The following is a 456,068-nucleotide window of genomic DNA, read 5'->3' as shown; positions in this document are numbered from 1 at the left end:
ACTACCAGCAGACTGCGCTCAACGCCATCGACCAGGCCATGACCAACCTCAAGGCGCTACCCGCCAAGCTGCCCGCCGAATATGCCGCCAGCCTCGACGACGCGTTGTCGGCCCTCGCCGCCTACCGCGATGCGGTCAACCAGTTCGGTAGCGCGCAATTGGCCAGTGATCAGGCCCTGCAGGTGATGACTGATCAAGGCACCGTGCTGATGGATAACAGCCAGAAGATGACGGTTTCGCAGACCGAAGTCCGCGATGCAGGCTCGCGCCAGGCGAAGGCCCTGCTTGCCTGCGCCACGGCACTGGCATTGGTGCTGGGCCTGATCGCGGCCTGGGCCATCACTCGGCAGATCATCGTGCCACTGCGCCAGACACTGGCCGCCGCCGAGCGCGTGGCCAACGGCGACCTGCGCCAGGACCTTCTGGCAACCCGTCGTGACGAGCTGGGGCAGTTGCAGGCCAGCATGCAGCGCATGACCCAAGGCCTGCGTGAACTGATAGGGGGTATCGGTGACGGTGTCACGCAGATCGCCAGCGCCGCCGAAGAGCTTTCGGCGGTAACCGAACAGACCAGCGCCGGGGTCAGCAACCAGAAGGTCGAAACCGACCAGGTGGCCACCGCCATGAACGAAATGGCGGCCACCGTGCATGAGGTGGCACGCAACGCTGAGCAAGCCTCGGAAGCGGCCCTGATGGCCGACCAACAGGCGCGTGAAGGTGATCGGGTGGTCAGTGAAGCCGTGGCGCAAATCGAGCGCCTGGCCGGTGAAGTGGTCAACTCCAGCGAGGCGATGAACCAGCTCAAGGCCGAAAGCGACAAGATCGGCAGCGTGCTGGATGTGATCAAGTCGGTGGCCCAGCAGACCAACCTGCTGGCGCTGAATGCGGCCATCGAAGCGGCGCGGGCCGGTGAGGCCGGACGCGGCTTTGCCGTGGTCGCCGACGAAGTGCGCAGCCTGGCGCAGCGTACCCAGCAGTCCACCGAAGAGATCGAAGAGCTGATTGCCGGCTTGCAAAGCGGGACCCAGCGAGTGGCCAGCGTGATGGACGCCAGCCGCCAGCTCACCGACAGCAGCGTCGAGCTGACCCGCCGCGCGGGCACTTCGCTGGAGACCATCACCCGGACCGTATCGTCGATCCAGGCGATGAACCAGCAGATTGCCACCGCCGCTGAACAGCAAAGTGCAACCGCTGAGGAGATCAACCGCAGCGTGATCAATGTGCGGGATATCTCCGACCAGACCTCGGCGGCGAGCGAGGAGACGGCCAGCTCCAGTGTCGAGCTCGCGCGGCTGGGCACCCACCTGCAAGACCTGGTAAGGCGCTTCAGGCTGTAAACCCGTACTGGCCCCATCGCCGGCGAGTCGGCCGTGGGGCCAGTGTGAATTCCCAAGCGCGCTGCTGAAATTTCCTACCCAATTCTCAGGTCAAGTCCTACAAGCCTTCCGCCGATGGGCAGGGGTGTCATGCCAGTAAAACGCCGGCATGGCTCCCCTACTCAACTGGATGGAGACTTGCCATGTTCGGCTACCTCAACCGCAGGATTGGCAACATCAGCGTCGGCGCCAAACTCGCTCTGGGTTTTGCCGTGGTACTGCTGCTCACCGTGGCCACTGCCGTCAGCGGCTGGCGCGCCCTGGACGGCGCAATTACGCGCTCCGAGCAGCTCAGCGAAATTGGCCAGATCAATGATCTGGTCAAGGACCTGCGCGCCGAGCGCATCACCTACAGGGTGTTGGCCGATGATGCCAGCAAGGCGCAGATCAGCCGCATCCTGCAACAGCTCGACGCCGGGCTGAGCGCGCTGCAGCAACGCAGCAGCGTCGATGAATCACGCCAGATGCTGACTCAGAAGCTGCAATTGCTGCAGCGCCTTCAGGACAATTTCGCCACTTTGCAACGCACCGTTGAAAGCCGGCGTGGCTTGCGCGAGGCCATGCAGGCGCAAGAGCAGAAGCTCAACGCTGTGATCGACGAACTGGAAACCCAGGCCTTGCTGAAGATGCCTGCCGACAGCCAGCAAAGTGGCCTGCTGGGCCTGATGGACAGCCTCACCCGGCACGTGGACGGCGCCAACCAGCAAAGCCTGGTGCCGGCGTACACCTTCTCGCCGCTGGAGGACTTCAGCAAGGTCGGCCAGGCGGCGCTGGATGCTGCTGACAAAAGCCTCGCTCAACTGATCCAAGCCCTCGCCCCCTTGGGCCTTGCGCGGGCAGTCATGGACCAGCCCGGCGTGGAGCTGGGGAAATACCGCACCAGCCTGGAGCAGTACCGCCGCGCCGCCTTGCGTGTCGAGCAATTGCAAAACGACATGGAGCAGATGGGTAACGAACTGCGTGCCGTGAGCCTGGAGCTGGGTCAGAGGAAGGTCGAGCAGCGCGACAGCGAAGCACTGGCCGCCCGTTCGCTGCTGACCAGCGTTGCGCTGCTGGCGCTGCTGGTGGGTGTAGCGGCCGGCTGGCTGATCACCTTGCAGATCACCCAGCCGCTACGCCAGACCCTGGCGTTGGCAGCGCGCATTGCCCGGGGTGACCTGAGCCAGGTGGAGTCTGTAGATCGTCGTGACGAAATGGGCCAGTTGCAGGCCAGCATGCAGAGAATGACCTTGAGCCTGCGCGAGCTGATCGGCGGTATCGATCAGGGTGTCGGCCATCTGTCACAGGCCGCCACGCAACTGGCCGCCAGCAGCGAGGACACCAAACTGCGCATCAGCCAGCAACGCGAGGAAACCGATCAGGTTGCCACGGCCATGAACCAGATGAGCGCCACGGTGCAGGAAGTGGCACAGAACGCCGAACAAGCCTCGCTGGCGGCAACCAACGCCGACCAGCAGGCCCAGCAGGGTGATCAGGTGGTGACTGAAGCCATAGGCCGTATCGAGCAGCTGGCCAGGCAGATGGACGATTGCCTGGCAGCGATGCAACATCTGGCGGGCGAAAGCCAGCGCATCGGCAGCATTCTCGACGTGATCAAGTCGGTCTCCGAGCAAACCAACCTGTTGGCGCTGAACGCCGCCATCGAGGCGGCGCGAGCAGGTGAGGCCGGGCGTGGCTTTGCCGTGGTGGCTGACGAAGTGCGCGGCTTGGCCCAGCGTACGCAGCAGTCGACGGAGGAGATCGAGCAGTTGATCGAAAGCTTGCACAACGGCACCGACGAGGTGACCAGCCTGCTCGACAACAGCAAGCGCCTGACCGAGCAGAGTGTCGAGCTGAGCCGCAAGGCGGGGGATGCGTTGAGCCAGATCACCGATACGGTGTCGAGCATCCAAGGCATGAACCAGCAGATTGCCACGGCCAGCGAGGAGCAGAGTGTGGTGGCCGAGCAAATAAACCGCAGCGTCATCAGCGTGCGCGACGCGTCGGACCAGACCAGTGCAGCCAGTGAACAAACGGCAGCCTCAAGCGGCGAGCTCGAGCAGCTAGGACAGCAGCTGCGAGGCATGGTCGGCCGTTTCAGCCTTTGAGAGCTGCAAGCTGCAAGCTGCAAGCTGCAAGCTGCAAGCTGCAAGCTGCAAGCTGCAAGCTGCAAGCTGCAAGCTGCAAGCTGCAAGCTAAAGCCGAACGCGGTGGACCGGCCATCACCGCTCGGCTTGTAGCTTGTAGCTTGTAGCTTGTAGCTTGTAGCTTGTAGCTTCACGCTAAGGCCGAACGCGGTGAACCGGCCATCACAGCTCAGCTTGTAGCCTGTAGCTTGCAGCTTGTGGCTTATAGCTCGCAGCTTGCAGCTGCTCTCAGAGCACTTGGCGCAGGAAGGTCTGGGCGCGGGGATCCTTAGGTGAGGCAAAGAACGCCGCGGGCGGCGAGTCTTCCAGCAGTTTGCCGTGATCGAAGAACAGTACGCGGTCAGCCACTTCCCTGGCAAAGCCCATCTCATGCGTCACGCAGACCATGGTCATGCCTTCCTGGGCCAAAGTCTTCATCACGTCCAGCACCTCACCGACCATCTCCGGGTCCAGCGCCGAGGTTGGCTCGTCGAACAGCATCACCTTCGGCTCCATCGCCAGCGCACGGGCAATCGCCACCCGTTGCTGCTGACCACCGGAAAGCCGCGAAGGGAACTCATTGGCCTTCTCCGAGATGCCCACCTTTTCCAGCAACGCCCGCGCCTTGGCCTCACGCTCGGCCTTGCCACGCTTGCGCACGACCTTCTGCGCCAGGCACAGGTTTTCCAGCACCGTCATGTGCGGGAACAGGTTGAAATGCTGAAACACCATGCCGACTTCCCGGCGGTAGGCGTTGATGTCGGTCTTCGGGTCTTCCAAGCGCAACCCGTTGATGGCCACATGGCCCTCGTCGAAATGCTCCAGCCCGTTGAGGCAGCGCAGGAAGGTCGACTTGCCGGACCCCGACGGGCCCAGCACCACCACCACTTCACCCTTCGCCACCTGGGTGGTGACGTTGTCCACCGCACGCACCACCTGGCCTCGGGTGTCGAATACCTTCAAAAGGTCACGGACTTCAATCACTTTGCGCAAGCCTCCGCTCGAGCCGGCTGGCCAAATGCGACAGCGGCAGGTTGATCAGCAGGTACAGGCCTGCCACGCAGAACCAGATCTCGAATGTCGAGAACGAAGTGGTGATGGCCTCACGGCCGCTCTTGGTCAGTTCGGTGATAGCGATCACCGAGACCAGCGAGGTGTCCTTGACCAGGCTGATGAACTGCCCGGCCAGGGGAGGCAGCACGCGCTTGAAGGCCTGCGGCAGGATCACATGGCGCATCGACTGGCTGGCGTTCAGGCCCAGCGAGCGGGCGGCCTCGTTCTGCCCTTTGGCGATCGACTGCACGCCGGCACGCACGATCTCGGCCACGTAAGCACCGGTGAACAGCGCCAGCGCCGCCACCCCGGCGAACTCCCGGGACAGGTTGAGCACGGTACCGATGAAGAAGTAGAAGATGAAAATCTGCACCAGCAGCGGCGTGCCGCGCACCAGTTCGACATACACGGTCGACAGGTCACGCAGGGTCGGGTTGTTCGACAACCGGCACAACCCGGCGAACAGGCCGATCACCAGGCCGAGCGCACCGGACACCACCGAGATCCACAAGGTGGTCCACAGGCCCCAGGCCAGTGGGCCTGCAGCCCAGTGACGGGTGACGCCGACCTGATCACCTTCGGCCACATCGTCACCGCGGCTCAGTTGCAGGCTGTCCTTGGCCACCTCGAGCACCTGCTCACCACCGCGCTCATCCTTGAGGGTAACGCGGGCGCTATCGCCGGAGACGACAATGTCCTGCACCGTGCCGTAATCGCTGGCACGCTGCACGTCCTCGGCCTGGTAGGCAAAGTATTGGGGTACGCGGTTCCAGCGCCACTCGTAGGAAATCATCGAGGTGGCCAGGTACAGGCTGATCGCCAAGCCCCCAAGGACCAGCGCAGTCAGCGCATGCCAGGGCCATTGGGCTTTCTTGTGTTTGATCACGTGGTTACTCCAGAAAGCGGCAAGCCGCAAGCCACAAGCTGCAAGAGCAAGCAGACCGCGTATGGGCCGACCTCCTCCTGCAGCTTGCAGCTTGCGGCTTGAAGCTGCTTCTTATTCCATTTCCTTCAGCCAGTCCTTGTTCTTGAACCACTTGTCGTGGATACGATCGTAGGTCCCGTCATGCTTGATCTGGTGCAGGAAGTTATTGATGAAGTTGATGCTGTCGTAGTCGCCTTTCTTCAAGCCGAAAGCCAGGGGCTCGTAGGTGAAGGGCTCGTCGAGGAACAGCAGCTTGCCGGCACCGGCCTTGTCGACCGCCACTACGTTGTACGGCGCATCGTAGACGAAGGCATCGGCCTTGCCGCTGACTACGTCCATCACCGCTTCCTGCTCGTTGTCGTAGCCGTGGTACTTGGCCTTGGCGATCAGTTTCTTGGCGACCATCTCGCCGGTGGTGCCGAGCTTGGAAGTGATGCGGTACTTCTCGTTGTTCAGGTCTTTGTACGACTTGATCTCGCCAGCCAGCTCCTTGCGGATCAGCAGGGTCTGGCCAACCACGATGAAGGGTTCGCTGAAGTTCAGGCGCAGGTTGCGTTCCTGGGTCAGGGTCATGCCGCTGCCGATCATGTCGAACTTGTCGGTCAGCAGGGCCGGGATGATGCCGTCATAGGCGGTGGAGACGGTCTCCAGCTTCACGCCCATGGATTTGGCCATGGCCTTGAGCAGATCCACTTCGAAGCCAATGATTTCGCCGCGCTTGTTGGTCATCTGGAACGGCATGTAGGTCGGGTCCATGCCCACCCGCAAGGTACCGCGCTTGACGGCATCGTCGATGGCACCGGCCTGGGCCGAGGCCACCGCGACCAGCGCCGTGACGCCGACCAGCAGCCGCGAAAGGTATTTCTTCATCATCACCAAGTCCCCTAGCAAGAAAAGTAGCGAATCTTATTGTTGGCACGGCCGTACCGGCCGGCATGGCTTTTCGGAGAGGGATGCTAACGCATGGCGGCCCTGGGACCTAGAGCCGGCGGGGACTTTGTTGGCCAAAATCCGAAGGGTGTGAGGAAGATAGGAAAACCCTTCCGCCGGCAAGCCGGCGAAAGGGCCGCATGGCGGCCCAGGGTCGGTCAGGCGCCAACCAGGCTAGGTTGAGCCTCGTTCGCCGGGTGCAAGGGCAGCAACGGCGAATGCGGGTCGTTGTTGATCGATGCACGCCACGCGTCGATCCAGGCCGCATTGTGCTCTGCCCACACCTGAGCATGCAGGCGTGCCAAGGCGACCGGGTCGCTCAGCACGGCGAGGCGAGTACCCAGGTCCAGGCCTTTGGGCCCAGCCTCTATCGCCTTGGCAAGGCGCTCGGCACGCATCGCCTCGATCGCTGCCGACTGGCCATGACGGGCAGTGGCCATGGCACAGGCCAGGGCGTTCTGCCGCGGGTCGACCACAGCGCGGACGAAGCCGTCGTGCAGGGCATGCCAGCGATTCTCGTGGGTGTACTGGTCGGTGGCGAGCAGCTCCTGGGGCGTTGCGTACTCCTCAGGGATCAGGAACAGCTTCTCGTCCTTGGCTGCCAGGCCCAGGCGTGTACGGCTGGAGATCACCGAAACGGGGATCGACAGCACCAGCGAACCGACGATCGGTGCCAGCCACCACAGGAAGCTTGGGTTCAGCCACGCCACCAACGCCGCCCAGGCGATACCCAGCAGGGTTTGCGGGCCATGGCGACGTACCGCCTCGCTCCACGGGGTCGAATCGTCGTCGCGCTGCGGCGAGTTCCAGGTAGCAGCCCAGCCAAGGAATGCGGCCAACACGAACCGGGTGTGGAAGATCATCCGCACTGGCGCCAGCAGCATGGAGAACAGCATCTCCATCAGCATCGACAAGGTGACCTTGACCCGCCCACCGAACTCGACCGCGCCCTTGGCCCAGATCAGGATGATACTGAGCAGCTTGGGCAGGAACAGCAGCACGATGGTGGTGGAGAACAGCGCCACGGCCTTCTCCGGGTGCCACTGCGGCCACAGCGGATAAAGCTGGTACGGCTCGATGAAGTATTGCGGCTCCATCAGCGTGTTGGTGGCCAGCAGCGCGGTCGACAACACCAGGAAGAAGAACCACAGCGGCGCCGACAGGTAAGACATCACGCCGGTGAGGAACACCGCACGGTGCACCGGGTGCATGCCCTTGACCAGGAACAGGCGGAAGTTCATCAGGTTGCCATGGCACCAGCGGCGGTCCCGCTTGAGCTCGTCAAGCAGGTTCGGCGGCAGCTCTTCATAGCTGCCCGGCAGATCATAGGCAATCCACACGCCCCAGCCCGCACGGCGCATCAGCGCCGCTTCGACGAAGTCGTGGGAGAGGATCGCGCCGGCGAAGGCGCCCTTGCCGGGCAACGGCGCCAAGGCGCAGTGCTCGATGAACGGCTTCATGCGGATGATCGCGTTATGGCCCCAATAGTGTGACTCGCCCAGCTGCCAGAAGTGCAGGCCGGCGGTGAACAGCGGGCCGTACACTCGGGTGGCGAACTGCTGCATGCGCGCGTACAGCGTGTCCATGCCCGACGCCTTGGGCGCGGTCTGGATGATGCCGGCGTCCGGATTGGCCTCCATCAGGCGTACCAGGCTGCTCAGGCACTCGCCACTCATGACGCTGTCGGCGTCGAGCACGACCATGTACTTGTATTCGCCCCCCCAGCGACGGCAGAAGTCGTCGAGGTTACCGCTCTTGCGCTTCACACGGCGGCGGCGGCGGCGGTAGAAGATGCGGCCGAAACCTTTGGTCTCGCGGCAAACGTCCAGCCAGGCCTGTTGCTCTGCCACGGCGATGTCCGTGTCGTTGGTATCGCTGAGCACGAAGAAATCGAAACGGTCGAGGTTGCCGCTGGCTGCGACCGATTCAAAGGTCGCCCGCAGCCCTGCGAACACGCGCGGCACGTCTTCGTTGCAAATAGGCATCACCAACGCCGTACGTGCTTCAGGAGCGATCGGCTCACTGCCGGCACTGCTGCCGGAGATACGGTATTTGTCACGCCCGGTGAGCAGCTCGAGGAAGCCCATCAGCGCGGTCCAGAAGCCCGCCGACACCCAGCAGAAGAGGATGCCGAAGAGGATCAGGATGGAGGTCTGCAAGGCATAAGGCCAGACCTGCACGACGGTGTCCCACAGCGGCTGGTTGACCACTTCGTCGAGGTCGACGAACGACCAGCCCTGGTACGGCAGGATGCCCTTCATGTACCAGCCGGCGACGAGGGTCTGGCCGATCATGAGGGTCAGCAGGATATAGCGGCGGATCGAGCCGACCGTGCGCCAGCGCGCCGGAGGCAGCTCGCGCTTGGGCGGCTGCGGCGCATTGGTGCGGCCGGTCATGCGCCGCCACACGCGGATCAGCACATTGGTACGCCAGGGCTCGGGCACAACCCGGGTGCGCTTGATCGGCGGTGCGATCTTCAGGCAGAGCCGGCCGCTGCCGTCGACGCCGAGCATCTCGGCGTCTTCCAGTTCGGCGGCGCTGCCCACCGTCAGGCGCGGGCCCACCGAGGCCTGCACGGCCTCGTGGGTGGTGGCGGGCGCATTGCCCGCCAGGCGTTGGTGCAGCTCACTGAACGAGGTACAGCTGGCGAGTTCCGCGCGCTGCTCATCGCTCAGTGGGAGGTGGGCCAGGTACTCGCCAAGCGATTCCGGCCTTGCGCTTGAGTTACTCATCGGCAGGCAACTGATAGCTCCAGGTCTCGGTCAGCACTTGTTCAGTGGTGGCCGGGGCCCCGTTGGTGGATGCCGCGTCGGCGGCAGGTTGTTCAGCCTTGGCAGGTTGCTCGGCCTTGGCAGTTTTTTCAGCCTTGCCATGCTTGGTCGCGGCCTTGTCCTGCTTGGCTTCTTCGGCAGGCTTGGCCGCCTCGACCGGAACGTCACGAACCAGTGCGGCACGCATCTCGGTAGCCTTGTTGGCCTCCTTGATCTTCATCCGCAGGGTCAGGCGCCAGCCCTTGGTCTCTGGGTTATAGCGCAGATTGTTCTCGACCACCTCAGCGTTGTCGCCGACGCTGATCTGGCTGCGTACCGCCGCGTCTTCCGGCAGGGCGGCCAAGGCCGGGCCGGCGAAGTCGACCAAGAACGCCACGCTGCCGTCTGGTTGACGGATCAGGTTGGACTGCTTGACGTCACCGGTGGAACGCATGGTCTGGGTCACCGAACCCAGCTCCTGGGCCTGGAAACGCGCCTCGTCGATGGTCCAGTGCAGGCGGTAGGCGTACTCGAACGGCTTGCCTGGTTCTGGCAAGGTTTCCGGGCTCCAGAAGGCAACTATATTGTCGTTGGTTTCGTCGGCGGTCGGGATCTCGACCAGATCGACGGTGCCCTTGCCCCAATCGCCCTTAGGCTCGATCCAGGCGCTCGGACGCTTCTGGTAGTTGTCGTCGAGGTCTTCGTAATCCTTGAACTCGCGATGACGCTGCATCAGGCCGAAACCGCGCGGGTTCTCGACGCTGAAGTTGCTTACCGACAGGTGTTTGGGGTTGTTCAGCGGGCGCCACAGCCACTCGCCGTTACCGGCGTGGATCGACAGGCCTTCGGAGTCATGCAGGGCCGGGCGATAGTTCATGACCTTGGACGGCTGGTTAGGACCGAACAGGAACATGCTGGTCAGCGGCGCGATGCCCAGACGGCTGACGTGGTCACGCAGGAACACGCGGGACTGCACATCGACCACGGTATCGTTGCCCGGGCGCAGGATCAGCTTGTAGGCACCGGTCGAGCGCGGCGAATCCAGCAAGGCGTAGATCACCAGGTGCTTGTCGGCCGGCTTGGGTTTTTCGACCCAGAATTCGGTGAAACGCGGGAACTCTTCGCCCGAAGGCAGCGCGGTGTCGATGGCCAGGCCACGGGCCGACAGGCCGTACACATGCCCTTTGCCGACCACGCGGAAATAACTGGCCCCCAGCAGGGTCATGATTTCGTCCTGCTTGTCGGCCTTGTTGATCGGGTAAAGCACGCGGAAACCGGCGTAGCCGAGGTTCTTGGTGGTTTCAGGGTCGTGCGGCACGTCACCGAACTCGAAACGGCTCGGGTCGTACTTGATTTCCTCGACGGAGGTGGCGGTGACTTCGTTGATTTTCACCGGTGTGTCGAAGTGCATGCCCTGGTGGTAGAAGGACAGCTTGAACGGCGTCTTGTCCTTGGCCCACTCGGCCTTTTCCTGCAGGAAGTGAATCTTCTGGTAATCCGCGAATTTCATGTCGCGGAACACTGCCGGCAGATTGCTTTTCGGTGCTTCGTACTTCTGGCCGGCGAGATCCTTTGCCTTGGCTGCAACATCGTCAAGATTGAATGCCCACAGGTGGCCCGCGCTCATCAGGCCGACCAGTGCCGCACTGGCCATCAGGGCCTTGCGCAGCCGATTGCCGGGGATTCTAGATGCTTTATGGGGACTAACAATCACGAGCAACCCTCGCCGAAAACAGATCATGAAACCAACGGCCAGCGACAAATGCCGGGTTGGCGAGCACTGTTCGGACCCCGTGAGGGCGTAATGATTCCCCAAACGGTTCCAGACAATGCTCGAGTCAGAGTAAAACGAACCTGCGAACGCAGGCCTTAACAGCGCGCGATTATCCAGCAGGATGCGTTACAACGCATCAGGCTGGATCAACTATTTATCGTACAAAACCCCTTGTTTCGCACAACCAAGGCCGTTTTTTCATTCATATTTGTAACAGAAAAGTCACAGGGCCATCATTGACCAGGTGAACCTGCATGTCGGCACCGAATCGGCCGCTCGCCACATCGGCATGCTGGCCCTGGGCTTGCTGCAAAAGATAGTCGAACAGTTCGGCACCGAGCGCTGGCGGTGCAGCCGTCGAGAAGCTCGGACGCATGCCGCTGCGGGTGTCCGCCGCCAACGTGAACTGCGACACCAGCAGCAAACCGCCGCCCACATCCTTGAGGGACAGGTTCATCTTGCCCTGCTCATCGCTGAACACGCGGTAGTTGAGCAACTTGTGCAACAGTTTATCGGCCTGTTCACGGGTATCTTCAGGCTCTACCGCCACCAGCACCAGCAAGCCCTGGTCGATGGCGCCGACAATTTCACCCGCCACCTCTACCCGCGCGCCGCGCACACGCTGCAGCAGCCCCTTCATGCTTCTTCCAGGGGCAGGTCGAGCAGGCGACGTGCCATCTGATCGGCGGCCCGCACCAGCGCATCGGTGATCCCCGGCTCGGACGCCGCATGGCCGGCGTCGCGGATCACCTTCAGCTCGCTGTTGGGCCATGCCTGGTGCAATGCCCAGGCGTTGTCCAGCGGGCAAATCACATCATAGCGGCCATGCACGATCACGGCGGGCAGGTGGGCGATCTTGGGCATGTCCCGGATCAACTGGTCGGGTGCGAGGAACGCGTTGTTCATGAAGTAGTGGCATTCGATCCGGGCGATCGACAAGGCGCGCTGCGGCTCGGAGAAGCGGTCGATCACCAGCGGGTTGGGGCGCAGGGTGGCAGTGCGGCCCTCCCAGGTGGACCACGCCTTGGCGGCATGCATCTGGGCGATCTGGTCGTTGCCGGTCAGGCGCTTGTGGAATGCCTTGACCAGGTCATTACGCTCATCCGGCGGAATCGGCGCGATGTAGTCCTGCCAGTAATCGGGGAACAGGCGGCTGGCGCCCTCCTGATAGAACCACTCGATCTCTTGCGGGCGGCACAGGAAGATACCGCGCAGGATCAGGCCGTGAACCCGCTCGGGGTGGGTCTGGGCATAGGCCAGGGCCAGGGTAGAGCCCCAGGAGCCGCCGAACAGTACCCACTTGTCGATGCCCAGATGCTCGCGAATGCGCTCCAGGTCTTCGACCAGGTGCCAGGTGGTGTTGTTCTCCAGGCTTGCATGCGGGGTGGAACGGCCACAGCCGCGCTGGTCGAACGTGATGATGCGGTACAGGTTGGGGTCGAAGTAGCAACGGCTCTGGGCATCGCAACCCGCGCCCGGGCCACCGTGGATGAACACCACCGGCAGACCTTCAGGCGAGCCGCTTTCATCGACATAAAGCACATGCGGCGCTTCCACGGCCAGATCGTGCCGGGCGTAGGGTTTGATCTGCGGGTAGAGGGTCTGCATTGCGCACTCCGTGTGAGGATTTAGTCTGCCGTTGGGCATCATAAACCTGAATTGCGCTTTGAGCATGTATCTGAAGACAACTCCCCCGCACAAGCCTGCCATGCCTCTGCCACTGCGCTGACACCCCACCAGATTTATCTACCCCATCGAGGCTTTTCCACTCGCCATAGTCCCTTGTCCCGTTTCCTGCAATGGACCTCACGATGCCTAGCCCAACCGGCAAGACCACCCCCCCACCGGGTACCCCATACGCCACCATCGAGCAGAAAATCCCCGCGTGGCTGAAGTCAGCCTCCCCCGACACCCTGCGCGCAATGCGCGACGGGGAGCAGGCCCCCACCTGGCTGGCCACGGCGATCCTGCAAATGCCGGACATCGGCAACGCCTGGCGTGACGAACATGCGCGCCACCGCGACCACGCGGCACAGGTGCGCAGGCTGTTTGAAGCGCTTCCCGAGCTGCAGTCCTACGCCAGCCAGCAACTGTCAGAGGCGATCAGCGAACGGTTTGGCCTGACCGTCGATGTGCAGAACTGCTACCTGGTGGATGCACGCCTTATCGACATCGCCAACGCCATCGACAGCCGTCAGGCCATCGACCGCGCCACCCGCTCGCTGCTGCACTGCGCCCTGCACAACTTCGATGCTGCCGCCGCCGTCAAGCATGGGATGGATGCAGAGGGCGGGCCACTGAAGAAGTCCGTCATCGTCGATCACCGGCGCTTCATGGGCACAGTGCCCATCACCAATACCCTGAACATCGAGGCAGAGGCGTTTGCCGAGCTGTGCCGTGACCTGGACCTGGGCCGCAAATACCACGACAAGGTTCACGCCATCTACTATCCCCACGCCACAGCACAGCTGAGCGCCGACGAAGCTGCGCTGAACGTGTATCGAACCCTGGGCCGCGCCGAGGTATCGGCATTCAGGCAATCCCTGCATTTCGCCCGCCTCAAGGGCGATATCAGCGAGGTGCTGTACACCACCGCCCTTGCCACCCCCCTCGACAGGCTCCCAGCCGAATCTGCAGGACCGGCGATCGCTTTCAGCCTGCTCACACTGTGGGAAGCCGAACTCACCGGCGTCGCGCTCATCACCTTGCGAACGTCGGCCCAAGACACCGTGGCGCTGTACATCCCTGATGACAACGAAACGCCGCTCAAGGAATTCGCCTCCCTGGAAGCCTTGAAGGCCGACCTGAGCGGTCGACTGAGGGCGAACATCGCTTACCTGGACAGGCATATAGCCGACCGCGACAAAGGCCCGGTGATCGCGCGCCTCAAGGACCGCCTGGCCCCCATCGGCTGGAGTGTCCGCGGCCTGCATGAGCGAGTGCCGGACCCGCATGCAACGCTGTACCCGGTCGCGCAACCGTTTCGTCATGCATTCGAGGGTGTGATGGCCTTCCAGAAAGCCGAGCGCCACGAAAAGGATGTGCTTTTCCACGCGATACCAACAGCGATCGTCGATCGACGTACCGCTCTCGCCCACCGGCAGTTGATTGCCGGGCGCGTACTGACGGGCTTGAACATCGCAGGCTTTTTCGTCCCGGGCCTGGGCGAGGCGATGCTGGCCGTATGCCTGACACAGCTGGCCTGCGAGGTGTACGAAGGCATCGATGCGTGGAAAAACGATGAACGTGATGCGGCCTACGGGTATCTGGTCGATGTTGTCGAGAACGTGGCGCTCATGGCGGCGCTCTCTGCCGCAGCCAAGGCACTGAAGAACCCAGGGGAAGGTGCTGCAGGCGGGCCGGGAGAGGAACCGGAGGTGGAACGGATCCCCGTGGAAACGCCCTCCTTCATCGAAGCGCTGGAAACTGTCGAATTACCCAATGGTGAGGCCCGCCTGTGGAAGCCCGACCTGACGCCGTACCGCAGCCCCCAGGTGCTGCCCGCAAACCTGGAACCCGACGAACATGGCTTGCTTCACTATCAAGGCAAGCGCTGGCTTGTCGTGCAGGGTAACCAGTACATCGTCAGGCCCACTGCGGCCACTGACCAATACCGCCTGGTGCACCCGGCCAGGCCTGTTGCGCACGAGCCTGCGCTTCGCCATAACGGCGCCGGCGCCTGGTTGTTGCCCCTGGAGCACCCTCTGCAATGGCCAATGACGACCCTGGTGCAACGCATGGGCCTTGCGAGCGAGCAATTCTCAGAAGAAACAGCCTTGCAGATACTGCGTGTCTGCGATGTACATGAAAACGTGCTGCGCCATGTCCTGACCGAAAACCAGCGGTTGCCTGCCCTGCTTGAGGACACCCTGACCCGCTTCAGGCTGGACCAGGCTGTCCGTCAGTTGCCTGACAGGAGCCGATGGCCCACCGAGCTCGAACGTGCCTACGCGCGGCTCCCCGCCAGCCAGGCTAGCGGCGCGGCAGTCATTCAGAGGGTCTATCCGAACGTGCCCGCAGCAATCACCGATGAGGTGTTGCGAAACGCCACCAGCGGCGAACTGGCAGCACTCGGCTCGGGCAAGCTGCCTCTGCGCCTGGCTGAAGAAATACGCGTCTTCCAGCAGCAGGTACGCCTTGCCCGGGCCTACGAAGGGCTGTTCCTCGCCAGCGTTCGCAACGGCGACACCGACCGGCTGATCATGCATTCACTCGAACGGCTGCCTGGCTGGCCCGCTGACATCAACCTCGAACTTCGCCAGCACCGCTTCTGGCCTGCTCATCGCGAAAGGGTGGGGCCAACGGATGCACGGTCTTTCACGGTGATTACCAGCGCCGAGGCAGGTTACATCGTCCACGCTGAGGCAGGGGCGCAAACGCCGGTCGCCGTTTATGGCGATCTGTGTACGGCGTTATATGCCGCGCTGCCCCAGGCGATGGCCCAAGTGGGCATTGTGGACGGGGCTGATTTACGCCTGCGGTTGCAGGAAGGCCCCCTGTTGTCACGTACCTCGCTCAGGCAGGTGCTGGGCATGCAACCTGTACGGCCAGGTTACCGCTCCCCCATGCGGCTCGCCAACGGACGTATTGGCTACCCGTTGAGTGGTGGCCTGCCGACAGCCCCCATTGTCAGCCGCCAGGCCCTGCTTGAGGCGGTCAACGCCACAGGGCTCGCCGAACACACCCCCAGATCGGCGGATCAGATTCTGATGATCATCGCCGGCGGTGGCCGTAACCCACAGCAAGTGCTTGGACGGCTGCAGCAACTGGTGGATCAACGCATAGAGATGCAAAGCCGGCTGGACGACTGGAACGAGGGGATTTCAACTGCGTCCGATCAGGCCGCGCAGCAATACAGTGCCCTGCGGCAAGCCATCATGCAGCACTGGTACGACACGGCGTTGGTCGAGGGGGACAGCCACACCAGCGAGCTGAGCCTGGAGCAGGTGCCCCTGGCCGATATCCCCATGACCCTGCCGGCATTCTTCACCTCGAATATTCGCAGGTTGCGGCTTTACGACCTGCCATCAGGCACCCTCGCCGGTTGGGCGCAGAACGAACGCTTGCTGCAACGCCTGCTCAGGCAGGTTCCGCAACTTGAATCGCTGGAGATCAGCCGGGCCTACGACCCCAGCATTACACCGTCCTCTTTCATTTTCAGTATCCCCACCATCACCGAGCACTTGCCTGGCCTGCGGGCGCTGAGGTTCATCAACCAGAACGTCGCACTCACCTCCAACGACATGAACCAACTGGCCCAGTTGCCACTGCTCAGGTACCTGGACCTGAGCGGCAATCGTTTCGCGCAGCGCGACAGCCCCAGCTTCCATGAGTTTTCGCTGGACTACCTCGGCCTGAACGCCATGCAACTGCATCAATGGCCGATCGGGCTGGGCAGTGACGCCCTGGAGCGAATCGCTCACGTTTCGCTGCGTGACAACAACCTCCGGTCGCTGCCCTCGTTCCTGCTCAATGAGGCAGAAGCGATCCAGCGCCCATCGAGCCTTTCGCTGGAGGGTAACGAGATCAACGAAACCCACCTGCAGCGCCTGCTACTGAGCGAGAACCGGATGAATGTGCAGGTCAATGTGGATCACTCCCCCGAGCTGACCCAACGGCTCGAACGCATCCAGAATGAGCGCCAGCAACTGCGCGAGGCGATCGAAGGCTGGGCGCAAGCTTCCAGTTCCAACGCCCCGCTGACCCAAGCGGTGCTCGAAGACCGGCAACGCATCGAAGTGGCGATCACCGAATTCTGGTCCCGGCAGGAGCAGGGTTTGCAGTACCTTCGGCTGCAGCTTGAAAATGTGGCACTGGAGCACTTCCCGAGACGGCTGCCGGCCTTCTTCGGTGAACGCGTGACTGCCTTGACGCTGACCCGCGTCAGTGGCTCAACCGCCCAGCTCAACGAACTGCTGGGGCGCTTCCCCAATATCACCCGGCTGACCGTCGAAGCGCACGTAGCGCCAATGCCCTCGCTGCCGTCGGCCCTGGTACGGTTGCAGCGACTCGCGCACTTGGAATTTCGCAACATGGGCCTGGAAATCGACCAGGCCATGATCGAAGCCTTCGCCCGTTTGCCGCAACTTTCGTCGCTGGACCTGTCGGGTAACCAGATCGGTGCCATTACCCAGATACCCGCCAACCTCTCAGCGAACCTGACATCCCTGAGCCTGACCAACATGAACCTGCAGGCCTGGCCAGCCTGGTGCGACGCCCTGCTGCCATTGGAGCTGCTGGATTTGAGCTCCAACCATATCTCGGAGCTGCCCAACCATATTCTGGAAAACATCCACAACCCGATGCCGATCTCGTCGATTTCGATGTTCGACAACCCGTTGTCAGAAGATACGATCCAACGGGTGCGCACGTTCTCCGACAGCCAGCACAGCCTGTCCTTCGCCCTCGACATTCCCGACAACCTGATCCTGATTGAATCGTCCGATGAGGGCTCACTCCTCGATCATCCTCACTTCCCAGTGCCCTTCGCTGGCGATGACTCACCAAGGCTGGAGGATTGGGCGCTTGGCAACCAAGCGCAGAACGAAGCCCTGAGCGACTGCTGGCAAAGGCTGCAGACACTCGAAAATGGCCAGAACCTGTTGGCCCTCGCGGGCCGCTTGCGCAATGCGGCGCCGTACCTCGACCCTACCTCGCAAGCCGCGTTCTGCGAGCGCGTGCGCATCATGCTGGTGATTGCGGCAACCCATGAGCATGAGCTGCCCACCATGAGCAGCATCGCTGCGGCGGCCTTGCCCGACCCGGTAACCGGCTCGCAGACCTGCCATGACGGCGCACTTCAGGAATTCAACAATATCGAGCTGTACCTGATGTCCAACCGCATCCTCACCGACGCGGGCGACTCCTTGCCGGCCTTGTATCGGCGCCTGCTTCAACTGTACCGGATCGGCCAGCTGGAACTGCTGGCCAACAGCCGGACCGGGCAAGGTGACCGGGTCTCGGTACGCCTGGCCTACCGCCGGGAGCTGGCCCGGGAGCTGGACCTGCCGATTGCTGACAGTATGCGTTTTCGCGGCGCGGCCATGCTGGCACCGGGCGAGATCTCCAGTGTCCTGGAGCGCGTCAGGCAAAAGGAAAACAGTGATGCGTTCATCCAGTACATGCTGGCGAACGATGACTGGACCCGCCGATTGCGCGCTGAATACCCCGGCCGTTTTGCCGAAATAGAGCAACGCTATGGCGAGCAGGTGCTCGAACTGGCTGCACTCGACCTGCCGCTGACGGAGGAGCTGGCACTGCAGCAAAACCTGCAAGACGCTAAAGAACATCAGGAGCTGGAGCTGCTTCAGGAACTGACCCGGATGCAGGGCCGGCCCGAATGATCACCCCCTGAAACGAACTGCGAGGGCCTTCACCCGGCCAGGCCCTCGTCGCTCACTGCGCGTAGTGCCCCTGCCCCCACGCCAACATGGCCGTCAACAGCTGGTGCAGAACCACTTGCGTCGGTTGAGCCAGGTCTTCGCGATAGTCGAACGGTAGGCTCTCTTCCATGTAGGTACTCTGCGCCAGCTCCAGCTGCACGGCATGGATATGGCCGCCAGGGTCACCATAATGCCGAGTGATGTGCCCCCCCTTGAAGCGGCCATTGAGCACATGGCTGTAGCCCTGCGCTTGGGCACATACGCTTTGCAACCGTTCGACCAGCCCTGGGGCACAACTGGCACCGTTGAAGGTGCCCAGGTTGAAGTCTGGCAACCTGCCTTCGAACAGGTGGGGGATAAAAGAGCGGATCGAGTGGGCATCCCAGAGGAGTGCGTAGCCGAACTCGCTGCGCAAGCGTGCCAGTTCCTGCTCGATGACCTGGTGATACGGCCGCCAGATTTGCTCGAGATAAACCTTGCGCTCCTCGGCAGAAGGCTCGCAGCCTTCCTTGAACAGCGGCTGGCCCTCGAACAATGCAGCCGGAAACAGGCCTGTGGTAGCCCCTGCATACAACGGTTTGTCGTCATCCGGGCGGTTGAGGTCGATGACGAAGCGCGAATACTCTGCCGCCACCACACTGGCCCCAAGCTCACGGGCGAAATCGTACAGGCGCGGGATATGCCAGTCAGTGTCGGGCAGGCTGCGCGCCTGGTCGACCAACCCGTCGCGCACGGCCGGGGTCAGGCGGAGCCCCGCGTGGGGCATGCTGATCAGCAGGGGCACACGGCCCTGGTGGAAACTCAGTACCTTGTCCATTTCGCCTCGCTCAGTGGGCTATTTCATGGCCTTTGCGCACCACGCGCTTGGGCAGGTCGCCACCCAGCCAGTAAGCCAGGTCGGCGGGGCGTTCGATCTGCCAGGCGACAAAGTCCGCCACCTTGCCGACTTCCAGCGTGCCATGGGTGTCGCCCATGCCCAGTGCCGTGGCGGCATGGAGGGTAACGCCCGCCAGGGCTTCTTCCGGGGTCATGCGAAACAGCGTGCACCCCATGTTCAGCATCAGCCGCAGCGACAGGCCTGGCGCTGTGCCGGGGTTGAGGTCGCTGGCAAGGGCAATCTTCACGCCGTGACGACGCAGGGCGTCCATGGGAGGCAGCCGGGTTTCGCGCAGGAAGTAGAACGCGCCCGGTAGCAGCACCGCGACGGTGCCCGCCTCGGCCATCGCCACGGCGTCTTCCTCGGTCATGAATTCCAGGTGGTCGGCCGACAGCGCCTGGTAGCGCGCGGCCAGGCTGGAGCCGTGCAACGACGATAGCTGCTCGGCGTGCAGCTTGACCGGCAAACCCAGTTCGCGTGCCCTGATGAACACCTGCTCGACCTGGGCCGGGGAAAACGCCAGGTGCTCGCAGAACGCGTCCACGGCGTCCACCAACCCCTCGGCGGCGAGTGCAGGCAGCATCTGGTCGCAGATGTGCGCAATGTAGTCGTCGGGGCGCCCGGCGTATTCCGGCGGCAAGGCGTGGGCGGCCAGGCAGGTAGCGCGCACGGCAACCGGCAATTCGTCGGCCAGACGCCGCGCCACACGCAGCATCTTGCGTTCGTTGGCCAGGTCCAGGCCGTAGCCGGACTTGATCTCCAGGGTAGTCACACCGTCACGCATCAGCGCCTGGACCCGCTGGCGGGCACTGGCGAACAGCTCATCCTCGCTGGCCGCACGGGTGGCCCGCACGGTACTGGCGATGCCGCCGCCTTGCGCGGCGATGTCGGCATAACTCACGCCCTGCAGGCGCCGCTCGAACTCGTCGCTACGGTTGCCACCGAATACGGCGTGGGTGTGGCAGTCGATCAGCCCGGGGGTGACCCAGACGCCGTCAAGGCTCACTGTGCGAGCGATGCCCTGCACCGGCGCTTCAGTCCGTGGCCCGATCCACTCGATCAAGCCCGCGTTGCTGACGATGGCCGCGTCCTCGATGATCGAGTAGCTGCCCTGGGCCATGGTTGCCACCTGGCAGTTCTGCCAGAGAGTTCTCATATTCAGTCTCCGTTACTAGCGATAGTGCGCGAGGCAACTGACCGGTTGTCACAAGCTCGGCAACACGCCACGCGGCAACAGCCCCGTCAGTTTGCCTTCTGCCAGCAGCGCGCTGGCGGCCTCGATATCCGGCGAAAAGAAGCGATCACGGTCATAGTGCGGCACTTCACGGCGCAGCACCTGGCGGGCCTGCTCCAGTTTCACCGAGGTCTTGAGCCCCTCGCGCAGATCGAGCCCCTGGCATGCGCCCAGCCACTCGATGGCCAGCACACCACGGGTATTTTCGGCCATTTCCCACAGCCGTTTGCCAGCCGCCGGGGCCATGGACACGTGGTCCTCCTGGTTGGCCGAGGTCGGCAGGCTGTCGACGCTGTGCGGGTGTGACAGCGCCTTGTTCTCACTGGCCAGGGCCGCCGCAGTCACCTGGGCGATCATGAAGCCGGAGTTGACCCCGCCGTTTTCCACCAGGAACGGCGGCAACTGCGACATGTGCTTGTCCATCATCAACGAGATACGGCGCTCGCTCAGTGCGCCGATTTCAGCGATGGCCAGCGCCAGGTTGTCGGCGGCCATGGCCACCGGCTCGGCGTGGAAGTTACCGCCCGAGACCACATCGCCTTCGACGGCGAACACCAATGGGTTGTCCGACACCGCGTTGGATTCGATCGCCAGTACCTCCGCCGCCTGGCGCAGCTGGGTGAGGCACGCGCCCATGACCTGGGGTTGGCAGCGCAGCGAGTACGGATCCTGGACCTTGCCACAGTGTTTGTGCGACAGCGAAACCTCGCTGGACTCGCCCAGCAGGTCCCGGAAACAGGCGGCTGTATCGATCTGCCCGGGCTGGCCGCGCGCGTCGTGGATGCGCGGGTCGAACGGCGAACGCGAACCGAGCACCGCCTCGACCGTGAGGCCGCCGCAAGCGATGGCTGCAGCGAACAGGTCTTCGGCCTGGAACAGGCCGCGCAAGGCATAGGCAGTGGACGCTTGGGTGCCGTTGAGCAACGCCAGGCCTTCCTTGGCGGCCAGGGTCAGCGGTTGCAACCCGGCAACGGCAAGCGCCTCGACAGCAGGCAGCCATTGGCCTTGGTAACGCGCCTTGCCTTCGCCCAACAGCACCAGGGACATGTGCGCCAGCGGCGCCAGGTCACCGGAAGCCCCCACCGACCCCTTGAGCGGAATGTGCGGGTAGACTTCGGCGTTCACCAGTGCGATCAAGGCATCGATGACCTTGCGGCGAATGCCGGAAAAACCACGGCTGAGGCTGTTGATCTTCAGCACCATGATCAGCCGGACCATCGCATCGTCCAGCGGCGCGCCAATGCCCGCGGCATGCGATAGCACCAGCGAGCGCTGCAGGTTTTCCAGATCGTGGCTGGCAATACGGGTCGAGGCCAAAAGGCCGAACCCGGTGTTGATGCCGTAAGCGGTGCGATCTTCAGCGATGATCTGCTCGACAACGGCAACGCTGGCATCGATGGCCGCAGCTGCGCTGGCATCCAGGCTCAGGCGCAGTGGCGCCAGGTGGATCTGGCGCAGTTGGGCCAGCGTCAGCCGGCCAGGGATGAGGTTCAGGGCTTCCATGTACAGGCTCCTTTGTTATTGTTCAGTGCAGTGCCGCGAGAACAGGCAGCGGCCCTGGCGAAGCTTTGAGCAGCGCGGCGGTGCAGGCGATGTCCGGCGCCAGCCAACGGTCTTCCAGGTAAGCCGGAACCTGCTCACGGAGCAGGCGCCAGGCGGCATCGGTACCTGCGCCAAAACGCTGATACTTGAGAAATTCGAACGCCTGGCTCGCCAACAGATACTCGATGGCCAGTACCTGGGTGCAGTTCTCCAGCACCTGGTGCAGTTTCAGCGCGGCGTTGGTTCCAAGGCTCAGGTGGTCTTCCTGCAGACCGGAAGTGACGTAATTGTCGAGCACTGCCGGTTGCGCCAGCTGGCGGTTCTGCGCGCACAGCGAGGCGGCCACGTACTGGGCGATCATCATCCCCGAGTTGACCCCAGGGTTGCTGACCAGAAATGCCGGCAGCCCACTGACGTGGGGGTTGACCAGGCGATCCAGGCGGCGCTCGGCAATCGAACCGATCTCGGCCATGGCAATCGCCAGCAGGTCGGCGGCCATTGCCACCGACTGGCCGTGTGGGTTGGCTTGGGACACCACACGGAAGTCATCCGGGGTGCCCAGCAGCAACGGGTTGTCGTTGGCGCCGTTGAGTTCGGCCTCGATCTGCCGCACAGCATGGGCGAACTGATCACGGGCCGCGCCGTGCACCTGCGGGATCGAGCGGATGCTCAGCGCATCCTGGGTGCGGATACCCTTGCTGGCAGCGATCACTTCGCTCCCCGCGAGCAACGCGCGCAGGTTCTCGCCCACCACTTGCATGCCTGGGTGCGGCTTGAGGGCGATGATCTCGGGGTCGAACGCAGTGATCTGCCCGCGCAGTGCCTCGAAGCTCATGGCACCGGTCACGTCGGCCCATTGCAACAGCCGGCTGGCGTCGTCCAGGGCGAGGCTGGCCAGGCCGGTCATGCACGGCGTGCCGTTGACCAGGCACAGCCCATCCTTGGCCCCCAGCAGCACCGGCTGCAGGCCCTCCTCGGCCAGGGCCTGGGCGGCGTCGACGACGTGCCCACGGTAGCTGACCTTGCCGATCCCCAGCAGGCACACGCCAACGTGCGCCATGTGCGTCAGGTAACCGACCGACCCCTGCGAAGGTACCTGCGGCGTGATGCCATGGTTGAGCAGCGCCAGCAACGCTTCGACCACACATCGGGCGATACCCGATTTGCCGTGGCTGTAGTTGGCGATTGCAGCGCAGATGATCGCCCGGGTCTGTTCCTCAGCGAGCGCTGGCCCCACGCCACAGGCGTGGCTGAGCAAGGTATTGCGTGATAGCTGGCTGAGCTGTTCGCCTTGCAGCGACACGTTGCATAGTGCGCCCAGGCCCGTGTTCACGCCATAGGCCCGCTCACCGCTCTCGACGATATGGCGGACGATGGCTTGGGCATTGTCGATACGCGCCCATACCTGCGGTGCCAGTTCCAATGGCGCGCCATGGCGGGCAACGGCGGCTATGTCCTGCCAACGCAGTGGGGCATCTTCGAAGACAACGGTCTGAACGTGCGACATGGTGCCCCTCATACCGCGACCGCGCGGCGCTGGACGAAGCGGTCGACATACTCATCGGCCGGGTTGTGGAGGATCTGGTGCGGCGTTCCCACCTGGATCAGGCGGCCGTCCTTGAGGATGGCGATGCGGTTGCCGATGCGTACCGCTTCGTCCAGGTCATGGGTGATGAACACGATGGTCTTGTGCAGGGTCTTCTGCAGTTCGAGCAATTGGTCCTGCATCTCGGCGCGGATCAAGGGGTCGAGCGCACTGAAGGCCTCGTCCATGAGGATGATATCGGTGTCCGCTGCCAGTGCCCGGGCCAGGCCGACACGCTGGCGCATGCCACCGGACAGCTGGTGCGGGTATTTCTTCTCGTAGCCCTTCAGGCCTACGGTCTCGATCCATTGCTGGGCGCGCTCGGCGCACAGCTGCTTGCTTTCGCCCCGCACCTTCAGGCCATAGGCGACGTTTTCCATCACATTGCGGTGCGGCAGCAGGCCGAAGCTCTGGAACACCATGCTGATCTTGCGTCGGCGAAAATCGCGCAAAGCCTCCATGTCGTACTGCAGGATGTCTTCGCCATCGACCAGGATCTGCCCGCTGGTAGGGTCTATCAGGCGGTTGAAATGGCGTACCAAGGTCGATTTCCCTGAGCCCGACAAGCCCATGATCACGAAAATCTCGCCGCTGGCGATGGACAACGACAGGTCGTTGACCCCGACCACGCAGCCGGTCTGCGCCAGCACTTGCTCTTTGCCCTGGGCGCTGCGGATCAGGCGCATGGCTTCGTCGGCCCGGTCGCCGAAGATCTTGAAGACGTTCTTCACCTCGATCTTGCTGATCGGCTGCGTGCTCATTTGCTCACCTCGTGGCGTGGCCGGCCATAGGCCTGGGTAATGCGGTCGATGACCACCGCGAGAATGACGATGGCCAGGCCCGCTTCCAGGCCGCGGCCAACGTTGAGGGTCTGGATGCCGACCAGCACGTCTTCACCAAGGCCACGCGCCCCGATCATCGAAGCGATCACGACCATCGACAGGGCCATCATGGTGGTCTGGTTGATACCGGCCATGATGCTCGGCAGCGCCAGCGGCAACTGCACACCGAACAGCTGCTGCCAGCGGTTGGCACCGAAGGCGTTGATCGCCTCCATCACCTCCCCATCGACCTGGCGGATACCCAGGTCAGTCAGGCGGATCAGCGGCGGCGCGGCATAGATCACCGTAGCGAAGATGGCCGGCACCTTGCCCAGGCCGAACAGCATCAGCACCGGAATCAGGTACACGAAGCTGGGCATGGTCTGCATGATGTCGAGCAGTGGCATCAGTACTGCCCGCAGACGGTTGCTGCGCGCCGACAGGATGCCAAGCGGGATGCCCACCAGCACCGAGATCAGCGTAGCTACCAGCATCAGTGCCAAGGTCTGCATCAGCTTGTCCCACAGGCCAACGGCACCGACCAGGAACAGCAGGCCGGTGATCAGCAGGGCCGGCAGGATGCGCCGGGTCGCGTGCCAGGCGACCACTGCCACCACACCGAGCATCAGCCACCAAGGGGTAGCGCGCAACAAGCCCTCAAGGCCGACGATGGCCCATAGCAGCGTATCGGAGATGTGCCGGAACACATCGCCGTAGTTGGTCACCAGGGCGTCGACCCAGCCGTTGACCCAGTCGGCGATGGAAAATGTCAGGTTGTCAGGAAACATAAATTCCACTCATCGGCAGAGGACGCTCAAAGCGCCGCGTTGATCTTCTTGGCAGCCTCTTCGCTGACCCATGCCTGCCAGACTTCAGGATGTTCCTTGAGGAATGCCTTGGCCAGTGCCGGCGACTCGATCCGCTCCTTGGTCATGCGCGCCAGGTTCTGGTTCAGCAGGTCGATCGGGATGTTGACCTTCTCCAGCACAGCGACCAGCTCGGGCGCTTGTTCGTGGAAAACCTTGGACAGCCCGACCTTGATCGAGACGGTCTTGTCCACACCCTGTTTTTCCTGCAGCTTGACCAGATCGATCTGGCCCATCAGCGGCGTGGGGGTCCAGTAATAGAAGAGAATGGGTTCCCCGCGCTTGTAGCTGGACAACACCGCAGCATCCAATGCCGGGCCGGTGCCGGGGCGGAAGTTGGTATAGCTGCTTTCCAGGCCGTACTCCTTGAGCATCTTGCTGTTGTCCAGCTCGCAGGTCCAACCGGCCGGGCAATTGTAGAAGCGGCCCTTGGCGGGCTCTTCCTGGTCTTTGAAGACACTGGCATATCTGGCCAGATCGGCCACGTTTTCGAGGTCTGGCGCCTTGGCCTGGAGCTTGCGTTTGGCGTCACCCTCGATCACATAGCGCGGCACGTACCAACCCTCTTGCGCGCCCACCACCGGGGCGCCGACGCCCACCACCTTGCCGGCTGCCTCGGCCTTCTTCCACACCTCGCTACGGCCGACCCACTCCTCGGCGAACACCTGGATGTCATTGGTGCCCAGCGCGTTCTCCATGGTGATGGAGTTGCCGGGCAGACTGTCGGTTGCACAGCCGTAGCCGTTCTTCAGCACGAACTGCATCACGTCAGTCAGCAGCATGCCGCTTTCCCAGTTCAGGCCGGCGAATTTGACCGGCTTGCCGGACTCACACCAACCAGCAGCCTGGCTGCTGCCGGTGACGCCGAGCAGGCCGAGGGTGAACAGCGAGGCAAGCAAGGTCTTGTTGGTTTTCATTGCATGACGCTCCAAACTTGAAAGTGGAAATCGGCAGTCCTTACAACAAAAATCACCGATTGGGGGCCGCCGTGCGGCCCACCGGGGCTGTCAGCCAGTGATCATCGGCAGGTTCAGACCCTGCTCTTTGGCGCAATCGATCGCAATCTGATAGCCGGCATCGGCGTGGCGCATCACACCGGTGGCCGGGTCGTTGGTCAGCACGCGAGCGATACGCTCAGCCGCGTCGTCGCTACCGTCGCACACAATCACCATGCCAGAGTGCTGGGAGAAGCCCATGCCCACGCCACCACCATGGTGCAGCGAGACCCAGGTGGCACCGCTGGCGGTGTTCAACAGTGCATTGAGCAGTGGCCAGTCGGACACCGCATCCGAGCCATCCTGCATGGCCTCGGTCTCGCGATTGGGGCTGGACACCGAGCCCGAGTCCAGGTGGTCACGGCCGATGACGATCGGCGCCGACAGTTCACCGCTGCGCACCATCTCGTTGAACGCCAGGCCCAACTTGGCGCGCAAGCCCAGGCCGACCCAACAGATGCGGGCTGGCAGCCCCTGGAAGCTGATGCGTTCGCGGGCCATGTCCAGCCAGCGGTGCAGGTGGGCGTCGTCCGGGATCAGCGCCTTGACCTTGGCGTCGGTCTTGTAGATGTCCTCGGCATCACCCGAGAGCGCCGCCCAGCGGAACGGGCCGATACCGCGGCAGAACAGCGGGCGGATATAGGCAGGGACGAAGCCTGGGAAGTCAAAAGCGTTGGCGACCCCTTCTTCCTTGGCCATCTGGCGGATGTTGTTGCCGTAATCGAAGGTCGGAATACCCTGGCTCTGGAAGTCGAGCATGGCTTGCACATGCACGGCCATGGACTGCTTGGCGGCCTTGACCACAGCCGCCGGTTCAGTCTGGGCGCGGTCACGATATTGTTCCCAGGTCCAACCCGCTGGCAGGTAGCCATTGAGCGGGTCATGGGCACTGGTCTGGTCAGTGACCATGTCCGGGCGCACGCCACGCTTGACCAGCTCAGGCAGGATTTCGGCAGCGTTGCCATGCAGGGCGATGGAGATGGCCTTGCCTTCGCCGGTGTACTGGGCGATGCGCGCCAAGGCGTCATCGAGATCGCTAGCCTGCTCGTCGACGTACCGCGTCTGCAGGCGGAAGTCGATGCGGCTCTGTTGGCACTCGATGTTCAGCGAGCAGGCACCCGCCAAGGTTGCAGCCAGTGGCTGGGCGCCGCCCATGCCGCCCAGGCCTGCCGTCAGTACCCACTTGCCCTTGAGGCTGCCGCCGTAGTGCTGGCGACCGGCTTCGACGAAGGTTTCGTAGGTGCCCTGCACGATGCCCTGGCTGCCGATGTAGATCCAGCTGCCGGCGGTCATCTGCCCGTACATGGCAAGGCCCTTGGCATCCAGTTCGTTGAAGTGCTCCCAGTTGGCCCAGTGCGGTACCAGGTTGGAGTTGGCGATCAGCACGCGCGGGGCGTTAGCGTGGGTCTTGAATACGCCGACCGGCTTGCCCGACTGAACCAGCAGGGTTTCATCGTCGTTCAGGTTGGTCAGGCTCTCGACGATCTTGTCGTAGCAGGCCCAGTTGCGCGCGGCGCGGCCAATGCCGCCATACACCACCAGCTCTTTCGGGTTTTCGGCAACCTGTGGATCGAGGTTGTTCATCAACATGCGCAGCGGCGCTTCGGTCAGCCAGCTTTTGGCCGTCAGCTTGTTGCCGCGCGGGGCGCGGATTTCGACATCACGAAATTTGTTCAGCTTGTTGTCAGTCACGAAAGTGCTCCTCGGATGCTTGCAGCGCGAATGGGACGGCCTATCCACGATCGCGCACTTGGCTTTACTTGTACATACAAGCATATGCAATTGAATTGCCAAGTTGCCTGACAGCGCCTCGACGAGGACGTTGAAAACAGGTTGCAGCCCATGCACGTCAAGGGCTCAGAGCAAGAAGAAAAGCTTTGGTGGGGTAAAAACCAGACGTTTTTCACACTGGACGGCATTGCGCCATCCTGGGGCGTTCGGTAACAGACTGCTCCGTTTGGAAGCGTTACCAGGTTACTCTCGGCCGATTGCAATGGCCCTGTCGCCTGCAAGCCGGCGGATCAGGGCCACTAGATCCACTTATAGAGGGGACAGCTCGATCACGCAGCAGCGCCCGAGCACATCAATCTCCTGCAGGCGGGTGTTTTCGCTCACCTGCAAGCAGTCGTACAACCCCAGTGGCGGCTGCAGTTGCCCATCGATGCTCGCCTGCAATTGCGCCTGGCCGCTGAACACGAGCACGGTGCTGGCCGCACTGAGCAGCCGGCTGCCACCGTTGAACCATTGCAGCCGGGCGCGGTAACGCCCAGGCGCATAGATCAGATTGAAATCGCGAATCGGCCCGCCCAGCAGACTACAGTTCACCTGGCTTTCACCACTGAAGGCATAGGCATCGAAGGGCAACAGCGGCCGGCTGGATTCGCCGTCCACCGTCAAACGCATGCCATCGCCCTGCAGCACGGTGATGATGCGTTGGTAGCCGGCAAAGCTCGAAAAACCGCCGGACGCCTCAATGTCGGCAATCGACAGCCGCCAACCGAAGCCATCAAGCCCATCACCGGTATCGCGGGTGATTTCTTCGGTAAACCCGCCACCGTTCTTCCACGGCATGCGCGGGTACTCTTCGGCGTGCAACCAGTGTATCTGCCTCATTTGCTGAAACGCCCTTCCAGACGATGACGAGACCCCGGATGGATCAGGCGCGCTGCGGTCACCGGCTGACGCCCGGACCAGGTACGGCGACGGATCAGCAGGCAAGGCTCGCCACGCTCGATCGTCAACAGTTGGCATTCGTCAGGCTCGGCAAGGATGGCCTCGACCACGTGCTCGCCCTCCGTCAGCGGCGCCACCTGCGACAGGTAGGCGTAGGGCGTCTGCAGGGTAAAGTCCTGCTTGAGGTAGTCTGGAGCGATCTGCGCGTTGACGTAGCGATCTTCGATCTGCACTGGCACGCCGTTTTCGTAATGCACGATCAGCGAATGGAACACTCGCTGACCTTCACGCATGTCCAGGGCCAGCGCGCGCTCGGAACCGGCCGTCTCCTCGGCCAAGGTGATCACCTGGCAGCTATGCTGGTGGCCACGCGCGGCGATTTCGTCGGCAATGTTGTGAACTTCGAACAGCGCTGACTGGGTCTTGGGCTCGGCAACGAAAGTGCCGACGCCCTGCATCCGCACCAGCAGCCCATCAGCTGTCAGCTCGCGCAATGCACGGTTGATGGTCATGCGGCTGAAGCCAAGCTGGCTGACCAGTTCGCTCTCGGACGGCACCCGGTGATGCGGGGGCCAGCTGCCACTTTCGATCTGCTGGATGATCATCTGCTTGACCCGGGCGTACAACGGCGCCGGGCCCTCGCCCATCGGGGCGACCAGCGCGGGGACAGGAGGTGTCGGCACGGCGTGGATCCTTGTGCGGAATGAATGAACGGTAGCTTGCCGCAGTTTACCCGGCAGGCAAACGGCTGTATATGTATATACAAGCTGAACACTCACAGGATAGCGCAATGCCCGCCTACTACGCCGAACGTGCCCTGCTGCCCACCGGTTGGGCCCACAATGTCCGCCTGGAGGTGGCCGCCGAGGGTCATCTGGTGGGGGTCCAGGCCGATGCTACGGCCGAGGGCGCCGAACGCCTCAAAGGGCCGGTGCTGCCCGGCATGCCCAACCTGCACTCGCACGCGTTCCAGCGCGCGATGGCCGGCCTGGCAGAAGTGGCAGGCAATCCCAACGACAGCTTCTGGACCTGGCGCGAACTGATGTATCGCCTGGTCGGCAAAATCACCCCCGAGCAACTGCAGGTCATCGCCCGTCAGCTCTACATCGAGATGCTCAAGGCCGGCTACACCTCGGTGGCCGAGTTTCACTACGTGCACCATGACCCGGCGGGCAAGGCCTATGCCGACCCAACCGAGCTGTCCCGGCGCATCAGCGCGGCGGCGGCCAGCAGCGGTATCGGCCTGACCCTGCTGCCGGTGCTGTACAGCCATGCCGGCTTCGGTGGCCAGCCACCCAACCAGGGGCAGCGGCGCTTCATCAATTCCACCGAGCAGTACCTGCAACTGCACGCGCAACTCGCAGCGACGATCGCCGCACAACCCGCGCAGCAGCTGGGCTTGTGCTTCCACTCACTGCGGGCGGTGACGCCAGGGCAGATCGCCCAGGTGTTGGCAGCAGGCGATCAGCAATGTCCAATCCACATTCATATCGCCGAGCAACAGAAGGAAGTCGACGACTGCCTGGCCTGGAGCGGCCTGCGCCCATTGCAGTGGCTGTATGAGCATGTGCAGGTCGATGCGCGCTGGTGCCTGGTGCACGCCACCCACGCGCAGGCTGACGAAGTGGCAGCCATGGCCAGCAGTGGCGCGGTGGCCGGGTTGTGCCTGACCACCGAAGCCAACCTGGGTGATGGGATTTTCCCGGCGGTGGACTACCTGAGCCAGGGTGGGCGGATGGGGATCGGCTCTGACAGCCATGTCTCACTGAGCGTGGTCGAAGAGCTGCGCTGGCTGGAATATGGCCAGCGCCTTCGTGACCAACGGCGCAACCGGCTTTATCGCGACGATCAGCCGAGGGTCGGCTGTACGCTGTATGGCGCGGCGCTGATGGGTGGGGCTCAGGCAGTCGGGCAGCCTGTGGGGGCGCTGGCCGTGGGCAAACGTGCCGACTGGCTGGTGCTCGATGGGCAAGACCCGTATATCGCCACGGCCGACGAAGATGCAATTCTCAACCGCTGGCTGTTTGCCGGTGGCGACCGCCAGGTGCGCGATGTGATGGTCAACGGGCAGTGGGTGGTGCGCCAGGGGCGGCACGGGCAGGAGGAAGAAAGCGCCCGGGCGTTCGTCGAGGTGTTGCGACAGCTGTTGGGCTGACGACAGAGGGCCGCAACGCGGCCTCTATGCCCTCAATGCATCTGCACGATCTGCTTGTCCGCCATTCGCCAGATCAGCCGGCTGGTGTCGTAGCCCTGCTGACGGGCTTTGGCCAGCAGGCTCTCGCGCTCCCATGCCGGCAGGGTCGGTGTACGCGACAGGATCCACAGGTACTTGCGGTCGGGGCTGCCGACGATCGCCGAGCGGTAGTGGTCGTCCACGTACAGGATCCAGTACTCCCCCTTGGTCAGGCCAGGGACCAGGCGGGTGAACCAGTTGTCGAACTCCACCCACAACCTGTCGGTATGCCCCGGCTGCTGGATGTTGGCATGCCCCTCGGCGCGCAGCCACTCGTCACCCATCGTGCGGCAGCGGTTCAGCACGCCGTACGAGCCATCAGGCTTGAGGTTGTAATGCGCTTCGGACTGGGCGCATTCGCTCTGGTACGGCATCGGCAAGCGCGCCAGCTCGTACCATTTGCCTTGATAGCGTTTGAGGTCGACATTGCCGGCGGTCTTGGGCGCCAGCGGGTCATTGGCCGACGTGGCGCAGCCACCCAACAGCATCACCAGGCACAACCCCAGCAGCAGGTGCAGACGCGTCATTTGAGGCCCTGCCCTGAATACATCAGTACTTTGTCGGCCGCGTATTGCACGCTGATGAAGCTCTTTTCGTCCCCCCAGGTACAGCTGCTCATGCCCAGTGCGCCAGAGCACTCGGTGGGCGTGCCGAGCAGTTGCTCGACCTCGGCCTTGTTCATGCCGGCCTTGAGCTTGGAATAGTTTTCCTGGTTGATCTTGCTGCACGCAGTCAGGATGACGCACAGGGACAACAGGGCGAGGGAACGCAACGACATGAAGGAACACTCCTGAATGGTGGGCGCAGGCGAGAGGCCTGCAGGGACCTTCGACGGGAAAAACGGTCCCTGGTTCCCTGCCATGCCCTTTTCGTTCCACACCATTGGTCGGCGGGCGCTGCGCAAACGATTAATGTTTTGCCATGACGAGTCGACACAGCGAGCACGCTGTGACGCGTGATCGCAGCACTCCTTTGCCTTGCCTTGTGCAGACCCCAAAAAAATGACCAAGAATCTCAAGTTCAGCCACAAGATCCTGCTGGCCGCCGCCCTGGTGGTGGCCGTCGCCTTTACCTGTTTCGTGCTGTTCAACGACTACCGCCAACGCCAGTCCCTGCGCAGCGATACCCAGGCCAACCTGCAGGACCTCGGCCGCCTCACCGCAGGCAACATCCGCACCTGGCTCGACAGCCGCGTTCAGCTGCTGGCCTCGCTGGCACAGCAGATTGCCGTCGATGGCCCGGGCAAGACCAGCCTCGACAGAAGCCTGGCGCTGCCGGTATACGCCAGCAATTTCCAGCTCACCTATTTCGGTGGCCAGGACGGCAGCATGCTGTCGGTGCCGGCCGGCAACCGCGCCGCCGACTACGACCCTCGTGCGCGCGGCTGGTACAAGGCAGCCAGTGCAGGCAGCCAGACCATCGTGACCGAGCCGTACATTTCGGCTTCCGCCGGCAAGCTGGTCATCACCCTGGCCGCTCCCGTGCAGCAAGGGGGCCGGCTGATAGGCGTCAGCGGCGTGGACACCGACCTGCAAACCATCAGCAACCTGATCAATACCCTCGACTTCGATGGCCACGGCCACGCCTTCATCGTCAACGGCGAGGGCAAGATTCTGATCCACCCCAAGGCCGACCTGGCGCTCAAGACCTTGGCGGATGTCTACCCGGACAACACGCCGCACATCAGCAGCGGCCTTGAAGAAGTGGTGCTCGATGGACGCAAGCAGTTCATCAGCTTCACCCACGTCGACGGCGTGCCCTCGGCGGACTGGTATGTGGCGCTGGTGGTCGATCAGGACGCGGCCTTCGCCATGCTCGGCGAGCTGCGAACCTCGGCCATCGTCGCTACGATGATCGCGATACTGGTCATCATCGCCCTGCTCGGCCTGCTGATCCGCGTGCTGATGGAGCCGTTGCACCTGATGGGCCGGGCCATGCATGACATTGCCGAAGGCGAAGGCGACCTGACCCGGCGCCTGGCCATCCACGCGCAGGACGAGTTCGGCAGCCTTGCCCAGTCATTCAACCGTTTCGTCGAGCGCATTCATGAGTCGATCCGCGAAGTGGCCTCGGCCACTGGCCAGGTCAATGCGGTAGCCACGCAGGTAGTGAGCGCCTCGAATGCCTCGATCTGCAACGCCGACCAGCAGTCCAGCCGCACCAACAGCGTGGCCGCGGCCATCAACCAGCTGGGTGCCGCAGCCCAGGAGATCGCCCAGAACGCAGCGCTGGCCTCGCAACATTCCAGTGAGGCACGCGGCCTGGCCGAGGACGGCCAGCAGGTGGTCGGGCGCACCATCGACGTGATGAACCAGCTGTCGGCGCGCATCAGCGATTCATGCGGCAACATTGAAACGCTCAATGCCCACACCGCCAACATCGGGCAGATTCTCGATGTAATCAGCGGCATTTCCCAACAGACCAACCTGCTGGCACTCAATGCCGCGATCGAGGCAGCCCGTGCCGGTGAAGCCGGGCGAGGTTTTGCCGTGGTCGCCGACGAGGTCCGCAACCTGGCGCACCGCACCCAAGAGTCGGCGCAGCAGGTTCAGCGCCTGATCGAAGAATTGCAGGCCGGTGCACAGATGGCCGTCAGCACCATGAACCAGAGCCGTGAACACAGCGACCAGAGCGTCGGGATCGCCAACCAGGCGGGTGCGCGCCTGGGCAGCGTGACCCAGCGCATTGGCGAAATCGATGGCATGAACCAGTCAGTGGCTACTGCTACCGAGGAGCAGACGGCGGTGGTCGAGTCGATCAATGTCGACATCACCGAGATCAATACGCTGAATCAGGAAGGGGTGCAGAACCTCCAGAGCACGTTGCGTGCCTGCACCGACCTTGAACACCAGGTCGAGCGGTTGAAGCATCTGGTGGGGAGTTTCCGGATCTGAAACGAATGGGGGCCGCGTTGCGGCCCCATTCGTTACTCAAAACCTGGAGCCTGGCTCCAGCAAAAAGTCCATCTCTTCACTGGTGCTTGGCCGCTCCAGCAGCAGATTGCGATGCGGGAAGCGCCCGAACCGGGCAATCACCCGCTGGTGCTGCTCGGCATAATCAAGGAACCCTTCGAACAACCGCCGGTTGGCCTCGGGCTGCTCATCCAGCAGCATCTGGTAACGTTCAACGCACAGGTTCTGCCAGTCCAGCACCTCGGCATGCTCGAGCACCAGCAGCACGAATACCCGCTGAATCGGCAACAGCTGGTAATCCCAGCCCTTCTGCAACCCCTGCAGGGCCACAACTTGGGCACGCCGGTCGCCCTCGAAGGCACGCGGCGTGTCGCGGTAGATCATGCGCGGCAGCTGGTCCAGCAGTAGCAGCAGGCCGAGCCACCCCTGCGGGCTTTGCTGCCACTCCTCGAGCCCGCCCGCCAGGGCATGCTCGACAAGCTCGCCAAACAGCGCATGCGCTTCGGCATCGTGATGCTTGCCGAACCACAGCGTGCTCTTCTCGTCAGCCACGGCCTGGGGACTGGAGCCCCAACCGAACCACCACTCCAGCAACGGCTGCCAAGGTGCGAGCATGATTTACTCCTTGTGATAGGCGGTGACGCGCTCGACCTCTTCCTTCGAGCCGAGAATCACCGATACACGCTGGTGCAGGCTCTCTGGCTTGATGTCGAGGATGCGTTCGTAACCGTTGGTGGAGGCGCCGCCGGCCTGCTCGATGATGAACGACATCGGGTTGGCTTCGTACATCAGGCGCAGCTTGCCCGGCTTGCTCGGCTCGCGGGCGTCGCGCGGGTACATGAACAGACCGCCACGGGTCAGGATACGGTGCACGTCGGCCACCATCGAGGCGATCCAGCGCATGTTGTAGTTCTTTTTCAGCGGCCCGGTCTCACCGGCCAGCAGTTCGCCCACGTAGCGCTGAACCGGGGCTTCCCAGTGGCGCTGGTTGGACATGTTGATGGCGAACTCGGCGGTGGTTGCCGGGACCTGGATGTTTTCGTGGGTCAGGACGAAGCTGCCCAGCTCACGGTCCAGGGTGAAGCCCTTGACGCCGTTGCCCAGGGTCAGGATCAGCATGGTCTGCGGGCCATAGATGGCATAACCGGCGGCGACCTGCTCGGTACCTGGCTGCAGGAAGGCGTTTTCGTTCAGGGTTTCGTTCTGGCTCAGGTATTCATTAGGGCAACGCAGTACCGAGAAGATGGTACCGACCGAAACGTTGACGTCGATGTTCGACGAGCCGTCCAGCGGGTCGAAGACCAGCAGGTAGGCACCTTTGGGGTATCTGCCCGGGATCTGGTAGGCGTTGTCCATTTCCTCGGACGCCATGCCGGCCAGGTGGCCGCCCCACTCGTTGGCCTCGAGCAGGATATCGTTGGAAATAACGTCGAGCTTCTTCTGCACTTCGCCCTGTACGTTTTCAGTGCCCATGCTGCCCAGCACGCCGCCGAGGGCGCCCTTGGACACGTGATGGCTGATTTCCTTGCACGCACGCGCCACCACTTCGATCAGGAAGCGCAGATCGGCAGGGGTATTGTTGCTGCGGGTCTGCTCAATCAGATAGCGACTCAAGGTAACGCGGGACATGTATGGCTCCGAAAGGATGGGGGAGAAAAACCCTCGCAGTTTACAGGGAGAGTTCAATGCTAGCGAGTAAAGAGACACGCCTGGGCAGTCAGACGGCACATCGGGTCGGTAGTTCAGCGCTCGCCAGGCCAGTGGTCAGGTGGGGCCGCTGTGCGGCCCCCAGGCTCAATCCAGCACCTTCCAGATCTCGGTCGCATACTCGCGAATGGTCCGGTCCGAAGAGAACCACCCCATCCGTGCGGTATTGAGCACCGCCATCCGCCACCACTCCTGGGGCGTATGCCACAACGCCTCAACCCGCTGCTGGGCATCCCAGTAGGCATCGAAGTCGGCACAGACCAGGAAGCGGTCGTAAGCCACCAGCCCGTCGATCAGCCCGGTATAGCGTGACGGGTCATCGGGAGAGAACACGCCACTGCGAACCGCCTGCAGCACATCGTTTAGGCGGTTGGAGGCGGCGATCGCGGCCACGGCGCCAAAATCGCCGGCACGCTTGCGCGCCTCCACCTGCTGCGCGGTCAGGCCGAAAATGAACATGTTGTCGGCACCCACCTGTTCGCACATCTCCACGTTGGCGCCATCGAGGGTCCCGATGGTGAGTGCACCGTTGAGGCCGAACTTCATGTTGCTGGTGCCCGACGCTTCGTAGCCGGCCGTGGAAATCTGTTCCGACAGGTCCGCCGCCGGGATGATGCTCTCGGCCAGGCTGACGTTGTAGTTGGGCAGGAACACCACCTTGAGCAGGCCGCGCACGGTGGGGTCGTTGTTGACCACCCGGGCGATGTCATTGGCCAGCTTGATGATCAGCTTGGCCTGGTGGTAGCTGGCCGCAGCCTTGCCGGCAAAGATCTTCACCCGCGGCACCCAGTTGGTGCCCGGGTCGTTACGAATGGCCTGGTACAGCGCTACGGTATGCAGCAGGTTGAGCAGCTGGCGCTTGTACTCGTGGATGCGCTTGACCTGCACGTCGAACAGCGCCTCTGGGTTGACCGTGACGCCCACGCGGTCCTGGATGATGCTGGCCAACGCGCGCTTGCTGTGCAGGCGCTGCTCGGCGAACTGCTTGAGGAAGACGCCCTTGTCGGCGAACGGTACCAGGTTGGCCAGGCGCCCCTGTGGGTCGTCGAGCAACTCTGGCCCCAGGGCCCCCACCAGCATCGACGTCAACTTCGGGTTGGACTGGTACAGCCAGCGGCGGAAGGTAATGCCGTTGGTCTTGTTGTTGATCCGCTGGGGGTACAGCTTGTGCAACTCGGCGAACACCGTGCTTTTCATCAGCTTGCTGTGCAGCGCCGATACCCCGTTGACGCTGTGCGAGCCCAGAAACGCAAGGTTGCCCATGCGCACCCGGCGGCCGTTGTCTTCCTCGATCAGCGACACCGCCCGCAGCACGTCGAAGTCATGCAGGCCCTTCGCGCGCAGGGCATCGATATGGTAGGCATTGATCAGGTAGATGATCTGCATGTGCCGCGGCAGCATGCGCTCCATCAAGGCCACCGGCCACGTCTCCAGCGCCTCGGGCAGCAGGGTGTGGTTTGTGTAGGCCAGGGTGCCGACGGTCAGCTCCCAGGCTTTCTCCCACGGGATTTCATGTTGGTCCACCAACAGCCGCATCAATTCGGCGACGGCGATCGACGGGTGCGTGTCGTTGAGCTGGATGGCCGCAGCATCCGGCAGGTTGAGCAAGTCCTTGTGCATGTTCAGATGGCGTCGCAGCAGGTCCTGCAGCGATGCCGACACGAAGAAGTATTCCTGGCGCAGGCGCAATTCCTGCCCCGCTTCGGTGCTGTCGGCCGGGTACAGCACGCGGGAGATGCTCTCGGCGCGAGCCACTTCGGCCACCGCGCCAAGGTGGTCACCGGCATTGAAGCGCTCCAGGTGCAGCTCTTCCAGCGCCCGTGCGCGCCAGAGGCGCAAGGTGTTGACGCTGGAGCCGCGCCAGCCGACCACCGGCGTGTCGTAGGCGACCGCCCGCACCGTCTCGCCCGGCCACCACACCTGACGCTGCTGGCCATGGGTATCGTGCACCGTTTCGACGCTGCCGCCGAAGCTGATCGGGTAGATCACCTCGGCGCGCTCGAACTCCCAAGGGTTACCGAAATCCAGCCAGTTTTCGGTCTGTTCCTGCTGCCATCCGTCGACCATGGCCTGGCGGAACAGCCCGTGCTCATAGCGGATGCCGTAACCGTGGGCGGCGATACCCAGCGTCGACATGCTCTCCATGAAACAGGCAGCCAGACGGCCCAGGCCACCGTTGCCCAACGCGGCGTCCGGCTCCAGCAGGCGGATGCGCTCCAGGTCCACGTCCAGCCCCTCCAGCGCATCACGGGCGATGTCCAGCAGGCCTAGGTTGCTCAGGCTGTCGTAGAGCAGGCGCCCGATGAGAAATTCCAGAGAGAGGTAATAGACCCGCTTCTGGCTGCGCCGGTAGGCCTGACGGGTGTGATCCATCCAGTGATCGACCATGTGATCACGGGCAGCCAGGGCTATGGCCTCGAACCAGTCGTGGTCAAAGGCGTGCTCCGGGTCCTTGCCGACCGCGTAGGTCAGTTTGTCCAGTACAGCGGCGCGAAAGTCGGCCACCTCGGCGTCACGTGCTTTGGGTTCCTGGGACATGTGGCATCCTCGGGCAAATTGGCGAAAGTGGCGGGAGAGTGTTGAGACTAGACCCTTCGACAGGGAGTGACAGTCTCCGTTCGCAGTTTTCATGCCGGCTTGGCCAATCCGGCAAAAGGTTGTTCACAAATTGAACAACTCCGGTATCATCGCGCGCCCCAAGACCGTGATCCACCCCTTATAACGATGAAAACGACCCTGATTGCCGCAGCCGAAGTCGACCGCCTGGAAACCTGGCAACGCTATGCCAGCCACATGTGCGGGGGCTGTCATTCGACCTGCTGCACCCTGCCTGTGGAAGTGAAGATCAAAGACCTGATCCGCATCGGCGTGGTGGACGAGTTCGAAAAGGACGAACCGCCGAAGAACGTGGCCAAGCGCCTGCAAAAGGAAGGCATCATCGAGCGATTCAACCAGAAGTCGGGGATCTTCACCCTGACCCGGATGAGCAACGATGATTGCATGTACCTGGACCGTAAGAGCCGGCTGTGCACCATTTATGACAAGCGCCCGGATACCTGCCGGAACCACCCGAAGGTCGGGCCGCGGCCGGGGTATTGTGCTTACAAGCCGAAAGCACCCGGACGTTGACGAGCCATCTGAGACCCAATAGACTTTTAACCGTCTTGATGTACACGGAGCTTCCTTCGGGAAGTGTCTAGACGCCGCCATCTGGTTCCGGCCGTGCCGGTTGATGGGATTAGTCCCTAAGGGCATCCGCGATACGACCCCCTTCATTGGGGGTTTCGTATTTTTACAGGTTGCTATCGCCTTACAGGCCGTCGAATCGGCTCATTTCTCAGTTTCTTCAGCATCAGCAACCAGCCTTTAATCTTCTCGTGCCGCTTCAGCGCCGTAGGCCGATTCGAAGGATGGCCAGGGTCACGCACATAAGCACTTTCCACATGGAGTTTCAGGCTACGGGGCGAGTCTCGACGCAAGTTGAAATACACCTCATATCGACTGCCCTCCGGATACCCGAACTGATTACCCTCGATGGTCAACCAGTTGCTATGCCCAGTAAATAGGCACTGTCGCTCAGGCAACGAAGCAATAATCGAAGGCAATTGAACTGACAGCTTGTGACGACCAGGGCAGAAGGCACGGCGAATTCCCCGATGATCGATCAAGAGGTGATCGTGCCCCATATGTTCGAAGTCCAGTTCAGTACCTTGCTTGGGACCCTAGCTGACGCAGTGACTTGAGTACTCGACCGCCAGTGCTACTTCCCCCATTCCCCGATCAGCCAGGCCCGGGATCTTCAACTGATGTGAGATTGGACGCAAATGAAGCAGACTCCATGAACTGCCTGCGACCTCGATCTGGCCACGAGCCAAGTGTTCCTTCCACCCCTTGCCCTTCATTTTCAGCCTCAATCAATTGCCAATAGGCAGCGTACTGAGGCCATCGGCTATTGCCAAAGACAGCTTGGTAAGTAACTGAGTAGAAAGAAACATGCTGTAACCGACACTGGAAATATCGGTTTCCAGTTTGCCCAAAATCAAGTCTTCACACCTCCGACCCAAGGCAACTCAACACTGTACATCCATTCCACTAAGAAAATTTCCCACTATTGATACAGATAGTTCCTACAGGTTTGGGCTGGCGACATCAGCCCTCGCGAAATACCCTACAAACCCTGTCGACTCGCGTCTGATTGTTACTGGAAAGCTGTCCCCCTAGGCTTTCCAGGTCGCTGGGCTGTGCACCATTTATGACAAGCGCCCGGATACCTGCAGGAACCACCCGAAGGTCGGGCCGCGGCCGGGGTATTGTGCTTACAAGCCAAAAACAGCCGGGCGCTGACGAACCTATCAGAGCGCCTATGAAGTTTTAGGCGCCTCGATATACACATGGCTTTCGTCGGCGGGGTGTCTAGACGCCACCACATGACACCGGATGGGCCGTGATGCATGGCGCATCCAAAAGCTCACCTTGGTATCGGAGGCTTTCAGGAAAAATAGCGGATTATCAACATCAGGCCGGAAGCAAGCACGGCTACATTCACGAGTTTGATAAACCGCTCTCTGGACATATTCAGCGTCAGCCGACGCCCTACTGCGATACCTATCAACATGCCTGGAGCCAGGACCAGAGCGAGCAAAAGCAGACTTGGATCCAGGTAAACCCCAGCAATCACAAAGAATCCGACGCGAGTCAATGTACTTAAACCGATCAACGTCGTCTGTGTGATGCGCAACGCATCTGGATCCCGGAGTCGACCGCCGAGGTAGATGGCATAGATAAAACCACCGCTACCGAACAGTGCACTAAAGACTCCGCCAACCGCTCCGAATGGGATTGATAACATAGGGGAGAACTGGCGGTTAGTCTGCCGTCTCCGGAGCGAATAAATACAGTATCCGACCACAAAGACGCCCAACGCCAGTAGCAGAATATCGGGTTTTGCATTGAGAAGTAGGGTAGCGCCTATCAGACTACCGACCACCATGAGTGGCACCAGGCGCTTAAGTTCGCTCCAATCAGCCTTGCTGCTATCGCGACTGACATTGATCACTGCTGCACACAGGTCCATCAATGCCAGCAGCGGAACAATCTTCGAGACAGGTATGAAGATTGCCAATATTGGGCTGGCTATCAATGCAGTACCGAATCCTGCAATACCAAATACGACATAGGCCAATAGAATCACTGCAAACATTGAGGCCAAGCCAGGCAGACTAACTTCTAAAATGTCGATCATATCAAGGTCCTTTTTTCTTTTTTGTCTGGCGGTTCCTGCCAATCAGGAAAAGGTTCCTGCGCATCGAATGATGCATCAATACGACCAAAGAATTAATAGCTCGCAGACACTACCAATAGGAATTTTTAGCACGTACATGTTACATGTAGGACACTTCATACGTCACATGACGAAAGTGCTTACTTTGACACTGAAAGATCCCCACGGAAATTTCGGATCATAGATATAAATCTTGTTCAGAAAGGGACAAGATGCGCTCAAACCCCAAAAAAAACGCCCCCGGCCTTTCGACCGGGGGCGTTTTCATTCAGCCTGAGCTAACTCAGTTCTTGGCTTTCTTGGCAGCGCGGGTACGCTCGCCTTCGTCCAGGATCTTCTTGCGCAGACGGATCGACTTCGGCGTGACTTCGCACAGCTCGTCGTCCTGGATGAATTCCAGGGCCTGTTCGAGGGTGTGGCGAACTGGCGGAACCAGGGCGATGACTTCGTCTTTGCCCGAAGCACGCATGTTGTCGAGCTTCTTGCCTTTGGTCGGGTTCACGCCCAGATCGTTGTCACGGCTGTTCAGACCGATGATCTGACCGTTGTAGATCTCCTGGCCGTGCTCGACGAACAGCTTGCCGCGCGCCTGCAGGGTTTCCAGGGAGTAGGTCAGCGCCTTGCCGGTCTCGACCGATACCAGTACACCGTTGAGGCGGCCGGACATCTGGCCCGACTTCATGGTGTCGTAGCGATCGAAGATCGAGGTCAGGATGCCTGCACCGTTGGTCAGGGTCAGGAACTGGTTACGGAAGCCGATCAGGCCACGGGCTGGAATGTTGTACTCCAGGCGAACACGGCCCTTGCCATCCGGAACCATGTTGGTCAGGTCGCCTTTACGCAGACCCATCTCTTCCATCACCTTGCCCTGGGATTCCTCAGGGATGTCGATGGTGACGTTCTCGAACGGTTCCTGCTTGACGCCATCCACTTCGCGGATGATCACTTCAGGACGGCCCACGGCCATCTCGAAGCCTTCACGGCGCATGGTTTCGATCAGTACCGACAGGTGCAGTTCACCACGGCCCGATACCTTGAACTTGTCAGGGGAATCGGTTTCCTGAACACGCAGAGCAACGTTGTACAGCAGCTCTTTGTCCAGACGGTCCTTGATGTTACGGCTGGTGACGAACTTGCCTTCCTTGCCGCAGAACGGCGAGTCGTTGACCTGGAAGGTCATCGAAACGGTTGGCTCGTCAACGGTCAGCGGCTTCATCGCTTCGACGGCAGTCGGGTCGCACAGGGTGTCGGAGATGAACAGCTCGTCGAAACCGCTGATGCAGACGATGTCGCCAGCCTGGGCTTCTTCGACGTCGACGCGGTGCAGGCCGTGGTGGCCCATCAGCTTGAGGATACGGCCGTTACGCTTCTTGCCGTTGGTGTCGATGGCGACGACCGGGGTGTTCGGCTTCACGCGGCCACGGGCGATACGGCCAACGCCGATGACACCCAGGAAGCTGTTGTAGTCCAGTGCCGAGATCTGCATCTGGAACGGGCCTTCACGGTCAACGTCCGGCGCGGGTACGTTGTCGACGATCGACTGGTACAGCGGGGTCATGTCTTCGGCCATGGCGGTGTGGTCCAGGCCGGCAATGCCGTTCAGGGCCGAGGCGTAGACCACTTTGAAGTCCAGCTGCTCGTCGGTTGCACCGAGGTTGTCGAACAGGTCGAAGATCTGGTCCAGAACCCAGTCAGGACGTGCGCCCGGACGGTCGACCTTGTTGATCACGACGATCGGCTTGAGGCCGGCTTCGAAGGCCTTCTTGGTCACGAAGCGGGTTTGCGGCATAGGGCCGTCCTGGGCGTCGACCAGCAGCAGCACGGAGTCGACCATGGACATTACACGCTCAACCTCGCCACCGAAGTCGGCGTGGCCGGGGGTGTCGACGATGTTGATGTGGTAGCCGTTCCAGTTGATGGCGGTGTTTTTCGCCAGAATGGTAATGCCACGCTCTTTTTCCTGGTCGTTGGAGTCCATCACGCGCTCGTCGTTGAGCTCGTTACGTTCCAGGGTGCCGGACTGACGCAGGAGTTTGTCGACCAGGGTGGTTTTACCATGGTCAACGTGGGCGATGATGGCGATGTTACGCAGATTTTCGATCACAACTGTATCTCGATCAGAGGATTCGGTTGCCGCCAGTCTAGGCGGCCAATATGAAGGTAAAAGGCTCAGCGGGCCCGGCGGTCGGGAGGGCGATGGCGGATGCTGCCGCCATACAGCCCTGGGGTCTTATGCCGGACGATAAACACGCACATTGGCATGTCCCTCACTGAGCAGGTGGTGTGCGTGCAATCGGCTCATCACACCTTTGTCGCAATACAGCAAGTACTGGCGGGTTTCATCCAGCTGCTTGAACTTGCTGTTGATCGCGTAGAACGGCATCACCTGAACTTCGATACCCTCGAGCACCAAAGGCTCGTCTTCCTGGGCGTCAGGGTGGCGGATGTCGATCACGATCTGGCCTGGCAATGCTTCGCTGACTTCCTCGATTTCCACGTCCTTGCCCAGCTCGTCGATCACGTGGTCGATCGAGATGAACTTGGCACGTTCGAGGGCGCGCTCCAGCACGGCCATGTCGAACTGCTTCTCTTCATGCTCCATGCGGTGACGCTTGGCATGGGTGGTGGGGTTCACCGAGATCACGCCGCAATATTCAGGCATGTGCTTGGCGAAGTCGGCGGTGCCGATTTCGTTGGCCAGGTCGATGATGTCCTGCTTGTGGCTGGCCAGCAACGGGCGCAGCACCAGCTTGTCGGTGGCCGAGTCGATGATCGACAGGTTTGGCAGCGTCTGGCTGGACACCTGGGAGATCGCCTCGCCGGTGACCAGCGCATCGATTTCCAGACGATCGGCCATGCGCGCAGCGCCGCGCAGCATCATGCGCTTGAGGGTCACGCCCATGTAGCTGTTGTCGACCTTGTTGAGGATCTCGCCGACCACTTCTTCGAACGGCACGCTGATGAACAGTACGCGCTGGCTGCTGCCGTACTTTTTCCACAGGTAGTGGGCCACTTCCATCACGCCCAGTTCGTGGGCCCGGCCGCCGAGGTTGAAGAAGCAGAAATGGGTCATCAGGCCGCGGCGCATCATCTGGTAGGCCGCCACGGTGGAGTCGAAACCGCCGGACATCAGGACCAGGGTCTGCTCCAGGGCCCCCAGCGGGTAGCCGCCGATGCCTTGATGCTGATTGTGGATCACGTACAGGCGCTGGTTGCGGATTTCGATGCGCACCGTCACTTCAGGCTGCTTGAGCTCGATGCCGGCGGCGCCGCACTGCTGGCGCAGCTGGCTACCCACGTAACGGTCGACGTCCATCGAGGTGAAGTCATGGTGGCCGCCCCGCTTGCAGCGCACGGCGAAATACTTGCCGGCCAGCAAGTGACCGAAGTGCTGCTTGCACTTGGCGACGATATCGTCGAAGTCACCGAGCGGGTATTCCTCTACCTGCAGGAAGTGGGTGATCCCCGGGGTGCAGGTGAGGCGCTCGATCATCTCGCGCTGGACTTTTTCGTCTTCGACGCGGGTGACCACTTCGAGGTTGTCCCAGACACCATCGACCGCGAGCTCAGGGTCGAGGTCCTTGAGCACGTTGCGGATGTTCTTGCCGAGCTGGCGGATGAAGCGCTTGCGCACCGGCCGGCTCTTGATGGTGATTTCTGGGAAGACTTTGACGATAAGTTTCATTGGTTAACAGCGCGCGCAGGGCCTGCCGAAAAATGAGGGGCGCGAATTATATCGGAAATTGCTCAGGATTTGACCAACTTTTGTACAGAAGGTCGGATTTATATTGCCGGTACTGGCCTCATCGCCGGCAAGCCAGCGCCTGGGGGACATCGGCAGGCCTCACGACCGGCGCCTTATCTGTGCGAGCAGGCGCGCCGGCGATGAAGCCCCTAAAGGAAGCACACGGCCCCAACCGTGCACGCAATTGGTGCGCCAGTAACAAAAACCGCATCGTAAGGGTGCGCTTTTCCCCGACAACCCGGCCTCAAATGCCCGTAAACGCCCCTTTTTATCCCGGCCTCGCCATTTTCGGGCACTGGCATGCAATTTGCTCCCTTGTGAGGCAGGTAAGCTTGGCCGACTATCCGCGCCCGGCAACACCCTTTTTTCCAGGGCAGCGGCCCACCGCGCTCTAGACCATCCGGAGGACAACATGTCGAAGTCGGTTCAACTCATCAAAGATCATGACGTCAAGTGGATTGATCTGCGTTTCACGGACACCAAAGGCACTCAGCATCACGTGACCATGCCAGCGCGTGATGGCCTGGACGAAGACTTCTTCGAAGTCGGCAAGATGTTCGACGGTTCCTCCATTGCTGGCTGGAAAGGCATCGAAGCCTCCGACATGATCCTGATGCCGGTTGACGAGACCGCCGTCCTGGACCCGTTCACCGAAGAGCCGACCCTGATCATCACCTGCGACATCGTCGACCCTTCGAGCATGCAGGGCTACGATCGCGACCCACGCGCAATCGCCAAACGCGCTGAAGAGTACCTCAAGAGCACCGGCATTGGTGACACCGTCTTCGCCGGCCCAGAGCCTGAGTTCTTCATCTTCGACGAAGTGAAGTTCCAGTCGGACATCTCCGGCTCGATGTTCAAGATCTTCTCCGAGCAAGGCTCGTGGATGACTGGCGCTGACGTGGAAGGCGGCAACAAAGGCCACCGTCCAGGCGTCAAAGGTGGCTACTTCCCAGTTCCGCCGTTCGACCACGACCACGAAATCCGTACTGCCATGTGCAACGCACTGGAAGAAATGGGCCAGACCGTTGAAGTTCACCACCATGAAGTGGCGACTGCCGGCCAGAACGAAATCGGCGTCAAGTTCAACACCCTGGTGAAGAAAGCTGACGAAGTACAGGCCCTGAAGTATGTCGTGCACAACGTTGCCGACGCATACGGCCGTACCGCCACCTTCATGCCGAAGCCACTGTACGGCGACAACGGCTCGGGCATGCACGTGCACATGTCGATCTGGAAAGAAGGCAAGAACACCTTCGCCGGTGAAGGCTATGCCGGTCTGTCCGAAACTGCCCTGTACTTCATCGGCGGTATCATCAAGCACGGTAAGGCACTGAACGGCTTCACCAACCCGTCGACCAACTCCTACAAGCGTCTGGTTCCAGGCTTCGAAGCCCCGGTAATGCTGGCCTACTCGGCACGCAACCGTTCGGCCTCGATCCGCATTCCTTACGTCGGCAGCCCTAAAGCCCGCCGTATCGAAGCGCGCTTCCCGGACCCATCGGCCAACCCGTACCTGGCTTTCGCCGCCCTGCTGATGGCTGGCCTGGACGGTATCCAGAACAAGATTCACCCAGGCGATGCTGCCGACAAGAACCTGTACGACCTGCCGCCTGAAGAGGCGAAAGATATCCCGCAAGTTTGCGGCAGCCTGAAAGAAGCGCTGGAAGAGCTGGATAAAGGCCGTGCGTTCCTGACCAAGGGCGGCGTGTTCTCCGACGACTTCATCGATGCCTTCATCGAGCTGAAGTCCGAAGAAGAGATCAAAGTCCGTACCTTCGTGCACCCGCTGGAATACGAGCTGTACTACAGCTGCTGATCTGATCGGCGCCTGGCGTCGATGAAATCACCGAAAACGGCCTTCTTCTGAAGGCCGTTTTTGTTTTTCGACTGCCCGAATCGGACGCATCCTACAAGCAGAACTCGCCATCCAAATCCACAATCAGGTCTCCATCCACAGGAGATCACCATGCAACGCGCCACCTTTGTGCTCGCCATCACCTTCGGCCTTCTCGGCTGCCAGGCATCATCACCTTCTGAGCCAGAATTCCAGCCCTTGCTTTCCAGTATCGAGCAGCGCCTGGACCTGGCCACCTCGGTAGCGGTACACAAATGGGACCACCACCTGCCCGTGGAGGCCCCCGAACGCGAGCGGCAGGTGCTGTCAGGTGTCCAACAGATGGCACCGGACTACGACCTGAGCCCTGAGCGCGCCGCTGCGTTCTTCGCTGACCAGATCGAAGCCAACAAGCTGATCCAGTACACCCTGCGCGATCGCTGGGCAATGCTAGGGCAACGCCCGCCGGCTAAACCGCTCGACCTTGCCAACCAGATTCGCCCCCGCCTGGACCAACTCCAGGCGACGCTCCTGTTCGAACTGGCCCGGTTTGACCAGCAACGCTACCCAGACTGCAGGCATGAACTCGCCCGCGCCTTGGCGCGACGCACCAACGACCCTTTACGCCACCAGGCGCTGGTGCGCGCCACCTCACAGCTGTGTGTCGAACACTAGCCACGGCTATGCTCTATATTGGTGCGCAATGACACGCATTGCGCCGCCGATCACACCAAAACAGGTCACGTGAAACGGTAAATCAGAGTCTTCTGTTCCGAATAAGCGCAATTACAGGTCTTTATCAGAGAATTCCGCTTCTTTTCGGAGCCTTGGTTTGTTTCTTGCATTTTCCAGGCATCAGCGGATCCATAGCGCGCTCGTCCTTGGCCCGACCAAGGACCCGCCAGCGCCAAAAGAGGTCAACGACGCCTTATGACCATCAGCGATGCACAGCACCGTCTGCTACTGGACAACCTGACCACAGCTACGCTCCTGCTCAACGCCGAGCTGCGCCTGGAGTACATGAACCCGGCTGCGGAAATGCTCCTGGCCGTGAGTGGCCAGCGCAGCCATGGGCAGTTCATCAGTGAACTGTTCACCGAATCGTCCGAGGCGCTCAACTCGCTGCGCCAGGCGGTCGAACAGGCGCACCCGTTCACCAAGCGCGAAGCCCAACTGACCTCGCTGACCGGGCAGACCATCACGGTCGACTATGCCGTGACGCCCATCTTGCACCAGGGCAACACCCTGCTGCTGCTGGAGGTACACCCGCGTGACCGCCTGCTGCGCATCACCAAGGAAGAAGCCCAGCTGAGCAAGCAGGAAACCACCAAGATGCTGGTCCGCGGCCTCGCCCACGAGATCAAGAACCCGCTGGGCGGCATCCGTGGCGCGGCGCAACTGCTGGCCCGGGAATTGCCCGAAGATGGCCTGCGCGACTACACCAACGTGATCATCGAAGAGGCCGATCGCCTGCGCAACCTGGTCGACCGCATGCTCGGTTCGAACAAGCTGCCATCGCTGGCCATGACCAACATTCACGAAGTCCTTGAGCGGGTCTGCAGCCTGGTCGACGCAGAAAGCCAAGGATGCATCACTTTGGTGCGTGACTATGACCCGAGCCTGCCGGACGTACTGATCGACCGCGAGCAAATGATCCAGGCGGTGCTGAATATCGTGCGCAACGCGATGCAGGCGATCAGCTCGCAGAACGAGTTGCGCCTGGGCCGCATCACCCTGCGCAGCCGCGCGATGCGCCAGTTCACCATCGGCCATGTGCGCCACCGCCTGGTGGCCCGCGTCGAGATCATCGATAACGGCCCCGGCATCCCCAGTGAACTGCAAGACACGCTCTTCTATCCCATGGTCAGTGGCCGCCCGGACGGTACCGGGTTGGGCTTGGCCATTACCCAGAACATCATCAGCCAGCACCAGGGCCTGATCGAGTGTGAAAGCCACGCCGGCCACACGGCCTTTTCGATCTTCCTGCCACTGGAACAAGGAGCCACCGCCTCATGAGCCGAAGTGAAACCGTATGGATCGTCGACGATGATCGCTCCATCCGCTGGGTCCTGGAAAAAGCCCTGCAACAGGAGGGTATGACCACCCAGAGCTTCGACAGCGCCGATGGGGTGATGGGCCGCCTGGCCCGGCAACAGCCGGACGTGATCATTTCCGACATTCGCATGCCGGGCGCCAGCGGCCTCGACCTGCTGGCACAGATTCGCGACCAACACCCGCGTCTGCCGGTCATCATCATGACCGCCCATTCCGACTTGGACAGCGCAGTCGCGTCGTACCAGGGCGGTGCTTTCGAGTACCTGCCCAAACCGTTCGACGTCGATGAGGCGGTCTCGCTGGTCAAGCGCGCCAACCAGCATGCGCAGGAACAGCAAGGCCTCGATGTGCCCCAGGCCCTGGCTCGTACCCCGGAAATCATCGGTGAAGCTCCGGCGATGCAGGAGGTGTTCCGTGCCATTGGTCGGCTGAGCCACTCCAACATCACCGTACTGATCAACGGCGAGTCCGGTACCGGCAAGGAGCTGGTGGCGCACGCCCTGCACCGCCACAGTCCGCGGGCTGCCTCACCGTTCATTGCCTTGAACATGGCCGCCATTCCCAAGGACCTGATGGAGTCGGAGCTGTTCGGCCACGAAAAAGGCGCCTTCACCGGCGCGGCCAACTTGCGACGCGGCCGCTTCGAGCAAGCGGACGGCGGCACCTTGTTCCTCGACGAAATCGGAGACATGCCTGCCGATACCCAGACACGCCTGCTGCGCGTGCTGGCCGATGGCGAGTTCTACCGTGTGGGCGGCCATGTGCCCGTGAAGGTCGATGTGCGAATCATCGCTGCGACCCATCAAAATCTCGAGTCACTGGTACAGGCTGGCAAGTTCCGTGAAGACTTGTTCCATCGCCTGAACGTAATCCGTATTCATATCCCGCGCCTGGCCGACCGCCGCGAGGACATCCCAGCACTGGCCCGCCACTTCCTGGGCCGCGCGGCTCAGGAGCTGGCCGTCGAGCCGAAGCTGCTCAAGCCGGAAACCGAAGAATTCATCCGCAACCTGCCATGGCCTGGCAACGTCCGCCAGCTGGAAAACACCTGCCGCTGGATCACCGTCATGGCGTCCAGCCGTGAAGTGCTGGTCGGCGACCTGCCACCCGAGCTGCTCAACCTCCCGCAGGACGCGGCACCGGTGACCAACTGGGAGCAGGCGCTGCGCCAATGGGCCGACCAGGCCTTGGCCCGAGGGCAATCCAACCTGCTCGACAGCGCCGTGCCCAGCTTCGAACGGATCATGATCGAGACAGCGCTCAAGCACACTGCCGGGCGTCGCCGGGATGCCGCAGTGCTGCTGGGGTGGGGGCGCAATACCCTGACCCGCAAGATCAAGGAGCTGGGGATGAACGTCGATGGCGGGGATGACGATGAGGGCGATGATCACTGACTTCCCGCTGAATCAGTAACACCGTTGGGGCCGCTTTGCGGCCCCAGCCATTTCTGGCCCATGCACCGAAGCTGTGCCAACTGCACCGCGCCAAGGCACAAATCCCCTCAAAACCCGGCCAGATCGCCCTGAAACCCAATGTTTCCGGACTTTCAAAACTGGCACGCCACCTGCAATAGGTACTACATCTCCAGTTTCGGGGGCCTCGGTACAGGCAGGCCGGGTGAACCCCTCTTTTATACGCAGTAACGCAAGCTTTGGGGATCTCGGTACAGGCAGGCCGGGAATCCCCTCTTTTACACGCAGTAACGCAAGCTTTGGGGACCTCGGTACAGGCAGGCCGGGAATCCCCTCTTTTACACGCAGTAGCGCAAGCTTTGGGGACCTCGGTACAGGCAGGCCGGGAATCCCCTCTTTTACACGCAGTAACGCAAGCTTTGGGGACCCTGGTACAGGCAGGCCGGGACATCCCCTCTTTTATTCGTGCAGCCGCACCCGCACCCGCCAGCGCCCCGCGTCCTCTGCACCGGCCCATTCGCCCCGCAGAGGGCGCGCGGCAATCACGCTCAGCAGCAACCCTTCGTCAGTTTTCTGCAAACGCCAGCTCACCGGCTTGCCCTGCAGGGTCAGTTGCCCGCGCTGGGCCTTGCCCTGGGCCTGGAACAGTACAGCGACAGCCCCCTCGACATTCTCGCCATGCAGCTTCGGCTCGTCGCTGAACCACAGGTCCAACCCATCCTGCACCACCTCCACCTGCTCGAGCACGCGCTCTTCTGGGGTGGTGAGGCGGCCGATCATCAGGCCGACCATCACGCCGACGATCGCCAGCGAAAGCATCACACGCGGCAAGGCCTTCGAACGCGACTCGGGTTCGGGGGTAGAATGTGCACCATCTTCATGCTTGGAGCCGTGCATGTTTCACGTCATCCTTTTTCAACCTGAAATTCCGCCGAATACCGGCAACATCATTCGCCTCTGCGCCAACAGCGGTTGCGACCTGCACCTGATCGAACCGATCAGCTTCGAGCTGGACGACAAACGGCTGCGCCGCGCAGGGCTGGACTACCACGAGTATGCCACGCTCAAGCGCCACGAAAGCCTGGCCGGATGCCTGGAAAGCCTTGGCAACCCACGGCTGTTCGCCTTCACCACCAAGGGCTCGCACCCCTTTCATGAAGTCGCCTACCAGCCCGGCGATGCCTTCCTGTTCGGGCCCGAGAGCCGCGGCCTGCCCGCCGAGGTGCTGGACAGCCTGCCGGCCGAACAGCGCCTGCGCCTGCCGATGAGGCCTGGATGCCGCAGCCTGAACCTGTCCAACACTGTCGCGGTGACGGTGTATGAGGCGTGGCGCCAGCAAGGGTTTGCCGGGAGCTGATGCAGTGCCTGTACCGGACCTGGCGCCGGCCTTGTTCAACACCTGACGCCACACCTGAGCGGGCTTGCCCGCGATGAAGGCCCGAACAGGCAACAAAAAAGCGCCCCGAGAGGCGCTTTTCGATACCGGCCGCGCTTACTGCACGGTCGGCGCTTCGCCGGCTTCCTGCATGCGCTGCATCTCTTGCGCGTACAGGGCGTCGAAGTTGACCGGCGACAGCATCAGGGCCGGGAACGAACCACGGGTCACCAGGCTATCCAGGGTCTCGCGGGCGTACGGGAACAGGATGTTCGGGCAGAACGCACCCAGGGTGTGGCTCATGGAAGAGGCGTCGAGGTTCTTGATCAGGAAGATACCGGCCTGCTGAACTTCGGCGATGAACGCCACTTCGTCACCATTCTTGACGGTTACCGACAGGGTCAGCACCACCTCGTGGAAGTCGCCTTCCAGGGCTTTCTGCTTGGTGTTCAGGTCCAGGGCAACGCTCGGCTCCCAGGTCTGACGGAAGATCTGCGGGCTTTTCGGGGCCTCGAACGACAGGTCGCGCACGTAGATACGCTGCATGGAGAACTGAGGGCTGTTGTCTTCGGCTGCTGCGCCGTTGGTCTGTTGGTCAGTCATGGCAGATCCTTATCCTAATGTTTTTGAATGCAGTGCAAATCAGGCCTTGAGCAGCGCGTCGAGCTTGCCGGCGCGCTCCAGGGCGTAGAGGTCATCGCAACCACCGACATGGGTACTGCCGATCCAGATCTGCGGCACCGAAGTCCGGCCGGCCTTCTGGCTCATCTCGGCGCGCACCTGCGGCTGGCCGTCGACCTTGATTTCCTCGAAGGCCACGCCCTTGCTCTGGAGCAGGTACTTGGCGCGCATGCAGTAGGGGCAGTAGTCGCTGGAGTAGACGATGACGTCGTTCATATCACTTCACCAGGGGCAGGTTATCGGCTTTCCAACTGGAAACGCCACCGCTCAGCTTGGCGGCGTTGTAACCAGCCTTGAGCAGTTCGCGGCAGATGGTGCCGGACTGCTGGCCCATCGCGTCGACGACGATCAGGGTTTTCTCTTTGTGCTTGTCCAGTTCGCTCATGCGAGTGGCGACCTTGTCCTGCGGGATGTTCACAGCACCGACGATGTGGCCGGCGGAGTATTCCTTGGCAGGGCGGATATCGATGACAAGGCCTTTCTCGGCGTTGACCAGAGCGGTCAGTTGGCCATTGCTCAGGCTCTGGCCGCCGCGGCGGATTTCATTGAGCAGCAGCAGGACCAGCAGAACAACGAAGATCGCAACCAGGATGTAGTGATCTGTCGCGAATTGAATCAGGTGAGCAACCATCAGCGGTGTTCCAGGCGATTGAAAATGCCGGCCAGTATACACAGCCCCCCAACACCGCCAAAGCCCGACAGGCCGGCGGCGAAGCTACCTTCATGTTGCTGCGGGCGCCACGCTGGTCAGGGAACAGGACGAATATTCGCCGCAGGTGGCGCATTTGCCCTAAAATGCGTGTCTTTATCATCTTTGAACAACCGTGAGTTTGATTGATGACGAGTACGCCCAAACCCCTGGTCCTGATCATCCTGGATGGCTTCGGCCACAGCGAAAGCCCCGAATACAACGCCATCTACGCCGCCAACACGCCGGTCTATGATCGCCTGCGCGCCACAGCGCCGCATGGCCTGATTTCCGGTTCGGGGATGGATGTCGGCCTGCCGGACGGGCAGATGGGCAACTCCGAAGTCGGTCACATGAACCTGGGCGCCGGCCGTGTCGTCTACCAGGATTTCACCCGCGTGACCAAAGCCATCCGCGACGGCGAGTTCTTCGAAAACCCGGTGCTGACAGGCGCGGTGGACCAGGCTGCAGGTGCCGACAAGGCCGTGCACATTCTCGGCCTGCTCTCCGACGGCGGCGTCCACAGCCACCAGGACCACCTGATTGCCATGGCCGAACTGGCCGCGCAGCGTGGTGCCGAAAAGATCTACCTGCACGCATTCCTCGACGGTCGTGACACCCCGCCACGCAGCGCGCAGTCGTCCATCGAGCTGCTAGATTCGACCTTTGCCAAGCTCGGCAAAGGCCGTATCGCCAGCCTGATCGGCCGTTACTACGCGATGGACCGCGACAACCGCTGGGACCGCGTCAGTGCTGCCTACAACCTGATCGTCGACAGCGTTGCCGAACACACCGCAGACAGCGCCACTGCCGGGCTCGAAGCGGCCTATATGCGTGGCGAAAGCGACGAGTTCGTCAAGGCCACGCGTATCGGCGAAGCGGTAAAGGTCGAAGATGGCGATGCCGTGATTTTCATGAACTTCCGCGCCGACCGCGCCCGTGAGCTGTCGCGCGTGTTCGTCGAAGCCGATTTCAACGAGTTCCCACGGGCCCGCCTGCCCAAACTGGCTGCCTACATCGGCCTGACCCAGTACTCGGCGAAAATCCCCGCCCCTGCGGCGTTTGCCCCGGCCAGCCTGAACAACGTGCTGGGTGAGTACCTGGCCAAGCACGGCAAGACCCAACTGCGCATCGCCGAGACCGAGAAGTATGCACACGTCACGTTCTTCTTCTCCGGGGGGCGCGAAGAGCCGTTCGAAGGCGAAGAGCGCATTCTGATCCCATCGCCGAAAGTCGCCACTTACGACCTGCAGCCGGAGATGAGCGCCCCAGAGGTCACCGACCGCATCGTCGAGGCCATCGAGCAGCAGCGCTATGACGTGATCGTGGTCAATTACGCCAACGGTGACATGGTCGGCCATACCGGCGTGTTCGAAGCCGCGGTCAAGGCCGTCGAAGCCCTGGATGGCTGTGTCGGTCGCATCGTCGAGGCCTTGGACAAGGTGGGCGGCGAAGCGCTGATCACCGCAGACCACGGCAATGTCGAGCAGATGGAAGACGAGTGCACCGGCCAGGCGCACACGGCCCACACCACCGAGCCGGTGCCTTTCATCTATGTCGGCAAACGCCAGGTCAAGGTTCGCGAGGGCGGCGTGCTGGCCGACGTGGCGCCGACCATGCTCAAGCTGCTGGGGCTGGAAAAGCCTGCGGAGATGACGGGTAGCTCGATTTTGGTCGACGGGTAAGCTGCAAGCTGCAAGCTGCAAGCTGCAAGAGAAAGCCTGGAGTCTTGTGCCAGGCAGTTAGCTATTTGGGGCTGCTACGCAGCCCATCGCCGGCAAGCCGGCTCCCACAGGGACTGCGCAGCTCTTGAGGCTTGCGCTGTACCGGTGGGAGATTCTATGGTTATCAGCAAGCCATTTTCCCGCCTTTGGTAACGTATTCGTCCTGATTTCTCATCAGGGCGAATGCCACTCGTGCGAGCTTCCTGGCCAGAATTACCAACGCCTGGGTCGTTGCCTTACCGCTGTTTCTGTACTGCTCATATACCCCTTTCCAAGCGGCCGACCTGCTGGCCGCCATTGCTGCGTTATGCAGCAAACGACGGATTTCCGAGCAGCCGCGCTTGGTGAGCCGACGACGTCCATTCTTCTCTCCAGAATCATTAACCCGTAGGTCCATTCCCAGGAATGCGATGTACGAATCACTGCTCTTGAACTCGCCCCTTACAAAAGCCATTACCAGGGCTGTAGCGGTAAGAAACCCAATTCCCTCTACCGCCTGACAGCGGGCAACTTGCTCGTGCAGCCCAGCCTCTCGTAGCACTTCCTTAATCTTTTTTTGTATCAGCTGATCCAGCCGATCTATCGATGTTACGAAGGTTTTGAAGGCGGCCTTCAGCAGGCTTTCGTTTGTCCAGCTCTGAGCTAATGCAGTGCGAGCAGTCACCAAGACAGCTCTGCGTCGAAGGAGGCTCTGAAGCTTGCCGTAGACAGCAGGAGGCGGGGTCCAAGGACGAAGATCGTCGCCCTCGTTTTTCAAAAATCGGGACAGCAACCGAGCATCAGAGGGGTCAGTTTTAACCCGCCCTCCAACACTTTTCCTGTAGTTGCTCAGTTGGAAACCATCGATGACATAAACGTCGAAACCGAAGCCATGGGCTAGCTCAACCAGGTCCAGATGGTAGACATTGGTCGCCTCAACAGCGATTGCAGTGCCGAGGGGCTGTTGCTTTAGCCAGCTTTTGATTTCGGGCTTGGTATTTTTCAGCCTGATAATTTCATCACGATCATCGTGATGAATCACTAATTCGGCTTTTGCGACATCCGCACCCACGATCAGTTTGTTTACCTGCATTGCCATGGGCGGCTCCTCGCGTTATGGTTTTTGAGCTTGAAGGGTTTTCACCAAGAGGCGCTGGCTTGCTTCTATCGTCGTTTGCAAACGATGCATTCTTTATCGGCGCTTTGGTGGAAGGGGTGGGGCGATGTCTCCCACAGTCTGTACTGCGTCAACAGTCAGAATCCGGCATTTAGTCCCACCACCCCTTCAAGTCTAACCATACAAGCCGGCTTGCCGGCGATGGGGCGCAAAGCGGCCCCAAAGCGCTTGACTACCGGTATTGACCCAACACCCGCTTTTTCTTGCGGCTTGTAGCTTGAAACTTACCGCTGACGCCGTGAGGCGTTTTTTTTGCAGGCCCGGGCGGGCATACTAGGCCAGTCTCCATCCTTGGTACGCCCAACCTCATGCTTCGCGCCCTGATCTTCCTAGCCCTGTCTTGCCTGCTCAGCCCGGCCTTCGCCGACGAGCGCGCTCAGACCCAGCAACAACTGGACGCCACCCGCCAGGACATCGCCGAGCTCAAGAAGACGCTGGGCAAGCTCCAGGAAGAAAAATCCGGCGTGCAGAAAGACCTCAAAGCCACCGAAACCGACATCGGCAACCTCGAAAAGCAGGTGGAGGCTCTGCAGCAACAACTAAAAAAGACCGAGGGCGAGCTGGAGCGCCTTGATACCGAGAAAAAAAAACTCCAGAGCTCGCGCATTGAACAACAACGACTGATCGCCATTCAGGCGCGCTCCGCCTACCAGAACAATGGCCGCGAGGAATACCTCAAGCTGCTGCTCAACCAGCAGAACCCAGAGAAGTTCGCCCGCACCCTCAGCTACTACGACTACCTGAGCAAGGCGCGCACGGAGCAACTGCGTGCCTTCAACGAAACCCTGCGCCAGCTGGCCAATGTCGAACAGGACATTTCCCGCCAGCAAGAGCAGTTGCTGGCCCAGCGCGCCGACCTCGACAGCCGCCGCCAGGCCCTGGAAGCCGAGCGTGGCAAGCGTCAGCAGGTACTGGCCAAGCTCAACAGTGACATGAAAGACCGCGACAAGAAGCTGCAGGCCCGTGAACAGGACCAGGCGGACCTTGCCAAGGTGCTCAAGACCATCGAGGAAACCTTGGCTCGCCAGGCCCGTGAGGCCGAGGAGGCGCGCAAGAAGGCCCTGCTGGCCGAGCAGGAGGCCCAGAAGCGCCGACAGCAGCAAGCGTTGACCGCACAGCAGGACAGCGAACCACCAAAAAAGGCGCGCACCACCCTCGGCCCCTTGGTGTCCAGCGACAGCACAACCTACGGCGGTGCTTTTTCTGCCGCACGGGGCAAACTTCCGTGGCCGGTCAATGGTCGATTGCTGGCACGTTTCGGTGAAGCCCGTGGCAGCGATGCCCGAGCCAAGTGGGACGGTGTGATGATCAGCGCCAACCCCGGCACCCAGGTACGCGCCGTGCACGGCGGGCGCGTGGTGTTCGCCGACTGGTTGCGCGGCGCTGGACTTCTGGTCATTCTCGACCATGGTAATGGTTACCTGAGCCTGTACGGCCACAACCAGAGCCTGCTCAAGAGCGCCGGAGACATCGTCAAGGCCGGCGAGGCCATTTCCACCGTTGGCGACAGCGGCGGCCAGGATGCCGCCGGCTTGTACTTCGCCATCCGCCAGCAGGGCCGGCCCACCGACCCTTCCCAGTGGTGCAGAGGTTAAGCTTCAACCCTAGTCACTTTTTTACGGCCTGGCGCCCCACGCTGGGCCGATGCTCCCCAAGGAGCGCCTACAGGATCAGGAGTTCGTTCGACATGCTGCACTCGCCTCGTCTCACCCAGCTGGCCCTGACCATCGCCCTGGCGACTGGTATGCCTTTGGCCATCGCTGCCGAGCCGGCGCCGGCCAAGCCTGCCGCGGTGCCAGCCACCGAGGTGACCGCCAGGGCGCCGCTGCCACTGGAAGAGCTGCGCACCTTCGCCGAGGTCATGGACCGCATCAAAGCGGCCTATGTCGAGCCGGTAGACGACAAGACGCTGCTGGAGAACGCCATCAAAGGCATGCTCAGCAACCTCGATCCACATTCGGCCTACCTTGGCCCAGAGGACTTCCAGGAGCTGCAGGAAAGCACCAGTGGCGAGTTCGGTGGCCTGGGTATCGAAGTTGGCCAGGAAGACGGCTTCGTCAAGGTGGTCTCGCCCATCGATGACACCCCCGCCTCGCGCGCTGGCGTGCAGGCTGGCGACCTGATCGTCAAGATCAACGGTGCGCCAACCCGTGGCCAGAGCATGACCGAAGCGGTCGACAAGATGCGCGGCAAAGTCGGCGAGAAGATCACCCTGACCCTGGTACGTGACGGCGGCACCCCGTTCGATGTGAACCTGGTCCGTGCCGTGATCCAGGTCAAGAGCGTGAAAAGCCAGTTGCTGGAAAACGACTACGGCTACATCCGCATCACCCAGTTCCAGGTCAAGACCGGGGACGAAGTGGGCAAAGCATTGGCCAAGTTGCGCAAGGACAATGGCAAGAAACTGCGCGGCGTTGTGCTGGACCTGCGCAACAACCCCGGTGGCGTGCTCCAGTCGGCGGTGGAAGTGGCCGACCACTTCCTGACCAAGGGCCTGATCGTGTACACCAAAGGCCGTATCGCCAACTCCGAACTGCGCTTCTCCGCTGATCCGGCCGATGCCAGTGAGGCCGTGCCATTGGTAGTGCTGATCAACGGCGGCAGCGCCTCGGCCTCGGAAATCGTCGCCGGCGCCCTGCAAGACCAGAAACGCGCCGTGCTGATGGGCACCGACAGCTTCGGAAAAGGCTCGGTCCAGACCGTGCTGCCGCTGGCCAACGACCGAGCCCTGAAGCTCACCACCGCGCTTTACTTCACCCCCAATGGCCGTTCGATCCAGGCACAGGGCATCGTCCCGGACATCGAGGTGCGCCCGGCCAAGCTCACCGCAGAGGTGGATACCGAGAACTTCAAGGAAGCCGACCTGCAGGGCCACCTGGGCAACGGCAACGGGGGTGCTGACCGCCCGACCGGCAGCAGCAAGCGCAAGGAGCGCCCGCAGGACGATGACTTCCAGCTGAGCCAGGCGCTCAGCCTGCTCAAGGGGCTGAACATCACCTCCGGCAAATGATTCATCCGCTGCGGTATCTGCTGCCCGTGCTGTTGTGCCTGGCAGCCGCATGTGCCCACGCGGCCCCGGCCAGCAAGGCCTACATGAGCATCATCATCGACGACCTGGGCCAGAGCACCGAGCGCGACAGCAGGACGCTCGCGCTGCCTGGCCCTGTGACGATGGCGATCATGCCGGATACCCCACACGCCACCGAGTTCGCCCGCCAGGCGCACCAGGCAGGCAAGACGGTAATCCTGCACATGCCCATGGACCCCGCCACCGGGCCCTATGCCTGGCACCCGGAGATCGCCCTACCAGAGCTCGCCAGGCGATTGGACGCGGCCTTGGCCAAGGTGCCCTACGCCGCCGGCATCAACAACCACATGGGCAGCCGCATGACCGCCCAGCGTAGCGCCATGACCTGGCTGATGGGTGAACTTCAGCGGCGGCATCTGTTTTTCGTGGACAGCCGCACCAGTGCTGCCACCGTCGCTGCCGCCGAGGCCCAGGCACAGGCCCTTGGGCACGTCTCGCGTGACGTGTTTCTGGACGACGTCCGTACCACAGAGGCCATCACCGCACAGCTGCAGCAAGGCGTGGCACTGGCACGTCGGCAAGGCTCGGCGGTGCTGATCGGGCACCCTTACCCGCAAACCCTGCAGGTGCTGGAACAGGAAATGCCCCGGCTGCGCAGCCAGGGCATCGAGCTGGTATCACTGGCACAGATGATTGCAGAACGCGGCAATCAGGCCATGCCTGCCCATGGCAAGCACGGCCGCTACAGCAATCGCTGAGCCATTCAGTCGAAGGGGATCAGCCCCTCCACCTGGGTCAGGCGTAAATCTCCCCGGTAAATAGCGACCAGGTCTTCGCCGCTGGTCGCAGCCCGCAGTTGCGCCAGGCGTCCCAGTTTGCGCTGCGCCCACAGTTTCAGGTGCCCTTTGCTGAACTGCCGCCCCGGGGTGCCGATGTCCGGGTAGTGGAAGTGTGCCTCCCACAGCCCATCACCCTGAACCTGGCCGGCCCGCGGCTGGCGCCTGACCTCGTAGACATCCAGGTAATCACCTGCTGCCAATGCCTTGCGTGGCCCGGCGCGCTGGACAGTGACCTGGTGGTTGTCGAGCAGAAATTGCAGGCTGCGGGCGTCGGGGTGATCGGTGGACAGATAGATACCGGTCAACAGGTCGCGGCGGGTAGCCTGCAAGCGCTCGATACCCTCACCCAGACTTTCGAACAAGGCATCTTCGGGGCTCATCCTTGGCAACGTGCTCAGGGCATTGCGCATTTTGTCCAGGTGCCCGTCGATGACCGTGGCCAGACTGTTAGGCTGCTCTGCCTGAAAGAAGCTTCTGGCCAGCTTGGTGATCCGCTCGACCTCTGCAAGCAGGGCCTGTGCACGCTTGCGCGCCAGGCGAGGTTCCAGTGGGGAGAATGGCGGCTCTGACGCTGTAGGTTGCGGCGCATCCTCGACCCACTCGCCACCACGCTGGTGGAAGGTCTTGAGTACATGCTGGGTACGCTCATCGCGTTGCTGGACGAGGGCGACACCATCCACCTCGACTTCCTGAGCGAGCACCTTGCGCCCGCGGTGAGTCCTGACCAGCTGGCGCCGCCCACCGCGCGGGGCATAGACCGTCGGACGCGGTGGGGCAGGCTCGCTGAGTTCGTGCTCGCGCACTGCCTGGGCGAGGTCGCCTTGGGCAGCGCGCTGCAATCCGTGCAAGGTTTTCTTGTACAGTTGCAGCGACTCCTGCCTGATCGCCGCGCCGCCCACACTGCCCAGGTAGTCGGCCATTGCCGCAGCCTCCTCGTAGCCCTCCAGGATGCCGGTCAACACCTCGATCCGCTCGGCCAGCGACAGCTCGCTTCCCGCCAGGTCGCCATGCGCGTTGCCCGCGCTCTTCAGGCTGTCGCCGGCCAGGTAGTCGAGGTATTGCGATAACACCCGCTCCTCGACATCGGCCCGTCTTTCCAGGCTGGCTTCGGCCAGGTCTTGAAGCAGACGGAAATCAAGGTCGATGGCCGACAACCGCCGCGCCTCGATGGTGCTCTTGAGCTCGTGGCCTTTGTTGATGCGCGCTTGCGTGTCTTCGTTCCTGAACACGAACGTGTCGTCTTTGAGGGTTTCTTCGAGCAGCGTGTCCAGCAACCGGGACATGTCGACCAGATCCACCTCCCATTTGATGACCTGCTCCAAGGCAGAGCGAAATTGCAGGTACTGGCTGATCTCGGCCTCACTCTCTGGGTGGATGACAAGCTGCTGGGCGAGGTTTTCCAGGTCCTCTGCGTTGATGATCATGGCCATCTCGTTGTAGAAGATGGACATATTCTCGATCAGGCTCTGGCGGATCAGGCTGCGCTGCGCGGTGAGGGCGATGCTGTAGGCTGCATCGTCATGGCGCATGTTGTACAGGCTGTTGACCACTTGCTCATGCTTGAGTGAAGCCTCGACCACGCCTTTGACTTCGTAGATGACTTTCAGATTGATCTGCTTGCGCAGGCGCCGGGTCAATTCAAGCTCGCGCAGCGTCAACTCGTCCGGTTCAGTCACCGCTTCCAGCACCGCGATGCGCTCGTCCTTCTCATTGAGCAGGTCGCGATGCCTGTTCAGGGTTTCGGCCAGCGCATTGTGATGGCGGGCCAATTCAGCTTCTTCGTTCTTGAGTTGTTCGGCTTTCTTGCGGTTCTCCTCTTTCAAGGCTTCAAGGCGGCTGCGTGGCATGCCGCCACGCAAGCGCAAACCACGATCTACACGCCATTGGCCGTGCTCGAACGCCAACCAGGGCCCCATGGCACCGTCGGCACCGACCATACGCAGGCCTTGCTCCTCAAAGGTGGCCCGGTATACCCCATCACCCAGCGTGAGGTAGTAGTGCTCACCCACGCGGTACAACCCGCGGCCAGGCCCCTCTGCAAGCGGTTCCAGGCCTTCCAGCGATTGCTCGACGCGCAGGCCGAACACCACGGTGCGCTGCTGCGGCGACAGCACATTGAACCCCTGAGTGCCGCGCCAGGAAAAATCCAGCCGGGTCGAGCCATGTTGCGCCAGCACTCCCGGCGCAGCGACCTTGCCTTGTACGGGCGCCACCAGTGCTTCTGCATCACCCAATGCGGGCATTGCGCTCCGGCGGGGAAGGTTGCGTACAGGCTCGCCCAGGGGGAACTGCGGTAAACGCAAATGCATCAAGGCCATGCAAGCATTGAGCAACACGTCGACCACAGCGGTACTGCGCTCGAACGCACTGCCATCGCGCAAGGCCGACAGGTCGTTGTGCAACCCGGCAATGGCCTGGACCAGCCAGGCAACGCTGGCAACAGGCCCACGCAAGATCAACGTCACCACATCGAACAACAGCCAGGCCCCCTGAACGAGAATCGCCCAGCGACTCTCGGCGTTGGAAACCGACTCGCGGTCAGCCAACTCAACCAACAGGTCGCGATTGGCCTTGTACAGTCTTGCATCGACCTCATCACGCCAGAACTGCGCTGCAAATGTTGGCGGGTACCCTCGCGCAGGCAGTAGCTGGCTGTCCAGGATAGGCCCTGACCAATGCGGCTCGTAGAAGCCGCCATAGGCGTAGACGGCACGCGAGGCCGACGGCATCCACGCAAGGATGCTGTCCTGCAATGGCCCGGGCCTGCGGATTGCGTCCATCATCAGGTCCAGGCTGGCAAACTCCAGCAGAGGCTTTGCGCTGTACAGCGGCCGATACAGCAAAACCCGTGCAGGCTCCGTGGCGAACAGGACATACATGCCACTGACGGAATCGGGCTCGACCTCGCCCGCCCCGCGCTTGAAGGCCAGCGGCATCAACATCAGCGCTGGCAATTGCGGGTCAAGGTAGCCATGGCAAAAGTCTGTAACGCACTGCAAGCCGGCGTCGCTCAGCTCGCCCTGCATGCGGGCATAGAGCGCGCTGAACAGCAGTGAACACCGCCATTCACGGCCAAAGCGTTTGATCCGCTCGGGTTGTGTAGCGGGGTCGTCCAGCTTCTGCGCGACGTAAACGGGGTAGTGCTTGCCGATGTCGACCCGCTGCACCAGCGACTTGACGTAGTCGACGTTCATCCAGTCCATGATCAACTGGTTTTCACAATGGGTGATGCCGGTAAGCTGCGCGTTATGAAGCGACCAGAGATTACCGATGGCGAACTCGGTCAAGCTCATGCTGTGGGGTTCAGTCGTCCAACCACCCGGCCCGACGCCAGCACCACCGGGCGAGCCGACATGGGTGGGCAGGTGCAGGAGCAGATCATCCGGGAAATAATTGGCTTCGAGCGGAAAATCGGCAAGCATCAGCGTGCGCAACTCCCGCCGGGTGAAACTGCGCAAATCGAGCACATCATCGAGCGCCCCAACGCCTTCGGACTGAGCCTGCGCCAACGCCAGTTCGAACACGCCCCGCTGATAGGCAAAACCATTCGCCGCACTGCCATGGCGCAGGCCTGGTGGCAGCGGGATCTGTGCATCACTGGCCTGGCCGTAACCTTCGATGAACCAGCGCGCGGGGTCACTCAGGGCAGCAAAGCCCCTTTCAAGCAACGAACCCTCTGGCAACGCGGCATAACGCAAACGTGCGATGTCATCGAGCATGATCTCCAGCAACAGGCTGCTTTGCTGGGCAAAAACGTCGCCTTCGAGCTCATAGCGGTGCCATACCATGGCCTTGAAGCGCTGATGCTCAGCAAGCTCGGCCCTTAACGCTTCAGCAAACAGATCGAGCGAGTCAAATGCCTTCACCAGGCTGGAGGGGGCGCACCACAAAAACACTTTGCGCTCGTCCCACTCGCCACTGACCAGCAGGTTGGGCAGCCACTGAACATAGTTATCGAGTTGCACCTGGACCAGAAATACCGCAGGTGTGGCGCCGTGACTCTTCAGCAGGCTCAGCAAGCACTGACGTTGCTGTTGGTCCAGCCCCTGCAGTGGCAAATTGTGCAACAACGCCCTCTTGAGCAGGTGCTGCAGCCACAGGTCACGGCTTACGCCCTGACTGCCTGGCGCCTTCCAGAAATCGACCTGCGCTTGGCAGAAGCGGTCCGCGAGCATGAGCAGCAGGTCATCCAGCGCAGCCATTTGGGCGCCGATTGAGATCGTCCCGAACGGCAACGGGTTACCCGCCTGGTCACGCAGGAACCATGGCTCCCGGACCGCCAGCAGGAAATCCCCACCATTAGCCCCCAACGACGCCAGTGGCTGACGGGCGTGCAATGCTTCAAGCATGACCTCCAACAGTGGCCGGGGTGTCCAGGCATCGTAGGTCTGTGGGCCGGACGCAATTTGGGCAGGAATGTTGAGTATGAGCGCTTCGGCATCGGGCAGCCCGGCACCCGCCAGCGCGGCATGCCAGGGGACCAGCAATTCGAGAACCTGCTGGCTCAGAACGCTACGCAAGGTGGGACGATCGAGAAACTCGGCAGCGACTGACCGACGAAAATCAGGAACAGCACTTGGCTGGATGGGCATGGGCGGCTTCCTCGCGGCAAATGGAGCGCAAGGATGTGCCAAGGGGCTGGGTACGCTGCGTTACATAAAGCTGTAGCCCTTGCGCGGCCAGGCATCCGGCCGCGCAAGGGCTAGCCGCGTCAGCTGTACACGCGGCCCAGCAACTGTCGATGGCTCTCGAACTGGTCCAGTACATCACGCACGATCTGCTCGGGCGCGAAGCCCATCAGGTCGTACTCCTGGCTGCCATCGTGCAGGTACACTTCGGCGCGATAGAAGCGCTGGCGCACCTCGGGCTCGCCTTCGACCGGCGCCTCGCTCGGTGCGGCCATGTAACCGTCCAGGCTCACTTCGTAAACGAAAGGGTTGCCCTCTTCCATCATCACCCGCACGCCCATCATGTTGCGCGATTGGCCAACACGGCTCTCGACATCGAAGCCCAGGGTGCGCAGCTGTTCGGCCGCCTCTTTGAGGGCCGGGCTGACTTGCTTGTCCATGAAGCGCTGCACCACAGCCTGGGTCGGTTGCAGCTCAAGCTGGCTCAAGCGCTCGCTGAAACCGCGGCGGCCGCGGGCAGCCAGCTCGGCACGCTCCTGCTCCACGGCAACGTCCTGCTTCATGGCCTTGTACAGGCCGAACATGAACAGCACCAGCACCACCGAGAACGGCAGGCCCGCCAGCACCACCATGGTCTGCATGGCTTCGAAGTTACCGGCGAACAGCAGGCCGATGGTGACCAGGGTGATGATCACCGACCAGAACACCACCATCCAGTGCGGGGCATCTTCGTCGACCTTGCCACCTTTGCATGACAGGTTGGCCATCATCACCGCGCCGGAGTCGGCCGGGGTAAGGAACAGCACGAAGCCGACGAACACCGCCACACCGATCACGATCTTGGCGGCTGGGAAATATTCCAGCAGCTGGTAGATCGACATCGACGGCTGCTCCAGCGCGGTCTTGCCCAGCTCCACAGCGCCCTGGTTGATCACCAGGTCAAGCGCGGTATTACCGAAGATCGACAACCAGGCCAGGGTGAAGCCCAACGGAATCAGCAGTACGCCGCAGACCAGTTGGCGCACGGTACGGCCCTTGGAGATCCGGGCAATGAACATGCCCACGAACGGGCCCCAGGAGATCCACCACGCCCAGTAGAACACGGTCCACAGGCCCAACCAACGCTCAGATTTGCCGGCCTCGCCTTCGTAGACATAAAGGTCGAAGGTCTTCAGCACGATGCCGTTGAGGTAGTCGCCGACGTTCTGCACTAGGCCGTTGAGCAGGTGCAGGGTCTCGCCGCCCAGCAGCACGAAGATCAGCAAGCCACTGAACAGCATGATGTTCAGGTTGGACAGGCGGCGAATGCCGTTTTCCACACCCGACACCGCGGCCACCGTGGCCACCCCGGCCATGACCAGAATCACCACCAGCAGGTTGGTCTGGCTATGGTCCATGCCGAACAGGTATTCAAGGCCCGAAGACACCTGCATCGCGCCGATCCCGAGGTTGGTCACCAGGCCCAGCAAGGTGACGAACATGCCGAAGATGTCCACGGCATTACCGGCGGCCCCTCTGACCCAACGCTCACCGACCAGCGGATACAGGGCCGAGCGCAGTGCCAGCGGCTGGTTGTGGCGGTAGGCGAAGTAGCCTACGGCCAGCCCGACCAGGGCGTAGATCGCCCAGCCATGCAGCCCCCAGTGCAGGAAGGTCAGTTGCAGGCCCTGGCGCGCGGCCTCGAGGCTGGCAGGGGTGCCTTCCGGCGGATTGAAGTAGTGGTCCAGCGGCTCAGAGGCGCCGAAGTACAGCAGCGAGATACCGATACCGGAGGAGAACAGCATGCCGGCCCAGGCCCCGTAGCTGAAGTCGGGCTGGTCATCCTTGCCGCCAAGCTTGAGCTTGCCGTAGTCGGAGAACGCCAGGTAAACGACGAACAGCAGGTAACCGCAGATCACCAGCATGTAGTACCAGCCGAAGGTGCGTGTCAGCCACTTCTGGGCCACGCCCAGTACCTGACCGGCGGTTTCGGGAACAGCGATAAGCAAGGCAGTCAGAACGAGGATCATCAGCGCGGAGGTGTAAAACACCACGCGATTGACCCGTACCCTCTCGGCGGGGGGTTTGGTAAGGGAGGCAGAACTCATTGCACGAATGCTCCGGGCAGTGCGGCTGTGGAGGCTAATCAGTCTTTTCCCGAGCAATTGGTGGAATACCCCCACTGCATCAGGTGTTATAAAAGCATCTTGGAAACCGTGATCCCGAATAGAAACGTTGCAAAACCAGACAGGTGGTCTGCGCAAATGCCTCGCCAAATCAGTTGGCTGCGCGCATTCGTCACAGAGCACCCCGCCCGCTCCAAGGGCCTGCCGCAGGCGCATGGCCGTTGAGCAGAATCTGCATTTCGCATCGCTAATACCCGTCAACACCTTGTAATACGGGGGTTACGCGATTTCCTGGGGTGTCAATCCGTGCCACCGAAACAGCCTTGGAAGCTGTCAATGGCACAAATTGTCGCAGAGCTTATTCTTTATTGATTGAACGTTCAATCAAAACAAAATAGACTGGTCCTCGCCGAGTCAGCCGCACGTTGTCTGCTCGTCAGGCCTGAGGAGATAGCAAGATGCCCAAGGTCGGTATGCAACCCATCCGCCGCCAGCAATTGATCGAAGCGACGCTGCAAGCAGTCGATCAGGTCGGCCTGGGAGATGCCAGCATTGCGCTGATTGCCCGTTTGGCCGGTGTGTCGAACGGCATCATCAGTCACTACTTTCAGGACAAGAACGGCCTGATCGCGGCGACGATGCGCCACATCATGAACATGCTCAACGAGGGCGTGATCGCCCGTCGCCAGGCACTGACCGACGACAGCCCGCGAGCCCACCTGAGGGTGATCATCGATGGCAACTTCGATGCCAGCCAGGTGAATGGCCCGGCAATGAAAACCTGGTTGGCCTTCTGGGCCTCCAGCATGCACCAGCCGTCCTTGCACAGGTTGCAGCGGATCAACGATCACCGCCTGTATTCCAACCTGTGCTGCCAGTTCCGCCGCGCCATGCCGCTCGATGAAGCGCGCACCGCCGCCCGCGGCCTGGCTGCCTTGATCGACGGGCTGTGGCTGCGTGGAGCGCTGTCGGGCGATGCCTTCGACACCAGCCAGGCGATACAGATCGCTTACGAATACCTGGAACTACAACTGGCTAAACAGAAGCGCCCGGACATGCAACCACCGGCCTCTGAAAAAATGCGCACAGCCCTTGCCCAGCCGGCCGGAGCGTGACGCGAAAGCCACTCACACACTGCACTTGCGAGGACACTATGGCCCGTTTCGGAACGCAAAAACTCTACATCGACGGCGGTTATGTCGACGCTGGCAGCGATGCCACCTTCGAAGCCATCAACCCGGCGACCGGCGAAGTTCTGGCCCACGTCCAGCGCGCCACTGAGGCCGACGTCGAGAAAGCCGTCGAAAGCGCCGAGCGCGGTCAGAAAGTCTGGGCCGCGATGACTGCCATGCAGCGTTCGCGCATCCTGCGCCGTGCCGTCGACATCCTGCGTGAGCGCAACGACGAGCTGGCCATGCTGGAAACCCTGGACACCGGCAAGTCGTACTCCGAAACCCGCTATGTCGACATCGTCACCGGCGCCGACGTACTGGAATACTACGCAGGCCTGGTACCGGCCATCGAAGGCGAGCAGATTCCGCTGCGTGAAAGCTCGTTCGTCTACACCCGCCGCGAGCCGCTGGGCGTGACCGTCGGTATCGGCGCCTGGAACTACCCGATCCAGATCGCCCTGTGGAAGTCCGCCCCGGCCCTGGCCGCCGGCAACGCGATGATCTTCAAGCCTTCGGAAGTCACCTCGCTGACCACCCTGAAGCTGGCCGAGATCTACACCGAAGCCGGCCTGCCGGACGGCGTGTTCAACGTCCTGACCGGCAGCGGCCGCGAAGTCGGCACCTGGCTGACCGAACACCCGCGCATCGAGAAAGTCTCTTTCACCGGCGGCACCACCACCGGCAAGAAGGTCATGGCCAGCGCTTCGAGCTCCTCGCTCAAGGAAGTCACCATGGAGCTGGGCGGCAAGTCGCCGCTGATCATCTGCGCCGATGCCGACCTGGACAAGGCCGCCGACATCGCCATGATGGCCAACTTCTACAGCTCCGGCCAGGTCTGCACCAACGGCACCCGCGTGTTCATTCCAGCCCAGATGAAAGCGGCCTTCGAAGCCAAGATCGCCGAGCGCGTTGCCCGCATTCGCGCCGGCAACCCGGAAGACGAAAACACCAACTTCGGCCCGCTGGTCAGCTTCCAGCACATGGAAAGCGTGCTGGGCTACATCGCCAAGGGCAAGCAGGAAGGTGCCCGCGTGCTGTGTGGCGGCGAGCGCCTGACCGAAGGTGATTTCGCCAAGGGCGCCTTCGTGGCCCCGACCGTGTTCACCGATTGCACCGACGACATGACCATCGTCAAGGAAGAAATCTTTGGCCCGGTGATGAGCATCCTCACCTACGAAACCGAAGAAGAAGTCATCCGCCGCGCCAATGACACCGAATACGGCCTGGCCGCAGGCGTGTGCACCAACGACATCACCCGCGCCCACCGCATCATCCACAAGCTCGAAGCCGGCATCTGCTGGATCAACGCCTGGGGTGAATCGCCGGCCGAAATGCCGGTCGGTGGCTACAAGCAGTCGGGCGTCGGCCGTGAAAACGGCGTCAGCTCGCTGGCTCAGTACACGCGCATCAAGTCGGTTCAGGTCGAACTGGGCGGCTACGCGTCGGTCTTCTGACAAACAGCGGCAAGCTGCAAGCTGCAAGAAAGAGCCGGTCGGCGTAACGCCACCGGCCCTTGCAGGCTCATCCATCCGCGAGTTTCCCACGGCTGCTTTTACTTACAGTTTGCCGTTTGAAGCTCGCAGCTGCTTCCGGAGGAAGCCCCATGGAATACGATTACATCATCGTTGGTGCCGGCTCGGCCGGTAACACCCTGGCCACTCGCCTGACCGAAGACGCCGCCGTCACCGTACTGCTGCTGGAAGCCGGTGGCCCCGACTACCGCCTGGATTTCCGCACCCAGATGCCGGCTGCCCTGGCATTCCCGCTGCAGGGCCGCCGCTACAACTGGGCCTACGAGACCGACCCGGAGCCGCACATGGACGGCCGCCGCATGGAATGTGGCCGCGGCAAGGGCCTGGGTGGTTCCTCGCTGATCAACGGCATGTGCTACATCCGCGGTAACGCCATGGACTTCGACGGCTGGGCCAAGCTGCCAGGCCTGGAAGACTGGGCTTACCTGGACTGCCTGCCGTACTTCCGCAAGGCAGAAACCCGTGACATCGGCCCCAACGACTACCACGGCGGCGAAGGCCCGCTCAGCGTTGCCACCCCCAAAGCGGGCAACAACCCGCTGTTCAACGCCATGGTCGAGGCCGGCGTACAGGCCGGTTACCCACGCACGGAAGACCTGAACGGCTACCAGCAGGAAGGCTTCGGCCCGATGGACCGTTCGGTGACCAAGAACGGCCGCCGCTCCAGCACCGCCCGCGGCTACCTGGACCAGGCCAAGAAGCGCCCGAACCTGACCATCGTCACCCACGCCCTGAGCGATCGCGTGCTGTTCGAAGGCAAGCGCGCCGTTGGCGTGACCTACCTGGTCGGCGACAGCGAAGAGCGCGTCGAAGCCCGTGCGCGCAAGGAAGTCATCGTCAGCTCCGGCGCCATCGCCTCGCCGCAGCTGCTGCAGCGCTCCGGCGTCGGCCCGCGGGCCCTGCTGGAAAGCCTCGACATCCCGGTCGTGCACGACCTGCCGGGCGTCGGCGAAAACCTGCAGGATCACCTTGAGTTGTACTTGCAGTACGCCTGCACCCAGCCGGTGTCGCTGTACCCGTCGTTGCTGTGGTGGAACCAGCCGGCCATCGGTGCCGAGTGGCTGTTCAAGGGCACCGGCATCGGCGCCAGCAACCAGTTCGAGGCAGGCGGCTTTATCCGTACTCGCCCTGAATTCGAATGGCCGAACATCCAGTACCACTTCCTGCCGGTCGCGATTAACTACAACGGCTCCAATGGCGTGAAGGAACACGGTTTCCAGGCGCACATGGGCTCGATGCGCTCGCCTAGCCGTGGCCGCGTCCAGGCCAAGTCCAAGGACCCGCGCCAGCACCCGAGCATCCTGTTCAACTACATGGCCACCGAGCAGGACTGGCAGGAGTTCCGTGACGGTATCCGGCTGACGCGCGAAATCATGGCCCAGCCAGCGCTGGACCCCTACCGTGGCCGTGAAATCAGCCCTGGCGCGCACGTGCAGACGGACGAAGAACTGGACAAGTTCATCCGCGAGCACGCCGAAACCGCCTTCCACCCGTCCTGCTCGTGCAAGATGGGGACCGACGAGATGGCGGTGGTCGATGGCGAAGGCCGCGTGCACGGTATGCAGGGCCTGCGTGTGGTGGATGCGTCGATCATGCCGATCATCATCACCGGCAACCTCAACGCCACCACCATCATGATCGCCGAGAAAATCTCGGACAAGATACGCAACCGCAAGCCGCTGCCGCGCAGCACTGCCAAGTACTACGTGGCCAACGGTGCGCCGGTCAAGGGCAAGCCGATGCGTGAAGTGAAGCAGGCCTGACCTGCCCCCACTTGCGCCTTCAGCGGCAATACCGCCGCCCCCTGCGGAAGCCGGCTTGCCGGCGCTGAGGCGCGCAGGCGCAACGCAAGAAAAGGCACTCTTCGGGGTGCCTTTTCTACATCTGCAGAAACGCTTTACATGCTGCCAATTCATCAGGTTAGAATCGATTGGCACGCGACCTGCTAGTTCTTCAAAGCTATCGAGTCCTCTTCCCCGCGTTATCCCGGAGTACCTGCCTTTGGATGCAAGCACCATCAACAGCCTGTTCTTGATCGGCGCATTGCTGGTGGGCGCAAGTATCCTGGTCAGCTCGCTGTCGTCGCGCCTTGGCATTCCAATCCTGGTCATCATCCTCGCGGTCGGCATGCTCGCCGGCGTGGACGGGGGCGGCATCATCTTCAACAACTACCCGACCGCCTACCTGGTGGGCAACCTGGCGCTGGCGGTGATCCTGCTCGACGGCGGCCTGCGCACGCGGGTAGCGAGCTTCCGCGTGGCCCTGTGGCCGGCATTGTCGCTGGCCACCATCGGCGTGATGATCACCACTGCCCTCACCGGCCTGGTCGCGGCCTGGCTGTTTGACCTGAGCCTCATCCAGGGCCTGCTGATCGGTGCCATCGTCGGCTCCACCGACGCCGCAGCAGTGTTCTCACTGCTTGGCGGCAAAGGCCTGAACGAACGGGTCACGGCGACGCTGGAAATCGAATCGGGCAGCAACGATCCCATGGCCGTGTTCCTCACCGTCACCCTGATCGAGATGATCGCCAGCAGCCAGACCGGCCTGCACTGGAGCCTGCTGGGGCACTTGCTGCGCGAATTCGGCATCGGTGGCCTGTTGGGCCTGGGCGGTGGCTGGCTGATGCTGCAACTGGTCAACCGGATCAACCTGGCCGGCGGCCTCTACCCGATTCTGGTCATCGCTGGCGGTTTGGCGGTGTTCTCGCTGACCAACGCCCTGCACGGCAGCGGCTTCCTTGCCGTTTACCTGTGCGGCCTGGTGCTGGGCAACAAACCCATCCGCAGCCGCCACGGCATCCTGCACATGCTCGACGGCATGGCCTGGCTCGCTCAGATCGGCATGTTCCTGGTGCTGGGGCTGCTGGTCACACCCCATGACCTGCTGCCGATCGCCCTGCCCGCACTGGGCCTGGCGCTGTGGATGATCCTGATCGCGCGGCCGCTGTCGGTGGTGGCCGCACTGCTGCCGTTCAAGGCCTTCCATGGCCGCGAGAAAGCCTTCATTTCCTGGGTCGGCCTGCGTGGCGCGGTACCCATCATCCTGGCGGTGTTCCCGCTGATGGCGGGGCTACCTGACGCGCAACTGTTCTTCAACCTGGCATTCTTCATCGTGCTGGTATCGCTGCTGGTGCAGGGCACCAGCCTGCCGTGGATGGCCAAGCTGTTGAAAGTCACGGTACCACCGGACCCGGCACCGATCTCGCGGTCCGCCCTCGAAGTGCACGTTACCAGCGAGTGGGAGTTGTTCGTCTATCGCCTGGGCGCGGAGAAGTGGTGCATCGGTGCCGCCCTGCGCGAATTGAAGATGCCCGAGGGCACCCGTATTGCCGCACTGTTCCGTGGCGAACAGTTATTGCACCCCTCCGGCAGTACCGTGCTCGAAGTCGGCGACATGCTGTGCGTGATCGGCCACGAACACAACCTGCCAGCATTGGGCAAGCTGTTCAGCCAGGCCCCGCAACGCGGCCTGGACCTGCGCTTTTTCGGCGATTTCGTGCTCGAAGGCGATGCCGAACTGGGCGCGGTGGCAGCCCTTTACGGCCTGAAACTCGACGGCCTGGACGCGAAAATGCCACTGGCGCAGTTCATCCGACAGAAGGTCGGGGGCGCTCCAGTAGTGGGCGATCAGGTGGAATGGCACGGCACGATCTGGACCGTGGCGACCATGGACGGGAACAAGATCCAGAAAGTGGGCGTCAGATTCCCCGAAGGAACGCGACCCGGACCAGGATTGTTCCTCTAAACTTCGTTTCTGCATGATCCATAAGTAGTCTGCCTATGTCCCTGCGCGTGTACCTTCGCACAGCCCTGCTCGGGCTGTGCCTGTCCCTGCCGTTCGCCGCTGCTGCAGCCGAAGCTCCGAGCGCTGCCAGCATCCAGAACAGCCTCGACAAGATCGCCGAACGCAAACTGCCGGAGGCCGATCAGAAGGCCTTGCAGCAGGTGCTCGAACAAACCCTGAGCCTGCTTGCCAACAAGGAAGATAGCGAGAAGAAGCTTGCCGAGCTCAAGCAACAGCTGGCTGGCGCGCCCAAAGAGACCAGCGACAGCCAGAAAGAACTGGCCAAGCTCAAAGCCAGCAAGCCACAACCGGTGGCTCAACGCTACGCCAGCCTGAGCGTGCCGCAGCTCGAGCAGATGCTCAGCGAACGCAACACGCTGCAGGGTGAGCTGCAAAAAGCGCTGTCCGATGCCAACAGCCTGATCATCAATTCCCAGACCCGCCCCGAGCGCGCCCAGGCCGAGATCAGCAACAACCAGACACGCAGCCAGCAAATCAACACCATCCTCAAGAGCGGCAAGGATGGCGGCAAATCGATCAATGCCGACCAGCGCAACCAACTGAGTGCCGAACTGGCCTCGCTCAATGCCCTGACCCTGCTGCGCCGCCAGGAACTGGCCGGCAACGGCCTGCTGCAAGACCTGGGCAACGCCCGCCACGACCTGCTGATCGAACGCACCGCACGTCTGGAACAGGAAATCCAGGACCTGCAGACGCTGATCAACGAGAAGCGTCTGGCCCAGTCCCAGCAAACCGTAACCCAACAGTCGATCGAAGCGCAGAAGGCTGGCGGCAGCAGCCTGCTGGCCAGCGAAAGCGCAGCCAACCTCAAGCTTTCCGACTACCTGCTCAAAAGCACCGACCGCCTCAACGAATTGACCCAGCAGAACCTGCGCACCAAACAGCAGCTCGACAGCCTGACCCAGGCCGATCAAGCCCTGGACGAGCAGATCAGCGTGCTCAAGGGCAGCCTGTTGCTGTCGAAGATCCTCTACAAGCAGAAGCAGGCCCTGCCGCACCTGAAGCTTGACCGTGACCTGGCGGACCAGATCGCTGACATCCGTCTGTACCAGTTCGAGATCAACCAGCAGCGCGAGCAGATGAGCAGCCCGGTGACCTATGTCGACAAACTGCTGGCCAACCAGCCGCAGCAAGACGTCACCCCAGCCTTGCGCAAGGCCCTGCTGGAGGTAGCGATCACCCGCAGCGACCTGCTTGAACGCCTTAACCGCGAGCTGTCGGCGCTGCTCAACGAATCGATCACCCTGCAGCTCAACCAGAAGCAGTTGCTCAGCACCGCGCAAGGCCTGCGCACCACGCTCGACGAGCAGATGTTCTGGATCCCGAGCAACAAGCCGCTGGACTGGGACTGGTTGAAGACGGTGCCGGAGCGCTTTGCCAAACAGGTCTCAGACCTGCCCTGGGGCTCTGGCCTGAAGGAGCTGGGCGACGGGCTGAGTCAGCGCCCATTGCTTTTCCTGCCATTGCTGCTGGTGATCGGTGCCCTGCTGTGGCGCCGCAAATACCTCTACCAACGGCTGAACAAGGTGCACCAGGATATCGGCCATTTCCGCCGTGACAGCCAGTGGCACACGCCCCAGGCGATCCTGATCAACATTCTCCTGGCGATGCCAGTGAGCCTGGGCCTTGCCCTGTGCAGCTATGCCCTGCAGATCGACGCCCGTGGGCAAAACGCCAACCTTGGCTCCGCGCTCTGGCAACTGGCCCAGGCCTGGCTCGTGTTCTACACCGCCTACCGCATTCTCGCCCCAGGGGGGGTGGCGGAAATCCACTTCCGCTGGCACAAACCGCAAGTCGAGTTCCTGCGCGGCTGGGTGCGCCGGCTGGGTACCGTCGTGCTGGCGCTGGTCGGCGTGGTGGCAGTGGCCGAGCACCAGCCGTCGGCACTGGCCGACGATGTGCTGGGCATCGGCGTTGTACTGACCTGTTACGCACTCATGGCCTGGCTGCTCAGCCGCCTGCTGCTGAGCAGCCCCGCGCACCGCGACGCTTCGCTGTTCCGCCGGGCCGTCGGGCTGGCCTTCACGGCGTTGCCCATCGCCTTGTTCGTTGCGGTCTGCTTTGGCTATTACTACACCGCACTGAAGCTCACCGACCGGCTGATCTACACCCTTTACCTGCTGATGTTCTGGTTGGTGATCGAGGCCGCATTCGTACGTGGCCTATCGGTCGCCGCGCGGCGCCTGGCCTACCAGCGTGCGCTGAGCAAGCGCGCGGCCGCCAAGGAAGGCCTGGACGGCGAAGTCATCACCGAAGAGCCGACGCTGGACATCGAGCAGGTCAACCAGCAGTCGTTGCGCCTGATCCGCCTGGCCTTGCTCGGTGGCTTCATTGCCGGCCTGTACTGGGTGTGGGCGGACTTGATCACGGTGTTCGCCTACCTCAACAACTTCACCCTGTACGAATACACCAGCGGCACCGGCACGGCCGCCAGCATGGTACCGATCAGCCTCGGCGACCTGCTCGGTGCGCTGGTGATCGTCGGGATCACCTTCGCCCTGGCCGGCAACTTGCCGGGCTTGCTGGAGGTGCTGGTGCTGTCGCGGCTGAACCTGGCCCAAGGCAGCGCCTACGCCACCACCACGCTGCTGTCGTACACCATCGTCGGTATAGGTATCGTCAGTACCCTGTCGACCCTCGGCGTGAGCTGGGACAAGCTGCAGTGGCTGGTGGCAGCGCTGTCGGTCGGGCTGGGTTTCGGCATGCAGGAGATCTTCGCCAACTTCATCTCCGGCATCATGATCCTGTTCGAACGCCCGGTGCGCATCGGCGACACCATCACCATCGGCAACCTGTCCGGCACCGTGAGCAAGATCCGCATCCGCGCCACTACCATTACCGACTTCGACCGCAAGGACATCATCGTCCCCAACAAGACCTTCATCACCGGCCAACTGATCAACTGGTCGCTGACCGACACGGTGACCCGCGTCACGCTGAAACTGGGCATCGACTACGGCTCCGACCTGGACCTGGTGCGCGACCTGCTGCTCAAGGGCGCCCACGACAATCCACGGGTGCTCAAAGACCCGGAACCGCTGGTGTATTTCCTCAACTTCGGCGAGAGCTCGCTGGACCACGAACTGCGCATGCACGTACGCGACCTGGGCGACCGCAACCCGACGCTGGACGAGATCAACCGCTACATCAACCGTGAGTTCAAGGCGCACAACATCAAGATCTCCGTACGCCAGGTCGAGGTATTCCTGATGGACACCCAGGGCGGCAAGCAGCAGCTGATTCCCGTGGAACAACCAAAACCCGATGGCACTGCGCCGGCCTGATACGGCTCGAATGCTTTATTCTGTGCTGAACCCTAGGAGCAGCCCGTGAAAGCCCTCGACCAACTCACCTTCGACAACCGCTTCGCCCGCCTGGGCGATGCGTTTTCCACCCAGGTCCTGCCCGAGCCCATCGCAGAGCCGCGCCTGGTCGTGGCAAGCGAGTCGGCCATGGGCTTGCTCGACCTCGACCCGGCCCAGGCCGACCTGCCGGTGTTCGCCGAGCTGTTCAGCGGCCATAAACTCTGGGAAGAGGCCGACCCACGGGCGATGGTCTATTCAGGCCATCAATTCGGCTCGTACAACCCGCGCCTGGGTGATGGCCGCGGGCTGCTACTGGCCGAAGTGCTCAACGAGGCGGGCGAGCACTGGGACCTGCACCTCAAGGGTGCCGGCCAGACCCCTTACTCGCGCATGGGCGATGGCCGGGCGGTGCTGCGTTCGTCGATTCGCGAGTTTCTCGCCTCCGAAGCCCTGCACGCCCTGGGCATCCCCAGCAGCCGCGCGCTGTGCGTGATCGGTTCCAGTACCCCGGTATGGCGTGAAACCCGCGAGAGCGCCGCCATGCTCACACGGCTGGCACAGAGCCACGTGCGCTTTGGCCATTTCGAGTACTTCTACTACACCAAGCAGCCTGAGCAACAGCGGGTGTTGATCGACCACGTACTGACGCAGCATTACCCCGAATGCCGCGAGGCCGAGCAACCGTACCTGGCCATGTTCCGCACCATCGTCGAGCGCAACGCCGAGCTGATTGCACGCTGGCAGGCCTATGGCTTCTGCCATGGGGTGATGAACACCGACAACATGTCGATCCTGGGCATCACCTTCGATTTCGGCCCCTTCGCCTTCCTCGACGACTTCGACGCCAACTTCATCTGCAACCATTCCGATGATCGCGGCCGCTACAGCTACGCCAACCAGGTGCCGATCGCCCACTGGAACCTCAGCGCGCTGGCCCAGGCCCTGACCACGGTGATTGAGGTCGAGCCCCTCAAGCAAGCGCTGGCGTTGTTCCTGCCGCTGTACCAGGCGCACTACCTGGACCTGATGCGCCGGCGCCTGGGCCTGACCACGGCTGAGGACGAGGACATGGCGCTGGTCGAGCGCCTGCTGCAGCGCATGCAGAGCGGGGGAGTGGACTACAACCTGTTCTTCCGCAGGCTGGGCGAGCAGCCGGTGGCCGAGGCACTCAAGGACGTACGCGACGACTTCATCGACCTGGCAGGCTTCGATGCCTGGGGCGCAGCCTATCTGGCCCGTTGTGAGCGTGAAGCCGGTAATGGCGATGGGCGCCGCGAGCGCATGCACGCGGTGAACCCGCTGTACGTGCTGCGCAACTACCTGGCGCAAAAAGCCATCGAAGCCGCCGAGGCCGGTGACTACAGTGAAGTGCGGCGGCTGCATCAGGTGCTGAGCACGCCGTTCGAGGAACAAGCCGGAATGCAGGCCTACGCCGAACGGCCGCCAGCGTGGGGCAAACTCCTGGAAATCAGCTGCTCCTCCTGATGGCTGGCCGCAGTCCCCCATCGCCAGCAAGCCGGCAGTCCAACGACTGTCGCCGCTCCCGTGGGAGCCGGCTTGCCGGCGATCACCGGCGAAGCCGGTGCCATGCACCGCTGAGCCTGCAAGCCAGTTGCTTCACAGCCCCCTGGCCTCAGGTCCTGGGCGAAACCGGTGGCCGGCGACAGGGCCTGACCAAACACCACAAGGAAACCACATGTCCGACTCGTTGCTAATCCCCTGCCCCCACTGCGACGGCCTCAACCGCCTGCCTGCCACCCGCCTGGGCGATGCGCCTAAATGCGGCCGCTGCAAACAGCAGGTGCTGTTGGGCCAGTCGTTCGAACTCAACGAACGCAACTACGCCAGCCAGATCAAAGGCGACCTGCCGCTGCTGATCGACGTCTGGGCCGACTGGTGCGGCCCCTGCAAGTCCTTCGCCCCCACCTTCGAACAGGCCGCCCGCCAACTCGAGGGGCGCTGCCGCCTGGCCAAGCTCGACAGCGAAGCCAACCGTACCTGCTGGCCAGTTGGGTATCCGTTCGATTCCCAGCCTGATCCTGTTCAAGAACGGCCGCGAAGTCAGCCGCCAGGCGGGCGCGTTTCCACTGCAGTCGCTGCTGGAGTGGCTACGCAGCCAAGGGATTTAAGCGTTTTCTTCGAGCAGCGAGTGCAGCTCGACAAACTGTTGGGTCAGCTTGTGCCGTGGCTCCAGGTGAATCAGCGGTAAGCTGGCGTGGTGCGACTCGCGCATCTTCACCGAACTGCTCAGGTATATCGGCAATACCGGCAGCCCTTCGGCCAGCAGTTCGTCGAGCATTTGCTGGGGCAGGCTGGCGCGGGACTGGAACTGGTTGACGACAATGCCTTCGACCACCAGCTCTTCGTTATGGTCATCCTTCAACTCTTCGATCTCAGCCAGCAGCCCGTACAGCGCCTGGCGCGAAAAACTGTCGCAGACGAAGGGGATCAGCACGCGATCTGCCGCAATCAGCGCAGATACCGCATAGAAGTTGAGTGCAGGCGGGGTATCGATGTAGATCCGCTCGTAATCCTCGTCGAGCTCGTCGAGCAACTTACGCAGCTTGTTGATCTTGTGCTTGGCCTCGAGCTTGGGCTGCAAATCGGCCAGCTCCGCGGTGGCGGTGACCACATGCAGGTTGTCGAACGGGGTTTCGTAGATATCGACCTTGTTCTTCTTGCTGAACGGCCCGCTGGAGAGGCTTTGCTTGAAGAAGTCGGCGATACCCATGGGGATGTCTTCGCCGGTGAGGCCGGTCAGGTACTGAGTCGAGTTGGCCTGGGCATCCAGGTCGATCAGCAGGGTCCGATAGCCGTCGCTGGCGCTGACCGCAGCCAGGTTGCAAGCGATGCTCGACTTGCCCACGCCACCTTTCTGATTGAACACCACGCGCCGCATGAGAGACCTCCGTGTATCAACGAATGCCCGAGTATGTGGCGCTCGCTCGGCGTTGACCAGCATTCTTCATTCAAGTTGTGCACCTCCCGACCGACAACCTTGCCCTGACCGATTGTCGGAAACCGCGTACATGGCGATCAGCGTATGTCATGTCCAGACGAAGGCAATGTCTGATTGAACCACTATGCATTGATACATGACCCCGGCACCGGGATAATGCGCGCCACTCGATGAATGCGCCAACCCTGGCAGGTCGTTACGCCGAGTCATTCCCTCGGCATGGAAGTCCCTCAGGGCGGGAAACAAAGCACCGTGATCACCTTCGACATCAGCCAATGGCGCGCGTGGGCCCCTGGCCTCTCGACACACGCCGACTGGCAATTATGGGCAAATGGCCATCAGCCGCCACGCAGCGATGCGCAGGCGCCTGACGTGAGCTTCCTGCCCGCCATGCAACGCCGTCGCCTCAGCCACCTGGCGCGCATGGCCTTTGCCGTGGGTTGGCCATTGGCCGAGGGCCACGAGCAGTTGCCACTGGTGTTCGTATCGCGCCACGGTGAAACGCCCCGCACCTTTTCGATTCTCAGCGAGCTGGCCGCACGCCAGCCGCTGTCGCCCACCCAGTTCAGCCTGTCGGTGCACAACGCGGTCATCGGCCTGTGGTCGATCCTGCGCGGCTCGACCAGCGAAATGACCGCCCTGGCGGCCGCGGGCGACGGCTTCGAGCAAGGCGTGCTGGAGGCGGCGGCACTGCTGGCAGAGGGTGCACCCGCCGTGCTGTTGATCGTCACCGAGGAACTGCCCCCCGAGGCCTACAGCCCTTGGATCGACGACGTGCCCTTCGCCTACGCCCTGGGCCTGCTGCTGACCCCTGGCCAGCAATGGCAACTCGCGCCCGGGCAGGCGTTGGCAACACCTCCCGTGGAATTGCCTCACGGCCTCAGCTGGCTCAAAGCCATGCTGACTGGCTGCACTTCCTTCACTCACACCTGGAATCGTCGTACATGGAACTGGCAACGACAGCCGTGAGCCGGCCACGCGACGCTTACTATTGGCGTCTGCTGGCCACCGCCGCGAGCTTCTTTCTGTTCGGCCTGGGCGGTTTGTGCCTGCGCCTGCTGGTCTTTCCGCTGCTGGCCTGCCTGCCAGGCGGTGCCGAACGCCATCGCCGGCGCGCGCGGCGCACCATCAGTTGGCTGTTCTGGCGTTTCGTGCGGTTCATGCACGCCACCGGCGTGCTGACTTACCAGATCGACGGCGCCGAGCGCCTCGGCCGTCCGGGGCAGATGATCATCGCCAACCACCCGTCGCTGATCGACGTGGTGTTCCTCATTGGCCTGGTGCGTCAGGCCAACTGCGTGGTCAAGCAGAGCCTGTTCGACAACCCATTCACCCGCGGTCCGGTCAGCGAAGCCCAGTACATCGGCAACGACGGCAGCCTGGACATGCTCGACACCGCCGTGGAGTCGCTGCGCCAGGGCCAGCCACTGGTGATCTTCCCCGAAGGCACGCGCACCTCCCCCGGCCAGGCGCCGGCCTTTCATCGTGGCGCCGCCGCAATCGCCCTGCGCGGTGCGAAGATCATCACCCCGGTGACCATCCAGGTCAGCCCCACCACGCTGACCAAGAATGAACCCTGGTACCGCATTCCCAGCCGCCGCGTGCACTTTACCCTCAAGGTCGGCGCCGATATCGATCCTCAGGCCTTCGCCGCCCTGGGCCCCGCCCCCAAGGCATCGCGGCTGCTCAACGACCATCTGCACCACTACTTCATCAAGGAGCTCGCCGCCAATGAGCGTGCCACAGCAAGACCTGAACCGTGACCTCAAACAGCTGATCATCGACGCCCTGGGCCTGGAAGACATCAGCGTTCAGGACATCGACGATGAACAACCCCTGTTCGGCGAAGGCCTGGGCCTGGACTCGGTAGACGCACTGGAACTCGGCCTGGCGATCCAGAAGCGCTACGGCTTCAAGATCGACGCCGATGCCAAGGACACCCGCAACCACTTCAGCAACGTCGCCACGCTGGCGGCATTCGTCACCGCCCGTCAGGCCGCCTGAGAACGTACCATGCAAACCCGCGAAGACATCTTCAACATCCTGCGCGACGCTCTGGTCGAACTGTTCGAACTGGAGCCGGCCAGCATCTCTCTGCAATCCAACCTGTACCAGGACCTGGAAATCGACAGCATCGACGCCGTCGACCTGATCGACCACATCAAGCGCCAGACCGGCAAGAAGATCGCCGCTGACGATTTCAAGTCGGTACGTACCGTCAATGACGTGGTCGAGGCCGTGTTCCGCCTGGTAAACCCGGCGGCATGAAACGCCTGATCGGCCTCGGTCTGCTGTTGGCCGGCCTGCTGTATCCGTTTGCCGTGCATTTCGGCATGGCCCATTTCGCCCCCTGGCAATTCGGCCTGCTGCTTGGCGCCCTCTGGCTGGCCCGCGCCCTGAGCGCGCCGCGCCGCCCGGGCAGCCTGTGGATGGCGCTGGCGGCGCTGGCATTCTGTGGCGTGCTGGGGCTGTCCGACAGCCAGCAACTGCTGCGCTGGTACCCGGTGCTGATCAGCGCCTTCATGCTCGCCCTGTTCGGCAGCACCCTGCTGCACGGCATGCCCATGGCCGAGCGCCTGGCGCGCCTGCGTGACCCTGAACTGCCACCCCGGGCCGTGCGCTACACGCGCCGGGTGACCGAGGCGTGGAGCCTGTTCTTTCTGTGCAACGGCCTGATCGCCGCCAGCCTCACGCTGTGGGCGCCACTGCGCTGGTGGACCCTGTACAACGGCGTGATCGCCTATGCCGCGATGGGCCTGCTGTTCGCCATCGAATGGCTGATAAGACAACGTGTGCGAGGACGCTCATGAACTGGATCAACCTCGAACACCTGCTGCGCCCGCTGGAAGCGCCGCGCCAGGTGACCCAGGCGCCGGCCCTGGACCACGCCGCACTGTGCCGGCAGGCCCTGCAGTTGGCCGGTGGCCTGCGCCAGCGTGGGGTCAAACGCCTGGCAGTGCATCTGGAAGACGCAGCGCAACTGGCGGCCGCACTGCTGGGCGCCTGGCGTGCCGGGGTCGAGGTGCTGCTGCCCGCCGACCTGCAACCGGCAACCCGCGAGCGCTGGAATGCCCAGGTCGACTTGTGGCTCAGCGATCAGCCAGGCGATGCCACGCTGGAGGCCTTGCTGGGCAACGCCCTGGAACCTGCCGACCTGGATCTGGCGCAGTGCCGGATCAGCCTCTGCACCTCCGGCTCCAGCGGCGAGCCCAAGCGCATCGACAAGCAGCTGCGCCAACTGGCCAACGAAGTGACCGCCCTGGAACGACTCTGGGGCAGCACCTTGGGCGATGCGTGGATCATCGGCAGCGTCGCCACCCAGCACATCTATGGGCTGCTGTTCCGCGTGCTCTGGCCCCTGTGCGCCGGGCGTGGCTTCGAGCGCCGCCCGCTACCCTTCCCCGAAGACCTGCAACGTGCCAGCCGCGAACACCCGGCGTTTGCCTGGGTGGCCAGCCCGGCGCTCCTCAAGCGCATGGGCGACAACCTCGACTGGCCGGCCCTGCGCCCGGTGCGCCAGGTGTTTTCGTCCGGCGGCGAACTGCCGGCGGAGGCTGGCGAGCGCCTGCACCAGCGCCTGGGCCAGTGGCCGGCGGAAATCCTCGGCAGCTCGGAAACCGGCGGCATCGCCTGGCGCCAGGGCGAAGAGCTGTGGAGCCCGTTCGCCGATGTGCAACTGAGCCAGGATGAGCAAGGAGCCTTGCGCATCGCCTCCAGCTACTTGCCGGCCGGCCATGTCGAGCAGAGCGCCGATGCCGTCGAGTTCGTCGAAGGCGGGCGCTTCCGCCTGCTCGGGCGCCTGGACCGTATCGTCAAGCTAGAAGAAAAGCGTATCTCCCTGCCGATGCTCGAACAGGCCCTGTGCAGCCACCCGTGGGTCGCCGAAGCGCGCCTGGGCATGATCGAGGAAGGCCGCGCCTTCCTTGGCGCGCTGCTGGTGCCAAGCCCGGCCGGCCTGCACACATTGCGCAACCTTGGCCGTCGGGCGCTGGTCGACGGCCTGCGCACGCACCTGGCCAGCCACTGCGAAGCGCTGGCCCTGCCACGCCGTTGGCGGTTGCTGCGCCGCCTGCCGCTGAACAGCCAGGGCAAGCTGCCCCAGGCCAACTTGCAGGCCCTGCTGCTGGCCCAGCGCAGCCTGGCGCCCGAGGTGCTGGAACAGCGCCGCGAGGGCGACGAACTGCACCTGCGCCTGGCCGTGCCGCTGGACCTGGCGTGTTTCCCCGGGCACTTCCCGCAGACCCCGGTATTGCCGGGCGTGGTCCAGATCGACTGGGCCATCGACCTTGGCGGCGAACTGCTCGATTGCGAGCGGCGCTTCAGCGGCATGGAAGTGCTCAAGTTCCAGCAGTTGGTGCGCCCAGGCGATGAACTGGCGCTGACCCTGCGCTGGGACAGCGCGCGCGGCAAGCTGTACTTCACCTTCACCTGCGCTGGGTTGCCCTGCTCCAGTGGCCGTATTCTGCTGGAGGCCGTCTGTGCATAAGCCCTGTGCGGTGATCCCGGTGTACAACCACGAGCAGGCAGTGCCGGCCGTGGTCGCCGACCTGCTGCGCGCAGGCCTTCCCTGCGTGCTGGTAGATGACGCCAGCTACGCGCCCTGCGCCCAGGTGCTGGGGCGCCTGGCTGGCCAGCCTGACGTGCACCTGGTGACCCTGGCGGTCAACCAGGGCAAGGGCGGCGCAGTCATGGCCGGCCTGCGCGAAGCCGCACGGCTCGGTTTCAGCCATGCCCTGCAAGTGGACGCCGACGGTCAGCACGATCTCGCCGATGTCGGCCGCTTCGTCGAGCAGTCGCAAGCTTATCCACAGGCGCTGGTGTGCGGTTATCCACAGTACGATGCCAGCGTGCCCAAGGGCCGCCTGTACGCCCGCTACCTGACCCACGTGTGGGTGTGGATCAACAGCCTGTCGCTGCAGATACCTGACTCCATGTGCGGCTTTCGGGTATACCCGCTGCCGGCGACCCTGGCGATGATCGACAGCGTCAAGTTGGGCAAACGCATGGATTTCGACCCGGAGATTCTGGTGCGCCTGGCCTGGCGCAACCAGCCCATGAAGTGGCTGCCGACCCGCGTGCACTACCCACAGGACGGTCTCTCGCACTTTCGCCTGTTCCACGACAATGCGCTGATCTCGAAGATGCACGCCAAGCTGTTCTTCGGCATGTTGCTGCGCGCACCGCTGATACTCTGGCGCAGGTGGCGCGCATGAGCGAACAGCCACAACACTGGGCCGAGCACCAGGAACGGGGCAGCTTCTGGTTGATGAAGCTGACCGCGACCCTGGTGCGCCTGCTCGGGCGCCGCGTACTCAGCCCGCTGATCCACCTCATCGTCGCCTACTTCTTCCTGTTTGGCCGCCGCGCCCGGCGCAGCGCCCGCCAGTACCAACAGCGGCTGCATCAATGGAACGCCGGGCAAACCGCTGCGCCCAACCATTGGCAGGTGTTTCGCCAGTTCATGGCGTTTGCCGAGGCACTGTTGGACAAGCTCGATGTGTGGAACGGCAAGCTGCGCATCGAGGACATCGAGATCCACGACCCCGCCAACCTGCGCCAGCAACTGCGCGGTGCACGCGGGCAGATGCTGGTCGGTGCGCATTTGGGCAACCTCGAAGTGTGCCGGGCCCTGGCCGAGATTGGCGAACAGGTGACCATGAACGTGCTGGTGCACACCCGCCATGCCGAGCGCTTCAACCGCCTGCTCGGCGAGGCGGGTGCCACCAACCTGCGGCTGATTCAGGTCAGCGAGCTGGACCCGGCGGTGATGCTGCAGCTGTCCGAGCGACTGGAGCGCGGCGAGTGGCTGGCGATCGCCGGCGACCGCGTGCCCTTGCACGGCGCACGCACCGTCGAGGTGGATTTTCTCGGCCACCCGGCGGCCTTCCCGCAAGGCCCCTGGCTACTCGCCGGCATGCTCGAATGCCCGCTCAACCTGCTGTTCTGCCTCAAGCACCAGGGCCGCTACCACATCACCCTCGAACCCTTCGCCGAACGCCTGCAATGGCGGCGCGGCCAGCGTGACCAAGTGATCGCCGAGTGGGCCACGCGCTATGCCGCACGCCTGGGGCACTACTGCGTCCAGGCGCCATTGCAGTGGTTCAATTTCTACCCTTTCTGGAAGACCGATGACGATGCATCCGCATGAGCCTGTCACCTTCGGCGAATCGCCGCTGGCAATCGAAGATGTCCTGGCCCTGGCCGAGCACCGCGCGCAGGTAGCGCTGCAGAACGACGCTGCCTACCGTGAACGCATCGCCCGCGGTGCGCGCTTTCTCGACACCCTGCTCGACAAGGAAGGGGTGATCTACGGCGTCACCACCGGCTACGGCGACTCCTGCGTGGTGGCCGTGCCGCTGGAACACGTGGAGGCCCTGCCACAGCATCTGTACACGTTCCATGGCTGCGGGCTGGGCAAGCTGCTCGACGCCCCCGCCACCCGCGCGGTGCTGGCCGCCCGCCTGCGTTCGCTGAGCCACGGCGTTTCCGGTGTTCGCCTGGAACTGCTCGAGCGCCTGCGCGACTTTCTCGCCCACGACATCCTGCCGCTGATCCCCGAGGAAGGCTCGGTGGGCGCCAGCGGGGACCTGACACCCTTGTCGTACGTGGCAGCGACCCTGTCCGGCGAGCGTGAGGTGATGTACCAGGGCCAGCGCCGCAGCAGTGCCGATGTGCACCGCGAGCTGGGCTGGCAACCGCTGGTACTGCGCCCCAAGGAAGCCTTGGCGCTGATGAACGGCACCGCGGTCATGACCGGCCTGGCCTGCCTGGCCTATGCCCGTGCCGATTACTTGCTGCAGTTGGCCACGCGCATCACCGCGCTCAATGTGATCGGCCTGCAGGGCAACCCGGAGCACTTCGACGAACGCCTGTTCGCCGCCAAGCCGCACCCCGGCCAGACCCAGGTCGCCGCCTGGCTGCGCCAGGACCTGGCCATCGACGCGCCGCTGCCACCACTGCACCGCCTGCAGGACCGCTACTCGCTGCGCTGCGCCCCGCATGTGCTCGGCGTGCTGGCCGACAGCCTGGGGTGGTTGCGCGGGTTCATCGAAACCGAACTGAACAGCGCCAACGACAACCCGATCATCGATGGCGACGCTGAGCGTGTGCTGCACGGCGGGCACTTCTATGGCGGGCATATCGCGTTTGCCATGGACAGCCTGAAAACCCTGGTGGCCAACGTCGCCGACCTGCTCGACCGCCAGCTGGCGCTGCTGGTGGACGTGCGCTACAACCACGGCCTGCCGAGCAACCTTTCCGGCGCCGACGCCGAGCGAGCGATGATCAACCACGGTTTCAAGGCCGTGCAGATCGGCGCCAGCGCCTGGACTGCAGAGGCCCTGAAGCAGACCATGCCGGCCAGCGTGTTCTCGCGCTCCACCGAGTGCCACAACCAGGACAAAGTGAGCATGGGCACCATCGCCGCACGCGATGCCCTGCGGGTGCTGGAGCTGACCGAACAGGTTGCCGCCGCCTCGCTGCTGGCCGCCAACCAAGGTGTCTGGCTGCGCAGCCGCCAGGCCGACGCACGGCCACTGCCGCCAGCCCTGGCGCACATGCACGAAGCACTGCTGGCGGACTTCGCTCCAGTCATCGAAGACCGCGCCCTGGAAAGCGACCTGCGCCACTGTCTGCAGCGTATCGCCCAGCGCCACTGGAGGTTGCATGCGTAACCCCGGGGTCTTCCATGTCGACAGCGAGATCGTCGTTCCCTTCTTCGACGTCGATATCATGCACATCGTCTGGCACGGCCATTACGTGAAGTACCTGGAGGTGGCCCGCTGCGCCCTGCTCGACCGCCTGGCCCACAACTACCTGCAGATGCAGGCCAGCGGCTACGCGTGGCCGGTGATCGACCTGCAACTGCGCTACATCCGCGGCGCCACCTTCGGCCAGCGCCTTACCGTGCGCGCCAGCCTGGTGGAGTGGGAAAACCGCCTGAAGATCCACTACCTGATCAGCGACGCCATGACCGGCGAACGCATGACCCGGGCCAGCACCGTGCAGGTCGCGGTGCATATCGACAGCGGCGAGATGCAGTTGGCCTCGCCGCAGGTGATGCTCGACGCCGTGCAGCAGGTGCTGGCATGAAACACAGCCTGTACCGGTCATTCTCGGCACTGCGCCCTGGCTCGAACTCGGGCAGATCAGCGCGATCACAAGCCCGCTCCCGCAAGATCCTCGCTGCAATCGTGATGTCGCTCATCAGCCCTCTGGCCTTCGCCTTCGGCCTCGACGACCTGCAAAAGCAACTGAGCGCGCCGGCGGTGATCAAGGGTTCGTTCATCCAGGAAAAGCATCTGCGTGCCCTGCCCCAGCCCTTGTTGAGCAAGGGCCGCTTCGTGCTGGCCCGCGACCTTGGCCTGCTGTGGCTGCTGCAAACGCCACTGCGCCAGGATTACCGCATCGACGCCCAAGGCATTGCCCGGCGCGACCCGAGTGGCTGGCAAACCCTGCCCAGCCGCAGCGCCGGGGCCGAGCAGAACCGCCTGTTCTTCGCTGTGCTGCAAGGCGACAGCAGCGGCCTGCAACGGGACTTCGAGTTGAGCCTGAGCGGCGAGGCCGAGCAGTGGCAATTGCGCCTGACGCCCCGTTCGTTGCTGCTCAAGCAGGTCTTCACCCACATCGACATCAGCGGGGGGCGCTATGTCGAGCGCATCGTGCTGAGCGAAACCCAGGGTGACAGCACCGTGCTGCGCATGCCCGACAGCAGTGGCAGCGCTGCCCTGAGCGACGCGGAGCGCCGTGATTTTGCCAACTGAACGCCTGTTGCCGCGCCTGTTCGTCTGCCTGCTGCTGGCCATGCTGGCGATTGCCGCTTGGCAGTGGCATCGCGGCGCGCCGCTGTCCGCCGACCTGATGACCCTGGTGCCCGGGGCCACCGAGGACCCACTGGTCAAGCACGCCGAACAACGCATGCAGGAGCCGCTCAACCGCGAGCTGCTGGTGCTGGTCGGCCATGCCGACCGCCAGCAGGCGCTGGCCATGGCGCAGAAACTGGCCGGGCAATGGCAGGCCAGCGGCCTGTTCGAAAAGGTCCAGTGGAGCCTGCAGACCGACCTGCAGGCGGTGCGTGAACAACTGCTGCAAGGCCGCCTGGCGATGCTGGCGGCCGAGGACCGGAAACAGCTGGTCGAGCACCCGGACGCCTTTATCGAGCAACGCGTGCAAAGCCTGTTCGACCCCTTCACCGGTTTCAGCCTGGTGCCCAACCAGGACGACTGGCTGGGCCTTACCGGGCGTATCCAGAACAGCCAGCCGAAGCCGGCCAATGTCGAACTGGATACCACCAGCGGCGCACTGGTCGCCCAGGCCAACGGCCAGGCCTGGGTGCTGCTGCGCGCGCGCACCGTGGGCAACGCCTTCGACCTGCACCTGCCCTTGCAGGTAGCCGAACTGCTCAGGCAGAGCCGCGCCCAGGCCGGCCAGGCCGGTGCCCACCTGCTGGCAGCCAGCGGCCTGCTGCACGCCGCTGCCGGCCAGCAACAGGCCAGCCGGGAAATCACCTGGGTCGGGGGTGGCGCCACACTGGGCATCCTGTTGCTGTTGCTGCTGACCTTCCGCCGTTGGCGTGCGTGGCTGGCGTTCGTCCCGGTACTGGTGGGCATGCTGTTCGGCTCGGTGGTGTGCGTAGCGCTGTTCGGCCAGATGCACGTAATGACCCTGGTACTCGGTTCCAGCCTGATCGGCGTGGCGGTCGACTACCCGCTGCACTACCTGTCCAAGGGCTGGAGCCTCAAGCCCTGGCGCAGCTGGCCAGCTATGCGCCTGACCTTGCCGGGCATGAGCCTGAGCCTGGCCACCAGTTGCATCGGCTACCTGGCCCTGGCCTTCACGCCGTTCCCGGCACTGACCCAGATCGCCGCGTTCTCGGCAGCCGGCCTGGTCGGCGCCTACCTGAGCGCGGTGTGCCTGCTGCCGGCGCTGCTGGCCACGGTCGACCTGCAACCGGCGCAATGGCCGCTGCGCATCGCCGAAACCCTCACCACCTGGCGTGAGCAATTGCTGCGCAAGGTGCCCAGCGGCGCCTTGCTGGCTCTGGCGCTGTCGTTCTGCGCCGCTGGCCTGTGGCAGCTGCAAACCCACAACGACATCCGCCAGTGGGTTGGCACCCCGCCGCCACTGATGGAAGAAGCCCAGGCGGTGGCGCGCATCACCGGCTACCAGCCCACCAGCCAGTTCTACCTGGTACGCGGGGCCGATCAACAACAACTGCTGGGCCGCCTCGAGGCGCTGTCCGGCAAGCTTCAAGAGCTGGTCGAGCTGGGCAAGCTCAAGGGTTTCATGAGCCTCAGCCAGTTGGTTGCCAGCCCGGCCGCTCAAGGCCAGGTACGCCAGGCACTGGCCGTACTGCCGCAACACTGGCAGCCACTGCTGGCCCTGGGCGTTCCGCAGGCCGCGCTGGCCGCGCAGGCTGATCAGCTGCGCCAACTGCCGGACCAGGCCATCGAGCACGTCCTGGCCGGCCCGCTCGGCGAAGCCTGGCGGCCGTTGTGGCTGGGCCAGCAAGACAGCGGGGTAGCCGCCATCGTCAGCCTGCAAGGCTTGAGCGACACCACGCGGCTGCACCTGCAGACCGATGGCCTCGATGGCGTACAACTGATCGACCGCCTCGGTGAACTGAACCAGCTGTTCGCCGCTACCCAGGTCAGTGCGGCGGAGCTCAAGTTGCTGTCCTGCGCGCTGATCCTGCTGCTGCTGGTGCCGCCGTTCGGCTTGCGTGGTTCACTGCGTATCGTCGCCCTGCCGCTCTTGGCGGCGCTGTGCAGCCTGGCCAGCCTCGGCTGGCTCGGGCAACCGCTGACCCTGTTCAGCCTGTTCGGCCTGCTGCTGGTGACCGCCATCAGCGTCGACTACGCGATCCTCATGCACGAGCGCATCGGCGGCGCGGCGGTTAGCCTGCTCGGCACCTTGCTGGCGGCGCTGACCACCTGGCTGTCGTTCGGCCTGCTGGCGCTGTCGAGCACACCGGCAGTGAGCAGTTTCGGCCTGGCCGTGAGCCTGGGCCTGGCGTTCAGTTTCCTCCTGGCCCCCTGGGCGGCCCCCCGTGATGGAGCGCAACCGCACCCATGACCCCGCTCTCGCTCTGGGCCATGGCCCTGTGTCTGTTCGCCCTGTGGGTGCTCGGCCTGCGCCGTGTCGCCGCACTGGCCCAACACATCCTTTCGAATTCCGTTTCCATGGCAAGGAGCCCTCATGCCGAACATTGAACTGCAACAACGCCAGGTGCTGGTGATCGGTGCCGGCCCGTCCGGCGCCATCGCCGCCGCGCTGCTCAAGCGCCAGGGCCACGACGTGCTGGTGATCGAACGCCAGCGTTTCCCACGTTTCTCCATCGGCGAAAGCCTGCTGTCCCACTGCCTCGACTTCGTCGAGGAAGCGGGCATGCTCGATGCCCTGCAAGCAGCCGGCTTCCAGCACAAGAACGGCGCAGCCTTCGCCTGGGGCGAGGAATACACCGCCTTCGATTTCGGCCAGACCTTCAGCCAAGGCAAGCCGAGCACCTTTCAGGTGCAGCGCGGGCGCTTCGACAAGCTGCTGGCCGACCAGGCCGAGGCTCAGGGCGTCGAAATCCGCTACGAGCACGAGATCGTCAGCGCCGACATGAGCGGTGAACGGCCGCAGGTGCGCGCCCGTCGCCCGGATGGCAGCGAATACGACGTGCAGGCGCAGTTCGTGCTCGACGCCAGCGGCTATGGCCGCGTACTGCCGCGCCTGCTCGACCTCGAGGCACCGTCGAACTTCCCTGTGCGCCAGGCAGTGTTCACCCACATCGAGGACCGCATCGACCACCCAGGCTTCGACCGCGACAAGATCCTCATCACCACTCACCCCCAGCACCGCGACATCTGGTTCTGGACCATCCCCTTCAGCGATGGCCGCACGTCGCTGGGCGTGGTCGCCGCCGCCGAGCGCTTCGCCGCCGCGCCCAAGGACCTGGATGCCTGCCTCAAGCACTTCGTGGCGCAGACCCCAAGCTTGGCCAAGGTCTTGGCCAACGCGGTGTGGGACACCCCAGCGCGCACCATCGGTGGCTACTCGGCCAACGTCAAGGCCCTGCACGGCAAGGGCTACGCCTTGCTCGGCAACGCCGCCGAATTCCTCGACCCGGTGTTCTCCTCGGGCGTGACCATCGCCATGCGTTCGGCGAGCATGGCCGCCGGCCTGCTGCACCGCCAACTGCAAGGCGAGGCGGTGGACTGGCAGGGCGAGTTCGCCGAACCGCTCAAGCGTGGCGTCGATACCTTCCGCGTGTACGTGGAAGGCTGGTACGACGGCAGCTTCCAGGACGTCATCTACCACCCCGGCAGCTCGCCGGAGATCCGCGCCATGATCAGCTCGATCCTCGCCGGCTACGCCTGGGACGCCCGCAACCCCTTCGTCGCCGAGCCGAGGCGGCGCCTGCGCACGCTGGCCGAGCTGTGCGCGAGAGCCCCTGCATGAACCAGCGCCCGTTCCTCAGCGACACCTACGTCGAAGAAACCCGAATCGGTTTCCGCTTCCTTGCCAGCCACGTCTGGCAGCACCATGTGCTGCGCGTGGCGATCAATGACCTGCGCCAACTGTTCGACGGTGAGCCGCCGCAGGCGCCGGTGCTGCTCGACGCCGGCTGCGGCCAGGGCAAGTCGTTCAAGCACCTGCAACAGGTGTTCGCCCCGGCAAAGCTGATGGGCACCGATGCCGACCCGCACAGCCTTGAGCTGAGCGCCGCCGAGGCCCGCCGCCTGGGCCTTGAGGTGGAGCTGCGCGGCAGCGACTGCGCCCGCCTGCAGTACCCGGATGCCAGCGTCGATATCCTGTTCTGCCACCAGACCTTCCACCATCTGGTGGAGCAGGAAAAGGCCCTGGCCGAGTTCTACCGGGTGCTCAAGCCTGGCGGCTACCTGCTGTTCGCCGAGTCCACCGAAGCCTACATCGATACCTGGGTGATCCGCTGGTTCTTCCGCCACCCCATGCACGTGCAAAAGAGCGCCGAGGGGTACTTGCAGATGCTGCGCCAGCAAGGCTTCCAGTTCGGCCCGCGCAACGTCTCGTATCCCTACCTGTGGTGGAGTCGCGCCACGGACTTCGGCCTGCTCGAACGCCTGGGCCTGCGCACGCCACCTGCGGTCGGCCAGCGCGAAGAGACGCTGGTCAACGTGGTGGCGCGCAAGCCCCTGGAGCAGCCATGAAGCACCTGCTGGCCCTGGCCCTGTGCCTGCTGCTCGGCGCCTGCGCCGCACGCCCGCCGCTGCCGGCGCACATGCCTGCGCTGCAACTGCCGCAGCAGCTGCATGTCGAACGTGAACAGGCTGGCCAGCGCCAGGACTGGCTGCTGGTGATCCAGGGCGAGCACGGCTACCTGCGCTGGTCGCTGCTCGACCTGCTGGGCATTCCCCAGGCGCGTCAGCTGCTCGATGGCCAGCAGTGGCATGCCGATGGCCTGCTGCCGCCGAACCCGGCCGCGCGCGAGCTGTTCGCCGCCGTGCTGTTTGCCCTGACCCCGGCCGAGCAACTGCCGCAGCTTTACCCGCAGGCGCGCCAGCAGAATGAGCGGCGCTGGCTGGGCGATCGCTGGCAGGTCCGCTATCGCGCCGCCGACGCTTTCGACTTGAACCTCGGTGATGGCCTGCGTTATTCAGTCGACCCTCTGCCCCGCGAGGACACCCCATGACCGCCTACCTCAATGCCCTCGGCCTGGTCTGCGCCCTTGGCCAAGGGCAGGCCGAAGTGGCCGCGCGCCTGTTCGCCGGCGACTGCTCCGGCATGCAGCCGGCAGCGGGCTGGATCCCCGAGCGCCAGCCACCGGTCGGGGCGGTCATCGGCGCCCTGCCCGCCGTGCCGCTGCCCGAGCAGCACAGCCGCAACAACCAGTTGCTGTACACCGCAGCCCTGCAGATCGAGCCGGCCATCCGCCAGGCCATCGCCCGGTATGGCGCGCACCGCGTCGCGGTGATCCTTGGCACCAGCACCTCTGGCATCGCCGAAGCCAGCGCAGGCTTTTCGCAGTACCTGCAAAGCGGGCAGTTCCCTGCCAATTACCGCTACGCCGAGCAAGAGCTGAGCGCACCGGCCAACTTCCTCGCCGACTGGTTGCAGCTGAGCGGCCCGGCCTACGTGATTTCCACCGCCTGCACCTCCAGTGGCCGTGCCCTGCTCAGCGCCCGGCGCCTGCTCGACCTGGGCCTGTGCGACGCGGTGCTGTGCGGCGGCGTCGACAGCCTGTGCGGCCTGACCCTCAATGGCTTCAGCGCCCTGGAGGCGATCAGCGAGCAGCGCTGCAACCCGTTCTCGGTCAACCGCAACGGCATCAACATCGGCGAGGCCGCGGCATTGTTCCTGATGACCCGCGAGGGCAACGCCGCAGGCAGTCACATCGCATTGCTGGGTGCCGGGGCCAGCTCCGACGCCCACCACATCTCTGCCCCCGACCCGACCGGCACTGGCGCCTTGCAGTGCATGGGCAAAGCACTGGACAATGCCGGCCTTGCACCCGCGCAGATCGATTACCTGAACTTGCACGGCACCGCCACGGCGCATAACGACGCCATGGAAAGCCTGGCCGTGCATACGCTGTTCGGCGCCACGCTGCCCTGCTCGTCGAGCAAACCGATGACCGGCCACACGCTTGGCGCCGCCGGCGCGCTGGAAGCGGCGTTCTGCTGGTTGAGCCTGAGCGGGCACAACCCCGAGGGGTTGCTGCCGCCGCATGTATGGGACCGCCAACAGGACCCGGCACTGCCGGCCCTGACCTTGGTCGACGGCAGCCAGCGCATGGGCACACAACGCCCACGCCGTTTGATGAGCAACTCGTTCGCCTTCGGCGGCAACAACGTCAGCCTGATTCTCGGAGACACCCCATGATCCCCTGGCCACTGGCCGAGCTGCTGCCCCACGCCGGCGACATGATTCTGATCGACCAGGTCGACAGCTGCGACGACGAGCAGATCCACACCCGCGCTACCGTGCGCCCCGGCGGCCTGTTCAACCGCGCCGATGGCAGCCTGCCGGCCTGGCTCGGCGTCGAGCTGATGGCCCAGAGCGTGGCGGCCTATGCCGGTTGCCGGGCGCGGCGCAAGGGTCAGCCGGTGGAACTGGGCTTTCTGCTCGGCACGCGCAAGTTCGAATGTGATGTCGAGCACTTCCCGGCCGGCGCCGAACTGCACATCCACGCCCTGCGTTCGCTCGAAGACGAGAACGGCATGGGCGTGTTCGAATGCCACCTGCGCGGCCCCGGTATCCATGCCAGTGCCCGCCTGAACGTCTACCGCCCGCCCCAAGCGGCCAGCTACCTGGCCGAAGCACGCCCAGAGGAACCTTCCCATGACTGATACCATTCTGGTCACCGGCTCGAGCCGGGGCATCGGCCGCGCCATCGCCCTGCGCCTGGCCCGGGCCGGCTACGACCTGGTGCTGCACTGCCGCAGCGGCCTGGCCGAGGCCCATGCAGTGGCCGAGGAAATCCGCGCGCTGGGCCAGCAGGTACGGGTGCTGCAGTTCGACATCAGCGATCGCGCTGCCTGCCGGGCCATTCTCGAAAGCGACGTGGAACGCTTCGGTGCCTACTACGGCGTGGTCTGCAACGCCGGCCTGACCCGCGACGGCGCCTTCCCGGCGCTCACAGACGAAGACTGGGACCAGGTGTTGCGCACCAACCTCGACGGCTTCTACAACGTCCTGCAGCCACTGACCATGCCGATGATCCGCCGCCGCGCGCCGGGGCGCATCGTCTGTATCACCTCGGTGTCGGGGCTGATCGGCAACCGAGGCCAAGTCAACTACAGCGCCTCCAAAGCGGGCCTGATCGGCGCCGCCAAGGCCCTGGCAATAGAACTGGGCAAACGACGCATCACCGTCAATTGCGTGGCCCCCGGGCTGATCGACACGGCCATGCTCGACGAACACGTGCCGGTGGACGAGCTGCTGAAGATGATCCCCGCCGGGCGCATGGGCACACCGGACGAGGTGGCCGGCGCGGTGAATTTCCTGATGTCGCCCGAGGCGGCGTACATCACCCGCCAGGTCCTGGCGGTGAACGGGGGGCTATGCTGATGCGCCGCGTCGTCGTCACCGGCATGGCCGGGATCACCGCCCTGGGCAGCGACTGGGCGAGCATCAGCGGGCATTTCGCCAACCAGCGCAGCGGCATCCGCCGCATGGACGAATGGGACCGTTTCGAGGAGTTGAACACACGCCTGGCGGGCCCCATCGATGATTTCAAGGTGCCAAGCCACTGGACCCGCAAACAACTGCGCAGCATGGGCCGGGTTTCGCGCCTCGCAGTGGCTGCCGCCGAGCGTGCCCTGGAGGATGCCGGGCTGCTCGGCGACCCGAGCATCCGCGATGGGCGCATGGGCGTGGCCTGCGGTTCGTCCACCGGCAGCACCAACGAAATCAAGGCGTTCGGCAACATGCTGCTGAACTCGGTGGCTGATGGCCTGAACGCCAACTCCTATGTGCGCATGATGCCGCACACCACCGCCGCCAACATCAGCATCTTCTTCGGCCTCACTGGGCGCCTGATCCCCACCTCCAGCGCCTGCACCAGCGGCAGTCAGGGCATTGGCTACGCCTACGAGGCGATCAAGTTCGGCCGCCTGCCGCTGATGCTCGCGGGCGGCGCCGAGGAGCTGTGCCCGACCGAGGCGATGGTGTTCGACGCGCTGTACGCCACCAGCCTGAAGAACGACACACCCCACCTGAGCCCGCGCCCCTACGACAGCGGCCGCGACGGCCTGGTGATCGGCGAGGGCGGCGGCATGCTGGTGCTGGAGGAACTGGAACATGCCCTGGCCCGTGGGGCGAAGATCCACGCCGAAATCGTCGGTTTCGGCAGCAATGCCGACGGCCAGCACACCACCCGCCCTGAGCAGCTGACCATGCGCCGCGCGATGGAGCTGGCGTTGGAGGACGCAAACTTGCCGCCCGAGGCCATCGGCTACGTCAACGGCCACGGCACCGCTACAGAGCAGGGCGATATCGCCGAGACGCTGGCCACCAGCAGCCTGTTCGGCCCGCGTATGCCGATCAGCTCGCAAAAGAGTTTCCTCGGCCACACCCTCGGTGCCTGCGGTGCATTGGAGTCCTGGTTCAGCATCGAGATGCTCAACAGCGACCGCTACGTACACACGCTCAACCTCGATAATGTCGACCCGCGCTGCGGTGAACTGGACTACCTGCGCGGCGAGTTCCGCGCCATGAACCATCAATATGTGATGAACAACAACTTCGCCTTCGGCGGGGTCAACACCTCGTTGATCTTCCGTCGCTGGCACTGACGCAACCCAACCCCACTGAAACCAAGGAAGACCCGATGCGCCTGAAAACCTGGACCGCTGCCACCGCCCTGCTGCTCTGCGCCCTGCCGGGCGTCAGCCAGGCCCGTGACACCGCCCTGTACCTACCCTTCGAGAAAGTTGTGCAGCAGATGCTCAACGAGAAGAAGCTCGATGGCTCGGTGAAGTTCTACCTGGCTGGCGTACAGCCACGCGGCAAGGTCAATGTGATCAGCGCCAACGCGGTCACCAACAAGAAGACCAATGCCTTCAACAAAAGCGACGAAGCGGCCTGCGAATGGGCGTTGCAATCGGCCCTGCTGACCCTGCAGGACGCCGCGCGCAAGGTGAACGCCAACGCGGTGACCAATATCGCCAGCTACTACAAGAAGAACGAGCGCAAGGATGCTGCGACCTACGAGTGCCATGCTGGCGCGGTGATCGCGGGTGTGGCGCTCAAGGGTGACCTGGCGCGCGTGAACTGATCTGTTCTGCAAACCTGAAAAAATGTGTGAGCCGGCTTGCCGGCGATGGGCCGCAAAGCGGCCCTGAATCGCTAAAAGACCGGCATCAGCCTTCAGGTTTGGCACTTTTAGCAGTGCCATCTCCAGGTCAATTCCAGTGAGTCAGCTCCATTAGGGCTGCTATGCAGCCCATCGCTGGCAAGCCAGCTCTCGCCGGTGCGCGCAGGCCAGTCCAATCGTGCCCGCTTTTGCCCGCCTAGCCGTATACCTGCCCGGTCACCAACTCGGCAAACGCTCTGGCCATCGCCGACCCGCCTCGTTCGCGCTGCACCAGCCACACCGCTGACGTCGCCTCTTCATCCAGCAAGGTGCGGTACACCACGCCCTCGATGCGCATGCGTTGGAATGACGCCGGCAGGACCGAAACCCCCAAACCCGCCGACACCAGCCCAATGATGGTCATGGCCTCCCCCGCTTCTTGAGCAAAATGCGGATTGAACCCCGCCTGCCGCGCCAGGCTGAGCAACTGGGCGTGCAAACCACTGCCGTAACTGCGCGGGAAGAACACGAACGGTTCGTGGGCCAGCGCCGCCATGTGCACACCGTGCTCGGTCCCTTCGGCCAGCGCATGCGAGGCATTGATCACCGCCACCAATGGTTCGCGAAACAACTCCGTGGCCACCAGCCCTTCCGGCAAGGGCATGGGCCGCATCAGCCCGACCTCGATGGACTCATCGAACACCCCCTCGGCGACATCGCGGCTGCTCATTTCCTTGAGGTTCAGGTGCACTGCCGGGAAACGCTGGCGGAAGGCATGAATAGCCTTGGGAATTTTCGAGGTGAAGGGGGCAGACGACGTAAAGCCGATCTTCATTTCGCCCAGTTCACCCAACTGCGCACGGCGCGCGACATCAGCCGCCTTCTCAACCTGCGCGAGTACCTGACGCGCTTCCTCGAGGAACAGCCGGCCGGCCTCACTCAGCTCGACCCGACGATTGGTACGTTCGAACAGGCGCGCGCCCAACTCCTGTTCCAAGGCCTGGATCTGTTGGCTCAGGGGTGGCTGAGAAATGCCTAATTGCTGGGCCGCCCGCCCAAAGTGCAGCTCTTCGGCAACTGCAATGAAGTAACGCAGGTGGCGCAGTTCCATGGGCCCTCCAGAACAAGTCGTCAAACATCTTAAATAGGTCGAACAATATATTGGATCTAATCATTAGGCAGCTATATGATTTTTTCATTGCATCTGAGGTACCCACCCGTGAAGACTGCTGTAGCCCCCCTTCCTGCTGAGCCCGAGCCTGCCCCGCTGAACGACATCTGGATCGAGAAAGGCACCCCTGCCTTCATGAAGACCGTACTGGCCCTGTTCAGCGGTGGCTTCGCGACCTTCGCCCTGCTGTATTGCGTGCAGCCGATGATGCCGCTGCTGTCGCAGGAGTTTTCGATCAATGCCGCGCAGAGCAGCCTGGTACTGTCGGTGTCGACCGGCATGCTGGCGTTCGGCCTGCTGATCACCGGGCCGATTTCCGACCGCATCGGGCGCAAGCCGGTGATGGTGTTTGCCCTGCTCTGCGCCGCGTTATCGACCATCGTCAGCGCGGTGATGCCGACCTGGGAAGGCGTACTCGCCACGCGGGCGCTGGTCGGCCTGTCGCTGAGCGGCCTGGCAGCTGTGGCGATGACCTACCTGAGCGAAGAAATCCACCCCCAGCACATCGGCCTGGCCATGGGCTTGTATATCGGTGGCAACGCCATCGGCGGCATGAGCGGTCGCCTGATCACCGGCGTGCTGATCGACTTCGTCAGCTGGCACACGGCAATGCTGACCATCGGTGGCCTGGCCCTGATCGCAGCGCTGGTGTTCTGGAAGGTGCTACCCGAATCGCGCAATTTCAGGGCGCAGACGCTGAAACCGCGCAGCCTGCTGGACGGCTTCGCCATGCACTTCAAGGACGCGGGCCTGCCCTGGTTGTTCCTCGAAGCGTTCCTGCTGATGGGCGCGTTCGTCACCCTGTTCAACTACATCGGCTATCGGCTGCTGGCCGAGCCCTATCACATGAACCAAGCGCTGGTCGGCCTGCTATCGGTGGTTTACCTGTCGGGTATCTACAGCTCGGCGCAAGTGGGGGCGCTGGCAGATAAACTGGGACGCCGGCGGGTGTTCTGGGCGAGCATTCTGGTCATGGCGGGCGGGCTGTTGCTGACATTGGCCAGCCCCTTGGTGATGATTATCGTGGGGATGCTGATCTTTACCTTCGGCTTTTTCGGAGCGCATTCGGTGGCCAGCAGCTGGATCGGCCGGCGAGCGCTGAAGGCCAAGGGCCAGGCTTCTTCGTTGTACCTGTTCTGCTATTACGCGGGGTCGAGTGTGGCGGGCACCGCAGGTGGGGTGTTCTGGCATCAGTGGGGCTGGAGTGGTATCGGGCTGTTCATCGGCAGCCTGCTGACGGTGGCGTTGCTGGTGGCATTGCACCTCAGCAAGCTGGCGCCCAAGGCTGCCTGAACAGGGTTGCGCTGCAGCCCAATCGCCGGTTTGCCGACGATTGGGCCCTCAGGTCAGTTCACGATCTCGACGATGTCCACATCCACTTCACGGCTCATCAGGTGCTTTTCCACCTCACCGGTCAGCTTGACCTTGGTCTTGTCGTTGAACGGCGTCGGCGGCAGGTCTTCATCGTCGATCTCGACGGAGATGGTGCCGGTGTTGTCCTTGAATTCGTACTTGTCGTCATTGTTGACCTTCTTGGTGACATACCCCTGCAGCACTACGGGGGTGTCATCGGCTGCGTCATTGGCCGCGGCGACGGTAGTCACCGCCTGAGCGCCTGGGCCGGTGTAACCGGCGGCCAAGGCAGCGGTACTGAACAAGGGGGCGAGAATCAGAGCGAAGTAGCGAGCTTTCATGAGGTTCGGGTCCTGTTTCGGTTTCGATGGGACCAGATTAGCGACGATCGCTGAATTAAAACTTAATGCAACAAAACCAGGGCATGGCACCGGCTTTGCCAGTGATCGCCGGCAAGCCAGCCACAGTTGACCGCACCTCGTGGGAGTAACTGTCTTGCGCAACTGCTAAAAGCTGGCGCGGCCCCTGTGGGAGCTGGCTTGCCGGCGATGGGCCGCAAAGCGGCCCCGATTCGCTTGACTGGCCAGCACTCAGATCACTGGTGGTACTGCGCGGACAGTTCATGCACGGCGTTGATGAACACGCCCGCATGCTCCGGGTCGACCTCCGGCGTAATGCCGTGACCCAGGTTGAACACATGGCCGGTACCCTTGCCATAGCTCGCCAGGATCCGTGCCACTTCGTTGCGGATGGCCTCGGGCTTGGCGTACAGCACGGTCGGGTCCATGTTGCCTTGCAGGGCAACCTTGTCACCCACGCGGCGGCGGGCGTCGCCGATCTCGCAGGTCCAGTCCAGGCCCAGTGCATCAGCGCCGGCTTCAGCGATGCTCTCCAGCCACAGGCCGCCATTCTTGGTGAACAGGATTACCGGCACCTTGCGCCCATCGTGCTCACGGATCAGGCCACTGACGATCTTGCGCATGTAGGCCAGGGAGAACTCCTGATACGCCGCCGCCGACAGGTTGCCGCCCCAGGTGTCGAAGATCTGCACGGCCTGGGCACCGGCCAGGATCTGCCCGTTGAGGTAGCTGGTGACCGACTGTGCCAGCTTGTCCAGCAGCATGTGCAGGGCTTGCGGGTTGTCGTAGGCCATCGCCTTGGTCTTGCGGAAGTCTTTGGACGAGCCACCTTCGACCATGTAGGTGGCCAGGGTCCATGGGCTGCCGGAGAAACCGATCAGCGGCACACGGCCGTTGAGCTCGCGCCGAATGGTGCTGACGGCATCCATCACGTAGCCGAGGTCTTTCTGCGGATCAGGGATGGCCAACGCTTCGATGTCGGCCGGGGTGCTGATGACCTTCTTGAAACGCGGGCCTTCGCCGGTCTCGAAGTAAAGGCCAAGGCCCATGGCATCGGGAATGGTGAGGATGTCCGAGAACAGGATCGCTGCGTCAAGCGGGTAGCGTTCCAGCGGCTGCAAGGTGACCTCACAGGCGAACTGGGGGTTCATGCACAGGCTCATGAAGTCACCGGCCTTGGCGCGGCTGGCGCGGTATTCCGGCAGGTAACGGCCGGCCTGGCGCATCATCCATACAGGGGTGACGTCTACGGGTTGCTTGAGCAGTGCACGCAGGAAACGATCGTTCTTCAGGGCAGTCATGTCGGCATCCGGCAAAAAAGTGCGGGCATTTTCTCAGACGCCAGCGCAAAAGGCACGGTTGAGACCATGCGTTTTGTCTATTGGGTGCCGTGGATCAAGCAATTTTGTATACAAAAACCGATGAGGCCGCTGTGCGGCCCCATCGGGCCGATCAGACTTCGAGGTAATCCAGGATACCTTCGGCAGCGTTGCGGCCTTCGAAGATGGCGGTCACCACCAGGTCCGAACCGCGCACCATATCGCCACCGGCAAATATTTTCGGGTTGCTGGTCTGGTGCTTGAACGTGCCTTTCTCCGGGGCCACCACACGGCCTTGGCTGTCCATCTGGATGCCATGCTGCTCGAACCAGGGGGCCGGGCTTGGGCGGAAGCCGAACGCGATCACCACGGCGTCCGCCGGGAGGATTTCTTCGGAACCCGGGATTGGCTCAGGGCTGCGACGGCCACGGGCATCCGGCTCGCCAAGACGGGTCTCGACCACCTTCACGCCTTCGACCTTGTCTTCACCGACAATGGCGATCGGCTGACGGTTGTAGAGGAACTTCACACCCTCTTCCTTGGCGTTCTTCACCTCTTTGCGCGAGCCTGGCATGTTGGCTTCGTCACGGCGGTAGGCACAGGTCACCGACTTGGCTCCCTGGCGGATCGAGGTGCGGTTGCAGTCCATCGCGGTGTCGCCACCGCCCAGCACCACGACCCTCTTGCCCTGCATATCGACAAAGTCTTGCGGCGACTTCTCGAAGCCCAGGTTGCGGTTGACGTTGGCGATCAGGAAGTCCAGCGCGTCATGCACGCCCGGCAGGTCCTCGCCCGGGAAGCCGCCTTTCATGTAGGTATAGGTACCCATGCCCATGAACACGGCGTCGTACTCGGCGAGCAGCTGTTCCATGGTGATGTCGGTGCCCACCTCGGTGTTCAGGCGGAACTCGATACCCATGCCAGTAAAGACTTCGCGACGATGGCTCAGCACGGTCTTTTCCAGCTTGAACTCAGGGATGCCGAAGGTCAGCAAGCCGCCGATTTCAGGGTTCTTGTCGAACACCACCGGGGTAACCCCGGCACGCACCAGCACGTCGGCACAGCCCAGGCCCGCCGGGCCAGCACCGATGATGGCAACGCGCTTGCCAGTCGGTTTGACCTTGGACATGTCCGGGCGCCAACCCATGGCGAAGGCGGTGTCGGTGATGTACTTCTCAACCGAACCGATGGTCACCGCGCCGAAGCCGTCGTTCAACGTGCAGGCACCCTCGCACAGGCGGTCTTGCGGGCACACACGGCCACAGACTTCCGGCAGGGTGTTGGTCTGATGCGACAGTTCGGCCGCGGCCAGGATGTTGCCTTCGGCGACCAGCTTCAACCAGTTCGGGATGAAGTTGTGCACCGGGCACTTCCACTCACAATACGGGTTACCGCAGCCCAGACAGCGATGCGCCTGTTCTACGGACTGCTGGGGCTTGAAGGGCTCGTAGATTTCCACGAACTCCTTCTTGCGCTGGCGCAGCAGCTTTTTCTTCGGGTCCTTGCGGCCCACTTCGATGAACTGGAAGTCGTTACTCAGACGTTCAGCCATTTTTCAAAACCTCTTAACAGCAGCTGCAAGCTACAAGCTGCAAGCCGCAAGACGATCACTTAAGCCGGGCAAACCTCGAGCTGCTCTTACTTGCAGCTTGAGGCTTGCCACTTGCAGCTGTTTTTACTGCGGGTTGGCACGGGTACTGGACAGCAGTTGCTTGAGATTGGCCGCCTTCGGCTTGACCAACCAGAAGCGTCGCACGTAATCGTCCAGGTTCTCCGAGAGCTCACGCCCCCACTCGCTGCCGGTTTCTTCCACGTATTCGCCAAGGACCCGCGCCAGGTGGCTACGGTAGGCTTCCATCGCTTCACCACTGATACGCTGGATTTCCACCAGTTCGTGGTTGAGCTTGTCGACGAAGCTGTTGTCCATGTCGAGCACGTAGGCGAAGCCGCCAGTCATGCCAGAGCCGAAGTTGTAACCGGTCTTGCCCAGGACGCAGACAAAGCCGCCGGTCATGTATTCACAGCAGTGATCGCCAGTACCCTCGACAACAGCGTGGGCGCCGGAGTTACGCACAGCGAAGCGCTCGCCCGCGGTGCCGGCGGCGAACAGCTTGCCGCCCGTGGCGCCATAGAGGCAGGTGTTGCCGACAATGGCGCTGTGCTGGGTTTCGAACGGGCTGCCGGCTGGCGGCACGATGGTGACCTTGCCACCGGTCATGCCTTTGCCGACGTAGTCGTTGGCGTCACCTTCCAGGTACAGGTTCAGGCCACCGGCGTTCCACACGCCGAAGCTCTGGCCTGCAGTGCCCTTGAAGCGGAAGGTGATCGGCGCTGCGGCCATGCCCTGGTTGCCGTGCAACTTGGCGATTTCGCCGGAGATGCGCGCACCGATGGAGCGGTCACAGTTGCAGATGTCGAGCGCGAACTCGCCACCGGCCTGATCGCGGATGGCCGGCAGGGCCATTTCGACCATCTTCTCGGCCAGTTCGCCCTTGTCGAACGGCGGGTTCTTGTCGACTTCGCAGAACTGCGGCTTGTCGGCCGGAATGTGCGAGCTGCCCAGCAGCGGCGACAGGTCAAGGTGGTGCTGGCGCTCGGTATCGCCTGGCAGCACGTCGAGCAGGTCGGTCCGGCCGATCAGCTCGCCCAGGCTACGCACACCCAGCTTGGCCAGCCACTCGCGGGTTTCTTCGGCAACGAAGGTGAAGAAGTTGATCACCATGTCGACGGTGCCGATGTAATGGTCCTTGCGCAGCTTGTCGTTCTGCGTGGCCACGCCGGTGGCGCAGTTGTTCAGGTGGCAGATGCGCAGGTACTTGCAGCCCAGGGCGATCATCGGTGCGGTACCGAAGCCAAAGCTCTCGGCACCCAGGATGGCAGCCTTGATCACGTCCAGGCCGGTTTTCAGGCCACCGTCGGTCTGTACCCGTACCTTGCCGCGCAGGTCGTTGCCGCGCAGGGTCTGGTGGGTTTCGGCCAGGCCCAGTTCCCACGGGGCGCCGGCGTACTTGATCGAGGTCAGCGGCGAAGCACCGGTACCACCGTCGTAACCGGAGATGGTGATCAGGTCGGCATAGGCCTTGGCCACGCCAGCGGCGATGGTACCCACGCCTGCTTCTGCCACCAGCTTGACCGACACCAGGGCCTGAGGGTTGACCTGCTTGAGGTCATAAATCAGCTGGGCCAGGTCTTCGATCGAGTAGATATCGTGGTGTGGCGGCGGCGAAATCAGGGTCACGCCCGGTACCGCATAGCGCAGCTTGGCGATCAGGCCGTTGACCTTGCCGCCTGGCAACTGCCCACCCTCGCCCGGTTTGGCGCCTTGGGCAACCTTGATCTGCAGCACTTCGGCATTGACCAGGTATTCCGGAGTCACACCGAAGCGGCCGGTGGCCACCTGCTTGATCTTGGAGCTACGGATGGTGCCATAGCGCGACGGGTCTTCACCGCCCTCACCGGAGTTGGAGCGCGCGCCCAGGCGGTTCATCGCCTCGGCCAGCGCTTCGTGAGCCTCTGGCGACAGCGCGCCCAGCGAGATACCAGCAGAGTCGAAGCGCTTGAGGATCGCCTCCAGCGGCTCGATCTGATCCAGCGGCAGGGCCTGATCGGCCACCTTCACCTTCAGCAGGTCGCGGATCATCGATACCGGGCGCTGGTCGACCAGCGTGGTGTATTCCTTGAACTTGGCGTAGTCGCCCTGCTGCACGGCAGCCTGCAGCGTATTGACCACATCCGGGTTGTAGGCGTGGTACTCGCCGCCGTGGACGAACTTGAGCAGACCGCCCTGCTGGATCGGCTTGCGCGCGCTCCAGGCCTCAGCGGCGAGCAGCTTCTGGTCGCCCTCAAGGTCGACGAAACGCGCGCCCTTGATGCGGCTGGACACGCCTTTGAAGCTCAAGCCGACCACTTCTTCGGCCAGGCCCACCGCTTCGAACAGCTGGGCGCCACGGTAAGAGGCGATGGTGGAGATGCCCATCTTCGACAGGATCTTCAGCAGGCCCTTGGAGATGCCTTTGCGGTAGTACTTGAACACTTCGTCCAGATCGCCCAGCACTTCGCCGGTGCGGATCAGGTCGGCCAGCACTTCATACGCCAGGTACGGGTATACCGCAGAGGCGCCGAAGCCCAGCAGTACCGCGAAGTGGTGCGGATCACGGGCAGTGGCGGTTTCGACCAGGATGTTGCTGTCGCAACGCAGGCCTTTTTCCGTCAGGCGGTGATGGACCGCGCCAACGGCGAACGAAGCATGCACCGGCAGCTTGCCCGGGGCGATATAGCGGTCGCTGAGCACCAGCTGGGTCTTGCCTGCGCGAACCGCTTCTTCTGCCTGATCGGCAATATTGCGGATGGCCGCTTCCAGGCCGATGCTTTCCTCATAGTTGAGGTCGATCAGCTGACGGTCGAAGCCTTCGCGCTCCAGGTTCATCAACGAACGCCATTTGGCGGGCGAGATGACCGGGGAGCTGAGGATTACCCGCGAGGCATGCTCGGGAGATTCCTGGAAGATGTTGCGCTCGGCACCCAGGCAGATCTCCAGCGACATGACGATCGCTTCGCGCAGCGGGTCGATCGGCGGGTTGGTAACCTGGGCGAACTGCTGGCGGAAGAAGTCGTAAGGCGAACGCACGCGCTGCGACAGGACAGCCATTGGCGTGTCGTCACCCATCGAACCGACCGCTTCCTGGCCTTGCTCGCCGAGTGGGCGCAGTACCTGGTCACGCTCTTCGAACGTGACCTGGAACATCTTCATGTACTGCTTCAGCTGGTCAGCGTCGTAGCTGGCCGCGCCCTGGTCGTCGGTGAGGGTCGCCTGGATGCGCAAGGCGTGCTGACGCAGCCAGCGCTTGTACGGGTGGCGCGACTTCAGCCGGTTGTCGATGGCATCGGTGTCGAGGATGTGACCGGTCTCGGTGTCCACGGCGAAGATCTGGCCTGGGCCGACACGCCCCTTGGCGATGACATCTTCAGGCTTGTAGTCCCAGACGCCGATTTCCGACGCCAGGGTGATATAGCCATTCTTGGTGGTCACCCAGCGCGCCGGGCGCAGGCCGTTGCGGTCAAGCAGGCACACCGCATGGCGGCCTTCGGTCATGACGATGCCGGCCGGGCCATCCCACGGCTCCATGTGCATGGAGTTGTATTCATAGAACGCGCGCAGGTCGGCGTCCATGGTCTCGACGTTCTGCCAGGCTGGCGGTACCAGCATGCGCACGCCGCGGAACAGGTCGATGCCGCCGGTGACCATCAGCTCCAGCATGTTGTCCATGCTCGAGGAGTCGGAACCAACGCGGTTGACCAGCGGGCCGAGCTCTTCGAGGTCGGGGATCTGGTCGTTGGCGAACTTGGTGCGACGGGCCATGGCCCAGTTGCGGTTACCGGTGATGGTATTGATCTCGCCATTGTGGGCGAGGAAGCGGAACGGCTGCGCCAGCGGCCATTTCGGCAGGGTGTTGGTGGAGAAGCGCTGGTGGAACACGCAGATCGCGGTTTGCAGGCGCTCGTCGTCCAGGTCCGGATAGAAGGCCGCGAGATCGCGCGGCATCATCAGGCCTTTGTAGATGATGGTCTTGTGCGAGAAGCTGCAGATGTAGTGGTCGGCGTCGTGGGCGTTGGCCACGGACGAACGGCGACGGGCACTGAACAGCTTGATGGCGAATTCCTGATCGCTCAGGCCTTCACCGCCGATGAACACCTGTTCGATCTGCGGCAGGCGCTCCAGCGCCAGGCGGCCGAGCACGCTGGTGTCGATCGGGACTTTGCGCCAGCCAACCAGGGTCAGGCCGGCAGCGATGATTTCGCGGTCCATGTTGGCGCGAGCAGCTTCGGCTTTTACCGGGTCCTGGTTGAAGAACACCATGCCAACGGCGTACTGCTTTGGCAGCTCGACGGCAAAATGTTCCTCGGCTACGGCACGCAGGAATTGATCGGGTTTCTGCATGAGCAGACCGCAACCGTCACCGGTCTTGCCGTCGGCGTTGATACCGCCGCGGTGGGTCATGCAAGTCAGGGCCTGCATGGCAGTTTGCAGAAGGTGGTGGCTCGGTTCGCCCGTCATATGGGCGATCAGGCCAAAACCACAGTTGTCCTTGAATTCTTCGGGATGGTACAGACCTGTTTTCATAGACACTTTCTCACCAGGTTCACCTCTCAACCGGAGGCAAATCTCTTTTTTAACAACCACTTACCATCCACGCCGATCAAATGCCAGCTTTTTTGCGGTGGCCATGGAAAACCATTGTTGCACAGCGACAGCGATGCCCACAAATTTTCATGTCTCACCATTGAAAATTTATGTCGCAATATTGAATGTTTTACGCCATGCGCCGTGATAGCGCCTTGGCTTGAGTCTGAAGCGTTTCAGCCCTGACTGCAAGATTGGCTTGTGGCCGGCAGCCTGGGACAGAAAAGCCTGCCGCGCTCGGGCGCAGCAGGCTAGACGAAAGTCAGTTATCGCTCAGCAACTGGGCGGCGGGGTGGTGCCGCCCGGAAGGTATCAGCGGGCCGTGGCCAGCTCTTGTTGGACGCTGGCTACAGTACGTGGCCAAGGTTTACCAGCCTGAACCTTCGCTGGCAAGTTCTTGATTGCCGCAACCGCTGCATCGCGGTTGGCGAAGCTACCATAAGTGACCACGTAAAGCGGCTTGCCCTGCAGGGTTTTCTTGAAGTAGCGATAGTCGCCACCCTGCGCCTTGACGAAGGCCTGCGCCGACGCTTCGGAGCTGGTACCAAGGATCTGCACGACATAGTTGCCAGGCTTCTGCCCGGTATACCAGCCGCTGTTACCGCTCCCGCCAGCCGGTTTGGCGGCGGGCTTGGCGGTGGCAACCTGGGTCGGTGCCGGAGCAGGCTTGGCAGGTGCAACCGGCTTGGCCGGCTGGGTTGCTACCGGCTTCTGCGCAGGAGCAACCGGCTGAGCCGGCGGCGCGCTGGTAGCGGCCTGGGCCATGGTGGGTGCAGGGCCGGCAGCCTCACCCTGCGGTGGTGCGATGGTCGTGACCGTCGGCGGATTGCCCGGCTGCAGCGCAGTGCTGTCCGCCGGGCCACCTTCTTCACCATCCCCCATGCCGGCGGCCTGCGCCAGAGGCTCGCGCATCACCGGCTGCGACTGGCCAACCAGCGGCAGTGGCATCGGCTGCGACGACCCTGAGAACTCGATCGCCGGGTCAGCAGGCTTTCCTTCCCCCAGCGGCAATTGGGCTTGGGCCGTCGGCGCATCCGTGGCCGCCTTGTCGCTTTTCTTGGGCATGAGAACCGCAGCAGCAACGGCGACCACAACGACAGCGGACAGCGCGAGCACGTGTTTCTTAGGCATTTTGAACCCCATGGTTGGTCGCTTCGCCGAACTACGGCTGGCGATCATGGCTTCGATCAAAGTATCGCGGGCAACCTGGTTGATATTGCCGGGCCACCCGTCGGAGTGTTCGTGAATATCGACGATCTGCTCATGGGTGAACACCTCGATGCCCCGGCCTGCCCCTTCCAGGCGCTGCTCCAGGTACTCGCGGGTCTCTTCCTCGCTGTAGGGCGCGAGTTCAATGACGTGGAAACGCTCTTCCTCGACAGGGATCTCGTCCAACCCGGCGATCAGCGACGCTTCGCCGAACAGGAACACGTGCGGGCGCCCCTCCGGGACACCTGCAGCCAGCTCCAGCAACGCTTGGAGTGCCGACTCGTCGAGTTGTTCCGCATCGTCCACCAGTAAATAGACTTCCTGCCCGGTGAGGGCAAGCTGGACTACCTTGGAGAGGATCGCCTGAACGTCCGCCGTGGCCAGCTCAAGCGCCTGGGCCACCTGGCCCAGCACACTGGCGGCATCGCTGGCGCTACGGGCCGAGACCACTACGCTCTGCACCGACTGCTTGTTGGTGCTGGCCACCAAGGCCTGGCGCAGCAAGGTTTTACCACTGCCTACAGGCCCTGTAACCACCAGCATCAGCTGGCTGTAACGGGCCAGGTGGTGCAGTTGGCCGAGCACAGGCTTGCGCTGGGCAGGGAAAAACTTGAAGCCGGGCACACGCGGCGCGAACGGATCGTGGCTCAACTGGTAATGGTCGAGAAACGCCTCATCGGCATGCAAACTGGTCATTGCGCTGTCACAACCTCAAAGCTGGGCCACGATCGCGCGGTAATCCGCCGACAGCGTGGCCTGAAGAACCTCTTTCGGATAGTCGTCGGTCACCACGGCTTCGCCCATCTGGCGCAGGAGCACCAGACGCAAACGCCCATCGATCACCTTCTTGTCGACCGCCATATGCTCCATGAAATGCGCCGGGGTCATTTCCTGTGGTGGCACCACCGGCAAACCTGCATCCTGCAGCAGGCGGATTGCGCGATCGCGCTCGGACTGGTCGATCCAGCCCAGGCGCATCGACATCTCCAGAGCCATCACCGTGCCCGCTGCCACGGCTTCGCCGTGCAACCAGACACCGTAGCCCATGTGCGTTTCGATGGCATGCCCGAAGGTATGCCCCAGGTTGAGCGTCGCGCGCACACCGGACTCACGTTCATCAGCCCCGACCACGGCGGCCTTGGCTGCACATGAGCGCTGGATCGCTTCGGTCAGCGCCGCAGGTTCAAGGGCGCGCAAGGCCTTGATATTGTCTTCGAGCCAACCGAGGAAGGGCTTGTCGCAGATCAGCCCGTACTTGATCACTTCGGCAAGGCCCGCCGACAGCTCGCGCTCGGGCAGGGTCTTGAGGGTGGCGGTGTCGATCAGCACGGCATTGGGCTGATAGAACGCACCTACCATGTTCTTGCCCAGCGGGTGGTTGATGCCGGTCTTGCCTCCAACAGAGGAGTCGACCTGGGAAAGCAGGGTGGTGGGGACCTGGATGAAATCGACGCCACGCTGATAGCACGCGGCAGCGAAGCCGGCCATGTCGCCGATAACGCCACCACCGAGCGCCACCACCGTGGTGCGGCGGTCGTGCCGGGCGCGCAGCAGGCCGTCGAAGATCAACTGCAGGGTTTCCCAGTTCTTGTGGGCTTCGCCATCCGGAAGAATCACTGGCAGCACCGAATAGGCACCCAGCGTCTTGCTCAGACGTTCGAGATACAGGGGCGCGACGGTCTCGTTGGAAACGATGGCAACCTGCCGGCCGGCAATATGCGGCGCCAGCAGTTCTGGCTGGTCAAGCAGGCCTTCGCCAATGTAGATCGGGTAGCTACGCTCGCCCAGGTCGACCTTAAGTGTCTGCATGTATCCCCACAATGTACTTGGGCGCGGCGCCGGCTGAGCGACCCACGCGGTAACGTTGAACCTCGCCTCGGCCCTGGCCGAGAATAGTCCCGGCCTACCGGGGCGGCAATTGCTGCAAGCGTTCGAGAATATCCAGTACGACCATGCGCGGCGGCCGTTCGTCGGTTTCCACCACGATGTCGGCGATCTCACGGTACAGCGGGTCGCGCGCCTCGAGCAGGTTACGCAAGGTCGCCTCCGGATTGGCGGTACGCAGCAATGGCCGATTGCGATCGCGCGCAGTACGCCCCACTTGCTGCTCCACCGAGGCATGCAGGTAGATCACCCGGCCGCCATGGTGCAGCGCGTGGCGGTTGGCCTCGCGCATGACCGCACCGCCGCCGGTCGCCACGACCACGCCATCGAGCGCGCAGAGCTCGGCGATCATCGCCTGCTCACGGTCACGGAAACCCGGCTCGCCTTCTTTGTCGAAGATCCACGGGATATTGGCGCCGGTTCGCAGTTCGATTTCCTTGTCGGAATCTTTGAACAGCAGGCGCAGCTCTTTGGCCAACAGGCGCCCGATGGTGCTTTTTCCAGCGCCCATGGGCCCTACAAGTATCAAATTTCGCACAGAATCAACGACTCACAGCAATCGCCTGGTCACTCATGATACGCGGAGTCAGGAAGACCAGCAGCTCGGATTTTTTCTCTTGTAATACATCGCGTCGAAACAGCCGCCCAACATACGGCAGATCGCCGAAAAATGGCACCTTGTCGACCACATTGTTTTGCGTGGTCGAGTACACACCGCCAATGACGATGGTTTCCCCATCCGCTACCCGGACCTTGGCATTGACCTCGTTCTTGCGGATCGGCGGCACATCGTTCAAGGCATTGACGAAATCAGGCTCGTCCTTGGTCACCTTGACCGTCATGATCACCTTGCCGTCCGGCGTAATCTGCGGCGTGACCTCCAGCGACAGCGACGCCTCGCGGAATGCAACCGACGTAGCGCCACTCTTAGAGGTCTCCTGGTAAGGGACTTCTGTGCCTTTGAGGATACGGGCAGTCTCGTTATTGGCCGTTACCACCTTGGGCTGGGAGATGATTTCGCCATTACCGGTCTTCTCCATGGCGCTGAGTTCAAGGTCCAGCAGCACGCCCCCGCGCAATACGCCCAAGCCGATGCTGGAACCGGCCCGCTCCACCCCAAGATCGACAAATACGTCCGCGCCCAACGCAGGGGCTTCGCCATAGAGACGCGGGCCCCAGCGCACCCCAAGGCTGTGCTCGTAATCGACATTGGCCTCCACGATGCGGGCCTCGATCTCGACCTGCCGTACAGGCACATCCAGCTGCGCAACCAACTGGCGCAACTCGGCAAGCCGGCCCTCAGGCTGGTGAGCGACCAGCGTATTGGTGCGCACATCCACATGCAAACTACCGCGCCCAGTCAGAATGCCGTCATCGGCCAACGTAGCCAGCAGCAACTCGGCAAGTTCTGGGGCCGCGGCGTGTTGTATCGGCAGCAACTCCCGGCGCAACGGCTGCGACTGGGCCTCCAACTCCAACCCCATACGCGCCCCCAGCGCCTGTTCGGCCAGCTCAGCCGCTGGCGCCACCACCAGTACCTTGCCTTCTTCCCGCCGGGCCAGCCCCTTGCTGCGCAGCACCAATTCCAGCGCCTGATCCCACGGAACATCCTGCAGACGCAAGGTGATACTGCCCTGCACCGTGTCGCTGGCGACCAGGTTGATGCCGGCATAATCGGCCAGCACCTGCAACACAAGGCGCACTTCCACGTCCTGGAAGTTCAGCGAAACCGGTTCACCCTGATAAGGCGTCGCTGCCAGCGAAGGCATCGGCAGCAAGGCCGCCACCAGCCACTTCATCATCCCGTTCATTGTCCCGCGTGATCTCCCTGTCCACGCCCTTCCTGAGTGTCAGCACTGTGGTGCGCTCGCGCCAAATGCCCCCCACGAACAACCGTTCGCACACCTCGACCTGTTGCGCGTCCACGCGCACCACCACCCCCTCATCGCGCCCCAGCCGGTCACCGGAACGCACGCGATAGAGCCGCCCTGCAGACAACAGCAGAGCCTCGTGCTGCATGCCTCGGGACAAGCTGCCGACCATTTCCAGCTGAGCGAGCGGTATGTTGGCGAGCCCTTGCCTGACAGCGCGGCCCGACCAGCTTGAAAAGGGGTCGGCCACAGCTGGCCTGACCTGATCACGCGCAGGCAGCCAAGCCAGTGATTCCGGCTCTGCCACCGCCCCATCGGCGTGGAAGGCGTCGACACGCAGCCTTAACCTCAACACGCCCGGCCTGCCATGAGCACTGGCCAGATGCATATCACCGGCACGCAGCAGGCGAACCTGCCCAAGCCAATCATCGAGCCACATTCGCAGTGCCGCGTAACGCCCCACGACCTGCACATCCAGCGGTGTTCGGCCAAAACCTGGCTGATTCTGCTCATCCAGTACCTCAAGCCGCTCGAAATGCAGCCCATGCACATGCCCCGATGCGGCCAATTGGTCGAGCAGATCGCTGATTTCGCCGCCGGCCGCCAGCCGCCATCGCATATCGTCCAAGTGCCGCTGGGCGTCGCTCAGCGCTTGCGGAGCATGCACACGAGCCGATACCTGGGCGGCCTTGGCCTGGTGCTTGTCATCAAGGGCCTTTTGGTTTGCCTGCGCTGTGTGCTGCAGTTGCCGCCATTCCGGCCAACGCATCAGGCAGCCTGCCGCAACGACCAGGCACCCCGCAGCTATCGGCAGGGCACACCGGAACAGGCGCGAGCGCGCCACGAGCGCCTGCCAGTCCAGACGGGTGCGCAGTTTCACGACCAAGAGGCCGACATCCGCGCCTGCAGCAAAAACTTCTCGCCAGCAGGCAAGCTCTCGATCCGCTTCAGCTCCAGGTCGAGCAATACCCCGGAGCGCCCGAGATCGCGCATCAATTGCGCTATCACAGCACTGGACGCAGCCAGCCCGACCACGTGCAACCGCTCACCCTCGACCTTCAGTTCGACCACCTGAACGCCCTCGGGTAATGCCCGCTCCAGCGCGCTGAACAGCGCCGTCAGATACCCTCGATCAGCGAACAGAGCGTCCAGCAGAGCGGTTTGGGCCTGTGCTGCGTCGAGGGCCTGGTGAATGACGTCAAGCTGCTGCAACTGCGTATCGAGACCAGCGATGGCGGCCTGCCGGCCCAGGTTGGCAGCCAACTGATGCTGCGCGCGCTGGCGTGCCAGCTGGTCCATCAACAACACCACACAAAGCGCCAGCACCACGCCGCCAATCAGCCTGAATTGAAAGCGGCGAAGTGCTGCCTGGCGCTGCTGCTCGCGCCAGGGCAGAAGATTGATACGCAGCATCAGCGCAAAGCCCCCAGCGCCAGGGCAGTCGCCAGTGCCATGTCGCCGTCGTGGCATGCAAGGCCAGCCACCTGCGGCAATGGCCGGCAAGGCCTATTCAACTGGCTGCACAACTGATCGAGCCGACCTTGCTCAAGCAGCAGGCTTCCAGTCAGAAGCAGGTCCTGCACCTGCGGGTTATCGACAAACAGTTCATCCAGCCGGGCCAAGGGCACTTCGCGCCGCTGCGGCAACACACCTTCAGACCAGCCATGCAGCGTAGCGCTACCAGGTTCGAGGCGCAGCAGCGCGGAGCCGTCTGCACGCGGTTGCGGCATCATTCGCCACAAGGCGATGCTGTCGACCTCCACGACCTCCAGCAGCAGGCCGGCCTCGTCGAACAGCGCTTCCAACGGCTGCAGCACGGTCTGCCGGCAAGCCACCACCAGAACATCACGCGCGTCAGCCTGACCACAGGAAGGCCCCAAAACCTGGAAGTCCATCACCAACTCTTCCAGCGGAAAAGGAAACAACCTGTCCGCATCAGCCAAGAGTTGCGCCTCCATCTCGGCCACCGGCTGGTCGGCCGGTAGCTGGCACAACTTGCAGATCACCTGCGAGGCAGGCAGCGCCACTGCGGCCCGCCGCTGGCGGCTGCCACTGCGCCGGCAAGCGCGATGCAGCGCCGCCACTACGCGATCGGGCACCTGCCACCACTCACCAGCACCTGCGGGCTCGAACGGCTCGGCCTCCCAGGCAAGACGCTCGCAGCGCCCTTTTCTGCGTTGCAGTTGTACAAGCCGAACCGAATCGGCGGCGATTTCAACCCCCAACAGTGAACCGGCATCCTTGCCCATGCGTCCAAGCATCGCTGCTCCTCTGTGTCAGCCCTGAAACCCGCACCAGCACCCAGGCTCGATGGCCAGACGGTGCAGCGGGCTGCCCGGCCGGTCACCCGGCGAGGCGAAAAATGCTTATAATGCCCAGCGTTTTTTCGTCCGCCGGCTCCGTGCGCAACTCACCCCTCAACCTGGACACCCAAAAGCCTTGATACGCCTGCTGAAGTTCTTCTGGTGGTCTTTCGTCGCAGTCATCTGCGCGCTCGTACTCGGTGTGAGCGGTGCGTTTCTGTATCTTAGCCCCAACCTGCCGTCGGTCGATTCGCTCAGAAGCATCCAGTTGCAGATACCCCTGAGGGTGTACAGCAGCGATGGCAAGCTGATCGCTGAATTTGGCGAAATGCGCCGCTCGCCCATCCGCTTCGCGGACATTCCCCCGCAATTCATACAGGCGCTTCTGTCAGCCGAGGACGACAATTTCCTCAATCACTACGGCGTCGACCCGGGCAGCCTGATGCGCGCCGCGACCCAACTGGTGAAAACCGGTCACATACAGACCGGCGGCAGCACAATTACCATGCAGGTGGCGAAGAACTACTTCCTCACCAGCGAGCGCAGCTTCTCGCGCAAGACCAACGAGATTCTGCTGGCCCTGCAGATCGAGCGCGAACTGACCAAGGACGAGATCCTTGAGCTGTACGTGAACAAGATCTACCTGGGCAACCGCGCCTACGGCATCGACGCTGCCGCACAGGTTTACTATGGCAAGTCGATCCGTGACGTGAGCCTGGCGCAGATGGCGATGATCGCTGGCCTGCCCAAGGCGCCGTCGCGCTTCAACCCTCTGGCCAACCCGGCGCGCGCAAAAGAGCGCCGCGACTGGATCCTGGGCCGCATGTACAAGCTCGGCAAGATCGACGAGGCGAGCTACCAGGCCGCCCTGGCCGAACCGCTCAACGCCAGCTACCACGTATCGGCACCAGAGGTGAATGCGCCCTACATCGCCGAGATGGCCCGGGCTGAAATGGTCGGCCGCTATGGCAGCGAGGCGTATACCGAGGGCTTCCGCGTCACCACCACCGTGCCGAGCGACATGCAGGAAATGGCCAACAAGGCCGTTCACGGTGGCCTGTCCGATTATGATGAGCGCCACGGCTACCGCGGCCCTGAATCGCGCTTCCCGGGCAAAGGCCAGGCTGCCTGGCTGCAGGAATTGAACAAGCAGCGCACCTTGGGCGGGCTGGAACCGGCCATCGTCACCCAGGTCGAGAAGAGTGGCCTGAAGGTGCTGACCCGTGGCGGCAAGGAAGAAGACATCGCCTGGGACACCATGAAGTGGGCGCGGCCGTTCATCAATAGCAATGCTCAGGGCCGGGCGCCACAATCGCCGGCGGATGTGGCCCAGGTCGGCGACCTGATACGCGTGCAGCGCCTGGACGACGGCACACTCAAATTCAGCCAGGTGCCGGCAGCGCAGAGCGCGCTGATCACGCTGGACCCTTACAACGGCGCCATTCGTGCACTGGTTGGCGGCTTCTCGTTCGAGCAGAGCAACTACAACCGCGCCATGCAGGCCAAGCGCCAGCCCGGTTCGAGCTTCAAGCCCTTCATCTATAGTGCGGCACTGGACAGCGGGTATACCGCCTCCAGCTTGGTCAACGACGCGCCGATCGTGTTCGTCGACGAATCCCTGGACAAGGAATGGCGGCCCAAGAATGACACCAACACCTTCCTCGGCCCGATTCGTATGCGCGAAGCGCTGTACAAGTCGCGCAACCTGGTATCGATCCGCCTGCTGCAGGCCATGGGCGTAGGCCGCACCATCGACTACATCACCAAGTTCGGCTTCAACAAGCAGGACTTGCCGCCCAACCTTTCGCTGGCATTGGGCACCGCGACCCTGACGCCGATGGAAATCGCCACCGGCTGGAGCACCTTCGCCAACGGTGGTTACAAGATCAACCCGTACCTGATCGAGCGCATCGAGAGCCGCAACGGTGAGACGCTGTTCACCGCCAACCCTGCGCGCGTGCCGCAGGGCGCCGAGGACGATGCGGGCCTCGCTGCACCAGAGCAACCGATCAGCACGGCGTCGCTGCCAGGTGAGGGGCAGTCGGCTGCGAACCAGCCGGCCCCTGCTCCACAAGTGCCGGTAACCGCCGAGCAGATCATCGATGGCCGTACCACCTATATCCTGACCAGCATGCTGCAGGACGTAATCAAACGCGGCACCGGGCGCCGTGCCCTGGCCTTGGGCCGTACGGACCTGGCGGGCAAGACCGGCACCACCAACGAGTCCAAGGATGCCTGGTTCTCTGGCTACAATGCCGATTACGTCACTACCGTGTGGGTAGGTTTCGACCAGCCGGAAACCCTGGGCCGCCGCGAATATGGCGGGACGGCTGCACTGCCGATCTGGATGAGCTTCATGGGCGCGGCGCTCAAGGACAAACCCAACCATCCGCCTGCAGAACCGGAAGGCATCCTCAGCCTGCGGGTCGACCCGGTGAGCGGCCGCGCCGCCTCCCCGAGCACGCCTAACGCCTATTTCGAGCTGTTCAAAGCTGAAGATTCGCCCCCCTCGGTTGACGAACTCGGCAACGGAGCAGCCCCGGGCAGCCCCCTCCCAGCCGACGAAGCGGCGCCCATGGATCTGTTTTAAGCGGCAAGCCTCAAGCGGCAAGCGGCAAGCTGTTCTCGGCTGACTGACCCACCGCGCCAGTCAATGCTGACGCGGTCAGGCTTGTAGCTTGTATCTTGAGCTGCAAGCTGCAAGCGGCAAGCGGCAAGCTGTTCTCGGCTGACTGACCCACCGCGCCAGTCAATGCTGACGCGGTCAGGCTTGTAGCTTGCAGCTTGAAGCTTGCAGCTTGCAGCTTGCAGCTCGAAGCAAAAAAAAACCGGCTCATTTGAGCCGGTTCTTTTTTGCGCCTTGCTTCAGCCGTTGAACACTTCGTCCACGCTGTTGAGCGGGTAGTGCTTCGGATATGGCAGGGTAGCTACGCCGGATTCGATGGCAGCCTTGGCTACGGCATCGGAAACGACGGTGATCAGGCGGGCGTCCAGTGGCTTCGGAATGATGTACTCACGACCGAACTCCAGGCCTTCCACGCCATAGGCTTCGCAAACTTCCTTAGGCACCGGCAGCTTGGCCAGGTCCTTCAGTGCGATGGCTGCGGCGATCTTCATTTCTTCGTTGATACGCTTGGCGCGAACGTCCAGGGCACCACGGAAGATGAACGGGAAGCCCAGCACGTTGTTGACTTGGTTCGGGTAGTCGGAACGACCGGTCGCCATGATCACGTCGCTGCGGGTGGCATGAGCCAGCTCTGGCGAGATCTCCGGGTCCGGGTTCGAGCAGGCGAACACGATCGGGTTGGCAGCCATCGACTTCAGGCCTTCCGCGCTCAGCAGGTTCGGGCCGGACAGGCCAACGAATACATCGGCGCCGTCCAGTGCATCAGCCAGGGTGCGCTTGTCGGTAGCGTGAGCGAACTGGGCCTTGTACTGGTTCAGATCGTCACGGCCAGCGTGGATAACGCCGCTGCGGTCGATCATGAAGATGTTTTCGACCTTGGCACCCATGCTGACCAGCAGCTTCATGCAAGAGATGGCGGCAGCGCCAGCCCCCAGGCAGACGATCTTGGCGTCTTCAAGCTTCTTGCCCGCGATTTCCAGGGCGTTGATCATGCCGGCCGCGGTAACGATAGCGGTGCCGTGCTGGTCATCGTGGAACACAGGGATGTCGCACTGCTCGATCAGGGTGCGCTCGATCTCGAAGCACTCTGGCGCCTTGATGTCTTCGAGGTTGATGCCACCGAAGGTGATCGAGATGCGGCGAACGGTGTCGATGAACGCTTGCGGGCTTTCCGACTCGACTTCGATATCGAATACGTCGATACCGGCGAAACGCTTGAACAGAACGCCCTTGCCTTCCATGACCGGCTTGGAAGCCAGTGGGCCAAGGTCACCCAGACCGAGGATGGCGGTGCCATCAGAAATAACTGCAACAAGGTTGCCCTTGCCAGTGTATTTGTAGGCCAGCTCAGGATCACGGCCAATTTCACGCACCGGTTCTGCAACGCCTGGGCTGTAGGCCAGGGCGAGATCACGGGCGGTGGCAGTGGGCTTGGAGAGCTCGACGCTCAGTTTCCCCGGACGAGGTTGAGCGTGGTATTCGAGAGCGGCGGTTTTCAGGTCTGACATGGTGGGCATTCCGCTATTTACTGTTCTGACGGACCGCCGAGGATACGCAAAGAGCCGGGGAGCCACAAGACTGGCCGGTCACTTGTGTCAAGGCCTTTAGCCTAAGACTTTACGCTATAACACACGGGGGCATTCGAACTACAGTGTGTACAATCTAACAGCGAAATGTCTACATCTTTTCAGCTCGAAATACGTTCAAGCATGCTCGGATCGGTGATTGGTAACACCCAGCGTCGCTGCCCCGGCTTGAGCCCACCCTTGCGGGAACGATCCAGCACCCAGCCACGCGCCTCGACCTGGCGTCCTTTGAGGTTATCGAAGAAGCCGGCGGGGAAGTTGCGTTGCAGACGAGCGGGAACCTGCAACACCACGTCGGTTTCCAGCTCCAGCCAGATGCCACCACGATTGCGCGCAATATTGCGAATACTGCCGCCGATCACCGCAAAGCCCGACTGGCGGACCTGGCTGGCGCGCAGCACCGGTGAACTGCGCCAAAGGCCAGCGCCTGCCTTGCGCGCTGATTGCTCGGCCAGCTGTTGGCAGGCCACCAGGCGCACATTGGGCGCAACCGCGACGCGGTAACCAAGCCCCTCGCTAAGCAACCGCGCTTCAAGATTGTCGCCATTGCGGGCGTAAACGTGCGCCAGGGTCCGCCCATACTTGTCCTTGGGCTCGACGCCGGGCACCAACCAGACACGGCCGTCGCTGGCCTTGACCAGCGCTTGCAAACGCTGCTTGGCAGTCACTGCAAAAGGCTCGCTGGCGCGCCCCTTACGCCCGACCTCCGGGGCGTTGATGCCAATCATGCGCACACTGCGACCGTCGGTAAGGCGCAGCGTGTCGCCATCGACCACCTGGCGCACCGCCGCGCTCTGCGGCCCGTCCGGCAACGGGCAAAACGCCAGGGCCGACATCTGCCAAAGAGCGCCCACAAAAAAGGCGCCCACAAGGGGCGCCTTTTTCAGCAACAACGCGAAACCCGAAGGGTTCGCCATGCGCATGATTACTTCTTGGTACCGAACATACCGAAGCGATCGGCGAAGCGCTGAACGCGGCCACCGGTGTCCAGCACTTTCTGCTTACCGGTGTAGAACGGGTGGCACAGGTTGCAAACGTCGATCGCCAGGGTGTTGCCCAGGGTCGAACGGGTTTCGAATTTGTTGCCGCAGCTGCAGGTCACAGCAACTGCTTCGTAGTTCGGATGAATATCAGCTTTCATGGTCACTTCCTCGAGCTGCGTGCCGCCACCCAACACCAATTGTTGAATACCGCACGTAATTAGGCGGGGAATAATACCAGAGCGCCGCCTCGACGCAAGTTGTCGCTTGCACCGACTGTCGTCTGCTAGGCTCGCCAGTCTTTGAAACGCCCTGCGAGACCTTACGCGTGTCCGACGTCATTCTACGCCTTGCCCTGCCTTCCCCCCTGCGTCGCCTGTTCGATTACAGGGCGCCGGCGAGCATGGCGCGCCAGGCACTGACCCCCGGAATGCGCATCCGCGTGCCGTTCGGCCGCCGCGAGATGATCGGCGTGCTGGTGGAGGTCTGCGACCACAGCGAGGTCCCTGCCGACAAGCTGAAGCCGGCCAGCGCCCTGCTCGACCCGGTTTCACCGGTCCCTGCACCGCTGTTCAAGCTGTGCCTGTGGACAGCCCAATACTACCAGCACAGCCTCGGCGACACCCTGAGCTGGGCTTTGCCGACCTTGCTGCGCCAAGGCGAGCCGGCCGAGATGCGCCAGGAGCGCTTCTGGCACGTGGCCCCAGGCGCCCGCCTGGAAGACCCGCGCATCGCCCGCGCACCGCGCCAGCGGGACGCTCTCAGAACGCTGGCGCAGCACCCGCACGGCGTCGCGCACAGCCTGCTGAGCAAGCTCAACCTCAACAAGGACAGCCTTGACCTGTTACTGGCCAAGGACCTGGTTCAGCTCGAAACACGCCGTCACCTGCCGGAACAGCGCCATGAGCACTGGCTGGCCCAGCCGGAACTGCCGCTAAACGAAGAGCAGCGAGTGGCCTTCGAGGCCGTGCGCGATGGCTTTGACGGCTTCAATGCGTTTCTGCTGGCTGGCGTTACCGGCAGCGGCAAGACCGAGGTCTACCTGCAACTGATCCGCGAAACCCTGGAGGCTGGAAAGCAGGCGCTGGTGCTGATCCCGGAAATCAACCTCGGCCCGCAAACCCTGGCGCGTTTCGAACAGCGTTTCAACGCACGCATCGCCCTGGTGCATTCGGCCGTCAATGACCGCGAACGCCTCGACGCCTGGCTGGCGGCGCGAGATGGCGAGGCCGATATCATCATCGGCACGCGTTCGGCGCTGTTCACGCCGATGAAGAACCCGGGCCTGATCATCATCGACGAGGAGCATGACGGCTCCTATAAACAGCAGGAAGGCCTGCGCTACCACGCCCGCGACCTGGCGATGGTGCGCGCGCACCAGGAAAACATCCCGATCCTGCTCGGCTCGGCCACCCCGTCGCTGGAAACCCTGCACAATGCCCTGACCGGTCGCTACCGCCTGCTGCGCATGAACCAGCGCGCCGGAGGCGCGCGCCCACCACGCATGCTACGCCTGGATGTGAAAAGCCTGCCGCTGGACAGCGGCATCAGCGGCCCGCTGCAACAGGCCATCCGCCAGACACTGGAAGCAGGCCAGCAAGTGCTGGTTTTCCTCAACCGCCGTGGCTTCGCCCCGACGCTGCTGTGCCACGACTGCGGCTGGCTCAGCGAATGCCCGCGCTGCGATGCGCGCATGACCGTGCATCAGCGCGCCGGCGTACTGCGCTGCCACCATTGCGGCTACGACGAACGCCTGCCGCACCAGTGCCCCAAGTGCAACCATGTCGACTTGCGCCCGGTAGGTGCAGGTACCGAGCGCGCCGAGGAACGCCTGAAGGTCTTGTTCCCCGATTACCCGATCCTGCGGGTCGACCGCGACAGCACGGCCCGCAAGGACGCCATGCACAATTTGTTCAGCACCATCCAGCGCGGCCAGCCGAGCATCCTGGTCGGGACGCAGATGCTGGCCAAGGGGCATCACTTCCCCCGGGTTACCTTGGTCGCGATTCTCGATGCCGATGGCGGGCTGTTCTCTGGTGACTTCCGCGCCACCGAGCGCATGGCACAACTGATCGTGCAGGTGGCCGGGCGCGCCGGGCGTGCCGAGGAGCCCGGCAAGGTGGTCATCCAGACGCACCTGGCCGACCACCCGCTGTTGGTGCAGTTGACCGAGCAAGGCTATTTCGCCTTTGCCGAACAGGCCCTGGACGAACGCCGCGCCGCCGGCCTGCCACCGTATTCCCACCTTGCCCTGCTGCGCGCCGAAGCGCACAAGCCCGGGCAGGCCGAAGGCTTCTTGGACGAAGCCTGCAGCGCAGCGCAGCGCCTGGTGACGGAGCAACACTTGCCTGGCATTGAACTGTTGGGCCCGGTGCCTGCTCCGATGGAGCGCAAAGCCGGGCGCTTCCGTGCGCAGCTATTGATACAGGCCGAAACCCGGGCACCACTGCATCGTCTGATCAGTGCCTGGCTACTGGTGCTGGAGCAGCTTCCAGGCGGCCGGCAAGTACGCTGGTCGCTGGATGTCGACCCGGTTGACCTCTATTGAGCGGCAAGCGGCAAGCTGCAAGCGGCAAGCAAGAGCAGGCCGGTGGCGATCGCGCTTTTTCTTGCAGCTTGCAGCTTGAGGCTTGCGGCTTGCGGCTTGCGGCTTGCGGCTTGCGGCTTGAAGCTTGAAGCTTGGCAACCCGAGCCCAGCAACGGATAATGCCCAGTTTTTCCACCTGCGCACCCAGGCGCTCCTCCGCGCTAGCGGTCGAAAAGAGATCCCAATGAAAGACACCATTCGCCAGCTGATCCAGCAAGCCCTCACCCAACTCGTCACCGACGGTGTGCTGCCTGAAGGGCTGTCGCCGGCGATCCAGGTGGAAAACGCCCGGGACAAGACCCACGGCGACTTCGCCAGCAACATCGCGATGATGCTGGCCAAGCCGGCCGGCATGAAACCACGCGACCTGGCCGAAAAGCTGATTGCAGCCCTGCCGGCCAGTAGCGACATCAGCAAGGTCGAGATCGCCGGCCCAGGTTTCCTCAACTTCTTCCAGAACACCGACGCCCTGGCCAACCGCCTGGATGCCGCCCTGGCCGATGCACACCTGGGTGCGCGCAAGGCTGGCCCTACGCAGAAGGTCGTGATCGACCTATCGGCGCCGAACCTGGCCAAGGAGATGCACGTCGGGCACCTGCGCTCGACCATCATCGGTGACAGCGTCGCCCGCGTCCTGGAGTTCCTGGGTGATGAGGTCATCCGCCAGAACCACGTGGGCGACTGGGGTACTCAGTTCGGCATGCTGCTGGCCTATCTGGAAGAAAACCCGATCACCAGCGACGAGCTGTCTGATCTGGAAAACTTCTACCGCGCGGCCAAGAAGCGCTTCGACGAGTCCGAGGATTTCGCCACTCGCGCCCGAGGCCTGGTGGTCAAGCTGCAGGCCGGCGACCCCGAGTGCATGGCGCTGTGGACGCGCTTCAAGGACATTTCACTGTCGCACTGCCAGAAAACCTACGAGCTGCTCAACGTCAAACTGACCATGGCCGACGTGATGGGCGAAAGCGCCTACAACGCCGACCTCGCCAACGTGGTGGCCGACCTCAAGGCCAAAGGCCTGCTGGTCGAGGACCAAGGCGCCCAGTGCGTGTTCCTCGAAGAGTTCAAGAACAGCGAAGGCGAGCCGTTGCCCGTGATCGTCCAGAAGGCCGACGGCGGCTACCTGTACGCCACCACCGACCTGGCAGCCGTGCGCTATCGCAGCAATGTGCTCAAGGCCGACCGCGCGCTGTACTTCGTCGATCAACGCCAGGCCCTGCATTTCAACCAGGTGTTCGAAGTGGCGCGCCGCGCCGGTTTCGTCGGCCACCCGATGCAGATGGAACACATGGGCTTCGGCACCATGAACGGCGCCGATGGCCGCCCATTCAAGACCCGCGATGGCGGCACCGTGAAGCTGATCGACCTGCTCACCGAGGCCAAGGACCGTGCCTACGCCCTGGTCAAGGAGAAAAACCCGAGCCTGGCCGAGGACGAACTGCGCCGCATCGGTGAAGTGGTCGGTATCGGCGCGGTGAAATACGCAGACCTGTCGAAGCACCGTACCAGCGACTACAGCTTCAACTTCGAGCTGATGCTCAACTTCGAAGGCAATACCGCGCCTTACCTGCTGTACGCCTACACCCGCGTGGCCGGCGTGTTCCGCAAGCTGGGCAAGGGCTTTGACGAGGTGGATGGCCACATCGTGCTGCAGGCTGCCCACGAGCAGGACCTGGCTGCACGCCTGGCGCAGTTCGGTGAAGTCCTCAACAACGTTGCCGAGAAAGGCACCCCGCACGTGTTGTGCACCTACCTGTACGACCTGGCCGGCCTGTTCTCCAGCTTCTACGAGAATTGCCCGATCCTCGCCGCCGAAACCCCCGAGCAACAGCAGAGCCGTCTGCGCCTGGCGGCCCTGACGGGGCGCACCCTGAAGCAAGGTCTGGAGCTGCTCGGCCTGGAAACCCTGGAGCGCATGTAAGTTGGCTGCCAAGAAAAAACCAGCTCCCAAGCGCGGCGCAAGCCGCACCCAGGCACCGGCCAAACAGCCGATTCCCGGCTGGATATGGCTGGCAGTCGGCCTGACGGTCGGCGCCTTCATCGTCTTCCTGATGAAGCTCGAGCCTGGGGGCGGCGACATCAAGCGCGCCCAGCCCGATCAGCAGAAGCCCGCGAAAGTGGCCGAAGCGGGCAAGACCGCGACGGCCACGACGCAGCAGCCGGTAAAGCCCAAGTATGACTTCTACACCCTGCTGCCCGAGTCGGAAGTGATCGTGCCGCCAGAAGCCGTGCCTGAGAAGACGCCGCCTGTCCCAGCCCAGCCGGTGACCCCGGTCACACCTGCCGAAGCGGCGAAAATCGACACTGCGCGCGCCCAGGCCGCACTGCTGGGCCAGACGCCACCGCCGGCGCCACCAGTGATCAAACCTGCAGCCACCACGCAGTACTTCCTTCAGGCGGGCTCGTTCCGCAAGCAGGCTGACGCCGACAGGGTGCGGGCGCAGATCATCCTGCTGGGCCAGACGGTGAAGGTGGAATCAGGCACGGTCAAGGATGAAACCTGGTACCGCGTGCTGGTCGGCCCCTACAGCAACCGCGAGCAGTTGACCGGTGCGCAGAAGCAACTGGCCGGCGCAGGGTTCAGCAACCTGCTACTGCAGCAGCGGCAGACCCGCCAGTAACGAAAAAGGCCTTGTCGCTCAGCGTGACAAGGCCTTTTTTGTGCTCAACGGCGCTCGGCGTTGGCCTGGGAAATCTGGCCGTTCAGCGTCCAGAAGTCATACAGCACACCCACCAGGAACAGGCCACCGGTAAAGAAGTAGATGATCGCGGTGATCCACTTGCCCTGGTACAGGCGATGCACGCCAAAAATGCCGAGGAAGGTCAGCAGTACCCAGGCAATGTTGTAGTCGATGCGCCCAGACTGGAAGCGTAAGTCGGCCTCCCGGTCCATCGACGGGATCAGGAACAGGTCGATCAGCCAGCCTATGCCCAGCAAGCCCAGCGTGAAGAACCAAATGGTCCCGGTGATCGGCTTGCCGTAGTAGAAGCGGTGCGAGCCGGTGAAGCCGAAAATCCACAACAGGTAGCCAATGACCTTGCTGTGGGTGTCGTGAAACGGCGCCCCGTGTTCATAACTGTTCATTCATAGCCCCCATGGGTTAGCCGAAAATTTTCTAAAAAAAAATGTGACTTTTTCGCGGCAGGCCGACGTACGGCAACATGACAATCGACCAACGGATCAAAAATTGATCGAAAAGCTGTTATAAAGTTGCGCGCCAACACCAAAACCACTATTAAAACTTCACAAGAGCTTCATCTATGCCGCCTTTGTTAAAGACATGGCTGACCCTCTGCCTATTATTGCCCCTGGCCGCCCACGCCACCAACCGTGAGCAACGTCTTCCAAATGGTTTCACCGGCTATACCACCAATGCCACGGTGAAACGCGCACCGAGCAAGCACATCGCGATGCGTGCACGCGCCACTAACGCTGGCCAGGTGCACAACCTGCCGGTCGCCGCCATGTCGCCGAAACAGAGCAGCGACGTGCTCAGCCGCGCCGTGAATGTGCTCGGCACCCCTTATGTTTGGGGCGGCAGCAGCCCTAAAAAAGGGTTCGATTGCAGCGGGCTGGTCAAGTATGCCTTCAACGAGGTGGCTGACGTCGACCTGCCGCGCACCTCCAATGCCATGGCCAAGGGCCACGGCGTGAAGGTGGCCAAAAGTGACCTGAAGCCTGGCGACCTGATCTTTTTCAACATCAAGAGCCGCCGCGTCAACCACGTCGCCATCTACCTGGGCAACGATCGCTTCATCCACGCACCGCGCCGCGGCAAGCGGGTGAGCATCGACAACCTGAGCAAGCCTTACTGGCAGAAGCATTACGTCGTGGCCAAGCGGGTGCTGCCGAAGCAGCCGCAGCAGTTGGCTCTGGCCAAGCGCTGACCTGCCAGGCGACCCATCGATTGCTGGGGCCACCGCTACACGGCCCCGATCAATCCCTGGGCCTTCAATCGCTGCAATGCCCCCTCCATCGTGCGCATACCCTGCGCAGCACCCGCCTGCATCACCGAATTCAATTGCGCCATGCGCCCCTCGCGGATGAGGTTGCGCACCGCGGGCGTACCCACCAGCACCTCCCGGGCTGCCACCCGCCCGCCCCCCGCACGCTTGACCAGCACCTGCGCAACCACCATGCGCAATGACTCCGCCAACATCGCCCGCACCAGCGGTTTCTCCTCGGCGGCAAACACGTCCACCAGCCGGTCGACACTACCGGCAGCCGAGCGCGTATGTACGGTTGCCAGCACCAGGTGCCCGGTCTCCGCAGCCCGCAACGCCAGGCGAATCGTCTCCAGGTCGCGCAATTCGCCAATGACAATCACGTCCGGGTCCTGACGCAAGGCGCTGCGCAACCCTTGGGAAAAATCGCGGCAGTGTCGACCTATCTCACGCTGATTGACCAGGCTTCGCTGGCTGCTGTGGATAACTTCGACAGGGTCTTCGAGGGTGATGATGTGCAAGGGCCGCTGCCGGTTCAGCTGATCGACCAGCGCCGCCAACGTGCTGGACTTACCACTGCCGGTAGTCCCACCGAGCAGAATCAGGCCGTCAGTCCACTGCGCAACAGAACGAAACACATCTTCAAGGTCGAGCTCGTCAAGTGTCGCGATCCGCTTCGGGATCAAGCGAAAGGTGGCCGCCGGGCCATTCAACTGGCGAAACAGGTTCAGGCGAAAGCGCCCAAGCGGGGGCAGTTCCAGTGCCAGGTCCTGCTCGTCACCTTGCGCCCACTGCTGGCGCCGGCGCTCATCGAGCAGCGGCGCCAGGGCATCGGTCAACGCCACAGGCGTCATGCTCGGTAGCGCCATGCGCCGCAGTTCACCCTCCACGCGCAGCATCGGTATCTCGCCCGCGGCCAGGTGCAGGTCGCTCGCCCCTGCATCGCCAGCCCGAGCCAACAGGTCAGTCACGTCCATGAGACTCCCCAACGGCCATCAAGCAGGTAGAATGCCGCTGACTCCTGAGCCAACGGCATCGATCCATGTCCACCATAGCAGACAACCTTCGCGCCCTTGCCGCCCGTATCGATAGTGCAGCCAAGGCGGCTGGACGCGACCCGGCCAGCCTCAAGTTGCTGGCAGTCAGCAAGACCAAACCGGCCAGTGCCATCCGCGAGCTGCATGCCGCAGGGGTATGCGATTTCGGTGAGAATTACCTGCAGGAAGCCCTGGCCAAGCAGCAGGACCTGCAGGACTTGCCCTTGATCTGGCACTTCATCGGCCCCATTCAGTCGAACAAGACCAAAGCCATTGCCGAGCATTTCGACTGGGTACACTCCGTGGACCGCCTGAAGATCGCCCAACGCCTGTCTGAACAGCGCCCACCCAGCCTGCCGCCACTGAACATCTGCCTGCAAGTGAATGTCAGCGGCGAGGCCAGCAAATCGGGCTGTGCGCCCGAGGACTTGCCGGGCCTGGCCAATGCCGTGGCCACACTGCCCAACCTGCGCCTGCGCGGGCTGATGGCCATCCCCGAACCCAGCGAAGACCGCGCCGAGCAAGAAGCCGCCTTTGCCAGCCTGCGCCAGCTGCAGGAGGGCCTGAATCTTGGCCTTGATACCCTGTCCATGGGCATGAGCCATGACTTGGAAGCCGCCATCGCGCAGGGTGCGACCTGGGTGCGTATCGGCACCGCCCTGTTCGGGGCCCGCAGCTACGGCCCCGTCTGATTCCATGCTTTACTCACTCTTTCCCTCAAGGACCTGACATGAGCAAGACACGTATTGCTTTCATCGGCGCCGGCAACATGGCTGCCAGCCTGATCGGCGGCCTGCGCGCCCAAGGCCTGGACGCCACGCAGATCCGCGCCAGCGATCCAGGCGCCGAAACCCGCACCCGGGTCCAGGCCGAGCACGGTATCGAGGTATTCGAAGACAACGCACAAGCCATCGCCGGGGCCGACGTGATCGTCCTGGCAGTCAAACCGCAGGTGATGAAAACCGTCTGCGAGGCCCTGCAGCCGAACCTGCAGGATGGCCAGCTGATCGTTTCGATTGCCGCCGGCATCACCTGCGCCAGCCTTCAGGCCTGGCTAGGCGCCCGCCCGGTGGTACGTTGCATGCCCAACACGCCGGCCCTGCTGCGCCAAGGCGTCAGCGGGCTGTATGCCACCGCCGAAGTCACCAGCACACAGCACCAGCAGGCCGAGCAGCTGCTATCGGCCGTGGGCACCGCCTTGTGGCTTGAGCACGAACACCAGCTCGATGCCGTGACAGCGGTTTCGGGCAGCGGTCCGGCCTATTTCTTCCTGCTGATCGAAGCCATGACTGCCGCCGGCGAGAAGCTTGGTCTGCCACGCGAAACCGCTACCCAGCTGACCCTGCAGACCGCACTGGGTGCCGCGCACATGGCGGTGGCCAGCGACGTTGACGCCGCCGAGCTGCGCCGCCGGGTCACTTCGCCAGCCGGCACCACAGAGGCCGCGATCAAGTCGTTCCAGAGCAACGGTTTCGAAGCCATTGTCGAGCAGGCACTGGCCGCCGCAGCGAAGCGTTCTGCCGAGCTGGCCGAGCAATTGGGCAAATAAGGAGTCTTAGATGAATGCATTGTCCGGCGCCGCGATCTTCGTGGTGCAAACCCTGGTCAGCCTGTACCTGGTGATCGTCCTGCTGCGTTTCGTGCTACAGCTGGTAAAGGCCAACTTCTACAACCCGCTGTGCCAATTCGCGGTGCGCGCCACGCAACCGCTGCTCAAGCCGATCCGTCGCATCATCCCAAGCGTCGGCGGCCTGGATACCTCGTCGCTGCTGCTGGCAGTGGTGATCCAGGCTCTGCTGATGGGCTTCGTGCTGATGGTGACCTACGGCACCTTCGGTGATGTGCTGCACCTGCTGATGTGGGCGATCATCGGCATCACCTCGCTGTTCCTGAAGATTTTCTGGGTCGCGATGATCGTCATGGTGATCGTGTCCTGGGTGGCGCCGAACAGCCACAACCCAGCGGCCGAGCTGGCCTACCAGATCAGCGAACCCGTGCTGGCGCCGTTCCGCCGCATCGTACCCAACCTGGGCGGCATGGACATTTCGCCGATCTTCGCCTTCATCGCGATCCAGGTGCTGCAATCGTTCGTCATGCCCCCGCTGGCAGCCTATGCCGGCATGCCGCAGGAACTGTGGCGGATGATCTGACCCCTGTTGTTCTCAGCGGCAAGCCTTTGCTTGCCGCTGGGGGTAGCGCTCTTTAGACTTACGCCTCCGTCAAGCGTGAGCAGGGTCGATGTCCACTGTCCTTCCCGAAGATTCCGTCGGTCTGGTTACACCGCAAATAGCCCGGTTCGATGAACCGCTGGCCCTGGCCTGTGGCCGCTCCCTGGCCAGCTACGAGCTGGTCTACGAAACCTATGGCACCCTCAATACCAACGCCAGCAATGCTGTGCTGATCTGCCATGCGCTGTCTGGCCACCATCACGCGGCCGGCTACCACGCTGCCACCGACCGCAAGCCCGGCTGGTGGGACAGCTGCATCGGCCCCGGCAAGCCGATCGACACCAACCGTTTCTTCGTGGTCAGCCTGAACAACCTCGGTGGCTGCAACGGCAGCACTGGCCCCAGCAGCGTCAACCCCGCCACCGGCAAGCCGTATGGCGCCGATTTCCCGGTATTGACCGTCGAAGACTGGGTACACAGCCAGGCACGCCTGGCCGATCGCCTGGGCATCCAGCAGTGGGCGGCCATCGTCGGCGGAAGCCTCGGCGGCATGCAGGCTTTGCAGTGGACCATGACCTACCCCGAACGCGTGCGCCATTGCGTCGACATTGCCTCGGCACCTAAGTTGTCGGCGCAGAACATCGCCTTCAACGAAGTGGCGCGCCAGGCCATCCTCACCGACCCTGAATTCCACGGCGGCTCGTTCCAGGACCAGGGCGTGATCCCCAAGCGTGGTCTGATGCTGGCGCGCATGGTCGGGCATATCACCTACCTGTCCGACGACTCGATGGGTGAAAAGTTTGGCCGGGAGCTCAAGAGTGACAAGCTCAATTACGACTTCCACAGCGTGGAATTCCAGGTAGAGAGCTACCTGCGCTATCAGGGCGAAGAGTTCTCCGGGCGCTTCGACGCCAACACCTACCTGCTGATGACCAAGGCGCTGGACTACTTCGACCCGGCGGCAGCCAATGGCGGCGACCTGGCCGCGACCCTGGCCCACGTCACAGCCGACTACTGCATCATGTCGTTCACCACCGACTGGCGGTTCTCGCCGGCTCGCTCGCGTGAGATCGTCAATGCCCTGATGGCGGCACGCAAGAACGTCTGTTACCTGGAGATCGATTCCCCTTACGGGCACGATGCCTTCCTGATTCCCACGCCTCGCTACATGCAGGGTTTCGCGAACTACATGAACCGCATCGCCATCTGAGGACAGCATGAGAGCCGATCTGGAAATCATCCACGACTGGATTCCCGCCGGCAGCCGGGTACTCGACCTGGGCTGCGGCAGTGGCGAGCTGCTGGCTTCGCTGCGTGACCGCAAGCAGGTTACAGGCTACGGGCTGGAAATCGACCCCGACAACATCGCCGCGTGCGTGGCCAAAGGCGTCAACGTCATCGAACAGGACCTGGACAAAGGCCTGGGCAACTTCGCCAGCAACAGCTTCGACGTTGTGATCATGACCCAGGCCCTGCAGGCCGTGGAGTACCCCGACCGCATTCTCGACGAGATGCTTCGGGTGGGCCGCCAGTGCATCATCACCTTCCCGAACTTCGGCCACTGGCGTTGCCGCTGGTACCTGGCAACCAAAGGCCGCATGCCGGTTTCGGACTTCATGCCGTACACCTGGTACAACACGCCGAACATCCACTTCTGCACATTCGCCGACTTCGAACAGCTGTGCCATGAGCGCCGCGCCAAAGTCCTGGACCGCCTGGCCGTCGACCACTTGCACCGCAACGGGTGGGGCGGCCGGCTTTGGCCTAATCTGTTAGGGGAAATCGGCATCTACCGCGTCAGTAGCCCAGGCCTGCAGGAGCACCCGCTCGCGGTCTGACGCCCAGCAGAGGAATCGCCCCATGCGTCGCCTAGCCCTGTTCCTGATCAGCCTGTGCCTGGCGCTGCCGGCACTGGCGGCCGATGCCGCCAAAGCCGAGCGCAAGGAGGTGTTCGGCGACGTGACGGTGCACTACAGCGCCTTCACCTCCAGCATGCTGCAGCCGGACATTGCCGCCGCCACTGGGCTTGTACGCAGCAAGAATCAGGGGGTGCTCAACATTGCCGTGCTCAAGGCCAGCAAACCCGCCATGGCGGTGGTCAGCGGCACGGTGAAAGACCTCACCGGGCGCAGCAACCCGTTATCGTTCAAGCAAATCACCGATCGCGGCGCGATCTACTATATCGCCCAGTTCAAGATCGACCAGGCCGAGACGCTGACCTTCGACCTGAATGTCGAAACCGGCGGGATCAGTCATAAACTCAGCTTCAACCAGGAAGTGTTCCCAGGCGAATGATGAATCTCCAGCAACTCGTATTGGCCAGCCACAATGCCGGCAAACTCAAGGAACTTCAGGCCATGCTCGGCCAGACTGTACAACTGCGCTCGATCGGTGAGTTCAGCCAGGTAGAGCCGGAAGAAACCGGCCTGTCGTTCGTCGAAAACGCCATCCTCAAGGCGCGTAATGCCGCACGCATTTCCGGGTTGCCGGCGCTGGCCGACGACTCCGGGCTGGCGGTCGACTTTCTCGGCGGCGCGCCAGGCATCTACTCGGCGCGTTATGCCGACGGTAAGGGCGATGCAGCAAACAACGCCAAACTGCTCGAAGCACTCAAGGATGTCCCGCAAGATCAGCGCGGCGCCCAGTTCGTCTGTGTGCTGGCGCTGGTACGCCATGCCGACGACCCACTGCCCATCCTCTGCGAAGGCCTGTGGCATGGGCGCATCATGTTCGAAGCCAGCGGCGATCAAGGGTTTGGCTATGACCCGCTGTTCTGGGTGCCTGAGCGCAACTGCTCGAGCGCCGATCTCGCGCCTGCCGACAAGAACCAGCTCAGCCACCGCGCGCGGGCCATGGTCCTGCTGCGCCAACGTCTGGGCCTGGCATGATCGAAGTGCTGCCCACCCAGCCGCGCCAGCCTGGCGTGGCGGGTTTCGCCACGCTGCCGCCTTTGGCGCTGTACATCCACATTCCGTGGTGCGTACGCAAATGCCCGTACTGCGACTTCAACTCCCACGCGGCTGGGCCTGACCTTCCGGAAGAGGCCTATGTCGATGCCCTGCTGACCGACCTCGACCAAGAGCTGCCAGCGGTTCAGGGGAGGCCGATTTCGTCGATCTTCTTCGGCGGCGGTACTCCGAGCCTGTTCAGCGCCCATGCCCTCGGCAGGCTGCTGCGCGGCGTGGAGCAACGCATCCCCTTCGCCCCAGACATTGAAATCACGCTGGAGGCCAACCCAGGGACGTTCGAGCAGGAGAAGTTCAAGGCGTACCGGCAAACGGGCATCAATCGCCTGTCGATTGGCGTGCAGAGCTTCCAGCCGGCCAAGCTGCAAGCGCTCGGGCGCATCCACAATGGCGACGAAGCGATCCGCGCAGCGGGCATGGCCCGGGCAGCCGGCTTCGACAACTTCAACATGGACCTGATGCACGGCCTGCCCGATCAGTCGCTGGACGATGCGCTGGGCGACCTGCGCCAGGCCATCGACCTGGGGCCGACGCACCTGTCCTGGTACCAACTGACCGTGGAGCCAAACACGGTGTTCTGGAACCAGCCACCGGAACTGCCCGAGGACGACATCCTTTGGGACATCCAGGAGGCTGGCCAAGCCCTGATGGCGGCCCACGGCTACAAGCAGTACGAGGTTTCGGCCTATGCCCAGGCTGGGCGTGCCGCCAAGCACAACCTCAACTACTGGCGCTTTGGCGATTTCATCGGCATCGGCGCCGGCGCCCACGGCAAGCTGACCTTTGCCGATGGGCGCATCCTGCGCACCTGGAAGACCCGCCTGCCCAAGGACTACCTGAACCTGGCCAAGCCGTTCAAGGCTGGCGAGAAGCTGCTGCCGGTGGATGAACTGCCGTTCGAGTTCCTGATGAACGCCCTGCGCCTGACCGATGGCGTGGAAGCCGAGCTGTTCAGCCAGCGTACCGGCCTGCCACTGGCACAGCTGGCTGAGGCCCGCCGCGCCGCCGAACAAAAAGGCCTTTTGCAGGTCGAACCGGATCGGTTGGTGGCCACGCCACGCGGCCAGTTGTTCCTCAATGACCTGCTGCAGTATTTCTTGACCTAAGGATGACCCATGGATCTGGTACTTGACCTGCTGGCAACGGTTTCCCGCTGGAGCCGTAGCAACCTGTCTGAGATTTCGCTGGCCCTGGTAGGCTGCCTGCTGGTGCTGTTTGGTACCGACATCAAGGGCTGGGTGGAACAACGGCTGGGCGGCCTGGCAGGAGCCCTGCGGGTGCCATTCATGGCGCTGCTGGTGATGATCGGCAGCGGCGCGGCGTTGATCTATGCCACGCCATGGGTGGTGAGGGGCCTGAGCCAGTTCAACAACTACGCGTTGGCGCCGGTGCTGTTGGTGGTGCTGGTGTTGATTGGCGTGGTCGCTGATCGGCGGGGATAAAACTCACTGGAAGCTGCCCCGGCATCAGGGCAGCCCTACCACTGGGCTGCCCATACAGGGTGCGCCGAACTGATCCGCATGAAATCACCCCGGGCCTTGAATGCAAACAAGCCCCGAAGGGCTTGCACAGGCAGATCAGCGCACAATCGAAAGGCTCAAACGGCCAATCAATCCACCTTCTCGAACTTCAAATCCCAAACCCCATGGCCCAAGCGCTCACCACGGCGCTCGAACTTGGTGATGGGACGCTCTTCGGGACGCGGTACATAAGCCCCGTCCGCTGCCAGGTTGCGGTACCCCGGAGCCGCGCTCATCACTTCCAGCATGTATTCGGCATACGGTTCCCAGTCGGTGGCCATATGGAATACGCCACCCGGCTTGAGCTTGCGACGCACCAGCTCGGCGAACTCCAGCTGCACGATACGGCGCTTGTGGTGGCGCGCCTTGTGCCATGGGTCGGGGAAGAACAGCATCAAGCGGTCGAGGCTGTTATCGGCCACACAGCGGTTGAGCACTTCGATGGCGTCGCAATCGTAGACCCGCAGGTTCTTCAGGCCTTCGGTCAGCACGCCGTTCAGCAGTGCACCCACACCTGGGCGGTGCACTTCAACACCGATGAAGTCTTGTTCAGGTGCGGCGGCGGCCATTTCCAACAGGGAATGGCCCATGCCGAAGCCGATCTCCAGGGTGCGCGGCGCCGAGCGGCCAAACACCTGGTCGTAGTCCACCGGGCTGTCGGCCAGCGGCAGGATATAAAGCGGGCCGCCCTGGTCCAGGCCACGTTGCTGGCCTTCGGTCATGCGCCCGGCGCGCATCACGAAACTCTTGATGCGGCGGTGTGGGCGCGCTTCGCCGTCGGTGGTGATCGGCGTATCTTGCGATTCAGTCATCAGTAGCTCTTACTTGATCAGACCATCCAGCGGCGAAGACGCGCTGGCATAGAGTTTCTTCGGCATGCGCCCGGCCAGGTAGGCCATGCGCCCGGCGACGATTGCGTGTTTCATGGCCTCGGCCATCAGCACCGGCTGCTGGGCGTGGGCGATGGCCGAGTTCATCAGCACCGCTTCACAGCCCATTTCCATGGCGATGGTGGCATCGGAGGCAGTACCCACGCCTGCATCGACCAGCACCGGCACCTTGGATTCTTCCAGGATGATCTGCAGGTTGTACGGGTTGCAGATGCCCAGGCCAGTGCCGATAAGGCCGGCCAGCGGCATCACCGCGATGCAGCCTGCTTCGGCCAGTTGACGAGCGATGATCGGGTCATCGCTGGTGTAGACCATCACGTCGAAGCCGTCCTTGACCAGCACTTCGGCGGCCTTGAGGGTTTCGATCACGTTGGGGAACAAGGTCTTCTGGTCTGCCAGGACTTCCAGCTTGACCAGGTTATGGCCATCGAGCAATTCACGGGCCAGACGGCAGGTGCGCACCGCTTCAACGGCGTCATAGCAGCCGGCGGTGTTCGGCAAAATGGTGTAGCGGTCCGGCGGCAACACGTCGAGCAGGTTCGGCTCGCCCGGGTTCTGGCCGAGGTTGGTGCGGCGCACGGCGACAGTGACGATTTCAGCGCCCGAGGCCTCGATGGCCAGGCGGGTTTCTTCCATGTCACGGTACTTGCCGGTGCCAACCAGCAGGCGCGACTGGAAAGTGCGCCCGGCCAGGGTAAAGGGCTTGTCGCTACGAACGTTGCTCATCAGAGATCCTCTGGAATAGATTGCTGGGCTTGCAGGTGAATCACCAGGCCGGAATCAGCCGCCACCAATGGCGTGCACCACTTCGACCTGGTCGCCGTCGTTGAGCTGCGTGCTGTCGTGCTGACTGCGCGGCACGATATCCAGGTTCAATTCCACTGCCACCCGGCGCCCGGTAAGTTCCAGGCGGGTCAGCAGCGCCGCGACGCTTTCGCCAGCGGGCAATTCGTAGGGTTCACCGTTCAATTGAATGCGCATGCGCACGGCCACCATTGTGCGTTGGGGGCCAGCATTCTAGCGCCGATCAACGCGTTAACCCAAGGGCAGTGCACGCCATTAGTCGTGATTGTGGACCGCTTGGTCAGCCTAAGCGCCATGCCGCCATGCCCAGGCAGAGCCAGCCGGCCAGGAAGCACAAGCCACCGATAGGGGTGATGATGCCAAGCTTGCCCAGCCCGCTCAGGGTCAGCAGGTACAGGCTACCGGAGAACAGCACGATGCCCAGGGCGAACAGACCACCGGCCCAGCCAACCAGGCGCCCCGGCAAGTGCGCGGCGAGCAGCGCGACACCGAAGATTGCCAAGGCATGCACCAGTTGATAGGTCACCCCGGTTTGGAAGATGGCCAGGTAATCTGCGCTCAGACGGTTTTTCAGCCCGTGGGCGGCGAATGCGCCCAGGCCGACGCCGGTAAAGCCAAAAAAGGCGGCGAGCATGAGGAAGGTGCGAAGCATGGGACGACTCCTGGGATCGGGTCTGTATAATGGCCCGTTCCACCGGTCCGGCCAAGCCATCGCCATGCTGTCATCCCTACTCCGCCGCCTCGCCCGCGCCCTGCTCTGGTTCGCTGCCGGCAGCATCGTACTGGTGCTGGTGTTCCGCTGGGTGCCGCCTCCCGGCACGGCATTGATGGTCGAGCGCAAGGTGCAGTCGTGGGTCAGTGGCGAGCCGATCGACCTGCAGCGCGACTGGCAGCCGTGGGAGAATATTTCCGACGACCTCAAAGTCGCGGTCATCGCCGGTGAGGACCAGAAGTTCGCCAACCATTGGGGGTTCGACATCCCTGCCATCCAGGCGGCACTGGCCTATAACGAGCGCGGCGGCAGCGTCCGGGGTGCCAGCACATTGACCCAGCAAGTGGCCAAAAACTTGTTCCTGTGGCCGGGCCGCAGTTGGCTGCGCAAGGGCCTGGAAGCCTGGTTCACGGCGCTGATCGAGCTGTTCTGGTCGAAAGAGCGGATCCTTGAGGTCTACCTGAACAGTGCCGAATGGGGCAAAGGGGTGTTCGGTGCGCAAGCTGCGGCGCGCTACCACTTTGGTATTGATGCAAGTCGGCTGAGCCGCCAGCAGGCGGCTCAATTGGCTGCAGTGCTGCCCAGCCCCATCAAGTGGAGCGCCAGCCGGCCGAGCGCCTACGTGGCGAGCCGGGCAGGCTGGATTCGCCGGCAGATGAGCCAGCTGGGTGGGCCGAGCTACCTGATGCAACTGGATGCTTCGCGCAAGCCCTGAATGGATACGCGGGCTCTAACTGCCCCTTCCACAAGCCGGTAAAACCTGCACGAACAAAAAAGCCGCCCACCCTGCTATGGGTCAGCGGCTTTATCAGGCATCAAGCGCCAATCAGGCTGCGATCAACGCTTTTACCTTGTTCATTGCATTCTTTTCCAACTGGCGAATACGCTCAGCCGAAACGCTGTACTTGTCCGCCAGCTCATGCAATGTGGCTTTCTCTTCAGCCAACCAACGCTGGTAGAGAATGTCGCGGCTACGCTCGTCCAGGCCCTGCAAGGCTTCATGCAGGTTGCTGGTGGAATTGTCGCTCCAGTCAGCATCTTCGAGCTGCACAGCCGGGTCGTAGCGATGGTCTTCCAGGTAATGTGCAGGCGACTGGAAGGCGCTGTCGTCATCCGCCTCTGCTGCCGGGTCGAAGGCCATGTCCTGGCCACTCAGGCGGCTTTCCATCTCACGCACTTCACGCGGTTCGACGCCGAGGCTTTCGGCCACGCGGTGAACTTCATCGTTGTTCAACCAGGCCAGGCGTTTCTTCTGGCTGCGCAGGTTGAAGAACAGCTTGCGCTGGGCCTTGGTGGTAGCCACTTTGACGATGCGCCAGTTGCGCAGGATGAATTCGTGGATTTCAGCCTTGATCCAGTGCACGGCGAACGACACCAGGCGCACACCCATTTCCGGGTTGAAGCGCTTGACCGCTTTCATCAGGCCGACGTTGCCTTCCTGAATGAGGTCGGCCTGGGCCAAGCCGTAGCCAGCATAGCTACGGGCGATATGTACGACGAAGCGCAGGTGGGCCATCACCATTTGCCGAGCGGCCTCAAGATCCTGCTCATAATAGAGACGCTCGGCCAGATCACGCTCCTGCTCGACAGTCAGCAGCGGGATGCTGTTGACCGTGTGCACATAGGCTTCCAGGTTTGCACCGGGAACCAGGGCATAGGCAGGTTGCAACGATGTGGTCATTCAAGAACCTCCGACTTACCAGACTCGTGCCTTGTGAGCACTGCCAACATAGACCTGGAACCAAGGTGCAAGTTCCAAAAATGAAAAATTGTCAATGCTGGCTCAGAAAAACTATCGCGGGGCCAGCTCGTTCAAATGGCGAGCCACCGCAATCCATGCACCGATATACCCCAACAGCACCGCTCCGATCAAGAGCGACAGACCATCGGATGCTGGCACCCCGCCCAGGGAGAAGTCGCTGCCGTAGAGCCCGGACAGCCCTACCACGGCCTCGTTCAGCCAGTTCAGGCCGAAGGCCAGGATACCCCAGGCCAGCAGGCCCGCACCCAGGCCATACAACGCGCCCATGTACAGGAAAGGCCGCCGTACGTAGCTGTCGGTGCCGCCTACCAGCTTGATGACTTCGATCTCGGTACGGCGGTTTTCGATATGTAGACGAATTGTGTTACCGATTACTAACAGCAAGGCAGAAATCAGCATCACCGCTAGGCCGAAGACGAACCGGTCGCCCAGTTTCAGGATCGCCGCCAGGCGCTCCACCCACACCAGGTCAAGTTGTGCGTTTTCAACCCGAGGCAGCTCGGCCAGACGCTGACGCAGCGCTTCCAGGGCGGGCTTATCGACTTCGGTCGGGGTTACCACCACGACACCAGGCAGCGGGTTGTCGGGCAATTCACGCAAGGCTTCGCCCAGCCCCGACTGCTGCTGGAACTCTTCCAGCGCCTGCCCTGGGCTGATGTACAAGGCATCGGCCACCCCAGGCATGCTTTTGATCTCTTCGCGCAGGGCCTCGCCTTCCTTGCTGCCCGCGTCGAGCTTCAGGTACAGGGAAATCTGCGCGGCGCGCTGCCAGGAGCCCCCCAGCTTCTCGACGTTCTTCAACAGCAGCGACAAGCCCATGGGCATGCTCAGCGCCACGGCCATCACCAGGCAGGTGAAGAAGCTGCCGATTGGCTGCTTGCCCAGACGGCGCAGGCTGTCGGCCAGGCTGGCACGGTGGCTGTCCAGCCAGGCATGCAACAGCGTGCGGAAGTCCGGGCCGTCATCATCATGCTCGCCGCGCTTTTTCCGGGTATCCGCGTCGGCCGCCTTGGGCGCGACACGCTCGGAAACCTTGGGTGTACGTGTAGTGCTCATTGCCCGGCCTCCCCATCGCCGATCAGACGGCCGCGCTGCAAGGTCAGCATGCGGTGGCGCATGCGCGCAATCAGTGCCAGGTCATGGCTGGCGATCAACACCGTGGTGCCCAGGCGGTTGATGTCCTCGAACACCCCCATGATCTCTGCGGCAAGGCGCGGGTCAAGGTTACCGGTGGGTTCGTCGGCCAGCAGCAAGGCGGGCTGGTGGACGATCGCACGGGCGATACCGACCCGCTGCTGCTGGCCAGTGGACAGGTCGGCCGGGTACAGCTCCCCCTTGTCGACCAGCGACACACGCTCCAGCGCCGAATCCACGCGCTTGGCGATCTCTGCCTTGGACAGGCCGAGAATCTGCAGCGGCAGGGCGATATTGTTGAAAACGGTGCGGTCGAACAGCAACTGGTGATTCTGGAACACCACCCCGATCTGCCGACGCAGGAACGGGATCTGCGCATTGCTGATCTGGCCCAGGTCCTGCCCGGCCAGCATCAACTTGCCGCTGGTCGGGCGCTCCATGGCCAGCAACAGGCGCAGCAAGGTGCTCTTGCCGGCCCCGGAATGGCCGGTGACGAACAGGAATTCGCCCCGGCGCGCCCGGAAACTCAGCTCATGCAAGCCAACATGGCCGTTGGGATAGCGCTTGGCAACCTGTTCGAATCGGATCATGGGTGCTCTCGCTCGGCAAACAGAGCCTTGACGAACGGCTCGGCTTCGAAGGTGCGCAGATCGTCGATGCCTTCACCCACGCCAATGAAGCGGATCGGGATGTTGAACTGCTTGGCAAGAGCGAAGATCACCCCGCCCTTGGCGGTGCCATCCAGCTTGGTCAGGGCCAGGCCGGTCAGCTCGACGCTCTGATTGAAGTACTTGGCCTGGCTGATGGCGTTCTGGCCAGTACCGGCATCGAGCACCAGCAGCACCTCGTGGGGCGCCTCGGCGTCAAGCTTGCCAATGACCCGGCGAACCTTTTTCAGCTCTTCCATCAAGTTGTCTTTGGTGTGCAGCCGGCCGGCGGTATCGGCGATCAGCACATCGACGCCACGGGCCTTGGCGGCCTGCACGGCATCGAAGATCACCGACGCGGAATCGGCACCGGTGTGCTGAGCGATCACCGGAATCTGGTTGCGCTCGCCCCAGACCTGCAACTGCTCGACTGCGGCAGCACGGAATGTGTCACCCGCCGCCAGCATGACCTTCTTGCCCTCGAGCTGCAGCTTCTTGGCCAGCTTGCCGATCGTGGTGGTCTTGCCGGCGCCGTTGACGCCGACGACGAGGATCACATAGGGCTTGTTCTGCGCCTGGATCTTCAGCGGCTGCTCGACCGGGCGAAGCAGCGCGGCCAGTTCTTCCTGCAGCGACTTGTACAGGGCATCGGCATCGGCCAGCTGTTTACGCGCAACCTTCTGGGTCAGGTTCTGAACGATGATCGAGGTCGCCTCGACGCCGACGTCGGCGGTCAGCAAGCGTGTTTCGATCTCGTCCAACAGGTCGTCATCGATGACTTTCTTGCCCAGGAACAGGCTGGCCATGCCTTCGCCAATGCTGGCACTGGTCTTCGACAGGCCCTGCTTGAGGCGAGCGAAGAAGCCGGGCTTGGCAGGTTCGGCATCGGCTGGGGTGATGGCCGCGACGGCCTGTTCGGGGGCCGGGCGCTCGGGAATCGCTGGCGGGGCCTTTGGCTCCAGGTCTGGAACCAGGGCGACCGGCTCTTCGGCAACGGGCAGGACCAGGTTGCTGACCGGGGCTTCGGGGGCGGCGGCCACTGGAGCAGGGCTTTCGAGCGGAGCGGCAGCAGGCTCGGAACGTGCCGGCAGGTCCACCCGCACAGGGGCCGCAGCAGGCTCGGGAACCGGCACTGGCTCAGGGAGCGGAGCAGGCGCTGGGAGCGGGGCCACTTCAGGAGCCGGAGCCGGGGCCGGCTCAGGCGCAGGCTGCGGGGCCAGCACCGGCTCGGCGGGCCTTACCGGCTCAACGGCAGGCGTGGGCGCTTCGCCAACCACCGGCTCGGCCGCAACCGGCTCAGGCTGCTCGGCGGCAGGCTGCGGCGATACCGGCTCTACTGCCTGCGCATCAGGGGCTTGTGGCTGTTCGGCGACAGGTTGCTGCGGCTTCTTGCGAAACCAGCTGAACAGGCCTTTTTTCTCGCCAGCCTCGGCCGGCGCTTTTTTGTCGTCGTTTGAACCAAACATGGAAGACGGCTATCTCAGGGTAGCGATGGGCCAGCAGCGGCTCATCTGGAATTCTCTAAACGCAGAACAGACTATTTTGAAGCCGGCTGGTTCATGCGCAATGTTTTGTCTTAATGGACCTGCAGGCCAGAACGGCGACAGGCATGGTCGCCAGGCAACCGGATCAGTATCCTAGCACCTCCTGGCCCGCCGACGCTAAACCCTGCAGGCCGCCGAACAGGTTAAACACCTTATGAATGCTCTAGCCCGCCGCGCCGCTGGCGTGTTGCTCGGCACGCTCTGCCTGCCGCTCGCAGCCTTTGCCGCCGATGTGCAACCCACCCACGAATTCATCCTCGACAACGGCCTGAAAGTGGTCGTGCGCGAGGACCACCGCGCGCCAGTGGTGGTTTCGCAGATTTGGTACAAGGTCGGCTCCAGCTACGAGACCCCCGGCCAGACCGGGCTGTCTCACGCCCTGGAGCACATGATGTTCAAGGGCAGCTCCAAGGTCGGCCCCGGCGAAGCTTCGCGCATCCTGCGCGACCTGGGCGCGGAAGAGAACGCCTTCACCAGCGACGACTACACCGCCTACTACCAGGTTCTGGCCCGCGACCGTCTGCCGGTGGCGCTGGAGTTGGAAGCCGACCGGCTGGCCAGCCTGCGCCTGCCGGCCGATGAGTTCAGCCGCGAAATCGAGGTGATCAAGGAAGAGCGCCGCTTGCGTACCGACGATCAGCCAAGCGCCAAAGCGTTCGAATTGTTCCGCGCCATGGCCTACCCGGCCAGCGGCTACCACACCCCGACCATCGGCTGGATGGCCGACCTCGAACGCATGAAAGTCGAGGAGCTGCGCCACTGGTACGAGTCCTGGTACGCGCCGAACAACGCCACCCTGGTGGTGGTCGGCGATGTTACCGCCGCCGAGGTCAAAGGCCTGGCGCAGAAATACTTCGGCAGTATCCCCAAGCGCGCTGTTCCGCCGGCCAAGCTGCCGCTGGAGCTGACCGAGCCAGGCCGGCGTCAGCTGACCCTGCACGTGCGCACCCAACTGCCCAGCCTGATCTACGGCTTCAACGTACCGGGCCTTGCGACCGCCAAAGACCCACGCACCGCGCACGCCCTGCGGCTGATCTCGGCCCTGCTCGACGGCGGCTACAGCGCCCGCCTCCCAGCGCGCCTGGAGCGCGGTCAGGAACTGGTGGCCGGCGCCTCGTCCAGCTACAACGCCTTCACCCGCGGCGACAGCCTGTTCCTGATTTCGGCTACCCCTAACGTGCAGAAGCAAAAGACCCTCGCCGATGTCGAGAAAGGCGTCTGGCAGTTGCTCGATGAGCTCAAGACGACCCCACCGAGCGCCGAGGAACTGGAACGTGTACGTGCCCAAGTGATCGCTGGCCTGGTCTACGACCGCGACTCCATCAGCAGCCAGGCCACCACCATTGGCCAGCTGGAAACGGTCGGCCTGTCCTGGAAACTGATCGACAGCGAACTGGACGAACTCAAGCGTGTGACCCCAGAGGACATCCAGGCCGCCGCACGCACCTATTTCACCCGCGAACGCCTGAGCGTTGCCCATGTACTGCCTGAGGAGTCCGCTCATGAGTGATCGCAGCGCACCACGCTACACCCTGATCGGCACAGGCATCATCGCACTGGTGGTGGCGCTTGCCGCCGTGCTGGCGCGCCCCGCGCATTCCGAAGCCGACAGCACCGCAGCCCGCCCCGCCAATACCTTGCAATCGCTGGCCGAACTGGACGGCAAAGCCCCCAGCCGGCGCCAGCTGAACATCCAGAACTGGACCACCGCCGAAGGTGCACGCGTGCTGTTCGTCGAAGCCCGCGAGCTACCGATGTTCGACCTGCGCCTGACCTTCGCCGCCGGCAGCAGCCAGGACGGCAACACGCCAGGCCTGGCCACCCTGACCAACGCCATGCTCAACGAGGGCGTTGCCGGCAAGGATGTGACCGCCATCGCCGAAGGCTTCGAAGGGCTCGGCGCAGACTTCGGCAATGGCTCCTACCGCGACATGGCAGTGGCCTCGTTGCGTAGCCTCAGTGCCAAGGACAAGCGCGAGCCGGCCCTGAAGCTGTTCGCTGAAGTGACCGGCAAGCCGACCTTCCCAGAGGACGCACTCAAGCGCATCAAGAACCAGCTGCTGGCAGGTTTCGAATACGAGAAGCAGAACCCCAGCAAGATCGCCGGCAAAGCGTTGTTGAGCAACCTTTATGGCGAACACCCGTACGGCCATCCAAGCGACGGCACCGCTGAAAGCATCCCGGGCATCACCCTGGAGCAGCTGCGCGCATTCCACGCCAAAGCCTATGCAGCGGGCAACGCGGTAATCGCCCTGGTCGGCGACCTCAGCCGTGAAGAGGCCGAGGCGATTGCCGCCCAGGTCTCCGCCGCCCTGCCCAAAGGCCCGGCACTGGCCAAGCCTGCGCAACCCGTCGAGCCCAAGGCTGGCGCGACCCACATAGACTTCCCATCCAAGCAGACCCACCTGATGCTGGCCGAGCTGGGCATCGACCGCCAGGACCCGGACTGGCCAGCCCTGTCGCTGGGCAACCAGATTCTCGGCGGTGGCGCCTTCGGTACGCGCCTGATGAGCGAAGTGCGGGAAAAACGCGGCCTGACCTACGGCGTATACTCGGTATTCAGCCCGATGCAGGTGCGCGGCCCCTTCATGATCAACCTGCAGACCCGTGCCGAACTCAGCGAGGGCACCCTCAAGCTGGTGCAAGGCATTCTTGCCGACTACCTCAAGAGCGGCCCGACCCAGCAGGAACTGGACGACGCCAAGCGCGAACTGGCCGGTAGCTTCCCGCTGTCGAACGCCAGCAATGCGAGCATCGTCGGCCAATTGGGCGCCATCGGCTTCTACAACCTGCCCTTGACCTGGCTGGAAGACTTCATGCAGCAGTCCCAGGCACTGACCGTCGAGCAGGTCAAGGCAGCCATGAACAAGCACTTGGCCGCCGATAAACTGGTGATCGTTACCGTCGGCCCGAGCGTGCCGCAAAAACCGCTGCCAGCCCCTACTGACAAACCCGCCGAGCAGCCCCTCGGCGTACCGGAGCACTAATGCCTAGATCCACCCCTCCCGCCCGCCCTCAGCAGAGCCAAAGCAAGGGCCAGGGCCACCTGCGCATCATCGCCGGCGAGTGGCGCAGCCGCCGCCTGGCGGTGCCTGAAGGCGACGGACTGCGGCCGACCACCGACCGCGTGCGGGAAACCCTGTTCAACTGGCTGGCACCCTACATCGAAGGCGCCCGAGTGCTGGATGCCTTCACCGGCAGTGGCGCCCTGGTGCTCGAAGCGTTGTCCCGCGGTGCTGCAGATGCCGTTGCGCTGGACAGCAACCCAGCGGCTATCAGCAACCTGAAGAACAACCTGGAGATCCTGCGCTGCCCACGCGGGCAAATCCTCCAGACCGACGCCCAGCGCTACTTGCAAGCACCGGCCAAGCAACAGTTCGACGTCGTGTTTCTCGACCCGCCGTTCCATCAGGACCTGCTGGCCAACACCTGCAACCTGCTGGAGCAGAACCAGTGGCTGCGCGAGCAGGCGTGGATCTACACCGAGAGCGAAGCGGCACCCTCTACCCTGCAAATGCCAGGCAACTGGCGCCTGCACCGCGAAAAAAAGACCGGCCAGGTGCATTACGCGCTGTGGCAGCGCGCCTGACGGCAAGCCGTAATTATGTAACGCAGGCAAGCGCAGAATCTCACCGAAGCTGCTCCTGGTCACCCAACCAGGAGCACTTGAGCAATGCCATCGACTCCACCGTTCACCCTCGACGACACAACCCTGTCAGCCGGCATCGAGTCCATCGCCGATGCCACCCAGCCCCCGTTGCAGCACTTCACACTGGACAACGGCCTGGCTGTCTACCTGCGTGAAGACCACAGCACCCCGCTCGCCGCAATTCAGCTCCGGTACCACGTGGGCACCAGCCATGAGTCAGCCGGCCATACCAACATCTCGCACCTGCTGGAACACCTGATATTCGAAGGCAGCCGCAAACTTGAGGCGGGCCGATACAGCCAGGTGATAGCACGGCTCGGCGGAGAGGCCAATGCCTTTACCATCGATGATGCAACGGTCTACGAAATGCTGTTACCTGCGGCACGGCTACCGGTTGCCCTGGAAATAATGGCCGATGCCATGGAGGGCGCGACCTTTGGCCAGGCAGCCTTGGAACGGGCAGCCAAAGCCATCGAAGACGAGCGCCGGCTCAAAGTTGACAACGTCCCTGCACAGCAGGCAGCTGAACGACACAATGCACTTGCACACGGCAGCAGCCCGTATGCAACGGCGACGTTCGGCAACCCGGCAGATTTGCGCAACTTGAGCGTGGAGACCGTGCGCGCCTGGTATCAAAAGTGGTATCGGCCCAATAACGCCACCCTGGTGGTGGTGGGTGCCGTCGATCTTGCCACGCTTGGCCAGCACGTGAGCCGGTATTTCGCCAGCATTGCCAGGGCTGCGCTTGACGCAGTACCAGTCCCCCGGCATGACGCGCACCTGCAGGCGCGAAGCCAGACGCTGACACTGCCAGGCCGTGATGGTTTGTTCATGTCCTTCAATGTACCCAGCCACGCCACGGCCACCGACGCAACTACAGTGCCTGCCCTGGGCCTGCTCTGCGATGTGCTTGGCAAAGGGTTCAGCGCAAGGCTCTACAGCGAGTTGGTGCGAGACCGACGGCTGCTCAAGGGCCTCACCCTGGCATATGAGCCAATGGCGCGTGGTGACACGCTGTTGACCCTTTCAACCTACATCAACAGTCAAAAGTCTACGCACGAGCAGGCCGAGGAGGCGATCTATACCGCGATCGATGCCCTGCGCCATACGCCGCTTTCCACCCAGGAGCTCAAGCGCGCGAAACTGCGCATGCTCACCCGTCGCCTGTTCAGCCACGACAGCATCAGCCTGCAAGCTGACCGCATCGGCGCAGCAGCGGCCGCTGGCCTGCCCCCCTCGCTGATCGATCAAGAAGCCGACAGTATCCGCCACCTCGATAGCGCGACATTACAGCAGGTAGCGTTCGACTACCTGAGCCGCGAAAGGCTGACCATCACTCACCTGCAGGCAGGAGCACCGGCATGAACACATCGCTTACCACCAGCAACATGCCTCTGATTTGCAAAGGCCCCGTGAGCGATACCGCTGTGGCGGCAATGGCCAGGCTGGAGTCCGCGCAAGGCCTTGACCTGGAGCAACTCCAGCAGTTGCCGGCCCAGATACAGCAATGGCAGACCGACGAAGGCGCCAGGGTCAGCTTCAGCCCGTCCCATGGCCGCCCGATATTCGACCTGGCGCTGCGCTTTCGCGCTGGTAGTGCACTCGATGGCGACAGCCCGGGCCTCGCCGCCCTTGTCCTTTACAGCCTCGATCAGGGTAGCGAGCTTCTGGACGCCGCCCAGTTCGCTCAGGCTATGGAGGGGCTCGGTGCGATCATGGCAAGGCGGGTGAACCAGGACGAGGCGGTGATCACGCTGCGCTGCCTGAGCCTGCCGGCGCTTCGTACAAGCGCCCTGCAACTGCTCACCCAAATGCTGGCACGCCCTGCCTTTCGCGAGGAAGCCGTCGCAGGCATCCGCGAACGACTGCTCAATCACGCTCGTACAATTGCGTTGAGCCCGGTCTATGGGGTGTCCCCGGCGATCATGAGCCATGTGTTCGATGGCCATCCCTACGCCACCCACTGGGCTGGCACGCCTGAAAGCCTCGAGCGGATCGACGAGCAGCAAATGCGGGCTTTCCACCGACGCGCCTACTCTGCCAACAACCTCGATATCGGCCTGGTGGGCGACCTGTCGCGTGACGAGGCGCAAACCCTCATCACTGAACTTCTTCAGGCGCTACCGCAACACTGGGCGGGACAGGCCCCGCCACCGGCGCCTTTGCCAGAGGCCCTCACCCGGCATCAACCACACACCGCAAGTACCACACTGGCCACGCTGGCGCTGCTGTTGCCCACATCCCCCGACAAGCCAGGGTATGCAGCGCTGACCATGCTCGATGAAATCCTCGGCAGCGGCTACGAGTCGCGCCTCACACAAGAGCTGCGAAGCCGACGTGCCTTGACCTACAGCATCCACTCATCGCTCACCCCCTTCGATGCGGCGAGCCTGCTGCAGATTCAATGGGACATCGCACCCGAATACCGAGATGCCTCACGTGAACTGGTTTCAGGGATGCTGGCTTGCCTGCGCGAGCATGGCCCAAGCCAGGCGGAGTGCGACATGGCGCGCAACCAGATAGCAGGCAGGTTGCATCGCACCCTGGTGAGCAACGCAGAGCTGGCCAAGAGCTTGGCAACCTCAAGCCACCTGGGGCAACCCGCCGATCACTTTGCGACCTATGTCCAGCGCCTGGCAGCGCTGACACCCATGGACATTCGCGAAGCAGCCCGGATATGGCTGACCCCTGCGCAGGAAGTATTCATCACTGTCGGCCCGGCCCCTGCGCAACAACCTTTGCCCGAACCGACCTGACCGACCAATAGCGCGGGTACAACAGCGGTATTTCATGGCAATCTAGGACGGCACAACACGAGTCGCCCAGCATGCCCAGCCTTACCGCCACGTTCCGCCCGGCCACCGGGTTATCCAACCCTCACCTGCAAACCCTTTGGGGCCCGCTGTGGCGCAAGCTGCCTGCGCTTGAGCGCAAACGCGAGCGCCTGTGGCTGGCCGATGGTGACTTCATCGACCTCGACTGGCACGGGCCGCACCAGCCAGATACACCGCTGGTGCTGGTACTGCACGGCCTGACGGGCTCGTCCCATTCGCCCTATGTCAAAGGCCTTCAGCAGGCGCTCGATGCCCGCGGCTGGGCCAGCGTTGCGGTGAACTGGCGCGGCTGCTCGGGCGAGCCGAACCTGCTGCCACGCAGTTACCATTCCGGGGCCAGCGGGGACCTGGCCGAGGTGGTCGCCCATCTGCGTGCCCAACGCCCGCTGGCCCCTTTGTATGCCGTCGGCTATTCGCTGGGCGGCAATGTACTGCTCAAGTACCTGGGTGAAAGTGGCAGCGCCAGCCAACTGCAGGCGGCCGTGGCGGTTTCGGTACCGTTTCGCCTGGATCAGTGCGCCGACCGCATCGGCCAAGGCTTTTCGAAGGTCTATCAGGCACATTTCATGCGCGAAATGATGGCCTATGTGCAAGTGAAGCAGCGGCATTTTCGTGCTCAGGGCCATCATGAAGGGCTTGCCGCACTCGACCGCCTCGGATCGTTGCGCAAACTGCGGACCTTCTGGGATTTTGACGGCAAAGTGACCGCGCCACTCAACGGCTTTGACGATGTACACGACTACTACCGTCGCTCATCGAGCCGCTACTACCTCGGGGAGAACCGCACGCCGACGCTGATCATCCACGCAAACGATGATCCGTTCGTATCCCGCCACAGCCAGCCCACGCCGAGCGAGCTGGCACCGCAGACTCAGTTCGAGCTGCATGAGCGGGGTGGGCATGTGGGCTTTGTCGAGGGCAGCCTGCGAAACCCAGGGTATTACCTTGAGCGGCGGATTCCGCAGTGGCTGGTGGATGGGCGATGAACCCACGGCTCAGTCGCCCGTGGCAACCTGATGCGCGGGATCATTGATCCACTCACTCCACGATCCGGCATACAGCCTGCCCAGCGGATACCCCGCCAACGCCAGGGCAAACAGGTTATGGCAAGCCGTCACGCCCGAGCCGCAATAGGCCACCAAACGTTCCGCTGGACGCCCCGCCAGCTTCTCGGCAAAGCGCTGCCTGAGCTGCTCTGGCGCCAGGAAGCGCCCCTCTTCGTTCAGATTGTCGGTGAAAGCTGCGCACTGAGCGCCAGGTATATGCCCGGCCACCGGGTCGATCGGCTCCACATCCCCACGAAAACGCGGCAAGGCACGCGCATCGATCAACGTCAGCTCGGGGCTTGCAAGCTCGGTGACCACGTGCTCGGCGTCAATCAGCAGCTTGGTATCCGGTTTGCCGCTGAACGTCCCCTCATACCGTGCCGGCGCGTCCAGGCTCAATGGCTGGCCCGCGGCGTGCCAGGCCTTGAGGCCTCCGTCGAGAATGGCCACACCGGTGCGCTTGCCCAACCAGGCCAGCAGCCACCAGGCACGGGCGGCAAAGGCACCAGGCCCGTCGTCGTACAGCACCACCTCGCTGTCATTGTCCAGCCCCCACTCACGCAAGCGCTCGACCAGCCGCTGCGGATCAGGCAAGGGATGGCGGCCGGTCTGGCCCTTGATTACCGGGCCACTCAGGTCGCGCTCCAGGTCGGCGAAGTGGGCCCCGGCTATATGCCCCTCGGCATAGCTGCGTTGGCCATAATCCGCGTCGTCCAAGGCAAACCGACAATCGAGGATCACCAGCTTGGGCGAGCCCAGACGCTCGGCCAGTTGCTGCGGGGTGATCAATTGCGCAAGAGGCATGACAATCTCCTGATCGATGGCACGAAGGCTCTGGGCTAACGCTCCAGGGCCTGGTTGAACGGAACATGGAATTCATGGCACAGGGCATCCACGGCACTGCGGGCGTTGGCGGTGACGAAGCCGAGTTCCAGTACCAGCACCTGATACACGCCACGCTTGAAGGCTTCTTCACCCAGATGAGCGGAGTGCTCCCGCGTGGTGCTGAGAAAGCGGACCCAAGAGGTCAGTACGATCCAGGCGTTGATGGTCAGCGATTCGATCTGGGCAGGGGCCATGACCAGAATGCCGGCCTCGACGAAGCCCCGGTAGATCGCCTGGCCCTGGCGCAGGCAACGTTCGGAAAAGCGTCGGTAACGGGCAGCCAGCTCAGGGTCGCTGTCGAGCAGGTGCTCGAGATCACGGTGCAGGAACCGGTAGTTCCACATCGCTGCGAGCAATGCCTTGAGGTAGAAGCGCTTGTCTTCGACGGTAGCGGCGCGGCCCTGCGGGGGGCGCAGGAAGCTGTCCACCAATTCTTCATACTGGCTGAACAACAGTGCGATGATCGCCTGCTTGTTGGGGAAGTGGTAGTAGAGGTTGCCGGGCGAAATCTCCATGTGCGCGGCAATATGGTTGGTGCTCACGCTACGCTCGCCTTGTTGATTGAACAGTTCAAGGCTGTTCTGCACGATGCGCTCTCGGGTCTTGATGCGCGGGGCCATGCTCAGCTCCCAGTCTGCAGGCTTTCGGTAAGGGGTTCATCTTACGGTGTAACAGGGCCCGGATGCACCGTGCGCTGGCGCGAAAAAATCCGCACCATCGTACCGATTAGAGTATAGGCTCTAGAGATTCTCAGCCCCTATGGGAGCCGCCGTGACTTCTCCTATCGCCTTGCCCCCTCTGCAGTTCGACACTGAATTGACAAGCACATTCACCGCCCAGCGCAAGGCATTTGCCGGCAACCCCATGCCGCCGCTGGCCCAACGCCGGCAATGGCTGAAAAGCCTGCGCGAAGCATTGCTGGCGGATCGACAACGGCTGATAGAGGCGATCGATGCGGATTTTTCCGGGCGCAGCGCCGACGAAACCCTGTTGGCCGAGCTACTGCCCTCCGTACAGGGGATTCGCCATGCCGAACGCCACCTCAAGGGCTGGATGCGACCCGCCAGGCGAGCCGTCGGCCTGGCCTTCCAGCCGGCCAGCGCCCGCGTGCTGTACCAGCCGCTGGGGGTGGTTGGCATCATCGTGCCGTGGAACTACCCGCTGTTTCTCGCCATCGGCCCGCTGACGTGCGCCCTGGCCGCCGGCAACCGCGTGATGCTCAAGCTCAGTGAGGCCACCCCTGCCAGCGCCCTGGCGCTCAAAGCCTTGCTTGAGCAGGTATTCCCCAACGACCTGGTCAGCGTGGTGCTGGGTGAGGTGGAAGTCGGCCAGGCATTTGCCCGGCTGCCCTTCGACCATCTGCTGTTCACCGGCGCTACCAGCGTCGGCCGCCAGGTCATGCTGGCGGCTGCACAGAACCTGACCCCGGTCACACTGGAACTCGGCGGCAAGTCACCGGCCATCATTTCGTCCAGCGTGCCGCTCGATAGCGCCGCCGAGCGTATCGCATTCGGCAAGACCCTCAATGCCGGCCAGACCTGCGTCGCCCCAGACTACGTCCTGGTGCCACGCGAGCGCCTGAACGCCTTCAGCGAGGCCTACCGCAGGGCGGTCCACCGGCTGTACCCGCGCATCGCCGACAACCCCGACTACAGCGCCATCATCAACCCGAGGCAATTGCAGCGCCTGCAACACTTGGTGGACGACGCCAGCAGCAAGGGCGCGCAGGTCATCGACCTGTACCCTGACGAGCCCCGCCAGGGCAGGCGCCTGCCGCCGCACGTGCTGCTGGAGGTGAATGACAGCATGCAGGTGATGCAGGACGAAATCTTTGGCCCGCTGCTGCCGGTAGTGCCTTATGACAGCCTCGACGGTGCACTGGCCTACATCAATGAACGGCCACGCCCACTGGCGCTGTACTACTTCGGCTACGACCATGCCGAGCAAGAGCATGTGCTTCAGCGCAGCCACTCCGGTGGCGTCTGTATCAACGACACACTACTGCATGTCGCCCAGGACGACCTGCCGTTCGGCGGCATCGGCCCTTCGGGCATGGGCCACTACCACGGCCGTGACGGCTTCCTGACCTTCAGCAAGGCCAAGGCGGTGCTGGCCAAGCAGCGCCTGAACGCCGCGCGCCTGATTTACCCGCCGTATGGCAAGGCGCTGCAGCGCCTGGTCTACACACTGTTCATCCGCTGAGGTCTGGGCCATGCAACGTCGTGACCTTCTGCGCTTCAGCCTGGGCGCCAGCGTGTTTCTGGCCAGTGCCAGCCTGGTCGGCTGCAGCCCGCAGGGGCGTGCTACCGGGTACCAGGTACTGCGCGATGACGACCTGCCATTGCTACGGGCACTGATCCCGGTGGTGCTTGCCGGTACGTCGGCAAGCGCAACACTCGTGCTGCCCAGGCTGGACGACAAACTGGCGGCCCTGTCCCCGCCAATGCTCAAGCTCACCCGGCAACTGTTCGATGTGCTCAGCCTGCCGCTGACCCGCGGCCCACTGACTGGGGTCTGGGGCGCCTGGGACCAGGCGGGTGAACAGCAGATAGCGGCGTTTCTGCAACGCTGGCAGAGCAGTTCCCTGAACCTGCTGCGCATGGGGCACGCGTCGATCGTGCAACTGCTGACGATGGCCTGGTATGAATGCCCGGAAAGCTGGGCTGCCTGTGGCTACCCGGGGCCACCGAAAATCTGAACAACAACAACAACAACAACAACAACAACAAGAACAACAACAACAACAACAACAACAACAAGAGCACTTTCAATGCCTGTCATCGACCCGTTTCGCCAAGGCCTGGAACGCGGCTGGATCACCCATGACGCCTCGCGCCTGGGGCAGGACCTCAGCGTGCAAGCCGACATCGCCGTGATAGGCAGCGGCGCCGGCGGCGCCACCAGCGCGCAGATGCTCAGCGCCGCAGGCTTCAAGGTACTGCTGATCGAGGAAGGCCCGCTCAAGACCAGCAGTGACTTCCGCCTGCTAGAGAATGAGGCCTACGCCAGTCTCTACCAGGAAGGCCTGGGCAGGATGAGCAAGGACGGCGCCATCACCATTCTGCAGGGCCGCGCAGTGGGCGGCACCACGCTGGTCAACTGGACCTCCAGCTTTCGCACACCCGCGCCGACCTTGGCCCACTGGGCCACGGCCCACAACGTCAAAGGGCTGGGCGACGACGCACTGCGCCCCTGGTTCGAACGCATCGAGCAAGACCTCGGCATCACCCCTTGGGCGATGCCGGCAAACGCCAACAACGAGGTACTGCGCCGTGGGTGTGAACAGCTCGGCTACCGATGGGCGGTGATCCCACGCAATGTCAGGGGATGCTGGAATCTTGGCTATTGCGGCATGGGTTGCCCGGTCAACGCCAAGCAATCGATGCTGGTGACGCGCATTCCAGCCCTGCTCGACAAGGGCGGCGAGCTGCTGTACCTGGCCCGGGCCGAACGCTTCGAGCATGACGGCGAACGCATTGCGCAGCTGCGCTGCCAAGGCCTGGACGCGCAAGGCATCCACCCCAACGGGCGCAGCATCACGGTGCGCGCCCGCCACTACATCCTCGCGGGCGGCGGCATCAACAGCCCCGCCCTGCTGCTGCGTTCCAAGGCTCCTGACCCCCACGAGTGCCTGGGCAAACGGACCTTCCTGCACCTGGTCAACTTCAGCGCGGCCCGCTTCGACGCACGCATCGACCCCTATTACGGCGCCCCGCAGTCCATCTACAGTGACCACTTCCAATGGCAGGACGGCGTCGATGGCGCGGTCGGCTACAAACTTGAAGTGCCGCCCCTGCACCCGGCGCTGGCCAGCACCCTGCTCGGTGGCGAGGGTGTCGAAAATGCCCAGCGCATGGCCGAGCTGCCGCACACCCACGTCATGCTTGCGCTGTTGCGCGACGGGTTCCATCCCGAAAGCCCAGGCGGCACGGTGGAGCTGCGTGGCGATGGCTCACCGGTGCTCGATTACCCGGTCACCGACTACTTGCGAGACGGCCTGCGCCGCGCCTTTCACAGCATGGCGCAGATCCAGTTCGCCGCGGGCGCCACGCAGGTGACACCCGCGCACAGCGATGCCCGCGCAGCTACTCGCCTGGCGCAGGCCCAACGCATGATCGACGGTTTGCGCCTGGAGCCGTTCCATACGCGGTTGGGCAGCGCCCACGTGATGGGCGGCTGCGCAATGGGCGAAGATCCACAGCATGCGGTGTGCGACAGCCTAGGCCGTCACCATCAGCTGGAAAACCTGTCGATTCACGACGGCTCGTTGTTCCCGACCAGCATCGGTGCCAACCCACAGCTGTCGGTCTACGCCATCAGCGCGAAGCTCACCGACGCCCTGATAACCCGCCTGGCACACAGTGCATGACAACAAATGCCCCTGCTGTCTATAGTGCCATCAGCCGGCCGCATGACTTGGCCGGGCGCAATCGCTGCGCTACCATCCGACTCCCCAACGCACTCCAGCCAGGATGACGCGATGAACCGAGTGTTGTACCCGGGTACTTTCGACCCTATTACCAAGGGCCATGGCGACCTGGTCGAGCGCGCCTCGCGGCTGTTCGACCACGTGATCATCGCTGTGGCAGCCAGCCCGAAGAAGAACCCGCTGTTCCCGCTGGAGCAACGTGTAGCGCTGGCCCGTGAGGTCACCAGGCACTTGCCCAATGTCGAAGTCATCGGCTTCTCCACCCTGCTTGCGCATTTTGCCAAGGAACAGGGCGCCAACGTCTTCTTGCGGGGGCTGCGGGCGGTGTCCGACTTCGAATACGAGTTCCAGTTGGCGAACATGAATCGGCAACTCGCGCCTGAGGTCGAAAGCCTGTTCCTCACGCCGTCGGAGCGTTATTCGTTCATTTCTTCGACCTTGGTCCGGGAAATCGCTGCGCTGGGAGGCGACATCACCAAGTTCGTGCACCCAGTGGTGGCCGAAGCGCTGACTGAACGCTTCAAGAAGTAAGCCTGAGCGCTGATTATCGCGCCCGCGTGCACTGCGGGCGCGAATGCGGCACAATTGTGCCCATTGCGTTGAACATGCCCGGGCGGTGAGCCCCGGCCGGAGTCCCCATGTCCCTGATTATCACCGACGATTGCATCAACTGCGACGTCTGCGAACCCGAGTGCCCGAACGAGGCCATCTCCCAAGGCGAAGAGATCTACGTGATCGATCCCAACCTGTGCACCCAGTGCGTGGGTCATTATGACGAGCCGCAGTGCCAGCAGGTCTGCCCGGTCGACTGCATCCCGCTGGATGAGGCGCACCCGGAAACCGAAGAGCAGTTGATGGCCAAGTACCGCCGGATCACCGGCAAGGCGTGATCGATGCGCTGCTGCGTATGGCCCACTCGCTGCTAAACCGGCGATTGGGCCATACCATTCAACGCTGGCAACGAGGGCAGTAAACGCTGGCCCGTTGCCCGAGCTTGGCCTCACGCAAGGTAGTGCCGCACAGCTTGCACGGCAGCCCGCCTCGGCCGTAGACAAACAGTTCCTGCTGGAAGTAACCCGGCTGCCCGTCGCCGCCAATGAAGTCGCGCAACGTCGTGCCCCCTTGCTCGATGGCAGCCGCCAGCACGCGCTTGATCTCGATGGCCAGCTTCAGGTAGCGGCTACGGGATATCCCACCCGCCTCACGGCGTGGGTCGATACCGGCGGCGAACAACGCCTCGGTCGCGTAGATATTGCCCACACCCACCACCACCGCGTTATCCATGATGAACGGTTTGACTGCCATCGTCCGCCCGCGGGACAGCTGGAACAGGCGCTCGCCATCGAACAGGTCGGTCAACGGCTCTGGGCCCAGGCGCAGCAGCAACTCATGATTGAGCGGGTCGAGGCTCCAGAGCATGGCGCCGAAACGACGCGGATCGGTGTAGCGCAGCACCAGCCCTGACTCCAGCTCGATGTCGACGTGCTCATGCTTGGCCGCCGGTAGCCCCATCTGCACCAGGCGCAGGTTGCCCGACATGCCCAGATGGCTGATCAAGGTGCCCACCTCGGCGTTGATCAGCAGGTATTTGGCGCGCCGCTCAACGCTGAGAATACGCTGCCCGGACAAACGCACGTCCAGGTCCTCCGGGATTGGCCAGCGCAAACGCCGGTCTCGCACCACCACGCGGCTGACCCGCTGGCCTTCCAGATGCGGCGCGATACCGCGCCGCGTGGTTTCGACTTCGGGTAATTCCGGCATGAATCAGTGCCCGCCCAGCTCGCGAATGGTCTGTTTGAGGTTCTCGAAGTCGTACTCCGACAAACCGATATAGTCCAGTACCAGCGGGCCGACCGCATGCCACTCGTGGTCGACAGGCTGGTTGCCCAACACACGGTAGGACGCGCAGATGTGTTCGGCCATCTTGAGCACCGCCAGCAGGTTCTTCAGCTGGCTCTGGGTGTTGCGCAGCGACTCCTCGCGGAACACGGCCAAGGCATTGTGGTGGTTGGCGATGGCCGCGCTGATGTGCTCCGGCAGCCGCCAGGACTTGGCGGTGAAATAGCCGACCACCGAATGGTTGGTATTGAATGCACGGTTCTCGGTGTCGACCACCCGGGTTTGCACATCAGCCTTGGCGTAGGCCTCCTCCAGGACATCCATGTAGCTGGGGAAGCGCTTGAGCATCAGCGGGATGCCGCAATCATGGAACAGCCCCAGGGTGTAGGCCTCGTCCGCCGCCTGGATGCCGGTGCGCTTGGCCAGTGTCAGGCAGGTCATGGCCACATCCTGGGCAGTGTCCCAGAAGCGGTTGAGGGTGACGATGGTCTCGTCGCTCATCTCGCCCTTGATCGACTGGGCGTTGATCAGGTTGATGATCGAACGGCTACCCAGCAGGTTCACCGCACGCTGGATCGAACCGATCTTGTTGGACAGCCCGAAGTGCGGCGAGTTGACCAGCTTGAGCAAGGCACCGGACAGGCCCGGATCCTGGGAAATCAGCTTGGCGATGGTTTCCAGGTCCGGGTCGGGCATGTACTGCTCGAACTGCAGGTCGACCATGATCTGCGGTTGCGGCGGGATGGTAATGCCTTGCAAGGCTTGCTGGATCTGTTCGGCGCTGAGTTCTTGGGACATACGTACATACTCTTTGAGGACGAGCGATTCTAACCCTGTAGCTCGCTCGACTTGTAGCGCTTGTGCTGGCGAACAGGCAGGGCACTTTGTCGTGCCCTGCACCGAACCAAGGGCCAACCGGTTATACTCCCGCTCTTTTTTCCCGGAGCGACGTCATGTCCCTGCCCAGCCTTCGCCTCAAAGCCAATGCCGACCGCCGCCTGCGCGCCGGCCACCTGTGGGTCTACAGCAACGAAGTCGATGTCACCGCGACGCCGCTGCAAGGCTTTCAGGCCGGCCAACAGGCAATTCTCGAGGCTGCCAACGGCAAGCCGCTGGGCATCGTGGCGCTGAGCCCGAACAACCTGATCTGCGCCCGCCTGCTGTCGCGCGATGCCAAGCTGCCGCTGGACAAGTCGCTGCTGGTACACCGCCTCAACGTCGCCCTGTCCCTGCGCCAGCGCCTGTTCGACCAGCCGTGCTACCGCCTGGTCTACGGTGATTCTGACTTGCTGCCGGGCCTGGTGGTCGACCGCTTCTTCGACATTCTCGTGGTACAGCTGGCCTCCGCCACCATGGAGCTGCACAAGGACGACGTGATCGCCGCCCTGGTCCAGGTGCTCAAGCCCAGCGGCATCTTGTTCAAGAACGACTCCGCCGCCCGTGACGCCGAAGGCTTGCAGCGTTATGTCGAAACCGTCTACGGCGAAGTGCCGGACTGGGTCCCGCTGGAAGAAAACGGCGTGAAGTTCGAAGCGCCGGTACGCGAAGGCCAGAAAACCGGCTGGTTCTATGACCACCGCATGAACCGCGCACGCCTGGCGCCCTACGTCAAAGGCAAGCGTGTGCTCGACCTGTTCAGCTACATCGGTGGCTGGGGCGTGCAGGCCGGCGCATTCGGCGCCAGCGAAGTGTTTTGTGTGGATGCCTCAGGCTTTGCCCTGGATGGCGTGGAACGTAATGCCGCGCTCAATGGCATCAGCGAAAAACTGACCTGCATCGAAGGCGATGTATTCGAGGCACTGCGCGAGCTGAAGGCCGCTGAAGAGCGCTTCGACGTGATCATTGCCGACCCACCCGCGTTCATCAAGCGCAAGAAAGACCTGAAAAACGGCGAGGCCGCTTACCGCCGCCTCAACGAACAGGCCATGCGCATGCTGACCAAGGATGGCATCCTGGTCAGCGCCTCGTGCTCGATGCACTTGCCCGAGGACGACCTGAACAACATCCTGCTGACCAGCGCCCGCCACTTGGACCGCAACCTGCAAATGCTCGAGCGCGGCGGCCAAGGCCCGGACCACCCGGTTCACCCGGCCATCGCTGAAACCCGCTACATCAAGAGCATTACCTGCCGGCTGCTGCCCAACAGCTGATTCACGCCCAGGGGCCGCGTTGCGGCCCCCTGGGTGCCTCAGATGCCGAGCACGTAAGAAGCGATACCGAAGTACACCAGTACCCCGGCCGCATCGGCGATCGAAGTCACCAGCGGCCCGCTGGCAGTGGCCGGGTCAAGCTTGAGCCTGGTGAACATGAAGGGCAGGCTCATGCCAATCAGGCTGCCTAGCAGGACGATCACCAGCATGCTGCTGGCAACGATCAAGGCGACCTCCGTCCCACCGCGCAGCGCCCCCAGCGATGCCACCGCCACCGCCATGGTGCCGCCCAGCGCCAGCGCCACCGCGCATTCACGTGCCAGCATGCGCAACCAGTCGCGCATCACCACCTCGCCCGTTGCCAGGCCACGCACCATCAATGTCGCCGATTGCGCGCCCGCGTTGCCACCGCTGTCCACCAACAGGGGCAGGAAGAACACCAGGACGATATGCGCGGCGATGGTTTCCTCGAATGCCGCGATCCCCGCCCCCGAAAACAGATTGCCAAACACCAGCAGCACCAGCCACAGCACCCGCTTGCGGTACAGCAGGCTGACAGTGGCGTCCCTGAGGTTGCCCACGTGGTTGGTGATGGATGCGCCCTTGTGGAAGTCTTCGGTAGCCTCTTCGACAACCACATCGAGTGCGTCATCGCAGGTCACCAGGCCCACCAGCCGGCCGGCCTCATCCAGCACCGGCAGCGCCAGCAGGTCGTGCTCGCGGATCAACCGCGCCACTTCCTCCTGGCGGGTCGAGGTAAAGACGTGGATGACCTTGCGCACCATGAGCTGCTCGATCGGCTGTTCAGGCGCGGCAAGGATCAGCTCGCGCAGGGAAAGCGTACCCAACAGGTTGCGACTCTCGTCGAGCACATAGGACTGATAGATGGTTTCGGCATCTGCAGCCTCACGGCGCAGCATGTCGATCGCCTGGCTGGCAGTGAGGCCGGCATCCAGGCACGAATACTCGCTGGTCATCAGGTAGCCGGCAGTGCCTTCGACGTAGCCTTCAGGATGAAGCAGGCCATCACGCCGCGCCTGGGCAGCCTGACGCAGGTCGAGTGGGGAAACGACGAAATCGGACGTGTGTTGCATGAGATTCTCCAGGCGCCGACACAGGCACCCGCGAACCTCAGCCTGATCGACTCAAGCCTTCGCAAGCCCTGACGACGGCGCGCTCAGCGCCAATTTGCAGGTTCTGTAAGAACTGAAACTGGGAAGGTCCATTGAGGTAGTGTCTCGTGAAGCCGCACATGCGGCGCGGCGGATCATAAGCAGCCAGGACGCACCTGTCAGCAGCGCATCGGGCTTTTCGGATGGGTCCTACAAAGTGCCGGTCACACTTCCCAAACCACCGCCCAGACACATCGCCATTCCCTCACCGCCCCAGCGGTGTAGAATCGGGCTATTCATCGCCAGTCATCCCCGGCGGGTTTATGAGCTCTGGTCGAGCACGCGGCGATCCCGTAGTGTCTTCGGCCCCATCCGTGCCAGTGGCAACCGGCCTGAGGCGCATAGGAAAAGAGAAGCTCACTCCCCTTTTTGTGACCTGATTAAGCCGCCAGGAGTGCTTCATGCCTGATTATCGTTCCAAGACTTCCACCCAAGGCCGCAACATGGCCGGCGCCCGTGCCCTGTGGCGCGCCACCGGGATGAAGGACGAAGACTTCAAGAAACCGATCATCGCCATCGCCAACTCGTTCACCCAGTTCGTCCCGGGCCACGTGCACCTGAAGGACCTGGGCCAGCTGGTCGCCCGCGAAATCGAACGCGCCGGTGGCGTGGCCAAGGAATTCAACACGATCGCGGTCGATGACGGCATCGCCATGGGCCACGACGGCATGCTGTACTCGCTGCCAAGCCGCGAGATCATTGCCGACGCCGTGGAATACATGGTCAACGCCCACTGCGCCGACGCCATCGTGTGCATCTCCAACTGCGACAAGATCACCCCCGGCATGCTGATGGCTGCCCTGCGCCTGAACATCCCGGTGATCTTCGTTTCCGGTGGCCCGATGGAAGCCGGCAAGACCAAACTGGCCAGCCACGGCCTGGACCTGGTCGACGCCATGGTAATCGCCGCCGACTCCACGGCGTCCGACGAAAAAGTCGCCGAATACGAGCGCAGCGCCTGCCCGACCTGCGGTTCGTGCTCCGGCATGTTCACCGCCAACTCGATGAACTGCCTGACCGAGGCCCTGGGCCTGGCCCTGCCGGGCAACGGCTCGACCCTGGCCACCCACGCCGACCGCGAGCAGTTGTTCCTCACTGCCGGGCGCACCATCGTCGAGCTGTGCAAGCGCTACTACGGCGAGAACGATGAGTCGGTCCTGCCGCGCAGCATCGCCAACTTCAAGGCGTTCGAAAACGCCATGATGCTCGACATCGCCATGGGCGGCTCGACCAACACCATCCTGCACCTGCTGGCCGCAGCCCAGGAAGGCGAAGTGGCGTTCGACCTGCGCGATATCGACCGCCTGTCGCGCAAAGTGCCGCAGCTGTGCAAAGTGGCGCCGAACATCCAGAAGTACCACATGGAAGACGTGCACCGCGCCGGCGGCATCTTCAGCATCCTCGGTTCGCTGGCCCGTGGCGGCCTGCTGCACACCGACCTGCCGACGGTTCACAGCCGCAGCATGGAAGAAGCCATCGCCAAGTGGGATATCACCCAAACCGACGATGAAGCGGTGCACACCTTCTTCAAAGCCGGCCCGGCGGGTATCCCGACCCAGACGGCCTTCAGCCAGTCGACCCGTTGGGAAACCCTGGACGACGACCGTGAAAACGGCTGCATTCGCAGCTTCGAACACGCTTACTCACAGGAAGGCGGCCTGGCCGTGCTGTACGGCAACATCGCCCTGGACGGCTGCGTGGTGAAAACCGCAGGTGTCGATGAGTCGATCCATGTGTTCGAAGGCAACGCCAAGATCTTCGAAAGCCAGGACAGCGCCGTGCGCGGCATCCTCGCCGACGAAGTCAAGGCCGGTGACATCGTCATCATCCGCTATGAAGGCCCGAAAGGCGGCCCGGGCATGCAAGAAATGCTCTACCCGACTTCGTACCTGAAATCCAAAGGCCTGGGTAAAGCCTGTGCGTTGCTCACCGATGGCCGGTTCTCGGGTGGTACCTCGGGCCTGTCGATCGGCCACGCCTCGCCCGAGGCCGCTGCTGGCGGCGCGATCGGCCTGGTACGTGACGGCGACAAGGTATTGATCGACATCCCCAACCGTTCGATCAACCTGCAGGTCAGCGATGAAGAGCTGGCTGCGCGCCGCGTGGAGCAGGACAAGAAAGGCTGGAAACCGGCCGAAGTGCGCCCACGCAAGGTGACCACCGCGCTGAAGGCCTACGCCCTGCTGGCGACCAGTGCCGACAAGGGTGCGGTGCGCAACAAGGCGATGCTGGAAGGGCTGTGAGGCCCTGAGCGCTGATACGAGTCAGTCAAGCGATTTGGGGCCGCTCTGCGGCCCATCGCTGGCAAGCCAGCGCCCACAGGTATGGGGCGCTGGCCTGCCGGCGAGGCGTTGCACAGCCCCAATGGCCTACTGAATCTGCTCCGGTGTGACCACCACCCAATTCTTGTCTGCTGTCACCGGCAACCCCGCCTTGGCCTGGGCCGCCGCGTTTTTGGCGATCATCCCGTTCAACTGGTCCATGTACTTGGCCTTGCGGTTTATCCACAGGTGGATGCCGCCCTTGCCAACGTCCACTCCATGAAATTGCATGTAGCCATCACTGGTCGGGGTATCCCCCCCCACCAGCACCGGCTTCTTCCACTCATCGATGTAGGTGAGGATCGCCGCTTGCTTGCCCGCCATCCATGTCGCCGGCGTCCATAGGTAGGGGGTCAGTTCCAGGCCAGCGTTGGCCGTCGCATCGTATTTGCCTTCACTGATCTGCTTGCGTGCGGTGGTCAAGTGGCCGTTGGTACGGTCCTTGAGCAGCAGGCTGACGCCTATGACGTTCTGCGGTTTCACGTTGTAGCCATACTTGGAGTCGGACGCCACCATGCGTACCAGCTCTTCGGAGGCGGCCGAAATGACATACACCTCGATGCCATTTTCCATCAGTTTGTTGTAAAGCTCGGCCTGGCCGGTGAAGACCTTGGGTGGTTGCACCTCGATGGCTTTTACCTGGTCCCCGTCAAAGTAGGTGCTGGGGATAGGTTTGGCAGACGCCATCAACTCATCGACCTGCACTTTCAGCTCTTTCAGTGTGAAGCCCGAGAACACCTGAGCCACCCACGGGTAGCAGACCATGTCGTCGATTTCGCACAGGCGATAGTAATAACTGAACAGGCTTTCCTTGTGCTGTGCGGTGTCTTTGAACGGGATCAGCTTGAGTGAAGGGTCGAGCTTTTCACGGCTCAGCAGGCCCTTGTTCTCCATGAACGGCAGCAAGGCTTCTTCAAGGTCGTAGCGGTAGCTGGTGTTGTCCATGTCGAACACCGCGTAGTTACCCTTGTTGGCATTGGCGGCGATCATCGCGTCGAGCTGCTTGGCCGCCTCGGCTGGCCAATGCTTGAGCTCGGTGGCTCCGCTTTCGATACTGAACAGCAGGGACAAACCGATGGCCCAGGCTTTCGGAGCAAACTTCATATATCAATCTCCTGAAGTGACCGGGAAAAACTAGACCAACAATCCACCCGTGCCCCCTTTCACTACGACGTTCACACAATGGTAAACGTCGTGTTCATTGCTATTAGCGACAGCCTGTTATTCCATAAACGACTAATCCAATTACTTTTGGGTATAAATTCGTTTGTTTTCAGGCTGTTAGCATTTCCGTTCGCAATCGCTCACAGAGGCGATGCCTCTTCTGCTTTTTCCTGGAGCTTCAATGAACCTGCCGCTGTCTCTCAACCTGCTGGTGTTCCTGGCCTTGCTGCTGGGCCTGGCGCAAACTCGCCATACTGACTGGAGCCTGGCCAAGAAAGTCCTGCTGGGCCTGGCACTGGGCGTAGGTTTCGGCTTGGTGCTGCACACGATCTACGGTGCAGGCCACCCGGTCCTCAAAGCCACCATCGGCTGGCTCGACCTGGTCGGTAACGGCTACGTCGGCTTGCTGCAGATGATCGTCATGCCGCTGATCTTCGCCTCGATCCTCAGCGCCGTGGCCCGCCTGCACAATGCCTCTTCACTGGGCCGCATCAGCGTGCTGAGCATCGGCACCCTGCTGCTGACCACCGCCATCGCTGCGCTGATCGGCATCGTCCTGACCAACCTGTTCGGCCTGAGCGCCGAAGGCCTGGTCGCCGGTGCCCAGGAAAGTGCACGCATGCACGTTATCCACAGCGATTACGCGGGCAAGGTCGCCGACCTCAACATCCCGCAATTGCTGCTGTCGTTCATCCCCAGCAACCCGGTAGGCGACCTGGCGCGGGCCAAACCGACCTCGATCATCAGCGTGGTGATCTTCGCCGTGTTCGTCGGGCTGGCCGCGTTGCAGCTGATCAAGGATGATGCCGATAAGGGTCAGCGGGCCTTGTCGGCCATCGACACCCTGCAAGCCTGGGTGATGCGCCTGGTGCGCGTGGTGATGAAGCTCACCCCCTATGGCGTGCTGGCGCTGATGACCAAGGTCGTGGCCAGCTCCAACCTGGATGACATCCTCAAACTGGGCAGCTTCGTGGTGGTGTCGTACATCGGCCTGGGCCTGATGTTCGTGGTGCACGGCATCATCCTCGCCGCCACCGGCGTCAGCCCGCTGCGCTTCTTCCGCAAGGTCTGGCCAGTGCTGACCTTCGCCTTCACCAGCCGCTCCAGCGCCGCCAGCATCCCGCTGAACATCGAAGCGCAAACCCGCCGCCTGGGCGTGCCGCAGTCGATCGCCAGCTTCAGCGCATCGTTCGGCACCACCATCGGCCAGAACGGCTGCGCCGGCCTGTACCCGGCAATGTTGGCGGTAATGGTAGCCCCGGCCGTAGGCATCGATACGTTCGACCCGCTGTGGGTCGCGACCCTGGTGGCGATCGTCACCCTGAGCTCAGCGGGCGTTGCCGGTGTGGGCGGTGGTGCGACCTTCGCGGCGCTGATCGTACTGCCGGCCATGGGCCTGCCAGTGGAACTGGTGGCGCTGCTGATTTCAGTCGAGCCGCTGATCGACATGGGCCGCACGGCGCTGAACGTGAACGGGTCGATGACGGCGGGCGTGGTGACCAGCCAACTGCTCAAAGAAACCGACAAGGATGTGCTGGCCGGCGATGAGCACGCCGAGCTGAGCCACTCCTGAAATGAAGGCGGGCCGCTGCTGCAGCCCCCCTTTCAACCACGCTTGTTCCACACCTCGAAGTGATAAGCAGGCGTGTCCGGTTCGGCCTGCGGCTCACTCGAAGCCAGCCGCCATTGCCCCTTGTCGAACTCGGGGAACCAGGCATCGCCTTGCGGCTCCAGTTCCACCCGGGTCAGGTACATGCGGCTGACCAGGCCTTTGTCCAACGCCTGGGTATACAACTGCGCGCCGCCGATCAGCATCAGCTCATCGACGCCTTGCTCACGCGCCCACTGTTCAGCGCGCAACAGCGCATCTTCCAGCGAGGCGAACACTTCGGCGCCGGCCAGCACCAGGCCCGGCTGGCGGCTGACCACCAGGTTCAGGCGCCCTGGCAATGGCCGGCCGAGCGAATCCCAGGTCTTGCGGCCCATGATGATCGGCTTGCCCAAGGTGGTGGCCTTGAAGTACTTGAAGTCCCCCGGCAAGTGCCAGGGCATGGAGTTGTCGATGCCGATCACGCGGTTCTCGGCGAGCGCCGCAATCAGGCTGAGAGGGAGTGAGGTAGTCATGCCGGCGAGGATAGCAAACCCGCAGTGGGTTATGCTTGCGCCCTGAACCGTGCAATGGAAGACCTTGTGACTGGACCGACTCCACTGGACAAGCGCTGGCTCACCGAAGCGATACGCCTGCGCGAGGAACACGCCGGCCCCCTGGAAGACCAGGAAGCCAACCGCCACGCCCGCCAGCACGGGGGCGACCTGGCCGCGCGCATCGAAGCACGCGCAATGTTCCTGGCGGAACGCGATGGCATCAGCACCGCCTTGCAGCGCTGGAAGCAAGGCGCACGCCTGGCGCTGCTGGCGTTGACGCTGCTGGCCGTCGTCAGTGGCGCCGGCATGGCCTTTGCCGCCTTGGGCGACGGGCAACGCCCGGTCAACGTCTTCTGGGCGCTGGGCAGCCTGCTCGGGCTGAACCTGCTGATGCTGCTGGGATGGGCCGCAGGCCTGGTGCTGAGCGGCGAACACGGCGCCAACCTCGGGCGGCTGTGGTTGTGGCTGAGCGAACGCTTCGCCCGCGATGCCAAGGCCGCGCACCTGGCCCCGGCGCTGCTGGTGCTGCTGCAACGCCAGCGCCTGAACCGCTGGCTGCTTGGCCTGCTGGTCCACAGCTTGTGGGCGCTGGCCATGCTCAGCGCGCTGGCGCTGTTGCTGGCACTGCTCGCCACCCGGCGCTATGGCTTCGTCTGGGAGACCACGCTGCTCGCTGCCGACCCCTTCGTCAACCTGACCCAGGCCCTCGGCGCCCTGCCCTCGCTGCTCGGCTTCGCCGTGCCGGACGAGAGCATGATCCGCCTCAGCGGCGATACCCTGCCCGCCCTGGACATCGCCCGCCAGGCGTGGGCCAGCTGGCTGCTCGGCGTGGTGCTGGTGTATGGCTTGCTGCCCCGTGTGCTGTTGGCCGGGCTGTGCCTGTGGCGCTGGCGCCAGGGCCGCCAACGCCTGGCCCTGGACCTCAGCCTGCCAGGCTATGCGCAACTGCGTGAAGCGTTGATGCCGCGCAGCGAACGTATCGGCGTGCAAGATACGGCGCCCCACTCCCTGCCCCAATTCCAGGCTGGCCAATTGGATTCCGGCAGCAGCGGCGCCCTGTTGGTCGGGCTGGAACTGGACGACCAGCGCCCGTGGCCCCCTGCCCTGAGCAAGGGCGTGACCGACGCGGGTGTGCTCGACAGCCGCGAGTCGCGCAAGCGCCTGCTCGAACAGCTCAGCCGCTTCCCCCCGGCGCGCCTGGCGATCGCCTGCGACCCGCGCCGCTCGCCAGACCGTGGCAGCCTCGCGCTGCTGGCCGAACTGGCACGCAATGCCGGCGCCACGCGCATCTGGTTGCTGCAGGCGGCACCCGGCCAGGCCCTGGACGCCGAACGCCTGGGCGACTGGCACGAAGCACTGGAGCGCCTCGGCCTGCCTCACGCTGACACCTCACCGCTGACCTGGCTGGAGCATGGCCATGACTGAGCCGCTGAAACTGGCCGTGGTCGGCCACACCAATGTCGGCAAGACCTCGTTGCTGCGCACGCTTACCCGCGATGTAGGCTTCGGCGAGGTGTCCCATCGCCCAAGCACTACCCGCCACGTCGAAGGCGCACGCCTGTCGGTGGACGGCCAAGCGCTGCTCGAACTCTACGACACCCCGGGCCTGGAAGATGCCATCGCCCTGCTCGATTACCTGGAGCGCCTGGAGCGCCCGGGCGAGCGCCTCGACGGCCCGGCACGCCTGGAGCGCTTTCTGCAAGGCAGCGAGGCGCGCCAGCGCTTCGAGCAGGAGGCCAAGGTGCTGCGCCAGTTGCTGGCCAGCAACGCCGGCCTGTATGTGATCGACGCCCGCGAGCCGGTGCTGGCCAAATACCGCGATGAACTGGAAGTACTGGCCAGTTGCGGCAAACCGCTGTTGCCGGTGCTCAACTTCGTCGCCAGCAGCCAGCATCGCGAACCCGAATGGCGGGATGCCCTGGCCCGCCTGGGCCTGCATGCGCTGGTGCGGTTCGACAGCGTGGCGCCCCCGGAAGACGGCGAACGTCGCCTTTACGAAAGCCTGGCCTTGCTGCTGGAGGACGCCCGCCCGGCGCTGCAGCGGTTGATCGACGACCAACAGGCGCAGCGCCTCGCTCGCCAGCAAAGCGGCAAGCGGCTGATCGCCGAGTTGCTGCTGGACTGCGCCGCTTGCCGGCGCAGCGTTGCAGCCGAACCGGCAGCCGAGGCCAAGGCTATCGAAGCGCTGCGCCAGGATGTACGCCAACGTGAGCAGCGTTGTGTAGAGGCGTTGCTCAAGCTCTATGCGTTTCGCCGCGAGGATGCCAATGCCGGGGACCTGCCGTTGCTGGATGGGCGCTGGGGCGATGACTTGTTCAACCCCGAAACCCTGAAGTTGCTCGGCGTGCGCCTGGGCAGCGGCGTGGCGGCGGGTGCCGCGGCCGGTGCAGGCGTCGATTTGCTGGTCGGTGGTATCACGCTAGGTGCTGCAGCCCTGGCCGGCGCCATTGCCGGAGGCGCGCTGCAGACTGCGCGCAATTATGGCGCTAGATTGCTGGGGAAATTGAAGGGCCAGCGCGAACTGACCGTGGACGATACCGTGCTGCGCTTGCTGGCGTTGCGTCAGCAGCAGCTGATGGTTGCGCTGGACAGCCGCGGGCATGCGGCGCAGAACAGCATTCGCCTCGGTGAGCTGGATGAAAAGGCCTGGCGCGAAGGCAAGCTGCCCGAGGCCTTGAGCAAGGCCAGGGCACATCCGCAGTGGTCCACGCTCAACCCTGGGGCGCGGGTGAATCAGCCTGAGCGGCAGGAGCAGCTGGAGGCGCTGGTTTTGCAGATTTGAGGGTGCCTGGCAGGCCCTATTCGCAGGCTTGCCCCGCAAAGAGGCCCGCTCAGGCAGCATCCATTTGAAGCAACGCCAACGCCTTGCGTTTCAATGCCGCCAGATCAATCACTGGCACGCCAACCTCCTTGGCCCGCTCATCCCATTCCCGCATGCGCAAACTCACGCTGAACAGCGGATCCCGCTCAAAGGCATCCGCCTGCGCTTCAGTCATCACGCCCCCCTGATATTCAAGCGTCCGACGACTGGCCTCGCTCAGCAGTGTGTAATAACCTGGATTGCGCAGCGTCAGATAACGCTTGGCCTCGACGTGATACTCCACCAGCCGCGCCATGCGCTCGCCAAAACCGCAACGGCGCAGGTACTCAGCGCCGATGCGCTCGTGGCTGACCACGCCATAACCGCCCATGTCGCCTTCACCGCCACACAGGTGGCCAATATCGTGGAAGAACGCGGCCAGCACCACGTCGTCCTCGAAGCCTTCGGCCATGGCCAATTGCGCAGCCTGGGACATGTGCTCCAGCTGGGTGATGGCTTCGCCGATGTAGTCGTCGCTGCCGTGGCGGTCATACAGGGCAAACGTGTGGTCGATAATCTGGACTGGCGTGGTCATCCAAAGGCTTCCCCGGGTTACTGCTGCGCTACTTTCTCCGACTTGCCATCATAGCGCTTGCGCCACTCGGCCAGGATCTGGTCACGGTTCTTCGAGGCCCAGGCAAAGTCGTTCTTGATCAGGCGCTGCTCATAGTCGGCCGGGAGTTCAGTCTGCGGTTTGGCAATGCCTGGTGCGGCGAGCACGGCGAAGTTCTCCTTGTACAGCTCCATCGCCGCCGGGCTTGCCGAGAAGTCGGCCAGACGCTTGGCGGCTTCAACCTTTGGCGAGCCCTTGATCAGCGCGGTCGCCTCGATTTCCCAGCCTAGCCCTTCTTTCGGCAGGACGATGTCCAGAGGTGCGCCCTGGCGCTTGAGCTGCACGGCCGGGTACTCGAACGATATACCGATCGGGAACTCGCCCGCCGCTGCCAGCTTGCACGGCTTGGAGCCGGAATGGACGTACTGGCCGATGTTCTGGTGCAGCGCGTCCATGTAAGCCCAGCCTTGCGGCTCGCCAAAGGTCTGCAGCCACGCGCTCACATCCAGGAAGCCGGTACCGGACGACGCCGGGTTCGGCATCACGATCTTGCCCTTGTACTCCGGCTTGGTCAGGTCCTGCCAGCTCACCGGCTTGCTCAGGCCCTGCTTCTGAGCCTCGATGGTGTTGAAGCAGATCGTCGCGGCCCAAACGTCCATGCCGACCCAGGCTGGCGGGTTGGCCGCGTCACGGTAGTTCGCGGAGATCTTGCCCAGATCTTTCGGTGCATAGGCTTCGAGCATGCCGTTCTGGTCGAGGATGGCCAGGCTGGAAGCCGCCAGCCCCCACACTGCATCGGCCTGCGGGCGGTCTTTCTCGGCCAGCAGCTTGGCGGTGATGATGCCGGTGGAGTCACGCACCCACTTGATCTCGATGTCCGGGTTGGCCTTTTCGAAGGCCTGCTTGTAGCTCCTGAGCTGCTCGGCTTCCAGGGCGGTGTAGACGGTCAGCTGCGTGCTGGCGGCCGAGGCCTGCAGGCTGAATACAGCGGATACGGCAGCGGCAAGTGCAAGGGGCTTGAACATGATGCGGTTCCTATCAGAGTGGGCAGTCGGTCAATGGCCAGGCGCGCGCTGGCGCCAGGCCTGGGAGCGGCGCAGCAGGCCGCGGGAAGCACCGGCCAGCAGCAGGGATGCAGCGGCGCTGGTCAGCAGGATCAAGGTCGACATGGCGGCAGCGCCACCCACGTTGCCGGCATCGTCCATGTTCAGCACGGCGACGGCGGCGAGGATGGTGTCCGGGCTATACAGGAAAATCGCCGCCGAAACGGTGGTCATCGCCGAGACGAACAGGTAGCGGATGATGTCCAGCAGCGCAGGCAGGCAGATCGGCACGGTGACCCGCACGAAGTGCTTGTACAGCGGTGCCTTGAGCGACAGCGCGGCGGCCTCGAACTCGCCATCGAGCTGGCGCAGCGCGGTGGTGGCGGTCATCTGCGCGGTGGTCAGGTAATGGGCGATGGTGCATACCACCAACAGCCCCATGCCGCCGTAGAACACATGCAGTGGGTTGCCATTGAGGTTGAAGAAGAAGACGTAACCCAGGCCCAGCACCAGCCCGGGCACCGCCATGGGGATGAAGCTGAGCAGGCGCAGTGCCTGATTGAGCAGGCGCTGCCCCGGGGTTTTCTCCATCAGGTAGGCACCGGCGAAGATCACGATGCTGCCGATCAGGGCGGTGCCGAGGGCCATGGTCACGCTGTTGCGATACGCCAGCCAGCCGCCCCCTGCGGTGTCCTCGAACATGTAATGCTTGAACGACAGGGTCATGTTGTAGGGCCAGAAGGTCACCAGCGACGAGTACACCGCCATGCCGATCACCCCCACCAGCGCCACACACACCAGCACGACGATGGTCAGGTAGCAGGCATCGCGGCCGCGCGACGGTTTGGGCTCGAACACCTGGGCGCGGCCGTTCATGGACTCGCCCTGGCGACGACGCAGCCAGGCGTCCACCGCGAAGCTGAGCAATGCCGGCACCAGCAGCACCATGCCGATCAATGCACCGCGGCCAAATTGCTGCTGGCCCACGACCGCTTTGTAAGCCTCCAGAGCCAGCACCTGGTAGTCGCCACCGACAACCACCGGCACACCGAAATCGGTGATGGTCAGGGTGAACACCAGGCAGAAGGCCGCGAACACGGCCTGGCGCGTGGCCGGCCAGGTGATGCTGCAAAACGCCCGCCACGACCCGGCGCCCATGCTGGAAGCAGCGTCGAACAGCCGCGCATCGGCCAGCGACAAGGCCGACAGCAGGATCATCAGCGCATGCGGGAAGGTGTAGATGGCCTCACCGAGGACGATGCCCCAGAAGCCATAGATATTGTCGCTGAGCAGCCCACGCAGCAGGCCCTGGTTGCCGAACAGATACACCAGGGCAATGGCTGGCAGCATGGAAGGCGCCAGTAACGGCAACAGCGAAATCCCCCGCCACAGGCCCTTGGCCGGAATCAGCGTGCGTTGCAGGGCGTAGGCGAACAGGTAGGCCAGCGGGATCACGATCGCGGCAACGGTCAGGGCCACCGACAGGCTGTTACCGAGCAGCCAGTGGAAATTCGCGCTGGCGAACAGCTCACGGGCCGCGTGCAGGCCACCACCCTGGCCGGCATCGCCACTGAAGCCACGCCAGAAGATCGCCAGCAATGGCATCAGCACCGCAAGCAGCAGCATGAACAGCAGCAGGCTTTTGCCGCCGACGACGAACAGGCGGTCCCCCAAGGCGACATCACCGCGCCTGGCCCGGGTGAGCGGCAGCGACATTGACGCGCCCATCTCAGGCAAACACCTGCAGGCTCTGCGGCGGCAGCGCCACCCAGATGTCCTGCGAGCCCAGACGCGGCATGGCTTCTGGCGCCAGCTCGGCGAGCAGGGCGTGGCCCGGCAAGGCCTGGAGCTCGAAGCTCATGCGGCAGCGGTTGCCGAGGAAGGTGATCTCGCGGACCTTGGCCGGGAACAGGTTTTCCTCATGCACCACCGGGTTGACGGTGATCGCCTCCGGGCGGCAGAACAACCGGCCACTGCTGGCTCGCGGCGCCCCCGATGCCAGACGCATGCTGATGCCGCCGACCTGGGCGGAGCTGTCGCCCGTGCGTTGGAACGGCAGCCAGTTGCCCTGCCCGACGAATTCGGCGACGAAGGGTGTGGCGGGCTGATCGTAGATTTCCTGCGGCGTGGCGTACTGCTCGACCTGGCCGTTGTTCATCACCGCAATGTGGTCAGCCATGAGCATGGCTTCGTCCTGGTTGTGGGTGACCATCAGGGTGGTGATGCCCAATTGGCGCTGCAGTTGGCGCAATTCGGTGCACAGGTGCTCACGCACTCGCGCGTCCAGAGCCGACATCGGCTCATCGAGCAACAACAGCGAAGGCGACGGCGCCAACGCACGGGCCAGGGCCACGCGCTGCTGCTGGCCGCCGGATAGCTGGCCGGGGTATTTTTTTTCGCTGCCGGTCAGGCCGACCAGTTCAAGCATCTGGCCCACACGCTGGCGGCTTGCATCCCGGCCGCTGCCGGTCAGCCCGTAGGCGATGTTGGCTTCGACGGTGAGGTTGGGGAACAGCGCGTAGGACTGGAACAGGATGCCGTAATCACGCGCCTGTGGCGGCAGTTCGGAGATGTCACGCTCGCCAATGAACAGCTCACCACGGTCCTGGCGCTCGAGGCCGGCGATGCAGCGCAGCAGCGTGGTCTTGCCACAGCCCGAGGGGCCGAGCAGGCAGACCAGTTCGCCCGCAGCGACGTCCAGGGAGACATCGTTCAGCGCCGTGAAGGCGCCGAAGCGCTTGTGAATACCGCGCACTTTCATGTGTGCGCCCGGGGTGGCGTGGTTCATGGCAAAGCCTCATCGAGCAGATGTGGCCATGCTAGGAAGGCTGTGCGAAGGTTCTGTGGCGGTGAGGCAAAAGCGGGCGATAGTGGTATAGGCAGATTTTGTAGTGGCGTTGCTGGCTAGAACTGCGACCCCACCACTTCCTGCGCTACCCCGAGGAAGGCTGCCGGCAAGCGGGCCTGGCGTCTTTCTTTCAGGCAATACAGGTACTCGTGCATCACCGGCGCGTCTTCCAGGGTCAGCACCCGCAGCTCCGGATTGTGCGGCACCTCGTGCCGGGCAATCACGCTGATGCCGATATTACGCAGCACCGCCTCACGGATCGACTCGCGGCTGCCGATTTCCAGCATCGCTTCAGCCTTCACCCCAGCGCCTTGCATCATTTCTTCGGTGAGCTTGCGCGTGGTCGAGCCCTTTTCGCGCATCAGCAGGCATTGCCCTGCCACCACCTCGATCGAGACCACCTGACGGTGCGCCAGCGGGTGATTGCGGTGCACCGCCACTACCAGCGGATCCGTACCCAGCACCCGCCTGACCAGGCGCGCATCTTCCAGCAACTGTGAGGAGGCGGCGAGATCGACGCGGTAGTCTTCCAGCATCTCCAGCACTTGCTGCGAATTGCCGATCTCCACGGCCACGCCCACCTGTGGCAAGCGCTCACGGAAAATCTTCACCAGATCGAGGATGTAATACGGCGCGGTGGCAGCGATGCGCAGGTTGCCTTGGGCATGGCCGCTGTTGCGCAGTTCGAACTCGATGTCGGCTTCCTGTTGCAGCAGCGCCTTGACCATCGGCAGCAGGCGCACGCCCTCTTCGCTCAGCACCAGGCGCCGCCCGCCGCGGTAGAACAGCTCCACGGCGTACTGGCTTTCGAGGTTGCGGATCTGGGTGGTCACCGTCGGCTGGCTCAGGCCAAGCTTCTTCGCCGCCAGGGTGATGCTGCCCAGGCGGGCCACCATGTAGAAGGCTTTGAGCTCGGCACTCAGCATTGCGGGGCTCCGCAGCGGCAAGCGCCAAGCTGCAAGCCGCAAGCTAAGGCAGTACTGTGTAGTTTCATAGATCTCGATTCCACCTCGATCAGCTTGCCGCTTGCCGCTTGCAGCTTGCCGCTTGCCGCTTGCCGCTGCTACTTGCGCAACAGGCGCAGACCGTTGAACACCACCAGCAGGCTTACGCCCATGTCGGCGAACACTGCCATCCACAACGTGGCCATGCCGGCAAAGGTGAACGCCAGGAAGACGGCCTTGATACCCAACGCCAGAACGATGTTCTGCTTCAGGATCGCCGCACTTTGCCGCGACAGCCTGACGAAGGCCGGGATTTTGCGCAAGTCGTCATCCATCAGTGCCACATCGGCGGTCTCGATGGCGGTGTCGGTACCGGCAGCCGCCATGGCAAAACCAATCTCGGCGCGGGCCAGCGCCGGCGCATCGTTGATGCCATCACCGACCATGCCAACCCGGTGCCCCTGGGCGTAGAGCTGCTCGATCGTGCTCAGTTTGTCGGCAGGGAGCAGGTTGCCTTCGGCGCGGTCGATACCGACCTGGGCAGCGATGGCCTGGGCAGTGTGAGGATTGTCGCCGGTCAGCATGACTGTCTTGATGCCAAGCGCATGCAAGTCGGCGATGGCCTCGCGGCTGCTGTGCTTGACCGTGTCGGCAACGGCGAACAGCGCCAACGGGCCAGAGCGGTCGAGCAACAGCACCACCGTCTTGCCTTGACGCTCGAGTTGGTCCAGCTGCGCTTCGAGCTGCGGTGAGCACAAGCCCAGCTCTTCCACCAGGCGATGGTTGCCCAGGTGATAGGTTTCGCCATCGATATCACCGCGCACACCCCGCCCGGCCAAGGCAGCGAACCCGCTGACCTCACTCAGCTCAAGCCCCTGCGCCCTGGCGAACTGAGCGATGGCAGCCGATACCGGGTGGTCTGAGCGCTCGGCCAGGCTTGCCGCCAGTGCCTGGGCGCGGCCTTCGAACAAGGGGTCGAGCACCTTGGTATCGGTCTGCACTGGTTTGCCGTGGGTAAGGGTGCCGGTTTTGTCCAGGGCCAGGAAATCCAGCTTGCGGCCCCCCTCCAGGTACACGCCACCTTTGATCAGGATCCCCTTGCGCGCCGCAGCCGCCAGGCCACTTACAATGGTCACCGGCGTGGAAATCACCAAGGCACAGGGGCAGGCCACCACCAGCAGCACCAAAGCGCGGTAGACCCAGTCGAACCAGGCGCCGGCCATCAGCAGCGGCGGGATGAGCGCTACGGCCAAAGCCAGGGCGAAAACCACAGGTGTGTAGATGCGCGAGAAGGTATCGACGAAACGTTGAGTAGGCGCGCGGGCGCCCTGCGCCTCCTCCACGGCCTTGACGATACGGGCCAATGTGGAATGCCCCGCCACGGCCGTTACCCGGTACTCGAGCGCGCCGGCCTGGTTGATGGTACCGGCGAACAACTTGTCGCCAGGGGCCTTTTCCACGGGCAGGCTCTCGCCGGTGATCGGCGCCTGATCGACGCTGGATTGCCCACTGACCACCTCCCCGTCCAGGCCGATACGCTCACCGGGGCGCACGCGCACGAGGGCACCGATCGCCACATCGCGCACCGGGGCCTCCCGCCATTGGCCGTCAGCCTGCTGCACCGTGGCCATGTCCGGCGTAAGCTGCATCAGGCCACTGATGGCATGGCGTGCACGGTCAAGTGAACGCGCCTCGATCAGTTCGGCGAGGGTGAACAGCACCATGACCATGGCCGCCTCAGGCCATTGGCCGACCAGCACGGCACCGGTCACGGCAATGCTCATCAGCGCGTTGATGTTCAGGTTGCGGTTCTTCAGGGCAATCCAGCCCTTCTTGTAGGTGCCCAGGCCACAGCCAAGGATCGCGGCCAGCGCCAGCGCGGCTACCACCCACTCAGGCGCCAAGGCGCTGAAATGGATTATTTCGGCGGCGATCGCCGCGACGCCGGACAATGCCAATGGCCACCAGCGAGTCTTGGCTGGCGCAAAGGCGCCACCCTCATCCTCTGCAGCCAGCGGTTCTGCCTTCATACCCAGGCTTTCGATGGCCCGCTCGATCTCAGTAGTGCCCTCCAGGGTGTGGCGCACGCCCAGTACGCGGTTGATCAGGTTGAACTCCAGCTGCTCGATGCCGGCCAGCTTGCCGAGCTTGTCCTGGATCAGGGTCTGTTCTGTCGGGCAGTCCATGGCTTGTATGCGAAAGCGGCTGAGACGGGCCTGACCACTGGCCTTTTCGCTCAGTTGCACAAACGCAGGTGCCGCACGGGACCCGCAGCAACTGTGTGCATGGGCGTCGTGGCAATGGCGTTTACTGGCGTTGACGTGGTCATGGTCATGCACGTGTTCGTGGCTGACAGGCTGGTTCATGGGGTCATCCTTAGTGAGCACCTGTTGCCAAGTGAACACCCTGTAGCCACTATAGGGTCAAGCCACCTGTTGGAGATTCGCCATGAAAATCGGAGAACTGGCCAAAGCCACCGACTGTGCAGTGGAGACCATCCGTTATTACGAGCGTGAACAGCTGCTGCCGGAGCCTGCACGTACCGACGGTAATTACCGGTTGTATACCCAAGCCCATGTCGAGCGGCTGACCTTCATCCGCAACTGCCGCACCTTGGACATGACCCTGGACGAGATCCGCAGCCTTTTGCGCCTGCGTGACAGCCCGACGGGTTCATGTGGCAGCGTGAATGCGTTGATCGACGAACATATCGAACACGTGCAGGCGCGGATCGATGGACTGGTGGCATTGCAGGAGCAACTGGTGGAATTACGCCGGCGGTGCAGTGAGCAGGGAGAGGAATGCGCGATCTTGCAGCGTTTGGAAGTGAACGGGGCTGTATCCGTGCCGGATTCAGAGCATTCGCACGTGGGGCGCAGCCACGGCCATTGAAGCCGTGGGGGCTGCTGTGCAGCCCTCGGCATTCGCGTGAATCAGACCGCCATTGGCGCCGTCATCGGTGCATGGTGCTCATAGCCTTCCAGGCTGAAATCGCTCGGTTCGATCTTCTCCAGCCACTCAGGCTCATACTTGCCCGTCTCGGCAAAGGCAGGCACGCGGTTGCTGATCACCAGCTTCGGCGCTTGCAGCGGTTCACGCTTGAGTTGCTCATTGAGCATGTCCAGATGGTTTTCGTACACATGGGCATCGCCAATGAAGTACGTGAACCAGCGCGGCGTGTAACCGGTCAGGCGGCCGAACAGCGACAGCAGCGCCGCACCTTCGGTGAGGTTGAACGGCGTGCCCAGGCCCAAGTCGTTGGAGCGGATGTACAGCGTCAGTGAGATTTCCCTGGTCTGCACGTTCGGGTGGAACTGGTACAGCAGATGGCAGGGCGGCAGCGCCATTTCGTCCAGCTGCGCGCAGTTCCAGCCGTGGAACAGGATGCGGCGGCTGCCCGGGTCGTTGGCGATGGTGTCCAGGCACTGACGCACCTGGTCGATGGCCTTGTACAGGACGACGAACGCCTGGCCATCTTCCTCGTCCTGGGCAATCCTGCGAAAGCCCGCTTTCTCGGCCATTTCGATCGCAGCCGGATTGCTCAGCGGGATGCGCTTGTAACCCGGCCACTGGCGCCACTGCACACCGTAGATCTCGCCGAGGTCGTCATGGCCCTGGCGGAACGGGTTGGCCAACCACTGGGCGTTCTCGTTGGCGTTCTGATCCCACACCTTGCAGCCCAGCTCACGGAATTCACCCGCGTTCTTCACGCCACGCAGGAAGCCGACCATCTCGCCGATGGCGGACTTGAATGCCAGCTTGCGCGTGGTGATGGCCGGGAAGCCCTTCTGCAGGTCGAAACGCAGCATGGCGCCTGGCAGGCTAATGGTGCGGATGCCCGTGCGGTTTTCCTGCAGAGTGCCGTTTTCGATGACGTCACGGACCAGGTCCAGATACTGTTTCATGGCTTACCTGTAGCAATAACGGCAGGGGGATCGCCCCTGCCGTTGGGAATCAGATGGCGGGTTTCGCCGTGGGTTTGCGATTATAAGCCCACCAGATCAATCCGAGGCCGGCCAGAATCATCGGGATGCAGAGTATCTGACCCATGGTCAGCCAGCCCCAGGCAATGTAGCCCAGCTGGGCATCCGGCACGCGGACGAATTCGACGACGAAGCGGAAGATGCCGTAGAACAGCGCGAACATCCCAGACACCGCCATGGTTGGGCGTGGCTTGCGTGAGAACAGCCAGAGGATGGCGAACAACGCCACGCCTTCCAGGGCGAACTGGTACAGCTGCGATGGGTGGCGCGGCAGCTGGGCCGGGTCGCTGAACGGCGGGAAGATCATCGCCCACGGCACATCGGTCGGTTTGCCCCACAGTTCGGCGTTGATGAAGTTGCCGATACGCCCTGCGCCCAGGCCAATCGGCACCAGCGGTGCGACGAAGTCCATCAGCTCGAAGAACGACTTGTTGTTGCGCTTGCCGAACCACAAGGCGGCCAGCATCACACCGATGAAGCCGCCGTGGAACGACATGCCACCCTTCCATACCTCGAAGATCAACGTCGGGTTGGCCAGGTAGGCGTGCAGGTCGTAGAACAGCACATAACCCAAGCGCCCGCCGACGATGACCCCCATCGACAACCAGAACACCAGGTCCGAGAGCTTTTCACGCGACCAGGTGGGGTCGAAACGGTTGAGCCGGCGCGAGGCGAGCAGCCAGGCGCCACCAATGCCAATCAGGTACATCAGGCCGTACCAATGGATTTTCAGCGGCCCGAGCGCAACGGCCACGGGGTCTATCTGCGGGTAAGGCAGCATGGATATTCCTCTGGTTTCAAATCAAAAAGCTCAGACCTACGCAAAACAGCAGCGCGGCGAACAAACGCTTGAGCAGACGGGGCGACAACTTGTGCGCCAGCCGCGCGCCGAAGCGGGCGAAAAACATGCTGGTCACGGCAATGCCGACCAGCGCTGGCAGGTACACGAAGCCCACGCTATGGGCGGGCAGATGCTCATCGTGCCAACCCAGCCACATGAAACTCAGGGCGCTGGCCACGGCAATCGGCAGGCCGCAGGCCGAAGACGTGGCGACCGCCTGCTGCATCGGCAGGCTGCGCCAGGTCAGGAATGGCACGGTCAACGAACCACCGCCGATCCCGAAGATTGCCGAGGCCCAACCGATCACGCCACCGGCGCCGATGAGTGCGGGCTTGCCGGGAATGCCGCGGCTGGCCTTGGGCTTGAGCTCCAGTGCCATCTGCGCGGCAATGATCAGGGCGAACACGCCGATGATCTTCTGCAACAGCGGGCCCTGGATAAGCGAAGCCGTCTTGGCGCCCACCCCGGCGCCCAGCAAGATACCCACGGTCATCCAGGCGAAGACCGGCCACTGCACCGCACCCCGGCGATGGTGCTCGAGCACGGCGTTGATCGAAGTGAAGACGATGGTGGCCAGCGAGGTACCGACTGCCAGGTGAGTGAGCACCGAAGCGTCGAAGCCCTGCAAGGTGAAGCTGAACACGAGCACCGGCACGATGATGATGCCACCGCCCACGCCGAACAGCCCGGCCAGCACACCGGCACAGGCGCCCAGAAGCAGATAGAGTGCGAACTCCATTCGTCGTCCCCGACAAAACAATCCGGCATGGTAACGGAAGGCGGGCTCGGGGCTCTAGTGAACTCTGTGACAGGATGGATCGGCACCGCCGCTGTGGGTACAGTGGCAAAAAACACAGAGGCCCAACCTATGTGCCTGATCGTATTCGCCTGGCGGCCAGGGCATGCCTTGCCGCTGATCGTGGCGGCCAACCGCGACGAGTTCTATGCCCGGCCCACTCAGGCGCTGGCACCCTGGGAAGATGCGCCCGGCGTATATGCCGGGCGTGACCTGGAGGCCGGTGGTACCTGGCTGGGCGTGGGGCCGCAGGGGCGGTTCGCTGCGCTGACCAATATCCGCGACCCCGGGCAGCCATTGGGCCCCCGCTCGCGCGGCGAGCTGGTGGCGGCCTACCTGCAAGGTGAACTTGGGGTCGAGGCATACCTGGACCAGGTCGCCAGCCGCAGCCAACAGTACTCGGGGTTCAACCTGCTGGTAGGCGATGGGGCGCGCCTGGGGTTTCTGCACGCCCGAGACGCGGCGCCGCGCTTGCTGGCGGCTGGGGTCTATGGGCTTTGCAATGCCGGGCTGGACACGCCATGGCCAAAGCTGATCAAGGCGCGCGAGGGGCTGGCACGGGTACTGGATTCAGCGGCCCCGCAGGGTTTGATGGCGTTGCTGGCCGATGGTGAAACGGCGCCTGAAGCAGAGCTGCCGGAAACTGGCGTGGGCGTGGCGACCGAGAAGCTGCTGTCGAGTGTGTTCATTGCCAGCCAGAACTATGGGACACGCGCCAGTACGGTGCTGATCGTGGATGATCAGGGTAATAGACGGCTGATAGAACGCAGCTTCGGCCCGTTTGGTGGGCACCTGGGGGAGGTTGAGCTTTCGGTCTGAGACCCTGGGGCCGCACAGCGGCCCTGGAATTCAGAGGGTCTTGTTGGCCTCTGGCCCGATCATCCGCGCCAGCCCCAGGTTTTTCAGGGCCAATTGCAACGAGCTGTGGATAACCTGCGGGTTGTCATGGCTCAGGGCATCGGCCAGCAGCTCCTTGGCCTTGCTCATGTTGATCTGACGCAGCATCCACTTGACCTTGGGCAGGTTGGTAGCGTTCATCGACAAGCTGTCGAAGCCCATGGCCATCAACAGCACCGCTGCTGCCGGATCACCGGCCATCTCGCCGCAGATACTGACGGGCTTGCCCTCGCCGTGAGCATCACGCACCACGGTGTTCAAGGCTTGCAGCACTGCCGGGTGCAAGTAGTCGTACAGGTCGGCAACCCGCGGGTTGTTGCGGTCCACCGCCAGCAGGTACTGGGTCAGGTCGTTGGAGCCTACGGAAAGGAAATCCACCTGACGCGCCAGCTCCTTGGTCTGGTAAACCGCAGCCGGGATCTCGACCATCACGCCAACAGGTGGCATGGGCACGTCCGTGCCTTCGTCACGTACCTCGCCCCAGGCGCGGTGAATCAAGTGCAGCGCTTCTTCGAGTTCGTGAATGCCGGAAATCATCGGCAGCAGAATGCGCAGGTTGTTCAGGCCTTCGCTGGCCTTGAGCATGGCGCGGGTCTGGACCAGGAAGATTTCCGGGTGGTCGAGCGTCACGCGTATGCCGCGCCAGCCCAGGAATGGGTTTTCTTCCTTGATCGGGAAGTACGACAGCGCCTTGTCCCCGCCGATGTCGAGGGTACGCATGGTCACCGGCAGCGGGTGAAACGCCGCCAACTGTTCGCGATAGATGGCCAGCTGCTCTTTTTCGCTGGGGAAGCGCTGGTTGATCATGAACGGCACTTCTGTGCGGTACAGCCCCACCCCTTCGGCGCCCCGCTGCTGGGCACGGGCCACGTCGGCAAGCAGGCCGGTGTTGACCCACAGCGGCATGCGATGACCGTCCGGGGTGACGCAAGGCAGTTCGCGCAGCGCATCCAGGCCCTGGGCCAGCTGACGCTCTTCTTCGACCACCTCGCTGTATTGCTTGCGCAGCACATCGCTGGGGTTGGTGAACACCTCGCCCTTGTAGCCATCGACGATCAGCTCGATACCGTCGACCTTGGAATACGGCAGGTCGACCAGGCCCATCACCGTCGGGATACCCATGGCACGGGCCAGGATGGCGACGTGGGAGTTGCCCGAGCCCAGCACCGAGACCAGGCCCACCAGCTTGCCTTCGGGCACCTCACCCAGCATCGCCGGGGTCAGCTCCTCGCTGACCAGAATGGTGTTGTCGGCATACACCAGCGATTGCGAACGGGCTTGCTGGAGGTAGGCCAGCAGACGGCGGCCGAGGTCTTTGACGTCCGAGGCGCGCTCGCGCAGGTAGTCGTCGTCCATCAGTTCGAAGCGGTTGACGTGCTCGCCTACCACCTGGCGCAAGGCGCCCTGGGCCCACTGGCCGGTCTTGATGACGTCCGTCACCTCACCGCCAAGGGCTGCATCCTCCAGCATCATCAGGTACACGTCGAACAGCGCGCGTTCTTCAGGGCGCAGCTGGGTGGCCAGCTTCGCCGACAGCTTGCGCATATCGGCACGCACGCCTTCGAGGGCGTTGTTGAACAGCTTGAGTTCAGCGTCGATGTCTTCGACCGTCTTGTCCGGCACCACCTCAAGGTCGGCCGGCGGCAGCATGACCACGGCACGCCCGACGGCAGCACCCGGCGAGCCTGGCACGCCGACGAAGCGCGCTTCCTGGATGCCCTTGCCCTGGCGGCCCAAGCCGCGAATCGAGCCGGTGGCCTCGGCGTGGGCGATGACCCCGGCGAGCTGGGCACTCATGGTGACCAGGAACGCTTCTTCACCCTCATCGAACTGGCGGCGTTCTTTCTGCTGAATGACCAGTACGCCGACCACACGACGGTGATGGATGATCGGTGCACCGAGGAAGGACGCGAAACGCTCCTCGCCCGTTTCAGCGAAGTAGCGGTAACGCGGGTGATCGGCAGCGTTTTCCAGGTTCAGCGGCTCTTCCCGGGTACCGACCAGACCCACCAGGCCTTCGTTGGGGGCCATGCTGACCTTGCCGATGGAACGCTTGTTGAGGCCTTCGCTGGCCATCAGCACGAAGCGGTTGGTTTCCGGGTCGAGCAGGTAGACCGAGCAGACCTGGCTGCCCATGGCCTCCTTGACGCGCAAGACAATGATACCCAACGCCGTCTTGAGATCTTTGGCGGAGTTCACTTCCTGGACGATCTTGCGCAGCGTATTGAGCATGGCTCGGGGTCGAACTCCGTCGTCAGTCGCGCGTCAAAAGACGCGGTGCTAGCTCTTTCAGGGCGCGGCGATACACTTCACGCTTGAAGGTCACCACCTGGCCCAGCGGGTACCAATAGCTGACCCAGCGCCAGCCATCGAATTCGGGCTTGCCGGTCAGGTCCATCCGCACCCGTTGCTCATTGCTCAGCAGGCGCAGTAAAAACCATTTCTGCTTCTGGCCGATACACAGCGGTTGGCTGTGGGTACGTACCAGACGCTGGGGTAAACGATAACGCAACCAGCCGCGGGTGCAGGCAAGAATTTCCACATCATCGCGTTCAAGGCCAACTTCTTCGTTCAGCTCGCGGTACAGGGCATCTTCCGGCGTCTCGTCAGGGTTGATACCACCCTGAGGGAATTGCCAGGCATCCTGGTTGATCCGCCGAGCCCATAGCACCTGCCCGGCATCATTCGTGAGAATGATCCCGACATTTGGGCGAAAACCATCCGGGTCGATCACGGCAGCAACCTCGCAAACGCATGTCACCGCATTGTTCCACAAAGCTTGCGAGGGCAGCAACGCGCCCGCCACGCTTATGTGCAGCGAGGTGAAAACTCCGTATTCTGCGGGCCTTCCCTATGGCTGACGCGAGTAACCGCAATGCGCCTGGCTTTATTCGACCTGGACAATACCCTCCTTGGTGGCGACAGTGACCACGCCTGGGGTGATTATTTGTGCGAACGGGGCATTCTGGACCCCATCGCCTATAAACGCCGCAACGACGCCTTCTACCAGGATTACCTGAACGGCACCCTGGACCTGCAGGCCTACCTGGCCTTCTCCATGGAAATCCTTGCGGCGACCGAGCCGGCGCAGCTTGACCAATGGCACCGCGACTTCATGCGCGACTGCATCGAGCCGATCATCCTGCCCAAGGCATTGGCCTTGCTGCAGCAGCACCGCGATGCCGGCGACCAGCTGGTGATCATCACGGCCACCAACCGCTTCGTCACCGCACCGATTGCCCGCCGCCTGGGCGTGCGGGTGCTGCTGGCGACCGAATGTGAAATGCAGGATGGCCGCTACACAGGGCGCAGTACCGATATACCGTGTTTCCGTGAAGGCAAGGTGACGCGGCTGGAGCGCTGGATGCTGGAGAACGGCTTCGACCTGGAAGACAGCTATTTCTACAGCGACTCGATGAATGACCTGCCTTTGCTGGAGCGGGTAACGCACGCGGTGGCGGTGGACCCGGACCCTAACCTGCAGGGCGAGGCAGAACGACGCGGCTGGCCGGTGATTTCCCTGCGGGATTGAAAGGGTTGGGGCTGCCGAGCAGCCCCATCGGCTCAGACCGGTTTGGCGCCCATCAGGCCGGCAATGGACAATAAGCAGACCCCGCTGAACACCGCCAGGGCCAGGGTAAACCGCAACCCCACCACCTCAGCCTTGCGCAGCCGATTCAGGCGCACCAGCAGCCACCATGCGGAAAACGCACCTACCGTATAGAGGACGCTGGAAGCCAGCACCCAGGTCTGCCCCAACGGCCAGCCCACCAGGTGCACCAGCCACCAGCCGGTGAATGGCATGCTCAACAGGCACACGCCCATCAACACCCAGACGAACACCAGCGGCCGGCGCAGCAACTTGCCGTAGGCATCGGCATCGCCCTGGCGCCTGGCGCGTACAGTCCAGATCGCCAAGCCCAGCGCCCCCAGAAGCAGCAGCGCGGTGGCGACGATGTGCAGGGCCTTGAGGGTGGTCAGGTGTTCCATGTCGTCACGTCCTTGGGTGGTTAGCCAAGCTTAGCCGCTCAACCCAGGAATAGCCGGTAGGCCGGGTTTTCGGTTTCATCCCAATACGGGTAACCGATCTTGGCCAGCGCTGCCGGCACCAGGTGGCGCTCGTCTTCCGGCACCTGTAGCCCAGCGACGACACGGCCGTCAGCCGCGCCGTGGTTACGGTAGTGGAACATCGAGATATTCCAGCGCCCGCCCAGCTTGTTGAGGAAGTTGAACAATGCCCCCGGCCGCTCAGGGAATTCGAAGCGCAGCACGATCTCGTCACTGGCACCGGCCGAATGGCCGCCGACCATGTGGCGGATGTGTAGCTTGGCGAGTTCGTTGTCGGTCAGGTCGGTGACCGGGAAACCCTGGTCGGTCAGCTGTTGCACCAGCGCAGCGCGCGGGTCGTTCTCTGGGTGGGTCTGCACACCAACGAAGATGTGGGCCTCGTCGGAGGTATGCTTGCGGTAGTTGAATTCGGTGATCTGGCGCTTGCCGATGGCCTCGCAGAAGGCCTTGAAGCTACCGGGGCGCTCGGGGATGGTCACCGCGATGATCGCTTCGCGCTTCTCGCCCAGCTCGGCGCGCTCGGCGACATGGCGCAGGCGGTCGAAGTTGACGTTGGCGCCGGAATCGATAGCGACCAGGGTCTGCCCGCTGACACCGGTGAGCTCCACGTACTTCTTGATACCGGCAACACCCAACGCGCCAGCAGGTTCGGTGATCGAGCGGGTATCGTCGTAGATATCCTTGATCGCCGCACAGATCTCGTCAGTGCTGACGGTAATCACGTCATCCACGTACAGCCGGCAGATATCGAAGGTATGCTGGCCAATCTGCGCCACCGCCACACCATCGGCAAACAGCCCGACCTGCGGCAGGACCACGCGCTCGCCAGCGGCCATGGCCGCCTGCAGGCAGTTGGAGTCTTCAGGTTCGACGCCGATGACCTTGATTTCCGGGCGCAGGTATTTCACGTAGGCCGCGATACCGGCGATCAGGCCGCCACCACCCACCGGCACGAAGATCGCGTCCAACTGGCCAGGGTGCTGGCGCAGGATCTCCATGGCCACGGTGCCTTGGCCGGCGATGGTGTGCGGGTCGTCGTAAGGGTGGACATAGACCAAGCCCTTCTCATCGACCAGCTTCAGCGAGTAGGCCAGCGCCTCTGGGAACGAGTCGCCATGCAAGACAACCTTGCCGCCCCGCGAACGCACGCCTTCGACCTTGATCTCCGGCGTGGTCTTGGGCATCACGATGGTGGCCTTGATGCCCATCTCACGCGCGGCCAACGCCAGGCCCTGGGCATGGTTGCCGGCCGACGCGGTAACCACGCCGCGTGCCAGTTCTTCCGGGCTCAGTTGCGCCAGCTTGTTGTACGCCCCACGGATCTTGAAGGAGAACACCGGCTGCAGGTCTTCACGCTTGAGCCAGATCTGGTTGCCCAGGCGCTTGCTCAGTTGCCCGGCGCTGTGCAGCGGGGTTTCGACAGCGACGTCGTAGACGCGCGAGGTGAGGATCTTCTTGACGTACTGTTCAAGCATCGGGAAAGCATCACTGGCCGCGGGACAAGGGCTGCGAGTCTACCCCAGCGCCACGTCGGGCGACCACAGCAAAGCCGTCCGAGCCGTTATACTAGCCTCCTTTCATTACCGCCCTGCCCCTTTCCGGAGCCCGCATGACCCAGGACCAACTCAAACAGGCCGTCGCCCAGGCCGCTGTCGACTTCATTCTGCCCAAGCTGGATGAAAAGAGCGTCATCGGCGTCGGCACCGGTTCGACTGCCAATTTCTTCATTGACGCCCTGGCCCAGCACAAGACCGCGTTCGACGGCGCGGTCGCCAGCTCCGAGGCCACGGCCCAGCGCCTGAAGGGCCACGGCATCCCGGTGTATGAGCTCAACAGCGTCAGCGATCTGGAGTTCTACGTCGACGGCGCCGACGAAAGCGACGCCCACCTGAACCTGATCAAAGGGGGTGGCGCGGCACTGACGCGCGAAAAAATCGTCGCGGCCGTGGCCAAGACCTTCATTTGCATCGCCGATGGCAGCAAGCTGGTGCCGGTGCTGGGCGCCTTCCCGCTGCCGGTCGAGGTCATCCCGATGGCCCGCAGCCACGTGGCGCGTCAACTGGTCAAGCTGGGTGGCGATCCGGTGTACCGTGAGGGGGTGGTCACCGATAACGGCAACGTCATCCTGGACGTTCACAACCTGCAGATCACCAACCCGGTGGAGCTGGAAGCGCAGATCAATGCGATCGTCGGCGTGGTCACCAACGGCCTGTTCGCCGCGCGCCCGGCCGACCTGCTGCTGCTGGGCACCGCTGAAGGCGTCAAGCGCCTCACTGCCGAGTAACCCCTCGGCGGCAAGCCGGCGATTGGGGCAAAAACACGCTCAATCGACCGGCTGCTTGAACACGTAGAACAGGTTCGGCTCACTGACCAGATAAATGGTCCCCGCCTCATCCATGGCAATCCCTTCCGCCTGCGGCACCGTCTGCTTCAGCCCCTGGTAACCCTTGCGCAGCGACAGTGTGCTCAACGGTTTGCCCTTCACGTCCAGCTCCAGCACCAGCCGTGATTCATCCGACAACGCCAGCAGATGCCCGCTGCGCTCGTCGAATTGCAGGCTCGACAGATCCCTCACGAACAGCCCCTCATCGCGCTTGCGGTCCTGCGCTACATGCACTGCATAGGGCTGCTCCGGATTTTCATGGGGGAACCCGTGAATTTCATAGATCACCATCGGGTCCCGCTCCTTGGCCACGAACAGGCGTTTGCCCGCCGAGTCGTAGGCCAGGCCCTCGAAGCCCTTGTTACCGTTCAGGCCGATACCCAGGCTCAATTGCTCGGCATCGTTGGCATCCAGGAACAGCGTGTCATCCTCCAGGCGCACGCGAATCAGCCGTTGCTGGCGCTCATCGGTGATCACGTAACTGTTGGGCCCAACGTATTCCACCGCCTCGGGGTCGCCGAAACCGGTCAATGGCACCCGCCGCAGGATACGGCCGTCGAGGGATAATTCGATCAGTTCGGACCGCTTGTTGGTCACGGTGAACAGCGTCTTGCGGTCGGGGTCGTACGTCAGCGCCGAAACATCATCGTCCAGCCCGTCGATAGCCTGCGCCTCGATCACCACCTGATAGCGATCCAGGCCCATGCTTCGTTCAGCGGGCTGCCACCAGGACTTGACGTTGAACCAGCCACGCTCGAGCAAACGGAACTGCTGCTGCGCCACGCCCAGCAAGAGCACAGCGAGCAGACCAGTGACAGCCAGGATCAGGGGCAGACGAACATAACGACGCATAGGGCAGACTCGGTTTGAGGACGACGAATCTAACCACGAACAACTGAAGTAAAGCTTAATGCCAGCATCCGAAATATCTGATTTTGCAGTCAGTTTTTCTTGAATCGATAGAACAGCGCCGGCTCACTGACCATGTACAGGTTGCCTTGGTCATCCATCGCCACCCCTTCAGCGCGCGGAATGGTGTCCTTGAGGCCGTTGAAACCGCCCAGCAAGGTCATGAAGCTGACCTGCTGACCTTGCTCGTCGAGCTCCAGCAGCATGTTGGAGTCCGACGACAGCACCAGAAGGTGGCCCGTACGCGGGTCGACGCCCAGGGCGGAGAGGTTGCGCAGGTCGAGTTCGTCGCTGGCCAGCGGCTGCTTGTCACCCTGCAGCGGGCTACGCCCATCGGTGCTCCAGGTATACAGCTTTGGCGGCCGCTCCTCGCCGATCACCAGGCGCTGGCGCATCGGGTCCCATGCCACGGCTTCGAAGCCCTTGTTGCTTTTCACCGATTCGCCCAGGTCGTGGCTCTGAAAATCTGCATGGTTCAGCGACTTGGTTTGCGCATCCACCTTGACCACGGTGAGGTCGTGCAGACGCTCATCGGTAATGGCCAAGCGGCCATCCTCCAGCACGGCAACCCCTTCAGGGTTGTTCCAGCCCTGCAATGGGATCTGCCTCAGCACATCACCCTCGAGGCTCAACTCGACCAGGAACGGGTTCTTGCCCATGACCACAAATAACGTACGCGTATGCGGATTGAACGCCACGTCCGACGCTTCATCGTCGTCCATGCCCGGCAGGGGCTTGGCATCGATATCGACCTGGTAGTCCGGCAACCAGACGCTTTCGCCGCGCTCTGCGCTGCTCTCGAAGCCTTCCTGCAACCACAGCCGGCCCCGGTCATCCCAGTGCATTGCCACGGCCACGCCATAGCCAATCACCGCAGCCACGACCAGGCCGAATGGCCAGCGCAGGTAGAAGCGACGCTTGGGGGATACGGAAGCGCTGGAAGACGGGGCCATACAGAGTGTTCCTGGGTAAATAGGCGGAGATTCGCGCATTATCCAGATGGGTTGTGAAAAAAACGGTAAATCGCGTCGCCCGCTTCGCGGGCGGCGCAGTCTCGGCTCAGAGCACCCGGCTTTCGAAGCGGCTCACGCCCGGCAACTCCAGCACCAGTTCATCACCCACCTCGAAGGGCCCGACGCCTGCCGGGGTCCCGGTCAGCACCACATCCCCCGGCAACAGCGAAAAGTGCGAGGCCATGTGCTGGATGATCGGCACGATCGGGTTGAGCATCATCGCGCTGTTGCCGTCCTGGCGAACCTCACCATTGATGGTCAGGCGCACGGGAATGTCGGCCAGGTCTTCGAAGGTGCCGGCAGCAACGAAAGGCGGCAGTACACAGGCACCGTCGAAACTCTTGGCGGTCTCCCACGGCATGCCCTTCTCTTTGAGCTTGGCTTGCACGTCACGCAGGGTCAGGTCCAGCGCTGGGGCAAAGCCTGAGATGGCATCCAGCACTTCTTCTTCGGACGGGTGCGCCGACAGCGGCTTGCCCAGCAACACCGCGATTTCGGCTTCGTAGTGCACCGACCCACGGTCGGTAGGAATCTTGAAGCCACCCTCCAGCGGCACCACGCAACTGCCCGGCTTGATGAACAGCAACGGCTCGCTCGGGATGGGGTTGCCCAATTCCTTGGCGTGCTCGGCATAGTTGCGGCCAACGCACACCACCTTGCCCAACGGGAAGTGGATACGGGTGCCGTCTACGTACTGGTGCTGGTAACTCATGGCCGACTCCTTTGATTACTGCTTTTATTCAGGAGCGAAGATCTTACCCGGATTCATGATGCCGTTAGGGTCGAAGACGGCCTTTATCGCCTTCATGCAGGCGATTTCCTGCGGTGAGCGGCTGTAGCCAAGGTAATCGCGCTTTGTCATGCCCACACCGTGCTCGGCGGAGATCGAGCCGTTATAGCGCTGGACGATGTCGAACACCCACTTGTTGACCTTGGCGCATGAAGCGAAGAAATCGTCTTTGCTCATGGTCTCGGGCTTGAGGATGTTCAGGTGCAGGTTGCCGTCACCGATGTGCCCGTACCACACCACCTCATAGTCGGGATAGTGCTCGCTGACGATGGCATCGATGTCGCGCAGGAAGGCCGGCACCTTGGAAACCGTGACCGAAATGTCGTTCTTGTACGGCGTCCAGTGGGAGATGGTTTCGGACAGGTACTCGCGCAGCTTCCAGAGGTTTCGCAACTGGGCTTCGCTCTGGCTCATCACCCCGTCCAGCACCCAGCCTTGCTCGACGCAGTGCTCGAAGGTGGCCAGCGCTTCGTTGGCCACCTCCTCGGTACTGGCCTCGAACTCCAGCAAGGCATAGAACGGGCAGTCGGTGGCGAACGGCGCAGGAACGTCGCCACGGGCCAAGATCTTGGCCAGGCCCTTGTCGGAAAAGAACTCGAATGCCGTGAGGTCAAGCTTGCCCTGGAAGGCATGCAACACCGGCATGATCGAATCGAAGTCCGGCGTGCCCAGCACCATCGCGGTGAGGTTGCGTGGGGCGCGGTCCAGGCGCATGGTCGCCTCGACCACGAACCCCAGGGTGCCTTCGGCGCCGATGAACAACTGGCGCAGGTCATAGCCCGTGGCGTTCTTGATGAGGTCCTTGTTCAGCTCGAGCAGTTCGCCCTTGCCCGTGACAACTTTGAGGCCAGCGACCCAGTTACGGGTCATGCCATAGCGAATGACCTTGATACCACCGGCGTTTGTGCCGATGTTACCGCCAATCTGGCTGGAGCCGCTCGAGGCGAAATCCACCGGGTAATAAAGCCCCTGTTCTTCGGCGAATGCCTGCAGCTGGCGGGTGATGACCCCAGGCTGGCAGACCACCGTGCGATCGAAGGCATTGAAATCGAGAATCTGGTTCATGTAGTCGAAGGCGACCACCACTTCACCATTGGCTGCCACGGCACCGGCGGAGAGCCCGGTCCGACCGCCGGAAGGCACCAGGGCAACCTGATGGCGATTGGCCCAGCCAACGATGGCCTGAACCTGTTCCACGCTTTTGGGGAACACGATGGCAGTCGGCGCGGGCGGGAAATGCTTGGTCCAGTCCTTGCCGTACGTTTCCAGGGAAACGGCATCGGTCAGGACCTTGCCAGGGTCTACCAAGGTCATCAGTTCATCAATTACCGCGGGCTGCGTCATCGCCGGAACTCTCGACTTATTCATAGTCACCCTGAGTACTCTTCACCTGTCGGGATAAGCTCAGATTGTGTCGCGTATGCTAGCATAGCGCTCCCGCTGTTCATGCTAAGGCCGACGCCGCGCCTAGCATCACTTCTCGCCATTTTTTCTCCGGGATACAGGTTTACGCAGATGAGCAAGACTTCTCTCGACAAGAGCAAGATCAGGTTCCTTCTCCTTGAAGGTGTGCACCAGAACGCGGTGGATACCCTCAAGGCCGCCGGGTACACCAACATCGAGTACCTCACTGGCTCGCTGCCGGAAGCGGAACTCAAGGAAAAGATCGCCGATGCCCACTTCATCGGCATCCGTTCGCGTACCCAGCTGACCGAAGAGATCTTCGACTGCGCCAAGAAACTGGTCGCCGTCGGTTGCTTCTGCATCGGCACCAACCAGGTCGATCTGGACGCTGCCCGCGAACGCGGTATTGCCGTGTTCAACGCGCCATACTCCAACACCCGCTCGGTGGCCGAGCTGGTGCTGGCCGAAGCCATCCTGCTGCTGCGCGGCATCCCCGAGAAAAACGCCTCCTGCCACCGTGGCGGCTGGATCAAGAGCGCTGCCAACTCGTTCGAAATCCGCGGCAAGAAGCTGGGCATCGTCGGCTACGGCTCAATCGGTACCCAACTGTCGGTACTGGCCGAGAGCCTGGGCATGCAGGTCTACTTCTACGACCCGCTGACCAAGCTGCCGCTGGGCAACGCCGTACAGGTCACCAGCCTGCACGAACTGCTGGGCCTGGCCGACATCGTCTCGCTGCATGTGCCTGAGCTGCCATCCACCCAGTGGATGATCGGTGAGAAAGAAATCCGCGCGATGAAGAAGGGCTCGATCCTGATCAACGCCGCCCGTGGCACCGTGGTAGAGCTGGACCACCTGGCCGCGGCCATCAAGGACAAGCACCTGATCGGCGCCGCCATCGACGTGTTCCCGGTCGAGCCGCGCTCCAACGATGAAGAGTTCGAAAGCCCGCTGCGCGGCCTGGACAACGTGATCCTGACCCCGCACATCGGTGGATCCACCGCCGAGGCCCAGGCCAACATCGGCCTGGAAGTGGCCGAGAAACTGGTCAAGTACAGCGACAACGGTACCTCTGTATCGTCGGTCAACTTCCCGGAAGTCGCCCTGCCGGCGCACCCGGGCAAGCACCGCCTGCTGCACATCCACGAAAACATCCCGGGCGTGCTCAGCGAGATCAACAAAGTCTTCGCCGAGAACGGTATCAACATCTCCGGTCAGTTCCTGCAGACCAACGAGAAAGTGGGTTACGTGGTCATCGACGTTGACGCCGAGTACTCCGACCTGGCGCAAGAGAAGCTGCAGCACGTCAAGGGCACCATCCGCTCGCGCGTACTGTTCTGAGCTTGATTACCAAGCCCTGGTAGCGACTGCCAGTCAGACAGCATTATCAGGGCTGCTACGCAGCCCATCGCCGGCAAGCCGGCTCCCACAGGCTGCGCGCAGGCCTCAAGCACTGCGCGGTCTCTGAACTACCCCAAGCAAGCTGGACACCCATCCAAAGTCCTGGGGTAGCCCTTTCTGGACACCACTCCAAAGTCCTGGGGTAGCCCATTCTGTGGGAGCCGGCTTGCCGGCGATGGGCCGCAAAGCGGCCCCAAACCGCTTAGCCGAGGGCCCTCGAACTTGATGGCCACCTTTATAGTTTGGCCAACAAGCCCGCCCCCTTAGCGATGCCTGCGGCGTCGGCTTACTTCACTTCGACCGTGATCTTCTTCGACTCAACGCTTGGCTTGAACGGTACGTGATACCGGTCACCCAGCACCAACTGCAGGGTGTGCTTGCCCGGCGTCAGGGTAAGGGTGGTCTCGGTCTGGGCCTTGCCGAAGTGCAGCACCTGTGGGCCGGCTGGCAGCGCTGCCCCGCCTTCAGGCATCAAGCTGGTCGGCAGTGGCTGATCGGCTGCAGGCTCCTTGTCCACATCCACCAGCAGGTGGTGGTGGCCGGTGTGCGGGGTCTGGTCACCCGCAGGTTTGAGCCCCATGCCTTCGATGCCAAACTTGACGGTGAAGGTCTTGTCGACCGTTGCACCATCAGCGGGGGAAACGATGAAGACCTTGGCATCCTTGGGCGGCTCCTGGCTCTTCAGCGCATCCGCAGCGCTGGCCAGTACCGAGGCCCCCATCAGCAGACCGGCTACGGCAGCACGCGAAAATAGGCTGTTCATTCACTTCTCCTGTGATTCACTCATTGACCGCCACCTGCAAACGAACGGCGGCGGAAGTCCACCATAGCCCACAAAGAGAAAAATTTCAGTTAGGGTTAAACATCGCCAAGGCTTCAAGGTCATAGGCTGCGCTCGACCACGACGAGGAAGAAAGTCGTGGCGAAAGTTATTCATTTGCCAAAGAAAAGGGGCATTAGATGCGTTCGACGCTGGGTGTACTGCTGGCAGTACTGATCACGCCATTGGCTCAAGCCGAGCTGATAGACGAAATCGCCGACCGGGGCGAACTGCGCATTGCCGTACAGGCCGACAACTCGCCGTATGCCTTCAAGGAAAACGAGCACCTGACCGGCTTTGAGATCGAGTTCGGCCAAGAGCTGGCCCAACAACTGGACCTGCGTGTCGAGTTCATTGAAACACCTGAGGCCGAGATACTCCCCGGTGTTGAAACGGGCAAATACGACATCACCCTGACCCCAGCGGAAAATGCCCCCAAGGCCGACACACCGTTCGACCTGAGCCAGCCTTTTGGCGAGAGGAAACTGGTCATCCCGTTCCAGAAAGACAACCCGGCGTTCGAGAGCGCGGTGAACAACGCGCTGCAGCGCCTCAAGGACAGCGGCCGAACAGCGGAGCTTGAGCAGAAGTGGTTCAAGGGTGTGCAGCAGACGGCTACCGGAGAGTAAGTCCGTTATTGCCTGCACAGCCATTCGCGGGTAACCCTCGCGAACGGGCCAGTACCCAACTACGCTGACAGCCCAGCCAGCGCTCGCTGGGCCTCTTCCAACTCCAGTTCACTGAACACCAGCACGCCCTCCCGCCGCAGCAGTGCGGTGGTCACCCCCTGCCCTGGCACTTTCACCCCAGCGAACGTGCCATCGTAGGTCAAGCGGTTGCCACACGAAGGGCTGCCCGCCTTGAGCACCGCCACCCGGATGCCATGCCGACGCACCAGCGCCAGCGCCTGCCGGGCACCGGCAAGAAAGGCCGCGCTTACGTCCTCGCCATCGATCGTCAGCACCTGCGTGGCGCCATCGAGCACCTCGCCGCCCTGCCCGCCCGGTATCTCCGCGGGCGGGCGCGGTGTGGGCAGGCCACCCGCCACCTCCGGGCACAACGGCACCACACGCCCTTCAGCCTGCCAGCGCTGCAACAGATCAGGATGGCCGCTGGCGCGCCCGTCATACCGCACCGGTTGCCCCAGCAGGCAGGCGCTGACCAGCACCTTGGGCAGGTCAGAACGGGTCATTGCCACGGCGCCGGAACCACCCCGTCAACGAAAGCCGCTCACGCCCCGCAGGCAAGACTTCATGAGGCACTTCACCCGATAGAAACACCACCAGGCAACCGGCCACGGGCAGCACATCATGCTCGACAGCGTCAGCCAGGAACATGCGCAACTGGCCACCATCCTGCGGCTGCCAGTTTTCATTGAGGTAAAGCACGGCCGAAACCATGCGCCGGTCGTCGTCGCGGAAACGGTCAAGGTGGCGACGGTAGAACGCACCTGCCGGGTACAGGGCGAAGTGACACTCGAAGTCTTCAAGGCCCAGGAACAGCCCCTGGTTGATGGCCAGACGCAGCTGGTCCATCGCTTCAAGGTACTGATCGCAGGCCTGGGCCTGACCCGGGTCGATCCACTGGATCTGGTCCCCGCGGATCGCCTCGCGCACCTCCTGGGCCACACCGCGCCCCACCCCAGCGGGGTTGAGCTGGCCTTCGGCATCACGCCGACGACACTCGGCCGCAAGCGCGCCGACCAGCTCAGCAGGCAGGAAAAGGGCCTGCTGCGACCAGCCACGGGTGGCCAGATCGTCAACGACGGCTGCAAGCATCGGGTTTTCAGGGGAGATAGGCATGGCGCGCATCATATCCATTAGCCATGCCCTCGCACAGCGCCACTTGGCCGAGAAACACGCCCCTATCTCGACAAACCGGCGCCGAGCCAAGGACAATAGCCATCTGCCGACAGGAGTCCTGAATGCGCCGTCTGTTTTCCCTGATTTTGCTGATGATCTGCACCGTGCCTGTCTGGGCAGACAGCCTCGATCAGCTCTACAAGGCCGCCGGCTGGCCCGACCAGCGCGCCCATTTCAATGATGCCGTGAGCGCCGCCCAGCAGCGCTACCGCAACAGCCTGCCGCCTGCGGTTTACCAGGCGCTGGTCAGCAACAGCAATCAGCGCTTCCAAGCTGAGGCCATGGACCGCCGTGCCCAGGCACAATTGCGCAGCGCGCTGCCCGACCCTGCGCCGGCGCTGGCCTTTTTCCAGTCACCGCTGGGGCGCAAGATCGTAGCTGCCGAACTGCTGGCCACTCGCAAGGACCAACTGGCCAAGCACGCCAAGGGCTTGCCGAAAATCCAGGCCAGCGATGACCGTCTGCTGATCATCGGGCACCTGGCTCAGGCCCTCCCGGCCCGCGAAGCCGGTGCCGAGGTTAGCCTGGCGATCGCCGGCGTAGCGGCGGACAGCCTCAGTTCGATGATCCCCGGCCTGTTCGGCGGTGGCCAGGCCCAAGGCCTGCTCGATGGCCAGCGCCAGCGGCTGATGAACCAGATTGGCGAAGACCTCAACAACACGTTGCTATACGTGTACCGCGACCTGTCCGACGCCGAGCTGGAAGAGTTCGCCACCTTCGCCGAGTCACCCGAAGGCAAAGCGTACTACCAAGCCGCCGTGGCAGCTGTGCGCGCCGGCCTGGCTGTCGGCCAGAGCGGCGCGAACCTCAAGTGATCAGCCCAAGCGCTGGTCGATGAAGTCGAAATAGCGCTGGCGGATGGCCGGCAGTTCGTTGGCCAGGTGGTGACGGGCTTCGGGCAGCAGCAGTATCTGGGGCTCGGCGAACTTGGCCTTGAGCACTTCGAGGTTGTAGGGCCAGTCCACTGTGCCGTCAGCCTGCCCCTGCACGATCAATGGTCGCCGCGCACTGCAGGGCGCAGCCTCGATCCGCTTGACCCAGGCCATCAGCGCGCCGACCCAGGCTGTCGGCAGGCGCCGAGGCTGAAGCGGGTCGGCCTCCAGGAACGGCAGGAACGTCGGGTCATTGCTGTTCTCGCTGAAGCGCCGCTCAATGCCATTGACGAAGTGGCGCAACACTCGATAACTGAGTTTCGACCACAGCCACGCGCGTGGGCGCACGAGCGGGGCAAGCAGAATGATCTGGCCATCAACAGGGCTCTGTAGCCCCTGATGCAACAGGTGATCGACGGCGATGGCGCCGCCCGTGCTCTGCCCGCACAGGTGCCAGGGGTGCGGCAGCTGCAGCAGGCGCGCCTGTTCGAACAGGGCGTCCAGTACCTGCTGGTACACTGCGAAATCACTGATGCTGGCCCGCTCACCACTGGACAGGCCGTGGCCGGGCAGATCGCAGCTGATCACGGCGAAACCCTGCTGGAGTGCCCACTCGATCACATGCCGGTAGAGACCCATGTGGTCGTAGTAGCCGTGCAGCAAGAACAGCGTGGCGATGGGCTGTTCGGGCAACCAGGCCTGCCCGACCAGGTCGAAGCCCGCCGCCTGGAACCCGCCCAGCCAGCTGTGTGCCGGCAAGTTCAGGCCGTAGAAGCGCTGGTAGTCCTGCGCCTGGTTCGTCAACGGCTGACGAGCGGCCAGCGGCGCCAGGTGGGTGCGCAGGAGGTCGGGGTGAAAAGCAGCGGGCATCGAGCACATCCACATTGATGCAAGTATTGATCTGGAATCTTCAGCTCTGGGCGGCGTCGTGGCAAGCTTGCTCACCTTTGAGCAGCCCCTGTCCTGCACAAAGCCTGAATGCTGGCCCGCTCCCACAAAGGTCCACCGACTGGTCATGAATAGCCGAATCATCAAACCGCTGAGCGCGGTAATTGCCTTGCTGGTTGGCGCCGTCATCCTCTGGCAGGCCTACACCACCTTCCAGGCCCGCTACCTGCGCCCGTTCGGCAACCAGGTCACGCTGTTCAATGGCAGCCAGCTGCAGCTCCCCGCCGAGCTGGCCGGCCCCGGCCCGATCCGCGTGGTGCATTTCTGGGACCCTGCCTGCCCGTGCAACGTCAGCAACCAGCAGCACCTGGGCGACCTGGTCAGCCAGTTCGCCAGCCAGGACGTGGCCTTCCACGTGCTGCAAAAGCCCGGCAGCCACGGCCTGTTGCCCGCCAACCTGAACAGCCTGCAGCCCATCGCCAACGTGCCAGGCAGCGAACACCTGCCCGCCTCCCCCGCCGTGGCCATCTGGGACCACCAGGGCAACCTCGCCTATTTCGGCCCTTACAGCGAAGGCGCAGTGTGCAATGCCAGCAACAGCTTCATCGAACCGATCATCAAGGCGTTGCTCGCATCACGACCCGTGCAGGCCACCGATACCTTGGCCGTAGGGTGCTATTGCCCCTGGTAGATAGCGGGTGTCCGATAGATATCCATTCGCACCCGAGAGCCATGGGGTTGCAAGACGGACAAAAATAGAACCCCATCACAAGCATGAAATCGCAAACGGTGGCGCTGTGTATGATTTGGACAATCTATTGCTCATGACGCCTCGAGTTCATATTGATCACCACAAGGAGAGCAATCAATGACCCTCAAGGAAAAATTGGAGGATTACACAGAAGATGAGTTCCTCACACTCATAACAGAGCTATACGAGAATCGCGCAGGCCGTCGCGGCGCTGAGTTGGAAAGTTTTCGAGACATGATTGTTTTCAACTTTAGAACAATCACAGAGCACCCAGATGGAGCAGACGTCCTTACTAGGCCTCCAGCAAACTCGGACAAGAGCTCTCGAGGCATCGTAAACCGTATAAAAGAATGGCGCGCCGCCAACGGCAAACCCGGCTTCAAACCTGCCTGACACCGAGCCCCGCGGCAACACCGCAGGGCTTTTCATATCACCCTCGCACCCGCGCCGGGTTCCCCACCACCGTCACACCCGCCGGCACATCGCGGGTCACCACGCTACCTGCACCGACCACGGCATTGTCGCCAATGCTCACCCCCGGCAGGATGACCGCCGCGCCACCAATCCACACATTGTTGCCGATGGTCACTGGCCTTCCGCTCTCCAGCCCGGTACGCCGAATTTCAGGGTCTAGCGGGTGATCGGCAGTGTAGATCTGCACCGCCGGGCCGATCTGGCAATCATCGCCGATACGTACCGGCAGCACGTCCAGGATCACACAGTTGAAATTCATGAAGGTATTGCGGCCGACGCTGATGTTGTAGCCGTAGTCGCAATAGAACGGTGGGCGATTGACCGTGCCTTCGCCCACATGGCCGAAGTGCTCGGCAAGCAAGCCGTTGCGGGCTTCGTTAAGCAGGTCGACGCTGGCGTTGTAGCGCTGCATCCAGTGCTTGGTGGCGATTTGCTCGGCCTGCAGTTCGGGGCAGCCGGCATGGTAGAGCTGACCACTAAGCATTTTCTGTTTTTCGCTGAGAAACATGGAACTCCTGTAGAGGGCTATGCTCTTTGCGCAAATCCGCCGAAGATCGGACCACAATTTCCGCTCGAATGCACAAGGAGCCTCGATGAAGCGCAGCCTGACCCTGTTAGCCGTGGTAGTGGCCATGGCCACCGGTGCCGGTTACTGGTACGTGCACGGCAAACTGCCGCAGCGTGACGGCGAGGTAGCGATCGCCGGCCTGCAGGCCCCGGTCAGTGTGCGCTATGACACCCGCGGCGTGCCGCACCTGCAGGCGCAGAACGAAGCAGACCTGTACCGCGCCCTTGGCTACGTGCATGCCCAGGACCGATTGTTCCAGATGGAAATCATGCGCCGCCTGGCCCGCGGAGAGCTGGCCGAGGTGTTGGGCGAAAAGCTGCTGCCCACCGATACCCTGTTCCGCAGCCTGCGCATCCGTGATCAAGCGGCGCTGATGGTGCAGCGGCTGGACCGCCAGTCGCCCGCGTACAAGGCCCTGCAAGCCTACCTCGATGGCATCAACGCCTGGCAAGCGAGCCACCCCAAGCCCATGGAGTTCGACCTGATCGGCATCACGCCCAGGCCGTTCACTGCTGAGGATACCCTGAGCATCGCCGGCTACCTGGCCTACAGTTTTGCCGCCGCGTTCCGCACCGAGCCTGCCTTGACCTATATCCGCGACCAGCTCGGGCCGCAGTACCTGAAGATGTTCGACCTCGACTGGCAACCTGACGGCGCGTTGGGTACCCCGCTGGCGACGGCCGATTGGCAGGGCCTTGAAGCCCTCGCCCGCCTCAGCCACGAAGCCCTTGGCGATGCCGGCATTCCCCAATTCGAAGGCAGCAATGCCTGGGCAGTGGCCGGCAGCCGTACCCGCAGCGGCAAGCCGCTGCTGGCCGGCGATCCGCACATCAGCTTCGCGGTGCCGGCCGTCTGGTACGAGGCCGAGCTGTCGGCGCCAGGGTTCAACCTGTACGGCTACTTCCAGGCGTTGAACCCGTTCGCGCTGCTCGGTCACAATCGCGACTTCGGCTGGAGCCTGACCATGTTCCAGAACGACGACGTCGACCTGATTGCGGAAAAGACCAACCCGGCAAACAGCGATCAGGTCATGGTCAACGGCCAATGGCGAACACTGGAAAAGACTGAGGAGAAAATCGCCGTCAAAGGCGAGCAGCCGGTCGTCATCAGCCTGCGCCGCTCACCCCACGGGCCGATCGTCAACGACGTGCTGGGCGCGACCGCCGGCACGACGCCAATTGCCATGTGGTGGGCGTTTCTGGAAACCGACAATCCGATCCTCGAAGGCTTCTATCAGCTCAACCGTGCCGACTCCCTTGCCAAGATGCGCGAGGCGGCGGCCATGGTTCAGGCGCCTGGGCTCAACTTCGTCTGGGCCAGTGCAGGTGGCGACATTGGTTGGTGGGCGGCGGCGCAACTGCCGATCCGCCCGGATGGCGTCAACCCGTCGTTCATCCTCGATGGCGCGAGCGCCCAGGCCGACAAGCTGGGTTTCTATCCATTCAGCGTCAACCCACAGCAGGAAAACCCGGCCAGCGGTTACATCGTTTCAGCCAATTACCAGCCGCCAGCGGCGGTACCGATACCGGGCTATTACAACTTGCCGGACCGGGGCCGTCAGCTGGAGCGCCACCTGGCCAACCCGCAGGTGAAGTGGGATACCCAGAGCAGCCAGGCGCTGCAACTGGACACCGCCAACGACTATGGCCCACGCACCCTGGCGCCCCTGCTCGCGACCCTGCGCGACATCGCCCAGGGCGATGAGGAAAAAGAGCTGGTCGAGCAACTGGCCGCTTGGCGCGGAGATCACCCGCTGGACTCGACCAGCGCCACGCTGTTCAACCAGTTTCTCTACCAGTTGGCCCATGCCGCGCTGCATGACGAGCTGGGCGACACCTGGTTCCCGGTGCTCATCAGTACCCGGACCATCGACTCTGCCCTGCCACGCTTGGCAGCGGACGCGCAATCACCGTGGTGGGACACGCGCGGTGCCGACCAGCGTACCGACCGCACCGCCATCGTGCGCATCGCTTGGCAGCAAACCCTCGCGCACCTGCGTGAAACCTTTGGCAAAGACCCAGCCAGCTGGCAATGGGGCAAGGCGCATACCCTGACGCACAACCATCCACTGGGTGTTAAAAAACCGTTGAACCTGCTGTTCAAAGTCGGCCCGTTTGCCGCACCGGGCACCCATGAAGTGCCCAATAACCTGTCAGCGAAAATCGGGCCGGCGCCGTGGCCGGTGACGTATGGGCCTTCGACCCGGCGGCTGATCGACTTCGCCGACGTTGGCCAGGCCTTGACCAGCAACCCGGTCGGGCAAAGTGGCGTGCCGTTTGACCGCCACTATTCGGACCAGGCTGAAGGCTATATCGAGGGGCAATATCAGCGCGCCCAGATGGGGGTGATACCGGCTCACACTACCTTGCGTCTGGTGCCGACAGAGTGATGGAAACTTTTCTTCGGGTCGGCTTCTCCAAGAGCTTCAGGTTGCGATCCGCACGGCCATCACACTACAAGGACGATAACGATGAAAAGCCCCTGCCCGACTGACGCCAACGAACAACTGCTGTGGCTGCTTGCATTGAGCCGGGCACTGGGTAGCCAACGCTGAGCGTTGGGCCACCGCAAAAAAAAACGCCGACGCAAATGCGTCGGCGTTTTTCGTACAAGGGGGAAGCAGGCGTATCAGAACGCCGGCAGCACCGCACCGCTGTACTTCTTGGCGATGAATGCCTTGACCTCAGGGCTGGTCAGGGCCTTGGCCAGCTTCTGCATAGCCTCGCTGTTCTTGTTGTCCGGGCGGGCCACCAGGAAGTTCACGTACGGCGAATCGCTACCCTCGATCACCAACGCATCTTTGGCCGGGTTCAGGCCAGCTTCCAGGGCGTAGTTGGTGTTGATCATGTCCAGGTCCACCTGGTCCAGCACACGCGCCAGCATGGCCGACTCAAGTTCCTTGAACTTCAGGTTCTTCGGGTTCTCGGCAATGTCTTTCGGAGTGGCCAGGGCGTTTTTAGGATCTTTCAGGGTGATCAGGCCAGCCTTCTGCAGCAGGATCAGGGCGCGGCCACTGTTGCTGCCTTCGTTAGGAATGGCAACGGTAGCGCCATCCTTGAGTTCGGACAGGTTCTTGATCTTCTTCGAGTAGCCACCGAACGGCTCGACGTGCACGCCGATCACGGTTTCCAGATGGGTACCTTTACCTTCGTTGAAGCTCTTCAGGTAAGGCAGGGTCTGGAAGTAGTTAGCGTCCAGACGCTTCTGATCTACCTGTACGTTGGGTTGTACGTAGTCAGTGAAGACCTTGATCTGCAGGTCCACGCCTTCCTTGGCCAAGGTCGGCTTGATCAGCTCCAGAATTTCGGCGTGGGGCACAGGGGTAGCGGCAACCACCAGTTTTTCGGCGGCGGCAGCCAGGCCGGAGAACGACAGGGCAGCGGCCAGGGCGGTGGTCAGCAGGGTCTTCTTCATGGTGGTCCTTGTTTTGTTTCTGGGCCATCGGTGATGGCGAAGTCAGATGCCCAACCGTTTCATCAGCGGGCGTGGGGCGCAAGATACCGAGAATTTTTATTCCGCAACAATACCTTTTAATTAGCTGCTTATTCCAAAAGCAAATTGCCATTAGCCCATTTGCTTATGAGCCACGTCTAGCGTGCGGTGTTCGGCAGGTCGAGGTCCTCTGGCTGGATCTGTTCACTGTCATTGACCAGCAGGGCGAAGTGGATGATGTTCTCCAGTTCGCGGGTATTGCCAGGCCATGCGTGGGCTTCGAGCACCTGCTGGGCCGCTTCGCTGATCAACGGCACCGGGCGCTGCAGGCGTGCACAGTAGATGCCCACGAAATACTCAGCCAACGGCAGGATATCGCCGCAGCGCTCACGCAACGGAGGAAGCTCCAGCGCGCCCTCGCGCAGGTACTGGTACAAGCGTTCGTTGAATCTGCCCGCTTTTACAACCCGCGCCAGGTCAATGCTGGTCGCAGCCACCAATCGCACGTCCACCGGCTGCGGCTGATGCGCACCGACGCGGGTGACCTCGCGGTTTTCCAGAGCGGCCAGCAGCTTGCCTTGGATCGCCAACGGCAAGTCGGCGATTTCGTCCAGGTACAGCGTGCCGCCGTTGGCCGAGCCGAACCAGCCCGCCCGGCTGCTGGCGGTGCCACCATGGGTGCCGGCACTGTAGCCGAACAGCTCGGCATCGGCGTAGGTAGGGCTGATGGCCGCGCAGTTTACCGAGACGAAGAGCCCGGCACGATCACTGGCCCGGTGAATTTGCCGTGCCAGCAACTCCTTGCCGGTCCCCGTCTCACCGCGGATCAGCACCGGCAGGGCTTGCGGTGCCAGGTATTCCAGCGCCTGACGCAACTGCTGCGAGCGTGGGTCGATGAACACCAGCGCCTTGGCACGAATGCTGAGCGGGCTCTTGTCCAGTTCAGGGAAGGTCAGCAGCGGCTGGCCAAACGGGTTTTGAAAAGTCATGACTAACTCCCGCCCAGGCCTCAGCGGGCAGGGCGTCAGGCAAACGATAGACAGGGGTGCCGGTCAGGCGCGGCGCAGCGCGCGCTGTTCCACACGGCTTTGCAAGCGATACAGGTAGGCAAAACCCTGCTCCCAGCGCTCATGCCCGGATTTGACGTTGATATGCCCTGCATTGCTCAGCAACCCCGCTTCTGCGCCCCAAGCCTGCGCCAGGTACAGGGCGCGCGGCACGCTCACGGCCGGGTCGTTGTCCGAGCTGATCACCTGGCTTGGAAACGGCAGGGCCTGCAGCGGGATCGGCGCGAAGTTGCGCAGGGCGGGCGAGCAGGTCGGCCGCTCGACATCCGCCGGGGCAACCAACAGCGCGCCGCGCACGCGCCGCAGCAAGGCCGGCTTGGCCTGGGCAGCCCAATGGACGACAGTGATGCAGCCCAGGCTATGGGCAACGAGTATCACTGGCGAGGGTTCAGCAGCGATTGCCTGCTCCAACGCCTGCACCCAGTCCTGGCGCTGTGGGGTGAGCCAGTCCTGCTGCTCGACCCGCGCGCTGTTGGGCAAGGTGCGTTGCCAGTGACTCTGCCAATGATTGTCTGGCGAGCCTTGCCAACCCGGCACAATCAGGTAGCGGATGGACTCATTGCGCATGGGGACGCCTCCAGTATGTTTGCGTGCTTGGAGACCAGTATAGGGATGGAGCTATGTTCGTAAAGGAATAAGAAGCTATTTATTAATAACCAAATCCAAGATCATAAGCGATCACTCAAGGTGTCGCCCATCGTGACACCAAGTCGCTCCCATGAAGAAAATGCCAATGGCCAGTGCGAAAAAAAAGGGCCAACCCCTGCCAAGAGATATGGCCCCAACGCACTCGCGAAAGTCACTTGCCTGAAGAGGTGTTACAGGTATCAGCGTGCGGTTATCACCGCCAGCTTGGTGATCCCCGCACGTTCGATGGCGGCCATGGCGCGCGCCACTTCGCCGTAGTTGACGCCGTCGTCAGCCTGCAGGTGCACACGGACCTGCGCGTCTTTGTCCTTGGCTGCCTTGAGGTTGGTCTCCAGCAAGTCCGGCTGTATCTCGTCCTTGTTGATGAACAGCTTGCCGGCACCATCGATGCTCACCACCAATGGGTCCTTCTGCTCAACCGGGGCCACGGACTCGGTCTTGGGCAGGTTGATGGGAATGGCATTGGTCAGCAGCGGCGCGGTGACGATGAATACCACCAGCAGCACCAGCATGACGTCCACCAGGGGCGTAACGTTGATTTCACTTAGAACTTCGTCGCTGTCCTGCGTCGAAAAGGCCATGTCAGGACGCCTCCTTCACAGGCTGGGTAAAGCCGGCTTGCACCTTCTGCACGCCAGGATGCACCAGCACACGGAAGGCACTCTTCTGCGCCAGGCTGTAGAAGTCGTGGGCAAAGTCATCCAGATCAGCGGCAGTCAACTTGAGGCGGCGAAGGAAGTAGTTGTAGACCAGTACCGCCGGTACCGCGACGGCGATACCTACTCCGGTAGCTACGAGTGCAGCGCCAATAGGACCAGCCACGGTTTCCAGGCTGGCCGAACCCGCCGCGCTGATGCCTTTGAGTGCTTCCATGATGCCCCATACGGTACCGAACAAGCCGATGAAGGGCGAAGTGCTGCCGATACTGGCCACCACTGCCAAGCCGGATTCAAGCGAGCGCCGCTCCCGCACGATCTGCTGGCGCAGGGCGCGTTCGAGGCGGTCCTGATGATTGATCGCATGGCTCAGGTCATTGGCCTGTGCCTCGCCGACGGCAATGGCGGCATACCCGGACTGGGCGACGCGGGCCGCCGGGCCAGGCAGTTCGTGGCTGATCTGGGCCGCCGCGTCCAGGCTTGAGGCGGCCCAGAACTGCGCGTGGAAGCGTTTGTCCTGGTTTTTCAGCCGCACGAATTGCACGATCTTGACCAGGGCCAGGCTCCAAGTGACGACGGAAAAACCGACCAACAGCCAGATGACTGTACTTTCAACGGATTCGAGGGGGGATGCCAGCAGGCTCATGAGAATGTCTTCCTGTGTTCTGCGAAAAAGTTAACGAAGCTTGAAATCGATCGGCACGCTGACCCAGCCGGCCTGCGCCACGGCGCCCTGCTTGGCGGGGACGAAACTCCAGCGCCTGACCGCCGCCAGGGCGGCAGCGTCGAGGGCATCGCGACCACTGCTTTTCTGGATCTGGATCTGCCCGGGTTTGCCGCTGGCCAAAACCTCCACCCTCAGCAACACGGTGCCTTCCCAGCCGCGGCGCTGAGCCATCTGTGGATACTCTGGCGCCGGGTTCCTCAGGTAAGCGGCGTTGGCCGAGGGCGGCGTGACCGGGGCCGGTGCGGGCGGCGCAGCCGGTGAGGGAGCGGCGACCGGTGCGGGTGCAGGCGGTGGTGCCTCGACAGGCTTGGGCTGCGGTTTAGGCGGTTGCCTGGCCACTGGCTTGGGAGCGGGTTTTGGCTTGGGCTTGGGTTTGGCAGCCAATTCGTCCACTACAGGTGGAGGTGGCGCGACAACCGGTGGCGCCGGGGCTGGCGGTGGCGGTTCGACTGCCGCAGGGGCCGGGGCGGCAAATTCGATGGTCATGGGAGGAATCTTTGGTGGTACCACGGGCAACTCACGCGTCGGGGCCTGGCTCACCCAAAAGGCGCCAGCGCCGTGCACGGCCAGTACCAGCAAAGCCAGCACCAGCTTGTCGCGGCGCTTGAGGCCACTGGCCGGGGTACGTTGCAGCCGGAGCCGGCCCAACGGCAGGCGAAGTGTCCGTCCAAGCTCGACCAGGTCACCCGGTGCAAGGTGGCGTGGCTGGTCGTAGGCCCTGATGGCCGTATGGACATTACCCATTGATCGAACTCCTGGGGTTTCTTGATTCAGGTGTGTGGCTGAATCATCAAGGCAGGAGTCTTATTTCTTAAAGTAATGTTTAAAACTAAAAATAGATCTTTTCCATATATAGGCTGATGTCGGTTTCTTGAAGCCCGCGTAATCCGCGGCCTTCGCACCAGCCCTACATGAGCGATGCAATCCATGCATACAAAACATTCAAAAAAGGCATCGAATTAGCGCAAGGGCCACACAACCGCACCTCATAATCCGCCAGGCAAAAAAAACCCGGGACCATGCCCGGGTTTTCATCCTCTGACGCGGCTCAGATATCCGCCACCTTCTGCCAGACCTTCGGCCTGAAGAACAGTGTTTCACCTCGCGCCAGGCCGGTCAGGCTGTCGTGATCCTTGACCACCTCGGCCTCGATCAGCTCGCTTTGCCCTTCCACCTTCAAGGTCACCCGGGTAGTCGCGCCCAATGGCCGGATATCACGTACCTCGGCGGCGTGGTGCCCTTCTGTTTCATGGCGCGACAGCGACACCTCGTGTGGCCGGAACAGCACATGATGCCCCTCGCTCAACGCCAGGCGGTTGGAGTCGCCGAGGAAGTGGTAGACGAAGTCGTTGGCCGGCGTTTCATACACTTCCCCTGGGGAGCCGATCTGCTCGATCACCCCCTTGTTCATCACCACGATGCGATCGGCCACTTCCATGGCCTCTTCCTGGTCGTGGGTCACGAATACCGAAGTCAGATTGATGTCCTCGTGCAAACGCGCCAGCCAGCGGCGCAATTCCTTGCGCACCTTGGCATCGAGGGCACCGAACGGCTCATCGAGCAGCAGCACCTTGGGCTCCACCGCCAATGCGCGGGCCAGGGCGATACGCTGGCGCTGGCCACCGGACAGCTGTTCGGGGTAGCGGTCCGCCAGCCAGTCCAGCTGCACCATGTTCAGCAGTTCATGCACCTTCTCGGCAATCTTGCTCTCGCTCGGGCGCTCGCCCTTGGGCTTCATGCGCAGGCCGAAGGCAACGTTGTCGAACACGCTCATGTGGCGGAACAGCGCGTAGTGCTGGAACACGAAACCGACGTTGCGATCGCGTACATCGTGGCCGGATACGTCTTCGCCATGGAACACGATGTTGCCGTCGTCTGGCGTTTCCAGGCCGGCGATGATGCGCAGCAGGGTGGTCTTGCCACAGCCTGAGGGGCCGAGCAGGGCCACCAACTCACCGCTGTGGATATCCAGGTTGATGTTGTCCAGGGCCTGGAAGCTGTTGAAGCGCTTGCTGACGTTACGAACTTCGATCGACATGACTTATTCCTCCGCTGCGCTATGGCGCAGGCGGTTAATACGGTTCTCGCTCCACTGCTTGAGCAGCAGGATGAAGAGCGCCAGGATCAGCAACAGGCTGGCCACACTGAAGGCCGCGACGTGGTTGTACTCGTTGTAGAGGATCTCCACGTGCAGCGGCAAGGTATTGGTGACGCCACGGATATGGCCCGAGACCACAGATACCGCACCGAACTCGCCCATGGCCCGCGCGGTACAAAGCACCACACCGTAGATCAGGCCCCACTTGATGTTCGGCAGGGTCACGTGCCAGAACATCTGCCAGCCGTTGGCGCCGAGCAGGCGCGCAGCCTCCTCTTCCTGGGTGCCTTGCTCCTGCATCAGCGGGATCAGCTCACGGGCAACGAAGGGCACGGTGACGAAGATGGTCGCCAACACGATGCCCGGCAAAGCGAAGACGATCTGAATGTCGTGATCCTGCAGCCAAGGCCCGAACAAGCCTTGGGCGCCGAACATCAACACGTAGACCAGGCCGGCGATGACCGGGGATACCGAGAACGGCAGGTCGATCAGGGTGACCAGGATGCTCTTGCCACGGAAGGTGTACTTGCTCACGCACCAGGCGGCGCTGACGCCGAAGACCAGGTTCAGCGGCACCGAGATGACGACCGCGAGCAGCGTCAACTTCAGCGCCGACAAGGCATCAGGCTCGAAGATCGCCTCGAAGAAGGTGCCGAAACCGTTCTTCAGCGCCTGCGACACCACGATCACCAGCGGCAGCAGCAGAAACAGTGCGAACACCAGCCAGCCGAGGCCGATCAGGATGCGCCGCGAGGTGGCGCTGCCACGCCGTGCGGCATTGGCGTCGGCGGTAGTCAGGGATGAACTGGACATGCCGGCCTCCTTCAAGGGGTTTCAATGCGGCGCTGCAGCAGGTTGATCAGCAGCAGCAGGATGAAGGAAACCACCAGCATCAGCACGCCGATGGCAGTCGCGCCGGTGTAGTCGTATTGGTCGAGCTTGACCATGATCAGCAGCGGCAGAATCTCGGTCTTCATCGGCATGTTGCCGGCAATGAAGATCACCGAACCGTACTCGCCCACACCACGGGCAAAGGCCAGGGCAAACCCGGTGAGCCAGGCCGGCAGCAGGGCCGGTGCCAGTACGTGGCGGAACACCTGCAGTGGTTTGGCGCCCAGGCAGGCAGCAGCCTCTTCGACTTCCCGCGGGATGTCCGCCAGCACCGGTTGCACGGTACGCACCACGAACGGCAGGGTGACGAAGGTCAGCGCCAAGGTGATGCCCAGAGGGGTGTAGGCGATCTTGAAGCCCAGGTCGGTGGCGAACTGACCGACCCAGCCTGCCGGGGCATAAAGCGCGGTCAGGGCGATACCAGCAACGGCAGTGGGCAGAGCGAACGGCAGGTCGATCATCGCATCGATGATCTTGCGCCCAGGAAAGGTATAGCGCACCAGCACCCAAGCCAGCAGGGTACCGATGACACCATTGATGATGGCCGCGAACAGGGCGGTGCCGAAACTCAGCTTGAGCGCGGCGATCACACGCGGCGCACTGATGATGTTCCAGAACTGCTCCCAGGTAAGCTGCGCGGCATGCACGAACATGGCGGCCAGCGGTATCAGCACAATCAGGCTGAGATACACCAAGGTGTAGCCCAGTGTCAGCCCGAAGCCGGGTATGACAGGGGAAATGCGACGTGACATAAAGATCCCTGGTTGAACGCACCAAGCCCGGCAGTCATGCCAGGCTGGTGCAAGCTTGTGAATCCTGGGCCGCAAGGCGGCCCCGCTGTTCCATGGCCGTTTATTGCGCCTGATAGATCTGGTCGAACACACCGCCATCATTGAAGAATTTGGGCTGTGCCGTCTTCCAGCCACCGAAGTCCTTGTCGATGGTTACCAGATCCAGTTTCGGGAATTGCTTGCCGAATTCGGCTGCGACCTTCGCGTCACGTGGGCGGTAGAAGTTTTCGGCAGCGATTTTCTGGCCAGCCGGGCTGTACAGGTGCTTGAGGTACGCCTCGGCGATCTGTTCATTACCCTTCTTCTGAGCGTTCTTGTCGACCACCGCCACAGGGGGTTCTGCCAGGATCGACAGCGAAGGCACGACGATTTCGAACTTGTCGGCCCCGCCGTCCTCCTTCAGCGCCAGGAAAGCTTCGTTTTCCCAGGCCAGCAGCACATCACCCTGGCCGTTGTTGACGAACGTGATGGTCGAGCCACGGGCACCGGTATCCAGAATCGGCACGTGCTTGAACAGCTCCTGCACGTACTCCTTGGCTTTGGCTTCGCTGCCGCCTTGCTTCAGGCCGTAGGCCCAGGCAGCGAGGAAGTTCCAGCGCGCGCCACCGGAGGTTTTAGGGTTGGGGGTAATGACCGAAACGTCCTTCTTGATCAGGTCACCCCAGTCCTTGATGCCTTTCGGGTTGCCCTTGCGCACCAGGAACACGATGGTCGAGGTGTACGGGGTGCTGGCGTCCGGCAGGCGCTTCTGCCAGTCCTCCGGCAAGGCCTTGCCCAGCTTGGCGATCTCGTCGATGTCACCCGCCAGGGCCAGGGTCACCACGTCGGCGCGCAGGCCGTCGATTACCGCGCGGGCCTGTTTGCCCGAGCCGCCATGGGACTGCTGGATCTTCACTTTGTCGTCCGGGTGCGACTGCTGCCAATGCTTGATGAATTCAGCATTGTATTGCTGATACAGCTCACGGGTCGGGTCGTAGGACACGTTCAGCAGTTCGTAGTCCTTGGCGATGGCGGAACCGGCAAAAACAGCACTGGCCAAAGCGGCGAGTGCATAACGGCGGATGGACATGGTGAAGCTCCCGATTGGCATTTTTCTAATTTTGTGTGTGGTGCGTGATCAGCTGGGTTTGTTGCCGGGCTGTTGCAGGCGGAACTTCTCCTTGCGCTCGATCTGCACGACCTGAGCGTTGTGCACGGTAATTTCCACCGCACCGAAACGCAGATCGCGCAGGGCGCTCTGGATCTCACGCAAAATGGTGGCTTCGTCCTGACCGTCGATGCTGCGCACTGATGCACTCATGCTCGCTCTCCTGTGAGTGAGGTGCCGGGCAGAAGTATTGGAAGGGGATTGCGCCTGGCTTGGGAGCGATCATAGACAGGCGCGGTTATTCTTAAAAATACTCTTTAAGAATTTTTATATAACCATTTTCAAGTAATGGTTCGGAGCATTCATGGGGGCTGTCGTGCCCAACCCCCACAAACCTCATGCCGCAGGTTCTTCGCTGTGCTCTGGCTCGCGGATCTTGTACCAGGCCACGTAAAGCGCCGGCAGGAACAGCAGCGTCAGCAGCGTTGCGCTGATGATGCCGCCAATCATGGCGTAGGCCATCGGCCCCCAGAACACCTCACGAGCGATCGGGATCATGCCCAGGCTCGCCGCTGCGGCAGTCAGCAAGATCGGCCTGCGACGGTGGTTGGTGGCTTCGAGCACCGCATCCCAGGGTGAATAGCCCTGCGCTTCGAACTCATCGATCTGGGTCACCAGAATGACCGAGTTACGAATGATGATCCCCGCCAGCGCGAGTATCCCGAGAATCGCCACGAAGCCCATGGGCGTGCCCGTCGGCACCAGTGCCACGACCACACCGATCAACCCCAGCGGCGCCACGCTGACCACCAGGAACAGCTTCTGCACACTGTGCAGCTGGATCATCAGGAACGTCGCCATGAGGAACAGCATCAGCGGGATGACCTTGGCAATCGGCCCTTGTGCCTTGCTGCTCTCCTCCACCGTACCACCTGTGGCCACCTCGTAACCGACAGGCAACTGGCTGGCGAACTCGTCGATCTTCGGCTTGAGCTGCGCGACCAGGTCGGTAGGCTGGATGTCGCCGTTGACCGATGCCTTGATGGTGATGGTAGGTTTGCGGTCGCGGCGCCATACCAGCGGCTGCTCCAGCTCGTAGCGCACCGTGGCGAACGCCAGCAAGGGTATCGACGTGCCGCTGGGCGTGACGATCTGCAGGTTCTGCAGGGTGTCTGGTGAGCCCCTCTCGCTGTCCACCGCACGGGCGATCACGTCCACCAGGTAGATGTTGTCGTTGACCTCGGTGACCGGCGCGCCGCTGACGATGCTGTTCATCACATTGGCCACGTCCTCGGACGACAGCCCGAGCTGGCGCGCCTTGTCTTGTGCGATTTCTATGCGCAGTACCTTACCCGGCTCGTTCCAGTCGTAGATCATCTCGCCGATGTGTTCATTGGTATTGAGCAGGGTGGCGAGATCGATCGCATGCTTGCGCACCTGGTCGATGTCCTTGCCGCTGACCCGGTACTGGATCGGCCGCCCTACCGGCGGGCCCATTTCCAGCGACTGCACGTTGGTGCCGATGCCGACGAACTCTTCGTGCAACAGCTTCTGCAGGCGCGCCATCATGCCTGCACGCTCCTCCAAGCCTTTGCTGACGATGACCAGCTGGGCGTAGTACGGGTTCTGCAGTTGCTGATCCAGCGGCAGATAGAAACGGATGGCGCCCTGGCCGATGTAGGTGCTCCAGCTCACCATGTCAGGGTCATCCTTGATCTTCGCCTCCAGGCGATCGACCACCTTGCGCGTCTCCTCTATCGAGGCATTCTGCGGCAGGTTGAGGTCGACGAGGATTTCCGGACGGTCCGAGGACGGGAAGAACTGGTTCTGCACAAAGCGCATGCTGAACAGGGCCAGGGCGAACAACAGGATGGTGCCGACGATGGTCAGCCAGCGGTGACGCATGCACCACAGCAACCCACCTTCGAACGCTCGCCCGACGCGGCCAGGTTCCGCGTCATGGCCCTTGAGCTTGTCGCTCTTGAGAATATGCACGCCAAGCACGGGCGCGAAGAACACCGCCACCACCCAGGACACGATAAGCGCCACGGCAATCACCGCGAACAGGGTATAGGTGTACTCGCCTGCAGAACTGGCATTGAGGCCGATCGGCACGAAGCCGGCGACGGTCACAAGGGTACCGGTGAGCATCGGGAACGCGGTCGAGGTATAGGCGAAGGTCGCAGCCTGTTCCTTGCTCTCGCCCATCTCAAGGCGTGTGACCATGACCTCGACGGTGATCATCGCATCATCCACCAGCAGCCCCAGCGCGATGATCAGCGCGCCGAGCGAGATCCGCTGCATGGTGATGCCGCTGTACTCCATGAACACGAAGACCATGGCCAGCACCAGCGGGATCGAGCAGGCCACCACCAGCCCTGCTCGCACGCCAAGGCTGACGAAACTCACTGCCAGTACAATTATCACGGCCTCGAACAGCGCGCTGGTGAAGCCCCCAACCGCCTCTTTCACCACCACCGCCTGGTCGGACACGGTATGAACGCCTACGCCAACGGGCAGGTCGTTGACGATGCTGTCCATCTTCTTCTTGAGTGCGGCGCCGAATACCTGGATGTTGCCGCCGGCCTTCATGCCGATGGCCAGGCCAATCGCGGTCTGGCCGTTGTAACGGAACATCGGTGACGGCGGGTCGACATAGCCGCGCTGGATATCGGCGATATCGGCCAGGCGGAAGAAGCGGTCATTGATGCGCAGGTTGACGGTTTGCAGGTCTTTCTCTGAGGCGAATTGCCCGGTGGTGCGCACCGAGATCCGCTCTGGGCCTGCTTCGATCACCCCGGCCGGCGTTACCGCGTTCTGTTGCTGCAGGGCCTGCATGACCTGGCGCTGGTCAATGCCCAGCGCGGCCAGTTTGCGCGTGGAAAAGTTCAGGTAGAGCACCTCATCCTGGGTGCCGACCAGCTCGATCTTGCCGATATTAGGGACCTCGCGCACCTCGGCGCGGGCCTGCTCCACGTAATCGCGCAATTGGCGCAAGGTCAAGCCATCTGCGGTGAATGCGTAGATCGAGCCGAAGACATCGCCGAACTCGTCGTTGAACCCTGGGCCCTGGATACCTTGGGGGAATTCGCCGCGAATATCCTGGATCTTCTTGCGCACCTGGTACCAGATTTGCGGGATGTCGGCGGCTTTGGTGGTGTCTCGCAGGTAGACGTAGACGGTCGACTCACCCGGGCGGGTATAGCTCTTGGTGTAGTCGAGGGAGTCCAGCTCCTCGAGCTTTTTCTCGATGCGGTCGGTGACCTGGTACAGGGTTTCATCCTGGGTCGCGCCCGGCCAGCGGGTCTGGATCACCATGGTTTTGATGGTGAACGACGGGTCTTCTTCGCGGCCAAGGTTGAAGTAGGAAAAAATCCCCATCAGCAGGCCGACGAACATCAGGTACCAGACGAAAGATTGATGGCGCAACGCCCAGTCGGACAGGTTGAAGCTTCCTTTCATTGCGCTTCCTCGTCGAAGGTGACCTTCTGGCCAGGCTTGAGGCTGTTGACACCGGCAGTGACCACCCGCTCACCAGGCTGCACTCCAGAGGCCAGCACGATACTGTCGGCGGAGCGTTCCAGCAGGGCGACGTCACGGGTAGCGACGGTTTTTTGCTGCGGATCGATGACCCATACCTGGGTCTTGCCATCACGCTCGAGCAGCGCGCTCAGCGGCAGCTCGCTGCGCGGGGTGATCGCCGAGGTCAAGGTGACACTGATCGCGGTGCCCAGGTGGAAGGCATCGGGAGTGCTGGCAAGGGTCAGGCGGGCACGCCGGGTGCGCGTCGCGGCATCGGCCTGGGGTTCCAGTTCACGCAGCGTGGCGGTGGTATTGATGCTGTTGTCCAGTTGCGAGGCGACCGTGAACGTCAGGTCCTTGGTCAGCTGCTCGGCAATGCCGATGGGCAGGTCGATCACCGCTTCCTTGATGTCTGGTCGCGCCAGCGTGACCACCGCCTGGCCGGCGGTGACCGTCTGCCCGGCCTCTGCCTGCCACGCCGTGATCACCGCCGAATGGTCGCTGCGCAGGGTGCTGTAATCGAGCTGGTCACGCGCCTGGCTGACCGCCGAGCGCGCTTGCTCCAGGCTCGCACCGGTGGTTTTCAGGTCGGTCTGGGCAATGTCCAACTGGGCCTGGGCGCCGACGCCGCGGTCATACAGCTGCTGTTGCCGGCGGGCATTGGCCTGGGCGTTGATCCATTGCGCCTGGACCCTGGCCAGGTCGCCTTCGGCAGCGCGCAGCTGGTTCTGCTGGTCGGTGGGGTCAAGGGTGGCAAGCGTGTCGCCCGGCTTTACCTGGGCCCCCACATCCAGCCAGCGCCGGGCAATGCGCCCGGCCACCCGGAAGCCCAGGGTGCTTTCATAGCGTGCCTGGATGGTGCCGGCAAAGCGGCCAAGCTGCGACTGCGCCTGGGCCTCGACCACGGTCGACAGCACAGGGCGCACGGCTTCAGGTTGTTCTTCCTCACTGCCACAGGCCGTCAACAGCAAGCCTGCCGCACACAGCAACAGTACTTTGTTCATGGCGCGGCGCCTCCGTCCTGGGCATCGATTTTCTCGACCTGCATACCGGGATGCAGCAACTGGCCACCGCTGACGACTACCGTCTCCCCGCCTTGTATGCCTTGGGCGATGACAACCTTGCCGGTGAGGTAGCGGGCTACCTGGACTTTGCGCAGCTCAACCTTGTCGCCTTCGCCAACCACCCACACCGCAGGCTCATGCAACGCCTTGGTCAGTGCCGACCAGGGCAATTCGATGCTCGGCCGCCCTTGCGTGTTGGCCGTGGCGGTAACCGGTGAACCCAGGAGCATGGCCGCAGGCACATCACGCAGGCCCACCTTGACCTGGACCGTGCCGCTCTGCGCCGATACGGTCGGGGTAATTTCCCGGACAAAGCCTTGTGCCTGGACCTTGGGGTCGTCGAGCAGGCTGACCATTACACCGGCGTCGCTCGGCGGCGCCACCAGCAGGGACTCGTAGACATTGAAGACAGCATCGCGGTCGCCATCACGCGCAAGGCTGAATATCGGCATGGTCGCCTGGACCACCTGACCGACCTCGGCCTGGCGCTCGGTGATCACCCCATCGGCCTCTGACACCAAGGCGGTATAGCTCAGTTGCTCCTGGGCATTGGCCAGTTGCGCCTGGGCCGCCTTGAGCGCGCTCTGGTTGCTGCGCAGCGACGCTTCGGCGGCGTCATATTCGCTCTGGCTGGTGTAGCCCTTGGGCAAGAGCTTTTGCTGGCGGACGAAGGCCGCGCTGGTTTGGGTGACGCGCGCCTGAGCGGCGAACACCTCGGCCTTGGCCGAATCGACATTGTTCTGCAGGTCTTTGGGGTCCAGCCGGGCCAGCACCTGGTTGGCCTTCACGTGATCGCCCACGTCAACGCTGCGCGAGATGATCTTGCCACCCACGCGAAACGAAAGATCGGTCTGCACACGCGCCTGCACATCACCGGTCAAGGTGACCCTGGCGGCGAAGTCAGTGGGTTGGACCTGCAGTACCCCCACCCGTGGCAAAACCTCGGGCGCCTCTTCCTTGCTGCAACCTGTCAGCAGGCCTAGCAGCCCCAAGCCTACAACCAACAGTGAACGCGTCACCCTCATGCAGGCTCCTAGCTTGCGCGCAAATGATTCGTGGGATGCGACTGTTAGCGTAGATCAGGGTTCAGAAAAAACACTGACCAGGGTCAGTTGGGCGGCCATGGCGCGGAGGCGGGCCCTGAAGCAAGCCCGCTCCCACTGGACTGATGCAGCCCTTGCGGCGTGCACCGTTCCTCTGGAAGCGGGCCCGGCCGGAGCTAGCGCACTCAGGCCGACGCAGCGGTGGCCGTCGGGCGCTTGATCTGCGGCTGCGAAACGTTGGCAGCAGCCCCCTCTTCGATCGCCTGCTGAATCGCCTTGCGGCGGTGCTCTTCGGCGCGGCGGCTGAAGTACCAGACCATGAAGGTCACCAACGACACCGACAGCAGGATCAGGCTGGCCACAGCGTTGATCTCCGGCTTCACGCCCAGGCGTACAGCGGAGAATACTTCCATCGGCAAGGTGGTCGAACCAGGCCCGGAAACGAAGCTCGCCAGTACCAGGTCATCCAGCGACAGGGCGAACGACATCATGCCACCCGCCGCCAGCGACGGCGCAATCATCGGGATGGTGATCAGGAAGAACACCTTCCACGGCTTGGCGCCCAGGTCCATGGCCGCTTCTTCGATCGACAGGTCCAGCTCTCGCAGGCGCGCCGACACCACCACTGCCACATAGGCCGCACAGAACGTGGTGTGGGCGATCCAGATGGTGACCACGCCACGCTCCTGCGGCCAGCCGATCGTCTGCGCCATGGCCACGAACAGCAGCAACAGCGACAGGCCTGTGATTACTTCAGGCATCACCAGCGGTGCAGTGACCAGGCCACCGAACAGCGTGCGGCCCTTGAAGCGGGTGACCCGGGTCAGCACGAAGGCTGCCAGGGTCCCCAAAGCCACCGCCGCCACCGCCGTATAGCAGGCGATCTCCAGTGAGCGCATCACCGAGCCCATGAGCTGGGTGTTGTCGAGCAGGCCGACGTACCACTTGACCGACCAGCCGCCCCACACCGTTACCAGCTTGGAGGCGTTGAACGAATAGATCACCAGGATCAGCATCGGCAGGTAGATGAACAGCAAGCCGAGCACCAGCATCAGCTTGGAGAAACTGAAGCGCTTCATGCCCTGCCCTCCATCTCTTTGGCCTGGCTGCGGTTGAACAGCAGGATCGGTACGATCAGGATCGCCAGCATCACCACCGCCAGGGCAGATGCCACCGGCCAGTCACGGTTGTTGAAGAACTCTTGCCACAGCACCTTACCGATCATCAGGGTTTCCGGGCCGCCCAGCAGTTCAGGAATGACGAACTCGCCCACCACCGGGATGAACACCAGCATGCAGCCGGCGATGATGCCGTTTTTCGACAGCGGCACGGTGATCTTCCAGAAGCTGTTGAAGGTGCTCGAACCCAGGTCCGATGCGGCTTCGAGCAGGCTCTGATCGTGCTTCACCAGGTTGGCGAACAGCGGCAGGATCATGAACGGCAGGTACGAATAGACCACGCCGATATACACCGCCAGGTTGGTGTTGAGGATCTGCAGCGGCTGGTCGATCAGCCCGGTCCACATCAGGAACCCGTTGAGCAGGCCGTTGTTGCTGAGGATGCCCATCCAGGCATAGACGCGGATCAGGATCGCGGTCCAGGTCGGCATCATGATCAGCAGCAGCAGCACGGTCTGGGTTTCCTTGCGTGCGTTGGCGATCGCGTAGGCCATCGGATAGCCGATCAGCAGGCACAGCACGGTGCTGATGAAGGCCATCTTCAACGAGCCCAGATAGGCCGAGATGTACAGCTCATCGTCGGTCAACAGGCCATAGTTGGCCAGGTTGATTACCAGCTGCACCTTGTCTTCGACGTAGCTGTAGATCTCGGTATACGGCGGGATCGCCACGTCGGCTTCGGCGAAGCTGATCTTCAGCACGATGAAGAACGGCAGCATGAAGAACAGGAACAGCCAGATGAACGGCACGCCGATCACCAGGTGCCGCCCCTCGGGGATAAGGCGCTGGAAGGCTCGCTTGAGCTTGCGCAGTTTCATGACCGCAGTACCACGCCGCTGTCGTCTTCCCACCACACGTACACTTCATCGCCCCAGGTCGGGCGGGTGCCCTGGCGCTCGGCGTTGGCGACGAAAGACTGGACCACCTTGCCGCTGGGCAGCTCGACGTAGAACACCGAGTGGCCGCCCAGGTAGGCGATGTCATGGACCTTGCCGCGCGACCAGTTGTGCTCGAAATCCGGCTGCGTGGTCGTGACCAGCATTTTTTCCGGGCGCAGGGCGTAGGTAATGTGCTTGTCTTCGACCGAAGTGGACACACCGTGGCCAACGTAGATCTTGCGCTCGAGTTCCGGCGAGGCGATCAGCGCATGGCCTTCGGCATCGTCGATCACTTCACCCTCGAACAAGTTGACGTTACCGATGAACTCGCACACCAGGCGGCTGGTAGGCGTTTCATAGATATCCACAGGCGAACCGATCTGGGCAATCCAGCCCAGGTGCATGATGGCGATGCGCTGGGCCATGGTCATGGCCTCTTCCTGATCGTGGGTCACCATCACGCAGGTCACGCCCACGCGCTCGATGATCTCGACCAGTTCCAACTGCATCTGCGAGCGCAGTTTCTTGTCCAGTGCACCCATGGGCTCATCGAGCAGCAACAGCTTGGGGCGCTTGGCCAGCGAGCGGGCCAAGGCCACACGCTGACGCTGACCACCGGAGAGCTGGTGCGGCTTGCGCTTGGCGTACTGGGTCATGTGCACCAGCTTGAGCATCTCGGCCACGCGGGCGTCGATCTCGGCCTTGGGCATCCGGTCCTGCTGCAAGCCGAAGGCGATGTTCTGCGCCACGGTCATGTGCGGGAACAGCGCGTAGGACTGGAACATCATGTTGATCGGCCGCTCGTAGGGCGGCATGTCGGTGATGTCTACGCCATCGAGAAAGATCCGCCCTTCGGTCGGGCGCTCGAAGCCGGCCAGCATGCGCAGCAAGGTCGATTTGCCAGAACCGGAGCCACCCAGCAGGGCGAAGATTTCGCCTTTGCGGATTTCCAGCGACACATCGTCTACGGCGATGGTTTCGTCGAATTTTTTCGTGACCCGGTCGATCTTGACCAACACCTGCTTGGGTTGCTGGCCACCCTCGAGGGCTTTCTTATAGGCACCGGAGGCAACTGCCATGAGTGAAACTCCCAACAAGATTTGTGTGCCCGCCCCTGCTTTGGCGGCGGGCCTGAATTGTTACTTGCCCGACTTGACCTTGGTCCAGCTGCGGGTCATCAAACGTTGCACCTTGGGTGGCAACTCACTGTTGACGAACATCTTGTCCAGCACTTCCTGCGGTGGGTAAACCGCGGCGTCAGTCCTCACGGCCTGGTCCATCAGGGCGCCAGCCTTGGGGTTCGGGTTGGCGTAACCGACGTAATCACTGACCTGGGCGATAACCTCAGGTTTCAGCAAATAGTTGATGAAGGCGTGGGCCTCTTTGACGTTCCTGGCGTCCTTGGGGATCGCCAGCACATCGAACCAGAGGTTGCCGCCTTCCTTGGGAATCGAGTAGGCCAGGTTCACGCCCTTCTTCGCTTCTTCAGCGCGGGCCTTGGCCTGGAACACATCACCGGAGAAGCCTGCCGCGACGCAGATGTTGCCGTTGGCGAGGTCCGTGATGTACTTGGAGGAGTGGAAGTAGGTCACGTACGGGCGCACGGCCAGCAGCTTCTGCTCGGCCTTGGCGTAGTCCTTGGGGTTGGTGCTGTTGGGGTCCAGCCCCATGTAGTTGAGCACCGCTGGCAGCATTTCATCCGCCGAGTCGAGGAAGGCCACGCCGCACTTGGACAGCTTCTTCATGTTTTCGGGCTCGAACAGCACGGCCCAGGAATCGATGGTGTCCACGCCCAGGGCCGCCTTGACCTTGTCGACGTTGTAGCCGATGCCATTGGTACCCCACAGGTAAGGCACGGCGTACTGGTTACCTGGGTCGTTCTTTTCCAGGCGCTTCATCAACGCCGGGTCCAGGTTGGAATAATTGGGCAGCAGTTTCTTGTCGAGCTTCTGGAACGCGCCCGCCTTGATCTGCTTGCCGAGGAAATGGTTGGACGGCACTACCACGTCATAACCGGTGTTGCCGGCCAGTAGCTTGCCTTCCAGGGTTTCGTTGGAGTCGAACACGTCCTGCACAGGTTTGATACCCGTGGCTTTCTCGAAGTCTTCGAGCGTGGTCGGGCCGATGTAGTCGGACCAGTTGTAGAAGTGCACCGTAGGCGCCGCTTGGACGCTGCATGCCAGCGTCAGGCCCGCTCCAGCCATCAAGGCTTTGCGTAATACAGAAATAGACAAGTGGGTGGTCCTCACAATCAGTGCCTTGGTAACGGCGCAGCGCTGCCACGCACGCAAAACCGGCGCGCAACTTACCTTCGCAGCCACGATGCCGCAATCATCAATTGCCATTCACCGGCTCTGGGCCGGAAAACCCCGGCCCAGAGCTGTTGCAGTCAGGCTTATTTGCCCGACTTGATCTTGGTCCAGCTGCGAGTGATCAGGCGCTGGGCAGCAGCTTCTGGCGCGGCGATCGCGTACAGGTGCTTTTTCACGTCGGCAGGCGGATAGATGCTCGGGTCGCTGGTGATGTCCTTGTCCACCAACGGGGTCGCAGCAGCGTTGCCGTTCGGGAAGCGTACGGCGTTGGTGATCTCGGCCATGATTTCCGGTTGCATCAGGAAGTCCATGAACTTGTAGGCGGCTTCCTTGTGCTCGGCATCCTTGGGCATGGCGACCATGTCGTAGAAGGTACCGGCGCCTTCTTTCGGAATGATGTAGTCGACCTTGACCTTGTCGCCGGCTTCATGGGCGCGCGCCTTGGATTGCTCCAGGTCACCCGAGTAACCCACGGCCACGCAGATGTTGCCGTTGGCCATGTCGCCGATGTATTTGGACGAGTGGAAGTAGGTGATCGAAGGACGGATCTTCAGGAACAGGTCCTCGGCCTTCTTCAGGTCTTCTTTCTTGGTGCTGTCGCTAGGCAGCCCCAGGTAGTGCAGCGCGGCCGGCAGCATCTCGGTCGGTGCGTCGAGGAAGCTCACGCCGCAGCTCTTGAGCTTGGCGATGTTCTCCGGCTTGAATACCACGTCCCACGAATCGATCTTGTCGACGCCCAAAGCAGCCTTGACCTTCTCCGGGTTGTAGCCGATGCCGATCGAGCCCCACATGTAGGGGAATGCGTGCTCGTTGCCTTTGTCGCTGGCGTCACCCACGGCCTTGAGCAGGTCTTCGTCGAGGTTCTTCCAGTTCGGCAGCTTGGAGCGGTCGAGCTTTTCGTAGACCCCTGCCTTGATCTGCTTGGCCAGGAAGTTGTTGGACGGTACGACCACGTCATAGCCCGACTTGCCCGCCAGCAGCTTGGCTTCCAGGGTTTCGTTGCTGTCGAAGACGTCGTACTTGACCTTGATGCCTGTCTGTTTCTCGAACTTCGCGATGGTGTCCGGAGCGATGTAGTCCGACCAGTTGTAGACGTTCAGCACCTTGTCTTCAGCCTGTACAGCGGTGGCCATGGCTCCCATCAGGGCGGCGGCCAGCAACGTCTTGCCCATTTTCTTCATGCGTCATGCTCCAGAATTTTTATTTAGCCATCTGTTCAGCAGCCAGAACCTACCGTGCAGAGCGCCGGACGACTGAAACAGCCGCTAGTCTGGCAAGTTACAAGGCGCTGTTTCAAGGAAACCAGCCCCTTGTAACGACTTAATGTCACATCGCTAGCCTAGCAGGCGCTCAACGGATCGCTTCGAGGGTCAGGTCCAGGCATTTGCGTGCCTTTTCCACCAGCTCGTCCACCTCTGCATGGCTGATCACCAGCGGTGGTGCGATGATCATGGTGTCACCCACCGCGCGCATGATCAGGCCGTTGTCGAAGCAGAAGTTGCGGCAGATCATGCCCACGCCCTTGCCTTCGTAACGGCTGCGGGAGGCCTTGTCCTTGACCAGCTCGATCGCGCCGAGCAGGCCCAGGCCGCGTACCTCGCCCACCAGCGGGTGGTCCTGCAGCTCACGCAGACGTTTTTGCAAGTAGGGTGCCACTTCCGTACGGACCTTCTCGACGACCTTCTCGTCGCGCAGGATGCGCAGGTTTTCCAGGCCTACCGCAGCGGCCACCGGGTGGCCGGAATAGGTGAACCCGTGGTTGAAGTCGCCGCCTTCGCTGAGCACCTTGGCCACCTTGTCACGCACGATCACACCGCCCATGGGGATGTAACCGGAAGTAAGGCCTTTGGCGATGGTCATCAGGTCGGGCTTGAGGCCGTAGTAGTCAGAGCCGAACCACTCGCCGGTACGGCCAAAACCGCAGATCACTTCGTCAGCGACGAACAGGATGTCGTACTTGGCGAGGATCTGTTTGACCTTGGGCCAGTAGGTGTCTGGCGGGATGATCACGCCGCCGGCGCCCTGGATAGGCTCGGCGATGAAGGCCGCGACGTTGTCCTCACCCACTTCGAGAATCTTCTTCTCCAGTTGCTCGGCCGCCCACACCCCGAACTCGTCCGGGCTCATGTCGCCGCCTTCACCGAACCAGTACGGTTGCGGGATATGCACGACGCCCGGGATCGGCAGGCCGCCCTGTTCGTGCATGCCGCTCATGCCGCCCAGGCTTGCACCGGCGACCGTCGAGCCGTGGTAGCCGTTGATACGGCCGATGATGGTCTGCTTCTGCGGCTTGCCCTTGAGCGCCCAGTAGTGGCGGACCATGCGCAGCACCGTGTCATTGCCTTCGGAGCCAGAGCCTGTGAAGAACACATGGGTCATGCCCTCGGGCGCTACGTCGGTAATGGCCTTGGCCAGCTCCAGCGCAGGCGGGTGGGCCGTCTGGAAGAACAGGTTGTAGTACGGCAGTTCGCGCATCTGCTTTTCGGCAGCCTGGACCAGCTCTTCACGACCATACCCCACCGCGACGCACCACAAGCCGGCCATGCCGTCGAGGATCTTGTGCCCCTCGCTGTCCCACAAATGCACACCCTGCGCCTTGGTAATGATGCGCGGCCCCTTTTCCTTCAGCTGCTTGTAGTCACTGAAAGGTGCAAGGTGGTGCTCGCCGCTCAGGGTTTGCCAGTGACGGGTTTGCGGGTTTTTGACGCTCATGTGCTTCTCCAGGGTCCACAGGCCGCCGGCGGGCGGCCTCAGGGGTTGATCACACAGCAAACAGCAGGAACTCACGCTCCCAGGAGCTGATGACACGCTTGAAGTTCTCATGCTCGGCGCGTTTGGTGGCGACGTAACCGGTGATGAATTTCTTGCCCAGGTACTGGGTCAGCGCGCGGCTGACTTCCATGCGTTCCAAGGCGTCCTCGATGGTCAACGGCAAGCGCAGGTTGCGCCGCTCATAGCCGCGCCCCTGCACCGGGGCGCTGGCGGCAATGCCTTCGACCATGCCGATGTAGCCGCACAGCAGGCTGGCAGCGATGGCCAGGTAAGGGTTGGCATCGGCGCCCGGCAGGCGGTTCTCGACCCGACGGTTCTGCGGGCCGGCATCCGGTACGCGCAGGCCGACGGTGCGGTTTTCCTCACCCCACTCGACGTTGACCGGGGCCGACGTGTCGGGCAGGAAGCGGCGGAACGAGTTGACGTTCGGGGCAAACAGCGGCAACGCCTCGGGGATGAACTTCTGCAGGCCCCCGATGTGGTGCAGGAACAGCTCGCTCATGCTGCCGTCTTCATTGCTGAAGATGTTCTTGCCAGTGACCGAATCGACCACGCTCTGGTGCAGGTGCATGGCACTGCCCGGCTCGCCGGTCATGGGCTTGGCCATGAAAGTGGCGGCCACATTGTGCTTGAGCGCCGCTTCGCGCATGGTGCGCTTGAACACCAGGATCTGGTCGGCCAGGTGCAGGGCGTTGCCGTGACGGAAGTTGATCTCCATCTGCGCCGTGCCGTCTTCGTGAATCAGGGTATCGAGGTCCAGCTGCTGCAGCTCGCACCAGTCGTAGACGTCCTCGAACAGCGGGTCGAATTCGTTGGCAGCTTCGATGGAGAACGACTGGCGGCCGGTTTCGGGGCGGCCGGAACGACCTACCGGGGGCTGCAGCGGGAAGTCTGGGTCCTCGCTGCGCTTGGTCAGGTAGAACTCCATCTCTGGCGCGACGATCGGTTGCCAGCCCTTGTCGGCGTAAAGCTGCAGGACTTTCTTCAGGACGTTGCGCGGCGACAGCTCGACCGGGTTGCCCTTCTTGTCGTAGGTGTCGTGGATGACCTGGGCGGTAGGCTCGATGGCCCACGGCACGAGGAACACAGCGTTTTCGTCGGGCCGGCAGATCATGTCGATGTCGGCCGGGTCGAGCAGTTCGTAATAGATGTCGTCATCGACGTAATCGCCGGTCACGGTCTGCAGCAACACGCTCTCGGGCAGACGCATGCCTTTTTCGGCGATGAACTTGTTGGTCGGCGAGATCTTGCCGCGGGTGATGCCGGTCAGGTCACTGATCAGGCATTCGACTTCGGTGATCTTGTGCTCTTTCAACCAATCGGTGAGCTGGTCGAGGTTGTTACTCATAGATACCTCAGGAGGTAATGTGGTCCGCGCATTGATTCTGGATGGAGTGGGTTGCTAAAGCAAAAACCCCCACGCAGGACCACTGTGGATACACTGCAAACAAGCGTGTCCGTAATGAGTTCGAAGGGCAGGAATACAAGAAAGGAAGCGAAACGGCGCTACGAGGGGTAGTCCAGAAGCGCAAAGCGTCAATTATTGCGGCCAGTACGGCCACAGCGCGATCGATGCGTGCCGGAACGGCAGGGATACCCGAGCGCACTGCACAGGCAGCGCTTTCAGGTCGCGACAAGCGGACCATGTGACCCTCGTATTATTGTGTTTTGGGTTGAGACCGAGCTTAGCCTTGTTCATTTTTTTACACAACACCTCCGTAAAAAATAAAACACGGCATGTCGGAGATAGCCCATTGGCAGGGAAATAGCGGATAATGGCACGCCCCGATATGCAGCAAATCTGCCGTCGATGTGCCATTTCAGGGCATCATGGGGTTGGCTTGACATCAGTATGGCTTTTCGATTGACTGGTCCTGCAAGCCCCCCTTGATTGATATTTTTAACAACAAAGGTGTTGCATCATGTCGGTACCCCCGCGTGCCGTTCAGCTTAACGAAGCGAACGCGTTCCTTAAGGAACATCCTGAGGTTCTCTACGTTGACCTTCTGATTGCAGATATGAATGGTGTGGTGCGTGGCAAGCGCATAGAGCGCACCAGCCTCCACAAGGTTTACGAGAAAGGCATCAACCTGCCGGCCTCCCTTTTCGCCCTCGATATCAACGGTTCCACCGTCGAAAGCACCGGGCTTGGCCTGGACATCGGCGATGCTGACCGCATCTGCTATCCGATCCCGGGTACGCTCAGTAACGAGCCCTGGCAGAAACGCCCCACCGCACAGCTGCTGATGACCATGCACGAGCTTGAAGGCGAGCCTTTCTTCGCCGACCCTCGTGAAGTGCTGCGTCAGGTAGTGAGCAAGTTCGACGACATGGGCCTGACCATCTGCGCCGCGTTCGAACTGGAGTTCTACCTGATCGACCAGGAGAACGTGAACGGCCGCCCGCAGCCACCGCGCTCGCCGATCTCGGGCAAGCGCCCGCAGTCGACCCAGGTGTACCTGATCGACGACCTGGACGAATACGCCGATTGCCTGCAGGACATCCTCGAAGGCGCCAAGGAACAAGGCATTCCGGCCGACGCCATCGTCAAGGAAAGCGCCCCGGCACAGTTCGAAGTCAACCTGCACCACGTCCCTGACCCGCTCAAGGCCTGTGACTATGCCGTGCTGCTCAAGCGCTTGATCAAGAACATCGCCTACGACCATGAAATGGACACCACATTCATGGCCAAGCCCTACCCGGGCCAGGCAGGCAACGGCCTGCATGTACACATTTCCGTGCTGGACAAGGATGGCAACAACATCTTCACCAGCGAGGATCCCGAGCAGAACGCCGCGCTACGTCACGCTGTCGGCGGTGTGCTCGAGACCCTGCCTGCGTCGATGGCGTTCCTTTGCCCGAACGTCAACTCGTATCGTCGTTTTGGCGCTCAGTTCTACGTGCCGAACGCGCCGAGCTGGGGCCTGGACAACCGCACCGTGGCCCTGCGCGTACCGACCGGCTCGCCCGACGCCGTACGCCTTGAGCACCGCGTGGCCGGCGCCGACGCCAACCCGTACCTGATGATGGCCGCCGTGCTGGCTGGTGTGCACCATGGCCTGACCAACAAGGTCGAGCCAGGTGAGCCGATCGAAGGCAACTCGTACGAACAGCTGGAGCAGAGCCTGCCGAACAACCTGCGCGATGCCCTGCGCGAGCTGGACGACAGCGAGATCCTGAACAAGTACATCGATCCGAAGTACATCGACATCTTCGTCGCGTGCAAGGAGAGCGAGCTGGAGGAGTTCGAGCATTCGATCTCCGACCTCGAGTACAACTGGTATCTGCATACCGTGTAAATGAAAACGCCGCCCTCTGGGGCGGCGTTTTGCATGGGTTGGCAGGGCAATCGATCGCCTGGTTTACAGAGACTTTTCGAAAATCTTCGAATTGCGCTGGTAGTTGTACAGCGATGCTCGTGCCGACGGCAGCCGCTCTACCCCGCTAGGGGCAAAGCCACGCTCGCGGAACCAGTGCGCGGTCCGGGTGGTAAGCACGAACAAGGTGTTCAACCCCAACGCCCGCGCCCGGCTCTCGATCCGCTCCAGCAGCTCGTCACCGCGCCCGCCATGGCGGTACTCCGGGTTCACCGCCAGGCACGCCAGCTCACCGGCTTGGGAATCGGCAATCGGATACAACGCCGCGCAGGCGATGATCATGCCCTCGCGCTCGACCACGCTGAACTGCTCGATCTCACGTTCCAGCACTTCACGCGAGCGTCGCACCAGAATGCCCTGCTCCTCCAGCGGGCTGATCAGCTCCAGCAACCCACCCACGTCCTCGATGGTCGCCTCGCGCACCACTTCGAACTGCTCCTGCGACACCAGCGTGCCGCCGCCGCCGCGGGTGAACAGCTCGGTGAGCAGTGCGCCGTCCTCGGCATAGCTGACGATGTGGCTACGTGCCACGCCGCCCTTGCAGGCCTCGGCGGCGGCATCGAGCAACTCGCCCTGATAATCACTGCCCAGCCGCGCCAGGTGCGGTGCGACCTGCTGCGGGCGCAACTCACGCACCAGCTTGCCGCTCTCATCCAGCAGCCCGGGCTCAGCGCCGAACAGCAACAGCTTGTCGGCACCCAATTCGATGGCGGCGCGGGTGGCCACGTCTTCGCAAGCCAGGTTGAAGATTTCACCCGTCGGCGAATAGCCCAGCGGCGACAGCAGCACAATCGAGCGCTCGTCGAGCAGGCGGCTGATGCCTTTGCGGTCGATGCGCCGTACTTCACCGGTGTGGTGGTAGTCCACACCTTCGAGCACGCCGATAGGCCGGGCCGTCACCAGGTTGCCGCAAGCCACGCGCAGGCGCGAGCCCTGCATCGGCGAGGCGGCGATGTCCATCGAAAGGCGCGCTTCGATGGCCAGGCGCAAGGCACCCACGGCGTCGATCACGCAGTCCAGGGTTGCGGCATCGGTGATGCGCAGGCCGTGGTGGTAGTGCGGGGTCAGGCCACGGGCGGCCAGGCGGCTTTCGATCTGCGGGCGCGAACCATGCACCAGCACCAGGCGCACGCCCAGGCTGTGCAGCAACACCAGGTCATGGACGATATTGCCGAAATTGGGGTGATCTACCCCATCGCCGGGAAGCATGACGACAAAGGTGCAGTCGCGATGGGCATTGATGTACGGGGAGGCATGACGCAGCCAGTTGACGTAATCGGGCATGACAGGGCCTGTGGATAAAGTGGACGGAGAACGTTGGATCACACGGCGTTCAGGATCATCGTCGGAACAGGCTTGCGGTCACGCGCGGTCTCCTCTAGGCAAAGACGAATCAGCAGGGTGGACGTTTAATTCAGGCAATAGTGCCGGATCAGGTCACGCAATAGACGCACGGTAGGCTCGATTCGTGACATTTCCAGGTATTCGCCCGGCTGGTGGGCGCAGGCAATGTCGCCAGGGCCCAGCACGATCGTCTGGCACCCCAGTTGCTGAAGATAAGGCGCTTCGGTACCGAACGCCACCGCTTCGGCGCGATGGCCGGTCAAGCGCTCGGCCACCTGCACCAGTTCGGCATCGGCCGCCTGCTCGAACGGCGGCACCTCGGGGAACAGCGGCGCGTAGTCGATACGCACCTCATGGCGCTCGGCCACCGGCCGCAGCTTCTCACGGATGGCCGCACGAAGCTGCTCTACATCCATGCCAGGCAGGGGGCGCAGGTCGAACTCCAGGGCGCACTGCCCGCAGATCCGATTGGGGTTGTCGCCACCGTGGATGCAGCCAAAGTTCATGGTCGGCGTGGGCACGGTGAATTGCGGGTTGCGGTAGGTATCCTGCCATTGCCGGCGCAAGCCCATCAGCTCACCCATCACCGCGTGCATGGCCTCCAGCGCGCTGTGGCCAAGGCTTGGGTCCGAGGAATGGCCGCTGCGCCCGAGGATGTCGATGCGGTCCATGAGGATACCTTTGTGCATGCGGATCGGGCGCAGGCCGGTCGGCTCACCGATGACCGCCGCACGGCCGAGTGGCTGACCCGCCTCAGCCAAGGCTCGGGCACCGGACATCGAGCTTTCTTCGTCGCAGGTGGCGAGGATCAGCAGCGGCTGCTTGAAGTCGTGGTCCAGCAATGGAATCACCGCCTCGATGATCAGGGCGAAGAAGCCTTTCATGTCGCAGCTGCCCAGGCCCACCCAGCGGCCATCGACCTCGGTCAGCTTGAGCGGGTCGCTGCTCCACAACTGCTCGTCATACGGCACGGTGTCACTGTGGCCAGCCAGCACAAGCCCGCCCGGGCCACTGCCACGGCTGGCCAACAGGTTGAACTTGCCTGGGCCGACCTGCTGGATGTCGCAGCTGAACCCCAGGTCACCCAACCAGCCGGCCAGCAGGTCGATGACCTGGCGGTTCGACTGGTCCAGGGCCGGCTGGGTGCAGCTGACCGAGGGCGCGGCGATCAAAGCGGCAAACTGGTCTTTCAGCGTTGGCAACGGCATGCGCGAACTCCTCGGAAGCATTGCCCATCATAGGGCCATCCGCCGTAAGGAATAAACCGTTGCCGGCACACTGCTGTAGACTGCACGGCAATCACGCCCCTCTTCGAGCCTGCGATGCACAAAGAAACCGAACTCAAGCTCCGCGCCAGCCGCGACACTCTGGCCGCACTGCGCGAGCACCCTCTGCTGAAAAAGCGCAACAAGTCCGGCTGGCAGACCCGCGAGCTGCTCAACCAGTACTTCGACACCCCTGAGCGCGAACTTTCTGCTGCCCGAGTCGCGCTGCGCCTGCGCCGCGACGGCGAGGTGATCATCCAGACCTTGAAGTGCCGTGGCCAAAGCGTCGCCGGCCTGTCCGAACGCAACGAATACGAGTGGCACCTGGACAAAGTCAAACTCGACCTGAAAAAGCTCGACGCCACCTGCTGGCCTGAGCAACTGGCCGAGCTTGACAAAAAATCCATCAAACCGCTGTTCACCACCGACTTCACCCGCGAATTCGCCGAGATCGCCTGGGGCCGCGGCAAGAGCAAGGTGGTGATCGAGGCAGCGCTGGACCAAGGCTTCGTGATTGCCGGCAAACGCAAGGAAGCGATCTGCGAGCTGGAACTGGAACTGCGCGAAGGTGCCCCCGAGGCGCTGCTGGAACTGGCCGCTGAGCTGGCCGCCAGCCTGCCCCTGATGCCGTGCGACATCAGCAAGGCAGAGCGCGGTTACCGCCTGCTGGAGCCCGACAGCTACGAGCTGGGTTTGCCAAGCACCGAACTGGACGCCGAAATGCCGGTCGACGATGCCTTCGCTGCCCTCGCCTGGCAACTGCTGGGCAGCAGCCAGCGCCTGGCAGAGCAATACCGCCACAATGGCCACTGGCGCCTGCTGCAGGACTGGGTGCAGTGCCTGGCAGAACTGCGTGCACTGGTCGCCAGCCTTGGCCAGGCCGCCCCGCGTGCCAGCACCCGTGACCTGCGCGCCAGCCTGGACGCGCTGCTGGAAGACTGGCGCCCGCTGGTTCAGGCCGGCAATGACGACGAGGACATCCGTCGCGCCGCGCCAGAGCAGTTCCTCGAAGAACTCGAGGACGTTCGCTGGGGCCAATTCTCTCTGGAAACATCACGCTGGCTGCTGGCCCGTGCCTGGACCGCAGAGCGCAAGGGCCGTGGCGAACGCCAGGGCAAGGCGCAACTGGCCAGCTGGCTGGCACATCTGCTGGGCGAGGAAGGCCGTGCGTTGAAGCTACCGCTTTACACCCAACGCCCGGAAGACCTGGCTGAACAACTGCCGCGTATCGAGCAGTTGCTGGCCTGGCTGCACCATGCGCGCCAGGTGCTCGAGGCGCCGCAGATGGACCGCCTGTATGGCGACCTGAAAAAGCTGCATGAGCTGGCGGAACTGCCATTGGCCGAAGCGCCTGACGAGCTGCTGGAAGCCCGCGTGGAGCAGGCCCGCGCGATTGATCAGAGCCGCGGCTGGAAGCACCTGCTCAAGGCCTGACATCCGCTTGTGCATCATCGCCGGTAAGCCGGCTCCCCTGTCACCACGGCCTCGCAGGCCGCGGTTGACGTTTAGGGGCCGGCTTGCAGGCGACAGCGTCAGCGGGTCAGCGGCAGGCAGGTGGTGGACTTGATCTCTGAAAGCGCCACGATGGAGTTCACCTCCTGAATCCCCGGGACATTCGAGAGCTTTTCGAAGAAGAACCGCTCATAAGCCTCGATATCCTGCGTGACGATACGCAACATGAAGTCTACTGACCCCATCAGCACATAACACTCCAGCACCTCTGGAAAGCCCCGGATCGCCTCGGTGAACTCGGTGAAGTTGGAGCGCCCATGGGCGTTCAGTTTCACCTCGGCAAAGATCTGCGTGTTCAGCCCGACCTTCTTGCGATCGAGCAGCGTGACCTGCCCACGAATCACCCCCTCGTCCTTGAGCCGCTGAATACGGCGCCAGCACGGTGACTGCGACAGCCCTACGCGCTCGGCAATCTGCGCGCTGGACAGTGACGCATCCTCCTGAAGAAGCTCGAGAATCCGCCGGTCATACGCATCCAGTTCGCTTTGCATTAACAATTCCCTGATCTCGCATTCTTCAAATTGATCAATTCGCCGCACTGGCCCATTCATCAAATAATAGCGAAAAAATACCCGCATCAACCTGCCAGAATTTCTCCCACCTTTGCGGAGACCAGCATGAACCCATTCGAACGCGCCCTGCCCCGAACCGATGTCTGGGCCGCCAGCAGTAGCCACAGCAACGTGTGCTATCGCCTGCAAGCCGAAGCCGAGCCGGACACCTTGTGCCGGGTACTGAACCTGTTCGCCCTGCAGTTTCTGACGCCGCACAGCGTGCAGGTCAGCCAGCAAGATGATTTGCTGGACATCGAAGTGGGTATCGGCGGGCTGAGCTGGCATCGGGCGGAGGTGATTGCGCAAAAATTGCGCAATCTGGTATGCGTCGCGCAAGTGAGCCTGGATCAGGAAAAATGGACGAAGATCAAGGCGATGGACGCGACCGAATCAGAGGGGTATCATGCGTGCGCGTTGCACTCGTAGCTCAGCTGGATAGAGTACTGCCCTCCGAAGGCAGGGGTCGTGGGTTCGAATCCCGCCGAGTGCGCCATATCAAAAAGCCCTGGGCCTGCGCCCGGGGCTTTTTCGTTGGTGGGTTGGGGCAGGTTGCAGCCCCGCCCCGTTCAGCGAAGGTCAGTACTCAGGCTGGGCGTGCCGAAGCCTTCCAGGGTTGCATTGGACGCATTCAGGTATTGCGCCCAGAAATCGTTCAGCGCATCCATTGTCTTGCCCGATCGGTAGGCATGCTTCACCGCATCGGTCACCAGGCCTGCACCGGAAACATACACCCTGGCACCCTGCAGGTCCGCATACAGCCCTTTGCTCTGTGCCAGCTTGAGTTCATTGCTGACATTGAGCTGCTTGATCTGGTTGGCCGCATAGAAACTGGTGTAGTCAGAATGCTCGAGCATGTCCGAAATCAGATACACCACCCGCTCCTGGACACCCTGCTCTTTGCTCATGTCCTCACCTACCCGGCGCAAGGTGTTCATGATTTCGCTCTTGGGAATGTCCTGGCGCGCATCACGCAGCCCTTTGACGAACAGCCCGCCAAAGCCCGCCTGGAACGCTTTCTTCTGGGTCGCCAGGCACAGGTCCAGGGCCCTCAGCTTGCGCATGTTGACGTCGTCGCGAACATCGCCCTGCAACGGCATGTCCAGCTCGCCGGCGTACACCAGGCGCTGATATTCCCCCGGCAAGAACGCTGAAAACGTATAGAGCCTGACGCGATCACCCGGCTGAACGAACCGGTCGATATGGCCCCAGCTGCTGCGCTGCAGGTCTTCAGGCATCGGGATGGTCTGATCGATGATCACCACCAGCTCGCGCCCCGAGGCTGCAGGTTTGATGTCAGCCAGACCGTTGCGCGTGTAGCAGCTCTGCAGGTCATTGCGCTCAGCGGCCAGCGCTGCACAAGGCAACGCCAGCGCAAGGATCAGGGCCTTGGCCAGCCTCATGACAGCATGCCCTCCTTTTTCGCTGGGAACAGGCCAAGCGCCTTGAGCGCCTGCTGTTGCTCGCGGATGTCACGCAGTGTTGCCTCGCTGACGTTCAACGCCCGGCTGGCGGCAGCCAGGTTCTCTTCCGGCAGGCCAGTCATGTCGTGGAAGTCCGAAGCCTTGATTTCAACCGGCGCGGCAGGCTGGGCAACGGCCGCGGCGACAGGCTCGGCCACGGCAGGCTGCGGCGCAACCGGAGCCGGGGCTACAGGTTGCGCCGAAGGCGCGGGTGCAGCCGCCTCAACGCTAGGCTTTGGCTTGACTGGCTGGGGCGAAACCTTACCGGCCTTGTACTCGACGTAGGCGAGGAAGTTGCGATGTGCGGTGTTTTCACCTTCCAGCGCGTGCAGCACAGCGGCGTCGGTATGGTCGCGGCCGGACAGCGATGTCTGCAGGCGGCGCAGCTTGTCGTCGGCGTGACTGGCAATGGCATGGCGTTTCTGGTCCATCGCGTCGAGCATTTCCTCGGCGGTGGCGTACTCGTGGGTCAGGCGCCAGGCGGTTGGCGAGTGGGTGCCGGCAAAGTAGTAACGGCTGGCCAGCCAGATGCTGATGCCCTGAATGGCGATGTAGATCAGTGACAGCATGATGTAGGTGGTCAGGCTGGCCTGGCGGATCGCGTGCATCTTGTCATCGATGGTGGCGTTGTCGGCCTCATCATTGATGGCTTGGGATTCTGCTGGCAGGTCAAACGGGGAACCGGCAAGGGAGCTTTGCGCCGCGGACTCTGCGCGCATACCGTTGACCATCTCGGTCTCGATGCTGTCCAGGGTCGCCGAGCGCACCACGAACGCACCCACAGCCATGGCCGCCACGAACACACCGCAGACCACCAGCCAGACGTACTTGCGCGAGACGGTGGAGTTGACGTCCTTTACCCGGACCAGCAGTTGCTCGTAGTCCGGCTTGTCCGAGTCGGTGAAGGAATCCTCCAGGTTGATCGCCTTGCCGGCCTTCAGCGAACGCGAGCGCTTGGTAGGCTCTTCACCTTGCCACCAGTGGCGGGCACGGGCGATCAGGCTGTTGTGGTGCAGCGTATGGCCGGCGGCTTCGGCGAAAAACGCCGAGGCGACGGCGAGCAGGATCGCAGTGCCCGCGGTCAGCCAATGGCGGTCATTGGTCGAGGCATCCATGTTCATCCAGCCGGCCAGGACGTAGGCAAAACCCATGGCCTCGATCAGTACCAGCATCAGCACCAGTACCAGCACCCAACCCGGGCGCGGCGAGCGCCCGGCCTCACCGGCCTTGGCGAGGTAGTCCAGGGAGGCATTGTAGGCGTTCACGCCTTTCATGTACTTCTTGTACTGGCCGTAGTACGGCTTGGACAAGGTCACTTCGTGGTTGATCCAGCCATCGCTGTCGACCGAAGACCGCTTGCGCGACAGCCGGGCCACCGTACCGATCAGGGGGAAGCTGTGCCAGACACGGATGAGGAAATAGGAAACCTCCTCCCAGTATTTATGCACGATCAGCGCAGTCACCAGCAGCGAAAGCAGGCCGGCGGTGAATAACTGGTTGGCGAGAATCAATGATTTGAGTGCAGCTAGCGAAAAGTCTTCCATTCAGGACGTCCTTGACTTGGGTTATTTGGTGGCCGGGATCGGCGTGTAAGCAGCGACGAAAGCATCACCGCCGGCGGCATAGAACAAGGCACCTTGGCTGGCCTGGGCATTGCCCTTGCTGAAGACGATATCCATGCAGGAAATCGAGGCCTTGGCATCACTGGCGAAGACCCGGTACAGCACTTCGCTTTCGCCTTCATAGGTGTTGGCCACGGCTTTCATCGTCCGTGGCTTGTGCTGGGTGGGCAGCTTGTAATCTTCCACCAGTTGAAGGATCGGCTGGCGATCGACCTTGGCGTTCTCGCGCAGGATCGATACCGGCGACACCGTCACCAGGTGCCCATTGACCAAGTTGGCCCAGACACGGTTGTTATAACCAGGCAGGTAGTCTTTGGTCGCGTGCCTTGGCAGCGGCTGGTCGTTGGCCATGCTCAAGACCTCGCCGGCGGTGCGCGGCCTGTCGGCCTCACAGCTCGACATCGGCATCTGCGCGGCATAAGCGCTGCTGATCAAGGTAAAGCCACTCTGTTTTGGCTTGATGCTCTGGGCCATGGTCCAGTTGTAGCTGGCCACCGGCGTGCCGGCGAAATCGACTTGCGGCCGGGCAGCGGCTGCGGCCTTCGTGGGCGGGGTGCTGCCAGGGGTTTTGGCAACGCCCGTACCGGACATTGCGGTCGCCCGCCGGGTCGGCGTGCTGCTGGCCTTAGCGCTGCCGGCAGCCTTGGACCTGGCTGCGGTCGAGGTGCCATAGTGCAGGTAGCGGGTGTTGCCCGCCTCTGCCTGGGCCCGCATCACCAAGGCCTGTTCGTTGGCCAGCTCGACGATTTCCACACGACGGTTCTGGCCACGCAACAGCGGGTCACTGTTGTCGGCAATCGGTCGCGAGGCTCCTGCCCCCTGGTAGTAGATCGCATGGGCAGGTATGCCCGCCTGCAGCATGACCTTGCCGACCGTCTTGGCGCGACGCTCGGACAGCTTCTGGTTGAATTCGGCGTTACCCACAGCATCACTGTGGCCGACGATCAGCAGGCGACGATCCAGCGACTCCTTGGCAGCGGCCTGCTTATCGGTGGCGGCAGGCTTGGCATACATCTGTGCCAGCTTGGCCACGGCGCGCTTCCCGCTTGGGGTCAACTGGTCAGAGCCGGTGGCGAACATGCCGCTGTCTTCGATCTGGGTCACCAAACCTGCCTGCTCCGGCACAGCGGTTACCACCGCGGCCGAGGCCACTGTCAGCTTCTCTGTGGTGATCTTCAGGTTTTCTTCTTTGGCGATGCGGTCCAGCTCCTGCAGGCGGGACTGCCAGGCATAACCCACGACGCAACCCACCGCGCCACCGACGGCAGCACCCGGCAAGATGCCGTCCTTGCCTTTGAGGGCGTAACCGGCAGCTCCCCCGGCCACCACACCGACGCCACAGAGCACCGGCATGCCGTAGTCCCTGCCGATGTCTTTGACTTTCTTGGAAAGGGTGTCCATCTGCTGAGTGCTGCACCCGGCAGCGGTAATGAAGGCACAGCTTAGCGCTGTGAGGCGAAACGCACGGTGCATTGCGGCTCCTTGCCGAAAGAGGACTGAATGATGGCAACTTGACATGTATTGTCACAGATTATCGGGCATATTACCCCATCCGATTTGGCATCCCCCCTGCGCCCTCAAGCCTGTCTATTACTTCACCCCGTAACGACTTCAGCCATGACGTTTTTCAATCGACTCGATGCCGCTTCCTGCATTGCCGTGCAGCCCCGCGTGCCGGATGCTTTAGTTACTCCAAGAGCCCGTTTTTTCTATCCGCAGAGGCCTGTATGAAGAACGTCGAACAAATCCTCAAGACCAAGTCCCAGCACCAGGCCGTCTATACCATCGGCCCTGACGACTCGGTGCTCGAAGCCCTGAAAATGCTGGCGGAGAAAAATGTCGGTGCGCTGCCGGTCGTGGAGAACAACCAGGTGATCGGAATCGTCAGCGAGCGTGACTATGCCCGTAAGCTGGTGCTCAAGGGCCGGTCTTCGGCGGCTACGCCGGTGCGGGAAATCATGAGTGCACCCGTGGTCACGGTGGAGCCCAAGCAGAATCTGGAGTACTGCATGAACCTCATGACCAACCGCCACCTGCGCCACCTGCCGGTGGTCAGCAATGGCGAGTTGCTCGGGCTGCTGTCGATCGGCGACCTGGTCAAGGAAACCATCGCCGAACAGGCCAGCCTGATCGTGCAACTGGAGCAGTACATCCGCGGTGAATGACCCACTTCAGTGGTAGGCGCGCTCCAGTTCGTCCAACTGATGGTCGAAGCTGCGCAGGCGCGCCGACCATGTGTAGACCAGCACTTCAAGGTCACGATTGAGCACTGCGGTATTGCCATGGCCACTGCTCGAGGGCTCGAGCAGGTCGAGTTGATAACGTTCGCGTGCCATGGCTGTGGCGACGCTGGACAGATCCCGGGCGTTGGCCAACCAGTGATGGTGATGGTCGTGGACCTCGCGGTCCAGCGCTCGGCACTGGCGCTTGAGCGCATCCAGGCTTTGTTCCAGGGGTGTACCTCTGAGCTCGCCCATCACTTCCTCGAAGGTGCGCCCCGAATGCCAATAGCTGCCCCAGAAATACCGGTCGAATACCGTTTCTACCCGGCGTAGCGCCACCTTGGTGTTCCAGATGGTGAGCAATGTTCGCCCTTGGATCACCTCGCGCTTGTTCAGGTGCAGTTGCTGCCATGCGATCCACGTCAGGCCCAGCAGCGCGACCGCTGCAGCCACTGCCGCAGCAGCGTACAGAAACTGCACAGCCTGGTTCATGTGGTGTGTGTGGCGGATACCGTAGAAGTAGCCGGCCGTCAGGGTGCCCAGGATGGTCACGGTGCACCAGAAACCTGGTGCGTAGGGATCTTTCATCGCGCATATCCCCTTATTGTTTTCCTGAGCATAGCAACGGCCGATCACTCGTCAGGTGCCGCTCGGCGCTTTATTTTCGGGGGCGGCGCAACGCTTCGTTGAGTTGATCGAAGGGCACTGCCCAATCGGAATCGTCAATGATGCTTTCTTTGAGAAAAGCGCGCTGGGAGTCGGTCCAGAACGGCGCGTCCACCAGCTTGATCTCGTTTTTCAGCGGCGAATGGCTGGAGATGAACTGATCGATGCTCTGAGGATCATCGGGCAAGCCCAACTGCTTGAACAGCTCGGAAAAGTGATGGGTAGGCGCTTCCATGTTTCCTCCTGGGTACCGGGCGGGCCGTCCACGACGCCAGCCCGGCATTGGTTTGAGAACATCAGCACAGCTCGCGTACTTCCGCTTGCGGCACAAGTTTCAGGTACTGCTCCATGCTCATGTGGATCAGGTGATCGTGGTCACCCGCCTCCAGGTAGACATCGCCTTGGCGGGTAAGACTCGAATCGAGCAGCATCTTTATCTGATAAGCGTCACCCATTGCCGGGATGGCGCCACGCTCGCAGTCACCGAACAGGCTCGGCAGACCGCTTTCGCGGGTCAGTTGCCAGGCGCCAGACATGCGCACCTTGCTCATGTCCAGGTGCCGGTTGGCAGGCAGCACCGCCATGATGTAGTTGCCATGGCGATCGTCGAGCATGACCGACTTGGCGACCCGCTCGGCCGGCACGCCAGCCGTACGCGCCGATTCCAGGCTGGTCGCCGAGTGGGGATGGGGAATGATGTCGTAGTCGCAGTTAGCCTGGTCCAGGCGCTGCTGCAGGGTCTTGGCCATTCGCATGATGCACCTCCGGTTTCGCCCCCATCTCCAATTTTAGGCCCTGCCGGGGTGGGCAGGGCTAAACTTGGAGAACGTAAGCGAACAAGGTGACGACAGGTGATCGCTCGCTGCTGGCGCGGGTGGCTATTGGTGCTGATGCTTGGCCTCGCCCCAGGCAGCCAGGCCGCGCCCGGAGCAATCTGGGTGCTGAGCATCGATGATGCCATTGGGCCGGCCACTGCCGACTATGTGCTGCGCGGCCTGGACCAGGCCAGGGAACAGGGCGCGCAACTGGTGGTGATCCGCATGGATACCCCCGGCGGCCTGGACAGCGCCATGCGTCAGATCATCAAGGTCATCCTCGCCAGTCCCGTGCCGGTTGCGACCTTCGTTGCACCAAGCGGTGCCCGTGCTGCCAGCGCTGGCACCTACATCCTTTATGCCAGCCACGTAGCGGCCATGGCGCCCGGGACCAACCTCGGCGCCGCCACACCCGTGCAGATTGGCGGCCCACCGGGTGCACCAAAGGATGACAAGGCCAAACCCGACAGCAATGAACAAGCCCTTGCGCGCAAGCAGGTGAACGATGCCGCCGCCTATATCCGCGGCCTGGCGCAGCTGCGCGGGCGCAACGCCGACTGGGCAGAACAGGCTGTACGCGAAGCAGTCAGCCTGTCGGCCAGCGAAGCGCTCAAACAGAACGTGGTCGACTACGTGGCCAACGACCTGCTTGACCTGCTGCGCCAGCTCCACGGCAAGACCCTCATCGCCGCTGACCAGCCGCACCCGTTGCACACCCGTGACGCCAACCTGGTCGAGCATCTGCCGGACTGGCGCACACGCCTGCTGGCCGTGATCACCAACCCTGGCGTGGCACTGATTCTGATCATGATCGGCGTGTATGGCCTGCTGTTCGAGTTCATCAACCCAGGCTCCGGCGTGGGCGGCGTGGTCGGTGGCATCTGCCTGTTGCTGGCGCTGTATGCCCTGCAGTTGCTACCGGTGAGCTTTGCCGGTGTCGCGCTGGTGATGCTCGGTATCGCCTTCATGATCGCCGAGGCGTTCCTGCCCAGTTTCGGTGTGGTCGGTTTTGGCGGCATCGTGGCGTTCGTGGTGGGCGCGGTCATCCTGATAGACACCGACGCCCCCGGGTTCGGCATTCCGCTGGCGTTGATCGCGAGCCTGGCGGTGCTCTCGGCATTGCTGATAGGGGGTGTGCTGGGCATGGCCCTCAAAGCTCGCAAGCGGGCCTTGGTCAGCGGTGACGCCGGCTTGGTGGGCAGCTTGGTGAGCGTCACTCAGGTGGTGGCAGACAACCCGTTCTGTGGCGCAGTACAGGCCCAGGGCGAACAATGGCAGGTCCAGTGCACTACGCCCTTGCAGCTCGGCCAGCAGGTGCGGGTCACCGCGCGTCATGGCGTGATGCTCGAAGTGAGCGCTGCTGCTCCTACAGCGCAAGGAGAATGACGATGTTCATGCAATTGGGTTTCGGGGCCCTGCTGATGCTGCTGGGCGTGCTGTTGCTGTCGGCATTTCGCATCTTGCGCGAATACGAGCGTGGGGTGGTGTTTCAATTGGGGCGTTTCTGGCAGGTGAAGGGGCCGGGGCTGATTCTGCTCATCCCCGTGATCCAGCAGATGGTGCGGGTGGACCTGCGTACCGTGGTGCTGGATGTGCCGCCGCAGGATGTGATCACCCGCGACAACGTGTCAGTGAAGGTCAATGCGGTGCTGTACTTCCGTGTGCTCGACCCTCAGAAGGCGATCATCCAGGTCGAAGACTTCCTGGTCGCCACAAGCCAGCTGGCACAGACAACCCTTCGAGCGGTATTGGGTAAGCACGAGCTCGACGAGCTGCTGGCCGAGCGGGAACAGTTGAACCTGGATATCCGCCAGGTGCTGGACGCGCAAACCGACGCCTGGGGCATCAAGGTGGCCAACGTCGAGATCAAGCACGTCGACCTCAACGAATCGATGGTGCGCGCCATTGCCCGTCAGGCCGAGGCCGAACGTGAGCGGCGGGCCAAGGTCATCCACGCCGAAGGGGAACTGCAAGCGTCGGAAAAACTGATGCAGGCCGCGCAGATGCTCAGCAAGGAGCCAGGAGCCATGCAGTTGCGCTACATGCAGACGCTGGGGTCGATTGCCGGAGACAAGAGCTCGACCATCGTCTTCCCAATGCCCTTGGACTTGCTCAAGGGGATGATGGACCGGGAGAAATGAGGGGCCTGCACGAGGCCCCCCGCAAAACGGTCAGACAGGCGCGCGGCGCAGGGTCGCGAGGAACGTGGCAGCCCCGATGAACAGGCCGGCGAACGTCCGGTTCAGGCGTTTCTGTTGCTTGGGGGTGCGCAACAGGCGCAGCACCCGTGAAGCCAACCCGGTATAACCCGCCATCACCAGCATATCGACGGTGACCATGGTCACCGTGATCGCCACGTATTGCGGCAACAGCGGTGCATGCGGGTTGATGAACTGTGGCAGCACAGCAAGCATGAACACCAGGGCCTTGGGGTTGCTGACGTTGACCAGGAAACCACGGAACACCAGGCTCAAAGGCTTGCCGATCGGACGCACGGTGGATTCATCAGTCATGTCCATCGGCAAGGCGCGCCATTGCTTGTAGGCCAGGTAGACCAGGTAAGCGACGCCAAACCACTTGATGAGGGTGAAGGCCGTGGCGGAGGCCGCAAGAATGGCGCCGACACCCGCTGCGATGATGGCGATCTGCACGACCAGGCCAATCTGCAGGCCCAGGGCGTTCCAGTAACCGCGCCAGAAACCATATTGCAGGCCGCTGGACATCGAGGCGATCGCCCCGGCCCCGGGCGAAAGGCTGATCACCCAACAAGCGGCAAAGAAGCCCAACCACACTTCCATCGACATCACACACCTCGTTCGAACATATGTTGCAAAACGTTAAGCTAAGATGTTGGCGAAAAAATAACCAGCAAATTTTGCAGGGCGCGAAGGGAAAGCGTGGTTTGTCGGATGTGTTGTGCATCGAGCGCCGCCCGCGCGGGCGGCGCTCGATCATGCGCTCGTTGCAAACGCTCAGCCTGACAGCCGCACACCCTGCGTGGGTCTAGCTCTACCTCGCTGTCAGGACAGCGCCTCAAGCTCGGCCTGCATGCTTTCCAGCGTTTCCAGGGCCTGCATCCAGTCTTCCTCGAGTTCGCCTTCACGCTGCTTCAGCTTGCTCTGGCGGGCCAGCAGGTCGCGCAGCTCGTCCTTGCGCGCCCCCTCATAGAGGCCGCTGTCGCCCAAGGCGGTTTCGACCTCGGCCAGCTGCGCATGCACCTGGTTCAGTTCGGCCTCCAGCTTGTCGGCAGCCTTCTTGTGCGGTGCCAGCTGCTGGCGCAAGGCAGCGGCGGCCTGGCGCTGGGCCTTCTTGTCGGTCTTGTCCGGGTTGACCGGCGCGTTGCTCGCCGGCGCGCTGCGCTGCCGGTACTCGACCAGCCAGCGGCTGTAGTCGTCCAGGTCGCCATCGAAGGTATCGACCTTGCCATCGGCCACCAGCAGGAAATCGTCGGTGGTGCTCTTGAGCAAGTGACGGTCGTGGGAAACGACTACCACAGCACCCGCGAACTCCTGCAACGCCATGGTCAGTGCCAGGCGCATTTCCAGGTCCAGGTGGTTGGTCGGCTCGTCGAGCAGCAGCAGGTTAGGCCGCTCCCAGGCGATCAGGGCAAGCGCCAGGCGGGCTTTTTCGCCCCCGGAGAAATTCACCACCGGCTCGTCCACGCGGTCGCCATGGAAGTCGAAACCGCCAAGGAAATCACGCAGGGTCTGCTCGCGCTCGGCCGGCGCAATACGCTGCAAGTGCAACAGCGGGCTGGCCTTGTCGTCCAGCGAGTCCAACTGATGCTGGGCGAAGTAACCGACGGCCAGGTTCTCCCCCAGCACCAGGCGGCCCGACAGCGGCGACAGTTCGCCGGCAAGGTTCTTGATCAGGGTCGACTTGCCAGCGCCGTTGGGGCCCAGCAGGCCGATGCGCGCACCGGGCACCAGCTGCAGCTTGACCTTGTCGAGGACCGCCTTGTCGCCGTAGCCCAGACGGCCTTCGGAAAGGCTCAGCAGCGGGCTGGAAATCTTGTGCGATTCACGGAAAACGAAGTCGAACGGCGAATCCACGTGCGCCGCCGACAGCTCCTCCATGCGCTCCAGGGCCTTGATCCGGCTCTGCGCCTGACGGGCCTTGGTGGCTTGGGCCTTGAAGCGGGCAATGTACTTTTCCATGTGCGCACGCTGGGCCTGTTGCTTCTCGTAGGCTTGCTGCTGCTGCGCCAGGCGCTCGGCACGGGTGCGCTCGAAGGCGGTATAGCCACCCTTGTACAGGTTCAGCTTGCGCTGCTCGACATGCAACACATGGTCGACCACGGCGTCGAGGAAGTCGCGGTCGTGGGAAATCAGCAACAGCGTGCCCGGGTAGCCCTTGAGCCAGTCTTCGAGCCACAGGATCGCATCGAGGTCCAGGTGGTTGGTCGGTTCGTCGAGCAGCAGCAGGTCGGATGGGCACATCAGGGCCTGGGCCAGGTTCAGGCGCATCCGCCAGCCACCGGAGAAGTCGCCGACGCGGCGGTCCATCTGCTCGTTGGTAAAACCAAGACCGGCCAGCAATTTGCGCGCACGGGCATCGGCGGTATAGCCGTCGGCGCTTTCCAGCTCACTGTGCAGGCGTGCCAGGGCAGTGCCGTCGTGGGCGGTTTCGGCTACAGCGAGCTCGGCCTGGACCTTGCGCAGGCGCGCGTCGCCGTCGAGCACATAGTCCACGGCCAGCCGATCGAGGGTATCGACCTCCTGACGCATGTGGGCGATGCGCCAGTCACCCGGCAGTTGGCAGTCGCCGGCATCAGGCGACAGCTCACCGCGCAGCAAGGCGAACAGGCTGGATTTTCCGGCGCCGTTGGCGCCGATCAGGCCGGCCTTGTGACCGGCGTGCAGGGTCATCTCGGCGCCTTCTAGCAAGCGCTGCGGACCACGCTGTAAAGTGAGGTTGGATAGTCTGATCATGATGGTCGCGGAGTCTACCAGCTTCCTCGACCCGGAGCGTAAGTGGAATCATGTACACCGACCTGTGGAATTACGCCCTGGCCCTGTATGGCCGGCCGGGCGTCGAAGCGGCTTGCCTGAGCGTGCAGGCCGAGGGGGGCGATGTGTGCCTTCTGTTGTGCGCGAGCTGGCTGCAAACCCGAGGTGTCGCCGTAGAAGCCGGGCGAATCGACGCTTTACGCGCAATTGCCGAGCCTTGGCAAACTGAAGTGGTGACGCCGCTACGCCATTTGCGCCAGCAATGGCGGGCGGCCGCGCAGCATGACCCGCACCTGCAGGCATTACGTGAGCACGTAAAGGGCTTGGAATTACAGGCAGAGAAGCGCTTGCTGCAACGCCTGGAGGCACGTGCAAGGCAATGGCCCACGGGCTCGCCTGAACCCGCGGACGATTGGCTGGCCAGGCTGGCGCCCGACCAGGTCCATGGCCACGACTCGCTGACTCAGCTGCGTGTCGCGGCCACCGGGCTTCAGGAGGCCGAAGACGGCGCCTGAGGCGAGGTGCTTGCCGGTGCGGCGGAGGACGTCGCCGGGGCGGCAGTGCCTGTCGAGTTGGTCACCACAGGCGCCGCTGGCTTGGCTTCAGCTGGTTTGCTGGTGGCCGGCTTTGCAGCGGCGGGCTTGGCCGCAGGTTTGGCTGCGGGCTTGGCGGGCGCCTTGGCAGCTGGCTTGACTGCAGCCTTGGCCGGGGCCTTCGCGGCAGGCTTGGCTGCGGGCTTGGCGGCAGCAGTTTTCGCAGCAGGCTTGGCTGCAGTGGTTTTAGCCGGCGCCTTGGCCGCGGCCGGTTTGGCTGCAGTGCCTCTGGACGTGGCGGGTTTGGCGGCAGGCTTGTCAGCAGCGGCTTTGGCGGGGGCCTTGGTGGCAGCAGGCTTGGCCGCAGCAGTGCGCGATGGCGCCTTGGCTGCAGCCGCTTTGGCAGTGACTGGCTTGGCTGCAGCTTTAGCTGCAGGTTTAGCCGCAGCCTTGGCCGGGGTTTTTACGGCAGCAGGCTTGGCGGCAGCAGCGCGCGACGGCGCCTTGGCAGCAGCGGCCTTGGCAGGCGCTTTGGCCGCAGCGCTGGTGGAAGACCTTGCTGCAGGTTTGGCCGCAGCTTTGGCAGGCGCTTTGGCAGCGGCTGGTTTAGCCGACTTGGCTGCAACTGCCCGTTGGTCCAGGGCCTTGCCAGCAGCCTCACGCACCTTGCCGACACCCTGGGCCAGCTTCAGGCTTTCCTGGGCATCGCGTTTGAGTTGCTGGATATAAGTACGGGTTTGCGTCTGGCGCTCTTTGAGCGAGTCGAGCAACGACTCGAGTTCACCAATGCCTTTCTGGGCTTTGCCTTGCGCCTTGGTTTTACCTGCCTTGGCCGCGTCCTGTAATTTCAGGCGACCGTTGTGCAGTTTTTCCTGAGCCTTGCCACGCTGCTTCTCCAACTTCGCCAGCAGTTTTTCCGCATCGGCCAGCGCTTGCGAGCAAGCATCTTCCAAGTGTTCGAGCAAGCTGCCCGAAAGTTGCTGGAGCAGGTGTAACGGCGTACTTACTGGCTTCTTCTTGGCCGACATGGTTTACCTCCTGGCTGACGAGATTGCGGCTAATACTATGCTTGTGCTGCTACCGCCGCTAGGGCATGTGGACAGTATCGTTGGCGCCGCGTTGCATGCCTGGGCAAAGTTGTTGTCTTGCAGCTGCGTGAAAGTGTAGTTGCTCAACAAATGGTTGCCGAGATTTACGCAAATCGATGCAACAAGGCTGGCATACTTCTCGGCTCTTGAGCTCGGAGTTGACCATGCCTCGTTATCTTTTTATCGGCCTGTGCCTGGCGGCTCCCATCGCACTCGCCGCCCCTGAAACGGTGCCCCCCAGTGATCACGACGTGGCCTACAGCCTGGGCGCCAGCCTGGGGGAGCGGCTGCGCGAGGAAGTGCCTGGATTGCAACTGGAGGCTTTGGTTGAAGGACTTCGCCAGTCCTACCAGAACCAGCCGCTGAAACTCGACAAGGCGCGCATGCAAGCCATTCTTCAGCAGCATGAAGAACAGGCGAACAATACCGCCGTGCAAGCCGAAGTGGAAAAACTGCAAGGCATCGAGGCGCGCTTCATGGCCAACGAGCGCGCACGAGCCGGCGTGCATGAGCTGCCTGAGGGCGTGCTCTACAGTGAACTGAAAAGTGGTAATGGCGCGCAGCCCAACCCCAAGAGCAAGGTGCAGGTACGCTATGTAGGCAAGTTGCCTGACGGCACGGTATTCGATCAGAACCAACAGCCACAGTGGTTCAGCCTGGACTCGGTCATCGAAGGCTGGCAAGTGGCGTTGCCACATATGAAAACGGGGGCGAAATGGCGCCTGGTGATCCCATCGGCACAAGCCTACGGTGCCGAGGGCGCGGGTGACCTGATCGCGCCCTATACGCCACTGGTGTTCGAGATAGAACTGCTGGCGGTCGGCGACTGACGCCGACCCTCAAGCCTCGACCGCGCCCTCTTCCTTGTGCGCGGTATGCAGCACTTCGATCAGGCAGTCTTCGAGCTCGAAGCGTTCATGCAGCAGACTACCAAGCTCGCCGAGCTTCTTGGCGAAACGGTCCGGGTCCTTGCAATCGCCCTTTTCGCAATGGTCATTGAAGGCCGATGCGATTTCGGTGATGGCATCGATGCGCGGAGTGATTTGCTTGGCCAGCTCCAGGCCACGCGTGTCACCGAAAGCTTTGGCTTCACTGACCAATTGCTCGCTGACTTCAAAATGCCAAGCCGACACATAATCGACCAGCACCGCGCAGAAATCTCGGTTTTTTTCCTTGTCCGCAAATGCCGGCTTGGCATCGCGCAAGGCACGAAAAGCCTGAACCAGCTCCTCTCGCTCCTTGAGCCAGCGGTCGATCAGCTTGTGAACCCCACCCCAGCGTTCCTGGGCGTTCTGACAACTATCGAGCATGGCGATCTCATCCCTTCTGGGTAGATGCCGCTGCACCTCGCACCCCGATCGTGCGGCACAAAGGTGACATCAGCAGGACGGCATCGAGCAGTTGTGTTTTTGATAGGCGTGCAGGGAGATTATTCCCGTGCGTGCTGCCCTTCAAGGTACGCAGCAGACAAAGTTCATACAAGTGTTTAATACCCTGGGGCAGCACCACTGGTCGTGCCGGCTAGCGCAGCCGCACCCAATCAAGCGTTGGCCAGCGTGCGGAAACGATACGCCATCAGGCGAGTCAAGGGCAGCACTGCCAGCAGCAAGAAGGACAACAGGCTCCATTCGGGCAAGGTCAGGTCCAGAAAGCTCCAGGTCAGCGAGCTGCAATCGGGGCCGCCAAGCAAGAGTTGACGGGCCGCTTCACCCCAGGAGCGCTCCAGTACATGCCAGAAAGGCACCGGGCACTCCTGGCTCGTAGCGATCTCCCCTTGTATCCAGACATGCCTGGCCGCCAGCAGGGCCCCGCCCGCGGAACAGCCCAGGGCAGCGCGCGCGTACTGGCGCATAGCGGCAACGCCCGACGCATGCACGGCCGCACACAGGCAGATCATGGCATACACGCCCAGCAGGAACCGCTGGCTGAAGCACAGCGGGCAAGGCACCAGACCGAGGGTGATCTCCAGGTAAAAGGACGCGACCAGCACCGCCAACGAGGCAAGGCAGGCCGGTAGAAAAAACGTGCGCAAGCGGGCCGGCAACATGAAAGGTGGTGGTCCCGGGGCAAATTGAGTGGCTTGGAACGGTAGAGGAAAGGTGTGCTTTGTTTCAAGGCACTACAGGGGAGATAAGTCACTGAGGGGTAGCAGAAATTTCCAATCGCAATGTGGGAAAAATCTTGCGAAGGGTATTACAGAATAACGCAGGGATCGCGAGACGCCTCAAACACCCCATAAGCCCGCCCTCAGCGCGGGCTCATGGGATCTCTCAGGCGCGCACGCCCTGCGGCAATGGCAAGGCCAACAAACGCTCATCGAGCAGGCCCAGGCCTTCCTGGAACAGTTGGTTGCTGCGCTCGGTCTCCCCCAGGCTAGCCAGCAGCCGGGCCAGTTCAGCGCAGGTCTCTGGGTTGCGTTCCATGCGCAAGCTGCTTTCCAGGTAATCGCGCGCCTTGCCCCAAAGGCGGTTTTGCAAGCTCAGACGCCCAAGCGTCAGCAACAGGCTCGGGTCCTGTGGGTGCGCCTTGAGCCAGCCCTCGGCTGTTTGCAGTTGGCGCGCCGGATCATCGCCGCGCACCAGGCCATAGAGCCGCGCCAGGTGACTTTCGTAATCACGCTTGAGCGCGGCACGTAGCACCTGTTCGGCCTCGCCTTGAGCGCCAACCTGGCGCAGTTGTTCGGCATAAGCCAGCACCAACCGGGGCTCTTGACGCTGGGCCGCAGTCAGCTGTTGCCAGGCCCGCTCCAACGACTGACGGGCGCTTTGCTCATCGTCGCCACGGGTCGCCGCAAGCCCCAGGTTCTGACCCCAGGCACGCTGCTCCAGTGCAGCGAGCTCCTCGGCCGGCAGCACTTTGCCCTTGCGCAAATCAGGCAACAGGCGGATCAGCGCCGACCAGTCGCCGCGCTCCAGATACAGGCACTGCAACAGGCGCAAGACCTGGTTGTTGTGCGGGTGCCGCTCCTGCATGGCCAACAGGGCGTCCAGGGCGCCGTCGCTTTCGCCACGGTCCATCTGCAATTGCGCATGGGCCAGGGCGACCGCCAATTCCGCCTGGGGCTGACGCTCCAGTGCACGCTCGAGCAGGTTGTCCCTGTCTTCGGTACGCCCCTGTTCATTGGCCGCCCGTGCGGCACCGAGGTAATACAGCAATGGCTGGCGTTCGGCCTCGGCTGCGCGGTGCAAGTGGCGCTGGGCGCTGGCCCAACGCCCCTCTGCGAGGTCCAGTTGGCCCTGCTCGATCGCGATGCGAATGCGACGGCTGCGGTTACGTCGCGACCACGGGTTGACCACGCCACTGGACGTCAGCACCAGCCCGACCAAGTAGCGCAGCAGCCACAACAGTGCAAATACGGCAACCAGGGCCGCGAGCGCCGCCCACAGCCCGGACTGGTAACGGAAGCCACCGTAGGAGACCAGCACGTAGCCGCTGTGTTTGGCCACCGCGATGCCCAGTGCCGCGGCGATCACGATCGCCAGCACGGCCAGCAGGTACACACGCTTCATGGCTTGCCCCCCTCACCCTCGGCAGGCAGGTGGCGGCGCTGGATATACGCCTGCACCGCAGCCAGGCTTTCACTGAGGTCCGGGGTAACCACCGACACCGGTTGCTCGGCCAGCGCATTGAGGCTTTCGAGCATGGCCTTGCTCTGCGGATTGTCAGCGTCGAAATTGGCCACCAGCACACTGCGCGCGTCATCCAGCGCCTGGGTGTAGACCTTGGCGTCGCCATTGAGCGCAGCCCACTGGGCTTGCTCGATGGTCAGGCTCAAGGCCAGGCGCAACTGGTTGAGCGACTGCCCGGCCAGCAACGGCCGTACATTGTCGTCGGCGTTGAAATCGATCTGGAAGTACTTGGAAATCTCCGCCCACCACTGCGCCAGGCGGCTGGCGACATCGCCATCGGCGGTCAAGGCACCGAGGGCATCGGCATCGCTGTCGAACTCCGGCGACTGGGCGTTGAGGTGCTGCACCAACTCTCGCTGGGCTGCCAGTTTCAGATACAACCCGGTACGGTCCGGTTGCTGGGTGCTGTTGAGCGTTGCCAGGCTACGCGTCAACTGCTCGCGGGCGGCAAAGGAACCAGGGTCGCTTTGCTCGCGCAGAATTTCGTCTGCGCCTTCGACCAGGGCCTTGGCGCTGGTGATGTCCTGCAGGGCCGAAAGCCGCAAAGTGGCCAGGCGCAACAAGTGCTCGGCCTCGGCCAGGCGCCATTCCTTGCGGCTTTCGCCAAGCACGGTTTCCAGGCGCTGGCTCAGGCGCTGCTGGTCACCCTGCAACTGCGCCACCAGGCGGCGGCGGTCTTCCAGTTCGCTGGCTGCCGGCAGGCTGGCCAACTGGGCACTGATCTGTTGCTCGCGCTGCTGCAGAGCAGCGGCACGCTGGCTCAGCGTCTCAAGGTGCTGACGTTGGCTCAGCTCATTGCCTTGCAGATGCCGCACCTGCCAAACACCCCACCCGCCCACTGCGACCCCGGCAGCACCCACTAACAGTGCCAGCAAGGCCAGGCCTGTGCCGGAACGTTTGGCAGGTGGCGGGGTGACGGGTTGCGTCGGCTCCTGCGCCGACGGCTGATCATTGTGGGACAAGACAGTTTCGCTCACGTATCCATCCTTTGCATGGGGGCGCGTCGCTCTGAGCTTAGCGCCTTAAGAGGCAGGTGCAGCGCTGCGCTGCACGGCTGCCAGCAAGGCCGTGGCACTCGCGCCACGACAATCCACAATCTGTTGTGCCCCTGCGGCCCTGGCCTGCTCGGCGACCCTGGGGCTCGGCACGAACAAGGGCAAGCGCGCCACACGCGGCCAATCGGCAGCGGCCAACTGTTGCAGGTGTTCAAGACCCTGCCCACTGCTGACCACCACGCCGTTCAGGCGTTCCGCTTCGATGCGAGCCACCAGCGTGCCCGCCGGGTATACCGGCAGGCAACGACGATACAGTTCCAGATAATCGACACTAGCACCTTGCTCTGCAAGACGCTCGGCCAGCAGTTCGCGACCTCCTACCCCACGGGCGATCAGGACACGGGGTGCGGGACCCTTGATAGCCTGGTGCAAGGCCGGGAGCGTGAGCAAGGCTTCGCTGTCGTCACCCTGTGCAGGGAAAGCCACCGACAGCCCCGCAGACTGCAACACCGCCGCCGTGGCTTGACCTACGGTGAACCAACCAGCTGGGGGCGGCTGCAACCCTGCTTGAGCGAGCTGCGCAAGGAGCGACCTCGCTGCCGGCTTACTGACCACGATCATCGCCTGGTACTGCCCTAGGCCGGCAAGCTGCTGACGCTGCAGAGCATCCATCTGCACCGGCTCGATCGCCAGCAACGGCAGGCACTCGCTGGCAATGCCGGCCGCGGCCAGCGTCTGGGCCAGCGCCGCGCAGTCCTCTTCAGGACGGGTCAGCAACAGGCGCCACGAACTCACGGGTGCCCGGCCTCACCATAGACTTCCTTGAGAATGGCGGCGGCACCTTGGCCCAGGAGGTCTTCGGCCACCTGCACCCCCAAGGTTTCAGCGGATGCCCGCGGTGCACGCGCCTCAGCCATCAGCAGGGTCCCACCGCTGGGCTGGCCGACCAGGCCGCGCAGCCATAGCTGCTCGCCTTCGAGCACGGCATAGCAGGCAATCGGTACCTGGCAGCCACCGTTCAAGTGCTTGTTCAACGCGCGTTCGGCCACCACACGGTCAGCGGTATCGATGTGGTGCAAAGGCGCCAACAGCGCATGGATCTCGCTGTCTGCGCTACGGCACTCGATACCCACCGCGCCCTGGCCACCGGCCGGCAGGCTGTCGTCGACACTGATGCTGGCGGTGATGCGGTCTTCGAAGCCCAGACGGATCAGGCCCGCCGCGGCAAGGATGATGGCGTCGTACTCACCGGCATCGAGCTTGGCCAGGCGAGTGTTGACGTTGCCGCGCAGGAAGCGGATTTGCAGGTCAGGGCGGCGGGCCAGCAACTGGGCCTGACGGCGCAGGCTGGAGGTGCCGACGATGCTGCCGGCAGGCAGCGCTTCGAGGCTGGGGAAACGGTTGGAAACGAAGGCATCGCGGGGGTCTTCACGTTCGCAGATGCAGTACAGGCCCAGGCCTTCGGGGAAGTCCATGGGTACATCCTTCATCGAATGCACGGCGATGTCGGCCTCATTGTCCAGCAGGGCCGTTTCCAGCTCCTTGACGAACAGGCCTTTGCCGCCAATCTTCGCCAGCGGCGCGTCGAGCAGTTTGTCGCCGCGGCTGACCATGGGCACCAGCGTCACCAGAAGGCCAGGGTGCGCCTGTTCGAGGCGGGCTTTGACATATTCGGCCTGCCACAGGGCCAAGGCACTTTTACGGGTGGCAATGCGGATTTCGCGAGTGGACATGGAACGCCCCGATGCTTAGGAATGCCGCCGATGATAACAGCTCCGTCGGTATCGCTAGCAGATGTGGGTCATGAACCAGGCTGGCCATGCGCGCCCTCATCGCCAGGTCGCCGGCGATGGGGCACCTGCAGCGCTCAGAGCGTCTGCATCATCTTGCGTACGCCAGCCACATGCCGGCGGCTGACAGTCAAGGCATCACCATTGAGGCCTTTGAGGAACAGTTGAAAATGCCCAAGCGGCGTGCGTTGCAGGCGTTCGATGCGCTCGCGGGCTACCAGGGCGTTGCGGTGGATACGCACGAAGCGTTCGCCGAATTCATCTTCCAAGGCCTTGAGTGGCTCATCGAGCAGCACTTCGCCTGCTTCGTGGCGCAGCGTCACATATTTGTGGTCGGCGATGAAATAGATCACCTGGGGCAAAGGGATCAGCTCGATGCCCTTGCGCGTACGCGCGCTGATATGGCTGCGCGGGCCACCCCCTTCACTTCCTGGCCGGGTCAGCGCCGCCAACTGCGTGCGACTGGGTTTCTCAGCTTTGCGCAAAGCATCACGCAGAGCATGGGGATGGATCGGTTTGGATACATGACTGAGGGTGCTGTCGGTGAAAGCCTCTGCGCCGTATTCATCGTCATCGGCGTCGCTGCAGAACACTACCGATGGCGGTGATTCGCGCTCGCACAAGCGGGCCGCGACCTGCAGGCCGTCAAGGCCCGGCATGCGAATATCCAGCAGGACCACATCAGGCTTGAGGCTTTCAATCAGGGCCAGGGCCTCCTCGCCGCTGGTGGCGCTGGGCTCCAGCACGGTGTACCCCTCCAGCTCCCCGAATAGCCGCGCCAAGCGTTCACGGGGTAGGGCTTCGTCATCAACGATCAGGACATTCATAATTGCTCTGGATTCCTGAGTGAGTCTCGCACAGGTATAGCGTAGACAGTTGCAGGTCGAGCGACACTGCGGTCACGCTCTAGACCAATACGATGGCCAAAGATTCACTGCGCTGGCAGATTCGCTGCCAGTCCTTTGTCCAACTGTAGACGGTCCGTGGAACACTGCCGTTCAATCGTTGAATATCGTCTTTACCTCAATCGAGCGGGGTTTTATGCCGATTTCTGTCGACCGGCGTCCTTCGGCCACACGCCCAACCCTGCTATTATCGCCGCCACTTTTTCGTTCACGCCTTCAACGAGTGAATCCATGAGCACCGACAAGACCAATCAGTCCTGGGGCGGCCGCTTCAGTGAACCCGTCGACGCCTTCGTCGCCCGCTTCACCGCCTCGGTCGATTTCGACAAGCGCCTGTACCGCCACGACATCATGGGTTCGATCGCCCACGCCACCATGCTGGCGCAGGTCGGTGTACTCAGCGATGCCGAGCGCGACACCATCATCGACGGCCTGAACACCATCCAGGCGGAAATCGAGGCCGGCAATTTCGACTGGCGCGTCGACCTCGAAGACGTGCACATGAACATCGAAGCACGCCTGACCGACCGCATCGGCATCACCGGCAAGAAGCTGCACACCGGCCGTAGCCGCAACGACCAGGTCGCCACCGACATCCGCCTGTGGCTGCGCGACGAGATCGACCTGATTCTGGCCGAAATCACCCGCCTGCAGCAGGGCCTGCTGGAACAGGCCGAGCGCGAAGCCGAAACCATCATGCCGGGCTTCACCCACCTGCAGACCGCCCAGCCGGTCACTTTCGGCCACCACCTGCTGGCCTGGTTCGAAATGCTCAGCCGCGACTACGAGCGCCTGGTCGACTGCCGCAAACGCACCAATCGCATGCCCCTGGGCAGCGCTGCGCTGGCCGGTACCACCTACCCGATCGACCGCGAGCTGACCTGCAAACTGCTCGGTTTCGAAGCCGTGGCCGGCAACTCGCTGGATGGCGTGTCGGACCGTGATTTCGCCATCGAATTCTGCGCTGCCGCCAGCGTGGCGATGATGCACCTGTCGCGCTTCTCTGAAGAGCTGGTGCTGTGGACCAGCGCCCAGTTCCAGTTCGTCGATCTGCCCGACCGTTTCTGCACTGGCAGCTCGATCATGCCGCAGAAGAAGAACCCCGACGTACCTGAGCTGGTGCGCGGCAAGAGCGGCCGCGTGTTCGGCGCCCTGACCGGCCTGCTGACCCTGATGAAAGGCCAGCCGCTGGCCTACAACAAGGACAACCAGGAAGACAAGGAGCCGCTGTTCGACGCCGCCGACACCCTGCGCGACTCGCTGCGTGCCTTCGCCGACATGATCCCGGCCATCAAGCCCAAGCACGCGATCATGCGCGAAGCGGCGCTGCGCGGCTTCTCCACTGCCACCGACCTGGCCGACTACCTGGTGCGCCGCGGCCTGCCGTTCCGTGACTGCCACGAGATCGTCGGCCACGCCGTGAAGTACGGCGTCGACAGCGGCAAGGACCTGGCCGAGATGAGCCTGGAGGAACTGCGCCAGTTCAGCGACCAGATCGAGCAGGACGTATTCGCCGTGTTGACGCTGGAAGGCTCGGTGAATGCCCGTAACCACATTGGTGGTACTGCGCCTGCCCAGGTGCGCGCTGCCGTTGTGCGCGGCAAGGCATTGCTGGCTTCGCGCTAAGCGCCATTGCGAGGGCTTTGCCCTCGTTCGCCGGCAAGCCGGCTCCCACAATGACCGCGCCGCTCTCAAGCGGTGCGCAATCCCTGTAGGAGCCGGCTTGCCGGCGATTGGGCTGCACAGCAGCCCCTCTTCAGATCAGCGCTTGCCGCTGCGGATCATCTCCATGAAGGCCGGCATTGCCGCCTCCTTGTCCGCCAGAATCTTCGCCATGTGCGGGTTCTCGCGCATTTTCTCCAGCAACGCCTTCGCCTGCGGGAAGTCTGCGAGGAAGTCGATGCCCAGCACCTTCTTGCCTACCGCACACGCCAGATCGACCGAGAAGCAGAACATCAGGTCGGCAATGGTCAGTTGCTCACCGGCCACATAGGGTGCAAAACGGCCATTGCGCTTCAAGGTGGCGAAGCCCGCCAGCAGATCCGCACGCGCCCGCTCCTTGATCACTGAATCGACCTCCATCCCAAAGAACGACTCGGCATAGCAGGTACGCGCCGGCAGTTCGATATACAGCTCGATCTCCTTGAGCAGCTCACGCACTTTCGCCTGTTCGAATGGATCGGCCGGCAACAGCGCCTTGCCGCCCTGCGTCTGCTCGATATAGTCGAGAATCACGCTGGTCTCGCTGATGAAGCCGTGTTCGGTTTCCAGCACTGGCACCTTGCCGCGCGGGCTGACTTCCAGCGCTTGCGGTGCCTGGCCGCCATAAAAGGTGACCTCTTCGAACGGCAAGCCTTTTTCCAGCAGGGCCAGCTTGACCATGTTGTAGTAGTTGCTGACCGAGAATCCGTGAAGCTTGAGCATGGGGTAACAGCCTCCAGGCCGTAAGGGGTTGGCTGGGCTGTTATAGCCCCTGGGGCTGCGCCTGACCAGCATCATGCTCCCGGTCGATGACCGGGCATTGCCGGCGCGGGCGTGGCAAACTGTGCGCCCCACCACAGGAGTACCGCCATGAGCGAGCACGACGAAATCGACAATGACGACGAAGCCTTCGCCGAGGCGACGCTGACCCAGGCCATCGAAAACCAGATCGAAAGCGGCGAACCGCCGGCCGCCAAGGCGACGTTCAACAAGCTGAGCCTGGTCGGCTACGAGCGCGAAGACATCCTCAACCTCATGGCCCACGTGCTGGCCATCGAGATCGACAACATGCTCGACGAGGACCGCCCGTTCGACACCCAATGGTACGAAACCGCCCTGCGCGCGTTGCCCGAGCTGCCACCTGAGGCAGATCAAGGCGAGGACGAATAACCCGACTACACTCCAGGGTCAGGCACCGTTGGCGGTGCCGCCATCCTCGTCTGGAAGTCAGGAGTCGCCATGTCCTTCACCCCCGAACTGATTGCTGAACTGGAAGTCCTTGCCCTGTTCAATCTGGACAGCAGCCAGGAAGGCATCAAGATTCACGCCAATGCCTCACCCGCGCTGGTCGCAGCGGCTCGACGCCTGCATGAAAAGCAATTGACCGATCAGCCTGATGGCGGTTACCTCACCAGCCTTGGGCATGACGCGGTCGAAAGCGTGCAACTGCTGCTGAACATCCTCAAGTCGCCCCAGCCGGCGTAACCCGCCCGGCCCCATCGCCGGCAAGCCGGGGATGGGGCACACAAAGGCGCGAGAAAAATGGCGTCAAAACTCCAACTGCCGCTTATCCGAGTGCATTACTCAGGCTAAACTCGCCAAAGTTCCCCCGGCCTGCCCTGAGTTCGCAATGACCCATCCCCACGAGATTCGCCCTGATATCGAAGACGGCATCGACCGCAAGGTGCTGGCGAAATTGCGTGCGCGGTTCCTGCAGTTGAACACCGGCCGGCTACAGCGCGCCATGGATGGGCTTTCGACCCGCCAGCAACAGGTTTTGACCCTGCTACCGCTGCTGTTTCACGTTAACCACCCCCTGTTGCCTGGGTATGTTTCGGGAAGCACACCGGCCGGCGTGTCGGGCTTCGAGCCCGACGCCAACCTGGTCGCCGAGGGCCAACGGCTGGCGCGGTCATTCACTTACAAGACACGCCTGGGCAACCCCAACCGTCCGATACACGGCCTGTACCTGATGGGCAGCCTTGGCACGCTGGCCCAGGCCGAGCAAAGCGACATCGACCTGTGGGTCTGTCATGCCCCCGGCCTGGGTGACAGCCAGCTCGAAGAGCTGCGGCGCAAATGCCAGTTGCTCGAAACCTGGGCTGCCAGCCTCGGCGCCGAAGCACATTGCTTCCTGATCGACCCGCAAAGCTTCGCCCGAGGCCAGCGCGACAGCCAGCTCAGCTCCGACGACTGTGGTACCACCCAGCACTACCTGCTGCTCGACGAGTTCTACCGCACGGCCATCTGGCTGGCCGGGCGCACACCGCTCTGGTGGCTGGTGCCGGTGTATGAAGAGCGCAATTACAGCAGCTATACCGAAACCTTGCTGTCCAAGCGTTTCATCCGCAGCACCGATGCCCTCGACCTGGGCAACCTGGCCCACATCCCGGCCGGCGAGTTCGTCGGTGCTGGCCTGTGGCAGCTGTTCAAAGGTATCGACTCACCTTACAAGTCACTGCTCAAGCTGTTGCTGACCGAGGTCTACGCCAGCGAACACCCAGCCGTGCGCTGCCTGAGCCTGGACTACAAACAGGCGGTCTTCGCCAACCACCTCGACCTCGACGCGCTTGACCCCTATGTCATGGTTTACCGGCGCATCGAACGCTACTTGCTAGCGCGCGGTGAAACCAGGCGGCTGGAGCTGGCAAGGCGCAGCCTTTACCTGAAGGTCAACAAGAAGCTCAGCGGCCTGGACCGCGCACGCAGCAACGGCTGGCAGCGTCGGTTGCTCAAGCGCCTGGCCGATGAGTGGGGCTGGGACGAGCGCCAGCTGGCCTTACTCGACAGCCGTAGTCAGTGGAAGGTACGCCAGGTGGCAGTCGAGCGCCGCGAGCTGGTCGCCGAGCTCAACCACAGCTACCGCTTTCTCAGCCAGTTCGCGCAAAACCAGAACGCCAACAGCCGCGCCGACCAACGCGACCTCAACGTACTGGGCCGGCGCCTGTACGCAGCCTTCGAGCGGCGCGCCGGCAAGATAGAGGTGATCAACCCAGGCATCGCACCGGACCTCGCCGAGGACACCCTGACACTGGTTCAGTCACCCAACCGCAAGGAACCCGGCAGCCACCACTGGGGCCTGTACAACGGCAACCTGGGCGTCCACGAGTGGGAGCATTTCAGCCCGATCAAGCGTTGCCGGGAGCTGCTCGAACTGCTGACCTGGGCCCACCGCAACGGCGTTATCGACAGCACTACGCGCTTTGCGCTGCACCCAGGCGTCAGCGACTTGAGCGAATTCGAGCTGTTCAACCTGCTTGGCAGCCTGCAGCAAAGCATTCCCTTGCCGCTTGAGGCCGTCAGCGAAGTGCGATTGCTGCAGCCCAGCGTGGCCGAAGAGATCCTGCTGCTGGTCAACGTTGGCGTCGACCCGCTGCGCCACCACCGCGACCTGAACATCCTGATGACCACCGAGCGCACCGACTCGCTGAGCTATGCAGGCGTGCGCGAAAACCTGGTGCTGACCCTCGATCAGGTCACCCTCAACAGCTGGAACGAGGTGCTGGTGCAGCGCTACGACGGCGAGCACGCCCTGCTGCGCTGCATGCGGGACTTCCTCAACAGCCTCGGCCAGCGCAGCCACCGGCCGCGCGTGCGGGTGCGTTGCTTCTGCCACAACCGCGCGCAAGCCATCAGCCAGCGGGTCGAGGAGATTTTCGACACGGTGCAATTACTGCTCGACCAGCGCCGCAACCACCGCTACCTGCTGCAGGTGGCGCAGTACACCCACGCACTGGAACTGGTGCCCGGCCAGGTCAGCCTCGCCACCCTGACCGATCACGATGCCGTGCTCGATTACCTAAGCGAAGAACGCAGCGCCTACAGCCCACTTTATCTGGATGCCAACGCACTGCAGGACCACGACCTTTCGCTGCTGCTGGAACAAGGCCGCCCCGGCTGCATTCAGGTGTTCTACCGCCTGCTCGAGGGCTGGGCCGACCTGTATGTGCTGGATGAGTACAACGCGTTATGGCAGCAACGCCTGCCATTGCACGACGAGAATCACCTGCTATTGCCCCTGCAGCGCTTTCTGCGCTCGGTGGTAATGCGCCACGACGCCCGCGTGCCGCTCGATAACCTGCACCAGGCATCTTTGTACATCGATTATGCTCAGCTACTGCCCTCGGGGACGGGGAAGGCACGCAGCATCGAGCCCCGACCGACGCCAGACATCGTCAACGATCAGCCCTACTATGAAGTTCAGGCCATCCTCCAGGCCGGCACCGGCGATGACGTGCACGTCACGCTCTACTGCGACCAACTGGAATTCTCCGAACTGGACCACGGCGATGAACTGTACACCGTGGTAGCCAGGCAGATTCTGAGCCAGCGCCGCGATGCCGGGCATTATCGTTGCTACATCACTGACCTGGACCTGTCCGAACTGCTCGATGACGAACAGGGTTCGACCCTCCTCTACCTGCGCTACAAGCGGGAGCTGGAAAAAGCCCTGAACGACGGGTTGGAGCAGTTGCAGGCGTCGCTCGCACCTTGACCCCGGTGCGCTTTCCCTCTGCACGGCCGCACACGGCGGCAACATCCTTGGGCACTCAATCAATGACTGGAGTGCGTCATGGACAAGCAGAACTGGATGGGCGCCCTGCCCGAATTAGGCCGCCTGCGTATCGATCAGCTGATTCTCCCCGGCAGCCATGACTCTGGGATGGACAAGCAGGCGGACAACATCGTCCCGCCCCAGGAAGTGACCCAGGACGTTTCCTGCATCGAACAGGTTCGCGGCGGCATCCGCGTGCTTGATCTGCGAGTGCGCGCCAACCGCGAGTACACGCCCGATTCGCCTTATCGCTACAAGCTGTTCCACCTGAGTACATCGGGGCGCACCGTACAGGGCGACATCGTCCTGGAACTGAACCGCTTTTACGAAGACCCGGCAAACGTTCGTGAAATCGTCATTCTCGACTTCCATGGGTTCGACAACTTCAGCGACCAGGAACATGCCTGGTTGCAGGAGACGCTGGAGAAGCACCTGGGCCAGCGCATCATCCCCTGGGCGTTGCACCCCCTGACGCTGGATCAACTCTGGATTGAACACCCAGGCAAGACCGTGGTGATTGCGTACAACAACTCCGCCCGCGGGCAGCACTGGCCAGGCGTGGAACATGGCTGGATGGGTGAGAACACACCGTCCACCGAAGAGCTGAAAGCCTTCATGGACGAGCGGGCGCAACGCTATAAACCTGATTACACCCTGCGTTCCATCCAGTGCGCCAAATACAACAAAGGGTGGTTTTCGCCGGACGACTTCAGCGACAAGGTCGATGAATGGTTCGAATCAACAGGTATCGACAGTTACATCCAGAACTTCCACATCATCAACACGGACTGGTCGCTGCGCAGCAGGATCGTCGACAACTGCATCCATGCCTGCTCTATCAGGGCGCGGAATACGCCCTGAAAGCCATGGGGGATCAGAGGTCGAAATCGCCTGCCGCTTCCGGCTGGTATTCCACCTCCAGCAGCTTGAGCTTGAGGGTCTTGCCGCCCGGCGCCGGCCAATCGATCTGTTCACCCACCGACAAGCCAAGCAGCGCGCATCCGATCGGCGCCAGGACCGAGACCTTGCCTTCGCCGCCGGCATCCTTCGGGTACACCAGGGTCAGGTGGTAGTCCTTGCCACTGGCCTCTTCACGGCAGTGCACGCGCGAGTTCATGGTCACCACGCCGGCCGGCACGTCCTCGTGACCGACCACCTGCTCGGCGCGGTCCAGCTCCTCCTGCAGGGCGAGCACACCTGGGGTGCTTTCGTCGAGGCTGTCGATCAGGCGCTCGAGACGCTGCACGTCCAATCGGGTAAGGATGAGGGAGGGCTTGGTGCTCATGATCCAGTCAGACTCCATTGAACAGGTGGTTTTCTAAGGGCAGATAAAGCAAAACCCCGCCCAGAGGGCGGGGTTTGATGAGTGCTTTGGCGTCACCGACGCATAACCCGACACTACCACAGCCGGGCAAATACTCAACCCTGCGTGCGCAAGGCCTCGGCTTCGCGGCAAATCTGCCGGCGCCGTTCGTCGTCGGCCGAGCGCCACTCGCGAATGTGCTCGACATGGCGATGGCAACCGGTGCAAACGCGCTGTTCATTCAGCCGGCACACGCTGATGCACGGCGACGGCACCGCTGGGCTGACGTTACTGTAAAGCGGCTTGGCCGGCCGCGCCTGGGCGCTCATTTCAGATCTCGTCGAAGTCCAGCTTTTCGCCGGCCCGCTCCCAGACAATCCGCTCGAGCATCTCGCCCAGCAGCTCTTCGCTCTTCTCGCAGACCCACTTGCCGCTCTCTTCGTCGTAGTCGAAGTGGAAGCCCCCGGAGCGGTCGGCCAGCCAAAGCTGACGCAGCGGCTCCTGGCGGCTGAAGATCAGCTGGCTGCCATTGTCGAACTTGATGGTAAGGACGCCGGCGGAATTCTCCATGTCCAGGTCAAGGCCGCTCTCGTCGAACAGGTCTTCCAGGGCCTGTTGGGTGGCGTCGACCAGATCATGGAAACGCGCTTCGCTCAAACTCATTGCAGGAACCTCGAAATTGGCTGCGTTACAGGCAGGCCGGGCACGATACGGGCGCTTGGCGCCAGCCGCAAGCGGGGAGCTTCAAGCGGCAGGAAAAAGCTCAGCCTACACCTGAACGTTTTTTCTTGCCGCTTGCCGCTCGCCGCTGGTGGCCAATTTCTGCCCGCCCGGCGGACCGGCTCTTGCATAGGCAATCCGGCAGTCGCTCGGTATACTCGGGCGCAATACTGCATATTTCAAAGGATTTCACCCATGAAGCGCCTGATTTCCTCGCTCGCGGCGCTGGTCGCGGTTGCCTGCCTCGTTTCGGCCTGCGGTCAGAAAGGCCCCCTCTACCTGCCAGAAGACGGCAAGGACGGCAAGGGCAGCCAGAAGTCGCATCAGCACCAGCACGCTCAGCCTGTCCAGCCACAGGATGAACAGCCAATCGAGCCCGAGCAAACGCCAGAGCAGTAAGGAAATCAGATGAACGCTTTCAATTACCGCGACGGTGAACTGTTCGCGGAGGGCGTGGCCCTGTCGGCCATCGCCGAACGCTTCGGCACCCCCACCTACGTGTACTCGCGCGCCCACATCGAGGCCCAGTACCGCAGCTATACCGATGCCCTGCAAGGTGTCGAGCACCTGGTGTGCTTCGCGGTCAAGGCTAACTCCAACCTTGGCGTGCTGAACGTGCTGGCCCGCATGGGCGCAGGCTTCGACATCGTGTCCGGCGGTGAACTGGAGCGGGTACTGGCCGCCGGTGGGCGGGCTGACCGCGTGGTGTTCTCCGGCGTCGGCAAGACCCGCGAAGACATGCGCCGGGCCCTGGAAGTCGGCGTGCATTGCTTCAACGTCGAATCCACCGACGAACTGGAGCGCCTGCAGGTGGTAGCCGCCGAGATGGGCAAGGTGGCCCCGGTCTCGCTGCGGGTCAACCCGGACGTCGATGCCGGTACCCACCCGTACATCTCCACCGGCCTCAAAGAGAACAAGTTCGGCATCGCCATCGCCGACGCCGAAGCCATCTATGTGCGTGCCGCGCAGTTGCCAAACCTGGAAGTGGTCGGTGTCGACTGCCATATCGGCTCGCAGCTGACCAGCGTAGACCCATTCCTCGACGCCCTCGACCGTCTGCTGGACCTGGTCGACCGCCTGGCCGACTGTGGCATCCACCTGCGCCACCTGGACCTGGGCGGCGGTGTTGGCGTGCGCTACCGCGACGAAGAGCCGCCGCTGGTAGCCGATTACATCAAGGCCATCCGCGAGCGCGTCGGTGATCGTGACCTGGCCCTGGTGTTCGAGCCTGGCCGCTACATCGTGGCCAACGCCGGTGCCCTGCTGACCCGCGTTGAATACCTCAAGCACACCGAACACAAAGACTTCGCCATCATCGATGCGGCGATGAACGACCTGATCCGTCCGGCCCTCTACCAGGCCTGGATGGGCGTCAGCGCGGTCATCCCACGCGAAGGCGAAGGCCGTGCCTACGACCTGGTCGGGCCAATCTGCGAAACCGGCGATTTCCTCGCCAAGGACCGTCAGCTGAACCTGGCCGAAGGTGACCTGCTGGCTGTGCAGTCCGCGGGCGCCTATGGTTTCGTCATGAGCTCGAACTACAACACCCGTGGCCGTTGTGCGGAAATCCTGGTCGACGGCGATCAGGCTTTCGAAGTCCGCCGTCGCGAGACCATTGCCGAACTGTACGCTGGCGAAAGCCTGCTGCCGGAGTGACCCCATGCTTCTGCGTTTTACCAAGATGCATGGGCTGGGCAATGACTTCATGGTCCTGGACCTGGTCAGCCAACACGCACACATCCAGCCCAAGCACGCCAAGCAATGGGGCGACCGCCACACCGGGATCGGCTTCGACCAGCTGCTGATCGTCGAGGCTCCGAACAATCCGGAAGTGGATTTCCGCTACCGGATCTTCAATGCCGACGGTTCGGAAGTGGAGCAATGCGGCAACGGCGCACGCTGCTTCGCACGCTTCGTGCTGGACAAACGCTTGACCGCGAAAAAGCGTATCCGTGTGGAAACCAAGGGCGGCATCATCGAACTGGACGTGCAGAACGACGGCCAGGTGTGTGTCGACATGGGGCCGCCGCGCTTCAATCCCGCCGAAATCCCATTCGACGCTGAAGAGCAGGCGCTCAGTTACCCGCTGGAGGTGGACGGCGAAGTGCACGCTATCGCTGCCTTGTCCATGGGTAACCCGCATGCCGTGCTGCGCGTCGATGACGTACATACTGCGCCGGTCCATGACCTGGGCCCGAAAATCGAAAACCACCCACGCTTTGCGCAGCGGGTGAACGCCGGTTTCCTTCAGGTCATTGACCGCCACCGCGCCAACCTGCGGGTATGGGAACGTGGTGCCGGCGAGACCCAGGCCTGCGGCACCGGTGCTTGTGCAGCCGCCGTGGCAGCCATCAGCCAGGGCTGGATGGACTCTCCGGTGACCCTGGACCTGCCTGGTGGGCGCCTGCACATCGAGTGGGCCGGCCCCGGCACGTCCGTGTTGATGACTGGCCCAGCCGTACGTGTCTACGAAGGACAGGTTCGTCTCTAAGCGAGTAACTGCCATGACCGATCAGCCCAAGGTTGTACCCCAGCAGTCCAGTGAGCTCGATGCCGAAGCGGTGGTCGCCTACCTGCGCGCCCACCCGACCTTCTTCGCCGAACACGATGAACTGTTGGTCGAGCAGCGTATCCCTCACCAGCGTGGCGACAGCGTGTCGCTGGTGGAGCGCCAGCTCAAACTGCTGCGCGATCGCAACATCGAGATGCGCCATCGCCTGTCGCAACTGATGGACGTGGCCAGGGACAACGACCGGTTGTTCGACAAGACGCGCCGGCTGATCCTTGACCTGCTCGATGCCGGCAGCCTGGAAGAAGTGGTCATGGCGGTCGAAGACAGCCTGCGCCAGGAGTTCCAGGTACCGTTCGTCAGCCTGATCCTGTTCGGTGACCATGCAGCGCCGGTCGGCCGTTGGGCCAGCAATGCCGAGGCCCAACAGGCCATCGGCGGCCTGCTGGGCGGTGGCAAGACAGTCAGTGGCAACCTGCGTGAGCACGAACTGGTGTTCCTGTTCGGTGAGCAGCAGCACCAGGAAGTAGGCTCCAGCGCCGTTGCTGCCCTGGAGTACCAAGGGTTGCACGGCGTGCTGGCGATCGGCAGCCGCGACCCGCAACACTACAAAAGCAGCGTCGGCACCCTGTTCCTTGGCTACATCGCCGAAGTGCTCGCCCGCGTGGTCCCGCGCGTTACCCAGCCCCTGCGCCCGGTGCGCTGATGGAACGCCAGCTGGAGGCTTATTGCGCTCACCTGCGCAACGAGCGCCAAGTGTCCGAACACACGCTGCTGGCCTACCGTCGCGACCTCCAGAAGGTCATCGACTACTGCAACACCCAAGGCATCGCTGGCTGGGGCGCATTACAGATCCAGCAACTGCGCCAACTGATCGCCCGCCAGCATCATCATGGGCAGTCCTCGCGCAGCCTGGCGCGGCTGCTGTCGGCGGTACGCGGGCTGTATCGCTACCTGAACCGTGAAGGCCTTTGCCAGCACGACCCTGCCAGCGGCCTGAGCGCGCCCAAAGGCGAGCGCCGGCTGCCCAAGGTGCTGGACACCGACCGCGCCCTGCAACTGCTCGACGGCGGCGTGGACGACGACTTCATCGCCCGCCGCGACCAGGCGATCCTCGAACTGTTCTATTCCTCTGGCCTGCGCCTGTCCGAGCTGACCAACCTCGACCTCGAACACCTGGACCTTGCCGCCGGCCTGGTGCAAGTGCTCGGCAAGGGTGGCAAGGCGCGCGTGCTGCCTGTGGGCCGCAAGGCGCGCGAGGCCATGCAGCAATGGTTGCGACTGCGCGGTATCGGCGGCCCGCGTGACGGCGCCGTGTTCATCAGCCGCCAAGGCAACCGCCTTGGGCCACGGGCTATCCAGATGCGGGTCAAGGCAGCCGGTGAGCGCGAACTGGGCCAGCACCTGCACCCGCACATGCTTCGCCATTCATTCGCCAGCCATGTGCTGGAATCGTCCCAGGACCTGCGGGCGGTGCAGGAAATGCTCGGCCATGCCGACATCAGCACCACACAGATCTACACCCACCTGGACTTCCAGCACCTGGCCGCGGTGTACGACAGCGCCCACCCACGGGCCAAACGCAGCAAAGGCACAGACTCATGACCATCAAGCTGATCACGTTCGACCTTGACGACACCCTGTGGGATACCGCGCCAGTGATTGCCAGCGCGGAAGTCGTGCTGCGCGACTGGCTGCAGGCCAACGCCCCGATACTTGGCGGCGTGCCGGTGGAACACCTGTTCGCCATTCGCGAACGCCTGGTACAGGCCGAGCCAGGCCTCAAGCACCGCATCAGTACCCTGCGCCGGCGTGTGCTGTTCCACGCCCTGGAAGAAGTCGGCTACAGCGAGAAGCAGGCACAAGAACTGGCCAACGAGGGCTTTGAAGTGTTCCTGCATGCACGCCATCAGGTCGAAGTATTCCCTGAAGTGCAGCCGGTGCTGGAGATTCTGCGCCATCACTACACCTTGGGCGTGGTCACCAACGGCAACGCCGATGTAAGCCGTCTGGGGCTGGCGGATTACTTCCGCTTTGCCCTGTGTGCAGAGGACCTGGGCATCGGCAAGCCAGACCCGGCGCCGTTCATGGAAGCACTCAAGCGTGGCGAGGCTGAAGCCAGTGCGGCGGTGCATATTGGTGATCACCCAGGCGACGACATCGCCGGGGCCCAGCGTGCCGGTTTGCGCGCCGTCTGGTTCAACCCGCAGGGTAAGGCCTGGGCGGGCGAGCGGGCGCCGGATGCCGAGATCCAGCGCTTGTCCCAGCTGCCCGACGTGCTCGCGCGCTGGCGCTGACAGGGGCCGCTTCGCGCCCCATTCGCGGGGCAAGCCCGCTCCCACAGTAATACCACCGCCCTTAGGCATTGTGCGGTTCCTGTGGGAGCGGGCGTGTCGGGGCGCCGAACCGCCGCAAAGAGGCCGGCACAGGCCATACAAATCTCACAGGCACAACAAAGACTGTTCAATTGCTGGCTAACCGGTGATGCGATCGTTGGCGATGCAGCCACCACCAGGAGGTGCCGCCCTTGATCAGCTCTGAAAGCCCTATGAAACCAAGCATCAGCCACGGATCGTAATCGGGTACGAAGCTAGCCCAGATCAACAATATCGAGAGCGAAGGTGCAGCGAAAAGCAGCCTAAAGGGTATCTGCGCGAGCCCTAAATACACACCAGACTTTCTGCCACTGAGGAGAAGCACAGTGCTGAGAATGATCGAAACGTGCAGAACCAGATTCATCAAAATGAGCATAACGGTTAGCAGACCTTGCTCTCGCCATAAGCTCAACATGCTCTGCAAGTCAGTAAAGAAAGGTAGATGGCTACGCCGCACGCTGGCTACGATGTAGAGCAGCAAAGAAAGGGCATCCAGAATGCCCCACAATTGCAATACCCAACGCTCTTCTTTTCGTCCTCCGGGCATCATTTTTTTCTCGGTGTTCGTAGGTTTCAAAAGGAAGAACTGGCTGCCAGTGCCAAGATTTTCCACTGACCTGCCACTTATCATCTCCTTCAGAATACCGCTGCGTTATAGCTCGCTATTCCCCATAGCGACGAATAACAGATCGTGATGCCAGATGATCATCATTACCATCGAGGGGAACCCATTGCTGGGTTACGACACGGGTGGTGTTGTCATAATCCTTGCCTTCCGAGCCGAAGAGACGCCCCTCGTCACCCAGCGAGCCTAGGCGGTTTTGCAGCATCGCGAATGTATTTTTCAACCCGTCATAATCGATGTCGATCGTGCGCCACTTACCAGGCCCTCTCTCATCATCGGCCTGCTGCTTGAACGGCCCTGGCAGAGGAAAGCACTGAGTTGCACCTTGGTAACCATCTATCCTCATGGGCTTGAATGGTTCGTTGGTCAAAAATAGCCACCTGCCGCTTCTGATTTCTTCGACTGCTACCTCGATATCTTTGGCGGAAAGGTCTCGCTGAAGGGTGATGCCGCAACTCCTGAGAAACTCATCCTTACCGTCAAGGCGACTGTTCCCTTTAAGAGCACGCTCTACGTTTCCCTTAGCAAAAAAAGGGTCCTCTACTCTAGAAAAGTCTTCCTTGCGTAGCTTGCAACGACGAACCAGTTTGTCCATAAACACCTCCAGAATCAGTGAGCAATGCTTGCCTGGAAGCGACAAAATGGCCTAGCTTAAAACACCTACTTTTTGTGTAAGAAATAACTGCAATTTTCGTCAGGCACAAAAAAGCCCGCAGCGACGGCGGGCTCTTTTGTATTCAGCCACTCAGATAGGGCGGCTGCCGTACTTGTTGTCCGGCTTCTTGGGCGGGTCGGCGACTACGTTGGCCTCGACTTCCTGCACCTTGCCACCGCGCGAAAGGAATTCTTCCATCGCCTTGGCCAGGGCATCACGCTCCTTTTGCTTGGCTTCCATGCTCGGCATCTCGTCTACCGAAACAGCCGCCTTGGATTTACCCTTGGCGACCGGTGCCGGGCTGCTGTCGTCATCGCCAGCGTCCTCGGCAACATCGTCAGCCGCAGCTTCGAGGCCATCATCTGCCTCGTCTTCGTCGCCTACTTCGAGGTCATCATTTTCCAGATCGTCGTCGCTCATGTTCTACCTCATGACTTGCGAAAAGCAGGTTAGTTATAGACCAGTGCAGCCGTAGACCGGCAGCCACCAGTGAAAATTCAACTGGCCGTGGGTTGGCCACTGCCCTTGAGACGGCACTCCTGATGGGACGCCCCGCCCAGCAGGCCCTGCTCCTGGCAGGACCCGACAAAACCTTGCAGCCCTTGCTGGCCACACGCTATTGGCAAGCCTAGCAAAGGCTGAAGAAGCGTGCGGACAACTCGTGCAACACCTCTCGGCGCGCATTCTAGCGCGCCCGTGGAAAAAGCAAAGCTCCATGAACGCCCTGCGAGTTGTAAGTTTTTTGCCTACGTCGCGAACGTGACTGATAAACCGTTTGCTCTGCTGAAAATGGCGAAAAACAGGCAAAAAAATGCCCGGCAAGCCGGGCAAGTTTTTCCAGCGTCGCAGTTACAGGTTGTAACCACGTTCGTTGTGTTGAGCCAGGTCGAGGCCGACCGACTCTTCTTCTTCGTTGACCCGCAGGCCCATCACTACGTCCAGCACCTTGAGGATCACGTAGGTGACGATGGCGGTGTAGACCACGGTGAAAATCACGCCCTTGGCCTGGATCCAGACCTGCGCACCGATGTCGGTGACCGCGCCGAAGCCGCCCAGGGCCGGTGCCGCGAACACACCGGTGAGGATGGCGCCGATGATGCCGCCGATGCCATGCACGCCGAAGGCATCCAGGGAGTCGTCATAACCCAGCTTGCGCTTGAGGCTGGTAGCGCAGAAGTAGCAGAGCACGCCAGACACCAGGCCAATCACCAGGGCGCCCATCGGGCCCACGGTGCCGGCAGCCGGGGTGATGGCAACCAGGCCGGCGACCACACCAGAGGCGATGCCCAGGGCGCTCGGTTTGCCGTGGCCGATCCACTCGGCGAACATCCAGCCCAGCGCTGCAGCAGCGGTAGCGATCTGGGTCACCAGCATGGCCATGCCGGCAGTACCGTTGGCGGCCGCGGCGGAGCCGGCGTTGAAGCCGAACCAACCGATCCACAGCATGGCTGCGCCCATCAGGGTGTAGCCCAGGTTGTGCGGGGCCATCGGGGTGGTCGGGTAGCCTTTGCGCTTGCCCAGTACCAGGCAGCAGACCAGGCCAGCGATACCTGCGTTGATGTGCACCACGGTGCCGCCAGCGAAGTCGAGCACGCCCCAGTCCCACATCAGCGCGCCATCACCGCTCCAGACCATATGCGCGATCGGTGCGTAGACCAGGGTGAACCAGATGCCCATGAACACCAGCATCGCCGAGAACTTCATGCGTTCGGCGAAGGCACCCACGATCAGCGCCGGGGTGATGATGGCGAAGGTCATCTGGAAGGTAATGAAGACCGCTTCAGGGAACAGTGCCGCAGCCGACGTCAGCCCGTCCGGCGTTACGCCGCTGAGGAACGCCTTGGAGAAGCCGCCGACGAAGGAATTGAAGTTGAGCACGCCCTTTTCCATACCCGTGGTATCGAAGGCCATGCTGTAACCGTAAACGACCCAGAGGATGCTCATCAGGCCGGTGATGGCGAAGCATTGCATCATCACCGAGAGTACGTTCTTCGAACGCACCATGCCGCCGTAGAACAGGGCCAGGCCCGGGATGGTCATGAACAGCACCAGCGCCGTGGCAGTCAGCATCCAGGCGGTGTCACCGGAGTTCAGTACAGGGGCGGCAGCCTCCTCTGCCAGGGCGATGCCCGGCATTACGAGGGACAATAGGGCTCCTAGCCCTGCGATCTTACGCAGAGTCATGTTGTTTTCTCCTGGGGCGTTGGGTTTGGTGAGGCTTTTTTTGGGCGCTTAGATCGCGTCGGTATCGGTTTCGCCGGTACGGATGCGGATTGCCTGCTCCAGATTCACCACGAAGATCTTGCCGTCACCGATCTTGCCGGTGTTGGCAGCCTTGGTGATGGCTTCGATCACGCGATCGAGGTCCTTGTCGTCGATGGCGACGTCGATCTTCACCTTGGGCAGGAAGTCGACCACGTATTCCGCACCGCGATACAGCTCGGTGTGACCCTTCTGCCGACCGAAGCCTTTGACTTCGGTGACGGTGATGCCCTGCACGCCGATTTCCGACAGTGACTCGCGCACGTCGTCCAGCTTGAACGGCTTGATGATGGCTGTGACTAGCTTCATGAAACTCTCTCCCGATTTGGTGGACTTGCCCCAGGAAAACAAACCCGTCTCAAGTCTAAGCGCAGCGGTTGGCTTTGTAACGCGTCGTCGGCATCCGGCTCCGCGTGCGCACTGCCTGGTCACAAGGAACTGCATCAGTGCATGGCTCGTACAGGTCTTTGCAGAAACCTTGCCAGTTCTGTTAAAGCGCTGAAAAACAAGCAGTTGAGTGAAAGATTCAGGATTGGCCAGTCGCCAGCATTGAAAAGATGCACAACTTTGGTGCGCAGCAGTGCACGGGGCTGCTCGAAAAATGTGCAACAGAGCGGCAAACCGGCCCCGTGTTACACTGCCGGCCATTACCCATCTGCAGTGGACAGCCGATCATGCTCGCGCCCAAAGCCCTTCTCGATGCCCTCAGCGACCAGGCCTCGCGCCTGTTCAGCGGCGACACCGCCCAGCCCCGCGCTGAACTGGAAAGCCAGTTCAAGGTGCTGATGCAAGGAGCCTTCAGCAAGCTGGACCTGGTCAGCCGCGAAGAATTCGACAGCCAGATGGTCGTATTGGCCCGCACCCGTGCGCGCCTGGAGGCCCTGGAGAAACAGGTCGCCGAGCTGGAAGCGCGCATGGCACCTGCGTCACAGGAGTAAGCTCCGCGCCCTGCCCTCACGCGGGAGCCCGCACCCGGCCGGGCGCCGGGCTGCTTGGCTTGGGCGGCAGCTCACTGGCGTGCAGGTCCCCTCGAAACAGCGTTGCGCCGCACACCGTGAACAGCGTCCTGAACAGGTTGTGCGCGTTGCGAATCTGCGCCTGAATGCCCTCGATGGCCGCATCCCCCGGGTGCAGCGCGACAGCACGGTTGGCCCACTCGATGGCCGCAAAGCGGCTCGGCTTGCGCGTACCATGCCCGTGCATCCAGGCCAGGCCAAGCTCCGCGCTGGCTCGCCCGGCTATCGCGCAATCGGGGTAGTGCACCAGATCCAGCAAATAGGCGACCGCCTCCGCACGTTCCCGAGGGTCGCCGAACTGGCGCTGCAGCATGGCCACTTGCAAGCGGGCATGGGCATCGAGCGCTTCGTTGCCCAGGCAATCGAGCAGCAAGCGCCTGACCGCCAGCATCGCGCTACGCTCGCTCAAACGCTGTTCATCACGCATGCGCTGGCAGGCCAGTTCGTACTTGGCTACCTGGCTGCCTGACTGCGCGGCACACAGCAGCCAATGCGCAGCAGCCCCAGTATCGATGTAGTGTTCCGGCGTATTCTCGAGCCGACCGCAATGCAGCGCATAAAGCGCGGCGGCGGCATCGGGCAGCTTGCACTCGGCACACTGCCTGTAGAGAAAATACGCGGCCTCGTGGTAATTGGCGGCCCAAAGCAGGCGCGCCACCTCGAGTACATCAAAGCCCAGCCCCTCGCGCCCGCACTGGCGTTTCACCGCAGCGTGCAGCCAGGTACGCGCCTGCTCGACGCACTGCCTGAAACCCCACACGCCGAACTGGTGCCCAACCGAGCGCAGCGCACAGGCCGCCGCTTGCCTGCGGTTTTCGCTTAACCGCTCGATGGCGATACGCAGGCTCTGCGCATCGTCTGGCACACCATGGCTCACGACCAGGCAGACAACGCTGTAGAACGGCTCGCCAATGGCCGGTACGAAGCCCTGGTCGGGGTATAGCGCGACAGAGGCGACGAAGTCGCACATCGCACCGGGGTAATCTTGCAGCGAATAGCGGCGAAAGGCCCCTCGCCACGCCATGAGCGTGGCGCGTTCCTTTGGCCTGAGCTCGCGTTGCATCCACCGCTCGAAGACGCGCTGCCATGCCGCGACCTGCTGGGCCTGATCGGCAGGCGGCAGCCGGAACTGATCCTCAAGCGCCAGCCAGCGGATCGCATTGCGCAAGGTTTCAGGCCAGTCCCGACACAAAGGGCCGCTGGCCACGGCATCGATGGCCTCATAGCTACCGCCCCAACGGGGTGTCAGGTAGCTGGCATAGGCCTCGACCGCCTCGAAACAGCCAGGGAACCCGTTCAAGGCATGCCGCAGCCAGTAGTCCCGGGCAGACCCCTGCTCGGCGAGCGGGCGCAGACTCAGGCACGAAGGCAACACTTGCGGCAGCTCGACCAGCGGTGCCAGTGCATATTTGACCAGCAGCGGTGCAGCGGCCTCCTGCACTTCGACATCGGCATGGGCACTGGGCCGAAAGCGCGCCGGCCGGCCATGAAACAGCTCCACCAGCCAGCCTGGCTCACGAAAGTGCGCACTGATCTGCAACATACCGATCGCCGCCGCTACAGGCTGCGCGCATCGCTCGATGGCCCTCAGAAAGTGCGCCGCAGCCATTTCGCAGGCTTGCTCGGCGGCCAGCCAGCGCGCTGCAGACACCTCATGGGCGGGAGCCGTACCGCGAATATGGCAAGCACGATTGAAACAGTGAAAGCCCATGGCCACCTGGGGGTGATAGGCCTTGGGGCAGGCTTCGATCCAAGCGTTGAGGCGCTGGGTCAGGGCCTTGCTGCCTTCGACATCCCAGTCGACCAGCATGTGCCCCTGAACGGCCTCAAGGTAGGCCGGGCACTCCCCAGGGCGCGCTTGCCGCCACTGCGCCTGAAGGGTATCGAAGAAACGGTTGAGTTCAGTGAACTCATTGGCCTTGACCCGTTCCAGGATCTGCTGGCGGGTGCGAGTGAGTGATTGCACGGGCAGTACCTCAAGTCCATTTGCAGGCGATGCATTGCCATCCGATGGCAGGAAAGTAACGTTTAAACACTAAGCCATAGATTTGCCGGGCGCAAAGTTATTGGATCCATTTTTGTACTGAAGTGAAAAACGAAGATGCACTCTTCTTGCTCCTGGCCTCCTGAGCCTCGCTATGCTTGGCAATACCGCAGGAAGCGGCCCCCTCTTCGCGACAACGGAGCGTCCATGTCCCTTGCCCTCGTCCACAGCCGCGCCCAGGTTGGCGTGCAGGCACCGGCGGTCAGCGTCGAAACTCACCTGGCCAACGGGCTGCCCACTCTCACGCTGGTCGGCCTGCCCGAAACCACGGTCAAGGAAAGCAAGGACCGGGTGCGCAGCGCCATCGTCAACTCCGGGCTGAACTACCCGCAAAGGCGCATCACTCAGAACCTGGCACCGGCAGACCTGCCCAAGGATGGCGGGCGCTACGACCTGGCCATCGCCCTGGGCATCCTTGCCGCTGACGGTCAGGTGCCGGTGGCCACATTGACCGATATCGAATGCCTGGGCGAACTGGCGCTGTCTGGCAAGCTGCGCCCGGTTCAGGGCGTGCTGCCTGCGGCACTGGCGGCGCGCGAGGCTGGCCGGGCATTGGTAGTGCCGCGGGAAAACGCCGAAGAGGCGAGCCTGGCGGGTGGGCTGGTGGTGTACGCGGTGGGGCACCTGCTGGAACTGGTGGCGCACCTCAACGGCCAGGTACCTCTGCCTCCCTTTGCCGCTAACGGTCTATTGCTGCACAGCCGCCCCTACCCCGACCTCAGCGAGGTGCAGGGCCAGGTAGCCGCCAAGCGTGCGTTACTGCTGGCCGCTTCAGGTGCTCATAACCTGCTGTTCACCGGCCCGCCCGGCACGGGCAAGACACTGCTCGCCAGCCGCCTGCCCGGCCTGCTGCCGCCGCTGGATGAACATGAAGCGCTGGAAGTGGCAGCCATCCAGTCGGTAAGCGGGCACAAACCCCTCGATAGCTGGCCGCAACGGCCGTTTCGCCATCCGCACCACTCAGCGTCCGGGCCCGCGCTGGTCGGCGGAGGCAGCCGGCCGCAACCAGGTGAAATCACCTTGGCGCACCATGGGGTACTGTTTCTCGATGAATTGCCGGAGTTCGAGCGCCGTGTACTTGAGGTGCTTCGCGAGCCGCTGGAGTCTGGCGAGATCGTGATTGCCCGGGCACGGGACAAAGTACGCTTTCCGGCGCGCTTCCAACTGGTGGCGGCCATGAACCCCTGCCCTTGCGGCTACCTGGGCGACCCCACCGGCCGCTGCCGCTGCAGCACCGAACAGATCCAGCGCTACCGCAACAAGCTTTCCGGCCCGCTACTGGACCGCATCGATCTGCACCTTACCGTGGCGCGTGAAACCACCACGCTCAACAACCAACCTTGCGGCGAGACAAGCGCCGATGTGGCCGCCCAGGTGGCCGAGGCACGCGAGGTGCAGTACCGGCGGCAAGGCTGTGCCAATGCGTTTCTGGACCTCGAGGGGCTGCGCCAGCACTGCGAATTGTGCGCTGCCGACCAGGCCTGGCTGGAGAGTGCCTGCGAGCGCCTGACACTTTCCCTGCGCGCCGCCCACAGGCTGTTGAAGGTGGCCCGCACGCTGGCTGACCTGGAGGGGGCCAGTACGATCGCCAAGGCGCACCTGGCCGAAGCCCTGCAGTACCGGCCCGGAAGTCACTAGCACTGCGGCGGGTCCTTCATATGCGCACTCAATACTACCCATAGTGGTAATATATTTTGCACGCAAAATAATCGCGCGCAATATTGGCTCCAGACAGAAAGCAATCGTCGCCACCCCTTACTGAATCTGGAGAACGACCATGACCCTTCGCACCGTATTCGCACTCACCCTCGCCACCCTTGCACTGGGCACCAGTGCCAGTACCTTTGCTCAGTCCACCGAAGCGACGCCCTACCACTACGGCATGAACCTGGACATCGCGCAAGTGATCAGCCTGGCCCCCTCGGCCACGATCCAGGGCCAGCCAAGCACCGCTACCATGACCTACCGAGACAGCACTGGCCAAGTCCGGAGCATTCGCTACTACCAGCCCGATAACGCTCAAGGCAACCAGAACTGAATGCCCATGCAAGATCGAACAAGGCCGTGCAAGCGGCCTTTTGCATTTGCAGGATACTGGCATATTCAAAACAACTGCTCGCGACACCTGTAGCGACAAGGCGTTACCCAAAACCTGTAATACTTAGACACATTTGAAAACAAAATGTAGTTGTACGACATCCTATCTACTGTGTTCGACTGCGCTCGTTTAAACAAGAACAATAACGGAGACATCCCCATGTCGAGCATTCATTCGGCCGAGGGCAGTGCTGCCGCACCCTCTCAAAGCCGCGTAACACGGCTGATTAAACTGCTGGGCCCAGGCATCATCGCGGTGTTGTCCTGGCTTGGCGCAGGTGATCTGATAACCTCATCCGTGGCAGGCGCCAACTACGGTTACGCCATGATGTGGGTACTGGCCGTTTCGTTGCTGCTCAGGTACCTCATCGTCAACATCATCGCCCGCTTCCAGCTGTGCAATAACCAAGGCATGACCATCCTCCAGGGGTACGCGCAACTGCACCCCGTATTTGCCTGGTTCATGCTGGCCTACGCGCTGCTGATGGGCCACCTGATGAACGCCTACATGATCAAGGGCGCAGGCGAAGCGCTGGCGATGCTGTTGCGCATCGACTACCCGCTGCTGTGCTCGATGGCTGTGGTGCTGGCGGTGTGGATGCTGGTCGGGCGCAACATCTACGCCATGATCGAAGGCGTGATGAAGCTGCTGCTGGCGGTGATGACGCTGGCGTTTCTGGCACTGGCCGTAATGTCTGGCCCGGATGTGGCCGGTATCGTCAAAGGCACCATCGGCTTCAGCATCCCCGCCGACGAAGGCGTGCACGGTGCACTGCTGGTGGCGGTGTCGGTGATCGGCGCGGTGGCAGGCTCGGTGGCCAACTTCGTGCACCCCTATGTGATGCGCCAGAAGGGCTGGGTAGGCCCGCAACACAAACGCATCCAGCGCAATGACCTGCTGTTCGCCGTGTTCATCGGTATCGTCATCAACCTGGCCATCTGGATCGTCGGCGCGGAAATACTGCGGCCAAACGGCATCGAAGTGAAAACCCTCGGCGACCTGGGCAAGGCACTGGAAATATTCTTCGGCCCGATCGGCTGGTACATCTTCTTCATCGGTGTGTTCGCCACACTGTTCGCCAGCATTTCCGGCAAGACCACGGCCTTCCCGATGCTGATTACCGATGCCTTCCAGCATGTCCGCCCGCAGCGGCGTGAGCGTTACGGCAAAGAGTTCCACAAGGACCCGATGCACAAGTGGTTCATGCTGTTCATTCTGGTGACGCCGCTGATCTGGTCGATCCCGGGCATGCCCGACTTCGTGACCCTGACCATTGGCGTCAGTGCGTTGAACATCATTGGCTTGCCTGTCATTTCCCTGGGCCTGCTGATCATGTCGAACCAAAAATCGCTGCTCAGCAAGCAATACCGCAACAACCTGTTCGAAAACATCGCGCTGGCATTCGCAACCGGGCTGGCGTTGTGGGTGGCCTTCCAGTTGGGTGTGGATCTGCTCGGCCTGGGCTGAGCCCCTTGCCCCATCGCCGGCCTGCCGGCGATGGGGCACCGAAGGTTAACGCTGGCGGTTCTTGGCGAACGCGTTATCCCTGAGGCCTTCCCCGACAACCGCCTAATCGATACCTCGAAATGCACTCCAAATTCAGCTTCAGGCCGCACAAGCGGCCAGCATCCACGACCTGAAAGGTTTCAGCGTGAGGTGGGCATCACGCCGTTGCAGTACCTGCAGAACGCGCGGATCGACCAGGCACGCAAACTGCTCGAAGGCAGCGACTGTCCTTTGAAGGTGGTGGCGGCGCAATGTGGTTTTGGCAGTGACCGGCATATGCGCAACGTGTTCTGCGAGCGGCTAGGCATGACGCCGGCGCAGTACCGGGCCCAGTTCGGCGACAGTTGAGCTGAGCGTTCCGCGTTGCCCGGGAAGTGCCAGGTAAAACTGTCACACTTGGTGGGACAATGTTTCTCTCCTGCGGCAGATTGTCTTAGGCAGCCGCAATCCCCAGAATTGCCCGCCACACTGTTCTAACGCTGCCCCGGCAGCTCATGGAGTTCGAGCCAATGCCACACGAAGGCAGCCTTCTGCAAACCGCGGTGATCTTCTTGTTCGCCGCCGTCCTTGCCGTACCCTTGGCCAAACGCCTGCAACTGGGCGCCGTGATCGGCTACCTGCTGGCGGGCGTGGCCATCGGCCCACAGGCCTTGGGCCTGATCCGCGACACCGAAAGCGTGGCGCACATTTCCGAACTGGGCGTGGTCCTGTTGCTGTTCATCATCGGCCTGGAACTGTCGCCCAAGCGCCTGTGGCTGATGCGCAAGTCAGTCTTCGGCGTCGGTACTGCACAGGTGCTGCTGACCGGTGCACTGATCGGCGCCATTGCCCTGTTCGGTTTCGGCCAGTCACTCTCGGCCGCCCTCGTGGTCGGTCTTGGCCTGGCCCTGTCTTCCACCGCCCTGGGCCTGCAGAGCCTGGCCGAGAGCAAGCAGCTCAACGCCCCGCATGGCCGCCTGGCGTTCGCCATCCTGCTGTTCCAGGACATTGCCGCGATCCCGCTGATAGCCTTGGTGCCACTGCTGGCTGCCAGCGGCCCGGACACCAGCCACGGTGACAGCCTGCAGCATGGCCTGAATGTCTTCGCCAGTATCGCGGTGGTGATCGTCGGCGGGCGCTACCTGCTGCGCCCGGTGTTCCGCATCGTGGCCCGCACCGGCCTGCCTGAAGTGTCCTCCGCCACCGCGTTGCTGGTGGTGATCGGCACCGCCTGGCTGATGGAGGAAGCCGGTATTTCCATGGCCCTGGGCGCCTTCCTCGCGGGCTTGCTGCTGGCCGACTCGGAATACCGGCATGAGCTGGAATCACAGATCGAACCGTTCAAAGGCCTGCTGCTGGGGCTATTTTTCATGAGTGTGGGTATGGGTGCAAACCTGCGCCTGCTGCTGGAAATGCCACTCGTTCTGCTGGGCCTGACCCTGCTGTTGGTGACGGTCAAACTGGTGCTGCTGATGGGTGTCGGCCGCTTGGCCGGTGGCCTGAACAGCGCCAGCGCACTGCGCCTGGGGATGGTACTGGCCGCCGGTGGTGAGTTTGCCTTCGTGGTGTTCAAGCTGGGTAAGGACCAGGGCCTGTTCGACACCCAGACCTACGACCTGCTGCTGATGACCATCACCCTGTCGATGGCCATCACCCCGCTGCTGATGCTTGGCTGCGCCCGTGCCCTCAAGCGCACGCAGCCTGCGCGTGAAGTACCTGAGCAATACAAAGCCATCGATGCCGGTACCCCGCGTGTGGTGATCGTCGGCATGGGCCGCATGGGGCAGATCGTCTCACGCATCCTGCGTGCGCAGAAAATCCCTTTCGTGGCCCTGGAAACCTCGGTGGACGCCATCGAGATGACCCGTATGTTCGAACAGGCGCCGGTGTTTTACGGCGACCCACAGCGCCCCGAAGTGCTGCATGCAGCCAAGGTCGGCGAAGCGGAATACTTCATCATTACCACCGACGATCCGGAGGTGACCATACGCACGGCAGAGCGAGTGAAGCGCCTGTACCCTCACCTCAAAGTGCTGGCACGCGCGCGTAACCGGCAGCATGTGCACAAGCTGGTGGACGTTGGTGCAGAGCCTATTCGCGAGACGTTCTATTCGAGCCTGGAAATGACCCGCCGGGCGCTGGTCGGGTTGGGGCTGAGCAGTGAACAGGCGGCGGACCGCATCGATCGGTTTGCCCAGCATGACGAGGAAGTGCTGGAGGCACAGGGGCAGGTGCGTGATGACCGGGCCAAGGTGATGCAGACGGCCAAGGAAGCGCGGATGGAGTTGGAGCGATTGTTCGATTCGGATGCGGATTGAGGCTTGTACGTCGAAGACAAAGAGGGCTCAGGCGTAATGCCAGCCCGTTAAGTGATCCGGGGCCGCTTTGCGGCCCATCGCCGGCAAGCCGGCTTGTATGGTTAGACTTGAAGGGGTGGTGGGACTAAATGCCGGATTCTGACTGTTGACGCAGTACAGACTGTGGGAGACATCGCCCCACCCCTTCCACCAAAGCGCCGATAAAGAATGCATCGTTTGCAAACGACGATAGAAGCAAGCCAGCGCCTCTTGGTGAAAACCCTTCAAGCTCAAAAACCATAACGCGAGGAGCCGCCCATGGCAATGCAGGTAAACAAACTGATCGTGGGTGCGGATGTCGCAAAAGCCGAATTAGTGATTCATCACGATGATCGTGATGAAATTATCAGGCTGAAAAATACCAAGCCCGAAATCAAAAGCTGGCTAAAGCAACAGCCCCTCGGCACTGCAATCGCTGTTGAGGCGACCAATGTCTACCATCTGGACCTGGTTGAGCTAGCCCATGGCTTCGGTTTCGACGTTTATGTCATCGATGGTTTCCAACTGAGCAACTACAGGAAAAGTGTTGGAGGGCGGGTTAAAACTGACCCCTCTGATGCTCGGTTGCTGTCCCGATTTTTGAAAAACGAGGGCGACGATCTTCGTCCTTGGACCCCGCCTCCTGCTGTCTACGGCAAGCTTCAGAGCCTCCTTCGACGCAGAGCTGTCTTGGTGACTGCTCGCACTGCATTAGCTCAGAGCTGGACAAACGAAAGCCTGCTGAAGGCCGCCTTCAAAACCTTCGTAACATCGATAGATCGGCTGGATCAGCTGATACAAAAAAAGATTAAGGAAGTGCTACGAGAGGCTGGGCTGCACGAGCAAGTTGCCCGCTGTCAGGCGGTAGAGGGAATTGGGTTTCTTACCGCTACAGCCCTGGTAATGGCTTTTGTAAGGGGCGAGTTCAAGAGCAGTGATTCGTACATCGCATTCCTGGGAATGGACCTACGGGTTAATGATTCTGGAGAGAAGAATGGACGTCGTCGGCTCACCAAGCGCGGCTGCTCGGAAATCCGTCGTTTGCTGCATAACGCAGCAATGGCGGCCAGCAGGTCGGCCGCTTGGAAAGGGGTATATGAGCAGTACAGAAACAGCGGTAAGGCAACGACCCAGGCGTTGGTAATTCTGGCCAGGAAGCTCGCACGAGTGGCATTCGCCCTGATGAGAAATCAGGACGAATACGTTACCAAAGGCGGGAAAATGGCTTGCTGATAACCATAGAATCTCCCACCCCAACCGCGCTGTTCTTCAGGTCTGCGCTTTACCTGAGGAAGCAAGCGTCTTGCCCAATCTCTAAAAGCTGACGCAATCCATGTGGGAGCCGGGCTTGTCGGCGATGGGCCGCAAAGCGGCCCCGAGTACTCGCTGGCCCCATCGAGCGCTCGGGCTATTACAGCCCTGATAACGCTAACTGTCTGGCATTAGTCTCAGGCCATCTTTTTTGGCTGGGCGTCATTCGGATTTTGCGCAGCTGTGTCCGTCACGTTTTCCAGAAACGACAAGACGCTACTTAGCGATATGGGAAAGTAGCGCTGGGTACATCAACCGGGCCGTTCGAGGCGTGGGGGGTCGCTTACACCCATGGCACCAATAGGCTCGCCTTCATCATGCAGTGCGGTGCAAAGGCACTGAACAAACATCGTCATGGGAAGCTGCTCTACAAGCGATACGGTGTACTGTCGAACAAAGAAAAGGGCCACTGTCACCAGTGGCCCTGTAATCATGCTTGATATTCATACACCCTCAAGCCAGGGTGTGGAGGTCTCACCCGACGTTGATGATCCAGCCATCGACAGGGTTCCTCCACCAGCGAGTGCCGCTGGATGGCAGGTGGTTTCGCGCTCCAGTAAACCGCTGACAATACTTCTGAATCAAGTAACGATGGCCCCTTTTGCAGGAGCCATCCGTCAAGTTGCTGTGTATTACTTCCCAGCAGTCAACGCGTTATAGCTGGTCATCAAATTCCGATAATCCGGAATGTGGTTGGAGCACAGCGCCGCCAGCCCTTCAACATCGTTGCGCCAGTCGCGATGCAGCTCACACGCTACACCAAACCAGGTCATCAGTTGTGCGCCAGCCTGGCTCATGCGGTCGTGGGCGGCGTCGCGGGTCATGGCGTTGAAGGTGCCGGAGGCATCGGTCACCACGAACACCTCGAACTCTTCTTCCAGTGCCGACAGCGCGGGGAAGGCTACACACACCTCGGTCACTACACCGGCGATGATCAGTTGCTTCTTGCCGGTGGCCTTCACCGCCTTGACGAAGTCTTCATTGTCCCAGGCGTTGATCTGGCCAGGGCGGGCGATATAAGGGGCGTCCGGGAACAGTGCTTTGAGCTCCGGTACCAGCGGGCCGTTGGGGCCTTGTTCGAAGCTGGTGGTGAGGATGGTCGGCAGATTGAAGAACTTGGCGAGGTCCGCCAGGGCCAGCACGTTGTTCTTGAACTTGTCCGGCTCGATGTCACGCACCAGCGACAGCAGCCCCGCCTGGTGGTCCACCAGTAGCACGGCGGCGTCGTCTTTGTTGAGGCGGTTGTAGGTGAATTTGCTCATGCTCTGTGCTCCTGAGGTTTATGAATTTTTCAGCAATCTGGGGTGTTTCGCGTTGATGGGCACAGATTAAAATCATCACCTTTAGAGCGGTAGACTGCGAAAATTGCCCTTAGCGTTCCACCTGGAGAACGATCATTGGAAGACCTGAACTCCCTCTACTATTTCACCCAGGTGGTCGAGCACGGCGGCTTCGCCCCGGCCGGGCGGGCGCTGGACATGCCCAAGTCGAAACTCAGCCGCCGCATCGCCGACCTTGAGGACCGCCTGGGCGTGCGCCTGCTGCACCGCACCAGCCGGCACTGCTCGCTCACCGAGATCGGCCAGGCCTACTACAACCGTTGCCTGGCCATGCGTGTAGAGGCCGAAGGTGCAGCGGAAATCATCGAGCGCAACCGCAGCGAGCCGCGCGGCTTGGTGCGCATCAGCTGCCCGACCACACTGCTCAACTCCTGGGTCGGGCCAATGCTCACCCGCTACATGCTCAAGTACCCACAGGTAGAGCTGTTCATCGAGAGCACCAACCGCCGCGTCGACCTGCTGCACGAGGGCTTCGACGTGGCGCTGCGCGTGCGCTTCCCGCCGCTGGAAAACACCGACATGGTGATGAAGGTGCTGAGCAACAGCACCCAGTGCCTGGTGGGGCACCCGCAGTATCTGCAGCAGTTGCCCAAGGGCTTCGACCCGCAGCTGCTCGGCACGCTGCCCAGCGTGCACTGGGGTAGCGCCCAGCGCGATTACCAGTGGGAGCTGTTCCAGGGCGAGGACATGAGCCGCAGCATCGTGATCCCGCACACACCGCGCATGGTCACCGATGACCTGTTTGCCCTGCGCCATTTCGTGGTGGCGGGGGTGGGTATCGCGCACTTGCCACGGGTGGCAGTGCGCGAAGATCTGGCCGAAGGCCGTTTGGTGGAGCTGTTGCCGCAGTGGCACCCACGTTGCGGCATCGTGCATGCCATTTTCCCTTCGCGGCGTGGGTTGTTGCCGTCGGTGCGGTCGCTGATCGACCACCTGGCGGAGGAATTCGCGATCAGCGACATGGCCTGAACCAGCACACGCTTACAAAACCTTGTTCTACGCTTGCCCCACAGTCCCGGATCATTCAACCAGAGGTGACGCCTGAAGAACTGCGCGGTCGCGGTGGGAGCCGGCTTGCCGGCGATGGGCTGCGTAGCAGCCCTGATAACACTAACTGGCTGGCATAACCGCAGGGGGCCCACTCTTCACATCAGCTCAAAACGCAAAGCACGAACAGCCCAAGGCCCCCCAGAAGCCCTGGTAGTCATTCACCGGCACACTCGAATGCCGGGCTTTTTCATGGCTGTGCGCATGCACCCCGCAAGGCCCGCTGCACTGGTGCACCGCTGCAGCCAATGAGGGCGTACCCACGCGCCAGTGCCCCGGCACCTTGACCACTGGCGACCACTCCGGCAATACCGGTACCTGTGGCGGGCCGAGCTTGTCGAATTCGCCAGCGCCGTACACGACCTTGCCGTCGACGATAGTCAGTACCGACTCGATGCCCTTGATCGCCTCTTCATCAACGCTGAAGAAATCCAGCGACAGCGCCGCCAGGTCCGCCAGCTGGCCAACCTTGATCTGGCCTTTCTTGCCCTGCTCGCTGGAGAACCACGCGCTGCCCTGGGTGAACAGTTGCAGCGCGGTATCGCGGCTCAGGCCCTCCGGGTACAGCTCCATGCCGCCCACCGTCTTGCCGCTGACCAACCAGTACAGCGACGTCCAAGGGTTGTAACTGGAGACCCGGGTGGCGTCGGTACCGGCGCCCACAGGCACACCCATTTCGAGCATGCGCTTGATCGGCGGGGTCTGCTCGGCGGCCTTCGCACCGTAGCGATCGACGAAGTACTCACCCTGGAACGCCATGCGGTCCTGGATGGCAATACCGCCGCCCAACGCACGCACGCGCTCGATGTTCTGAGGCGTGATGGTCTCGGCATGGTCGAAGAACCAGGGCAACCCGTTGAACGGGATATCGCGGTTGACCTTCTCGAACACGTCGAGCATGCGCGTGATCGATTCGTTGTAGGTGGCGTGCAGGCGGAACGGCCAGCGCTGCTCGACCAGGTGGCGCACCACCGGTTCCAGCTCCTCTTCCATGGTTTGCGGCAGGTCCGGGCGCGGTTCGAGGAAGTCCTCGAAGTCGGCGGCTGAGAACACCAGCATCTCACCGGCGCCGTTATGGCGCAGGAAGTCGGTGCCGCTGTGCAGCTTGACACTGGAAGTCCACTTCCTGAAGTCGTCCAGCTCTTCCTTGGGCTTTTGGGTGAACAGGTTGTAGGCGATGCGCACCGTCAGCTGGTCGTTGTCGGCCAGTTCCTGAATCACCGCGTAGTCGTCGGGGAAGTTCTGGTAGCCGCCCCCTGCGTCGATGGCGCTGGTCAGGCCCAGGCGGTTGAGCTCACGCATGAACTGGCGGGTCGAGTTGACCTGGTATTCCAGCGGCAGCTTAGGTCCTTTGGCCAAGGTTGCGTAAAGGATCATCGCGTTGGGGCGGGCGATGAGCATGCCAGTCGGGTTGCCGAACTTGTCGCGCTGAATTTCACCGCCCGGTGGGTTCGGCGTGTCCTTGCTGTAGCCCACGGCCTTGAGCGCGGCGCGGTTGAGCAGTGCGCGGTCGTACAGGTGCAGCAGAAACACCGGGGTATCGGGCGCAGCCTGGTTGATTTCTTCCAGGGTGGGCATGCGTTTTTCAGCGAACTGGAATTCGTTCCAGCCACCGACCACGCGCACCCATTGCGGCGTTGGGGTGCGCGCCGCCTGGTCCTTGAGTATGCGCAGGGCATCGGCTACCGACGGTACACCTTCCCAACGCAGTTCAAGGTTGTAGTTCAGACCGCCGCGGATCAGGTGCAGGTGCGAGTCGTTCAGGCCCGGGATCACCGTGCGCTGCTTCAGGTCGATGATCTGCGTGGCAGCACCCTTGTGGGCCATGGCCTCGGCGTCGTTGCCCACGGCAATGAAGCGGCCGTCTTTGATTGCGACGGCAGTGGCGGTGGGCTTTTCACGGTCGACTGTATGCAGTTTGCCGTTGAACAGGATCAGGTCGGCGGTCATGGAACCTCCTTGGATGGATGCGTGGGCGGAGCCGGCGGCGCCGGTGAAGGGCAATGCGGACCAGAGCGCGCCGGCGGCACCGAGCACGGTACTGGTGGCAAGGAACTGGCGACGGGTCTTGTCGTTGGGGTCCTGGGACATGGTCTTCTCCGTCTGGGTGCGGCGGCGGCAGCGGCAGCGGCAACTGCGGAGCATGCCGCTTCAAGCCTGGCTAGGGATTGCATGGATGTGCGGTGGGTTGAAGAAGGTTAGCCCTGTTCACGTTTTGTGCTGGCAGGGCCGGCCTCTTCGCCGGCAAGCCGGCTTCCACAGGCACCGCACAGGGCTTGAAGCGGATGCGGCCGAGGTAGGAGCCGGCTTGCCGGCGATGGGCGGCAACGCGGCCCTAGCCTGCTCAGCGGCTCAGGAACGCCAGCAGATCCTCATTCAGCTGCTGCGCATGGGTCACTGCGAACCCGTGCGGCGCCCCGCTGTACACCTTCAGCTCAGCCCCCCGAATCAACTCCGCAGCCCGCTTGCCGGTAGTCTCGAACGGTACGATCTGATCGTCGTCACCGTGGATCACCAAGGTCGGTACATCGATCTTGGCCATGTCCGGGCGGAAGTCGGTTTCAGAGAACGCACTGACGCAATCCAGCGTGGCCTTGATCGAAGCCATCAGCGCAATGTTCAGGGTCTGCGTCTGCACCCCCTGAGACACCTGCTGCCCATGGTTCAGCCCATAGAACGGCGTGGCGAAATCAGCGATGAACTGCGCCCGGTCAGCCCGCAGGCCGGCCTTGATGCCATCGAATACCGAGGTGTCGACACCGTCCGGGTTGTCGTCACGCTTGCCGAACACCGGGGTCACCGCGCCCAGCAACACCAGCCCGGCAACCCGTGCGCTGCCGTGGCGAGCGATGTAGCGGCTGACGTCGCCGCCACCCATGGAGAAGCCCACCAGGGTCACGTCGCGCAGGTCGAGGTGCTCGATCAGCTGGGCGATGTCGTCAGCGAAGGTGTCGTAGTCATAACCGTTCCACGGCTGGCCCGAGCGGCCGAAACCACGGCGGTCGAAGGCGATTGCGCGGTAGCCGCGGCTGGCCAGGTACTCCATCTGCGAGTCCCACATGTCGGCATCCAGCGGCCAGCCATGGCTGAACAGCACGGGCTTGCCGCTGCCCCAGTCCTTGTAATAGATCGAAGTGCCATCGCGGGTAACGAGCGTAGTCATGTCTGTATCTCCTTGAAGTGTCTTGGTCGAGAGATGAATCAGCTGCGCAGCCAGTTGGCGCAACGACGGGTTACCCAGGGCATGATGAAAAACACCACGGGCAGGATCACGAACAGGTTGACGATCAGGTTGCCTGTGACCATCCCGCCAAACTGCGGGAAGCGGGTGAAGAACGGCGCCAGCAATTGCGGAATGATCATGGTCATCGGGCAGATCACCAGGTAGGTCAGCAGGGCCTGCTTCCAGCGCGGCGGTTGCGCGGACGTCATGCTGGGCGGTGTGAACCAGAACTCCGGGTCTTCATGCACCTGGGTGTGGTCGCCGCCGTCGAGCAGCGGTAGCACCTCGTTGACCAGCGTCTGGCGCTCGCTGGAGTTGACCCAGGCCTGCAAGAGGCTGGCATCTGCGAAGCGCACCACGGTGGTGAAGTGCAGCCCGCCGTCGTCCGGGCGGATCACGTTGACGTCGAGGTGCCCCGGCTGGCGCCGTGCGGTGCTGACCGTACGCTTGAGCCAAGCCTCGTAGCTGGCCAGTGCCTGGGCGCGGACCTTGTGCTGGATGACCAGCGTCACTACTTTGCGGTTGTCTTGGAATGCGGTGTTCATCGGCGTTCCTTGGGATGAGCTTGCCCGCATCCACTGTGCAACGGCGGACGGGCGGATGATTGGATGAGTGTGCTGCCCTGGGCGGGCACCGCTGCCGGTGCCCGAGGCGGTCGGCTTACTTGCCGGCGTTGAAGGCGTTGTAGCTGGTCATCAGGTTGCGGTAATCCGGGATGTGGTTGGAGCACAGCGCCGCCAGCCCTTCGACGTCGTTGCGCCAGTCGCGATGCAGCTCACACGCCACGCCGAACCAGGTCATCAGTTGTGCGCCAGCCTGGCTCATGCGGTCGTGGGCAGCGTCGCGGGTCATGGCATTGAAGGTGCCGGAAGCGTCAGTCACCACGAACACCTCGAACTCTTCTTCCAGTGCCGACAGCGCCGGGAAGGCTACACACACCTCGGTCACCACACCGGCGATGATCAGCTGCTTCTTGCCGGTGGCCTTCACCGCCTTGACGAAGTCTTCGTTGTCCCAGGCGTTGATCTGGCCAGGGCGGGCGATGTACGGGGCGTCCGGGAACAGTGCTTTGAGCTCCGGTACCAACGGGCCGTTGGGGCCTTGTTCGAAGCTGGTGGTGAGGATGGTCGGCAGGTTGAAGAACTTGGCGAGGTCCGCCAGGGCCAGCACGTTGTTCTTGAACGCATCCGGTTCGATGTCACGGACCAGGGACAGCAGGCCAGCCTGGTGGTCGACCAGCAGAACGGCGGCGTCGTCTTTGTTCAGGCGGTTGTATTTGAAGTAGGTCATGGTCGTGCTCCTAAGGGTTTGGATGTGCAGTAAGTTGGGTGTTTCGCGTTGATGGGAGAAGCTTAAAACCACCACCTTTGGAGCGGTAGATAGTGATTTTTGGCTTTAGCGTTCTGTTTTGTGAACGATGATTGTTGGTCCTGGGCCGGCTCGCCAAAACCACCTTCGCCCGCATTGCGGGGTTCCAGGCGCCGTCATCGAAGGCGAGCCACGCTGGAGGCTGGACGGCACTCCCACAGCCGTCGATGCCGCGCGGGTGAAATGCGCCTGTAAGGTTCACTCGCCCCCATTGCCGGCCACCTCAACCTGCTCTATTACTACACACAGCCCTCCCCTCACGCCCGAGACCACCATGCTGGCTTTCATCCAGTCGTCCCCTTTGTTGCTCGGTTGTGCCCTGATCCTGCTCGACCTCGTGCTTTGGCAACTGATCCCTGTTCAGCGCAGGGCATGGCGTATCGGCGCACGGTTGGCGATTTTCCTGCTGTTCAGCTGGGTGCTGGTGACTGCCGGGATGAGCCCGCTGCAACCGCCGCCCTGGGTCGACGACGTGTCGCGCAACCTGATGGCCACGGTGCTGGCGATCGGCTGGTGGCTGTTCGGCGCACGCACGGTGACGGTGGTGTTCGGCCTGCTGCTGGGGGCGCGCGGCAGCCATGGCGGGCGGTTGCTGCAGGATGTGCTGGGGGCGCTGATCTTCCTGGCGGCGGTGGTCGCCGCTGCAGGCTATGTGATGCAGCTGCCGGTAAAGGGCTTGCTGGCCACCTCCGGGGTGATGGCCATCGTCATTGGCCTGGCGTTGCAAAGCACCTTGGCCGACGTGTTCAGCGGGATCGTGCTGAACACCACGCGGCCTTATCAGATCGGCGATGCGATCTCGATCGACGGCACTGAAGGCAAGGTGCTGGACATCGACTGGCGGGCCACCCGCCTGCTCACCGGCTCCGGCAGCCTGGCGGTGATCCCCAACTCGGTGGCGGCCAAGGCCAAGTTGCTCAACCACAGTCGCCCGGCCGATGTGCATGGGGTGTCGATCAGTGTGGTGGTACCCGCCAAGGTAAGGCCGAAGCGGGTCTTCGATGCGCTGGAAAAGGCCTTGCAAGGCACCCGCGCGATACTCGCATCACCCAAGCCGAAAGTGACGGTGAAGGCCTCGACGCTGGAATCGGTGGAGTACGAAGCCAGCGGCTTCGTCGCTGACATGGGCGGCAAGACCGAGGCGCGCAACCAGCTGTTCGACCTTGCACATCGGCACCTGGAGGCCAGTGGCGTGATGTGGAACGTCGACCTGGCCATGCCGCCGCGCAGCCGTCAGCGTGAAGTGCTGGACGAGGTACGGGTGTTCCGTTCGTTGACTGACGAGGAGCGCGATGCCTTGAGCCAGCGCATGACTGCCGTCGAGTACCTGGCAGACCAAGTGATTCTGGGCGTGGGCGAGCATTCCGATCACTTGCTGGTGATCGGTAGCGGCGTGGTTTCGGCGGCGATTCGCGATGGCGAGACGTTAGTGGAAGCCGGGCGCATGGGGCCGGGGGTAGTGCTGGGGATCGAGGGCCTCATCGATGAGGATGACTCGTTTGCCGAATTCCGTACCTTGACCAGCTGCGTGCTGTATCGCATCGAGAAGGAGCAGGTGCGCAGCTGCCTGGTACAGCGCGGCGAGGTGCAGACGGCGTTGACCAAGTTGCAGCGGTTCCGGCGCCAGAGCCGGGAGTCATTGCTGCTGCAAAAGCCGACAGCGATCAAGAAAGGTGGCTTTCTCAGCTGGTTGCACAGGTAATGCTGACGCCTGCACCGGCCCTATCGCCGGCAAGCGGCGCCCAAAATGAGTCTGTGCCACCTGCGCCATCCGCAGCGCCGCAGAACCCTGCGGGAGCCGGCTTGCCGGCGATAGGGCCGGTACAAACACCTACAGCACTACCCGCAAACACTGCCCCGCGTGGTACAGCGAGAACCCGGACTCGTAGAACGCGGTGCGCAACGATGGCGCACTCACCCCGGTCATCGGCGAGAACGGGATCGGCAGGCTGTCCGCCTCACCCTTGAGCAGAAACTCGGCGAACGCCCGGCCAATCACCGTGCCGGTGGTATTGCCGCGCCCGTTGTAGCCCGTCACCGCAACCAACCCCGGCGCCGGCTCGAACAGGCGCATCAGGTGGTCAGGGGTGAAGTCGATGCAGCCGGTCCAGTGCATCTCCCACTCGACCTTGCCCAGCTCAGGGTAGTAATGGCTCTGGATGCGGTCAGCCCAACTGCGCACGAACCATGCAGGTTTGTTATCTACCCGTCCAAGGCTGCCAAGCAGCAGGCGGCCCTGGTCGTCGCGGCGGATGCTGCTGAGCACCGTGCGGGTGTCCCACGAGCCTTGGCCATGTGGCAGAACCTTGTCGGCAGCAGCACCGTGCAGCGGCTTGGAAGCGACCTGGTAGTAGTAGCCACGGAAGAACTGCTTCTGCAGGTTGCTCCAATCACCCTCGGTGTAGGCGCCGGTCGAGATCACCACCTTCTCGGCGCGCACCGAACCGCGGGCAGTCTTGACCCGCCAGGCATCGCCTTCGCGCTCCAGGCCTTCCACGGCCGATTGCTGGAACAACTTGCCGCCCAGGCGCGCAACCGCCGCGGCCAGGCCTTGGGTATACCCCATGGGGTTGATGGTGCCGGCGCGGCGGTCGAGCAGCGCAGCGGAAATCTTGTCGGTGCCGCAGTACTCCTGGCACTGGGCGCCGGTCAGCAGCTGCACATCGGCGCCGCGTCGGCGCCATTGCTCATGGCGCGCTTCGAGGTCGGCGATGCCGGTGGCGTTGTGCGCCATGTGCAGGGTGCCTTTGTGCTGCGCCTGGCAATCGATGCCGAGGCGTTCGATCATGGCGAAAACCTCGCCTGGCGCCTCGCCGAGCACTTTGTTCAAGCGGCTGCCCTGCTTCTGGCCCAACGTTGCCTCGACATCGTCAGGGCGGATCCAGGTGCCAGCGTTGACCAGGCCTACGTTACGTCCGGAGCCGCCGTGGCCGATCTTCCAGGCCTCCAGCAGGATCACCGACTTGCCCTGTTCGAGCAGGTGGATGGCCGCCGACAGGCCGGTGATGCCGGCGCCGATGACGCAGACGTCGGCCTTGTGTTCACCGGCCAGGGCCTGAGCGGCGACGGTAGGTTGGCTGACGTGTTCCCACAAGCATTGTTGACGCAGTTCGGACATGGCCGGCTCCAGCACTATTGTTCTTGTTGGGGCCGCTGCGCGACCCATCGCTGGCAAGCCGGCGTCCACAAGGATCGCATCGCCCGCACGATCACTGGGAGCCGGCTTGCCGGCGAACCGGGGGCAAAGCCCCCGGCCATGCAGCATCAGTCGAACACGATACCCTGCGCCAGCGGCAGCTCACGCGAGTAGTTCACGGTGTTGGTCTGGCGACGCATGTAGCCTTTCCAGGCGTCGGAACCCGACTCACGACCGCCGCCGGTTTCCTTCTCGCCACCGAAGGCGCCGCCAATTTCGGCGCCGCTGGTGCCGATGTTGACGTTGGCGATACCGCAGTCGCTGCCCGAGGCGCTCTGGAAGCGCTCGGCCTCACGGATGTCGGTGGTGAAGATGCACGACGACAGGCCTTGCGGTACTTCGTTGTTCAGGCGCAGGGCCTCTTCGAAGTCATCGTAGGCCAGTACGTAGAGGATCGGTGCGAAGGTTTCGTGGCGCACCACGTCGCTCTGCGCGGGCATCTCGGCGATGGCTGGCGACACGTAGTAGGCGTTAGGGAACTGGTCGGCCAGCTGGCGCTCGCCACCGAATACCTGGCCACCCTCGTCGCGGGCCTTGGCCAGCGCGCCCTGCATGGCGTCGAACGACAATTTGTCGATCAGTGGGCCCACCAGGTTGTCCTTGCGCGGGTCGCCGATACGCACCTTGGCATAGGCGGCTTTCACACGGGCAACCACTTCGTCCTTGATAGAGCGGTGCACGATCAGGCGGCGCAGGGTGGTGCAGCGCTGGCCGGCGGTGCCCACAGCGGAGAACAGAATGCCACGCACGGCCAGATCCAGATCGGCGCTCGGTGCCAGGATCATGGCATTGTTACCGCCCAGCTCCAGGATGCTGCGGCCGAAACGGGCAGCAACGCGCGGGCCGACTTCACGGCCCATGCGGGTGCTGCCGGTGGCGCTGACCAGCGGCACGCGTGGGTCGTCGACCAAGGCTTCGCCCGCTTCGCGGCCACCGATGACCAGTTGTGCCAGGCCAGCCGGGGCATCGCCAAAAGCTTTCAGGGCTTTTTCGAACAGTGCCTGGCAGGCCAGTGCGGTCAGCGGGGTCTTCTCCGAAGGCTTCCACACCACCGCGTTACCGGCCACCAGGGCCAGCGCGGTGTTCCAGGCCCACACGGCCACCGGGAAGTTGAAGGCGCTGATCACGCCGACCACGCCCAGCGGGTGCCAGCTCTCACGCATGTGGTGGCCAGGGCGCTCCGATGCGATGGTCAGGCCGTACAGCTGACGCGACAGGCCAACGGCGAAATCGCAGATGTCGATCATTTCCTGGACTTCACCCAGGCCTTCCTGAGTGATCTTGCCGGCTTCGATCGACACCAGTTCGCCCAGGTCGGCCTTGTGTTCACGCAGCACTTCACCGAACAGGCGCACCAGTTCGCCACGGCGCGGGGCCGGCACGCTGCGCCAGGCTTGGAAGGCACTCTGCGCCTGGTCGATGCGGGCGGTGGTCTCGGCCTTGCCAAGCAGTTTCACCGAGGCGATCTGGCTACCGTCGATCGGGGTGTGAACAGGGTAGTCGCCCTGGGTGTAAGCCGTGGCGGCAACGCCAAGGCGCTCGAGCAATCCAGCAACCATTGTGCTTCTCCTACATCGGGTGATGGGGTGGAAAAATGATGTGGATCAGTATTAATCCGATCACACCAGTGCAACAAACGACCTTTATTCCGCATATCATTCCGTCAGGTAATGATTTGAGCTGCAGAGACCGCTATGTCCAAACGCCTCGTGCCTTCCATGACCGCCCTGCAGTGCTTCGAAGCTGCAGCCCGCCACTTGAGCTTTACCCGTGCCGCCGAAGAGCTGCACCTGACCCAGAGCGCGGTCAGCAAGCAGGTCGCACAGCTCGAAGAGATGCTGCGCCACCACCTGTTCCTGCGTATCCGCCGGCGCCTGCAACTAACCCCCGCTGGCAGTCTGTACCTGGCCGAGGTCAACAAGATCCTCACCCAGGTGGACATGTCCAGCCGCTACGTGCTGACCTATGGCGAGCAGACCGAGATATTGAAGGTAGCCACTCAACCGAGTTTTGGCGTGCGTTGGTTGATCCCGCACCTCAAAGGCTTCGGCAAGCGCCACAGCAACATCCATCTGGACATCCGTAACGAGATGGAGCCTTTCGCCTTGCTGCAGGGCTCGGCGGATGTGGTGTTTTTCTATGGCCAAGGCACCTGGCCGGGGGCGACCTGCATCGAATTGTTCCGCGAGCAAGTGGTGCCGGTGTGCGCTCCGGAGCTGCTGGCCGGGCGTGAACTGGGGGATGCGGCCGAGCTGGCGGAGCTGGTGCTGCTGCAAAGCACGTCGCGGCCCGAAGCCTGGCACGAGTGGTTCCTGGAGCTGGGGCTGCACAGCGTCAGCGCCTACCACGGGCCACGGTTCGATACCTTCTACATGGCGCTGAGTGCGGCCCAGGCGGGCTGCGGGGTAGCGCTGGTACCGCGCTACCTGGTGGCCAAGGAGTTGAGCGAAGGCAGCCTGGTGATTGCTTGGAACCATGCGATGAACAGTACCGGGGCGCATTACCTGGCTTATGCCGAGCATGCGGCAGAGGTGCCGAAGGTGCGGGCGTTGGCGCAATGGGTTCTGGAGCAGTTGCAGGCTTGAGAATCGCCATTGCGGCGAAAGGCCTCGAAGGTCGATCAAAAAAGGAATGACACAGCCACTTTTTTTCGCTTGTGGCCATAGTGCATTCCCAGCTTTCATGTAAGCGTCCGAACCCAACCAGGAAGCTAGCGATGCCCGCCCACGATTTCGTCAGCCCCGACAGCATCCGCGCGCAGTTCTCTGCCGCCATGTCGCTCATGTACAAACAGGAAGTGCCGCTGTACGGCACGCTGCTGGCGCTGGTGAGCGAAATCAACCAGCAGGTCATGGCCCAGCAGCCTGAGGTGGCCCAGGCGCTGCGCTGGACCGGCGAGGTGGAGCGCCTGGACCAGGAGCGCCACGGCGCCATCCGGGTCGGCACAGCACAAGAGCTGGCCACCATCGCCCGGTTGTTCGCGGTGATGGGCATGCAGCCGGTTGGGTACTACGACCTCAGCAGCGCAGGCGTGCCCGTGCACTCCACCGCGTTTCGCGCCGTGCACGAACAGGCACTGCACATCAGCCCGTTCCGCGTCTTCACCTCGCTGCTGCGCCTGGAACTGATCGACGATCCCGCACTGCGTGAGTTGGCACAGAGCCTCCTGGCCAAACGCAAGATCTTCACCGCCCGCGCCCTTGAGCTGATCACCCAGTGCGAGCGCGATGGCGGCCTGAACGCGACCGACGCCGAGGCGTTCGTGCAGGAGGCCCTGCACACCTTCCGCTGGCACCAGGAGGCTACGGTTACCGCCGAGCAGTACCAGCAGTTACACGACCAGCACCGCCTGATCGCTGACGTGGTGGCGTTCAAGGGCCCGCACATCAATCACCTGACCCCGCGCACCCTGGACATCGATGCGATCCAGTTGGGCATGCCGGCCAAAGGTATCCCGCCCAAAGCCGTTGTCGAAGGCCCGCCCACTCGCCGCCACCCAATCCTGCTGCGCCAGACCAGCTTCAAGGCTCTGCAGGAGAAGGTTGCGTTCAGGGACCAGCACGGTAGCGAAGGCAGCCACACCGCACGTTTCGGCGAGATCGAGCAGCGCGGCGCGGCACTCACGCCCAAAGGCCGGCAGCTGTATGACACGCTGCTCGACGCTACCCGTGCAGCCTTGGGCGGCGCACCGGCAGAGGCCAATGCCGAGCGCTACATGGCACTGCTGAAAGAGCACTTTGCCGCGTTTCCGGATGACCTGGCACAGATGCGTGAGCAAGGGCTGGCGTACTTCCGCTATTTCGCGACCGAGAAGGGCATGGCCGCACGCGAGCAGGCTGAGCGCCCGACCACTCTGCAGGGCTTGATCGAGGCCGGCCATGTGCACTTCGAGGCGCTGGTCTACGAAGACTTCCTGCCAGTGAGCGCGGCGGGGATCTTCCAGTCCAACCTGGGTGACGATGCCCAGGCCGAGTATGGCAGCAACGCCAACCGCGAGGCCTTCGAAGCGGCATTGGGGCTGCAGGTACTGGATGAGCTGGCGCTGTACGCGCAGACTGAGCAGCGCTCGGTGCAGGCTTGTGCGCAGGCATTGAACCTGGAGTTGGTGTAAGCCTCAGGATTGCTGGGGGCGCGGTGCGCCCTTTGGCGACCAAGGCCGCGCCTACGAAGATCCGCAGGCGCGGCCCCGGTTTACTCAACGAAACCGGTCGACTTCCTGGCGCAACTGCGCCGCCAACCCTTCCAGCTCCTTGGCGGTAAAGGCCAGCTCATTGGCCACGTCACGCTGTTCGCTGTTGGCTTGGGCAATGCTCTGCAGGTTGCGGCTCAGCACCGTTGCGGTGCTGCTTTGCTCCTGGGTGGCAGTGCTGATCACCGTGAACTGCTCACCCGCGACACGGCTTTGCTCGTCAATGCGCGCCAGCGCTTCAGCCACCTTGTCGTTGCGTGCCAGGCCTTCCTGCATCAACTGGTTGCCCTGCTCCAGGGTGCTGATGGCATGGCCAGTCTGCTGCTGGATACTGGCGATCATCCCGGAGATTTCATCCGTCGCTTGACGCGTACGCGCCGCCAGGCCACGAACCTCGTCAGCCACCACGGCAAATCCACGGCCCTGCTCGCCCGCCCGCGCCGCTTCGATGGCCGCGTTGAGCGCCAACAGGTTGGTCTGTTCGGCAATGGCGGTAATCACCCCGACAATGCCCCCGATTTCCTGGGAGCGTGCACCCAGTGTGTCCATCACCGTTGCAGTGCCACCCAGGGCCTCGGCGATCTGGCGCAACGAACTCGACGCTTCATCCATCGCGCTACGGCCGATGCGGGTCTGCTGGGCATTGTCACGGGCCATGCGCTCGGTGCCCGCCATGTTGTCAGCGATGTTCATCGAGGTAGCGCTGAACTCCTCTACCGCACCGGCCATGCTGGTGATTTCGCCGGACTGCTGGTCCATGCCTTCGCAGGCACCGGCCGACAGGCCAGACAGCGAGCGGGCACGGCTGCTGACTTGCTCGGAAGCCCCGCGAATGTGTTCGACCATGGTCGCCAACGCTTCGCCCATCTTGTTGAAGCTGCGTGCCAGTTGGCCGATTTCGTCATGGCTGGTCACGGCCAGGCGGGCGCTCAGATCGCCTGCGCCCAGTGCCTCGGCCTGGCGCACCAGGTCATCCAGCGGGCGCAACTTGCGGCGTAACAGCCACAGCGTGGCGGCCACTGCCAGCAGCATCGCCAGCAAACTGCCGATGGCCAGGCGCAAGCCAACGCTCCAGGTCACCGCACGGATCTCCTCCAGGGGCATGCTGGCGACTACCGTCCAGGGGCCTTCGGCAAAGGGTGCAGAGGCGCTGTACAGAGGCTGGTCGGCATTGGCTGGGGGCACCAGCCACTTGCCTTGCTCGTCGCGCAAGGCCAGCGAGCCGGTATCGCCAATCCGGAAGCGCTTGAGGTTGGCGAACTGCGCGTTTTGCGCGTCGGTATAGTCAAAGCCAACGAACAGCACCGCGATCACCCGCCCATTGCCATCGGTCACTGGCACATAACGGGTCATGTAGTTGCGCTCGAACAGCAGGGCACGGCCGACATAAGTCTGCCCTGCCATCAGTTTTGCGTAGGCCGGGTGCTGGCGGTCGAGCTGGGTGCCGATGGCCCGGCTGCCATCCTGTTTCTTCAGGTTGGTGCTGATGCGTACGAAGTCGTCGCCACTGCGCACGAACAGGGTCGCTACACCTGCGGTCAGCTGCTGAAATTCATCGACCTGGTGGAAGTCGTTGTTGAGCAGTTGATCACCCAGGTACAGCGCCGGCGTGGGCTGGCCGGCCACCTGCACGGTTTCACCGGCATGCAGCGACAGCCCCGAAGCGAAGCGGCGCTCGAACAGGCCGCTCAGGCGCTGGGTGTTGTCCTTGAGCGAACCATGGAAGGTGTCGAGCTGGTCGGCCAACAGCCGCGCTTCACTGGCCAGGTGTTCCTGGCGAGTGGTGAGGTTGGCGTCGTCCAGGGAACGCAGGGCGAACAAGGTACTGCCGGTAATCACCAGCGCCAGCACGATGGCGAGAGCGATACCAAGCTGCGAGGCGATTCGGGCACGCGGTTGAGACATGGGGAGCTCCTGGCAGGCGGCCCGGATCATCCTGATCACCCCGACCACCTGCTGTTATCAACGGAGAGTCGCGCCCTCTTCCGGGACGCTGGTGCAACTAGATCGGCGTCGCTGGCGAATACTTGAGTGTCGGGCCGGGATATTCGCAAACGTTTTCCACTGCTGTACCGGCGCTAATCACTGGCAAGCTGGCCCCCACCGGCTGGACTGCCGGAAATGGAGCCGGCGCAGGCAATCAGACGGCCGGCAGTATTTGCACAGCCGGCAGGCTCACCGCCGCGGCCTCTTCCTGCAGAAATACACTCAACCGCCGCAACCGCTCCCCGCCCGGCCGGGTTCTCGGCCAGACCAGGTAGTAATCCATGCCACTGGGCACCGCCGTCGGCCATGGCAGGCTCAAACGACCCTGCGCAACATCCTCGGCGACCATCAGCAGGTCACCCATGGATATCCCGTAGCCACGGGCCGCCGCAATCATCCCCAGCTCCAAGGTGTCGAACACCTGCCCACCCTTGAGTGAAACGCTATCAGCCAGCCCCATGCGCTCCAGCCATTCTCGCCAGTCACGCTTGTCGGGGGTCGGGTGCAGCAGCTCGATGCCGGCCAGCCTGCGCTCGTCCAAAGGGCCTTCCTTGAGCAGGTCGGGTGCGCCCACCGGGATCAGTAGCTCGGAAAACAGCCGGCGTACCTCCCAGTCCGGCGGAAAAGCGCCATCACTGAGCAATACCGCGCAGTCGAAAGGTTCCTGGTTGAAGTCCACGTGGTCGACATCCATCCAGGCGCTGGTCAACTGCACTTCATTGCCCGGCTGCAAGTGCCGGAACTGGCTCAGGCGCGCCAGCAGCCAGCGCATGGTCAGCGTCGACGGCGCCTTCATGCGCAGTATGTCGTCCTCACCGCGCAAGGTGTCGCACGCGCGCTCCAGCGCGGCAAAGCCCTCACGCACGCCGGGCAGCAGCACCCGGGCGGCCTCGGTCAATTGCAGGCTGCGGCCGCTGCGGATGAACAGGCGACAGGCAAAGTGCTCCTCCAAGGTACGGATGTGGCGGCTGACCGCACTCTGGGTGATCGACAGCTCCTGGCCGGCACGGGTGAACGAGCTGAGCCGGGCGGCGGCTTCGAATGCGCGCAGCGCATACAGCGCAGGCAGCTGACGGGACATATGGCACCTGCTTACGGGGGCACAAAGGGGATGCATGGAATCATATATGCATGAGTTCAACTCATGCCAATCATCGTTTTTATCCTTTTGTGCAAAGTTGACCGAAGCCTCAGAATCGTCCCTCGCTCACAGAGTCAGAAGGACCACCCCCATGCACGTCGCGCCCACTAAAGAACTCAAGGCTTTGCTGCGCCTGGCCGGGCCGCTGGTTGCCTCGCAGTTGGCGCACATGCTGATGGTGTTGACCGACACCCTGATGATGGCCCGCATCAGCCCCCAGGCCTTGGCCGGCGGTGGGCTGGGGGCTGCGAGCTATTCGTTCGTGTCGATCTTCTGCCTGGGGGTGATCGCTGCAGTCGGCACGCTGGTGGCGATCCGCAAGGGCGCCAATGACATCGAAGGCGCCACCCGGCTGGCGCAAAACGGTTTGTGGCTGGCCTGGGGGCTGGCGCTGGTGGCCGCGCTGGCGTTGTGGAACCTCAAACCGGTGTTGCTGCTGTTCGGCCAACAGCCTGAAAACGTCGCCTCGGCCACCGAATTCCTCACCCTCTTGCCACTGGCGCTGCCGGGCTACCTGACCTTCATGGCCCTGCGTGGCTTCACCAGCGCCCTGGGCCGCTCGACCCCGGTGATGGTCATCAGCCTGATCGGTACGGTGCTCAACTACCTGTTCAACGTCGCGCTGATCGAAGGCATGTTCGGCCTGCCCAAGCTTGGGCTGATGGGCATCGGCCTGGTCACCGCCTTGGTGTCGATGGGCATGGCCATCGCGCTGGCCTTGTACATCCGCTGGCACCCGGCCTATGCCGCCTACCCGCTGCGCAAGGGCCTGTCGCGCCCTTCGCTGCCGGCCTTGCGCGAGCTGTGGCGCCTGGGCTTGCCGATCGGGGGCACCTACATGGTGGAGGTCGGCCTGTTCGCTTTTGCCGCCCTGTGCATGGGTGTACTTGGCAGCACCGAGCTTGCGGCCCACCAGATTGCCCTGCAGATCGTTTCTACCGCATTCATGGTGCCGACCGGGCTTTCGTATGCGGTGACCATGCGCGTAGGGCTGTATTACGGTGCCGGCAACCTGCCGGCGGCGCGCAGTGCCGGGCGGGTAGGCATCAGCTTTGGCGCGCTGATCATGTTCGCCTTCGCGGCACTGTTCTGGCTGCGCCCGGAGATGCTGGTGAGCCTGTTCATCGATGGTAATGATCCAGCGTTTGCGCCGATCTACCAGCTGGCAGTGAGCTTGCTGATGGTGGCGGCCTGGTTCGAGCTGTTCGATGGTGTGCAGACCATCGCCATGGGTTCGATCCGCGGGTTGAAGGATGCCAAGACCACCTTCCTGATCGGCCTTTGCTGCTACTGGCTGGTCGGAGCGCCAAGTGCGTGGTTGCTGACCTTCAACCTGGGTGGCGGTGCAGTCGGTGTGTGGTGGGGGCTGGCATTGGGGCTGGCGTGTGCTTCGGTGGCGCTGACCCTGGCCTTTGAGTGGCGGATGAAGCGGATGCTGGGCAAGGCGGGAGCGGGTGCACAGGCCGCTGCTTCCGCCTGACGCTGGGCCACATCGCCGGCAGGCCGGCTCCCAAAGGTGAAGCGCAGACCTGAAGAACCAGGCAGTCGCGGGAGCTGGCTTGCCAGCGATACGGCGCTAGAGCACTTGCGTCAGCTTGCGCTCACACGCCTGCCGCAGGTACGCCACCAGCTCATCCACCGGCAGTGGCTTGCTGACCAGAAACCCCTGCACCTGGTCACAGCCGAACTCGCGTAGCAAGGCCATCTGCTCAGGGCTTTCAACGCCCTCGGCCACTACCTCGAGGTTGAGATTGTGCGCCAGGTTGATCATCGCGTGCACCAGCTTGCGGTTTTCCTCGCGCATCTCCATTTCGGCGACAAAGCTGCGATCGACCTTGAGCAAGGTGATCGGCAGGCTGTTCAGGTGCACGAAGGATGAGAAACCGGTGCCGAAATCGTCGAGCGAGAAGCGCACGCCAAGGCGCCCCAGAGCATCCATGGTCTGGCGGACCAGCTCATTGCGGCGCATCACCGCCGTTTCGGTCAGTTCGAACTCCAGCCAGCGGGCGTCGACGCCATGTTCGATGATCAGCCGGCTCAGGGTCGCCAGCAGCTGGCTGTCCTGGAACTGGCGAAAACTCAGGTTGACCGCCATGTGCAGGGGGGCCAGGCCGCTCTCGCGCAAGGCCTGCATGTCACGCAGGGCACGGGAGATAACCCAGTAGCCCAACGGCACGATCAACCCGCTCTGCTCGGCCAACGGCACGAACTCGCTCGGCGGCAACAGGCCGCGCTCGGCATGACGCCAGCGCACCAGCGCCTCAAGGCCGACGATGCTGCCATCGCCCAGGTTCAGCCGTGGCTGGTAGTGCAGCTCCAGCTCATCACGACGCAGGGCCCTGCGCAGTTCGCCTTCCAGGTCGGCGAGGCTGCGGGCGTTGCGGTTGATTCGCTCATTGAACACATGGAAGGTACAGCCCTGGCTGCTTTTGGCCTGGCGCATGGCGATATGTGCATGCCACATCAATGGGTCGGCGCCGCTTTGCGCGCGGGCATGGGCAAGGCCCAGGCTGCAGCCAAGCAACAGGCTTTCGCCGTCGATCCAGTAAGGCTCGGCCAGGGCTTCGACGATGCATTCGGCGATGCGTTCGGCGCGGCCGTTGTCGCGGCGGGTGTCGATCAGCAGGGCAAATTCATCACTGCCCAGGCGCGCCAGCTGGTCGCCGGCCGCCAGTTGCTGCTTCAGGCGTGACACCACCTGCAGGATCAGCCGGTCGCCACCCTGGTGGCCGAGGGCATCGTTGACATGACGAAAGTTGTCCAGGTCCAGGTGCCCAAGGGCTACTCCGCGCCCGTCGTTCTCAGCCAGCCGGGCGGTCAGCAGGGCCTGGAAACCCTGGCGGTTGGCGATGCCCGTCAGCGGGTCCTGCTCGGCCAGGCGCTGCAAGGTGGCCACCAGCACGCCACGTTCGCGTACGTGGCGCAAGGAACGGCGAAGCGCATCGGTATTCAACTGGCTGCGCACCAGCCAGTCGCTGACGCCTGTGGGTGGGGTCAGCGGCTCCTCGTCCAGCAACAAGATGGTCGGCAGCTCGCAACGCCCCGGCGCAGGTTGCAGGGCCTGGGTGGCCAGGATCACGGCCTGGCGGTCTTGGCTGAACAGGCTGTCCACTGCAGCCCAGTTGGGCGCAGTCAGCAGTACCGCTGTACCGTTCAGCGGCAGCAGGCATTCGCGCAACAAGGCGGCCCATTCCGGCTCATCAGCCAACAACAGCAAACGCAAAGGTTCGACAGGCGTGGACAAGCGGGCTCCTTAAAGCGAGGACGGTGGCAAAAGGGTGGCCGGGTATGCTACTGGATAAATGAAAATGATTTTCACTTTTAGACACATCCTTGCCCACAGTGCGTCCCGACACATTTTGACGTGCATCCTGCTCGAAAGCGGTTAAACCAGCAAATACGATTTTTTCCATGAATAGCATGAGCCTGACTAATGCTATACGCGACACAAAGTCTGACTCAGACGTCAGACGGTCGCGCCACAATGGCCCCATGCCTGTTAGAATGCGCGGCTATTTTCTGGCGACCCCCGGTTTCTAGCATGTCCCGACTCAATCCCAGGCAACAGGAAGCCCGTGACTACGTCGGCGGCCCTCTTTTGGTGCTCGCCGGTGCAGGCTCCGGCAAGACCAGCGTGATCACGCGCAAGATTGCCCACCTGATCCAGAACTGCGGCATCCGTGCCCAGTACATCGTCGCGATGACCTTCACCAACAAAGCTGCGCGCGAGATGAAGGAGCGGGTCGCCACCCTGCTGCGCCCGGGGGAAGGCCGAGGCCTGACGGTGTGTACCTTCCACAACCTGGGCCTGAACATCATCCGCAAGGAGCACGACAAGCTGGGCTACAAGCCGGGCTTTTCGATCTTCGACGAGTCCGATATCAAGGCGCTGCTGTCGGACATCATGCAGAAGGAGTATTCCGGCGACGACGGCATCGACGAGATCAAGAACATGATCGGTGCCTGGAAGAACGACCTGATCCTGCCCGCCGAAGCCCTGGAAAAAGCGCGAAACCCACGCGAGCAGACCGCCGCCATCGTCTACACCCATTACCAGCGCACGCTCAAGGCGTTCAACGCGGTGGACTTCGACGACCTGATCCTGCAGCCGGTCAAGCTGTTCCAGGAGCACCCCGAAGTGCTGGAGCGCTGGCAGAACCGCGTGCGCTACCTGCTGGTGGACGAATACCAGGACACCAACGCCAGCCAGTATCTGCTGGTGAAGATGCTGATCGGCATGCGCAACCAGTTCACCGTGGTGGGTGACGATGACCAGTCGATCTACGCCTGGCGTGGTGCGCGCCCCGAGAACCTGATGCTGCTCAAGGAAGACTACCCTTCCCTGAAAATCGTCATGCTCGAACAGAACTACCGCTCCACCAGCCGCATCCTGCGCTGCGCCAACGTGCTGATCGCCAACAACCCGCATGCCTTCGAGAAGCAGCTGTGGAGCGAGATGGGCGTGGGCGACGAGATCCGTGTGATCCGCTGCAAGAATGAGGACGCCGAGGCCGAGCGTGTGGCCATGGAAATCCTCACCCTGCACCTGCGCACCAACCGCCCTTACAGTGACTTCGCCATCCTGTACCGCGGTAACTACCAGGCCAAGCTGATCGAGCTGAAACTGCAGCACCATCAGGTGCCGTATCGCCTGTCGGGCGGCAACAGCTTCTTCGGCCGCCAGGAAGTCAAGGACCTGATGGCCTACCTGCGCTTGCTGGTGAACCCGGATGACGACAACGCCTACCTGCGGGTGATCAACGTACCGCGCCGCGAGATCGGCTCGACCACCCTGGAAAAGCTCGGCAACTACGCGACCGAACGGGGCGTCTCGATGTATGCCGCCAGCGAGGAACTGGGCTTGGGCGAGCACTTGGACGCGCGTTATACCGAGCGTCTGCAGCGTTTCAAGCATTGGCTCGACGGCGTGCGCCACAAAGTCGCCCTGGAAGACCCGATCGCCGCGCTGCACGAGATGATCCGCGACATCGACTATGAAAACTGGATTCGCCAGCAAACGGCCAGCGACAAAGCCGCTGAGTTCCGCATCAGCAACGTCTGGTTCCTGGTAGAAGCACTGAAGAACACCCTCGAGAAGGACGAAGAGGGTGACATGACCATCGAGGACGCCATCGGCAAGCTGGTGCTGCGCGACATGCTCGAGCGCCAGCAGGAAGAGGAAGAAAACGCCGAGGGGGTGCAGATGATGACCCTGCACGCGTCCAAAGGCCTGGAATTCCCGTACGTGTTCATCATGGGCATGGAGGAGGAAATCCTCCCCCACCGCTCGAGCATCGAAGCCGACACCATCGAAGAGGAACGCCGCCTGGCCTACGTGGGCATTACCCGCGCCCGCCAGACCCTGGCCTTCACCTTCGCTGCCAAACGCAAGCAGTATGGCGAAATCATCGACTGCACGCCCAGCCGGTTTCTCGACGAACTGCCGCCGGACGACCTGGCCTGGGAAGGCCTGGACGATGCGCCAGTGGAAGTCAAAGCCGCGCGTGGCAACAACGCACTGGCCGATATCCGGGCAATGCTCAAACGCTGATCAACCATTACTCTTTAACTCTGCCGCTCTTTGCGGCCACCTTTGCTACATCGGAGATACACAGTGGAAGCACTGCAGCAGAAGATTCGCGACGAAGGCATCGTGCTTTCCGATCAGGTTCTCAAAGTCGATGCGTTTCTCAACCACCAGATCGACCCTGCGCTGATGCAGCTGATCGGTGACGAATTCGCTCGCCTTTACGCCGATGCCGGTGTGACCAAGATCGTCACCATCGAAGCCTCGGGCATTGCGCCGGCGGTGATGACTGGCCTGAAGCTGGGCGTTCCGGTGATCTTCGCGCGCAAGCATCAGTCCCTGACCCTGACCGAAAACCTGCTGACGGCCTCGGTGTATTCCTTCACCAAGCAGACCGAAAACACCGTGGCTATCTCCCCGCGCCACCTCAACAGCAGCGACCGCGTGCTGGTGATCGATGACTTCCTGGCCAACGGCAAAGCCTCCCAGGCGCTGATCTCGATCATCAAGCAAGCCGGTGCTACCGTTGCCGGCCTGGGTATCGTCATCGAGAAATCGTTCCAGGGTGGCCGTGCCGAGCTGGATAGCCAAGGTTACCGCGTTGAATCCCTGGCCCGGGTGAAGTCGCTGGAAGGTGGCGTGGTCAGCTTCATCGATTGAGCCTGTACCGGCCTCATCGTCGCCAAGCCGGCTCCCAAAGGAGCTGGCTTGCCGGCAGTCCGCTGCAAAGCAGGCCCGTAATTATCGCGTAGCCGCCAACCCTGCCAAAACCAACCGCTGATACAGCTCTTCCTTCAGCCCTCGCGGCTCATCGAGCTGCATGCGCGCCAACTGCGCCGCATACCCCTCCGGCCCCGGCGCATCCAGCGCTGCCTTGCCCAGCTCCAGCACCTCGCTCAACCTGAACTTGCTTTTGAGCCAGCCCAGCGCCCGCAGCAAGTCCCGTTCCTCGGCAGTGAAATCAGTCCCCAACGGGTACTCAGGGAACAGCCGTGCATGCCGCGCCCTGATCTGCTCAAGTCGCTCAGGCGTGTTGTCGGTAAACCGCGCATCGAGTTGAAAGTCTTTTGCGAGCTTGCCTGCCTGCTTGGCCTGTTCGATCAGCTCGCCCTGGAATCTGGAGTCGGTGATTGCCAGTAGCCGGGCGATCACTTCGCTGTCGGTCTGCCCCCGCAAGTCGGCAATGCCGTACTCGGTCACCACGATGTCACGCAAGTGCCGGGGGATGGTGCAGTGGCCGTAGGCCCAGAGCAGGTTGGAGCTGACCTCGCCCCCCGCCTCACGCCAACTGCGCAGCAACAGGATGGATCGCCCGCCCTCCAGCGCGTGGCCCTGTGCGACGAAGTTGTACTGCCCGCCCACGCCGCTGAGCACGCGGCCACTTTCCAGCTGGTCGGCTACCCCCGCGCCGAGCAGGGTCATGGTGAACACTGTGTTGATGAAGCGGGCATCACGCCGCTGGCGACGCTTCAGTTCTTCCTGGCCATACAGCTCGTTGATGAAGCTGATACGCGTCATGGCAAACTGCGCGCGCTGCTCCAGTGGCATCTCCCGCAAGCGTTGATAGAACGCCTGCGGGCCAAGGAAGAAGCCGCCATGTACCAGCACGCCTTGCTCGTCAGCCGGGCGCCGCACCACCCCGGCTTCGGCCAGCGCCAGCAGGCCGTTGACGAACATCTCACTGCACCCATAGAGGCCTTGGGCGAACGCATCCAGCCCGCCCTCACGCTCGATCAGGGTGTGCCAGGGCCCTACATCCAGCTCACCCATCAATGCCCGATACCCAGGGTTGTCGCCTTGGCGCGCCAGCAACGCAGCGGTCACGGCATCACCCATGGCGCCAATGCCGATCTGCAGGGTGCCGCCATCGCGCACCAGGGTGCTGGCATGCAGGCCGATGCAATGGTCCTGGGTGGTTACCGGCATGTTCGGTGTGGAAAACAGCCGACGCTGTTCCACCTGATCGATCAGCAGGTCGAACGCCTCCATGCCCAACTCCGAATCGCCTGGCATGTAGGGCAGCTCGGCATGCACCTGGCCGAGCATGAGGATGGTTTCGCCGGCCTCGCGGCGCTTGGCGATCATCGGCAGCAGGTCGAGGGTGATGTCGGGGTTGCAGGCCAGGCTCAAGTGCACCGGCCTTTCTGGCGTGGCGGCGACCAATTGCGCGATCAGGTTCAGGCCCTTGGCGTTGATGTCGCGGGCTGCGTGGCTGTAGTTGCTGCTAACGTAGTCTTGCTGCGCGCAATCACTGTGCAGCAGGCCGCCGGGCTGCATGAAGAACTGCTCGACGCGGATGTTCGGCGGCAGCTGGTCGTTGCGCAGGTCGGCCAGATAGGTGAGCTCCTGGTAATCGGCGAACACACGCCCGACGAAGGGCTCGAGGAAACGTCGTTGCAGGCCGTCGCCCAAGGGTGGGCGGCCAAGCGACAAAGCCGTGTAGATCGTCAAGCGGCGCTCTGGCAGGTCACGCACCCGGGCGTACAACGCATTGACGAAGGCATTGGGTTTGCCAAGCCCCAGCGGCAGGCCCATGTGAATGTGGGCGGGCAAGCGTGACAAGACCTGCTCGACTGCCTGGTCGATGGAGCAGAGGTGCATCTTGGCCTCCTGAGTCTTCCGTAGGTTCAGGGGTTGGACAGGTATCGACAGCGGTTCGTTGCCTGCGCAAAGACAAAGCCCGCCATGGAAGGCGGGCTATCGGCAATTCAACGCTGGCTCAAAGCCCGGACATCTTCTGGATGGCGGCCTTGAGGTCTTCATCCGAGCAATCGGCGCAGGTGCCCTTGGGGGGCATGGCATTGATGCCGGTTATGGCCTTGGCAAGGATCCCATCGAGGCCGCCCTGGTGGTCGGCACGTTCTTTCCACGCGGCGGTGTCGCCAATTTTCGGCGCGCCGAGCAGGCCGCTGCCATGGCAGGCGTTGCAATGCTTGGCGATGACTTCATCCGGTGTCTTGGCACCGCCACCGCCAGCCGAAGCGGCCACCTCCATGCCCTTGCATTCCTGGCCCTGGACGCACACCTGACCCACCGGCTCGAGGCGTTTGGCAATGTCATCATTGGTCGCAGCGGTTGCGCTCATTGCCCAAAGGGCGAATACGGCTGCTGGTACGGCCAGCATCTTCTTGATTTGGTTCACGCGAACACCCTCATGGTGGCTAATCACGCCCGCGGCCACGGTAATGCGAGCGTTGAAAAGTATAGCGGGAACCCACAAGCCGTGAAACGACCCTACTCAGGAAAGGGGTATTGCCGAATCAATGCACTGCGCTGGATCAAAAGTTCGAGGGCGTTGCCGCGCTGATCAGTCGGGCCGGCTCATCGAACGGGTTGCGAAAACGGTGCGGGCGGGTGCTCTCGAAGTAGTAGCTGTCACCTTCTTCGAGGATGAAGGTCTCGGTGCCTACCACCAGTTCCAGCCGGCCCTCCAGGAGGATGCCGGTCTCTTCGCCATCGTGGGTGAGCATCTCCGCTCCGGTGTCGGCACCCGGCGGGTAGACCTCGGTAAGGAAGGCGATCGCGCGGTTGGGATGCGACTTGCCTACCAGCTTCATGGTCACCGCGCCGTCGGAAATGTCGATCAGCTCGTGGGCCTTGTAGACAATCTGGGCCTGGCTTTGCGCTTCCAGTTCCACGGAGAAAAACTCGACCATGGACATGGGGATGCCGCTAAGCACCTTGCGCAGCGAACTGATCGAGGGGCTCACACTGTTCTTCTCGATCATCGAGATGGTGCTGTTGGTCACGCCCGCACGCTTGGCGAGTTCACGCTGGGACAGGCCCTTGAGCTTGCGGATGGCTTGCAGTCGTTCGCCGACGTCCAAAGCTGGAGCCTCCTGAAACGGTGAGATGGCGGGGTGAATGTGAACGATATCATGGCAATGCCGTTCAGTATTTACAACACACCGCCCCTCAGGCTGTCCGCTTCAGCGTGTCATTCGCCGACGTAGTCCAGTGGCACGCGTTTGAGGTTGCAGAAGATCTGGTAGGGGATGGTCCCTGCGTGCATGGCGACGTCACTGGCCAACACGTGCTTGCCCCACAGCTCGACCGGGCTGCCGATGGTCGCTTCGGGCACGTCGGTCAGGTCGATGCACAGCATGTCCATGGAAACCCGGCCAATCAGCTGGCTGCGCTTGCCGGCGACCATCACCGGGGTACCGGTCGGGGCCTGGCGGGGGTAGCCATCGGCATAGCCCATGGCAACGACACCCACCCGGCTGGGGCGTTGGCTGATGAACTTGGCGCCATAGCCTACGGGCTCGCCAGCGGGCAGTTCCCGCACACTGATCACCTGCGATTGCAGGGTCATTACCGGCTGCAGGCGCTCGGCCTGGGCTTGCGCCACGTCGAACGGGGTTGCGCCATACAGCATGATGCCAGGGCGCACCCAGTCGCTGGGGGCATGAGGCCAGGCGAGCACGCCGGGCGAGTTGCGCAGGCTGCATTCGGCAGCCAGCCCCTGCCGGGCGGCCTCGAACACGGCGATCTGTTGCTCAGTGGCATCGGCATCCAGTTCATCGGCACGGGCGAAATGGCTCATCAGCACGATGCGCGCAACCTTGCCGCTGGCCAGCAGGCGCTGGTAAGCGTCGTGATAGTCCTTGGGGTGCAAGCCGACACGGTGCATGCCGCTGTCGAGCTTGAGCCAAACGGTCAATGGCTTGTGCACGGGGGTATTTTCGATGGCCTCCAGCTGCCACAGCGAATGCACCACGCACCACAGGTCATGCTCGGCGATCAGGGAAAGCTCGCTGGCTTGGAAAAAGCCTTCGAGCAGCAGCATCGGCGCCTTGATGCCTGCCGCACGCAACTCCAGCGCCTCTTCGATGCACGCCACGGCAAAGCCATCGGCTTCGGCCTCCAGTGCAAGGGCGCAACGCACGGCACCGTGGCCATAGGCGTCGGCCTTGATCACGGCGAGGGCTTTGGCGCCGGTCAGTTCACGGGCAAGGCGGTAGTTGTGACGCAGGGCTTGGAGGTCGATCAGGGCGCGGGCGGGACGCATGGCGGCAGCCTTATGGTGGTTCAGGTTGAAAACAGTGTTGAACCCATCGCCGGCAGGCCAGCGATGGGCCGGTGACGCCAGGCGATTACTGGTGCACTGGCGCCGTATGGCCTTGCTTGGCGGCTTCCCGGGTGTTGCCATAGCGTGAAATATCCAGCCCTTCAGCGCTGATTTGCGGCTTTTTGCGCGCAATCAGGTCAGCCAGCAGACGCCCGGAACCACAGGCCATGGTCCAACCCAGCGTACCGTGGCCGGTATTGAGGAACAGGTTTCGGAACGCGGTAGCCCCCACGATCGGGGTGCCGTCCGGGGTCGCCGGGCGCAGGCCGGTCCAGAAACTGGCCTGGCTCAGGTCACCGCCGCGAGGATAAAGGTCGTTGACGATCATCTCCAGTGTTTCGCGCCGGCGCGGGTTCAGCGACAGGTCAAAACCGGCGATCTCAGCCATGCCACCGACACGGATACGGTTGTCGAAGCGGGTGATGGCGACCTTGTAGGTCTCATCGAGAATGGTCGAAGTAGGCGCCATGTCGGCGTTGGTGATCGGCACGGTCAGCGAATACCCCTTGAGCGGGTAGACCGGTGCTTTGATGCCCAGCGGTTTGAGCATCTGCGGCGAGTAGCTGCCCAGCGCCAGCACGTAGCGGTCGGCGGTTTCAAGCTTGCCGTCGACCCATACGCCATTGATTCGGTCACCGGCGAAGTCGAGGCGCTGGATGTCCTGACCGAAGCGGAATTCGACACCCAGCTTGAGGGCCATGTCAGCAAGCCTGGTGGTGAACAGCTGGCAGTCGCCGGTCTGGTCGTTGGGCAGGCGCAGGGCACCGGCGAGAATGTCCTTGACCCCTGCCAGGGCGGGCTCGACACGGGCAATGCCATCACGGTCCAGCAGCTCATAGGGCACGCCCGACTGCTCGAGCACAGCGATGTCCTTGGCAGCAGCATCGACCTGAGCCTGGGTGCGGAACAGCTGGGTGGTGCCCAAGGTGCGGCTTTCGTAAGCGATACCGGTTTCGGCGCGCAGTTCGTCGAGGCAATCGCGGCTGTACTCAGACAGGCGCACCATGCGCTCCTTGTTCACTGCATACCGGCTGGCGGTGCAGTTACGCAGCATCTGCGCCATCCACAGGTACTGGTCGACGTCGCCGGTCAGCTTGATGGCCAGTGGCGCGTGGCGCTCCAGCAGCCACTTGATGGCTTTGAGCGGCACGCCTGGGGCGGCCCAGGGCGAGGCGTAGCCGGGCGAGATCTGGCCTGCGTTGGCGAAGCTGGTTTCCATCGCCACCGCCGGTTGGCGATCGACCACAGTCACTTCAAAACCTTGCCGGGCCAGGTAATAGGCACTGGCGGTTCCGATTACACCGCTACCAAGTACCAGAACTCGCATCGTTGATCCCTCGCACGCGGCGCACCGCATTTTTGTTGATATGGCATGGATGCGCGCAGTATAAAAATTACAGGCCAGTGCAATTCACTATATAAAAGCCTATATTTGGCGAGAATTCTCGGCAAAAACGCCTTTCACGGAGGGGCATCCCCTATGAGAACCCAGCACCAGAGCAAGCGTGAACTGGACAAGATCGACCGCAACATCCTGCGGATCCTGCAGAATGACGGGCGCATTTCCTTCACCGAACTGGGCGAGAAAGTCGGGCTTTCCACCACCCCTTGCACCGAGCGCGTGCGCCGCCTGGAGCGGGAGGGCATCATCATGGGCTACAACGCCCGGCTCAACCCTCAGCACCTGAAGGGCAGCCTGCTGGTATTCGTGGAGATCAGCCTGGACTACAAGTCGGGCGACACCTTCGAGGAGTTCCGCCGCGCGGTACTCAAGCTGCCCCACGTACTGGAATGCCACTTGGTGTCGGGCGATTTCGATTACCTGGTCAAGGCACGTATTTCGGAGATGGCTTCATACCGCAAGCTGCTTGGCGACATCCTGCTCAAGCTGCCGCATGTGCGTGAATCCAAGAGCTACATCGTGATGGAGGAGGTGAAGGAAAGCCTCTGCCTGCCGATCCCGGATTGACGCTAGACCAGCACCTGCCGGGTGGTGGCGATGAACCGGTGGACGAGCTCCTCGGCCTGCGGCTCGATCATCTGTTCCGGGCCACGGCCGCGTGGGCAGGCCATGCGCGCGGTGGTGCCGAACAGGCGGCAGATCATCGGCCGCTCTTCGTAGACGGTGCAGCCATTGGGCCCCAAGTGCACACAGTCCAGGCGCTCCAGTGCCGCATCCTGCTCAGCCTGTGACTTGCGCGGCAGGCGGGCCATCTCCTCGGCAGACGTGGTTACCGGGCCGCAACAGTCGTGACAACCGGGCTCGCATTCGAAGGAAGGGATGAGTTCACGCAGGAACTGGATCTTGTGGCGGTTGCAGGACATGGTGACAAACACATTGAAGATTGAGGCTCGATTATAGGCCTCATCGCCGGCTTGCCCAGAATGAGGCCGGTTGCCCGACCCCGAAAACCCGGCTTATCCTCCCTCCTCTGTCTCGACACCCAGGACCCGCCAATGATCCACAGCGCGCAGCACGCCGCCTCCTACTACGCCGCCAGCAGCGCGCCACACCCCGATCATCCGTACCTGCAAGGCGAGCACAGCGCCGACGTGTGCATCGTTGGCGGCGGCTACTCGGGCCTCAATACCGCCATCGAGCTGGCCGAACGCGGCCTGTCGGTGATCCTGCTCGAAGCGCGCAAGCTCGGCTGGGGTGCCAGCGGTCGCAATGGCGGCCAACTTATCCGGGGCGTGGGCCACGGCCTGGAGCAGTTCCGTGCGGTGATCGGTGACGAAGGCGTGCGCAGCATGAAGCTGATGGGCCTGGAAGCCGTGGACATCGTCCGTGAGCGGGTCGAGCGCCACGCCATCGCCTGCGACCTGACCTGGGGCTACTGCGACCTGGCCAACAAGCCCGGCGAGCTGCAAGGCTTCGCCGAAGATGCCGAAGAATTGCGCAGCCTGGGCTACCGTCACGAACTGCGTCTGGTGCACAAAGACGCTATCCACAGCGTGGTCGGCTCCGAGCGTTATGTGGGCGGCCTGATCGACATGGGCTCAGGGCACCTGCACCCGCTCAACCTGGCGCTGGGCGAAGCAGCCGTGGCCAGCCGCCTCGGTGTGCAGCTATTCGAGCAATCGCACGTCAGCCGCATCGAGTACGGCCCTGAAGTGAAAGTGCACACCGCCCAAGGCAGGGTGCGCGCCAAAACCCTGGTGCTGTGCTGCAATGCCTACCACAACGGCCTGAACCCCGAACTGGGCGGCAAGGTGCTGCCAGCAGGCAGCTACATCATCGCCACCGAACCGCTGGGTGAGGAACGCGCGCGCCAGCTGCTGCCGCAGAACATGGCGGTGTGCGACCAGCGCGTGGCACTGGACTACTACCGCCTGTCCGCCGACCACCGCCTGTTGTTCGGCGGTGCCTGCCATTACTCCGGCCGCGACCCACAGGACATTGCCGCCTACATGCAGCCGAAGATGCTCAAGGTGTTCCCGCAACTGGCCGATGTGCGCATCGATTACCAGTGGGGTGGGATGATCGGCATCGGCGCCAACCGCCTGCCACAGATCGGCCGCCTGGCCAGCCAGCCGAACGTCTATTACGCCCAGGCCTACTCTGGCCATGGGCTCAACGCCACTCACCTGGCAGCGCGCCTGCTGGGTGAAGCCATCAGCGGCCAGCAAAGCGGGCGCTTCGACCTGTTCGCCAGGGTGCCACACATCACCTTCCCTGGCGGCAAATACCTGCGCTCGCCGCTGCTGGCGTTGGGGATGCTCTGGCACAGGCTCAAAGAATTGGCCTGAAACCTGAGCGGTCCAGCAAGGACCGCGCAGGGTCATGCAGGTCAGTCTTTCCAGAAGGGTTTACGCCCTTCGCTCAGGGCCTGCTCCCAGCTCAGCCCAACATCGCGCAGCTCGGCATCAGTCAACTGCAGCAACGCCCTGCGGGTGTGCCAGCGATGCAGCATCAGGCCCCAGCGCCCCATCCCTTGCGGGGCGTTGAACACCTTGGCCTGCTGCCCGGCTTCCAGCTCCCTGGCCAACAATTGCAAGCGCACATCGCTCATCCCGCCCATCGCTGCGTTCTCCCGTTCAGTGGTTACGTGGAGAAAGCATGCGCGTTGCCAGCACCAGCAATACAGATTCAATACACTCTTATTATTCCCATACAGAATTGGCCAATTTCTGCCTGAATGCTGTATTTTCAGCGCAACTGTACTGGTCGGGCGGGCAATCGCCCACAGGAGTATGCCGTGACGCTCTACCTGAACCTCGCCGAGCTGCTCGGCACCCGTATCGAGCAGGGCCTCTACCGCCCCGGCCAGCGCCTGCCATCGGTGCGCGCCCTGAGCGTGGAGCACGGGGTCAGCCTGAGTACGGTGCAGCAGGCCTACCGCCTGTTGGAAGACAACGGCATGGTTTCGCCACGTCCCAAATCCGGCTACTTCGTCAACGACCATCGCCGCCTCGCCGCACTGCCCGCCGTCAGCCGCCCGGCCCAGCGGCCAGTGGACATCTCGCAGTGGGAACAGGTCCTGGAGCTGGTACGCAGCACGCCTCGTCAAGACGTCATACAGCTCGGCCGCGGCATGCCCGACATCGACAGCCCGAGCCTGAAGCCCCTGCTGCGCAGCCTGGCCCAGCTCAGCCGGCGCCAGGACATGCCGGGGCTGTACTACGACAACATCCACGGCAACCTCGCCTTGCGCGAGCAGGTTGCCCGCCTGGTGCTGGACTCGGGCTGCCGCCTTGGCCCGGCGGACCTGGTGGTGACGACCGGCTGCCACGAGGCGTTGTCGTGCAGTATCCGCGCAGTCTGCGAGCCGGGCGACATTGTCGCGGTAGATTCGCCGAGCTTCCACGGCGCCATGCAAACCCTCAAAGGCTTGGGCATGAAGGCGTTGGAAATCCCTACCGACCCTATCACCGGCATCAGCCTGGAAGCGCTGGAACTGGCACTTGAACAGTGGCCGATCAAGCTCATCCAGATCACGCCAAGCTGTAACAATCCGCTTGGCTACATCATGCCCGAAGCGCGCAAGAAGGCCCTGCTGAACCTGGCCCAGCGCTACGATGTCGCCATCCTCGAAGACGATGTGTATGGCGACCTGGCCTACACCTACCCTCGCCCGCGCACCCTCAAGTCGTTCGACGACGACGGTCGCGTGCTGCTGTGCAGTTCGTTCTCCAAGACGCTCGCCCCGGGCCTGCGCATCGGCTGGGTGGCGCCAGGGCGCTATCTGGAGCGGGTGTTGCACATGAAGTACATCAGCACCGGCAGCACGGCCACCCAGCCGCAGCTGGCGATCGCCGATTTCATCGCCAGCGGCCACTACCACCCCCATGTACGGCGCATGCGTAGCCAGTACCAGCGCGGCCGCGACCTGATGAGCGACTGGGTAAACCGCTACTTCCCGCCTGGCACACGCGTCAGCCGGCCTCAGGGCGGCTTCATGCTGTGGGTGGAGCTGCCAGAACATTTCGACACGCTGCGGCTGAACCGCGCTTTACTGGAACAGGGCGTGCAGGTTGCCGTGGGCAGCATCTTTTCGGCCTCTGGCAAGTTCCGCCACTGCCTGCGGATGAATTTTGCCGCGCGGCCAACCCCGCAAATCGAGGACGCGGTGCGCAAAGTGGGGGAAACCGCCCTTCGTCTACTGGATGAAAGTCACACCGACGGGTAACTTTGCGCCGCCCTTGACGGTCCTACCTCTCAAGCCCTTGCCGCACAGGACGATCCACCTTTGAGACTCCAGCGAGCTCTGCCCCTGCTGCTGGCGCTGCTAGGCCTTGCAGGCTGCGCCAGCGTCGGTACACCCCGCGAGACCAGCCAGGCATTGCCGGCCAAAGATTCAGCTTTCGGCCGCTCGGTATTGCGCCAGGCCGCACCCTATGAGGGACGGTCCGGTTTCCGTCTGCTGCCCAACAGCAACGAGGCCTTCCGTGCCCGCGCCGAGCTGATCAGCAACGCCCAGGCCAGCATCGACTTGCAGTACTACATCGTCCACGACGGCCTGAGCACCCGCGCCCTGGTCCATGAACTGCTGCGCGCGGCCGATCGGGGCGTACGCGTGCGCATTCTGCTCGACGACACCACCAGCGATGGCCTGGACACCATCATGGGCACCCTGGATGCCCATCCGAACATCCAGATCCGTGTATTCAACCCCCTGCACCTGGGCCGCAGCACAGGGGTGACGCGGGCGTTCGGGCGCCTGTTCAACCTGTCGCGCCAGCACCGGCGCATGCACAACAAGCTGTTCCTGGTGGACAACAGCATGGCCATCGTCGGCGGGCGCAACCTGGGCGATGAATATTTCGATGCCGAGCCCAACCTGAATTTCACTGACATCGACATGCTCGGCGTGGGCCCGGTGGCCGAGCAGCTCGGGCACAGCTTCGACCAATACTGGAACAGTGCCCTGAGCAGGCCTGTCACTGACTTCCTCTGGCAACTGCCGGATGCCGCCGACCTTGCCGCCAGCCGCCACCGCCTGGAAGTGTCCCTGGCCGAGGCGCGGGTCCAACGCAAGGCGCTGTATGACCGCCTGATGGCCTACCAGTCAGAGCCACGCCTGGATGTTTGGCGTAATGAGCTGATCTGGGCCCACAGTCAGGCCTTGTGGGACGCACCGAGCAAGGTGCTGGCAGACGACGAGCCGGATCCGCAGCTGCTGATGAGCCAGCAGTTGGCCCCTGACCTGGCCAACGTGCATCACGAGTTGATCCTGGTTTCGGCCTATTTCGTCCCTGGCGAGCCGGGGCTGCTGTACCTGACCGGCCGTGCGGACGCCGGTACGTCGGTCAAGCTGTTGACCAACTCACTGGAGGCCACCGATGTACCGGCGGTGCATGGCGGGTATGCACCCTACCGCCGGGCGCTGCTCGAACACGGCGTGCAGCTGTTCGAGTTACGCCGCCAGCCGGGCGACCCCAGTGCCGGACGCCTGAGTTACCAAGGCGGTTCGGATTCCAGCCTGCACAGCAAGGCGATCGTGTTCGACCGGCGCAAGACCTTCATCGGCTCGTTCAATTTCGACCCGCGTTCGGTGCTGTGGAATACCGAGGTCGGGGTGCTGGTGGACAGCCCGGAGCTGGCCGAATACACCCGCGAGCTGGCCGTTCAGGGTATGGCGCCAGCGCTCAGTTATCAGGTCAGGCTCGAAAATGACAAGCTGGCCTGGGTGACCGAGGACAACGGCCAACTGCACACCCTGACGGCAGAGCCCGGCGGGCTCTGGCGGCGGTTCAATGCGTGGATCAGCAAGGCCGTCGGGCTGGAGAAAATGCTCTAGCCCAAGGCTTCAGGCGGCGGCGGGCTCGAAGGCACCGCGCCGCTGGGTCAACACCACCAATCCGGCCGCCCCAATTGCCATCAGCAGCGGCAAGGCATGGCCACTGAGCCACTGGCTACCAGCACCTGCCAGCAACGGCCCCAGCAGGCAGCCGATACCCCACAGCTGCGCCACATGGGCATTGGCCCGCACGAGGGCATCATCCCGGTACCGCTCGCCGATCAGTATCAGCGACAAGGTGAACAGGCCACCGGCACTGGCACCGAACAGCACCCACAACGGCCAGATCGCCGGCGTGTGCAAAAGCAACGGAATCGCCAGGCTGGAACACAGCAAGGTCACCGCACAAGCGGTGAACAGTGCGCGCCGCGACATGTGGTCGGCCAAGGCGCCAATCGGCAATTGCAGCACCGCGTCACCCACCACCACGGTACTGACCATGAACAGCGCCAGCTCGGTGGTGAAACCCTGCTGCAGGCAATACACCGGCAACAGGGTGAGGATCATCGCCTCGAAGGAAGCGAACAGCGCGATGGCCCAGGCGATCACCGGCAGTCGGCGACAGAAGGCGAACAGGTCGCGGAAGGTAACGCTGCAGGCCTCGGTACTCGGTGCGCCGCCACGGCCCAACAGCAGCAAGGGCGATAGCAGTAACAGGCCAGTCGCAGCCCAGAAGCCAAAGTCATCGTCGGAGCCGAGAAAGCCCAGTACCAGTGGCCCGGCCAGCTGGCTCAAGGCGTAGCTGCTGCCATACAGCGCCACCAGGCGCCCACGCCACTGCTCCACCACCAACTGGTTGATCCAGCTCTCGCCAAGGATGAACACCACGGTCAGCGACATACCGATCAGCAAGCGTAGCGCCAACCACAGCGGATAGCTCGGCAACACCGCCAGCAGGCCAATCGATAACGCCCCGCCCCACAGGCACAAGCGCATGGCCGCAGGCACGCCGACCCACCCGGCCAGGCGGCTGGCCAGGCTCGCACCGAGCAGCACACCCAGCGCCGGCATAGCCGCCATGACGCCGATGGCGAAGCTGCCGTAGCCCCAGGCCTCCAGCCGCAGGGACACCAGCGGCATGCTCACGCCGAGCGCGAGCCCGACGCTCAGCACCGATGCCAGCACGGCAAAGTAGGTTCCCCAGCGCATAGCAGCCTCCCAGGCAGAATTCTTGAATAGCAGAAACGACACAGCCGGGACGGCGTGAACCGGCCCGGCTGTCGTTGGGGCTGTGGCGCAGCCCCTGTGGATTTACAGCTTGATCCAGGTCGCCTTCAGCTCGGTGTACTTCTCCAGCGCATGCAGCGACTTGTCACGGCCGTTGCCCGACTGCTTGAAGCCGCCGAACGGCGCGGTCATGTCGCCGCCATCGTACTGGTTGACCCAGACACTGCCCGCGCGCACGGCACGGGCGGTCTTGTGGGCCTTGGAAATATCCGAGGTCCAGATACCAGCGGCCAGGCCATAGGGCGTGTCGTTGGCAATGGCGATGGCTTCTTCGGCGGTATCGAAGGCGATGACCGACAGCACCGGGCCGAAAATTTCTTCCTGGGCGATCTTCATGGCGTTGGTCACGCCGTCGAAGATGGTCGGCTCGACATAAGTGCCGCCCGTTTCTTCCAGGGTGCGCTTGCCACCGGCCAGCAACTTGGCGCCGTCCTTGTGGCCGGCGTCGATGTACGACAGCACGGTATTCATCTGCTGGGTGTCGACCAGCGCACCGACGGTGGTCTGCGGGTCCAGCGGGTTGCCTGGCTTCCAGCCCTTGAGCGCTTCAACCACCATGGGCAGGAACTTGTCCTTGATCGAACGTTCGACCAGCAGGCGGGAACCGGCAGTGCAGACTTCGCCCTGGTTGAAGGCGATGGCACTGGCGGCAGCTTCGGCAGCGGCCTGCAGGTCCGGGGCGTCGGCGAAGACGATGTTCGGGCTCTTGCCGCCGGCCTCCAGCCAGACGCGCTTCATGTTCGACTCGCCGGCGTACACCATCAGCTGCTTGGCGATCTTGGTCGAGCCGGTGAACACCAGGGTATCGACGTCCATGTGCAGGGCCAGGGCCTTGCCGACGGTGTGGCCGTAGCCTGGGAGCACGTTCAGCACACCGGCCGGGATGCCGGCTTCGATGGCCAGCTGGGCGATGCGGATAGCGGTCAGCGGCGACTTCTCGGATGGCTTGAGTACCAGCGAGTTACCGGTGGCCAGGGCTGGAGCGATCTTCCAGCAGGCCATCAGCAGCGGGAAGTTCCACGGTACGATGGCACCGACCACACCCACTGGCTCGCGGGTGACCAGGCCTAGCTGGTCATGCGGGGTGGGGGCAACTTCGTCGTAGACCTTGTCGATGGCTTCGGCGGTCCAGTGGATGGCATTGGCCGCACCTGGCACGTCGATGCTGGAGGAGTCGCCGATCGGCTTGCCCATGTCCAGGGTTTCCAGCAGCGCCAGCTCTTCGACGTGCTTGCGCAGCAGGTCGGCGAAGCGGATCAGCTTGGCTTTGCGCTTGGCCGGAGCCAGCTGCGACCAGACGCCGGAATCGAAGGTTGCACGGGCGTTTTCCACCGCGCGGTTGGCATCGGCCAGGTCGCAGCTGGCAACCTTGGCCAGGAAGCGTCCGTCGACCGGGCTCAGGCAGTCGAAGGTTTCACCGGATGCGGCGTCGGTGTATTCGCCGTTGATGAAGGCACGCCCTTCGATCTTCAATTGCTGGGCACGTTGCTCCCAGTCTGCACGAGTCAGGGTGGTCATACGAAACTCCTCCTCTTGTTTAGGTGCAACGCCGCACTGAGGACTCACAGGCGTTGTCAGAATTCTGGCCGGGCGACAAGCGCACACTGGCAAGCGATACCCTAAACCAGCCAGTGCAAACTATCAATATATTTGACACATGAGGCTCAAAAGCCTACTGATGTGCATTTTATTAAACAAAAATAGGAGCCGCACCATGAACATCGCCAACATCATCGACTTCGCCCAGGTCCTCACCGAGGCTGAACGCTACCGTCCCGCGGCAGAAAAAATCCTCAAGGGCGAGCCAGACCAGGCTGTCTACAACCACTATTCCAGCCCGTGCGGGCAGTTCGCCGCAGGTGTCTGGGAAGGTGAAGTGGGGCAGTGGACGGTGAACTACACCGAGCATGAATACTGCGAGATCGTGCAGGGCGTTTCAGTATTGCGCGACCCGGATGGCGGCGCCAAGACCCTGCGTGCCGGTGATCGGTTCGTCATCCCGGCTGGCTTCCAGGGCACCTGGGAAGTGCTGGAGCCGTGCCGCAAGATTTATGTGATGTTCGAGCAGAAATGATTGCGACGCCGGCGTGGTGATTAACTACCACAGCCCGGCAAGCCAATGGCGTGATCCTTGATGCGTCCAATTCGGGACAATTCAAGGAGAACACCATGACTAGCGATATCCTCGACCGTGCTCGTCACGTGATTGGCTCGCAGTATGTAGAAAGCGTCAAACCCTACATTCTCGAACTTACTGGCCTGCTGAGCGCCGCCGGCCCACGCGACGTCACCACCTTGGACATACGCTCCGACCGGGTGATGATCAGCGTCGATGCCAACGGCACCATCGACGGCCTGCGCATCAGCTGATATCCACTGCTGTTGGCATCCACGTAAAAAAAAACCCGCGTCCTTTCGGATGCGGGTTTTTTTCAGGTCGCCGATCAATTACTTGATCTTGGCTTCCTTGTACACCACGTGCTTGCGAACAACGGGATCGTATTTCTTGATCTCGATTTTGTCCGGGGTGGTGCGCTTGTTCTTGTCGGTGGTGTAGAAGTGGCCAGTGCCAGCACTCGAAACCAGACGGATCAATTCACGCATGACGTTCTCCTTAGAACTTTTCGCCGCGAGCACGCAGCTCGGCCAGCACTACGTCGATACCACGCTTGTCAATGACGCGCATGCCTTTGGCAGAGACGCGCAGACGCACGAAACGGTTCTCGGATTCAACCCAGAAACGGTGGTGCTGCAGGTTCGGCAGGAAACGACGACGGGTTTTGTTGTTTGCGTGGGAAATGTTGTTCCCGGTTACTGGACCCTTACCAGTAACTTGACAGACTCTCGACATGACTCAGCCCTCTAAAACCACATGCCCAACCCGGCATGGGTTGGCCGCTTAATCTCTCAGTCTTTGGCGCCAGGCGCCGTGATTCTGGAGGTCTTACCGACCGGATCCGCTGATGCGACAGGCCGAGCCCCTAGAAAAGAGCGCTGCTTTATACCAGAAAGACTGCATTGCAACAACTGCTGATGAGCATCTGCCGGAGACAAATCGTGCGCGAGCAGCATAGCGGCTAGCCCGGCGAACTGTCGACCACTCGTCGCCAACCCGCATAAAAAGAGGGTGGTCATTTGCTGATGCGCACACTAGGGTAGGACGTTTCCAGACTGCTCTGGCAGATGGGCCACTGACAGCCAAGGAGCCACGATGCGTGCCGCCGCCCTTTCCTTAATGCTCACCACCCTGCTTGCTGCCGGCATCGCCCAGGCCGCGCCACTGAGTATCTGCAGCGAAGCCAGCCCCGAGGGCTTCGACGTGGTCCAGTACAACTCGCTGACCACCACCAACGCCTCGGCCGACGTTCTGATGAACCGCCTAGTCGAGTTCGACGCAAGCCAAGGCAAGGTCGTCCCAAGCCTGGCGCAGAGCTGGACAGTGTCGACTGACGGCCTGGTGTACGACTTCAAGCTGCGTGACGGGGTCAAATTCCATTCCACGCCTTATTTCAAGCCAACCCGCGCGCTTGATGCCGACGATGTGCTGTTCAGCTTCCAGCGCATGCTCTACCCCGCTCACGCTTGGCACAAGACCGCACCGGGTGGCTACCCGCACGCCCAATCACTGCAACTGGGCAGCCTGATCAAATCGATCGAGGCCCCGGAGCCGAACAGCGTACGCTTCACCCTGACCCACGCCGACGCCACGTTCCTGGCCACCTTGAGCATGGGCTTCGCTTCGATCTACTCCGCCGAGTACGCCGACAAACTGCTCAAGGCAGGCACCCCGGAAAAGCTCAATAGCCAGCCGATCGGCACCGGCCCGTTCGTCTTCCAGCGTTACCAGAAGGACGCCGTGGTGCGCTACCGCGCCAACCCTGACTACTTCGATGGCAAGCCTGCGGTCGATCCACTGATCTTCGCCATCACCACCGACGCCAACGTACGCCTGCAGAAACTCAAGCGCGGGGAATGCCAGATCGCGCTGTCGCCCAAGCCCCTGGACGTTGCCGAAGCCAGCAAGGACGGTAACCTGAAGGTCGCCACGACGCCGGCCTTCATGACAGCCTTCGTGGCCATCAACAGCGAGCACCCGCCGCTGGACAAACCTGAAGTGCGCCAGGCAATCAACCTGGCCTTCGACAAGCAGGCCTACCTCAAGGCCGTTTTCGAAGGCACCGCCACCGCCGCCAACGGCCCCTACCCGCCGAACACCTGGAGCTATGCCAAGGACCTGCCCGGCTACCCGCTGGATCTCAAGCGAGCCAAGGCGCTGCTGAGCAAAGCCGGTTACGCAGAGGGGTTCAGCACCACGATCTGGACCCGCCCGTCGGGCAGCCTGCTCAACCCCAACCCAAGCCTGGGCGCGCAGATGCTCCAGGCAGACCTGGCCAAGATCGGCATCAAGGCTGAAATCCGCGTGATCGAATGGGGTGAGCTGATCCGTCGGGCCAAGGCCGGCGAGCATGACCTGCTGTTCATGGGCTGGGCCGGTGACAATGGCGACCCGGACAACTTCCTCAGCCCGCAGTTTTCCTGTGCGGCGGTCAAGTCGGGGACCAACTTCGCGCGGTTCTGTGACAGCCGGCTGGACCAGTTGATCAGTGCAGGGCGCACCACCAACGACCAGAGCGTGCGCAGCCGGTTGTACCAGCAGGCGCAGACGCTGATTCAGCAACAGGCGCTCTGGGTGCCGCTGGCGCACCCGACGGCGGCAGCGCTGTTGCGCGACGGGGTCGAGGGGTATCAGGTAAGCCCGTTCGGGCGGTTGGACCTGAGCAAGGTTTCGGTGAAACGCTGACCCTTGGCTTTGCAGGCTCGACCCACCGCTGGCTTGCCGGCGGCTGGTCGAGCCTGCAGACAGGCAGCAACTAAGCGATAATCCACCCCTGCTCCACCATCGACAGTGGCTCCCCATCACCGACGATGATGTGATCGAGCACCCGCACGTCGATCAGCGCCAACCCCTGCTTCAATGCAAGCGTCATGTGCACATCGTCCTGGCTCGGCTCACTGTTCCCCGAAGGATGGTTGTGAAGAATCAATGCCGCAGCGTTATGCATCAACGAACGGCGCACCACCTCCCGCGGATAGATGCTGGCCCGGTCGATCGTCCCTCTGAACAGGATTTCGAACGCCAGCGGCCGGTGTTTGCTATCCAGGAACAGGCAGCCAAATACTTCGCTGGGCTCATGGCGCAGCATGGCTTTCAGGTACCTGCGCACCGCCGACGGGCTCTCCAGGGCGCAGTCGCGCTCGATCGCAGTGGCAAGGTTGCGCCGGCCGATCTCCAGCAGTGCCTGCAGCTGCCCGTACCGCACCGGCCCAAGCCCGAGCTCCCCCACGAATGCTTCCCTGTCAGCTTCGAGCAACTGGCGCAAGCCGCCGAACCTGGCGAGCAACCCTCGCGCCAGCTCCACCACGTTGCGGCCTCTCACGCCAGAGCCGAGAAACACAGCCAGCAATTCGGCATCCGAAAGGCTGCCCACCCCTCGCTGCATCAGCTTTTCCCTGGGCCGCTCCTCGGCTGGCCACTCCCTTATCTTCATTGCATCTCCTCTGCGCCCTGCTGCGACACGTTTAGGCCCTGTGTTAATCTATTTCGCCTCGTACATGCGACGTTCTGCCGCAGGCAATCCTGTTCGTCGCTGCCCGCTCTCTCTGGAAAAAGGCAAGCCTATGCAGCGGCTGTATCGCAAGCGCATCGTTCTCGGCGTGGGGGGCGGCATTGCCGCCTACAAGAGCGCCGAGCTGATTCGCCGACTCCTGGAGCACGGCGCGCAAGTGCGCGTCGTCATGACCCGTGGTGGTGCTGAATTCATCACCCCGCTGACCCTGCAGGCGCTGTCCGGCCACCCGGTACACATGGATCTGCTCGACCCTGCCGCCGAAGCGGCCATGGGCCATATCGAGCTGGCCAAATGGGCCGACCTCGTACTGATCGCCCCCGCCACCGCCGACCTCATGGCGCGCATGGCACAAGGCATGGCCGACGACTTGCTGACCACCCTGGTACTGGCCACCGACGCCACCGTGGCCGTGGCGCCGGCCATGAACCAGGCCATGTGGCGCGACCCGGCGACCCAGGCCAACCTGGACCTGCTCAAGACCCGTGGCATCCAGGTGTTCGGCCCGGCCTCCGGCAGCCAGGCCTGCGGCGACGTAGGCCTGGGTCGCATGCTTGAAGCCACCGACCTGGCCTGGTGCGCCGCCGAGAGCTTCAAGCGCCAGGCGCTCACCGGCAAACATGTGCTGATCACCGCCGGGCCCACCCAGGAAAACATCGACCCGGTGCGTTACATCACCAATCATAGCTCCGGGAAGATGGGTTTCGCGTTGGCCGAGGCGGCCGCAGAAGCCGGTGCTCGGGTGACCCTCGTCACCGGCCCTGTGCATCTGCAGACCCCGGACCGGGTCAACCGGATCGACGTGGTCAGCGCGCGGGACATGCTTGCAGCCTGCGAGGCGGCCATGCCGTGCGACCTGTTCATCGCCTCGGCAGCGGTCGCGGACTACCGCCCGGAGGTCGTTGCCACACAAAAGCTCAAGAAAGATCCCACGACAGGCGACGGCATGCTGCTGCAGATGGTGCGCAATCCCGATATCCTTGCCACCATCGCTGGACGCGACGACCGCCCGTTCAGTGTCGGCTTCGCTGCCGAGACCGAACATCTGCTCGATTACGCCACGCGCAAGCTCAAGGACAAGAACCTCGACCTGATCGTCGCCAATGATGTGGCCAACCCCAGCATCGGCTTCAACAGCGAGGAAAATGCCCTGACCGTGATCGACCGCCAGCAGCATCAAACCCTCTTCGCGCAGACCAGCAAAGGCAAGATTGCCCGGCAACTGGTCGCCTTCATCGCCGAACGGCTCAACCAGGTTCAATAAGTTACATGCACGCTCTTCAAGCCAAGATCCTCGACCCACGCCTGGGCAGTGAATTTCCGCTGCCGCAATATGCCACCCCTGGCTCCGCCGGCCTGGACCTGCGCGCCCTGCTCAAGGAAGACACCGTCCTGGAGCCGGGCCAGACCCTGCTGATTCCTACCGGCCTGTCGATCTATATCGGCGACCCGGGCCTGGCCGCGATGATCCTGCCCCGCTCGGGCCTGGGCCATAAGCATGGCATCGTGCTGGGTAACCTGGTCGGCCTGATCGACTCGGACTACCAGGGTGAGCTGATGGTGTCGTGCTGGAACCGTGGCAACACGCCTTTCACCATCGCCGTTGGCGAGCGCATCGCCCAGCTGGTGCTGGTACCGGTGGTACAAGCGCACTTTGAAGTCGTCGAGGCCTTCGACGAAAGCCAGCGCGGCACCGGCGGTTTCGGCCATTCCGGCAGCCACTGAGCCGACCGGCGACCGGCGACCGTTCAGGCCATGGATGGCGAACTCTCTGATGAAACCACCGTCCAAGCGTTCAGTTTGCGCCTGCCCAGACAGCCTTTGACTAATGGAGCTTCCAGAGATGAACGACATGGCCCAACGGGTCCCCGCACTGCCCGACAGTATTTTCCGCGCCTATGACATCCGTGGCGTGGTCGGCAAGACCCTGCACGCCGACACCGCTTACTGGATCGGCCGCGCCATTGGCGCGCAGACGCTCGCCCAAGGCGAGCCACAGATTTCCGTTGGCCGCGATGGCCGCCTGTCCGGCCCGCTGCTGGTCGAACAGCTGATCAAAGGCCTGGCCGATGCCGGTTGCCAGGTCAGCGATGTTGGCCTGGTGCCGACCCCGGCACTGTATTTTGCTGCCAACGTCCTGGCCGGCAAGTCCGGCGTGATGCTGACCGGCAGCCACAACCCTTCGGATTACAACGGTTTCAAGATCGTCATCGCCGGCGATACCTTGGCCAACGAACAGATCCAGGCCCTGCTGACCCGCCTGAAAACCAATGACCTGACCCGTGGCGAAGGCAGCGTGGAGAAGGTCGAGATCCTCGAGCGCTACTTCCAGCAGATCGTCGCTGACGTGAAGCTGGCGAAAAAGCTCAAGGTGGTGGTGGACTGCGGCAACGGCGCTGCCGGCGTCATCGCGCCGCAGCTGATCGAAGCGTTGGGCTGCGAAGTCATCCCACTGTTCTGCGAGGTGGATGGCAACTTCCCCAACCACCACCCGGACCCGGGCAAGCCTGAAAACCTTGAAGACCTGATTGCCAAGGTCAAGCAAACCGGTGCCGATATCGGCCTGGCCTTCGACGGCGACGGTGACCGCGTTGGGGTAGTGACCAACACCGGCAGCATCGTTTACCCCGACCGCCTGCTGATGCTGTTCGCTCAGGACGTGCTGGCGCGCAACCCGGGGGCCGAGATCATCTTCGACGTCAAGTGCACCCGCCGCCTGACACCGCTGATCGAGCAACACGGCGGCCGCGCCTTGATGTGGAAGACTGGTCACTCTTTGATCAAGAAGAAGATGAAGCAGAGTGGTTCGTTGCTGGCCGGCGAGATGAGCGGGCACATCTTCATCAAGGAGCGCTGGTACGGTTTCGACGACGGCATCTACAGCGCCGTACGCCTGTTGGAGATCCTCAGTAAGGCCGAGCAGGACGCCGAAAGCCTGTTTGCCGCATTCCCGAACGATATTTCGACGCCGGAAATCAATATTGATGTGACCGACGAGGGTAAATTCAGCATCATTGATGCACTGCAACGCGACGCCGACTGGGGCCAAGCCAGCCTGACCACCATCGACGGTGTGCGGGTCGACTATGCCCAGGGCTGGGGCCTGGTTCGCGCCTCCAACACCACACCGGTGCTGGTGCTGCGTTTCGAGGCCGAAACCGACGCCGAGTTGCAACGTATCAAGGATGTTTTCCGCGCCCAGTTGCTGCGGGTTGCCCCTGAGCTGCAACTGCCGTTCTGACCGACTATCTGTTCCTTACAGGAGCCCTGCATGACCCTCGATCGCGATGCCGCTTCCCATGTAGCCGAGGTTTTGTCCGAAGCGCTGCCTTACATCCGCCGTTTTGTCGGCAAGACCCTGGTGATCAAGTACGGCGGCAACGCGATGGAGAGCGAAGAGCTCAAGACCGGGTTCGCCCGTGACATCGTGCTGATGAAGGCCGTGGGCATCAACCCGGTGGTCGTGCACGGTGGCGGCCCTCAGATCGGCGACCTGCTCAAGCGCCTGTCGATCGAAAGCCACTTCATCGACGGCATGCGTGTCACCGATGCGGCAACCATGGATGTGGTTGAAATGGTGCTGGGGGGCCAGGTCAACAAGGACATCGTCAACCTGATCAACCGTCACGGTGGCAGCGCCATCGGCCTGACCGGCAAGGACGCGGAGCTGATCCGCGCCAAGAAGCTCACCGTGAGCCGCCAGACGCCGGAGATGACCCAGCCGGAAATCATCGACATCGGCCACGTCGGCGAAGTGGTCAGCGTCAACACCGACCTGCTGAACATGCTGGTCAAAGGCGACTTCATCCCGGTGATCGCGCCTATCGGCGTGGGCGCCAACGGTGAGTCGTACAACATCAACGCCGACCTGGTGGCAGGCAAGGTGGCCGAAGCACTGAAGGCCGAGAAGCTGATGCTGCTGACCAACATCGCCGGCCTGATGGACAAGCAAGGCCAGGTCCTGACCGGCCTGACCACCGAGCAGGTGAACGAACTGATCGCCGACGGCACCATCTACGGCGGCATGCTGCCAAAGATCAAGTGCGCGCTGGATGCGGTTCAGGGCGGCGTGACGACCTCGCACATCATCGACGGCCGCGTACCGAATGCGGTGCTGTTGGAGATTTTCACAGACAGTGGCGTGGGCACCCTGATCAGCAACCGCAAGCGTCACTGATCGCCGAAAGTGGCTCCAGCTGCTCGCTGGCCCGATCGATCGCGCTCGGGCTATTGCAGCTCCGCTATGGGGGCTGCTGCGCAGCCCATCGCCGGCAAGCCGGCTTCCACCACGACCGCGTAGCTCTTCAGGCCGGCGCTTTACCTTTGGAAGCAACCGGCTTGCCCAACTTCCAAAAGCCGGCGCAATCCATGTGGGAGCCGGCTTGCCGGCGATAGCGCCCGTATAGGCAGCGCATAAAAAAAGGCGACCCGCTAAGGTCGCCTTTTTCATTTCCGAGCCGCAGTCAGATCCCGTACTGCGCCCGATAGGCCTCGACCGCCGGCAGATGCTGCTTGAGCTGCGGATCATCGGCCAGAAACTCCAGCACCTGGGTCAGCGAAACGATGCTGACTACCGGGATACCGAAGTCGCGCTCCACTTCCTGGATCGCCGACAATTCGCCATTGCCGCGCTCTTCGCGGTTGAGCGCGATCAGCACGCCAGCGGCCTTGGCCTGCTGGGCATTGATGATCTGCATGACCTCGCGGATGGCGGTACCGGCGGTGATCACGTCGTCGATGATCAGCACATCACCGGCCAATGGCGCGCCGACCAGGCTGCCGCCTTCGCCGTGATCCTTGGCTTCCTTGCGGTTGAAGCACCACGGTACGTCCAGTTGATGTTGCTCGGCCAGGGCCACGGCGGTGGCCGCAGCCAGCGGGATACCCTTGTAGGCCGGGCCGAACAGTACGTCGAACGGGATCTTGCTGTCGACGATGGCCGCCGCATAGCAACGCCCCAACTGAGCCAGGGCAGAACCTGTGTTGAACAGGCCGGCATTGAAGAAATACGGGCTGGTACGCCCCGATTTCAGGGTGAATTCACCGAAGCGCAGAACGCCGCGATCGATGGCAAAACGGATGAAGTCGCGCTGATACGGCTGCATGGAAAGTCCCGGACACCACGGATTTAGCTAAATGGGTTGAGCTCGGGTATCATACACGCACGAGATTTTTGGGGCCATTTATGCGGATCATCAGTGTGAACGTAAATGGCATTCAGGCTGCAGCCGAGCGTGGATTGCTCAGTTGGCTGCAAGCCCAGAATGCCGACGTCATCTGCCTTCAGGATACCCGCGCCTCGGCCTTTGAACTCGACGACCCAGCTTTCCAGCTCGATGGCTATTTCCTTTATGCCTGCGACGCGGAGGTACCCGCCCAAGGTGGCGTGGCACTTTACTCGCGCATGCAGCCCAAGGCAGTCATCACCGGCCTGGGCTTCGAGACAGCCGATCGCTACGGGCGTTATCTGCAAGCAGATTTCGATAAAGTCAGTATTGCCAGCCTGCTATTGCCTTCGGGCATGAACGGCGACGACGACTTGAACCAGAAGTTCAAGTTGATGGACGACTTCGCCAAGTACCTGGACAAGCAGCGGCGCAAGCGTCGTGAGTACATCTATTGCGGCTCGTTCTACGTGGCGCAGCAGAAGCTCGACATCAAGAACTGGCGTGACAGCCAGCAATCGCCCGGCTTCCTGCCGCCTGAACGTGCCTGGATGGATGCGATCACTGGCGACATGGGCTACGTGGATGCCCTGCGCGAAGTCAGCCGTGAGGGTGACCAGTACAGCTGGTGGCCAGACAACGAGCAGGCCGAGATGCTCAACCTGGGCTACCGGTTCGACTACCAGATCCTCACCCCAGGCCTGCGGCGCTTTGTGCGCAATGCGCGCCTGCCGCGACAGCCGCGCTTCTCGCAGCACGCGCCGCTGATCGTCGACTATGACTGGACGTTGACCATCTGAGCACTGCTCAGGCACGAAAAAGCCGACATCGATGTCGGCTTTTTTGTACCTGCAGGCTCAATCAGTCGGCCAGAGCGACCTGCTGCAGTTCGAAGATCTCGTTCATGCCCTTTTGCGCCAGCGCCAGCATGGCGTTGAAGTCTTCGGGCTGGAACGGCGCACCCTCTGCAGTACCCTGCACTTCGATGAAACCACCGGCACTGGTCATGACCACGTTCAGGTCGGTCTCGGCAGCGGAGTCTTCCAGATAGTCCAGGTCGAGTACCGCTTCACCCTGATACATACCCACCGATACGGCGGCGATCATGTGCTTGAGCGGGTTGCCGGCCTTCAGGCCACCACGCTTCTTGATCACTGCCAGGGCATCGACCAAGGCGACCATTGCGCCGGTGATCGAGGCCGTGCGGGTGCCGCCATCGGCCTGGATCACATCGCAGTCGACGTACAAGGTGATGTCACCCAGTTTGCTCATGTCCAGCGCGGCGCGCAGCGAGCGGCCGATCAGGCGCTGGATTTCCAGGGTGCGACCACCCTGCTTGCCACGGCTGGCTTCGCGCTGGTTACGCTCACCGGTGGAGCGCGGCAGCATGCCGTACTCGGCGGTCAGCCAGCCTTGGCCCTGGCCTTTGAGGAAGCGCGGCACACCGTTTTCAACGCTGACCGTGCAGATGACCTTGGTGTCACCGAACTCGACCAGTACCGACCCTTCGGCGTGCTTGGTGTAGTTGCGGGTGATGCGGATCGAGCGGAGCTGATCGGCGGCGCGACCACTTGGACGTTTCATCTGGGATACCTGTACTGGGACTTTGAATCTGCCGGGCATTATAAAGCCCGTAGCCCGGTGAGGACATGCTTATCGTCGCGCCGCGCACAGCCTGTCGCCTTTTCCCACCGGCAGACGAGGGCTCTGTAACATGGGCGGATTGGGCGCCAAGGGCACACTGCGCTACAATCCTGCGCCTTGCAGCCGAAAGGCTTTCCCGTTCACATCATCTACGCGAGGTACTCACCATGGTGCACAGCATGACCGCTTTTGCTCGTGTCGAGCGCGCAGGCAGCCAAGGCACCCTGGTCTGGGAACTGCGCTCGGTCAACCACCGCTATCTTGAACCTCATCTGCGCCTGCCCGACGCCCTGCGCGACCTGGAAGGGGCGGTGCGTGAGGGGCTGCGCCAAGGCCTGTCCCGCGGCAAGGTTGAATGCACCTTGCGCCTGCACGAAGACAGCAACGGCAAACCCCTGAAGGTCGACCACGCGCGTGCCGCGCAACTGGTTGCCGCCGCCGAAGAAGTGGCCGGCCTGATCAAGCAGCCGGCACCGCTCAACCCGCTGGAGGTATTGTCCTGGCCGGGCGTGCTGGTGGCCGACGCCAGCGACCCGCAGGCGCTCAATGCCGAAGCGGTGGCACTGTTCGACGAGGCCCTGGCCGAATTGAAAGCCGGGCGCCTGCGCGAAGGCCAAGAGCTGGCCCGCCTGATCAACGAGCGGCTGGACAGCATGGCTAGCGAGGTCACCACACTGCGTGCCCTGGTACCGCAGATGCTGGCCGCACAACGGCAGAAGATCATCGACCGCTTCGGCGACCTCAAGGCCGAGCTCGACCCGCAAAGGCTCGAGCAGGAGATGGTGCTGCTGGCACAAAAGAGCGACGTCGCAGAGGAACTGGACCGCCTCAGTACCCATGTCAATGAAGTACGTCGGGTGCTCAAGTCCGGAGGGGCCGCTGGCCGGCGCCTGGACTTCCTCATGCAGGAGCTCAACCGCGAGGCCAATACCCTGGGCTCCAAGGCCTTCGACCCGCGTAGCACGCAAGCGGCGGTCAACTTGAAGGTACTGATCGAACAAATGCGTGAACAAGTACAGAACATCGAGTAAGGCCACCCCTACCATGAACCACAGCAGCGGCACCCTCTATATCGTCTCGGCCCCGTCAGGTGCCGGCAAGACCAGCCTGGTCAACGCCCTGATCAAGGAAGACGAACGCATCAGCGTTTCCGTCTCGCACACCACACGCGGCAAGCGCCCGGGCGAGGAGCATGGCGTCAACTACCACTTCGTCAGTCATGACGAATTCAAGGCGCTGATCGACAAGAACGATTTCCTTGAACACGCCGAAGTGTTCGGCAACTTCTACGGCACCTCGCGTAGCACGCTGCAGCAAGTGCTGGACCGGGGCGACGACCTGATTCTGGAAATCGACTGGCAAGGTGCCCGCCAGGTGCGTGAGCTGATGCCTGAAGCCCGCTCGATCTTCATCCTGCCGCCGAACCTTGAGGCGCTGCGCCAGCGCCTGGACGGGCGCGGACAGGACAGCGATGAGATCATTGCCGGCCGCATGAAAGAGGCCGTCAGCGAGATGCAGCACTACGACGAGTACGAGTACGTCATCATCAACGATGACTTCGATGCCGCGCTGGAGGAATTGAAGGCGGTGTTCCGCTCCAACCGCCTGCTGCTGAACAAGCAGCAGGAGCGGCACGGGGCATTGCTCAAGCAGTTGATCGGCTGAAGAGAGCTGGGGCGCACAGCGCGCCCCAAGCATCAGTCCTGCAGCTGCAGGGTCGCCTGCTGTCGCAGGGTAGCGCCCAGGAAGTAAGCCGGCGCACGCATCCGCGACAGCATCATCAGCACTATCCCCAGTGCCGAGATGATCGCCGCAATCACGAACACCAGCCCAACGCCAGCCACATGCGAGCCACTGCCAAAGTCCGGCGACGCGCTGTCGATGGCGGTGCGCACGAAGATCACCGAAAGGATCACCCCACCCAACAACGGGCACAGGCCGCGCATGCAGAAGTGGCGCAGGCTGTCGAACAGGCTGTGGCGGAAATACCACACGCAGGCGAACGCGGTCAGCGAATAGTAGAAGCAGATCATCATGCCCAGGGCGGTGATGGTGTCCGCCAGCACGTTTTCGCTCAGGGTACGCATGGTCACGTAGAACAGGCCTGCGGCGACGCCGGCACAGATGGTTGCGTAACGTGGCGTCTGCGAACGCGGGCAAACCTTGGCAAAACGCTCAGGCACCGCACCGTAGTAACCCATGGCGAGCAGCGTGCGCGCTGGCGAGACGAAGGTCGATTGCAGCGAAGCGGCGGTGCTCGCCAGCACGGCGATGGACATCAGGATCGCCAGCGGCCCCATGACGGGCCCGGCCAGGTGGGCAAAGACGTTCTCCTGGATACGCGGATTGTTCAAGCCCAGCCCATGCTCGCTGATCCCGGCGAATTGCAGGGTAGCGATGGCAGTGAGCAGATACAGACCCAGAATCAGCAGCACGGTCCAGGTCGCCGCCTTGCCCGGTACCTCGTCGCTGCCGATCGATTCTTCACTGACGGTCAGGCACACGTCCCACCCCCAGAAGATGAAGATCGACAAGGACAGGCCGGCGGCAAAGGCCGAGAACGACTCCACACCGAAGGGGTTGAACCAGGCCAGGTCGAACTCCAGCGGGGCAGGCGCGGTGGTCTCACCGAACGCGGCGAAGGCGAAGCCGATCAGCACCAGCAGCTGCAAGGCCACCAATCCATATTGCACGGTCATGGTGGTGGCCATGCCGCGACAACAGATCCACACGGCCATGGCGATGAACACGCAACAGGTGGTGATGTTGATCAGCAGGTTATCCGCCAAGGCAGCCAACCCCTGGTGACCGGTGATCTGCCCCAGGAATAGATAGAAGAAATCAACGGCCACGCCGGCCAGGTTGGACAACACAATGGTGGTGGCAACGACCAGCCCCCAACCACCGATCCAGCCGATCATCGGGCCGAAGGCACGGGCCGACCAGGTAAAGGAAGTACCGCTGTCCGGCTCCGCCGCGTTCAGCTCACGGTAGCCAAGGGCAACCAGCAGCATAGGCAGGAAGCCAACGATGAAGACGGCCGGAAGGTGCTGGCCGACCTCCCGCACGGTGGGGCCAAGGGCCCCAGTCAGGGTGTAGACCGGGGCGATTGTGGAGATGCCCAGCACCACGCTGGCCAACAGGCCAAGACGCCCTTTTGCCAGGCCTTTGCTGCGCTGAGTGCTGCCTGAATCGGCCACATCGGGTGGGCGGCCAGCTTCTGTGTAATTGCTCATGAGTATTTGCCGTAACTATTGGAATTGTTGTCACAGGCCCTGCGAACAAGGCGCTTTCACTCATTGAAAGCTTGCGTATCGGTATCAGTCATCCAAGACCTTCGGGTAACGACCCTACCGTGCAGCATGGGCAATGCAGGCCTCGCGAAACGCCTGGAACAGGCGCTTGGAGACCGGGTTTTCGGCAAAACGCCACTCCGGGTGCCACTGCACGCCGAGCACAAAGCCAGGCGCATCAGGCATCGACACCGCTTCGATCAGGCCATCCGGGGCCCGCGCCTCGACACGCAGGCCCGGGGCCAAGCGGTCGATACCCTGGCTGTGCAGCGAGTTGACCTCGAACTGCGCAGCCAGGCCCAGGCGCTCGAACACCCCGCCAGGCACAATGCCGACAGGATGACGAGGGCCGTATTGCACCTCCAGGGGTGCGTCCTCAGGTTCACGGTGGTCCAGGTAACCCGGCAGCTCGTGCACGCGCTGGTACAAGCTGCCGCCGAGGGCCACGTTCAATTCCTGGAAACCACGACAGATACAGAACACCGGCACGCCGGCGGCGATGGCCGCCTGCAGCAGCGGCAAGGTCAGGCGGTCACGTGCAAGATCGTGCCGGGTACCTTCCGCGCTGGGGGCGCCATTGTAATGATGCGGCTCGACATTTGAAGGCGAGCCGGTAAAAAGAATGCCATCGAGCCGTGCCAGCAAAGCCTGCGTGTCGCTGCCGCCGTCGCGGGCCGGCAGGATCAGCGGGAGCCCGGCAAAGCCGGCCGCCTCGACATACTTGTCACCCACCGTGTGCGACGAGTTTTTTCCTACCTGCTGACGGCAGGCGCTGACACCGATCAAGGGGACCGCAAATGCGCTCATGGGCTTACACCGTGTGCAGGTACCAGTTGTACTCGAGGTCGGAGATCGATACTTCGAACTCGGCCAGCTCACTTTCCTTGCAGGCCACGAAGATATCGATGTAGTCCGGGCTTATGTATTGGTTGAGGACTTCGCTGTCATCCAGCGCGCGCAGCGCATCGCGCAGGTTGTTCGGCAGGCTTTGCTCCAGCTGCTCGTACGAATTGCCCTCGATCGGCGCACCAGGTTCGACCTTGCTGGTCAAGCCGTGGTGGATACCGGCGAGAACCGCGGCGAGCATCAGGTAAGGGTTGGCATCGGCCCCCGCCACGCGGTGTTCGATGCGCACGTTTTCGCTGCTGTCAGTCGGTACGCGGACAGCCACGGTACGGTTGTCCAGGCCCCAGCTCGGCGCGTTCGGCACGTAGAACTGTGCGCCGAACCGGCGGTAGGAATTGACGTTCGGGCACAGGAACGCCATCGACGCCGGCATGGTCTCCAGCACGCCACCAATGGCATGGCGCAGCGCGTCGCTCTGCAGCGGGTCTTCATGGGCAAAGATGTTCTTGCCGGTCTTCTTGTCGAGCAGCGAAATGTGCACGTGCAGGCCGTTGCCCGCCTGCCCCGGGTACGGCTTGGCCATGAACGTGGTGTCCATTTCATGGTCGTAGGCGACGTTCTTGACCAGGCGCTTGAGCAGGATCGCGTAGTCGCACGCCTTCAGCGGGTCGGCAACGTGATGCAGGTTGACTTCGAACTGCGCGGGGGCGCTTTCCTTGACGATGGCATCGGCCGGCAGGCCCTGCTCCTTGGCGGCTTCCAGCATGTCCTGCAGGCAGTCGACATATTCGTCGAGGTCGTCGATGAGGTAGACCTGGGTCGACTGCGGACGCTTGCCTGAAGTGGGTGAGCGCGGCGGCTGCGGGCGACCGTTGAGGTTGTCCTGGTCGATCAGGTAGAACTCCAGCTCGAACGCGGCGCAGATGTCCAGGCCCAGGTCATCGAACTTGCTCACCACCTGGCGCAACACTTCGCGTGGGTCAGCGAAGAACGGCTCGCCCTCCAACTCGTGCATGGTCATCAGCAACTGGGCGGTCGGGCGCTTTTGCCAGGGCTCGTTGCACAGCGTCCCGGGGATCGGGTAGCAGATCCGGTCGGCATCGCCGATGTCCAACCCAAGCCCTGTGCTTTCAACGGTCGAGCCATTGATATCGAGGGCGAACAGCGATGCCGGCAGGTTGATCCCCTTTTCGTACACCTTGTGCAGGCTGGCCCGCTCGATGCGCTTGCCACGTACCACGCCATTCATGTCGGAGATCAGCAGATCGACGTACTGGGTTTCCGGATGGGCCTGGAGGAAGTCTTTCATCTCGCTGGAAGAACTGGCGCACGGGGTGACCGACGTCATGGTGTACATCCTTTGAAGGGCTGCGGCGATAGGGGGATACGGCTGGCGCCTCACGGGCGACGATGGTTGCAGCTGTTGTTTTTTTAACTTTCCCATCGTGGGGATTGGTTGCCCGACCGAGCGCATTGATTCCCGGGGGCAGTTCCACTATAAAATGGCCTCAACGCAACAGACATTGGCATTTCGGCAAGTAGAGCGTGCACCAATGCAATATCAGATCACCCACGCCGACCTCTCCCTGGTCCTGGCCCTGGAGCGCGGGCGCTCACTGGCCAAGGCCGCCGAACTGCTCAAGGTCGATGTATCGACCGTGTTCCGTTCGATTCGCCGGCTCGAGTCGGCACTGGGCACCGCACTGTTCGTCAAGAGCCGCAAGGGATACCTGCCGACCGACACGGCCCAGGCCCTGGCCGAGCAGGCCGAACGCGCCGAGCAGGCACTGGATGCCGCGCGCATCGCCATGACCAGTGGCGAGCAGGTGGTCAGCGGTACCGTGCGCCTGACGTGCACCGAGGCGGTCATGCACAGCTTGCTGCTGCCGGCCCTGGCCGAGTTCATGCCCAATTACCCGGCACTGTCGCTGGAGATGGGCACGTCCAATACCTTCGCCAACCTCAGCAGGCGCGATGCCGACATTGCCTTGCGCCTGACCAATACGCCGCCTGAGCACCTGGTCGGCCGTTGCCTGGGTTCGACGTCCTATGTGATCTGTGGCCAGGCGCAATGGCGCGAACGCCTGAGCGAGTCTCACCACAACGTGCCATGGATTGCCCCGGACGACTCCATGCAGGACCACCCCACCGTGGTCTGGCGCAACCAGCAGTACCCCGGGCTGAGCCCGCGCTACCAGTGCAGCAGCATGTCGACCATTGCACAGCTGGTGAGCACGGGGCTGGGCGTTGCGGCGCTGCCCGACTACATGGTCCACGCGCTGCCTGGCGTCGAGGCGCTGAGCGGACCGCTGGCCGGTTGCGACACCCAACTGTGGTTGCTGACCCGGCCCGATTGCCGGGCTTTGCGCTCGGTGCAGACATTGTTCGAAGAGCTGACCCCGAGGTTGCGCGGCGCGATGTTGTGAGATACAAGATGAGTGTGTCTGTTACGGCCCTTTCGCGGTGGTTCGGCGCCTCGACAAGGCCGCGTGCGCAGGGTGAAGGATGCAGGCCTGATTGGGTAGCCGGCAAAACAGCGCTTCCCTATTGGCTGGTGATTTTTTAAACTATCGAGTCCGCCTGCCCATATTGGGCTGCACGCCCATCGCATTTGCTACTGAGGAAGACCATGGCCCGCGTAACTGTTGAAGACTGCCTGGAACACGTGGATAACCGTTTTGAGCTGGTCATGCTCTCGACCAAGCGCGCCCGTCAGCTGGCTACCGGCGGCAAAGAGCCGCGCGTAGCGTGGGAAAACGACAAGCCAACCGTCGTTGCCCTGCGTGAAATCGCAGAAGGCATCGTCACCAACGAATTCATTGCTGCTGAAGAGATCGTTACCGAGGATCCGGTCTTCGCCGCCTTCGAGGACGAGTCCAACGAGGCTGTCTGATCCATGCCTGGTCGACGTCGCGCGGCACAAGGCCCTCTTCCTCGGCAAGAGGTGAAATCATGCCGGGCATAGAAGCCTTAGCCGAACGGCTGTCGACCTACCTGGGCCCCGAACAGGTCAACCTGGTTCGGCGCGCCTATTTCTACGCCGAACAGGCACACGATGGGCAACGCCGCCGCAGCGGCGAGCCCTACGTGACCCATCCGCTGGCGGTAGCCAGCATCCTCGCCGACATGCACATGGACCATCAGAGCCTGATGGCGGCCATGTTGCACGACGTGATCGAAGACACCGGCATCGCCAAGGAAGCGCTCAGCCAGCAGTTTGGCGAAACGGTTGCCGAGCTGGTCGATGGGGTCAGCAAACTGACCCAGATGAACTTCGAGACCAAGGCCGAAGCGCAGGCTGAAAACTTCCAGAAGATGGCCATGGCCATGGCCCGCGATATCCGCGTGATCCTGGTCAAGCTTGCCGACCGCCTGCACAACATGCGCACCCTGGAAGTGCTGTCTGGCGAAAAACGCCGACGCATCGCCAAGGAAACCCTGGAAATCTACGCCCCCATCGCCAACCGGCTGGGCATGCACACCGTGCGCGTAGAGTTCGAAGACCTTGGCTTCAAGGCCATGCACCCCATGCGGTCGTCACTGATCCATCGGGCGGTCAAGAGCGCACGCGGCAACCGCAAAGAGATCGTCGCCAAGATCGAGCACTCGCTGGCCAACTGCCTGGCTGCCGACGGTATTCAAGGCGAGGTCAGCGGCCGGCAGAAACACCTCTATGGCATCTACAAGAAGATGCGCGGCAAGCGCCGCGCCTTCACTGAGATCATGGACGTGTACGCCTTCCGCATCATCGTCGACAAGGTCGACACCTGCTACCGCGTGCTCGGTGCCGTGCACAACCTGTACAAGCCGCTGCCCGGGCGCTTCAAGGACTACATCGCGATCCCCAAGGCCAACGGCTATCAGTCGTTGCACACCACGCTGTTCGGCATGCACGGCGTGCCCATCGAAATCCAGATCCGTACCCGCGAAATGGAAGAGATGGCCAACAACGGCATCGCCGCGCACTGGCTGTACAAGTCCAACGACGAGCAGCCCAAAGGCAACCATGCGCGCGCCCGCCAGTGGGTCAAGGGCATCCTCGAGCTGCAGCAGCGTGCCGGCAACTCGCTGGAATTCATCGAGAGCGTGAAGATCGACCTGTTCCCTGACGAGGTCTATGTCTTCACGCCCAAAGGCAGGATCATGGAGCTGCCCAAAGGCTCCACCGCCGTGGATTTCGCCTATGCGGTGCATACCGATGTGGGCAACAGCTGCATCGCCTGCCGCATCAACCGGCGCCTGGCGCCACTGTCCGAGCCGCTGCAGAGCGGTTCGACGGTTGAGATCGTCAGCGCCCCGGGCGCGCGGCCCAACCCGGCCTGGCTCAATTTCGTGGTCACTGGCAAGGCCCGTACGCACATCCGCCACGCACTCAAGCAGCAGCGACGTTCCGAGTCGATCAACCTGGGCGAGCGCCTGCTGAACAAGGTGCTGACCGGTTTCGACAGCAGCCTCGAGCAAATCCCTCAGGAGCGTATCAACGCGATTCTCGCCGAGTACCGCCTGGAACTGATCGAGGACCTGCTCGAAGACATCGGCCTGGGCAACCGCATGGCCTATGTGGTGGCCCGCCGCCTGCTGTCAGCCGAAGGCGAGCAGCTGCCGGCGCCGGAAGGCCCGTTGGCGATCCGCGGCACCGAAGGCCTGGTATTGAGCTACGCCAAGTGCTGTACGCCCATCCCGGGCGACCCGATCGTCGGCCACCTGTCGGCAGGCAAGGGCATGGTCGTGCACCTGGAGAACTGCCGCAACATCAGTGAAATCCGCCATAACCCGGAGAAGTGCGTACAGCTTTCCTGGGCCAAGGACATCACCGGCGAATTCAATGTCGAGTTGCGTGTCGAGCTGGAGCACCAGCGCGGCCTGATCGCCCTGCTGGCCAGCAGCGTCAATGCCGCCGACGGCAACATCGAGAAGATCAGCATGGACGAACGCGACGGCCGCATCAGCGTTGTCCAACTGGTGGTCAGCGTGCACGACCGCGTGCACCTGGCTCGTGTGATCAAGAAGCTGCGTACGCTGACCGGCGTGGTCCGCATCACCCGCATGCGTGCGTAGTCCGCCAACCGCAAGGAGTCATCATGAGCAAGACCGTCATCAACAGCGACAAGGCCCCTGCCGCCATCGGTACCTACTCGCAAGCGATCAAAGCCGGCAACACCGTTTACATGTCGGGCCAGATCCCGCTGGACCCGAACACCATGGAACTGGTTGAGGGCTTCGAGGCCCAGACCGTACAGGTCTTCGAGAACCTCAAGGCCGTCGCTGAAGCTGCCGGCGGTTCGTTCAAGGACATCGTCAAGCTGAACATCTTCCTCACCGACCTGAGCCACTTCGCCAAGGTCAACGAAGTCATGGGCCGCTATTTCGAGCAGCCATATCCAGCCCGTGCTGCCATTGGTGTTGCCGCGCTGCCAAAAGGCGCCCAGGTAGAAATGGACGCCATCCTGGTCATCGATTGATGCCGCAGGTGACGGGCACCCTGCCCGTCACCTTTCAGTTCAAGGTCAACCTACCATGCGTCAAGCACTGCCCTTCGCGCTGGCAGCCCTGCTTCTGAGCGGCTGCGCCAGCCACAAACCCGAAGACTTCAACGGCACCTGGATCAACCAGGACGCCATCGACGCCGCCGTCAAAGGTGGCAGCCTGCGTCAGGCCCTCGATGAGCACGGCCCCATCTTCGAGTGGAAACTCGATGTGGCCAGCCAGCGGGCCAGCTACAGCAATGGTTTCGAGGCCGCTGACGGCCAATTGAGTGCCACTGACAAGCAGTGGCAGGCCAGCTTCCCGGGCGGCCAGACCGAACAGCTGGCGCTCGATGGCGACGAACTGAAGGCCACAGACACAACCGGCGCCGAACGCAGCTTCGTCCGCGCCAAACAACCCGGCAATGTGAGCCTGGGTAGCAGCTTCGAAAAAGCACTGTACCAGGCGTACCTGGGTGGGGACTGGAAGATCGTCGAAGGCCAGGGCAAAGGTAGCGTCGTCCACTTCGCCGACAACGGCGGCGTAACCGGCCTGCCCGGCCCGGACCGCTACGCTCTGTGCCTGGCCGGCGATTGCGCCAGCATGGGGGGCAGCAACGACAGCCTGTGGCTGGAGCGTAACCAGCGTGGCGCGCCATTCATCTTCAAGCGCGATGGCGACAAGCTGGAGATCTTCCAGGCGCTCAACCGTGCACAGCCCGATGAAATCCCGCAACTGGCCGCCGGTAATCGCCAGTGGGTGCTGGAGAAGGACTGACTCAAGCCCCGCCTGGCTTCACTGGCCTGATCGCCGGCAAGTCGGGCCCCACAGTTACGGTGCAGGCCTGCGGCCTGACACTGCCCAGCGTGGGGCCGGCTTGCCGGCGATAGGGCCAGCAGGCCTCAGCCTTGGCCTTTCAGGATCGCCGCGTACCCTTCCTTGTAACTCGGATACTGCGGTACCCAGCCCAATGCCCGCACCCGGGCATTGCTGCAGCGCTTGCTGCCAGTGCGGCGCACCCGCTGCTCATCGGACCATTCGGTAACGCCCATGTACGCTCGCAACCAGCCGACCACATCGGCCAGTGGCGCAGGGTCGTCATCAACGCCTATGTAGCAATCATCCAACGCCACACCCTCGGCATCGGCCTGCAGCAGGAACGCCAGCAGGCTTGCGGCATCCTCGGCATGAATACGGTTGCCATACAGCGGCGGCTCGGTGGCCACCCGATAGCCCTGACGCACCTGGCTCAGGAGCCACTCACGCCCAGGGCCATAGATCCCGGTCAGGCGCACGATGCTTGCCGGCAGGCCGCTGCTCAGCGCCAGCCGCTCCGCCTCCAGCATCACGCGCCCCGAATAGCCTTGCGGTTCGGTAGGTGCGGTCTCATCGATCCACTCCCCATCCTTTTGTGCAAACACGCTGCTGCTGGAGACGAACAGCAGGCGGCGCGGACGTTGCCCACGCTCGGCCAACCAACTCAGCACGTGACGCAAGCCTTCGACGTAGGCGCTTTGGTAACCCGCTTCATCGTGCTGGCTGGCGGCTACGCAGTACACCAGATAATCCGGGGAGTGCTGCGGCCAAGCCTGGGGCATGCCCGGATCGGACAGGTCGGCCGCGATCGGTACAACACCCTGTGGCAGGTGTTCGACCGAGCGACGCAGGCCGCTTACCTGCCAGCCACGGGCGAGTAATTGCCGAGCCAGCCGGCCGCCTACGTCACCACAACCCACGATCAATACGGAACGGTCTGACATCACTTAACTCCCTAGACCAAAGGTTCAGGCTAGCCGTATTACACGATGGGCGGCTAGACCATGGGCGAAAAAAGCTACAATATTACTTTTGTTAACAAGAATTACTTGCAATAATAGCGCCCCTATCTGTTCTCGGCCTGTATCGAGGCCTTGGAGAACGCACACTTTTTCTTCATCAGGTCCGGCCAGCATGACACGTACTCAACCTTCCGCTTCGCCAACCCCGTCGCGCGCCTGGCGCGCCATCGCCGCGCTGATGTTCAGCCTGGTCCTGGCCCCAGTGGCTATGGCCGATGAGCCCAAGACCAACGTCAGCACCCCTGCAGCTGCAAGCGCGCCAGCCACCCCTGCCAGCGAAGGCCAGGCCCCTGCTGGCGACGCTCAGGTCGCTACACCGGTCGATGCGCCGGCAGCGGCAGCCCCGAGCACCGAAGCGGTGGTTGAGGACACTTCACTGGGCATGGCCCATGACCTGTCGCCGTGGGGCATGTACAAGAACGCCGACGTGGTGGTGAAAGCGGTCATGATCGGCCTGGCCATCGCCTCGATCATCACCTGGACCATCTGGATCGCCAAGGGCTTCGAGCTGATGGGCGCCAAGCGTCGTCTGCGCGGCGAAATCGCCCAGCTGAAGAAGTCTGCCAGCCTCAAGGAAGCCAGCGAAGTCTCCAACAAGGAAGGTACTCTGGCCCACACGCTGGTCCACGATGCCCTGGAAGAAATGCGCCTGTCGGCCAACGCCCGCGAAAAAGAGGGCATCAAGGAACGCGTCAGCTTCCGCCTGGAGCGCCTGGTGCATGCCAGCGGCCGCAACATGAGCAGCGGCACCGGCGTGCTCGCCACCATCGGTTCCACTGCGCCGTTCGTCGGCCTGTTCGGTACCGTGTGGGGCATCATGAACAGCTTCATCGGTATCGCCAAAACCCAGACCACCAACCTGGCCGTGGTTGCCCCCGGTATCGCCGAAGCCCTGCTGGCCACCGCCCTGGGCCTGGTCGCCGCGATCCCGGCCGTAGTCATCTACAACGTCTTCGCCCGCTCCATCGCCGGCTACAAAGCCCAGGTTTCCGATGCTTCGGCGCAGGTCCTGCTGCTGGTCAGCCGTGACCTGGACCACCAGGGTGGCGAGCGCGTCGCCCCGCACATGGTGAAAGTGGGGTAAGCCATGGGCCTGCATCTCAACGAAGGTGGCGACGACCTCGCCGAAAACCACGAAATCAACGTCACGCCGTTCATCGACGTGATGCTGGTACTGCTGATCATCTTCATGGTGGCCGCGCCGCTGGCCACGGTCGACATCAAGGTCGACCTGCCGGCCTCGACCGCCAAGCCGGCACCGAGGCCGGAAAAACCCGTGTTCGTGAGCGTCAAGGCCGACCAGAAGCTGTATGTCGGTGACGATCAGGTGCCTGCACCCAACCAGCTTGGCCCGATGCTCGACGCCAAGACCAAGGGCGACAAGGAAACCACCATCTTCTTCCAGGCCGACAAAGGTGTGGATTACGGTGACCTGATGGAAGTGATGAACAACATGCGCGCGGCCGGCTACCTCAAAGTCGGTCTGGTAGGTCTCGAGACGGCAGCCAAGAAATGACGAAGACGCGGCACAATCTGGCGCGTTACAGCGGCAGCCTGGTACTTGTGCTGGGTGTCCATGCCGTCGCTGTGCTGCTCACGCTCAACTGGTCGGTGCCCCAGGCCGTCGAGCTGCCCCCGGCAGCCATGATGGTCGAGCTGGCACCGCTGCCCGAGCCGGCACCGCCACCACCACCGAAGGCCGCTCCACAGCCGCCGGCACCGGTTGAAGAACCACCGTTGCCCAAGGTGGCTGAAGCGCCCAAACCAAAGATCGCCATCGCCAAGCCGCCCAAGCCCAAACCCAAGCCTCAACCTCCGAAGCCTGTGAAAAAGCCTGAGCCGCCGAAGGATGAGCCACCGACCAAAGAACAGGTCGTGGACACGCCGCCAACCAATACGCCACCGCAGAAGTCGGCGGCACCGGCACCAAGCATTGCCGCGAACAGCAAAGCGCTGCCGACGTGGCAGAGCGACCTGCTGCGCCACCTGGCGAAGTACAAGCGCTACCCGGAAGACGCTCGCCGCCGGGGCCTTCAGGGCATCAACCGCCTGCGCTTCGTGGTCGATGCTGACGGCAAGGTGCTCTCGTACTCGATGGCAGGGGGTTCGGGCAGCGCAGCGCTGGACCGGGCAACCATGGAAATGATCCGCAGGGCCGGCAAGGTGCCCAAGCCGCCAGCGGAATTGCTGAACAATGGCACGATTGAAGTCGTAGCACCGTTCGTCTACTCGCTGGACCGTCGCTGAGACTTTTGTTTCTGTCACACATCGGCAAGTCTGATAACGTGCGTCTATCGATTGCAGCCGCTATGCTGGGCTCGCAACTTCATGGACGCACGTTATGACCCTCACAGAATTACGCTACATCGTCACGCTCGCCCAGGAGCAGCACTTCGGCCACGCCGCCGAGCGTTGCCATGTCAGCCAGCCCACCCTGTCCGTCGGTGTTAAAAAACTTGAGGACGAGCTTGGCGTGCTGATCTTCGAGCGCAGCAAGAGCGCGGTGCGCCTGACGCCAGTCGGTGAAAGCATCGTCGCCCAGGCGCAGAAGGTACTGGAGCAGGCGCAGGGCATCCGCGAGCTGGCTCAGGCCGGCAAGAACCAGCTCACCGCCCCGCTGAAGGTCGGTGCGATCTATACCGTCGGCCCTTACCTCTTCCCGCACCTGATCCCGCAGCTGCATCGCGTGGCCCCGCAGATGCCGCTGTACATCGAAGAGAACTTCACCCACGTGCTGCGCGAAAAACTGCGCAACGGTGAACTCGACGCGGTGATCATCGCCCTGCCGTTCAACGAAGCCGACGTGCTGACCCTGCCACTGTACGATGAGCCGTTCTGCGCCCTGATGCCCGCCGACCATCCCTGGACCGCGAAAAAGACCATCGACACCGCCATGCTCAACGACAAGAGCCTGCTGCTGCTCGGCGAGGGCCACTGCTTCCGCGACCAGGTTCTGGAAGCCTGCCCGACGCTGAACAAAGGCGGTGAAGGCGCCAAGCACACCACGGTGGAGTCCAGCTCGCTGGAAACCATCCGCCACATGGTCGCTTCAGGCCTGGGCGTGTCGATCCTGCCGCTTTCGGCGGTGCACAGCCATCACTACGCACCGGGGGTCATCGAAGTGCGCCCGCTTACCGCGCCGGCTCCCTTCCGCACCGTAGCCATCGCCTGGCGCGCAAGCTTCCCGCGGCCCAAGGCCATCGAGATCCTTGCCGACTCGATTCGCCTCTGCTCGGTAGCCAAGCCCGCTGTGGAACAACCGGCCTGAGTCATGACTGAGTTGTCGAAGGTCTCGGTCACCGCGCTCAAGGGCGTAGGCGAAGCCATGGCGCAGAAGCTCGCCAAGGTCGGCCTGGAAAACCTGCAAGACGTGTTGTTCCACCTGCCGCTGCGCTATCAGGACCGCACCCGTGTGGTGCCTATCGGCGCCTTGCGCCCCGGCCAGGACGCAGTGATCGAAGGCGTGGTCAGTGGCGCCGATGTGACCATGGGCAAGCGCCGCAGCCTGGTCGTGCGCCTGGGTGATGGCAGCGGCGTGCTCAGCCTGCGCTTCTATCACTTCAGCAATGCGCAGAAGGAAGGCCTCAAGCGCGGTACGCACCTGCGCTGCTATGGCGAGGCCCGCCCCGGCGCCTCGGGCCTGGAGATCTACCACCCGGAGTACCGCGCACTCAATGGCGACGAGCCGCCACCGCCGGTCGAGCAGACCCTGACGCCGATCTACCCGTCCACCGAAGGCCTCACCCAGCAGCGCCTGCGCCTGCTCTGCCAGCAAAGCCTGGGTATGCTCGGCCCGCGCAGCCTACCGGACTGGCTACCGGACGAACTGGCCCGGGACTACCACCTGGCACCGCTGGATGATGCCATCCGCTACCTGCACAACCCGCCGGCTGATGCCGACCTTGATGAACTCGCCGAAGGCCAGCACTGGGCCCAGCACCGCCTCGCCTTCGAAGAGCTGCTTACCCACCAACTGTCGCAACAACGGCTGCGGGAAAGCCTGCGCAGCTTGCGCGCCCCCGTTCTGCCCAAGGCCAAGCGCCTGCAGGTGCAATACCTGGCCAACCTGGGCTTCACGCCGACCGGCGCACAGCAGCGGGTAGCCGATGAAATCGCCTACGACCTGAGCCAGGCCGAGCCGATGATGCGCCTGGTACAGGGCGATGTCGGCGCCGGCAAGACCGTGGTTGCCGCACTGGCGGCGCTGCAAGCACTGGAGGCGGGCTACCAGGTGGCGCTGATGGCGCCTACCGAGATTCTCGCCGAGCAGCACTACATCACCTTCAAGCGCTGGCTGGAGCCGCTGGGCCTGGAAGTCGCCTGGCTGGCCGGCAAGCTCAAGGGCAAAGCCCGCGCCAGCGCCCTGGAACAGATCGCCAACGGTGCACCGATGGTGGTGGGAACCCACGCGTTGTTCCAGGAAGAAGTGCAATTCAAGCACCTGGCCCTGGCGATCATCGACGAACAACACCGTTTTGGGGTGCAACAACGCCTGGCCCTGCGCAAGAAGGGTGTTGCAGGCGAACTGTGCCCGCACCAGCTGATCATGACCGCCACCCCGATCCCACGCACGCTGGCGATGAGCGCCTACGCCGACCTCGACACCTCGGTGCTCGACGAACTGCCGCCAGGGCGCACACCGGTGAACACCGTGCTGGTCGCCGATAGCCGGCGTTTCGAAGTGGTGGAGCGGGTACGCGCCGCTTGTGCCGAAGGGCGCCAGGCCTATTGGGTCTGCACGCTGATCGAAGAATCCGAAGAACTGACCTGCCAGGCTGCCGAGAGCACCTACGAGGAACTGGGCAGCGCCTTGGGCGAACTGCGCGTAGGGCTGATCCACGGGCGCATGAAGCCTGCGGAAAAAGCCGCGGTGATGGCCGAATTCAAGCAAGGCGACCTGCAACTGCTGGTCGCGACCACGGTGATCGAGGTGGGTGTGGACGTGCCCAACGCCAGCCTGATGATCATCGAGAACCCTGAACGCCTGGGCCTTGCTCAATTGCACCAATTGCGCGGCCGGGTGGGCCGGGGCAGCGCGGTGAGCCACTGCGTGCTGCTGTATCACCCGCCGCTGTCGCAGATTGGCCGCGAACGCCTGGGGATCATGCGCGAAACCAACGATGGCTTCGTGATTGCCGAGAAGGACCTGGAACTGCGCGGCCCGGGCGAGATGCTCGGGACGCGTCAGACCGGCTTGTTACAATTCAAGGTCGCCGACCTGATGCGTGATGCCGACCTGTTACCCGCCGTGCGCGATGCCGCACAGGCCCTCATCGCACGCTGGCCCGAGCACGTGAGTCCCCTGCTCGACCGCTGGCTGCGCCACGGCCAGCAATATGGCCAAGTGTGACGCCAGTACCAGAATGGATCCAGCTTTGCGACCAGACTGGTTATACTTCGCGTTTAAAAGAATCAGTGGATACGGACCATGACTGAAGCTGCCCTGGACACCGCAACCCCACACGCACCCTCTGTCATCCGGCTGTTGCTCGAAAAACTGGGCATTGCCTATCGCGAGGTGCCTGAGCATACGCAACTGCCGGCTGCTTCACGGGTACAGGCGATCCTGCTCGATGACGAGATCGGCGCATTGATGGTGCTGTTCCCGCATAGCAAGCTGCTGGACCTCAATCGTCTGGAAGAGCTGACGGGGCGCAAGCTCAAGGCCGTGCCGTTACAGCGCCTGAAGCAGATGCTCGACAAGCATCATCTGAAGGCCTTGCCTGCGATTCCGGCCTTGACCAGTTCGCCCTGCCTCTATGAAGGCAAGTTGCTCGATGCCGAACGCCTGCTGATCCAGTCTGGCGAAGCCGGGCTGCTGCTGGAAATCCAGCGTGATGACTTCAAGCGCATGATGCACAAGGCCAGCGCTGGCACTTTCGGCCAGCCCGTCAGGGAAATCCGCCCCAATCTCGACCGCCCGGATGATGACTCCAGGGAGATTACCCTGGCAGTGCAGGCCTTCACCGCCCGCCGCATCCAGAAGCGCCTGGAAGAAACCATCGAGATTCCGCCACTGGCCGATACGGCGCAGAAAATCATCAAGCTGCGGGTCGACCCCAACGCCAGCATCGATGACATCACCGGCGTGGTCGAAACCGACCCGGCCCTGGCCGCCCAAGTCGTCAGCTGGGCAGCCTCGCCCTATTACGCCTCTCCAGGCAAGATTCGCTCGGTGGAAGATGCCATCGTCCGCGTCCTGGGCTTCGATCTGGTGATCAACCTGGCCCTGGGCCTGGCATTGGGCAAGACTTTGAGCCTGCCCAAGGACCACCCGCAACAGGCGACGCCGTACTGGCAGCAGTCGATCTACACCGCGGCGATCATCGAAGGCCTGACCCGCGCCATGCCCCGGGCCGAACGTCCTGAGGCCGGCCTGACTTACCTGGCCGGGCTGCTGCACAACTTCGGCTACTTACTGCTGGCCCATGTGTTCCCACCGCACTTCTCGCTGATCTGCCGTCATCTGGAGGTCAACCCGCACCTCTGCCACACCTATGTGGAGCAGCACCTGCTGGGTATCAGCCGGGAGCAGATCGGCGCCTGGCTGATGAAGCTGTGGGACATGCCCGAAGAGCTGTCGACCGCGCTGCGATTCCAGCACGATCCTGCCTATGACGGCGAATACTCGGCGTACCCCAACCTGGTGTGCCTGGCGACCCGCCTGCTGCGCTGCCGCGGCATCGGCTCGGGGCCGCAGGAGGCGATCCCTGACGAGTTGCTGGAGCGCCTGGGCGTCAGCCGGGAGAAGGCGGAAGACGTGGTGAACAAGGTGCTCGAGGCCGAGAGCTTGCTGCGCGAACTGGCGTCGCAGTTCAACGCACCGCACTGAATACGTTGGGGCTGTTCGGCAGCCCCAACCATTCAGCCTTTTTTCTTCTTCGGTTTCAGGTATTTCATCAAACCCTGGAACCACATCACCAGCGCCGGATTGCCCTTGATCTGGATGCTTTTGTCCTGGATGCCCTGCATGAACGCCAACTGCTTGTTGCTCGCCTGCATCGTGGCGAAGCCGTAGGCGGCGTCCTTGAACGCAATGGCAAAGGCTGGCTGTGCATGAGCGCCACCTTTGCTGCTGATGCGTTCGCCACTGACGATGAAGTGCCGGGCAACCTTGCCATCGAGCGTCTGCATCTGGAACACCAGGTCCTTGCCTACGAGTTGCTGCTGAAATGCCGGGTTGTTACGGCTGGCCCTGGCCATCAACAGCCCCATGGCCCAGAGAAGAAAGCGGAACTTCATCAACGCGCCTCGAATATAATGTGACCGAAGCTCGCAGTTTATCCGTTTCCTGAACAATTTACGCAAATTCGCAGCGTCATGCGTTCAGAAAGCGCAACGGGCGCACTGAGGCGCCCGTTTGAACAGAGGCTGCACGTCAAACGTCGATCATTTGGCTTTCTTGCCTGGCTTGGCAGACACATTGACGCTGTCACGCAGGTTTTTACCAGGCTTGAAGGCCACTGTATTGCTGGCCTTGATTTTCACCGGCTCACCCGTCTGAGGGTTCTTGCCGGTGCGGGCGCCACGATGGCGTTTTTCAAACGTACCGAAGCCCACGAGCGTCACGGTGTCTTTGTCCAGCGCACCGGTGATGCTGTCGAGAATAGCGTTGAGCACCTGGTTGGCCTTTTCCTTGGTCAGATCGGCCTTTTCGGCGATGACGGCGGCGAGTTCTGGTTTACGCATAATGAAGCCTCTTTGACGGGAATTCTTGTTGTTATTGCCGTGCTGCCCGTGAAGCAGCGTTCAAGGCACCGCAGGCTCTAATCTGCGGCAGACGGAAGTGAGAATGGCACGCCGACCGGGGCCGCGCCAGTATCTGGGCGGCCATTGTGCGGTCAACTACAGGATAAATCCGACAGAACGCCCGCTGTTTATGCCATCAGCGCGGGCAGCTGCCGGTTCAACGCCAGTTTTTCCGTCACAGCGCTGCCCGTCAGGGCATAGCCGAGCAACTGGCCGTCAGCGGCGTGACAGAGCACTTTCAGGTCACTGCCCTGCCCTTGCACCTGCCAGCTTCCCTCACAACCAGGCGGCGGCGGGGAAACCACCAATGGGCAGGCCGGTGTTTTCACGGTGATGGGCATCGGCCCGTAACTGACCTGCGCCGGGTTGCCTGTCAACGTCTGGGCCAAGGCTCGCGCACAGGCCATCAAGGGCATCACATAGAGCAGGTTGATACCGTCGACTTCAGCACAGTCGCCCAGCGCGAAAATGTTGCCGTGGGAGGTGCGCAGCTGGCGGTCCACGACTACACCGCGGTTGGTCTGCAGGCCGGCTGCCGCAGCCAGGTCGGTGCGCGGGCGCAGGCCGATGGCCGACACCACCAGGTCGCAGGCGATCACGCTGCCATCGGACAGATACGCCTCAAGGCCTTCGCTCACCTGCTGCAGACGAGTGAGTACGGGGCCCAGGTGAAAGCGCACGCCCAGCCCTTGCAAGCCACCTTGAACAGCAGCGGCAGCGGCAGGATGCAACAGGGTCGGCATGACCTGCTCGCAGGGCGCCACCACATCGACCTCAAAACCACCCAGGCGCATGTCATTGGCGAACTCACAGCCAATCAGGCCGGCGCCGAGGATCAAGACACGCTGCTTGCCAGCCGCAGCAGCACGAAAACGTGCGTAGTCTTCCAGATCATTGATCGGGAACACATGATCAGCCCCGTCACCCTCGACCGGCACCTGCACCGTCTGCGCGCCCCAAGCCAGCACCAGGTCGCGGTACTCCACCGCTTCTTCGCCAATCCACAGGCGCTTGTGGCCAGGGTCGATACCGCTGATGCGCGTGTGGGTGCGGATCACCGCCTTGAGTTGCTCGGCCATGGCCCCCGGCTCGGCCATGCACAGGCCATCGGCGTCCTTTTGCTTGGCGAAGCCGGTGGAAAGCATGGGCTTGGAATAGGAGCGACCGTCGTCGGCCGTAATCAGCAGCAGCGGCGTCTCGCCATCGAGCTTGCGAAACTCACGGGCCAGGTTGTAACCGGCCAGGCCGGTTCCGATGATGACCACGGGGGACGTCATGTCGTGCTTTCCTCTTGGTTGAACAGCATTGCGATCAGCCGATGGCGATCATTTCAAAATCGCTTTTGCCAACGCCGCAATCGGGGCACAGCCAATCTTGTGGCACATCCTCCCAGCGCGTACCCGGCGCGATGCCGTCATCCGGCCACCCTTGGGCCTCGTCGTAGATCAGGCCACAGACAATACACTGCCACTTCTTCATGATTTGTCGTTCCTCGCTGCAGGCTCAGGCTTTGTCATTCGGGCTCAGGGCCCTTACGCGGGCATTATGCAAGCAGTTGGGGCAATCATGCTAAGCTCGCCGCCTCTCTGGCTGTAATCAAGCATACCGACGTGTCGTACGAATCCCCGCAAGCAGCCGCTGTCGCGTGGCTGGCGTATTCACAGCTGGCGACCAATATCGACCAGCACACCCACGACTGGCTGTTCGATGAAGGTTCTCTGACTCGCCGCCTGACCCGCCTGTCCGGCGGCCAATTCAGCGTTACCCCCCTGTTCGAAGGCTGGCAGCCACTGCGCGATGACGAGTGCCTGGCACTGGGCATCGCCCCAGGCGCCGAAGGCTGGGTACGCGAGGTGTACCTGCGCGGCCATGGCCTGCCTTGGGTGTTCGCCCGCAGCGTGGCCAGCCGCCAGGCGCTAGAGCGCGGCGGCCTGGACCTGGAAACCCTCGGCAGCCGGTCGCTGGGGGAATTGCTGTTCTGCGACCAGGCGTTCATCCGCCATCCTATCGAAGTGAGAAGTTATCCACAGGCCTGGCTGCCCGCCGAGGTTGCCCATGACGGCCTGTGGGGACGACGTTCGCGCTTTGAACGCGACGGCCTCGACCTGCTGGTGGCCGAAGTATTCCTGCCGGCACTGTGGCAAGCAGCCAAGGAGGAAAACCGCTGATGTACCTGCAACTGCTCAAGTCGCTCAACCGCGTGCACCCGCGCGCGTGGGACTTCATCCAGCTCAGCCGCATGGACCGGCCGATCGGCATCTACCTGCTGCTGTGGCCTACCCTGACGGCGGTGTGGATCGCAGGGCTTGGTTCGCCAACCTTGGCCAACGTGCTTATCTTCGGCCTGGGCGTCGTACTGATGCGTGCCGCTGGCTGCTGCATCAATGACTTCGCTGACCGCAAGGTCGATGGCCACGTCAAACGTACCGCCGACAGGCCACTGGCCAGTGGCCGGGTCACGCCACGCGAAGCCCTGGCGCTGTTTGCGATCCTGGTGGCAGTGAGCTTCCTGCTGGTGCTTTGCACCAACAGCAGGACCGTGTGGCTGTCATTCGGTGCAGTGGCGTTGGCGTCCTGTTACCCGTTCATGAAGCGCTACACCTATTACCCGCAGGTGGTGCTGGGGGCCGCGTATTCCTGGGGCATCCCCATGGCCTTCACCGCCGCCGGCGGCGAGTTGCCGGCCAGCGCCTGGCTGCTGTACATCGCCAACCTGCTGTGGACGGTGGGCTACGATACCTACTACGCCATGGTCGACCGGGACGATGACCTGAAAATCGGGGTGAAATCGACCGCGATCCTGTTCGGCGAATCCGACCGGGTGATCATTCTGACCCTGCAGATGCTGTCGCTGGGCTGCCTGTTACTGGCGGGGAGCCGCTTCGAACTGGGTGGCTGGTTCCACCTCGGGCTGCTGGGGGCCGCACTGTGCTTTGCCTGGGAATACTGGTCGACGCGCAAGCTGGACAGGGAGTCGTGCTTCAAGGCGTTTCTGCACAACCACTGGGCGGGGCTGCTGGTGTTCATGGGTGTGGTGCTCGATTACGCCCTGCGCTGACCACAACCCCGGCAAGCCACCCTGTGCGAGCCGGCTTGCCGACGATTGGGCCGCAACGCGGCCCTGGCGGTCTCAAGGCTTGGCGACGTGCCAGACGTCTTTCAAACCATCACCGGTCATGTCTCCAGCCTTCTTGTCCTTGACGAAGGTATACAGGGGCTTGCCGTCATACGCCCACTGCTTCTTGCCATCGTCGCGCATCACCACCGACCACTTGCCCTTGGCAGGCTCGTCGTCGGCCTTGACCAGCAGCGGCGGCCAGTTGCTAGCGCACTCGCCATTGCACATCGACTTGCCGCCAGCATCCTTGTCGAAGGTGTACAGCGTCATGCCCGCGTGATCGACCCACATGCCGTCCTTTTCCATGGCATGGTGGGCCGACGCTACTCCGGGCAGTGCCAGCGCAGCGCAGAGGGCCATCCAGCTCAGCGTGTGTCGTGTCATTGGAATCACCTTGTATTCGGGGGGTGGAATGAGTTCGCACAGCCGCCGCAGCGGCCTCTGCAAGCCTAGTCCAGTCATGCGAAGTCGCCAGAATGGCCAACGCCCTGTCACACAGCTGCAATAATTCCGTTATCTAATGCGGGCCAGCCCCGAAATTCCAGGAGAGGTTCAAAGCATGGTTGGCAGAAACATTCTGATCGTCGACGACGAAGCGCCCATTCGCGAGATGATCGCCGTTGCATTGGAAATGGCCGGCTATGACTGCCTGGAAGCCGAGAACTCGCAACAGGCCCACGCAATCATCGTCGACCGTAAACCGGACCTGATCCTGCTCGACTGGATGCTCCCGGGCACTTCCGGCATCGAGTTGGCGCGCCGCCTCAAGCGCGATGAACTCACCGGCGATATTCCGATCATCATGCTCACCGCCAAAGGCGAAGAGGACAACAAGATCCAGGGCCTGGAAGTCGGCGCCGACGACTACATCACCAAACCTTTTTCGCCTCGCGAGCTGGTAGCACGCCTGAAAGCCGTGCTGCGTCGTGCCGGCCCGAGCGACAGCGAGGCCCCTATCGAAGTCGGCGGCCTGCTGCTGGACCCGATCAGCCACCGCGTGACCATCGACGGCAAGCCGGCCGAGATGGGCCCCACCGAATACCGCCTGCTGCAGTTCTTCATGACCCACCAGGAACGCGCCTACACCCGAGGCCAGTTGCTCGACCAGGTCTGGGGCGGCAACGTCTATGTCGAGGAACGCACCGTGGATGTGCACATCCGCCGCCTGCGCAAGGCACTGGGTGAAGCCTACGAAAATCTGGTACAAACCGTCCGGGGCACTGGCTACCGCTTCTCGACCAAGAGCTAGCTGCAAGCTGCAAGCTGCAAGCAAAAACGAGCAGCTTCCAGGCTAGAAAAGGACTATCAGCATCACCGATCCGCTTCTTCTTGCAGCTTGTAGCTTGCAGCTTGCAGCTGGATCCGAAGGATCTGTCAATTGAACCAGAACTGGCACGCAACCCTCATTCGCCACCTGCTGCTGCTGATCACTGTCTGCCTGATAGGCGGCCTGGTCAGCGGTTATTACGGCTGGAGCCTGGCCATCGGCCTGGGCCTTTACCTGGGCTGGACCCTCAAACAGTTGCTGCGCCTGCACGACTGGCTGCGCAACCATCAGCCCGACGAAGCGCCCCCCGACGGCTACGGCCTGTGGGGCGAAGTGTTCGACAGCATCTATCACCTGCAACGCCGCGACCAGCGCGTACGCGGCCGCTTGCAGGCAGTGATCGACCGGGTGCAGGAGTCAACGGCCGCCCTGCGCGACGCGGTGATCATGCTCGACAGCGACGGCAACCTGGAATGGTGGAACCGCGCCGCAGAAACCCTGCTGGGCTTCAAGACCCCGCAAGATGGCGGCCAACCGGTCACCAACCTCGTACGCCACCCACGCTTCAAGGAATACTTCGAGTCGCATAACTTCGCCGAACCGCTGGAAATTCCCTCCCCCATCAATGACCGCATGCGCGTGCAGCTGCACCTCACACGCTACGGCAACAATGAGCACCTGATGCTGGTGCGCGACGTGACCCGCATCCATCAACTCGAACAGATGCGCAAAGATTTCGTGGCCAACGTATCGCACGAGTTGCGTACCCCCCTGACGGTGATTGCCGGGTACCTGGAAACCCTGCTGGATAACGTCGAAGACGTGAACCCGCGCTGGAACCGGGCACTGCAGCAGATGAGCCAGCAAGGCTCGCGCATGCAGGCCCTGCTCAACGACCTGCTGCTGCTGGCCAAGCTGGAAGCCACCGATTACCCATCGGACAACCAGCCGGTGGCAGTCGACGCACTGCTCGGTGCGATCATGAGCGACGCCCAGGCGCTGTCCGGGCCGCGCAACCAGCACATTACCCTGGAGGCCACGCCGGGCCTGCGCCTCAAAGGCAGCGAGTCGGAGTTGCGCAGCGCTTTCTCCAACCTGGTGTTCAACGCGGTGAAGTACACCCAGGACGAAGGCAAGATTCGTATCCGCTGGTGGGCCGACGCCGAGGGCGCTCACCTGACAGTGCAGGACTCGGGTGTCGGAATAGACGCCAAGCACCTGCCGCGCCTGACCGAACGTTTTTATCGCGTCGACTCCAGCCGCGCCTCCACCACAGGAGGTACGGGCCTGGGGCTGGCGATCGTCAAGCATGTGCTCATGCGCCATCGCGGGCGCCTTGAGATCAGCAGCGTACCGGGCCATGGCAGCACCTTCACCTGCCACTTCGCCCCCGCACAGCTGGCTGACGCTCACGCGTGATTCCAAGGGCCACTTTGCTTTTGCTGCCCCAGCCGCTACATTGAGCCCCCTGTGCCAGCAAAAGCTGGCACTTTTTTTCTAACCTTTCCCAAAGACGGACCCCGTAAAAAATCCATCATGGACCCTTCCCCTGGTATCAGCCTCACCTCGTTATTCGCCGATTTCGGCATGATTCTCTTCGCCCTGTTCCTGGTGCTGCTCAACGGCTTCTTCGTAGCCGCCGAGTTCGCCATGGTCAAGCTGCGCTCCACCCGTGTCGAATCCATTGCCGAGCAGCACGGCTGGCGTGGCAGCATCCTGCGCAAGGTACACAACCAGCTCGACGCCTACCTATCGGCCTGCCAGCTGGGTATCACCCTCGCCTCCCTGGGCCTTGGCTGGGTCGGTGAGCCGGCATTCGCCCACCTGCTCGAACCGTTGCTGGCCTACCTGGGCGTGGACACGCCCGAGTTGATCAAGGGTGTTTCGTTCTTCGTCGCCTTCTTCGTCATTTCGTACCTGCACATCGTGGTCGGTGAGCTTGCGCCCAAATCCTGGGCGATCCGCAAGCCCGAACTGCTGTCGCTGTGGACTGCGGTACCGCTTTACCTGTTCTACTGGTTGATGTACCCGGCCATCTACCTGCTCAACGCCAGTGCCAACACCATCCTGCGCTTTGCCGGCCAGGGCGAGCCTGGCCCGCACCACGAGCACCATTACAGCCGTGAAGAACTCAAGCTGATCCTGCACTCCAGCCGTGGCCAGGACCCGAGCGACCAAGGCATGCGTGTGCTGGCCTCGGCCGTGGAGATGGGCGAGCTGGAAGTGGTCGACTGGGCCAACTCGCGCGAAGACATGATCAGCATCGACGCCCATGCGCCACTCAAGGAAATCCTGGCCCTGGTGCGCCGCCACAAGTTCAGCCGTTATCCACTGTACGATGCCGAGCGTGAGGAGTTCACCGGGCTTTTGCACATCAAGGACCTGCTGCTGGAACTGGCCGAACTCGAGCACCTGCCCGAAACCGTGGACCTCGAAGACTTGGCGCGCCCGCTGGAGCGTGTATCGCGGCACATGCCGTTGTCTCAGCTGCTGGAGCAGTTCCGCAAGGGTGGCGCGCACTTCGTGCTGGTCGAGGAAGCCGATGGCAAGGTGATCGGTTACCTGACCATGGAGGACGTGCTGGAAGTGCTGGTGGGCGACATTCAGGACGAACACCGCAAGACCGAGCGCGGCATCCTGGCCTACCAGCCAGGCAAGCTGCTGGTGCGTGGCGACACGCCGCTGTTCAAGGTGGAGCGTCTGCTGGGTATCGACCTTGACCACATCGAAGCGGAAACCCTGGCCGGGCTTGTCTATGAAACGCTCAAGCGTGTGCCTGAGGAAGAGGAAGTGCTGGAAGTCGAAGGCCTGCGCATCATCATCAAGAAGATGAAAGGGCCCAAGATCGTGCTGGCCAAGGTGATCAAGCTCGATTGAGCTGTCGGGGCCGCTTTGCGGCCCCGACACTATTAGGGGTTGCCTGCAGTAAAGTTCGGCAAACCGCCAATCGGCCGGTCGAACTGAAAAGGGATCGACTCCAGCGCCAAGCCGACGTTGCGCTGTACCACGAAATGCAGGTGCGGGCCCGTGCTGTTGCCGGTATTGCCCGACTTGGCCAATGCCTGCCCCAACGCCACCTGCTGCCCCTCAGCCACTACCACTGAACCGCGCATCAGGTGCAGATACACTCCCATCGTGCCGTCCGGGTGAAGAATACGCACGAAATTGCCCGAGGGGTTGGGCCCCCGCCCGCTCTGGCGGTTCTCGATCTTCACTACCATCCCACCCCTGGCCGCGATGATCGGGGTGCCCTCCGGCATAGCGATGTCCATGGCAAAACGGCCCTTGGGGCCGTAATGGCTGAAGCGCCCATTGGGGCCTTGAGTCAGGCGGAAAGGGCCGCCTTTCCACGGGAACGGGTAGCGGTAAGCCTGCGTGCGCTGGCCGGGGTCACCCATGGCGTACAGGAATTTGCTGGCGTACCTCAGCGCCCCGCCGGGTGCCGCCAATACAGAACTGAGCACCTTGGTCGAGCGTGGCCCGACTACGGCCCGCACGATCCGCGGACCGTTACCGCCGAAGGCGTTAGCCAACTGATCGATACGCAATTCAACCTGCATGGGCACATACAGCTCATTACGCACCAGGAAGCGTACGCCGCCGGGGAATGGCTCGGTTTGCAGGCGTACCCGACCCTCCACCTGCTCGAACATCGGCTCGCCCAGCTCCAGCGCTTTGGCACCTGGGCTGGGCCGCTCGGAGTAGGACGCCACGCCGTAATTGTCGGTGGTCTTGTAGATGGTCATGCCCAGGCTCGACGCCGAGGCCGTGAGCAAGGTACAGAGCAGCAGCAAGCGGGCAGCAGGCATGATAGTGGCTTTTTGACAGTTACCGTCTGTCGAAGCCTAGCAGTCGGATCTGGGAGCGGTATGACAGTTGGTCGGATGACCGCCGCAGTTCTGTAGTGACGGCCATGCGCCGCGAAAGGGCCGCACAGCGGCCCAGGGCGTTGTACGAGGCACTAGGCGCCGGGAGTGAAGTGCTTCTGCGCGGTGCCGCGGGCAATCAGCCGCGACAGGTAGTCGAGCTTCTGCGCATCCTGGTCGACGAACTTGAAGGTCAGTTGCAGCCAGTCGCTCTCAGGTTTCGGCTCCAATGCTGCGATGGCATGCAGGTAACCGTTCAGGCGAGCGACTTCAGCGCTCTCGCCCTGCTCCAGGTCCAGCACAGCGCCTTCGAGCACCTGTGGCAGCACGGCACTGCGACGCACCACCAGCAGCGCCTCTTTGAGGCTCAACGCCTTGATCACACAAGGCTGAGTACCACTGGAAAGGCGCAGCTGGCCTTGACCACGCCCGGTCTGCGCGGCGGCCGCAGCAGCCGTCTGCGGTTTCGGTGCATTGATCAATGGCTTGGCCGGCGCAGCGGCAGCAGCGGCAGCAGGCGTGGCCTTGATCGCTTCAGGTTTGCCCCCGGTCAGCGCGCTCAACGAATCGTTGGCGAACGCCGAATTCACCCGCGCCTGACCACCGGCTACCAAGCCTTCAAGCTTGCCGATCTTGGTCAGGGCCTTCTTCACTTTGGTCAGCAGCTGTTCGTTGGTGAACGGCTTACCGACAAAATCGGAGACGCCCGCCTGGATGGCCTGGATGACGTTTTCCTTGTCGCCGCGGCTGGTCACCATGATGAACTGCAGGCTCTTCATCTCTGGCTGCTGGCGGCACCAGGTCAGCAGCTCAAGGCCGGACATCTCGGGCATTTCCCAGTCGCACAGCACCAGGTCGAAGGTTTCCTTGGCCAGCATGGCCATGGCCTTGCGGCCGTTCACCGCATCTTCGATGACCATGCCCGGGAAGGCATTACGCAGGCACTTCCTCACCAGATCGCGGATGAACGGGGCGTCATCCACGACCAGCACATTGACTTTACTCATCGATACTCCTCTTGAATCCCGACTAGCCTACCGCCGATTGGTGGCCATTTGCCAACACCTGGATCACGCCGGGACTTCTTTGCATCGTTCGCGGGTGCCTGCTGACTGCTCAAGCGCAAACGAAAACGCCCGGCGAAAGCCGGGCGTCGATGCTCGGGAGCAATCTTATTTATCGTCAGGTTGAGCCGGAACATTAGCGATTTCGGCCTCATCACCCGCCGTTCCCTGAACTTCGGCTTTCATGCGCTTGAGGCCCATGTGGCGTACATCGGTACCGCGCACCAGGTAGATCACCAGTTCCGAGATGTTGCGCGCGTGGTCGCCGATGCGCTCCAGCGAACGCAGGGCCCAGATGACGCTCAATACCCGCGAGATCGAGCGCGGGTCTTCCATCATGTAGGTCACCAGTTCACGCAGGGCGGTCTTGTACTCGCGGTCGATGGTCTTGTCGTACTGGGCCACCGACAGGGCCAGGTCGGCATCGAAGCGGGCGAAGGCATCCAGTGCGTCGCGCACCATGTTGCGTACCTGGTCGCCAATGTGGCGCACTTCGACGTAGCCACGCGGCGACTCGCCTTCTTCGCACAACTGGATGGCGCGGCGGGCGATCTTGGTCGATTCGTCGCCAATGCGCTCCAGGTCGATCACCGACTTGGAAATGCTGATGATCAGGCGCAGGTCAGAGGCCGCGGGCTGGCGACGGGCGAGGATGCGCACGCATTCCTCGTCGATGTTGCGTTCCATCTGGTTGATCTGCTCGTCGACTTCACGCACCTGCTGGGCAAGGCCGGAGTCGGCCTCGATCAGCGCGGTAACCGCGTCATTGACCTGTTTCTCGACCAGCCCGCCCATGGCCAGGAGGTGGCTGCGCACCTCTTCGAGTTCGGCGTTGAACTGCTGGGAAATGTGATGCGTCAGGCTTTCTTTGTTGATCATCGTTTCGCTCCGGGAAGCTGCGGCAGCTGCAAGCTGCAAGCTGCAAGCTTCAAGTAGTTCGTATCGTTCCTGGCCCCGCGCTAACTGCTTTTGCTTCTGCTTGAAGCTTGAAGCTTGAAGCTTGCAGCTTGAAGCTCGCAGCTCGCAGCTCGCCGCTCAAGGCACCGTTAGCCGTAGCGACCGGTGATGTAGTCTTCGGTCTGCTTCTTCGCCGGGTTGGTGAACAGGGTGTCGGTATCACCGAATTCGACCAGTTTGCCCATGTACATGAACGCGGTGTAGTCCGAAACACGGGCCGCCTGTTGCATGTTGTGGGTCACGATAACGATGGTGTACTTGGATTTCAGTTCGTAGATCAGCTCTTCGACCTTCAGCGTCGAGATCGGGTCCAGTGCCGAGCAAGGCTCATCGAGCAGCAGTACTTCAGGCTCGACGGCGATGGTACGGGCGATCACCAGACGCTGCTGCTGGCCGCCGGACAAGCCCAGCGCCGAGTCGTGCAAACGGTCTTTCACCTCATCCCACAGTGCAGCGCCCTTGAGCGCCCACTCGACCGCCTCGTCCAGCACACGCTTCTTGTTGATGCCCTGGATACGCAGGCCATACACCACGTTCTCGTAGATGGTCTTGGGGAACGGGTTTGGCTTCTGGAACACCATGCCCACACGACGGCGCAGCTCGGCCACGTCCTCGCCCTTGCGGTAGATGTTGTTGCCGTACAGGTTGATGGCGCCTTCGACACGGCAACCGTCAACCAGGTCGTTCATGCGGTTGAAGGTGCGCAGCAGGGTCGACTTGCCGCAGCCCGAAGGGCCGATGAAAGCCGTCACGCGTTGCTTGGGGATGTTCATGCTGACGTCGAACAACGCCTGCTTGTCGCCGTAGTACAGGCTCAAACCGGGTACTTCGATGGCCACGGTCTCTTCGGCCAGGCGCAGGCTCTGCTTGTCGCGGCCCAGGGCAGCCATGTCGATGCCGTGGGTGTGGGATTCTTGCTGCATGGTCTCACTCCGTTTGTAGCTGCATGCGTTGAGCTGCAAGCTGCAAGTTAGGGCAGAGCGGCAATCCTCTTGGGGCTTGCCGCTTGTGGCTTAAAGCTTCAATCAGTGGTCGAGGGCCTTGTACTTCTCGCGCAGGTGGTTACGGATCCACACCGCCGAGAGGTTGAGGGTGGCGATCACCATCACCAGCAGCAGCGCAGTGGCGTACACCAGCGGCCGCGCCGCCTCGACGTTGGGGCTCTGGAAGCCGACGTCGTAGATGTGGAAGCCCAGGTGCATGATCTTCTGGTCCAGGTGCAGGTACGGATAGTTGCCGTCCAGCGGCAACGACGGCGCCAGCTTGACCACACCCACCAACATCAGCGGCGCGACTTCACCCGCGGCTCGGGCCACGGCGAGGATCATGCCGGTCATCATTGCCGGGCTGGCCATTGGCAGCACGATTTTCCACAAGGTCTCGGCCTTGGTCGCACCAAGCGCCAGCGAGCCTTCACGCACGGTGCGTGGAATACGCGCCAGGCCTTCCTCGGTAGCCACGATCACCACCGGCACGGCCAGCAGCGCCAGGGTCAGCGATGCCCACAGCAGGCCTGGCGTGCCCAGGGTCGGTGCCGGCAGCGATTCGGGGAAGAACAGACGGTCGATCGAACCACCCAGCACGTAGACGAAGAAGCCCAGGCCGAACACGCCGTAGACGATGGCCGGAACGCCCGCCAGGTTGTTCACGGCGATGCGGATCAGGCGCGTCACCGGGCCTTGCTTGGCGTATTCGCGCAGGTAGACCGCCGCCAGCACGCCGAACGGGGTGACGATCACGGCCATGATCAGGGTCATCATGACGGTACCGAAAATGGCCGGGAAGATACCGCCTTCGGTGTTGGCTTCACGAGGATCGTCGCTGAGGAACTCCCAGACCTTGGCGAAATAAGTGCCCATCTTGGTAAAGCCGGACATGGCGTTGGGCTGGATGGCGTGCACCACCTTGCTCAGGTTGATCTCCACTTCCCGGCCGTTGCCGTCGCGAGCGACCAGGCTGTCGCGGGCGAAGGCCTGATGCAGGCTGCTGAGGCGGTCTTCGATGGCCTTGTAGCGGCTGTTCAACTCGGCACGTTCGGCATCCATGTCGGCCTGGGCGGTAGCGTCCAGCTTGCCTTCCAGCTCCAGCTTGCGGCCTTGCAGGCGCAGCCGCTCCAAGCCATGGTTGATGGCACCGATGTCTTTTTTCTCAAGCTGCTGCAGCTCGCTGTTGAGCTGGTTGGCGCGTTTGAGACGTGCCTGCAGCTCATTCCAGGCGCCAGCGCCTTCGGCGACCACGCGGCCTTGTTCCTTGACGCTCACCAGATAGCCGTAGAAGTTGCCCCATTCGCGGCGCTCCAGGGCGATCAGGTCGACCGGACGCTGCTCGTCGACCAACCATTCACCGACCACCCAGGTGAAGTCACTGCCGTTGAGGTCACGGTTACCCACCTTGATCAGCTCGCGGGTCATGAACTCGGGACCTTCGTCAGGCACCGGCAAGCCGGCACCCTTGAGGCGGGCGCGAGGTACTTCTTCTTTCTGAACCACTTCACCGACGATGACGTGGTCACCCTGGCCCGGCACCTTGTAGGTGGCCTGGACCAGGTCGGCGGGCCAGAAGTGGCCCAGGCCGCGTACGGCGATCACGGCCAGCAGGCCGACGGTCATGATGACCGCCATGGCAACCGCGCCACCGCTGATCCAGACGCCTGGGGCGCCGCTCTTGAACCAGCCTTTGAGGGAATCCTTTTTCACGGATCTCTACCTTTCTATCAAAGCGACGAGTATTTCTTGCGCAGACGCTGGCGAATCAGCTCGGCCAAGGTGTTCATGATGAAGGTGAACATCAGCAGCACGAGAGCGGCGAGGAACAGCACACGGTAATGGCTGCCACCGACTTCGGATTCGGGCATCTCCACCGCCACGTTGGCGGCCAAGGTACGCATGCCTTCGAACAGGTTCATCTCCATCACCGGGGTGTTGCCGGTGGCCATGAGCACGATCATGGTCTCGCCCACCGCTCGGCCCATGCCGATCATCAGCGCCGAGAAGATACCCGGGCTGGCAGTGAGGATGACCACGCGAGTCAAGGTCTGCCACGGCGTCGCACCCAGGGCCAGGGAGCCCAGGGTCAGGCTGCGCGGCACGCTGAACACGGCGTCTTCGGCGATCGAGTAGATGTTCGGGATGACCGCAAAGCCCATGGCGATACCGACTACCAAGGCGTTGCGCTGGTCATAGGTGATACCCAGATCATTGGTTATCCACAGGCGCATGTCGCCGCCGAAGAACCAGGTTTCCAGGTACGGGCTCATGGTCAGGGCGAACCAGCCGGTGAACAGGATCACCGGGATCAGGATCGCGGCCTCCCAACCATCCGGAACGCGCAGGCGAACCGACTCAGGCAGGCGGCTCCAGGTGAAACCTGCCAGCAGAATGCCGAACGGCATCAGCAGGAACAGGCTGAACACACCTGGCAGGTGCCCTTCCAGGTACGGCGCGAGGAACAGGCCAGCGAAGAAGCCGAGGATCACCGTCGGCATCGCCTCCATCAGTTCGATCACCGGCTTGACCTTGCGGCGCATACCCGGGGCCATGAAGTAAGCAGTGTAGATAGCTGCGGCGATGGCCAGCGGAGCCGCCAGGATCATCGCGTAGAACGCGGCCTTGAGGGTACCGAAGGTCAGCGGCGACAGGCTCAGCTTAGGCTCGAAGTCGGTGTTCGACGCCGTCGACTGCCAGACGTACTTGGGCTCGTCGTAGTTTTCGTACCAGACCTTGCCCCACAGCGCGCTGAAGGAAATTTCCGGGTGCGGGTTCTTCAGGCTCAGTGGCAGCAGCTTGCCGCCCTCTTCGATGAAGATACGGTTGGCACGCGGTGACAGGGCCAGAATGCCCGGGCCTTCGGCAGCAGGCTCGATCAGCAGGGTGCGGTGCGCGGTGCTGTGGAAGACGCCCAGCTTGCCCTCGGCGTCCAGGGCGACGAAGCCCTTGCGGCGCTCTTCGGCATCGATCTGGACGATCGGCGCCTTGCCCATCTGGAAGGTACGGATCTGCTTGAAGCGCGATTCGCCATCCGCGTCACGGGCCATGAACCATTGCGCCAGGCCGCCTTTGGAGTCACCGATGATCAGCGAAATGCCGCCGACCAGTTGCGCAGTAGCGGTAATCTCGGTGTCGGCGCTTTCAGACAGCTTGTAGCGGCCATTGAGGCTCTTGTCGCGCAGGCTGAAGACATCTGCGGTGGCTCGGCCGTTGATCACGTACAGCCACTGCTGGCGCGGGTCGATGAAGATGTTCTTCACCGCCTCGGTCATTTGCGGCAGCTCGATGCGGTTCTGCTCGGTGGTGACCTCTTCGGTCATCAGGTTTTCGGTGCGCGTCAGCTCGATCACCTGCAGGTGCGCGCCAGTGGAACCGGCAAGCATCAGGGTGTCGCCGTTGACGTTGACGCTGACGTGCTCCAGCGCGCGGCCCTGGTCATCCAGCACGTACGGCTCTTGGCCATACGGATAGTCGATGCCGGGGGTAATGGTCTTTTTGTTGTCTGGGTAGGTGATCTTGTAGGTGTGGTGGAACACCAGCGCCTGCCCATTGGACAAGCCCAGCACCACCAGTGGGCTACCCGGCTGGTCGGTGCTGATCGAGCTGACCTGGGTGCCTGCCGGCAGCGGCAGGTCGACGCGGTTGAGCTCGTTACCGGTCTTGGTATCGAAGAACAGTGCCTGCCCCTTGTCCGAAACACGCATGCCGACCAGGTTCTGCTCTTCGAGCGCGATCATCAGCGGCTTGCCGGCATCCTGCTGCAGCCAGGTCGGCTCCAGGGCCTTCTTGCTGGTCAGCTCGGCGCCCTGGAACAGCGGCAGCACCACATAGGCCAGATAGAAGAAGATCAGCGTGATGGCTGCCAGCACAGCAAGCCCGCCTACCAGTACATACCAGCGGGTCAGGCGGTCCTTGAGCGCGCGCATGCGGCGCTTGCGTTGCAACTCGGGCGTATTGAAATCAATCCGCTCGGGAGGGGATTTTTGGGTCATGGTGGAGTTGGCCAGATCATTCATGCGCACACCCTAGCGGTCCCGTATGACAAAAACATGACAGTGCGTTGACGCAAAAAAGCCCGCCGCTCAGGAGCCCTGGCTTCGGACCGAGAATTCGTGGAAAAGGCCGGCTCAATTGCCGGCCTTTTCCTCAGTTACTTACTTTTTTGCAACGTTACCGGCGTGGGACAGGCCCAGGTCAGCGAGGGTCTTGTCGACCACTTTCGATGGCAACGGAATGTAGCCGTCCTTCACCACGACCTGCTGCCCGGCCTGCGACAGCACCAGTTTGACGAACTCAGCTTCCAGCGGGGCCAGAGGCTTGTTGGGGGCCTTGTTGACGTAGACGTACAGGAAGCGCGACAGCGGGTAGGTGCCGTTCAGGGCATTGGCCTCGTTGTCTTCGATGAACTCGCCGCCTTCTTTCTTGGCCAGGGCCACGGTCTTGACGCTGGCAGTCTTGTAGCCGATGCCCGAGTAACCGATGCCGTTCAACGAGGAGCTGATCGACTGCACGACCGACGCCGAGCCTGGCTGTTCGTTGACGTTAGGCTTGAAGTCACCTTTGCACAGGGCCTCTTCCTTGAAGTAGCCGTAGGTACCCGATACCGAGTTACGACCGAACAGCTGCACTGGCTTGTTGGCCAGGTCGCCAGTCACGCCCAGGTCGCCCCAGGTCTTGACGTCGGCCTTGGCACCGCACAGGCGAGTGGAAGAGAAGATCGCGTCGACCTGAGCCATGGTCAGGCCCTTGATCGGGTTGTCCTTGTGTACGAATACGGCCAGGGCGTCGACAGCGACCGGAATGGCGGTCGGCTTGTAGCCGTACTTCTGCTCGAAGGCCTGCAGCTCGACGTCCTTCATCTTGCGGCTCATCGGGCCAAGGTTGGCGGTGCCTTCGGTCAGCGCGGGTGGCGCGGTGGAGGAGCCGGCAGCCTGGATCTGGATGTTGACGTTCGGATATTCCTTCTTGTAGGCCTCGGCCCACAGGGTCATGAGGTTCGCGAGGGTGTCGGAACCGACGCTGGAGAGGTTGCCCGAAACACCGGTGGTCTTGGTGTAGGTCGGGATCGCAGGGTCGACGGCGGCTACCGCGTTGGCGGTTGCAACGCCAGCGGCGGCAAAGGTGAGGGCCGCCATCAAACGCTTCAGTTTCATGCCTTGCTCCTAGCAGGAATATTTGGGGTGTTGGATGGATCGGGCCCAAGTATCTGCAGGCCGCATGAAGACGATATGACTTCAATATGACAATTGGATGAAAGGCCATCACCGGTTATCGGGGATGGCCTTTGCAAGATGTTGCAGGAAAGTAGGGGCTACCCTAAAGCTGCCCAGTCCATCCGCTCGCTGTCGAGCATTTCAACCAGCGGCACCGTTACGGCAAAGCGCGGATCGTCGCTGGGGGTACTTAACACGAACTCGACAACATCCGCATACGTACCGGGGTGATCGCCCTGCAGCGACGTTGCCTGCCAATCCAGTTCCGCTACAGCGTAACGAAAGGTCTTGATCAGATGATGCTGCTGTTGGGCTACTTCACGGCTCAAGCCTTGCGCTGTCAGCAATGCAGGATGCAGGCTTGCTGCATGGGCCGCGGTCTTTAACGTCAAAGGCCCATGGCCCGGGCTGGTCGCCGTGGCCTTGGCCAACTGGGCGATACGTGCTTCCAGGCTTTCGATCAGCTTCACGCCACGGCCGTATAAGGCGGGATGACGCGCCTGGGCCGTAGCCGAGGCCGCGGCATGACGCTGGCTACCTGCGGTGATTTCACGCAGCACGACGGCCTGGATTGCAGCGTTTAGAAACGGGCTGGTGGCGTCGCGCTTTGCGCCGTCGAGTGCAAACTTGACTGACATCTGCAAGCGCTTGAGCTGGTCGACGGCGGCCTTGGCTTGATGCTGGGCCAGTTCCAGGGCACGCAGCGCGGCGAGGCTGGCAGCCAGTTGCTGCGCAGGCGTGCCGACGCCTGGGCTGCGAGCCAATTGCTGTTCCAACGCGGTCAGCTTCAGTTTGCCCTGCTGCTCGGCTGCCTGGATCTCAGCTACCAGTTTGCGCACTTTTTCCAGGTTGCGGGTGGAAGACTGGCTGGCTCGCTGCGCGGGGGTCAGCGTTTGGCGAACCGGTGGTGGTTGCAAGGTCTGGCCTTTGAAGGCTGCGCGGCCTTTTTGCTGATGCCAGGATTTTATCGTTGCAACAATGTGGTCAGGGGAGTTGATGCTGCCGGTTTCGTCAGCGGTTGAGTAGAACAGGAGGTCGCTGCCGGCGGGGTGGCCGATTATCTGATCGAAATGGGCGATGAATGAGTTATGTTCAGACCTCTTGCCTTCGACATCCCAGATATTTTTGACGAGCAATAAGAACGAATGCTCATCGTAGTCTTGCAATCGTTTCTCAAGCTTCATCTTCCTTAGCCCTCAAGACAACCCCGGAAACTTGAAAATCCGTAGCATAATTATATGTTAATTCGACATTCGCAAACCCCTGGGAGGAAAGCTCATAAATATCCCATCCACCCGTTTTGCCTATGGGTTGCGGCATCGCCATAGGACCTCGTGAACTAATGGGATTTCCCCATGTCGCCCGAACAGCATCCTTATCCCGACAACCATAGGGTTGCGAAAGAAGATCCTTAAACTCTGGCTCACGCTCAACGCGCCTGATAATTGTCACAATCACCGCTTGCAATACTTTAGTTTCCGTATCAAGTCTATAGCTAACCCCAGGCGCTGGCTCAAGGTACAGCTCTGTTGCACCAGAATAGAGTTTTATGAAAGGGAGATCTGGATCAAGTCCAAGACCAAGCAACGTGGCATGAGTTTCACCTAGGGACTTCAACCAATGCTCGACTTCTACAATTCTTGTCATGATCACACCATTTCAATAAATTTTTTAAGCAAATAAGTAAGCTCCGCCTTGATTCCTTCAACTCGCTCAGTCGGAAGACCTGGCCTTAGCGCCTCGACGTTGCTACGCACAGCCTCAAACAGGTCAGCAGCGTCTAGCTTTTGCTTCGCTTTGGTGTTCCGTCCACCCTATGTCTCACTGTACCGCCTATGCACATGTGTAGGTATAACGACAGCAGGGGCTCGCCTGGTAAGCGCTCTGACTTGATAGGGTGACAAATACGGAACATTATTCTCAAGCCAAAGTTTTATCGCGCCTTGAGCAGGTATATGATCAACATCCATATCGTCTCTTATACTTCTGCGCTCCAAATCACCATACGCTCCAGTTTCAGTCTCTTCTGCTGGCTCGTTATTAACCAGGCCCGGCGCTGGTAGATCGTCCTCTCGACCGAACCCAGGAATTATGGCCCCTGTCTCTCCAGGATTCTCGCCTGGAAGTATTTCAAGACTTGGCCCCACTGGATCAGTCGACGCCCCCCGGAAGAATGCCCGGCAGTAACGGAGCCTCGGGCAAAGGCGTCGGTCCCAGTAACTCCGATCCAGGTGCCACCAGTGGCGTCCAGGTGCGCGGGGGCTGGCCTTCCACAATCGCGGCGTCGAACGCCAAGGCCACACGAGCTCATCCTGAAGCGCCTGTGCCAGGCCTTTCGACTGTTTTGCGAAGTGAGCATCAAGCTGCGCACGTCGACCTTCATGTGCCTGGCTGTACGTACCAACCCGCTGGTGATGCGCAAGCGCCAATGCCTCGGCACGAGCCGGGAGTGATGACAACATCACCCGTTGAATTATCGTTGAGTGTGTTTTGAGCCATACAGAGTCTCCTTATCTGCACGGCTCAAGTTGCCCATTTGATGTCGGGAAACTGCACTACATATCTCTCTACGTTAAACTGTTTATTTCAACTAATTTCGGAATACATTTTTACTTTTCCGCCGGCATTTAGATGCCGTCGATACATGAGAAAATTCTCTCTACGGGCAGAAGTTTCCAATTTGCAGAATGGTACAAAGACGCCTTGGCTTAAATTTTTGCCGATAGGAAACATCCCGCATAATTTGAAGGGAGCAATATACAAGAGGCCTATTTACAGGGCGCGCTGAACGCCCTGGCAAGGGCAAGCGCCACTGAGGCCTGCATGTGCGGGCTGGGTAAAGCTTTTAGATTTTGAATAAGGCTGTGACGCCCACATGTACAGCACCCTTACTGAAACTGTGCTGTACATGTGGGCGTCACCTTGCCGACGATAAAGCCGGTGAGGGCCAGCCGATCAGCGCCTGTTAGCGACCAGGTAAATGCCCACGATCAGACCAACTGCACACAGACCCGCTACATAATAGGCAGGCGCCATTGGGCTCACCTTGAGCAGCGCGGTCACCACCATCGGCGTCAAGCCGCCAAAGATGGCGTAGGCCACGTTGTAGGAGAACGAGAGGCCACTGAAGCGCACCGCCGCCGGGAACGCCTTGACCATCACATAGGGCACCGCGCCGATCACCCCCACGCACAGGCCGGTGATGGCATACAGGGGGAACAGCAGCTGCGGGTGGGTCGGCAGGCTGTGGTAGAAGGTCCAGGACGTCACCAGCAGCAGCAGGCTGCCAATGACGAACACGCGGCCTGCACCAAAGCGGTCGGCCAGGCTGCCGGAGCCAATGCAGCCAAGGCTGAGCAGCACGATCGCCAGGCTGTTGGCCTTGAGCGAGTCGGTGGGGCTGATGTGGTAGATGCTCTGCAACAGCGCCGGTGTCATCAGGATGACCACTACGATGCCGGCAGAAAGCATCCAGGTCAGCAGCATCGACAGGATGATCGGGCCACGGTGATCACGCAGCACCGCGCGCAGGGGCAGCTCTTCGGCCAGTGCCTTGCGTTGCTGCATCTCAGCGAATACCGGGGTTTCATGCAGCCAGCGGCGCAGGTACACCGAGAACAGGCCGAACACGCCGCCTAGCAGGAAAGGGATACGCCAGGCGTAGTCGGCGACTTCTTCAACGCTGTAGACCGTGTTGATCAGCGTTGCCACCAGCGAGCCAAGCAGAATGCCAGCGGTCAGGCCGGCGGTCAGGGTGCCGCAGGCATAGCCGGTGTTGCGCGCAGGCACATGCTCGGACACGAACACCCAAGCGCCAGGCACCTCACCCCCGATCGCTGCCCCCTGGATCACGCGCATCAGCAGCAGCAGGATCGGTGCCCACAGGCCAATCTGGGCATAGGTGGGCAGCAGGCCCATGATCAGCGTGGGCAGGGCCATCATGAAGATGCTCAGGGTGAACATCTTCTTGCGCCCAAGCAGGTCGCCGAAGTGGGCCATGATGATGCCGCCCAGGGGCCTGGCCAGGTAGCCGGCGGCGAAAATGCCGAAGGTCTGCATCAGGCGCAGCCACTCGGGCATGTCGGCCGGGAAGAACAGCTTGCCGACCACAGTGGCGAAAAACACGAAAATGATGAAGTCGTAGAACTCAAGGGCTCCGCCTAGCGCGGACAGTGAGAGAGTCTTGTAGTCACTGCGGGTCAGCGGCCGCGAGGGCTGCTCGATACTGCTGGGCACGGAGGTCATTGCTTGTTCATCTCTTGTAGGGCATGCAGGCCGCTTGGCACGCGGCTTCTGGCGGTGACAGGCGAAGATAGCAAATTGCCGGGGCCTGCTGAAAGCGATACAAAATCCATACAGATATTCATGACTGCACGGTCGTCGCTGAGCGTTTGGCTATATATACTGCCCGTTCGTAGGAAAACGTTGCCGCCACGATGGGATGTTGTGCGAAAACGCCGGTCTTTATGTCAGGCGGTTTCGCAGAGTTTCCCTACGGCCGTCCAGCGAAACGAAATCGGCGTAGTATGTTTCAAGCTGAATCGTTTACTCGGCCTTTGCGCCACACCAACGAAAGCGTCACGGGTCAGAGGCCCCACCGCATGATTGAGCTCGAACAAGAAGATCCTATCCCGCAAGGCGACCTGGCCCTGCAAATCACTGCGTTGCCCCGCGAAACCAACGGTTTTGGCGATATCTTTGGCGGCTGGCTGGTCGCCCAGATGGACCTGGCAGGCACTGCCATGGCGAGCCGCGTCGCGGGTGGCCGGGTGGCAACGGTCGCCATTGACCGTATGGCCTTCCTGGTGCCAGTGGCCGTGGGCGCACAACTGTCGTTCTATACCCAGACGCTGGAAATCGGCCGCAGCTCGATCCAGATGATGGTCGAAGTGTGGAGCGACGACCCGCTGTCGAGCGAATGGCGCAAAGTCACGGAAGCGGTGTTCGTCTTCGTCGCCATCGATGGCAGCGGCCGCACCCGTTCAGTGCCTCGTCGCTAAGCCACGCGAGCGGTAAACTCATTGCAAGGCAGCGGGTCGAAGGCCCACAGGCAATCAATGAGACAAGCGCAATGGCTACCTACCAGGTCGTAAACGAGCAACACGGCGAACTCAATTGCTGGCGTATCACCAGCGACCGTGCCGAACTACTGATCGCCCAACAGGGTGCGCAGATCCTCAGCTACCAGCACGTTGGCGAGCCGCCGCTGCTGTGGCTGAGTGACCAGGCCATATTCCGCCAGGGCAAGTCGGTGCGCGCAGGTGTGCCGGTGTGCTGGCCGTGGTTCGGCAACCTGCAGCGCAACCCCGAAGCTGTTCAAGGCATGTTCCATGGCACGCAGGCGCCGGCCCATGGCCTGGCCCGCACGCGTGACTGGAAACTGTTGGGCATCGAAGAAGCGGCCAGCGCGCTGCGCATCGAATTCGAACTGCCAGAAGCCCAGGGCGATCTGCCGCACTGGCCGCATGACGTCGAGCTGAAACTGCTGATCGTCATGGGTGATGCGCTTGAGCTGACCCTGACCAGCCGTAACAGGGGCAACAGCTCAGTCACCATCAGCCAGGCCCTGCACAGCTACTTTGCCGTCAGCGATGTGCGTGAGGCGCGGGTCGAGGGTGTCGAAGGGCTGGACTACATCGAGACCCTGGCTGACTGGGAGCAGCGCCAGCAACAGGGTGCGCTGACGTTTGCCGGTGAGACCGATCGCATCTACCTGAATACGCCTGGGCAACTGAGCATTGTCGATCCGCACTGGAATCGGCGCATTACCCTGAACAGCCGTGGTTCACGTTCAGCGGTGATCTGGAACCCTTGGACCGACAGGGCCCAGGAATTGCCTGACATGGCCGATGATGGCTGGCAGCGAATGCTGTGCATCGAGACGGCGAATGTCTGGGACGATGTGGTGGAGTTGAAGCCTGGGGCCGTTCATTCCCTGCACGTGGCGATTGGCAGCGAAGGGCTTTGATTCCACTGCTGGGACCGCTTTGCGGTCCTTTCGCGACACAAGCCCCCTGCTACGCAGGCCGCCCACACCTGAGCGGCCTTGTTTCACGATGGGCTGCGAAGCAGCCCCTTCACAGGTCAGCGTCCTGCACCACCCTCACCTTCGCGGCGTCCAGCGCATACGCCGCATCAGCCATGTCGTTGCTGACCTTTTCAACCTTCAACGTCCCGCTCACCCACAACGGCGTGTAGATGTCATCGATCTTCAAACCCTTCGGATAGCGCACCAGCACCAGCTGGTTGGGCGGCGGCGGCGGTACATGGATGCAGGCGCCCGGGTAAGGCACCAGGAAGAACAGCGTGTTATTACCCTTGGCATCGCTTTCAAGCGGCACCGGGTAACCGCCGAGACGAATTTCCTTGCCGTTCATCGCGGCCACGGTCTTGGTCGAATACATTACCGCTGGCAGGCCCTTGCTTTGCTTGAGGCCGCCCTTGTCGGTGAAGGTACCCATCGCCTCCGGCGAGTTATGGTCAATCTCTGGCATTTGCTCGAGGGCTTTCTGGTCCGACCTGGGCATCAGTTCGAGCCAGTCGGTTTCAGGCAGCTCGGCATGGGCCAGGGCGCTGGCCAGAAGCATGGGGATGAGAAAAAAGGCACGCATGAATATGCTCGGCAAATCGGATGAATTGCCGAGCATTCTAACCAGTATTCAGCGCTTCTTGATGAAGCCGAAGATAACCAGAAGGATGACGGCACCGACCAGCGCGCCGAAGAAGCCCGCTGCCTGGCCAGCCTGATAAATCCCCAGGGCCTGGCCGCCATAGGTGGCGATCAAGGAGCCGGCAATACCCAGCAGGATGGTCATGATCCAGCCCATACTGTCGTCGCCGGGCTTGATGAAGCGCGCCAGCAGGCCAACGATCAGGCCGATGAAGATAGTTCCAATGATGCCCATGGCAATCCCTCTGCAGTGAAGATGGAGCAAGCCAAAGCCTAGACAGCGCTTTGGCTTGTTGCCATTTCAGAGGGCGAACCGCTTGCAGAAGTTCGATCAGATGCCCTGTCAGTTGCTGATCAAGGCCTCTACCTCGGCAATCTTGCGCTCGAGGGTGGCCATATCCTGGCAACGCAGGGTGGCGTGGCCGACCTTGCGCCCGGCCTTGAAGGCCTTGCCATAGTGATGCAGGTGGCAGTCATCGATGGCGATGACCTTGTCCACTGCCGGCACCTCACCGATGAAGTTGAGCATGGCGCTCTCGCCTACCTTGGCAGTCGAACCCAGCGGCAGGCCGGCGACGGCGCGCAGGTGGTTTTCGAACTGGCTGCACTCGGCCCCTTCGATGGTCCAGTGCCCGGAGTTGTGCACACGCGGGGCGATCTCGTTGGCCTTGAGGCCACCGTCGACTTCGAAGAACTCGAAGGCCATCACACCCACATAGTCCAGCTGCTTGAGCACACGGCCGACGTAGTCTTCGGCCAGCGCCTGCAGCGGGTGTGCCTGGCTTGCTACGGACAGGCGCAGGATGCCGCTCTCGTGGGTGTTATGCACCAACGGGTAGAAGCGGGTTTCGCCATCGCGTGCTCGCACGGCCACCAGGGACACTTCGCCAGTGAACGGCACGAAGCCTTCCAGCAGGCACGGCACGCTGCCCAGCTCGGCAAAGGTACCTAGCACATCCTCAGGGGTGCGCAGAACCTTCTGGCCCTTGCCGTCGTAGCCCAGGGTCCGGGTCTTGAGCACGGCCGGCAGGCCGATGCTGGCCACCGCTGCATCAAGGTCGGCCTGGGAAAGAATATCGGCGAAGGCCGGGGTGGGAATGCCCAAGTCGCGGAACATGCTCTTTTCGAACAGGCGGTCGCGGGCAATGCGCAGCGCTTCGGCGCTCGGGTACACCGGCACGAACTGCGAGAGGAAGGCGACGGTCTCGGCCGGGACACTTTCGAACTCGAAGGTCACCAGGTCGACTTCGTCCGCCAGCTGGCGCAGGTGGTCCTGGTCGCCGTAGTCGGCACGCAGATGCTCGCCAAGAGCCGCAGCGCAGGCGTCCGGCGCCGGGTCGAGGAAGGCGAAGTTCATGCCCAGCGGGGTGCCCGCCAGAGCCAGCATGCGGCCCAGCTGGCCGCCACCGATAACACCGATCTTCATGGGTTCAGCCTCAAGCCTGACGTGGGTCTGGATTGTCCAGCACAGTGTCGGTCTGCTCGGTGCGGAACTGCTTGAGCGCCGCGTGATAGTGCGGGTATTTGGCGCCGAGGATGCTCGCCGACAGCAGCGCGGCGTTGACCGCACCGGCACGGCCGATGGCCAGGGTGGCAACGGGTACACCGGCAGGCATCTGGACGATCGACAGCAGCGAGTCGACACCCGACAGCATCGACGACTGTACCGGCACACCCAGCACCGGCAGGTGGGTCTTGGCGGCGCACATGCCTGGCAGGTGCGCTGCGCCACCCGCGCCAGCGATGATCACCTCGATGCCACGCCCTTCGGCCTCTTCGGCGTACTGGAACAGCAGATCCGGGGTGCGGTGGGCGGAGACCACCTTCACTTCGTAGGGAATGCCGAGTTTTTCCAGCATATCGGCGGTGTGGCTAAGGGTGGACCAATCGGACTTGGAGCCCATGATCACGCCAACCAGTGCACTCATCGTCGAGCCTCTCCTGCAAGCGCCTTCTGGCGCGCTAAAAGCAACAAGCCACGCAGGTGGACCGGCGTGGCTTGTCATACGGATTCTGAATCGACCAGGCTGGCCGAAGGCGCGGGATTGTAGCGTATTTCAAGTCGGCCCGCCCACCCCCACAAGCACATGTCGGATCAAAGGGCAAGCTGTCTCGTGGGACAACTTTTTCCGACTGCCGAGAGGCCTGCCAGGTAGTGACGATCGCGGCCACCCACTCGATCTACCTGGAGAACCGTAATGCCCAAGACCCTCACGCTCCTTTTCAGCCTCCTGCTGTCCCTGCAGTTGCCTTGCGCCGTAGCGGCCAAGTCGCTGGTCGTGACCGTTTATCTTCACGACGAGCTGGCCAGCATCAGCGACGAGCAAGTGCACAAGGATTACTTTCAGCACTGGATCGATGAGATGCGCAGTTTCACCGCCCACCCCACGGAACTGATCCTGCGACGCAACGTTCCGGGCATCACCGATATGGACTATCAAGGCAAGCCATCCAACGAGATTCTTGAAGCATTCACCCAAGGCGTGCATGAACTGACCTTGGACCAACGCTTCTCTTTCATGCACAAGCACCTGCTGATGACGCAGAACAGCTATGACCACAGCGGGCTGAACTACAATGCGGGCCTGGCCTACTTCAAACAGAACACCGCTATCGCCTCGATGGCAGCGTACAGCAGCGCCGCCCATGAAATCGGCCATCTGCTTTCCGCCACGCATGAAGACGCCGAACTGAAGTTCAACGGCTGGGTCTGCGAAACCTATACGCATCGGCGAATCCCGGCGCGATCGAACTGCTACCGGTATAGCGACAAGAACCGGGCGAATATCGCCGACTACCTCAAGTACAACTCACACTGAACCTTCGCCTTGCGCACCCGCGGACTCGAGCTTGCGCCATAGCAGGCGCACGTTGGCCTTGCGCACCAGAGCACAGCGATACAAGCGGATTTCCAGTGGCACATGCCACTGGGCCCCTGCGCAGATGACCAGCTCCCCTCGCTCCAGCTCGCCACGCATCGAAAGCCGGGGCACCCAGGCAACGCCCATGCCTTCCAAGGCCATGCTCTTCAAACTGTCGGCCATGGCTGTCTCGTACACGGTGGTATAGCGCAAATTGCGCTGGCGCAGCAGCAGGCTCACGGAACGGCCAAGGAAGGCGCCCGCACTGTATGCAAGCAACGGCACGCTGGCGTCGCCCTCAAGGTCGAACATGGGCTTTCCATCTGCCCCTACGGCGCACACCGGAAGCATTTCGGTGGTGCCCATGTGCAGCGAGGGAAAGATTTCGGCGTCCATCTGCAGCGCTGCATCCGGGTCATAGAAAGCCAGCATCAGATCGCAGCCACCTTCGCGCAACGCATGCACAGCATCACCGACGTTGGTGGCCACCAGCCGCGTGGCGATGTTCAAACCATCGTTACGCAGTTGCGCAACCCAGCGCGGGAAAAAGCCAGACGCCAGCGAGTGCGCCGCCGCCACCTGGATCACCTCGCCCTGGCCACCTTCAAGATGATGCAAATGGCGTAGAACTTCACTCAACTGGTCGACAACGGTACGCGCCGTTACGAGAAATAGCTGACCCGCCGCCGTCAGCTCGATGGGCGTGCGGGAACGATTCACCAACGTCAGGCCGAGCGCCGCCTCCAGGCTGCGAATACGTCGGCTGAACGCTGGTTGGGTGACGAAACGGCGCTCCGCTGCCTGGGAAAAACTGCGGGTGGCGGCCAGCGCACTGAAGTCTTCCAGCCATTTGCTTTCTAGGTTCACTAAACGAATCTCCCGGCATGCACCAAAATGGAACACGCTCGAATGTCAATTGGCGTCACATCAAACACTATGCCGTTTGTGCATAGGTTAGCGTGCAACAGCATTGGCCGCAAAAACCCCTTAAGGCCTAGCATTAGCGCCATTCCGGCAGGTGCCGGGTCAAAATCGAGATGATATCCATCATGTCCTCCGCTGCATCGTTCCGCGTCGAAAAAGATCTGCTTGGTACCCTTGAAGTCCCTGCCGATGCCTACTACGGCATCCAGACTCTGCGCGCTGCCAACAACTTCCATCTCTCCGGTGTTCCGCTGTCGCACTATCCGAAGCTGGTCGTGGCACTTGCCATGGTCAAGCAGGCTGCTGCCGATGCCAACCGTGAGCTGGGGCACCTGAGCGATGCCAAGCACGCCGCCATCAGCGAGGCCTGCGCCCGCCTGATCCGCGGTGACTTCCACGACCAGTTCGTGGTGGACATGATTCAGGGTGGCGCTGGTACTTCCACCAACATGAACGCCAACGAGGTCATCGCCAACGTCGCGCTTGAGGCCATGGGCCACCAGAAGGGTGAGTACCAGTACCTGCACCCGAACAACGATGTGAACATGGCGCAGTCGACCAACGACGCTTACCCGACCGCCATCCGTCTGGGCCTGCTGCTGGGCCACGACGCGCTGCTGGCCAGCCTCGACAGCCTGATCCAGGCCTTCGCTGCCAAAGGTGAAGAGTTCGACCACGTACTGAAGATGGGCCGCACCCAGCTGCAGGACGCCGTGCCGATGACCCTGGGCCAGGAGTTCCGCGCCTTCGCCACCACCATGACCGAAGACCTGCAGCGTCTGCGCTCGCTGGCCCCGGAACTGCTGACCGAAATCAACCTGGGCGGTACCGCCATCGGCACCGGCATCAACGCCGACCCTGGCTACCAGGCCCTGGCCGTACAGCGTTTGGCGACCATCAGCGGCCAGCCGCTGGTACCGGCTGCCGACCTGATCGAAGCCACCTCGGACATGGGCGCCTTCGTGCTGTTCTCCGGCATGCTCAAGCGCACTGCAGTCAAGCTGTCGAAGATCTGCAACGACCTGCGCCTGCTGTCCAGCGGCCCACGCACCGGCATCAACGAAATCAACCTGCCAGCGCGCCAGCCAGGCAGCTCGATCATGCCAGGCAAGGTCAACCCGGTCATCCCGGAGGCCGTCAACCAGGTTGCCTTCGCCATCATGGGCAACGACCTGGCCCTGACCGTCGCCGCTGAAGGTGGCCAGCTGCAGCTGAACGTGATGGAGCCGCTGATCGCCTACAAGATCTTCGACTCGATCCGCCTGCTCCAGCGTGCCATGGACATGCTGCGCGAGCACTGCATCGTCGGCATCACCGCCAACGAACAGCGCTGCCGTGAACTGGTGGAGCACTCGATCGGCCTGGTCACCGCCCTGAACCCTTACATCGGCTACGAAAACGCCACCCGTATTGCCCGCGTAGCCCTGGAAACCGGCCGTGGCGTGCTGGAACTGGTACGCGAAGAACAGCTGCTGGACGAAGCGATGCTCAACGACATCCTGCGCCCGGAAAACATGATCGCTCCACGTCTGGTTCCGCTGAAGGCGTAACCCGGCTGCTGCAAACAGTCTCACCAGGTTTGAGGGACTAGACACCTCTCGACCTTTCAAGGGCCCGAGCGCACGCTACGGGCCCTTTTTTTCGCCTGCGCGATCCCGGCACACAACTTGCTCTGTAATGTTTCCCGGCCCCACGGAAATACCGAGCATGCTGCACAGCCACATGACCACCCTCAACGCGGTTTCGCTGATCCTCAACCTGTTCCAGGAGCAAGGGTGCGAGGCTACGGCGCTGCTGGCTGGCAGCGGTATAGGCCTGGCAGACCTTGGCCATGCCGATGCGCGCATCACCACCCAGCAAGAGCTGCAGGTATGCGCCAATGCCGTGGCGCGGCGGGAGGACATTGGCCTGGAACTGGGCCAGCGCATGCATGTGTCGTGCTACGGCATGCTGGGTTACGCGCTGCTCTCCAGTGCCACTTTGGGTGACGCCTTGCGCCTGGCTTTGCAGTATCCGGCACTGCTGGGAACAGTCTTTCGCTTACGCCTGATAGACGACGGCCAGCGCATCTGGCTTAGCGCCGACGAATATCGCGACCTCCCGGCGCTGGCCGCTTTCAATGCCGAGTTCTGCCTGGTGTCGCTCAAAGTCATCTGTGACGACCTGCTGGGCCGGCCACTGCCCCTGCTCGGCGCCCGTTTCGCGCATGCCCAGCCTGCCTACCATCAGCGCTATAACGGTGTCTTTTCCTGCCCTCTGGGCTTCGACGCGAAGGACAACGCCTTTGCGTTCGATCGACACTGGTTGGACACGCCGCTGCCGCTTGCCGACCCGATCACGCACAAAGCCATGAGCGAACGCTGCCGGCGCCTGAACCTTGAATTCACAGGGCGCCAGGCCTGGCTGGGGCGGATTCGCCAGTTGCTGCTGCAGCAACTGGACGCTGCCCCCGGCCTTGAGGGCTTGGCGCGGCAGATGAACTGTTCGTCTCGCACCTTGCGCCGGCACTTGCAGGCGCTCGGCAGCAGTTATCAACAGCTGCTCGATGAGCTTCGGTTCGAGCGCGCCAAGCAATTGCTCGCCGATGACAAGATGCCGATCTACCGGATTGCCGAGCGCCTGGGGTTCAGTGAGACGGCGAGCTTCCGGCATGCGTTCCAGCGGTGGAGCGGTGTTGCGCCCAGCCATTTCCGAGGTTGAGCGGGGCCTGCGAGCTTGGCCACATCGATCCCCTTTTGGCCGTTTGCGTCGTTCTCCCGCACCCGGCAGCCCGTGAAAATGGGCCAACGCCAGTACCACCGGAGAACAACAATGCTGACGATCTATTCCGATGACCACCGCCTGCACCACGGCCGCTGCGAGCTGATCGACGGCAAACTGATGCCCTGCTTCGAAATGCCGTCGCGCGCTGACCATGTGCTCGAGCAAGTGAAAAAGCGCAACCTCGGTGCTGTCCAGGCCCCGACCGATTTCGGCCGTGCACCGCTGCAGCGCATCCACAGCGCCGACTATCTCGACTTCTTCGAAGGTGCCTGGGCGCGTTGGGCCGCGTTGGGTCAGGAAGGCGACCTGCTGCCCTTCACCTGGCCAGCTCGCACCTTGCGCCAGGTCAAACCCACCGGCCTGCATGGCGAACTGGGTTACTACAGTTTCGATGCCGGCGCGCCCATCACAGCGGGTACCTGGCAAGCCGCCTACAGCGCAGCACAGGTTGCCCTCACCGGCCAGGCTGCAATCGAGCAAGGCGCCCATGCGGCCTTCGCCCTGTGCCGCCCACCAGGGCATCACGCCGCCGCCGAGGTGATGGGAGGTTACTGCTACCTGAACAACGCCGCGATCGCAGCCCAAGCCTTCCTCGACCAGGGCAGGGCCAAGGTGGCTATCCTCGACGTCGACTACCACCATGGCAATGGCACCCAGGACATCTTCTACCACCGCGATGACGTGTTCTTCGCCTCGATCCACGGCGACCCGCAAGACGAGTTCCCGTTCTTTTTGGGCTACGCGGACGAAACCGGCGCAGGTGCGGGCGCAGGCTGCAACATCAACTATCCGCTGCCAGCGGGCAGTGACTGGGCCGCCTGGAGCGCCGCGCTGGAGGACGCCTGCGCGCGCATCGCCGGCTACGACGCTGACGTGCTTGTCATCTCGCTGGGGGTGGATACCTTCAAGGATGACCCTATCTCTCAGTTCAAGCTGGACAGCCCGGACTACCTGGAAATGGGCAAGCGTATCGCCCAGCTCGGCAAGCCGACCTTGTTCGTGATGGAAGGCGGCTACGCAGTGGAAGAAATCGGTATCAACGCAGTCAATGTGCTGGAAGGTTTCCAGCTCGCCCAGCCAGGAGCCCGATAATGGCCAGACTCAAGCGCCTGCTCGCCCCACTCATCGCGGCCACCCTGTGCGCCGGCGCCCTTCAGGCGCAAGCCGAACAGCGCACCTTGCGCGTGTACAACTGGTTCGATTACATCACCCCGCAAACCTTGACCAGCTTCCAGAAGGACAGCGGCGTGAAGCTGGTCTACGACATTTTCGACACCAACGAAGCCCTGGAGGCGAAGCTGTTAACGGGTAACTCCGGCTACGACGTGGTAGTGCCGTCCAACGTGTTCCTCGCCAAGCAGATAGAGGCGGGGGTGTTCCAGCCACTGGACCGCAGCAAGCTGCCGAACTGGCAACACCTGGACCCGGCATTGATGAAGCTGATCGAGGCCAACGACCCGGGCAACAAGTTCGCCGTGCCTTACATGTACGGCACGGTGCTGATCGGTTTCAACCCGGACAAGGTCAAGGCAGTACTGGGCGACAAGGCTCCGGTGGACAGCTGGGACCTGCTCTTCAAGGAAGAGAACATCGCCAAGCTCAAGCAGTGCGGTGTAGCGCTGCTCGACTCGCCATCAGAGATCCTGCCTCTGGCGTTGCACTACCTCGGGCTGGACCCCAACAGCAGCAAGCCGGGTGACTACAAGCAAGCCCAAGCCCTGCTGCTGAAGATCCGCCCCTATATCACCTACTTCCACTCTTCCAAGTACATGGCGGACATCGCCAACGGCGATATCTGCGTTGCCGTTGGTTATTCCGGCAGCTTCTCCCAGGCCGCAAACCGCGCCCGGGATGCGAAGAACGGTGTGGTGGTGGACATGCGCCTGCCCAAGGAGGGCGCGCCGATCTGGTTCGACATGCTGGCGATTCCGAAAGGCGCCGCCAACCCTGAGGACGCGCATACGTTCATCAACTACCTGCTGCGCCCAGAGGTGATTGCGCCGATCAGCGACTTTGTCGGCTACCCGAACCCGAACAAGGATGCGACGGATCAGGTCAGCCCAGCGATTCGCAATAATCCCAACCTGTATCCGACCCCTGAGGCGATGGCCAAGCTGTATACGCTCAAGCCTTTGACGCGTGAGGCAGAGCGGGCGCGGACGCGGGCCTGGACCAGGATCAAGTCCGGGACTTGATACCGCCTTGTGTTAGCAAGACCGCGCGCGCCTGAAGGCGCGTGCGGTGCCTTGTCGAGCGGCCTTGTGCCGCGCTGGCCTAAGCAGGCCGGGAGTTTCAATCGCGCTTCACAAGCCCCGGCAACTGCGCCACCAGCTTCTGGTTGTTGAACGGCGCCCGGATGAACCCACGCTGACGACCGTCCGGCCCGACAATCGCCAGGTTTCCGCTGTGATCCACGGTATAACCGGGCTTGCTGGTATCGGCCGGGATGAACGGAATGCTCAAGGCATTGGCCAGCTTCAGGGTATCTTCGATCGACCCCGCCACGCCGACGAAATCCTTGTCGAAATAGCCCAGGTACTGCTTGAGCTGGTTCGGCGTGTCCCGGTTTGGATCGACACTCACCAGTACCACCTGCAGGCGGTCGACCGCGTCCTTGGGCAGCTCGCTCTTCACCTGCCGCAACTGCGCCAGGGTAGTAGGGCAGATATCCGGGCAATAGGTGTAGCCAAAGAACAGCAGCGACCATTTGCCCTTGAGCGCGTCCAGCTGCACCGGCTGGCCGTCCTGGTTGGTCATGGTCACGTCGGCGACCGTGCGGCTCTGCGGCAGGAGGATGATGCCGGCATCGATCAACTGCGTGGGGTTTGGCTGGTCACTGCCATTGAGCACCTTGTTGACGGTCAGGCCCATGATCAACGCGACCAGGGCAACGAGGATGAAGACGGTTTTCTGGATTCGGGTCATAGGTTCAGCAACAGGTAGTGGTCAACAAGCAACGCGATGAACAGCGCGAACAGGTACCCGATAGAGTACTTGAAGGTGCCGATCGCCGCGTGCGGCCGGCTGCCACGGTACAACACCCAGGCCCATTGCAGGAAGCGCAGACCAAGGGCGATGGCGCAGGCCAGATACAACGGGCCGCTCATGTGGATGGCGTAGGGCAGCAGGGTCACCGCCAGCAGGATCAGGGTGTAGAGCAAGATGTGCAGCTTGGTGTAGCGCTCGCCGTGGGTCACCGGCAGCATCGGGATATCGGCCTTGGCGTACTCCTGCTTGCGGTGAATGGCCAGCGCCCAGAAGTGTGGTGGCGTCCAGGCGAAGATGATCAGCACCAGCAACAAGGGCTCGGCACTGACATGGCCACTCACTGCCACCCAGCCAAGCAGCGGCGGGGCCGCGCCTGCCAGGCCTCCGATAACGATGTTCTGCGGGGTCGCGCGCTTGAGAAAGCCGGTGTAGAGCACCGCATAGCCGAGTAGAGAGGCAAGCGTCAGCCAGGCAGCGAGGGCGTTGGTGAACACCAGCAACAGGGCCATACCCAGCAGCGCCAGGGCGAGGGCGAATAACAGTGCCGGCACCGGCGCGACCCGCCCCTCGGCCAGCGGCCGCTTGTGGGTGCGGGCCATCAGCGCATCGATGCGCCGGTCCAACACATGGTTGACCGTCGCCGCGGCCCCCGCGCACAGGGCAATCCCCAGATTGCCGAACAGCAGCACACGCCAAGGCACCCCGGCACGGGTCGCCAGGAACATGCCTACCAGCGAAGTGATCAGCATCAGCACCACCACCTTGGGCTTGGTCAGCTCCAGATAGTCGCGCCAGCCCGCACGTTGGGCACTTAAAAGCGTCGCCACGAAGCGTTCCTCAAGTGATGGGGCGCGCCCACGCCTGTCACCGGCGTGAGGCGCCAGCCTTGGCCCACACGCACCTTGTCGACGACACGGATACGGTAGTTGACCAGCACCATGCTCAGCAGCAACAGTGCGCCGCCTGCGTTATGCGCCACCGCCACCGCCAGCGGCAGGTGCAACATCACGTTGCTGATGCCCAGGCCTACCTGCAGCGCCAGCACCAGCAGTACCAGGCGCCCCAACCCAGACAAGCCACAGCGGTGCAGCTTCCAGCTGAGCATCAGCAACACACCAGTGACCAGAAGAGCGCCCAGCCGATGGCTGATATGGATGGCCGTGCGCGCATCGCTGTCCAGTTGCCCGCCCAAGTAATTGGGGCCCACGTGCTGGGTCAGGTGGAAGCCGTTGCTGAAGTCCGCTGCCGGCCACCACTGGCCATGGCAGGTCGGCAGGTCAATGCAGGCAACGGCCGCATAGTTGGAACTGACCCAGCCGCCCAGGGCAATCTGCCCGATCACTACCAGCAGCGCCAAGGCAGCGATCCGTCGCAAGCTCAGCGGTAGTTTCGGTAATGGCGCAAAGGCCCGAGATAGACGCAGCGATAGCAGGAACAGCAAGGCCAGGGTAGTGAAGCCACCCAGCAGATGTGCGGTGACGACCTGCGGCCACAGCTTGAGGGTTACTGTCCACATGCCGAATGCCGCCTGGGCCAGCACTACGCCCAGCAGCAGCACCGGCAGGCGGTAGGGCTGGCCGTCGCGTGAATGCCGGCGCACGGCTTGGAAGGCGAGCAGGGCGATCACTACGGCAAGCGTGCCGGCAAAGTAACGATGGACCATCTCGGCCCAGCCCTTGGCGACCTCCACCGGGTGCTCGGGGAAGTGCAGTTCGGCATGGGCCAGCTGCGCGTCGGTTTTCGGCACGCTGATGAAGCCATAGCAGCCAGGCCAGTCGGGGCAGCCGAGGCCAGCATGAGTCAGGCGGGTATACGCACCGAGCAGTACGACCAGCAGTGCCAGCAGGGTGGCGAACACAGCGAGGCGGAATCCAGGTCTGGCCATGGCAAGGCTCCTAGCCGATGTTGGACAGCTTGAGCAGGTGGCGCAGGTCATCCAGTACACGCTTGCCGCTGACCTTGCCGTCATAGCGCAGCACCAGATTGCCGTGCGGGTCGACGATCCACAGATGCGGCGCGGGGTCTCCTACCTTCTGAAGGTAGCGCTGGGGATCGAGTGGATAACGCTGCAACTGTGGGTACTCGCGCGCCAGCAAGGCCTGGTAGCCGGCGCTCAACGGTTGGGCAGCGGCCAAGGCATGGCTGGCACGGCTGGCGTCCCGGCCAAGGCCAATCTGGATCTGCCGCGCCAGGTAAACCAGACGCTGGCAGTCTTCAGCACAGTTTTCCGGGGCGCTGACCAGCAGTTGCCAACGGGCGTCCTCGCCAGCGATGCCGATATCGCCGCGGCTCTGGCCATTGCCGATCATCGTGCCGTGATAGCTTCGGCCTTCCGGCACCCAGAACTTGAGCTTGTACATGCTGGTGGCCAGGATCATCGGGCCGAGCACCACCAGCAGAATCAGGATCAGCTGCAAACGCCCGCGGGCTCTGGGTTTGCGACGTTCAGGCATGTCCAGTGGAGTGGTGGTGGCGGCCATGGCGGTTCTCCTTTTTGTTGTGCCAGCCAAAGTAGAGGTAGAGCAACACCAGCGCGGTCGCCAGGGCGAACCATTGCACGGCATAGCCCAGGTGTTTTTCCGGCCCCATGGCCACCACTGGCCAGTCCAGGCGGTACGCCGCCGGGCCAGGCTGCAGGCGCAGTTCATGGGCGAAGCCTGCGCGCCGCAGCTGTTGCCACAGTTGCACGGGGTTCACCGCCGTCAGCAGGTGCGGCCACTGGCCGCCAACGGGGTCGGGGTGCAATTGAAAGGTGCTGCCCGGCGCTACGTATACCGAGGCATCCAGGGCCAGAGCCTGCGCAGGGGTGTCGAAGGGCACCGGCACGCGGCGGTCGGGCCAGGGCAGCCACCCGCGGTTGACCCACAGCCACAGGCCGCTGGGCTGGTCGAGAAACGGCTGCAGCAACTCGACGCCGGCCTGGCCGTCGCGCATGCGGTTGTCCAGCAGCACGCTGTGCTCGGCATCGAAGCGGCCGTAGAGGTGCACACGGCGGAAGGCGGGGTCGTCGCTCAGCTGCAACTGGGCGGCGGAAAGCGGCGCGTCGACGCTACGCTCGGCATGGCTGGCCAGCAATGCGCGCTTTTCGGCGGCTCGGCCCAATTGCCAGCAGCCAAGGGCGATCAAGCCCGGCAGTAGCGCAAGCACTACCAGGGTGGGTACCCAGCCCGGGCGAAACAGCCTCACGGGCGCCTCGCTATACTTATCCACATCACCGCATCCCCCTGGAGAAACGCCATGCTCAAGGCCGCGATTGTCATGATGCTGTTGGCCACCATCGCCAGCCTGTTCAGCGGCCTGGTGTTTCTGGTCAAGGACGATGAGAACTCCACCCGCCTGCTCAAGGCACTGACCGTGCGTGTCACCTTGGCCTGCGTGACCATCGCCCTGGTGGCATATGGCTTCATCTCTGGCCAGCTCGTCTCCCACGCTCCCTTCTAGGCCGTCAGCCGCCACCTGTAGGGGCGGCCTTGTGGCGCGAAAGGGCTGTGTCGCTCTTCACAGCACATACACAAAGATGAACAGCCCAACCCACACCACATCGACGAAGTGCCAGTACCAGCTTGCCGCCTCGAAGCCGAAGTGTTTGTCCGGGTTGAAGTGGCCCCGCAGGATGCGCACGAACATGACGATCAAAATGATCGTGCCCAAGGTCACGTGGGCACCGTGGAAGCCTGTGAGCATGAAGAAGGTCGCGCCGTAGATCCCCGAGCCCAGCGTCAGGCCCAAGTGGGTGTAGGCCTCGAAGTATTCGTAGGCCTGCAGTGCGATAAAGCTCAGCCCCAGCAAGATGGTGATGGCCATCCACAGCTTCAGCGCCCCACGGTGGCCACGCCGCAGCGCATGGTGGGCGATGGTGATGGTCACGCTCGAACTGACCAGCAGAATGGTGTTGATCAAAGGCAGGTGCCAAGGGTCGATGACGTCCTTGGGCGGCGGGAACAACTTGGGGTCCGGGGTATTGAGCAGGGGCCAGGCGAACTCGAAACTGGGCCACAGCATGTGTGCGACACCTTTGGCGCCTTCTCCGCCGAGCCAGGGTCCGGCCAGTACCCGTACATAGAAAAGTGCGCCAAAAAACGCCAGGAAGAACATCACCTCGGAGAAGATGAACCAGCTCATGCCCCAGCGGAACGAGCGGTCCAGCTGCGCGCTGTACAGCCCGGCGCGGCTTTCCTTCACCACCGCACCGAACCAGCCGAACAGCATGTAGGCCAGCAACAGCGCACCGACGAAGAAAATCAGCGGCCCGTGGGAATCGGGGTGGCCAGCCTTGAGGTCGTTGAACCACGTGCCAAGGCCGAACACCGTGATGAACATTCCGATGGTGGCAATGATCGGCCACTTGCTCTGCGCAGGGACGTAGTAGTGTTCATGACTTGCCATTGCTGTTCTCCTTCCCTTAACGGGCGCCCTGAACGTCCTGGGGCGCGACATGCGCGACCGGCGGGTGGCGAGCGGTGATGTCGAACAAGGTGTAGGCCAGTGTCAGGTGCTTCACAGTGGCCGGCAGGTCCCGGTCGACGATGAAGCGCACGGGCATCTCGATACGTTCGCCGGGCTGCAGCACCTGCTGGGTAAAGCAGAAGCACTCGGTCTTGTGGAAGTACGCCGCGGCCTCGGCCGGAGTGATGCTGGGTACGGCCTGGGCGGTCATCGGCCGGTCAGTGGTGTTGTGAGCCACGAAGATCATCTGGTTGACGGCCCCCGGGTTGACCGCGAGCTGGTCGGCAGTGGCGTAGAAATCCCAGACCATGTCACCGGCATTGGTCGACATGAACTGCACCCGCACCGAACGCGTCGGATCGCTGACCTGGCTCGCTTCATACTGCCCGCCCGTCTTGCCATTGATGCCGAAGGCCCTGCACATGACGTCGTAGATCGGCACCAGGGCAAAGCCGAAGGCGAACATCACCACCGTCAGCATCAACAGGCGCAGCACCAGGCGTTTGAGCGGTTGGCCGGTCATGGGCGGTTACCTATTTCACATCCGGTGGCGTCTGGAAGGTGTGATACGGCGCCGGCGAAGGCACCGACCACTCAAGCCCCTCGGCCCCGTCCCAGGGTTTGGCCGGGGCCGGCGCGCCGCCGCGAATGCACTTGATGACGATGAACAGGAAGAAGATCTGCGTGGCACCGAACATGAATGCCCCGACCGATGACACCATGTTGAAGTCGGCGAACTGCAGGTTGTAGTCAGGAATGCGCCGCGGCATGCCTGCCAGGCCAACGAAGTGCATGGGGAAGAAGGCCAGGTTCATACCGATGAACGACAGCCAGAAATGCAGCTTGCCGAGGGTTTCGTCGTACATGTGGCCGGTCCACTTCGGCAGCCAGTAATAGGCCGAGGCGAAGATGCCGAAGATCGCCCCGGGCACCAGCACGTAGTGGAAGTGCGCCACCACGAAGTAGGTGTCGTGGTACTGGAAGTCCGCCGGCGCGATGGCCAGCATCAACCCCGAGAACCCACCGATGGTGAACAGGATGACGAAGGCGATGGCGAACAGCATCGGCGTCTCGAAGGTCAGTGAGCCTTCCCACATGGTGCTGACCCAGTTGAACACCTTCACCCCGGTGGGCACGGCAATGAGCATGGTCGCGTACATGAAGAACAACTCGCCCACCACCGGGATGCCGACCACGAACATGTGATGCGCCCAGACGATGAACGACAAAAAGGCGATGGCACCCGTGGCGTAGACCATCGAGGTGTAGCCGAACAGTGGCTTGCGCGAGAACGCCGGGATGATCGAGCTGACCGCGCCGAAGGCCGGCAGGATCATGATGTACACCTCGGGATGGCCGAAGAACCAGAACACATGCTGGAACAGCACCGGGTCACCGCCACCGGCGGCACTGAAGAAGCTGGTGCCAAAGTGGATATCCATCAGCATCATGGTGACCACGCCGGCCAGCACCGGCATCACCGCGATCAGCAGGAAGGCCGTGATCAGCCAGGTCCAGACGAACAGCGGCATTTTCATCAGGGTCATGCCCGGTGCGCGCAGGTTGAGAATGGTGGCTATGACGTTGATGGCCCCCATGATTGAGCTGATACCCATCAAGTGGATGGCGAATATGAAGAACGTCACGCTGGCGGGGGCATAGGTGGTGGAAAGCGGAGCGTAGAACGTCCAGCCGAAATTCGGCCCACCACCGGGGCTGAACAGGGTCGATACCAGCATCAGGAACGCTGCCGGCAGCAGCCAGAAACTGAAGTTGTTCATCCGCGGCAGGGCCATGTCCGGCGCGCCGATCATCAGTGGGATCATCCAGTTGGCCAAACCGACGAAGGCCGGCATCACCGCGCCGAACACCATGATCAGGCCGTGCATGGTGGTCATCTGGTTGAAAAATGCCGGCTCGACGATCTGCAGCCCGGGCTGGAACAGCTCGGCGCGTATCACCATGGCGAACGAACCGCCAAGCAGGAACATGATGAAGCTGAACCACAGGTACATCGTGCCGATGTCCTTGTGGTTGGTGGTCAGCACCCAGCGCATCAGGCCCTTGGCCGGGCCGTGGGCATGCTCATGGCCGTGGGCGTGGTCGTCGATCACTGCACTCATGTCCTGTCTCCTGCAGCCCACTGACTGCCGCGAGTAACCCGGTTCATTGCGCTTGTGCCTGCTTGAGCGCCAGCACGTCCTTCGGTGTCACCATGTCGCCTGTGTCATTGCCCCAGGCGTTGCGCTCGTAAGTGACCACGGCGGCGATATCGACTTCAGACAGCTGCTTGCCGAAGGCCGCCATGGCGGTGCCGGGCTTGCCGTGGAAGACGATGTCCAGGTGGGCATCCTTGGGGCCGGTGGCGATCTTCGAGCCCTTGAGTGCCGGGAACATCGGCGGCAAGCCCTGGCCCTCGGCCTGGTGACAGGCCACGCAGGTGGTGTGGTAAACCTTGTCGCCACGGGCGACCAACTCTTCAAGGGTCCATTCCTTGCTGGTCAGCTCTTTGAGTTTGGCCGCCTCGGCCTTGCGCTCGCCGAGCCAGGTGTCGTAGTCGGCCTTGGACTTGACCTCCACCACCACCGGCATGAAACCGTGGTCCTTGCCACACAGCTCGGTGCATTGGCCGCGGTAGATGCCGGGCTTCTCGACCCGGGTCCAGGCTTCATTGACGAAGCCAGGGATGGCGTCGCGCTTGACCGCGAAAGCCGGAACCCACCAGGAATGGATCACGTCGGCGGCGGTCACCAGAAAGCGCACTTTCGCGCCCACCGGCAGCACGAGCGGCTGGTCGACCTCAAGCAGGTAGTGCTCGTCCTTGGGCGCCTTGTTCTGGATCTGGTCGGCAGGGGTGGCCAGGTTGCTGAAGAACTCCACATCCTGGCCCAGGTATTTGTAGTGCCATTTCCACTGATAGCCCGTAACCTGGATATCAATGTCCGATTCGCTGGCGTCGTAGATGTCGATCAGGGTCTTGGTGGCGGGGATGGCCATGGCCACCAGGATCAGCAAGGGGACCACGGTCCACAGGATTTCCACCCAGGTGTGCTCGTGGAAATGCGCAGCTTGCTGGCCGGTGGAACGGCGGTGGATGACCATGGACCAGAACATCGCGCCGAACACCACGACGCCGATGATCACGCATATCCAGAAGATGGTCATGTGCAGGTCGAACACGGCGTTGGAGACTTCCGTCGCCCCCGGCGCCATGTTTACGGTCCAGGCGGCGTTCGCCTGACCGAAAACCGTCCACAACAGGAGGCCCATCCAGACGGGTGGATGTCGCATCATTGCGGGTTCCCCTTCTAATTCTTGTTGTCCCGGAGGCATGGCCTGCGGCAAGAGGGAACGGCGGTCAAGACTGCCTGGCTTCGACGACCGAGCCCCTGCGATAAGCAGTCGGGCCTCATCAGCGAATCACGTTCAACCCGAGTATAGACAGCGACCAATGGCACGCAACGGCGCGGGTGAAATGATCTTCACGAAATCGTGAAAACGCCTGTAAAGCCTGCCCTAGACGCTAAATGGCATAATGATGGCGCCTGCATATGCCCAACAGCGCACACGTTTGCGTGGTTTATAACAAATGCGTCTTAGGTATTCTGTATACCGAGCTAATTTAGTGTCTTCCGTTTGAAACGTATTGTCCCTGGAGTTGTCATGAACATCGCTGCTGTACGCGAGCAAATAAGCCAAGCCCACGATCACGAACGCCAGACCGGCCAACTGAAAGAGCGTCTCGAGCTGCAACTGCCCCATCTGCACCCCTCGATCCAGCTGCCTGAGCAGGACGCCCAGGGTACATTGGCGCGCTTCGTCAGCGCCTATATCGACCAAGTGCCCGAGTTGCTCGAAGCTGCCCACGCGGTGGCGCTGGAGGCCGGTATCGAATCGCAGATCAAACCCGTGCTGAAGATCGCTGAGGCCTATTTCCTGCAGCCGCCGAGCGTTATGCAGGGGCACGTGGGCCTGGACTGCCTGCTGGATGAAGCCTACCTGGCGCACCGTTTGGTGGAGGAGGTGAACGATCTTTATATCCGCCACTTCCAGCAACCACTGATCCCCTTCGATACCACCATGGCCAACCTGATTGCCCATCAACTGATCGGAGAGACCTTCGCCAACCAGCTCGATGAGGTGGTGCACCACTCGGTGGATGAAATGCTGGACGAGGAAAGCTTCGCTACCGAATCCGTGGAAGCCTACCGGGAAACCTTGAGCAGCCCGAAGACTGGTGAGGCCTGGAAACGCTGGCCATGCCTGTCGCGCCAGCTGGGGGTCGAACTGGGCCAACCCGCCTGACCGCTGCCTGCAGCCCAATGGGAACAGGCTCCAACTGATCGGCTGTACCGCGCACGGATAGATTCTTCCCGCCTCCTTACGGGGTAGGCACTGACCTAACAAGGCGAGGAAGAAACCATGAGCATCAAATGGAACAGGCTTTACACGGACCTGTTACGCGGCAGCCGCTCCACCCTTTGGGGCAACTGGGCCCTCAACCCAGTCATCAAACCCGGAGCGGTGGGTATCATCGACCCGGCGTCCGGCGATTTCACCCTGGTCAACGAAGCGTTGCCCTCCGTACAGATTTCCAATGTCGAGCAAGGGCGCCGCTGGGCCATCAGCTCCAAGGACGTCTCCCGCAGGGAGACCAAGGCCAATGTTTCAGGGACCGTGATCGACCCTGCCACCGGGGCTCAGGTCAAGCCAGACCTGACGCTGGAGTGGAACTTCGGTAAAGAGGAGTCGATCGCTTCGGAGTTTGCCCTCCATGGAGAGCAACGTCTGAATGACCTGGCCCTGATCCACGACCAATACGATTGGCTGTACGCGCAGGCACAGAAAGTCGGCATGGCCAGCGATGGCCGGATTGCAGAGGGCTTTGGCGTGGTAACGAGCGTCATTCTGGCCGATAGCGGCGTGAATGCCGGCGCCAAGAGCAAGAATGCCAAATTCTCCCTTTCGGGTTCAGCCAGCGGCCTGAACACCTTGCTGGGCGAAAACGGTATTTCAGGCAAAGGCGGAGCAACGTTCATTTCCACCCGCGATACCGCGTCGGTGGAATCGCATACTCTACCTGCGCAAGATGGCCAGGTTGCCACCATCCCACTGCCGGTAGCTTACAGCTTTGCCTCCTTTGGCCCGGACAGGATGATCATTCCGATCTGGGTGCGCAAAATTGGCAGCTTGCAACTGCATGTCGACAGCAAGGCCACCTCGGCCACCACCTACATCACCAAGGTATCGATTGCCTATGATCTTCCAGGCGAGCGCCGCACCACGGTTGGCCCGATGACCATTTCCGGTGGCCTGTCGCATAACTTCACCCTTCCGCTGGGCGCCAGAAATCTCGACTTCAGCGCCGAATTCGTCAACGTAGGCGCCAATCAAACGTTGACCCGGCACTGGACAACGCCCCTCAGCCAGTGGGTTGGCGGCAGCCGGACCATCAACCTGTATGGTACGTGGCCCGGCTCGCCCTCCGTGCGTGTCGTCGAGGAAGACTGAGCTCAACACTCTGCCGCAGTGCGCAAGCCCCCCTCGATACGCCGCTTGAGCCCACGCGGCTCGATGAGCAGGCGTGAACCGGCGCTGCGCTGCGTACGCCCCCAGTCTTCCAATAACTCCAGCACTGAGTGGTCGATGTAACTCAGGTTGGCCAGCGGGACGTGCAACTGGGTGCCAGCTGGCACCGTTTCCAGCACCTGGGTCAGTGCCGGCACCTTGAGGAAGGTGGCGGCGCCGGTGAGCCTCAGCTCCATGTGCCCCGGCCGGTCCAGGCTGAGCAGGTTGATCTTCAGGCGGGCCGCTTTGAGTGCCAACTTCAGCAGCGTCAGGGCAAAGCCCAGCAGCACACCGGTCAGCAGGTCAGTGAAGATGATCGCCAGCGCTGTTGCTGCGTAGGTGAACATCGGCATGCGACCGTAGCGGCCAAGCCCGCGAAAGGCCTTGAAGTCCACCAACTTGATACCGGTGTACACCAGCACCCCCGCCAGGCTCGCCACCGGGATCTGCTGCAGCACACTGCTCAAGGCCACCACGAACGCCAACAACCACAAGCCATGGAGGATCGCCGATGCGCGGGTTTGCGCGCCGGCCTGCACATTGGCCGAACTGCGCACGATCACGCCGGTCATGGGCAGGGCGCCCAATACACCGCAGAGCATGTTGCCGATACCCTGCGCGGAGAGTTCCCGGTCGAAGTCCGAGCGCTGGCCGCTGTGCATGCGGTCCACCGCTGCGGCAGACAACAGGGTTTCGGCACTGGCGATGAACGCCAGCGCGAAGGCGGCCACCAGCAAGGTCGGATCAGCCAATTGCAGCAGATCTTCGGGGCGCAGCCAGTCGATGGCCTCGGACAAGTCGGCCGGCACCTGCACACGATTGACTGGCAGTGCCAGCCACATGCTGAGCAGCGTCATCCCCCCCACACCGAGCAAGGCGCCAGGTAAAAACCGCAGCCGCTGTGGCCGAAAACGCTCCCAGCCCCACATCACGGCGATGGTGCCCAAACCGAGCAGGCCGGCCTGCCAGCCGCTGCCGGCACTTTCAAAGGGCAGGGCGCTAGCCACCGTGGCGGGGAAGCCGATCAGGTTCTGCAAGCCCGAAGGCTGCGGCGCCGTGTCGAACATCACATGCACCTGTGACAGCACGATCAGTACACCGATACCAGCCAGCATGCCATACACCACCGCCGGGGCAGTGACGCGGAACCAGCAGCCCAGGCGCAAGCGCCCGGCCAGCAATTGCAGCAACCCCGCCAGCAGCAGGATCGGCCCGAGCATCGCCACGCCGTGCTGGCGCACCAACTCGAACACCAGTACGGCCAAGCCCGCGGCAGGGCCACTGACCTGCAGTGGCGAACCGGCCAGAAAGCCCACCACGATACCGCCGATGATGCCGGTTATAAGGCCTTTGGCCGGTGGCATGCCCGAAGCGATCGCAATGCCCATGCACAAGGGCAGGGCTACCAGGAAGACCACAACCGACGCCAGCAACTCTCGCGGCAAGGCCGCTTTCAACTGTGTAATGTTCACCGTGTTTCTCCTTTCTCTGTCACATGGCCTTTCCTCTGGCCATGGGCACGTTTGGCCCCTGACAGACGCGCAGGCGCGGGCCGCCAGCGAGCATGCCGGCAGGGCAGTCAGGGAATTCAAGGCAGCCGAAGGCCGCGCCACACCCCTGCGGGGTGCAGCTGGCTATCAAGGTTCTAGCGTTGGATGGGTCGCTTAGTAGCGGCCTCTCGGAGTCGCGCAGGGCACCGGCTCACCGGCGGCCAGGGGCATGAAGCTGTCGCTGGCGGCATCGTAGGCTTCGATCCGGCTGGTCTCGATGTCATAGACCCAACCATGGATGTACAGCTCGCCAGCCGCAAGGCGCGAGGCCACCGACGGGTGGGTGCGCAGGTGGTGCAACTGGGCGATGACGTTTTCCCGCGTCAGCACCTGCATGGTTTCGTGCTCGCTGCCGCAGGCGCAGTTGTTCTCGACCACGGTACGTGCCACTTCGGCATGCCGCAGCCAGGCGGAAACGGTCGGCATCTTGGTCAGCGATTGCGGGTTGAGTACCGCTCGCATCGCGCCGCAGTCGGAGTGGCCACAGATGATGATGTGGTGCACGCCCAGCGCCGACACGGCGTACTCGATGGCGCTGGAAACGCCACCGTTCATCTGGCCATACGGCGGAACCACGTTGCCGACGTTACGGGTAACGAACAGGTCGCCTGGCGAGCTCTGGGTGATCAGCTCGGGGACGATGCGCGAGTCGGCACAGGTGATGAACATGGCGCGCGGCGTTTGCGCGGTGGCGAGCTTCTTGAACAGCTCTTGCTGCTCAGGGAAGACGTCATGGTGAAAACGCAGGAAGCCGTCGACGATGTGCTTGAGGGCGGCATCGGCGCTCTCCGCGGGGGCCTGCGGAACGACCTTGGATGGGTCCTTGACGGGCATGATTCATCCTCTTGACGGTGAGTTGGTAAATCCATTTTACCGGTGAAAGATTCTGGCTATGCGAGGAATTAGATGACACGCACAGGCCATAGATCACAGTCTTCGTGGACTGGTTTCCTACGCTAGCGGGGAAAACTTAACTGAAACTTAATTCGGAGGCTCTAGAACGGGTGTTCCAGATAGATAAGGCGGGAATTGGATAATAGCAAAAACACATCAAATGCCAAGACCTCCGAATAAGATTATGTGCTTGGATTAGTCCCATTAAGGATCAAAACAATGCCATTTGCCCACCGGGCGGACAGAACGCCGAGCAATCCAGCATTTGCCCCTGCCGCCCCTCCAAATCCAACTTGCGCATGGCCTTGGCAAAGCGTTGTGCCAGCAGCTCTGCGAAAACGCCCTCACCACGCATGCGCGCGCCAAAGCGGCTGTCATACAGCTCGCCGCCCCGGCTCTGACGAATCAGGCTCAACACATGGCTGGCGCGCTGCGGGTAGTGGTCCTGCAGCCATTGCTCGAACAGCGGTGCCACTTCCAGGGGCAGGCGCAGCATCATGTAGGCTGCGCTCTGCGCACCAGCCTCCTTGGCGGCTGGCAAAAGGTGCTCCAGTTCGCTGTCGTTGATCATGGGAATCATCGGCGAACACAACACGCCCACCGGTACACCCGCCTCGCGCAGCACCCGGATTGCCCGCAGCCTGGCCTTGGGCGAGGCCGCACGCGGTTCGAGCACCCGCTTGAGGCCATCGTCCAGTGTGGTCAGGCTGATCATCACCCGCACCAACCGCTGGCTGGCCATTTCGGCCAGCAAATCGAGGTCACGCAATATCAGCGAACCTTTGGTGACGATGGTCACCGGGTGGCGAAAACGTAACAGCACTTCCAGCAAGCGCCGGGTCAATTGGTGCTCACGTTCGATCGGCTGGTAGGGGTCTGTGTTGGCACCCAGGTTGATGGGGGCGCACACATAGCCAGGCTTGCTCAGTTGCTCGGCAAGAACCTCGGCAGCGTTGGTCTTGGCGATCAGTTTGGTTTCGAAATCCAACCCTGGGGACAAGTCCCAATAGGCGTGCGAGGGCCTGGCATAGCAGTAGATGCAACCATGCTCGCAGCCTCGATAGGGATTGATGGAGCGATCGAAGGGCAGGTCGGCTGACGTGTTGCGGCTGATGATCGTCTTGGCCGTCTCAACCCGCACCTCGGTGCCTTGGGTGAGTGGAACCTCAAGGTACCAGCCGTCATCCTCCGCCACCGAATGGCTCGGAGCGAAGCGGTTGTGCGGATTGTGAGCCGTCCCACGGCCTTTGGGTGGTGCTGGAAGATTCATCGCCAAGCCCTATACTGTATGGATGAACAGTATAGGGGCAGGGCTCAACTTGCCAGCACCTCTGGTCAGGCCAGCCCGTGCCAACTCAGGTAGATGGCATGGCTTGGGGTGCGGCCAATATTGCCTGCCTCATGGGCGAGCATGCCTGCCTGGCGGAGCGGTAGAGCCATGATCTTCTACCACCCCGACACAGGCGGGCGGGCCTTAGTCAGCCGGTTTCTTCAGCTTGGGATTGGGGAAGAACTGCACCGTCTGTACCTTGGCCGGCGCCGCCTTGGGCGCCAAGTGGTTGACCCGCGTCCCCAGCTCCTTGGGTACCGACAGCCCCTGTTCATTCAAGGTGTCGGTGAAGCCGCAGGCCACGCACTCTCGGTGCGGCACGTCGTCTTCGCTCCACATCATCAACTTGTCCGGCTCGCTGCACGCCGGGCAGACCGCCCCGGCGATGAAGCGCTTCTTGGTCTTGTTCACAGCTACCTCGCTCATGCCGCCGCGTCCTCGCTCAGCCCGCAGTGGCGCAGCAATGCATCAATGGAAGGCTCACGGCCACGGAAGTCGACGAACAGCACCATCGGCTCGCGCGAGCCGCCTCGGGCCAGAATGGCCTCGCGGAAGGCGCGGCCTGTCTCGGCGTTGAGCACGCCTTCTTCCTCGAACCGTGAGAAGGCATCAGCCGACAGTACTTCGGCCCATTTGTAGCTGTAGTAGCCCGCCGCGTAACCGCCAGCGAAGATGTGCGCAAAGCTGTTCGGGAAGCGGTTGTACGCCGGTGGGCGCATGACCGTCACCTCGTCGCGCACGCCTTCAAGCACCTGCAGCACACTGCGGCCATCGCCGTGGCTGGCGTGCAGCTCGAAGTCGAACAACGAGAACTCCAGCTGGCGCACCATCATCATGCCGGACTGGAAGTTCTTCGCCGCCAGCATCTTGTCCAGCAGGTCCTGGGGCAGGGCAGCCCCCGTTTCGTAATGGCCGGAGATCAGTGCAAGGCCTTCCGGCTCCCAGCACCAGTTTTCCATGAACTGGCTCGGCAACTCGACTGCATCCCAAGCCACGCCATTGATGCCCGACACGCCAGCATGCTCGATACGGGTCAGCAGGTGGTGCAGGCCGTGGCCAAACTCGTGGAAAAGGGTTGTCACTTCATCGTGGGTCAGCAACGCAGGCTTGCCCGGCGCAGCGGGCGTGAAGTTGCACACCAGGTTGGCCACCGGGCTTTGCAGCTCACCACCCGCGGTACGGCGGCGGTCGCGGGCACCATCCATCCAGGCACCGCCACGCTTGTTGGCGCGGGCATAGAGGTCGAAGAAGAAGCGGCCAACGTGCTGGCCGTTTTCCTTGATCTCGAACAGGCGTACGTCCGGGTGCCAGGTATCAAAGCCTTTGAGCTCGGCGATTTCGATGCCGTACAGGCGCTGGACGATGCTGAACAGGCCGGACAGTACCTTGTCGATCGGGAAGTAGGCGCGCAAGGTTTCCTGGGACACGCTGTAGCGCTGCTCGCGCAGCTTTTCACCGAAGTAGCCGGCGTCCCAGCTAGCCAGCTCGGGGCAACCTTGCTCGGCGGCATAGGCCTTGAGTTGCTCCAGATCCTGCACGGCGAACGGCTTGGAACGCTTGGCCAGGTCGCGCAGGAAGCTCAGCACCTGGTCGCTGGACTCAGCCATCTTGGTGGCCAGGCTCAGCTCGGCGTAGTTCTTGTAGCCCAGCAGCCCGGCCAGTTCCTGGCGCAGGTCGAGGATCTCGCGCATCACCGGGCCGTTGTCGAACTGGCCGGCATTCGGGCCCTGGTCAGAGGCGCGCGTGCAGTAGGCGGCGTACAGCTCTTCACGCAGGGCGCGGTCACTGGCGTAGGTCATCACCGCATAGTAGCTGGGGAATTCCAGGGTGATCAGCCAGCCATCGAGGCCTTTGGCCTGGGCGGCTGCCGCCATCTGCGCCTTGGCCGAATCGGTCAGGCCGGCAAGCGCGGCTTCGTCGGTAACGTGCTTGGTCCAGGCCTGGGTGGCGTCGAGCAGTTGGTTGGAGAAGCGGCTGCCCAATTCGCTGAGCTTGCTCTGCACTTCGGCGTAACGCTGCTGCTGGGCAGGTGGAAGGTCGATGCCCGACAGACGGAAGTCGCGCAGTGCATGCTCGAGGATGGTTTTTTGCGCCACATCGAAACCGGCGGCCTCAGGGCTGTTGACCAGAGCCTCATAGGCCTCGAACAGCGCGCGGTTCTGGCCCAGTTCGGTAGAGTAGGCACTGAGCGCCGGCAGGCAGGACTCGTAGGCCTCACGCAGCTCTTTGCTGTTGCACACCGCATTGAGGTGGCTGACCGGGCTCCAGGCAGCGCCCAGGCGGTCGTTGAGCTCGTCCATGGCCAGCACCAGGCCGGCCCAGGTGGGGTTCTTGCCTTGCTTTTCGAGGATCTGGGCAATGGCTTTACGGTTATCGGCCAGGATCTCTTCGATCGCCGGCAGCACGTGTTCGGCACGGATCGCCGAGAAGGGCGGCAGATCATAAGACTGCAGAAGCGGGTTGTTCGCACTCACGGTTTGGCTACCTTGGCAGAAGAAACACTGCCCCATCTTAATTACAATCGACGCCGACCGCAGCAGGCAGCCTGCCTATCGGCACAGATGAGAGACCCTATCATGGCCATTCGTAGCTTCCAGCAACACACTCCGAAAGTTGGGCCACGGGCCTTCGTCGACCGCTCGGCGGTAGTGCTGGGCGATGTGGAAATCGGTGAAGACAGCTCTGTTTGGCCGTTGACGGTGATTCGCGGCGACATGCACCGCATCCGCATCGGTGCAAGGACCAGCGTGCAGGACGCCAGTGTGCTGCACATTACCCACGCCGGCCCGTTCAACCCGGACGGCTTCCCGCTGATCATCGGCGACGAAGTGACCATCGGCCACAAAGTCATGCTGCATGGCTGTACCCTGGGCAACCGCATTCTGGTCGGCATGGGCAGCACGATCATGGATGGCGCCATCGTCGAAGACGAGGTGATCATCGGCGCCGGTAGCCTGGTGCCGCCGGGCAAGCGCCTGGAGAGCGGCTACCTGTACGTGGGCAGCCCGGTAAAGCAGGCACGGCCACTGACCGATAAGGAACGTGCCTTTTTCCCTTATAGCGCCGGTAACTACATGAAGCTCAAGGACCAGCACCTGGCCGAAGGCTACGACCGCCCGGAATGAACCTGACCACCGAGACCACCATGCACCAGCAGAATATCCTTTTCGACCTTGACGGCACCCTGACCGACCCGCGCCTGGGCATTACCCGTTCGATCCAGTACGCCCTGGCCAAACTGGGCATCGACGAGCCAGACCTGGCGCGGCTCGAGCACTTCATCGGCCCACCCCTGCTGCAGGCCTTCATGCAGTTCTACAGCTTCGATGAAGCCAAGGCGTGGGAGGCGGTGAATTTTTACCGGGAGCGCTTCCGGGTCACCGGCCTCTACGAAAACCTGGTCTTCGAAGGCGTGCCGGAACTGCTCCAGGACCTGAACCGTCAGGGCCGTACGCTGTACATCGCAACGTCCAAGCCTTGGGAGTTCGCCCGTGAGATCGCCAGGCACTTTGCCTTCGATCATCACTTCAAGGTGATTTACGGCAGTGAACTGGACGGCACGCGCACCAACAAGGTCGAGCTGATTCGCCACCTGCTGGACGAGGAAGGACTGGACCCGGCGCAGACCCTGATGATCGGCGATCGCAAGCACGACCTGATCGGGGCGCGCAGCAATGGGTTGCAGGCAGTGGCAGTGGGGTACGGGTTCGGCAGCGACGAAGAATTGAAGGCCCACACGCCTGAGTTCCACTACGCCACCTTGGCTGAGATGCATCAGGCGTTCATCAAGGCCTGAGCGCGCGTGTAGCTAGCCGGCTTGCCGGCGATGGGCCGCATAGCGGCCCCCAGCGTTCACTGACCCGCCACCAATCGAGCCAACATCGCCTTGCGCTGTTCGCCCGGCAACCGTCCCAGCGCTTCTACCTTCTCGTAAAACCGGGCCCAATCCCCCCCAACCTCACGGAACACCGCCGCAAACGCCGGCACCCATTGGTCATACAGCCCGAACGGCAACAGCTTGGCATTGCTCATCGGCCCATACATCCAGGCGTCATAGCGCTTGTCCCCAGCCCACTGGCTATCTCGTACCTGGCGATACTCCCGCCTCAAGCGCTCGAACTCTGCCTGCTTGGCCGCACGTTTGTGGGTGTCATCCAACGGCCCGGCATAGATCGCCTGCAGCCGCTCGCGACTGGCCAGAATCAGCCGTATGAACTGGTCACGCTGCAGGCTCTGCTCACCCTGATTCGCTTCAAGCCCACGGGCGGCGCGCCATTGCCGCGATCCTTCGTGCTCGACGAACGTGGCGAAGGACTCGTTGAACGCCGTGTCGTCCTGCACGTACACGCGCTGATGCGCCAGTTCGTGGAAGATCAACGCGGCCAGGCGCTCATCGCCCCAGCCGACCATCGACGACAGGATCGGGTCGTCGAACCAGCCAAGCGTCGAATAAGCTTCGACACCGGCCACATAGACATCCATGCCCGCCTGGCGCATCACCGCCGCCGCGCCGCGGGCTGCACCCTGTTGGTAATAACCGCGGTAGGCGACGCAACCGGCCACAGGGAAACAGTGCGTCACCGGCTGCAGCGAGAGCTCAGGCGTAGCGAACACATTCCACACCACATAGGGCCGCCCGAGGTCGGCATACACCCGGTAGCTACCGTTGTCCGGCAGGCCCAGTTGCTTGCTGGCGAACAGCCGCGCCTGCTCGGCGTGTTGCAGGCGGGCCCGCAACTGCGGGCTGCTGGCCGGATCGGCGAGTACCTGCTCCACCGGCTGACGTGCACGCAACAGCTGCCATTGACCATCGGCCAACTGCCCGTAATAGGCAAGGCTGCTGCAACCACTCAGCAGAAAGGCGCCCAGCACTGGAACCAAAGTGCTGAAAACGCGGTCGAGTGGCCCAGGGCCTGAGCGCTTCAAAAGAAAAAACCAGACCATCTTGGACTATCCATTCGCTCACGGCCGATGCACTCCAAGACTATCTCGCCAAGGGGGAGTTTCGCCATGCGTGCACTGTTCGTCGCCGGCTCATTGTTGCTGACGTCTGCCTGTTCGACCCTGCCAGACCCGGACCCGAACCAAGCGTGGATCGACCTCACCCCACATGACGAGAGTTCGCTGCACGCGGTGCAGGTGGATGAGCGCGATTGGGCTGACACCCGCTATTTCGAGGTCCAGCCCGGTAGCCACGAGCTGACCGTGCGCTACCAGTTCCCGGTCACACCCAGCAATATCGGCCCCGTTGAGGCACCGTTGTGGCGCGACTGCCAGCTCAACTTGACCTTCAAGGACTTCAGCGCCGGCCAGCGTTATAGCCTGCAGGCAGGCAGCATAGGCTTCCGGCCCTGGATCAAGCTCTATGACCACCAGCAAAAACTGGTCGGCCAAGGCCTGCCGGCGGGCTGCCAACGCACCTGAAGCCTGCAAACGGCGCTATGCTTGTAACTTGTGAATCGCAAGTGGGAGTTTCACCATGCGCCAGCCCATGATGCTGATGGCCCTCAGTGCATTGGGGGCATGCGCCAGCCCCTTGCCCCCCGTAGACCCTAAGCAAGCCTGGGTCGACCTCTACACCATCACGCCCGGCCGAGTCATCATGGCGGATAAGCTCGATGGCAAGCGCCTTGAGGACGGCCGTTACTTCCAGGTCACACCTGGCAAGCACGAACTGGTGGTGCGCTTCGATTATGAAATTTACGGGGGCGGCATGATGAGCCAGCCCAGGGATCGGACGTGTTACCTGACCGTGCGCTTCGACGATTTCAAGGCAGGCGAACGTTACCGTCTGGAGGCGCGGGCACCGGTGATGGAACCGCAAGTGCTCTTGTATGACGCCAGCCGCACCGTGGTGGTCGACGAGCCCAGCAATGTGTTCTGCATTCCCTGAAACCCGGGGCTGCTGTCCAGCCCCGGTTTCCATCGGTGATCATCCGTTCTTCTGATAAATGATCTTTTTGGTCCCGCCGTCACAGCTGCCGACGATCATATTCTGATCCTTGACCTCAGCATTGGGCACGATCTCCAGCGTGTACGACGGCACACCCTGAGCCTGGATCTTGGCTTCGATCTCGGCCTTCAGTTCCTCGCACGGCTTGACCGCCGCCGAGGCAGAAGTGGCTAGCAGAGACGCCAACACGGCGCTTACGACGCGTTTCATGGCACTGCTCCTGGTTAGACAGCTGGGCTGCCGGTGCCGTTTAGACTACAGCAAACCGAAGCGGTTGCGCCGCTTAGCCCACCAAGCTGGCGTCCAGGCTGATCTTCGCGTTCAACACCTTGGACACCGGGCAGCCAGCTTTGGCCTTGTTGGCAATCTCAAGGAACTGGGCTTCGCTCGCACCAGGCACCTTGGCCTTGAGGACCAGGTGCACAGCAGTGATGGCAAAGCCGTCGGGCTGTTTGTCCAAGGTCACCTCAGCGATCGTATCGATACGGTCTGGGGTCAGGCCCGCCTCGCCAAGCATCATCGACAGCGCCATCGAGAAGCAGCCAGCATGAGCCGCGCCGATCAACTCCTCTGGGTTGGTGCCGGGCGAGCCCTCGAAGCGGGTGTTGAAACCATAAGGGTTCTGCTTCAAGGCGCCGCTTTCAGTCGAAATAACGCCTTTGCCGTCCTTCAGGCCACCTTGCCAGATCGCCGATGCAGTCTTTTTCATGATGCCTCCTGGTCACTCGGTTACGTATCTATGGGTTCAGAGGCCACCCACCTTCGGCAAGTTCAGATCAATCGCACCGCAAGCATTGAATCTTCCGAATGTGCCCATACAGAGTTAGAAAGGCCTTCGGCCAATCACTTTTGCGGAGGCTCGAATGACGCAGCTGCGTGACCTGAAAATTTCCACCCTCGATCTGGTGCCTGTGCGGGCCGACGCGGGCCCTGCGCAAGCGTTGCGCAATTCGCTGGACCTGGCGCAGCACGTCGAGCGGTTCGGCTACAACCGTTTCTGGGTCGCTGAACACCACAACATGGACGGCATCGCCAGCTCCGCGACCTCCGTACTGATCGGCTACCTGGCGGGGGGCACTTCAACCATCCGTGTCGGCTCCGGTGGCGTCATGCTGCCCAACCATGCCCCCTTGGTCATCGCCGAACAGTTCGGCACGTTGGCCAGCCTTTATCCAGGGCGTATCGACCTTGGGCTGGGCCGTGCGCCGGGCTCCGACCAGATGACCGCACGCGCCCTGCGTCGCGAGCGTTCGGGCAGCGCCGATGATTTCCCGGACGATGTCGAAGAATTGTCGCGCTACCTTGGCCCGCGCACAGATGATCAAAAAGTGATCGCCGTCCCTGGGCACGACACCGAGGTGCCGATGTGGCTGCTCGGCTCCAGCCTGTTCAGCGCACAGCTGGCCGGCATGCGCGGCATGCCCTACGCCTTCGCCTCGCACTTCGCGCCGCGCTACATGCATGAGGCGATCCGTATCTACCGCGACCATTTCAAGCCGTCTACCACGCTGGACAAGCCCTACGTCATGTTGGGCATTCCGATGGTGGTGGCCGAAACCGACGACAAGGCCGAATTCCTGGCCACCTCGGTGTACCAGCGTATTCTTGCCTTGATACGCGGCCAGAGCCTGATGCAGCGCAAGCCAGTGCCGAGCATGGATGGCTTGTGGTTACCGCACGAGCGGGATGCGGTGGGTAGCTTCCTGGGCTTGGCGATGATCGGCAGCCCGCAGAAGGTAAGGGCCAAGGTCGAGGTGCTACTGGAGCAGACCGGGGCGGATGAGCTGATCTTTACCTGCGACCTGTACGAGCATGAGGACCGGATCAGGTCGTATGAATTGTTGGCGCAAGCCTTGAGGTCTGAGTAATCCCAAATCGCCGGCTAACCGGCGCCCACAGCACACGCCAAAGCCGCGAGGTGTTGGCAACGCTGTGGGGCCGGCTTGCTGGCGGCTAGGCCAGCGTTCAACCACGCCGGTAGACAATTTCCTTGGTGCTACCCTCACAGCTCCCCACCACCTTGCCCGCAGGGTCGCCCTTGCTGACGATCTCCAGTGTGTAACCTTCCACACCCTTGGCATCCAGCTTCGCGGCAATCTCCGCCTTGAGCTCCTCGCAAGGCTTGCCCGCCGCCAGCGCGCCACCCGCCAGCGTCATCAGGCCCACCGCCAGAATCAGTTTCTTCATCACTCGCTTTCCTTGTGCAGATGAAAATGGCAAAGGGCGCCGGCAAAGGCGCCCTTGTCTGTATAACGCTATCACGCCGGCCTTAGCCAGCCCGCCACTGTTTCAACTATTGGCGATGCGGAAGCCCACTTTGAGCGTGACCTGAAAGTGCGCCACCTTGTTGCCTTCGATGTGGCCGCGGGTGTCGATCACTTCGAACCATTCCAGATGCTTGATGCTCTTGGCCGCTTCGGCCAACGCATTGTTGATTGCGTCTTCGATGCTGGTGGTCGATGAACCTACCAGCTCGATCTTCTTGTAAGTGTGATGATCGGTCATGAGCGCTCTCCGTGGGTGACAGTGAATTGAGCCTAGCAGCGCAGGCCTGGTTTACCTGCGAGCCGTCAGCCTTGGCGAAAGTTCGATCGCACTTTCGCTGCGGGGCGCAGTCGCAATCCATACAGTCCATACTGCAAAGGAGAGTCACCATGCACCGCAATTCGCTGCGTAAAACATCCCTGGAAAGCATGGAAGCGGAGATCGAAAGCCTCCTGAAGAGTCTGGAGAGCCTCAAACACGATGCCTCGGAGGAGTCACAGAAGTCCGTGAAGGCAATCCGCAGCAACGCCGAAAGCGCATTGAAGCACTCGCGCAGCCTGCTTAGCGATGCTTACGAGGAAGTGAAGACCCGCACCCGCCAGACCGGTATCGCCACCCGTGACTACGCTCAGGAGCACCCGGTGACCACTGCTGGTGTAGCCATCGGCGCGCTCGGCCTGCTCGCGGCCTACCTGCTGTACCGCCGCAACTAACCTGCCTGCCGCTCCAGTTCACGGCGCAGCCACTGCGCCAGTTGCTCGGCGCGCCCGTCTGCGGCGCGCCGCGGCACCAACAGCGCCAGTGCCGCTGCTGTAGGGGAAAAGCCCCACGGTGCACTGAGCCGCCCTGCACGCAAGTCATCCGCCACTAACGGCTGCGGTGCGATAGCCACGCCAAGCCCTGCCACAGCCGCTTCCAGCAGGTAATACAAGTGCTCGAAGGCCTGCCCATACTGCAACGCAGCCCGATCCAACCCCTGTTGTTCGGCCCAGGTCGGCCACGCCTGCGGGCGTGAGGTGGTATGCAACAAGGCTTCGTCCAGCAGCGCTACAGCGGGTGCACTGCGTAACCGCTCGAAACCGGTAAAGAGTGGGCTCAGCACCGGCCCGATACGCTCCTCGGCCAGGACATGTACCTGCATATCCACAGGCCAAGGGGGTTCGGCATACACCAGCAGCGCATCGAGCCCCGGCCGGCGCGGGTCAAGGTCGCCTTCGCCCGCTGACAGGTGCAGGCGCAACTCTGGCAGGTCCGCCTTCAGGCGCCCAAGCCGGGGAATGAACCATCGCGCCAGCAGGCTTCCCGAGCACCCCAGCACGAACGGTGCCTCGCTGACATCCCGGCTGAGTTCGCCGCATACGCTGCGCAGCCTGTCGAACGCTTCGCCACTGGCATCACGTAGCCTGACCCCGGCATCTGTGAGTTTGATGCCGCGGCCGTCCTTGACGAACAAGGCCACGCCCAAGTGCTCCTCCAGCACCTTGATCTGCCGGCTCACAGCACCATGAGTGACATGCAGTGCCTCGGCAGCCTGGCTGACGCTATTGAGCCTGGCGGTGCATTCGAAGGCCCGCAGGGCGTTGAGGGGAGGGAGGTCGTGGGCCATTTGACGTGTGAGTTTTCCTGACAGGTTTACGCAATCTTATCGGTTTTCAGCCGGGCTTGCCGTGGTTAGAGTAAAGCCCATCACTCATTCATTACGCCCTGGAGCGCCCCATGACCCAGTCCCAATACCGCCCCGGCCCCGACGCCAACGGCCTGTTCGGCTCGTTCGGTGGCCGCTACGTGGCCGAAACCCTGATGCCGCTGGTGCTGGATCTGGCCCGCGAGTATGAAGCCGCCAAGGCCGACCCGAAGTTCCTCGAAGAACTGGCCTACTTCCAGCGCGACTACATCGGCCGCCCCAACCCGCTGTATTTCGCCGAGCGCCTGACCGAGCATTGCGGCGGCGCAAAGATTTTCTTCAAACGTGAAGAGCTCAACCACACCGGCGCGCACAAGGTAAACAACTGCATCGGCCAAGTGCTGCTGGCCAAGCGCATGGGCAAAAAACGCCTGATCGCTGAAACCGGCGCCGGCATGCACGGCGTGGCCACTGCCACCGTCGCTGCACGCTTCGGGCTGCCCTGCGTAATCTACATGGGCGCCACCGACATCGAGCGCCAGCAGGCCAACGTGTTCCGCATGAAGCTGCTGGGCGCCGAGATCGTCCCGGTTACAGCGGGCACTGGCACACTCAAAGACGCCATGAACGAAGCCCTGCGCGACTGGGTCACCAACGTCGACGACACCTTCTACCTGATCGGTACCGTGGCCGGCCCACACCCGTACCCGGCAATGGTCCGCGACTTCCAGTCGATCATCGGCAAAGAGACCCGCGCCCAGTTGCAAGAGAAGGAAGGCCGCCTGCCCGACAGCCTGATTGCCTGTGTTGGCGGTGGCTCCAATGCCATGGGCCTGTTCCACGAATTCCTCGAAGAACAGAGCGTCAAGATCATTGGCGTGGAAGCCGGCGGCCATGGCGTGGATACCGACAAGCATGCGGCCAGCCTCAACGGCGGCGTACCCGGCGTGCTGCACGGCAACCGTACCTACCTGCTGCAGGACGATGACGGCCAGATCACTGACGCGCACTCGATCTCGGCCGGCCTCGACTACCCAGGCATCGGCCCGGAACATGCCTACCTGCATGAAGTGAAGCGTGTGGAGTACGTCAGCATCACTGACGATGAGGCCCTCGACGCGTTCCACGCTACCTGCCGCCTGGAAGGCATCATCCCGGCCCTGGAAAGCTCGCACGCCCTGGCCGAAGCGATCAAGCGCGCGCCGAGCCTGCCCAAGGATCACCTGATGGTCATCTGCCTGTCAGGCCGTGGCGACAAAGACATGCAAACCGTGATGAACCACATGGCCGCCCAGGAGAAACAGGCATGAGCCGTCTTGAACAACGCTTTGCCGAGCTGAAAGCCGAAGGCCGCTCTGCACTGGTCACCTTCGTCACCGCCGGCGACCCTGGCTACGATGCCTCGCTGCAGATCCTCAAGGGCCTGCCGGCGGCCGGCGCCGATGTGATCGAACTGGGCATGCCGTTCACCGACCCGATGGCCGATGGCGTCGCCATTCAGCTGGCCACGCTGCGTGCGCTGGAAGCAGGCCAGAACCTGGCCAAGACGCTGAAGATGGTGCGTGAATTCCGCGTCGACAACCAGGCCACACCGATCGTGCTGATGGGGTACTACAACCCGATCCACCGCTTTGGTGTAGAACAGTTCGTTGCACAAGCCAAAGAAGCAGGCGTCGATGGCCTGATCATCGTCGACCTGCCGCCGGAGCACGATGCCGAGCTCGCGACGCCGGCCCAGGCCGCTGGCATCGACTTCATTCGCCTGACCACCCCGACCACCGACGATGCGCGCCTGCCACGAGTGCTGGAGCGCAGCTCCGGGTTCGTCTATTACGTATCAGTGGCCGGTGTGACCGGCGCCGGCTCGGCAACCACCGAGCACGTCACCGAAGCCATCGCCCGTCTGCGTCGGCACACTGACCTGCCGATCAGCGTTGGCTTCGGCATTCGTACACCAGAGCAGGCCGCAGCGATCGCGCGCCTGGCTGATGGTGTGGTGGTAGGGTCGGCGCTGGTCGACAAGATCGCGCAGGCCAAAGATGCCGATCAGGCTGTTGCCGATGTGCTGAGCCTGTGCTCTGCGCTGGCTGAAGGTGTGCGCGGCGCCCGACACTGATCCCAGTGGCTTCTTCGCGGGTCTGTCCGCGAAGAAGCCGACACATCGCTAACCGCCAAAAACCGATAACTTCAAAGGTCGCAAAGCCCCCATCCAGATCGCATGATCACGGTGATCTGCCAGCTCATCCCCGGTCAGCGGATGCAGAAACACCACCAACCCCTTGCGATACAGCGCCAACCACGGCAACACCACCGCCAACACCTGCGGCTCGAACGCCAGCTGGCAGCTCCAGTCCGGGTGCGGCCCTACCGGCTTCTCGTGCATGCGCCCCATGGTCACGGGAAACAGCCGCGCCGCCTCCTCGCACAGCGCACGAGCCTGCTCGATAGTCGATGCGTCGTAATAAACGTGGGCGTGATAGCCCTTGATCCTTTGCACGATGTCTCCTGATTGCGGTCAAACCATCACCCACCTGCGAAGGGAGCGATGCAGTGAAAAATGCCGAAACCCCAGTGTTCAAGCTGGTGCTGTTCGGGGCTGAAAGCCGCCTGGGCAGTGCCCTGATGGTCGAGTTGCTGTCACGTCAGCATGAAGTCACTGCCGTGGTCGATGACCTCAACCGCCATGCTCCGCGCCCGGGCCTGCATTTCAAGATAGGCGGGCTGGGTGATGCCGACCAGGCGGAGCAGGGCGCAGCGGGGGGCTCGGCGGTGATTGCCCTGCTGTCGGCGCTGGCATCCGGTGACCTTGCCGCGCAAGGGCGGATGAGCGAAGCGTTGGTCGCCGGCCTTTCTCGCACGACTATACGCCGGGTGCTGCTGGTGGGCGATTTCGATGTGCTGGACGCGCCGGGCAAGTACACCGAAGAAGAACGTGAGTGTGTGGACCAGGTTGTAGATGCACTGCAACGCAGCCCTTTGCACTGGACGTTGATCAATGCGCCACAGCCACTGATGGACCTGGAGCGAATGGCGGCGGGGATGGCCGACATGCTCGAGCTGGACCTGCATCGGGGCGAGCATCTGAACTTCGTGACGTAAGCCGCCAGGGGCCTACAGGTAACGCACTAGCTCAAGCCACGCCATGGGCCTGTAGGCGTTGGCTTGCCGGCGGTGGGCTGCGCAGCAGCCCCATTCATTCACCGAGTCCGCTCACTTTCCAGCCAATCCACAAACCGCTCGATCAGCGCCCCACGCCGCTTGCGCGGCGGCAGCACCACGTAATACCCCCGCGCCGAACGCAAGCTACCCTCCAGCGGCCGGCACAACAACCCTTGCTCGACCAGCCCATCGACCAGATGCCGCCAGCCGATAGCCACGCCTTGTCCGGCAATTGCCGCCTGGACCAACAGCGTGTAGTTATCGAACCGTAACTGCCCTGGAGGCGGCGGGCTTTGAACGCCAAAGCCACGAAACACACCGGCCCAGTCGAACCAGCGGCTGGCCTGCTCGCCACGCAGATGAAGCAGTGGCAATCGTTGCAAAGCCACAGCTGACAAGGGTTTGCCATGAGTCAGCCGAGGGCTGCAGACCGGGAATACTTCTTCATCGAACAGCCATCGGCTTTCGCCCTGGTGGAACCGCCCATCACCAAATAACACCGCCACATCGATGTCCGGCCGTAACATCCCCTGGCTGCGCTCACCGGTCACCAGGCTCACGTCCACCTGTGGATAAGCTTCGTGGAACCGCTGCAATCGAGGCATCAGCCAGAACGCTGCGAAGGCGAAGTCAGTGGCCACCTGCAACACTTCGCGCTGGTCCCGTCCGCTGGCTTGGGCAACGCCGTCATCCATGGCCTGCAGGGCTTGATGCACCTGCTCGAACAATACCTGCCCGGCGTCAGTCAGCGCGATGCCGCGGTAGATACGGTCAAACAGGCGCGTGCCCAGCTGAGCCTCCAGTCGTTTGACCTGCTGGCTTACCGCCGGTTGGGTAGTGCCCAGCTCCAAAGCCGCCGCCGTGAAACCCCGCAAGCGGGCAGCGGCCTCGAACACGCGCAGCGCGTCGAGTGACAGGTCAGCGAGGTGGTCAAACATAAGCGCAGCTAATCCCAGTCATTGCCCGTCATGGGCTTTACCCATGTTATCCACAGTCGCATCTTGATAGGCAAGCAGTTCGCATAACCTTCAACGATGGAATCGAACCATGACGCGACCGAATATCCTGTTCATCATGGCCGACCAGATGGCCGCCCCCATCTTGCCGATATATGGCCCCTCACCGATCCAGATGCCCCACCTGAGCCGGCTCGCCGATCAGGCGGTGGTGTTCGATTCGGCCTACTGCAACAGCCCGCTGTGCGCCCCCTCGCGCTTCACCCTGGTCAGTGGCCAACTGCCCAGCCGCATTGGCGCCTACGACAACGCCGCCGACTTCCCGGCCGATATCCCGACCTACGCCCACTACCTGCGCCGGCTTGGCTACCGCACCGCACTGTCGGGCAAGATGCATTTCTGCGGCCCGGACCAGTTGCACGGCTACGAAGAGCGCTTGACCAGCGACATCTACCCTGCCGACTACGGCTGGGCAGTGAATTGGGACGCGCCGGACGAGCGGCCAAGCTGGTATCACAACATGTCTTCGGTATTGCAGGCCGGCCCCTGCGTGCGTACCAACCAGTTGGATTTCGATGAAGAGGTGGTGTTCAAGGCCCGTCAGTACCTTTACGACCATGTGCGCGAGAGCGATGGTCGGCCGTTCTGCCTGACTGTGTCCATGACTCACCCCCACGACCCGTACACCATCCCCAAGCGCTACTGGGATCGCTACGAGGGTGTGGAGATCCCCATGCCACGCGCCGAATTAGGCCAAAGCGAGCTCGATCCCCACTCACAGCGCCTGCTCAAGGTCTATGACCTGTGGAACAAGCCCCTGCCTGTGGAAAAGATCCGCGATGCACGTCGCGCCTACTTCGGCGCCTGCAGCTACATCGACGACAACATCGGCCTGCTTCTGCAGACACTGGAGGAGTGCAACCTGGCGGACGACACCTTGGTCGTTTTCTCCGGCGATCACGGCGACATGCTCGGCGAGCGCGGGCTCTGGTACAAGATGCACTGGTTCGAGATGTCGGCGCGGGTGCCGCTGCTGGTCTACGCACCCAAGCGCTTCGCCCCTGCCCGGGTCAGTGCCTCGGTATCGACCTGCGACCTGCTGCCGACGCTGGTCGAGCTTGCCGGCGGTACTGTGGATAAAAGCCTGCATCTGGATGGGCAGTCACTGCTCGGCCACTTGCAAGGGCAGGGTGGCCACGACCAGGTGATCGGCGAATACATGGCCGAGGGTACCGTCGGCCCCCTGATGATGATCCGCCGCGGCCCGTACAAGTTCGTGTACAGCGAAGACGACCCGTGTTTACTCTATGACCTGAGCCGCGACCCGCACGAGCGGGAGAACCTCTCCGGCAGCCCGGACCATCAGGCGCTGCTGCAGGCATTTGTCGATGAAGCACACCAGCGCTGGGATATCCCCAGCCTGCGCCAGCAAGTGCTGGCCAGCCAGCGGCGCCGCCGCCTGGTGGCCGAAGCGCTGGCAATCGGCACACTGAAAAGCTGGGACCACCAACCACGGGTGGACGCCAGCCAACAGTACATGCGCAACCACATCGATCTCGACGACCTCGAGCGCAAGGCACGTTATCCACAGCCCGCACCCCTGGATTGAGAAGAGAAGCCGCCATGCAGAAGTTTTCCACCATCGTGTTTGCCCTGGCCCTGAGCCTGGGCACCGCTACGGCTCACGCCGAAGATGCACAATGCAGCACCGTGAGGTTGGCCGACCCCGGCTGGAGCGACATCGCCTCCACCAATGCCATCGCCCGCTTGCTTCTGCAAAGCCTGGGTTACCAGGTGAAGATCGACAGCCTGGCGGTGCCGATCATCTACGGCGGCCTCAAGGACGGTAAGGTCGATGCTTTTCTGGGCAATTGGATGCCGGCCCAGCAGGGCTTTCATGACAAGTTCATCGCCAATGGCGACGTGCAGCAGCTGTCGCGCAACCTCGAAGGCACCGAGTTCACCCTGGCAGTGCCCGATTACGTGTGGAATGCCGGCGTGAAAAACTTCGCCGACCTGCAAAAGCATGCCGATAAGTTCGACAAGAAGCTGTACGGAATCGGCTCGGGCGCGCCAGCCAATCTGTCGCTGAAGGAGATCATCGACAAGAATGAATTCAACCTCGGCCAATGGAAGCTGGTTGAATCGAGTGAACAAGCGATGCTGGCGCAGGTGGACCGCGCCGTTAAGAAAAACCAGTACATCACTTTCCTGGGCTGGACCCCGCACCCGATGAACGTAAAACTGAAGATGCATTACCTGACGGGCGGGGAAAAGTGGTTTGGCAGCAAGGGGGAGGTCTACACCTTGACCCGCAAAGGTTATCCACAGGCCTGCCCCAACCCTGCAAAATTGTTGGGTAACCTGAAATTCACCCTGGACATGGAAAACAGCATCATGGCTGAGGTTGTGGATAAGAAGATGAGTTTCGATGACGCGGCCAAGGCGTGGGTCAAAGCGCATCCGCAATGGCTGGAAGGCTGGTTGGCGGGCGTCACGACCAAAGACGGCGGCGATGCCAAAGAGGCTGTAAAAGCTGAGTTGTAGAGGCTGGACCGACCTCATCGCCGGCGCGCCGGCTCAGCTAGAGCCGTAGGCTCGCCCTCTGTGATCCCCCTGCGGGGGCCGGCTTGCCGGCGATGAGGCCAGCCAAACCAACCCAAGATCCGAATACGAGAGGGATGATGATTCAGTTGACCCACCTGCTGCCCTTCTTGACCTGGCTGCCCCGTCAATCGGGCCGTAGCCTGCGCGAGGACCTGCTGGTCGGGCTCAGCGGCGCCATCCTTGCCCTGCCGCAATCCATCGCCTATGCCCTGATCGCCGGCTTGCCTGCCGAATATGGTCTTTATGCGGCCATCGTGCCAGTGCTGGTCGCCTGCCTGTGGGGTTCGTCCTGGTACCTGATTTGCGGACCGACCGCCGCCATCTCCATCGTCCTTTACGCCAGCATCAGCCCCTTGGCAGTGGCCGGTAGCGCCGATTACGTGACGCTCGTGCTGCTGCTGACCTTCCTCGCTGGCATCTTCCAACTGCTGCTCGGGCTGCTACGCTTCGGCGCAGTGGTCAACTTCGTCTCCCATTCGGTGGTGCTTGGCTTCACTCTGGGCGCCGCCATCGTCATTGCCCTCGGCCAATTGCCCAACCTGCTGGGGATGGATTTGCCGAGCCAGGCCACGGCATTGAAAACGGTACAAGACCTGGCAAGCCATGCTGGCGAGGTCGACTTGCCGTCCCTGATCCTGGGCTTGAGTACCGTGCTTGTCGGTGCGGCCTTCAAACTCTGGCGGCCACGCTGGCCGAGCCTGTTGATAAGCCTGATCGTGATCAGCCTGGTGGCCTGGTCGCTGCCCGGTTTCTTTGGCCATGTACCGCGCGTGCCAGCATTCTCCGGCCAGCTGCCCCCACTCAGCCCACTGCCGTTAGTGGATGTGGAGCTGATGCTGCGCCTGCTGCCCAGTGCCGTGGCGGTGGGCATGCTGGGCCTGGTGACCAGCCTGTCGATCGCCCGTTCGCTGTCGGCACGCTCCGAGCAGCTGATCGACGCCGACCAGGAAATCCGCGCCCAAGGCATGTCGAACATCGTCGGGTCATTCTTTTCCGGCTACCTGTCTTCTGGATCCTTCACCCGCTCTGGGCTCAGCTACGACGCTGGCGCCCGTTCCCCCATGGCCGGGGTGTTCTCGGCGCTGTGGGTAGCGCTGTTCGCCGTCACGGGTGCAGGGTTGATCGCACACCTGCCGATACCGGCCATGGCCGGTAGTATCCTGCTGATCTGCTGGGGCCTGGTGGACCACCGCGCAATACGCGCGCTGTTCCGGGTCAGCCGCTCCGAGTTCCTGGTCATGGCCCTGACCGCTGCCGCAACCTTGCTGCTGGAGTTGCAGACAGCGATTTACGCCGGTGTGCTGGCTTCGCTGTTCTTCTACCTCAAACGCACTTCACGGCCTCGGATTCAGCAGAGCCGCGAAGGTCAGGCCGATGTACTGCGAGTAGGCGGATCGATCTTCTTCGGTGCAGCGCACTACCTGCAGGTGCGCCTGCAGCGTTGCCAGGGGCCGCATGTGGTGATCGATGCACGGCAGGTGAATTTCATCGATTACTCGGGTGTGGATATGTTGCACCGCGAGGCGCGGCGGTTGCGCCGGGCAGGCGGGAGTTTGACCTTGCTGCGCGCCAGGCCGCAGGTGGTCGAGGAATTGCAGAAGCTGGAAGGGGAGGAGCTTTGCCCAATTCAATTTGCGGAATGATCATTGGGGCTGCTTTGCAGCCCATCGCCGGCAAGCCGGCTCCCCCAGGGGTATCACAAGGCCTGTGGTCGGCGCTGTAGGTGTAGGAGCTGGCTTGCCGGCGATGGGCCGCAGAGCGGCCCCAGCAATCTCAGCCCCGCGCCAGCTGCCGGCGCAACTCTGCCAATACCGGCGCCGTATCCGGCCGCACCCCACGCCAGATGAAGAACGCCTCAGCCGCCTGCTCAGCCAGCATGCCCAGCCCATCCAGCACCTTTGCTGCACCTAGCTTGCTGGCCCACTGGCAGAACGGCGTGGGCTCCTTGCCATACATCATGTCGTAGCACACGGTCCGCCCGGCCTCGACCAGGCTGTCGGCAATCGGCGGCAGCTCGCCGGACAGGCTCGCCGACGTGGCGTTGATGATCACGTCCACCGGCTCCTGCAGCCAGGCGAAACCGCTGGCCATCACCGGCCCAACCTCATCGAACTCGCGCGCCAGCTGCTCGGCCTTTTCCAGTGTGCGGTTGGCAATTACCAAGGATTGGGGCTCATGCGCCAGGATCGGCTCAAGCACGCCACGCACCGCGCCCCCGGCGCCAAGGATCAGAATACGTTTGCCAGCCAGTTCAACCCCGGCATTCACGGTGAGGTCACGCACCAGGCCGGCGCCATCAGTGTTATCACCCCGCAGCGAGCCATCGGCCAGCTTGCTCAAGGTGTTCACCGCGCCGGCCCGTTGGGCACGCGGGGTGAGGCTGTCACACAGGCGATAGGCCTCTTCCTTGAAGGGCACGGTCACGTTGGCGCCGCTGCCTTGCTTGAAGAAGCCGCGGGCGCAGTCGCTGAATTCGTCCAGCGGCGCAAGCAGCGTGCTGTATTCCAGGTCCTGTCCGGTCTGTTCGGCGAACAGCCGGTGAATCAACGGCGACTTGCTGTGGCCGATGGGGTTGCCAAACACGACGTACTGGTCCATGGGGGTTCCTCGGTTATCCACAGGCTTACTGGCCGAGCCAGTCGCGGTCCTGCAAGTAGTACTCGGTCAGGCGGGCTTCTTCGCTGCCGGGCGCTGCCTTCCAATCGTAACCCCAGCGCACTTGCGGTGGCAGCGACATCAGGATCGACTCGGTGCGGCCGCCGGACTGCAGCCCGAACAGGGTGCCGCGGTCGTAGACCAGGTTGAACTCCACGTAGCGGCCGCGGCGGAACTCCTGGAATTCGCGCTGCTCGGCGGTGTAAGGCGTGGCCTTGCGACGCTGGACGATCGGCAGGTAGGCGTCGACGAAAGCATCGCCGATGGCGCGAATGAACGCGAAGCAGGTATCGAAATCCCACTCGTTCAAATCATCGAAGAACAGCCCGCCAATGCCTCGTGGCTCGCCACGGTGCTTGATGTGGAAATAGCGGTCGCACCAGGCTTTGTAGCGGGGGTATACGTCTGCGCCGAAGGGCGCACAGGCCTGCTCGGCCACGCGGTGCCAGTGAATGCAGTCTTCTTCGTTGCCGTAGTACGGGGTCAGGTCGAAGCCACCGCCGAACCACCACACCGCCTCTTCGCCTTCTTTCTCGGCAATGAAGAAGCGCACGTTGGCGTGGGACGTCGGCACGTGCGGGTTGTGCGGGTGGATCACCAGCGATACGCCCAAAGCCTCGAAACCTCGGCCCGCCAGCTCGGGCCGGTGTGCACTGGCCGAAGGTGGCAGGCCAGAGCCGAACACATGGGAGAAGTTGACCCCGCCTTTTTCGATCACCTTGCCGTCGCCAATCACGCGCGTACGGCCCCCGCCACCGGCTTCGCGCACCCAGGCATCCTCGACGAAGCGGGCGCCGCCGTCCTCGGTTTCGAGGGCAGAGCAGATGCGGTCTTGCAGGTCGAGCAGGTAGGCTTTCACGGCCTCGGTGCGGCTAGTCATCGGGTCACCAGAAACGGGCAGGGAAGAATTCGCCGCGTAGCATACCACCGCAAACCTGAGCGCCGCAGTTGACGGCGATCAAGCAAAGGCGTCCGATAGAAGGCCTTTTCCGATCCCGACAACAGGAGTGCGAGATGGCCAAGCGTATCCAGTTCAGCCAGCATGGCGGCCCCGAAGTGCTGCAACTTGTAGAGTTCGATCCGGCACCGCCGGGGCCGCAGCAAGTGCGCGTACGTAACCACGCGATCGGCTTGAACTTCATCGACACCTATTTCCGCAACGGGTTGTATGCGCCGCCTGCGCTGCCATCCGGCCTGGGCACAGAGGGCGCCGGCGTGGTCGATGCAGTGGGCGAGGGCGTCACCCGCCTGAGAGTGGGTGACCGCGTGGCCTATGGCGGCGGCCCGCTGGGTGCCTACAGCGAGGTGCACACACTGCCGGAAGCCAACCTGGTCAAGCTGCCCGACGACATCAGCTTCGAGCAGGCGGCGGCGGTAATGCTCAAGGGCCTGACCGTGCAGTACCTGCTCAAGCAGACCTACGCCGTGCAGCCCGGCGATGTGATCCTGTTCCACGCTGCCGCCGGTGGCGTGGGCTCGCTGGCCTGCCAGTGGGCCAAGGCGCTGGGCGCCAAGCTCATCGGCACCGTGAGCTCTGCCGAGAAGGCCGAACGGGCCAAGGCGCTGGGCGCTTGGGAAACCATCGATTACAGCCACGAAGACGTGGCCAAGCGGGTGCTGGAGCTGACCGATGGCAAGAAGTGCCCGGTGGTGTATGACGGCGTGGGCGCCGACACCTGGCTTACCTCGCTGGACTGCCTGCAACCGCGCGGCTTGATGGTGAGCTTTGGCAATGCCTCGGGGGCCGTGAGCGGGGTGAACCTTGGGATCCTGTCGCAGAAAGGATCGCTGTACGTCACTCGCCCGACCTTGGCGACCTATGCCAATAATGCCGAGAACACCCAGGCCATGGCCGACGACCTGTTTGCGATGATTGGCAGTGGCAAACTGGTTGTGGATATCCAGCAAAGGTATCCGCTGAGTGAGGCAGCCAAGGCGCAAGCTGAGCTGTCGGCGCGCAGGACTGTTGGGTCTACTGTTTTGTTGCCTTGAGAAGGACAGGGGATTGCACCAGGGCGACCAGGTGCTTGCCTAAAGGTGTTCAGTGCCTGTGAGATCGAGAGTCGCCCGCGTGACGCTCGACCTCATAGGCACTGAACACCCTCAGGCACCTGTCAGCGCTCACACCTTCTTCTGAGGCTGCTGACTCGACCGTTGCCATCTAAAATTAAACGCATGGGTAGCAGCTTTACCCGACCGCAGCTGATCAATGGATGCGCGCAAGCGCTTGGCATTGGCTGATGAGCCCAACAGGTACATGGTCTCCTGCATGCCGTTGTAATCCTCAAGTGAAATCATGACCACCGGCTCGCCGGGCTGGCGCGTAACGATCGCAGGTTCGTGATCCCGACATACATCATCCATCGTCTGCTTCAGGTCGGCGCGAGCTTGGCTAAAAGTCAGTACATGCACTTCGTCAGATCCTTCCCAGGTAGGCCTGGATCAGGTTTTTCTCGGCCCGGGCAATGCCGCTGAATAGGCAATAGGCTTGATGGCTTCTGCTAATGGATCTGGCAGAGACCTGCTCAAAAAAAGTACAAACCTAGGCACACACCTCAATATCCCATGGTCGGGAAACTTGAGAATGCAAAGCATAAATTGGATGTCTTCTGATGGGCAGGTGATTGCTTTCGACAGAAACCGTAGGAAATGGTGCTTGCCCTGGTTTTTTTGGTGTTACGTAGATCGAGCGTCCTCGGCGGAAATGTTTGGGTTGACGCTGAAGAGCGGGTGGTGGTGCAGGGTAGGGGTGGCGACTGTACGCGAGGTGGTAGACCCGGGCATTTTCCAATCCAGGCAGGCTCGAAAGCCTCCCACGCACAGCCGCCATGGACTGTCATGGAAAAAATGCATACGGGCTACCACACCCGATCGCCAAGTTATTTGGCGACGGGTAGAGCCTAGAGACACTGGTTCCTACTGAACAGGTGATGGCAGGGGACGCGGCTCGAAGGATATTTCCCAATCCTCAAACCGGACAACCCTTCAAGACAAAATCAGAAAAATCTGCAGGGGTTTGCGGCCCCATCGCCGGCAAGCCAGCTCCCCCACCGACCACACCGGCTTCAAGCCTTGTGCAGAACCTGTAGGCGCTGGCGTGCCGGCGATCGTGGGCGAAGCCCTCGGCAGCGGTATCAGCCTGGGCGTACAACCTCGCCGGTTGCCAGATTGCGAATCACACTCGGGTTCTTCCGCCCCCCCAGCGCCCCGCCAAGCACCAGGTCCAGCTGGCCGTGGAAGTATTGCTCCACCCGCAACCGGGTCTTCGCCGCCGGGCGCCCGCCGGGGTTGCACGAGGTGGAAATCAGCGGCCCTACCAGTGAACACAGATCACGCACCACTGGGTGATCGCTGACCCGCAGCGCCACCGTGTCATGCTGCCCGGTCACCCACTCGGGCAACAGGTCCTGGTGCGGCACCAGCCAGGTGTTGGGCCCAGGCCAGGTGCTGCCCATGCGGTCGATCCAGTCTTCCGGGAAGTCCTCGAACAAAAAGTCGAACTGCCGGATGTTGTCGGCGACCAGGATCAGCCCTTTATCCACAGGCCGCGACTTGAGCGCCAGCAAGCGATACACCGCGTCCTCGTTCCAGGGGTCGCAGCCCAGGCCCCAGACCGCTTCTGTCGGGTAGGCGATCACCGCACCGGCCCGAATCTCACGCGCGGCTTGTTGCACACGCCAACTGCTCACCATTTGTGTCTCTCCGCATTTAAGCCATGCCGCAGTTTACTTAGCCAGCGCGGGCAAACCAACGCCCGGCTTCATTGGTCACCCGGCCATCGAGCTCCAGCTCGGTCAATTGCGCCAGTACTTGCGCCAAAGGCAGCTCACTGCAAGCCGCGAGTGCTTCGCTGGTCTGCGGCGCAGCATGCAGCAAGGCGAGTAGGGGATGCGACGGTTTATCCACAACGGCTGGCGGCAGGTTCTTCCAGCCCTGCAAGCTTTCCAGGATCTGACCCACGCTTTCAACCAGCAGTGCGCCGTCGCGAATCAACTGGTGGCAGCCCTTGGCGCCGGGGTGGTGGATCGAGCCGGGAACGGCATAAACCTCACGGCCTTGCTCGGCAGCCAGACGTGCGGTGATCAACGAACCGCTGGCCAGGCTCGCCTCTACCACCAGCACGCCGAGCGACAGGCCACTGATGATGCGATTGCGTCGTGGGAAGTTGCCTGGCAGCGGCCCGGCATCGAGCGGGTACTCGGAAACCAGCGCGCTACCGCTGTCGATCATCGCTTTGGCCAGGTCGCGGTGGCGCTGTGGATAAAGTTTTTGCAGCCCGGTGCCCAACACACCGATCGTGGCGCCCCCAGCCTGCAACGCGGCCCGATGAGCGGCACCGTCGATCCCCAAAGCAAGCCCACTGGTGATGGTGAACCCGGCCTGCGAGAGGCAACGGGAAAATGCCTTGGCGGTGTCGAGCGCCGGGGGTGAAGCACGCCTGCTGCCCACTATCGCCAGCTGTGGCTGTTCGAGCAAAGCCGGGTCGCCTGCGACGAAAAGCAGCGGCGGGGCATCATCGATTTCACCCAGCAGCGCGGGGTAGCCAGGGCTGTCCCACATCAGCAAATGCTGGCCCGGATGCTCTATCCAGGCCATTGCAGCCAATGCCCCATCGCGTACTTCGGCACTGCGCCGGGCGTCGATGGTGGCCTGGGCGACCCCCAGGGCACGCCAGGCGCCAGCCGGTGCACTGAGTGCAGAAGAAGCGCTGCCAAAGGCTTGCAACAAGGTGTGAAAACGACGCAATCCCGTCTCGGGGAGGCGGTGTAGACGTAGCCGCGCTTCCAGTTCGGCAGGCGGGCAAAGCGACGAATGGTGGAACGGCATGGAGATCATCCTTGATCGAAACAGGGCCATTTACGTGGCACAACCTGTGGATAAGTTTGTGGGTAACACTTTGAAAAGCTGTCTATTAAATGGACGCTATCAAGCCCATAGACACCCTAGACGAGCTTGCCAGGTGCCGAAATCTTCGATTCCCTTTATTATGTGTGCTCAGTTTTCAACCGAACGCACAGTGATTGCCTGACCCTATGGCCATTTTGAACATTCTCGAATTCCCAGACCCGCGCCTGCGCACCATCGCCAAACCGGTGACGGAGTTCGACGACGCCCTGCGCCAGCTGATCGACGACATGTTTGAAACCATGTACGAAGCGCCTGGCATCGGCCTGGCTGCCACACAGGTCAACGTCCACAAACAGGTTGTGGTCATGGACCTGAGCGAAGACCGCAGCGAGCCACGGGTTTTCATCAACCCGTCGGTCGAAGAGCTGACCCACGACATGGGCCAGTACCAGGAAGGCTGCCTGTCGGTGCCGGGCTTCTACGAAAACGTCGACCGCCCGCTGCGTGTGCGCGTCAAGGCGCAGGACCGTGACGGCAAGCCGTTCGAGCTTGAAGCCGAAGGCCTGCTGGCTGTCTGCGTGCAGCACGAGTTCGATCACCTTAACGGCAAGCTCTTCGTCGACTACCTGTCCCAGCTCAAGCGCGACCGGATCAAGAAGAAGCTGGAAAAGCAGCACCGCCAGCAAGCCTGATCCCCACCTTCCAGAAGGCTTGCTCCGGCAAGCCTTTTTCTTTTTTGAAGCGAGAACTCCATGCGCATCGTCTTTGCAGGCACTCCAGAGTTTGCCGCCGAACACCTCAAGGCCCTGCTCGACAGCCCCTACGAGATCGTGGCCGTCTACACCCAGCCCGACCGCCCGGCCGGCCGCGGCCAGAAGCTGATGCCAAGCGCGGTCAAAGCGTTGGCGGTGGCCCATGGCATCCCTGTGTTCCAGCCGCCAACCCTGCGCAATGAGGATGCCCAGGCAGAACTCGCGGCGCTCAAGCCGGATTTGATGGTAGTGGTCGCCTATGGCTTGATCCTGCCCCAGGTGGTGCTGGATATCCCGCGCCTGGGCTGCATCAACAGCCATGCTTCCCTGCTGCCACGCTGGCGCGGCGCGGCGCCGATCCAGCGCGCCGTGGAAGCGGGCGACGCCGAGAGTGGCGTTACCGTGATGCGCATGGAAGCAGGCCTGGACACTGGCCCGATGCTGCTCAAGGTGGTCACGCCAATCAGTGCAGAAGATACCGGTGGCAGCCTGCACGATCGCCTCGCCACAATGGGCCCGCCAGCCGTCGTGCAAGCCATTGCCGGCCTGGCTGATGGCAGCCTGCACGGCGAGGTGCAGGACGACGCCCTGGCCACGTACGCGCACAAGCTGAACAAAGACGAGGCGCGCATCGACTGGAGCCGCCCGGCCGTGGAGCTCGAGCGCCTGATCCGCGCCTTCAACCCCTGGCCGGTGTGCCACAGCACCCTGGATGGCGAAAGCGTGAAAGTGCTGGCCGCCAGATTGTGCACAGGGGAAGGCACCCCTGGCGAGATCCTGTCCGCCAGCAAAGACGGCCTCGTGGTCGCCTGCGGTGACCAGGCCTTGAGCCTTACCCGCCTGCAATTGCCTGGCGGCAAGGCCCTGGCCTTCAGCGACCTGTTCAACAGCCGCCGCGAGAAGTTCACCGCCGGCAAGGTGCTTGGCCAATGAACCCACGCCTCGCCGCCGCCCGTGCCTTGGCCGCAGTGCTCAGTGGCAAGGCCTCGCTGAACAGCTCGCTGCCTGCGCAACTGGACAAGGTCGAGGAACGCGACCGCGGCCTGACCCAGGACCTGGCGTTCGGTACCGCCCGCTGGCAGCCGCGCCTGGACCTGCTCGCCGCGCAACTGCTGCAGAAGCCGTTCAAGACCGCTGATGCCGATGTGCAGGCACTGCTGCTGGTAGGCCTGTACCAGTTGTTCTACACGCGCATCCCGGCCCACGCCGCCATTGGCGAGACGGTCGGTTGCGCCGACAAATTGAAAAAACCGTGGGCCAAGGGCCTGCTCAACGCCGTGCTGCGCCGCGCCCAGCGTGAAGGCGAGGCGCTGCTCGCTGGCATGGAACGCGACCCGGTCGTACGTACCGCCCACCCACGCTGGCTGCAGAAGGCGCTCAAGGCGTTCTGGCCCGAGCAGTGGGAAGCCATTTGCGCGGCCAACAACGCTCACCCGCCCATGATCCTGCGGGTCAACCGCCGCTACCACAGCCGCGATGACTACCTGGCCCTGCTGAGCGAAGCCGACGTTGGCGCCAGCGCCTGTCGCTTCAGCCGTGACGGCATTGTGCTGACCGAAGCCTGCGATGTGCGCAGCCTGCCGGGCTTTGCCGACGGCTGGGTGAGCGTGCAGGACGAGGCCGCGCAGCTGTCGGCCGACCTGCTTGAACTGGCTCCCGGCCAGCGCGTGCTCGATGCCTGCTGCGCCCCGGGTGGCAAGACGTGCCACCTGCTCGAGGCAGAAGCGGGCCTGGCTCATCTGGTGGCCATCGACCTGGAAGCCAAGCGCCTGGCGCGGGTGCGCGAGAACCTCGACCGCCTGCAGCTGGACGCCGAGCTGATCGCCTGCGACGCCCGTGACACCACCAGTTGGTGGGACGGCAAGCCGTTCCAGCGCATCCTGCTCGATGCGCCCTGCTCAGCTACCGGGGTCATTCGCCGCCACCCGGACATCAAGCTGACCCGTCAGGCTGATGACATTCCGGCGCTGGCCGCGCTGCAGGGGGAATTGCTCGATGCCCTGTGGCCGACCCTGGAGGTGGGGGGCATGTTGCTGTACGCCACCTGCTCCAGCCTGCAGACCGAGAACACCGAAGTGATCGAGGCCTTCCTTGCCCGCACTCCGGGCGCCCGTGAGCTGGACCTGGCCACCGACGCTGGTATCCGCCAGCCCCATGGCCGCCAGCTGCTGGCCCAGGAAGGCGGCCATGACGGCTTCTACTATGCCAAGCTGATCAAGATCGCCGCCTCGCGCGGTTAAGAAAAAGGGTTAGGGAGTAGCGGATGAAGATCATCATCCTTGGCGCAGGCCAGGTAGGCGGTACGCTGGCAGAGCATCTGGCCAGCGAAGCCAACGACATAACTGTGGTCGATACCGACGGCGACCGCCTGCGTGACCTGGGCGACCGCCTGGATATCCGTACCGTGCAAGGCCGCGGCTCGCTCCCGACGGTCCTGCGCCAGGCCGGCGCCGATGACGCAGACATGCTGGTTGCGGTGACCAACAGCGATGAAACCAACATGGTCGCCTGCCAGGTCGCCTATTCGCTGTTCCACACGCCCACCAAGATCGCCCGCGTGCGTGAATCGGCCTACCTGACCCGCGAAGAACTGTTCGACAACGACCATATCCCGGTGGACGTGCTGATCAGCCCCGAGCAGGTCGTGACCAACTACATCAAGCGGCTGATAGAACATCCAGGTTCGCTGCAGGTGATCGACTTTGCCGAGGGCAAGGCGCAGCTGGTGGCGGTCAAGGCCTATTACGGCGGCCCATTGGTGGGCCAGCAACTGCGCCAGATCCGCGCGCATATGCCTAACGTCGATACCCGTGTGGCAGCGATCTTCCGCCGTGACCGGCCGATCACCCCACGGGGCGACACGGTGATCGAGGCCGATGACGAGGTGTTCTTCATCGCCGCGAAGAAAGATATCCGCGCCGTGATGGGCGAGCTACGCCGCATCGACGAGACCAACAAACGTGTGGTCATCGCCGGGGGCGGGCAGATCGGTGAGCGCTTGGCCGAGGCCATCGAAAGCCGCTATCAGGTGAAGATCATCGAGATGAGCGCAGCCCGTTGCCGGCACCTCTCCGACACCCTGGAAAGCACCGTGGTGCTGCAGGGCAGCGCCTCGGACAAGGACCTGATGCTCGAAGAGAACATTGCCGATGCCGACATCTTCCTGGCCCTGACCAACGATGACGAGGCGAACATCATGTCGTCACTGCTGGCCAAGCGCCTGGGCGCGGGCAAGGTGATGACGATCATCAACAACCCGGCCTATGTAGACCTCGTACAAGGCGGCGAAATCGATATCGCCATCAGCCCCCAGCTGGCTACCATCGGTACCTTGCTGGCGCACGTGCGCCGTGGCGATATCGTCAGCGTGCACTCCCTGCGCCGGGGTGCGGCCGAGGCCATCGAGGCGGTGGCACACGGCGACTCGAAGTCGAGCAAGGTGATCGGCAAGGCCATCGAAGACATCACCCTGCCGCCGGGTACCACGATCGGCGCCATCATCCGCGACGAGCAGGTGCTGATCGCCCACGACGATACAGTGATCGAGTCGGGTGACCACGTGATCCTGTTCGTTGTGGATAAAAAGCACATTCGCGACGTGGAGAAGCTTTTCCATGTCGGCTTGAGTTTCTTCTAGAGGAGGCGGGCATGCGCGAATCGCTGGAGAAGATGCTGGCCAAGGGTGTGGATAACCCGCTGCTGCGGTTTGGCCTGGGCAAGGCCTGGCTGGACGAGGGCAATGGCGCCGAAGCGGCGGTGCATCTGGCCCGTTGCGTGGAACAGGACCCAACGTATTCGGCAGCGTGGAAGCTGCTTGGCAAGGCGTACCAATTGCAGGGTGACCTGACGGCGGCGCGCAGGGCCTGGGAGGACGGGGTCTTGGCGGCGCAGGCCCATGGGGACAAGCAGGCCGAGAAGGAAATGGCGGTGTTTCTCAAGAAGCTGAACAAGGTCTGAAGTGCCGGGGCTGCTGTGCAGCCCATCGCCGGCAAGCCGGCTCCCACCGGGTTTGCGCTGTGCTTGAGAACAGCGCAGTACCTGTGGGAGAGCAGGGTATCTGTGGAACCAGCGAGGTACCTTTGGAAGCAGCGGTTTTTTTGTGGGAGCCGGCTTGCCGGCGATAGGGCCGGTAAATTCGGTGCAAGACTCAAGCCCCCGCAAAGCTAATCCTCGCAAGCGTGCCATCCGCCCTGATTGAAAACCCAGGACGAAGGCGCCCCCAACAACCTCAATACCAGCGCGGCTCGCCCGCCGGGCGCTTCTTGAAGCGCTTCATGCTCCACATGTACTGGCTCGGGTATTGGCGCACATAGCGCTCGACCACCTTGCTCATGGCCGCCGCCGACACGTTCACATCCGTGCTGTACATCTCTTCTGGCGCAGCTTCCAGAAACACCTTGAAGCCCGAGCCATCCGGCAAGCGCAGGGCATGCAGGAACACCCCCACCGCCTTGCCACCGGCCAGCATGTTCGGCACGAACTTGCTGGTCAGCGCCTGGGTGCCCAGGAATGGCACGAACACGCCGGCCGATTCCGCAGGCTCCGGGTCGGCGGGAATCCCCACCTGCCCACCGCGGCGCACCTCCTTGATCACGCTGAGGATGCCTTCCTTGGTCGAAGGCGCGACACGGTTGCCCATCTGTACCCGCTGTTCACGTAGCAGGTCATCCACAGCCTTGAGCTTCGGCGGGCGGTAGAAGATGATCGGTTTGCACTGGTTGCAGTAGAAGTGGTTGAGCACTTCCCAGTTACCCAGGTGGCTGGTGATGCCGACCACACCCTTGCCTGAGGCCAACGCCTGCTCCAGCACTTCCAGGCCGTGCACTTCCTTGACCAGATCAAGCGAACGCTGGGGCGGCCAGATCCAGGCACAGGCACTTTCGACAAAGGATTTGCCGATGTCTCTCAGGGCACGGCCGACCAGTTGCTCGCGCTCGACCGGGTCCATCTCAGGGAAACACTTGGCGAGGTTGATGCGCACGACATTGCGCGAACCGTTGGGGACTTTCCACATCAGCCAGCCGATCCCGGCGCCGACGCGTTGCACTGCGCCCCAGGGCAGCTTGGCAAACAGACGCAGCACCCCGACCATCAGGGCGCCTTTGAACTTTTCCACAGGCCAGTTCCTTATTTCAGCAAGGCGCGCATTGTAACCCTTCAGCGCAGCAAGGCGGCGTAACGATCACAATCGGTGGTGTGATCCATGACCATGCCGGTAGCCTGCATGAAGGCGTAGCAGATGGTCGGGCCGACGAAGGTAAAGCCGGCTTTGAGCAGCGCCTTGCTCATCGCCTTGGCCTCGTCGGTGACCGCCGGCACTTCGCTACGGGCAGTGAAATGGTTGATCTTCGGCTCGCCGCCGACGAACGACCACAGCCATTCGGCCGGGTTATCCACAGCCAGCCAGGCCTGGGCGTTGCGCCGCACAGCCTTGAGCTTGAGGCGGTTGCGGATGATGCCGGCATCGAGCATCAGCTCTTCGATGCGCTCATCGCTCATCTGCGAAAGCTTCACCGGGTCGAAGCCGTGCAGCACCTCACGATAGCGCTCGCGTTTACGCAAGACGGTGATCCATGAAAGCCCCGCCTGGAACCCTTCGAGCAAAAGCATCTCGAACAGCAACGCCGGATCACGCTGCGGTGTTCCCCATTCCTGGTCGTGGTAGGCCTGGTACAACGGATCGTCGGTACACCAAAAGCAGCGTGGCATAAGGCTCCAATGAGTAGAGGGCGAGGCGAATCAGGTTATACTCCCGCTCTTTACATCCGCATCCCCAGATACAGGTGAATTTCGTGAGCCAGCCTACGCCAGCCGTGCGTACCTTCCAAGACCTGATCCTCGCCCTGCAAAACTACTGGGCAGCTCAAGGTTGTGTGGTGCTTCAGCCCTACGATATGGAAGTAGGCGCCGGCACTTTCCATACCGCTACATTCCTGCGCGCCGTCGGCCCAGAAACCTGGAACGCCGCCTACGTGCAGCCCAGCCGTCGCCCTGCCGACGGGCGGTATGGCGAAAACCCCAACCGCCTGCAGCACTACTACCAGTTCCAGGTGGTGCTCAAGCCCAACCCGGCCAACTTCCAGGAGCTGTACCTCGGCTCGCTGAAAGCCATCGGCCTGGATCCGCTGGTCCACGATATCCGTTTCGTCGAAGACAACTGGGAATCGCCGACCCTGGGCGCCTGGGGCCTGGGCTGGGAAATCTGGCTCAACGGCATGGAAGTGACCCAGTTCACCTACTTCCAGCAAGTAGGCGGCATCGAGTGCTACCCGGTCACCGGTGAAATCACCTACGGCCTGGAGCGCCTGGCCATGTACATCCAGGGTGTCGACTCGGTGTACGACCTGGTATGGGCCGACGGCCCGTTCGGCAAGGTCACCTATGGCGACGTGTTCCACCAGAACGAAGTGGAGCAGTCGACCTACAACTTCGAGCACGCCAACGTCGAGAAACTGTTCGAGCTGTTCGACTTCTACGAAAGCGAAGCCAACCGCCTGATCAAGCTGGACCTGCCGCTGCCGACCTATGAAATGGTGCTCAAGGCCTCGCACACCTTCAACCTGCTCGACGCCCGTCGCGCCATCTCGGTGACCGAACGCCAGCGTTACATCCTGCGTGTGCGTACCCTGGCCCGGGACGTGGCGCAAAGCTATCTGCAAGCCCGCGCACGCCTGGGCTTCCCGATGGCCACCCCTGAACTGCGTGACGAAGTGTTGGCGAAGCTGGAGGCTGCACAATGAGTGCTCAAGATTTCCTGGTAGAACTGGGCACCGAAGAGCTGCCTCCCAAAGCCCTGGCCACCCTCGGTGACGCTTTCCTGGCCGGCATCGAAAAAGGCCTGCAGGCCGCTGGCCTGAACTACACCGGCAAGCAGGTGTACGCCGCGCCGCGTCGTCTGGCCGTGCTGATTCGCCAGCTGGATGTACAGCAGCCTGACCGTAGCATCAATATCGACGGCCCGCCCCTGCAGGCTGCCTTCAAAGACGGCGAGCCGACCCAGGCTGCCTTGGGCTTTGCCAAGAAGTGCGGGGTAGAGCTGTCGGAAATCGACCAGAGCGGCGCCAAGCTGCGCTTCTCCCAACACATCCCGGGCAAAGCCACCGCCAGCCTGCTGCCGACCATCGTCGAAGATTCGCTAAACGACCTGCCGATCCCCAAGCGCATGCGCTGGGCCGCTAGCCGTGAAGAGTTCGTGCGCCCGACCCAATGGCTGGTGATGCTGCTGGGCGATCAGGTGGTTGACTGCACCATCCTTTCGCAGCAAGCCGGCCGTGAGTCCCGTGGCCACCGCTTCCACCATCCGCAGAACGTGGTCATCACCACCCCGGCCAACTACGTCGAAGACCTGCGCAAAGCCTACGTGCTGGCCGACTTCGCCGAACGCCGCGAGCTGATCGCCAAGCGCACCAGCGAACTGGCCATGCAGCAGGAAGGCACTGCCATCGTGCCGCCGGCACTGCTGGATGAGGTAACTGCGCTGGTGGAGTGGCCGGTACCGCTGGTGTGCTCGTTCGAGGAGCGCTTCCTCGAGGTGCCGCAGGAAGCCTTGATCACCACCATGCAGGACAACCAGAAGTACTTCTGCCTGCTGGACAGCGAAGGCAAACTGCTGCCGCGCTTCATCACCGTGGCCAACGTCGAAAGCCGTGACCCCAAGCAGATCGTCTCGGGTAACGAGAAGGTAGTGCGCCCGCGCCTGACCGACGCCGAGTTCTTCTTCAAGCAGGACAAGAAGCAGCCGCTCGAAACCTTCAACGAGCGCCTGAAGAACGTCGTCTTCCAGGCGCAGTTGGGCACCGTCTACGACAAGGCCGAGCGTGTATCCCGGCTTGCCGCGTACATTGCCCCGCTGATCGGCGGTGACGCCCAGCGCGCTGGCCGCGCCGGGCTGCTGTCCAAGTGCGACCTGGCCACCGAGATGGTCGGCGAATTCCCAGAAATGCAGGGCGTTGCCGGTTACTACTACGCGCTCAACGACGGTGAACCGCAAGACGTCGCCCTGGCGCTGAACGAGCAGTACATGCCGCGTGGTGCTGGCGCCGAGCTGCCGCAGACCCTGACCGGTGCTGCGGTGGCCATCGCCGACAAGCTCGACACTCTGGTCGGCATCTTCGGCATCGGCATGCTGCCCACCGGCAGCAAAGACCCGTATGCCTTGCGCCGCGCCGCCCTGGGCGTGCTGCGTATCCTGATCGAGAAGCAACTGGACCTGGACCTGACCCCTGCGGTCGAATTCGCGGTCAAGCAGTTCGGTGCCCAGGTCAAGGCCGCCGGCCTGGCCGAGCAGGTGCTGGAGTTCATCTTCGACCGCCTGCGTGCGCGTTACGAAGACGAAGGCATCGACGTTGCCACCTACCTGTCGGTTCGTGCCCTGAAGCCGGGTTCGGCTTTGGACTTCGACCAGCGTGTGCAGGCCGTGCAGGCCTTCCGCAAGCTGCCCGAAGCCGAGGCGCTGGCCGCGGTGAACAAGCGCGTGTCGAACCTGCTGGGCAAAGCCGAAGGCGCCATTGCCGAACAGGTCGAGCCGAAGTACTTCGACAACGCCAACGAGTTCTCGCTGTACTCGGCGATCCAGCAAGCCGACCAGGCTGTGCAACCGATGGCCGCTGCACGTCAGTACAGCGAATCGCTGGCCCGCCTTGCGGCCCTGCGTGATCCGGTCGACGCCTTCTTCGAGGCCGTGATGGTCAACGCCGAGGACGCCAAAGTTCGCGCCAACCGTTATGCCCTGCTCAGCCGCCTGCGCGGCCTGTTCCTGGGCGTTGCCGATATTTCGCTGCTGGGGTAAGCCTTGAAACTGCTGATTCTCGATCGTGACGGGGTGATCAACCAGGACTCCGACGCCTACATCAAGTCGCTGGAGGAGTGGATACCGATCCCCGGCTCGATCGAGGCCATTGCGCAGTTGAGCAAAGCGGGCTGGACGGTGGCCGTGGCCACCAACCAGTCCGGCATTGCCCGTGGCTACTATTCGCTGGCAACACTCGAAGCCATGCATGCGCGTCTGCGCACGCTGGTGGCAGAGCAAGGCGGCGAAATCGGCCACATCGTGTATTGCCCACATGGGCCGGACGAGGGTTGTGAATGCCGCAAGCCCAAGCCCGGCATGTTGCGGGCTATCGCCGAACATTATCAGGCCGACCTGCGCGGCGTATGGTTCGTCGGCGACAGTAAAGGTGACCTGGAGGCCGCCCTGGCCGTCGGTGCACAACCGGTGCTGGTGAAAACCGGCAAAGGCGAGCGCACGCTAGAAAAGGGCGTCGCGCAAACCACACTGATTTTCGACGATCTGGCAGCTATCGCCAGAGAACTAATCTAAACAATGCGCCTGAGGGCGCATTTTTATCAGGCGGGCAAGCCCGCAACGGTACATGCCACTATGTCGATCCTGCAGGCGATCAGAATCTTTCTTTTTTACCTGCTGCTGGGCACCAGCTCGCTGCTGTGGTGCTCGCTGAGCTTTTTTATCGCGCCATTTTTGCCGTTTCATAAGCGCTACCGCTTCATCAACGTCTACTGGTGCCGTTTTGCCGTGCTGCTGGCGCGGGTGATCCTGGGTATCCACTACAAGGTCACGGGTGCCGAGAATGTGCCCAAGGAACCCTGTGTGATCCTGTCCAACCACCAGAGCACCTGGGAGACATTCTTCCTGTCAGCCTATTTCTCGCCATTGAGCCAGGTGCTCAAGCGTGAACTGCTGTACGTGCCGTTCTTTGGCTGGGCCATGGCCATGCTGCGGCCGATCGCGATCAACCGCGACAACCCCAAGGAAGCGTTGCGCCAGGTGGCGAGCAAGGGTGACGAGTTGCTCAAGCAGAAGGTTTGGGTGCTGATCTTCCCGGAAGGTACTCGGGTACCCTTTGGCACCGTGGGCAAGTTTTCCCGTGGCGGTACCGCGCTGGCGGTCAATGCCGGGCTGCCAGTGCTGCCGATCGCGCATAACGCCGGCAAGTACTGGCCCAAGTCAGGGTGGGGCAAGCGCTCCGGCACCATCGAGGTGGTGATCGGGGAGCCGATGTATGCCAATGGCACCGGCCCGCGTGCCATTGCAGAGCTCAATGACCGTGCCGCAGCCTGGAACGAAGCGACTCAGCGGCGCTTGGGTTCGTTGCCACCGGTGGATGAAAAACCGCACGAGCAGATAGCCTGACGATCTGTGGATAACTTGTTAGCAATTTTTCGACGAAATACCTCACTCGATAGCTAAGCCTATGAATTAGCTATATATTTTTGTGTATGACATTTTCCTGAAAATCGTGCATAAGTTTTTTTGAGGCATAAGAAAACCGGCTTTTACAGCCGGTTTTTTTATGGCTTCAAGACATCATCAGACCTTGTCGATATCCACGTCTCTGGTTTCTTTCAGGCAGAAGATGCCCACCACCAAGCTGATCCCGGTGACCAGCACCGGGTACCACAAGCCGTAGAAGATATCCCCGGTATACACCACCAGCGCGAACGAAACCGTGGGCAAGAAACCGCCGAACCAGCCATTGCCAATGTGATAGGGCAGCGACATCGAGGTATAGCGGATGCGCGTCGGGAACAGCTCCACCATGACTGCCGCCAGCGGCCCGTAGGTCATGGTTGCGATCAGGATCATCGCAACGATCAGCACCACTACCATCACCTGGTTGACCTGCGAGGGGTCTGCCTTGGCTGGGTAACCTGCTTGCTCGATGGCGTTGCGCATGGCTGATTCGTCAAAACCGTTAATGGTCTTGTCGCCAATGTTCACGACCACTTGGCTGCCCGCGACATTCACCGAGCTGTAAGGCAGGCCCTGTTTGACCAGGAAGGTCTTGACCTTGTCACACGGGCTGTCGAAACGCGCCTTGCCGACTGGGTCGAACTGGAAGGTACAACCTTGCGGGTCAGCGGTGACCACGATCGGCGCCTGACGGCTCGCGGCGTCGATCTGCGGGTTGGCGTAGTGGCTCAGCGCCTTGAACAGCGGGAAGTACAACACCGTGGCCAGCAACAGGCCGAGCATCAAGATAGGCTTGCGGCCGATGCGGTCGGACAGCCAGCCAAAGAACACAAAGAACGGCGCACCGATTACCACACTGATGATGAGCAAGGTGTTGGCCTGGGAAGGATCCATCTTGAGCATCTGGGTCATGAAGAACAGCACATAGAACTGCGCCGTATAGAACGTCACGGCCTGGCCGGCGTTGATGCTGAACAGTGCGGTAAGCACCACTTTGAGGTTTGGCCAGGAAGTGAACGACTCGCGGATTGGCGACTTGCTGACCTTGCCCTGGGCCTTCATTTTCACGAAGGCCGGCGACTCGTGCATGCTCATGCGGATCCAGGTGGAAATGCCCAGCAGCACGATCGACAGCAGGAACGGCAAGCGCCAGCCCCAGGTCTCGAACTGATCGCCGCTGATGTAGCGGCTGCCCAGCACCACCAGCAATGACAACAGCAGCCCGAGGGTGGCAGTGGACTGGATGAAGCCCGTGTGCAAGCCACGCTTGCCGGGCGGTGCGTGTTCGGCCACATAGGTCGCCGCGCCACCATACTCGCCCCCCAGCGCCAGCCCCTGCAGCATGCGCAACACCACCAGAATGATCGGCGCGGCAATGCCGATGCTTGCATAGGTGGGCAGCAAGCCAACGGCAAACGTGGATAGCCCCATCAGCACGATGGTGATCAGGAAGGTGTATTTTCGCCCGATCATGTCACCCAGCCGGCCGAACACCAGCGCGCCAAAGGGCCGTACCAGGAAACCAGCGGCGAATGCCATCAGGGCAAAGATGAAAGCGGTGGTGTCGTTGACGCCAGCGAAGAACTGCTTGCTGATCACCGCCGCCAGCGCACCGTAGAGAAAAAAGTCATACCACTCGAAAACCGTCCCGAGGGATGACGCGAAAATGATCTTGCGTTCTTCACGACGGCTTGGGCTGCTCGCCGTCGCCCCCTGTTCTTGGATGTAATCCGACATCGTTGCTGTCCTCGGCCCGCAGGCCACAGTGATTATTCTTGTTGTTCCACTGTCGGCAGCTTCTGACCGCAAGCTGCCGGTACTGCACGCACCCGGGTCAGGGCGTCGGTAACGCGTCTTCGTTCAGGCAGGTTTGCGTCGCTGCTCCCTTGAGAATGAGTTGGGCCGCCTTTTCGGCGATCATCAGGGTGGGTGAACAAGTATTGCCAGAGGTGATCTGCGGCATGATGGAAGCATCCGCGACCCGCAGGCCGGGGATGCCGTGCACCCGCAGCTGGTTATCCACAACGTCCAGGGGGCCGTTGCCCATACGGCAGCTCCCGACTGGGTGGAAGATGGTGGTGCCGATCTTGCCGGCCGCTTCGAACAGCTGCTCCTCGGTCTGCAGGGCAGGGCCTGGCAGGTATTCCTTCGGCTCGAAAGCGGCGAGGGCAGGGGCCTGGACGATGCGGCGTGTGATACGGATGGCCTCGGCGGCAACGCGCAGGTCTTGAGGGTCGCTGAGGTAGTTGGGGTCGATCAGTGGCGCGCTGTTCATGTCCGAGCTACGGATGTCGATGCGCCCACGGCTAACCGGGCGCAGGTTGCAAACCGAAGCGGTGAAGGCAGGGAAGCGGTGCAGCGGCTCGCCGAAGCGTTCCAGCGACAGCGGTTGTATGTGGTATTGCAGGTTGGCGGTGCGCTGCTCGGGGCTGGAGCGTACGAACGCCCCGAGCTGGCTCGGGGCCATGGCCAGCGGGCCACTGCGGTCGTAGAGATAGCGCAGGCCCATGCCCATCTTGCCCCACAGGCTGTTGGCCATCTGGTTGAGCGTTCTGGTATTGCCGATCTGATAGATCAGGCGCAATTGCAGGTGGTCCTGCAGGTTGCCACCGACACCGGGCATGTCGTGCCGTACACCGATGCCGAGCGTTTCCAGCAACCTGCGCGGGCCAATGCCGGAGCGCTGCAGAATGCCGGGCGAACCCACCGCCCCTGCACACAGGATGATCTCGCGGCGCGCCGCGAACTCGTGCCAGGCGCCGCGCCAAAATGCTTTCACTGCGCGGGCGCGGGTATTGTTCAGCAGCACCTGATCAACCTGGACGCTGGTCAACACGGTTAGGTTGGAACGGTTATGCACAGGCCGTAAGAACGCCTTCGATGCGTTCCAGCGCACACCGCTGCGCTGGTTGACCTGAAAGTATCCACAGCCTTGGTTGTCGCCGGTATTGAAATCATCAACCTTGGCGATACCGCTCTGTTCGGCAGCGTCTCGGAATGCATCGAGGATCGGCCAGCTGTAGCGCTGGCGCTCCACCCGCCATTCGCCCGTGGCGCCATGGTGATCACTGCTGCCTGCAAAATGATTCTCACTGGCCTTGAACAGCGGCAGCACGTCCTTCCAGGCCCAGCCGTCGTTGCCCTGTTCGGCCCAATGATCATAGTCCGCAGCCTGGCCACGCATGTAGATCATGCCGTTGATCGATGAGCATCCCCCCAGCACCTTGCCCCGGGGATAACCCAGGCTGCGACCATCCAGGCCGGTCTGCGCTTCGGTCTTGAAGCACCAGTCAGTGCGGGGGTTGCCGATGCAGTAAAGATAACCGACGGGGATGTGAATCCAGGGGTAATTATCGCGGCCCCCAGCCTCCAGCAGCAAGACGCGGCAGGACGGGTCGGCGGACAAACGATTGGCCAGCAGGCAACCGGCAGGGCCAGCGCCTACGATGACGTAGTCGAAGACAGAATCGGCTGATGGCATGTGCAACCTCGCGCCTGATTTTTATTCTTGTCGTCGTACATCTTATTGATTAATTTCGCTGAGGAAACACGAGATTTCGCGCAGCCGTTGTGCGTTTTAGCACAGCGACAAACAGGGAAAGGATGCATGTTCGACTGGAATGATCTGCGGTTTTTCCTCGAGTTGCAGCGCAGTGGCCGCCTGCTCAGCGCTGCCAAGCGTCTCAACACGACCCATAGCACGGTTGCTCGGCATATCGAAAGCATCGAGAAATGCCTGGGCACGCCGCTGTTCGTGCAACACGCGCAGGGGTACGAATTGACCCCCTCCGGCCAGGCGTTGCTCAAGCACGCAGAAGCCATGGAGAATGTCGCGTTGCTGGCGCAGGAAGAAATCACCCAGGCGATCACGCCGCTGGGCAAGATTCGCCTTGGGGTCACCGAAGGCATCGGCATCATGTTCTTCACCCCACGCATGAACGCGCTGTTCGAACGGTATCCGGGCCTGGAAGTGGAGCTTGTGGCCGTGCCTCGCTTCGTCAGTATCCTCAACCGCGAAGCGGAAATCAGCATTCACCTGGAGCGCCCCAGTGCCGACCTGCTGATCACCCGCAAACTCACAGACTACCGCCTAGCCTTGTATGCCAGCCAGGCTTACTTGGACCGCGCCCCGCCTTTACGCAACCGTGAAGACCTGGCCCGGCACAGCTGGATCGGCTATGTCGACGACCTGTTGTTCAGCCAGGAGCTGCTGTTTCTCAACAGCTTCTGCCGGATGCCCAATGTGGCCTTTCGCAGCACCAGCGTGATCGCCCAGCAAGCCGCTGCGCGCGCCGGCCTGGGCATCGCAGTGCTGCCCAATTACATGGCTCGCCAAGACCCGACACTGGTACGGGTACTACCCAGCGAAACCATCCAGCGCAGCTACTGGATATGCACCCGGCGTGAGTTGCACAAGTCGGTACGCCTGCGGGTGGTCTGGGATTACCTGCTGGCGCTGTGCGCGCAGGAGCAGGCCGAGCTGCTAGCCGAGTAGCGCCTTACCGGCCAGCAGCAGGGCAGCCCCAAAGCCCACCACCGAGAACAGCTGCTGCAGGCGAGGCCCGGCCAGCCGGGTTGCCAGTGGCCGGGCCAGCAGCAGGCCAAGCACCGCCCCCACGGCAAAAGGTGCGCCGACCTGCCAGTGCATCACCCCGGCCAGGCTGGCGCTGACCACGCTACCTGTGGACACCAGGGCGATCACCGCCAGCGAGGTCGAAACGATGCTCTTCATGCGCAGGTTGGTGTAGCGGTTCAAGGCAGGGATGATCACGAAGCCACCCCCCACCCCCAACAAGCCGGACAACAATCCAGAGAGTGCTCCGGTGATGGCCAGCGCCCGCGCGCAGGGCAGTGTCCAGCGCAAACGGCCCTGCAGCGGGTTGAGCACGCACGGCTCGATGAAACGGTGCGCGCCGTTGGTCTCGCCACGCAGCTCACTGGCAGCCTTGCGCCAGATGCGCAGGCACGCGTAAACCAGCACGCCGGCGAACACCAGGGCCAAGGGGGTATCGGGCAGACGATGAGCGAGCATCAGCCCGAGCGGTGCAGCGACGATGCCGATCAGGGCGATGAACAGCGCGGCGCGGTAACGCACCAGCCCTTGGCGCAAGCCGAGGATCGCCCCTACGCCAGCGGCAAGACCTACAGCAAGAAGGCCAATCGGCGCAGCTTCGGCCATAGACAGGCCAAGACCGAACACCAGCAGCGGCACGGCCAGGATGCCGCCCCCCGCCCCAGTCAACGCCAGCACTGCGCCAATGATGGCGCCCAGCCCGGCACCGAACAGTTGATGCTCGATCACTGGGCTGCCTCGGCAGCCAGCGGCTTGGGCCGCGCCAACCACTCCCGCCCCTTGAGCATGCCTTGCCAGTACAGCGGCGGCAGCACTCGCGCCTTGAGCAGCCAAGCCAGACGCGTTGGCTGGCATCCATCCAGCAGCCAGCGCGGAAAGCTCGGCGCGACCTTGCCGCCATAGGTGAACTCGGCAAGCACAATCTTGCCGCGCTCGACCGTCAACGGGCAGGAGCCATAGCCATCGTACTGAGCAAGGTCAGCCAGCCTGCCTAACCCCACCAGCACGTTGTTGGCAACCACCGGCGCCTGCTTGCGCGCAGCGGCTGCGGTCTTGGCGTTGCTGGTGCCGGCCACATCGCCCAGTGCATGGACGTTGGCAAACTGGCGATGACGCAGGGTATGCGGGTCCACATCGACCCAGCCAGCGGCATCGGCCAATGGGCTTTGACGAATGAAGTCCGGGGCAACCTGCGGCGGCACCACATGCAGCATATCGAAGGCTTCAGTGCGGGTTTCAGTGCTGCCATCGGCCAAGGTGCGGACAAAGGTGGCGCACTTGTTGGGGCCATCCACTGCCACCAGACGGTGGCTGTAATTGAGGTCTACACCGTACTTGTCGATGTAGGCCATCAGGGCCGGTACGTAATCGGGCACACCGAACAGCACAGCACCGGCATTGAAGAAGCAGGCTTTGACATCGCCCAGCCGCCCCTGGCGCAGCCAGTGGTCGCAGGACAGGTACAGCGCTTTTTGCGGCGCACCGGCGCACTTGATCGGCATCGGTGGCTGAGTGAAGAGGGCGCGGCCTTGCTTCAGGTTCTGCACAAGCTCCCAGGTGTAGGGTGCCAGGTCGTAGCGGTAGTTGGAGGTAACGCCGTTGCGCCCCAGGGTCTCACTGAGCCCGTCAATGGCAGCCCAATCGAGCTTGAGGCCAGGGCAGACCACCAACTGTTCATAGCTGATGGTGCGACCCTCTTCGAGCATGACCAGCTGGGCCTGCGGGTCGAACCCCTGCACGCGCGCCCTGATCCAGCGCACGCCACGGGGAATGGTCGAGGCCATGGTACGTGCGGTGCTCGGCGCCTTGAACACACCGGCACCGACCATGGTCCAGCCGGGCTGGTAGTAATGAATGTCGGCTGGGTCGACCACCGCGATATCCAGTGACGGGTCGCGGCTGATGAGGCTGGCAGCAGTGGCGATTCCGGCAGCGCCGGCACCGACGATGACCACCTTGTGGTGGTAAGAATCAGTAGGGGACAACAAGGCAGGCATGGCGTAAATCCTGGAAAATCCAACGATGGGGTGGGGCTGTCAGAGCTTGTTCAACGGGATCTTCAGGTAGCTCACGCCGTTGGATTCCGGTTGTGGGAAATGGCCACTGCGCATGTTGACCTGCACTGACGGCAGGATCAGCACGGGCATTTCGAGGGTCTTGTCACGCGCCTCACGCATGGCGACAAAGCTGTCCTCATCAATGCCCTGGTGGACATGAATGTTGCTGGCGCGCTGCTCAGCCACGGTGGTGACATAGCGCATGTCGCGCCCCCCCGGCAGGTAGTCATGGCACATGAACAGCAGGGTCTGGTCAGGGAAAGCCAACAGGCGGCGGATGGATTGGTACAGGGTGCGAGCGTCAGCGCCCGGGAAGTCACAGCGCGCGGTACCGTAGTCAGGCATGAACAGAGTGTCGCCCACGAACAGCGCTTTTTCGCCCGCATCCTCTACCAGGTAACTCATGCAAGCGGGGGTATGCCCAGGCGTGTGCAGCGAGCGGGCGTGCAGGTTGCCTATGCGAAAGCCTTCCTCGTCCATGAGCAACACATCGAACTGGCTGCCATCACGGGCAAAGCCGGGCTCGGCGTTGAACAAGTCACCGAAGACTTTCTGTACCTTGGTGATCTGCGCGCCAATGGCGGTGTGGCCGCCGAGCTTTTCCTTGAGATACGCCGCGGCTGAAAGGTGGTCGGCGTGTACATGGGTTTCCAGAATCCACTGCACCTTGGCACCAAGGCTGTGAACCCGATCAATCAGGCGGTCAGCAGAGGCGGTGCAGGTGCGGCCTGACTTGGGGTCATAGTCCAGTACGCTGTCAATCACCGCACACTGGTTGGTCTCACGGTCCAGCACCAGGTAGCTGATGGTCGAGGTGGCGTCGTCGAAAAAAGCGTCCACCTGAAGGTTATTGCCGATGATCATCACGGTCTCCAAATAATCCACCCCGCCATTTAGAGGCGTAGGCAGTTACGGGTGGTTTATCAAGATGCATGCCAGGGGTTCAGGCCATGCCAACGCCCGTAAAATCGAACCCTGATGGCGCGAGGCAGGCCGGTCTGTCAGCTGCGCTGGCAGTCGACTGTCAGCCAATGGCAGTGTTTGGCAGTCCTTGTTACCCTCAACGGCTTAGCCCATCGGTGCCGTCATGCCTGAATCCCATCCCCTCATCCTAGCTCTGGTTTCCTACCTCGAACACGATGCGTTGCCTACCATCGTGCTGGACACCGACTACAACATCCTCGCAGCCAATGCCGCCTATCGCCGCCAGTTCGGCCGTGACGACCGTGCGCCACTGGGTGAGAAGTGCCACCGGGTTTCCCATCACTATGCCGTGCCTTGCGACCAGGCCGGTGAGCATTGCCCCATGCGCAAGGCCTGGGACAGCAAGCTGCCGGAACGGGTACTGCACATTCATCACACCCCGCGCGGGCCTGAACATGTGGATGTGGAACTGCGGCCGATCCTCGATGAGCAGGACAGGGTGGTCGCCTTCGTGGAACGGCTGACCACGGTCACGCTGGCCTCGGCGCAACCTCAACAACAGGGCTTGGTCGGGCGGGCGCCAGCGTTCAAAACGGCGCTGGCCAGCCTGCAACGTGCGGCACCCGCGCAGATCCCGGTGTTGCTGCAGGGTGAATCCGGAACAGGCAAAGAGCTTTTCGCCCGGGCGATCCATATGGGCAGCCCACGGGCCAATGGCCCATTGGTGGTGGTCGACTGCACCGGTTTGACCGAGTCACTGTTCGAAAGCGAGCTGTTCGGCTATGAGAAGGGAGCCTTTACCGGTGCCAACCAGCGCAAGATCGGCCTGGCTGAAGCGGCCCATGGCGGCACGCTGTTCCTTGATGAGATTGGTGAGGTGCCACTGGCGATGCAGGTCAAATTGCTGCGCCTGATCGAATCCGGCAGTTTCCGCCCAGTCGGCAGCCTGCGTACCGTGCACGCAGATTTCCGCCTGGTGTCTGCAACACACAAACCGCTCAAGCAGATGGTTGCAGAGGGTACGTTCCGCGAAGACCTGTATTACCGCATCAGTGGCTTTCCGATCCGCCTGCCCGCCTTGCGCGAACGCGTAGAGGATCTGCCCCTGCTTGCGCAGAGCCTGCTGCAACGCATGGCAGGCCAACCTGCCGCCAGTCTTAGCGACGCTGCGCTTCAGCAATTGGCCCTGCATAGGTTCCCAGGCAATATCCGCGAGCTGCGCAATATCCTGGAAAGGGCGCGCCTGTTTGCCGATGACGGGCTGATACGGCCTGAACATCTGCCGGAAGATGTGGGCCCGCCAATCGCATCCGGTGAGAAAAAGAGGCGCGCTCGCAGCGACCTGGGTGATCTGGCGCAGGCGCTGGAACAGTTTCCGGGCCCGCGCAGCGAGCTGGCGCGCCACCTGGGCATGAGTGAACGTACGCTGTATCGGCGCTTGAAAGCGCTGGGGCTGAACCCGGCTTAGGGCCCAGCGATACTTTACCGGACCTTTACCTCTGGCCAGGGATTACTCATCTCGAACGACGGTCTGAAGCATTAACCGTAATCGGCGTCTCGTTGAAGCACGCCGGACGTCTACATGCAAAGGATCGAGATACGATGAAAAAAACCCTATCCGTGCTCTGCGCTGCCTTGATGTTCAGCGCACCACTGGCCAGCTTCGCCCAACCCGGCCCGCCACAGGGGCACGATGGCGACCGCTCGCATCAGGGCCACCCGCAACAACATGGCAAACCCGGCAACGGCCAGGCTCACTCCTACCGTAATCCAGACTTCCATCCACAACCGGGGATGCCGATACCTCACCAGCAATGGCAGCGTGGCCATGTGGTAGACCCGCACTATCGCAACGACCGCTACTGGGTGACCGACTGGCGAGCCCGGCATCTATCCCCACCGCCACGCGATCACCGTTGGCTGTACGTCAACGGCGACTACGTATTGGTGGCCATTGCTTCCGGGGTGATCGTTAGCATCCTCAGCGGCTACTAAGGCGTAGAAACCTACAGCCCACCATAAAAACCCGCTTGCGCGGGTTTTTTGCCGGATTCTGGATTGAAACCTCTAGTCTGATAACTATTCGACCAGTCTTTTGAAGGTACTGCACATGATTGCGCGTTGGCGTTGGGTAGCGGGACAACTTACCAAGCGACTCTGGTTCAGAGCCACGCTGTTCTCCCTTCTGGGTGTAGCGACTGCGTTGCTTGCCATCGTGTTCAGAGATTTCATCCCGCACACCTTGCCAACACGCATCGGCGCAGATGCTGTGGACAAGATTCTCGGGATCATTGCCTCCAGCATGCTGGCTGTCACCACCTTCTCATTGAGCACGATGGTCACCGCTTACGGGGCCGCCAGTAGCGGAGTGACACCCCGGGCCACGACCCTCGTCATGGAGGACACCACTACCCAGAACGCCCTGGCCACATTCATCGGATCGTTTCTCTTCAGCCTGGTTGGCATCATCGCACTGAGTACCGGCCTCTACGGCAGCCAGGGGCGTGTCGTGCTTTTTGCGGTGACGCTAGCTGTCGTGGCGCTGATCATTTACACACTGCTGCGCTGGATCGATCACCTTTCCAAACTGGGACGGGTCGGAGAAACCATTGACCGTGTGGAAAAAGCAGCGATGGATGCCATAGCACATCGCGCTCGCTGGCCCTATCTGGGTGGCTCAGCGTACCCGATGGATCTTGTACTTCCGCTGTCCGCGCAAACAGTTGCCAGCAACCAGACGGGCTACATCCAACATATCGATGTGCAAGCCTTGAGTGCCATTTCCAAAGCGCTACAGATGCGGATTTATATGGAAGTCCTCCCAGGGAGTTTTGTGCACGTCGGTATGCCGGTGGCTCGCGTTGTACCATTGAGTGGCGAACACCCTGATGAGCAAAGCCTCAACGACCTGCTGGCGACGTTGACCATAGGCACCCGAAGGACCTTTGAGCATGACCCGAGGTTCGGGCTATGCGTGCTATCGGAGATCGCGTCCCGCGCGCTGTCGCCGGCGGTCAATGATCCGGGCACCGCTATCGATGTGATTGGCCGGGGCCTCAGGACACTGACGCACTGGGGCAAGGCCCACGTTTACGAGCCGGAACAGGGAACAAGCTGCGAGTGGGTTCACCTGCGAGCATTGACGGTGGATGATCTGTTCGACGATTTCTTTGCCCCTATCAGCAGAGACGGCGCCGCCCTTCTAGAAGTCGACCTTCGATTGCTCAAGGCCCTGGTCAGCCTGGCCCAGATAAACCCCGCGCTTTTCGGGCAGAGTTGCATCAGGCATGGCGACCAGCTTGTGATGCGTGCAGATGCTTCACTCACACTCGCGCATGAAAAAGATCAGCTGAGGGCGGTTCACCTGAAACTCAGGAAGCTTGATTGAACACGCCCAAAGCAAAAAGCCCGCTTACGCGGGCTTTTTGTTGAGAACAACCTGATGTCGATGGGCACATAAATTGTCATGGCTCCCCCCGAGAAAATGGGGGTTCCACGTGGAACATGGGCGCCATAAATGTCGCGTGCGGAACCGAATTCGTGTCGTATGGCGGCTTCCTGGCCCTATTAAATGTCGTTTCAAAACCGGCCTCTTCACGCTAGTAGAATACGTACAGACGACAGAAGCATGTTTCGCTACAAGCCACCATTTAGCCACAGGCCTCCAAGCATGCGGAAACATACGCCCACACCAACGAGGGCGGATCAGGTACCCCATCCTAGAGCAGTTTCATAGTAGCTAGGGTATCCATCATCCGGTACCCCATCGTCCTGTAGCCCATTTTGCGCTTTTCCCACATCCGCATTAATGCGACGTTGCCCTCATCCACAAAATCGATGACTTGTACGTCAGTCTTGGCAGTGTGCGCTCGATGCAACCGACCGGTGTACTGCTGGAGAATTCCTCGCCAGGAAATGGGCATAGCCAACACGAGAGTATCCAATGCAGGATGGTCAAATCCCTCACCAATCAATTTTCCGGTAGCAAGAAGCACACGAGGTGCGTCTTGAGATAAGGACTCAAGCTCTGAAAGCCGAGCTAACCGCTGCTTCTTAGGCATTCGCCCATGGAGGGTGTAGAGGTTTTCGACATGTCCCTTCAGTGCATGCTCTAGAACATCTACATGCTCGGTGCGCTGTGTCAACACGAGTACTTTTCTACCTTGGTCATACGCGGAACAAACGTCCGAAACAATCAGCGCGGTACGCCCCGTATCATCAGCAAGAGTTTTGAAGACGTCCTGTATCCCCGCACCGTCAGGTAATGGGATCGGACCTGAGAGCATTCGAGGAATGACTGACAAATCATGGGGAGCGCTTTCTGGTCGAGCGGCAGTATGCCGAATGGGACCGCACTGCATGAAAATGATTGGCTGCTGCCCATCTCGACGGATGGGTGTAGCGGTCAGCCCAAGCACATAGCGCGCGGGGGCGCTCCTCAGCAATGCTTCAAAAGACACCGCCGAGAGGTGATGGCACTCATCGACAATGACCTGACCGTAATTTTTGATCAGATCGCTGATTTCACCTTTCCGCGAAAGTGACTGCATCACAGCAATGTCGATCTGCCCAGTTGTCTTGGGCTTCCCACCGCCAATCGTACCGACGACCTCTTTGCCTACGCCCAAGAATGTTTGTAACCGAGCTTGCCACTGTCGAAGCAGTTCTGTGCGGTGCACCAGCACCAGCGTGTTGACTCTACGCCTGGCGATGAGTGCGGCAGCAGTTACTGTTTTGCCAAACGCGGTAGGGGCGCAGAGTATCCCGGTGTCGTATGGCATCAAAGCGTGGATCGCCGCGTCTTGATCTGGCCGTAAACTACCTAAGAAATCAACGTCGAGACTGACGCCAGCAAAGCGTTCATCCTGTAGCTGCGGGGTGATTTTGTACTCATTTAACAGGTCCAGTACCGAATCCCAGCAACCCCGGGGAATCCCAATATGCTGAGGAAAATTTTGTGCACAGCCGATGACCCTGGGCTTGTTCCAGACTGATAGGCGCATGGCCTGTGCCTTGTAAAAGTCAGGATTTTGAAAAGCAGCGAGTCGGATTAGCCTGTTAGCCAAGGGTTGAGGCAGCTGCGATTTTTCAAAGTAAATCAGGTTTGCCAGCGTGACCTTAAGGGTAGCTGGCAGAGAGCAGGTCAACGACTGGGATGTTTGCTCACGTTGTTTCCATGGCTCGGCTTCGTTCTGCTCGTCGACAAAAGCAACACCCAGTGGATCGCGATTGCCCATAGCTTGATTGACAGCGGGCTGGATACCTTCAGGGCTCATCCGTCGAACCGTGGCGAGGAACCGCCATTGGTCAGAATATGGCTCCAAGGAATCATCGACAAAGACACTGTGATTGTTACCCCTGGCTCGCTTTTGCAGTGGCAAAGCAATCAGGTTACCGAACCCACCCTTGGGCATGAAATCCTGATTCGGGAAAAGTCTGTCGTACGAACTGAGTGACAGTTGCCGGGTGCGCTCGCAAGCATGGCTAATGATCGCGGCCCCCAAACGGCGGGCATCAATCGCAGGCACTTTGTCTTGGAAGAAAATCCACGCGTGAGCCCCATTTCCAGAACGCGAGACTTCCAGTGCTACGGGGACATCGAGAGAGCGAGCAGCTTGCACAAAGGCCAGTGCATCTTCTCGCCAATCAGCCTCATCGAAATCGACAGCTAGGAAATGACACGTATCATCCGAAAGCAACGGGTAGACGCCGACCACAATGGCTCCGGCTAAGTGACGATAAATGACATCATCGCTCACCGGCAGTAGCTGACGCTGCCCACAATCACTGCACTTGATGCGTGGTTTTTCGCAGATTCCCGGTCGCCATTCATTGGCGCAGGCGGGTGCATAGCCAGACTTGCCGCCTCTGCTTTCCCAGCGCAACGGGTAAGTATCAATACGGCCCTTGAACAAGCTGCGGAAAAGGGCGAGTTTGCTACCAGTATCAAGACTGGTGAACGACTGATTACCCTCCACCGGTACACATACAGGCTCAGCTGGAAGCTGCCACTCAATGCGATGTGCTTCAAGCAAAGCTATCAGTCGAGCATTTTCAGCACGTAATTTCGCCACCAGCGTGGAATCGGTCACCGCTTCGGAGCCTCAGCCATTGATAGATCGCTTTAGTCTCGTTCAGGCTATCAGCAGGGGAAGGGCGGATCAAACAACCACGGCATAGCAGTCGGAGCAGAGTGCAACTCATGCCCAGGCAAGCATCAATCTGCCTAGGCGCTAGAAAGAAGAATACCTAAGGCGCGGCAGGCACGGCGAGCAGGCTTCATTTCTTGAATATGGACGAAATGTAAGAGCTGACTCCCCCTATGGCGATCCCAGAAAGCGCTCCTAATCCAATCAATGAGAGCTTTGATATCTGGCTGCTGCCTGTCACCCATTGATCCAGGTTTGCCTTGATCTCCTCCTCTGAAGGTAGTTCACACACAACCTGGATACCTTGCTTCTCCAAACCAGCGACTCTGTCATCGACAACCTTCATCAGCTCCCAAAGCTTGATATTAAGTGCCACAGAAGCCCTACCCAAATTTTCTAAGGTGCATGCTCTGCCGAGTTCCATTCTTCCCCACGTTGATTGGGTCAGACCGGCAATAGCGGCAACCGACGCTTGGGTCATTACGCGTCGTTCGCGCTCTTCGCTCAGTACTGCCCCGATGACCGACGCATACGTCGCGCTCTTAATTGGAAGGCTCATGACCGTCTCCTAGCCATTCAGTCGCGGCAGCATAGCACGCAATAGTTGGAACTCAAATAAACACTACCAACCACAAAAATACATTACAACCCACTTGACGGGTTACAGCTCTTTGATCAATTATTTTCTCACCATGAGCAGATCCTGCTGCCATGGCTTACCAAAGCTCATAGGAGCCGCAAAAATGACCACAGCCGAATTTAGCTCGGATGACTTCAGTCAAGACAGCTTCTGGAAGAAAGTGACCAAGTATGCAAAGAAAGCTGGGCGTGAGGTTGTTCAGAAAGCGCTTGAGATCTACTACATCACGATTGATGAGAAGACCCCGATGAAAGTCAAAGCGATTGGCGCCAGTGCGCTGACATATTTTGTATGCCCGATTGATCTCATTCCTGACGTCGCCCCGGTCGTTGGCTATAGCGATGATTTGGGGGTGCTAGTGGCTGCGGCAGTGGCCTTAACTCCCTATTTCACGGATGAAATTCGCCAGAAAGCCAACCAAACATTTGAGGCTTTCTTTGATTGATCCATGCATGTGCTACGTGCCAGTCCCAGACTGGCCGTAGCGATACCCCAGCCAAAAAGTATCGGTTCAGAGGCCGTCAAACGACAGACTGAATTCGGATGAACCAATCGTGTGAACTCTGATTGATTGGAAACTCCAGCCTAAAAGCGCACTCCATTCAGAAAAGCTTTTTCTGGCAAACCTCAAGCCTTCGGAACGATCCTGGAGAACCCGAGCCAGCTAGCCAGGAACTGCTCGACAAAATCCTGGGACAACCTCTCCTGCTCCAGTCGGCCAACCCCAAATTGACTAGAGCGAAGCTCATCAAACAGGGTCTGCTCGGCAGGGGTCAAACCGTACTCCGGTAGCTCAGCTGGTAGCTCTTCGCATACCCCTCGCTCAACGTGGGCGATCAGCGTCTCGCGATCCATCATCACGGCTTCAACATGGGGCTGCCTCAGCCGGGCATCGGATAGGAATTTCAACCCCCACGTATCGAGATCTCCCCAGTAACCTATGCGCTTGCTCTTCAACCAGTCGGCTTGTAACCAGGCGGTGTTTGCACCTCCGCCGAACACCGCAATAGTGTCCGGTAACTCAGAAAGTCCATAACCAGCCTGTAGATTCTCAACCACCAGTACGTTCTGAGCAGGCAACGGATGGGTCATCAGTTGCTCAAAGGACAGCCGAACGAGATCAAGCCCAGCAAGGCGACCTTTCACGTCAGGGCAAAGTGGTTTCACGTGAAGCCAGTTGGATGGCGTGGCGCGGCAGCCTAGCCAAGCCTCTAACCCGCCATGAGCGGAAACCTCCTGGTCGAGCATCGTATCCAACAGAGCGGCAATTAGGCTCTGGTTCAGCTCCACGAACTTGGTATCCACCTTCTGGAGTGGCAGGGCCCGCAAGTATCGACGCTGGCCCATTCCACGCTGGAGTTGTGGCAGCAGGCAGGCCAGCAAATGGATGTCCGTCATGGAGAGCTTCTCCAGCTCTCCAAGCTGCTTGATGAGGGTAGTGAACAGAGCCTTATCCAACGAGAGCAACGGCTCCATTCGCTCCGCCCAGCCCCTGCTTCGTTCAACAGCCTCAGCCCCCAGCGCAGCGATGAGGGCTTGCGTTGATTCGATCTCCAACCTGACCGGGACTTCGCACTCACCCAGTTGCCGAAATCGCTTCGTCACCCATGCAACTTGATGCGGCCACGGCCATTTCCGCCAGGCCGCGATATAGCCATGGAAATGGTCAAGATCCTCAAGCGCCTGGCTACCGGTTGGCGGCTTCAGCAAGCAAGGAATTGGGAAAGGTCGCGCCCCTAAGAGCCGCTCCCGCAGCCGGCCTGTATGTTCCCACTCCAGTCGGCGCAGCTCCTCAACAACGTCATCTGGAAGTCGTCCCCAATCCCTCACAGAGCTGGCTCCACTTCGATCCCCAGTGAACTGGCCACCTTTTGCAGACCCTGCTGTTCATGACGCGCCAGCTGCTCGTCAATTTCCTCCCAGGTGACCTCGCAGAGCCGACTCTCATGCTTGTCCTGGTCACGCTCCGCGATCAACAGCGAGCGCGCCGATTCACGTGCAAGGTTGAGGTTCTTGTATGGAGTAATCAGATTCACGTGGATCTTCAGTTCTCGGAAGACCTTGAGCACCCGACGACTCACCGCCTCGGCGGTATTGGAGAAGGCCTCATCCAGGAACACGGTGCAGTAGAGCGGACGGTCGCTGCCATCGGGCGTCAGTACGTAAGCCAAGCTTGCGGCTACGATGGTGCCGGCAAACGACTCCTTTTCCCCGCCTGATTTTCCGCTGGAAGACTCCAGCACATCGCGTACCTTTTTGCTGCCTTTCTCAACCTCCTCGGCGTAGAAGGACAGCTGGTAGCGCGAGTCCAACAATCGCAGGCTCTCTAGGTTGCCCGAGGTCGCAGGATTGGTGGCCTTCTCCAGTTTCTCGATCAACTCCTTCAGCTCAACAAAGCGAGCCTCATGATCGTCACTTCCGGCTCGTGCCAGCACGCGCATTAACTGGCCATTGAACGCTTTCACGTGTTCGAAGAGTTCTGCCCGGCTTCCCAGACGAAGGTAGGTTCCCTGCCTAAACTCTGTGCGCTTCAGGACATCGTTGATCGTTTCGATTCGATCCTGGATGTCCTCACGTTCGGCCTGAATCGTTTGACTGATTCGCGCCAGTGACTGGGTTGCGTTGCGGTTCAAGCGCTCTCGGAAACGCTCCACCAGGTCTGGTAAGCCCTCCTGTACCAAGTGGGTCAGGTGATCGAGATACTCCTCCAGACCATCGACGCCTGCGAGCCAATCATTGGCGATGAGCGGCCATTTCGCCTTGAAATCGGAGACAATTCCGCTCGCTTTAGTAGAAGCCCTAACCTCACGGGTTTGGGTTCGCTTTCGCGCGTCTTCCGCCTCTGAACGATGGCGACCTTCAAGCTCTGCAACACCATCCAAGTCCTCAAGATGTAGCTGCCCAACACGTAGGATGAGCAACTCACGTACTTCATTCGTCAACCCAGCCTTAGCCTGCTCGAAAGCTTGGTCCAGCTGCTGGTTCGCCTGAGTCACATTGCTATCCAGCCCACCAATCCTTTTGCTGACAGCACCCTTCTGCTCTTGGATCTCTTTAAGTTCAGCTCCAGCCTGCTCCCACCGTGCCTTTGCCACCCCCAGCTCGCTATCAGGCTGCTCAAGCGCCCCTAGATCCGTCTTCAGCGACTGCATCCGATCTTGAGCTGACTGGACATCAATTGCCGCCCACGTGAGCTGGGCGATGCGCTCCCACACGCGTGTGTGCTTGTCGAGGTCGTCCATGGCCGTGCGCGCATCCGCTGTCAGCTGGGCCAACTTTTTGACCTCTGCCTCCAACTCGACACGATCCTTCCTTAACGCCGCTAGACGCCCCTTGTTACTGAATCCCAAACACCAGAAACGCGGGTTATCAATGCGCTGCTGGTCCTTCTTCTCAAATCGCCCTTTATCCAGATGCACCAGGCCCTGGATGGTCATCGAGAAGTCGGTCTGGTCCAATATTTCGGTCGATGCCACACAGTGCAGGTCGAAACGCGAGAGGTGCTTTTTCAGCCAATCACGATAGGGGTGCGGCTTCCAATCCAGCATTTTTAGAAAGCCATCTGGCAGAAACTCAGCAACCTGCGGCTGCTGGTTCAGCCGAACAACCTGCACCCTGACATGGAGCCCCGTGTGGCGAGTGTTCAGCCACTTGGTCACCAAGCGATATCGCTCATCAGGCACCAGCAGCGTGGTGCGAAGCCCTCCCAGCGCCCGTTCAATAGCGCCTTGCCAAGGTCGATGCGCCTCCAGGACAGCGATCAACTCGCCAACGAAAACAACCTCCGCAGGATCAAGCGACAAGCTCTCTACCAGTTGGTCGCGAAGCTTCTGATAGGAAGGTTCAATGTTGGAGTCAGGTCGCGACTCCATGTCTTCGATCTCGCCTGCCAGTTCCTTGAGCTGCGTTTGCTCACGGGACAGGTTCGCTGCCGACGAGGCGAACTGATCCTGGCGCGCCTGACGTAATGCCGGCATATCCGCCAACTCCGTTTGCGCTGTCACCTGGTTTTGCTTGAACACGTCGAGCGACAGCGTGTCGGGCAAACCAAGGACTCGTGCGTCCATCTGATACCGGCGCGCATCGCGCACGCTGTCGTCATGCACCTGCGTCGCCGCTTTCAGGTCTTTCCGCAGTCCCTCCAGTCGCTCACCACCTTGCGACTGGTAGGCATGGAACAGTGCCTGTACCCGCCCCGTCGCTTGCTCCTCCAAAGTGCCAAGGCGGGTCATCTCCTCTGCCAACTGAAACAGTTCCGCCTCGTATTGCTTCAGGCGCAGCCCCCACAGTCGAGAACACTGTTCGCCAAAGTAGACCGGCAGGCCGGCTAGCTCAGCTAAGATCCGCCGCATCTCCTCCCTGGCCTGATTCAGCGCTTGGCTGGTCTCTGGCAACTCAATCAGAGCATCCCGCTGGCGCCGAGCATCATCGAGTTCGCCATGGACGCTGACCAAGTCATCGAATTCACTGACCGCAAGCCGGGCATGCTCCTTGACCTGACTGGGCTCTAGGACCAGATCTCGAATCAAGCTGGTGAGGTCATCAATCTTCTTCAAACCCAGCGCCCGGGAGAGCAGGGCAGGAGCGTTACGGTTCTCCATGCGCAGGAGCCGCACATAGGTCTCTTGATACTCGGTAAACGAATCGAATGCCTCGACCAGCGGGTCCTCTTTGAGGTGTTGCTTCAGCACACGGGCATTGCCCTCACCGAAGAGATGCAACAGCTCATCCAAGCGCACATCGCGCTTACCCACCACAAAAAGGCGTTTGAGGTCGTTGAGCGAGTTGCTGGCCTGGGTAATCCAGAACAGGGCCGCCAAGGTGACCTTCGAACCATCGTCCGCTTGGTACAGCGCCCGAAGCCCCGTTGCGGTCGCCCCTGAGCGTTTCAGCAGGGTAGCCGTCTCGTTGCCATCATGGGCCTTGCCATAGTTTCCTCGCACATAGGACATCAAGGTGCGATCCGTACGGTCCCCTTGAGCAGCCGCGATGTTGAACGACGCCTTGCTGGAGGGCAGCAACAGCGCCATCAACCCATCAATGAGTGTCGACTTACCGGCACCGTTGTCACCGGTAATGAGGGTTCCCTCGGGGTCTATCTTCGCGGAATGCAGGCCATGGAAGGAGCCCCAGTTGTATACCGACAGCTCGGCTAGACGGATCTGACCAGTGCTGAACAACTCACTCAGACTTACCTCGCTTGCCTCAAGCATCCTGCACCTCTTCGCCCGTTTTGACGCCCGCATCACCAGCTAGGCGTTCGTACTCTTTCAATAGACGTTCAAGAAAATCGGCATTGACGACATAGCGGATCACCGAGGTGATCTCAAACCGCTCGTCATCCCCACGAACCGCAGTGATGAGACGCTTATCTTTCAACAAGGCGAGCGATCCGTTGAGTGTCCTCCGCTCGGAACGGGAGCTGTAGGTCAGCGGCAAAAAGGGTGTCATCAATGCTTCGATCCGCTCGATATCGATGATGATCTTCTGTTCGCCCGCTGTTTCTCGCTCCTGGTAGTACTTGCGCAGCACCAGCAACAGCAGCGTGTCATAGAGGCTGAGCGTGCGTTTGTTGATTAGGCGTGACGCTTCGTCAGCCTCCTCGTCCTGCTCTGCCACCTCCTGCTGGAGCAGGATGGCAATGCCGGCCTTCATGTCCAGCAACATGCGCATGAACATGTTGCCCAAGTGCTCTGCAATAAGGCCCTCGTGCCGGCACAGCGCTTCGAACGCCAGACGTTTGCTATCGGCCATCACCACCCCTTGGCGGAGTAACAGCACCAGGGCGCGCCGGGCTTCTAGTGGCATGCCGACTTCAGCCCCCCCAACGACGGGCGGCTCAACCGGGGCATCCTCAAACGTCTTCACCTCACCGCTGACTGACGGCGTTTCAGGGCGAATCGTTCGATACTGGTCAAACAGGGCAGGGGCCTGTTGGGAATGCTGCTCTTCCTCGTTCATAAGGCGAGTTCCTCCAAATCCGTTGGAAACTGCTCGGCGGACATAAGCAAAGAGGGAATGTTGGCCCGAATCCCATTGCCGGTCCGATCCACTACCACCAGACTTTCTGGGTGTTCCAACACTACAGCGCTGACTGCTTTGGCGATCCGCACGTGCGCCACCAGCTCTTCCAACCCTCCGGTGATAGGGCGGTGACTGACGATGCTCGCCACCGTCATCGGGCCGTGCTCAGTGAGCAACTGCTTCACATCCTGGGCCACTTCCAGCACCTTGACCGTGTTGAGGTGATCCAGCATGCCGAGACTGGCAACGTGACTATTGGTATTTGCGGCCACCTGCCGGGTATCTAGGCGCTCTTCAGGTAGTCGTAGGTGAATACTGGACGGAGAACGCACACGCAGACTGCCCGTGGGGAGATCCACAGCCACCGGCTCGCGCAGGCTCAGCTCCTGTTCCTTGAAATTCACCGCCAGCCGCTCCAGTTGGCGAAGCAGTCGTTCGACCGCACGGCGCTCTTGCTGAACGCCGCTTTCCACAAAAGCCCGCAGGCTCTCCTCGGTCCGGCGCCGGACCTGGAATACCCGCTCACTTTCCTTGCCCAACTCGCGGACCAGATGGGATAGGTAACGAAGTTCGTCTGATTTCAGATACTGGGATGCCGGGCGTGCCAAGATCGAACGGATTTGCTCACGGAATTCAGTGATTCGATTCTGATCACAGAGCAACTGATAGAAGCCGTCGAAGGCCTGCCCGGCATCGGTCTGGAGCAGTTCACCTTCATGCTCTATCAACGCCTTCACCACTTCACCGCGCCCAGACTCCGACTCGATCATGCGGATACGCATGCGCTGATCGAGTTGGCGAATTTCGTCCTCCAGCCGACGAAAGTCGCCCGTGAGCACTGACGTCAGGTGATACAGTCCCCGGATGCGCTCACGCTGTTCCGGCGCGCTCAGCTCTGGCACCTCGCCCATCTGCAAACGCTCAATTTCCAGATCGAGTTCCTGCCGGCGGGCAGTGAGCAGAGTGATTCGCTCTTCCGGGTTTGGGCTCAGGGCGACAGCCAAATCTCGTACGGCGTCTTGCACAATGCGCAGGTGCGAGGCCGTGGCGTTACTGTCTCGCTGATCCAGGCTCTGGACAAAGCGTAGTGCCAGCTCGAAGGCATCGGTTCGGGCGAGCTTGTCATCAAGCTCACGCAGCCAGCCCGCCTGGATCCATTGGCGCAGATAGGTTCCCGAGTTGTCGTGCAGGCCGTAAGCCTCCTGCCAGAGGGGCAGCTCAGCCTCCAACGCAGCCCGTGCTTTCCCGAATGGGACCTCGCTGTCTTGAGCAAAAAGATCACTGATGAACGCAAGAACGATGGGCGCATTCTCTGCATGCAGTAAACGCCACGCTTGGTGCTCCGCGAGCAACCGCCTGAACCGCGCCTGCTGCTCGTGTAAGCTCATCGACACCTCCTTGTGCTTCAAGCCAGATTGGGTGCTGGCGCAGACGATCCAATCCCACTATGCGTACCATGACAGGAAATCAGGGTTCGCTTGCTCAGATAATCACAGCATGGCTGATGCGCCCAATTAGATCTAGCACCATGCGTGTCTCGACTTCGGTACGCAACCAATCAACCGGGCGCTCTCCCGCTTAACTTTGACCGAAGTGGAAATTAACTTTCCCACCTACAGCAGCCAAGCAGCCAAGCAGCCAAGCAGCCAAGCAGCCAAGCAGCCAAGCAGCCAAGCAGCCAAGCAGCCAAGCAGCCAAGCAGCCAAGCAGCCAAGCAGCCAAGCAAGGATGCGGTTTGTTTCGATGAAGCCGCAACGATGTTCCATCACATCACCCATAAAACCCACACTAGGGCTTGGAGCCTGGTGTGTATCGCTATGACTAGGCTACGCCACAAAGAAAAACCCCGACACTAAGGCCGGGGTTTTCCCTAGAAAGCGACAGTAACTCGCCCACTTGCGACACTTAATGTGCCCATCGACACCTGATCAGAAGTCCAGGTTCGAAACCGACAGCGCGTTGCTTTCGATGAAGTCACGGCGAGGCTCAACCGCATCGCCCATCAAGGTATTGAAGATCTGATCGGCGGCAATCGCGTCTTCGATGGTGACCTTGAGCATGCGCCGTACAGTTGGGTCCATAGTGGTTTCCCACAACTGATCCGGGTTCATCTCACCCAGCCCTTTGTATCGCTGGATGGTGTGTCGCTTGGTGGTCTCGTTCATCAGCCAATCCAGGCCTTCCTTGAACTCGACGATCGCCTTGCGACGCTCACCACGCTGTACATAAGCACCTTCACCCAGCAGGCTCGACAACTTGGAACCGATGTTGACCACCGTGCGGTAGTCGTTGCTGCCGAAGAAATCGCGGTTGAAGGTGATGTAGCTGGCCAGGCCGTGCGAGGTGATTTCCACTTCTGGCAGCCACACATTGCGCTCCTTGTCCTCGCGCAGGGTGGCCTTGTACACCAGGCCAGACTTCTGGCTATTGCTCAAGCGCTCCTGCAGTTTGGCCAACCAGTTCTCCATGACGGCATGGTCGCCCAATTGCTCAAGGGTAACTTCCGGCAGGTAGATGAAGTGCTCGGTCAACTCTTCCGGGTACAAGCGAGACAAACGCTTGAGGGTCTTCATTACACTGCGGAACTCGTTGACCAAAACCTCTAGCTGAACACCGGAAACGGCTGGCGCAGATTCATCCAGGTGCAGGCTGGCATCTTCGAGGGCCGACTGGGTCATGTATTCTTCCATGGCCTCGTCGTCCTTGATGTACTGCTCCTGCTTACCTTTCTTCACTTTGTACAGCGGTGGCTGGGCAATATAGATGTAGCCACGCTCGACCAGCTCTGGCAGCTGACGGAAGAAGAAGGTCAGCAGCAGGGTACGGATGTGCGAACCGTCAACGTCAGCATCGGTCATGATGATGATGTTGTGATAGCGCAGCTTGTCGATGTTGTACTCTTCGCGGCCGATGCCACAGCCCAGCGCGGTGATCAGTGTGCCCACTTCCTGGGAGGAGATCATCTTGTCGAAACGTGCTTTCTCGACGTTGAGAATCTTGCCCTTGAGCGGCAGGATCGCCTGGGTACGACGGTTACGACCTTGTTTGGCCGAGCCACCTGCGGAGTCACCCTCCACCAGGTACAGTTCGGAAAGGGCAGGGTCCTTCTCTTGGCAGTCCGCCAGTTTGCCCGGCAAGCCGGCGATATCCAGCGCGCCCTTACGGCGAGTCATTTCACGTGCTTTGCGCGCCGCTTCACGGGCACGGGCAGCATCGATCATCTTGCCGACGACCGCTTTGGCTTCGTTGGGGTTCTCCAACAGGAAGTCGGCGAAGTACTTGTTCATTTCCTGTTCCACGGCGGTTTTCACCTCCGAGGAGACCAGCTTGTCCTTGGTCTGGGAGCTGAACTTCGGATCCGGCACCTTGACCGAAATGATCGCAGTCAGGCCTTCCCGAGCGTCGTCACCGGTGGTGGAAACCTTGTTCTTCTTGGCCAGGCCTTCCTGCTCGATGTAGTTGTTAAGGCTACGGGTCAGGGAGGAGCGGAAACCAACCAGGTGGGTACCGCCATCGCGCTGTGGAATGTTGTTGGTGAAGCACAGCAGGTTTTCGTTGAAACTGTCGTTCCACTGCAGGGCGACTTCAACACCTACGCCATCGTCACGTTGGACGTTGAAATGGAACACCTGGGAGTTGACCGGCGTCTTGTTGGTGTTCAGGTATTCAACGAATGCACGCAGGCCGCCTTCATATTTGAAGAACTCTTCTTTGCCCGAGCGCTCGTCTTTCAACAGGATGCCAACACCCGAGTTCAGGAACGACAACTCACGAATACGCTTGGCCAGGATATCCCAGCTGAAGTGAATGTTCTTGAAGGTCTCAGCCGAAGGCTTGAAGTGAATGTGGGTACCGGTAGTTTCGCTTTCGCCCACAACGGCCATCGGCGCCTGTGGAACGCCATGAACGTAGGTCTGTTCCCAGATCTTGCCGCTACGGCGAACGGTTAGCACCAGTTTTTCAGACAGGGCGTTTACGACCGAAACACCTACACCGTGCAGACCGCCGGAAACCTTGTAGGAGTTATCATCAAATTTACCGCCGGCGTGCAGCACGGTCATGATGACCTCGGCTGCGGAGACGCCTTCTTCTTTATGCACGTCGACCGGAATGCCGCGACCGTTGTCGCGCACACTAATCGATTCGTCCGGGTGGATAATGACGGTAATGTCATCGCAGTGCCCGGCGAGGGCTTCGTCGATCGAGTTGTCGACCACTTCGAAGACCATGTGGTGCAGGCCGCTACCGTCATCGGTGTCGCCAATGTACATGCCGGGACGCTTGCGCACGGCATCCAAACCTTTCAGCACCTTGATGCTTGAGGAGTCGTACGTTTGATTTTCGCTCATGCCTTCACTCCCGATGGTCGTGGGTCTGGGTGATACGGCCTTGTTCCACGTGGAACAAAGCGACTGGCGTTTCCGTCTGCCAGCCTTCCCTCAGTAATTCTTGATCTACACAGGTGATGAACACCTGGCAGCGTAATTCTTCTAGCAAGCGGCACAGTGCACGGCGATGCTGGTCGTCCAACTCGGACGGCAAGTCATCCACGAGATAAATACAGTGGCCGCGGCGAGCCTGGCTAACGAGATGGCCTTGAGCAATGCGCAGAGCACAAACCACCAACTTTTGCTGACCACGCGACAGGATGTCGGCTGCATTATTGGCAGCCAGACGAAGGCGCAGATCAGCACGCTGCGGGCCGGCCTGGGTATGGCCCATCTGCTGATCGCGAAGGAGAGAAGAGGCGAGTACTTCGTTGAGTTCCCGGTCCTTGTCCCAGCCTCGGTAGTAGCTAAGGGTCAACCCGTCCAGCTCGACCAGTTCGCTCAGGGTTTGCTCGAAGACGGGCTTCAAGGCCTTGATATAGTTGCGACGGTATTCATCTATTTCCGCACTGGCCAGGCACAATTCCCGGTCCCAGGCGGCTTGCGAAGCTGGGTCAAGTGTACCATGCCGCAACCATGAGTTCCGCTGCCGCAACGCCTTCTGCAGACGCTGCCACGCGGGCATGAAGCGAGGTTCCACGTGGAACACTCCCCAATCGAGAAACTGGCGGCGGATCTTCGGTGCGCCTTCAAGCAACCTGAAACTGTCTGGGTTGATGAGCTGCAGGGGCAGCAATTCTGCGAGCTGCGCAGCGCTCTTGGCATTCTGCCCATCAATACGGATAGTGAAATCGCCCCCGCGCTCGCGCGACACACCCAGGTTGCTGATGCCGCCTTGGCCTGACTGCACTTCGCCAAAAACCGTACACGCTGCCTGCTCGTACTGAATGACCGGGTTCAGTCGGGTACTGCGGAACGACCTGGCCAAGCCGAGCAAATGCACCGCTTCAAGCACACTGGTCTTGCCGCTGCCGTTTGCGCCGTAGAGGATATTGATGCGGGGGGAGGGTGAGAGGGTCACCGGGTGCAGGTTGCGCACCGCGGTGACCATGATACGTCGAAGGGACATCTGGCCTGCTACAGGTTACAGGCGCATTGGCATGACAACATAAGACGAGTCGTCATTGCCTGCTTCTTGCAGCAGAGCACTGCTATTGGAATCGGAGAGAATCAGGCGAACCTGTTCGGTTGTCATCACACCCAAGACGTCCAGCAGGTAACTGACGTTGAAGCCGATCTCCAGCGATGCACCGTCATAGTCGACGCTGATCTCTTCTTCCGCCTCTTCCTGTTCCGGGTTGTTCGCCTGGATTTTCAACTGGCCGGCTGCCAACTGCAGACGAATACCACGGTACTTCTCGTTGGAAAGAATCGCCGTACGGCTGAACGCTTCGCGCAAGGCCTGACGATCGCCAATGACCAGCTTGTCACCGCCCTTGGGCAGTACACGCTCATAGTCCGGGAACTTGCCATCGACCAGCTTGGAAGTGAAGGTGAACTCGCCTGTGTTCGCACGGATGTGGTGCTGGCCCAGGACAATGCTGACCATGCCTTCGGGGTCGGTGAGCAGGCGCGCCAGTTCGAGGATACCTTTACGTGGCACGATGACCTGATGCCGCTCATCCTGCTCGATGGCTGCGCTCATGGAGCACAGTGCAAGGCGGTGGCCATCGGTAGACACGGCACGCAGGGTATTGCGCGACACTTCAAGCAGCATACCGTTGAGGTAGTAACGTACATCCTGCTGAGCCATGGCAAAGCTGGTGCGCTCGATCAAGCGACGCAGTTTGCTCTGTTCAAGGTTGCAGGTCAGCGAACCTGGGCCTTCTTCCACGGTGGGGAAGTCGTTGGCAGGCAGGGTCGACAGGGTGAAACGGCTACGGCCGGCCTTGACCAACAACTTCTGTTCATCGACCTTGATATCGATCAGCACGTCGTTCGGCAGGCTTTTGCAGATGTCCATCAGCTTGCGCGCCGGGACAGTGATTTCGCCTGGCTCAGCCGGCTCTTCCAGTTGTACGCGGCCTACCAGTTCGACTTCCAGATCGGTACCCGTCAACGACAGTTGCTGGCCTTGCACGACCAGCAGTACGTTGGACAGGACCGGCAAGGTCTGACGGCGCTCGACGACACCGGCGACCAGTTGCAGGGGTTTCAACAGGGCTTCGCGTTGAATGGTGAAATGCATGGTCTAGTCCCTTGCCTTCAATTAGCTGCGCTGGCGGCCATCAGGTGGTGAGCGTGCGCAGGAGGTTCTTGTAGTCCTCGCGGATGTCCGCGTCGGATTCCTTGAGTTCGTTGATCTTGCGGCAAGCGTGCAGCACCGTGGTGTGGTCACGACCGCCAAACATGTCGCCGATCTCTGGCAGACTGTGGTTGGTCAGCTCTTTGGACAACGCCATGGCCACCTGACGCGGGCGCGCTACCGAGCGCGAACGGCGCTTGGACAACAGATCGGAGATCTTGATCTTGTAGTACTCGGCCACGGTGCGCTGAATGTTATCCACACTCACCAGTTTGTCTTGCAGCGCCAGCAGGTCCTTCAGCGACTCGCGAATCAGCTCGATGGTGATGTCGCGGCCCATGAAGTGCGAGTGAGCGATGACACGCTTCAGTGCCCCCTCAAGCTCACGCACGTTGGAGCGAATACGCTGAGCGATGAAGAACGCGGCATCGTGCGGCAGCTCGACTTTGGCCTGGTCGGCCTTTTTCATCAGGATCGCCACGCGGGTCTCGAGCTCCGGCGGCTCGACAGCCACTGTGAGGCCCCAGCCGAAACGCGACTTCAACCGCTCCTCCAGACCTTCGATTTCCTTCGGATAGCGGTCGCTGGTGAGAATCACCTGCTGACCACCCTCCAGCAAGGCGTTGAAGGTGTGGAAAAACTCTTCCTGAGAACGCTCCTTACGGGCAAAGAACTGGATATCGTCGATCAGCAACGCATCGACCGAACGGTAGAAGCGCTTGAATTCGTTGATCGCGTTGAGCTGCAAGGCCTTGACCATGTCCGCGACGAAGCGCTCGGAATGCAGGTACACCACCTTGGCATTCGGGTTCTTTTTCAGCAGGTGGTTACCCACAGCATGCATCAAGTGGGTTTTACCCAAGCCCACACCACCGTAAAGGAACAGTGGGTTGTAGCCATGCTTCGGGTTGTCGGCAACCTGCCAGGCGGCGGCCCGGGCCAATTGGTTGGACTTACCCTCTACAAAGGTTTCGAAGGTGAACGTACGGTTCAGATAGCTGGTGTGCTTGAGCGCACCCTCCACCTGAACGTTGCGCTGTTCGGTACGACCTGGTGCGACAGGTGCCGGAGCGCTGTCGGCCATCGAATCATAGCTGTCTCGCGACGGCGCCTCAGCCATATCCGAGGCCTGCGCAGGCTCCGCCGAAGGCACCGAGACCGGGTCAGCAACAGCCATGACTGGCGCGGCTGCTGGTTGCGCGTGGGTCTGCGCAAGGGATGCAGCCACTGCAGCGCTGACCGGGGCGTTAGGCGCGGCCCGCGGTGCGGAGCTGCGACGGCTGCCTATTAATAAGGAAAGGGCAGGCGCGATGCCGCTACCGTTTTCACCCAACAGTTCGAGCAGACGGCCGAGGTACTTTTCATTCACCCAATCGAGAACGAAACGGTTAGGCGCATACACGCGCAACTCGTCGCCTTCGGCTTCGACCTGTAGCGGACGGATCCAGGTGTTGAATTGCTGGGCAGGCAGTTCATCGCGCAGAAGCTCCACGCACTGCTGCCAAAGTTCCACTGACAC

412 protein-coding genes, 1 tRNA gene and 6 pseudogenes (1 of these 419 running past the window's edge) are annotated in these 456,068 nt (G+C 62.3%); 188 read left to right on the top strand and 231 right to left on the bottom strand.

The window, feature by feature from the left end:
* Nucleotides 1-1,337, top strand: partial view of a methyl-accepting chemotaxis protein gene (locus ABRP30_RS02095; RefSeq protein ID WP_267820463.1) — the 3' portion only. 580 nt of this gene lie to the left of the window's left edge; the window shows 1,337 of its 1,917 coding nt (coding positions 581-1,917); the start codon falls outside the window, past its left edge; its stop codon occupies nt 1,335-1,337.
* A gap of 182 nt (nt 1,338-1,519) precedes the next feature.
* Entirely contained in the window at nt 1,520-3,463 is a 1,944-nt protein-coding gene (locus tag ABRP30_RS02090; RefSeq protein ID WP_267820461.1) for a methyl-accepting chemotaxis protein, read from the top strand.
* Between the two features lie 267 nt (nt 3,464-3,730).
* Here ABRP30_RS02090 and ABRP30_RS02085 read toward each other — a convergent pair whose 3' ends face one another.
* The 7 genes from ABRP30_RS02085 to pip all read right to left on the bottom strand — a co-directional run bounded on the left by ABRP30_RS02085 (nt 3,731) and on the right by pip (nt 12,521).
* On the bottom strand, nt 3,731-4,465 hold the full coding sequence (locus ABRP30_RS02085; RefSeq protein WP_241804127.1) for an amino acid ABC transporter ATP-binding protein: 735 nt from the start codon (nt 4,463-4,465) through the stop codon (nt 3,731-3,733).
* Nucleotides 4,458-5,420 carry an amino acid ABC transporter permease gene (locus ABRP30_RS02080; RefSeq protein ID WP_241804098.1) on the bottom strand — a complete coding sequence of 321 codons (963 nt, stop codon included), beginning with the start codon at nt 5,418-5,420 and terminating at the stop codon, nt 4,458-4,460. The genes ABRP30_RS02085 and ABRP30_RS02080 overlap by 8 nt, the downstream gene beginning before the upstream one ends.
* A 111-nt stretch (nt 5,421-5,531) precedes the next feature.
* A complete protein-coding gene (locus ABRP30_RS02075) occupies nt 5,532-6,329 on the bottom strand; it encodes a transporter substrate-binding domain-containing protein (protein WP_241804128.1) in 798 nt (265 codons plus the stop codon).
* A 218-nt stretch (nt 6,330-6,547) separates the two neighbouring features.
* Complete coding sequence (gene mdoH, locus ABRP30_RS02070; RefSeq protein ID WP_267820458.1) at nt 6,548-9,121, bottom strand: glucans biosynthesis glucosyltransferase MdoH; 2,574 nt, start codon at nt 9,119-9,121, stop codon at nt 6,548-6,550.
* The gene (locus ABRP30_RS02065; protein WP_267820456.1) at nt 9,114-10,793 is read right to left on the bottom strand and encodes a glucan biosynthesis protein G; all 1,680 of its coding nucleotides are present in this window, start codon (nt 10,791-10,793) and stop codon (nt 9,114-9,116) included. Before ABRP30_RS02065 ends, mdoH begins: the two co-directional genes overlap by 8 nt.
* A gap of 322 nt (nt 10,794-11,115) precedes the next feature.
* The gene (gene dtd / locus ABRP30_RS02060) at nt 11,116-11,553 is read right to left on the bottom strand and encodes a D-aminoacyl-tRNA deacylase (RefSeq protein WP_012312380.1); all 438 of its coding nucleotides are present in this window, start codon (nt 11,551-11,553) and stop codon (nt 11,116-11,118) included.
* A complete protein-coding gene (pip, locus tag ABRP30_RS02055) occupies nt 11,550-12,521 on the bottom strand; it encodes a prolyl aminopeptidase (protein WP_012312379.1) in 972 nt (323 codons plus the stop codon). The genes dtd and pip overlap by 4 nt, the downstream gene beginning before the upstream one ends.
* 203 nt (nt 12,522-12,724) lie before the next feature.
* Here pip and ABRP30_RS02050 point away from each other — a divergent pair, with 203 nt between their 5' ends.
* Nucleotides 12,725-18,256, top strand: coding sequence for a dermonecrotic toxin domain-containing protein (locus tag ABRP30_RS02050; protein ID WP_267820452.1), 5,532 nt, complete (start codon nt 12,725-12,727; stop codon nt 18,254-18,256).
* 52 nt (nt 18,257-18,308) lie between these two features.
* Here ABRP30_RS02050 and hutG read toward each other — a convergent pair whose 3' ends face one another.
* The 10 genes from hutG to hutC form a co-directional block, all read right to left on the bottom strand.
* Complete coding sequence (hutG, locus tag ABRP30_RS02045) at nt 18,309-19,112, bottom strand: N-formylglutamate deformylase (protein ID WP_267820450.1); 804 nt, start codon at nt 19,110-19,112, stop codon at nt 18,309-18,311.
* Nucleotides 19,113-19,122: 10 nt separating this feature from the next.
* Complete coding sequence (gene hutI / locus ABRP30_RS02040; RefSeq protein WP_349975187.1) at nt 19,123-20,328, bottom strand: imidazolonepropionase; 1,206 nt, start codon at nt 20,326-20,328, stop codon at nt 19,123-19,125.
* Nucleotides 20,329-20,376: 48 nt separating this feature from the next.
* Nucleotides 20,377-21,909: a histidine ammonia-lyase gene (hutH, locus tag ABRP30_RS02035; RefSeq protein ID WP_267820446.1), complete on the bottom strand. Its 1,533-nt coding sequence runs from the start codon at nt 21,907-21,909 to the stop codon at nt 20,377-20,379.
* Between the two features lie 22 nt (nt 21,910-21,931).
* Nucleotides 21,932-23,455 (bottom strand): histidine ammonia-lyase, encoded by a 1,524-nt coding sequence (gene hutH / locus ABRP30_RS02030; RefSeq protein ID WP_267820444.1) that lies wholly within the window; start codon nt 23,453-23,455, stop codon nt 21,932-21,934.
* A gap of 8 nt (nt 23,456-23,463) precedes the next feature.
* A complete protein-coding gene (locus ABRP30_RS02025) occupies nt 23,464-24,294 on the bottom strand; it encodes a glycine betaine/L-proline ABC transporter ATP-binding protein (protein ID WP_241804105.1) in 831 nt (276 codons plus the stop codon).
* A complete protein-coding gene (locus ABRP30_RS02020) occupies nt 24,291-25,142 on the bottom strand; it encodes a proline/glycine betaine ABC transporter permease (protein WP_241804106.1) in 852 nt (283 codons plus the stop codon). Before ABRP30_RS02020 ends, ABRP30_RS02025 begins: the two co-directional genes overlap by 4 nt.
* A 26-nt stretch (nt 25,143-25,168) precedes the next feature.
* Nucleotides 25,169-26,137 (bottom strand): ABC transporter substrate-binding protein, encoded by a 969-nt coding sequence (locus ABRP30_RS02015; protein ID WP_349975186.1) that lies wholly within the window; start codon nt 26,135-26,137, stop codon nt 25,169-25,171.
* Between the two features lie 90 nt (nt 26,138-26,227).
* The gene (gene hutU, locus ABRP30_RS02010) at nt 26,228-27,907 is read right to left on the bottom strand and encodes a urocanate hydratase (protein WP_349975185.1); all 1,680 of its coding nucleotides are present in this window, start codon (nt 27,905-27,907) and stop codon (nt 26,228-26,230) included.
* A gap of 348 nt (nt 27,908-28,255) precedes the next feature.
* Nucleotides 28,256-28,828: a HutD family protein gene (locus ABRP30_RS02005; protein WP_241804109.1), complete on the bottom strand. Its 573-nt coding sequence runs from the start codon at nt 28,826-28,828 to the stop codon at nt 28,256-28,258.
* The gene (gene hutC / locus ABRP30_RS02000) at nt 28,825-29,535 is read right to left on the bottom strand and encodes a histidine utilization repressor (protein WP_241804130.1); all 711 of its coding nucleotides are present in this window, start codon (nt 29,533-29,535) and stop codon (nt 28,825-28,827) included. The genes ABRP30_RS02005 and hutC overlap by 4 nt, the downstream gene beginning before the upstream one ends.
* Nucleotides 29,536-29,678: 143 nt before the next feature.
* Between hutC and ABRP30_RS01995 the strand changes: the two genes are divergently transcribed.
* Entirely contained in the window at nt 29,679-31,043 is a 1,365-nt protein-coding gene (locus ABRP30_RS01995; RefSeq protein WP_349975184.1) for a formimidoylglutamate deiminase, read from the top strand.
* A 32-nt stretch (nt 31,044-31,075) separates the two neighbouring features.
* Here ABRP30_RS01995 and ABRP30_RS01990 read toward each other — a convergent pair whose 3' ends face one another.
* Together ABRP30_RS01990 and bamE are read right to left on the bottom strand one after the other, a co-directional pair.
* Nucleotides 31,076-31,648 (bottom strand): lipocalin family protein, encoded by a 573-nt coding sequence (locus tag ABRP30_RS01990; protein WP_267820434.1) that lies wholly within the window; start codon nt 31,646-31,648, stop codon nt 31,076-31,078.
* Nucleotides 31,645-31,899 (bottom strand): outer membrane protein assembly factor BamE, encoded by a 255-nt coding sequence (bamE, locus tag ABRP30_RS01985; RefSeq protein WP_012312368.1) that lies wholly within the window; start codon nt 31,897-31,899, stop codon nt 31,645-31,647. Before bamE ends, ABRP30_RS01990 begins: the two co-directional genes overlap by 4 nt.
* A gap of 223 nt (nt 31,900-32,122) precedes the next feature.
* Between bamE and ABRP30_RS01980 the strand changes: the two are divergent.
* A pseudogene (locus ABRP30_RS01980) lies at nt 32,123-33,112 on the top strand (cache domain-containing protein); the annotation flags it as partial.
* A 72-nt stretch (nt 33,113-33,184) separates the two neighbouring features.
* Nucleotides 33,185-34,015, top strand: a complete 831-nt coding sequence (locus ABRP30_RS01975; RefSeq protein ID WP_372490520.1) for a methyl-accepting chemotaxis protein — start codon at nt 33,185-33,187, stop codon at nt 34,013-34,015.
* Between the two features lie 36 nt (nt 34,016-34,051).
* On the opposite strand, the gene ABRP30_RS01970 is transcribed toward ABRP30_RS01975, so the two are convergent.
* The 3 genes from ABRP30_RS01970 to ABRP30_RS01960 form a co-directional block, all read right to left on the bottom strand.
* Nucleotides 34,052-34,648: a DUF924 family protein gene (locus ABRP30_RS01970; RefSeq protein WP_241804113.1), complete on the bottom strand. Its 597-nt coding sequence runs from the start codon at nt 34,646-34,648 to the stop codon at nt 34,052-34,054.
* Nucleotides 34,649-34,651: 3 nt separating this feature from the next.
* Nucleotides 34,652-35,662, bottom strand: coding sequence for a class 1 fructose-bisphosphatase (locus ABRP30_RS01965; RefSeq protein WP_012312365.1), 1,011 nt, complete (start codon nt 35,660-35,662; stop codon nt 34,652-34,654).
* A gap of 165 nt (nt 35,663-35,827) precedes the next feature.
* Entirely contained in the window at nt 35,828-38,278 is a 2,451-nt protein-coding gene (locus ABRP30_RS01960; RefSeq protein WP_349975183.1) for a glycogen/starch/alpha-glucan phosphorylase, read from the bottom strand.
* A 186-nt stretch (nt 38,279-38,464) separates the two neighbouring features.
* Here ABRP30_RS01960 and ABRP30_RS01955 point away from each other — a divergent pair, with 186 nt between their 5' ends.
* Together ABRP30_RS01955 and ABRP30_RS01950 are read left to right on the top strand one after the other, a co-directional pair.
* Nucleotides 38,465-38,869, top strand: coding sequence for a YkgJ family cysteine cluster protein (locus ABRP30_RS01955; RefSeq protein ID WP_241804115.1), 405 nt, complete (start codon nt 38,465-38,467; stop codon nt 38,867-38,869).
* Nucleotides 38,870-39,979: 1,110 nt separating this feature from the next.
* Nucleotides 39,980-40,084: pseudogene (locus tag ABRP30_RS01950) on the top strand (YkgJ family cysteine cluster protein); the annotation flags it as partial.
* 145 nt (nt 40,085-40,229) lie between these two features.
* On the opposite strand, the gene ABRP30_RS01945 reads toward ABRP30_RS01950, so the two are convergent.
* The 3 genes from ABRP30_RS01945 to thiI all read right to left on the bottom strand — a co-directional run bounded on the left by ABRP30_RS01945 (nt 40,230) and on the right by thiI (nt 44,706).
* Nucleotides 40,230-40,982, bottom strand: a complete 753-nt coding sequence (locus tag ABRP30_RS01945; protein WP_349975182.1) for a sulfite exporter TauE/SafE family protein — start codon at nt 40,980-40,982, stop codon at nt 40,230-40,232.
* 322 nt (nt 40,983-41,304) lie between these two features.
* Complete coding sequence (typA, locus tag ABRP30_RS01940) at nt 41,305-43,125, bottom strand: translational GTPase TypA (protein ID WP_267820423.1); 1,821 nt, start codon at nt 43,123-43,125, stop codon at nt 41,305-41,307.
* A gap of 126 nt (nt 43,126-43,251) precedes the next feature.
* On the bottom strand, nt 43,252-44,706 hold the full coding sequence (thiI, locus tag ABRP30_RS01935) for a tRNA uracil 4-sulfurtransferase ThiI (RefSeq protein WP_241805180.1): 1,455 nt from the start codon (nt 44,704-44,706) through the stop codon (nt 43,252-43,254).
* Between the two features lie 472 nt (nt 44,707-45,178).
* Here thiI and glnA point away from each other — a divergent pair, with 472 nt between their 5' ends.
* The 4 genes from glnA (at nt 45,179) to ntrC (ending at nt 50,052) form a co-directional block, all read left to right on the top strand.
* On the top strand, nt 45,179-46,585 hold the full coding sequence (gene glnA / locus ABRP30_RS01930; protein WP_060480427.1) for a type I glutamate--ammonia ligase: 1,407 nt from the start codon (nt 45,179-45,181) through the stop codon (nt 46,583-46,585).
* Between the two features lie 150 nt (nt 46,586-46,735).
* Complete coding sequence (locus tag ABRP30_RS01925) at nt 46,736-47,278, top strand: chorismate mutase (protein ID WP_349975181.1); 543 nt, start codon at nt 46,736-46,738, stop codon at nt 47,276-47,278.
* A gap of 255 nt (nt 47,279-47,533) precedes the next feature.
* The gene (gene glnL, locus ABRP30_RS01920) at nt 47,534-48,619 is read left to right on the top strand and encodes a nitrogen regulation protein NR(II) (RefSeq protein WP_046784991.1); all 1,086 of its coding nucleotides are present in this window, start codon (nt 47,534-47,536) and stop codon (nt 48,617-48,619) included.
* Complete coding sequence (ntrC, locus tag ABRP30_RS01915) at nt 48,616-50,052, top strand: nitrogen regulation protein NR(I) (RefSeq protein WP_039603934.1); 1,437 nt, start codon at nt 48,616-48,618, stop codon at nt 50,050-50,052. Before glnL ends, ntrC begins: the two co-directional genes overlap by 4 nt.
* 477 nt (nt 50,053-50,529) lie before the next feature.
* On the opposite strand, the gene ABRP30_RS01910 is transcribed toward ntrC, so the two are convergent.
* Nucleotides 50,530-50,967, bottom strand: coding sequence for a hypothetical protein (locus ABRP30_RS01910; RefSeq protein WP_349975180.1), 438 nt, complete (start codon nt 50,965-50,967; stop codon nt 50,530-50,532).
* On the opposite strand from ABRP30_RS01910, the gene trmL reads away from it, so the two are divergent.
* Entirely contained in the window at nt 50,966-51,427 is a 462-nt protein-coding gene (trmL, locus tag ABRP30_RS01905) for a tRNA (uridine(34)/cytosine(34)/5-carboxymethylaminomethyluridine(34)-2'-O)-methyltransferase TrmL (protein WP_008093177.1), read from the top strand. The two genes, ABRP30_RS01910 and trmL, sit on opposite strands and share 2 nt — an antisense overlap.
* Nucleotides 51,428-51,562: 135 nt before the next feature.
* On the opposite strand, the gene secB is transcribed toward trmL, so the two are convergent.
* From secB to ABRP30_RS01890, 3 genes are read right to left on the bottom strand one after another with little or no spacing between them, the layout of a single operon-like run.
* Nucleotides 51,563-52,048: a protein-export chaperone SecB gene (secB, locus tag ABRP30_RS01900; RefSeq protein ID WP_012312355.1), complete on the bottom strand. Its 486-nt coding sequence runs from the start codon at nt 52,046-52,048 to the stop codon at nt 51,563-51,565.
* A gap of 39 nt (nt 52,049-52,087) precedes the next feature.
* Nucleotides 52,088-52,342, bottom strand: coding sequence for a glutaredoxin 3 (gene grxC / locus ABRP30_RS01895; protein ID WP_267820411.1), 255 nt, complete (start codon nt 52,340-52,342; stop codon nt 52,088-52,090).
* A 1-nt stretch (nt 52,343) separates the two neighbouring features.
* Nucleotides 52,344-52,757, bottom strand: a complete 414-nt coding sequence (locus tag ABRP30_RS01890; RefSeq protein WP_241805166.1) for a rhodanese-like domain-containing protein — start codon at nt 52,755-52,757, stop codon at nt 52,344-52,346.
* 206 nt (nt 52,758-52,963) lie between these two features.
* Between ABRP30_RS01890 and gpmI the strand changes: the two genes are divergently transcribed.
* On the top strand, nt 52,964-54,499 hold the full coding sequence (gene gpmI / locus ABRP30_RS01885) for a 2,3-bisphosphoglycerate-independent phosphoglycerate mutase (RefSeq protein WP_349975179.1): 1,536 nt from the start codon (nt 52,964-52,966) through the stop codon (nt 54,497-54,499).
* A gap of 163 nt (nt 54,500-54,662) precedes the next feature.
* On the opposite strand, the gene ABRP30_RS01880 is transcribed toward gpmI, so the two are convergent.
* Nucleotides 54,663-55,616, bottom strand: coding sequence for an IS110 family transposase (locus ABRP30_RS01880; RefSeq protein WP_372490323.1), 954 nt, complete (start codon nt 55,614-55,616; stop codon nt 54,663-54,665).
* Between the two features lie 386 nt (nt 55,617-56,002).
* Here ABRP30_RS01880 and ABRP30_RS01875 point away from each other — a divergent pair, with 386 nt between their 5' ends.
* The 3 genes from ABRP30_RS01875 to ABRP30_RS01865 all read left to right on the top strand — a co-directional run bounded on the left by ABRP30_RS01875 (nt 56,003) and on the right by ABRP30_RS01865 (nt 59,480).
* Nucleotides 56,003-57,289, top strand: coding sequence for a murein hydrolase activator EnvC (locus ABRP30_RS01875; RefSeq protein ID WP_241805163.1), 1,287 nt, complete (start codon nt 56,003-56,005; stop codon nt 57,287-57,289).
* 92 nt (nt 57,290-57,381) lie between these two features.
* Nucleotides 57,382-58,704 carry a S41 family peptidase gene (locus ABRP30_RS01870; protein WP_267820405.1) on the top strand — a complete coding sequence of 441 codons (1,323 nt, stop codon included), beginning with the start codon at nt 57,382-57,384 and terminating at the stop codon, nt 58,702-58,704.
* 8 nt (nt 58,705-58,712) lie between these two features.
* Nucleotides 58,713-59,480: a divergent polysaccharide deacetylase family protein gene (locus tag ABRP30_RS01865; protein ID WP_267824167.1), complete on the top strand. Its 768-nt coding sequence runs from the start codon at nt 58,713-58,715 to the stop codon at nt 59,478-59,480.
* A gap of 5 nt (nt 59,481-59,485) precedes the next feature.
* Here the strand turns inward: ABRP30_RS01865 and ABRP30_RS01860 are convergent, their stop codons facing one another.
* Both ABRP30_RS01860 and ABRP30_RS01855 read right to left on the bottom strand, forming a co-directional pair.
* Nucleotides 59,486-64,153, bottom strand: coding sequence for a dermonecrotic toxin domain-containing protein (locus ABRP30_RS01860; protein ID WP_349975948.1), 4,668 nt, complete (start codon nt 64,151-64,153; stop codon nt 59,486-59,488).
* Nucleotides 64,154-64,272: 119 nt separating this feature from the next.
* Nucleotides 64,273-66,198 (bottom strand): BCCT family transporter, encoded by a 1,926-nt coding sequence (locus tag ABRP30_RS01855; RefSeq protein WP_372490519.1) that lies wholly within the window; start codon nt 66,196-66,198, stop codon nt 64,273-64,275.
* 554 nt (nt 66,199-66,752) lie between these two features.
* Between ABRP30_RS01855 and betI the strand changes: the two genes are divergently transcribed.
* From betI to trxC, 7 genes and pseudogenes are all read left to right on the top strand, one after another.
* Entirely contained in the window at nt 66,753-67,409 is a 657-nt protein-coding gene (betI, locus tag ABRP30_RS01850) for a transcriptional regulator BetI (RefSeq protein ID WP_267820401.1), read from the top strand.
* Nucleotides 67,410-67,447: 38 nt separating this feature from the next.
* Entirely contained in the window at nt 67,448-68,920 is a 1,473-nt protein-coding gene (gene betB, locus ABRP30_RS01845; RefSeq protein ID WP_241805159.1) for a betaine-aldehyde dehydrogenase, read from the top strand.
* A gap of 149 nt (nt 68,921-69,069) precedes the next feature.
* Complete coding sequence (gene betA / locus ABRP30_RS01840; RefSeq protein WP_267820399.1) at nt 69,070-70,761, top strand: choline dehydrogenase; 1,692 nt, start codon at nt 69,070-69,072, stop codon at nt 70,759-70,761.
* Nucleotides 70,762-70,999: 238 nt separating this feature from the next.
* Entirely contained in the window at nt 71,000-72,742 is a 1,743-nt protein-coding gene (locus ABRP30_RS01835) for a potassium/proton antiporter (protein WP_241805155.1), read from the top strand.
* Nucleotides 72,743-72,777: 35 nt separating this feature from the next.
* Nucleotides 72,778-76,086 (top strand): mechanosensitive channel MscK, encoded by a 3,309-nt coding sequence (mscK, locus tag ABRP30_RS01830; protein ID WP_267820397.1) that lies wholly within the window; start codon nt 72,778-72,780, stop codon nt 76,084-76,086.
* A 45-nt stretch (nt 76,087-76,131) separates the two neighbouring features.
* Nucleotides 76,132-77,592, top strand: coding sequence for a protein adenylyltransferase SelO (selO, locus tag ABRP30_RS01825; RefSeq protein ID WP_267820395.1), 1,461 nt, complete (start codon nt 76,132-76,134; stop codon nt 77,590-77,592).
* Between the two features lie 211 nt (nt 77,593-77,803).
* Nucleotides 77,804-78,236: pseudogene (gene trxC / locus ABRP30_RS01820) on the top strand (thioredoxin TrxC).
* Here trxC and ABRP30_RS01815 read toward each other — a convergent pair.
* Nucleotides 78,233-79,006, bottom strand: a complete 774-nt coding sequence (locus ABRP30_RS01815; RefSeq protein ID WP_349975947.1) for a ParA family protein — start codon at nt 79,004-79,006, stop codon at nt 78,233-78,235. The pseudogene trxC and the gene ABRP30_RS01815 overlap by 4 nt on opposite strands.
* Nucleotides 79,007-79,318: 312 nt before the next feature.
* On the opposite strand from ABRP30_RS01815, the gene ABRP30_RS01810 reads away from it, so the two are divergent.
* The 20 genes from ABRP30_RS01810 (at nt 79,319) to ABRP30_RS01715 (ending at nt 96,806) form a co-directional block, all read left to right on the top strand.
* A complete protein-coding gene (locus ABRP30_RS01810) occupies nt 79,319-80,035 on the top strand; it encodes a beta-ketoacyl synthase chain length factor (protein ID WP_267820392.1) in 717 nt (238 codons plus the stop codon).
* Nucleotides 80,011-80,829 (top strand): 1-acyl-sn-glycerol-3-phosphate acyltransferase, encoded by an 819-nt coding sequence (locus ABRP30_RS01805; protein ID WP_267820390.1) that lies wholly within the window; start codon nt 80,011-80,013, stop codon nt 80,827-80,829. The genes ABRP30_RS01810 and ABRP30_RS01805 overlap by 25 nt, the downstream gene beginning before the upstream one ends.
* On the top strand, nt 80,798-81,070 hold the full coding sequence (locus tag ABRP30_RS01800; protein ID WP_241805147.1) for a phosphopantetheine-binding protein: 273 nt from the start codon (nt 80,798-80,800) through the stop codon (nt 81,068-81,070). The genes ABRP30_RS01805 and ABRP30_RS01800 overlap by 32 nt, the downstream gene beginning before the upstream one ends.
* Nucleotides 81,071-81,079: 9 nt before the next feature.
* Nucleotides 81,080-81,334 (top strand): acyl carrier protein, encoded by a 255-nt coding sequence (locus tag ABRP30_RS01795; RefSeq protein ID WP_267820387.1) that lies wholly within the window; start codon nt 81,080-81,082, stop codon nt 81,332-81,334.
* On the top strand, nt 81,331-81,876 hold the full coding sequence (locus ABRP30_RS01790; protein ID WP_241805145.1) for a hypothetical protein: 546 nt from the start codon (nt 81,331-81,333) through the stop codon (nt 81,874-81,876). The genes ABRP30_RS01795 and ABRP30_RS01790 overlap by 4 nt, the downstream gene beginning before the upstream one ends.
* The gene (locus ABRP30_RS01785) at nt 81,873-83,552 is read left to right on the top strand and encodes an AMP-binding protein (protein WP_267820385.1); all 1,680 of its coding nucleotides are present in this window, start codon (nt 81,873-81,875) and stop codon (nt 83,550-83,552) included. The genes ABRP30_RS01790 and ABRP30_RS01785 overlap by 4 nt, the downstream gene beginning before the upstream one ends.
* Nucleotides 83,545-84,279, top strand: a complete 735-nt coding sequence (locus tag ABRP30_RS01780) for a glycosyltransferase family 2 protein (protein WP_241805143.1) — start codon at nt 83,545-83,547, stop codon at nt 84,277-84,279. Before ABRP30_RS01785 ends, ABRP30_RS01780 begins: the two co-directional genes overlap by 8 nt.
* Entirely contained in the window at nt 84,276-85,214 is a 939-nt protein-coding gene (locus ABRP30_RS01775; protein ID WP_267820383.1) for a glycosyl transferase, read from the top strand. The genes ABRP30_RS01780 and ABRP30_RS01775 overlap by 4 nt, the downstream gene beginning before the upstream one ends.
* Nucleotides 85,195-86,739 carry a histidine ammonia-lyase gene (hutH, locus tag ABRP30_RS01770; protein ID WP_267820381.1) on the top strand — a complete coding sequence of 515 codons (1,545 nt, stop codon included), beginning with the start codon at nt 85,195-85,197 and terminating at the stop codon, nt 86,737-86,739. The genes ABRP30_RS01775 and hutH (ABRP30_RS01770) overlap by 20 nt, the downstream gene beginning before the upstream one ends.
* Nucleotides 86,732-87,157 (top strand): thioesterase family protein, encoded by a 426-nt coding sequence (locus tag ABRP30_RS01765; protein ID WP_267820379.1) that lies wholly within the window; start codon nt 86,732-86,734, stop codon nt 87,155-87,157. The genes hutH (ABRP30_RS01770) and ABRP30_RS01765 overlap by 8 nt, the downstream gene beginning before the upstream one ends.
* Nucleotides 87,158-87,261: 104 nt before the next feature.
* On the top strand, nt 87,262-87,828 hold the full coding sequence (locus tag ABRP30_RS01760) for an outer membrane lipoprotein carrier protein LolA (RefSeq protein WP_267824163.1): 567 nt from the start codon (nt 87,262-87,264) through the stop codon (nt 87,826-87,828).
* The gene (locus ABRP30_RS01755) at nt 87,812-90,139 is read left to right on the top strand and encodes an MMPL family transporter (RefSeq protein WP_267820377.1); all 2,328 of its coding nucleotides are present in this window, start codon (nt 87,812-87,814) and stop codon (nt 90,137-90,139) included. Before ABRP30_RS01760 ends, ABRP30_RS01755 begins: the two co-directional genes overlap by 17 nt.
* Before the next feature lie 123 nt (nt 90,140-90,262).
* On the top strand, nt 90,263-91,510 hold the full coding sequence (locus tag ABRP30_RS01750; protein WP_267820375.1) for an NAD(P)/FAD-dependent oxidoreductase: 1,248 nt from the start codon (nt 90,263-90,265) through the stop codon (nt 91,508-91,510).
* Nucleotides 91,507-92,238 (top strand): class I SAM-dependent methyltransferase, encoded by a 732-nt coding sequence (locus ABRP30_RS01745; protein ID WP_241805133.1) that lies wholly within the window; start codon nt 91,507-91,509, stop codon nt 92,236-92,238. Before ABRP30_RS01750 ends, ABRP30_RS01745 begins: the two co-directional genes overlap by 4 nt.
* Entirely contained in the window at nt 92,235-92,720 is a 486-nt protein-coding gene (locus ABRP30_RS01740; RefSeq protein ID WP_241805131.1) for a hypothetical protein, read from the top strand. Before ABRP30_RS01745 ends, ABRP30_RS01740 begins: the two co-directional genes overlap by 4 nt.
* Nucleotides 92,717-93,910, top strand: a complete 1,194-nt coding sequence (locus ABRP30_RS01735; protein WP_267820373.1) for a beta-ketoacyl-[acyl-carrier-protein] synthase family protein — start codon at nt 92,717-92,719, stop codon at nt 93,908-93,910. The genes ABRP30_RS01740 and ABRP30_RS01735 overlap by 4 nt, the downstream gene beginning before the upstream one ends.
* Nucleotides 93,907-94,377: a hotdog family protein gene (locus tag ABRP30_RS01730; protein WP_267820371.1), complete on the top strand. Its 471-nt coding sequence runs from the start codon at nt 93,907-93,909 to the stop codon at nt 94,375-94,377. Before ABRP30_RS01735 ends, ABRP30_RS01730 begins: the two co-directional genes overlap by 4 nt.
* On the top strand, nt 94,370-95,098 hold the full coding sequence (gene fabG / locus ABRP30_RS01725) for a 3-oxoacyl-ACP reductase FabG (protein ID WP_241805127.1): 729 nt from the start codon (nt 94,370-94,372) through the stop codon (nt 95,096-95,098). The genes ABRP30_RS01730 and fabG overlap by 8 nt, the downstream gene beginning before the upstream one ends.
* Nucleotides 95,098-96,324, top strand: coding sequence for a beta-ketoacyl-ACP synthase (locus tag ABRP30_RS01720; protein ID WP_349975946.1), 1,227 nt, complete (start codon nt 95,098-95,100; stop codon nt 96,322-96,324). Before fabG ends, ABRP30_RS01720 begins: the two co-directional genes overlap by 1 nt.
* Before the next feature lie 35 nt (nt 96,325-96,359).
* Nucleotides 96,360-96,806 (top strand): excinuclease, encoded by a 447-nt coding sequence (locus ABRP30_RS01715; protein WP_241805125.1) that lies wholly within the window; start codon nt 96,360-96,362, stop codon nt 96,804-96,806.
* Nucleotides 96,807-97,041: 235 nt separating this feature from the next.
* Here the strand turns inward: ABRP30_RS01715 and ABRP30_RS01710 are convergent, their stop codons facing one another.
* Nucleotides 97,042-97,935, bottom strand: coding sequence for a LysR family transcriptional regulator (locus ABRP30_RS01710; protein ID WP_241805123.1), 894 nt, complete (start codon nt 97,933-97,935; stop codon nt 97,042-97,044).
* Nucleotides 97,936-98,130: 195 nt separating this feature from the next.
* On the opposite strand from ABRP30_RS01710, the gene ABRP30_RS01705 reads away from it, so the two are divergent.
* On the top strand, nt 98,131-99,288 hold the full coding sequence (locus ABRP30_RS01705) for an MFS transporter (RefSeq protein ID WP_267824161.1): 1,158 nt from the start codon (nt 98,131-98,133) through the stop codon (nt 99,286-99,288).
* Nucleotides 99,289-99,341: 53 nt separating this feature from the next.
* Here ABRP30_RS01705 and ABRP30_RS01700 read toward each other — a convergent pair whose 3' ends face one another.
* The 11 genes from ABRP30_RS01700 to pilM form a co-directional block, all read right to left on the bottom strand.
* Nucleotides 99,342-99,689 carry a YgiW/YdeI family stress tolerance OB fold protein gene (locus ABRP30_RS01700; protein WP_241805120.1) on the bottom strand — a complete coding sequence of 116 codons (348 nt, stop codon included), beginning with the start codon at nt 99,687-99,689 and terminating at the stop codon, nt 99,342-99,344.
* A gap of 254 nt (nt 99,690-99,943) precedes the next feature.
* The gene (gene hemE / locus ABRP30_RS01695) at nt 99,944-101,008 is read right to left on the bottom strand and encodes a uroporphyrinogen decarboxylase (protein WP_267820364.1); all 1,065 of its coding nucleotides are present in this window, start codon (nt 101,006-101,008) and stop codon (nt 99,944-99,946) included.
* A 151-nt stretch (nt 101,009-101,159) separates the two neighbouring features.
* On the bottom strand, nt 101,160-102,578 hold the full coding sequence (locus ABRP30_RS01690) for an FAD-dependent oxidoreductase (protein ID WP_267820362.1): 1,419 nt from the start codon (nt 102,576-102,578) through the stop codon (nt 101,160-101,162).
* A gap of 123 nt (nt 102,579-102,701) precedes the next feature.
* Entirely contained in the window at nt 102,702-107,147 is a 4,446-nt protein-coding gene (gene gltB, locus ABRP30_RS01685; protein ID WP_267820360.1) for a glutamate synthase large subunit, read from the bottom strand.
* Nucleotides 107,148-107,519: 372 nt separating this feature from the next.
* Complete coding sequence (locus ABRP30_RS01680) at nt 107,520-109,112, bottom strand: SPOR domain-containing protein (RefSeq protein WP_267820359.1); 1,593 nt, start codon at nt 109,110-109,112, stop codon at nt 107,520-107,522.
* A gap of 15 nt (nt 109,113-109,127) precedes the next feature.
* Nucleotides 109,128-110,225 carry a 3-dehydroquinate synthase gene (gene aroB / locus ABRP30_RS01675; RefSeq protein WP_267820357.1) on the bottom strand — a complete coding sequence of 366 codons (1,098 nt, stop codon included), beginning with the start codon at nt 110,223-110,225 and terminating at the stop codon, nt 109,128-109,130.
* A 94-nt stretch (nt 110,226-110,319) separates the two neighbouring features.
* On the bottom strand, nt 110,320-110,838 hold the full coding sequence (gene aroK / locus ABRP30_RS01670) for a shikimate kinase AroK (RefSeq protein ID WP_241805111.1): 519 nt from the start codon (nt 110,836-110,838) through the stop codon (nt 110,320-110,322).
* A gap of 4 nt (nt 110,839-110,842) precedes the next feature.
* A complete protein-coding gene (locus ABRP30_RS01665) occupies nt 110,843-112,111 on the bottom strand; it encodes a type IV pilus secretin PilQ (protein ID WP_267820355.1) in 1,269 nt (422 codons plus the stop codon).
* Nucleotides 112,035-113,051, bottom strand: coding sequence for a pilus assembly protein PilP (locus tag ABRP30_RS01660; protein WP_267820353.1), 1,017 nt, complete (start codon nt 113,049-113,051; stop codon nt 112,035-112,037). Before ABRP30_RS01660 ends, ABRP30_RS01665 begins: the two co-directional genes overlap by 77 nt.
* Nucleotides 113,048-113,584 (bottom strand): PilN domain-containing protein, encoded by a 537-nt coding sequence (locus ABRP30_RS01655; protein WP_241805105.1) that lies wholly within the window; start codon nt 113,582-113,584, stop codon nt 113,048-113,050. Before ABRP30_RS01655 ends, ABRP30_RS01660 begins: the two co-directional genes overlap by 4 nt.
* A complete protein-coding gene (pilM, locus tag ABRP30_RS01650) occupies nt 113,584-114,432 on the bottom strand; it encodes a type IV pilus biogenesis protein PilM (RefSeq protein WP_267820351.1) in 849 nt (282 codons plus the stop codon). Before pilM ends, ABRP30_RS01655 begins: the two co-directional genes overlap by 1 nt.
* A gap of 178 nt (nt 114,433-114,610) precedes the next feature.
* On the opposite strand from pilM, the gene ABRP30_RS01645 reads away from it, so the two are divergent.
* Nucleotides 114,611-117,064 carry a penicillin-binding protein 1A gene (locus tag ABRP30_RS01645; protein WP_267820349.1) on the top strand — a complete coding sequence of 818 codons (2,454 nt, stop codon included), beginning with the start codon at nt 114,611-114,613 and terminating at the stop codon, nt 117,062-117,064.
* Between the two features lie 275 nt (nt 117,065-117,339).
* Here ABRP30_RS01645 and ABRP30_RS01640 read toward each other — a convergent pair whose 3' ends face one another.
* From ABRP30_RS01640 to rpmE, 3 genes are all read right to left on the bottom strand, one after another.
* Nucleotides 117,340-118,608 (bottom strand): malic enzyme-like NAD(P)-binding protein, encoded by a 1,269-nt coding sequence (locus ABRP30_RS01640; RefSeq protein WP_241805102.1) that lies wholly within the window; start codon nt 118,606-118,608, stop codon nt 117,340-117,342.
* Between the two features lie 179 nt (nt 118,609-118,787).
* Nucleotides 118,788-119,609 carry a thermonuclease family protein gene (locus ABRP30_RS01635; RefSeq protein ID WP_267820345.1) on the bottom strand — a complete coding sequence of 274 codons (822 nt, stop codon included), beginning with the start codon at nt 119,607-119,609 and terminating at the stop codon, nt 118,788-118,790.
* Nucleotides 119,610-119,611: 2 nt separating this feature from the next.
* Complete coding sequence (gene rpmE / locus ABRP30_RS01630) at nt 119,612-119,827, bottom strand: 50S ribosomal protein L31 (RefSeq protein ID WP_039603147.1); 216 nt, start codon at nt 119,825-119,827, stop codon at nt 119,612-119,614.
* Between the two features lie 167 nt (nt 119,828-119,994).
* Here rpmE and ABRP30_RS01625 point away from each other — a divergent pair, with 167 nt between their 5' ends.
* The 3 genes from ABRP30_RS01625 (at nt 119,995) to ABRP30_RS01615 (ending at nt 124,874) form a co-directional block, all read left to right on the top strand.
* Complete coding sequence (locus ABRP30_RS01625) at nt 119,995-122,214, top strand: primosomal protein N' (RefSeq protein ID WP_267820341.1); 2,220 nt, start codon at nt 119,995-119,997, stop codon at nt 122,212-122,214.
* A 223-nt stretch (nt 122,215-122,437) separates the two neighbouring features.
* On the top strand, nt 122,438-124,174 hold the full coding sequence (gene argS / locus ABRP30_RS01620; RefSeq protein ID WP_267820339.1) for an arginine--tRNA ligase: 1,737 nt from the start codon (nt 122,438-122,440) through the stop codon (nt 124,172-124,174).
* Nucleotide 124,175: 1 nt separating this feature from the next.
* Nucleotides 124,176-124,874, top strand: a complete 699-nt coding sequence (locus tag ABRP30_RS01615) for an SPOR domain-containing protein (protein WP_267820337.1) — start codon at nt 124,176-124,178, stop codon at nt 124,872-124,874.
* Between the two features lie 44 nt (nt 124,875-124,918).
* On the opposite strand, the gene ABRP30_RS01610 is transcribed toward ABRP30_RS01615, so the two are convergent.
* Entirely contained in the window at nt 124,919-125,338 is a 420-nt protein-coding gene (locus tag ABRP30_RS01610; RefSeq protein ID WP_267820335.1) for a TM2 domain-containing protein, read from the bottom strand.
* A 176-nt stretch (nt 125,339-125,514) separates the two neighbouring features.
* On the opposite strand from ABRP30_RS01610, the gene ABRP30_RS01605 reads away from it, so the two are divergent.
* On the top strand, nt 125,515-126,141 hold the full coding sequence (locus ABRP30_RS01605; RefSeq protein WP_267820333.1) for a C40 family peptidase: 627 nt from the start codon (nt 125,515-125,517) through the stop codon (nt 126,139-126,141).
* A 35-nt stretch (nt 126,142-126,176) separates the two neighbouring features.
* On the opposite strand, the gene ABRP30_RS01600 is transcribed toward ABRP30_RS01605, so the two are convergent.
* Nucleotides 126,177-127,175, bottom strand: coding sequence for a PilT/PilU family type 4a pilus ATPase (locus ABRP30_RS01600; protein WP_349975945.1), 999 nt, complete (start codon nt 127,173-127,175; stop codon nt 126,177-126,179).
* Nucleotides 127,176-127,240: 65 nt separating this feature from the next.
* Between ABRP30_RS01600 and ABRP30_RS01595 the strand changes: the two genes are divergently transcribed.
* From ABRP30_RS01595 to ABRP30_RS01555, 9 genes are all read left to right on the top strand, one after another.
* The gene (locus ABRP30_RS01595; protein WP_349975944.1) at nt 127,241-127,927 is read left to right on the top strand and encodes a YggS family pyridoxal phosphate-dependent enzyme; all 687 of its coding nucleotides are present in this window, start codon (nt 127,241-127,243) and stop codon (nt 127,925-127,927) included.
* Nucleotides 127,928-127,965: 38 nt separating this feature from the next.
* The gene (gene proC / locus ABRP30_RS01590) at nt 127,966-128,784 is read left to right on the top strand and encodes a pyrroline-5-carboxylate reductase (protein ID WP_125923639.1); all 819 of its coding nucleotides are present in this window, start codon (nt 127,966-127,968) and stop codon (nt 128,782-128,784) included.
* A 10-nt stretch (nt 128,785-128,794) separates the two neighbouring features.
* Entirely contained in the window at nt 128,795-129,385 is a 591-nt protein-coding gene (locus tag ABRP30_RS01585; protein WP_012312312.1) for a YggT family protein, read from the top strand.
* 88 nt (nt 129,386-129,473) lie between these two features.
* The gene (locus ABRP30_RS01580) at nt 129,474-130,613 is read left to right on the top strand and encodes a homoserine O-acetyltransferase (RefSeq protein WP_349975943.1); all 1,140 of its coding nucleotides are present in this window, start codon (nt 129,474-129,476) and stop codon (nt 130,611-130,613) included.
* A gap of 7 nt (nt 130,614-130,620) precedes the next feature.
* Nucleotides 130,621-131,241, top strand: a complete 621-nt coding sequence (gene metW, locus ABRP30_RS01575; protein ID WP_241805087.1) for a methionine biosynthesis protein MetW — start codon at nt 130,621-130,623, stop codon at nt 131,239-131,241.
* Nucleotides 131,242-131,263: 22 nt separating this feature from the next.
* Entirely contained in the window at nt 131,264-131,698 is a 435-nt protein-coding gene (locus ABRP30_RS01570) for a DUF4426 domain-containing protein (protein ID WP_267820322.1), read from the top strand.
* On the top strand, nt 131,695-132,291 hold the full coding sequence (gene rdgB, locus ABRP30_RS01565; protein ID WP_046787037.1) for an RdgB/HAM1 family non-canonical purine NTP pyrophosphatase: 597 nt from the start codon (nt 131,695-131,697) through the stop codon (nt 132,289-132,291). The genes ABRP30_RS01570 and rdgB overlap by 4 nt, the downstream gene beginning before the upstream one ends.
* The gene (gene hemW / locus ABRP30_RS01560; RefSeq protein ID WP_349975941.1) at nt 132,288-133,475 is read left to right on the top strand and encodes a radical SAM family heme chaperone HemW; all 1,188 of its coding nucleotides are present in this window, start codon (nt 132,288-132,290) and stop codon (nt 133,473-133,475) included. Before rdgB ends, hemW begins: the two co-directional genes overlap by 4 nt.
* Nucleotides 133,476-133,484: 9 nt before the next feature.
* Nucleotides 133,485-133,811, top strand: coding sequence for a DUF3392 family protein (locus ABRP30_RS01555; protein ID WP_241805084.1), 327 nt, complete (start codon nt 133,485-133,487; stop codon nt 133,809-133,811).
* Nucleotides 133,812-133,978: 167 nt separating this feature from the next.
* Here ABRP30_RS01555 and trmB read toward each other — a convergent pair whose 3' ends face one another.
* The 4 genes from trmB to ABRP30_RS01535 form a co-directional block, all read right to left on the bottom strand.
* Nucleotides 133,979-134,701 carry a tRNA (guanosine(46)-N7)-methyltransferase TrmB gene (gene trmB, locus ABRP30_RS01550; RefSeq protein WP_241805083.1) on the bottom strand — a complete coding sequence of 241 codons (723 nt, stop codon included), beginning with the start codon at nt 134,699-134,701 and terminating at the stop codon, nt 133,979-133,981.
* A 9-nt stretch (nt 134,702-134,710) separates the two neighbouring features.
* Nucleotides 134,711-135,505 carry a thiazole synthase gene (locus ABRP30_RS01545; protein ID WP_008092966.1) on the bottom strand — a complete coding sequence of 265 codons (795 nt, stop codon included), beginning with the start codon at nt 135,503-135,505 and terminating at the stop codon, nt 134,711-134,713.
* A 54-nt stretch (nt 135,506-135,559) separates the two neighbouring features.
* Entirely contained in the window at nt 135,560-135,760 is a 201-nt protein-coding gene (gene thiS, locus ABRP30_RS01540; RefSeq protein ID WP_012312305.1) for a sulfur carrier protein ThiS, read from the bottom strand.
* A gap of 103 nt (nt 135,761-135,863) precedes the next feature.
* Entirely contained in the window at nt 135,864-136,235 is a 372-nt protein-coding gene (locus ABRP30_RS01535) for a DUF423 domain-containing protein (RefSeq protein WP_241805082.1), read from the bottom strand.
* Nucleotides 136,236-136,299: 64 nt separating this feature from the next.
* Here ABRP30_RS01535 and mtgA point away from each other — a divergent pair, with 64 nt between their 5' ends.
* Nucleotides 136,300-137,010, top strand: a complete 711-nt coding sequence (mtgA, locus tag ABRP30_RS01530; protein ID WP_267824160.1) for a monofunctional biosynthetic peptidoglycan transglycosylase — start codon at nt 136,300-136,302, stop codon at nt 137,008-137,010.
* 111 nt (nt 137,011-137,121) lie between these two features.
* Here mtgA and rpoH read toward each other — a convergent pair whose 3' ends face one another.
* From rpoH to ftsY, 4 genes are all read right to left on the bottom strand, one after another.
* Nucleotides 137,122-137,976 (bottom strand): RNA polymerase sigma factor RpoH, encoded by an 855-nt coding sequence (rpoH, locus tag ABRP30_RS01525; RefSeq protein WP_012312302.1) that lies wholly within the window; start codon nt 137,974-137,976, stop codon nt 137,122-137,124.
* Between the two features lie 111 nt (nt 137,977-138,087).
* Complete coding sequence (gene ftsX, locus ABRP30_RS01520; protein WP_267820313.1) at nt 138,088-139,113, bottom strand: permease-like cell division protein FtsX; 1,026 nt, start codon at nt 139,111-139,113, stop codon at nt 138,088-138,090.
* A complete protein-coding gene (ftsE, locus tag ABRP30_RS01515; protein WP_241805080.1) occupies nt 139,110-139,781 on the bottom strand; it encodes a cell division ATP-binding protein FtsE in 672 nt (223 codons plus the stop codon). The genes ftsX and ftsE overlap by 4 nt, the downstream gene beginning before the upstream one ends.
* The gene (ftsY, locus tag ABRP30_RS01510; RefSeq protein WP_349975940.1) at nt 139,778-141,304 is read right to left on the bottom strand and encodes a signal recognition particle-docking protein FtsY; all 1,527 of its coding nucleotides are present in this window, start codon (nt 141,302-141,304) and stop codon (nt 139,778-139,780) included. Before ftsY ends, ftsE begins: the two co-directional genes overlap by 4 nt.
* Nucleotides 141,305-141,536: 232 nt before the next feature.
* On the opposite strand from ftsY, the gene ABRP30_RS01505 reads away from it, so the two are divergent.
* From ABRP30_RS01505 to ABRP30_RS01480, 6 genes are all read left to right on the top strand, one after another.
* Nucleotides 141,537-142,892 (top strand): pitrilysin family protein, encoded by a 1,356-nt coding sequence (locus tag ABRP30_RS01505; protein WP_349975939.1) that lies wholly within the window; start codon nt 141,537-141,539, stop codon nt 142,890-142,892.
* Nucleotides 142,885-144,369, top strand: a complete 1,485-nt coding sequence (locus ABRP30_RS01500) for a pitrilysin family protein (protein WP_349975938.1) — start codon at nt 142,885-142,887, stop codon at nt 144,367-144,369. Before ABRP30_RS01505 ends, ABRP30_RS01500 begins: the two co-directional genes overlap by 8 nt.
* On the top strand, nt 144,369-144,971 hold the full coding sequence (gene rsmD / locus ABRP30_RS01495; protein WP_349975937.1) for a 16S rRNA (guanine(966)-N(2))-methyltransferase RsmD: 603 nt from the start codon (nt 144,369-144,371) through the stop codon (nt 144,969-144,971). Before ABRP30_RS01500 ends, rsmD begins: the two co-directional genes overlap by 1 nt.
* Nucleotides 144,972-145,055: 84 nt before the next feature.
* Entirely contained in the window at nt 145,056-146,396 is a 1,341-nt protein-coding gene (locus ABRP30_RS01490) for a pitrilysin family protein (RefSeq protein ID WP_349975936.1), read from the top strand.
* Complete coding sequence (locus tag ABRP30_RS01485; protein WP_349975935.1) at nt 146,393-147,787, top strand: pitrilysin family protein; 1,395 nt, start codon at nt 146,393-146,395, stop codon at nt 147,785-147,787. The genes ABRP30_RS01490 and ABRP30_RS01485 overlap by 4 nt, the downstream gene beginning before the upstream one ends.
* Nucleotides 147,788-147,858: 71 nt before the next feature.
* Entirely contained in the window at nt 147,859-148,851 is a 993-nt protein-coding gene (locus tag ABRP30_RS01480; protein WP_349975934.1) for a hydrolase, read from the top strand.
* A 9-nt stretch (nt 148,852-148,860) separates the two neighbouring features.
* Here the strand turns inward: ABRP30_RS01480 and ABRP30_RS01475 are convergent, their stop codons facing one another.
* Together ABRP30_RS01475 and ABRP30_RS01470 are read right to left on the bottom strand one after the other, a co-directional pair.
* Nucleotides 148,861-149,715 carry a sulfurtransferase gene (locus tag ABRP30_RS01475; RefSeq protein ID WP_349975933.1) on the bottom strand — a complete coding sequence of 285 codons (855 nt, stop codon included), beginning with the start codon at nt 149,713-149,715 and terminating at the stop codon, nt 148,861-148,863.
* Nucleotides 149,716-149,750: 35 nt separating this feature from the next.
* The gene (locus tag ABRP30_RS01470) at nt 149,751-150,416 is read right to left on the bottom strand and encodes a TetR/AcrR family transcriptional regulator (RefSeq protein ID WP_241805071.1); all 666 of its coding nucleotides are present in this window, start codon (nt 150,414-150,416) and stop codon (nt 149,751-149,753) included.
* Nucleotides 150,417-150,567: 151 nt separating this feature from the next.
* Here ABRP30_RS01470 and ABRP30_RS01465 point away from each other — a divergent pair, with 151 nt between their 5' ends.
* The 5 genes from ABRP30_RS01465 (at nt 150,568) to ABRP30_RS01445 (ending at nt 155,115) form a co-directional block, all read left to right on the top strand.
* Nucleotides 150,568-151,998 carry a coniferyl aldehyde dehydrogenase gene (locus tag ABRP30_RS01465; RefSeq protein WP_267820295.1) on the top strand — a complete coding sequence of 477 codons (1,431 nt, stop codon included), beginning with the start codon at nt 150,568-150,570 and terminating at the stop codon, nt 151,996-151,998.
* 10 nt (nt 151,999-152,008) lie between these two features.
* Nucleotides 152,009-152,494: a twin-arginine translocation pathway signal protein gene (locus ABRP30_RS01460; RefSeq protein ID WP_349975932.1), complete on the top strand. Its 486-nt coding sequence runs from the start codon at nt 152,009-152,011 to the stop codon at nt 152,492-152,494.
* 72 nt (nt 152,495-152,566) lie between these two features.
* Complete coding sequence (locus ABRP30_RS01455) at nt 152,567-154,165, top strand: GMC family oxidoreductase (RefSeq protein ID WP_349975931.1); 1,599 nt, start codon at nt 152,567-152,569, stop codon at nt 154,163-154,165.
* Nucleotides 154,166-154,276: 111 nt separating this feature from the next.
* Nucleotides 154,277-154,756, top strand: a complete 480-nt coding sequence (gene coaD, locus ABRP30_RS01450) for a pantetheine-phosphate adenylyltransferase (protein ID WP_039601221.1) — start codon at nt 154,277-154,279, stop codon at nt 154,754-154,756.
* Between the two features lie 107 nt (nt 154,757-154,863).
* Nucleotides 154,864-155,115: a YfhL family 4Fe-4S dicluster ferredoxin gene (locus tag ABRP30_RS01445; RefSeq protein WP_009683359.1), complete on the top strand. Its 252-nt coding sequence runs from the start codon at nt 154,864-154,866 to the stop codon at nt 155,113-155,115.
* 58 nt (nt 155,116-155,173) lie between these two features.
* On the opposite strand, the gene mutM is transcribed toward ABRP30_RS01445, so the two are convergent.
* Both mutM and ABRP30_RS01435 read right to left on the bottom strand, forming a co-directional pair.
* Nucleotides 155,174-155,986 (bottom strand): bifunctional DNA-formamidopyrimidine glycosylase/DNA-(apurinic or apyrimidinic site) lyase, encoded by an 813-nt coding sequence (gene mutM / locus ABRP30_RS01440; protein ID WP_241805067.1) that lies wholly within the window; start codon nt 155,984-155,986, stop codon nt 155,174-155,176.
* Nucleotides 155,987-155,989: 3 nt separating this feature from the next.
* A complete protein-coding gene (locus ABRP30_RS01435; RefSeq protein ID WP_267824158.1) occupies nt 155,990-156,808 on the bottom strand; it encodes an HDOD domain-containing protein in 819 nt (272 codons plus the stop codon).
* Nucleotides 156,809-157,017: 209 nt separating this feature from the next.
* Between ABRP30_RS01435 and ABRP30_RS01430 the strand changes: the two genes are divergently transcribed.
* On the top strand, nt 157,018-158,214 hold the full coding sequence (locus ABRP30_RS01430) for a class I SAM-dependent rRNA methyltransferase (RefSeq protein ID WP_046787023.1): 1,197 nt from the start codon (nt 157,018-157,020) through the stop codon (nt 158,212-158,214).
* A 38-nt stretch (nt 158,215-158,252) separates the two neighbouring features.
* On the opposite strand, the gene mgtE is transcribed toward ABRP30_RS01430, so the two are convergent.
* Complete coding sequence (gene mgtE, locus ABRP30_RS01425; protein ID WP_349975930.1) at nt 158,253-159,308, bottom strand: magnesium transporter; 1,056 nt, start codon at nt 159,306-159,308, stop codon at nt 158,253-158,255.
* Nucleotides 159,309-159,787: 479 nt separating this feature from the next.
* Here mgtE and ilvD point away from each other — a divergent pair, with 479 nt between their 5' ends.
* The gene (ilvD, locus tag ABRP30_RS01420; protein ID WP_016393334.1) at nt 159,788-161,629 is read left to right on the top strand and encodes a dihydroxy-acid dehydratase; all 1,842 of its coding nucleotides are present in this window, start codon (nt 159,788-159,790) and stop codon (nt 161,627-161,629) included.
* 126 nt (nt 161,630-161,755) lie between these two features.
* Here the strand turns inward: ilvD and ABRP30_RS01415 are convergent, their stop codons facing one another.
* Nucleotides 161,756-162,811 (bottom strand): haloacid dehalogenase-like hydrolase, encoded by a 1,056-nt coding sequence (locus ABRP30_RS01415; protein WP_349975929.1) that lies wholly within the window; start codon nt 162,809-162,811, stop codon nt 161,756-161,758.
* A gap of 241 nt (nt 162,812-163,052) precedes the next feature.
* Here ABRP30_RS01415 and ABRP30_RS01410 point away from each other — a divergent pair, with 241 nt between their 5' ends.
* The gene (locus ABRP30_RS01410; protein WP_349975928.1) at nt 163,053-164,444 is read left to right on the top strand and encodes an L-cystine transporter; all 1,392 of its coding nucleotides are present in this window, start codon (nt 163,053-163,055) and stop codon (nt 164,442-164,444) included.
* 32 nt (nt 164,445-164,476) lie between these two features.
* Here the strand turns inward: ABRP30_RS01410 and ABRP30_RS01405 are convergent, their stop codons facing one another.
* Complete coding sequence (locus ABRP30_RS01405; protein ID WP_349975927.1) at nt 164,477-164,995, bottom strand: dihydrofolate reductase; 519 nt, start codon at nt 164,993-164,995, stop codon at nt 164,477-164,479.
* Nucleotides 164,996-165,049: 54 nt separating this feature from the next.
* Here ABRP30_RS01405 and ABRP30_RS01400 point away from each other — a divergent pair, with 54 nt between their 5' ends.
* Both ABRP30_RS01400 and ABRP30_RS01395 read left to right on the top strand, forming a co-directional pair.
* Nucleotides 165,050-166,441 (top strand): DUF2868 domain-containing protein, encoded by a 1,392-nt coding sequence (locus ABRP30_RS01400; RefSeq protein WP_349975926.1) that lies wholly within the window; start codon nt 165,050-165,052, stop codon nt 166,439-166,441.
* Entirely contained in the window at nt 166,434-167,798 is a 1,365-nt protein-coding gene (locus ABRP30_RS01395; RefSeq protein ID WP_349975925.1) for a GTPase/DUF3482 domain-containing protein, read from the top strand. Before ABRP30_RS01400 ends, ABRP30_RS01395 begins: the two co-directional genes overlap by 8 nt.
* 49 nt (nt 167,799-167,847) lie before the next feature.
* On the opposite strand, the gene ABRP30_RS01390 is transcribed toward ABRP30_RS01395, so the two are convergent.
* The 6 genes from ABRP30_RS01390 to ABRP30_RS01365 all read right to left on the bottom strand — a co-directional run bounded on the left by ABRP30_RS01390 (nt 167,848) and on the right by ABRP30_RS01365 (nt 175,630).
* Nucleotides 167,848-168,411 carry a phosphonate degradation HD-domain oxygenase gene (locus ABRP30_RS01390; protein WP_349975924.1) on the bottom strand — a complete coding sequence of 188 codons (564 nt, stop codon included), beginning with the start codon at nt 168,409-168,411 and terminating at the stop codon, nt 167,848-167,850.
* A gap of 17 nt (nt 168,412-168,428) precedes the next feature.
* Entirely contained in the window at nt 168,429-169,454 is a 1,026-nt protein-coding gene (locus tag ABRP30_RS01385) for a putative 2-aminoethylphosphonate ABC transporter substrate-binding protein (RefSeq protein ID WP_267820265.1), read from the bottom strand.
* A 30-nt stretch (nt 169,455-169,484) separates the two neighbouring features.
* Nucleotides 169,485-171,200: a putative 2-aminoethylphosphonate ABC transporter permease subunit gene (locus tag ABRP30_RS01380; protein WP_349975923.1), complete on the bottom strand. Its 1,716-nt coding sequence runs from the start codon at nt 171,198-171,200 to the stop codon at nt 169,485-169,487.
* A 1-nt stretch (nt 171,201) separates the two neighbouring features.
* On the bottom strand, nt 171,202-172,260 hold the full coding sequence (locus ABRP30_RS01375) for a putative 2-aminoethylphosphonate ABC transporter ATP-binding protein (protein WP_349975922.1): 1,059 nt from the start codon (nt 172,258-172,260) through the stop codon (nt 171,202-171,204).
* Between the two features lie 116 nt (nt 172,261-172,376).
* Nucleotides 172,377-173,246 (bottom strand): LysR family transcriptional regulator, encoded by an 870-nt coding sequence (locus tag ABRP30_RS01370; RefSeq protein ID WP_349975921.1) that lies wholly within the window; start codon nt 173,244-173,246, stop codon nt 172,377-172,379.
* A gap of 137 nt (nt 173,247-173,383) precedes the next feature.
* Nucleotides 173,384-175,630, bottom strand: a complete 2,247-nt coding sequence (locus tag ABRP30_RS01365) for a heavy metal translocating P-type ATPase (protein ID WP_349975920.1) — start codon at nt 175,628-175,630, stop codon at nt 173,384-173,386.
* A gap of 82 nt (nt 175,631-175,712) precedes the next feature.
* Between ABRP30_RS01365 and cadR the strand changes: the two genes are divergently transcribed.
* Entirely contained in the window at nt 175,713-176,156 is a 444-nt protein-coding gene (cadR, locus tag ABRP30_RS01360; RefSeq protein WP_241805054.1) for a cadmium resistance transcriptional regulator CadR, read from the top strand.
* A 41-nt stretch (nt 176,157-176,197) separates the two neighbouring features.
* Here cadR and ABRP30_RS01355 read toward each other — a convergent pair whose 3' ends face one another.
* The 3 genes from ABRP30_RS01355 to ABRP30_RS01345 are packed head-to-tail and all read right to left on the bottom strand — an operon-like array spanning nt 176,198 to nt 178,827.
* Nucleotides 176,198-177,169, bottom strand: coding sequence for a thymidylate synthase (locus tag ABRP30_RS01355; RefSeq protein WP_267820256.1), 972 nt, complete (start codon nt 177,167-177,169; stop codon nt 176,198-176,200).
* Nucleotides 177,170-177,218: 49 nt separating this feature from the next.
* Entirely contained in the window at nt 177,219-178,028 is an 810-nt protein-coding gene (lgt, locus tag ABRP30_RS01350) for a prolipoprotein diacylglyceryl transferase (protein ID WP_241805052.1), read from the bottom strand.
* 16 nt (nt 178,029-178,044) lie between these two features.
* Nucleotides 178,045-178,827, bottom strand: coding sequence for a sulfite exporter TauE/SafE family protein (locus tag ABRP30_RS01345; RefSeq protein ID WP_349975919.1), 783 nt, complete (start codon nt 178,825-178,827; stop codon nt 178,045-178,047).
* A 129-nt stretch (nt 178,828-178,956) separates the two neighbouring features.
* On the opposite strand from ABRP30_RS01345, the gene ABRP30_RS01340 reads away from it, so the two are divergent.
* The gene (locus ABRP30_RS01340; RefSeq protein ID WP_349975918.1) at nt 178,957-179,703 is read left to right on the top strand and encodes an NRDE family protein; all 747 of its coding nucleotides are present in this window, start codon (nt 178,957-178,959) and stop codon (nt 179,701-179,703) included.
* Between the two features lie 30 nt (nt 179,704-179,733).
* Here the strand turns inward: ABRP30_RS01340 and ptsP are convergent, their stop codons facing one another.
* Both ptsP and ABRP30_RS01330 read right to left on the bottom strand, forming a co-directional pair.
* Nucleotides 179,734-182,013 carry a phosphoenolpyruvate--protein phosphotransferase gene (gene ptsP, locus ABRP30_RS01335; RefSeq protein ID WP_241805049.1) on the bottom strand — a complete coding sequence of 760 codons (2,280 nt, stop codon included), beginning with the start codon at nt 182,011-182,013 and terminating at the stop codon, nt 179,734-179,736.
* 22 nt (nt 182,014-182,035) lie between these two features.
* Entirely contained in the window at nt 182,036-182,515 is a 480-nt protein-coding gene (locus tag ABRP30_RS01330) for an RNA pyrophosphohydrolase (protein ID WP_012054016.1), read from the bottom strand.
* A gap of 141 nt (nt 182,516-182,656) precedes the next feature.
* Here ABRP30_RS01330 and ABRP30_RS01325 point away from each other — a divergent pair, with 141 nt between their 5' ends.
* Nucleotides 182,657-183,313 carry an HAD family phosphatase gene (locus ABRP30_RS01325; protein ID WP_267820250.1) on the top strand — a complete coding sequence of 219 codons (657 nt, stop codon included), beginning with the start codon at nt 182,657-182,659 and terminating at the stop codon, nt 183,311-183,313.
* A gap of 32 nt (nt 183,314-183,345) precedes the next feature.
* Here the strand turns inward: ABRP30_RS01325 and ABRP30_RS01320 are convergent, their stop codons facing one another.
* Together ABRP30_RS01320 and ilvA are read right to left on the bottom strand one after the other, a co-directional pair.
* Nucleotides 183,346-183,771 carry a DUF2269 domain-containing protein gene (locus tag ABRP30_RS01320; protein WP_267820248.1) on the bottom strand — a complete coding sequence of 142 codons (426 nt, stop codon included), beginning with the start codon at nt 183,769-183,771 and terminating at the stop codon, nt 183,346-183,348.
* A gap of 38 nt (nt 183,772-183,809) precedes the next feature.
* The gene (gene ilvA, locus ABRP30_RS01315) at nt 183,810-185,324 is read right to left on the bottom strand and encodes a threonine ammonia-lyase, biosynthetic (protein ID WP_349975917.1); all 1,515 of its coding nucleotides are present in this window, start codon (nt 185,322-185,324) and stop codon (nt 183,810-183,812) included.
* Between the two features lie 134 nt (nt 185,325-185,458).
* On the opposite strand from ilvA, the gene rpiA reads away from it, so the two are divergent.
* Nucleotides 185,459-186,133 (top strand): ribose-5-phosphate isomerase RpiA, encoded by a 675-nt coding sequence (gene rpiA, locus ABRP30_RS01310; protein ID WP_241805045.1) that lies wholly within the window; start codon nt 185,459-185,461, stop codon nt 186,131-186,133.
* A gap of 39 nt (nt 186,134-186,172) precedes the next feature.
* Here the strand turns inward: rpiA and ABRP30_RS01305 are convergent, their stop codons facing one another.
* The 4 genes from ABRP30_RS01305 to ABRP30_RS01290 form a co-directional block, all read right to left on the bottom strand.
* Complete coding sequence (locus ABRP30_RS01305; protein WP_349975916.1) at nt 186,173-187,084, bottom strand: SdiA-regulated domain-containing protein; 912 nt, start codon at nt 187,082-187,084, stop codon at nt 186,173-186,175.
* A gap of 89 nt (nt 187,085-187,173) precedes the next feature.
* The gene (locus ABRP30_RS01300) at nt 187,174-188,094 is read right to left on the bottom strand and encodes an SdiA-regulated domain-containing protein (protein ID WP_349975915.1); all 921 of its coding nucleotides are present in this window, start codon (nt 188,092-188,094) and stop codon (nt 187,174-187,176) included.
* 106 nt (nt 188,095-188,200) lie between these two features.
* Nucleotides 188,201-188,866, bottom strand: a complete 666-nt coding sequence (locus ABRP30_RS01295; protein WP_267820239.1) for a fumarylacetoacetate hydrolase family protein — start codon at nt 188,864-188,866, stop codon at nt 188,201-188,203.
* Between the two features lie 24 nt (nt 188,867-188,890).
* A complete protein-coding gene (locus ABRP30_RS01290; protein ID WP_349975914.1) occupies nt 188,891-190,288 on the bottom strand; it encodes an FAD-binding oxidoreductase in 1,398 nt (465 codons plus the stop codon).
* Between the two features lie 171 nt (nt 190,289-190,459).
* Here ABRP30_RS01290 and serA point away from each other — a divergent pair, with 171 nt between their 5' ends.
* Nucleotides 190,460-191,689, top strand: a complete 1,230-nt coding sequence (serA, locus tag ABRP30_RS01285) for a phosphoglycerate dehydrogenase (RefSeq protein WP_039602651.1) — start codon at nt 190,460-190,462, stop codon at nt 191,687-191,689.
* 346 nt (nt 191,690-192,035) lie between these two features.
* Here serA and ABRP30_RS01280 read toward each other — a convergent pair whose 3' ends face one another.
* A complete protein-coding gene (locus tag ABRP30_RS01280) occupies nt 192,036-192,512 on the bottom strand; it encodes a DUF4399 domain-containing protein (protein WP_241805040.1) in 477 nt (158 codons plus the stop codon).
* A gap of 197 nt (nt 192,513-192,709) precedes the next feature.
* Between ABRP30_RS01280 and ABRP30_RS01275 the strand changes: the two genes are divergently transcribed.
* Nucleotides 192,710-193,198, top strand: a complete 489-nt coding sequence (locus tag ABRP30_RS01275; RefSeq protein ID WP_349975913.1) for a transporter substrate-binding domain-containing protein — start codon at nt 192,710-192,712, stop codon at nt 193,196-193,198.
* 59 nt (nt 193,199-193,257) lie between these two features.
* Here ABRP30_RS01275 and ABRP30_RS01270 read toward each other — a convergent pair whose 3' ends face one another.
* Nucleotides 193,258-193,761: a DUF523 domain-containing protein gene (locus ABRP30_RS01270; RefSeq protein WP_349975912.1), complete on the bottom strand. Its 504-nt coding sequence runs from the start codon at nt 193,759-193,761 to the stop codon at nt 193,258-193,260.
* Complete coding sequence (locus ABRP30_RS01265; protein ID WP_267824155.1) at nt 193,748-194,383, bottom strand: 2OG-Fe(II) oxygenase; 636 nt, start codon at nt 194,381-194,383, stop codon at nt 193,748-193,750. The genes ABRP30_RS01270 and ABRP30_RS01265 overlap by 14 nt, the downstream gene beginning before the upstream one ends.
* 110 nt (nt 194,384-194,493) lie before the next feature.
* Between ABRP30_RS01265 and ABRP30_RS01260 the strand changes: the two genes are divergently transcribed.
* On the top strand, nt 194,494-195,246 hold the full coding sequence (locus ABRP30_RS01260) for a DUF2059 domain-containing protein (RefSeq protein WP_349975911.1): 753 nt from the start codon (nt 194,494-194,496) through the stop codon (nt 195,244-195,246).
* Here ABRP30_RS01260 and ABRP30_RS01255 read toward each other — a convergent pair whose 3' ends face one another.
* Nucleotides 195,247-196,173: an alpha/beta hydrolase gene (locus tag ABRP30_RS01255; protein WP_267820228.1), complete on the bottom strand. Its 927-nt coding sequence runs from the start codon at nt 196,171-196,173 to the stop codon at nt 195,247-195,249.
* 145 nt (nt 196,174-196,318) lie between these two features.
* Between ABRP30_RS01255 and ABRP30_RS01250 the strand changes: the two genes are divergently transcribed.
* The 3 genes from ABRP30_RS01250 to ABRP30_RS01240 are packed head-to-tail and all read left to right on the top strand — an operon-like array spanning nt 196,319 to nt 197,335.
* Entirely contained in the window at nt 196,319-196,882 is a 564-nt protein-coding gene (locus ABRP30_RS01250; RefSeq protein WP_267820226.1) for a DUF6436 domain-containing protein, read from the top strand.
* Nucleotides 196,883-196,889: 7 nt separating this feature from the next.
* The gene (locus ABRP30_RS01245; protein ID WP_349975910.1) at nt 196,890-197,063 is read left to right on the top strand and encodes a hypothetical protein; all 174 of its coding nucleotides are present in this window, start codon (nt 196,890-196,892) and stop codon (nt 197,061-197,063) included.
* The gene (locus ABRP30_RS01240; RefSeq protein WP_349975909.1) at nt 197,060-197,335 is read left to right on the top strand and encodes a bacteriocin immunity protein; all 276 of its coding nucleotides are present in this window, start codon (nt 197,060-197,062) and stop codon (nt 197,333-197,335) included. Before ABRP30_RS01245 ends, ABRP30_RS01240 begins: the two co-directional genes overlap by 4 nt.
* Nucleotides 197,336-197,372: 37 nt before the next feature.
* Here ABRP30_RS01240 and ABRP30_RS01235 read toward each other — a convergent pair whose 3' ends face one another.
* Entirely contained in the window at nt 197,373-197,924 is a 552-nt protein-coding gene (locus tag ABRP30_RS01235; protein WP_349975908.1) for a sugar O-acetyltransferase, read from the bottom strand.
* An 85-nt stretch (nt 197,925-198,009) separates the two neighbouring features.
* Here ABRP30_RS01235 and ABRP30_RS01230 point away from each other — a divergent pair, with 85 nt between their 5' ends.
* Entirely contained in the window at nt 198,010-200,373 is a 2,364-nt protein-coding gene (locus ABRP30_RS01230) for a penicillin acylase family protein (protein ID WP_349975907.1), read from the top strand.
* A 239-nt stretch (nt 200,374-200,612) separates the two neighbouring features.
* Here ABRP30_RS01230 and ABRP30_RS01225 read toward each other — a convergent pair whose 3' ends face one another.
* From ABRP30_RS01225 to ABRP30_RS01125, 21 genes are all read right to left on the bottom strand, one after another.
* Nucleotides 200,613-201,398: a MetQ/NlpA family ABC transporter substrate-binding protein gene (locus tag ABRP30_RS01225; RefSeq protein WP_241805030.1), complete on the bottom strand. Its 786-nt coding sequence runs from the start codon at nt 201,396-201,398 to the stop codon at nt 200,613-200,615.
* A 176-nt stretch (nt 201,399-201,574) separates the two neighbouring features.
* Nucleotides 201,575-202,405 (bottom strand): sigma 54-interacting transcriptional regulator, encoded by an 831-nt coding sequence (locus ABRP30_RS01220; protein WP_267820215.1) that lies wholly within the window; start codon nt 202,403-202,405, stop codon nt 201,575-201,577.
* Nucleotides 202,406-202,468: 63 nt separating this feature from the next.
* Complete coding sequence (locus ABRP30_RS01215) at nt 202,469-203,050, bottom strand: alpha/beta hydrolase (protein WP_267820213.1); 582 nt, start codon at nt 203,048-203,050, stop codon at nt 202,469-202,471.
* A gap of 260 nt (nt 203,051-203,310) precedes the next feature.
* On the bottom strand, nt 203,311-203,712 hold the full coding sequence (locus ABRP30_RS01210; protein ID WP_267820211.1) for a biopolymer transporter ExbD: 402 nt from the start codon (nt 203,710-203,712) through the stop codon (nt 203,311-203,313).
* Between the two features lies 1 nt (nt 203,713).
* On the bottom strand, nt 203,714-204,433 hold the full coding sequence (locus ABRP30_RS01205; RefSeq protein WP_349975906.1) for a MotA/TolQ/ExbB proton channel family protein: 720 nt from the start codon (nt 204,431-204,433) through the stop codon (nt 203,714-203,716).
* A 30-nt stretch (nt 204,434-204,463) separates the two neighbouring features.
* The gene (locus tag ABRP30_RS01200) at nt 204,464-205,258 is read right to left on the bottom strand and encodes an energy transducer TonB (RefSeq protein ID WP_267820207.1); all 795 of its coding nucleotides are present in this window, start codon (nt 205,256-205,258) and stop codon (nt 204,464-204,466) included.
* 304 nt (nt 205,259-205,562) lie between these two features.
* Nucleotides 205,563-206,552: a sulfate/molybdate ABC transporter ATP-binding protein gene (locus tag ABRP30_RS01195; RefSeq protein ID WP_267820205.1), complete on the bottom strand. Its 990-nt coding sequence runs from the start codon at nt 206,550-206,552 to the stop codon at nt 205,563-205,565.
* Nucleotides 206,553-206,555: 3 nt separating this feature from the next.
* Complete coding sequence (gene cysW / locus ABRP30_RS01190; protein ID WP_241805027.1) at nt 206,556-207,425, bottom strand: sulfate ABC transporter permease subunit CysW; 870 nt, start codon at nt 207,423-207,425, stop codon at nt 206,556-206,558.
* 11 nt (nt 207,426-207,436) lie between these two features.
* Nucleotides 207,437-208,255: a sulfate ABC transporter permease subunit CysT gene (gene cysT / locus ABRP30_RS01185; RefSeq protein ID WP_161871732.1), complete on the bottom strand. Its 819-nt coding sequence runs from the start codon at nt 208,253-208,255 to the stop codon at nt 207,437-207,439.
* A 100-nt stretch (nt 208,256-208,355) separates the two neighbouring features.
* Nucleotides 208,356-209,363, bottom strand: a complete 1,008-nt coding sequence (locus ABRP30_RS01180; protein WP_267820198.1) for a sulfate ABC transporter substrate-binding protein — start codon at nt 209,361-209,363, stop codon at nt 208,356-208,358.
* 48 nt (nt 209,364-209,411) lie between these two features.
* Nucleotides 209,412-209,594 (bottom strand): sulfur starvation response protein OscA, encoded by a 183-nt coding sequence (gene oscA / locus ABRP30_RS01175; protein ID WP_119688096.1) that lies wholly within the window; start codon nt 209,592-209,594, stop codon nt 209,412-209,414.
* 183 nt (nt 209,595-209,777) lie between these two features.
* Entirely contained in the window at nt 209,778-212,843 is a 3,066-nt protein-coding gene (locus ABRP30_RS01170) for an efflux RND transporter permease subunit (protein WP_349975905.1), read from the bottom strand.
* Entirely contained in the window at nt 212,840-213,907 is a 1,068-nt protein-coding gene (locus ABRP30_RS01165) for an efflux RND transporter periplasmic adaptor subunit (RefSeq protein ID WP_267820192.1), read from the bottom strand. Before ABRP30_RS01165 ends, ABRP30_RS01170 begins: the two co-directional genes overlap by 4 nt.
* Nucleotides 213,904-214,992: an efflux RND transporter periplasmic adaptor subunit gene (locus ABRP30_RS01160; RefSeq protein WP_267820190.1), complete on the bottom strand. Its 1,089-nt coding sequence runs from the start codon at nt 214,990-214,992 to the stop codon at nt 213,904-213,906. Before ABRP30_RS01160 ends, ABRP30_RS01165 begins: the two co-directional genes overlap by 4 nt.
* Before the next feature lie 203 nt (nt 214,993-215,195).
* On the bottom strand, nt 215,196-216,089 hold the full coding sequence (locus ABRP30_RS01155; RefSeq protein WP_241805022.1) for an ABC transporter permease subunit: 894 nt from the start codon (nt 216,087-216,089) through the stop codon (nt 215,196-215,198).
* Nucleotides 216,086-216,967: an ABC transporter permease subunit gene (locus tag ABRP30_RS01150; protein ID WP_267824153.1), complete on the bottom strand. Its 882-nt coding sequence runs from the start codon at nt 216,965-216,967 to the stop codon at nt 216,086-216,088. The genes ABRP30_RS01155 and ABRP30_RS01150 overlap by 4 nt, the downstream gene beginning before the upstream one ends.
* 35 nt (nt 216,968-217,002) lie before the next feature.
* Nucleotides 217,003-218,145 carry a polyamine ABC transporter ATP-binding protein gene (gene potA, locus ABRP30_RS01145; protein ID WP_349975904.1) on the bottom strand — a complete coding sequence of 381 codons (1,143 nt, stop codon included), beginning with the start codon at nt 218,143-218,145 and terminating at the stop codon, nt 217,003-217,005.
* Between the two features lie 60 nt (nt 218,146-218,205).
* Entirely contained in the window at nt 218,206-219,300 is a 1,095-nt protein-coding gene (locus ABRP30_RS01140; RefSeq protein ID WP_267820184.1) for a polyamine ABC transporter substrate-binding protein, read from the bottom strand.
* Between the two features lie 161 nt (nt 219,301-219,461).
* The gene (locus ABRP30_RS01135) at nt 219,462-220,559 is read right to left on the bottom strand and encodes a polyamine ABC transporter substrate-binding protein (protein WP_267820182.1); all 1,098 of its coding nucleotides are present in this window, start codon (nt 220,557-220,559) and stop codon (nt 219,462-219,464) included.
* Between the two features lie 169 nt (nt 220,560-220,728).
* On the bottom strand, nt 220,729-222,090 hold the full coding sequence (locus tag ABRP30_RS01130) for an aspartate aminotransferase family protein (RefSeq protein ID WP_349975903.1): 1,362 nt from the start codon (nt 222,088-222,090) through the stop codon (nt 220,729-220,731).
* Nucleotides 222,091-222,139: 49 nt separating this feature from the next.
* Nucleotides 222,140-223,498, bottom strand: coding sequence for a glutamine synthetase family protein (locus ABRP30_RS01125; RefSeq protein ID WP_012312227.1), 1,359 nt, complete (start codon nt 223,496-223,498; stop codon nt 222,140-222,142).
* Nucleotides 223,499-224,072: 574 nt separating this feature from the next.
* On the opposite strand from ABRP30_RS01125, the gene ABRP30_RS01120 reads away from it, so the two are divergent.
* Entirely contained in the window at nt 224,073-225,449 is a 1,377-nt protein-coding gene (locus ABRP30_RS01120) for a glutamine synthetase family protein (RefSeq protein ID WP_241805017.1), read from the top strand.
* 63 nt (nt 225,450-225,512) lie between these two features.
* On the opposite strand, the gene argA is transcribed toward ABRP30_RS01120, so the two are convergent.
* The gene (argA, locus tag ABRP30_RS01115; protein ID WP_267820176.1) at nt 225,513-226,811 is read right to left on the bottom strand and encodes an amino-acid N-acetyltransferase; all 1,299 of its coding nucleotides are present in this window, start codon (nt 226,809-226,811) and stop codon (nt 225,513-225,515) included.
* A gap of 125 nt (nt 226,812-226,936) precedes the next feature.
* Nucleotides 226,937-228,079 (bottom strand): acetylornithine deacetylase, encoded by a 1,143-nt coding sequence (argE, locus tag ABRP30_RS01110; protein ID WP_267820174.1) that lies wholly within the window; start codon nt 228,077-228,079, stop codon nt 226,937-226,939.
* Between the two features lie 114 nt (nt 228,080-228,193).
* Here argE and ABRP30_RS01105 point away from each other — a divergent pair, with 114 nt between their 5' ends.
* Nucleotides 228,194-229,570, top strand: coding sequence for an inorganic triphosphatase (locus tag ABRP30_RS01105; protein WP_267820172.1), 1,377 nt, complete (start codon nt 228,194-228,196; stop codon nt 229,568-229,570).
* Between the two features lie 98 nt (nt 229,571-229,668).
* Here the strand turns inward: ABRP30_RS01105 and ABRP30_RS01100 are convergent, their stop codons facing one another.
* Nucleotides 229,669-230,139: an Lrp/AsnC family transcriptional regulator gene (locus ABRP30_RS01100; protein ID WP_267820170.1), complete on the bottom strand. Its 471-nt coding sequence runs from the start codon at nt 230,137-230,139 to the stop codon at nt 229,669-229,671.
* Between the two features lie 126 nt (nt 230,140-230,265).
* Between ABRP30_RS01100 and ABRP30_RS01095 the strand changes: the two genes are divergently transcribed.
* Both ABRP30_RS01095 and ABRP30_RS01090 read left to right on the top strand, forming a co-directional pair.
* Nucleotides 230,266-230,628 carry a hypothetical protein gene (locus ABRP30_RS01095; protein ID WP_267820168.1) on the top strand — a complete coding sequence of 121 codons (363 nt, stop codon included), beginning with the start codon at nt 230,266-230,268 and terminating at the stop codon, nt 230,626-230,628.
* Nucleotides 230,619-230,695 (top strand) — tRNA-Arg (locus ABRP30_RS01090). The genes ABRP30_RS01095 and ABRP30_RS01090 overlap by 10 nt, the downstream gene beginning before the upstream one ends.
* Before the next feature lie 73 nt (nt 230,696-230,768).
* On the opposite strand, the gene ABRP30_RS01085 is transcribed toward ABRP30_RS01090, so the two are convergent.
* Genes ABRP30_RS01085 through ABRP30_RS01075 form a run of 3 tightly spaced genes read right to left on the bottom strand, consistent with a single transcriptional unit; the run spans nt 230,769 to nt 234,757 of the window.
* Complete coding sequence (locus ABRP30_RS01085) at nt 230,769-231,602, bottom strand: hypothetical protein (protein ID WP_241805012.1); 834 nt, start codon at nt 231,600-231,602, stop codon at nt 230,769-230,771.
* Entirely contained in the window at nt 231,599-233,206 is a 1,608-nt protein-coding gene (locus ABRP30_RS01080) for a hypothetical protein (protein WP_267820165.1), read from the bottom strand. The genes ABRP30_RS01085 and ABRP30_RS01080 overlap by 4 nt, the downstream gene beginning before the upstream one ends.
* Before the next feature lie 21 nt (nt 233,207-233,227).
* Nucleotides 233,228-234,757, bottom strand: a complete 1,530-nt coding sequence (locus ABRP30_RS01075; RefSeq protein ID WP_267820163.1) for an OmpA family protein — start codon at nt 234,755-234,757, stop codon at nt 233,228-233,230.
* A 254-nt stretch (nt 234,758-235,011) separates the two neighbouring features.
* On the opposite strand from ABRP30_RS01075, the gene ABRP30_RS01070 reads away from it, so the two are divergent.
* A complete protein-coding gene (locus ABRP30_RS01070) occupies nt 235,012-235,449 on the top strand; it encodes a CBS domain-containing protein (RefSeq protein ID WP_267820161.1) in 438 nt (145 codons plus the stop codon).
* A 6-nt stretch (nt 235,450-235,455) separates the two neighbouring features.
* On the opposite strand, the gene ABRP30_RS01065 is transcribed toward ABRP30_RS01070, so the two are convergent.
* The 3 genes from ABRP30_RS01065 to ABRP30_RS01055 all read right to left on the bottom strand — a co-directional run bounded on the left by ABRP30_RS01065 (nt 235,456) and on the right by ABRP30_RS01055 (nt 236,927).
* Nucleotides 235,456-236,094 carry an NADH:ubiquinone oxidoreductase subunit N gene (locus tag ABRP30_RS01065; protein WP_267820159.1) on the bottom strand — a complete coding sequence of 213 codons (639 nt, stop codon included), beginning with the start codon at nt 236,092-236,094 and terminating at the stop codon, nt 235,456-235,458.
* Between the two features lie 70 nt (nt 236,095-236,164).
* Nucleotides 236,165-236,407 (bottom strand): DUF2789 domain-containing protein, encoded by a 243-nt coding sequence (locus ABRP30_RS01060; protein WP_267820157.1) that lies wholly within the window; start codon nt 236,405-236,407, stop codon nt 236,165-236,167.
* Between the two features lie 61 nt (nt 236,408-236,468).
* Nucleotides 236,469-236,927, bottom strand: a complete 459-nt coding sequence (locus ABRP30_RS01055; protein WP_039601719.1) for an aminoacyl-tRNA deacylase — start codon at nt 236,925-236,927, stop codon at nt 236,469-236,471.
* A 96-nt stretch (nt 236,928-237,023) separates the two neighbouring features.
* Here ABRP30_RS01055 and ABRP30_RS01050 point away from each other — a divergent pair, with 96 nt between their 5' ends.
* Both ABRP30_RS01050 and ABRP30_RS01045 read left to right on the top strand, forming a co-directional pair.
* Nucleotides 237,024-238,373, top strand: a complete 1,350-nt coding sequence (locus ABRP30_RS01050; protein ID WP_267820155.1) for a nodulation protein NfeD — start codon at nt 237,024-237,026, stop codon at nt 238,371-238,373.
* Nucleotides 238,374-238,375: 2 nt separating this feature from the next.
* On the top strand, nt 238,376-239,128 hold the full coding sequence (locus ABRP30_RS01045; RefSeq protein ID WP_039601721.1) for a slipin family protein: 753 nt from the start codon (nt 238,376-238,378) through the stop codon (nt 239,126-239,128).
* Nucleotides 239,129-239,158: 30 nt separating this feature from the next.
* Here the strand turns inward: ABRP30_RS01045 and ABRP30_RS01040 are convergent, their stop codons facing one another.
* Nucleotides 239,159-239,791: a LysE family transporter gene (locus ABRP30_RS01040; protein WP_241805004.1), complete on the bottom strand. Its 633-nt coding sequence runs from the start codon at nt 239,789-239,791 to the stop codon at nt 239,159-239,161.
* Nucleotides 239,792-240,007: 216 nt separating this feature from the next.
* Complete coding sequence (locus tag ABRP30_RS01035) at nt 240,008-241,918, bottom strand: ATP-binding cassette domain-containing protein (RefSeq protein WP_267820150.1); 1,911 nt, start codon at nt 241,916-241,918, stop codon at nt 240,008-240,010.
* A 50-nt stretch (nt 241,919-241,968) separates the two neighbouring features.
* On the opposite strand from ABRP30_RS01035, the gene ABRP30_RS01030 reads away from it, so the two are divergent.
* Complete coding sequence (locus ABRP30_RS01030) at nt 241,969-242,451, top strand: TIGR02444 family protein (protein WP_267820148.1); 483 nt, start codon at nt 241,969-241,971, stop codon at nt 242,449-242,451.
* On the opposite strand, the gene ABRP30_RS01025 is transcribed toward ABRP30_RS01030, so the two are convergent.
* The gene (locus tag ABRP30_RS01025; protein WP_267820146.1) at nt 242,427-243,497 is read right to left on the bottom strand and encodes an AlgP family protein; all 1,071 of its coding nucleotides are present in this window, start codon (nt 243,495-243,497) and stop codon (nt 242,427-242,429) included. The genes ABRP30_RS01030 and ABRP30_RS01025 overlap by 25 nt on opposite strands.
* Nucleotides 243,498-243,721: 224 nt before the next feature.
* Between ABRP30_RS01025 and ABRP30_RS01020 the strand changes: the two genes are divergently transcribed.
* Entirely contained in the window at nt 243,722-244,387 is a 666-nt protein-coding gene (locus tag ABRP30_RS01020) for an FKBP-type peptidyl-prolyl cis-trans isomerase (protein ID WP_267820144.1), read from the top strand.
* A gap of 9 nt (nt 244,388-244,396) precedes the next feature.
* Here the strand turns inward: ABRP30_RS01020 and rsd are convergent, their stop codons facing one another.
* The 7 genes from rsd to ABRP30_RS00985 all read right to left on the bottom strand — a co-directional run bounded on the left by rsd (nt 244,397) and on the right by ABRP30_RS00985 (nt 250,798).
* On the bottom strand, nt 244,397-244,867 hold the full coding sequence (rsd, locus tag ABRP30_RS01015; RefSeq protein ID WP_241804999.1) for a sigma D regulator: 471 nt from the start codon (nt 244,865-244,867) through the stop codon (nt 244,397-244,399).
* 230 nt (nt 244,868-245,097) lie between these two features.
* A complete protein-coding gene (locus ABRP30_RS01010) occupies nt 245,098-245,604 on the bottom strand; it encodes a disulfide bond formation protein B (RefSeq protein WP_267820142.1) in 507 nt (168 codons plus the stop codon).
* A 223-nt stretch (nt 245,605-245,827) separates the two neighbouring features.
* Complete coding sequence (locus tag ABRP30_RS01005) at nt 245,828-247,066, bottom strand: heme biosynthesis protein HemY (RefSeq protein ID WP_267820141.1); 1,239 nt, start codon at nt 247,064-247,066, stop codon at nt 245,828-245,830.
* Nucleotides 247,063-248,163, bottom strand: coding sequence for a uroporphyrinogen-III C-methyltransferase (locus tag ABRP30_RS01000; RefSeq protein ID WP_267820140.1), 1,101 nt, complete (start codon nt 248,161-248,163; stop codon nt 247,063-247,065). Before ABRP30_RS01000 ends, ABRP30_RS01005 begins: the two co-directional genes overlap by 4 nt.
* 45 nt (nt 248,164-248,208) lie before the next feature.
* The gene (locus tag ABRP30_RS00995) at nt 248,209-248,976 is read right to left on the bottom strand and encodes a uroporphyrinogen-III synthase (protein ID WP_267820138.1); all 768 of its coding nucleotides are present in this window, start codon (nt 248,974-248,976) and stop codon (nt 248,209-248,211) included.
* Nucleotides 248,973-249,914 carry a hydroxymethylbilane synthase gene (hemC, locus tag ABRP30_RS00990; RefSeq protein ID WP_267820136.1) on the bottom strand — a complete coding sequence of 314 codons (942 nt, stop codon included), beginning with the start codon at nt 249,912-249,914 and terminating at the stop codon, nt 248,973-248,975. The genes ABRP30_RS00995 and hemC overlap by 4 nt, the downstream gene beginning before the upstream one ends.
* Before the next feature lie 134 nt (nt 249,915-250,048).
* The gene (locus ABRP30_RS00985) at nt 250,049-250,798 is read right to left on the bottom strand and encodes a LytTR family DNA-binding domain-containing protein (RefSeq protein ID WP_349975902.1); all 750 of its coding nucleotides are present in this window, start codon (nt 250,796-250,798) and stop codon (nt 250,049-250,051) included.
* A gap of 309 nt (nt 250,799-251,107) precedes the next feature.
* Here ABRP30_RS00985 and argH point away from each other — a divergent pair, with 309 nt between their 5' ends.
* Nucleotides 251,108-252,502, top strand: a complete 1,395-nt coding sequence (argH, locus tag ABRP30_RS00980) for an argininosuccinate lyase (RefSeq protein WP_349975901.1) — start codon at nt 251,108-251,110, stop codon at nt 252,500-252,502.
* 135 nt (nt 252,503-252,637) lie between these two features.
* Here argH and ABRP30_RS00975 read toward each other — a convergent pair whose 3' ends face one another.
* Entirely contained in the window at nt 252,638-253,300 is a 663-nt protein-coding gene (locus ABRP30_RS00975; protein ID WP_349975900.1) for a glutathione S-transferase, read from the bottom strand.
* Nucleotides 253,301-253,447: 147 nt separating this feature from the next.
* Here ABRP30_RS00975 and ABRP30_RS00970 point away from each other — a divergent pair, with 147 nt between their 5' ends.
* The 4 genes from ABRP30_RS00970 (at nt 253,448) to ABRP30_RS00955 (ending at nt 257,993) form a co-directional block, all read left to right on the top strand.
* The gene (locus tag ABRP30_RS00970) at nt 253,448-253,747 is read left to right on the top strand and encodes a hypothetical protein (RefSeq protein WP_349975899.1); all 300 of its coding nucleotides are present in this window, start codon (nt 253,448-253,450) and stop codon (nt 253,745-253,747) included.
* Between the two features lie 69 nt (nt 253,748-253,816).
* The gene (locus ABRP30_RS00965; protein ID WP_012312198.1) at nt 253,817-254,062 is read left to right on the top strand and encodes a TIGR02647 family protein; all 246 of its coding nucleotides are present in this window, start codon (nt 253,817-253,819) and stop codon (nt 254,060-254,062) included.
* A gap of 145 nt (nt 254,063-254,207) precedes the next feature.
* A complete protein-coding gene (locus ABRP30_RS00960) occupies nt 254,208-257,072 on the top strand; it encodes a class I adenylate cyclase (protein WP_349975898.1) in 2,865 nt (954 codons plus the stop codon).
* A 78-nt stretch (nt 257,073-257,150) separates the two neighbouring features.
* Nucleotides 257,151-257,993: a hypothetical protein gene (locus ABRP30_RS00955; protein WP_349975897.1), complete on the top strand. Its 843-nt coding sequence runs from the start codon at nt 257,151-257,153 to the stop codon at nt 257,991-257,993.
* Between the two features lie 13 nt (nt 257,994-258,006).
* Here the strand turns inward: ABRP30_RS00955 and rnk are convergent, their stop codons facing one another.
* The 3 genes from rnk to cyaY all read right to left on the bottom strand — a co-directional run bounded on the left by rnk (nt 258,007) and on the right by cyaY (nt 259,098).
* A complete protein-coding gene (gene rnk, locus ABRP30_RS00950) occupies nt 258,007-258,417 on the bottom strand; it encodes a nucleoside diphosphate kinase regulator (RefSeq protein ID WP_241804987.1) in 411 nt (136 codons plus the stop codon).
* A 134-nt stretch (nt 258,418-258,551) separates the two neighbouring features.
* The gene (locus ABRP30_RS00945) at nt 258,552-258,764 is read right to left on the bottom strand and encodes a DUF1289 domain-containing protein (protein WP_241804986.1); all 213 of its coding nucleotides are present in this window, start codon (nt 258,762-258,764) and stop codon (nt 258,552-258,554) included.
* A 1-nt stretch (nt 258,765) separates the two neighbouring features.
* Nucleotides 258,766-259,098, bottom strand: coding sequence for an iron donor protein CyaY (gene cyaY / locus ABRP30_RS00940; RefSeq protein ID WP_012312194.1), 333 nt, complete (start codon nt 259,096-259,098; stop codon nt 258,766-258,768).
* Nucleotides 259,099-259,350: 252 nt separating this feature from the next.
* Between cyaY and ABRP30_RS00935 the strand changes: the two genes are divergently transcribed.
* The 6 genes from ABRP30_RS00935 to ABRP30_RS00910 are packed head-to-tail and all read left to right on the top strand — an operon-like array spanning nt 259,351 to nt 263,961.
* Nucleotides 259,351-259,554 (top strand): lipoprotein, encoded by a 204-nt coding sequence (locus ABRP30_RS00935; protein ID WP_012312193.1) that lies wholly within the window; start codon nt 259,351-259,353, stop codon nt 259,552-259,554.
* A gap of 9 nt (nt 259,555-259,563) precedes the next feature.
* Nucleotides 259,564-260,811 (top strand): diaminopimelate decarboxylase, encoded by a 1,248-nt coding sequence (gene lysA, locus ABRP30_RS00930; protein ID WP_267820121.1) that lies wholly within the window; start codon nt 259,564-259,566, stop codon nt 260,809-260,811.
* A 4-nt stretch (nt 260,812-260,815) separates the two neighbouring features.
* Nucleotides 260,816-261,646, top strand: coding sequence for a diaminopimelate epimerase (dapF, locus tag ABRP30_RS00925; RefSeq protein ID WP_349975896.1), 831 nt, complete (start codon nt 260,816-260,818; stop codon nt 261,644-261,646).
* A 13-nt stretch (nt 261,647-261,659) separates the two neighbouring features.
* Nucleotides 261,660-262,370, top strand: a complete 711-nt coding sequence (locus ABRP30_RS00920; RefSeq protein ID WP_267820117.1) for a DUF484 family protein — start codon at nt 261,660-261,662, stop codon at nt 262,368-262,370.
* A complete protein-coding gene (gene xerC / locus ABRP30_RS00915) occupies nt 262,370-263,269 on the top strand; it encodes a tyrosine recombinase XerC (RefSeq protein WP_349975895.1) in 900 nt (299 codons plus the stop codon). Before ABRP30_RS00920 ends, xerC begins: the two co-directional genes overlap by 1 nt.
* A complete protein-coding gene (locus ABRP30_RS00910; protein WP_349975894.1) occupies nt 263,266-263,961 on the top strand; it encodes an HAD family hydrolase in 696 nt (231 codons plus the stop codon). The genes xerC and ABRP30_RS00910 overlap by 4 nt, the downstream gene beginning before the upstream one ends.
* 166 nt (nt 263,962-264,127) lie before the next feature.
* Here the strand turns inward: ABRP30_RS00910 and ABRP30_RS00905 are convergent, their stop codons facing one another.
* The 5 genes from ABRP30_RS00905 to glnK all read right to left on the bottom strand — a co-directional run bounded on the left by ABRP30_RS00905 (nt 264,128) and on the right by glnK (nt 267,890).
* Nucleotides 264,128-264,652: a hypothetical protein gene (locus tag ABRP30_RS00905; protein WP_349975893.1), complete on the bottom strand. Its 525-nt coding sequence runs from the start codon at nt 264,650-264,652 to the stop codon at nt 264,128-264,130.
* A 49-nt stretch (nt 264,653-264,701) separates the two neighbouring features.
* Nucleotides 264,702-265,259, bottom strand: a complete 558-nt coding sequence (locus tag ABRP30_RS00900; protein ID WP_349975892.1) for a hypothetical protein — start codon at nt 265,257-265,259, stop codon at nt 264,702-264,704.
* A 150-nt stretch (nt 265,260-265,409) separates the two neighbouring features.
* Nucleotides 265,410-265,739 carry a transcriptional regulator SutA gene (gene sutA, locus ABRP30_RS00895; RefSeq protein ID WP_241804978.1) on the bottom strand — a complete coding sequence of 110 codons (330 nt, stop codon included), beginning with the start codon at nt 265,737-265,739 and terminating at the stop codon, nt 265,410-265,412.
* A 429-nt stretch (nt 265,740-266,168) separates the two neighbouring features.
* Nucleotides 266,169-267,503, bottom strand: a complete 1,335-nt coding sequence (locus tag ABRP30_RS00890) for an ammonium transporter (protein ID WP_241804977.1) — start codon at nt 267,501-267,503, stop codon at nt 266,169-266,171.
* Between the two features lie 48 nt (nt 267,504-267,551).
* Nucleotides 267,552-267,890 carry a P-II family nitrogen regulator gene (gene glnK, locus ABRP30_RS00885; protein WP_002555808.1) on the bottom strand — a complete coding sequence of 113 codons (339 nt, stop codon included), beginning with the start codon at nt 267,888-267,890 and terminating at the stop codon, nt 267,552-267,554.
* 365 nt (nt 267,891-268,255) lie between these two features.
* Here glnK and ABRP30_RS00880 point away from each other — a divergent pair, with 365 nt between their 5' ends.
* Complete coding sequence (locus tag ABRP30_RS00880; protein WP_241804976.1) at nt 268,256-268,519, top strand: accessory factor UbiK family protein; 264 nt, start codon at nt 268,256-268,258, stop codon at nt 268,517-268,519.
* Nucleotides 268,520-268,535: 16 nt separating this feature from the next.
* Here the strand turns inward: ABRP30_RS00880 and ABRP30_RS00875 are convergent, their stop codons facing one another.
* Nucleotides 268,536-270,563 carry a DUF4034 domain-containing protein gene (locus tag ABRP30_RS00875; protein ID WP_349975891.1) on the bottom strand — a complete coding sequence of 676 codons (2,028 nt, stop codon included), beginning with the start codon at nt 270,561-270,563 and terminating at the stop codon, nt 268,536-268,538.
* Between the two features lie 225 nt (nt 270,564-270,788).
* Between ABRP30_RS00875 and ABRP30_RS00870 the strand changes: the two genes are divergently transcribed.
* The 6 genes and pseudogenes from ABRP30_RS00870 to ABRP30_RS00845 all read left to right on the top strand — a co-directional run bounded on the left by ABRP30_RS00870 (nt 270,789) and on the right by ABRP30_RS00845 (nt 277,793).
* Nucleotides 270,789-272,279, top strand: a complete 1,491-nt coding sequence (locus ABRP30_RS00870; RefSeq protein ID WP_349975890.1) for a YifB family Mg chelatase-like AAA ATPase — start codon at nt 270,789-270,791, stop codon at nt 272,277-272,279.
* Between the two features lie 139 nt (nt 272,280-272,418).
* A complete protein-coding gene (locus tag ABRP30_RS00865) occupies nt 272,419-272,679 on the top strand; it encodes a DUF2790 domain-containing protein (RefSeq protein ID WP_267820104.1) in 261 nt (86 codons plus the stop codon).
* A 219-nt stretch (nt 272,680-272,898) separates the two neighbouring features.
* Entirely contained in the window at nt 272,899-274,206 is a 1,308-nt protein-coding gene (locus ABRP30_RS00860) for an Nramp family divalent metal transporter (RefSeq protein WP_267820102.1), read from the top strand.
* Between the two features lie 177 nt (nt 274,207-274,383).
* Nucleotides 274,384-274,593 (top strand): annotated as a pseudogene (locus tag ABRP30_RS00855) (helix-turn-helix domain-containing protein); the annotation flags it as partial.
* 161 nt (nt 274,594-274,754) lie between these two features.
* Complete coding sequence (locus ABRP30_RS00850; protein ID WP_349975889.1) at nt 274,755-276,542, top strand: monovalent cation:proton antiporter-2 (CPA2) family protein; 1,788 nt, start codon at nt 274,755-274,757, stop codon at nt 276,540-276,542.
* A gap of 297 nt (nt 276,543-276,839) precedes the next feature.
* Nucleotides 276,840-277,793: an IS110 family transposase gene (locus ABRP30_RS00845; protein WP_372490323.1), complete on the top strand. Its 954-nt coding sequence runs from the start codon at nt 276,840-276,842 to the stop codon at nt 277,791-277,793.
* 710 nt (nt 277,794-278,503) lie between these two features.
* Here ABRP30_RS00845 and ycaC (ABRP30_RS00840) read toward each other — a convergent pair.
* A complete protein-coding gene (gene ycaC, locus ABRP30_RS00840; RefSeq protein ID WP_267820098.1) occupies nt 278,504-279,133 on the bottom strand; it encodes an isochorismate family cysteine hydrolase YcaC in 630 nt (209 codons plus the stop codon).
* Nucleotides 279,134-279,268: 135 nt separating this feature from the next.
* Between ycaC (ABRP30_RS00840) and ABRP30_RS00835 the strand changes: the two genes are divergently transcribed.
* Nucleotides 279,269-280,180 (top strand): LysR substrate-binding domain-containing protein, encoded by a 912-nt coding sequence (locus tag ABRP30_RS00835; protein WP_241804964.1) that lies wholly within the window; start codon nt 279,269-279,271, stop codon nt 280,178-280,180.
* A 186-nt stretch (nt 280,181-280,366) separates the two neighbouring features.
* Here ABRP30_RS00835 and ABRP30_RS00830 read toward each other — a convergent pair whose 3' ends face one another.
* The 4 genes from ABRP30_RS00830 to ycaC (ABRP30_RS00815) form a co-directional block, all read right to left on the bottom strand.
* Entirely contained in the window at nt 280,367-282,208 is a 1,842-nt protein-coding gene (locus tag ABRP30_RS00830) for an amidohydrolase (protein ID WP_267824151.1), read from the bottom strand.
* 394 nt (nt 282,209-282,602) lie between these two features.
* A complete protein-coding gene (locus tag ABRP30_RS00825) occupies nt 282,603-283,421 on the bottom strand; it encodes an alpha/beta fold hydrolase (protein WP_267820095.1) in 819 nt (272 codons plus the stop codon).
* Between the two features lie 38 nt (nt 283,422-283,459).
* On the bottom strand, nt 283,460-284,026 hold the full coding sequence (locus ABRP30_RS00820; RefSeq protein ID WP_267820093.1) for an antibiotic biosynthesis monooxygenase: 567 nt from the start codon (nt 284,024-284,026) through the stop codon (nt 283,460-283,462).
* A gap of 115 nt (nt 284,027-284,141) precedes the next feature.
* Nucleotides 284,142-284,771 carry an isochorismate family cysteine hydrolase YcaC gene (gene ycaC, locus ABRP30_RS00815; protein ID WP_267820091.1) on the bottom strand — a complete coding sequence of 210 codons (630 nt, stop codon included), beginning with the start codon at nt 284,769-284,771 and terminating at the stop codon, nt 284,142-284,144.
* Between the two features lie 352 nt (nt 284,772-285,123).
* Here ycaC (ABRP30_RS00815) and ABRP30_RS00810 point away from each other — a divergent pair, with 352 nt between their 5' ends.
* Nucleotides 285,124-286,551, top strand: a complete 1,428-nt coding sequence (locus tag ABRP30_RS00810) for a mechanosensitive ion channel family protein (RefSeq protein ID WP_349975603.1) — start codon at nt 285,124-285,126, stop codon at nt 286,549-286,551.
* Between the two features lie 129 nt (nt 286,552-286,680).
* On the opposite strand, the gene ABRP30_RS00805 is transcribed toward ABRP30_RS00810, so the two are convergent.
* Both ABRP30_RS00805 and ABRP30_RS00800 read right to left on the bottom strand, forming a co-directional pair.
* Entirely contained in the window at nt 286,681-287,967 is a 1,287-nt protein-coding gene (locus tag ABRP30_RS00805) for an FAD-binding oxidoreductase (RefSeq protein WP_267820087.1), read from the bottom strand.
* A gap of 146 nt (nt 287,968-288,113) precedes the next feature.
* Nucleotides 288,114-289,604, bottom strand: a complete 1,491-nt coding sequence (locus tag ABRP30_RS00800) for an aldehyde dehydrogenase family protein (RefSeq protein ID WP_277818149.1) — start codon at nt 289,602-289,604, stop codon at nt 288,114-288,116.
* Between the two features lie 135 nt (nt 289,605-289,739).
* Here ABRP30_RS00800 and ABRP30_RS00795 point away from each other — a divergent pair, with 135 nt between their 5' ends.
* Both ABRP30_RS00795 and ABRP30_RS00790 read left to right on the top strand, forming a co-directional pair.
* A complete protein-coding gene (locus ABRP30_RS00795; RefSeq protein WP_241804958.1) occupies nt 289,740-290,630 on the top strand; it encodes a LysR family transcriptional regulator in 891 nt (296 codons plus the stop codon).
* A 131-nt stretch (nt 290,631-290,761) separates the two neighbouring features.
* The gene (locus ABRP30_RS00790) at nt 290,762-292,156 is read left to right on the top strand and encodes a VOC family protein (protein WP_267820085.1); all 1,395 of its coding nucleotides are present in this window, start codon (nt 290,762-290,764) and stop codon (nt 292,154-292,156) included.
* 84 nt (nt 292,157-292,240) lie between these two features.
* Here the strand turns inward: ABRP30_RS00790 and ABRP30_RS00785 are convergent, their stop codons facing one another.
* The 3 genes and pseudogenes from ABRP30_RS00785 to ABRP30_RS00775 all read right to left on the bottom strand — a co-directional run bounded on the left by ABRP30_RS00785 (nt 292,241) and on the right by ABRP30_RS00775 (nt 295,301).
* Nucleotides 292,241-292,927, bottom strand: coding sequence for a methyl-accepting chemotaxis protein (locus ABRP30_RS00785; RefSeq protein WP_372490518.1), 687 nt, complete (start codon nt 292,925-292,927; stop codon nt 292,241-292,243).
* Nucleotides 292,928-293,146: 219 nt separating this feature from the next.
* A pseudogene (locus ABRP30_RS00780) lies at nt 293,147-294,139 on the bottom strand (Cache 3/Cache 2 fusion domain-containing protein); the annotation flags it as partial.
* A gap of 235 nt (nt 294,140-294,374) precedes the next feature.
* On the bottom strand, nt 294,375-295,301 hold the full coding sequence (locus tag ABRP30_RS00775) for a LysR substrate-binding domain-containing protein (RefSeq protein ID WP_267820081.1): 927 nt from the start codon (nt 295,299-295,301) through the stop codon (nt 294,375-294,377).
* Nucleotides 295,302-295,452: 151 nt separating this feature from the next.
* Between ABRP30_RS00775 and ABRP30_RS00770 the strand changes: the two genes are divergently transcribed.
* Nucleotides 295,453-296,841: a NorM family multidrug efflux MATE transporter gene (locus tag ABRP30_RS00770; RefSeq protein ID WP_349975601.1), complete on the top strand. Its 1,389-nt coding sequence runs from the start codon at nt 295,453-295,455 to the stop codon at nt 296,839-296,841.
* A 96-nt stretch (nt 296,842-296,937) separates the two neighbouring features.
* Here ABRP30_RS00770 and ABRP30_RS00765 read toward each other — a convergent pair whose 3' ends face one another.
* Together ABRP30_RS00765 and ABRP30_RS00760 are read right to left on the bottom strand one after the other, a co-directional pair.
* Nucleotides 296,938-298,605 carry a bifunctional diguanylate cyclase/phosphodiesterase gene (locus ABRP30_RS00765; protein WP_267820079.1) on the bottom strand — a complete coding sequence of 556 codons (1,668 nt, stop codon included), beginning with the start codon at nt 298,603-298,605 and terminating at the stop codon, nt 296,938-296,940.
* Nucleotides 298,562-298,774 carry a hypothetical protein gene (locus ABRP30_RS00760; protein ID WP_267820077.1) on the bottom strand — a complete coding sequence of 71 codons (213 nt, stop codon included), beginning with the start codon at nt 298,772-298,774 and terminating at the stop codon, nt 298,562-298,564. Before ABRP30_RS00760 ends, ABRP30_RS00765 begins: the two co-directional genes overlap by 44 nt.
* Nucleotides 298,775-298,902: 128 nt before the next feature.
* Here ABRP30_RS00760 and rep point away from each other — a divergent pair, with 128 nt between their 5' ends.
* Nucleotides 298,903-300,912, top strand: coding sequence for a DNA helicase Rep (rep, locus tag ABRP30_RS00755; protein ID WP_241804952.1), 2,010 nt, complete (start codon nt 298,903-298,905; stop codon nt 300,910-300,912).
* Nucleotides 300,913-300,975: 63 nt separating this feature from the next.
* Nucleotides 300,976-301,548, top strand: coding sequence for a xanthine phosphoribosyltransferase (locus ABRP30_RS00750; RefSeq protein ID WP_241804951.1), 573 nt, complete (start codon nt 300,976-300,978; stop codon nt 301,546-301,548).
* A gap of 81 nt (nt 301,549-301,629) precedes the next feature.
* Here the strand turns inward: ABRP30_RS00750 and ABRP30_RS00745 are convergent, their stop codons facing one another.
* The 5 genes from ABRP30_RS00745 to dadA form a co-directional block, all read right to left on the bottom strand.
* Nucleotides 301,630-303,489: an acetyl-CoA hydrolase/transferase C-terminal domain-containing protein gene (locus ABRP30_RS00745; RefSeq protein WP_349975600.1), complete on the bottom strand. Its 1,860-nt coding sequence runs from the start codon at nt 303,487-303,489 to the stop codon at nt 301,630-301,632.
* A 118-nt stretch (nt 303,490-303,607) separates the two neighbouring features.
* A complete protein-coding gene (locus ABRP30_RS00740) occupies nt 303,608-304,012 on the bottom strand; it encodes a cytochrome c5 family protein (RefSeq protein ID WP_267824149.1) in 405 nt (134 codons plus the stop codon).
* 154 nt (nt 304,013-304,166) lie between these two features.
* Complete coding sequence (locus ABRP30_RS00735; RefSeq protein WP_241804949.1) at nt 304,167-304,715, bottom strand: cupin domain-containing protein; 549 nt, start codon at nt 304,713-304,715, stop codon at nt 304,167-304,169.
* A 110-nt stretch (nt 304,716-304,825) separates the two neighbouring features.
* Complete coding sequence (gene alr / locus ABRP30_RS00730) at nt 304,826-305,899, bottom strand: alanine racemase (RefSeq protein WP_349975599.1); 1,074 nt, start codon at nt 305,897-305,899, stop codon at nt 304,826-304,828.
* Nucleotides 305,900-305,984: 85 nt separating this feature from the next.
* Entirely contained in the window at nt 305,985-307,286 is a 1,302-nt protein-coding gene (gene dadA, locus ABRP30_RS00725) for a D-amino acid dehydrogenase (protein ID WP_241804947.1), read from the bottom strand.
* A gap of 153 nt (nt 307,287-307,439) precedes the next feature.
* Here dadA and dadR point away from each other — a divergent pair, with 153 nt between their 5' ends.
* Nucleotides 307,440-307,928, top strand: coding sequence for a transcriptional regulator DadR (gene dadR / locus ABRP30_RS00720; RefSeq protein WP_003258963.1), 489 nt, complete (start codon nt 307,440-307,442; stop codon nt 307,926-307,928).
* A 2-nt stretch (nt 307,929-307,930) separates the two neighbouring features.
* Here dadR and ABRP30_RS00715 read toward each other — a convergent pair whose 3' ends face one another.
* Nucleotides 307,931-308,284 (bottom strand): YkgJ family cysteine cluster protein, encoded by a 354-nt coding sequence (locus ABRP30_RS00715; protein WP_349975598.1) that lies wholly within the window; start codon nt 308,282-308,284, stop codon nt 307,931-307,933.
* A gap of 132 nt (nt 308,285-308,416) precedes the next feature.
* Between ABRP30_RS00715 and ABRP30_RS00710 the strand changes: the two genes are divergently transcribed.
* Entirely contained in the window at nt 308,417-309,709 is a 1,293-nt protein-coding gene (locus ABRP30_RS00710; protein WP_349975597.1) for an FAD-binding oxidoreductase, read from the top strand.
* Nucleotides 309,710-309,750: 41 nt separating this feature from the next.
* Here the strand turns inward: ABRP30_RS00710 and ABRP30_RS00705 are convergent, their stop codons facing one another.
* On the bottom strand, nt 309,751-309,981 hold the full coding sequence (locus tag ABRP30_RS00705; protein ID WP_241804944.1) for a DUF1127 domain-containing protein: 231 nt from the start codon (nt 309,979-309,981) through the stop codon (nt 309,751-309,753).
* 177 nt (nt 309,982-310,158) lie between these two features.
* Here ABRP30_RS00705 and ABRP30_RS00700 point away from each other — a divergent pair, with 177 nt between their 5' ends.
* A complete protein-coding gene (locus ABRP30_RS00700; protein ID WP_349975596.1) occupies nt 310,159-311,589 on the top strand; it encodes a PLP-dependent aminotransferase family protein in 1,431 nt (476 codons plus the stop codon).
* Nucleotides 311,590-311,649: 60 nt separating this feature from the next.
* Nucleotides 311,650-313,200 (top strand): phospholipase D family protein, encoded by a 1,551-nt coding sequence (locus ABRP30_RS00695; RefSeq protein ID WP_349975595.1) that lies wholly within the window; start codon nt 311,650-311,652, stop codon nt 313,198-313,200.
* Between the two features lie 9 nt (nt 313,201-313,209).
* Here ABRP30_RS00695 and ABRP30_RS00690 read toward each other — a convergent pair whose 3' ends face one another.
* Complete coding sequence (locus ABRP30_RS00690; RefSeq protein WP_267820058.1) at nt 313,210-314,349, bottom strand: MFS transporter; 1,140 nt, start codon at nt 314,347-314,349, stop codon at nt 313,210-313,212.
* A 102-nt stretch (nt 314,350-314,451) separates the two neighbouring features.
* Complete coding sequence (locus ABRP30_RS00685; RefSeq protein WP_349975594.1) at nt 314,452-315,945, bottom strand: aldehyde dehydrogenase; 1,494 nt, start codon at nt 315,943-315,945, stop codon at nt 314,452-314,454.
* A 196-nt stretch (nt 315,946-316,141) separates the two neighbouring features.
* Here ABRP30_RS00685 and ABRP30_RS00680 point away from each other — a divergent pair, with 196 nt between their 5' ends.
* Together ABRP30_RS00680 and ABRP30_RS00675 are read left to right on the top strand one after the other, a co-directional pair.
* A complete protein-coding gene (locus ABRP30_RS00680; protein WP_241804939.1) occupies nt 316,142-316,501 on the top strand; it encodes a cupin domain-containing protein in 360 nt (119 codons plus the stop codon).
* Nucleotides 316,502-316,596: 95 nt separating this feature from the next.
* Entirely contained in the window at nt 316,597-316,797 is a 201-nt protein-coding gene (locus ABRP30_RS00675) for a hypothetical protein (protein WP_267820053.1), read from the top strand.
* Between the two features lie 78 nt (nt 316,798-316,875).
* On the opposite strand, the gene rpmG is transcribed toward ABRP30_RS00675, so the two are convergent.
* Together rpmG and rpmB are read right to left on the bottom strand one after the other, a co-directional pair.
* On the bottom strand, nt 316,876-317,031 hold the full coding sequence (rpmG, locus tag ABRP30_RS00670; protein ID WP_003253507.1) for a 50S ribosomal protein L33: 156 nt from the start codon (nt 317,029-317,031) through the stop codon (nt 316,876-316,878).
* 10 nt (nt 317,032-317,041) lie between these two features.
* The gene (gene rpmB / locus ABRP30_RS00665; protein ID WP_012312138.1) at nt 317,042-317,278 is read right to left on the bottom strand and encodes a 50S ribosomal protein L28; all 237 of its coding nucleotides are present in this window, start codon (nt 317,276-317,278) and stop codon (nt 317,042-317,044) included.
* 360 nt (nt 317,279-317,638) lie between these two features.
* Here rpmB and ABRP30_RS00660 point away from each other — a divergent pair, with 360 nt between their 5' ends.
* Entirely contained in the window at nt 317,639-319,228 is a 1,590-nt protein-coding gene (locus tag ABRP30_RS00660) for an ABC transporter substrate-binding protein (protein WP_349975593.1), read from the top strand.
* Between the two features lie 70 nt (nt 319,229-319,298).
* Here the strand turns inward: ABRP30_RS00660 and radC are convergent, their stop codons facing one another.
* Nucleotides 319,299-319,976 (bottom strand): DNA repair protein RadC, encoded by a 678-nt coding sequence (gene radC, locus ABRP30_RS00655; RefSeq protein WP_349975592.1) that lies wholly within the window; start codon nt 319,974-319,976, stop codon nt 319,299-319,301.
* 130 nt (nt 319,977-320,106) lie between these two features.
* On the opposite strand from radC, the gene coaBC reads away from it, so the two are divergent.
* The 4 genes and pseudogenes from coaBC to argB all read left to right on the top strand — a co-directional run bounded on the left by coaBC (nt 320,107) and on the right by argB (nt 324,231).
* On the top strand, nt 320,107-321,318 hold the full coding sequence (gene coaBC, locus ABRP30_RS00650) for a bifunctional phosphopantothenoylcysteine decarboxylase/phosphopantothenate--cysteine ligase CoaBC (protein WP_349975591.1): 1,212 nt from the start codon (nt 320,107-320,109) through the stop codon (nt 321,316-321,318).
* Between the two features lie 5 nt (nt 321,319-321,323).
* Nucleotides 321,324-321,779: a dUTP diphosphatase gene (gene dut, locus ABRP30_RS00645; RefSeq protein ID WP_012312134.1), complete on the top strand. Its 456-nt coding sequence runs from the start codon at nt 321,324-321,326 to the stop codon at nt 321,777-321,779.
* Between the two features lie 136 nt (nt 321,780-321,915).
* Nucleotides 321,916-323,295: pseudogene (locus ABRP30_RS00640) on the top strand (phosphomannomutase/phosphoglucomutase); the annotation flags it as partial.
* A gap of 30 nt (nt 323,296-323,325) precedes the next feature.
* Complete coding sequence (gene argB / locus ABRP30_RS00635) at nt 323,326-324,231, top strand: acetylglutamate kinase (RefSeq protein WP_241806754.1); 906 nt, start codon at nt 323,326-323,328, stop codon at nt 324,229-324,231.
* Between the two features lie 286 nt (nt 324,232-324,517).
* On the opposite strand, the gene pyrE is transcribed toward argB, so the two are convergent.
* Complete coding sequence (gene pyrE / locus ABRP30_RS00630) at nt 324,518-325,159, bottom strand: orotate phosphoribosyltransferase (protein ID WP_011536401.1); 642 nt, start codon at nt 325,157-325,159, stop codon at nt 324,518-324,520.
* 80 nt (nt 325,160-325,239) lie between these two features.
* Between pyrE and ABRP30_RS00625 the strand changes: the two genes are divergently transcribed.
* Nucleotides 325,240-326,019: an exodeoxyribonuclease III gene (locus tag ABRP30_RS00625; RefSeq protein WP_012312131.1), complete on the top strand. Its 780-nt coding sequence runs from the start codon at nt 325,240-325,242 to the stop codon at nt 326,017-326,019.
* Between the two features lie 61 nt (nt 326,020-326,080).
* On the opposite strand, the gene rph is transcribed toward ABRP30_RS00625, so the two are convergent.
* The gene (gene rph / locus ABRP30_RS00620) at nt 326,081-326,803 is read right to left on the bottom strand and encodes a ribonuclease PH (protein WP_012312130.1); all 723 of its coding nucleotides are present in this window, start codon (nt 326,801-326,803) and stop codon (nt 326,081-326,083) included.
* A 227-nt stretch (nt 326,804-327,030) separates the two neighbouring features.
* On the opposite strand from rph, the gene ABRP30_RS00615 reads away from it, so the two are divergent.
* Both ABRP30_RS00615 and gmk read left to right on the top strand, forming a co-directional pair.
* The gene (locus tag ABRP30_RS00615) at nt 327,031-327,894 is read left to right on the top strand and encodes a YicC/YloC family endoribonuclease (protein WP_241806753.1); all 864 of its coding nucleotides are present in this window, start codon (nt 327,031-327,033) and stop codon (nt 327,892-327,894) included.
* A gap of 13 nt (nt 327,895-327,907) precedes the next feature.
* Nucleotides 327,908-328,528: a guanylate kinase gene (gmk, locus tag ABRP30_RS00610; protein ID WP_241806752.1), complete on the top strand. Its 621-nt coding sequence runs from the start codon at nt 327,908-327,910 to the stop codon at nt 328,526-328,528.
* Between the two features lie 32 nt (nt 328,529-328,560).
* Here gmk and ABRP30_RS00605 read toward each other — a convergent pair whose 3' ends face one another.
* The 3 genes from ABRP30_RS00605 to ABRP30_RS00595 all read right to left on the bottom strand — a co-directional run bounded on the left by ABRP30_RS00605 (nt 328,561) and on the right by ABRP30_RS00595 (nt 332,311).
* Nucleotides 328,561-330,099 (bottom strand): APC family permease, encoded by a 1,539-nt coding sequence (locus ABRP30_RS00605; protein WP_241806750.1) that lies wholly within the window; start codon nt 330,097-330,099, stop codon nt 328,561-328,563.
* Between the two features lie 114 nt (nt 330,100-330,213).
* The gene (locus ABRP30_RS00600) at nt 330,214-330,963 is read right to left on the bottom strand and encodes a gamma-glutamyl-gamma-aminobutyrate hydrolase family protein (protein WP_267820038.1); all 750 of its coding nucleotides are present in this window, start codon (nt 330,961-330,963) and stop codon (nt 330,214-330,216) included.
* Nucleotides 330,964-330,967: 4 nt separating this feature from the next.
* Nucleotides 330,968-332,311: a glutamine synthetase family protein gene (locus tag ABRP30_RS00595; protein ID WP_372490517.1), complete on the bottom strand. Its 1,344-nt coding sequence runs from the start codon at nt 332,309-332,311 to the stop codon at nt 330,968-330,970.
* A gap of 244 nt (nt 332,312-332,555) precedes the next feature.
* Here ABRP30_RS00595 and ABRP30_RS00590 point away from each other — a divergent pair, with 244 nt between their 5' ends.
* The 5 genes from ABRP30_RS00590 (at nt 332,556) to ABRP30_RS00570 (ending at nt 337,245) form a co-directional block, all read left to right on the top strand.
* Entirely contained in the window at nt 332,556-333,428 is an 873-nt protein-coding gene (locus ABRP30_RS00590; RefSeq protein WP_241806746.1) for a LysR family transcriptional regulator, read from the top strand.
* A 203-nt stretch (nt 333,429-333,631) separates the two neighbouring features.
* The gene (rpoZ, locus tag ABRP30_RS00585; protein ID WP_012312123.1) at nt 333,632-333,895 is read left to right on the top strand and encodes a DNA-directed RNA polymerase subunit omega; all 264 of its coding nucleotides are present in this window, start codon (nt 333,632-333,634) and stop codon (nt 333,893-333,895) included.
* A 59-nt stretch (nt 333,896-333,954) separates the two neighbouring features.
* On the top strand, nt 333,955-336,060 hold the full coding sequence (gene spoT, locus ABRP30_RS00580) for a bifunctional GTP diphosphokinase/guanosine-3',5'-bis pyrophosphate 3'-pyrophosphohydrolase (RefSeq protein WP_241806745.1): 2,106 nt from the start codon (nt 333,955-333,957) through the stop codon (nt 336,058-336,060).
* A gap of 23 nt (nt 336,061-336,083) precedes the next feature.
* The gene (locus ABRP30_RS00575) at nt 336,084-336,464 is read left to right on the top strand and encodes a RidA family protein (RefSeq protein WP_012312121.1); all 381 of its coding nucleotides are present in this window, start codon (nt 336,084-336,086) and stop codon (nt 336,462-336,464) included.
* 55 nt (nt 336,465-336,519) lie between these two features.
* The gene (locus tag ABRP30_RS00570) at nt 336,520-337,245 is read left to right on the top strand and encodes a hypothetical protein (protein ID WP_241806744.1); all 726 of its coding nucleotides are present in this window, start codon (nt 336,520-336,522) and stop codon (nt 337,243-337,245) included.
* Between the two features lie 125 nt (nt 337,246-337,370).
* Here ABRP30_RS00570 and ABRP30_RS00565 read toward each other — a convergent pair whose 3' ends face one another.
* Complete coding sequence (locus ABRP30_RS00565) at nt 337,371-338,228, bottom strand: SDR family oxidoreductase (protein ID WP_349975590.1); 858 nt, start codon at nt 338,226-338,228, stop codon at nt 337,371-337,373.
* A gap of 190 nt (nt 338,229-338,418) precedes the next feature.
* On the opposite strand from ABRP30_RS00565, the gene exbB reads away from it, so the two are divergent.
* The 6 genes from exbB to ABRP30_RS00535 all read left to right on the top strand — a co-directional run bounded on the left by exbB (nt 338,419) and on the right by ABRP30_RS00535 (nt 345,138).
* Nucleotides 338,419-339,390 (top strand): tonB-system energizer ExbB, encoded by a 972-nt coding sequence (gene exbB, locus ABRP30_RS00560; RefSeq protein ID WP_349975589.1) that lies wholly within the window; start codon nt 338,419-338,421, stop codon nt 339,388-339,390.
* Between the two features lie 3 nt (nt 339,391-339,393).
* The gene (gene exbD, locus ABRP30_RS00555) at nt 339,394-339,822 is read left to right on the top strand and encodes a TonB system transport protein ExbD (RefSeq protein WP_241806741.1); all 429 of its coding nucleotides are present in this window, start codon (nt 339,394-339,396) and stop codon (nt 339,820-339,822) included.
* Entirely contained in the window at nt 339,819-340,553 is a 735-nt protein-coding gene (locus ABRP30_RS00550) for an energy transducer TonB (protein ID WP_241806740.1), read from the top strand. Before exbD ends, ABRP30_RS00550 begins: the two co-directional genes overlap by 4 nt.
* Nucleotides 340,554-340,647: 94 nt before the next feature.
* Nucleotides 340,648-341,574 carry a hydrogen peroxide-inducible genes activator gene (locus tag ABRP30_RS00545; RefSeq protein WP_012312115.1) on the top strand — a complete coding sequence of 309 codons (927 nt, stop codon included), beginning with the start codon at nt 340,648-340,650 and terminating at the stop codon, nt 341,572-341,574.
* A gap of 3 nt (nt 341,575-341,577) precedes the next feature.
* Nucleotides 341,578-343,656 (top strand): ATP-dependent DNA helicase RecG, encoded by a 2,079-nt coding sequence (gene recG / locus ABRP30_RS00540; RefSeq protein WP_349975588.1) that lies wholly within the window; start codon nt 341,578-341,580, stop codon nt 343,654-343,656.
* A gap of 78 nt (nt 343,657-343,734) precedes the next feature.
* The gene (locus ABRP30_RS00535) at nt 343,735-345,138 is read left to right on the top strand and encodes an HDOD domain-containing protein (protein ID WP_349975587.1); all 1,404 of its coding nucleotides are present in this window, start codon (nt 343,735-343,737) and stop codon (nt 345,136-345,138) included.
* A 32-nt stretch (nt 345,139-345,170) separates the two neighbouring features.
* On the opposite strand, the gene ABRP30_RS00530 is transcribed toward ABRP30_RS00535, so the two are convergent.
* From ABRP30_RS00530 to ABRP30_RS00515, 4 genes are all read right to left on the bottom strand, one after another.
* A complete protein-coding gene (locus ABRP30_RS00530; RefSeq protein WP_241806734.1) occupies nt 345,171-345,548 on the bottom strand; it encodes a helicase in 378 nt (125 codons plus the stop codon).
* Between the two features lie 147 nt (nt 345,549-345,695).
* Entirely contained in the window at nt 345,696-345,995 is a 300-nt protein-coding gene (locus ABRP30_RS00525) for an HU family DNA-binding protein (RefSeq protein WP_241806733.1), read from the bottom strand.
* 188 nt (nt 345,996-346,183) lie between these two features.
* Nucleotides 346,184-347,332, bottom strand: a complete 1,149-nt coding sequence (locus ABRP30_RS00520) for an FAD-dependent oxidoreductase (protein WP_349975586.1) — start codon at nt 347,330-347,332, stop codon at nt 346,184-346,186.
* Nucleotides 347,333-347,366: 34 nt separating this feature from the next.
* On the bottom strand, nt 347,367-347,534 hold the full coding sequence (locus ABRP30_RS00515) for a rubredoxin (protein ID WP_012312109.1): 168 nt from the start codon (nt 347,532-347,534) through the stop codon (nt 347,367-347,369).
* A 131-nt stretch (nt 347,535-347,665) separates the two neighbouring features.
* On the opposite strand from ABRP30_RS00515, the gene ABRP30_RS00510 reads away from it, so the two are divergent.
* Together ABRP30_RS00510 and ubiA are read left to right on the top strand one after the other, a co-directional pair.
* Nucleotides 347,666-348,223 (top strand): chorismate lyase, encoded by a 558-nt coding sequence (locus ABRP30_RS00510; protein ID WP_349975585.1) that lies wholly within the window; start codon nt 347,666-347,668, stop codon nt 348,221-348,223.
* Nucleotides 348,223-349,113, top strand: coding sequence for a 4-hydroxybenzoate octaprenyltransferase (gene ubiA / locus ABRP30_RS00505; protein ID WP_241806730.1), 891 nt, complete (start codon nt 348,223-348,225; stop codon nt 349,111-349,113). The genes ABRP30_RS00510 and ubiA overlap by 1 nt, the downstream gene beginning before the upstream one ends.
* Before the next feature lie 72 nt (nt 349,114-349,185).
* Here the strand turns inward: ubiA and ABRP30_RS00500 are convergent, their stop codons facing one another.
* On the bottom strand, nt 349,186-349,557 hold the full coding sequence (locus tag ABRP30_RS00500; protein ID WP_241806729.1) for a hypothetical protein: 372 nt from the start codon (nt 349,555-349,557) through the stop codon (nt 349,186-349,188).
* 175 nt (nt 349,558-349,732) lie between these two features.
* Between ABRP30_RS00500 and phoB the strand changes: the two genes are divergently transcribed.
* From phoB to ABRP30_RS00485, 3 genes are all read left to right on the top strand, one after another.
* Complete coding sequence (phoB, locus tag ABRP30_RS00495; RefSeq protein ID WP_012312105.1) at nt 349,733-350,422, top strand: phosphate regulon transcriptional regulator PhoB; 690 nt, start codon at nt 349,733-349,735, stop codon at nt 350,420-350,422.
* A 129-nt stretch (nt 350,423-350,551) separates the two neighbouring features.
* Nucleotides 350,552-351,859 carry a phosphate regulon sensor histidine kinase PhoR gene (phoR, locus tag ABRP30_RS00490; protein WP_267820016.1) on the top strand — a complete coding sequence of 436 codons (1,308 nt, stop codon included), beginning with the start codon at nt 350,552-350,554 and terminating at the stop codon, nt 351,857-351,859.
* Nucleotides 351,860-351,976: 117 nt separating this feature from the next.
* Entirely contained in the window at nt 351,977-353,317 is a 1,341-nt protein-coding gene (locus ABRP30_RS00485; RefSeq protein ID WP_241806728.1) for a hemolysin family protein, read from the top strand.
* A gap of 32 nt (nt 353,318-353,349) precedes the next feature.
* Here the strand turns inward: ABRP30_RS00485 and ABRP30_RS00480 are convergent, their stop codons facing one another.
* From ABRP30_RS00480 to ABRP30_RS00435, 10 genes are all read right to left on the bottom strand, one after another.
* Nucleotides 353,350-354,249 carry a M23 family metallopeptidase gene (locus ABRP30_RS00480; protein WP_349975584.1) on the bottom strand — a complete coding sequence of 300 codons (900 nt, stop codon included), beginning with the start codon at nt 354,247-354,249 and terminating at the stop codon, nt 353,350-353,352.
* Nucleotides 354,250-354,401: 152 nt separating this feature from the next.
* Nucleotides 354,402-355,313, bottom strand: coding sequence for a response regulator (locus ABRP30_RS00475; protein WP_349975583.1), 912 nt, complete (start codon nt 355,311-355,313; stop codon nt 354,402-354,404).
* A gap of 165 nt (nt 355,314-355,478) precedes the next feature.
* Nucleotides 355,479-356,249 carry a phosphate signaling complex protein PhoU gene (phoU, locus tag ABRP30_RS00470; RefSeq protein WP_267820010.1) on the bottom strand — a complete coding sequence of 257 codons (771 nt, stop codon included), beginning with the start codon at nt 356,247-356,249 and terminating at the stop codon, nt 355,479-355,481.
* Nucleotides 356,250-356,416: 167 nt separating this feature from the next.
* Nucleotides 356,417-357,250, bottom strand: coding sequence for a phosphate ABC transporter ATP-binding protein PstB (gene pstB, locus ABRP30_RS00465; protein ID WP_241806722.1), 834 nt, complete (start codon nt 357,248-357,250; stop codon nt 356,417-356,419).
* A 102-nt stretch (nt 357,251-357,352) separates the two neighbouring features.
* Nucleotides 357,353-359,023, bottom strand: a complete 1,671-nt coding sequence (pstA, locus tag ABRP30_RS00460; RefSeq protein ID WP_267820008.1) for a phosphate ABC transporter permease PstA — start codon at nt 359,021-359,023, stop codon at nt 357,353-357,355.
* 17 nt (nt 359,024-359,040) lie between these two features.
* Nucleotides 359,041-361,329, bottom strand: a complete 2,289-nt coding sequence (locus ABRP30_RS00455; RefSeq protein ID WP_267820006.1) for an ABC transporter permease subunit — start codon at nt 361,327-361,329, stop codon at nt 359,041-359,043.
* A 138-nt stretch (nt 361,330-361,467) separates the two neighbouring features.
* Nucleotides 361,468-362,466 carry a phosphate ABC transporter substrate-binding protein PstS gene (locus tag ABRP30_RS00450; protein WP_241806719.1) on the bottom strand — a complete coding sequence of 333 codons (999 nt, stop codon included), beginning with the start codon at nt 362,464-362,466 and terminating at the stop codon, nt 361,468-361,470.
* Between the two features lie 158 nt (nt 362,467-362,624).
* Nucleotides 362,625-363,710 (bottom strand): bacteriocin immunity protein, encoded by a 1,086-nt coding sequence (locus tag ABRP30_RS00445; protein ID WP_349975582.1) that lies wholly within the window; start codon nt 363,708-363,710, stop codon nt 362,625-362,627.
* A complete protein-coding gene (locus ABRP30_RS00440) occupies nt 363,700-364,173 on the bottom strand; it encodes a hypothetical protein (RefSeq protein ID WP_267820002.1) in 474 nt (157 codons plus the stop codon). The genes ABRP30_RS00445 and ABRP30_RS00440 overlap by 11 nt, the downstream gene beginning before the upstream one ends.
* A gap of 1,308 nt (nt 364,174-365,481) precedes the next feature.
* The gene (locus tag ABRP30_RS00435; protein ID WP_241806716.1) at nt 365,482-366,771 is read right to left on the bottom strand and encodes an MFS transporter; all 1,290 of its coding nucleotides are present in this window, start codon (nt 366,769-366,771) and stop codon (nt 365,482-365,484) included.
* A 356-nt stretch (nt 366,772-367,127) separates the two neighbouring features.
* Here ABRP30_RS00435 and ABRP30_RS00430 point away from each other — a divergent pair, with 356 nt between their 5' ends.
* Nucleotides 367,128-367,526 carry an acyl-CoA thioesterase gene (locus tag ABRP30_RS00430; RefSeq protein WP_003253317.1) on the top strand — a complete coding sequence of 133 codons (399 nt, stop codon included), beginning with the start codon at nt 367,128-367,130 and terminating at the stop codon, nt 367,524-367,526.
* Between the two features lie 71 nt (nt 367,527-367,597).
* Nucleotides 367,598-368,494 carry a D-hexose-6-phosphate mutarotase gene (locus ABRP30_RS00425; RefSeq protein ID WP_267819999.1) on the top strand — a complete coding sequence of 299 codons (897 nt, stop codon included), beginning with the start codon at nt 367,598-367,600 and terminating at the stop codon, nt 368,492-368,494.
* A gap of 109 nt (nt 368,495-368,603) precedes the next feature.
* On the opposite strand, the gene ABRP30_RS00420 is transcribed toward ABRP30_RS00425, so the two are convergent.
* The 4 genes from ABRP30_RS00420 to purE all read right to left on the bottom strand — a co-directional run bounded on the left by ABRP30_RS00420 (nt 368,604) and on the right by purE (nt 371,124).
* Complete coding sequence (locus ABRP30_RS00420; RefSeq protein WP_349975581.1) at nt 368,604-369,173, bottom strand: DUF3299 domain-containing protein; 570 nt, start codon at nt 369,171-369,173, stop codon at nt 368,604-368,606.
* 12 nt (nt 369,174-369,185) lie between these two features.
* Entirely contained in the window at nt 369,186-369,431 is a 246-nt protein-coding gene (locus ABRP30_RS00415) for a GlsB/YeaQ/YmgE family stress response membrane protein (RefSeq protein WP_241806713.1), read from the bottom strand.
* A 108-nt stretch (nt 369,432-369,539) separates the two neighbouring features.
* Nucleotides 369,540-370,622, bottom strand: coding sequence for a 5-(carboxyamino)imidazole ribonucleotide synthase (locus tag ABRP30_RS00410; protein ID WP_241806712.1), 1,083 nt, complete (start codon nt 370,620-370,622; stop codon nt 369,540-369,542).
* 10 nt (nt 370,623-370,632) lie between these two features.
* Nucleotides 370,633-371,124 (bottom strand): 5-(carboxyamino)imidazole ribonucleotide mutase, encoded by a 492-nt coding sequence (gene purE, locus ABRP30_RS00405; RefSeq protein ID WP_125924414.1) that lies wholly within the window; start codon nt 371,122-371,124, stop codon nt 370,633-370,635.
* A gap of 270 nt (nt 371,125-371,394) precedes the next feature.
* On the opposite strand from purE, the gene ABRP30_RS00400 reads away from it, so the two are divergent.
* Complete coding sequence (locus ABRP30_RS00400; protein ID WP_349975580.1) at nt 371,395-372,015, top strand: hypothetical protein; 621 nt, start codon at nt 371,395-371,397, stop codon at nt 372,013-372,015.
* Here ABRP30_RS00400 and ABRP30_RS00395 read toward each other — a convergent pair.
* Nucleotides 372,007-372,924, bottom strand: a complete 918-nt coding sequence (locus tag ABRP30_RS00395; RefSeq protein WP_241806710.1) for a LysR substrate-binding domain-containing protein — start codon at nt 372,922-372,924, stop codon at nt 372,007-372,009. The genes ABRP30_RS00400 and ABRP30_RS00395 overlap by 9 nt on opposite strands.
* Nucleotides 372,925-373,106: 182 nt before the next feature.
* On the opposite strand from ABRP30_RS00395, the gene aspA reads away from it, so the two are divergent.
* From aspA to ABRP30_RS00375, 4 genes are all read left to right on the top strand, one after another.
* On the top strand, nt 373,107-374,531 hold the full coding sequence (gene aspA, locus ABRP30_RS00390) for an aspartate ammonia-lyase (protein WP_349975579.1): 1,425 nt from the start codon (nt 373,107-373,109) through the stop codon (nt 374,529-374,531).
* Between the two features lie 157 nt (nt 374,532-374,688).
* A complete protein-coding gene (locus ABRP30_RS00385; protein WP_349975578.1) occupies nt 374,689-375,681 on the top strand; it encodes an AraC family transcriptional regulator in 993 nt (330 codons plus the stop codon).
* Between the two features lie 111 nt (nt 375,682-375,792).
* On the top strand, nt 375,793-376,836 hold the full coding sequence (locus ABRP30_RS00380) for a histone deacetylase family protein (protein ID WP_349975577.1): 1,044 nt from the start codon (nt 375,793-375,795) through the stop codon (nt 376,834-376,836).
* Nucleotides 376,836-377,939, top strand: a complete 1,104-nt coding sequence (locus ABRP30_RS00375) for a polyamine ABC transporter substrate-binding protein (protein ID WP_241806706.1) — start codon at nt 376,836-376,838, stop codon at nt 377,937-377,939. Before ABRP30_RS00380 ends, ABRP30_RS00375 begins: the two co-directional genes overlap by 1 nt.
* A gap of 97 nt (nt 377,940-378,036) precedes the next feature.
* Here the strand turns inward: ABRP30_RS00375 and ABRP30_RS00370 are convergent, their stop codons facing one another.
* The 5 genes from ABRP30_RS00370 to ABRP30_RS00350 are packed head-to-tail and all read right to left on the bottom strand — an operon-like array spanning nt 378,037 to nt 381,918.
* Nucleotides 378,037-378,669 (bottom strand): SCO family protein, encoded by a 633-nt coding sequence (locus ABRP30_RS00370; RefSeq protein WP_349975576.1) that lies wholly within the window; start codon nt 378,667-378,669, stop codon nt 378,037-378,039.
* Entirely contained in the window at nt 378,666-379,559 is an 894-nt protein-coding gene (cyoE, locus tag ABRP30_RS00365; RefSeq protein ID WP_267819987.1) for a heme o synthase, read from the bottom strand. The genes ABRP30_RS00370 and cyoE overlap by 4 nt, the downstream gene beginning before the upstream one ends.
* Nucleotides 379,544-380,617 (bottom strand): COX15/CtaA family protein, encoded by a 1,074-nt coding sequence (locus tag ABRP30_RS00360; RefSeq protein ID WP_349975575.1) that lies wholly within the window; start codon nt 380,615-380,617, stop codon nt 379,544-379,546. The genes cyoE and ABRP30_RS00360 overlap by 16 nt, the downstream gene beginning before the upstream one ends.
* Nucleotides 380,618-380,627: 10 nt before the next feature.
* Nucleotides 380,628-381,212: a hypothetical protein gene (locus tag ABRP30_RS00355; RefSeq protein ID WP_349975574.1), complete on the bottom strand. Its 585-nt coding sequence runs from the start codon at nt 381,210-381,212 to the stop codon at nt 380,628-380,630.
* Entirely contained in the window at nt 381,178-381,918 is a 741-nt protein-coding gene (locus ABRP30_RS00350) for an SURF1 family protein (RefSeq protein ID WP_241806701.1), read from the bottom strand. Before ABRP30_RS00350 ends, ABRP30_RS00355 begins: the two co-directional genes overlap by 35 nt.
* Before the next feature lie 51 nt (nt 381,919-381,969).
* Here ABRP30_RS00350 and ABRP30_RS00345 point away from each other — a divergent pair, with 51 nt between their 5' ends.
* Nucleotides 381,970-382,173, top strand: a complete 204-nt coding sequence (locus tag ABRP30_RS00345; protein WP_241806700.1) for a twin transmembrane helix small protein — start codon at nt 381,970-381,972, stop codon at nt 382,171-382,173.
* Between the two features lie 57 nt (nt 382,174-382,230).
* On the opposite strand, the gene ABRP30_RS00340 is transcribed toward ABRP30_RS00345, so the two are convergent.
* The 4 genes from ABRP30_RS00340 to coxB are packed head-to-tail and all read right to left on the bottom strand — an operon-like array spanning nt 382,231 to nt 386,472.
* Nucleotides 382,231-383,118 carry a cytochrome c oxidase subunit 3 gene (locus ABRP30_RS00340; RefSeq protein WP_267819980.1) on the bottom strand — a complete coding sequence of 296 codons (888 nt, stop codon included), beginning with the start codon at nt 383,116-383,118 and terminating at the stop codon, nt 382,231-382,233.
* 16 nt (nt 383,119-383,134) lie between these two features.
* Entirely contained in the window at nt 383,135-383,701 is a 567-nt protein-coding gene (locus ABRP30_RS00335; protein ID WP_349975573.1) for a cytochrome c oxidase assembly protein, read from the bottom strand.
* Nucleotides 383,702-383,711: 10 nt separating this feature from the next.
* Nucleotides 383,712-385,301, bottom strand: a complete 1,590-nt coding sequence (ctaD, locus tag ABRP30_RS00330) for a cytochrome c oxidase subunit I (protein ID WP_012312075.1) — start codon at nt 385,299-385,301, stop codon at nt 383,712-383,714.
* Between the two features lie 43 nt (nt 385,302-385,344).
* A complete protein-coding gene (gene coxB, locus ABRP30_RS00325; RefSeq protein ID WP_241806697.1) occupies nt 385,345-386,472 on the bottom strand; it encodes a cytochrome c oxidase subunit II in 1,128 nt (375 codons plus the stop codon).
* A 369-nt stretch (nt 386,473-386,841) separates the two neighbouring features.
* Between coxB and ABRP30_RS00320 the strand changes: the two genes are divergently transcribed.
* Nucleotides 386,842-387,483 carry a hypothetical protein gene (locus tag ABRP30_RS00320; protein WP_267819976.1) on the top strand — a complete coding sequence of 214 codons (642 nt, stop codon included), beginning with the start codon at nt 386,842-386,844 and terminating at the stop codon, nt 387,481-387,483.
* Between the two features lie 117 nt (nt 387,484-387,600).
* Nucleotides 387,601-388,689, top strand: a complete 1,089-nt coding sequence (locus ABRP30_RS00315; RefSeq protein ID WP_349975572.1) for a hypothetical protein — start codon at nt 387,601-387,603, stop codon at nt 388,687-388,689.
* A 2-nt stretch (nt 388,690-388,691) separates the two neighbouring features.
* Here ABRP30_RS00315 and ABRP30_RS00310 read toward each other — a convergent pair whose 3' ends face one another.
* The 5 genes from ABRP30_RS00310 to prlC all read right to left on the bottom strand — a co-directional run bounded on the left by ABRP30_RS00310 (nt 388,692) and on the right by prlC (nt 395,030).
* Nucleotides 388,692-390,218 carry a SulP family inorganic anion transporter gene (locus tag ABRP30_RS00310; RefSeq protein ID WP_349975571.1) on the bottom strand — a complete coding sequence of 509 codons (1,527 nt, stop codon included), beginning with the start codon at nt 390,216-390,218 and terminating at the stop codon, nt 388,692-388,694.
* 192 nt (nt 390,219-390,410) lie between these two features.
* On the bottom strand, nt 390,411-391,130 hold the full coding sequence (locus tag ABRP30_RS00305; protein ID WP_241806693.1) for a carbonic anhydrase: 720 nt from the start codon (nt 391,128-391,130) through the stop codon (nt 390,411-390,413).
* A gap of 271 nt (nt 391,131-391,401) precedes the next feature.
* Complete coding sequence (locus tag ABRP30_RS00300; RefSeq protein ID WP_349975570.1) at nt 391,402-392,460, bottom strand: PA0069 family radical SAM protein; 1,059 nt, start codon at nt 392,458-392,460, stop codon at nt 391,402-391,404.
* Between the two features lie 204 nt (nt 392,461-392,664).
* On the bottom strand, nt 392,665-392,946 hold the full coding sequence (locus ABRP30_RS00295; protein ID WP_012312067.1) for a YheV family putative zinc ribbon protein: 282 nt from the start codon (nt 392,944-392,946) through the stop codon (nt 392,665-392,667).
* A complete protein-coding gene (prlC, locus tag ABRP30_RS00290; protein ID WP_241806691.1) occupies nt 392,943-395,030 on the bottom strand; it encodes an oligopeptidase A in 2,088 nt (695 codons plus the stop codon). The genes ABRP30_RS00295 and prlC overlap by 4 nt, the downstream gene beginning before the upstream one ends.
* A 66-nt stretch (nt 395,031-395,096) precedes the next feature.
* Here prlC and ABRP30_RS00285 point away from each other — a divergent pair, with 66 nt between their 5' ends.
* Nucleotides 395,097-395,645, top strand: a complete 549-nt coding sequence (locus ABRP30_RS00285; protein ID WP_349975569.1) for a gamma carbonic anhydrase family protein — start codon at nt 395,097-395,099, stop codon at nt 395,643-395,645.
* 20 nt (nt 395,646-395,665) lie between these two features.
* Nucleotides 395,666-396,316, top strand: a complete 651-nt coding sequence (locus ABRP30_RS00280; protein WP_349975605.1) for an HAD family hydrolase — start codon at nt 395,666-395,668, stop codon at nt 396,314-396,316.
* Between the two features lie 56 nt (nt 396,317-396,372).
* Here ABRP30_RS00280 and ABRP30_RS00275 read toward each other — a convergent pair whose 3' ends face one another.
* Nucleotides 396,373-397,446, bottom strand: a complete 1,074-nt coding sequence (locus ABRP30_RS00275; RefSeq protein WP_267824145.1) for an aminopeptidase — start codon at nt 397,444-397,446, stop codon at nt 396,373-396,375.
* 84 nt (nt 397,447-397,530) lie between these two features.
* Between ABRP30_RS00275 and ABRP30_RS00270 the strand changes: the two genes are divergently transcribed.
* Both ABRP30_RS00270 and ABRP30_RS00265 read left to right on the top strand, forming a co-directional pair.
* A complete protein-coding gene (locus ABRP30_RS00270) occupies nt 397,531-397,944 on the top strand; it encodes a hypothetical protein (RefSeq protein ID WP_267819963.1) in 414 nt (137 codons plus the stop codon).
* Nucleotides 397,945-397,999: 55 nt separating this feature from the next.
* Nucleotides 398,000-398,413, top strand: a complete 414-nt coding sequence (locus tag ABRP30_RS00265) for a hypothetical protein (RefSeq protein ID WP_267819961.1) — start codon at nt 398,000-398,002, stop codon at nt 398,411-398,413.
* A gap of 39 nt (nt 398,414-398,452) precedes the next feature.
* Here ABRP30_RS00265 and ABRP30_RS00260 read toward each other — a convergent pair whose 3' ends face one another.
* Both ABRP30_RS00260 and ABRP30_RS00255 read right to left on the bottom strand, forming a co-directional pair.
* Entirely contained in the window at nt 398,453-398,683 is a 231-nt protein-coding gene (locus ABRP30_RS00260) for a DUF1161 domain-containing protein (protein WP_267819959.1), read from the bottom strand.
* A 73-nt stretch (nt 398,684-398,756) separates the two neighbouring features.
* Nucleotides 398,757-399,182, bottom strand: a complete 426-nt coding sequence (locus ABRP30_RS00255; protein WP_241806687.1) for an OsmC family protein — start codon at nt 399,180-399,182, stop codon at nt 398,757-398,759.
* Between the two features lie 154 nt (nt 399,183-399,336).
* Here ABRP30_RS00255 and ABRP30_RS00250 point away from each other — a divergent pair, with 154 nt between their 5' ends.
* Entirely contained in the window at nt 399,337-400,341 is a 1,005-nt protein-coding gene (locus tag ABRP30_RS00250; RefSeq protein ID WP_349975568.1) for an LLM class flavin-dependent oxidoreductase, read from the top strand.
* A 97-nt stretch (nt 400,342-400,438) separates the two neighbouring features.
* Here ABRP30_RS00250 and ABRP30_RS00245 read toward each other — a convergent pair whose 3' ends face one another.
* Both ABRP30_RS00245 and ABRP30_RS00240 read right to left on the bottom strand, forming a co-directional pair.
* The gene (locus ABRP30_RS00245; RefSeq protein ID WP_267819954.1) at nt 400,439-400,660 is read right to left on the bottom strand and encodes a DUF1161 domain-containing protein; all 222 of its coding nucleotides are present in this window, start codon (nt 400,658-400,660) and stop codon (nt 400,439-400,441) included.
* Nucleotides 400,661-400,762: 102 nt separating this feature from the next.
* A complete protein-coding gene (locus tag ABRP30_RS00240; protein WP_241806684.1) occupies nt 400,763-400,978 on the bottom strand; it encodes a dodecin in 216 nt (71 codons plus the stop codon).
* Nucleotides 400,979-401,127: 149 nt separating this feature from the next.
* Between ABRP30_RS00240 and ABRP30_RS00235 the strand changes: the two genes are divergently transcribed.
* A complete protein-coding gene (locus tag ABRP30_RS00235; protein WP_012312055.1) occupies nt 401,128-401,451 on the top strand; it encodes a YqjD family protein in 324 nt (107 codons plus the stop codon).
* On the opposite strand, the gene ABRP30_RS00230 is transcribed toward ABRP30_RS00235, so the two are convergent.
* Nucleotides 401,448-402,344 carry a LysR family transcriptional regulator gene (locus ABRP30_RS00230; RefSeq protein ID WP_349975567.1) on the bottom strand — a complete coding sequence of 299 codons (897 nt, stop codon included), beginning with the start codon at nt 402,342-402,344 and terminating at the stop codon, nt 401,448-401,450. The genes ABRP30_RS00235 and ABRP30_RS00230 overlap by 4 nt on opposite strands.
* A gap of 110 nt (nt 402,345-402,454) precedes the next feature.
* Between ABRP30_RS00230 and trpB the strand changes: the two genes are divergently transcribed.
* Both trpB and trpA read left to right on the top strand, forming a co-directional pair.
* Nucleotides 402,455-403,672 (top strand): tryptophan synthase subunit beta, encoded by a 1,218-nt coding sequence (gene trpB, locus ABRP30_RS00225; protein ID WP_241806682.1) that lies wholly within the window; start codon nt 402,455-402,457, stop codon nt 403,670-403,672.
* Entirely contained in the window at nt 403,669-404,478 is an 810-nt protein-coding gene (gene trpA / locus ABRP30_RS00220; protein ID WP_267819949.1) for a tryptophan synthase subunit alpha, read from the top strand. The genes trpB and trpA overlap by 4 nt, the downstream gene beginning before the upstream one ends.
* Nucleotides 404,479-404,526: 48 nt before the next feature.
* Here the strand turns inward: trpA and ABRP30_RS00215 are convergent, their stop codons facing one another.
* A complete protein-coding gene (locus ABRP30_RS00215; protein ID WP_267819947.1) occupies nt 404,527-404,859 on the bottom strand; it encodes a DOPA 4,5-dioxygenase family protein in 333 nt (110 codons plus the stop codon).
* Nucleotides 404,860-404,912: 53 nt separating this feature from the next.
* Here ABRP30_RS00215 and ABRP30_RS00210 point away from each other — a divergent pair, with 53 nt between their 5' ends.
* Nucleotides 404,913-405,461 carry an NAD(P)-dependent oxidoreductase gene (locus ABRP30_RS00210; RefSeq protein WP_267819945.1) on the top strand — a complete coding sequence of 183 codons (549 nt, stop codon included), beginning with the start codon at nt 404,913-404,915 and terminating at the stop codon, nt 405,459-405,461.
* Between the two features lie 98 nt (nt 405,462-405,559).
* Here the strand turns inward: ABRP30_RS00210 and ABRP30_RS00205 are convergent, their stop codons facing one another.
* Nucleotides 405,560-406,459 (bottom strand): LysR family transcriptional regulator, encoded by a 900-nt coding sequence (locus ABRP30_RS00205; protein ID WP_241806678.1) that lies wholly within the window; start codon nt 406,457-406,459, stop codon nt 405,560-405,562.
* Between the two features lie 109 nt (nt 406,460-406,568).
* On the opposite strand from ABRP30_RS00205, the gene betC reads away from it, so the two are divergent.
* The 3 genes from betC to ABRP30_RS00190 all read left to right on the top strand — a co-directional run bounded on the left by betC (nt 406,569) and on the right by ABRP30_RS00190 (nt 410,727).
* Nucleotides 406,569-408,086, top strand: coding sequence for a choline-sulfatase (gene betC / locus ABRP30_RS00200; RefSeq protein WP_267819942.1), 1,518 nt, complete (start codon nt 406,569-406,571; stop codon nt 408,084-408,086).
* Between the two features lie 14 nt (nt 408,087-408,100).
* Nucleotides 408,101-409,024 (top strand): choline ABC transporter substrate-binding protein, encoded by a 924-nt coding sequence (choX, locus tag ABRP30_RS00195; RefSeq protein WP_267819940.1) that lies wholly within the window; start codon nt 408,101-408,103, stop codon nt 409,022-409,024.
* Nucleotides 409,025-409,161: 137 nt separating this feature from the next.
* Entirely contained in the window at nt 409,162-410,727 is a 1,566-nt protein-coding gene (locus tag ABRP30_RS00190) for a SulP family inorganic anion transporter (RefSeq protein ID WP_267819938.1), read from the top strand.
* Nucleotides 410,728-410,857: 130 nt separating this feature from the next.
* Here the strand turns inward: ABRP30_RS00190 and aroE are convergent, their stop codons facing one another.
* Entirely contained in the window at nt 410,858-411,682 is an 825-nt protein-coding gene (gene aroE, locus ABRP30_RS00185; protein WP_267819936.1) for a shikimate dehydrogenase, read from the bottom strand.
* A gap of 25 nt (nt 411,683-411,707) precedes the next feature.
* Nucleotides 411,708-412,619, bottom strand: a complete 912-nt coding sequence (hemF, locus tag ABRP30_RS00180; protein WP_267819934.1) for an oxygen-dependent coproporphyrinogen oxidase — start codon at nt 412,617-412,619, stop codon at nt 411,708-411,710.
* 134 nt (nt 412,620-412,753) lie between these two features.
* On the opposite strand from hemF, the gene ABRP30_RS00175 reads away from it, so the two are divergent.
* On the top strand, nt 412,754-413,731 hold the full coding sequence (locus ABRP30_RS00175) for an NADPH:quinone reductase (protein WP_267819932.1): 978 nt from the start codon (nt 412,754-412,756) through the stop codon (nt 413,729-413,731).
* Nucleotides 413,732-413,860: 129 nt separating this feature from the next.
* Here the strand turns inward: ABRP30_RS00175 and ABRP30_RS00170 are convergent, their stop codons facing one another.
* From ABRP30_RS00170 to dprA, 3 genes are all read right to left on the bottom strand, one after another.
* On the bottom strand, nt 413,861-414,151 hold the full coding sequence (locus ABRP30_RS00170; RefSeq protein ID WP_267819930.1) for a type II toxin-antitoxin system Phd/YefM family antitoxin: 291 nt from the start codon (nt 414,149-414,151) through the stop codon (nt 413,861-413,863).
* 722 nt (nt 414,152-414,873) lie between these two features.
* Entirely contained in the window at nt 414,874-415,431 is a 558-nt protein-coding gene (locus ABRP30_RS00165; protein WP_241806671.1) for an L-threonylcarbamoyladenylate synthase, read from the bottom strand.
* 37 nt (nt 415,432-415,468) lie between these two features.
* The gene (gene dprA / locus ABRP30_RS00160) at nt 415,469-416,566 is read right to left on the bottom strand and encodes a DNA-processing protein DprA (protein ID WP_267819928.1); all 1,098 of its coding nucleotides are present in this window, start codon (nt 416,564-416,566) and stop codon (nt 415,469-415,471) included.
* Between the two features lie 206 nt (nt 416,567-416,772).
* Here dprA and def point away from each other — a divergent pair, with 206 nt between their 5' ends.
* The 5 genes from def to ABRP30_RS00135 are packed head-to-tail and all read left to right on the top strand — an operon-like array spanning nt 416,773 to nt 421,296.
* Nucleotides 416,773-417,279 (top strand): peptide deformylase, encoded by a 507-nt coding sequence (def, locus tag ABRP30_RS00155; protein WP_241806669.1) that lies wholly within the window; start codon nt 416,773-416,775, stop codon nt 417,277-417,279.
* 60 nt (nt 417,280-417,339) lie between these two features.
* Nucleotides 417,340-418,272 (top strand): methionyl-tRNA formyltransferase, encoded by a 933-nt coding sequence (gene fmt, locus ABRP30_RS00150; RefSeq protein ID WP_267819926.1) that lies wholly within the window; start codon nt 417,340-417,342, stop codon nt 418,270-418,272.
* Nucleotides 418,269-419,579, top strand: coding sequence for a 16S rRNA (cytosine(967)-C(5))-methyltransferase RsmB (rsmB, locus tag ABRP30_RS00145; RefSeq protein WP_267819923.1), 1,311 nt, complete (start codon nt 418,269-418,271; stop codon nt 419,577-419,579). The genes fmt and rsmB overlap by 4 nt, the downstream gene beginning before the upstream one ends.
* A gap of 23 nt (nt 419,580-419,602) precedes the next feature.
* Nucleotides 419,603-420,976: a Trk system potassium transporter TrkA gene (gene trkA / locus ABRP30_RS00140; RefSeq protein ID WP_241806666.1), complete on the top strand. Its 1,374-nt coding sequence runs from the start codon at nt 419,603-419,605 to the stop codon at nt 420,974-420,976.
* Between the two features lie 11 nt (nt 420,977-420,987).
* Nucleotides 420,988-421,296: a tetratricopeptide repeat protein gene (locus ABRP30_RS00135; protein WP_267819921.1), complete on the top strand. Its 309-nt coding sequence runs from the start codon at nt 420,988-420,990 to the stop codon at nt 421,294-421,296.
* Between the two features lie 271 nt (nt 421,297-421,567).
* Here the strand turns inward: ABRP30_RS00135 and ABRP30_RS00130 are convergent, their stop codons facing one another.
* Together ABRP30_RS00130 and ABRP30_RS00125 are read right to left on the bottom strand one after the other, a co-directional pair.
* Nucleotides 421,568-422,455 carry a lysophospholipid acyltransferase gene (locus ABRP30_RS00130; RefSeq protein WP_241806664.1) on the bottom strand — a complete coding sequence of 296 codons (888 nt, stop codon included), beginning with the start codon at nt 422,453-422,455 and terminating at the stop codon, nt 421,568-421,570.
* 41 nt (nt 422,456-422,496) lie between these two features.
* Nucleotides 422,497-423,048, bottom strand: a complete 552-nt coding sequence (locus ABRP30_RS00125) for a DNA-3-methyladenine glycosylase I (RefSeq protein WP_241806663.1) — start codon at nt 423,046-423,048, stop codon at nt 422,497-422,499.
* Between the two features lie 83 nt (nt 423,049-423,131).
* On the opposite strand from ABRP30_RS00125, the gene glyQ reads away from it, so the two are divergent.
* The 4 genes from glyQ to ABRP30_RS00105 are packed head-to-tail and all read left to right on the top strand — an operon-like array spanning nt 423,132 to nt 427,489.
* A complete protein-coding gene (gene glyQ / locus ABRP30_RS00120) occupies nt 423,132-424,079 on the top strand; it encodes a glycine--tRNA ligase subunit alpha (protein WP_012312032.1) in 948 nt (315 codons plus the stop codon).
* A complete protein-coding gene (gene glyS / locus ABRP30_RS00115; protein ID WP_349975566.1) occupies nt 424,076-426,127 on the top strand; it encodes a glycine--tRNA ligase subunit beta in 2,052 nt (683 codons plus the stop codon). The genes glyQ and glyS overlap by 4 nt, the downstream gene beginning before the upstream one ends.
* A 3-nt stretch (nt 426,128-426,130) precedes the next feature.
* Nucleotides 426,131-426,658: a D-glycero-beta-D-manno-heptose 1,7-bisphosphate 7-phosphatase gene (gene gmhB, locus ABRP30_RS00110; RefSeq protein ID WP_241806661.1), complete on the top strand. Its 528-nt coding sequence runs from the start codon at nt 426,131-426,133 to the stop codon at nt 426,656-426,658.
* Between the two features lie 60 nt (nt 426,659-426,718).
* Complete coding sequence (locus tag ABRP30_RS00105) at nt 426,719-427,489, top strand: 1-acyl-sn-glycerol-3-phosphate acyltransferase (protein ID WP_241806660.1); 771 nt, start codon at nt 426,719-426,721, stop codon at nt 427,487-427,489.
* Between the two features lie 177 nt (nt 427,490-427,666).
* Here the strand turns inward: ABRP30_RS00105 and ABRP30_RS00100 are convergent, their stop codons facing one another.
* Nucleotides 427,667-429,286: an MFS transporter gene (locus ABRP30_RS00100; protein ID WP_241806659.1), complete on the bottom strand. Its 1,620-nt coding sequence runs from the start codon at nt 429,284-429,286 to the stop codon at nt 427,667-427,669.
* Between the two features lie 97 nt (nt 429,287-429,383).
* Nucleotides 429,384-431,030 (bottom strand): GMC family oxidoreductase, encoded by a 1,647-nt coding sequence (locus ABRP30_RS00095; protein ID WP_267819914.1) that lies wholly within the window; start codon nt 431,028-431,030, stop codon nt 429,384-429,386.
* Between the two features lie 126 nt (nt 431,031-431,156).
* On the opposite strand from ABRP30_RS00095, the gene ABRP30_RS00090 reads away from it, so the two are divergent.
* Nucleotides 431,157-432,044, top strand: coding sequence for a LysR family transcriptional regulator (locus ABRP30_RS00090; RefSeq protein ID WP_267819912.1), 888 nt, complete (start codon nt 431,157-431,159; stop codon nt 432,042-432,044).
* Here the strand turns inward: ABRP30_RS00090 and ABRP30_RS00085 are convergent.
* From ABRP30_RS00085 to ABRP30_RS00075, 3 genes are read right to left on the bottom strand one after another with little or no spacing between them, the layout of a single operon-like run.
* The gene (locus ABRP30_RS00085; RefSeq protein WP_241806656.1) at nt 432,033-432,851 is read right to left on the bottom strand and encodes a sulfite exporter TauE/SafE family protein; all 819 of its coding nucleotides are present in this window, start codon (nt 432,849-432,851) and stop codon (nt 432,033-432,035) included. The genes ABRP30_RS00090 and ABRP30_RS00085 overlap by 12 nt on opposite strands.
* Nucleotides 432,848-434,119 carry an FAD/NAD(P)-binding oxidoreductase gene (locus ABRP30_RS00080; RefSeq protein ID WP_267819910.1) on the bottom strand — a complete coding sequence of 424 codons (1,272 nt, stop codon included), beginning with the start codon at nt 434,117-434,119 and terminating at the stop codon, nt 432,848-432,850. The genes ABRP30_RS00085 and ABRP30_RS00080 overlap by 4 nt, the downstream gene beginning before the upstream one ends.
* A 39-nt stretch (nt 434,120-434,158) precedes the next feature.
* Nucleotides 434,159-435,043: an MBL fold metallo-hydrolase gene (locus ABRP30_RS00075; protein ID WP_241806654.1), complete on the bottom strand. Its 885-nt coding sequence runs from the start codon at nt 435,041-435,043 to the stop codon at nt 434,159-434,161.
* A 223-nt stretch (nt 435,044-435,266) separates the two neighbouring features.
* On the opposite strand from ABRP30_RS00075, the gene ABRP30_RS00070 reads away from it, so the two are divergent.
* From ABRP30_RS00070 to ABRP30_RS00060, 3 genes are all read left to right on the top strand, one after another.
* Nucleotides 435,267-436,571 (top strand): sigma-54-dependent Fis family transcriptional regulator, encoded by a 1,305-nt coding sequence (locus ABRP30_RS00070; RefSeq protein WP_267819908.1) that lies wholly within the window; start codon nt 435,267-435,269, stop codon nt 436,569-436,571.
* A gap of 134 nt (nt 436,572-436,705) precedes the next feature.
* Nucleotides 436,706-437,098: an RcnB family protein gene (locus tag ABRP30_RS00065; protein ID WP_267819906.1), complete on the top strand. Its 393-nt coding sequence runs from the start codon at nt 436,706-436,708 to the stop codon at nt 437,096-437,098.
* A gap of 115 nt (nt 437,099-437,213) precedes the next feature.
* Nucleotides 437,214-438,491, top strand: a complete 1,278-nt coding sequence (locus ABRP30_RS00060; protein ID WP_267819904.1) for a DUF2254 domain-containing protein — start codon at nt 437,214-437,216, stop codon at nt 438,489-438,491.
* Between the two features lie 331 nt (nt 438,492-438,822).
* On the opposite strand, the gene ABRP30_RS00055 is transcribed toward ABRP30_RS00060, so the two are convergent.
* Entirely contained in the window at nt 438,823-441,195 is a 2,373-nt protein-coding gene (locus ABRP30_RS00055; protein ID WP_267819902.1) for a DEAD/DEAH box helicase family protein, read from the bottom strand.
* 187 nt (nt 441,196-441,382) lie between these two features.
* On the bottom strand, nt 441,383-441,811 hold the full coding sequence (locus tag ABRP30_RS00050) for a helix-turn-helix domain-containing protein (protein ID WP_267819900.1): 429 nt from the start codon (nt 441,809-441,811) through the stop codon (nt 441,383-441,385).
* A gap of 184 nt (nt 441,812-441,995) precedes the next feature.
* Here ABRP30_RS00050 and ABRP30_RS00045 point away from each other — a divergent pair, with 184 nt between their 5' ends.
* Nucleotides 441,996-442,337, top strand: a complete 342-nt coding sequence (locus ABRP30_RS00045) for a YkvA family protein (RefSeq protein ID WP_267819898.1) — start codon at nt 441,996-441,998, stop codon at nt 442,335-442,337.
* 182 nt (nt 442,338-442,519) lie between these two features.
* On the opposite strand, the gene ABRP30_RS00040 is transcribed toward ABRP30_RS00045, so the two are convergent.
* The 8 genes from ABRP30_RS00040 to dnaA form a co-directional block, all read right to left on the bottom strand.
* The gene (locus ABRP30_RS00040; RefSeq protein ID WP_267819896.1) at nt 442,520-443,722 is read right to left on the bottom strand and encodes a DUF3322 domain-containing protein; all 1,203 of its coding nucleotides are present in this window, start codon (nt 443,720-443,722) and stop codon (nt 442,520-442,522) included.
* A complete protein-coding gene (locus ABRP30_RS00035; protein WP_267819894.1) occupies nt 443,719-447,105 on the bottom strand; it encodes an ATP-binding protein in 3,387 nt (1,128 codons plus the stop codon). The genes ABRP30_RS00040 and ABRP30_RS00035 overlap by 4 nt, the downstream gene beginning before the upstream one ends.
* Entirely contained in the window at nt 447,098-447,853 is a 756-nt protein-coding gene (locus ABRP30_RS00030) for a DUF4194 domain-containing protein (RefSeq protein WP_267819892.1), read from the bottom strand. Before ABRP30_RS00030 ends, ABRP30_RS00035 begins: the two co-directional genes overlap by 8 nt.
* Nucleotides 447,850-449,304 carry a DUF3375 domain-containing protein gene (locus tag ABRP30_RS00025; RefSeq protein WP_267819890.1) on the bottom strand — a complete coding sequence of 485 codons (1,455 nt, stop codon included), beginning with the start codon at nt 449,302-449,304 and terminating at the stop codon, nt 447,850-447,852. Before ABRP30_RS00025 ends, ABRP30_RS00030 begins: the two co-directional genes overlap by 4 nt.
* Nucleotides 449,305-449,844: 540 nt before the next feature.
* On the bottom strand, nt 449,845-452,265 hold the full coding sequence (gene gyrB / locus ABRP30_RS00020) for a DNA topoisomerase (ATP-hydrolyzing) subunit B (protein ID WP_267819830.1): 2,421 nt from the start codon (nt 452,263-452,265) through the stop codon (nt 449,845-449,847).
* Between the two features lie 4 nt (nt 452,266-452,269).
* Nucleotides 452,270-453,373: a DNA replication/repair protein RecF gene (gene recF, locus ABRP30_RS00015; RefSeq protein ID WP_349975565.1), complete on the bottom strand. Its 1,104-nt coding sequence runs from the start codon at nt 453,371-453,373 to the stop codon at nt 452,270-452,272.
* A gap of 15 nt (nt 453,374-453,388) precedes the next feature.
* Nucleotides 453,389-454,492, bottom strand: a complete 1,104-nt coding sequence (gene dnaN, locus ABRP30_RS00010; RefSeq protein WP_012312006.1) for a DNA polymerase III subunit beta — start codon at nt 454,490-454,492, stop codon at nt 453,389-453,391.
* A gap of 40 nt (nt 454,493-454,532) precedes the next feature.
* Nucleotides 454,533-456,068, bottom strand: a complete 1,536-nt coding sequence (gene dnaA, locus ABRP30_RS00005; protein WP_241806865.1) for a chromosomal replication initiator protein DnaA — start codon at nt 456,066-456,068, stop codon at nt 454,533-454,535.

The sequence above is a fragment of the Pseudomonas sp. WHRI 8519 genome, from assembly GCF_040224055.2.
GTDB classification, from domain to species: domain Bacteria; phylum Pseudomonadota; class Gammaproteobacteria; order Pseudomonadales; family Pseudomonadaceae; genus Aquipseudomonas; species Aquipseudomonas putida_X.
This window is presented reverse-complemented; position numbering and strand designations above follow the sequence as displayed.

Excerpts from the sequence above, each read along its gene's own strand:
- ABRP30_RS01395 (WP_349975925.1), top strand. The coding sequence starts at position 166,434 with ATGACTGAGCCGCTGAAACTGGCCGTGGTCGGCCACACCAATGTCGGC.
- glnA (WP_060480427.1), top strand. The coding sequence starts at position 45,179 with ATGTCGAAGTCGGTTCAACTCATCAAAGATCATGACGTCAAGTGGATT.
- phoU (WP_267820010.1), bottom strand. The coding sequence starts at position 356,249 with ATGATCAACAAAGAAAGCCTGACGCATCACATTTCCCAGCAGTTCAAC.
- dadA (WP_241804947.1), bottom strand. The coding sequence starts at position 307,286 with ATGCGAGTTCTGGTACTTGGTAGCGGTGTAATCGGAACCGCCAGTGCC.
- ABRP30_RS00985 (WP_349975902.1), bottom strand. The coding sequence starts at position 250,798 with ATGAATGTCCTGATCGTTGATGACGAAGCCCTACCCCGTGAACGCTTG.
- ABRP30_RS01475 (WP_349975933.1), bottom strand. The coding sequence starts at position 149,715 with ATGCCTCTTGCGCAATTGATCACCCCGCAGCAACTGGCCGAGCGTCTG.
- ABRP30_RS00760 (WP_267820077.1), bottom strand. The coding sequence starts at position 298,774 with ATGGAAAAAATCGTATTTGCTGGTTTAACCGCTTTCGAGCAGGATGCA.
- ABRP30_RS01230 (WP_349975907.1), top strand. The coding sequence starts at position 198,010 with ATGAAGCGCAGCCTGACCCTGTTAGCCGTGGTAGTGGCCATGGCCACC.
- trpA (WP_267819949.1), top strand. The coding sequence starts at position 403,669 with ATGAGCCGTCTTGAACAACGCTTTGCCGAGCTGAAAGCCGAAGGCCGC.
- fmt (WP_267819926.1), top strand. The coding sequence starts at position 417,340 with ATGCGCATCGTCTTTGCAGGCACTCCAGAGTTTGCCGCCGAACACCTC.
- phoB (WP_012312105.1), top strand. The coding sequence starts at position 349,733 with ATGGTTGGCAGAAACATTCTGATCGTCGACGACGAAGCGCCCATTCGC.
- ABRP30_RS00025 (WP_267819890.1), bottom strand. The coding sequence starts at position 449,304 with ATGAGCTTACACGAGCAGCAGGCGCGGTTCAGGCGGTTGCTCGCGGAG.
- ABRP30_RS00415 (WP_241806713.1), bottom strand. The coding sequence starts at position 369,431 with ATGGGCATCATTGGAACTATCTTCATCGGCCTGATCGTTGGCCTGCTG.
- ntrC (WP_039603934.1), top strand. The coding sequence starts at position 48,616 with ATGAGCCGAAGTGAAACCGTATGGATCGTCGACGATGATCGCTCCATC.
- thiS (WP_012312305.1), bottom strand. The coding sequence starts at position 135,760 with ATGCGCATTCAATTGAACGGTGAACCCTACGAATTGCCCGCTGGCGAA.
- grxC (WP_267820411.1), bottom strand. The coding sequence starts at position 52,342 with ATGAACGACGTCATCGTCTACTCCAGCGACTACTGCCCCTACTGCATG.
- cysW (WP_241805027.1), bottom strand. The coding sequence starts at position 207,425 with ATGTCCAGTTCATCCCTGACTACCGCCGACGCCAATGCCGCACGGCGT.
- exbB (WP_349975589.1), top strand. The coding sequence starts at position 338,419 with ATGACACGTACTCAACCTTCCGCTTCGCCAACCCCGTCGCGCGCCTGG.
- ABRP30_RS00385 (WP_349975578.1), top strand. The coding sequence starts at position 374,689 with ATGCTGCACAGCCACATGACCACCCTCAACGCGGTTTCGCTGATCCTC.
- ABRP30_RS01020 (WP_267820144.1), top strand. The coding sequence starts at position 243,722 with ATGCCTCGTTATCTTTTTATCGGCCTGTGCCTGGCGGCTCCCATCGCA.
- ABRP30_RS00715 (WP_349975598.1), bottom strand. The coding sequence starts at position 308,284 with ATGTCCTGCAACCGCCACAAGATCCAGTTCCTGCGTGAACTCATCCCT.
- glnK (WP_002555808.1), bottom strand. The coding sequence starts at position 267,890 with ATGAAGCTAGTCACAGCCATCATCAAGCCGTTCAAGCTGGACGACGTG.
- ABRP30_RS01410 (WP_349975928.1), top strand. The coding sequence starts at position 163,053 with ATGAACCTGCCGCTGTCTCTCAACCTGCTGGTGTTCCTGGCCTTGCTG.
- ABRP30_RS01460 (WP_349975932.1), top strand. The coding sequence starts at position 152,009 with ATGCAACGTCGTGACCTTCTGCGCTTCAGCCTGGGCGCCAGCGTGTTT.
- argB (WP_241806754.1), top strand. The coding sequence starts at position 323,326 with ATGACCCTCGATCGCGATGCCGCTTCCCATGTAGCCGAGGTTTTGTCC.
- ABRP30_RS01375 (WP_349975922.1), bottom strand. The coding sequence starts at position 172,260 with ATGAACCACGCCACCCCGGGCGCACACATGAAAGTGCGCGGTATTCAC.
- ABRP30_RS01580 (WP_349975943.1), top strand. The coding sequence starts at position 129,474 with ATGTCCACTGTCCTTCCCGAAGATTCCGTCGGTCTGGTTACACCGCAA.
- ABRP30_RS00360 (WP_349975575.1), bottom strand. The coding sequence starts at position 380,617 with ATGGCCAGACCTGGATTCCGCCTCGCTGTGTTCGCCACCCTGCTGGCA.
- ABRP30_RS01380 (WP_349975923.1), bottom strand. The coding sequence starts at position 171,200 with ATGGGCGCGTCAATGTCGCTGCCGCTCACCCGGGCCAGGCGCGGTGAT.
- ABRP30_RS01365 (WP_349975920.1), bottom strand. The coding sequence starts at position 175,630 with ATGAACCAGCCTGTCAGCCACGAACACGTGCATGACCATGACCACGTC.
- ABRP30_RS01890 (WP_241805166.1), bottom strand. The coding sequence starts at position 52,757 with ATGGTTGCTCACCTGATTCAATTCGCGACAGATCACTACATCCTGGTT.
- ABRP30_RS00515 (WP_012312109.1), bottom strand. The coding sequence starts at position 347,534 with ATGAAGAAGTGGCAGTGTATTGTCTGTGGCCTGATCTACGACGAGGCC.
- aroE (WP_267819936.1), bottom strand. The coding sequence starts at position 411,682 with ATGGACCAGTACGTCGTGTTTGGCAACCCCATCGGCCACAGCAAGTCG.
- pilM (WP_267820351.1), bottom strand. The coding sequence starts at position 114,432 with ATGCTTGGACGCATGGGCAAGGATGCCGGTTCACTGTTGGGGGTTGAA.
- ycaC (WP_267820091.1), bottom strand. The coding sequence starts at position 284,771 with ATGACCTACTTCAAATACAACCGCCTGAACAAAGACGACGCCGCCGTT.
- ABRP30_RS01700 (WP_241805120.1), bottom strand. The coding sequence starts at position 99,689 with ATGAAAGCTCGCTACTTCGCTCTGATTCTCGCCCCCTTGTTCAGTACC.
- cadR (WP_241805054.1), top strand. The coding sequence starts at position 175,713 with ATGAAAATCGGAGAACTGGCCAAAGCCACCGACTGTGCAGTGGAGACC.
- dnaN (WP_012312006.1), bottom strand. The coding sequence starts at position 454,492 with ATGCATTTCACCATTCAACGCGAAGCCCTGTTGAAACCCCTGCAACTG.
- ABRP30_RS00245 (WP_267819954.1), bottom strand. The coding sequence starts at position 400,660 with ATGAAGAAACTGATTCTGGCGGTGGGCCTGATGACGCTGGCGGGTGGC.
- proC (WP_125923639.1), top strand. The coding sequence starts at position 127,966 with ATGAGCAAGACACGTATTGCTTTCATCGGCGCCGGCAACATGGCTGCC.
- ABRP30_RS01790 (WP_241805145.1), top strand. The coding sequence starts at position 81,331 with ATGAAACGCCTGATCGGCCTCGGTCTGCTGTTGGCCGGCCTGCTGTAT.
- ABRP30_RS00820 (WP_267820093.1), bottom strand. The coding sequence starts at position 284,026 with ATGAACACCGCATTCCAAGACAACCGCAAAGTAGTGACGCTGGTCATC.
- ABRP30_RS00565 (WP_349975590.1), bottom strand. The coding sequence starts at position 338,228 with ATGTCAGACCGTTCCGTATTGATCGTGGGTTGTGGTGACGTAGGCGGC.
- pyrE (WP_011536401.1), bottom strand. The coding sequence starts at position 325,159 with ATGCAGCCGTATCAGCGCGACTTCATCCGTTTTGCCATCGATCGCGGC.
- ABRP30_RS00785 (WP_372490518.1), bottom strand. The coding sequence starts at position 292,927 with ATGAACATCGCTGACAACATGGCGGGCACCGAGCGCATGGCCCGTGAC.
- lysA (WP_267820121.1), top strand. The coding sequence starts at position 259,564 with ATGAACGCTTTCAATTACCGCGACGGTGAACTGTTCGCGGAGGGCGTG.
- ABRP30_RS01255 (WP_267820228.1), bottom strand. The coding sequence starts at position 196,173 with ATGCCCGCTGCTTTTCACCCCGACCTCCTGCGCACCCACCTGGCGCCG.
- gltB (WP_267820360.1), bottom strand. The coding sequence starts at position 107,147 with ATGAAAACAGGTCTGTACCATCCCGAAGAATTCAAGGACAACTGTGGT.
- ABRP30_RS01750 (WP_267820375.1), top strand. The coding sequence starts at position 90,263 with ATGCCGAACATTGAACTGCAACAACGCCAGGTGCTGGTGATCGGTGCC.
- secB (WP_012312355.1), bottom strand. The coding sequence starts at position 52,048 with ATGACTGACCAACAGACCAACGGCGCAGCAGCCGAAGACAACAGCCCT.
- ABRP30_RS01775 (WP_267820383.1), top strand. The coding sequence starts at position 84,276 with ATGAGCGAACAGCCACAACACTGGGCCGAGCACCAGGAACGGGGCAGC.
- ABRP30_RS00690 (WP_267820058.1), bottom strand. The coding sequence starts at position 314,349 with ATGCGCTGGGGAACCTACTTTGCCGTGCTGGCATCGGTGCTGAGCGTC.
- ABRP30_RS01730 (WP_267820371.1), top strand. The coding sequence starts at position 93,907 with ATGATCCCCTGGCCACTGGCCGAGCTGCTGCCCCACGCCGGCGACATG.
- trmB (WP_241805083.1), bottom strand. The coding sequence starts at position 134,701 with ATGACTGAATCGCAAGATACGCCGATCACCACCGACGGCGAAGCGCGC.
- ABRP30_RS00675 (WP_267820053.1), top strand. The coding sequence starts at position 316,597 with ATGACTAGCGATATCCTCGACCGTGCTCGTCACGTGATTGGCTCGCAG.
- rpmB (WP_012312138.1), bottom strand. The coding sequence starts at position 317,278 with ATGTCGAGAGTCTGTCAAGTTACTGGTAAGGGTCCAGTAACCGGGAAC.
- ABRP30_RS01970 (WP_241804113.1), bottom strand. The coding sequence starts at position 34,648 with ATGCTCGCACCTTGGCAGCCGTTGCTGGAGTGGTGGTTCGGTTGGGGC.
- ABRP30_RS00270 (WP_267819963.1), top strand. The coding sequence starts at position 397,531 with ATGCGTGCACTGTTCGTCGCCGGCTCATTGTTGCTGACGTCTGCCTGT.
- rpiA (WP_241805045.1), top strand. The coding sequence starts at position 185,459 with ATGACCCAGGACCAACTCAAACAGGCCGTCGCCCAGGCCGCTGTCGAC.
- ptsP (WP_241805049.1), bottom strand. The coding sequence starts at position 182,013 with ATGCTCAATACGCTGCGCAAGATCGTCCAGGAAGTGAACTCCGCCAAA.
- ABRP30_RS00440 (WP_267820002.1), bottom strand. The coding sequence starts at position 364,173 with ATGACAAGAATTGTAGAAGTCGAGCATTGGTTGAAGTCCCTAGGTGAA.
- ABRP30_RS00135 (WP_267819921.1), top strand. The coding sequence starts at position 420,988 with ATGCGCGAATCGCTGGAGAAGATGCTGGCCAAGGGTGTGGATAACCCG.
- ABRP30_RS00595 (WP_372490517.1), bottom strand. The coding sequence starts at position 332,311 with ATGAAAGACTTCCTCCAGGCCCATCCGGAAACCCAGTACGTCGATCTG.
- coaBC (WP_349975591.1), top strand. The coding sequence starts at position 320,107 with ATGCAGCGGCTGTATCGCAAGCGCATCGTTCTCGGCGTGGGGGGCGGC.
- ABRP30_RS00285 (WP_349975569.1), top strand. The coding sequence starts at position 395,097 with ATGGCCATTCGTAGCTTCCAGCAACACACTCCGAAAGTTGGGCCACGG.
- ABRP30_RS01205 (WP_349975906.1), bottom strand. The coding sequence starts at position 204,433 with ATGAGCCTGCTGGCATCCCCCCTCGAATCCGTTGAAAGTACAGTCATC.
- ABRP30_RS00435 (WP_241806716.1), bottom strand. The coding sequence starts at position 366,771 with ATGACCTCCGTGCCCAGCAGTATCGAGCAGCCCTCGCGGCCGCTGACC.
- rsd (WP_241804999.1), bottom strand. The coding sequence starts at position 244,867 with ATGCTCGATAGTTGTCAGAACGCCCAGGAACGCTGGGGTGGGGTTCAC.
- ABRP30_RS00705 (WP_241804944.1), bottom strand. The coding sequence starts at position 309,981 with ATGGGCGGGATGAGCGATGTGCGCTTGCAATTGTTGGCCAGGGAGCTG.
- ABRP30_RS01155 (WP_241805022.1), bottom strand. The coding sequence starts at position 216,089 with ATGAAGCGCTTCAGTTTCTCCAAGCTGATGCTGGTGCTCGGCTTGCTG.
- ABRP30_RS00770 (WP_349975601.1), top strand. The coding sequence starts at position 295,453 with ATGCACGTCGCGCCCACTAAAGAACTCAAGGCTTTGCTGCGCCTGGCC.
- ABRP30_RS01855 (WP_372490519.1), bottom strand. The coding sequence starts at position 66,198 with ATGATCCTCGTTCTGACTGCCTTGCTTATCGCTGTTCCCGAAACCGCC.
- ABRP30_RS01340 (WP_349975918.1), top strand. The coding sequence starts at position 178,957 with ATGTGCCTGATCGTATTCGCCTGGCGGCCAGGGCATGCCTTGCCGCTG.
- ABRP30_RS00615 (WP_241806753.1), top strand. The coding sequence starts at position 327,031 with ATGGTGCACAGCATGACCGCTTTTGCTCGTGTCGAGCGCGCAGGCAGC.
- ABRP30_RS01290 (WP_349975914.1), bottom strand. The coding sequence starts at position 190,288 with ATGACGCAGCCCGCGGTAATTGATGAACTGATGACCTTGGTAGACCCT.
- ABRP30_RS00125 (WP_241806663.1), bottom strand. The coding sequence starts at position 423,048 with ATGCCACGCTGCTTTTGGTGTACCGACGATCCGTTGTACCAGGCCTAC.
- rph (WP_012312130.1), bottom strand. The coding sequence starts at position 326,803 with ATGAAACGTCCAAGTGGTCGCGCCGCCGATCAGCTCCGCTCGATCCGC.
- ABRP30_RS01250 (WP_267820226.1), top strand. The coding sequence starts at position 196,319 with ATGAATAGCCGAATCATCAAACCGCTGAGCGCGGTAATTGCCTTGCTG.
- ABRP30_RS01045 (WP_039601721.1), top strand. The coding sequence starts at position 238,376 with ATGTTCATGCAATTGGGTTTCGGGGCCCTGCTGATGCTGCTGGGCGTG.
- exbD (WP_241806741.1), top strand. The coding sequence starts at position 339,394 with ATGGGCCTGCATCTCAACGAAGGTGGCGACGACCTCGCCGAAAACCAC.
- thiI (WP_241805180.1), bottom strand. The coding sequence starts at position 44,706 with ATGAAACTTATCGTCAAAGTCTTCCCAGAAATCACCATCAAGAGCCGG.
- ABRP30_RS00945 (WP_241804986.1), bottom strand. The coding sequence starts at position 258,764 with ATGAGCGCCCAGGCGCGGCCGGCCAAGCCGCTTTACAGTAACGTCAGC.
- ABRP30_RS00775 (WP_267820081.1), bottom strand. The coding sequence starts at position 295,301 with ATGTCCCGTCAGCTGCCTGCGCTGTATGCGCTGCGCGCATTCGAAGCC.
- ABRP30_RS00660 (WP_349975593.1), top strand. The coding sequence starts at position 317,639 with ATGCGTGCCGCCGCCCTTTCCTTAATGCTCACCACCCTGCTTGCTGCC.
- ABRP30_RS00370 (WP_349975576.1), bottom strand. The coding sequence starts at position 378,669 with ATGACCCGAATCCAGAAAACCGTCTTCATCCTCGTTGCCCTGGTCGCG.
- ftsE (WP_241805080.1), bottom strand. The coding sequence starts at position 139,781 with ATGATCCGATTCGAACAGGTTGCCAAGCGCTATCCCAACGGCCATGTT.
- bamE (WP_012312368.1), bottom strand. The coding sequence starts at position 31,899 with ATGTCGTTGCGTTCCCTCGCCCTGTTGTCCCTGTGCGTCATCCTGACT.
- ABRP30_RS01765 (WP_267820379.1), top strand. The coding sequence starts at position 86,732 with ATGCGTAACCCCGGGGTCTTCCATGTCGACAGCGAGATCGTCGTTCCC.
- ABRP30_RS00100 (WP_241806659.1), bottom strand. The coding sequence starts at position 429,286 with ATGTCGGATTACATCCAAGAACAGGGGGCGACGGCGAGCAGCCCAAGC.
- ABRP30_RS01500 (WP_349975938.1), top strand. The coding sequence starts at position 142,885 with ATGAGTGATCGCAGCGCACCACGCTACACCCTGATCGGCACAGGCATC.
- ABRP30_RS01800 (WP_241805147.1), top strand. The coding sequence starts at position 80,798 with ATGAGCGTGCCACAGCAAGACCTGAACCGTGACCTCAAACAGCTGATC.
- ABRP30_RS00795 (WP_241804958.1), top strand. The coding sequence starts at position 289,740 with ATGTCCAAACGCCTCGTGCCTTCCATGACCGCCCTGCAGTGCTTCGAA.
- ABRP30_RS01305 (WP_349975916.1), bottom strand. The coding sequence starts at position 187,084 with ATGCGTCGTTATGTTCGTCTGCCCCTGATCCTGGCTGTCACTGGTCTG.
- hemW (WP_349975941.1), top strand. The coding sequence starts at position 132,288 with ATGATCGAAGTGCTGCCCACCCAGCCGCGCCAGCCTGGCGTGGCGGGT.
- ABRP30_RS01415 (WP_349975929.1), bottom strand. The coding sequence starts at position 162,811 with ATGAAGTTTGCTCCGAAAGCCTGGGCCATCGGTTTGTCCCTGCTGTTC.
- ABRP30_RS01535 (WP_241805082.1), bottom strand. The coding sequence starts at position 136,235 with ATGCTTCGCACCTTCCTCATGCTCGCCGCCTTTTTTGGCTTTACCGGC.
- hemF (WP_267819934.1), bottom strand. The coding sequence starts at position 412,619 with ATGACTAGCCGCACCGAGGCCGTGAAAGCCTACCTGCTCGACCTGCAA.
- betI (WP_267820401.1), top strand. The coding sequence starts at position 66,753 with ATGCCCAAGGTCGGTATGCAACCCATCCGCCGCCAGCAATTGATCGAA.
- ABRP30_RS00280 (WP_349975605.1), top strand. The coding sequence starts at position 395,666 with ATGCACCAGCAGAATATCCTTTTCGACCTTGACGGCACCCTGACCGAC.
- dprA (WP_267819928.1), bottom strand. The coding sequence starts at position 416,566 with ATGCCGTTCCACCATTCGTCGCTTTGCCCGCCTGCCGAACTGGAAGCG.
- ABRP30_RS00250 (WP_349975568.1), top strand. The coding sequence starts at position 399,337 with ATGACGCAGCTGCGTGACCTGAAAATTTCCACCCTCGATCTGGTGCCT.
- ABRP30_RS01215 (WP_267820213.1), bottom strand. The coding sequence starts at position 203,050 with ATGCGCAATGAGTCCATCCGCTACCTGATTGTGCCGGGTTGGCAAGGC.
- ftsY (WP_349975940.1), bottom strand. The coding sequence starts at position 141,304 with ATGTTTGGTTCAAACGACGACAAAAAAGCGCCGGCCGAGGCTGGCGAG.
- trpB (WP_241806682.1), top strand. The coding sequence starts at position 402,455 with ATGACCCAGTCCCAATACCGCCCCGGCCCCGACGCCAACGGCCTGTTC.
- rep (WP_241804952.1), top strand. The coding sequence starts at position 298,903 with ATGTCCCGACTCAATCCCAGGCAACAGGAAGCCCGTGACTACGTCGGC.
- ABRP30_RS02005 (WP_241804109.1), bottom strand. The coding sequence starts at position 28,828 with ATGAGGCAGATACACTGGTTGCACGCCGAAGAGTACCCGCGCATGCCG.
- ABRP30_RS01165 (WP_267820192.1), bottom strand. The coding sequence starts at position 213,907 with ATGAACAAAGTACTGTTGCTGTGTGCGGCAGGCTTGCTGTTGACGGCC.
- ABRP30_RS01055 (WP_039601719.1), bottom strand. The coding sequence starts at position 236,927 with ATGCGAATGGCCAAGACCCTGCAGCAGCGCCTGGACCAGGCTAACTGC.
- xerC (WP_349975895.1), top strand. The coding sequence starts at position 262,370 with ATGGAACGCCAGCTGGAGGCTTATTGCGCTCACCTGCGCAACGAGCGC.
- ftsX (WP_267820313.1), bottom strand. The coding sequence starts at position 139,113 with ATGAGCACTACACGTACACCCAAGGTTTCCGAGCGTGTCGCGCCCAAG.
- sutA (WP_241804978.1), bottom strand. The coding sequence starts at position 265,739 with ATGAGCGACGACGATCTGGAAAATGATGACCTCGAAGTAGGCGACGAA.
- ABRP30_RS00900 (WP_349975892.1), bottom strand. The coding sequence starts at position 265,259 with ATGGACAAACTGGTTCGTCGTTGCAAGCTACGCAAGGAAGACTTTTCT.
- rpmG (WP_003253507.1), bottom strand. The coding sequence starts at position 317,031 with ATGCGTGAATTGATCCGTCTGGTTTCGAGTGCTGGCACTGGCCACTTC.
- rsmB (WP_267819923.1), top strand. The coding sequence starts at position 418,269 with ATGAACCCACGCCTCGCCGCCGCCCGTGCCTTGGCCGCAGTGCTCAGT.
- ABRP30_RS01130 (WP_349975903.1), bottom strand. The coding sequence starts at position 222,090 with ATGAGCGTCAAAAACCCGCAAACCCGTCACTGGCAAACCCTGAGCGGC.
- hutG (WP_267820450.1), bottom strand. The coding sequence starts at position 19,112 with ATGGACAAGGTACTGAGTTTCCACCAGGGCCGTGTGCCCCTGCTGATC.
- dtd (WP_012312380.1), bottom strand. The coding sequence starts at position 11,553 with ATGAAGGGGCTGCTGCAGCGTGTGCGCGGCGCGCGGGTAGAGGTGGCG.
- ABRP30_RS01570 (WP_267820322.1), top strand. The coding sequence starts at position 131,264 with ATGCGTCGCCTAGCCCTGTTCCTGATCAGCCTGTGCCTGGCGCTGCCG.
- ABRP30_RS00410 (WP_241806712.1), bottom strand. The coding sequence starts at position 370,622 with ATGAAGATCGGTGTTATCGGTGGCGGCCAGCTGGGCCGCATGCTGGCT.
- ABRP30_RS02075 (WP_241804128.1), bottom strand. The coding sequence starts at position 6,329 with ATGAAGAAATACCTTTCGCGGCTGCTGGTCGGCGTCACGGCGCTGGTC.
- ABRP30_RS01965 (WP_012312365.1), bottom strand. The coding sequence starts at position 35,662 with ATGTCCCGCGTTACCTTGAGTCGCTATCTGATTGAGCAGACCCGCAGC.
- radC (WP_349975592.1), bottom strand. The coding sequence starts at position 319,976 with ATGAAGATAAGGGAGTGGCCAGCCGAGGAGCGGCCCAGGGAAAAGCTG.
- ABRP30_RS01170 (WP_349975905.1), bottom strand. The coding sequence starts at position 212,843 with ATGAAAGGAAGCTTCAACCTGTCCGACTGGGCGTTGCGCCATCAATCT.
- ABRP30_RS00345 (WP_241806700.1), top strand. The coding sequence starts at position 381,970 with ATGCTCAAGGCCGCGATTGTCATGATGCTGTTGGCCACCATCGCCAGC.
- rpoZ (WP_012312123.1), top strand. The coding sequence starts at position 333,632 with ATGGCCCGCGTAACTGTTGAAGACTGCCTGGAACACGTGGATAACCGT.
- ABRP30_RS00500 (WP_241806729.1), bottom strand. The coding sequence starts at position 349,557 with ATGACACGACACACGCTGAGCTGGATGGCCCTCTGCGCTGCGCTGGCA.
- recG (WP_349975588.1), top strand. The coding sequence starts at position 341,578 with ATGACTGAGTTGTCGAAGGTCTCGGTCACCGCGCTCAAGGGCGTAGGC.
- ABRP30_RS00790 (WP_267820085.1), top strand. The coding sequence starts at position 290,762 with ATGCCCGCCCACGATTTCGTCAGCCCCGACAGCATCCGCGCGCAGTTC.
- aspA (WP_349975579.1), top strand. The coding sequence starts at position 373,107 with ATGTCCTCCGCTGCATCGTTCCGCGTCGAAAAAGATCTGCTTGGTACC.
- gpmI (WP_349975179.1), top strand. The coding sequence starts at position 52,964 with ATGACGAGTACGCCCAAACCCCTGGTCCTGATCATCCTGGATGGCTTC.
- ABRP30_RS00445 (WP_349975582.1), bottom strand. The coding sequence starts at position 363,710 with ATGAAGCTTGAGAAACGATTGCAAGACTACGATGAGCATTCGTTCTTA.
- trkA (WP_241806666.1), top strand. The coding sequence starts at position 419,603 with ATGAAGATCATCATCCTTGGCGCAGGCCAGGTAGGCGGTACGCTGGCA.
- ABRP30_RS01030 (WP_267820148.1), top strand. The coding sequence starts at position 241,969 with ATGTACACCGACCTGTGGAATTACGCCCTGGCCCTGTATGGCCGGCCG.
- pstB (WP_241806722.1), bottom strand. The coding sequence starts at position 357,250 with ATGCAGCAAGAATCCCACACCCACGGCATCGACATGGCTGCCCTGGGC.
- ABRP30_RS00590 (WP_241806746.1), top strand. The coding sequence starts at position 332,556 with ATGCAATATCAGATCACCCACGCCGACCTCTCCCTGGTCCTGGCCCTG.
- ABRP30_RS01265 (WP_267824155.1), bottom strand. The coding sequence starts at position 194,383 with ATGATGCGCGCCATGCCTATCTCCCCTGAAAACCCGATGCTTGCAGCC.
- choX (WP_267819940.1), top strand. The coding sequence starts at position 408,101 with ATGCAGAAGTTTTCCACCATCGTGTTTGCCCTGGCCCTGAGCCTGGGC.
- ABRP30_RS00480 (WP_349975584.1), bottom strand. The coding sequence starts at position 354,249 with ATGCCTGCTGCCCGCTTGCTGCTGCTCTGTACCTTGCTCACGGCCTCG.
- ABRP30_RS00255 (WP_241806687.1), bottom strand. The coding sequence starts at position 399,182 with ATGAAAAAGACTGCATCGGCGATCTGGCAAGGTGGCCTGAAGGACGGC.
- ABRP30_RS01370 (WP_349975921.1), bottom strand. The coding sequence starts at position 173,246 with ATGCTGAGTGCCGAGCTCAAAGCCTTCTACATGGTGGCCCGCCTGGGC.
- ABRP30_RS01795 (WP_267820387.1), top strand. The coding sequence starts at position 81,080 with ATGCAAACCCGCGAAGACATCTTCAACATCCTGCGCGACGCTCTGGTC.
- ABRP30_RS00300 (WP_349975570.1), bottom strand. The coding sequence starts at position 392,460 with ATGAATCTTCCAGCACCACCCAAAGGCCGTGGGACGGCTCACAATCCG.
- aroB (WP_267820357.1), bottom strand. The coding sequence starts at position 110,225 with ATGCAGACACTTAAGGTCGACCTGGGCGAGCGTAGCTACCCGATCTAC.
- ABRP30_RS01065 (WP_267820159.1), bottom strand. The coding sequence starts at position 236,094 with ATGAAAGATCCCTACGCACCAGGTTTCTGGTGCACCGTGACCATCCTG.
- ABRP30_RS01990 (WP_267820434.1), bottom strand. The coding sequence starts at position 31,648 with ATGACGCGTCTGCACCTGCTGCTGGGGTTGTGCCTGGTGATGCTGTTG.
- ABRP30_RS00910 (WP_349975894.1), top strand. The coding sequence starts at position 263,266 with ATGACCATCAAGCTGATCACGTTCGACCTTGACGACACCCTGTGGGAT.
- ABRP30_RS00545 (WP_012312115.1), top strand. The coding sequence starts at position 340,648 with ATGACCCTCACAGAATTACGCTACATCGTCACGCTCGCCCAGGAGCAG.
- ABRP30_RS00420 (WP_349975581.1), bottom strand. The coding sequence starts at position 369,173 with ATGCTCGGCAATTCATCCGATTTGCCGAGCATATTCATGCGTGCCTTT.
- ABRP30_RS01070 (WP_267820161.1), top strand. The coding sequence starts at position 235,012 with ATGAAGAACGTCGAACAAATCCTCAAGACCAAGTCCCAGCACCAGGCC.
- ABRP30_RS02050 (WP_267820452.1), top strand. The coding sequence starts at position 12,725 with ATGCCTAGCCCAACCGGCAAGACCACCCCCCCACCGGGTACCCCATAC.
- ABRP30_RS00575 (WP_012312121.1), top strand. The coding sequence starts at position 336,084 with ATGAGCAAGACCGTCATCAACAGCGACAAGGCCCCTGCCGCCATCGGT.
- hemC (WP_267820136.1), bottom strand. The coding sequence starts at position 249,914 with ATGTCCACTCGCGAAATCCGCATTGCCACCCGTAAAAGTGCCTTGGCC.
- ABRP30_RS02020 (WP_241804106.1), bottom strand. The coding sequence starts at position 25,142 with ATGTTTCCTGACAACCTGACATTTTCCATCGCCGACTGGGTCAACGGC.
- rpoH (WP_012312302.1), bottom strand. The coding sequence starts at position 137,976 with ATGACCACATCGTTGCAACCTGCCTATGCCCTGGTTCCCGGTGCAAAC.
- hutH (WP_267820381.1), top strand. The coding sequence starts at position 85,195 with ATGACGATGCATCCGCATGAGCCTGTCACCTTCGGCGAATCGCCGCTG.
- betA (WP_267820399.1), top strand. The coding sequence starts at position 69,070 with ATGGAATACGATTACATCATCGTTGGTGCCGGCTCGGCCGGTAACACC.
- ABRP30_RS01345 (WP_349975919.1), bottom strand. The coding sequence starts at position 178,827 with ATGGAGTTCGCACTCTATCTGCTTCTGGGCGCCTGTGCCGGTGTGCTG.
- ABRP30_RS00970 (WP_349975899.1), top strand. The coding sequence starts at position 253,448 with ATGAGCGAGCACGACGAAATCGACAATGACGACGAAGCCTTCGCCGAG.
- ABRP30_RS01960 (WP_349975183.1), bottom strand. The coding sequence starts at position 38,278 with ATGTCCCAGGAACCCAAAGCACGTGACGCCGAGGTGGCCGACTTTCGC.
- ABRP30_RS01300 (WP_349975915.1), bottom strand. The coding sequence starts at position 188,094 with ATGGCCCCGTCTTCCAGCGCTTCCGTATCCCCCAAGCGTCGCTTCTAC.
- ABRP30_RS00295 (WP_012312067.1), bottom strand. The coding sequence starts at position 392,946 with ATGAGCGAGGTAGCTGTGAACAAGACCAAGAAGCGCTTCATCGCCGGG.
- glnL (WP_046784991.1), top strand. The coding sequence starts at position 47,534 with ATGACCATCAGCGATGCACAGCACCGTCTGCTACTGGACAACCTGACC.
- gyrB (WP_267819830.1), bottom strand. The coding sequence starts at position 452,265 with ATGAGCGAAAATCAAACGTACGACTCCTCAAGCATCAAGGTGCTGAAA.
- mgtE (WP_349975930.1), bottom strand. The coding sequence starts at position 159,308 with ATGCAACACACGTCCGATTTCGTCGTTTCCCCACTCGACCTGCGTCAG.
- ABRP30_RS00845 (WP_372490323.1), top strand. The coding sequence starts at position 276,840 with ATGGCAATGCAGGTAAACAAACTGATCGTGGGTGCGGATGTCGCAAAA.
- ABRP30_RS00320 (WP_267819976.1), top strand. The coding sequence starts at position 386,842 with ATGAACATCGCTGCTGTACGCGAGCAAATAAGCCAAGCCCACGATCAC.
- ABRP30_RS01925 (WP_349975181.1), top strand. The coding sequence starts at position 46,736 with ATGCAACGCGCCACCTTTGTGCTCGCCATCACCTTCGGCCTTCTCGGC.
- ABRP30_RS01120 (WP_241805017.1), top strand. The coding sequence starts at position 224,073 with ATGTCGGTACCCCCGCGTGCCGTTCAGCTTAACGAAGCGAACGCGTTC.
- ABRP30_RS01760 (WP_267824163.1), top strand. The coding sequence starts at position 87,262 with ATGTCGCTCATCAGCCCTCTGGCCTTCGCCTTCGGCCTCGACGACCTG.
- ABRP30_RS01585 (WP_012312312.1), top strand. The coding sequence starts at position 128,795 with ATGAATGCATTGTCCGGCGCCGCGATCTTCGTGGTGCAAACCCTGGTC.
- ABRP30_RS01995 (WP_349975184.1), top strand. The coding sequence starts at position 29,679 with ATGCCCGCCTACTACGCCGAACGTGCCCTGCTGCCCACCGGTTGGGCC.
- ABRP30_RS00830 (WP_267824151.1), bottom strand. The coding sequence starts at position 282,208 with ATGACCGCCGACCTGATCCTGTTCAACGGCAAACTGCATACAGTCGAC.
- argH (WP_349975901.1), top strand. The coding sequence starts at position 251,108 with ATGAGCACCGACAAGACCAATCAGTCCTGGGGCGGCCGCTTCAGTGAA.
- ABRP30_RS00400 (WP_349975580.1), top strand. The coding sequence starts at position 371,395 with ATGCCCAAGACCCTCACGCTCCTTTTCAGCCTCCTGCTGTCCCTGCAG.
- rsmD (WP_349975937.1), top strand. The coding sequence starts at position 144,369 with ATGCCTAGATCCACCCCTCCCGCCCGCCCTCAGCAGAGCCAAAGCAAG.
- ABRP30_RS00680 (WP_241804939.1), top strand. The coding sequence starts at position 316,142 with ATGAACATCGCCAACATCATCGACTTCGCCCAGGTCCTCACCGAGGCT.
- ABRP30_RS01075 (WP_267820163.1), bottom strand. The coding sequence starts at position 234,757 with ATGCACCGTGCGTTTCGCCTCACAGCGCTAAGCTGTGCCTTCATTACC.
- ABRP30_RS00475 (WP_349975583.1), bottom strand. The coding sequence starts at position 355,313 with ATGAGTAAAGTCAATGTGCTGGTCGTGGATGACGCCCCGTTCATCCGC.
- mutM (WP_241805067.1), bottom strand. The coding sequence starts at position 155,986 with ATGCCGGAATTACCCGAAGTCGAAACCACGCGGCGCGGTATCGCGCCG.
- ABRP30_RS01135 (WP_267820182.1), bottom strand. The coding sequence starts at position 220,559 with ATGAAGAAAATGGGCAAGACGTTGCTGGCCGCCGCCCTGATGGGAGCC.
- ABRP30_RS00045 (WP_267819898.1), top strand. The coding sequence starts at position 441,996 with ATGACCACAGCCGAATTTAGCTCGGATGACTTCAGTCAAGACAGCTTC.
- ABRP30_RS01405 (WP_349975927.1), bottom strand. The coding sequence starts at position 164,995 with ATGACTACCTCACTCCCTCTCAGCCTGATTGCGGCGCTCGCCGAGAAC.
- ABRP30_RS01745 (WP_241805133.1), top strand. The coding sequence starts at position 91,507 with ATGAACCAGCGCCCGTTCCTCAGCGACACCTACGTCGAAGAAACCCGA.
- ABRP30_RS01910 (WP_349975180.1), bottom strand. The coding sequence starts at position 50,967 with ATGCACGGCTCCAAGCATGAAGATGGTGCACATTCTACCCCCGAACCC.
- ABRP30_RS01705 (WP_267824161.1), top strand. The coding sequence starts at position 98,131 with ATGAAGACCGTACTGGCCCTGTTCAGCGGTGGCTTCGCGACCTTCGCC.
- ABRP30_RS01870 (WP_267820405.1), top strand. The coding sequence starts at position 57,382 with ATGCTGCACTCGCCTCGTCTCACCCAGCTGGCCCTGACCATCGCCCTG.
- ABRP30_RS01035 (WP_267820150.1), bottom strand. The coding sequence starts at position 241,918 with ATGATCAGACTATCCAACCTCACTTTACAGCGTGGTCCGCAGCGCTTG.
- ABRP30_RS01095 (WP_267820168.1), top strand. The coding sequence starts at position 230,266 with ATGAACCCATTCGAACGCGCCCTGCCCCGAACCGATGTCTGGGCCGCC.
- ABRP30_RS01080 (WP_267820165.1), bottom strand. The coding sequence starts at position 233,206 with ATGGAAGACTTTTCGCTAGCTGCACTCAAATCATTGATTCTCGCCAAC.
- ABRP30_RS01490 (WP_349975936.1), top strand. The coding sequence starts at position 145,056 with ATGCCATCGACTCCACCGTTCACCCTCGACGACACAACCCTGTCAGCC.
- mscK (WP_267820397.1), top strand. The coding sequence starts at position 72,778 with ATGTCCCTGCGCGTGTACCTTCGCACAGCCCTGCTCGGGCTGTGCCTG.
- ABRP30_RS01270 (WP_349975912.1), bottom strand. The coding sequence starts at position 193,761 with ATGACCCGTTCTGACCTGCCCAAGGTGCTGGTCAGCGCCTGCCTGCTG.
- ABRP30_RS00305 (WP_241806693.1), bottom strand. The coding sequence starts at position 391,130 with ATGCCCGTCAAGGACCCATCCAAGGTCGTTCCGCAGGCCCCCGCGGAG.
- ABRP30_RS00975 (WP_349975900.1), bottom strand. The coding sequence starts at position 253,300 with ATGCTCAAGCTTCACGGATTCTCGGTCAGCAACTACTACAACATGGTC.
- ABRP30_RS01455 (WP_349975931.1), top strand. The coding sequence starts at position 152,567 with ATGCCTGTCATCGACCCGTTTCGCCAAGGCCTGGAACGCGGCTGGATC.
- ABRP30_RS01160 (WP_267820190.1), bottom strand. The coding sequence starts at position 214,992 with ATGAGGGTGACGCGTTCACTGTTGGTTGTAGGCTTGGGGCTGCTAGGC.
- ABRP30_RS01225 (WP_241805030.1), bottom strand. The coding sequence starts at position 201,398 with ATGAAGAAGACCCTGCTGACCACCGCCCTGGCCGCTGCCCTGTCGTTC.
- ABRP30_RS00235 (WP_012312055.1), top strand. The coding sequence starts at position 401,128 with ATGCACCGCAATTCGCTGCGTAAAACATCCCTGGAAAGCATGGAAGCG.
- dadR (WP_003258963.1), top strand. The coding sequence starts at position 307,440 with ATGAGAACCCAGCACCAGAGCAAGCGTGAACTGGACAAGATCGACCGC.
- ilvA (WP_349975917.1), bottom strand. The coding sequence starts at position 185,324 with ATGCTTGAACAGTACGTCAAGAAGATCCTCACCTCGCGCGTCTACGAC.
- ABRP30_RS00355 (WP_349975574.1), bottom strand. The coding sequence starts at position 381,212 with ATGGCCGCCACCACCACTCCACTGGACATGCCTGAACGTCGCAAACCC.
- ABRP30_RS01470 (WP_241805071.1), bottom strand. The coding sequence starts at position 150,416 with ATGGCCCCGCGCATCAAGACCCGAGAGCGCATCGTGCAGAACAGCCTT.
- ABRP30_RS02065 (WP_267820456.1), bottom strand. The coding sequence starts at position 10,793 with ATGGCCAGTGCGGCACTGGTCGGCCTGATGAGCGCGGGCCACCTGTGG.
- ilvD (WP_016393334.1), top strand. The coding sequence starts at position 159,788 with ATGCCTGATTATCGTTCCAAGACTTCCACCCAAGGCCGCAACATGGCC.
- ABRP30_RS00050 (WP_267819900.1), bottom strand. The coding sequence starts at position 441,811 with ATGAGCCTTCCAATTAAGAGCGCGACGTATGCGTCGGTCATCGGGGCA.
- pip (WP_012312379.1), bottom strand. The coding sequence starts at position 12,521 with ATGCAGACCCTCTACCCGCAGATCAAACCCTACGCCCGGCACGATCTG.
- ABRP30_RS01100 (WP_267820170.1), bottom strand. The coding sequence starts at position 230,139 with ATGCAAAGCGAACTGGATGCGTATGACCGGCGGATTCTCGAGCTTCTT.
- coxB (WP_241806697.1), bottom strand. The coding sequence starts at position 386,472 with ATGATGCGACATCCACCCGTCTGGATGGGCCTCCTGTTGTGGACGGTT.
- ABRP30_RS00335 (WP_349975573.1), bottom strand. The coding sequence starts at position 383,701 with ATGACCGGCCAACCGCTCAAACGCCTGGTGCTGCGCCTGTTGATGCTG.
- ABRP30_RS00805 (WP_267820087.1), bottom strand. The coding sequence starts at position 287,967 with ATGTCCGAACTGCGTCAACAATGCTTGTGGGAACACGTCAGCCAACCT.
- argS (WP_267820339.1), top strand. The coding sequence starts at position 122,438 with ATGAAAGACACCATTCGCCAGCTGATCCAGCAAGCCCTCACCCAACTC.
- trmL (WP_008093177.1), top strand. The coding sequence starts at position 50,966 with ATGTTTCACGTCATCCTTTTTCAACCTGAAATTCCGCCGAATACCGGC.
- ABRP30_RS01805 (WP_267820390.1), top strand. The coding sequence starts at position 80,011 with ATGGAACTGGCAACGACAGCCGTGAGCCGGCCACGCGACGCTTACTAT.
- ABRP30_RS00425 (WP_267819999.1), top strand. The coding sequence starts at position 367,598 with ATGGCTACCTACCAGGTCGTAAACGAGCAACACGGCGAACTCAATTGC.
- hutH (WP_267820446.1), bottom strand. The coding sequence starts at position 21,909 with ATGGAAGCCCTGAACCTCATCCCTGGCCGGCTGACGCTGGCCCAACTG.
- ABRP30_RS00080 (WP_267819910.1), bottom strand. The coding sequence starts at position 434,119 with ATGCCTGCCTTGTTGTCCCCTACTGATTCTTACCACCACAAGGTGGTC.
- ABRP30_RS00530 (WP_241806734.1), bottom strand. The coding sequence starts at position 345,548 with ATGAAGTTCCGCTTTCTTCTCTGGGCCATGGGGCTGTTGATGGCCAGG.
- ABRP30_RS01010 (WP_267820142.1), bottom strand. The coding sequence starts at position 245,604 with ATGTTGCCGGCCCGCTTGCGCACGTTTTTTCTACCGGCCTGCCTTGCC.
- ctaD (WP_012312075.1), bottom strand. The coding sequence starts at position 385,301 with ATGAGTGCAGTGATCGACGACCACGCCCACGGCCATGAGCATGCCCAC.
- ABRP30_RS00860 (WP_267820102.1), top strand. The coding sequence starts at position 272,899 with ATGTCGAGCATTCATTCGGCCGAGGGCAGTGCTGCCGCACCCTCTCAA.
- ABRP30_RS01635 (WP_267820345.1), bottom strand. The coding sequence starts at position 119,609 with ATGCGCATGGCGAACCCTTCGGGTTTCGCGTTGTTGCTGAAAAAGGCG.
- spoT (WP_241806745.1), top strand. The coding sequence starts at position 333,955 with ATGCCGGGCATAGAAGCCTTAGCCGAACGGCTGTCGACCTACCTGGGC.
- ABRP30_RS00850 (WP_349975889.1), top strand. The coding sequence starts at position 274,755 with ATGCCACACGAAGGCAGCCTTCTGCAAACCGCGGTGATCTTCTTGTTC.
- ABRP30_RS00315 (WP_349975572.1), top strand. The coding sequence starts at position 387,601 with ATGAGCATCAAATGGAACAGGCTTTACACGGACCTGTTACGCGGCAGC.
- ABRP30_RS01260 (WP_349975911.1), top strand. The coding sequence starts at position 194,494 with ATGCGCCGTCTGTTTTCCCTGATTTTGCTGATGATCTGCACCGTGCCT.
- def (WP_241806669.1), top strand. The coding sequence starts at position 416,773 with ATGGCCATTTTGAACATTCTCGAATTCCCAGACCCGCGCCTGCGCACC.
- ABRP30_RS00165 (WP_241806671.1), bottom strand. The coding sequence starts at position 415,431 with ATGGTGAGCAGTTGGCGTGTGCAACAAGCCGCGCGTGAGATTCGGGCC.
- coaD (WP_039601221.1), top strand. The coding sequence starts at position 154,277 with ATGAACCGAGTGTTGTACCCGGGTACTTTCGACCCTATTACCAAGGGC.
- rdgB (WP_046787037.1), top strand. The coding sequence starts at position 131,695 with ATGATGAATCTCCAGCAACTCGTATTGGCCAGCCACAATGCCGGCAAA.
- ABRP30_RS00090 (WP_267819912.1), top strand. The coding sequence starts at position 431,157 with ATGTTCGACTGGAATGATCTGCGGTTTTTCCTCGAGTTGCAGCGCAGT.
- ABRP30_RS00525 (WP_241806733.1), bottom strand. The coding sequence starts at position 345,995 with ATGCGTAAACCAGAACTCGCCGCCGTCATCGCCGAAAAGGCCGATCTG.
- ABRP30_RS01740 (WP_241805131.1), top strand. The coding sequence starts at position 92,235 with ATGAAGCACCTGCTGGCCCTGGCCCTGTGCCTGCTGCTCGGCGCCTGC.
- metW (WP_241805087.1), top strand. The coding sequence starts at position 130,621 with ATGAGAGCCGATCTGGAAATCATCCACGACTGGATTCCCGCCGGCAGC.
- rnk (WP_241804987.1), bottom strand. The coding sequence starts at position 258,417 with ATGAGCACCAAGCCCTCCCTCATCCTTACCCGATTGGACGTGCAGCGT.
- ABRP30_RS00965 (WP_012312198.1), top strand. The coding sequence starts at position 253,817 with ATGTCCTTCACCCCCGAACTGATTGCTGAACTGGAAGTCCTTGCCCTG.
- ABRP30_RS01195 (WP_267820205.1), bottom strand. The coding sequence starts at position 206,552 with ATGTCGATCGAAGTTCGTAACGTCAGCAAGCGCTTCAACAGCTTCCAG.
- ABRP30_RS00190 (WP_267819938.1), top strand. The coding sequence starts at position 409,162 with ATGATTCAGTTGACCCACCTGCTGCCCTTCTTGACCTGGCTGCCCCGT.
- cyaY (WP_012312194.1), bottom strand. The coding sequence starts at position 259,098 with ATGAGTTTGAGCGAAGCGCGTTTCCATGATCTGGTCGACGCCACCCAA.
- ABRP30_RS01680 (WP_267820359.1), bottom strand. The coding sequence starts at position 109,112 with ATGACCAGTTTGCATGCCGATGAGGCGTTTCTCGACCATTACCAGTTG.
- ABRP30_RS01710 (WP_241805123.1), bottom strand. The coding sequence starts at position 97,935 with ATGGAACTGCGCCACCTGCGTTACTTCATTGCAGTTGCCGAAGAGCTG.
- ABRP30_RS00960 (WP_349975898.1), top strand. The coding sequence starts at position 254,208 with ATGACCCATCCCCACGAGATTCGCCCTGATATCGAAGACGGCATCGAC.
- ABRP30_RS01210 (WP_267820211.1), bottom strand. The coding sequence starts at position 203,712 with ATGGCCTTTTCGACGCAGGACAGCGACGAAGTTCTAAGTGAAATCAAC.
- glyS (WP_349975566.1), top strand. The coding sequence starts at position 424,076 with ATGAGTGCTCAAGATTTCCTGGTAGAACTGGGCACCGAAGAGCTGCCT.
- ABRP30_RS01655 (WP_241805105.1), bottom strand. The coding sequence starts at position 113,584 with ATGCTGCGTATCAATCTTCTGCCCTGGCGCGAGCAGCAGCGCCAGGCA.
- ABRP30_RS00685 (WP_349975594.1), bottom strand. The coding sequence starts at position 315,945 with ATGACCACCCTGACTCGTGCAGACTGGGAGCAACGTGCCCAGCAATTG.
- argE (WP_267820174.1), bottom strand. The coding sequence starts at position 228,079 with ATGCCGTTGCCAACGCTGAAAGACCAGTTTGCCGCTTTGATCGCCGCG.
- ABRP30_RS00105 (WP_241806660.1), top strand. The coding sequence starts at position 426,719 with ATGTCGATCCTGCAGGCGATCAGAATCTTTCTTTTTTACCTGCTGCTG.
- ABRP30_RS01555 (WP_241805084.1), top strand. The coding sequence starts at position 133,485 with ATGGATCTGGTACTTGACCTGCTGGCAACGGTTTCCCGCTGGAGCCGT.
- ABRP30_RS00865 (WP_267820104.1), top strand. The coding sequence starts at position 272,419 with ATGACCCTTCGCACCGTATTCGCACTCACCCTCGCCACCCTTGCACTG.
- ubiA (WP_241806730.1), top strand. The coding sequence starts at position 348,223 with ATGTACCTGCAACTGCTCAAGTCGCTCAACCGCGTGCACCCGCGCGCG.
- ABRP30_RS00825 (WP_267820095.1), bottom strand. The coding sequence starts at position 283,421 with ATGACTACGCTCGTTACCCGCGATGGCACTTCGATCTATTACAAGGAC.
- alr (WP_349975599.1), bottom strand. The coding sequence starts at position 305,899 with ATGCGTCCCGCCCGCGCCCTGATCGACCTCCAAGCCCTGCGTCACAAC.
- ABRP30_RS01430 (WP_046787023.1), top strand. The coding sequence starts at position 157,018 with ATGTCCCTGCCCAGCCTTCGCCTCAAAGCCAATGCCGACCGCCGCCTG.
- lgt (WP_241805052.1), bottom strand. The coding sequence starts at position 178,028 with ATGCTGCCTTACCCGCAGATAGACCCCGTGGCCGTTGCGCTCGGGCCG.
- ABRP30_RS00745 (WP_349975600.1), bottom strand. The coding sequence starts at position 303,489 with ATGCACCTCTGCTCCATCGACCAGGCAGTCGAGCAGGTCTTGTCACGC.
- ABRP30_RS01785 (WP_267820385.1), top strand. The coding sequence starts at position 81,873 with ATGAACTGGATCAACCTCGAACACCTGCTGCGCCCGCTGGAAGCGCCG.
- hutI (WP_349975187.1), bottom strand. The coding sequence starts at position 20,328 with ATGAGAACTCTCTGGCAGAACTGCCAGGTGGCAACCATGGCCCAGGGC.
- ABRP30_RS00605 (WP_241806750.1), bottom strand. The coding sequence starts at position 330,099 with ATGAGCAATTACACAGAAGCTGGCCGCCCACCCGATGTGGCCGATTCA.
- ABRP30_RS01320 (WP_267820248.1), bottom strand. The coding sequence starts at position 183,771 with ATGGAACACCTGACCACCCTCAAGGCCCTGCACATCGTCGCCACCGCG.
- ABRP30_RS00430 (WP_003253317.1), top strand. The coding sequence starts at position 367,128 with ATGATTGAGCTCGAACAAGAAGATCCTATCCCGCAAGGCGACCTGGCC.
- argA (WP_267820176.1), bottom strand. The coding sequence starts at position 226,811 with ATGCCCGATTACGTCAACTGGCTGCGTCATGCCTCCCCGTACATCAAT.
- ABRP30_RS01280 (WP_241805040.1), bottom strand. The coding sequence starts at position 192,512 with ATGAACAGCCTATTTTCGCGTGCTGCCGTAGCCGGTCTGCTGATGGGG.
- mtgA (WP_267824160.1), top strand. The coding sequence starts at position 136,300 with ATGCTGTCATCCCTACTCCGCCGCCTCGCCCGCGCCCTGCTCTGGTTC.
- ABRP30_RS01445 (WP_009683359.1), top strand. The coding sequence starts at position 154,864 with ATGTCCCTGATTATCACCGACGATTGCATCAACTGCGACGTCTGCGAA.
- ABRP30_RS00810 (WP_349975603.1), top strand. The coding sequence starts at position 285,124 with ATGCTGGCTTTCATCCAGTCGTCCCCTTTGTTGCTCGGTTGTGCCCTG.
- ABRP30_RS00075 (WP_241806654.1), bottom strand. The coding sequence starts at position 435,043 with ATGATCATCGGCAATAACCTTCAGGTGGACGCTTTTTTCGACGACGCC.
- hemE (WP_267820364.1), bottom strand. The coding sequence starts at position 101,008 with ATGACTGCCCTGAAGAACGATCGTTTCCTGCGTGCACTGCTCAAGCAA.
- ABRP30_RS00260 (WP_267819959.1), bottom strand. The coding sequence starts at position 398,683 with ATGAAACGCGTCGTAAGCGCCGTGTTGGCGTCTCTGCTAGCCACTTCT.
- ABRP30_RS00520 (WP_349975586.1), bottom strand. The coding sequence starts at position 347,332 with ATGACGTCCCCCGTGGTCATCATCGGAACCGGCCTGGCCGGTTACAAC.
- ABRP30_RS01880 (WP_372490323.1), bottom strand. The coding sequence starts at position 55,616 with ATGGCAATGCAGGTAAACAAACTGATCGTGGGTGCGGATGTCGCAAAA.
- ABRP30_RS00550 (WP_241806740.1), top strand. The coding sequence starts at position 339,819 with ATGACGAAGACGCGGCACAATCTGGCGCGTTACAGCGGCAGCCTGGTA.
- ABRP30_RS00535 (WP_349975587.1), top strand. The coding sequence starts at position 343,735 with ATGACTGAAGCTGCCCTGGACACCGCAACCCCACACGCACCCTCTGTC.
- gmk (WP_241806752.1), top strand. The coding sequence starts at position 327,908 with ATGAACCACAGCAGCGGCACCCTCTATATCGTCTCGGCCCCGTCAGGT.
- ABRP30_RS00570 (WP_241806744.1), top strand. The coding sequence starts at position 336,520 with ATGCGTCAAGCACTGCCCTTCGCGCTGGCAGCCCTGCTTCTGAGCGGC.
- ABRP30_RS01400 (WP_349975926.1), top strand. The coding sequence starts at position 165,050 with ATGGAAGACCTTGTGACTGGACCGACTCCACTGGACAAGCGCTGGCTC.
- ABRP30_RS01945 (WP_349975182.1), bottom strand. The coding sequence starts at position 40,982 with ATGATCGACATTTTAGAAGTTAGTCTGCCTGGCTTGGCCTCAATGTTT.
- ABRP30_RS01595 (WP_349975944.1), top strand. The coding sequence starts at position 127,241 with ATGTCCACCATAGCAGACAACCTTCGCGCCCTTGCCGCCCGTATCGAT.
- ABRP30_RS00485 (WP_241806728.1), top strand. The coding sequence starts at position 351,977 with ATGGACCCTTCCCCTGGTATCAGCCTCACCTCGTTATTCGCCGATTTC.
- fabG (WP_241805127.1), top strand. The coding sequence starts at position 94,370 with ATGACTGATACCATTCTGGTCACCGGCTCGAGCCGGGGCATCGGCCGC.
- ABRP30_RS01275 (WP_349975913.1), top strand. The coding sequence starts at position 192,710 with ATGCGTTCGACGCTGGGTGTACTGCTGGCAGTACTGATCACGCCATTG.
- ABRP30_RS01085 (WP_241805012.1), bottom strand. The coding sequence starts at position 231,602 with ATGAGGCTGGCCAAGGCCCTGATCCTTGCGCTGGCGTTGCCTTGTGCA.
- ABRP30_RS00955 (WP_349975897.1), top strand. The coding sequence starts at position 257,151 with ATGGACAAGCAGAACTGGATGGGCGCCCTGCCCGAATTAGGCCGCCTG.
- ABRP30_RS01105 (WP_267820172.1), top strand. The coding sequence starts at position 228,194 with ATGCACAAAGAAACCGAACTCAAGCTCCGCGCCAGCCGCGACACTCTG.
- ABRP30_RS01640 (WP_241805102.1), bottom strand. The coding sequence starts at position 118,608 with ATGTCAGACCTGAAAACCGCCGCTCTCGAATACCACGCTCAACCTCGT.
- ABRP30_RS00450 (WP_241806719.1), bottom strand. The coding sequence starts at position 362,466 with ATGAAACTGAAGCGTTTGATGGCGGCCCTCACCTTTGCCGCCGCTGGC.
- ABRP30_RS02090 (WP_267820461.1), top strand. The coding sequence starts at position 1,520 with ATGTTCGGCTACCTCAACCGCAGGATTGGCAACATCAGCGTCGGCGCC.
- ABRP30_RS01485 (WP_349975935.1), top strand. The coding sequence starts at position 146,393 with ATGAACACATCGCTTACCACCAGCAACATGCCTCTGATTTGCAAAGGC.
- ABRP30_RS01180 (WP_267820198.1), bottom strand. The coding sequence starts at position 209,363 with ATGTCCATCCGCCGTTATGCACTCGCCGCTTTGGCCAGTGCTGTTTTT.
- ABRP30_RS01815 (WP_349975947.1), bottom strand. The coding sequence starts at position 79,006 with ATGCGGCGCGTGGTGTTCAATCAGAAAGGTGGCGTGGGCAAGTCGAGC.
- ABRP30_RS01125 (WP_012312227.1), bottom strand. The coding sequence starts at position 223,498 with ATGAGTAACAACCTCGACCAGCTCACCGATTGGTTGAAAGAGCACAAG.
- ABRP30_RS02025 (WP_241804105.1), bottom strand. The coding sequence starts at position 24,294 with ATGAGCACGCAGCCGATCAGCAAGATCGAGGTGAAGAACGTCTTCAAG.
- ABRP30_RS00455 (WP_267820006.1), bottom strand. The coding sequence starts at position 361,329 with ATGAATGATCTGGCCAACTCCACCATGACCCAAAAATCCCCTCCCGAG.
- ABRP30_RS00175 (WP_267819932.1), top strand. The coding sequence starts at position 412,754 with ATGGCCAAGCGTATCCAGTTCAGCCAGCATGGCGGCCCCGAAGTGCTG.
- ABRP30_RS00340 (WP_267819980.1), bottom strand. The coding sequence starts at position 383,118 with ATGGCAAGTCATGAACACTACTACGTCCCTGCGCAGAGCAAGTGGCCG.
- recF (WP_349975565.1), bottom strand. The coding sequence starts at position 453,373 with ATGTCCCTTCGACGTATCATGGTCACCGCGGTGCGCAACCTGCACCCG.
- ABRP30_RS01955 (WP_241804115.1), top strand. The coding sequence starts at position 38,465 with ATGAAAACGACCCTGATTGCCGCAGCCGAAGTCGACCGCCTGGAAACC.
- ABRP30_RS01860 (WP_349975948.1), bottom strand. The coding sequence starts at position 64,153 with ATGCCCATCCAGCCAAGTGCTGTTCCTGATTTTCGTCGGTCAGTCGCT.
- ABRP30_RS01545 (WP_008092966.1), bottom strand. The coding sequence starts at position 135,505 with ATGAGCAACGTTCGTAGCGACAAGCCCTTTACCCTGGCCGGGCGCACT.
- ABRP30_RS01735 (WP_267820373.1), top strand. The coding sequence starts at position 92,717 with ATGACCGCCTACCTCAATGCCCTCGGCCTGGTCTGCGCCCTTGGCCAA.
- ABRP30_RS01610 (WP_267820335.1), bottom strand. The coding sequence starts at position 125,338 with ATGAACAGTTATGAACACGGGGCGCCGTTTCACGACACCCACAGCAAG.
- ABRP30_RS01200 (WP_267820207.1), bottom strand. The coding sequence starts at position 205,258 with ATGGGTAATGTCCATACGGCCATCAGGGCCTACGACCAGCCACGCCAC.
- ABRP30_RS01875 (WP_241805163.1), top strand. The coding sequence starts at position 56,003 with ATGCTTCGCGCCCTGATCTTCCTAGCCCTGTCTTGCCTGCTCAGCCCG.
- ABRP30_RS01220 (WP_267820215.1), bottom strand. The coding sequence starts at position 202,405 with ATGACTTTTCAAAACCCGTTTGGCCAGCCGCTGCTGACCTTCCCTGAA.
- ABRP30_RS01355 (WP_267820256.1), bottom strand. The coding sequence starts at position 177,169 with ATGAAACAGTATCTGGACCTGGTCCGTGACGTCATCGAAAACGGCACT.
- oscA (WP_119688096.1), bottom strand. The coding sequence starts at position 209,594 with ATGAGTGCATCAGTGCGCAGCATCGACGGTCAGGACGAAGCCACCATT.
- ABRP30_RS00095 (WP_267819914.1), bottom strand. The coding sequence starts at position 431,030 with ATGCCATCAGCCGATTCTGTCTTCGACTACGTCATCGTAGGCGCTGGC.
- ABRP30_RS00380 (WP_349975577.1), top strand. The coding sequence starts at position 375,793 with ATGCTGACGATCTATTCCGATGACCACCGCCTGCACCACGGCCGCTGC.
- ABRP30_RS01480 (WP_349975934.1), top strand. The coding sequence starts at position 147,859 with ATGCCCAGCCTTACCGCCACGTTCCGCCCGGCCACCGGGTTATCCAAC.
- ABRP30_RS01690 (WP_267820362.1), bottom strand. The coding sequence starts at position 102,578 with ATGGCTGAACGTCTGAGTAACGACTTCCAGTTCATCGAAGTGGGCCGC.
- ABRP30_RS00625 (WP_012312131.1), top strand. The coding sequence starts at position 325,240 with ATGCGGATCATCAGTGTGAACGTAAATGGCATTCAGGCTGCAGCCGAG.
- serA (WP_039602651.1), top strand. The coding sequence starts at position 190,460 with ATGAGCAAGACTTCTCTCGACAAGAGCAAGATCAGGTTCCTTCTCCTT.
- ABRP30_RS00600 (WP_267820038.1), bottom strand. The coding sequence starts at position 330,963 with ATGAGCGCATTTGCGGTCCCCTTGATCGGTGTCAGCGCCTGCCGTCAG.
- ABRP30_RS00030 (WP_267819892.1), bottom strand. The coding sequence starts at position 447,853 with ATGAACGAGGAAGAGCAGCATTCCCAACAGGCCCCTGCCCTGTTTGAC.
- hutH (WP_267820444.1), bottom strand. The coding sequence starts at position 23,455 with ATGTCGCACGTTCAGACCGTTGTCTTCGAAGATGCCCCACTGCGTTGG.
- ABRP30_RS00070 (WP_267819908.1), top strand. The coding sequence starts at position 435,267 with ATGCCTGAATCCCATCCCCTCATCCTAGCTCTGGTTTCCTACCTCGAA.
- ABRP30_RS00060 (WP_267819904.1), top strand. The coding sequence starts at position 437,214 with ATGATTGCGCGTTGGCGTTGGGTAGCGGGACAACTTACCAAGCGACTC.
- ABRP30_RS00920 (WP_267820117.1), top strand. The coding sequence starts at position 261,660 with ATGACCGATCAGCCCAAGGTTGTACCCCAGCAGTCCAGTGAGCTCGAT.
- ABRP30_RS00065 (WP_267819906.1), top strand. The coding sequence starts at position 436,706 with ATGAAAAAAACCCTATCCGTGCTCTGCGCTGCCTTGATGTTCAGCGCA.
- ABRP30_RS01060 (WP_267820157.1), bottom strand. The coding sequence starts at position 236,407 with ATGGAAGCGCCTACCCATCACTTTTCCGAGCTGTTCAAGCAGTTGGGC.
- cysT (WP_161871732.1), bottom strand. The coding sequence starts at position 208,255 with ATGTCACGTCGCATTTCCCCTGTCATACCCGGCTTCGGGCTGACACTG.
- ABRP30_RS00710 (WP_349975597.1), top strand. The coding sequence starts at position 308,417 with ATGATCCACAGCGCGCAGCACGCCGCCTCCTACTACGCCGCCAGCAGC.
- ABRP30_RS00205 (WP_241806678.1), bottom strand. The coding sequence starts at position 406,459 with ATGTTTGACCACCTCGCTGACCTGTCACTCGACGCGCTGCGCGTGTTC.
- ABRP30_RS00265 (WP_267819961.1), top strand. The coding sequence starts at position 398,000 with ATGCGCCAGCCCATGATGCTGATGGCCCTCAGTGCATTGGGGGCATGC.
- ABRP30_RS01605 (WP_267820333.1), top strand. The coding sequence starts at position 125,515 with ATGCCGCCTTTGTTAAAGACATGGCTGACCCTCTGCCTATTATTGCCC.
- ABRP30_RS00890 (WP_241804977.1), bottom strand. The coding sequence starts at position 267,503 with ATGACTCTGCGTAAGATCGCAGGGCTAGGAGCCCTATTGTCCCTCGTA.
- betC (WP_267819942.1), top strand. The coding sequence starts at position 406,569 with ATGACGCGACCGAATATCCTGTTCATCATGGCCGACCAGATGGCCGCC.
- ABRP30_RS00240 (WP_241806684.1), bottom strand. The coding sequence starts at position 400,978 with ATGACCGATCATCACACTTACAAGAAGATCGAGCTGGTAGGTTCATCG.
- ABRP30_RS01715 (WP_241805125.1), top strand. The coding sequence starts at position 96,360 with ATGCGCCTGAAAACCTGGACCGCTGCCACCGCCCTGCTGCTCTGCGCC.
- ABRP30_RS01600 (WP_349975945.1), bottom strand. The coding sequence starts at position 127,175 with ATGGACGTGACTGACCTGTTGGCTCGGGCTGGCGATGCAGGGGCGAGC.
- ABRP30_RS00800 (WP_277818149.1), bottom strand. The coding sequence starts at position 289,604 with ATGGTTGCTGGATTGCTCGAGCGCCTTGGCGTTGCCGCCACGGCTTAC.
- ABRP30_RS01240 (WP_349975909.1), top strand. The coding sequence starts at position 197,060 with ATGACCCTCAAGGAAAAATTGGAGGATTACACAGAAGATGAGTTCCTC.
- ABRP30_RS01040 (WP_241805004.1), bottom strand. The coding sequence starts at position 239,791 with ATGTCGATGGAAGTGTGGTTGGGCTTCTTTGCCGCTTGTTGGGTGATC.
- potA (WP_349975904.1), bottom strand. The coding sequence starts at position 218,145 with ATGGCAGTTGCCTCCGGTGCCTATAAGAAAGCCCTCGAGGGTGGCCAG.
- ABRP30_RS01235 (WP_349975908.1), bottom strand. The coding sequence starts at position 197,924 with ATGTTTCTCAGCGAAAAACAGAAAATGCTTAGTGGTCAGCTCTACCAT.
- betB (WP_241805159.1), top strand. The coding sequence starts at position 67,448 with ATGGCCCGTTTCGGAACGCAAAAACTCTACATCGACGGCGGTTATGTC.
- dapF (WP_349975896.1), top strand. The coding sequence starts at position 260,816 with ATGCTTCTGCGTTTTACCAAGATGCATGGGCTGGGCAATGACTTCATG.
- ABRP30_RS02015 (WP_349975186.1), bottom strand. The coding sequence starts at position 26,137 with ATGAAAACCAACAAGACCTTGCTTGCCTCGCTGTTCACCCTCGGCCTG.
- ABRP30_RS00740 (WP_267824149.1), bottom strand. The coding sequence starts at position 304,012 with ATGCTGGCCGTACCAGCAGCCGTATTCGCCCTTTGGGCAATGAGCGCA.
- ABRP30_RS00035 (WP_267819894.1), bottom strand. The coding sequence starts at position 447,105 with ATGCTTGAGGCAAGCGAGGTAAGTCTGAGTGAGTTGTTCAGCACTGGT.
- ABRP30_RS01385 (WP_267820265.1), bottom strand. The coding sequence starts at position 169,454 with ATGTTCAAGCCCCTTGCACTTGCCGCTGCCGTATCCGCTGTATTCAGC.
- ABRP30_RS00870 (WP_349975890.1), top strand. The coding sequence starts at position 270,789 with ATGTCCCTTGCCCTCGTCCACAGCCGCGCCCAGGTTGGCGTGCAGGCA.
- ABRP30_RS01295 (WP_267820239.1), bottom strand. The coding sequence starts at position 188,866 with ATGAGTTACCAGCACCAGTACGTAGACGGCACCCGTATCCACTTCCCG.
- ABRP30_RS00935 (WP_012312193.1), top strand. The coding sequence starts at position 259,351 with ATGAAGCGCCTGATTTCCTCGCTCGCGGCGCTGGTCGCGGTTGCCTGC.
- ycaC (WP_267820098.1), bottom strand. The coding sequence starts at position 279,133 with ATGAGCAAATTCACCTACAACCGCCTCAACAAAGACGACGCCGCCGTG.
- dut (WP_012312134.1), top strand. The coding sequence starts at position 321,324 with ATGCACGCTCTTCAAGCCAAGATCCTCGACCCACGCCTGGGCAGTGAA.
- ABRP30_RS01025 (WP_267820146.1), bottom strand. The coding sequence starts at position 243,497 with ATGTCGGCCAAGAAGAAGCCAGTAAGTACGCCGTTACACCTGCTCCAG.
- ABRP30_RS01505 (WP_349975939.1), top strand. The coding sequence starts at position 141,537 with ATGAATGCTCTAGCCCGCCGCGCCGCTGGCGTGTTGCTCGGCACGCTC.
- mdoH (WP_267820458.1), bottom strand. The coding sequence starts at position 9,121 with ATGAGTAACTCAAGCGCAAGGCCGGAATCGCTTGGCGAGTACCTGGCC.
- ABRP30_RS01005 (WP_267820141.1), bottom strand. The coding sequence starts at position 247,066 with ATGAAGCGTGTGTACCTGCTGGCCGTGCTGGCGATCGTGATCGCCGCG.
- ABRP30_RS01390 (WP_349975924.1), bottom strand. The coding sequence starts at position 168,411 with ATGACCACGCCAGTCCAGATTATCGACCACACGTTTGCCCTGTATGAC.
- rpmE (WP_039603147.1), bottom strand. The coding sequence starts at position 119,827 with ATGAAAGCTGATATTCATCCGAACTACGAAGCAGTTGCTGTGACCTGC.
- ABRP30_RS01325 (WP_267820250.1), top strand. The coding sequence starts at position 182,657 with ATGCGCCTGGCTTTATTCGACCTGGACAATACCCTCCTTGGTGGCGAC.
- ABRP30_RS01720 (WP_349975946.1), top strand. The coding sequence starts at position 95,098 with ATGCGCCGCGTCGTCGTCACCGGCATGGCCGGGATCACCGCCCTGGGC.
- ABRP30_RS01665 (WP_267820355.1), bottom strand. The coding sequence starts at position 112,111 with ATGAACGGGATGATGAAGTGGCTGGTGGCGGCCTTGCTGCCGATGCCT.
- prlC (WP_241806691.1), bottom strand. The coding sequence starts at position 395,030 with ATGGGGCAGTGTTTCTTCTGCCAAGGTAGCCAAACCGTGAGTGCGAAC.
- hutC (WP_241804130.1), bottom strand. The coding sequence starts at position 29,535 with ATGGGCGAGGGCCCGGCGCCGTTGTACGCCCGGGTCAAGCAGATGATC.
- ABRP30_RS00880 (WP_241804976.1), top strand. The coding sequence starts at position 268,256 with ATGCTCGCGCCCAAAGCCCTTCTCGATGCCCTCAGCGACCAGGCCTCG.
- ABRP30_RS00230 (WP_349975567.1), bottom strand. The coding sequence starts at position 402,344 with ATGGCCCACGACCTCCCTCCCCTCAACGCCCTGCGGGCCTTCGAATGC.
- ABRP30_RS00375 (WP_241806706.1), top strand. The coding sequence starts at position 376,836 with ATGGCCAGACTCAAGCGCCTGCTCGCCCCACTCATCGCGGCCACCCTG.
- purE (WP_125924414.1), bottom strand. The coding sequence starts at position 371,124 with ATGAGTGCACTGGTTGGCGTGATCATGGGCTCCAAGTCCGATTGGTCC.